Origin of the sequence: Methylocaldum sp. GT1BB, assembly GCF_051027545.1 — a bacterium.
Taxonomy (GTDB): domain Bacteria; phylum Pseudomonadota; class Gammaproteobacteria; order Methylococcales; family Methylococcaceae; genus Methylocaldum.
This window is the reverse complement of sequence record NZ_CP194902.1, coordinates 4,015,915-4,477,287: the sequence shown is the minus strand read 5'-3', so window position 1 is coordinate 4,477,287 and position 461,373 is coordinate 4,015,915. Positions and strand designations below refer to the sequence as shown.

398 protein-coding genes, 3 tRNA genes, 13 pseudogenes and 3 riboswitches (2 of these 417 cut by a window edge) are annotated in these 461,373 nt (G+C 59.0%); of the genes and pseudogenes, 225 read left to right on the top strand and 189 right to left on the bottom strand.

Annotation, left to right across the window (positions count from 1 at the left end):
* Positions 1-1,809: the 5' portion of a cytochrome c peroxidase gene (locus tag ACR2TX_RS21295; RefSeq protein ID WP_434130664.1), read on the bottom strand. 96 nt of this gene lie to the left of the window's left edge; the window shows 1,809 of its 1,905 coding nt (coding positions 1-1,809); it begins with the start codon at positions 1,807-1,809; its stop codon lies beyond the left edge, outside the window.
* A 184-nt stretch (positions 1,810-1,993) separates the two neighbouring features.
* Between ACR2TX_RS21295 and ACR2TX_RS21290 the strand changes: the two genes are divergently transcribed.
* Positions 1,994-4,459: a glycogen/starch/alpha-glucan phosphorylase gene (locus ACR2TX_RS21290; RefSeq protein ID WP_434130663.1), complete on the top strand. Its 2,466-nt coding sequence runs from the start codon at positions 1,994-1,996 to the stop codon at positions 4,457-4,459.
* An 81-nt stretch (positions 4,460-4,540) separates the two neighbouring features.
* On the opposite strand, the gene ACR2TX_RS21285 is transcribed toward ACR2TX_RS21290, so the two are convergent.
* From ACR2TX_RS21285 to ACR2TX_RS21270, 4 genes are all read right to left on the bottom strand, one after another.
* Entirely contained in the window at positions 4,541-5,011 is a 471-nt protein-coding gene (locus ACR2TX_RS21285) for a hypothetical protein (protein WP_077730423.1), read from the bottom strand.
* A 245-nt stretch (positions 5,012-5,256) separates the two neighbouring features.
* On the bottom strand, positions 5,257-6,129 hold the full coding sequence (locus tag ACR2TX_RS21280; protein WP_434130662.1) for a carbon-nitrogen hydrolase family protein: 873 nt from the start codon (positions 6,127-6,129) through the stop codon (positions 5,257-5,259).
* 246 nt (positions 6,130-6,375) lie between these two features.
* Positions 6,376-6,981, bottom strand: coding sequence for a GNAT family N-acetyltransferase (locus ACR2TX_RS21275; protein ID WP_077730425.1), 606 nt, complete (start codon positions 6,979-6,981; stop codon positions 6,376-6,378).
* A gap of 10 nt (positions 6,982-6,991) precedes the next feature.
* Positions 6,992-7,402 carry a ketosteroid isomerase-related protein gene (locus tag ACR2TX_RS21270; RefSeq protein WP_077730426.1) on the bottom strand — a complete coding sequence of 137 codons (411 nt, stop codon included), beginning with the start codon at positions 7,400-7,402 and terminating at the stop codon, positions 6,992-6,994.
* Between the two features lie 324 nt (positions 7,403-7,726).
* On the opposite strand from ACR2TX_RS21270, the gene ACR2TX_RS21265 reads away from it, so the two are divergent.
* Positions 7,727-8,503 carry an MBL fold metallo-hydrolase gene (locus ACR2TX_RS21265; RefSeq protein WP_077730427.1) on the top strand — a complete coding sequence of 259 codons (777 nt, stop codon included), beginning with the start codon at positions 7,727-7,729 and terminating at the stop codon, positions 8,501-8,503.
* The gene (locus tag ACR2TX_RS21260; protein ID WP_434130661.1) at positions 8,500-10,674 is read left to right on the top strand and encodes a putative bifunctional diguanylate cyclase/phosphodiesterase; all 2,175 of its coding nucleotides are present in this window, start codon (positions 8,500-8,502) and stop codon (positions 10,672-10,674) included. The genes ACR2TX_RS21265 and ACR2TX_RS21260 overlap by 4 nt, the downstream gene beginning before the upstream one ends.
* 33 nt (positions 10,675-10,707) lie before the next feature.
* Here ACR2TX_RS21260 and xseA read toward each other — a convergent pair whose 3' ends face one another.
* From xseA to ACR2TX_RS21245, 3 genes are read right to left on the bottom strand one after another with little or no spacing between them, the layout of a single operon-like run.
* A complete protein-coding gene (gene xseA / locus ACR2TX_RS21255; RefSeq protein ID WP_077730428.1) occupies positions 10,708-12,072 on the bottom strand; it encodes an exodeoxyribonuclease VII large subunit in 1,365 nt (454 codons plus the stop codon).
* A gap of 36 nt (positions 12,073-12,108) precedes the next feature.
* A complete protein-coding gene (locus ACR2TX_RS21250) occupies positions 12,109-12,483 on the bottom strand; it encodes an RNA-binding S4 domain-containing protein (RefSeq protein WP_240502519.1) in 375 nt (124 codons plus the stop codon).
* Between the two features lie 53 nt (positions 12,484-12,536).
* Positions 12,537-12,911, bottom strand: a complete 375-nt coding sequence (locus ACR2TX_RS21245) for a rhodanese-like domain-containing protein (protein ID WP_077730430.1) — start codon at positions 12,909-12,911, stop codon at positions 12,537-12,539.
* Between the two features lie 282 nt (positions 12,912-13,193).
* Between ACR2TX_RS21245 and rimP the strand changes: the two genes are divergently transcribed.
* From rimP to pnp, 7 genes are all read left to right on the top strand, one after another.
* A complete protein-coding gene (rimP, locus tag ACR2TX_RS21240; protein ID WP_077730431.1) occupies positions 13,194-13,646 on the top strand; it encodes a ribosome maturation factor RimP in 453 nt (150 codons plus the stop codon).
* 16 nt (positions 13,647-13,662) lie between these two features.
* Positions 13,663-15,168: a transcription termination factor NusA gene (gene nusA / locus ACR2TX_RS21235; protein ID WP_077730432.1), complete on the top strand. Its 1,506-nt coding sequence runs from the start codon at positions 13,663-13,665 to the stop codon at positions 15,166-15,168.
* Positions 15,169-15,197: 29 nt separating this feature from the next.
* The gene (gene infB / locus ACR2TX_RS21230) at positions 15,198-17,846 is read left to right on the top strand and encodes a translation initiation factor IF-2 (protein ID WP_086134393.1); all 2,649 of its coding nucleotides are present in this window, start codon (positions 15,198-15,200) and stop codon (positions 17,844-17,846) included.
* 31 nt (positions 17,847-17,877) lie between these two features.
* Entirely contained in the window at positions 17,878-18,243 is a 366-nt protein-coding gene (rbfA, locus tag ACR2TX_RS21225) for a 30S ribosome-binding factor RbfA (protein ID WP_086134392.1), read from the top strand.
* Between the two features lie 9 nt (positions 18,244-18,252).
* The gene (gene truB, locus ACR2TX_RS21220; protein WP_077730435.1) at positions 18,253-19,182 is read left to right on the top strand and encodes a tRNA pseudouridine(55) synthase TruB; all 930 of its coding nucleotides are present in this window, start codon (positions 18,253-18,255) and stop codon (positions 19,180-19,182) included.
* A gap of 121 nt (positions 19,183-19,303) precedes the next feature.
* Entirely contained in the window at positions 19,304-19,573 is a 270-nt protein-coding gene (rpsO, locus tag ACR2TX_RS21215; RefSeq protein ID WP_434130660.1) for a 30S ribosomal protein S15, read from the top strand.
* Between the two features lie 25 nt (positions 19,574-19,598).
* Positions 19,599-21,674: a polyribonucleotide nucleotidyltransferase gene (pnp, locus tag ACR2TX_RS21210; protein ID WP_077730437.1), complete on the top strand. Its 2,076-nt coding sequence runs from the start codon at positions 19,599-19,601 to the stop codon at positions 21,672-21,674.
* 67 nt (positions 21,675-21,741) lie between these two features.
* Here pnp and epmB read toward each other — a convergent pair whose 3' ends face one another.
* Entirely contained in the window at positions 21,742-22,821 is a 1,080-nt protein-coding gene (gene epmB, locus ACR2TX_RS21205) for an EF-P beta-lysylation protein EpmB (protein WP_240502520.1), read from the bottom strand.
* Here epmB and efp point away from each other — a divergent pair.
* Both efp and epmA read left to right on the top strand, forming a co-directional pair.
* Entirely contained in the window at positions 22,805-23,371 is a 567-nt protein-coding gene (gene efp, locus ACR2TX_RS21200) for an elongation factor P (protein ID WP_077730439.1), read from the top strand. The genes epmB and efp overlap by 17 nt on opposite strands.
* Before the next feature lie 74 nt (positions 23,372-23,445).
* Positions 23,446-24,429, top strand: a complete 984-nt coding sequence (epmA, locus tag ACR2TX_RS21195; RefSeq protein ID WP_077730440.1) for an EF-P lysine aminoacylase EpmA — start codon at positions 23,446-23,448, stop codon at positions 24,427-24,429.
* A gap of 26 nt (positions 24,430-24,455) precedes the next feature.
* Here epmA and ACR2TX_RS21190 read toward each other — a convergent pair whose 3' ends face one another.
* From ACR2TX_RS21190 to ACR2TX_RS21155, 8 genes are all read right to left on the bottom strand, one after another.
* Positions 24,456-24,854 (bottom strand): TraR/DksA family transcriptional regulator, encoded by a 399-nt coding sequence (locus ACR2TX_RS21190; RefSeq protein ID WP_077730441.1) that lies wholly within the window; start codon positions 24,852-24,854, stop codon positions 24,456-24,458.
* A gap of 46 nt (positions 24,855-24,900) precedes the next feature.
* Positions 24,901-25,146, bottom strand: coding sequence for a DUF1496 domain-containing protein (locus tag ACR2TX_RS21185; RefSeq protein WP_077730518.1), 246 nt, complete (start codon positions 25,144-25,146; stop codon positions 24,901-24,903).
* Positions 25,147-25,223: 77 nt separating this feature from the next.
* Positions 25,224-26,306, bottom strand: coding sequence for an alanine racemase (gene alr / locus ACR2TX_RS21180; protein ID WP_434130659.1), 1,083 nt, complete (start codon positions 26,304-26,306; stop codon positions 25,224-25,226).
* 2 nt (positions 26,307-26,308) lie between these two features.
* Positions 26,309-27,694, bottom strand: a complete 1,386-nt coding sequence (dnaB, locus tag ACR2TX_RS21175) for a replicative DNA helicase (protein WP_077730443.1) — start codon at positions 27,692-27,694, stop codon at positions 26,309-26,311.
* A gap of 2 nt (positions 27,695-27,696) precedes the next feature.
* Positions 27,697-29,118, bottom strand: coding sequence for a bifunctional D-glycero-beta-D-manno-heptose-7-phosphate kinase/D-glycero-beta-D-manno-heptose 1-phosphate adenylyltransferase HldE (hldE, locus tag ACR2TX_RS21170; protein ID WP_434130658.1), 1,422 nt, complete (start codon positions 29,116-29,118; stop codon positions 27,697-27,699).
* An 82-nt stretch (positions 29,119-29,200) separates the two neighbouring features.
* Positions 29,201-30,490 carry an amidase gene (locus tag ACR2TX_RS21165; protein ID WP_434130657.1) on the bottom strand — a complete coding sequence of 430 codons (1,290 nt, stop codon included), beginning with the start codon at positions 30,488-30,490 and terminating at the stop codon, positions 29,201-29,203.
* 12 nt (positions 30,491-30,502) lie between these two features.
* Positions 30,503-31,936: an Nramp family divalent metal transporter gene (locus ACR2TX_RS21160; RefSeq protein ID WP_434130656.1), complete on the bottom strand. Its 1,434-nt coding sequence runs from the start codon at positions 31,934-31,936 to the stop codon at positions 30,503-30,505.
* Positions 31,937-31,982: 46 nt separating this feature from the next.
* The gene (locus ACR2TX_RS21155) at positions 31,983-32,954 is read right to left on the bottom strand and encodes a DUF6635 family protein (protein WP_240502521.1); all 972 of its coding nucleotides are present in this window, start codon (positions 32,952-32,954) and stop codon (positions 31,983-31,985) included.
* Between the two features lie 179 nt (positions 32,955-33,133).
* Between ACR2TX_RS21155 and ACR2TX_RS21150 the strand changes: the two genes are divergently transcribed.
* Positions 33,134-33,544, top strand: a complete 411-nt coding sequence (locus ACR2TX_RS21150; protein ID WP_077730446.1) for a hypothetical protein — start codon at positions 33,134-33,136, stop codon at positions 33,542-33,544.
* 266 nt (positions 33,545-33,810) lie between these two features.
* Here the strand turns inward: ACR2TX_RS21150 and ACR2TX_RS21145 are convergent, their stop codons facing one another.
* Complete coding sequence (locus ACR2TX_RS21145) at positions 33,811-34,077, bottom strand: DUF2024 family protein (RefSeq protein WP_077730447.1); 267 nt, start codon at positions 34,075-34,077, stop codon at positions 33,811-33,813.
* Positions 34,078-34,526: 449 nt separating this feature from the next.
* Here ACR2TX_RS21145 and ACR2TX_RS21140 point away from each other — a divergent pair, with 449 nt between their 5' ends.
* Positions 34,527-35,102 carry a MarR family winged helix-turn-helix transcriptional regulator gene (locus ACR2TX_RS21140; protein WP_077730449.1) on the top strand — a complete coding sequence of 192 codons (576 nt, stop codon included), beginning with the start codon at positions 34,527-34,529 and terminating at the stop codon, positions 35,100-35,102.
* A 52-nt stretch (positions 35,103-35,154) separates the two neighbouring features.
* Here ACR2TX_RS21140 and glnK read toward each other — a convergent pair whose 3' ends face one another.
* From glnK to ACR2TX_RS21115, 5 genes are all read right to left on the bottom strand, one after another.
* Positions 35,155-35,493, bottom strand: a complete 339-nt coding sequence (gene glnK, locus ACR2TX_RS21135) for a P-II family nitrogen regulator (RefSeq protein ID WP_077730450.1) — start codon at positions 35,491-35,493, stop codon at positions 35,155-35,157.
* A 27-nt stretch (positions 35,494-35,520) separates the two neighbouring features.
* Positions 35,521-37,458, bottom strand: coding sequence for an acetate--CoA ligase (gene acs / locus ACR2TX_RS21130; protein ID WP_077730451.1), 1,938 nt, complete (start codon positions 37,456-37,458; stop codon positions 35,521-35,523).
* 549 nt (positions 37,459-38,007) lie between these two features.
* A complete protein-coding gene (gene rpoS / locus ACR2TX_RS21125) occupies positions 38,008-38,997 on the bottom strand; it encodes an RNA polymerase sigma factor RpoS (RefSeq protein WP_077730452.1) in 990 nt (329 codons plus the stop codon).
* A 969-nt stretch (positions 38,998-39,966) separates the two neighbouring features.
* Positions 39,967-40,716 carry a hypothetical protein gene (locus ACR2TX_RS21120; protein ID WP_086134386.1) on the bottom strand — a complete coding sequence of 250 codons (750 nt, stop codon included), beginning with the start codon at positions 40,714-40,716 and terminating at the stop codon, positions 39,967-39,969.
* Positions 40,713-41,423 carry a VWA domain-containing protein gene (locus ACR2TX_RS21115; protein WP_156880048.1) on the bottom strand — a complete coding sequence of 237 codons (711 nt, stop codon included), beginning with the start codon at positions 41,421-41,423 and terminating at the stop codon, positions 40,713-40,715. The genes ACR2TX_RS21120 and ACR2TX_RS21115 overlap by 4 nt, the downstream gene beginning before the upstream one ends.
* 335 nt (positions 41,424-41,758) lie before the next feature.
* Here ACR2TX_RS21115 and ACR2TX_RS21110 point away from each other — a divergent pair, with 335 nt between their 5' ends.
* The gene (locus ACR2TX_RS21110) at positions 41,759-42,178 is read left to right on the top strand and encodes a hypothetical protein (protein WP_077730455.1); all 420 of its coding nucleotides are present in this window, start codon (positions 41,759-41,761) and stop codon (positions 42,176-42,178) included.
* Positions 42,179-42,237: 59 nt separating this feature from the next.
* Here the strand turns inward: ACR2TX_RS21110 and ACR2TX_RS21105 are convergent, their stop codons facing one another.
* The 14 genes from ACR2TX_RS21105 to ACR2TX_RS21040 form a co-directional block, all read right to left on the bottom strand.
* On the bottom strand, positions 42,238-44,724 hold the full coding sequence (locus tag ACR2TX_RS21105; RefSeq protein ID WP_434130655.1) for an ABC transporter permease: 2,487 nt from the start codon (positions 44,722-44,724) through the stop codon (positions 42,238-42,240).
* Between the two features lie 127 nt (positions 44,725-44,851).
* Entirely contained in the window at positions 44,852-46,150 is a 1,299-nt protein-coding gene (gene flgL / locus ACR2TX_RS21100; protein ID WP_156880047.1) for a flagellar hook-associated protein FlgL, read from the bottom strand.
* Between the two features lie 2 nt (positions 46,151-46,152).
* Complete coding sequence (gene flgK / locus ACR2TX_RS21095) at positions 46,153-47,826, bottom strand: flagellar hook-associated protein FlgK (protein ID WP_434130654.1); 1,674 nt, start codon at positions 47,824-47,826, stop codon at positions 46,153-46,155.
* Positions 47,827-47,897: 71 nt separating this feature from the next.
* On the bottom strand, positions 47,898-48,872 hold the full coding sequence (gene flgJ / locus ACR2TX_RS21090; protein WP_434130653.1) for a flagellar assembly peptidoglycan hydrolase FlgJ: 975 nt from the start codon (positions 48,870-48,872) through the stop codon (positions 47,898-47,900).
* A gap of 10 nt (positions 48,873-48,882) precedes the next feature.
* Positions 48,883-49,992: a flagellar basal body P-ring protein FlgI gene (locus ACR2TX_RS21085; RefSeq protein WP_156880044.1), complete on the bottom strand. Its 1,110-nt coding sequence runs from the start codon at positions 49,990-49,992 to the stop codon at positions 48,883-48,885.
* Positions 49,993-50,009: 17 nt separating this feature from the next.
* The gene (gene flgH, locus ACR2TX_RS21080) at positions 50,010-50,687 is read right to left on the bottom strand and encodes a flagellar basal body L-ring protein FlgH (protein ID WP_077730460.1); all 678 of its coding nucleotides are present in this window, start codon (positions 50,685-50,687) and stop codon (positions 50,010-50,012) included.
* Between the two features lie 8 nt (positions 50,688-50,695).
* On the bottom strand, positions 50,696-51,484 hold the full coding sequence (gene flgG, locus ACR2TX_RS21075) for a flagellar basal-body rod protein FlgG (protein ID WP_156880043.1): 789 nt from the start codon (positions 51,482-51,484) through the stop codon (positions 50,696-50,698).
* Positions 51,485-51,509: 25 nt separating this feature from the next.
* Positions 51,510-52,250 carry a flagellar basal-body rod protein FlgF gene (gene flgF / locus ACR2TX_RS21070; RefSeq protein WP_347257872.1) on the bottom strand — a complete coding sequence of 247 codons (741 nt, stop codon included), beginning with the start codon at positions 52,248-52,250 and terminating at the stop codon, positions 51,510-51,512.
* Between the two features lie 25 nt (positions 52,251-52,275).
* Positions 52,276-53,541, bottom strand: a complete 1,266-nt coding sequence (gene flgE / locus ACR2TX_RS21065; protein WP_077730463.1) for a flagellar hook protein FlgE — start codon at positions 53,539-53,541, stop codon at positions 52,276-52,278.
* Positions 53,542-53,572: 31 nt separating this feature from the next.
* Positions 53,573-54,241 carry a flagellar hook assembly protein FlgD gene (locus ACR2TX_RS21060; protein WP_077730464.1) on the bottom strand — a complete coding sequence of 223 codons (669 nt, stop codon included), beginning with the start codon at positions 54,239-54,241 and terminating at the stop codon, positions 53,573-53,575.
* An 11-nt stretch (positions 54,242-54,252) separates the two neighbouring features.
* Positions 54,253-54,672 carry a flagellar basal body rod protein FlgC gene (gene flgC, locus ACR2TX_RS21055; protein WP_077730465.1) on the bottom strand — a complete coding sequence of 140 codons (420 nt, stop codon included), beginning with the start codon at positions 54,670-54,672 and terminating at the stop codon, positions 54,253-54,255.
* 2 nt (positions 54,673-54,674) lie between these two features.
* Positions 54,675-55,067, bottom strand: coding sequence for a flagellar basal body rod protein FlgB (gene flgB / locus ACR2TX_RS21050; protein WP_077730466.1), 393 nt, complete (start codon positions 55,065-55,067; stop codon positions 54,675-54,677).
* A gap of 155 nt (positions 55,068-55,222) precedes the next feature.
* Positions 55,223-56,065: a CheR family methyltransferase gene (locus ACR2TX_RS21045; protein WP_077730467.1), complete on the bottom strand. Its 843-nt coding sequence runs from the start codon at positions 56,063-56,065 to the stop codon at positions 55,223-55,225.
* A 58-nt stretch (positions 56,066-56,123) separates the two neighbouring features.
* Positions 56,124-57,077, bottom strand: coding sequence for a chemotaxis protein CheV (locus ACR2TX_RS21040; protein ID WP_077730468.1), 954 nt, complete (start codon positions 57,075-57,077; stop codon positions 56,124-56,126).
* A gap of 115 nt (positions 57,078-57,192) precedes the next feature.
* Between ACR2TX_RS21040 and flgA the strand changes: the two genes are divergently transcribed.
* From flgA to ACR2TX_RS21010, 6 genes are all read left to right on the top strand, one after another.
* Positions 57,193-57,891: a flagellar basal body P-ring formation chaperone FlgA gene (gene flgA, locus ACR2TX_RS21035; RefSeq protein ID WP_434130652.1), complete on the top strand. Its 699-nt coding sequence runs from the start codon at positions 57,193-57,195 to the stop codon at positions 57,889-57,891.
* An 84-nt stretch (positions 57,892-57,975) separates the two neighbouring features.
* Positions 57,976-58,278, top strand: coding sequence for a flagellar biosynthesis anti-sigma factor FlgM (gene flgM, locus ACR2TX_RS21030; protein ID WP_086134380.1), 303 nt, complete (start codon positions 57,976-57,978; stop codon positions 58,276-58,278).
* Positions 58,275-58,763 carry a flagella synthesis protein FlgN gene (locus ACR2TX_RS21025; protein ID WP_434130651.1) on the top strand — a complete coding sequence of 163 codons (489 nt, stop codon included), beginning with the start codon at positions 58,275-58,277 and terminating at the stop codon, positions 58,761-58,763. Before flgM ends, ACR2TX_RS21025 begins: the two co-directional genes overlap by 4 nt.
* 206 nt (positions 58,764-58,969) lie before the next feature.
* Positions 58,970-59,575 carry a TetR/AcrR family transcriptional regulator gene (locus ACR2TX_RS21020; protein ID WP_133716481.1) on the top strand — a complete coding sequence of 202 codons (606 nt, stop codon included), beginning with the start codon at positions 58,970-58,972 and terminating at the stop codon, positions 59,573-59,575.
* Between the two features lie 69 nt (positions 59,576-59,644).
* The gene (locus ACR2TX_RS21015; protein ID WP_168183834.1) at positions 59,645-60,991 is read left to right on the top strand and encodes a selenium-binding protein SBP56-related protein; all 1,347 of its coding nucleotides are present in this window, start codon (positions 59,645-59,647) and stop codon (positions 60,989-60,991) included.
* Positions 60,992-61,084: 93 nt separating this feature from the next.
* Positions 61,085-61,357, top strand: a complete 273-nt coding sequence (locus tag ACR2TX_RS21010) for a DUF4242 domain-containing protein (protein WP_077730474.1) — start codon at positions 61,085-61,087, stop codon at positions 61,355-61,357.
* Positions 61,358-61,402: 45 nt separating this feature from the next.
* On the opposite strand, the gene metG is transcribed toward ACR2TX_RS21010, so the two are convergent.
* Positions 61,403-63,484: a methionine--tRNA ligase gene (metG, locus tag ACR2TX_RS21005; RefSeq protein ID WP_434130650.1), complete on the bottom strand. Its 2,082-nt coding sequence runs from the start codon at positions 63,482-63,484 to the stop codon at positions 61,403-61,405.
* A 203-nt stretch (positions 63,485-63,687) separates the two neighbouring features.
* On the opposite strand from metG, the gene apbC reads away from it, so the two are divergent.
* From apbC to rmuC, 5 genes are all read left to right on the top strand, one after another.
* Positions 63,688-64,776, top strand: a complete 1,089-nt coding sequence (apbC, locus tag ACR2TX_RS21000; protein ID WP_086134377.1) for an iron-sulfur cluster carrier protein ApbC — start codon at positions 63,688-63,690, stop codon at positions 64,774-64,776.
* A 1-nt stretch (position 64,777) separates the two neighbouring features.
* Complete coding sequence (gene dcd, locus ACR2TX_RS20995; protein ID WP_077730477.1) at positions 64,778-65,344, top strand: dCTP deaminase; 567 nt, start codon at positions 64,778-64,780, stop codon at positions 65,342-65,344.
* A 66-nt stretch (positions 65,345-65,410) separates the two neighbouring features.
* Positions 65,411-66,691, top strand: coding sequence for a glutamate-1-semialdehyde 2,1-aminomutase (gene hemL / locus ACR2TX_RS20990; RefSeq protein ID WP_434130649.1), 1,281 nt, complete (start codon positions 65,411-65,413; stop codon positions 66,689-66,691).
* A gap of 190 nt (positions 66,692-66,881) precedes the next feature.
* Complete coding sequence (locus ACR2TX_RS20985) at positions 66,882-68,786, top strand: VTT domain-containing protein (RefSeq protein WP_434130647.1); 1,905 nt, start codon at positions 66,882-66,884, stop codon at positions 68,784-68,786.
* Between the two features lie 40 nt (positions 68,787-68,826).
* The gene (gene rmuC / locus ACR2TX_RS20980; RefSeq protein WP_434130646.1) at positions 68,827-70,320 is read left to right on the top strand and encodes a DNA recombination protein RmuC; all 1,494 of its coding nucleotides are present in this window, start codon (positions 68,827-68,829) and stop codon (positions 70,318-70,320) included.
* Between the two features lie 64 nt (positions 70,321-70,384).
* On the opposite strand, the gene rho is transcribed toward rmuC, so the two are convergent.
* The 3 genes from rho to yrfG all read right to left on the bottom strand — a co-directional run bounded on the left by rho (position 70,385) and on the right by yrfG (position 73,040).
* Entirely contained in the window at positions 70,385-71,641 is a 1,257-nt protein-coding gene (rho, locus tag ACR2TX_RS20975; protein WP_077730480.1) for a transcription termination factor Rho, read from the bottom strand.
* A gap of 176 nt (positions 71,642-71,817) precedes the next feature.
* Complete coding sequence (trxA, locus tag ACR2TX_RS20970) at positions 71,818-72,144, bottom strand: thioredoxin TrxA (protein ID WP_086134374.1); 327 nt, start codon at positions 72,142-72,144, stop codon at positions 71,818-71,820.
* 239 nt (positions 72,145-72,383) lie between these two features.
* A complete protein-coding gene (gene yrfG, locus ACR2TX_RS20965; RefSeq protein WP_077730482.1) occupies positions 72,384-73,040 on the bottom strand; it encodes a GMP/IMP nucleotidase in 657 nt (218 codons plus the stop codon).
* Positions 73,041-73,128: 88 nt separating this feature from the next.
* Between yrfG and cysQ the strand changes: the two genes are divergently transcribed.
* The 9 genes from cysQ (at position 73,129) to rimI (ending at position 81,964) form a co-directional block, all read left to right on the top strand.
* Positions 73,129-73,947: a 3'(2'),5'-bisphosphate nucleotidase CysQ gene (gene cysQ, locus ACR2TX_RS20960; RefSeq protein ID WP_434130645.1), complete on the top strand. Its 819-nt coding sequence runs from the start codon at positions 73,129-73,131 to the stop codon at positions 73,945-73,947.
* A gap of 75 nt (positions 73,948-74,022) precedes the next feature.
* Positions 74,023-74,178, top strand: coding sequence for a hypothetical protein (locus ACR2TX_RS20955; protein ID WP_434130644.1), 156 nt, complete (start codon positions 74,023-74,025; stop codon positions 74,176-74,178).
* 221 nt (positions 74,179-74,399) lie between these two features.
* Positions 74,400-76,130 (top strand): acetolactate synthase 3 large subunit, encoded by a 1,731-nt coding sequence (locus ACR2TX_RS20950; protein WP_086134372.1) that lies wholly within the window; start codon positions 74,400-74,402, stop codon positions 76,128-76,130.
* The gene (ilvN, locus tag ACR2TX_RS20945; RefSeq protein ID WP_077730485.1) at positions 76,130-76,621 is read left to right on the top strand and encodes an acetolactate synthase small subunit; all 492 of its coding nucleotides are present in this window, start codon (positions 76,130-76,132) and stop codon (positions 76,619-76,621) included. The genes ACR2TX_RS20950 and ilvN overlap by 1 nt, the downstream gene beginning before the upstream one ends.
* Positions 76,622-76,862: 241 nt before the next feature.
* Positions 76,863-77,879: a ketol-acid reductoisomerase gene (gene ilvC, locus ACR2TX_RS20940; protein ID WP_347257953.1), complete on the top strand. Its 1,017-nt coding sequence runs from the start codon at positions 76,863-76,865 to the stop codon at positions 77,877-77,879.
* 113 nt (positions 77,880-77,992) lie between these two features.
* Positions 77,993-78,736 (top strand): CDP-diacylglycerol--serine O-phosphatidyltransferase, encoded by a 744-nt coding sequence (gene pssA / locus ACR2TX_RS20935; protein ID WP_133716463.1) that lies wholly within the window; start codon positions 77,993-77,995, stop codon positions 78,734-78,736.
* 332 nt (positions 78,737-79,068) lie between these two features.
* On the top strand, positions 79,069-80,616 hold the full coding sequence (locus tag ACR2TX_RS20930; protein WP_133716462.1) for a 2-isopropylmalate synthase: 1,548 nt from the start codon (positions 79,069-79,071) through the stop codon (positions 80,614-80,616).
* A 47-nt stretch (positions 80,617-80,663) separates the two neighbouring features.
* A complete protein-coding gene (locus ACR2TX_RS20925) occupies positions 80,664-81,407 on the top strand; it encodes a uracil-DNA glycosylase (protein ID WP_077730489.1) in 744 nt (247 codons plus the stop codon).
* Between the two features lie 2 nt (positions 81,408-81,409).
* Positions 81,410-81,964, top strand: a complete 555-nt coding sequence (gene rimI, locus ACR2TX_RS20920) for a ribosomal protein S18-alanine N-acetyltransferase (protein ID WP_240502524.1) — start codon at positions 81,410-81,412, stop codon at positions 81,962-81,964.
* Between the two features lie 140 nt (positions 81,965-82,104).
* Here the strand turns inward: rimI and ACR2TX_RS20915 are convergent, their stop codons facing one another.
* Together ACR2TX_RS20915 and ACR2TX_RS20910 are read right to left on the bottom strand one after the other, a co-directional pair.
* Positions 82,105-85,215 carry an efflux RND transporter permease subunit gene (locus ACR2TX_RS20915; protein ID WP_086134369.1) on the bottom strand — a complete coding sequence of 1,037 codons (3,111 nt, stop codon included), beginning with the start codon at positions 85,213-85,215 and terminating at the stop codon, positions 82,105-82,107.
* Positions 85,215-86,264, bottom strand: coding sequence for an efflux RND transporter periplasmic adaptor subunit (locus ACR2TX_RS20910; RefSeq protein ID WP_434113177.1), 1,050 nt, complete (start codon positions 86,262-86,264; stop codon positions 85,215-85,217). The genes ACR2TX_RS20915 and ACR2TX_RS20910 overlap by 1 nt, the downstream gene beginning before the upstream one ends.
* Positions 86,265-86,560: 296 nt before the next feature.
* On the opposite strand from ACR2TX_RS20910, the gene ACR2TX_RS20905 reads away from it, so the two are divergent.
* Entirely contained in the window at positions 86,561-87,061 is a 501-nt protein-coding gene (locus ACR2TX_RS20905; protein WP_077730491.1) for a c-type heme family protein, read from the top strand.
* 149 nt (positions 87,062-87,210) lie between these two features.
* A complete protein-coding gene (locus ACR2TX_RS20900; protein WP_077730492.1) occupies positions 87,211-87,780 on the top strand; it encodes a hypothetical protein in 570 nt (189 codons plus the stop codon).
* Positions 87,781-87,818: 38 nt separating this feature from the next.
* Here the strand turns inward: ACR2TX_RS20900 and ACR2TX_RS20895 are convergent, their stop codons facing one another.
* The 5 genes from ACR2TX_RS20895 to ACR2TX_RS20875 form a co-directional block, all read right to left on the bottom strand.
* Entirely contained in the window at positions 87,819-88,847 is a 1,029-nt protein-coding gene (locus tag ACR2TX_RS20895) for a zinc-dependent alcohol dehydrogenase family protein (RefSeq protein ID WP_434113173.1), read from the bottom strand.
* Positions 88,848-88,879: 32 nt separating this feature from the next.
* A complete protein-coding gene (locus tag ACR2TX_RS20890; RefSeq protein WP_347257820.1) occupies positions 88,880-89,188 on the bottom strand; it encodes a hypothetical protein in 309 nt (102 codons plus the stop codon).
* A gap of 91 nt (positions 89,189-89,279) precedes the next feature.
* A complete protein-coding gene (locus tag ACR2TX_RS20885; RefSeq protein WP_434113171.1) occupies positions 89,280-89,849 on the bottom strand; it encodes a DUF99 family protein in 570 nt (189 codons plus the stop codon).
* Positions 89,850-89,967: 118 nt separating this feature from the next.
* Positions 89,968-90,921 carry a GGDEF domain-containing protein gene (locus ACR2TX_RS20880; RefSeq protein ID WP_133716455.1) on the bottom strand — a complete coding sequence of 318 codons (954 nt, stop codon included), beginning with the start codon at positions 90,919-90,921 and terminating at the stop codon, positions 89,968-89,970.
* Positions 90,922-91,048: 127 nt separating this feature from the next.
* Positions 91,049-92,380, bottom strand: coding sequence for a POT family MFS transporter (locus tag ACR2TX_RS20875; RefSeq protein WP_077730497.1), 1,332 nt, complete (start codon positions 92,378-92,380; stop codon positions 91,049-91,051).
* Positions 92,381-92,597: 217 nt separating this feature from the next.
* On the opposite strand from ACR2TX_RS20875, the gene ACR2TX_RS20870 reads away from it, so the two are divergent.
* The gene (locus ACR2TX_RS20870) at positions 92,598-92,753 is read left to right on the top strand and encodes a hypothetical protein (RefSeq protein ID WP_166642472.1); all 156 of its coding nucleotides are present in this window, start codon (positions 92,598-92,600) and stop codon (positions 92,751-92,753) included.
* A gap of 234 nt (positions 92,754-92,987) precedes the next feature.
* Here the strand turns inward: ACR2TX_RS20870 and pepN are convergent, their stop codons facing one another.
* Positions 92,988-95,642: an aminopeptidase N gene (gene pepN / locus ACR2TX_RS20865; RefSeq protein ID WP_077730498.1), complete on the bottom strand. Its 2,655-nt coding sequence runs from the start codon at positions 95,640-95,642 to the stop codon at positions 92,988-92,990.
* A 134-nt stretch (positions 95,643-95,776) separates the two neighbouring features.
* Between pepN and ACR2TX_RS20860 the strand changes: the two genes are divergently transcribed.
* The 4 genes from ACR2TX_RS20860 (at position 95,777) to ACR2TX_RS20845 (ending at position 100,694) form a co-directional block, all read left to right on the top strand.
* Complete coding sequence (locus tag ACR2TX_RS20860; protein WP_434130643.1) at positions 95,777-96,757, top strand: HlyD family secretion protein; 981 nt, start codon at positions 95,777-95,779, stop codon at positions 96,755-96,757.
* Complete coding sequence (locus ACR2TX_RS20855; protein ID WP_208110047.1) at positions 96,754-97,698, top strand: ABC transporter ATP-binding protein; 945 nt, start codon at positions 96,754-96,756, stop codon at positions 97,696-97,698. Before ACR2TX_RS20860 ends, ACR2TX_RS20855 begins: the two co-directional genes overlap by 4 nt.
* Entirely contained in the window at positions 97,695-98,795 is a 1,101-nt protein-coding gene (locus ACR2TX_RS20850) for an ABC transporter permease (RefSeq protein ID WP_434113166.1), read from the top strand. The genes ACR2TX_RS20855 and ACR2TX_RS20850 overlap by 4 nt, the downstream gene beginning before the upstream one ends.
* A gap of 345 nt (positions 98,796-99,140) precedes the next feature.
* Positions 99,141-100,694, top strand: coding sequence for a sensor histidine kinase (locus ACR2TX_RS20845; protein WP_086134530.1), 1,554 nt, complete (start codon positions 99,141-99,143; stop codon positions 100,692-100,694).
* Between the two features lie 312 nt (positions 100,695-101,006).
* Here ACR2TX_RS20845 and ACR2TX_RS20840 read toward each other — a convergent pair whose 3' ends face one another.
* The 8 genes from ACR2TX_RS20840 to hyfB all read right to left on the bottom strand — a co-directional run bounded on the left by ACR2TX_RS20840 (position 101,007) and on the right by hyfB (position 110,560).
* Positions 101,007-101,387 (bottom strand): YccF domain-containing protein, encoded by a 381-nt coding sequence (locus tag ACR2TX_RS20840; RefSeq protein ID WP_434113164.1) that lies wholly within the window; start codon positions 101,385-101,387, stop codon positions 101,007-101,009.
* Between the two features lie 41 nt (positions 101,388-101,428).
* Complete coding sequence (locus ACR2TX_RS20835; RefSeq protein WP_434113162.1) at positions 101,429-101,965, bottom strand: NADH-quinone oxidoreductase subunit B family protein; 537 nt, start codon at positions 101,963-101,965, stop codon at positions 101,429-101,431.
* A gap of 93 nt (positions 101,966-102,058) precedes the next feature.
* Positions 102,059-103,702 (bottom strand): NADH-quinone oxidoreductase subunit C, encoded by a 1,644-nt coding sequence (locus ACR2TX_RS20830; RefSeq protein ID WP_434113160.1) that lies wholly within the window; start codon positions 103,700-103,702, stop codon positions 102,059-102,061.
* Positions 103,689-105,329, bottom strand: a complete 1,641-nt coding sequence (locus tag ACR2TX_RS20825; protein WP_240507017.1) for a SulP family inorganic anion transporter — start codon at positions 105,327-105,329, stop codon at positions 103,689-103,691. The genes ACR2TX_RS20830 and ACR2TX_RS20825 overlap by 14 nt, the downstream gene beginning before the upstream one ends.
* A gap of 29 nt (positions 105,330-105,358) precedes the next feature.
* Positions 105,359-106,825, bottom strand: coding sequence for a hydrogenase 4 subunit F (locus tag ACR2TX_RS20820; RefSeq protein WP_077730503.1), 1,467 nt, complete (start codon positions 106,823-106,825; stop codon positions 105,359-105,361).
* The gene (locus ACR2TX_RS20815) at positions 106,822-107,502 is read right to left on the bottom strand and encodes a formate hydrogenlyase (RefSeq protein WP_347257738.1); all 681 of its coding nucleotides are present in this window, start codon (positions 107,500-107,502) and stop codon (positions 106,822-106,824) included. Before ACR2TX_RS20815 ends, ACR2TX_RS20820 begins: the two co-directional genes overlap by 4 nt.
* Positions 107,502-108,446 carry a respiratory chain complex I subunit 1 family protein gene (locus ACR2TX_RS20810; protein ID WP_077730505.1) on the bottom strand — a complete coding sequence of 315 codons (945 nt, stop codon included), beginning with the start codon at positions 108,444-108,446 and terminating at the stop codon, positions 107,502-107,504. Before ACR2TX_RS20810 ends, ACR2TX_RS20815 begins: the two co-directional genes overlap by 1 nt.
* Positions 108,446-110,560, bottom strand: coding sequence for a hydrogenase 4 subunit B (gene hyfB / locus ACR2TX_RS20805; RefSeq protein ID WP_347257739.1), 2,115 nt, complete (start codon positions 110,558-110,560; stop codon positions 108,446-108,448). Before hyfB ends, ACR2TX_RS20810 begins: the two co-directional genes overlap by 1 nt.
* A gap of 272 nt (positions 110,561-110,832) precedes the next feature.
* On the opposite strand from hyfB, the gene ACR2TX_RS20800 reads away from it, so the two are divergent.
* From ACR2TX_RS20800 to ACR2TX_RS20780, 5 genes are all read left to right on the top strand, one after another.
* On the top strand, positions 110,833-111,009 hold the full coding sequence (locus ACR2TX_RS20800; RefSeq protein WP_434101607.1) for a hypothetical protein: 177 nt from the start codon (positions 110,833-110,835) through the stop codon (positions 111,007-111,009).
* A gap of 560 nt (positions 111,010-111,569) precedes the next feature.
* A complete protein-coding gene (locus ACR2TX_RS20795; protein WP_240502527.1) occupies positions 111,570-112,016 on the top strand; it encodes a substrate-binding domain-containing protein in 447 nt (148 codons plus the stop codon).
* Positions 112,003-113,253 carry a porin gene (locus ACR2TX_RS20790; RefSeq protein ID WP_133716447.1) on the top strand — a complete coding sequence of 417 codons (1,251 nt, stop codon included), beginning with the start codon at positions 112,003-112,005 and terminating at the stop codon, positions 113,251-113,253. The genes ACR2TX_RS20795 and ACR2TX_RS20790 overlap by 14 nt, the downstream gene beginning before the upstream one ends.
* 21 nt (positions 113,254-113,274) lie before the next feature.
* Complete coding sequence (locus ACR2TX_RS20785; RefSeq protein WP_086134525.1) at positions 113,275-116,103, top strand: bifunctional diguanylate cyclase/phosphodiesterase; 2,829 nt, start codon at positions 113,275-113,277, stop codon at positions 116,101-116,103.
* Positions 116,104-116,139: 36 nt separating this feature from the next.
* Positions 116,140-117,105: a terpene synthase family protein gene (locus ACR2TX_RS20780; RefSeq protein WP_156880017.1), complete on the top strand. Its 966-nt coding sequence runs from the start codon at positions 116,140-116,142 to the stop codon at positions 117,103-117,105.
* A gap of 104 nt (positions 117,106-117,209) precedes the next feature.
* On the opposite strand, the gene ACR2TX_RS20775 is transcribed toward ACR2TX_RS20780, so the two are convergent.
* Positions 117,210-117,584 (bottom strand): hypothetical protein, encoded by a 375-nt coding sequence (locus tag ACR2TX_RS20775; RefSeq protein ID WP_086134524.1) that lies wholly within the window; start codon positions 117,582-117,584, stop codon positions 117,210-117,212.
* Between the two features lie 1,121 nt (positions 117,585-118,705).
* Between ACR2TX_RS20775 and ACR2TX_RS20770 the strand changes: the two genes are divergently transcribed.
* Complete coding sequence (locus ACR2TX_RS20770) at positions 118,706-119,077, top strand: hypothetical protein (RefSeq protein ID WP_240502528.1); 372 nt, start codon at positions 118,706-118,708, stop codon at positions 119,075-119,077.
* 523 nt (positions 119,078-119,600) lie between these two features.
* Here ACR2TX_RS20770 and ACR2TX_RS20765 read toward each other — a convergent pair.
* Positions 119,601-120,863 (bottom strand): SMP-30/gluconolactonase/LRE family protein, encoded by a 1,263-nt coding sequence (locus tag ACR2TX_RS20765; protein ID WP_434130642.1) that lies wholly within the window; start codon positions 120,861-120,863, stop codon positions 119,601-119,603.
* Between the two features lie 88 nt (positions 120,864-120,951).
* Positions 120,952-121,974 (bottom strand): DUF2235 domain-containing protein, encoded by a 1,023-nt coding sequence (locus ACR2TX_RS20760; protein ID WP_434130641.1) that lies wholly within the window; start codon positions 121,972-121,974, stop codon positions 120,952-120,954.
* 768 nt (positions 121,975-122,742) lie between these two features.
* On the opposite strand from ACR2TX_RS20760, the gene ACR2TX_RS20755 reads away from it, so the two are divergent.
* Positions 122,743-123,750: an NAD-dependent epimerase/dehydratase family protein gene (locus ACR2TX_RS20755; protein WP_156880013.1), complete on the top strand. Its 1,008-nt coding sequence runs from the start codon at positions 122,743-122,745 to the stop codon at positions 123,748-123,750.
* Between the two features lie 37 nt (positions 123,751-123,787).
* Positions 123,788-125,539: a patatin-like phospholipase family protein gene (locus tag ACR2TX_RS20750; protein WP_434130640.1), complete on the top strand. Its 1,752-nt coding sequence runs from the start codon at positions 123,788-123,790 to the stop codon at positions 125,537-125,539.
* 43 nt (positions 125,540-125,582) lie between these two features.
* Here the strand turns inward: ACR2TX_RS20750 and ACR2TX_RS20745 are convergent, their stop codons facing one another.
* The 4 genes from ACR2TX_RS20745 to ACR2TX_RS20730 all read right to left on the bottom strand — a co-directional run bounded on the left by ACR2TX_RS20745 (position 125,583) and on the right by ACR2TX_RS20730 (position 132,213).
* On the bottom strand, positions 125,583-127,454 hold the full coding sequence (locus ACR2TX_RS20745) for a cytochrome P450 (RefSeq protein ID WP_156880011.1): 1,872 nt from the start codon (positions 127,452-127,454) through the stop codon (positions 125,583-125,585).
* A 13-nt stretch (positions 127,455-127,467) separates the two neighbouring features.
* On the bottom strand, positions 127,468-129,417 hold the full coding sequence (locus ACR2TX_RS20740) for a hypothetical protein (protein WP_156880010.1): 1,950 nt from the start codon (positions 129,415-129,417) through the stop codon (positions 127,468-127,470).
* A 476-nt stretch (positions 129,418-129,893) separates the two neighbouring features.
* Positions 129,894-130,985 carry a carboxylate-amine ligase gene (locus tag ACR2TX_RS20735; protein WP_348529974.1) on the bottom strand — a complete coding sequence of 364 codons (1,092 nt, stop codon included), beginning with the start codon at positions 130,983-130,985 and terminating at the stop codon, positions 129,894-129,896.
* Positions 130,986-131,022: 37 nt separating this feature from the next.
* Positions 131,023-132,213, bottom strand: a complete 1,191-nt coding sequence (locus ACR2TX_RS20730; RefSeq protein WP_434113147.1) for a M20 metallopeptidase family protein — start codon at positions 132,211-132,213, stop codon at positions 131,023-131,025.
* Between the two features lie 375 nt (positions 132,214-132,588).
* Between ACR2TX_RS20730 and ACR2TX_RS20725 the strand changes: the two genes are divergently transcribed.
* On the top strand, positions 132,589-133,059 hold the full coding sequence (locus ACR2TX_RS20725; protein WP_434130639.1) for a hypothetical protein: 471 nt from the start codon (positions 132,589-132,591) through the stop codon (positions 133,057-133,059).
* Between the two features lie 208 nt (positions 133,060-133,267).
* Here ACR2TX_RS20725 and solA read toward each other — a convergent pair whose 3' ends face one another.
* The gene (solA, locus tag ACR2TX_RS20720; protein ID WP_434130638.1) at positions 133,268-134,395 is read right to left on the bottom strand and encodes an N-methyl-L-tryptophan oxidase; all 1,128 of its coding nucleotides are present in this window, start codon (positions 134,393-134,395) and stop codon (positions 133,268-133,270) included.
* Positions 134,396-134,498: 103 nt separating this feature from the next.
* Here solA and ACR2TX_RS20715 point away from each other — a divergent pair, with 103 nt between their 5' ends.
* Positions 134,499-134,708 (top strand): hypothetical protein, encoded by a 210-nt coding sequence (locus ACR2TX_RS20715; protein ID WP_077732779.1) that lies wholly within the window; start codon positions 134,499-134,501, stop codon positions 134,706-134,708.
* 114 nt (positions 134,709-134,822) lie between these two features.
* Here the strand turns inward: ACR2TX_RS20715 and ACR2TX_RS20710 are convergent, their stop codons facing one another.
* The 5 genes from ACR2TX_RS20710 to ACR2TX_RS20690 form a co-directional block, all read right to left on the bottom strand.
* Positions 134,823-134,954 (bottom strand): DUF3096 domain-containing protein, encoded by a 132-nt coding sequence (locus tag ACR2TX_RS20710; protein WP_156880007.1) that lies wholly within the window; start codon positions 134,952-134,954, stop codon positions 134,823-134,825.
* Between the two features lie 261 nt (positions 134,955-135,215).
* Positions 135,216-135,659, bottom strand: coding sequence for an AAA family ATPase (locus tag ACR2TX_RS20705; protein WP_434130637.1), 444 nt, complete (start codon positions 135,657-135,659; stop codon positions 135,216-135,218).
* A 160-nt stretch (positions 135,660-135,819) separates the two neighbouring features.
* Entirely contained in the window at positions 135,820-136,116 is a 297-nt protein-coding gene (locus ACR2TX_RS20700; RefSeq protein ID WP_077732776.1) for a hypothetical protein, read from the bottom strand.
* 186 nt (positions 136,117-136,302) lie between these two features.
* Positions 136,303-136,656 (bottom strand): high-potential iron-sulfur protein, encoded by a 354-nt coding sequence (locus ACR2TX_RS20695; RefSeq protein ID WP_086134513.1) that lies wholly within the window; start codon positions 136,654-136,656, stop codon positions 136,303-136,305.
* 919 nt (positions 136,657-137,575) lie between these two features.
* Positions 137,576-140,542, bottom strand: coding sequence for a cation-translocating P-type ATPase (locus ACR2TX_RS20690; protein WP_434130636.1), 2,967 nt, complete (start codon positions 140,540-140,542; stop codon positions 137,576-137,578).
* Positions 140,543-140,851: 309 nt separating this feature from the next.
* Here ACR2TX_RS20690 and ACR2TX_RS20685 point away from each other — a divergent pair, with 309 nt between their 5' ends.
* From ACR2TX_RS20685 to ACR2TX_RS20610, 16 genes are all read left to right on the top strand, one after another.
* Entirely contained in the window at positions 140,852-141,829 is a 978-nt protein-coding gene (locus ACR2TX_RS20685; RefSeq protein ID WP_434130635.1) for an SDR family oxidoreductase, read from the top strand.
* 43 nt (positions 141,830-141,872) lie between these two features.
* The gene (locus tag ACR2TX_RS20680; RefSeq protein ID WP_086134510.1) at positions 141,873-143,297 is read left to right on the top strand and encodes a hypothetical protein; all 1,425 of its coding nucleotides are present in this window, start codon (positions 141,873-141,875) and stop codon (positions 143,295-143,297) included.
* 465 nt (positions 143,298-143,762) lie between these two features.
* A complete protein-coding gene (locus tag ACR2TX_RS20675; RefSeq protein ID WP_434130634.1) occupies positions 143,763-144,182 on the top strand; it encodes a four-helix bundle copper-binding protein in 420 nt (139 codons plus the stop codon).
* 225 nt (positions 144,183-144,407) lie between these two features.
* On the top strand, positions 144,408-146,459 hold the full coding sequence (locus ACR2TX_RS20670) for a copper-translocating P-type ATPase (protein ID WP_434130633.1): 2,052 nt from the start codon (positions 144,408-144,410) through the stop codon (positions 146,457-146,459).
* A 445-nt stretch (positions 146,460-146,904) separates the two neighbouring features.
* Positions 146,905-147,348 carry a hypothetical protein gene (locus ACR2TX_RS20665; RefSeq protein WP_143735202.1) on the top strand — a complete coding sequence of 148 codons (444 nt, stop codon included), beginning with the start codon at positions 146,905-146,907 and terminating at the stop codon, positions 147,346-147,348.
* Positions 147,349-147,469: 121 nt separating this feature from the next.
* On the top strand, positions 147,470-148,780 hold the full coding sequence (locus ACR2TX_RS20660) for a TolC family protein (protein ID WP_434130632.1): 1,311 nt from the start codon (positions 147,470-147,472) through the stop codon (positions 148,778-148,780).
* Positions 148,777-150,216: an efflux RND transporter periplasmic adaptor subunit gene (locus tag ACR2TX_RS20655; protein ID WP_434130631.1), complete on the top strand. Its 1,440-nt coding sequence runs from the start codon at positions 148,777-148,779 to the stop codon at positions 150,214-150,216. Before ACR2TX_RS20660 ends, ACR2TX_RS20655 begins: the two co-directional genes overlap by 4 nt.
* Positions 150,216-153,362, top strand: a complete 3,147-nt coding sequence (locus ACR2TX_RS20650; RefSeq protein ID WP_434130630.1) for an efflux RND transporter permease subunit — start codon at positions 150,216-150,218, stop codon at positions 153,360-153,362. Before ACR2TX_RS20655 ends, ACR2TX_RS20650 begins: the two co-directional genes overlap by 1 nt.
* 63 nt (positions 153,363-153,425) lie before the next feature.
* Positions 153,426-153,785 carry a hypothetical protein gene (locus ACR2TX_RS20645; protein WP_077731122.1) on the top strand — a complete coding sequence of 120 codons (360 nt, stop codon included), beginning with the start codon at positions 153,426-153,428 and terminating at the stop codon, positions 153,783-153,785.
* Positions 153,786-153,911: 126 nt separating this feature from the next.
* Entirely contained in the window at positions 153,912-154,487 is a 576-nt protein-coding gene (locus tag ACR2TX_RS20640; RefSeq protein WP_156879998.1) for a carboxymuconolactone decarboxylase family protein, read from the top strand.
* Positions 154,488-154,566: 79 nt separating this feature from the next.
* Positions 154,567-155,805 (top strand): TolC family protein, encoded by a 1,239-nt coding sequence (locus ACR2TX_RS20635; RefSeq protein ID WP_156879997.1) that lies wholly within the window; start codon positions 154,567-154,569, stop codon positions 155,803-155,805.
* Between the two features lie 70 nt (positions 155,806-155,875).
* Positions 155,876-157,081, top strand: a complete 1,206-nt coding sequence (locus ACR2TX_RS20630) for an efflux RND transporter periplasmic adaptor subunit (RefSeq protein ID WP_434113126.1) — start codon at positions 155,876-155,878, stop codon at positions 157,079-157,081.
* A 33-nt stretch (positions 157,082-157,114) separates the two neighbouring features.
* Complete coding sequence (locus ACR2TX_RS20625; RefSeq protein ID WP_156879996.1) at positions 157,115-157,489, top strand: DUF559 domain-containing protein; 375 nt, start codon at positions 157,115-157,117, stop codon at positions 157,487-157,489.
* Positions 157,490-157,668: 179 nt separating this feature from the next.
* Positions 157,669-160,809, top strand: a complete 3,141-nt coding sequence (locus ACR2TX_RS20620) for an efflux RND transporter permease subunit (RefSeq protein WP_434130629.1) — start codon at positions 157,669-157,671, stop codon at positions 160,807-160,809.
* Between the two features lie 139 nt (positions 160,810-160,948).
* The gene (locus ACR2TX_RS20615; RefSeq protein WP_205780810.1) at positions 160,949-161,185 is read left to right on the top strand and encodes a cation transporter; all 237 of its coding nucleotides are present in this window, start codon (positions 160,949-160,951) and stop codon (positions 161,183-161,185) included.
* Positions 161,186-161,321: 136 nt separating this feature from the next.
* Positions 161,322-162,293 carry a beta-propeller fold lactonase family protein gene (locus tag ACR2TX_RS20610; protein ID WP_077731115.1) on the top strand — a complete coding sequence of 324 codons (972 nt, stop codon included), beginning with the start codon at positions 161,322-161,324 and terminating at the stop codon, positions 162,291-162,293.
* Between the two features lie 869 nt (positions 162,294-163,162).
* Here ACR2TX_RS20610 and ACR2TX_RS20605 read toward each other — a convergent pair.
* A complete protein-coding gene (locus tag ACR2TX_RS20605; protein ID WP_434130628.1) occupies positions 163,163-165,166 on the bottom strand; it encodes a hypothetical protein in 2,004 nt (667 codons plus the stop codon).
* A gap of 100 nt (positions 165,167-165,266) precedes the next feature.
* Positions 165,267-166,943: an autotransporter outer membrane beta-barrel domain-containing protein gene (locus tag ACR2TX_RS20600; protein WP_434130627.1), complete on the bottom strand. Its 1,677-nt coding sequence runs from the start codon at positions 166,941-166,943 to the stop codon at positions 165,267-165,269.
* A 242-nt stretch (positions 166,944-167,185) separates the two neighbouring features.
* Between ACR2TX_RS20600 and ACR2TX_RS20595 the strand changes: the two genes are divergently transcribed.
* Complete coding sequence (locus ACR2TX_RS20595) at positions 167,186-168,304, top strand: alpha/beta fold hydrolase (protein ID WP_434130626.1); 1,119 nt, start codon at positions 167,186-167,188, stop codon at positions 168,302-168,304.
* A gap of 435 nt (positions 168,305-168,739) precedes the next feature.
* Here the strand turns inward: ACR2TX_RS20595 and ACR2TX_RS20590 are convergent, their stop codons facing one another.
* On the bottom strand, positions 168,740-169,804 hold the full coding sequence (locus ACR2TX_RS20590; protein ID WP_156879990.1) for an aromatic ring-hydroxylating oxygenase subunit alpha: 1,065 nt from the start codon (positions 169,802-169,804) through the stop codon (positions 168,740-168,742).
* Between the two features lie 278 nt (positions 169,805-170,082).
* Here ACR2TX_RS20590 and ACR2TX_RS20585 point away from each other — a divergent pair, with 278 nt between their 5' ends.
* The 5 genes from ACR2TX_RS20585 (at position 170,083) to ACR2TX_RS20565 (ending at position 175,961) form a co-directional block, all read left to right on the top strand.
* Positions 170,083-172,779 (top strand): AMP-binding protein, encoded by a 2,697-nt coding sequence (locus ACR2TX_RS20585; protein ID WP_347257814.1) that lies wholly within the window; start codon positions 170,083-170,085, stop codon positions 172,777-172,779.
* Between the two features lie 242 nt (positions 172,780-173,021).
* Positions 173,022-173,351, top strand: coding sequence for a hypothetical protein (locus tag ACR2TX_RS20580; protein WP_205780809.1), 330 nt, complete (start codon positions 173,022-173,024; stop codon positions 173,349-173,351).
* A gap of 9 nt (positions 173,352-173,360) precedes the next feature.
* Entirely contained in the window at positions 173,361-174,746 is a 1,386-nt protein-coding gene (locus ACR2TX_RS20575; RefSeq protein WP_434130624.1) for an MBL fold metallo-hydrolase, read from the top strand.
* Between the two features lie 157 nt (positions 174,747-174,903).
* Positions 174,904-175,425 carry a helix-turn-helix domain-containing protein gene (locus ACR2TX_RS20570; protein ID WP_156882070.1) on the top strand — a complete coding sequence of 174 codons (522 nt, stop codon included), beginning with the start codon at positions 174,904-174,906 and terminating at the stop codon, positions 175,423-175,425.
* The gene (locus ACR2TX_RS20565; protein WP_434130369.1) at positions 175,422-175,961 is read left to right on the top strand and encodes an IS630 family transposase; all 540 of its coding nucleotides are present in this window, start codon (positions 175,422-175,424) and stop codon (positions 175,959-175,961) included. Before ACR2TX_RS20570 ends, ACR2TX_RS20565 begins: the two co-directional genes overlap by 4 nt.
* Before the next feature lie 459 nt (positions 175,962-176,420).
* Here ACR2TX_RS20565 and ACR2TX_RS20560 read toward each other — a convergent pair whose 3' ends face one another.
* The 5 genes from ACR2TX_RS20560 to ACR2TX_RS20540 all read right to left on the bottom strand — a co-directional run bounded on the left by ACR2TX_RS20560 (position 176,421) and on the right by ACR2TX_RS20540 (position 180,004).
* Positions 176,421-176,870 (bottom strand): CBS domain-containing protein, encoded by a 450-nt coding sequence (locus tag ACR2TX_RS20560; RefSeq protein WP_077731108.1) that lies wholly within the window; start codon positions 176,868-176,870, stop codon positions 176,421-176,423.
* Between the two features lie 132 nt (positions 176,871-177,002).
* Positions 177,003-177,329 carry a hypothetical protein gene (locus ACR2TX_RS20555; protein ID WP_077731107.1) on the bottom strand — a complete coding sequence of 109 codons (327 nt, stop codon included), beginning with the start codon at positions 177,327-177,329 and terminating at the stop codon, positions 177,003-177,005.
* Between the two features lie 739 nt (positions 177,330-178,068).
* Positions 178,069-178,380, bottom strand: a complete 312-nt coding sequence (locus ACR2TX_RS20550) for an RNA recognition motif domain-containing protein (RefSeq protein WP_077731106.1) — start codon at positions 178,378-178,380, stop codon at positions 178,069-178,071.
* A gap of 29 nt (positions 178,381-178,409) precedes the next feature.
* Positions 178,410-178,715, bottom strand: coding sequence for a hypothetical protein (locus ACR2TX_RS20545; protein WP_086133287.1), 306 nt, complete (start codon positions 178,713-178,715; stop codon positions 178,410-178,412).
* Positions 178,716-178,750: 35 nt separating this feature from the next.
* Positions 178,751-180,004 (bottom strand): DEAD/DEAH box helicase, encoded by a 1,254-nt coding sequence (locus tag ACR2TX_RS20540; protein ID WP_077731104.1) that lies wholly within the window; start codon positions 180,002-180,004, stop codon positions 178,751-178,753.
* A 739-nt stretch (positions 180,005-180,743) separates the two neighbouring features.
* On the opposite strand from ACR2TX_RS20540, the gene ACR2TX_RS20535 reads away from it, so the two are divergent.
* Positions 180,744-182,168 carry a UDP-N-acetylglucosamine-peptide N-acetylglucosaminyltransferase gene (locus ACR2TX_RS20535; protein ID WP_086133289.1) on the top strand — a complete coding sequence of 475 codons (1,425 nt, stop codon included), beginning with the start codon at positions 180,744-180,746 and terminating at the stop codon, positions 182,166-182,168.
* 958 nt (positions 182,169-183,126) lie between these two features.
* A complete protein-coding gene (locus ACR2TX_RS20530) occupies positions 183,127-186,204 on the top strand; it encodes a transglycosylase domain-containing protein (RefSeq protein WP_434130623.1) in 3,078 nt (1,025 codons plus the stop codon).
* 43 nt (positions 186,205-186,247) lie between these two features.
* Here the strand turns inward: ACR2TX_RS20530 and ACR2TX_RS20525 are convergent, their stop codons facing one another.
* The gene (locus tag ACR2TX_RS20525; RefSeq protein ID WP_168183733.1) at positions 186,248-187,873 is read right to left on the bottom strand and encodes a phospholipase D-like domain-containing protein; all 1,626 of its coding nucleotides are present in this window, start codon (positions 187,871-187,873) and stop codon (positions 186,248-186,250) included.
* Positions 187,874-188,153: 280 nt separating this feature from the next.
* On the opposite strand from ACR2TX_RS20525, the gene ACR2TX_RS20520 reads away from it, so the two are divergent.
* Positions 188,154-188,327, top strand: coding sequence for a hypothetical protein (locus tag ACR2TX_RS20520; protein ID WP_168183734.1), 174 nt, complete (start codon positions 188,154-188,156; stop codon positions 188,325-188,327).
* Between the two features lie 63 nt (positions 188,328-188,390).
* Here the strand turns inward: ACR2TX_RS20520 and ACR2TX_RS20515 are convergent, their stop codons facing one another.
* From ACR2TX_RS20515 to ACR2TX_RS20495, 5 genes and pseudogenes are all read right to left on the bottom strand, one after another.
* Positions 188,391-189,611, bottom strand: coding sequence for an endonuclease/exonuclease/phosphatase family protein (locus tag ACR2TX_RS20515; protein ID WP_156879985.1), 1,221 nt, complete (start codon positions 189,609-189,611; stop codon positions 188,391-188,393).
* Positions 189,612-189,758: 147 nt separating this feature from the next.
* Positions 189,759-190,580, bottom strand: coding sequence for a nucleotidyltransferase family protein (locus ACR2TX_RS20510; protein WP_077731099.1), 822 nt, complete (start codon positions 190,578-190,580; stop codon positions 189,759-189,761).
* Positions 190,581-190,588: 8 nt separating this feature from the next.
* Complete coding sequence (locus ACR2TX_RS20505; RefSeq protein WP_077731098.1) at positions 190,589-191,389, bottom strand: metallophosphoesterase family protein; 801 nt, start codon at positions 191,387-191,389, stop codon at positions 190,589-190,591.
* A 221-nt stretch (positions 191,390-191,610) separates the two neighbouring features.
* Positions 191,611-194,637, bottom strand: a complete 3,027-nt coding sequence (locus ACR2TX_RS20500; RefSeq protein WP_168183735.1) for an MASE1 domain-containing protein — start codon at positions 194,635-194,637, stop codon at positions 191,611-191,613.
* A 214-nt stretch (positions 194,638-194,851) separates the two neighbouring features.
* Positions 194,852-195,627 (bottom strand): annotated as a pseudogene (locus tag ACR2TX_RS20495) (IS5 family transposase).
* Positions 195,628-196,090: 463 nt separating this feature from the next.
* Between ACR2TX_RS20495 and ACR2TX_RS20490 the strand changes: the two are divergent.
* Positions 196,091-196,363, top strand: a complete 273-nt coding sequence (locus ACR2TX_RS20490) for a hypothetical protein (RefSeq protein ID WP_086133294.1) — start codon at positions 196,091-196,093, stop codon at positions 196,361-196,363.
* Between the two features lie 285 nt (positions 196,364-196,648).
* On the opposite strand, the gene eutC is transcribed toward ACR2TX_RS20490, so the two are convergent.
* The 6 genes from eutC to ACR2TX_RS20460 all read right to left on the bottom strand — a co-directional run bounded on the left by eutC (position 196,649) and on the right by ACR2TX_RS20460 (position 203,419).
* A complete protein-coding gene (gene eutC, locus ACR2TX_RS20485; RefSeq protein ID WP_210024190.1) occupies positions 196,649-197,419 on the bottom strand; it encodes an ethanolamine ammonia-lyase subunit EutC in 771 nt (256 codons plus the stop codon).
* Positions 197,416-198,813 carry an ethanolamine ammonia-lyase subunit EutB gene (locus ACR2TX_RS20480; RefSeq protein WP_156879981.1) on the bottom strand — a complete coding sequence of 466 codons (1,398 nt, stop codon included), beginning with the start codon at positions 198,811-198,813 and terminating at the stop codon, positions 197,416-197,418. The genes eutC and ACR2TX_RS20480 overlap by 4 nt, the downstream gene beginning before the upstream one ends.
* Before the next feature lie 363 nt (positions 198,814-199,176).
* Positions 199,177-200,655, bottom strand: coding sequence for an aldehyde dehydrogenase family protein (locus ACR2TX_RS20475; protein ID WP_434113093.1), 1,479 nt, complete (start codon positions 200,653-200,655; stop codon positions 199,177-199,179).
* Between the two features lie 501 nt (positions 200,656-201,156).
* Positions 201,157-201,585 (bottom strand): hypothetical protein, encoded by a 429-nt coding sequence (locus ACR2TX_RS20470; protein ID WP_434113091.1) that lies wholly within the window; start codon positions 201,583-201,585, stop codon positions 201,157-201,159.
* 126 nt (positions 201,586-201,711) lie between these two features.
* Positions 201,712-202,317: a hypothetical protein gene (locus ACR2TX_RS20465; RefSeq protein WP_434113089.1), complete on the bottom strand. Its 606-nt coding sequence runs from the start codon at positions 202,315-202,317 to the stop codon at positions 201,712-201,714.
* Between the two features lie 364 nt (positions 202,318-202,681).
* Entirely contained in the window at positions 202,682-203,419 is a 738-nt protein-coding gene (locus ACR2TX_RS20460) for a DUF2272 domain-containing protein (protein WP_434113088.1), read from the bottom strand.
* Between the two features lie 165 nt (positions 203,420-203,584).
* Here ACR2TX_RS20460 and ACR2TX_RS20455 point away from each other — a divergent pair, with 165 nt between their 5' ends.
* Both ACR2TX_RS20455 and ACR2TX_RS20450 read left to right on the top strand, forming a co-directional pair.
* On the top strand, positions 203,585-204,061 hold the full coding sequence (locus tag ACR2TX_RS20455; protein WP_077731089.1) for a hypothetical protein: 477 nt from the start codon (positions 203,585-203,587) through the stop codon (positions 204,059-204,061).
* A 26-nt stretch (positions 204,062-204,087) separates the two neighbouring features.
* Entirely contained in the window at positions 204,088-204,729 is a 642-nt protein-coding gene (locus ACR2TX_RS20450) for a DsbA family protein (protein WP_434113086.1), read from the top strand.
* A gap of 108 nt (positions 204,730-204,837) precedes the next feature.
* On the opposite strand, the gene ACR2TX_RS20445 is transcribed toward ACR2TX_RS20450, so the two are convergent.
* On the bottom strand, positions 204,838-205,077 hold the full coding sequence (locus ACR2TX_RS20445; RefSeq protein ID WP_210024197.1) for a hypothetical protein: 240 nt from the start codon (positions 205,075-205,077) through the stop codon (positions 204,838-204,840).
* 109 nt (positions 205,078-205,186) lie between these two features.
* Between ACR2TX_RS20445 and ACR2TX_RS20440 the strand changes: the two genes are divergently transcribed.
* The 3 genes from ACR2TX_RS20440 (at position 205,187) to ACR2TX_RS20430 (ending at position 208,776) form a co-directional block, all read left to right on the top strand.
* Entirely contained in the window at positions 205,187-206,152 is a 966-nt protein-coding gene (locus tag ACR2TX_RS20440; protein ID WP_434130622.1) for an NAD(P)-dependent alcohol dehydrogenase, read from the top strand.
* Positions 206,153-206,232: 80 nt separating this feature from the next.
* Complete coding sequence (locus ACR2TX_RS20435) at positions 206,233-206,448, top strand: hypothetical protein (RefSeq protein ID WP_077731086.1); 216 nt, start codon at positions 206,233-206,235, stop codon at positions 206,446-206,448.
* A gap of 57 nt (positions 206,449-206,505) precedes the next feature.
* Positions 206,506-208,776 carry an autotransporter domain-containing protein gene (locus tag ACR2TX_RS20430; RefSeq protein ID WP_434130621.1) on the top strand — a complete coding sequence of 757 codons (2,271 nt, stop codon included), beginning with the start codon at positions 206,506-206,508 and terminating at the stop codon, positions 208,774-208,776.
* A 341-nt stretch (positions 208,777-209,117) separates the two neighbouring features.
* Here the strand turns inward: ACR2TX_RS20430 and ACR2TX_RS20425 are convergent, their stop codons facing one another.
* The 3 genes from ACR2TX_RS20425 to ACR2TX_RS20415 all read right to left on the bottom strand — a co-directional run bounded on the left by ACR2TX_RS20425 (position 209,118) and on the right by ACR2TX_RS20415 (position 213,916).
* The gene (locus ACR2TX_RS20425; RefSeq protein ID WP_434130620.1) at positions 209,118-212,069 is read right to left on the bottom strand and encodes a transketolase; all 2,952 of its coding nucleotides are present in this window, start codon (positions 212,067-212,069) and stop codon (positions 209,118-209,120) included.
* Positions 212,070-212,232: 163 nt separating this feature from the next.
* On the bottom strand, positions 212,233-213,420 hold the full coding sequence (locus tag ACR2TX_RS20420) for an NAD(P)/FAD-dependent oxidoreductase (RefSeq protein ID WP_156879972.1): 1,188 nt from the start codon (positions 213,418-213,420) through the stop codon (positions 212,233-212,235).
* A 70-nt stretch (positions 213,421-213,490) separates the two neighbouring features.
* Positions 213,491-213,916, bottom strand: a complete 426-nt coding sequence (locus ACR2TX_RS20415) for an OsmC family protein (protein ID WP_077731082.1) — start codon at positions 213,914-213,916, stop codon at positions 213,491-213,493.
* A gap of 262 nt (positions 213,917-214,178) precedes the next feature.
* On the opposite strand from ACR2TX_RS20415, the gene ACR2TX_RS20410 reads away from it, so the two are divergent.
* From ACR2TX_RS20410 to ACR2TX_RS20345, 14 genes are all read left to right on the top strand, one after another.
* Entirely contained in the window at positions 214,179-215,717 is a 1,539-nt protein-coding gene (locus tag ACR2TX_RS20410; RefSeq protein WP_156879971.1) for a protein kinase domain-containing protein, read from the top strand.
* 378 nt (positions 215,718-216,095) lie between these two features.
* Positions 216,096-216,650 carry a c-type cytochrome gene (locus ACR2TX_RS20405; RefSeq protein ID WP_156879970.1) on the top strand — a complete coding sequence of 185 codons (555 nt, stop codon included), beginning with the start codon at positions 216,096-216,098 and terminating at the stop codon, positions 216,648-216,650.
* Positions 216,647-217,690, top strand: a complete 1,044-nt coding sequence (coxB, locus tag ACR2TX_RS20400; protein WP_434130619.1) for a cytochrome c oxidase subunit II — start codon at positions 216,647-216,649, stop codon at positions 217,688-217,690. Before ACR2TX_RS20405 ends, coxB begins: the two co-directional genes overlap by 4 nt.
* 430 nt (positions 217,691-218,120) lie before the next feature.
* Positions 218,121-220,067 carry a cytochrome c oxidase subunit I gene (gene ctaD / locus ACR2TX_RS20395; RefSeq protein ID WP_434132530.1) on the top strand — a complete coding sequence of 649 codons (1,947 nt, stop codon included), beginning with the start codon at positions 218,121-218,123 and terminating at the stop codon, positions 220,065-220,067.
* Positions 220,064-220,672, top strand: a complete 609-nt coding sequence (locus ACR2TX_RS20390; RefSeq protein WP_347258371.1) for a cytochrome c oxidase subunit 3 — start codon at positions 220,064-220,066, stop codon at positions 220,670-220,672. The genes ctaD and ACR2TX_RS20390 overlap by 4 nt, the downstream gene beginning before the upstream one ends.
* A gap of 10 nt (positions 220,673-220,682) precedes the next feature.
* Positions 220,683-221,054 carry a hypothetical protein gene (locus ACR2TX_RS20385; protein ID WP_210024205.1) on the top strand — a complete coding sequence of 124 codons (372 nt, stop codon included), beginning with the start codon at positions 220,683-220,685 and terminating at the stop codon, positions 221,052-221,054.
* Positions 221,055-221,062: 8 nt separating this feature from the next.
* Positions 221,063-222,019, top strand: a complete 957-nt coding sequence (locus ACR2TX_RS20380; protein ID WP_434130618.1) for a cytochrome c oxidase assembly protein — start codon at positions 221,063-221,065, stop codon at positions 222,017-222,019.
* Between the two features lie 289 nt (positions 222,020-222,308).
* Entirely contained in the window at positions 222,309-224,099 is a 1,791-nt protein-coding gene (locus ACR2TX_RS20375; RefSeq protein WP_156880059.1) for a methanol/ethanol family PQQ-dependent dehydrogenase, read from the top strand.
* The gene (locus tag ACR2TX_RS20370; protein ID WP_156879968.1) at positions 224,080-224,505 is read left to right on the top strand and encodes a c-type cytochrome; all 426 of its coding nucleotides are present in this window, start codon (positions 224,080-224,082) and stop codon (positions 224,503-224,505) included. The genes ACR2TX_RS20375 and ACR2TX_RS20370 overlap by 20 nt, the downstream gene beginning before the upstream one ends.
* Before the next feature lie 313 nt (positions 224,506-224,818).
* The gene (locus ACR2TX_RS20365; RefSeq protein WP_156879967.1) at positions 224,819-226,339 is read left to right on the top strand and encodes a hypothetical protein; all 1,521 of its coding nucleotides are present in this window, start codon (positions 224,819-224,821) and stop codon (positions 226,337-226,339) included.
* A gap of 123 nt (positions 226,340-226,462) precedes the next feature.
* Entirely contained in the window at positions 226,463-226,927 is a 465-nt protein-coding gene (locus ACR2TX_RS20360) for an MgtC/SapB family protein (protein WP_077731073.1), read from the top strand.
* A gap of 236 nt (positions 226,928-227,163) precedes the next feature.
* Entirely contained in the window at positions 227,164-227,784 is a 621-nt protein-coding gene (locus ACR2TX_RS20355) for a glycoside hydrolase family 19 protein (RefSeq protein WP_434130617.1), read from the top strand.
* 102 nt (positions 227,785-227,886) lie between these two features.
* A complete protein-coding gene (locus ACR2TX_RS20350; protein WP_434130616.1) occupies positions 227,887-228,477 on the top strand; it encodes a DUF1176 domain-containing protein in 591 nt (196 codons plus the stop codon).
* Between the two features lie 499 nt (positions 228,478-228,976).
* The gene (locus ACR2TX_RS20345) at positions 228,977-230,062 is read left to right on the top strand and encodes a hypothetical protein (RefSeq protein WP_434130615.1); all 1,086 of its coding nucleotides are present in this window, start codon (positions 228,977-228,979) and stop codon (positions 230,060-230,062) included.
* A 140-nt stretch (positions 230,063-230,202) separates the two neighbouring features.
* On the opposite strand, the gene ACR2TX_RS20340 is transcribed toward ACR2TX_RS20345, so the two are convergent.
* Positions 230,203-231,309 carry a hypothetical protein gene (locus ACR2TX_RS20340; RefSeq protein ID WP_434130614.1) on the bottom strand — a complete coding sequence of 369 codons (1,107 nt, stop codon included), beginning with the start codon at positions 231,307-231,309 and terminating at the stop codon, positions 230,203-230,205.
* A gap of 623 nt (positions 231,310-231,932) precedes the next feature.
* Between ACR2TX_RS20340 and ACR2TX_RS20335 the strand changes: the two genes are divergently transcribed.
* Positions 231,933-233,426: a hypothetical protein gene (locus ACR2TX_RS20335; RefSeq protein ID WP_434130613.1), complete on the top strand. Its 1,494-nt coding sequence runs from the start codon at positions 231,933-231,935 to the stop codon at positions 233,424-233,426.
* Positions 233,427-233,501: 75 nt separating this feature from the next.
* Here the strand turns inward: ACR2TX_RS20335 and ACR2TX_RS20330 are convergent, their stop codons facing one another.
* A complete protein-coding gene (locus ACR2TX_RS20330; protein WP_156881698.1) occupies positions 233,502-233,651 on the bottom strand; it encodes a hypothetical protein in 150 nt (49 codons plus the stop codon).
* Positions 233,652-233,662: 11 nt separating this feature from the next.
* On the opposite strand from ACR2TX_RS20330, the gene ACR2TX_RS20325 reads away from it, so the two are divergent.
* Entirely contained in the window at positions 233,663-233,977 is a 315-nt protein-coding gene (locus tag ACR2TX_RS20325) for an ATP-binding protein (protein ID WP_434132528.1), read from the top strand.
* Between the two features lie 1,000 nt (positions 233,978-234,977).
* Here ACR2TX_RS20325 and ACR2TX_RS20320 read toward each other — a convergent pair.
* Positions 234,978-236,045, bottom strand: coding sequence for an NAD(P)-dependent alcohol dehydrogenase (locus tag ACR2TX_RS20320; protein ID WP_434130612.1), 1,068 nt, complete (start codon positions 236,043-236,045; stop codon positions 234,978-234,980).
* A 394-nt stretch (positions 236,046-236,439) separates the two neighbouring features.
* Between ACR2TX_RS20320 and ACR2TX_RS20315 the strand changes: the two genes are divergently transcribed.
* The 6 genes from ACR2TX_RS20315 (at position 236,440) to ACR2TX_RS20290 (ending at position 241,923) form a co-directional block, all read left to right on the top strand.
* A complete protein-coding gene (locus tag ACR2TX_RS20315) occupies positions 236,440-236,829 on the top strand; it encodes a CopG family transcriptional regulator (RefSeq protein WP_077732190.1) in 390 nt (129 codons plus the stop codon).
* 102 nt (positions 236,830-236,931) lie between these two features.
* Positions 236,932-238,185, top strand: coding sequence for an extracellular catalytic domain type 1 short-chain-length polyhydroxyalkanoate depolymerase (locus tag ACR2TX_RS20310; RefSeq protein ID WP_434130611.1), 1,254 nt, complete (start codon positions 236,932-236,934; stop codon positions 238,183-238,185).
* A 175-nt stretch (positions 238,186-238,360) separates the two neighbouring features.
* A complete protein-coding gene (locus ACR2TX_RS20305) occupies positions 238,361-239,143 on the top strand; it encodes a 3-hydroxybutyrate dehydrogenase (protein WP_434130610.1) in 783 nt (260 codons plus the stop codon).
* 66 nt (positions 239,144-239,209) lie between these two features.
* Positions 239,210-240,031 carry an alpha/beta fold hydrolase gene (locus ACR2TX_RS20300; protein ID WP_434130609.1) on the top strand — a complete coding sequence of 274 codons (822 nt, stop codon included), beginning with the start codon at positions 239,210-239,212 and terminating at the stop codon, positions 240,029-240,031.
* A 378-nt stretch (positions 240,032-240,409) separates the two neighbouring features.
* Positions 240,410-241,621 (top strand): molybdopterin-dependent oxidoreductase, encoded by a 1,212-nt coding sequence (locus ACR2TX_RS20295; RefSeq protein ID WP_086133201.1) that lies wholly within the window; start codon positions 240,410-240,412, stop codon positions 241,619-241,621.
* On the top strand, positions 241,618-241,923 hold the full coding sequence (locus ACR2TX_RS20290) for a cytochrome c (RefSeq protein WP_240506782.1): 306 nt from the start codon (positions 241,618-241,620) through the stop codon (positions 241,921-241,923). Before ACR2TX_RS20295 ends, ACR2TX_RS20290 begins: the two co-directional genes overlap by 4 nt.
* Before the next feature lie 406 nt (positions 241,924-242,329).
* Here the strand turns inward: ACR2TX_RS20290 and ACR2TX_RS20285 are convergent, their stop codons facing one another.
* The 6 genes and pseudogenes from ACR2TX_RS20285 to ACR2TX_RS20260 all read right to left on the bottom strand — a co-directional run bounded on the left by ACR2TX_RS20285 (position 242,330) and on the right by ACR2TX_RS20260 (position 248,713).
* Positions 242,330-242,719 (bottom strand): hypothetical protein, encoded by a 390-nt coding sequence (locus ACR2TX_RS20285; protein WP_347259043.1) that lies wholly within the window; start codon positions 242,717-242,719, stop codon positions 242,330-242,332.
* Positions 242,720-242,804: 85 nt separating this feature from the next.
* Positions 242,805-243,838, bottom strand: a pseudogene (locus tag ACR2TX_RS20280) (IS630 family transposase).
* Between the two features lie 134 nt (positions 243,839-243,972).
* Positions 243,973-245,337, bottom strand: a complete 1,365-nt coding sequence (locus ACR2TX_RS20275) for a TldD/PmbA family protein (RefSeq protein ID WP_434130608.1) — start codon at positions 245,335-245,337, stop codon at positions 243,973-243,975.
* Entirely contained in the window at positions 245,334-246,806 is a 1,473-nt protein-coding gene (locus ACR2TX_RS20270; protein WP_434130607.1) for a TldD/PmbA family protein, read from the bottom strand. The genes ACR2TX_RS20275 and ACR2TX_RS20270 overlap by 4 nt, the downstream gene beginning before the upstream one ends.
* Before the next feature lie 510 nt (positions 246,807-247,316).
* A complete protein-coding gene (locus ACR2TX_RS20265; protein ID WP_434130606.1) occupies positions 247,317-248,219 on the bottom strand; it encodes a haloalkane dehalogenase in 903 nt (300 codons plus the stop codon).
* A gap of 38 nt (positions 248,220-248,257) precedes the next feature.
* Positions 248,258-248,713 (bottom strand): 2,4'-dihydroxyacetophenone dioxygenase family protein, encoded by a 456-nt coding sequence (locus tag ACR2TX_RS20260; RefSeq protein ID WP_143735278.1) that lies wholly within the window; start codon positions 248,711-248,713, stop codon positions 248,258-248,260.
* An 89-nt stretch (positions 248,714-248,802) separates the two neighbouring features.
* Here ACR2TX_RS20260 and ACR2TX_RS20255 point away from each other — a divergent pair, with 89 nt between their 5' ends.
* Positions 248,803-250,251 carry a PLP-dependent aminotransferase family protein gene (locus ACR2TX_RS20255; protein ID WP_434132526.1) on the top strand — a complete coding sequence of 483 codons (1,449 nt, stop codon included), beginning with the start codon at positions 248,803-248,805 and terminating at the stop codon, positions 250,249-250,251.
* Positions 250,252-250,381: 130 nt separating this feature from the next.
* Entirely contained in the window at positions 250,382-250,984 is a 603-nt protein-coding gene (locus ACR2TX_RS20250; RefSeq protein WP_434130605.1) for an alpha/beta fold hydrolase, read from the top strand.
* Between the two features lie 647 nt (positions 250,985-251,631).
* Here the strand turns inward: ACR2TX_RS20250 and ACR2TX_RS20245 are convergent.
* Complete coding sequence (locus ACR2TX_RS20245; RefSeq protein WP_434130604.1) at positions 251,632-252,102, bottom strand: hypothetical protein; 471 nt, start codon at positions 252,100-252,102, stop codon at positions 251,632-251,634.
* A 395-nt stretch (positions 252,103-252,497) separates the two neighbouring features.
* Between ACR2TX_RS20245 and ACR2TX_RS20240 the strand changes: the two genes are divergently transcribed.
* Entirely contained in the window at positions 252,498-253,346 is an 849-nt protein-coding gene (locus ACR2TX_RS20240; protein WP_077732180.1) for a class I SAM-dependent methyltransferase, read from the top strand.
* 193 nt (positions 253,347-253,539) lie between these two features.
* On the opposite strand, the pseudogene ACR2TX_RS20235 reads toward ACR2TX_RS20240, so the two are convergent.
* The 3 genes and pseudogenes from ACR2TX_RS20235 to ACR2TX_RS20225 all read right to left on the bottom strand — a co-directional run.
* Positions 253,540-254,151 (bottom strand): annotated as a pseudogene (locus ACR2TX_RS20235) (ParA family protein); the annotation flags it as partial.
* A gap of 86 nt (positions 254,152-254,237) precedes the next feature.
* Positions 254,238-254,311: transfer RNA gene (locus ACR2TX_RS20230), tRNA-Leu, on the bottom strand.
* A 55-nt stretch (positions 254,312-254,366) separates the two neighbouring features.
* Positions 254,367-255,293 carry a tyrosine-type recombinase/integrase gene (locus ACR2TX_RS20225; protein WP_434130603.1) on the bottom strand — a complete coding sequence of 309 codons (927 nt, stop codon included), beginning with the start codon at positions 255,291-255,293 and terminating at the stop codon, positions 254,367-254,369.
* Positions 255,294-255,570: 277 nt separating this feature from the next.
* Between ACR2TX_RS20225 and tnpA (ACR2TX_RS20220) the strand changes: the two genes are divergently transcribed.
* The 15 genes and pseudogenes from tnpA (ACR2TX_RS20220) to ACR2TX_RS20150 all read left to right on the top strand — a co-directional run bounded on the left by tnpA (ACR2TX_RS20220) (position 255,571) and on the right by ACR2TX_RS20150 (position 268,476).
* Positions 255,571-255,969 carry an IS66-like element accessory protein TnpA gene (tnpA, locus tag ACR2TX_RS20220; RefSeq protein ID WP_077732813.1) on the top strand — a complete coding sequence of 133 codons (399 nt, stop codon included), beginning with the start codon at positions 255,571-255,573 and terminating at the stop codon, positions 255,967-255,969.
* Positions 255,966-256,310: an IS66 family insertion sequence element accessory protein TnpB gene (gene tnpB / locus ACR2TX_RS20215; RefSeq protein ID WP_077732713.1), complete on the top strand. Its 345-nt coding sequence runs from the start codon at positions 255,966-255,968 to the stop codon at positions 256,308-256,310. Before tnpA (ACR2TX_RS20220) ends, tnpB (ACR2TX_RS20215) begins: the two co-directional genes overlap by 4 nt.
* 23 nt (positions 256,311-256,333) lie before the next feature.
* On the top strand, positions 256,334-257,851 hold the full coding sequence (gene tnpC / locus ACR2TX_RS20210; protein WP_434130602.1) for an IS66 family transposase: 1,518 nt from the start codon (positions 256,334-256,336) through the stop codon (positions 257,849-257,851).
* A 193-nt stretch (positions 257,852-258,044) separates the two neighbouring features.
* Positions 258,045-258,332: an RAQPRD family integrative conjugative element protein gene (locus tag ACR2TX_RS20205; protein ID WP_086132875.1), complete on the top strand. Its 288-nt coding sequence runs from the start codon at positions 258,045-258,047 to the stop codon at positions 258,330-258,332.
* 42 nt (positions 258,333-258,374) lie between these two features.
* Positions 258,375-258,740: a TIGR03745 family integrating conjugative element membrane protein gene (locus tag ACR2TX_RS20200; protein WP_347258670.1), complete on the top strand. Its 366-nt coding sequence runs from the start codon at positions 258,375-258,377 to the stop codon at positions 258,738-258,740.
* Positions 258,740-259,144 (top strand): TIGR03750 family conjugal transfer protein, encoded by a 405-nt coding sequence (locus ACR2TX_RS20195; RefSeq protein ID WP_077732175.1) that lies wholly within the window; start codon positions 258,740-258,742, stop codon positions 259,142-259,144. Before ACR2TX_RS20200 ends, ACR2TX_RS20195 begins: the two co-directional genes overlap by 1 nt.
* 7 nt (positions 259,145-259,151) lie before the next feature.
* Positions 259,152-259,820 carry a PFL_4703 family integrating conjugative element protein gene (locus ACR2TX_RS20190; protein WP_240502632.1) on the top strand — a complete coding sequence of 223 codons (669 nt, stop codon included), beginning with the start codon at positions 259,152-259,154 and terminating at the stop codon, positions 259,818-259,820.
* A pseudogene (locus tag ACR2TX_RS20185) lies at positions 259,817-260,630 on the top strand (DUF3438 family protein). The gene ACR2TX_RS20190 and the pseudogene ACR2TX_RS20185 overlap by 4 nt, the downstream one beginning before the upstream one ends.
* The gene (locus tag ACR2TX_RS20180) at positions 260,608-261,672 is read left to right on the top strand and encodes a TIGR03752 family integrating conjugative element protein (protein WP_434130601.1); all 1,065 of its coding nucleotides are present in this window, start codon (positions 260,608-260,610) and stop codon (positions 261,670-261,672) included. The pseudogene ACR2TX_RS20185 and the gene ACR2TX_RS20180 overlap by 23 nt, the downstream one beginning before the upstream one ends.
* Positions 261,673-261,683: 11 nt before the next feature.
* Positions 261,684-262,055 carry a hypothetical protein gene (locus tag ACR2TX_RS20175; protein WP_156881717.1) on the top strand — a complete coding sequence of 124 codons (372 nt, stop codon included), beginning with the start codon at positions 261,684-261,686 and terminating at the stop codon, positions 262,053-262,055.
* Complete coding sequence (locus ACR2TX_RS20170; RefSeq protein ID WP_210024171.1) at positions 262,003-262,413, top strand: TIGR03751 family conjugal transfer lipoprotein; 411 nt, start codon at positions 262,003-262,005, stop codon at positions 262,411-262,413. Before ACR2TX_RS20175 ends, ACR2TX_RS20170 begins: the two co-directional genes overlap by 53 nt.
* Entirely contained in the window at positions 262,410-265,202 is a 2,793-nt protein-coding gene (locus ACR2TX_RS20165; protein WP_434130600.1) for a conjugative transfer ATPase, read from the top strand. The genes ACR2TX_RS20170 and ACR2TX_RS20165 overlap by 4 nt, the downstream gene beginning before the upstream one ends.
* A gap of 3 nt (positions 265,203-265,205) precedes the next feature.
* Positions 265,206-265,649 (top strand): DUF1525 domain-containing protein, encoded by a 444-nt coding sequence (locus ACR2TX_RS20160; protein ID WP_434132524.1) that lies wholly within the window; start codon positions 265,206-265,208, stop codon positions 265,647-265,649.
* Complete coding sequence (locus ACR2TX_RS20155; RefSeq protein WP_434130598.1) at positions 265,646-266,962, top strand: TIGR03756 family integrating conjugative element protein; 1,317 nt, start codon at positions 265,646-265,648, stop codon at positions 266,960-266,962. Before ACR2TX_RS20160 ends, ACR2TX_RS20155 begins: the two co-directional genes overlap by 4 nt.
* Positions 266,845-268,476, top strand: coding sequence for an integrating conjugative element protein (locus tag ACR2TX_RS20150; protein WP_434132522.1), 1,632 nt, complete (start codon positions 266,845-266,847; stop codon positions 268,474-268,476). Before ACR2TX_RS20155 ends, ACR2TX_RS20150 begins: the two co-directional genes overlap by 118 nt.
* A gap of 213 nt (positions 268,477-268,689) precedes the next feature.
* Here the strand turns inward: ACR2TX_RS20150 and ACR2TX_RS20145 are convergent, their stop codons facing one another.
* From ACR2TX_RS20145 to ACR2TX_RS20135, 3 genes are all read right to left on the bottom strand, one after another.
* The gene (locus ACR2TX_RS20145) at positions 268,690-269,217 is read right to left on the bottom strand and encodes an RES family NAD+ phosphorylase (RefSeq protein WP_156881721.1); all 528 of its coding nucleotides are present in this window, start codon (positions 269,215-269,217) and stop codon (positions 268,690-268,692) included.
* Positions 269,218-269,225: 8 nt separating this feature from the next.
* Positions 269,226-269,570, bottom strand: a complete 345-nt coding sequence (locus ACR2TX_RS20140) for a helix-turn-helix domain-containing protein (RefSeq protein ID WP_086132883.1) — start codon at positions 269,568-269,570, stop codon at positions 269,226-269,228.
* A gap of 83 nt (positions 269,571-269,653) precedes the next feature.
* Positions 269,654-269,827, bottom strand: coding sequence for a hypothetical protein (locus tag ACR2TX_RS20135; RefSeq protein ID WP_168183689.1), 174 nt, complete (start codon positions 269,825-269,827; stop codon positions 269,654-269,656).
* Positions 269,828-270,090: 263 nt separating this feature from the next.
* Between ACR2TX_RS20135 and ACR2TX_RS20130 the strand changes: the two genes are divergently transcribed.
* The 4 genes from ACR2TX_RS20130 to ACR2TX_RS20115 are packed head-to-tail and all read left to right on the top strand — an operon-like array spanning position 270,091 to position 273,460.
* Positions 270,091-270,336 carry a hypothetical protein gene (locus ACR2TX_RS20130; protein ID WP_086132884.1) on the top strand — a complete coding sequence of 82 codons (246 nt, stop codon included), beginning with the start codon at positions 270,091-270,093 and terminating at the stop codon, positions 270,334-270,336.
* Positions 270,337-270,396: 60 nt separating this feature from the next.
* A complete protein-coding gene (locus ACR2TX_RS20125) occupies positions 270,397-270,996 on the top strand; it encodes an Ivy family c-type lysozyme inhibitor (RefSeq protein WP_210024176.1) in 600 nt (199 codons plus the stop codon).
* Complete coding sequence (locus ACR2TX_RS20120; RefSeq protein ID WP_434130597.1) at positions 270,993-271,895, top strand: DUF3262 family protein; 903 nt, start codon at positions 270,993-270,995, stop codon at positions 271,893-271,895. Before ACR2TX_RS20125 ends, ACR2TX_RS20120 begins: the two co-directional genes overlap by 4 nt.
* A gap of 11 nt (positions 271,896-271,906) precedes the next feature.
* Entirely contained in the window at positions 271,907-273,460 is a 1,554-nt protein-coding gene (locus tag ACR2TX_RS20115; RefSeq protein ID WP_434130596.1) for a conjugal transfer protein TraG N-terminal domain-containing protein, read from the top strand.
* A gap of 105 nt (positions 273,461-273,565) precedes the next feature.
* On the opposite strand, the gene ACR2TX_RS20110 is transcribed toward ACR2TX_RS20115, so the two are convergent.
* The 5 genes and pseudogenes from ACR2TX_RS20110 to ACR2TX_RS20090 form a co-directional block, all read right to left on the bottom strand.
* Positions 273,566-273,919, bottom strand: coding sequence for a hypothetical protein (locus ACR2TX_RS20110; protein ID WP_434130595.1), 354 nt, complete (start codon positions 273,917-273,919; stop codon positions 273,566-273,568).
* 131 nt (positions 273,920-274,050) lie between these two features.
* On the bottom strand, positions 274,051-274,254 hold the full coding sequence (locus ACR2TX_RS20105; protein ID WP_434130594.1) for a hypothetical protein: 204 nt from the start codon (positions 274,252-274,254) through the stop codon (positions 274,051-274,053).
* Between the two features lie 31 nt (positions 274,255-274,285).
* Positions 274,286-274,456, bottom strand: a pseudogene (locus tag ACR2TX_RS20100) (transposase); the annotation flags it as partial.
* A 33-nt stretch (positions 274,457-274,489) separates the two neighbouring features.
* A pseudogene (locus ACR2TX_RS20095) lies at positions 274,490-274,723 on the bottom strand (transposase); the annotation flags it as partial.
* Between the two features lie 536 nt (positions 274,724-275,259).
* Positions 275,260-277,176: a sigma 54-interacting transcriptional regulator gene (locus ACR2TX_RS20090; protein ID WP_434130593.1), complete on the bottom strand. Its 1,917-nt coding sequence runs from the start codon at positions 277,174-277,176 to the stop codon at positions 275,260-275,262.
* 417 nt (positions 277,177-277,593) lie between these two features.
* Between ACR2TX_RS20090 and ACR2TX_RS20085 the strand changes: the two genes are divergently transcribed.
* From ACR2TX_RS20085 to ACR2TX_RS20045, 9 genes and pseudogenes are all read left to right on the top strand, one after another.
* A complete protein-coding gene (locus ACR2TX_RS20085; RefSeq protein WP_434130592.1) occupies positions 277,594-278,793 on the top strand; it encodes a lactonase family protein in 1,200 nt (399 codons plus the stop codon).
* Positions 278,794-278,905: 112 nt separating this feature from the next.
* The gene (locus ACR2TX_RS20080) at positions 278,906-279,451 is read left to right on the top strand and encodes a cytochrome P460 family protein (RefSeq protein WP_077732158.1); all 546 of its coding nucleotides are present in this window, start codon (positions 278,906-278,908) and stop codon (positions 279,449-279,451) included.
* Positions 279,452-279,487: 36 nt separating this feature from the next.
* A pseudogene (locus tag ACR2TX_RS20075) lies at positions 279,488-279,654 on the top strand (protein-methionine-sulfoxide reductase catalytic subunit MsrP); the annotation flags it as partial.
* Positions 279,654-279,818, top strand: a complete 165-nt coding sequence (locus ACR2TX_RS20070) for a hypothetical protein (protein ID WP_205780863.1) — start codon at positions 279,654-279,656, stop codon at positions 279,816-279,818. The pseudogene ACR2TX_RS20075 and the gene ACR2TX_RS20070, both read left to right, overlap by 1 nt.
* Positions 279,815-279,979: pseudogene (locus ACR2TX_RS20065) on the top strand (sulfoxide reductase heme-binding subunit YedZ); the annotation flags it as partial. The gene ACR2TX_RS20070 and the pseudogene ACR2TX_RS20065, both read left to right, overlap by 4 nt.
* A 23-nt stretch (positions 279,980-280,002) precedes the next feature.
* Positions 280,003-280,185 carry a hypothetical protein gene (locus ACR2TX_RS20060; protein WP_240506747.1) on the top strand — a complete coding sequence of 61 codons (183 nt, stop codon included), beginning with the start codon at positions 280,003-280,005 and terminating at the stop codon, positions 280,183-280,185.
* A 574-nt stretch (positions 280,186-280,759) separates the two neighbouring features.
* Positions 280,760-281,527 (top strand): spondin domain-containing protein, encoded by a 768-nt coding sequence (locus tag ACR2TX_RS20055; protein WP_434130591.1) that lies wholly within the window; start codon positions 280,760-280,762, stop codon positions 281,525-281,527.
* 67 nt (positions 281,528-281,594) lie between these two features.
* Positions 281,595-283,235 carry a CRTAC1 family protein gene (locus ACR2TX_RS20050; RefSeq protein WP_434130590.1) on the top strand — a complete coding sequence of 547 codons (1,641 nt, stop codon included), beginning with the start codon at positions 281,595-281,597 and terminating at the stop codon, positions 283,233-283,235.
* A gap of 32 nt (positions 283,236-283,267) precedes the next feature.
* The gene (locus tag ACR2TX_RS20045; RefSeq protein WP_086132892.1) at positions 283,268-283,594 is read left to right on the top strand and encodes a hypothetical protein; all 327 of its coding nucleotides are present in this window, start codon (positions 283,268-283,270) and stop codon (positions 283,592-283,594) included.
* A gap of 35 nt (positions 283,595-283,629) precedes the next feature.
* Here the strand turns inward: ACR2TX_RS20045 and ACR2TX_RS20040 are convergent, their stop codons facing one another.
* The 10 genes from ACR2TX_RS20040 to ACR2TX_RS19995 all read right to left on the bottom strand — a co-directional run bounded on the left by ACR2TX_RS20040 (position 283,630) and on the right by ACR2TX_RS19995 (position 299,989).
* On the bottom strand, positions 283,630-284,367 hold the full coding sequence (locus ACR2TX_RS20040) for a transposase (protein ID WP_434130589.1): 738 nt from the start codon (positions 284,365-284,367) through the stop codon (positions 283,630-283,632).
* A 260-nt stretch (positions 284,368-284,627) separates the two neighbouring features.
* A complete protein-coding gene (locus ACR2TX_RS20035; protein ID WP_434132520.1) occupies positions 284,628-286,328 on the bottom strand; it encodes a c-type cytochrome in 1,701 nt (566 codons plus the stop codon).
* Entirely contained in the window at positions 286,328-286,939 is a 612-nt protein-coding gene (locus ACR2TX_RS20030) for an SCO family protein (RefSeq protein ID WP_077732152.1), read from the bottom strand. Before ACR2TX_RS20030 ends, ACR2TX_RS20035 begins: the two co-directional genes overlap by 1 nt.
* A gap of 13 nt (positions 286,940-286,952) precedes the next feature.
* Positions 286,953-289,184 carry an Ig-like domain-containing protein gene (locus tag ACR2TX_RS20025; protein WP_077732151.1) on the bottom strand — a complete coding sequence of 744 codons (2,232 nt, stop codon included), beginning with the start codon at positions 289,182-289,184 and terminating at the stop codon, positions 286,953-286,955.
* Positions 289,185-289,189: 5 nt separating this feature from the next.
* Positions 289,190-289,693 carry a hypothetical protein gene (locus tag ACR2TX_RS20020; protein WP_434130588.1) on the bottom strand — a complete coding sequence of 168 codons (504 nt, stop codon included), beginning with the start codon at positions 289,691-289,693 and terminating at the stop codon, positions 289,190-289,192.
* A 24-nt stretch (positions 289,694-289,717) separates the two neighbouring features.
* Positions 289,718-291,601 (bottom strand): Ig-like domain-containing protein, encoded by a 1,884-nt coding sequence (locus ACR2TX_RS20015; RefSeq protein ID WP_434130586.1) that lies wholly within the window; start codon positions 291,599-291,601, stop codon positions 289,718-289,720.
* A gap of 16 nt (positions 291,602-291,617) precedes the next feature.
* Positions 291,618-292,931, bottom strand: coding sequence for a multicopper oxidase domain-containing protein (locus ACR2TX_RS20010; RefSeq protein WP_086132898.1), 1,314 nt, complete (start codon positions 292,929-292,931; stop codon positions 291,618-291,620).
* A gap of 16 nt (positions 292,932-292,947) precedes the next feature.
* Positions 292,948-294,171, bottom strand: a complete 1,224-nt coding sequence (locus ACR2TX_RS20005) for a multicopper oxidase domain-containing protein (protein ID WP_168183691.1) — start codon at positions 294,169-294,171, stop codon at positions 292,948-292,950.
* A 66-nt stretch (positions 294,172-294,237) separates the two neighbouring features.
* Positions 294,238-299,235 (bottom strand): hypothetical protein, encoded by a 4,998-nt coding sequence (locus tag ACR2TX_RS20000; protein ID WP_434130585.1) that lies wholly within the window; start codon positions 299,233-299,235, stop codon positions 294,238-294,240.
* 367 nt (positions 299,236-299,602) lie between these two features.
* Entirely contained in the window at positions 299,603-299,989 is a 387-nt protein-coding gene (locus tag ACR2TX_RS19995; RefSeq protein WP_168175515.1) for a response regulator transcription factor, read from the bottom strand.
* A gap of 201 nt (positions 299,990-300,190) precedes the next feature.
* On the opposite strand from ACR2TX_RS19995, the gene ACR2TX_RS19990 reads away from it, so the two are divergent.
* The gene (locus ACR2TX_RS19990; protein ID WP_077732144.1) at positions 300,191-300,850 is read left to right on the top strand and encodes a response regulator; all 660 of its coding nucleotides are present in this window, start codon (positions 300,191-300,193) and stop codon (positions 300,848-300,850) included.
* A 67-nt stretch (positions 300,851-300,917) separates the two neighbouring features.
* On the opposite strand, the gene ACR2TX_RS19985 is transcribed toward ACR2TX_RS19990, so the two are convergent.
* The 4 genes and pseudogenes from ACR2TX_RS19985 to tnpA (ACR2TX_RS19970) form a co-directional block, all read right to left on the bottom strand.
* Positions 300,918-302,135 carry a PAS domain-containing sensor histidine kinase gene (locus tag ACR2TX_RS19985; protein ID WP_434112996.1) on the bottom strand — a complete coding sequence of 406 codons (1,218 nt, stop codon included), beginning with the start codon at positions 302,133-302,135 and terminating at the stop codon, positions 300,918-300,920.
* A gap of 315 nt (positions 302,136-302,450) precedes the next feature.
* A pseudogene (gene tnpC, locus ACR2TX_RS19980) lies at positions 302,451-303,665 on the bottom strand (IS66 family transposase); the annotation flags it as partial.
* Positions 303,666-303,688: 23 nt separating this feature from the next.
* Entirely contained in the window at positions 303,689-304,033 is a 345-nt protein-coding gene (gene tnpB, locus ACR2TX_RS19975; RefSeq protein ID WP_077732713.1) for an IS66 family insertion sequence element accessory protein TnpB, read from the bottom strand.
* The gene (gene tnpA / locus ACR2TX_RS19970; protein ID WP_077732813.1) at positions 304,030-304,428 is read right to left on the bottom strand and encodes an IS66-like element accessory protein TnpA; all 399 of its coding nucleotides are present in this window, start codon (positions 304,426-304,428) and stop codon (positions 304,030-304,032) included. The genes tnpB (ACR2TX_RS19975) and tnpA (ACR2TX_RS19970) overlap by 4 nt, the downstream gene beginning before the upstream one ends.
* A 196-nt stretch (positions 304,429-304,624) precedes the next feature.
* Here tnpA (ACR2TX_RS19970) and ACR2TX_RS19965 point away from each other — a divergent pair, with 196 nt between their 5' ends.
* Positions 304,625-305,473 (top strand): class I SAM-dependent methyltransferase, encoded by an 849-nt coding sequence (locus ACR2TX_RS19965; protein ID WP_077732180.1) that lies wholly within the window; start codon positions 304,625-304,627, stop codon positions 305,471-305,473.
* Between the two features lie 193 nt (positions 305,474-305,666).
* On the opposite strand, the pseudogene ACR2TX_RS19960 reads toward ACR2TX_RS19965, so the two are convergent.
* Positions 305,667-306,278 (bottom strand): annotated as a pseudogene (locus ACR2TX_RS19960) (ParA family protein); the annotation flags it as partial.
* A gap of 96 nt (positions 306,279-306,374) precedes the next feature.
* A tRNA-Thr gene (locus tag ACR2TX_RS19955) sits at positions 306,375-306,450 on the bottom strand.
* A gap of 283 nt (positions 306,451-306,733) precedes the next feature.
* Here ACR2TX_RS19955 and ACR2TX_RS19950 point away from each other — a divergent pair.
* Both ACR2TX_RS19950 and ACR2TX_RS19945 read left to right on the top strand, forming a co-directional pair.
* Positions 306,734-306,919, top strand: a complete 186-nt coding sequence (locus ACR2TX_RS19950) for a hypothetical protein (RefSeq protein ID WP_139840956.1) — start codon at positions 306,734-306,736, stop codon at positions 306,917-306,919.
* A gap of 134 nt (positions 306,920-307,053) precedes the next feature.
* The gene (locus tag ACR2TX_RS19945; RefSeq protein ID WP_347258760.1) at positions 307,054-308,232 is read left to right on the top strand and encodes a glycoside hydrolase family 57; all 1,179 of its coding nucleotides are present in this window, start codon (positions 307,054-307,056) and stop codon (positions 308,230-308,232) included.
* A 173-nt stretch (positions 308,233-308,405) separates the two neighbouring features.
* Here ACR2TX_RS19945 and ACR2TX_RS19940 read toward each other — a convergent pair whose 3' ends face one another.
* Genes ACR2TX_RS19940 through glyQ form a run of 4 tightly spaced genes read right to left on the bottom strand, consistent with a single transcriptional unit; the run spans position 308,406 to position 312,722 of the window.
* On the bottom strand, positions 308,406-309,158 hold the full coding sequence (locus ACR2TX_RS19940; RefSeq protein ID WP_434101677.1) for a lysophospholipid acyltransferase family protein: 753 nt from the start codon (positions 309,156-309,158) through the stop codon (positions 308,406-308,408).
* Positions 309,159-309,165: 7 nt separating this feature from the next.
* The gene (gmhB, locus tag ACR2TX_RS19935) at positions 309,166-309,708 is read right to left on the bottom strand and encodes a D-glycero-beta-D-manno-heptose 1,7-bisphosphate 7-phosphatase (protein WP_156881967.1); all 543 of its coding nucleotides are present in this window, start codon (positions 309,706-309,708) and stop codon (positions 309,166-309,168) included.
* Between the two features lie 13 nt (positions 309,709-309,721).
* The gene (gene glyS / locus ACR2TX_RS19930) at positions 309,722-311,797 is read right to left on the bottom strand and encodes a glycine--tRNA ligase subunit beta (protein WP_434112968.1); all 2,076 of its coding nucleotides are present in this window, start codon (positions 311,795-311,797) and stop codon (positions 309,722-309,724) included.
* Positions 311,790-312,722 carry a glycine--tRNA ligase subunit alpha gene (gene glyQ / locus ACR2TX_RS19925; protein WP_434112966.1) on the bottom strand — a complete coding sequence of 311 codons (933 nt, stop codon included), beginning with the start codon at positions 312,720-312,722 and terminating at the stop codon, positions 311,790-311,792. Before glyQ ends, glyS begins: the two co-directional genes overlap by 8 nt.
* Before the next feature lie 145 nt (positions 312,723-312,867).
* Here glyQ and ACR2TX_RS19920 point away from each other — a divergent pair, with 145 nt between their 5' ends.
* From ACR2TX_RS19920 to ACR2TX_RS19885, 8 genes are all read left to right on the top strand, one after another.
* Positions 312,868-313,242, top strand: a complete 375-nt coding sequence (locus ACR2TX_RS19920) for a VOC family protein (RefSeq protein WP_077732723.1) — start codon at positions 312,868-312,870, stop codon at positions 313,240-313,242.
* A gap of 278 nt (positions 313,243-313,520) precedes the next feature.
* Complete coding sequence (locus ACR2TX_RS19915) at positions 313,521-314,519, top strand: UbiA family prenyltransferase (RefSeq protein WP_434112964.1); 999 nt, start codon at positions 313,521-313,523, stop codon at positions 314,517-314,519.
* A gap of 12 nt (positions 314,520-314,531) precedes the next feature.
* Entirely contained in the window at positions 314,532-315,182 is a 651-nt protein-coding gene (locus ACR2TX_RS19910; protein ID WP_077732726.1) for a hypothetical protein, read from the top strand.
* Between the two features lie 465 nt (positions 315,183-315,647).
* Positions 315,648-318,410: an endonuclease/exonuclease/phosphatase family protein gene (locus ACR2TX_RS19905; RefSeq protein WP_434112962.1), complete on the top strand. Its 2,763-nt coding sequence runs from the start codon at positions 315,648-315,650 to the stop codon at positions 318,408-318,410.
* A gap of 230 nt (positions 318,411-318,640) precedes the next feature.
* Positions 318,641-319,204, top strand: a complete 564-nt coding sequence (locus ACR2TX_RS19900; RefSeq protein WP_210024166.1) for a DUF1566 domain-containing protein — start codon at positions 318,641-318,643, stop codon at positions 319,202-319,204.
* Positions 319,205-319,215: 11 nt separating this feature from the next.
* The gene (locus tag ACR2TX_RS19895; protein WP_434112960.1) at positions 319,216-320,007 is read left to right on the top strand and encodes a diguanylate cyclase domain-containing protein; all 792 of its coding nucleotides are present in this window, start codon (positions 319,216-319,218) and stop codon (positions 320,005-320,007) included.
* A gap of 347 nt (positions 320,008-320,354) precedes the next feature.
* Positions 320,355-320,858, top strand: coding sequence for a hypothetical protein (locus ACR2TX_RS19890; protein ID WP_077732730.1), 504 nt, complete (start codon positions 320,355-320,357; stop codon positions 320,856-320,858).
* 164 nt (positions 320,859-321,022) lie between these two features.
* Positions 321,023-321,817 carry a PEP-CTERM sorting domain-containing protein gene (locus ACR2TX_RS19885; protein WP_086132738.1) on the top strand — a complete coding sequence of 265 codons (795 nt, stop codon included), beginning with the start codon at positions 321,023-321,025 and terminating at the stop codon, positions 321,815-321,817.
* Between the two features lie 219 nt (positions 321,818-322,036).
* Here the strand turns inward: ACR2TX_RS19885 and ACR2TX_RS19880 are convergent, their stop codons facing one another.
* The 4 genes from ACR2TX_RS19880 to ACR2TX_RS19865 all read right to left on the bottom strand — a co-directional run bounded on the left by ACR2TX_RS19880 (position 322,037) and on the right by ACR2TX_RS19865 (position 327,973).
* Positions 322,037-322,954 carry a TorF family putative porin gene (locus ACR2TX_RS19880; RefSeq protein WP_347258692.1) on the bottom strand — a complete coding sequence of 306 codons (918 nt, stop codon included), beginning with the start codon at positions 322,952-322,954 and terminating at the stop codon, positions 322,037-322,039.
* A 118-nt stretch (positions 322,955-323,072) separates the two neighbouring features.
* Positions 323,073-325,898, bottom strand: a complete 2,826-nt coding sequence (locus ACR2TX_RS19875; protein WP_434130584.1) for an ATP-binding protein — start codon at positions 325,896-325,898, stop codon at positions 323,073-323,075.
* A gap of 54 nt (positions 325,899-325,952) precedes the next feature.
* Entirely contained in the window at positions 325,953-326,672 is a 720-nt protein-coding gene (locus tag ACR2TX_RS19870; RefSeq protein WP_347258694.1) for a response regulator, read from the bottom strand.
* 347 nt (positions 326,673-327,019) lie between these two features.
* Complete coding sequence (locus ACR2TX_RS19865; protein ID WP_434130583.1) at positions 327,020-327,973, bottom strand: DUF5765 domain-containing protein; 954 nt, start codon at positions 327,971-327,973, stop codon at positions 327,020-327,022.
* 755 nt (positions 327,974-328,728) lie between these two features.
* Between ACR2TX_RS19865 and ACR2TX_RS19860 the strand changes: the two genes are divergently transcribed.
* Positions 328,729-329,739 carry a zinc-dependent alcohol dehydrogenase family protein gene (locus ACR2TX_RS19860; RefSeq protein ID WP_434130582.1) on the top strand — a complete coding sequence of 337 codons (1,011 nt, stop codon included), beginning with the start codon at positions 328,729-328,731 and terminating at the stop codon, positions 329,737-329,739.
* Positions 329,740-329,753: 14 nt separating this feature from the next.
* Positions 329,754-330,446 (top strand): type 1 glutamine amidotransferase domain-containing protein, encoded by a 693-nt coding sequence (locus ACR2TX_RS19855; protein WP_156881929.1) that lies wholly within the window; start codon positions 329,754-329,756, stop codon positions 330,444-330,446.
* Between the two features lie 99 nt (positions 330,447-330,545).
* Here the strand turns inward: ACR2TX_RS19855 and ACR2TX_RS19850 are convergent, their stop codons facing one another.
* From ACR2TX_RS19850 to ACR2TX_RS19840, 3 genes are all read right to left on the bottom strand, one after another.
* Entirely contained in the window at positions 330,546-330,704 is a 159-nt protein-coding gene (locus ACR2TX_RS19850) for a hypothetical protein (RefSeq protein ID WP_168183682.1), read from the bottom strand.
* A 165-nt stretch (positions 330,705-330,869) separates the two neighbouring features.
* The gene (locus tag ACR2TX_RS19845) at positions 330,870-331,553 is read right to left on the bottom strand and encodes a protocatechuate 3,4-dioxygenase (RefSeq protein WP_086132744.1); all 684 of its coding nucleotides are present in this window, start codon (positions 331,551-331,553) and stop codon (positions 330,870-330,872) included.
* Positions 331,554-331,741: 188 nt separating this feature from the next.
* Positions 331,742-332,119: a DUF1326 domain-containing protein gene (locus ACR2TX_RS19840; protein WP_434130581.1), complete on the bottom strand. Its 378-nt coding sequence runs from the start codon at positions 332,117-332,119 to the stop codon at positions 331,742-331,744.
* 438 nt (positions 332,120-332,557) lie between these two features.
* Between ACR2TX_RS19840 and ACR2TX_RS19835 the strand changes: the two genes are divergently transcribed.
* The 4 genes from ACR2TX_RS19835 to ACR2TX_RS19820 all read left to right on the top strand — a co-directional run bounded on the left by ACR2TX_RS19835 (position 332,558) and on the right by ACR2TX_RS19820 (position 334,542).
* Positions 332,558-333,100, top strand: coding sequence for an HdeD family acid-resistance protein (locus tag ACR2TX_RS19835; RefSeq protein WP_434130580.1), 543 nt, complete (start codon positions 332,558-332,560; stop codon positions 333,098-333,100).
* A 44-nt stretch (positions 333,101-333,144) separates the two neighbouring features.
* On the top strand, positions 333,145-333,465 hold the full coding sequence (locus ACR2TX_RS19830; RefSeq protein ID WP_086132747.1) for a hypothetical protein: 321 nt from the start codon (positions 333,145-333,147) through the stop codon (positions 333,463-333,465).
* A 581-nt stretch (positions 333,466-334,046) separates the two neighbouring features.
* Positions 334,047-334,394 carry a hypothetical protein gene (locus tag ACR2TX_RS19825; protein WP_086132748.1) on the top strand — a complete coding sequence of 116 codons (348 nt, stop codon included), beginning with the start codon at positions 334,047-334,049 and terminating at the stop codon, positions 334,392-334,394.
* Positions 334,395-334,410: 16 nt separating this feature from the next.
* A complete protein-coding gene (locus tag ACR2TX_RS19820) occupies positions 334,411-334,542 on the top strand; it encodes a hypothetical protein (protein ID WP_276205407.1) in 132 nt (43 codons plus the stop codon).
* Here ACR2TX_RS19820 and ACR2TX_RS19815 read toward each other — a convergent pair.
* Positions 334,515-334,739 (bottom strand): hypothetical protein, encoded by a 225-nt coding sequence (locus ACR2TX_RS19815; protein ID WP_077731397.1) that lies wholly within the window; start codon positions 334,737-334,739, stop codon positions 334,515-334,517. The two genes, ACR2TX_RS19820 and ACR2TX_RS19815, sit on opposite strands and share 28 nt — an antisense overlap.
* A gap of 205 nt (positions 334,740-334,944) precedes the next feature.
* Between ACR2TX_RS19815 and ACR2TX_RS19810 the strand changes: the two genes are divergently transcribed.
* Entirely contained in the window at positions 334,945-335,364 is a 420-nt protein-coding gene (locus tag ACR2TX_RS19810; RefSeq protein WP_077731396.1) for a hypothetical protein, read from the top strand.
* 69 nt (positions 335,365-335,433) lie between these two features.
* On the opposite strand, the gene ACR2TX_RS19805 is transcribed toward ACR2TX_RS19810, so the two are convergent.
* Positions 335,434-335,568, bottom strand: coding sequence for a hypothetical protein (locus ACR2TX_RS19805; RefSeq protein WP_276205406.1), 135 nt, complete (start codon positions 335,566-335,568; stop codon positions 335,434-335,436).
* A 257-nt stretch (positions 335,569-335,825) separates the two neighbouring features.
* Between ACR2TX_RS19805 and ACR2TX_RS19800 the strand changes: the two genes are divergently transcribed.
* Both ACR2TX_RS19800 and ACR2TX_RS19795 read left to right on the top strand, forming a co-directional pair.
* Entirely contained in the window at positions 335,826-336,041 is a 216-nt protein-coding gene (locus ACR2TX_RS19800; protein ID WP_086132749.1) for a hypothetical protein, read from the top strand.
* Positions 336,042-336,052: 11 nt separating this feature from the next.
* Entirely contained in the window at positions 336,053-336,214 is a 162-nt protein-coding gene (locus ACR2TX_RS19795) for a hypothetical protein (protein WP_156881934.1), read from the top strand.
* Positions 336,215-336,665: 451 nt separating this feature from the next.
* Here ACR2TX_RS19795 and ACR2TX_RS19790 read toward each other — a convergent pair.
* Positions 336,666-336,740, bottom strand: a tRNA-Val gene (locus ACR2TX_RS19790).
* Positions 336,741-337,045: 305 nt separating this feature from the next.
* On the opposite strand from ACR2TX_RS19790, the gene ACR2TX_RS19785 reads away from it, so the two are divergent.
* The 20 genes and pseudogenes from ACR2TX_RS19785 (at position 337,046) to ACR2TX_RS19690 (ending at position 355,389) form a co-directional block, all read left to right on the top strand.
* A complete protein-coding gene (locus ACR2TX_RS19785; protein ID WP_434130579.1) occupies positions 337,046-337,840 on the top strand; it encodes a DNA/RNA non-specific endonuclease in 795 nt (264 codons plus the stop codon).
* Positions 337,841-338,106: 266 nt separating this feature from the next.
* Positions 338,107-338,331, top strand: a riboswitch (cobalamin riboswitch).
* Positions 338,332-338,578: 247 nt separating this feature from the next.
* On the top strand, positions 338,579-340,438 hold the full coding sequence (gene btuB, locus ACR2TX_RS19780; RefSeq protein ID WP_347259127.1) for a TonB-dependent vitamin B12 receptor: 1,860 nt from the start codon (positions 338,579-338,581) through the stop codon (positions 340,436-340,438).
* Positions 340,439-340,656: 218 nt separating this feature from the next.
* On the top strand, positions 340,657-341,244 hold the full coding sequence (locus tag ACR2TX_RS19775) for a hypothetical protein (protein ID WP_156881878.1): 588 nt from the start codon (positions 340,657-340,659) through the stop codon (positions 341,242-341,244).
* 12 nt (positions 341,245-341,256) lie between these two features.
* The gene (gene cobO, locus ACR2TX_RS19770; RefSeq protein WP_077731376.1) at positions 341,257-341,862 is read left to right on the top strand and encodes a cob(I)yrinic acid a,c-diamide adenosyltransferase; all 606 of its coding nucleotides are present in this window, start codon (positions 341,257-341,259) and stop codon (positions 341,860-341,862) included.
* A 13-nt stretch (positions 341,863-341,875) separates the two neighbouring features.
* Entirely contained in the window at positions 341,876-342,616 is a 741-nt protein-coding gene (gene bluB / locus ACR2TX_RS19765) for a 5,6-dimethylbenzimidazole synthase (RefSeq protein WP_156881880.1), read from the top strand.
* Between the two features lie 66 nt (positions 342,617-342,682).
* Entirely contained in the window at positions 342,683-343,969 is a 1,287-nt protein-coding gene (locus ACR2TX_RS19760) for a cobyrinate a,c-diamide synthase (RefSeq protein ID WP_434130578.1), read from the top strand.
* Entirely contained in the window at positions 343,966-344,772 is an 807-nt protein-coding gene (locus ACR2TX_RS19755; protein ID WP_434130577.1) for a cobalamin-binding protein, read from the top strand. The genes ACR2TX_RS19760 and ACR2TX_RS19755 overlap by 4 nt, the downstream gene beginning before the upstream one ends.
* Positions 344,769-345,686, top strand: coding sequence for an adenosylcobinamide-phosphate synthase CbiB (gene cbiB / locus ACR2TX_RS19750; protein WP_434130576.1), 918 nt, complete (start codon positions 344,769-344,771; stop codon positions 345,684-345,686). The genes ACR2TX_RS19755 and cbiB overlap by 4 nt, the downstream gene beginning before the upstream one ends.
* Positions 345,679-346,662: a threonine-phosphate decarboxylase CobD gene (gene cobD, locus ACR2TX_RS19745; protein WP_434130575.1), complete on the top strand. Its 984-nt coding sequence runs from the start codon at positions 345,679-345,681 to the stop codon at positions 346,660-346,662. Before cbiB ends, cobD begins: the two co-directional genes overlap by 8 nt.
* The gene (locus ACR2TX_RS19740) at positions 346,659-347,339 is read left to right on the top strand and encodes an adenosylcobinamide amidohydrolase (protein ID WP_434130574.1); all 681 of its coding nucleotides are present in this window, start codon (positions 346,659-346,661) and stop codon (positions 347,337-347,339) included. Before cobD ends, ACR2TX_RS19740 begins: the two co-directional genes overlap by 4 nt.
* Positions 347,336-348,811 carry a cobyric acid synthase gene (locus tag ACR2TX_RS19735; RefSeq protein WP_434130573.1) on the top strand — a complete coding sequence of 492 codons (1,476 nt, stop codon included), beginning with the start codon at positions 347,336-347,338 and terminating at the stop codon, positions 348,809-348,811. Before ACR2TX_RS19740 ends, ACR2TX_RS19735 begins: the two co-directional genes overlap by 4 nt.
* Positions 348,808-349,329, top strand: a complete 522-nt coding sequence (gene cobU, locus ACR2TX_RS19730) for a bifunctional adenosylcobinamide kinase/adenosylcobinamide-phosphate guanylyltransferase (RefSeq protein WP_434130572.1) — start codon at positions 348,808-348,810, stop codon at positions 349,327-349,329. Before ACR2TX_RS19735 ends, cobU begins: the two co-directional genes overlap by 4 nt.
* Positions 349,326-350,384, top strand: a complete 1,059-nt coding sequence (gene cobT / locus ACR2TX_RS19725) for a nicotinate-nucleotide--dimethylbenzimidazole phosphoribosyltransferase (RefSeq protein ID WP_434130571.1) — start codon at positions 349,326-349,328, stop codon at positions 350,382-350,384. Before cobU ends, cobT begins: the two co-directional genes overlap by 4 nt.
* Before the next feature lie 164 nt (positions 350,385-350,548).
* Positions 350,549-350,980: a GIY-YIG nuclease family protein gene (locus ACR2TX_RS19720; RefSeq protein ID WP_434132517.1), complete on the top strand. Its 432-nt coding sequence runs from the start codon at positions 350,549-350,551 to the stop codon at positions 350,978-350,980.
* Between the two features lie 82 nt (positions 350,981-351,062).
* A complete protein-coding gene (locus ACR2TX_RS19715; RefSeq protein WP_156881887.1) occupies positions 351,063-351,638 on the top strand; it encodes an alpha-ribazole phosphatase family protein in 576 nt (191 codons plus the stop codon).
* Positions 351,635-352,381: an adenosylcobinamide-GDP ribazoletransferase gene (locus ACR2TX_RS19710; RefSeq protein WP_434130570.1), complete on the top strand. Its 747-nt coding sequence runs from the start codon at positions 351,635-351,637 to the stop codon at positions 352,379-352,381. Before ACR2TX_RS19715 ends, ACR2TX_RS19710 begins: the two co-directional genes overlap by 4 nt.
* A 99-nt stretch (positions 352,382-352,480) precedes the next feature.
* Complete coding sequence (locus ACR2TX_RS19705; protein WP_434130569.1) at positions 352,481-353,710, top strand: PQQ-dependent sugar dehydrogenase; 1,230 nt, start codon at positions 352,481-352,483, stop codon at positions 353,708-353,710.
* 167 nt (positions 353,711-353,877) lie between these two features.
* Positions 353,878-354,248 (top strand): annotated as a pseudogene (locus ACR2TX_RS19700) (cupin domain-containing protein).
* A gap of 118 nt (positions 354,249-354,366) precedes the next feature.
* The gene (locus ACR2TX_RS19695; protein ID WP_086132992.1) at positions 354,367-354,567 is read left to right on the top strand and encodes a glycosyl hydrolase family 65 protein; all 201 of its coding nucleotides are present in this window, start codon (positions 354,367-354,369) and stop codon (positions 354,565-354,567) included.
* Between the two features lie 81 nt (positions 354,568-354,648).
* Positions 354,649-355,389 carry a hypothetical protein gene (locus ACR2TX_RS19690; RefSeq protein ID WP_156881889.1) on the top strand — a complete coding sequence of 247 codons (741 nt, stop codon included), beginning with the start codon at positions 354,649-354,651 and terminating at the stop codon, positions 355,387-355,389.
* A gap of 11 nt (positions 355,390-355,400) precedes the next feature.
* Here ACR2TX_RS19690 and ACR2TX_RS19685 read toward each other — a convergent pair whose 3' ends face one another.
* On the bottom strand, positions 355,401-356,423 hold the full coding sequence (locus ACR2TX_RS19685) for an HlyD family secretion protein (RefSeq protein WP_086132990.1): 1,023 nt from the start codon (positions 356,421-356,423) through the stop codon (positions 355,401-355,403).
* A gap of 80 nt (positions 356,424-356,503) precedes the next feature.
* Between ACR2TX_RS19685 and ACR2TX_RS19680 the strand changes: the two genes are divergently transcribed.
* Together ACR2TX_RS19680 and ACR2TX_RS19675 are read left to right on the top strand one after the other, a co-directional pair.
* Positions 356,504-357,112 (top strand): TetR/AcrR family transcriptional regulator, encoded by a 609-nt coding sequence (locus ACR2TX_RS19680; protein WP_077731361.1) that lies wholly within the window; start codon positions 356,504-356,506, stop codon positions 357,110-357,112.
* On the top strand, positions 357,102-358,535 hold the full coding sequence (locus ACR2TX_RS19675; protein WP_434130568.1) for an efflux transporter outer membrane subunit: 1,434 nt from the start codon (positions 357,102-357,104) through the stop codon (positions 358,533-358,535). Before ACR2TX_RS19680 ends, ACR2TX_RS19675 begins: the two co-directional genes overlap by 11 nt.
* Positions 358,536-359,086: 551 nt before the next feature.
* Here the strand turns inward: ACR2TX_RS19675 and ACR2TX_RS19670 are convergent.
* The 9 genes and pseudogenes from ACR2TX_RS19670 to ACR2TX_RS19630 all read right to left on the bottom strand — a co-directional run bounded on the left by ACR2TX_RS19670 (position 359,087) and on the right by ACR2TX_RS19630 (position 367,419).
* The gene (locus ACR2TX_RS19670; RefSeq protein WP_168183701.1) at positions 359,087-359,992 is read right to left on the bottom strand and encodes a SphA family protein; all 906 of its coding nucleotides are present in this window, start codon (positions 359,990-359,992) and stop codon (positions 359,087-359,089) included.
* Between the two features lie 252 nt (positions 359,993-360,244).
* Complete coding sequence (locus ACR2TX_RS19665) at positions 360,245-361,162, bottom strand: alpha/beta fold hydrolase (RefSeq protein ID WP_086132987.1); 918 nt, start codon at positions 361,160-361,162, stop codon at positions 360,245-360,247.
* Positions 361,163-361,302: 140 nt separating this feature from the next.
* Positions 361,303-362,078 (bottom strand): annotated as a pseudogene (locus ACR2TX_RS19660) (IS5 family transposase).
* A gap of 140 nt (positions 362,079-362,218) precedes the next feature.
* The gene (locus ACR2TX_RS19655) at positions 362,219-362,485 is read right to left on the bottom strand and encodes a hypothetical protein (protein ID WP_139840980.1); all 267 of its coding nucleotides are present in this window, start codon (positions 362,483-362,485) and stop codon (positions 362,219-362,221) included.
* A gap of 166 nt (positions 362,486-362,651) precedes the next feature.
* Positions 362,652-363,155, bottom strand: a complete 504-nt coding sequence (locus tag ACR2TX_RS19650) for a hypothetical protein (RefSeq protein ID WP_086132985.1) — start codon at positions 363,153-363,155, stop codon at positions 362,652-362,654.
* A 141-nt stretch (positions 363,156-363,296) separates the two neighbouring features.
* Positions 363,297-364,301 carry an Lnb N-terminal periplasmic domain-containing protein gene (locus tag ACR2TX_RS19645; protein WP_434130567.1) on the bottom strand — a complete coding sequence of 335 codons (1,005 nt, stop codon included), beginning with the start codon at positions 364,299-364,301 and terminating at the stop codon, positions 363,297-363,299.
* Positions 364,298-366,250, bottom strand: coding sequence for an esterase/lipase family protein (locus tag ACR2TX_RS19640; RefSeq protein ID WP_434130566.1), 1,953 nt, complete (start codon positions 366,248-366,250; stop codon positions 364,298-364,300). Before ACR2TX_RS19640 ends, ACR2TX_RS19645 begins: the two co-directional genes overlap by 4 nt.
* A 4-nt stretch (positions 366,251-366,254) precedes the next feature.
* Entirely contained in the window at positions 366,255-366,566 is a 312-nt protein-coding gene (locus tag ACR2TX_RS19635; protein WP_168183700.1) for a hypothetical protein, read from the bottom strand.
* Between the two features lie 4 nt (positions 366,567-366,570).
* The gene (locus tag ACR2TX_RS19630) at positions 366,571-367,419 is read right to left on the bottom strand and encodes a patatin-like phospholipase family protein (protein WP_434130565.1); all 849 of its coding nucleotides are present in this window, start codon (positions 367,417-367,419) and stop codon (positions 366,571-366,573) included.
* A gap of 950 nt (positions 367,420-368,369) precedes the next feature.
* Here ACR2TX_RS19630 and ACR2TX_RS19625 point away from each other — a divergent pair.
* Positions 368,370-368,723, top strand: coding sequence for a TRL domain-containing protein (locus tag ACR2TX_RS19625; protein ID WP_434130564.1), 354 nt, complete (start codon positions 368,370-368,372; stop codon positions 368,721-368,723).
* 69 nt (positions 368,724-368,792) lie between these two features.
* Here the strand turns inward: ACR2TX_RS19625 and ACR2TX_RS19620 are convergent, their stop codons facing one another.
* From ACR2TX_RS19620 to ACR2TX_RS19595, 6 genes are all read right to left on the bottom strand, one after another.
* On the bottom strand, positions 368,793-369,857 hold the full coding sequence (locus ACR2TX_RS19620) for a toll/interleukin-1 receptor domain-containing protein (RefSeq protein ID WP_133718975.1): 1,065 nt from the start codon (positions 369,855-369,857) through the stop codon (positions 368,793-368,795).
* Positions 369,858-370,011: 154 nt separating this feature from the next.
* The gene (locus ACR2TX_RS19615) at positions 370,012-370,371 is read right to left on the bottom strand and encodes a hypothetical protein (RefSeq protein ID WP_434130563.1); all 360 of its coding nucleotides are present in this window, start codon (positions 370,369-370,371) and stop codon (positions 370,012-370,014) included.
* Positions 370,372-370,689: 318 nt separating this feature from the next.
* Entirely contained in the window at positions 370,690-371,007 is a 318-nt protein-coding gene (locus ACR2TX_RS19610) for a hypothetical protein (protein ID WP_133718977.1), read from the bottom strand.
* A gap of 250 nt (positions 371,008-371,257) precedes the next feature.
* Positions 371,258-372,676: a PhoH family protein gene (locus ACR2TX_RS19605; protein ID WP_077731351.1), complete on the bottom strand. Its 1,419-nt coding sequence runs from the start codon at positions 372,674-372,676 to the stop codon at positions 371,258-371,260.
* A gap of 46 nt (positions 372,677-372,722) precedes the next feature.
* Positions 372,723-373,199, bottom strand: coding sequence for a peroxiredoxin (locus ACR2TX_RS19600; protein ID WP_347257945.1), 477 nt, complete (start codon positions 373,197-373,199; stop codon positions 372,723-372,725).
* 13 nt (positions 373,200-373,212) lie between these two features.
* Positions 373,213-373,761, bottom strand: coding sequence for a glycine cleavage system protein R (locus ACR2TX_RS19595; protein ID WP_240502577.1), 549 nt, complete (start codon positions 373,759-373,761; stop codon positions 373,213-373,215).
* A gap of 158 nt (positions 373,762-373,919) precedes the next feature.
* On the opposite strand from ACR2TX_RS19595, the gene dapA reads away from it, so the two are divergent.
* The 4 genes from dapA to ACR2TX_RS19575 all read left to right on the top strand — a co-directional run bounded on the left by dapA (position 373,920) and on the right by ACR2TX_RS19575 (position 379,941).
* Complete coding sequence (gene dapA / locus ACR2TX_RS19590) at positions 373,920-374,795, top strand: 4-hydroxy-tetrahydrodipicolinate synthase (protein ID WP_434130562.1); 876 nt, start codon at positions 373,920-373,922, stop codon at positions 374,793-374,795.
* Between the two features lie 13 nt (positions 374,796-374,808).
* Entirely contained in the window at positions 374,809-375,483 is a 675-nt protein-coding gene (bamC, locus tag ACR2TX_RS19585; protein WP_434130561.1) for an outer membrane protein assembly factor BamC, read from the top strand.
* A gap of 63 nt (positions 375,484-375,546) precedes the next feature.
* Positions 375,547-379,425 (top strand): phosphoribosylformylglycinamidine synthase, encoded by a 3,879-nt coding sequence (gene purL / locus ACR2TX_RS19580; RefSeq protein WP_434130560.1) that lies wholly within the window; start codon positions 375,547-375,549, stop codon positions 379,423-379,425.
* Between the two features lie 75 nt (positions 379,426-379,500).
* Positions 379,501-379,941 carry an Hsp20/alpha crystallin family protein gene (locus ACR2TX_RS19575; RefSeq protein WP_086134600.1) on the top strand — a complete coding sequence of 147 codons (441 nt, stop codon included), beginning with the start codon at positions 379,501-379,503 and terminating at the stop codon, positions 379,939-379,941.
* Between the two features lie 226 nt (positions 379,942-380,167).
* Here ACR2TX_RS19575 and ACR2TX_RS19570 read toward each other — a convergent pair whose 3' ends face one another.
* The 5 genes from ACR2TX_RS19570 to ACR2TX_RS19550 all read right to left on the bottom strand — a co-directional run bounded on the left by ACR2TX_RS19570 (position 380,168) and on the right by ACR2TX_RS19550 (position 383,079).
* Positions 380,168-380,593: a hypothetical protein gene (locus ACR2TX_RS19570; protein WP_077731345.1), complete on the bottom strand. Its 426-nt coding sequence runs from the start codon at positions 380,591-380,593 to the stop codon at positions 380,168-380,170.
* Positions 380,590-380,745, bottom strand: a complete 156-nt coding sequence (locus tag ACR2TX_RS19565) for a hypothetical protein (RefSeq protein ID WP_156881766.1) — start codon at positions 380,743-380,745, stop codon at positions 380,590-380,592. Before ACR2TX_RS19565 ends, ACR2TX_RS19570 begins: the two co-directional genes overlap by 4 nt.
* Before the next feature lie 83 nt (positions 380,746-380,828).
* Positions 380,829-381,080 carry a hypothetical protein gene (locus tag ACR2TX_RS19560; protein WP_077731344.1) on the bottom strand — a complete coding sequence of 84 codons (252 nt, stop codon included), beginning with the start codon at positions 381,078-381,080 and terminating at the stop codon, positions 380,829-380,831.
* A gap of 84 nt (positions 381,081-381,164) precedes the next feature.
* Positions 381,165-381,461 (bottom strand): hypothetical protein, encoded by a 297-nt coding sequence (locus ACR2TX_RS19555; protein ID WP_434130559.1) that lies wholly within the window; start codon positions 381,459-381,461, stop codon positions 381,165-381,167.
* Positions 381,462-381,729: 268 nt separating this feature from the next.
* Positions 381,730-383,079: a GH1 family beta-glucosidase gene (locus ACR2TX_RS19550; RefSeq protein ID WP_434130558.1), complete on the bottom strand. Its 1,350-nt coding sequence runs from the start codon at positions 383,077-383,079 to the stop codon at positions 381,730-381,732.
* 255 nt (positions 383,080-383,334) lie between these two features.
* On the opposite strand from ACR2TX_RS19550, the gene ACR2TX_RS19545 reads away from it, so the two are divergent.
* The 9 genes from ACR2TX_RS19545 (at position 383,335) to ACR2TX_RS19505 (ending at position 389,397) form a co-directional block, all read left to right on the top strand.
* The gene (locus ACR2TX_RS19545; RefSeq protein ID WP_077731342.1) at positions 383,335-383,733 is read left to right on the top strand and encodes a F0F1 ATP synthase subunit epsilon; all 399 of its coding nucleotides are present in this window, start codon (positions 383,335-383,337) and stop codon (positions 383,731-383,733) included.
* 1 nt (position 383,734) lies between these two features.
* Positions 383,735-384,007 carry an AtpZ/AtpI family protein gene (locus tag ACR2TX_RS19540; protein ID WP_077731341.1) on the top strand — a complete coding sequence of 91 codons (273 nt, stop codon included), beginning with the start codon at positions 383,735-383,737 and terminating at the stop codon, positions 384,005-384,007.
* Between the two features lie 2 nt (positions 384,008-384,009).
* The gene (locus ACR2TX_RS19535) at positions 384,010-384,690 is read left to right on the top strand and encodes a F0F1 ATP synthase subunit A (RefSeq protein ID WP_077731340.1); all 681 of its coding nucleotides are present in this window, start codon (positions 384,010-384,012) and stop codon (positions 384,688-384,690) included.
* A 3-nt stretch (positions 384,691-384,693) separates the two neighbouring features.
* Positions 384,694-384,960, top strand: coding sequence for a F0F1 ATP synthase subunit C (locus tag ACR2TX_RS19530; RefSeq protein ID WP_077731339.1), 267 nt, complete (start codon positions 384,694-384,696; stop codon positions 384,958-384,960).
* 9 nt (positions 384,961-384,969) lie between these two features.
* Entirely contained in the window at positions 384,970-385,716 is a 747-nt protein-coding gene (locus ACR2TX_RS19525) for a F0F1 ATP synthase subunit delta (RefSeq protein WP_086134603.1), read from the top strand.
* Positions 385,691-387,178 (top strand): F0F1 ATP synthase subunit alpha, encoded by a 1,488-nt coding sequence (locus ACR2TX_RS19520; protein WP_086134604.1) that lies wholly within the window; start codon positions 385,691-385,693, stop codon positions 387,176-387,178. Before ACR2TX_RS19525 ends, ACR2TX_RS19520 begins: the two co-directional genes overlap by 26 nt.
* A 4-nt stretch (positions 387,179-387,182) precedes the next feature.
* The gene (locus ACR2TX_RS19515; protein WP_086134605.1) at positions 387,183-388,022 is read left to right on the top strand and encodes a F0F1 ATP synthase subunit gamma; all 840 of its coding nucleotides are present in this window, start codon (positions 387,183-387,185) and stop codon (positions 388,020-388,022) included.
* A 36-nt stretch (positions 388,023-388,058) separates the two neighbouring features.
* Positions 388,059-388,892 carry an SDR family oxidoreductase gene (locus tag ACR2TX_RS19510; protein WP_077731335.1) on the top strand — a complete coding sequence of 278 codons (834 nt, stop codon included), beginning with the start codon at positions 388,059-388,061 and terminating at the stop codon, positions 388,890-388,892.
* 70 nt (positions 388,893-388,962) lie between these two features.
* A complete protein-coding gene (locus ACR2TX_RS19505; protein ID WP_434130556.1) occupies positions 388,963-389,397 on the top strand; it encodes a bis(5'-nucleosyl)-tetraphosphatase in 435 nt (144 codons plus the stop codon).
* An 18-nt stretch (positions 389,398-389,415) separates the two neighbouring features.
* On the opposite strand, the gene cysG is transcribed toward ACR2TX_RS19505, so the two are convergent.
* On the bottom strand, positions 389,416-390,810 hold the full coding sequence (gene cysG / locus ACR2TX_RS19500; protein WP_086134607.1) for a siroheme synthase CysG: 1,395 nt from the start codon (positions 390,808-390,810) through the stop codon (positions 389,416-389,418).
* A gap of 59 nt (positions 390,811-390,869) precedes the next feature.
* Here cysG and ACR2TX_RS19495 point away from each other — a divergent pair, with 59 nt between their 5' ends.
* Positions 390,870-391,100: a sulfurtransferase TusA family protein gene (locus ACR2TX_RS19495; protein ID WP_077731333.1), complete on the top strand. Its 231-nt coding sequence runs from the start codon at positions 390,870-390,872 to the stop codon at positions 391,098-391,100.
* Here the strand turns inward: ACR2TX_RS19495 and ACR2TX_RS19490 are convergent.
* Complete coding sequence (locus ACR2TX_RS19490) at positions 391,079-391,798, bottom strand: HAD family hydrolase (protein WP_077731332.1); 720 nt, start codon at positions 391,796-391,798, stop codon at positions 391,079-391,081. The two genes, ACR2TX_RS19495 and ACR2TX_RS19490, sit on opposite strands and share 22 nt — an antisense overlap.
* Before the next feature lie 172 nt (positions 391,799-391,970).
* Between ACR2TX_RS19490 and ACR2TX_RS19485 the strand changes: the two genes are divergently transcribed.
* Genes ACR2TX_RS19485 through ACR2TX_RS19475 form a run of 3 tightly spaced genes read left to right on the top strand, consistent with a single transcriptional unit; the run spans position 391,971 to position 394,167 of the window.
* A complete protein-coding gene (locus ACR2TX_RS19485) occupies positions 391,971-392,495 on the top strand; it encodes an RNA pyrophosphohydrolase (protein ID WP_156881761.1) in 525 nt (174 codons plus the stop codon).
* A 17-nt stretch (positions 392,496-392,512) separates the two neighbouring features.
* A complete protein-coding gene (locus tag ACR2TX_RS19480) occupies positions 392,513-392,977 on the top strand; it encodes a hypothetical protein (RefSeq protein WP_077731330.1) in 465 nt (154 codons plus the stop codon).
* Positions 392,974-394,167, top strand: coding sequence for a hypothetical protein (locus ACR2TX_RS19475; protein ID WP_205780818.1), 1,194 nt, complete (start codon positions 392,974-392,976; stop codon positions 394,165-394,167). The genes ACR2TX_RS19480 and ACR2TX_RS19475 overlap by 4 nt, the downstream gene beginning before the upstream one ends.
* A 26-nt stretch (positions 394,168-394,193) precedes the next feature.
* Here ACR2TX_RS19475 and cpdA read toward each other — a convergent pair whose 3' ends face one another.
* From cpdA to ACR2TX_RS19430, 9 genes are all read right to left on the bottom strand, one after another.
* A complete protein-coding gene (gene cpdA, locus ACR2TX_RS19470) occupies positions 394,194-395,036 on the bottom strand; it encodes a 3',5'-cyclic-AMP phosphodiesterase (protein WP_434130555.1) in 843 nt (280 codons plus the stop codon).
* Between the two features lie 144 nt (positions 395,037-395,180).
* Complete coding sequence (locus ACR2TX_RS19465; protein WP_077731328.1) at positions 395,181-395,696, bottom strand: adenine phosphoribosyltransferase; 516 nt, start codon at positions 395,694-395,696, stop codon at positions 395,181-395,183.
* A gap of 1 nt (position 395,697) precedes the next feature.
* Positions 395,698-397,617, bottom strand: coding sequence for a 1-deoxy-D-xylulose-5-phosphate synthase (gene dxs, locus ACR2TX_RS19460; RefSeq protein ID WP_434130554.1), 1,920 nt, complete (start codon positions 397,615-397,617; stop codon positions 395,698-395,700).
* A gap of 160 nt (positions 397,618-397,777) precedes the next feature.
* Complete coding sequence (ispA, locus tag ACR2TX_RS19455) at positions 397,778-398,680, bottom strand: (2E,6E)-farnesyl diphosphate synthase (RefSeq protein ID WP_347258423.1); 903 nt, start codon at positions 398,678-398,680, stop codon at positions 397,778-397,780.
* Positions 398,670-398,900, bottom strand: a complete 231-nt coding sequence (locus tag ACR2TX_RS19450) for an exodeoxyribonuclease VII small subunit (protein WP_077731325.1) — start codon at positions 398,898-398,900, stop codon at positions 398,670-398,672. The genes ispA and ACR2TX_RS19450 overlap by 11 nt, the downstream gene beginning before the upstream one ends.
* 181 nt (positions 398,901-399,081) lie before the next feature.
* Positions 399,082-399,936 carry a 3-mercaptopyruvate sulfurtransferase gene (gene sseA / locus ACR2TX_RS19445; protein WP_077731324.1) on the bottom strand — a complete coding sequence of 285 codons (855 nt, stop codon included), beginning with the start codon at positions 399,934-399,936 and terminating at the stop codon, positions 399,082-399,084.
* A gap of 17 nt (positions 399,937-399,953) precedes the next feature.
* Positions 399,954-401,084: a succinyl-diaminopimelate desuccinylase gene (gene dapE, locus ACR2TX_RS19440; RefSeq protein ID WP_434130553.1), complete on the bottom strand. Its 1,131-nt coding sequence runs from the start codon at positions 401,082-401,084 to the stop codon at positions 399,954-399,956.
* Positions 401,081-401,422, bottom strand: coding sequence for an ArsC family reductase (locus tag ACR2TX_RS19435; protein WP_077731322.1), 342 nt, complete (start codon positions 401,420-401,422; stop codon positions 401,081-401,083). Before ACR2TX_RS19435 ends, dapE begins: the two co-directional genes overlap by 4 nt.
* Positions 401,419-401,985 carry a DUF2726 domain-containing protein gene (locus ACR2TX_RS19430; RefSeq protein ID WP_434130552.1) on the bottom strand — a complete coding sequence of 189 codons (567 nt, stop codon included), beginning with the start codon at positions 401,983-401,985 and terminating at the stop codon, positions 401,419-401,421. Before ACR2TX_RS19430 ends, ACR2TX_RS19435 begins: the two co-directional genes overlap by 4 nt.
* A 637-nt stretch (positions 401,986-402,622) precedes the next feature.
* Here ACR2TX_RS19430 and ACR2TX_RS19425 point away from each other — a divergent pair.
* Positions 402,623-403,144, top strand: coding sequence for a hypothetical protein (locus ACR2TX_RS19425; RefSeq protein WP_434130551.1), 522 nt, complete (start codon positions 402,623-402,625; stop codon positions 403,142-403,144).
* 478 nt (positions 403,145-403,622) lie between these two features.
* On the opposite strand, the gene ACR2TX_RS19420 is transcribed toward ACR2TX_RS19425, so the two are convergent.
* The 4 genes from ACR2TX_RS19420 to ACR2TX_RS19405 all read right to left on the bottom strand — a co-directional run bounded on the left by ACR2TX_RS19420 (position 403,623) and on the right by ACR2TX_RS19405 (position 408,094).
* Positions 403,623-404,396 carry a CpsD/CapB family tyrosine-protein kinase gene (locus ACR2TX_RS19420; RefSeq protein WP_434130550.1) on the bottom strand — a complete coding sequence of 258 codons (774 nt, stop codon included), beginning with the start codon at positions 404,394-404,396 and terminating at the stop codon, positions 403,623-403,625.
* Between the two features lie 32 nt (positions 404,397-404,428).
* On the bottom strand, positions 404,429-406,180 hold the full coding sequence (locus ACR2TX_RS19415; protein WP_434130549.1) for a GumC family protein: 1,752 nt from the start codon (positions 406,178-406,180) through the stop codon (positions 404,429-404,431).
* 17 nt (positions 406,181-406,197) lie between these two features.
* A complete protein-coding gene (locus ACR2TX_RS19410; protein ID WP_086135646.1) occupies positions 406,198-407,457 on the bottom strand; it encodes a hypothetical protein in 1,260 nt (419 codons plus the stop codon).
* A gap of 61 nt (positions 407,458-407,518) precedes the next feature.
* On the bottom strand, positions 407,519-408,094 hold the full coding sequence (locus ACR2TX_RS19405; RefSeq protein ID WP_434130548.1) for a polysaccharide biosynthesis/export family protein: 576 nt from the start codon (positions 408,092-408,094) through the stop codon (positions 407,519-407,521).
* A gap of 114 nt (positions 408,095-408,208) precedes the next feature.
* On the opposite strand from ACR2TX_RS19405, the gene ACR2TX_RS19400 reads away from it, so the two are divergent.
* Positions 408,209-410,599: a tetratricopeptide repeat protein gene (locus ACR2TX_RS19400; RefSeq protein WP_434130547.1), complete on the top strand. Its 2,391-nt coding sequence runs from the start codon at positions 408,209-408,211 to the stop codon at positions 410,597-410,599.
* Positions 410,596-412,125, top strand: a complete 1,530-nt coding sequence (locus ACR2TX_RS19395; protein WP_434130546.1) for a tetratricopeptide repeat-containing sulfotransferase family protein — start codon at positions 410,596-410,598, stop codon at positions 412,123-412,125. The genes ACR2TX_RS19400 and ACR2TX_RS19395 overlap by 4 nt, the downstream gene beginning before the upstream one ends.
* 339 nt (positions 412,126-412,464) lie before the next feature.
* Here ACR2TX_RS19395 and ACR2TX_RS19390 read toward each other — a convergent pair whose 3' ends face one another.
* From ACR2TX_RS19390 to ACR2TX_RS19380, 3 genes are all read right to left on the bottom strand, one after another.
* On the bottom strand, positions 412,465-413,232 hold the full coding sequence (locus tag ACR2TX_RS19390; protein WP_210024186.1) for a VPLPA-CTERM sorting domain-containing protein: 768 nt from the start codon (positions 413,230-413,232) through the stop codon (positions 412,465-412,467).
* Between the two features lie 98 nt (positions 413,233-413,330).
* Positions 413,331-415,586, bottom strand: a complete 2,256-nt coding sequence (locus tag ACR2TX_RS19385; protein WP_434130545.1) for a cytochrome c peroxidase — start codon at positions 415,584-415,586, stop codon at positions 413,331-413,333.
* Positions 415,587-415,915: 329 nt separating this feature from the next.
* Positions 415,916-416,668, bottom strand: coding sequence for a VPLPA-CTERM sorting domain-containing protein (locus ACR2TX_RS19380; RefSeq protein WP_434130544.1), 753 nt, complete (start codon positions 416,666-416,668; stop codon positions 415,916-415,918).
* A 586-nt stretch (positions 416,669-417,254) separates the two neighbouring features.
* Here ACR2TX_RS19380 and ACR2TX_RS19375 point away from each other — a divergent pair.
* The 4 genes from ACR2TX_RS19375 (at position 417,255) to ACR2TX_RS19360 (ending at position 423,312) form a co-directional block, all read left to right on the top strand.
* The gene (locus ACR2TX_RS19375) at positions 417,255-417,746 is read left to right on the top strand and encodes a TlpA family protein disulfide reductase (RefSeq protein WP_077731887.1); all 492 of its coding nucleotides are present in this window, start codon (positions 417,255-417,257) and stop codon (positions 417,744-417,746) included.
* A gap of 1 nt (position 417,747) precedes the next feature.
* Complete coding sequence (locus ACR2TX_RS19370; RefSeq protein WP_077731886.1) at positions 417,748-417,987, top strand: DUF4266 domain-containing protein; 240 nt, start codon at positions 417,748-417,750, stop codon at positions 417,985-417,987.
* 502 nt (positions 417,988-418,489) lie between these two features.
* Positions 418,490-421,741, top strand: a complete 3,252-nt coding sequence (locus ACR2TX_RS19365; RefSeq protein WP_434130543.1) for a DUF3570 domain-containing protein — start codon at positions 418,490-418,492, stop codon at positions 421,739-421,741.
* A 428-nt stretch (positions 421,742-422,169) separates the two neighbouring features.
* Positions 422,170-423,312 carry a hypothetical protein gene (locus tag ACR2TX_RS19360; protein WP_143735248.1) on the top strand — a complete coding sequence of 381 codons (1,143 nt, stop codon included), beginning with the start codon at positions 422,170-422,172 and terminating at the stop codon, positions 423,310-423,312.
* 68 nt (positions 423,313-423,380) lie between these two features.
* On the opposite strand, the pseudogene ACR2TX_RS19355 reads toward ACR2TX_RS19360, so the two are convergent.
* Positions 423,381-423,708, bottom strand: a pseudogene (locus tag ACR2TX_RS19355) (transposase); the annotation flags it as partial.
* Positions 423,709-424,071: 363 nt separating this feature from the next.
* On the opposite strand from ACR2TX_RS19355, the gene ACR2TX_RS19350 reads away from it, so the two are divergent.
* The 20 genes from ACR2TX_RS19350 (at position 424,072) to ACR2TX_RS19255 (ending at position 450,734) form a co-directional block, all read left to right on the top strand.
* Positions 424,072-424,974 carry an FAD:protein FMN transferase gene (locus tag ACR2TX_RS19350; protein ID WP_077731894.1) on the top strand — a complete coding sequence of 301 codons (903 nt, stop codon included), beginning with the start codon at positions 424,072-424,074 and terminating at the stop codon, positions 424,972-424,974.
* A gap of 635 nt (positions 424,975-425,609) precedes the next feature.
* The gene (locus ACR2TX_RS19345; protein WP_143735246.1) at positions 425,610-426,470 is read left to right on the top strand and encodes a VPLPA-CTERM sorting domain-containing protein; all 861 of its coding nucleotides are present in this window, start codon (positions 425,610-425,612) and stop codon (positions 426,468-426,470) included.
* Positions 426,467-426,595, top strand: a complete 129-nt coding sequence (locus ACR2TX_RS19340; protein WP_276205413.1) for a hypothetical protein — start codon at positions 426,467-426,469, stop codon at positions 426,593-426,595. Before ACR2TX_RS19345 ends, ACR2TX_RS19340 begins: the two co-directional genes overlap by 4 nt.
* Positions 426,596-427,016: 421 nt before the next feature.
* Positions 427,017-427,102: riboswitch (cyclic di-GMP riboswitch) on the top strand.
* A gap of 112 nt (positions 427,103-427,214) precedes the next feature.
* Entirely contained in the window at positions 427,215-428,123 is a 909-nt protein-coding gene (locus ACR2TX_RS19335) for a VPLPA-CTERM sorting domain-containing protein (RefSeq protein WP_086133782.1), read from the top strand.
* 286 nt (positions 428,124-428,409) lie between these two features.
* Positions 428,410-428,498: riboswitch (cyclic di-GMP riboswitch) on the top strand.
* A 114-nt stretch (positions 428,499-428,612) separates the two neighbouring features.
* The gene (locus tag ACR2TX_RS19330) at positions 428,613-429,509 is read left to right on the top strand and encodes a hypothetical protein (protein WP_347257619.1); all 897 of its coding nucleotides are present in this window, start codon (positions 428,613-428,615) and stop codon (positions 429,507-429,509) included.
* A gap of 363 nt (positions 429,510-429,872) precedes the next feature.
* Positions 429,873-432,032 (top strand): hypothetical protein, encoded by a 2,160-nt coding sequence (locus ACR2TX_RS19325; RefSeq protein ID WP_434130542.1) that lies wholly within the window; start codon positions 429,873-429,875, stop codon positions 432,030-432,032.
* Between the two features lie 1,133 nt (positions 432,033-433,165).
* Positions 433,166-434,254: a GDP-mannose 4,6-dehydratase gene (gmd, locus tag ACR2TX_RS19320; protein ID WP_434130541.1), complete on the top strand. Its 1,089-nt coding sequence runs from the start codon at positions 433,166-433,168 to the stop codon at positions 434,252-434,254.
* Entirely contained in the window at positions 434,247-435,188 is a 942-nt protein-coding gene (gene fcl / locus ACR2TX_RS19315; protein WP_434130540.1) for a GDP-L-fucose synthase, read from the top strand. Before gmd ends, fcl begins: the two co-directional genes overlap by 8 nt.
* A 36-nt stretch (positions 435,189-435,224) precedes the next feature.
* Positions 435,225-437,120, top strand: a complete 1,896-nt coding sequence (locus ACR2TX_RS19310; protein WP_434130539.1) for a family 10 glycosylhydrolase — start codon at positions 435,225-435,227, stop codon at positions 437,118-437,120.
* A 35-nt stretch (positions 437,121-437,155) separates the two neighbouring features.
* Positions 437,156-438,517, top strand: coding sequence for a hypothetical protein (locus ACR2TX_RS19305; RefSeq protein WP_434130538.1), 1,362 nt, complete (start codon positions 437,156-437,158; stop codon positions 438,515-438,517).
* Positions 438,501-439,613, top strand: coding sequence for a glycosyltransferase family 4 protein (locus tag ACR2TX_RS19300; RefSeq protein WP_434130537.1), 1,113 nt, complete (start codon positions 438,501-438,503; stop codon positions 439,611-439,613). The genes ACR2TX_RS19305 and ACR2TX_RS19300 overlap by 17 nt, the downstream gene beginning before the upstream one ends.
* Before the next feature lies 1 nt (position 439,614).
* A complete protein-coding gene (locus ACR2TX_RS19295; protein WP_434130536.1) occupies positions 439,615-441,102 on the top strand; it encodes a hypothetical protein in 1,488 nt (495 codons plus the stop codon).
* Positions 441,103-441,561: 459 nt separating this feature from the next.
* Positions 441,562-442,263 carry a glycosyltransferase gene (locus ACR2TX_RS19290; RefSeq protein ID WP_434130535.1) on the top strand — a complete coding sequence of 234 codons (702 nt, stop codon included), beginning with the start codon at positions 441,562-441,564 and terminating at the stop codon, positions 442,261-442,263.
* A 122-nt stretch (positions 442,264-442,385) separates the two neighbouring features.
* Complete coding sequence (locus ACR2TX_RS19285) at positions 442,386-443,066, top strand: methyltransferase domain-containing protein (RefSeq protein ID WP_434130534.1); 681 nt, start codon at positions 442,386-442,388, stop codon at positions 443,064-443,066.
* 95 nt (positions 443,067-443,161) lie between these two features.
* Positions 443,162-444,337: a glycosyltransferase family 4 protein gene (locus ACR2TX_RS19280; RefSeq protein ID WP_434130533.1), complete on the top strand. Its 1,176-nt coding sequence runs from the start codon at positions 443,162-443,164 to the stop codon at positions 444,335-444,337.
* The gene (locus tag ACR2TX_RS19275; RefSeq protein WP_434130532.1) at positions 444,337-445,542 is read left to right on the top strand and encodes a glycosyltransferase family 4 protein; all 1,206 of its coding nucleotides are present in this window, start codon (positions 444,337-444,339) and stop codon (positions 445,540-445,542) included. The genes ACR2TX_RS19280 and ACR2TX_RS19275 overlap by 1 nt, the downstream gene beginning before the upstream one ends.
* 26 nt (positions 445,543-445,568) lie before the next feature.
* Positions 445,569-446,339 carry a WecB/TagA/CpsF family glycosyltransferase gene (locus tag ACR2TX_RS19270; RefSeq protein ID WP_434130531.1) on the top strand — a complete coding sequence of 257 codons (771 nt, stop codon included), beginning with the start codon at positions 445,569-445,571 and terminating at the stop codon, positions 446,337-446,339.
* Between the two features lie 189 nt (positions 446,340-446,528).
* Entirely contained in the window at positions 446,529-446,960 is a 432-nt protein-coding gene (gene tnpA / locus ACR2TX_RS19265; RefSeq protein ID WP_434130530.1) for an IS200/IS605 family transposase, read from the top strand.
* 367 nt (positions 446,961-447,327) lie between these two features.
* Positions 447,328-448,908, top strand: coding sequence for a VPLPA-CTERM-specific exosortase XrtD (gene xrtD / locus ACR2TX_RS19260; protein WP_434130529.1), 1,581 nt, complete (start codon positions 447,328-447,330; stop codon positions 448,906-448,908).
* Positions 448,909-449,111: 203 nt separating this feature from the next.
* Positions 449,112-450,734 (top strand): MraY family glycosyltransferase, encoded by a 1,623-nt coding sequence (locus ACR2TX_RS19255; RefSeq protein ID WP_434130528.1) that lies wholly within the window; start codon positions 449,112-449,114, stop codon positions 450,732-450,734.
* Between the two features lie 340 nt (positions 450,735-451,074).
* Here ACR2TX_RS19255 and ACR2TX_RS19250 read toward each other — a convergent pair whose 3' ends face one another.
* Positions 451,075-452,463 (bottom strand): class II fumarate hydratase, encoded by a 1,389-nt coding sequence (locus tag ACR2TX_RS19250; protein WP_347257242.1) that lies wholly within the window; start codon positions 452,461-452,463, stop codon positions 451,075-451,077.
* A gap of 63 nt (positions 452,464-452,526) precedes the next feature.
* Positions 452,527-452,778 carry a glutaredoxin family protein gene (locus ACR2TX_RS19245; RefSeq protein ID WP_077731863.1) on the bottom strand — a complete coding sequence of 84 codons (252 nt, stop codon included), beginning with the start codon at positions 452,776-452,778 and terminating at the stop codon, positions 452,527-452,529.
* Between the two features lie 848 nt (positions 452,779-453,626).
* Here ACR2TX_RS19245 and ACR2TX_RS19240 point away from each other — a divergent pair.
* On the top strand, positions 453,627-456,668 hold the full coding sequence (locus ACR2TX_RS19240) for an AAA family ATPase (protein WP_434130527.1): 3,042 nt from the start codon (positions 453,627-453,629) through the stop codon (positions 456,666-456,668).
* Positions 456,669-456,675: 7 nt separating this feature from the next.
* Here ACR2TX_RS19240 and ACR2TX_RS19235 read toward each other — a convergent pair whose 3' ends face one another.
* Both ACR2TX_RS19235 and metH read right to left on the bottom strand, forming a co-directional pair.
* Positions 456,676-458,499 (bottom strand): TonB-dependent receptor, encoded by a 1,824-nt coding sequence (locus tag ACR2TX_RS19235; RefSeq protein ID WP_168175485.1) that lies wholly within the window; start codon positions 458,497-458,499, stop codon positions 456,676-456,678.
* Positions 458,500-458,612: 113 nt separating this feature from the next.
* Positions 458,613-461,373, bottom strand: partial view of a methionine synthase gene (gene metH, locus ACR2TX_RS19230; protein ID WP_434130526.1) — the 3' portion only. The gene runs 941 nt beyond the window's last position; only the last 2,761 of its 3,702 coding nucleotides appear in the window; the start codon falls outside the window, past its right edge; the stop codon is at positions 458,613-458,615.

The following is a 461,373-nucleotide window of genomic DNA, read 5'->3' as shown; positions in this document are numbered from 1 at the left end:
AAATGCGACAAGAGCCTTGATTTCCGTCGGATCGAGGTTCAAGGGCTTAATCAGCGGATCGAGATTTTCGTTGGGAACGCCGCCTCGATTGTAGAACTCGAGAACTTCCTCTAGCGTGGAAAGAGAGCCGTCGTGCATGTACGGCGCGGTCAACGCGATGTTGCGTAAGGCAGGCGTTCGGTATTTCCAACGGTCTTTAGGGTCTTGGGTGATTTCGTAAAAGCCGAGATCGTTTGGTTTGGGCTCGCTGACGGCGGCGAGGATGTCGGCGTCGATTTCGAGGGTAACTCCCGGTGCCGCTTGGATTTTCTGCTTTGGCTTATCGTTGGCCATGGCGGCACGGAAGCCGATGCCGGTATTGTGCATCTGCTGATCGGCGAACAAGGCGTGATCCTTGGCGATCGTGTGGCACTGGGAGCAACCGGCCTTGCCGGTGAACAGTTCGAACCCGAGACGCGCTTCGGCAGGCAGCACGTCTTTTTTCTTTCCGAAATACCAGCGGTCGAAAGGCGAATCGGCCGAGTTCAAGGTTCTTTCATAGCTAGCTAAAGCCATGCCTATGGTTTCCATCGAAGGGCCGCGCTTGAAGGCTTTTTCGAAAAGGCCGGCGTAATCGGGGAGGCCCTGGATTTTATCGACCACGTAACCGACCGAAGGAGCCCCCATTTCGTTGTTGGCTAACAGAGGCCCCCAGACTTGCTGTTCCAAGCGGCTCTCGCGTCCGTCATGGAACAGACGTTTAAGATAAGCCACGTTATAAATCGTCGGCGAGTTGCGGCGTACCGTGCGCCCTTCGATGCCGACGGCAGTCGCCTGCTCGTTGCTGCTGAAGCCTTGCTCCGGAATGTGGCACATGGCGCACGAGAAGGTGTTGTTCAAGGATAGACGACGATCGAAGAACAGTTTTCGGCCCAGTTCGACTTTGGCCGGGGTCATCGGATTGTCCCTCGGCGTTGGAACCGGGGGCAGGCCCAGGGGAGGGCGCTTGGCGTATTCGACCAGGTTGGTTCGCTGGCCGGAGCGCTCCGCGAGAGCGATGGACCGGGTGGCGAAATCGGCTGCCTCGTAACCCGTCTTATTGTCGCCGCTGCCGAGAAAAGCGACACGGCCGGCGGGTGGTTGCTGCGTCGCGACCGTCGATTTTTCCGCCAGGAGTGTTTTTACATCGTTCACTAGCGTGTCGGGATGCAGAAAAGAGACTGTGTAGATATTGCGTATTTGCTTTTCCCGATCGATTAGGAAGACTCGGAGAACATGGGAGAATGTGCCGAGGAATTTTCCATCGGCGTCGAAATCTTTTTGGATGGATTGACCGTAGGCGGTCAGAATCGGCTGGATTTCCTGCTCCGATCGGGTTGTCAGAAAGCGCCAGTCCGCATCTTTGGCGAAAGCTTTTCCGTAGTGAGCCATGACGTCCGGGGTGTCATGCTGGGGGTTGAAACTCAAGGTGATCAGACGCAAGTGCTTGAAGATTTCCGGCTCTTGTTCGAGACGGCGCTGAATCTTGTGAAAGACGGCGGTCGCGAGAGGACAGCCGTTGACATCGCTACAAGTGGAATAGATGAAGCTTAGAAGGATCAGTTTGTCGCCGTACAAGCCATGCAAATCCAGCTCGTTCCCGGTACTGTCCAAGACCTGTCCATTGGACGCTTCACCCAGCGCGGGCAAGACATAGGTGCCGGGCGCGGGTAATTCGAAGGCCAGCGGCTTGTAGCCCGGTGCCAAGGGTTTTTCCGGCTGGGCGGCGTATGCCGGGCCGAGCGAAGTGAACAGGCAATAGATGATGGGCGCCACATAGCGGATATTCATGAGACGTAACCGGAGTGCTGAATGATCGTAAACTAAAGAGGGGCTAAACCGTTCTTATTTTATGTGGACGCACTTTGCGAGCACGTCTTAGACCGCTCGCGGTCAAAAAATTCGTCGGGCCGGTCGTGCACCGGTCCAAACCGATTGGATAGGATAACATTCGAGCTCAAGGAGCCTACGGGCGATGACGGTATCTCAAGATCTATACGAACTCTTAAATCCCAAAGACATTCCTTCGCTAAAGCGCGCTCTGGTCAACCGCCTGATTTACTCCATCGGCAAGGACCCGGTCGAGACCCAGGAGCGGGACTGGTTTTTCGCGTTAGCGTATGTCGTACGGGATCTTCTCACTCTGCGCTGGATGGAGTCCATGCGCCGGTACTATTTGCAGGATGCGAAGCGGGTTTATTACCTGTCGATGGAGTTTCTGATCGGCCGGGCCCTAGGGAACAGCTTGCTCAATATCGGATGTTATGACGAATTCAAGCAGGTCTTGGAAGATGTCGGGCTAAGCCTGGAGGAACTAGCCGAGACCGAGGAAGAAGCCGCCTTGGGCAACGGCGGATTGGGGCGTCTTGCGGCATGTTACCTCGATTCCCTCGCCACGCTCCAGCTTCCGGGATTCGGCTACGGGATACGTTACGACTACGGAATGTTTTCGCAGCGCATAGAAGACGGGTATCAAATCGAGCATCCGGAAAACTGGCTGCGTTATGGCAATCCCTGGGAGTTCCCCCGGCCCGACGTTCTTTACCGCGTACAGTTTCGCGGGCATGTCGTGGAATATCGGGATGTCGACGGGCTGGTGCGATATCGATGGACCGATACGGAAGACGTGATGGCCATGGCCTACGATATACCCGTTCCGGGCTATGGCGGCGAAACCGTCAATAACCTGCGCCTTTGGGCGGCGAAGGCTTCCCGTGACTTCGAGTTGAAATATTTCAACGAAGGCAATTACATCAAGGCGGTCGAAGAAAAAACCCAGTCTGAAAACCTGTCCAAGGTGCTGTATCCGGACGATACCACGCAAATGGGGCGGGAGCTGCGGCTCAAGCAGGAATATTTTTTCGTCAGCGCATCGCTGCAGGACATTCTGAAAAGCTTTTCAACCGATCACCGCGACTTTTCCGAATTGCCCCGGGAAGTGGCCATTCAACTCAACGACACCCACCCATCGGTCGCGATTCCCGAATTGATGCGTATCTTGGTGGATGAGCATCGCGTTCCCTGGGACGACGCTTGGGACATTACCGTTCGGACCTTTTCCTATACCAACCACACGCTGCTGCCCGAAGCCTTGGAAGTCTGGTCGGTGCGTTTGTTCGAGGAGCTGCTTCCGCGCCATCTGCAAATCATTTACGAGATCAATCATCGCTTTCTTAAGGAGGTCAGTGAGCGGTTTCCGGGCGATACCGGACTGCTCCGTCGGGTTTCGATCATAGATGAAGATCGGGGAAGACGGCTCCGGATGGCCCACCTTGCCATCATCGGCAGCCACAAAGTCAATGGCGTGGCCGCGTTGCACACCCAGTTGATGAAAACCACGATATTCCGGGATTTCGAGACAATTTTTCCTGACCGGTTCGTGAACATCACCAACGGTATCACGCCGCGGCGTTGGCTGAATCAGGCCAATCGAGGTCTCGCCGCGCTGATCACGGAATCCATCGGCCCCCACTGGGTGACCGATCTGGAGCGGCTACGAGAACTTGCGCCTTTGGCGGACGATGCCGAATTTCGCGCGCGGTTTCGAGCGGTCAAATCGGCCAATAAGGCGCATTTGGCGGCGCTCATCGATGAACGCCTGAATATTCGGATCGATCCGACAAGCCTGTTCGACGTACAAATCAAACGCATGCACGAATACAAGCGCCAACTGCTCAATGTTCTGCATGTCATCACTCGGTATAACCGATCGCGTTTCGGGTCCGCGGGCGACGCCGTGCCGCGCACGGTCATTTTCGGCGGCAAGGCTGCGCCGGGTTACCACGCGGCCAAGCTGGTCATAAAGTTGATCAACGATGTAGCGAAAGTGATCGCCCAGGACCCGGCGATGGATGGCCTTTTGAAAGTGGTTTTCGTCCCCGACTACAACGTGTCTCGCGCGATGGAAATCATGCCGGCGGTAGAGCTGTCCGAGCAGATTTCGACGGCCGGAATGGAAGCTTCGGGCACCGGCAATATGAAGATGGCGGTTAACGGCGCGATCACTATCGGCACTTTGGACGGAGCGAATATCGAGATTCGGGAGCGAGTGGGCGAGGACAATATTTTCATTTTCGGGCATACCGCCGAGCAGCTCGGCGAACTGCGCCGAAGCGGCTATAACCCTTGGAACTATTACCACGCCAACAAGGAGCTGAAGCTCGCGCTCGAGATGATTTCGACGGGGTATTTCTCGGCGGACGAGCCCGATCGGTTCAAACCCTTAGTCGACTCTTTGCTTCGAGAGGGAGATAGGTTCGCGTTGTTAGCGGACTATGAGTCGTATATCGCTTGCCAGGAGGAAGTCGATCGCTTGTATCGCGATCCCGAGATGTGGACGCGAAAAGCGATTTTGAACGTCGCTTTTTCCGGTTGGTTTTCGAGCGATCGCGCCATCGAGGAATATGCGGAGCGAATCTGGGACATACCCACCCGCCGGTAAGTCTAGAACAGCGAAGGTGCCCGCCGCCGGCAGATCGCCGTCGTCCATTCGGCGAACTGGCCGGTTCTAGGATAGGGGCGATCAGGCTGTAGTCAGACCTTCCTCGTCGGACGCTTCGGTGTGCGAAGCGTCGTGGACGCCTTCGTGCCGTCCTTCGAATGCCTTCCTGGCCGCTTCGGCGCCATCGCGTACGCCTTCTTCCATTGCACTGTGCGCGGGAAGCAGGTTGGCGACCATCAATGAGCCGAAAACCACGCCATAGCTCAAGTAATAGAAACCCGAATACACGCCTTTGTGAATCATGCCGCCGACCTCCGGAATGAGTTCGGCAAAAGCCGAACGTGCGTGTTCTGCGCCTTCCTTGATGGCTTCCCCGAAGCCTTCTCGGGCGCCTTCTGCCGGTTCGGTAACCTTTTCTGAAATATATTCCGGGCGCTCGCCCACGGAACCGGTAGTGGGCTCTGCAGCGGCTTTCTTAACGCTTTCGGAAGCCGGCTTTTTCTTGGTCTCCGCAGTATCCTCGGCGTGCTTTGAGGGTTGCTTCTTTGCCATAGTCGTTCTCCATCTCGAACGAAGAAGAAGGAATGTGAGAGATTCCGGTCGGAATGCCAGTGGGACGATTATATCGCCATAGCGCAGTTACCGGGATGTGTTCATCAAAGACCAGAATTCCGACGATTAGTTCGACCGGTTTGCCACAAGGGCGGGGGTGAGTCGGAAGTCTTGGGATTACGGAGACTCGCAAGACCTTTCGACGGAGCAAGCGCCGGATGAGCGGCGCTTGCTCCCGATCTTTATCAGACGTAGCGAAACTGGCCTGGCCAATCGCGGTAATTGAACACCTGTCCGGTTTGCCGGATGTGGGCTATCGAAGCGAGATCGATTTCGGCGTAAACCCACTGCGCTTGATTGAGCTCGCCGATGGCGAGTATTCCGTTGTCCGGATAGCCGTAATCCACCGGCGTGTAGACCGCGGCGGCGCCGATATTGACGTCCACCGCTTCCGACCACGGCGCCTGACCCACCGTGGGCGATTGCACGACATAGCATTGGTTCTCCAGAGCGCGTGCCTGGCAGCCGATGCGGACGCGGTGATAGCCCGCCAGTGTGTCGGTACAGCTCGGCACCAGAATCAAATCGGCACCGGCCTCAACCTGCTTGCGAGCGATCATCGGGAACTCGCTGTCGTAGCAAATATTGATGCCGATCCGTCCGAATTCGGTATCCAGCGTCTTGATTTCCTCGCCGCCGGTAATCAGCCAGTGTTCGTTTTCGAACCGGGTCATCTGAAGCTTGTCCTGATGATCGGTCGTTCCGTCCGGCCGGAACAGAAACGACCGATTCCGATAGCTGCCGTCCTCCATTCGGACGGGAAAGGAACCGGCCACGATATGGACGCCGTGTTGTTCCGCCATGTCGGAAAACAGCATCACGAAATCCGGCAGCAGAGTCTGCATTTCGCTCAGTTGTTTGGACAGCGATTTGTAAACTTCTTCCGGGAAAAGGGACGCGAGCTCCATGCTGAAGTACTCCGGGAACAGCAGCATCTTGGCGCCGTTATCCGCGGCGTCGGCGACCCAGCGGGCGATTTTGGCGGAATAATCGTCCCAGCTTTTGAGAAAGCCGATGTTGTATTGCGCGGCAGCTAAAAGGAATGCTTGAGATGGCATCAGGTGTTTTCCTTTAACCTAGAAACGGCGGTTGGACGTGCCCGAGTGTGCGGCGGGCGGGACGGATGGCAAGGCGCGGCGATGCGGCGGGGAGTCTCCCGCAAAGAGGAGCAACGCCGCCAGGTGGCCCGCCCGCCGTGCAGTCGGGTGCGTAGCGGCGTCACCCAAACGGTCAGGCAGAAAAAAGCTAGGACGATTAGAAGTCATCGGACTTTCCCGGTTCATCGAAGCGGTCAACTGCTGTTTCTAGGTTAATGGCTTGAGCCAGAAGACCATGGGTTTGGGCGATTCGATTTCCTCATCCAGGTCTTTCCACGTGTATGTGGTCGCCAATTCCGGATGCTTGGTATAGCCGAATTTGCTCCAGATCCGGTCGAGCGGGACGTAATCCGCGGGGCGACGCGGATGATTTTCGGGGCGCTGCACGCAGCAGAAGCAGCTCCAGTCGAATCGGCCAAGAGACCGGGCGTGGCCTTCCCGTTCCTCGAAGAACTTGGGATAAATGCCTTTACCGCGGTAGTCCTTCAGCAATACCGATTCCCCGCAATAAAAAATTTTCTTCGGGTCGTAACCGTGTTCCACGAAGGGCTTCTGAAACTCTTCGGTTTCATGTTCCATCGGAATTCCGGTCGTCGCGCCCACCACTTTATCGCCGTCCAGCACCAGCACGATCACACTTTCCGGCGACCGCGTATAGGTCTGGAGGTATTTCTCCTCGTACTCGTAGCTTCCGTCGTAGAGATATGGAAAATCCCGGAATACTTCGATTCGCAGTCGCGCCAGATCAGGCAAAAACGGCTGCAATTCCGGGTCTTGGCCGGTAAAGCGCTTGATGCTGATCGAGTCGGTCATAGCCTTAGCCTTAGCCCTTTTCGACTTGGGCGATCCAGTCCTGCAAGTTGTAGTAATTGGTGATGCGCGCCACCTTGCCGTCGCGGATGTCGAAGAACGCGCCGGCCGGAAGACGATATTTCTGGCCTTTGGCGGGCGGCAAGCCTTCGTCGGTCACCAGATATTCGCCGAGAACCACGAATTCCGCAGCGGCCCGTTTGCCGTCGTCGCTGGTCATGATGACCATGTCGACCAACTGTTCCTTGTAGTTCCGATTCATCCGGTTCATGAACTCGCGAAATGCTTCTTTGCCGATTTCCCGCTGTCCTTGGTTGATGTCATGGATAACATCATCGGTAAGCAGGCTTAGAAACGTATCCATGTCTCCGGCGTTGAAAGCAGTGTAGTACTTTTCGATCAGTGCTTGGCTCTCTTTGTTCATGGCAAATTCCGCTAAAGGTTGATGTCGTTCCGGATCGCATCCGGGATATATAGGAAAAAATGTAAACTCGCTAGTTTAATCGATCTTGACTGGAATATCGATGAGGCGAATCGATTGTTTGTAGTCGCTTATTGCGTTTGTAAGAAAAGGCTTACAGAAAAATTTTCATTTAAATGATACGGTTTTTCTGCCCTTCAGCCAGGTATCGTCGTGGATTAGCGTACGATTCGGAAATGTGCTCTAAAATAGTGCTCCAGGGAAGCGAGTCACGTGATACTAAACGGACATCCACAACGGAATAATAACAATAACAAGAGGTTAGCCGTGCGAAACGTTACGTTGTTCAAAACGCCGGAGCATCGGTTCATTTTGCTAAACGAGAGCGAACCGGGCGAAGAAGAAGGTATCCGTTCCAATCAGTATCTGGTTCTCCATGATGGATATGGAGTCTTGCTCGATCCAGGTGGTTTTGGGGTTATGCCTGGGGCGCTCACCGAATTGCTTCAATATCTTGAGCCTCGGGATTTACGCGCCATCATTTTGTCGCACCAGGATCCCGACATCGTGGGTGGACTTTCTACTTGGTTAGAGCTCACCGCGGCCCCGGTATATGCTCCTCGCATCTGGCTCCGCTTTCTTCCGCACTACGGCATCAGGGATTTGAGCCGCTTCGTTCCAGTACCGGATGAAGGTATGTCATGTGCTTTTTCGCCGGGCTTTGAGTTGAAATTATTGCCGGCACATTTCTTACATTCCGAAGGCCAGCTCAATGTTTATGATCCGATCGCCAAAATCCTATTCACCGGCGATATAGGAGCGGCGATGCTTCCAGAGCATTTGGCATACGAGTTCGTTGATGATTTCGCGAGTCATCTCCCTTATATCGAAGGATTTCACCGCCGCTACATGTGTTCGAACCGAGCTGCCAGGTGCTGGGTAGATACGATTTCAGGCCTGGAAATCGAAATGTTGGCTCCCCAGCATGGGCCGATTTACCGGGGCAACGCTGTAAGGGATTTTATCGGCTGGTTTTCGAATTTGCAGTGCGGGATCGATCTCATGGAAAAAGGAGGACGCTTTCCTAAGGACACGCAATTATGAATTTGATGGCCAAAACCATCCCCGATTCTCTCGACCCTCAGCGTGGAATGCCATCGCAGCTCAATAAGCTGCGCAAACAGGTGATGGAGCAGTTATCCTCGCTGCTCGAAAGTCAAACCCGGACGCAGATGTTCGGCGCCACGATTCGAGCCATGATAGAACGCGTCCACGCTAGCGTCATTGCCGATCTGGAAAGCCATACCCCGAGATCTAAAATCATATTGCAGCACTGCAGTAAATTGGATCGCAGCTTGAATCTGCTGGCGGACGAAAGACAGCGGCAATGGCATCGAAACGGAAAGTACATACAGGAAGTTTTGAGGGAGTTCAGTCAGACCATGGATCTTTTGGCTTCGACGCTGGTGGAGAAAGAATTGTTCGAGCGCCAGAGCCAAGTGTTGGAGCAAATCATTTTTTCCCATGAGCGTGTGACGCATTGGGATGAGTTCGTTCAGGAAATTCTTGTCGGTTTCCGCAATATCTTTCCTTTTGATTTCTTTTTCATCGCCTTTCTCGAAGATCACGGCTTATCGCTGTTTTTCTATTACTTCGGCTCGTATTCCGATCAAATCAAATGTTCGGTCAAGGAGCGACTAATCGGGGAAGCGATCGAAAAGCTCAAGCTGCCTCCGGATGCGGCGGTCGAGATCGAAGAATATCAGGTTGGCGGTGACGCAAATATCATTGATCTAGACGATATCAGAACCCTTGCCGTGATGATGCCTGAATATGCGCCTCAGCTCGCGGGATTGCTCGGGGTGGTTTACTCCTCAGCAACGCCGCCGGATGCGCAGGAACTCAGCATGATCCGTTCTTTGCTGTCGGTAATGGTTATGGTGGTTGGTTCAAGCAAGTCGCTGGGGCACACATTGGATGAGCTGGAATACTATTCCGAGCACGATCCGCTCACCGGACTTTGCAACCGGCGACGGTTTACCGAAATGTTGGATTACGAAATCGAGCGCTCTGCGCGGCACGGGCATGAGTTTTCGATCTTGTTGCTCGATCTGGATAATTTCAAGGACATTAATGATTCGTACGGCCATCCCGCTGGCGACAAAACGCTGGTTCAAATCGGTGAATGCCTGCACGGTTATTTACGCAAGGGCGACATTGCTTTCCGCATTGGCGGGGACGAGTTTGCTGTGATTCTGCCCGAGACGCCGCCATCGGGTGCGCTGAGTGTGGCCGAGTCGCTGCGGGAGCGGCTGCGCGGAATGCGACTCGAGGCACCGGACGGACGCCAGTTCTATATCACCACTTCGATTGGTCTGGTCAGTTATCCGAAGAACGGGAAGGATGCCGTCGACTTGATCGCTGGCGTGGACATGGCCCTCTATCACGCCAAGGGAATGGGCAAGGACGAAGTATCGACGCTTGAATCGGCGGACGAATCGGTAAAGCTGAGCCGTCACAGCCGGATCTATGCAGAAGAGCTTCGGCAAGCCCTGAGCGAACACCGCATCATTCCTTATTATCAACCGATCGTTGATTGCCGAAAGGGGACATTGTTCGCTTACGAAGCGGTTGCGCGCCTCATCAAACCCGGACGAGAAGTCGTGTCGGCCGGGGTATTTATAAAGACAGTTGAAAAATACGGATTGGCTCGGGAATTGGATAGGTCCATTCTGACGGATGCGTTTTCCGCCGCGAGCGCGTTAGTCGAAGCGGACGACCCCTTGCCTCGCTTGTTCATCAATTTATCGGCTCAAGAAATGCGAGAACGTGGAATTCTCGGGTTCGCGGAGGAGCTGTGCGATCGCCTCGGTTTTCCGCCGAGTCGTGTCGTCTTCGAAGTCATGGAGCGGGAAGCGATCGGCGACATGGCTCATATGCGTAAGTTTCTGGCCAAGTTGCGGCGTATCGGCTTTTCCTTCGCCCTGGATGATTTCGGGAGCGGTTACAACTCTTTCCATTACCTGCGGGAATTGCACTTCGAGTATGTCAAGATCGACGGCGAGTTCGTGCGCAACATCTTGAATTCCCGCATCGATCGGGCGTTGGTGGGCAATCTCAGTCGTCTTTGCCGCGATCTCGGCATTAAAACCATTGCAGAGTTTGTCGAATCCGAAAACACCTTGGCGGTTCTTCAAGACATGGGAATCGATTACGTCCAAGGCTTCCATATCGGAATGCCGCTGCCTGATTTTGTACCGAAGCCTGGCGTATAAAGGTGATAGCTTCCTCCTGATCGCCGCCATTTTTCAGGATTTTCGCGCCTCCTCGATTCGGCTGATCAGGATGCCGTCCGCAAGCCGGGTCTCCATGCTTTCACCCGGCTGGATATCGCGATAAGAGCGCAGAATTTCTCCCGTGTCCTGTTTGTAGGCGACAGCATAACCGCGTGTCAGCGTCGCCAAAGGGCTCACCGCGTGGAGGTGCTCCGCGAGGCCGGAGACATGCTGATCCTGCTTTTCGAGAGCCCGCTGAATCGCGAGACAAAGGCGTTGGTAAATCTGACATCGTCTTTCTTCGAGCATCTGTAGGCGCTGTTGGGGCCGGTGTCTGGACAAAGCAGCGAATTGTGTCCGCAGTCGCACGTCCAGATTGGACAGCGAATTTCTCGTTACTCGCTTGAGTTGGAGGTCCAAACGATCCAATCGCTGGCTTTGGGTTTGGAGGCGTTTGCTGGGATGTTCTTGCTGCAAGCGTTTGCCGAGAACGCGCAGTGTATTTCGATCGCGTTCGAGCACCGCTTTCATGCGGAGGCAAAGCTGCTGCTCGATCCGTTCGAATCGGGCCAGCAAGGCGGCGCAATCGGGCGTTACCGCCTCCGCGGCTGCCGACGGTGTCGGCGCGCGCAGATCCGCGACGAAATCGGCAATCGTGGTGTCTATCTCATGCCCGATCCCCGTAGCCACCGGCGTCTTGCATTCGAAAATCGCGCGGGCCACGATTTCTTCGTTGAACGCCCATAAGTCTTCCAGAGATCCGCCGCCGCGGGCCAATATCAGGACATCGCACATCTGTAGCCGATCCGCCGCGGCGAGGGCCTTCACGACTTCGAATTTAGCTTCGGCGCCCTGTACCTTAACCGGGAAAATGATTACGGGGACCGAGGGGTAGCGGCGCCGGAGCACGGTAAGAACATCATGGACGGCTGCCCCCGTCGGCGAAGTAATGACGCCTACGCATTGCGGCAGACTCGGGATCGGCTTTTTGTGCTGGGCATCAAATAGTCCTTCGGCCGCCAAACGCTGCTTTAAAGCCTCAAACGCGCGCAACAGTAGGCCGTCGCCGGTTTCTTCCATGTACTCGACGATCAGTTGGAAATCGCCGCGCGGTTCGTAGAGGCTGACTTGAGCCTTGATCAGCACGTGATCGCCGTTCTCCGGCTTGAAGTCGAGGGATCGGCTCTGTGCACGGAACATGGCGCAGCGAATCTGAGCCTCGGTATCTTTCAGACTGAAATAAATATGCCCGGAAGAGGGGGTCGAGAGATTGGAGATTTCACCCTCGATCCAGATGCTGCCGAAGCAGTCGTTGAGCAGAAAACGGGTTTCCCGGTTCAGTCGCGAGACGGTGTATACGACCTCCGGCCGAGGAGCGGGTTTAGACGACATGGTCATCGTGGTTGAAAGGCGATTCAGAAAATCTACGCGCCACTATTCCGGGCCGCGCTTGAATCGGTGGATCTGGCGCCGCTCCTTCTTGTTCGGCCTGGTTTCCGGTTGGAGGGAAAGCGACCGTTCATCGCGTCGCCTGTCGACTTCAGCCTGCCGGCGCGTGATGCTTTCCGGAGTCTCTTCGTAAAGCAGCACTGCTTCGGCGGCTGGACGACGCTGGGACGATAAAGCTTGAACCGTAATATCCCAAATGTATTGATCCTTGCTGATTCTAAGCTTTGCGCCGACGCCGATTTCCTTTCCGGGCTTCGCCCGTTGTCCGTTTAGATGCACTTTGCCCCCGTTGATGGCATCTATGGCCAGCTGGCGGGTTTTGAAAAACCGGGCTGCCCACAGCCACTTGTCGAGGCGCATTCGCCCTTCGGAAGCCGAGCGATCGTCTCCATTACGACTAGACGCCATAAGCTTCAAGAAGCGGGAGGCGTTTCCACCGCTTGGCCGGATTCCTGCCAAAGTTTAAAGCCGCCCGCGAGGCTGACGGCGTTTACGTAGCCCAGCTTTTTGAGTGCCTCGGTCGCCAGAGCCGAACGGCCGCCGGTCTGGCAGTAGACGAGGATGTCGGCGTCACGCCGATTTTGAAACGTCGGGTGGCTGTCGATCTTGAACTCCAGTACGCCGCGCGGAATGTTTACCGCGCCAGGCAAGGCGCCTAGCGTGAATTCCGCCGGTTCCCGGACATCCAGAACCAGTGCTTTGCCGATTAGGGCTTTAGCTTCTTCAGGATTGACTTCTCTAATGTGTCGCTTCGCTTCGGCGACCAAGTCCATCGGAGTTAAAGGCATCGGAATTCTCCTCTCTTTATCGTGTCTCTTTATGGTACGCCCGCGGTTATTAATTGGGTATAGGCAATCGGTGCCCGCGTATGATAACGGGAGTTCCACATTTAGTTGTTTGTGTGGTAACATGCGTCTATAAACAGCGGGTTACTTTAAGAGTGTGTGATTAGAGTCGCCCCGCTTTGATAAGGTATGCCCCATAGGGGCTTTTTTAGTTTTTAAAGGGAATAACAAAACAAGAATGGGCCATTGCGCCCATTTTTTGTGAGTGAAATTTACGAGGTCGCAATGAAGCCGCAGGAGCGTTTGGCGGGTTTGATTGAGCCGGTCGTTAGCGGCTTGGGATATGAACTGATAGACATAGAGTTCGACGCCCACCGGCGCGTGCTCCGAGTCTACATCGACAGCGAGTCTGGCATCACTCTCGACGATTGCACGAGGGTTAGCTATCAACTGAGTGGCGTACTCGATGTGGAGGACCCGATTCCCGGTCGTTATCAGCTTGAAATTTCGTCGCCAGGTCTTGACCGGCCGCTTTCCAAGTTGGAGCACTTCGTGCGCTTCAAGGGTAGTCTGGCCCGTTTGCAGCTCGCCCGGCCCATCGATGGGCGGCGCAAATTTAAGGCTTACCTGGCAGGCGTGGAAGGCGATTACGTTCTAATTCAAGAGGGTGGCGAAACTTTGCGAATTCCATTTGAATCAATTGAAAAGGCGCGCCTGGCGCCTGAGTTTGGTAGTTAAATCTAAGGACGACGCGATGGCGAATAAAGAAATCTTGTTGGTGGTGGATGTCGTATCCAATGAGAAAGACATCGATAAAGAGGTCATTTTCGGCGCCATAGAGGATGCGCTTCGCACCGCAACAATCAAGCGCCACGACAACAAAATCGACGTGCGCGTCGCGATTGACCGGAAAACCGGGGGCTATGAGACATTCCGTCGTTGGCTGGTCGTTGACTCCAATGCGGACTATGAGGCTGGCGTCGAAAACCCGGATATCGAGATTTCCTTGGACGAGGCACGAAAGATTCGGCCCAATATTCAGGTTGGCGACTATATCGAACAGCCCATCGAATCCATTGAATTCGGACGCATTGCGGCGCAGACCGCCAAGCAGGTTATTGTACAGAAGGTGCGGGATGCGGAACGCCGGAAAGTCGTCGATGCCTACAAGAACCGGGTCGGCGAGCTTGTGACCGGCGTCGTCAAGCGCGTCGAGCGGGGCAATGTCTACCTCGATCTGGGCGGTAACGTCGAAGCCTTTGTTCCCAGGGACGAGATGATACCCCGCGAGGCTGTGCGGTCCGGCGATCGTTTGCGGGGCTATTTGAAAGCTGTACGCCCGGAGTCTCGGGGGCCTCAGTTGTTCGTCAGTCGCACGGCACCCGAACTTTTGATTGCATTATTTAGGCTGGAGGTTCCGGAGGTCAGCGAAGGGGTCATTGAAATCAAGGGGGCTGCTCGAGATCCCGGGGTTCGTGCGAAAGTGGCCGTAAAGAGCAACGATCTACGGCTAGATCCGGTGGGCGCATGCGTGGGTATGCGCGGTTCCCGGGTCCAGGCGGTATCCAATGAGTTAGCCGGTGAGCGTATCGATATTATTTTATGGAACGAGAACGACGCTCAATTCGTGATTAACGCGATGTCGCCGGCTGAGATCGTCTCGATCGTGGTCGACGAGGACAAGCATTCGATGGATATTGCCGTGGCGGATGAAAACCTGTCTCAAGCCATTGGGCGCGGTGGACAAAACGTGCGACTTGCATCGGAGCTGACCGGATGGACGCTCAACGTAATGGGCGCTTCCCAGGCGGAAGCCAAGAATGAGCTGGAGACGGCCAAGCTCATGCAGTCGTTCATGGAACAGCTGGACGTGGACGAGAGCGTCGCCGAGATTCTGGTTAGAGAGGGATTTTCGACGGTTGAAGAGTTGGCTTACGTTCCAGCCAAGGAGCTATTGGAGATCGAGGAGTTCGACGAAGACATCGTCGAGGAGCTACGAAATCGAGCGCGCGACGCGTTGCTGATCAAGGCGATCGCCAACGAGGAAGAATTTGAATCTTCGGAGCCTTCCAAGGAGTTGCTGGAGATGGAGGGAATGGACCGTGAAACGGCCTTTCGTCTTGCTGCGCGAGGTGTGAGGACAATAGAGGACTTGGCCGAACAATCGGTCGACGAATTGCTGGAGGTTGAGGGTATGGACGAAGCTAGGGCTGCGCGTTTGATCATGACGGCCCGCTCACCGTGGTTTGCTGAAGGTTAAGAGGATTTGACAGGGCAGGGGCTGAAAGAATGAGCGATGTGACGGTACGGCAACTTGCCGATGTGGTCGGCATTCCGGTAGATCGACTGCTTACGCAGTTGGGCGATGCGGGTTTGGAAAAAAGCGACGCGGACGATGTTCTCAGTGATACTGAAAAGCTTCGATTTCTGAGTTATTTGCGGCAGAGCCACGGCAGAAGCGAGGGGGAAATGGCAGAGCCGAAGCGGGTAACGCTGCAGCGGCGCACCGTTAGCGAGCTTAAGCAAGGCAAGATTCCCGGCAAGGGCGTGAAGACCATCAGCGTAGAAGTCCGCAAGAAGCGGACCTATGTCAAGCGAAGCGAGCTTCCGGAGCTGAGCGAACGTCGCACTGAGGTGGAAAAGGCGCGGCAGGCACTCGAGGACCAGCAGAGAGAACTTGAAGCCCAGGAGGCTTTGCGCGCTCAGCAGGAAGAAGTCCGTCGTAAGGCTTTGGAAGAAGAAGAGAGAAGGAAGCGCGAAGAAGCGGAGAGAGCCGCCGAGCAACAGCGTTTGCTCGAAGAGGCTAGACGAGCGGAAGAAGAGAGGCAGCGGGAGGAGGCTCGACGTCTGGTCGAAGAGCAGCAGCGTACCGAAAAAGCAGTGAGTGTGGAAGAGCGTGAGCCGCCCGCACCCGCGGCAGAAATACCTGCGCCTAAAAAACCGGTCGTTCCGCCTGTGTCGGCCGAGCGGGAAGAGGTGGAGCTCCCACGTCATTTAGAGTCAGAAGCCAAACGTGCCAAAAAGAAGCCGGGCGTTGAACGTCCTAAAGGCCGAAGCGAAGGTGCTCGTGAGCCCTTTGGTCTCGATGACGCAAGAAAAGATAAAAAGAAAAAGCTTAAAGTCACCAAAGGCCCTGTTGCATTTCCGGAAGCCCGGCACGGATTTGAGAAGCCAACCGCCCCGGTGGTGCGTGAGGTCGCCATTCCCGCATCCATTACGGTATCGGATTTGGCCCAGCGGATGTCCATTAAGGCGACCGAAGTCATCAAAACGTTGATGGGAATGGGAGTGATGGCCACCATCAACCAAGTACTCGATCAAGATACCGCCACTTTGGTGGTCGAAGAGTTGGGCCATAAGGCCATACCGCAGGTCGAAAACGCTCTGGAGGCCGAGATTATGGCTACCATGTCGGTGGCTGAGGAGATTGAGCAGTTGCCGAGAGCTCCGGTGGTAACCATCATGGGACACGTCGACCACGGCAAGACTTCATTGCTCGACTATATTCGCAAGAGCCGCGTCGCGGCCAGCGAGGCGGGTGGCATTACCCAGCACATCGGCGCTTATCAGGTCAAGACGGATCACGGCGCGGTGACTTTCTTGGATACGCCTGGCCATGCCGCGTTTACGGCGATGCGTGCACGCGGTGCCAAGGTCACGGATATCGTGGTGCTGGTGGTCGCTGCCGACGACGGCGTGATGCCGCAAACTCGCGAAGCCGTGGAGCACTCCCGCGCCGCCAATGTTCCCCTGGTCGTGGCAGTCAACAAGATCGATAAACCGGAAGCCGATCCGGATCGAGTAAAACAAGAACTAACCGGGCTCAATGTGGTCCCGGAAGAATGGGGTGGGGACACCCAATTCGTGAGTGTTTCCGCCAAGACCGGTCAGGGTATCGACGCATTGCTCGACGCCATTCTCGTGCAGGCTGAGGTTCTTGAGCTCAGAACGCCTTTCGAGATACCCGCAAGCGGCGTGGTATTGGAATCGAAGCTCGAGAAAGGGCGAGGGCCAGTGGCAGACATTCTCGTGCAGCGTGGACAGTTGAAGAAGGGCGATTTTATCCTGTGCGGCATGGAATTCGGGCGTGTCAGGGCCATGTTCAACGAAAATGGCAAGCCAGTGAAAGAGGCCGGACCGTCGATGCCCGTCGAGGTGCTGGGGCTGTCGGGCGCGCCGAACGCCGGCGATGAATTCATCGTCGTTGCCGACGAGCGTAAGGCGCGTGAGATCGCCTTGCATCGTGAAGAAAAACTGCGTGTCAGTAAATTGGCGGCGCAGCAGGCGACCAAGCTCGAGGATGTCTTCTCGCGCATGGAAAGCGGCGAAAGCGTGGATCTGAACCTGATCATCAAGGCCGACGTGCAAGGCAGTCTTGAAGCGCTGAGAGCGTCGGTGACGGACCTTTCGACTGATAAGGTCAAAGTGAAAGTCATTGCCGGTGGTGTCGGCGGCATCAACGAATCCGACGCCAATCTTGCTTTGGCGTCCAACGCGATCATCATCGGATTCAACGTCCGTGCCGATGCGGGTGCGCGCAAGATCATTGAGGAGCGGGGCATCGATTTACACTATTACAGTGTGATTTACGATGTGATCGACGAAATCAAGAAGTCCATCAGCGGGATGCTGGAACCCGAGTTCAAGGAGCAGATCGTCGGCGTTGCCGAGGTTAGGGACGTGTTCCGTCATCCGAAATTCGGTGCTATCGCCGGCTGCATGGTGCTGGACGGCCACGTAAAACGGAATCTGCCGATCCGCGTGTTACGAGACAACGTGGTGGTCTTCGAAGGGCAGTTGGATTCTCTGCGCCGCTTCAAAGAGGACGTCGGCGAGGTCAAAGCGGGCATGGAGTGCGGTATGGGCATAAAGAACTACAACGACGTCAAGGTCGGCGACCAGATCGAAGTGTTCGAAAAAGTGCAAGTGCAACGCTAGACGATTCAGTATCGAGACGGTCTAAGTTCATATGCCGAGAGAGTTTAAACGGAGCGACCGGGTTGCCTCGCAGCTCCAAAGGGAATTGGCGGATCTTATTCGGACGCAGGTAAAAGAACCTCGCCTTGGAATGGTTACCGTGAGCGATGCCGTAGTAAGCCGTGATCTTGCTGTAGCCAAAGTTTTCGTGACTTTCTTGGGAGCCAAGGAGCCGGCCGAAAAATGTGTGGCGCTCTTATCGACGATGGTCCCGATGCTGCGTCGCGAACTGGGAAAGCGCCTTCGCATCCGTAATATGCCCGAGATCCATTTCGTCTACGACGATTCGATCGAGCGCGGCATGCATATGGATGCACTCCTGGATCGGCTGCATGAAGAGCCGAAAAGCGGCGAATAGGTGGTAGCGATGAGTCGCCGCAACGATTTGCGGTCCATTAACGGCATTGTGCTGTTGGACAAAGCTTCCGGTATGACGTCAAACGCGGCGCTGCAAAAGGTCAAGCGGATTTTGAAAGCGCAAAAGGCCGGTCATACCGGAAGCCTCGATCCGCTCGCCAGCGGTTTGCTCCCGATTTGTTTGGGCGAAGCGACGAAATTGTCGGGGTTTCTCCTGAATACGGACAAACGTTATCGGGTGAAGGTTCGCCTTGGGATAGCGACACTTACCGGAGATTCCGAGGGCGAGATTGTCGAGACGAAGGCCGTGAAGCCACTGAGCGAGGACGTGGTTGAGCAGGTTCTGGCTGGATTCCGCGGCGAGATCCTTCAGGTTCCGCCGATGTACTCTGCGCTCAAGCATCAAGGGCGACGCCTTTACGATTTGGCCCGCCAAGGCATCGAGGTGGAACGGGAACCCCGTCGAGTGGTCATTCATGAATTGAAGCTGCTGGGGTTCGATTCGTCGAGTCTGCAATTGGACGTCGCGTGTTCGAAAGGCACATATATCCGGACCCTTGCCGAGGACGTCGGCAAAGCGTTGGGTTGCGGCGGCCATGTCGAGATGTTGAGACGTACGGGGGTAGGAGACTTATCGATTGCCGACTCTCACACGCTGGAAAGTATGGAAACACTCGATGAAAGCGAATTGCTGGGACTGGTTCTCCCGATGGATCGCATCGTATCCGCCTTGCCGGCGGTTCAATTGAGTGACGAACTCGGTTTTTATGTGCGAAAGGGCCAAGCCGTTTTAGTTCCTAAAGCGCCGAAGCATGGATGGGTTAGATTGTATGCAAAACAATCTGTTTTCATGGGAGTGGGCGAGATTCTTGACGACGGACGGGTGACACCGCGGCGTTTGGTCAAGGCGGTTCAGAGCGATGTTCAGGAGCTATCTTAATAGGGTGGCTCTTAGATCGTAAATTACTCTGAGTTCGTTGGCGTTTCGATTGAAACGCATCTAGAGCTACAGTTACAATTGTGAGTTTATTAAGTTAAACAAGTTTGTTCAGGAGAAAAAAATGGCCTTTGAAACAGCAGACAAGAGCGCTGTGATGCAAGAATATCAGCGAGCGACGAACGACACCGGCTCGCCGGAAGTTCAGGTGGCCCTGCTTACCGCCCGGATTAACCACCTTACTCCGCATTTCGTTAAGAACAAGAAAGATCACCATTCGCGGCGCGGCTTGTTGCGCTTGGTCAATCGACGTCGCAAATTGTTGGATTACTTAAAGAGCAAGGACTCCGACCGTTATCGGACTTTGATTGAACGATTGGGTCTACGTAAATAGTTGTTCACCCGGTAAAGGTATTATTGTGAATCCGATTCGGAAACAGTTTAAGTACGGCGAATATCTCGTTACCTTCGAGACCGGCGAAATTGCGCGCCAGACGGATGCCGCCGTTATGGTGGATATGGCCGGAACCGTGGTTTTGGTCACTGCCGTTGGCGAGAAAGAGGCGTCGCCCGAGACCGATTTCTTCCCCCTGACCGTCAACTATCAGGAGAAAGCCTACGCGGCGGGTCGCATCCCCGGCGGCTTTTTCAAGCGCGAGGGACGGCCGAGCGAGAAAGAAACCCTCACCGCGCGCTTGATCGATCGGCCCATTCGCCCGCTTTTTCCGGAAGGATTCACCAACGAGGTTCAGGTCGTTGCCACGGTTCTCTCCCTGAATCCCGAAGTCGATCCGGATATTCCCTCGATGCTGGGGGCATCCGCGGCTCTGGTGCTTTCGGGCATGCCTTTCCAAGGACCGATCGGCGCAGCGCGTGTCGGCTATATCGATGGCCAATTCGTGCTCAATCCTTCCGGTTCGGTTCTTGAAGATTCAAAGCTGGACTTGGTCGTTGCCGGTACGGAAAAGGCGGTTCTGATGGTCGAGTCCGAAGCCGATATGCTTCCGGAAGAAGTCATGCTCGGAGCCGTGTTGTTCGGCCACGAGCATATGCAGACGGCTATCAAGGCGATCCATGAACTGGCCGAGACCGTGGGTGTCACGCCATGGAACTGGGAGCCACCCGCTGCCAACGCGGCCTTATACCAGGCCGTTAAGGATTTGTCGGCAGCGCAGATTGCCGAAGCTTATCAGACAGCTGATAAGCAGACTCGTCAGCAGAAACTCAGAGAAATTCGCAAAGCAACGATCGATGCTTTGACGGCGGACGGGAATTATGCCGAGAACGCCGTTCGAGGCATGCTGGAAAAATTGGAATCGGATGTGGTCCGGTGGCGGATTCTGAACGAATCCAAACGCATAGACGGACGGGATTTGAAGACCGTACGGCCGATTACGATACGTACAGGCGTACTGCCGCGTACTCACGGTTCCGCACTGTTCACCCGCGGCGAGACTCAGGCCCTGGTGGTTGCCACCTTGGGTACGGGACGCGATGCTCAATTGATCGATGCAATAGAAGGCGAATATAAAGAATCCTTCATGTTGCACTACAATTTCCCGCCTTTCTGCGTGGGAGAGATCGGCCCGATAGGCGCGCCGAAACGGCGTGAAATCGGACACGGCAGGCTGGCGAAGCGCGGCGTGCAGGCCATCATGCCCGCTCCGGAAAGCTTCCCCTACGTGATTCGAGTCGTTTCTGAAATTACCGAATCCAACGGCTCCAGTTCGATGGCGTCGGTGTGCGGAACCAGCTTGGCACTGATGGATGCCGGGGTTCCGACCAAGGCTCCCGTTGCCGGGATCGCCATGGGCTTGATCAAAGAAGGCGATCATTTTGCGGTGCTCTCGGACATCATGGGCGACGAGGATCACCTCGGCGATATGGATTTTAAGGTCGCCGGCTCCAGCGACGGCGTGACCGCATTGCAAATGGACATCAAGATCGACGGCATCACGCCGGAAATCATGCGGCAGGCGCTCGAGCAGGCCAAAGAAGGGCGTTTGCATATTTTGGCGAAAATGGCGGAGGCTTTGCCGGCTCCCCGGAAGGAGATGTCGGATTTTGCGCCGCGCATCATGAGCTTCACCATCGATCCGAGCAAGATTCGCGATGTCATCGGCAAAGGCGGCGCGACGATTCGTGCGATCACCGAAGAGACGGGAGCCAGCATCGATATTAGCGACGACGGTGTCGTTAAAGTGGCTTCGGTCGACAAGGAAGCCGGAATGGAGGCGCGTCGCCGTATCGAAGCGATCACGGCCGAAGTCGAGGTTGGGAAAGTTTACGAAGGCCGTGTCGCCCGGCTGATGGATTTCGGCGCATTCGTTACGATTCTCCCTGGTAAGGACGGGCTGGTCCATATTTCGCAGATTTCGGACGAACACGTGGAGAAAGTCAGCGATAAGCTGGCCGAGGGCGACATCGTCAAAGTTAAGGTTCTTGAGATCGACCGTCAGGGAAGGGTTCGTCTCAGCATGAAAGCCGTCGACTAAATAAGTCGATACTTCCGACGTGGCGGGGTTCCGGCTCCGCTGATGGCTTTTCCGGAGTTTTGAAATCTTATCCGACCGGCATCTTGTACGGTCGGCCCACCTCCTCCCGAACGAGTTTGGGAAGCAGATAACCAGGCAATGCTTCCCTCATGACTTGGTAAATCGCTAACGCATCTTCCGTCGACAGGTCGAAATGGCTGGTCCCTTGCGCCTTGTCCAGTACGTGCAGGTAATACGGCAGCACGCCGTTCTCGAAAAGTGTTTCACTCAGTCGAACAAGGGTTTCGGCATCGTCGTTCACGCCTTTTAACAATACGGTCTGGTTAAGGAGTGTAATTCCGGCCTTTTGGAGTGCGTTTAACGCATCGTTGACGTCGTGATCGAACTCGTTCGCGTGATTGGCGTGAATGACGACCACGCTTTTTAAACGAGCCTCCGTCAGCGCGGCGATAAGTTCGGTTGTGATGCGGTTCGGTAGAACTACCGGGAGGCGCGTGTGAATTCGAAGTCGCCTGATGTGCTGTATCTCCCCGATTTTTTGGATTAACTGGGCCAAGCGTTCGTCGCTCAGCACCAAAGGATCCCCGCCGCTGAGAATCACTTCGTTGATACTTAGGTCGCTCCGAATGGCGTCAACGGCATCCTGTTCCTGCCGTTTGCCGATCATGTTCGCGTCGTACGGAAAATTTCGCCTGAAGCAATAACGGCAGTGGATGGCGCACGCACCGGTGGTGATCAGCAACATTCGTCCATGGTATTTGTGCAGCACTCCCGGGGCGGTCACGGCTTTTAAGTCTCCCACCGGATCGTTTGCAAAGTTCGGATGGTCGATCAGTTCCTGCGCATCGGGCAACACTTGAAGCAAAAGCGGGTCGCGAGGATTGCGTTTGCTCATGCGCCGAGCGTAGCTTTGCGTAACGCGAAACGAAAAACGGTCCGTCGCCTCCAGGAATTCCGCTTGATGGATCTCATCCAACTCCAAGAAAGCGAAGAGGTCGGCGGGTTTGGTAAATGAGTCGGCCAGCTCGGCCTGCCAGGGCGTTTTCATAGAGACGTCGGGTTTCTTAGGACAAAGCCGTACATTATAATGCGCGGTATTTTTTGAGTTAACTGAAGCGAACGAGGAGAGAATGGCGACATTCAGCACCAATGAATTCAAGGGCGGTTTAAAAGTGATGCTCGACGGCGATCCGTGTTCGATCATCGAGAACGAATTCGTCAAGCCGGGTAAGGGGCAGGCATTTAACCGCGTAAAGCTCCGCAACCTCAAGACCGGCCGTGTCATCGAGCGCACGTTCAAATCCGGAGAAACATTGGAAGGTGCGGACGTCGTCGATACGGAAATGCAATATTTGTACAACGATGGCGAGCAGTGGCACTTCATGGTTCCGGAGAGTTTCGAACAGTATGCCGCTGACAGCGATGTGGTGGGCGATGCCAAGAAATGGCTCAAAGAGCAGGACGTATGCATCGTCACCCTGTACAACAATGCTCCCATTTCGGTCACGCCGCCCAACTTCGTGGAGCTGACGATTGTTGAAACCGATCCCGGCGTGCGTGGCGATACCTCCGGTGGCGGCGGCAAGCCGGCAACCCTGGACACCGGAGCGGTCGTCAGGGTCCCTCTGTTCGTGCAGACCGGCGAGGTGATCAAAGTCGATACCCGCACGGGCGAGTACGTATCTCGGGTCAAATAGCATCCCTTCATGCTCGACGGCGGACGCGGCATGTCCGCCGTATCCGCCGACCTCAAGCGACGTTTCTTCCGACGATGGCGGACTGGCGCCCCAGTTGTTCCCTGACTGCTCTTAAGAAGCGGGCAGCTTTGCTTGCGACAATTCGGCAGTTTTTTTCGGCTAGAAACGTCTTGGAAGTCGAGACGCCACTGCTGTGCCGCGCCGGCGTTACCGATCCGAATCTCAATCCTTTCACGACCGTTCTCCGTCAGCCCGGCAGTAGTGAGGGCGAACAACTTTATCTGCAAACCTCTCCGGAATTTGCAATGAAGCGCCTGCTGGCGGCGGGCAGCGGTTCGATCTACCAGATCTGCAAGGCCTTTCGGAACGAAGAGTCGGGGCGCCATCACAATCCCGAATTTACGCTTTTGGAATGGTACAGGGTGGGATTCGATTTAGCCGAATTGATCGACGAGATCGATGCGTTGCTGGCAGAAATCTGCCGTGATCACCTGATTTTGGCAGCGTCCGAGCGATTTAGTTATCGCGAACTTTTTCGTGAGCATGTAGGCGTCGATCCGTTATCGGCCTCGTTCGAGGAACTCTCCGAACGCTCAAGAGTTCGGGATCTTCCCGAGGCTGAGGCGCTTTGCGGCAGAGATCGCTCGCTTTGGCTCGATTTGCTCTTCAGTCATCTGGTCCAGCCCCATCTCGGGCGAGGGCGGATCACTTTCGTTTACGATTTCCCCGCTTTTCTTCCTTCCCTTGCGCGAAAAAAGCCGGACGACCCGCTTGTGGTCGAAAGGGTGGAGATATTTCTCGAAGGATTGGAGTTGGGCAACGGGTTTCACGAATTGGCCGATGCTGTCGAGCAGGAAGAGCGCTTTGATCGGGATCTCGTCATCCGAGAAGAAAACGGTTTGCCCTTGCCGGCTAAAGACGAGCGCTTGCTGGCGGCGCTGAGGAGCGGACTGCCGGATTGCTCGGGTATAGCTCTTGGATTGGATCGCCTGCTGATGATCAGGATGCGAGCGGAATCTATCGGGGATGTCTTGGCGTTTCCGACGGCGCAAGCTTAACCCGGAAAGGCGCCGAATGGCAGAATCTACAGAGACGGTGAATGCGTCAAGGCTTGTTCCTTCTCGTACGCGCTCTGGCAGGCAATACAGCGCTCGGTCGTAGGGTTCGCCTCCAGCCGCGCTAACGCGATCGGTTGCTCGCAATCGACGCAAATGCCGAATTCGCGGCTGCCGATACGGATGAGAGTGGATTCTATCTCGCGAATTTCCTGAATATGCCGATCTATCGTTTGCAGTTCCATATCGATGACCAGATTGGCGACCGAAGCTTCTTCCGAGTCGTGAACCTCGCCGGCGACATCGGTAAAGTGGTGACGACCCGACTGAATGACTTCTTCACGAACGCCTCGGGTCAGTTCTGCAAGACGCGTTTCGAGTCTATTGCGGAATGCTTCGAGCTGTTTATCGGTAAGGTGCTGCGGCATAACGTTATCCTCTCGTCAGTGGAACAAGGTGGCCGTTATAACGGAATTAAGGATTGTCCGGGTCGCAAGAGCCGGTTCTGATCCAAACTCCGTAATCGCAGCGCAGAAGCGTATCGCCGCTACAAACATACGTGCCGTGTGCATATCGTTTGTCGTTGAAGTGACAAACCGGTTCGCCGGGCACTTGCTGCTTTAATACCAGATAATCGTCATCGAATTCCTCCAGAATCGGCGACGTCCTCAGCTCCGGGTCGGGAGCGCCCACTTGGGGTTTGGCGATGCGTTCGGCCACAACGGCTCCTTTGTACAACGTCTTCGATTTGGACGACGAGTGATTATCGGCCGAAAGATCCGATCAAAAAATACGTGCTATTCCCACCGTTCGACCATCTTGACCCGCGGTGTGACGCCGCAGAGCAGGGCATAGGGAATAGTCGAGGCGTATTGAGCGATTTCCTCGACGGGCAGGCCTTTGCCCCATAGAGTGACTTCATCCCCAACCCGAGCGTCGGGGCAATCCGTGAGATCGAGGCTGATCATATCCATGGAAACGCGTCCGATCAGGCTTGCCCGCCGACCGCGAACCAGCACCGGCGTGCCTGACTGCGCGTGGCGAGGATAACCGTCGCCATAGCCGATCGAAACGATTCCGAGGCGAGTCGGGCGCGGGCAAATCCAATCACCGCCATAACCCACGGCATCGCCGGCTTTCAGATTCTTTATCGCGATGAGCCGGCTCCGGAAGGTCATCACCGGTCTGAGGCCTTCGTCCGGACCGGTACGACCAGGAAACGGCGACACACCGTAAAGCGCAATTCCGGGGCGGACCCATTCGACACGTGCGGTATCCCAGGCCAGAAGTCCTGCCGAATTGGCGATGCTGCATTCGGTTTGAACGTTATGGAGCGCGCTTTTGAAGCAATCCAGCTGTATTGCCGTAATCGTGTCCTGAAAAACGTCGGCATTGGCCAAGTGAGTCATCACGGGAATAGGTTGGCGCACAGCGGAACACCGTTGAAGCCTCGAATAACAGGATGAGAATTCGTCCGGCAGCAAGCCGAGCCGGTGCATTCCTGTATCCAGTTTCAACCAAACCGATACCGACTCCATCGAGGAAACTTGCTCCAGAAGTTCCACCTGAAACGGGGAATGGATGACGGGCTCCAATCCGTAGCGACTATGGAGCTCCAGTTCTTCGCTATCGACGAAGCCTTGAAGCACGGCGATACGCTGCCTTATGCCCGCGTCGCGAAGGGCGATGCCTTCGCCGAGGCGGGCTACGGCGAAGGCATCGGCATCGCTCAATACCTTGGCGATCCGAATCAGCCCGTGGCCGTAGGCGTTGGCCTTGATCACCGCCATGATTTTCGCTTTCGGCGCAAACGCTCGAATGCGCGTGAGATTATGCGTGACTGCCGTCAAATCGAGCTCGGCATAAGCAGACAGCATCATTCTTAAAAGTCCTCGCCCGCGTACGGATCCGAGATAAAGTTTTCGAAGCGCGTGTATTGGCCGAGGAAGGTAAGGCGCACGGTTCCGATCGGGCCGTTACGCTGTTTCGCGATGATGATTTCGGCGGTGCCCTTGTCGGAGGAATCGGGGTGATAGACCTCGTCGCGGTAGATGAACACGATCAGGTCCGCGTCCTGCTCGATCGAGCCCGATTCGCGCAGGTCGGATGGAACCGGCCGTTTATTGGGGCGCTGTTCGAGATTGCGGTTGAGCTGCGAAAGGGCGATCACCGGAACGTTCAGCTCCTTGGCCAATGCCTTGAGCGAGCGGGAAATTTCCGAGATCTCCGCCACACGGTTTTCGCCGCCGGAGCACTGCATGAGCTGAAGATAGTCGAGCACCACCAGTCCGAGTTGACCGTGCTCGCGTGCCAGGCGGCGGCAACGGGCGCGGACTTCGGTGGGTGTCAGGGCAGGGGTGTCGTCGATGAACAGCTTGGTTTCCGCCAGGATATTGATGGCGGAAGTCATGCGCGGCCATTCGTCGTCCTCCAGCTTTCCGGTGCGCACCCGGTGCTGGTCGATGCGGCCCAGAGACGACATCATGCGCATGGCCAGTTGTTCGCCCGGCATTTCCATGCTGAATACAGCCACCGGAACCTGCTCCTTGATGGCCACGTTTTCGGCAATGTTCATGGCGAAGGTTGTCTTTCCCATGGATGGGCGGCCGGCGATGATGATGAGATCGGAGGCTTGCATGCCAGAAGTCATTTCGTCGAAATCGGCGAAACCGGTGCTCGCGCCGGTGATGTGGCCTTCCTTGTGGAAGAGCATCTCGATTCGGTCTATGGCGGCCGATAAGAGCGACTTGATCGGCTTGAAGCCGACTCCGCCGCGCCGCCGCTGATCGGCGATCTGAAAAACCTTTTGCTCGGCTGTTTCGAGCAACAGGGCCAAATCGCGATTTTCCGGCTGGAAGGCTGAATCGGCGATTTCGGTACCTGCATGGATCAGCTGCCGCAATACCGACTTTTCACGCACGATATCGGCATAGGACGAGATATTGGCGGCGCTGGGCGTCTCCTTGGCCATCATCGCGAGATAGGCGAGTCCGCCCGCTTCTTCCAGCGAACCGGTTTTTTCCAGGACTTCCGACAGGGTGACGACGTCGAACGGCGTCTGTTTTTCCGCAAGCTGCTTGATCGCGCGGAATATCAGTTTGTGATCCTTGCGGTAGAAATCCTCTTCTCCCACCCGGTCGGCCACGACGTCCCAGGTTTGGTTGTCGAGCATGAGACCGCCGAGTACGGATTGCTCGGCGTGGATGGAATAAGGGGGAACGCGAAGCGCGTCCACCATTCTGTCCGTTAAACGGGCGTGATCAGACATGTTCAGGTATTGCGTATGGCTTGAATGATTCGGGTGGTCGAATAATCGCCTAGAAAATCCAGAATCCTGACTTCTCCTCCGTTGGCCAGAACATGATCGTGGCCGGCTATTTCGGTGATGTCTTTGTAGTCGCCGCCTTTTACGAGAATATCGGGCAGCAGGCGTCCGATGACGTCGCGCGGCGTATCTTCTTCGAACGGCACGACCCAGTCGACGCATTCGAGAGCCGCCAGCATGGTCATGCGATGTTCGAGCGGATTGACCGGGCGGCCGCTGCCCTTGAGGCGTCTTACCGAGGCGTCGCTGTTGACCAGCACGATAAGCCGGTCACCCAGAGCTCGGGCTTGCTGGAGGTATTGGATATGGCCGGGATGCAGGATGTCGAAGCATCCGTTGGTGACGACGATCTTCTCTCCTTTGCGTCGCGCCGTGCCGAGCAAAGGCAAAAGTTTGTCGAGCTCGATCGCGCCGCGATGATGGGCGCGCTGACCGTGCAGGGCGTCAACCAATTCTTCGAGAGTCACGCTTGCCGTCCCTAGCTTGCCCACGACGATTCCGGCGGCGAGATTTGCGAGACCCGTGGCATCCTCCAGCGATGCGCCCGCCGCCAGAGCTGCGGCGAGAGTCGAAATGACGGTATCGCCGGCTCCGGTTACATCGTAGACCTCTTTGGCGTGGGCTGGCAAATGCCGGGGGGACTCGCCGCGTCGCAGCAAAGTCATCCCGTGTTCGCCGCGTGTAATCAAGAGGGCCTTTAGCTCGAGCTTTTCCAGCAGGCCAAGGCCCTTCTCCGCCAGGTCATGATCATCCCGGCAAGGTCCGGCCACGGCCTCAAATTCACTGCGATTGGGAGTGATGAGGGTGGCGCCGCGGTATCGATCGAAATCGGTGCCCTTTGGGTCCACTAAAACCATCTTGCCCGCTTCTCCGGCGAGTTGAATCAGTTCCTGAACTGAATTGAGGGTTCCCTTGCCGTAGTCGGAGAGTACCACGACATCGGCCTCGTTCAACTTCCCGGCGAAATTCGCGAGGAGATGGGCCGACGGGACGTCATGAAAGCGGTCCTCGAAGTCCAGCCGGATGAGCTGTTGATGGCGGCTCAGCACTCTGAGCTTGGTGATGGTCGGCCGTCCCGGAATTTGCTCCACAACACAGTCGATACCGGCGGATTGCAGGAGAGCGATAAGATTCTGTCCGGCTTCGTCGCGCCCACAATAGCCGATGAGGCTGGTTTGCGCCCCAAATGTCGCAATATTGAGGGCGACGTTGCCCGCACCACCCAATCGTTCCTCGACGCCATTTACCAGTACGACCGGAACCGGAGCCTCCGGCGAAATGCGGGAAGTGCCGCCGTGCCAGTAGCGATCGAGCATTAAGTCGCCGACGACCAGGATGCGGGCCGAGTCGAAATTAGGAAGCTGCATGGATTCAAGGAAGCGAAAAACGGGGCGATAGGATACCACCACCGGGTAGCTTTGATCTTCGGAAAAGCGCGCCTTAGGACGATTATCTCGTTCGGCGGGAGGCGAATAGCGATTCGATGCCCTGCGCCCATCGGACTAGTGTTTCGTCGTTTCCCCACGATCCAGCGATTTGTATTCCGACCGGTAAACCGCGGATGACGCCGGTCGGAATACTGAGGAGAGGAACGCCTGCTTGAGTCCAGGGCAACTGCATCACCGAGTCGCCGGTGCTGTTCAGCCCATGAGGGGCCGGTCCGGTCGCGGAAGGGGAAATCCAAGCATCGATGCCATGTTGTTGCATCAGCGCTGCGAGGTGTGCTCCCTGACGTAGTCGGACCGCTCTGGCGATCTCAAGGTCCGATGCCGAAGCCTTGAGGCCGCGCTCGATGAGCTCTGCGGTTTCCGGACGGTAAAGCGGTTTGTACTTTCGGTACCAATTTTCGTGTACCTGCGCAGCTTCGGCAGCAACGAGCAGATGATGCGAACGATAGAGTTCCTCGAAATCGGGAAATGCCGATACTTCGATGAGAACATACCCGTTGGCTCTAAGCGTCTCGCAGGTCTCTTGAAAACCGAGTCTAGCGTCCGGCGTGACATGATCGAGGTAAGGGCCGTCCGGAATTCCAAACCTCGGACGACCATGGGTTAGGGATGATTTCCAGTCCGGAACCAGCGCCTGTGCAGCCAATTCGATTCCATCGACATCGGAAGCGAACCAGCCGACATGGTCCACGCTCGGCGCCAGGGGAATTACGCCGTCCACGGGAACTCTTCCGTAGCTGGGCTTGAATCCGCAGACGCCGCAGAAAGCGGCGGGCCGATTGATAGATCCGATGGTCTGCGTGCCTAGCGCCAATAGGCAGAGGCCGGCGGCTACGGCCGCCGCGGAGCCGCTGCTCGATCCACCCGGCGTGTGCTCCGGATTGCAGGGATTGCGTGTCGGACCGGGGGCGATATAGGCGAATTCAGCGGTGACGGTCTTTCCGATAATGAGCGCGCCGGCATCTTTCAGACGCGTCACGGTGCTGGCTTCCGCACCGCTAAGTTCTTCGGGCGGCAAGCGACTGCCTGCGCGCGTTTCAAATCCGTCGATGTGAAAGATATCCTTGATGCCTATCGGCGCGCCGAACAAAGGCGGCCGATTTTCGGGCTTCGGATAACGGCGCAGCAAATCGTCGGCCTCCCGATAGAGCCGTGTCCAGCGATGCTCCTCGGGCACGAAAGCCAGGACGTTCGGCTCGATTTCGGCGAAGCGGTTTTCGAGCTCATGGAGGTACGGCAGCAAAGGCCATTCACCGCTTCGAAGCCTGTTTGCAACCGTCGTCGATTTCATGGCGTTGTTGATTTAGTCGGCAAGCATGGAGCAGCCATAGGCCAGTGCGAGTCCGAGATAGATCACAAAGCTCAATCCCAGGAGCCAGCGTCCGGCATCCGGCGGTCTGGCCCATACCGGCAGCTGCGGCGCAAGGCGGCGAAAATTGAGCAGATACAAAGCCACGGGGAACATGACGGTTCCCGCAAAACCAATGACGGCGCTGGTCAGGATCAACGTGCCCGGCGTATCGAGCAGCATGGTCAACGACGTGATCAGCGTCAGTAGCGCCAGAAAGATGTAATACCAGGTGCGTAGAGCAATTCGCCGGCTTTTCGGAAAGAGTACATGGACGATGTCGGCCTGCATCCGGCTGACGGCATCCGCCGTCGCCAGCCAAGTATCGGTCAGAAAGGCTGCGGCTACCAAGAGGAACAATAGCCTCCCGATTTCGCCCCAGCCGACCTCGAAAAAGCGGCTTTGCACCACCGCAAGTTCATACTCCTGAGGCAACAGGCCTTTGGGAAACAGGAGCGCATACGCCAGAAGACAGGTCATGAGCGTCGTCAACAGATTGCCGACGATCCCGATCAGTACGTCGGCACGAAGGAACTGCTGCCATTTCCGCCAGCGATCCTCGTTTTCAGGCAACGCATCCGGGAGAAAACCGTCGCTGGTGATGACCTCGGGCTTGCCGGCGATGGGCCCCGTGATTTTGCCCATGTGCACCGCCATCCCGACGCCTTTGTCACGCAGCCAGTACGAATAGAACAAGATCCAAAAGCCGCCCAATCCGGCGAATGCGATGGCGGTGAGCAGCTTGGTGGCGTCCTGTGCTTCCCAAGGGCGGGGCAGCGGAGCCGTAGGGCCCAATAGACCCCGAAGGAAGTCCGGTACCGCCGCGATGACCTCGGTCTGGAGACAAGCCCAGAGCAGGCCGGCCACGGTGGTGACGGCGACCATTTTCATGAATCGCTCGACCAAGACGTATACGACTTTGCTGAACACGATGGCGGCCAAGAACACGCCGATCGAGCAATATCCCCAAAACAGCGATTGGCTACGGGCGTCCCAGCCTTCGGGGAGATGGGTCAAGGCCGCCAACGCCGTACCGCCCGCCGAAGCGAAGGCTCCGAACCAGAGGAACGAGACCGACATCAATATCCACAGAAGAATGCCGAAAACGCGGTTGAGCCGGATGAACCCGTGAAAAATGCTCTCGCCGGTCAATAGCGTGTAGCGGCCGATTTCGACGTTGATCGGGTACTGGAGCAAGCAGGCCGGAATCAAGAGGAATAGGAATGTCAAACCGTATTTCGCGATCAGATAGGGCCACCAGATCAGTTCGCCGCTGCCTTGTGCCAATGCCATCCATACGATTCCGGGGCCCAGCGTAGCCCACCAGCCGGGAAAGTCGGGTAAAGGTTTTCGGGCGAGATCGGGCAGAGCGGAGATCGGGCGATTCATAGTGTTATTGTTATCAGTAATCTGAATGGCGGGTTTGAAAAGCCGATTAGCTTAGCGTTTTAGCGGCTACCCGCAAAATATCGAGAAGATCGAAAACGCGGGCGACATAGTGATCCCGGACTCGATAATTCCGATGCTCTTTTCCGCGAAGTTCGTCGCCTATTGCGTCGATAAACTGATTGAGACGCCGTTCGTGTATGCCGGTCTTGGCCAGCAGGGGATCGACGACGACCCAGGATAACGCCGCAATCGCACTGACGGCGGCCATCGTCGTGCCAGTGGCGGCGATAATCAGTCCGGTCGACGCGGACGCAGGAAAGAGGCCGTAATACCAGGCTCCGATCGTGGGACCCAGCAAGAAATTGGCGATGGCCGTGTGCTGGGCGATGGCGGAGGCTGCGGCCATGCCGGTCGAGAACGCACCGGGTAGGGCTTTGTTAAAAGCGGCGTAGCTGGTGGCGAGCGAAACCAGGCTGCCGGCGAGTTCGGTGACGGCGATGCGGGTTTTGCCGTATTCAGCCAGATTGCTTTCCAGCTTCCGGCGAAATTCGGGGTGATCCGCCTTGCTTCGGATTTGTCCAAGAAATTGCTCGCACAGCTCGGAAATCTCGGGATTGCACAGAATGGTTTCCATAAGGGCATCCCGGCGGGATGTCCGTTTCCCCTGAACATACGGCAGTTCCAGCAGTTCGGTATAGATCAGCCACTGCAATTCCGCTTGTAAGGCGGTCGGTATGCCGGTCGGCATCTTGTCGAGAATCCGGCTTATCCTGTGACCCCCGGTTTTTCGAAACAGAGCCGCCGTGCCATGAATGATGAAGCTGGGCAAACCCCATAGCATGTTCAGCGGATGTTTGTAGAAGTCCTTGCCGAAGGTTTTTTTGTGGAGCGCCAAGGCGCCCGTGAAAGAGAAATATTGCTCGACGAATTCGGGAACTTTAGCTTTTCGTGCGACCAAATAGGTTTCAATCCCTTGTGTTACGGCGCGTTCGATGGTCCGAAGTGTGTCGGTTTCCATAGGCATCAGTCATCGTTGGGAATCGGTGCAACCTAGTGAACTCTGCCGCCGGAAGCCATGTGTACGTAGTGTCGGCAGTCGGGCTGAATCCTTAAATTGTCTGGCAACCGGCGCCGTTCGTGCTCATAATAAATGTCTTTTTTGCTTTGGTTAGAGACAACCATTCGTTAGGTTTGATTATGAAAAAATTGATGATTGCGTTTTTGGCCGTTTTTTTGCTGGCCGGTTGCACGAGCAAGGAGAAAACCACTCTAAAAGAGGCGCTCGTCGCTAAATTCAAAGACGATTCCGATTTGAAAGATTATAAGCTCGATCCCGAGACTATCGCGGATTGCGTAGTTGGGGAAATCAGTAACGGATTGCCGGGTTTCGCGGGTGATCCTCGTCGTGAACAATTTTTTCAAGCATATACGCATTTTGCGAATGCAAAATCACCGGCTGATGCGGAGAAAGCCGTTAAGGATTACGAGCAATTATTTGGTTCGGTTAAAGAAGCCCGGCATGCTGCGTTGAGCATTACCGACCATGTCATGACTTGTATGGGCAAGGCGGTGGCTGTAGCTGGAGGGGATCAGGACGAGGGCAATTAAGCGGCATCCTCCTGACTACACAGTTAAGACGGAACAATCTCGGGGATGGCACCATAGAGCACCTGACATCCGAAAAGATTGTTTCTTAGGGGAAATACCGCTGAAATCGAACTCCGCCCGCGCGTGAATGCACAAAGACTTACGTCATAAAGACCGCGATTCGGATTGTAAAAACAAGCGGCGCGCGGGCGGCTACCTTAAGGAACAGTCTACGTATCCGAGATACCGGTAAGGAACGAATTCAGCCACCCCATATCGGATGGTGGTTATCGGGGACAGCCTTCTAGTTTAAAAATTGCATAGCCTTGGGTTTCGATGTCTTTCTGCATTTCCGCCGGCGCATGCGGTTCGCTATGGCAATAGGCACAACTTTCGGAGTTCACGACGGCATCTTCCTCACCGACGGACCGTAGCCAGTCGCGGGCACATTGCAGGGCTTTTGTTGGATCGTTTTCCGGAAGTATCACATCGAAGTGCATGATTTTTCCGCTTGCGCTACGCGCGTAGGTATCAAAAACATGGATTTGGCTCATATCTTCTCTCGTCGATGTTGAGGATGGATAAAGGAGTCGTTTGCGCACGGGAGACTGTGGCGATAACGTGGTGCCGCGCGATATCCAACGAGGGAATGCGTGCGCTCGTCGATTTTGAGCTCGGCAATGGCTTTGTGAAGCCGGACATGTGCACGCTTAGGTTTTGGATCTTAAACCCCGGATGCGGCAGTACTTGCGAACAGTGCACCGAGGCGGGTGATTAAGCCGACAATCGTCGATGTTCATACAGAATTTCCATATCGACATGGACAAATCTTGAAAAAACGGAGTGCGCCTGCTATCAGAACAGTGAGACACGGAGGTTTCGCATTCCACGACCAAAGGAATTGTCGGTTCTACATGATGTCAATAGGTATTGTGTCGATACTAACTCTAGCGGAACTTTAAAGATTTTGTCAATATGATATTGATCCGATACTATTAGATGTATGAATACTGAATCGATTTACGATTACTTGGAACGTATCGCCAACCTCATTCGGACAGACGTCCGAAAGACGGGGGTTGCGAAAGGATTGCAACCGGTGCAGTTGGAAGCGCTCCATTATCTGAGCCGGTGCAACCGATACAGCAACACGCCAGTTGCGGTGGCCGATTACTTGGGCCTAACCAAGGGAACGGTATCGCAAACCTTGGGGGTCTTAGAATCTAGTGGCTTTATCGAAAAGCAGGCCGACCTCAATGATCGTCGTGTGGTTCATCTCAATCTGACTGTTGACGGCGCTCGCGTGGTTTCGGATGCAATTCCGCCTAATATCCTGAAATCCGCAGTGGATGGGCTGTCTGAGACCTCCCGGAATGAGATTACAGCAACTCTGAATCAGGTTTTGAGGGAGTTGCAAACGGCGAACAAGCTGAAAACGTTCGGCTCCTGCAAAACTTGCAGGTATCACTTGACCCAGGAAGACGGAAGGCGCCGGTGCGGACTGACCATGGAGTGGCTAACGGAGGCCGACGCGGAAAAAATATGCCGGGAGCATCAGCCAACAGCGGAAAGTGTCTAGATTTGCAAAGTGATTAATAGGACGGGCCGAGAGCCCGCCCCAAAGGACAGAATCAAATCGCTTGCTCGCCGGTTTCACCGGTCCGAATCCGGATAGCCTGCTCGAGGTTGGTTACAAATATTTTGCCGTCGCCAATTTTGCCCGTGTTGGCGGCTTTGATGATGGAATCGACAGCCTGATCGACCATGCTATCGGTTACCGCCACTTCGACTTTTACTTTGGGCAAGAAATCAACCACGTATTCGGCGCCGCGATAAAGTTCCGTGTGTCCTTTTTGACGCCCGAAACCTTTTACTTCCGTTACCGTAATCCCGCTGATTCCAATTTCGGACAATGCTTCCCGAACATCGTCCAATTTGAACGGTTTAATGATCGCGGTGATGAGTTTCATTATTGTCTCCGATGATGTGAAATGTTCTTAGCCTCGGTTGGCTCGATTTCGAATGATATCGTCGACCACGGTAGGATCTGCCAAGGTGGAGATATCGCCGAGATTGCGGATATCGTTGGCCGCGATTTTCCGAAGTATGCGGCGCATGATCTTGCCGGATCGCGTTTTCGGTAGTGTCGGAGCCCATTGAATGATATCGGGTGTGGCAATCGGACCGATTTCCTTGCGGACCAGCTGCACTAGCTCCTCTTCAAGCTCTGGGCTCGGCGAGACGCCGGCTACCAAAGTGACATAAGCGTAGATTCCCTGTCCTTTGATATCGTGCGGATAACCCACAACGGCGGCTTCCGCCACATGGTCATGCAGGACCAAAGCGCTCTCGATTTCTGCGGTGCCCATGCGATGGCCCGACACGTTCAGCACATCATCGACGCGCCCGGTGATCCAGTAATATCCATCGGCATCGCGTTTGGCACCGTCACCGGTAAAGTACTTGCCGGGATAAGTTGAAAAATAAGTATCAAAAAAGCGTTGGTGACTGCCGAATACCGAGCGAGCCTGGCCCGGCCAAGAGCGGGTAATCGTCAGTACCCCCTCGCACGCTCCTTCCAATACGCTACCCTGGCTGTCGACAATGGCCGGTACGATGCCGAAAAACGGACGCGTCGCGGAGCCCGGTTTGAGCGGCGTGGCGCCGATCAAGGGAGTAATGAGTATTCCACCGGTCTCCGTCTGCCACCACGTATCGACTATAGGGCAGCGGCCGCGGCCTACCTGGTGATAATACCATTCCCATGCCTCTGGATTGATGGGTTCGCCGACAGAGCCCAGAACGCGCAAGCTGTCCCGGCGGGTGCTATCAAGCCAATCTTCCCCCAGGGCCATCAAGGCGCGGATGGCGGTGGGAGCGGTATAAAAAATATTGACACGATGCTTTTCAACCACACGCCAGAAGCGGTCGGGAGCCGGGTAGGTCGGAACGCCTTCGAATATAAGCGTGGTTGCGCCGTTACACAGAGGGCCGTAAACGGTATACGAATGGCCGGTAATCCAACCGACATCCGCGGTGCACCAATAGATTTCGCCCGGACGGTAATCGAACACATATCGGTAAGTCATTGCCGCATAGACCAAATAACCTCCGGTCGTGTGAAGTACCCCCTTCGGTTTTCCGGTAGATCCGGAGGTGTAGAGAATAAACAACGGGTCTTCCGCATCCATGGATTCGGGCGGGCAATCGGGAGAAGCCTCCGACACCGCCTCGTGATACCACACATTATGACTGTCCCAATCGATACTCCCGCCGGTATTCCGAACGACAAAAACCGTTGTCACATTTGGACAAGCCCGCAGTGCGGTGTCCACATTGGCCTTCAGCGGTACTATTCGTCCACCCCGTCTTCCTTCATCCGCACAGATGACATACCGACAGTCGGCATCGAGAATGCGATCCCGTAATGCGTCGGCGGAGAAGCCTGCGAACACGATGGAGTGGACGGCCCCGATCCGAGTGCAGGCCAGCATTACCACTGCCGCTTCGGGGATCATTGGAAGATAGATGCAAACCCGGTCACCTTTTTGAACGCCATGCTTTTTCAGAACATTAGCAAACCGGCAGACTTGTTCGTGCAGCTCGCGGTAGGTGAGCTTCTTGTCGATATTCGAATTGTCTCCTTCCCAGATGATTGCGACTTCGTCACCCTTTTCGACTAAGTGGCGATCGAGGCAGTTATAGCTGACGTTCAGTTTGCCTCCTTCGAACCATCGAATACGGGCGGTACCGAAGTCGCAATCCTGAACCTTGTCCCACGGCTTGAACCAGTCGACAAAACGTTCCGCTTGTTCAGCCCAAAATTTGTCCGAATCCGTGATGGAGTGTTCATACATCTCCTGATAAAGCGCTTCGGTAATTTGCGCTTCGGCAGCTACTTCCGGCGGCACTTCGTAGACTTTTTCGAAGGACATTGGCTTTTCCGATGATCTTCAGAGTGGGATAGGGAGGCTCTGACAGGTGTTGATTTTACCGAATTTTCCGGCGAGTGACCCGCATCATCAAGTCTAACGAACATCGGCATCTTCGTTCTTAAGCCCGCCTCAGCCATAACGCTAGCTTGAGGGCAACCAACATGACCGGCTTTTTAGTACAACTTAGGCGTTCTTAACCAGAACGTTCCTGGCTTCGCGAAGTTCACGTCAAGGGTCCATGAAATGGGACGTTCCGGCTGAGCGATCGGTCAGCGAGCGACCACGAACGGAAGTTGCACGAATAAACTTAAAATTGGAGAGTGTATTGAGCAAAAGGTGCTCTTAGGGCGAGATACTCGCCACTTGAGAGCTTTTGATATCCGAAGTGCGGCGGCAGATCGTGAGTTGGCGGGCTATCGGCTATTCTCGATCCGGACGGATTTAGATCGTCCGTATCGAGAATATCGTTAATAGATATGCAGTGCCTTGGTTTCCCGACACTTCAAAGGACATCTCGATAGCCCACGGCGTCTTAAAGCTAAACTGACGTTAATGAAAGATTGTATCCGCGGTAAAGCCGTCGGTTTCCAATATGTCGCGAAGGCGATTTAGAGCTTCCATCTGAATTTGACGTACTCGTTCCCGGGTAACGCCCATCACGGTCGCGACTTCTTCGAGAGTGGAATGATCATAGCCGCGCAGACCGTATCGGCGGGAAATGACTTCCCGCTGCTTGTCCGTGAGTTGATCCAGCCATTCGGAAAGATTATTGGAAATTAGCTCGTTCTGAAGAGTTTCCGGAAGGGGAAGTTTATCCTCCTCGGAAATGCATTCCACCAAGGACTTTTCAGAATCTTTCTTAAAAGGAACATCGATCGATACAACGCGCTCGTTGAGTTTGAGCATTTTTTCGACCGTTTTTATCGGTTTGTTCAGATATTTTGCGACATCTTCGGCACTTGGATCATGATGCATTGTAATGGCCAAATGACGATACGCTTTTAGGTAGACATTCATTTCTTTTACGACGTGAATCGGTAGACGAATCGTGCGCGTCTGATTCATCAAGGCACGTTCAATCGTCTGCCGAATCCACCATGTGGCGTAAGTCGAAAACCGAAATCCGCGATCGGCCTCAAACTTCTCAACGGCTCTTATCAGTCCGAGATTTCCCTCTTCGATTAGATCCAGAAGTGGCAGTCCGCGATTCAAATAACGACGGGAAATTTTTACAACCAAGCGCAAATTGCTTTCTATCATTTTCTTGCGCGCCGCCTGGTCACCTTTTTGCGCTAAACGGCCGTAGTGCTTTTCTTCATCTGCGGTCAGCAGCTGAGAACTTCCCAATTCCTTTAGATATAGGCGGGTGGCGTCATATTGGTATTCCGAATCGACAGTACCCAGCTCTGCGTCGTTCCAGATCGGCGAATCTTCTTCAAGATCTTCGTTCGCTTCGAAATCTTCGACGAAGGTGGCCGCATCATCGTATAAGCCTGCCTCTCCAAAGGTTTTTAATTCTTCTACGATTTGTTCAGACATACCCATGCCCCCCACACAATTGATTTATTATCGATAGCCTATTTGATAAACCAGAACTTCCGTCATCAATACTTTGTTAATCGGAGCCAACAGCTCTGTGTCAAACCATTTATCGTGCCAATATGCTCTGCGAGCTCCGTACTGCTTTAAATCTGCGGATCATCCATTTTTTGCTTCGCATCGGGTCACTGGGCGCATCGGAAAAATGGCGTTTGGCGACCGAGCGGAGTTACCGTGCGACGGGTTTTTGACGGTTATCTTTCTTATCGGCTTATTATTTTTTTTCTTTAGCAGCTTTTTTGTGACTCAGATAGCAATTTTTAAATGGTGGGATTTTTTTATGATGCCGAATTCGCGCGACCACGCGGGCGCGCGCTCAAACGCACGCGCTTACAGACAGAAAAGGGGATCGAGAGGTTCGGGGATGATTTATAGAGACGAAAAATGCCGACATTCCCAGTTTTTGCTCGATGGCTTGCTAAGCCATTTCCGTGTCAAGCTAGAGCATTTTTCGCTTCCACATAGCGGATTTAGTGCGTGAAAATCCTACCAAGGTGCCGCTGAACGCGGTGCTTGTTTTAGGGCGGGGAGCCGCCCCGCACGCGGGTTCCTTTTGCAAAATCCTTGTGGGATGTTGCTTCCCGCTTTGCCCCCAAGTCCAGGGTGTCGCTCCCTGGATACCCGCTTGCCTTGGGAGCGCCAAGGCAAGCCCCTGGGTTTTATCCTGCGGACCCGCCTTCGGCGGTCCAAATTGACAAGGTCCTTTCCTGGACGCTGCCCTTCGGGCGAACGTCGTTCGTCCCATTCCGCTCCCGGCGAGCCCCCTGATCCTGCGCGTTTCGCACGACACCGGGGCGCTCGAACGGGACGAAGAAAACCGTGTAGCACCCGCTGCCGCGGGCGCTATACCGAATCAGAAAATACTCTAGCCACGGCCGTGCTCGGCGCACCCAGTACACTTCGACGATTTTACCGTCCCAGCAGAACGTCTTTGGCCTGATTGATTTTCGCCGCGAGATAGTCGGAGCCACCTCGGTCGGGATGAATCCTCTGCATCAGGCGACGATGAGCGTCGATAACAATTTCACGAGAAGATCCAGGCGGGATGCCCAGAACACGATAAGCTTCTTCCGCCGTCATTTTGCCGTGGTCCTGATCTGCGGTTCGGCTTTCGCGCTCTTGCCAGGATACGCCATGGACGCGCTCTATATATGCCTTCAGCAGCGATGCGGATTCGGGGTCCTCGCGGACATAGTCACCGTATAACTCGGTCAGTTGTTTCAGGGTCAGGTCGTGCAAGCTACGGCCGGCATGGAACCCTGTCAGTACTACGCCCACGATTTCGCCGGTTGTATGATCGAGTTGCATCCGTAAAAAACGCGACTCAACAAACGAACTGCTACGGCGACCGTCCGAAGCCGTCCGCTGGGATGCGGCTCGTTGTTGCCGCCAGCGTCGTATCAGCGGCGCATATTGAACCAGGAGTTGAACGAGAATTGGCGCAAGCCGGAGAACGGCGGCGATCAGTGCCCCGACCAGCGGGATCAACCAGCCCAGCCGTCCGGTCGCGGCAAGAAATAACAGGGCCAGAATTCCGGTCCAGATCAGCCCGCGTCGAAACTTGTTGGCCAGCGCTTCAGAAGGCGCGGAGTCGAGAAAACGGCGCACCGTGAGCACGGCAAGAACGACGAGAAAAAGAAGCAGAATGAGTTGAATCAAGATTTTTTCATTTCGTGGGCTAATTGCAGAGCGAGCCCGCCTCGGACACGACCGAAGTCTTCCAAAGCCTTCAATCCGCCAGCGGCATAGACCGCAACAGCATTGAGCAGTTCACGGAGTTGCCGTGCACTTCCGGCGTCGAGGCGGCAATGGGCGCCGTGAGTCAATTTGGCGATCTGTTTGAATGCGCGTTCGGCGGTCGGATCGAATCCTTCCTGAAACAGAAACGCTTTGACGCCCCGAAGGCCCAACTCTCCGGCTGTCTTGCAGAGATAGTCGACATTTTCTTCCATGCAGTCGCCAACGAACACCAAAGCGTCGACCTTACTTTTCCGTGTTTCCTGCAAAGTATGCTCCAGAACCTTGCCGATCTGGGTGTATCCCCCGACGCATTCCACGTCAGCCATGCGCCGCCGCAAGTCTTCGGCGTGAATCAACCACGGGAAAGCTTCGAAATCCGCTATTCCGCGGTAATAGCAGAGCTGGATCTCCAAGCCGCCTAGAGCCGCCGCCGCATCGAACATTTCCGCTTGGATGCGACACGCCTCTCGCCAGGTAGGTTCGCGGCTCGCCGTCGCGTCCAGGGCAAAGATCAGCCTTCCTTTGCGTCCAGCCGGTTTGGCGTTGGGCGTTTGCGCAAGTTTTTTCAAGAATGCTTGCACGTCGCTGTTGCTGGATTGTGGCGGAAACTTTTTCGAGTCATTCATTTTTGGGGTTCGATAGACACAACGCGAATTATTCTATCCGGCAGAAAATCGCGTAAGGAAAGTCATGACCGGACAGGTTTTCATTGCGAACGATTAGACCACCCGGAGGCAATTTTGGCTCCAATTAGACATGCGCGCATTTGTCGCTCCCCAAATCGCAAATATAACCATGGAGCGTGATAAAGTGCAGTGTTTCTAAATCGCTTCTACGATGCTGTGGAGCAAGCAAATTAACTGTTTGCATAATGTTGACAACATGGTAATTTGCGCCTGCTCCAGAGTGTTCGTTCATGAACCGGGAGGCGATAAGAACTTATAAGAGGAGGTATAGCGTAATGTCCGAAGAGAATAACCCGAGTAAGCCCGCGCAAGGCATTCTCGATACCTTGAAGAGCAACCCGAAAGCTCTCTACGCGGCGATCGGCGCAGTGTTGGTGATCGTTCTCGTTCTCGCGATGAGCGGCGGCGGTGAAGAAGTACAGATCAAGACGACCGTATCCGTAGGCCAGCAGGTGACTTTGGATAATCCGAATGGCGGCGGTTCGCATTTGACGACCATGCCTGGTTTAATTAGCACCTCGGAAGCGGAAGAGGACCAGGAGCAGAGCGTATGCGTCACCAAAGCAGGGACGAAGGCAACCGTTGAAGAAGAAATGGTAGTTGGTCAGTTGCCGTTCGTTAAAGTAAAAGTATTGGACGGAGACTGCCAAGGGAAGAGCGGCTGGACATCGAAAGTCAACGTCAAGGGTAGTTGATAGAAATGGCGATGAGCGCCAGATTATTCGCCCATCGCCATTTCTTGTTTTCTCGTACTCTAAAGTTCTCGCAGCACGCGCATTGGGCTGTTTTTTACGACCGACCGTGTATTCAGATAGCCTGCCAGCCCAACCACCAGCGCACCTAAAACAGGGGTGGCCAGCCAGGTTTCCCAATGGAAACGATATGCTAAGTCAAACACCCGGCTGAACAATGTCCACGCGATCACCTCGCTGATGGCCGATGCCAGGATGCCGGCCAAGAATCCCAACGCGGCGAATTCCACCCATTGGGCATTCCGCAACAAGCGCCGGCTGGCGCCCATGGTCCGAAGCAACACATCCTCGTAGATACGTTCATCCAGCGTCGCTCGGACCGCGGCGAACAGCACGGTAAATCCCGCCGCCAAAGCCAATAGCAAGACATATTCGATGGCGCTCGTCACTTGTCGCAAGATGGTCTGAAACTGTTTCAGCAGCGCGTCGACTTCCAGGATTGTCATGCTCGGGAACGATTTGGCCAACTGTCCCAGTACTGGCTTAAGCTCTGGTGGCACATAAAAGCTGGTGAGCCAAGTGTGCGGATACGTATCGAGGCTTCCCGGCGAAAAAATCATGAAAAAATTCGGGGTCATGGTATCCCAGCGGACGCTGCGGGTGCCGATGACGGTAGCGATAAGCTCCTGTCCCGCAATATTGAATGTGAGTTTGTCGCCTGGCTCGATATCTAGACTCTTGGCTAGCTCGGTTTCCACCGAAACGCTCAGGGGACCACTTCCGTCGACCCATTTTCCCCGAACTACACGGTTGTCGGGCGGCAGTTCCGACGCCCAGGTAAGGCTAAGTTCGCGATTAATCGATGCTTCAGCGCGCGAGTCTTTGTGGACGATTTCGAAGACGTCTTTACCGTTAACGGCAGTCAAACGGCCGCGCACGATCGGATAGTAAGCGCTGCTGGCGATACCCTCTTGGTTCAGCGTGTTGCGAAATCGCGCCAAATCGGTATCGAATAAATTCAGTGCGAAATGATTAGGGGTATCCTCGGGCAGTTGGCGCTTCCACTCCTGCAGCAGTTCGGTACGCACCAAAATACTGACCTGCATGGCCACCAGGGTTAGGGCGAAAGCGAGTATCTGGCTAACTCCCAGTCGCGGCTGACGGGTCAAGTGCTGGAGACCGAAGCGCCATGACAGCGAGACGTAAGGCAGGAGCAGACGGCCAAGCCCCAGCATCGATAAGCCGAGCAGGCTGAACAGCGCTATCGCAGCGCCAGCGATCGCCAATACGCTGACGGTCATCGTCCAATCGCGGGTATAGCGCCAAAGAAGCGCGCTCAGAGTAAGGGCGGCTAATCCGTATACCACCCAAGCGCTGGACGGCAGAGGTTCCAGATCGCGGCGCAGTACTCGCAGGGGAGCGAGTCGCTTGAGCCTGAGTATGGGAGGCAGGGCGAAGCCGAGCAGGATCAGGAGTCCCGTGGCCGCGCCGAAGATCACTGCGAGCCAACCGGGACCGGCTAAGGTATGGGGCAGCAAAGAGCGGAGCAACTGGATCACACCGTGCTGAGCCAGGTATCCCAAAGCGCAACCCAACGAGCTCGCGACGAGGCCGACGATCAAAAACTGGCTGGCGTAGATCCACAGGACGTCCCGCTCGCGAGCACCCAAGCACTTGAGCATCGCGGTCATGTCGTAGTGCCGTTCGGTGTAGCGGCGCGCAGTCATGGCGATGGCAACGCCCGAAATCAACACCACGGCAATGCTGGTCAGTCCCAGATAACGCTCTGCACGGTTCAGGGCATTGCCCAGTTCGGGCCGATCCTCGTGTACGTCGAGAATACGTTGCCCCGGATGCAGTTGGGGCTTGAGCCATTGCTTGAATGTGCGTAGCGCACGCTCGTCCCCGGCAAACAATTCGTAATAATGAACATGACTTCCGGGTTGAATGACCCGGGTCTCGGCGACATCGGCTCGATTCATCAGCACCCGGGGCGAGAGGCTGTAGAGATCGCCACGGCGGTCGGGTTCATGGGTGAGAATGCGAGTGATTCGCAGCGGTTTTTCACCCACTGTGATTTCGCCGCCCAAGCTCAAACCCAAGGTTGTGAGCACGCGCTGCTCCACCCAAGCCTCCCCGCTTTTCGGGATGTCGTGGGTTTCAACTGCGGCCGTGACATCGCCCAGAGTGGTGCGAAGCGAGCCGCGTAGCGGATAACCTTCCTCGACGGCTTTGACGCCCACCAGAAGCAGTTCGTCGTTTTCGATCAAAACGCTGGAAAATTCGGTGGTACCGGCGACTAGCAGCCCCTGTGCGGACGCCTGTTGCCGCCAAGCATCCGATGGCTCCTGATGGCCGCCGATAACGAGATCGGCTGCCAAGAACTCCGCCGCCTGGAGACTCATCGTACGGGTCAATCTGTCGCCCAACAGGCTGACCGCGGTGGAACTGGCCACTGCGATCAGGAGGGCCGCCATCAGGATGGTTAATTCGCCGCTACGCCAATCGCGTGCGATCAGCTTCAGGGCAAGCTTGAAGTTTCTAACCACAATGCCATTTTCACCGCAAAAGGGATGCCTGAATCAAAGACAAATCGGCCGAAAATAAATTCGAACGTGCGAATAACGCCCGGAAGGGCTCGCACCGGGAAGAGGCACGGAATGCCGCGTTTACCGCTTAAAGATAATTGAAAAGAGACAGTCCTTGTACTTTAACATAAGCTTGCTGCGCAGCCTGTAGCGCGACAAACTGGATGTTGTACCGACTGATTGCTTCTGCGTAGTCCAGATCCTCTATTTCGGAAAGATTCGCTTGGGTGTCGATGATGAATTTGTCGTGAACATCCTCTTGTTCGTCCAGCGCATTCAAGCGTGCGCCGACGCTGGCGCGGGTATCCAGGATGTTCTGGAGGGCGGCATCGATGCCCTTCAATGCGGCGCTGGCAGCGTCGTGGAAAGCAACGTCGGCTCCTGTGCCGGTCTGTGGGCCGGCGAAGCCGAAATCGGTCAGGACTCCATCGGTGTCGTCACTGATCTCCACGGATGAGGCAGTCCCGGTGGTTGTCGATACGAACTCGATAAAGCCTGATCGATGTTGGGCGACCACGGTTCCATTCAAAGCGGTGGCGTTGATGCCGGCGTTTATGGCGGCAACGAGATCATCCGCTGAAGCATAATTCGCCGCGGCAACGGAAACCGTGACCGGCGCACCGCCATCAACGGCCAGATCAAAATTCTTTGCCGGGCCGCCGCTGTAGTCAATGCCGGAGGACAGATCGTTCGTTCCCATAACGGCGCCGTGGGATGCGGTGAACTGTCCGCTCAAAGTCCGGGTGAGGGAGTACAAGGTATTGAGTATGTTCTGGGTACCGCCTGAGGCCGCGATCGCATTGGCACCCGAGCTCGAAGGAATATTCTCGAATATGGAAAATCCGGAATCGCCGTCGGCCAAATGTCGTTGCGGAGCGATTTGCAAGAGGCGCTGATTCTTGTCGCCTTGATAGACGTAGCTCGGCGGCGTCCGGCCGCCGTCAAATGCGAACGGGACGGTATCGGAACGGAAGCCGGCGAAAATATATTCGCCGTTGGCGTCGCGCGTATTCGCCAGTCCGAGCATTTCGTCCAACAGCTGCTGCATTTCCTGCCCGATCGCCTGCCGATCACTCGGGCTGAGCGTATCATTGAGGCTTCGGACAGCCAATTCACGTGCGCGCTGCAACACGTTGTCCGCTCCCGCCAAAGTGGATTCCTCAAATTCGAGTCTCGAGCGAACAGCCTGAATGTTGGACTGAAATTGCCGATTGTTTTCCAGCGACTCCTTCAAGTCCAGCGCACGTACCGCGGCGCTGGGATCATCCGAGGGCGTCAGAATGCGCTGGCCGGTGGAGAGCTGCAATTGGGTCTTGGAGAGCTTCGCCTGCTGCCTGAGGATGGCGTCGATGCCGAATTGTTCCATCAAGGGCGTCGAAATACGCATGCTTATCTCCTTACGGCTCCGATCAGTGCGTCGAACATACTGTTCAGCGCGGGAATCAACTGCGCGGCGGCTTGATAGGCTTGTTGATACCGAAGCAGGTTGGCGGCTTCCTCATCGAGATTCACCCCTGAAACCGAGTCTCGTGCCTGTCGAGCATGGTCGAGCAATTGTTTCTGAGCGGTGCTGTCGATGTCGGCGGCGTGGGTCAGCGTGCCCACATCGCCCACGATCTCGTTATAAGCGTCCTGGTAACTCGCTTTACCGCCCAAAAGCGAGGGCATTGTCTGTAGTTGAGCCAGGGCGCGAGCATTGGTGTTATCTCCCGGCCCTGCAAAAGGCGACCCGGCTGCAGCAATTTCTCGGGGGTCGGTCAGCGAAACGCTTAGATCGCCGGCTACCCGGCGGAACGGGCGAATGAGAAAGCTGTCGCCGGCTGCTACAGCACCGCCGCCAATGCCGATAGCCAAGCCATCTATGGCAAAGGCACCGGTCGCGTTGTTGAATTGCGTATTGTCGCTCAGGCGCGTGAGAGTGTAATTGGCGCCGTCATAATCCAGGCGATAGTCGCTTGCGGTTAGATCGGAGGAACCGTTTCCAGCGCTGTCGTCGAACGCAACGGATAATACGGCGTCGCCGCTATTCGTTTGCCTGCCGAACCAACTGTACTGGCCGATTGCGGCGTTTGTAACGTCGCTGAAGAAATCGGCCCCGGCGTTTCCGTTCAAGTCGGAGCCGAGCGAGTGCTGGACGTTGAATGTTGCGGCGAGCCCCGCAGCGATACGGCCCAGGGCGTTTTGGGCCGGGTCGAGTACCTCGCTGCCGAAGCGCAACAATCCCCCGATTTCTCCGCCGCTGATAGCGGTGGTCACGACAACAGCGACAGAACCGCCGGCGGTAATGGCAATGTCTTTCTGATTGGGATCATAGGCCGAGTTCTGCAAGCTGAGCTGGTTTGCCGTCGAGCCCATCACCAGCGCCTGTCCGCTGCCGATAAAGACGTTCAAAGAGCCGTCCTTTTGCTCGAACAAGCTGGTGCCTACTTTCTGCGCCAACTGTTCGGCCAACAGATCACGCTGATCGAGCAAATCATTGGGCGGTTTGCCTGCTTGGTTATAGGCAACAACAATGCGCTCGTTCAAAGAGGCGATACCTCTGGCCAAACCGTTGATCTCGTCGATATTGGTGCTCAGGCTCTGATTCACTTGGCTGCGCAGCTCGTCCATGCGGCCGTTCAGCGTGTTAAGACGCTGCACCAGCGTTTCGCCTTCGGTCAGCATGACGCGCCTCGCGGCGATGGATGTGGGGTCGTTGACTACGTCCTGCACCGAGTTAAAGAACGATTGGAGCGAGGGCGACAGACTGGCGTCCGGATCGGCGATGAAGTTGTCGACCTGTGAGGCCATGCCGTGATACGTCTCCAATTCCCCATGCGCGGAGAGACTGCTTCGGAGCTGAGCGTTAAGAAAACTGTCGTAGGAGCGGATAATGGACGCAACGTCGACGCCGTTGCCCACAAATCCCGCCCCGGTAAACGAAGGCAAGCGCTCGACTTGTTCCGTTCTTTGGCGGCTGTAGCCGTCGGTGTTGACGTTGGCGATATTGTGTCCGGTCGTCGTCAGTCCGCGCTGAGCCGCCATCAGCCCGGATGTCGCTATGCCAAGAAGTCCGCCAGCCATGATTCAACCACTCGAATGAATAATGTTCTTACGCCTGTTATCGGCACCGATCGTTCTAACTGAAGACCGGATCAGGCAACGGGCAACTTTTCAAGCGCACGATTTTCCTCGTATATGGAGAGGACCTTGCGTGCATAATCAGGATCCGTGGCGTAGCCGGCCTTTTGCAATGAAGCCATGAATTGCCGTGGATTATCGGCATGCTCCAAGGCCGTTGCGTAACGAGGGTTGGTCTTAAGGAACTGCACGTAATCGCGAAAACTCTCGGCGTAATCGTCGTAGGCGCGAAATGCTGCTCTATTACGCACGGCGATACCGTCGGCGTATTCCAGGGTGCGGGCGGTCATATGACGGCCGCTCCAGTGCCGGTCCGCCTTGATGCCGAACAGATTATGGCTGTGTCCGTCGTTTCCTCGTGCCGCCATGGATTTTCCCCAGCCCGTTTCCAAAGCCGCCTGCGCCAGCAGCAGCTTGGGGTCGACGCCAAGCTCGGCGGCCGCTTCCTGAGCGTGAGGCCAGAGCGCGTTTACGAATTCCTCGGGATTGGCGAACGCTCCGGTTCGGGAGTCACTCTGGGCGGACCGAGGTTGCACGCGAGCTTTATCGGACATCCGAGCTCCATTTCCATAATCCGATTTCGAATTTTCTGCCGTTGCATGCTCGGAAGATCCCTTATCGATCCTGAGTAACGCATTGCCGCGGTAATCGTCCAGACCCATGCCGGGTTTCGCCTCACCGGAGGACTTTTCGCCGCCCAGTTGCCGGACCAGCATATCGGAGAAGCCGAGACTGGATCGTTTGCCGAGTTCCACCGCCAATTGCTGATCGTACATGTCGCGGAACATCTGCGACTGCTTGCCGTCCGTGAGCCCGCCGTTCGGGACCGCCTCCCGCATGCTTTTCAAGGCCATCTGGATGAACAGAGACTCGAATTGCCGGGCGGTCTCGTTCAGCGCCGCTTTCGGATCATGCTTGGCCTGATTCCTGAGCCGGGCGGTGCCGTTGAAATCGGTATACACATCGGCCATGCCAGTCTGCTTTATCATGCCGGTTCTCCTATATCACGATCAGCTCGGCCCGCAACGCTCCGGCGCTTCGCAGGGCTTCCAGAATGGCGACGAGGTCGCTCGGTGCAGCGCCCACGCGATTGACCGCCTGCACGATTTCATCCAGCGATACGCCGGGATTGAAAACGAACATGCGATTCGCTTCCTCGTTCACGGTTACGTCCGAGCGGGGCACTATGGCGGTCGAACCTCCGGATAAGGCCGGAGGTTGGCTGACGATGGGCTTTTCGCTGATGGTCACCGAGAGGTTGCCGTGGGTCACCGCGGCGGGTTGAACCCGGACATGGCTGCTGATCACTACCGTCCCGGTACGCGAGTTGACGATGACCTTGGCAGGGGCTTCGCCCGGACTCACGTCCAGATTTTCGATCAGTGACGTGAACGAGACCCGCTGAGCCGGATCATGGGGTGCGCTGACCTGAACGGACGCCGCGTCCAAGGCGCGCGCCACGCTTCCGCCGTAAGTTCGATTGATGATGTCGGCCACTTGGTTGGCGGTGGTGAAATCGGGCGTATGCAAGTTGAGCATCAGATGGCTGCCTTGCGCGAATCCTGTCGGAACTTCGCGCTCGACCGTGGCTCCGTTCGGAATCCGGCCGGCGCTGGGCACGTTGACGGTAACCTTGGAGCCGTCTAGGCCTTGAGCGCTTAACCCGCCGACGACGAGATTGCCTTGGGCAACCGCGTAGATCTGGCCGTCGGCGCCCCTGAGGGGCGTCATCAAGAGGCTGCCGCCGCGGAGACTGGTGGCATCGCCCAAAGATGAAACGTTCACATCTATCGTTTGGCCGGGCTTTGCAAATGCCGGAAGGTCGGCTTGTACGGATACGGCGGCGATATTTTTGGATTTCAGGTCGATACCCGGCGGCACGGTGACGCCCAATTGGAGCAGCATGTTGCGCAGGGTTTGGCTGGTGAAGCGGTTCTTATCGCCAGTGCGGTTCAGACCGACGACCAGCCCGTACCCGATCAGCTGGTTGCTGCGGACCCCGGCGACCGAGGCGATATCCTTGACCCGTTCAGCCATCGCCGGGGATTGTGAGAACGCCAAGCCGAGAAGACCGATTTTTATGACTGAGTGCAGAGTGAACCTAGCCATGGTCTTACCTCAGTCGATCAGAACGGGAACAGTATGCTGGTGAAAAAACGTTGCAGCCAGCCCATGCGGTTGACGTCCGCCACTACGCCCTCTCCATTGTAAATGAAGGTCGCGTCGGCGACCTTGGTGGAATCCACGCTATTGGTGGTGTCGATATCGACCGGACGCACCAGCCCCGAGAGCTTGATGTATTCGTTGCCTTGGTTCAGGCCGACCCGTTTTTCGCCTCGTACCCGAAGATTGCCGTTGGGCAGGACTTCCACCACGGTCACGCTGATGTTTCCCGTCAAGAGATTGCTCTGATTACTTTCGCCTTTTCCTTCGAATTTGTGGGTCGATTCCAGACTGCTGGATACGTTGTAGCCGAGAATTTCAGCCGCTTCCTGCCCCATCAGCATGGGTGCCTTTACCTGGGTGGTTGCCGAACGGTCAGCCTTGGTGTCCGCGTCTTTCTGGGCATTCGTCCGTTCGACCAGCTTAATGGTAAGGGTGTCACCTACCCGGCGCGCTTTATGATCCTCGAATAACCGCATGTCGTAGCCGGACTGGAAAATTGCGCCGGGATTCTGCATGGGCGGCGTCATGTCCTCGGGACGGGCCGGCGCGTAGGCGGGATCCCGGCGCGGCGGCGGATTGAGGATGGCGGCACAGCCGTTCAAGGTCAGCAGGATGAGAATGAAAGCCGCGTATTTCATCGGATCAATCAGAGAGTATTGGTGGCGAACCCGAGCATCTCGTCCGTGGTTGCGATCGCTTTGGAGTTCATTTCGTAAGCGCGTTGGGTTTCGATCATATTGACCAGTTCTTCCACCACGTTCACGTTCGAGGTTTCCAAAGAGCCCTGGACGAGCTTTCCGATACCGTCTTCTCCCGGTACGCCGACGATCGGAGCACCGCTCGAAACCGACTCCCGGTACAGGTTTTCACCGATTGGTTCCAATCCCGTCGGGTTGATAAAGTCCGCCAGCTGGATTTCGCCGATGACGTTGGGGGTGGGGTTTCCCGGTTCGAGCACGGATACCGTACCGTCGTTGCCGATAGTGACGCTCAGGGCGCCCTGGGGCACGGTCATGGCCGGTTCCAAGGGGTTGCCGCCGTTGGTAACGATTTGTCCATTGGAGTCGAGCTTGAAGGACCCGTCCCGGGTGTAGGCGAGATCGCCGTTCGGCATCAGGATCTGGAGGAAGCCCCGGCCGTTGATGGCGATATCGAGGGAATTTCCAGTCTGTTGGATGTTGCCTTGAGTATGAATCTTTTCCGTGGCGACCGTCCTTACGCCGGTGCCCAATTGCAGGCCGGAAGGCAGAGTCGTGTTTTGCGTGGACTGAGCGCCTACCTGCCTGACGTTCTGGTACAGCAGGTCTTCGAACAAAGCTCGCTCTTTTTTGAAGCCGGTGGTGTTGACGTTGGCCAGGTTGTGCGAAATCACCGACATATGGGTTTGCTGCGCATCCAGGCCGGTCTTGGCGATCCAAAGGGAAGGGGTGGTCATGGTCGTGAACCTCTCGGAGTGTCTTTTAGCCGATCCGCATGAGCTCGGCGCTGGCATTGCCGTCGTCTTCGACGGTCTTCATCATCTTGATCTGGTATTCGAACTCACGCGCCAGTTCGATCATTTGCACCATTTCTTCCACGGTGCTGACGTTGCTGCCCTCCAGTGATCCGGTTACCAGTTGAACCTCGTTGGTGGCTTCTACGGGAGTACCGTCCTTGATTCGCATCAGGCCATCCTCGCCTTTTTCAAGCTGCGATTTTTCGGGTTTGACCAGTTTGATTCGGTCGAGAATCGCCAGGGCGGTGGCGTTGGCACCCTGCGGAATGATGCTGATGGTGCCGTCTGAGCCGATTTCGACCTTCTGTGCGGGCGGAATGGCGATGGGGCCCGCGTTGCCGAGCACCGGCAGACCGCTGCCGGTGACCAGCTGCCCTGCAGGCGTAATATGTAAGTCTCCGGCCCGGGTGTAAGCTTCGCTGCCGTCCTTGGCCTGCACGGCCAGCCAGCCATCTCCGTTGATCGCGACGTCGAGGTCGCGCCCGGTGGTTTGCAGGGAGCCCGTCGACAAATCGACGCCAGGGCGCTCGGTCATGGCGTAGACCCGACTCGGATAGCCGTTTCCGAATACCGGCATCGAGCGGATTTGCTCGAAATCCGCTCGAAACCCCGGCGTATTTGCATTTGCGAGATTATTGGCGTTGGATGCCTGCGCCAGCAGAATCTGCTTGGCACCGCTCATGGCGACATAAAGGCTGCGATCCATGGTCGGAGTTCCTGGCTATCGGGTGTTAACGAATGTTGAGCAGTGTCTGGGTGATCGTGTTTTCGGTGGAAATGGTCTGCGCGTTCGCCTGATACGCCTGTTGGGCGATAATCAGATTGACCAGCTGCTGGGCCAGGTCCACGTTGGCTCCTTCGAGGGCGCCAGCCTTGATGGAACCGAAACTGCTGGTGCCGGCTACGCCATTGATCGGCACCCCGGAGTTTGCGCTTTCTCCCCAGGTGGTATCGCCGAGCTTGGACAATCCTTGCGGGTTTTGGAATCGGACCATGGCCACCTGGCCCAGCGGTTTGGAGCCGCCGTTGCTGAAACGGGCAAAAACGACACCGGTGTCGTCGATGTCCACGCCGGTGAGCCGGCCGATGGTCAGACCGTCTTGGTTCAAGGTGTCGACGCTGAACGCGCTGCCCAGTTGTGTCGAACCGGCCAGATCGATGGTGAGCTGGATGGGTTGGGCGCTGGGGTTGATGGACACTAAGTCGGTCGTGAATTGGGTCGTTGCCGGGTTGCCGTCGACCGAGGCGAGCTTGCCGTCGTTGTCGAATGTCAGAGGAATCGAGTTGGGGGCCGCGTCGTCCAGCATGTCTACCCCGTCCACATAGACATATAGATCCCAGGCATTCAGCGCCGCACCTTTGACGTAGTAACTGGTCGCGATGTGGGTGTTGCCAAGCGAGTCGTATGTCGTGACCGATGTTGCATGGGTATAGCTGGTGGGGTCTGCCGGGTCGAAAGGCGATGTGGCGGGCGTGGTTTTGCGCGAATCCAGATTGACGCTCATGTCTATCGAGCTCGTGGCTTTCGGTAAGCCCTGCGTAGAATCGAGTTGCAGGGTCTGGAATACGCCGGTACTGAAGCCTTCCTCGACTGTTTCGCCGTTCGGCGCATAAACCAGCAGCGGCTGGCCGAGGTGATTGACCACATAGCCTTCCCGGTCCATGTGAAAAGAACCGGCGCGGGTGTAGACCCGTTCGTTGATGTTGTTGACGTTGTCCCCCATGACGAAAAAGCCTTCGCCACTGATCGCGAGATCGAGGTTGTTCTCGGTGAAATCCAGGTTGCCCTGGGTGAACTGTTGCGCCACATTGGTGACCCGGACACCGGCTCCTGGCGTGATGGACGAGACGCCTCCCAAGCTACTCGCATAGACATCGGCGAATTCGGAGCGCGATTTCTTGAATCCGGTCGTATTGGCGTTGGCAATGTTGTTGCCGGTCACCGAGAGCATATTGGATGCGGCATTCAGGCCGCTCAAGGCACTGTTAAAAGCCATGTCTTACCTCGCTAGATGACTATGATGTTCATTAAAGGACAGCCCGGATATCGCCCAGGGTGTAACGTCCGAGACCGCTGAGCTGGACTTCCATGCCTTTCGAGCCGCCCACGGTTACGCTTTCCACGGGCGCGGCGATTTGGGTTTCGAGCGCAGTCGTTTTGCCGGCGATAACGGCCTCGGCTTTGATCCTGTAAAGTCCGGGATCGGCAAAGTGCAATTCATCGTCCAGTTTTCCGTCCCACTCGAACGACAACGGCCCTTCGGTTTGAGGCCCGAGTTCCAATGTGCGGATCAAGTTGCCGTTCTTGTCCATGATCCGAATATTGACCTGCGAGGCCTCGTACGGCACGGCCAACTCGCCCTGGATCGTGCCGTTCGCGGCCAGAATCGCTTTATCGGACGCGATCAGCGCGGATCGTCCCACCAGGTTCGCGGCCATCAAGGCCTGTTCCTTGTTGGCGGACGCCGCAAAGTCGGCGAACGAGGATTGCAATTGCTGGATTCCCGTGACGGTGCTGAACTGCGCCAGCTGATTGACGAATTCGGCGCCGTCCTGAGGCTTTAAAGGATTCTGACTGGTCAACTGGGTAACCATCAGCTTGAAGAAATCTTCTTGCCCCAGTTCGTTGCGCTTCCGAGTCGGTGCCGCGGTTTCGGTCAGGCCAAGCGATTTGAGCGTGTTGATGTCTAGGCTCATGATCGGTCACCTCAGATCTGTCCGAGACGCAGGGTCTGAAGCATCAGTTGCTTGGCGGTATTCGCCACTTCGACGTTGTCCCGGTAGGAGCGGGACGCGGACATCATATTGGTCAGTTCTTCGATTGTGTTGACGTTCGGCTTGAAGATATAGCCTTCGTCGTTGGCCATCGGGTGGTCCGGCGCATATTCCATGCGCAAGGGCGCCTGACTCTCGACGACGCCGAGTACCTGCACGCCGACCGGCGTGTTTCGCTTGTCCACGGCCTCCTGAAGCTGTGCCGCAAATACGGGCTGTCGCGATCGATAAGTCTGTTCGACGCTGCTGCTGACGCTGTCCGCATTGGATAAGTTACTGGCTACCAGGTTGAGCCGCAGCGACTGCGCAGTCATGCCGGAGCCGGCGATATCGAAGATTTTGAACGACGACATGGTTATTCTCCTGTTAAGGCGGTTCGCAGAGAGGCGATCTTGCCACTCAAGAAGTTGAGCGTGGCCTGGTATTGCACCGCGTTTTCGGCGAAACGCATCTGTTCCTGCTCGGTTTCCACCGTATTGCCGTCGAGACTGGGTTGCGACGGTAGCCGATACAGGGCTTCTCCCCGCGATCCGGGCGCTGTCGCAGTCACATGCCCGGCTTGTGTAGCCGCGAGCTTGAGAGGGGACGTGTGGACGCTTTGCAGTACCGAACGGAAATCCAGATCGCGGGCCTTGTAATTCGGCGTGTCGGCGTTGGCCAGGTTGGAGGCCAACAACTCGGTACGGCGGTCGCGGAGTTTCAGTGCCAGGGGATGAATGCCGAGGGCATTGTCGAAGTTGATCGTCATAAACATATCCTCGTTGCCAGTTATGTGGCGTCAAGCACGAGGTATGCCACGTAAAAATCCTTTGTTTAAACAAAGGCTTGCAAATTAAGACGTGAGAGCGGAAAAAAACGGCGGCAATTTTTCGCCACTTGAGGCGGCAAATTTGCCGGGTGGCGTCAGAAGGCCGGCTTTAGACGGTAATAGCGACAAGAGGCCCCGCGAACGGTTTCATAAAGATCGAGTCCGGAGGGAAGGGATTCCGTGCTGCTTAGGAACAGATAGCCGCCTGGATTGAGCGCTTTGGCCATGCGCGTCAAAATATCGCGCTTCAATTCTTCGGAGAAGTAAATCAGTACGTTACGGCAAAAGACGATATCAAACCTGCCTAGCGCCGCGAAAGGCTTGAGCAGGTTGAATTGTTGGAATCGGACCCGATCAACGATCTCCGATTTAAGTTTCCACTTGTCCTGATAGCGATCGAAGTAGCGTGACCTCAGATTTTCATCCAGTCCGCGCGACAAGGCCATTTCGCTATAGACGGCCTGAGAAGCTTCGGCCAAAACCGATTCCGAAATATCGGTCCCGATGACCTGTACGTTTCTTTTGATGCCGGTCCAACCGTAACGAAAAAATTCCTCGACGCAGATGCCTATCGAATAAGGCTCCTGTCCCGAAGAGCAGGCTGCGGACCAAATTCTCAAGGTGCCGCCGGTTTTGTTGGCTGCCCAGGCAGGCAAGAGAACATTTCTAAGTTCCTCGAAATGGGTGTTGTCACGAAACCAAAAAGTCTCATTCGTGGTCATGGCATCGATAATACGGGTTCTGAGCTTAGCGGAGACAGCATCGCTTCGGAGCGCAGTTACCAACTGCGCTATGGATGAATAATCACTCTCTTTTAGCAGGCCGGTCAAACGATTCTTCACCAGGTATTGCTTGTTGTCGCTGAGCAATATCCCGCAGGCGTCCACGAGAAATTTCTGGAACACCGCGAACGCTTCGGGATTCAAGTCCGAATTCATGAATACTCCAATCGACACGCCGATGGACGGCGCTTGCGTTTTGCCCGATATAGCCAGTTCAGAAGTCCCTGCGCCCTGTTGTCGCTTGCGCGGCGATATGGTCTTTAAGGCGTTGCTGTACGACCCGAGCAAGATCGTCCGGATCGTATTTGGCGAGGAATTTGTTGGCGCCGACTTTTTCAACCATCGCCTGATTGAAAACTCCGCTCAGGGAGGTATGGAGCAATACGTATACTTCCTTCATAGCAGGGTCTTTGCGTACCTTGGTCGTGAGCGTATAGCCGTCCATTCGAGGCATCTCCACGTCGGAAATGATCATCGCCAAGTACTCGTTCAAATTCTTTCCTTCCGATATCCAATGTTCGAGGATTTCCAACGCCTCCTGACCATCTTTGGCAATTGTGCTCTCCACTTCGAGTTGGTTCAAAACACGCAGAATTTGATTGCGGGCCACAAATGAATCATCCACGACGAGTACATGCTGCTCAAGGTTCTTGGCGTCCTCCTCGATCACACCGTCCGAAACCTGGTCGCACTCGCCCATGACTTCCTTCATCACTTTTTCAACGTCGATAACTTCGATGAGTTCCTTCTCGTATTGCGTTACAGCGGTTAAATAGCTTTCTTTGCCTGCGCCTTTCGGCGGCGGCTGAATCTGCTCCCATCCCATATTGATGATGCGATCGACAGTGCTGACGAGGAATCCTTGGGTGGATCGATTGTACTCGGTAATGATGACATAGCCACTCCCGTCGCGTGGTTGCGGGCGCGCGCCAATTGCCATGGAGAGATCCATCATGGGTATGGTCTTGCCGCGCAAGTGAGCGACGCCACAAATCACCGGGTTCGATTTCGGCAGCTGAGTCAAGGGCGGGCACTGTATGACCTCCTGCACCTTGAACACGTTAATACCGAAGCGCTGGTTGCCGCCGAGTTTGAAGAGCAGCAGCTCGAGGCGGTTATGTCCCGCGAGCTTAGTTCTTTGATCTACGCCTTCGAGTATGCTTGCCATTGTGAATTTCCTGGGAAGATTGACGGTGACTAAAGTGTAGCGGCAGGCGTGCGATCCGCTTGAGTCCGGCGCGGCATATTAGATGCATGTCTTGGTCCATCATCGGAGGTTATCTATGCGTGCCAAACTCAAACTCCTGCTTCTGCTCGCGCTGGCGATTCCCGCGGCTTTCGCGGCAGACCGCCTGCAAACCAACGAATCGATAGCAGCTGCGATAATGGCCCTGATCGAGTCGGATTTCCGTCAGCGGAATCAGGAATTCCAGGCAGACCCGGTCAGGCTGGACGGTCGTCTGCAATTGCCGCTTTGCGATCGGCCGCTGAAGGCCTTCTTTCTTCCAGGGCGGCGCGAAAGCGGTTTTCTTTCCATCGGCGTGCGTTGCGAAGGAACGCATTCTTGGACCGTGTACAACAAGGTTCACGTGAAAGCGTATCGGGAAGTCGTCGTTCTGAAAAACGCCGTCCGGCAAGGCTCAGTTCTCACCGAGGCGGATCTCGGCTTCGAAAAACGAGACCTCGCGAACTTGCGCGGCAGTTATTTCACTTCTTTCGATCCGGTCGTCAATCGGCCCGTCAAACGCACCTTGGCGGCCGGCGCGGTACTGAGCCCCGAATGGTTATCTGTGCCGAAAATGATTCGGCGTGGACAGAAGGTCATTATTCAGGCGGAGAGCAGTCATTTTGCCGTCAAGATGTCGGGACAGGCTCTGAATGATGGGGAGGCGGGGCAGCGTATTCGCGTTCGCAACGACCAATCCGCGAGAATCGTGGAAGGTACGGTTGCAGGTCCTGGCCTCGTATTGATACGGCTTTGAACGCCGGACAGAAAAACGTGGTTTTGCGCTAAAGTTCACCGTCGGGAGGCCGATAAGAATTGAAATTCCCGAGAGGATACGGTCATGGAAATCAAACTTCAAAACAGCGTTAGCGGTCTTTCCGTCGGCGGACTACAAAAGAAATCGAGCACCGCGGCAGGTACAGGCGGCGGCAATGCCTCATCGACCTACAGTGTCAGCGTGTCGCCCGAAATGTCGCTTCGGCTCTCCGAGATCAAACAACGTCTGTTGAGCGAACCCTCGGTCGACGAAGCGAGAGTGACCCGCATTGCCAGCGCGGTTCAGTCGGGAAACTACGAGATCAACCCGCAGCGAGCGGCCGAAAAGCTGATCGCCATGGAACAAAAGCTTCCTGAATTTTCATGATCGCGCACGGCCAGGATCTTCACGACCTTTTCAGCCAAACGCTGGACGGACTCGGCGAAATGTCCAGGCTGCTTGAGGAGGAGGCGCGAAGTCTAGCGGCGCGCGACACGGAGGCGTTGGAACTGACCGCCTCGAAGAAACAGAAACTCGCATTCCTGCTCAACGATTTGGCCGCTCGGCAGAACCATCTCGTCCGCGCTTGCGGTTTTCAGGGCAACGAAGGCGGCGTTGCGGCCTTCCTTGATCGGCTCGATCCCGAGTCGCCGCAGACCAGAGCCCTCCTTGCCGAATGGCGGGAAATCGTGCGCCTCGGTTCGGCTTGCAGAAAGCAGAATGGGCTTAACGGCGCTTATATCGCGCTCTTGCAGCGTCATATCGATTCCAGTTTGAATTTTCTCTACGGCGCTTCGTCGGCGGATGCGACCTACGGGCCGGATGGGTCGACGCGCCGCGGAGAAACTTCACGCCAGTCATTCTCGGCCTGACCGCCGTGCCAGGCGGTTTCCGTCGCAGGTGCCAGTGAACAGGGCGCTAACCGGCCGCAGCATCACTATCCGGCTCGAATCCTTCAATTTCGGACAAATTGCCATGTGCCTCTGCTGCCTCCGATCGAGGCACCGGGCGCCTCCCGGATTTCTTCCTTGTAATAATTTTTATTGCATAAGTAGACGACCGGTCGTATAGTCGCCACATGGCTCGAATCGGCAACAAACAGATTACTCGCGAAAAGCTTTTGGACCAGGGTGTTGCCATGCTCATGGAGCATGGCTATCACGGCACCGGTCTACAGGACTTGCTGTCCAGCGTTCAGGTTCCGAAGGGATCGTTTTACAACTACTTCTCTAGCAAGGAGGAGTTCGGGGCGGAAGTGGTCCAGCACTACATAGAGCCATTCATTCGACAATTGGGCGATTACCTGAGTCGGCCGGAGTTGGATGCGCTGTCCGCGATGAAACGTTATTTCTGCGATTTGATCGCAGAATTGGAGCGGAGACAGTTCAAAGGAGGATGTTTACTGGGCAACCTGATCGGCGAGATAGGAGATACCAACGAGACCTGTATGGCCGCTCTCCGGGATGCCTTTCATCGTTACAGGGATAAGTACACGGAAGGTTTAGCTCGCGCCCAGGCGGAAGGAACGATACGCGCCGATCTGTCGGCCGAATCGATGGCGGACTTGCTTGCTGATGGCCTGCAAGGCGCTTTGCTGCGAATGAAAGTCGAGCAATCCGTACGTCCGTTGGAGGTCTGCTTGAGCCATTTGCTCGACGACTATTTCAAACCCAAGAGTGACTAAAAACCAAGAGGTTATGCGATGAAAAAGCAGCGGATAAGAGAAAAGAATCTGGTTCGGGCGGTTCGGGGCATGACGCTGGGATTGGCATCCGGACTGGTTTTGGCTGGAATCGGCATGTCCCCCGTCCAGGCGGATGAGACTTGTCTGTCGCCTTATATGGCGAAAATCACGGGGCAGGAAGATTACGTATACGTTTGGACCCTGGGTGCGACGGGTGTCGGCGACGAGCAGGACAAGCTGGTGACCGTGGACATCAATCCGAAGTCGCCCAAATACGGGAAGGTAGTGGACAGTCTCTCTGTTGGCGGACGTAACGAAGCGCACCATTCCGATTTTACCGACGACCGGAATTATCTCTGGGCTGGCGGGTTGGACACCAGCAAGATTTTCATCTTCGACGTCCATAGCGATCCAGCCAAGCCCAAGCTGCATAAAACGATTACCGATTTCGTCGCGAAAAGCGGCGGCGTGGTCGGGCCTCACTCGTTTTACGCTTTGCCGGGACGGATGCTGATCACGGGGCTCTCGAACAACAAGGATCACGGCGGACGGACGGCGATGGTGGAATACACCAACCAGGGCGATTACGTGGCGACTCACTGGGTGCCCACCGACAGCGATCTGCGTGGTGCCGTGAAGACGGGCAAGTATGCCGACGGCTACAACTACGACGTGCGTGCGCTGCCGAGGCGCAACGTGCTGGTTTCCTCGTCCTTCACCGGATGGAACAACTACATGATGGACTTCGGCAAGATGCTGTCCGACAAGGAGGCGATGAAGCATTTCGGCAATACGGTGGTCGTCTGGGATCTTCACAGCCGCAAGCCTAAGAAGGTGTTCGACGTACCGGGTTCGCCCCTGGAAGTGCGTTGCGCCTGGGAAGAAAACCACAACTACTGCTTCACCACGACGGCACTCACCTCCAAGATCTGGCTGATCTACGAAGATGACAAGGGCGAGTGGCAAGCCAAGGAAGTCGCGGATATCGGCGATCCCTCGAAGGTGCCGTTGCCCGTCGATATTTCGATCTCCAACGACGACAAGCGGCTTTGGGTGAATACCTTCATGGACGGCAACACCCGGGCATTCGATATCTCGAATCCGCACAAACCGGTGCAAATCTACGAGAAGCACATCGGCGCGCAAGTCAATATGGTGTCGTCGAGCTGGGACGGGAAACGGCTTTACTACACTTCGTCGCTGCTTGCCAACTGGGACAAGAAGGGCAAGGACAATGAGCAGTACCTGAAGCTCTATCACTGGGACGGCAAGGAGTTGAAAGAGCAGTTCGCTATCGACTTCTACAAGGAAAAGCTCGGACGCCCGCACCAGATGCGTTTTGGCGCTTACTCGCTGTATAAGAGCGTGGCCGAAGCAAAGCCGGCGGAGATTTTCGCGGAATTTCAGCGTCGCTGATGTGATGTACTTCGTAGCGGCCATCACGCGGCTCCGAAGTGCCGACGGTTTTTTGACGACTTTTGCTTACTTTCTCAATGAGAGGAGGCTGACATGCCCAAGTATCTAATCGAACGCGATATTCCTGGAGCGGGAAAACTGTCCGATCAGGATTTGCATGCCATTTCGCAGAAATCGTGCAGCGTGTTGAACCGCTTGGGGCCGCAAATCCAATGGCTGCAGAGCTATGTCACCGATGACAAGGTCTATTGCGTCTATATCGCGCCCAACGAGGAAATGATCCGGCAGCATGCCCAAGAGGGCGGCTTCCCGGCCAATCGGATTTCGGAAATCAAGACGGTAATCGATCCGACGACCGGCGAGTGATGAGGGGCGTGGGAACGGCTCCGACCGTTCCCACGCCTGCTTCGACTACTTGACCCGCATTCCCGGCTGCGCGCCTTCGTCCGGGATTAAAACGAACGGTCCTCCGCGTTCGTCGCTCGCGGCCAGCACCATGCCTTCCGACAGACCGAACTTCATCTTGCGCGGCGCGAGATTCGCGACCATCACGGTCAGTTTTCCTTCCAGTTTCGCCGGATCGTAGGCCGATTTGATGCCCGCAAACACCGTCCGGGTTTCGCTGCCGATATCCAGAGTCAGCTTCAACAGCTTGTCGGCGCCTTCCACGTGCTCCGCTTTGGCGATGCGGGCGATGCGCAGATCGATCTTGGCGAAGTCGTCGATCGATATGGTGTCGGCGATCGGTTGAATCGCGTGTTGCTGATGCTCGGCGTGACGCTGCTGGGAATGAGGTTCCGGCTGGACGGCGGCTTGCAGGTTCTGTTTGTTGGCTTCCACGAGTGACTCGATTTGTTTAGGGTCGATGCGGGTGAGGAGGTGCTGATAACTATTTATCTTGTGACTTAATAACTTCACTGAAGCATCAGTCCACACTAATGGAGAAAGATTAAAGAAGGTCTCTACATTTTTTGCCAAAGAAGGCAAAACGGGCTTGAGGTACAGAGTTAAGACTTTAAACGTATTTAAGCCTACCGTGCACACCTGTTGAAGGTAGTCCCTCTTTGAAGAATCCTTACTGAGTTCCCATGGCTTTTGAGCATCTATGTAGTGATTGCCGAGGTCTGCGAGAAGCATAATAAGACGAATTGCTTTTCCATAGTCGCGACTTTCATAGAGTGAGGCAATCTCATCCGCATATCCGACGAGTTCTTGTTCATACCAAGGATATTCATCTGGAAATCTATCAGCTAAATGCCCGTCAAACAGCTTAGTAATGAAGCCTGCTGTCCGGCTGGCAATATTGACGTATTTCCCCACCAAATCACTATTCACCCTCGCCACAAAGTCTTCCAAATTGAGATCGATGTCCTCCATCGTCCCATTCAGCTTGCAGGCGTAGTAATAGCGCAGCCATTCGGGGTTCAAACCCTGCTGGAGATAACTTTCCGCCGTGATGAAAGTGCCGCGGGATTTGGACATTTTCTCCCCGTTCACGGTCAAGAAGCCGTGGGCGAAGATCTTGGTGGGAGTGCGGAAATCCGAGTGTTCCAGCATCGCCGGCCAGAACAGCGCGTGGAAATAGAGAATGTCCTTGCCGATGAAGTGGTAGAGCTCGGTACTCGAATCCTTGTTCCAATATTGGTCGAAATCGAGATTCAGCCGCTCGCACAGGTTCTTGAAGCTGCCCATGTAGCCGATGGGAGCGTCCAGCCAGACATAGAAGAATTTGCCCGGCGCGTCGGGGATTTCGAATCCGAAATAGGGCGCGTCGCGGGAAATGTCCCAGTCGGAGAGCCCCGCCTCGAACCATTCCGCCATTTTGTTGGCGGCTTCGGTTTGAAGTGGGGGTTCGGGAGTGAGTTGCCCGGTTGTCCATTTGCTTAGGAAATCATGGCAACGCGAATCCGAAAGTTTAAAAAAGTAATGCACCGACTCCTTCCGCACCGGAGCCGCGCCGGAAACGGCGGAATAGGGGTTGATTAGGTCGGTCGGCGAATAGGTTGCACCGCAGGCTTCGCAGGAATCGCCGTACTGGTCCTTGGCATGGCACTTTGGGCACTCGCCCTTGATAAAGCGGTCCGGGAGAAACATTTCCTTGACCGGATCATAGTACTGCTCGATCGAGCGGTCCTCGATCAGCTTTCGTTCTTTCAGCCGACCGTAAATGGTTTCGGCTAACTGCCGGGTTTCCTCCGAATGGGTCGAGTAATAGTTGTCGAACTCGATGTGAAAACCGGTAAAGTCCCTAAGATGCTCGCCATGGACCCGTCGAATCAGTTCCTCCGGGGCGATGCCTTCCTTTTCGGCCCTGAGCATGATGGGCGTGCCGTGGGTGTCGTCGGCGCAGACATAATGGCAGGTGTTGCCGCGCATCTTCTGAAATCGCACCCAGATGTCGGTTTGTATGTACTCGACCAGATGGCCCAAGTGAATGGGGCCGTTGGCATAGGGTAGGGCGCTGGTGACGAGGATCGTTCGATGGGTGGTCATGTGGCGAAATTCAATGTTTTCTTGGGTCGCAAAATTATCCCACATTTCGGCCGAGCGTTCAGAGGCGCATAGCCAGGGCGGACGCCGTAGAGTGGGGCTCCGAACCTGGTGCGTCGCCAGTCGAAGAAGCCTTTGATCCGTTAAGCTTCGCGGCCAATTGTGTAGAATAACGCCTTATTTGGCCCGAGATGCCGGAGATTCGAATGCCGCTGACTCAATCCGATGTTGAGAATGCCCTTAAGACCTTGGTGGATCCCAATCTGGACCGGGATTTGGTATCGACCAAGTCGATCAAGAAAATCGAAATAGACGATTCCCGGATTCGGGTGAAAGTGGCTCTGGGTTACCCGGCGGCCAGTTTCCACGCCGAACTCAAGAGTCTGATCGAACAAAAGCTCCGTGCGGAAACCGGCGCGACTGAGGTGACGGTGGAAATCGTTACGGAGATCGTTTCCCACTCGGTCCAGAAGAATCTAAAGCCGATGCCCGGCGTCAAGAACATCATCGCGGTCGCTTCCGGCAAAGGCGGTGTCGGGAAATCGACGACCGCCGCGAATCTGGCGCTGGCATTAGCGGCGGAAGGTGCGCGAGTCGGTATTCTGGATGCCGACATTTACGGACCAAGCCAACCGCTCATGCTGGGGATTTCCGGGCGCCCGGATACCGAAGGCGGAAACCGGTTGATCCCGATGGTCGCCTACGGCGTTCAATCCATGTCCATCGGTTATCTGATCGAGGAGGACGCACCGATGATCTGGCGCGGCCCCATGGTGACCGGTGCCTTGCAACAATTGCTCAAGGACACCAAGTGGGACAACCTGGATTATCTGATCATCGACTTGCCGCCCGGTACCGGCGATATTCAATTGACGCTGGCGCAGCAGATTCCCGTGTCCGGCGCGATCATAGTCACCACGCCTCAGGACATTGCGTTATTGGATGCCCAGAGAGGCCTAAAGATGTTCGAAAAGGTGGGGGTGCCGGTCTTGGGGATCGTAGAAAACATGAGCATTCATATTTGTTCAAATTGCGGCCATGCCGAGCCGATCTTCGGCGAAGGCGGCGGTGACAAGATGGCCCAAAAATACGGCGTCGAGCTACTCGGTTCTCTGCCGCTCGACATCAGCATCCGGAAGAACGCGGACGGCGGCCATCCCACGGTCGTCGCCGAGCCGGACAGCAAGCCGGCGCAAATCTACAAGGACGTGGCCCGTAAGATGGCGGCCCGATTGGCTTTGAAGGCGAAGGATTACAGTGCGCGTTTCCCCACTATCACCATCGTCAACGACTAGCATGGGCATCAAATCAGACCGCTGGATCCGTCGCATGGCGGAAGAATATGGGATGATTGAGCCCTACGAGCCGCAGCAAGTAAGGGAGGTGCAGAATTCCCGCGTCATTTCCTACGGAACATCGAGTTACGGCTACGACATTCGCTGTTCGAGCGAATTCAAGATCTTCACCAACATCAACTCCGCGATAGTGGACCCGAAGAACTTCGACGAAAACAGCTTCGTCGACGTGAGCTCGGACGTGTGCATCATCCCGCCCAACTCCTTCGCCTTGGCGAGGACCGTCGAATATTTCCGCATTCCGCGCGACGTGCTGACCATATGTCTCGGCAAGTCCACCTATGCCCGCTGCGGAATCATCGTCAACGTGACGCCCTTGGAGCCGGAGTGGGAGGGACACGTGACCCTGGAGTTTTCCAATACCACGCCGTTGCCCGCCAAGATCTACGCCAATGAAGGGGTGGCCCAGGTGCTGTTTATCGGTGCGGACGAGATTTGCGAAGTTTCTTACAAGGATCGTGGCGGGAAGTATCAGGGACAGACCGGTGTGACCTTGCCCAAGACGTAATAATTCGAGCAGGTATCGGTAGCTGTTTTCGAGATAGAGATTTCCAGAATTTATTGAGAGAAGACTATGGCCGACGTGTCCGCATTGTTCGCGGAAGCTCAAACCTATATTCCCGGCGGCGTGAATTCGCCGGTACGTGCGTTTAAAGGGGTCGGCGGAACCCCCGTCTTCGTGGAACGTGCCGAAGGGCCTTTCCTGTTCGGTGCGGACGGACGCCGATATATCGACTACGTCGGTTCCTGGGGACCGATGGTTGTCGGGCATGCTCATCCTGAAGTCTTGAAGGCCGTGCACGATGCCGTGGACCGCGGGCTGAGCTATGGCGCTCCCACGCCTATCGAAACCACGATGGCGAAAAAGCTATGCGAGCTGGTGCCTTCGTTGGACATGGTGCGCATGGTGAATTCCGGCACCGAAGCGACCATGGGCGCCATCCGCTTGGCGCGCGGCTACACGGGTCGTGACAAGATCGTCAAGTTTGAAGGTTGCTATCACGGGCATTCGGATTCCCTTCTGGTCAAGGCGGGTTCCGGGGCGCTGACTCTGGGCGTGCCGAGTTCGCCCGGCGTTCCGGCCGGTTTGGCCGAACACACGCTGACTCTCCCGTTCAACGACGGCGACGCGGTGCGCGAGGTGTTTTCGCGTTTCGGCGGAGAGATCGCCTGCATCATCGTGGAACCGGTCGCCGGCAACATGAACTGCGTGCCGCCGAAATTGGGCTTCCTGGAAACCCTGCGGGAGGTCTGCGATGCCCACGGATCGGTACTGATCTTCGACGAAGTCATGACCGGATTCCGCGTGGCGATGGGCGGAGCGCAGGCGCATTACGGCATCTCGCCCGATATGACCACGCTCGGCAAAGTCATCGGCGGCGGCATGCCGGTCGGTGCCTTCGGCGGGCGGCGCGACATCATGGAAAAGCTCGCCCCGCTAGGTCCCATTTATCAGGCGGGTACCTTATCCGGCAATCCCGTGGCCATGGCGGCGGGATTGAAGACCTTGGAACTGATTTCCGCGCCGGGCTTTTTCGATCGCTTGAGCGAAAGAACCCGCTATCTGACCGAGGGCTTGCGGGAGCGGGCGTTAAAGGCCGGAATTCCATTTGCGGCGAGTTGGGTCGGCGGCATGTTCGGTCTCTTTTTCACCGAGGAGAAGGCCATCGACAGTTTCGAACAAGTCATGGGCTGCGATCAGGAGCGCTTCAAGCGCTTTTTCCACGCCATGCTGGACGAAGGCGTTTATCTCGCTCCGTCCGCGTTCGAGGCCGGCTTCGTCTCGGCGGCGCATGATTTCGAAACACTGGATCAAACCCTACAGGCGGCGGAGCGCGTCTTTACGCGTCTTTAACCAGAACGGCTTGCTACTCTGAAACTTCCTCTTTTATAGGGGGAATTGTTAAATCTGGACGACGATGCCCGGACATCGCTATCCTCTCGGTTATTTCCCGTTCATGGAATGAATAATCCGCCGGCCTCTATTCCCGGCGGGTTTCGTCCGGCGGATGAGGCCGGGCGCGGATTGAAACAAACAATCGACTTTGAGCTTTGAAACTATTTACGCATGGATCGCACTGCATCCACACCACGCCGGCCTAGCGGTCTTTTTGATTGCCATGGCCGAATCCTTGGCAGTGGTGGGGCTAGTGGTTCCCGGCGTCGCCATGATGTTCGCCGCCGGGGCGCTCGTAGGCGCCGGAGCTCTTTCCTTTGCTCCGACCTGCGCTTACGCGATAGCCGGAGCGGTAGTCGGCGACGGGATCAGCTTTTGGCTGGGATGGCGTTATCGCGATCGCTTGTCGTCTCTGTGGCCGTTTAAGCGCTATCCGGGAATGATCGACCGCGGCATCGATTATTTTCACCGCTACGGGGGACGGAGCGTGCTGTTCGGGCGTTTCGTCGGCCCGGTCCGTGCGGTGATCCCCTTGGTGGCGGGCATGCTGACGATGCCGGCGCGGCGGTTCGTTTATATCAATGTGTTGTCCGCCGTTCTCTGGGGTCCCGCATATTTGCTGCCGGGCATGGCCTTCGGCGCATCCCTCGATCTGGCGTCAAAGGTGACCGGACGCTTGGCCGCCCTATTGATTGCGTTGCTAGTGGTCCTATGGTTCGGGGCCTGGTTGAGCAAGCATCTTTATCTTTACTTCCAGCCCCGGGCGCACCAGCTCATTCTGGCGACGTTCGACCTTAGCCGAGAGCACCCCCTGCTGGGACGTCTCACCGCTCCCCTCATCGATCCTGAGCAACGCGATTACGCCGGCCTATCGGTGTGGGCGGCGATTTTGGGCCTGTCTGGTTTGCTGGCCTGCTTCTTGGTACCAGCCGATTCGGTGCCTGTGTCCTTGGAAGCCTGGCGAACTCCTTGGTCCGATTATGCCTTGATCGTGTTCGAGGAATTGGGCGAGACCTTGTCCGTGTCGGTTTTCTCGGCGGTCGTGCTCGGCTGGTTATTGATCCGGAAGCAAGCTGTCGCCGCGGCGCATTTCCTGGGAGCGCTGATTTTCGCGTTGGCGCTCGGAACGGTCTGCCGTTTCGTTGACGATAATCCGCTGATCGATAGTCATGTCCTGAACGGCGGCGCGGTGTACGGTTTTGCGGCAGTGTTGACCGCGGACAGCGCGACGCCGCGTTGGCGCTGGTTGATTTACTCCGGGGCGACCCTGCTGGTCACCGTTATCGCGTTCGCTCGCGTCTATGCCGATACGGGCGAGTTTCTCGCGGCTTGCTTTACTCTGTCGATGGTTCTGATCTGGCTGGTCCTGCTGGGGGTGGCCTATCGGCGCCATCGGCACGGCGATGTACCGATCAGAGGCTTGATCGGGATCGTGATGGTTTCCCTAGTGGGCATCGGGGCGGTTGTTTGGTATAGCCACTCGCTGGAAGAGTTTTACTATCGGCGACCGCTTCTAAGCGTAAGCGAGGAGCACTGGCTCGAACAGGGCTGGCGGTTTTTGCCGGCCTGCCGGGTGAAGACGATCGGCCGATCCGAGCAGGCGCTCAGTGTTCAATGGGCATCGTCGATCGATGCTATCCGTTCGGACTTGGCAAAGCTCGGCTGGCAAGAGCCGAAACCTTTGACACCGACCCAGGCGCTGCACTTTCTGAATCCTCAGACCGGAATGGCGGACTTGCCGGTTTTACCTCACTTCAACCAGATCGATGTGGATACTCTTCGTATGATCAAGGCGACTTCCGACGGGCGGTGGTTGATCGTCCGTTTCTGGCCGAGCGGACAACAGTTGCAGCCGGGAGCCATCCCAATCTGGCTGGGAAGTGTCGCCTTCTTGGAGGAGCGTAATGTCTTCGGTATCCTGAAGTTGTCCGAAGAGGCAGTCGACGGTACGGACGCACTCAACATCTTGACCGATGATCTCCTGTCGCTTCGTCCGTTCGTCCTGAGAACGAGCGAGAACGATCAGGTCGTCGTGTTGCTTCCCCCCCAGTAAATCTCGATGATCAGCTCTTTTTTCCGGGCAGCGTGGGCCGATGGATAATACACATTGGGTGGCGAATATCGATAAGCTGCCGCCTTCTCTGATTCTGGCTGTCGGCATGCTTTTGGGACTGTCCGTCGGATGGCTGATAGCGTCTTTGCGCCACAGAGGACATCATCCGGAATTGTGCCGGCGATTGACTGAGGAGCAGGCGGAGAAAATTGCTGAATTGTCGGAAGAGCTGGCTGATCGCCAAGATCGAGTCTATTCGTTGAGCACGGACTTGGCCGTCGCTGAAGAAAAAGCGGGACGCATCCCGCTACTGGAAAGCAGGCTGGCCGAAACAAGCCAGCAGCTTACGGCCGCGCGGACGGAATGCGCCGAACTCAGGACGCGCCTCGAGAACGAAGAGAAAAACACCGAAGGAAAGCTGGCGCTGCTTCGTAACGCGGAAGTTCAACTGTTCACCCAGTTCGAAAATCTGGCGCAGAAAATACTCGAGGAAAAGACGCAGAAATTCACCGAACAGAACAAGAGCCAACTCGACGGCGTTTTGACGCCGTTTCGCGAACAGCTCGGCGATTTCCGAAAGAAGGTGGACGAAATGCATCTCCACGACGCGAAGGACAGGGCATCCCTGCGCCAGGAGATCGAGAACCTTCGCTTGCAGACCCAGCGTATCAACCAGGAAGCGGTCAATCTGACTCGCGCGTTGAAAGGCGACAAAAAATTGCAAGGCGCCTGGGGGGAACTGATTCTGGAGCGGGTGTTGGAGCAGTCCGGCTTGCGCAAGGGCATCGAATACGAGACCCAAGGCGGTTATCGCGACGGCGAAAATCGCTTATTTCGACCCGATGTCATCGTGCACCTGCCGGAAGGCAAGGACATCATCATCGATTCCAAGGTCTCGCTGGTGGCTTACGACCGCTGCTGTTCCCTGGACGACGGACCGGAGCGGGAGTCGGCGGTGCGCGAGCATGTTCTGGCCGTGCGTAACCATATCAAAACCCTGGCGCAGAAAGATTATTCCGGCTTGAATGGGCTGCGCTCTCTGGATTTTATTCTGCTGTTCATGCCGATCGAGTCGGCTTTCATGCTGGCCTTCCAGCACGACGACAAGCTGTTCTCGGATGCGTTCTCCAGCAATATCGTAGTGGTGACCCCGACCACCTTGCTGGCTACTTTACGTACCATAGAAAACATTTGGCGCTACGAGCGGCGGAATGAAAATGCGAAGTTGATCGCGGACAAGGCGGGCTCGATTTACGACAAATTGCGCGGATTCGTGGAAGACTTGGAAAAATTGGGCGCCCAGCTCAGCAGCGTCCACAAGACTTATGACGACGCGATGAATAAACTTACCCGCGGGCGCGGCAATTTAATCCGGCAGGCGGAAAGTTTTGTGGAACTGGGCGCAAAAGTGAACAAACGGCTCCCAAAAAGTATTTTGGAGAAAGTCGATCTGGACGTCGAAGACGACATGTACGCCGCGCTAAAGCTGGAACTTCCGGCAATCGGGGAGACGAGCGAATCGTCCGAAGGATGATTATACGGCTTGTTTTGAGCTGAACGGCTTGGATCGGCTTGAAGGAGGGGCTTTTCTTGCTCCTTCAGCGCTTCATCATGTCGAAGAACTCGGCGTTAGTCTTGGTGTCCTTCAGTTTGCCCAGCAGGAATTCGCTGGCTGCCATTTCGTCCATCGGTTGCAGGATTTTGCGTAAAATCCAGCATTTTTGCAGTTCGTCCGCCGGAACGATGTATTCCTCGCGGCGGGTTCCGGATCGGTTGATATTGATGGCCGGATAAACGCGCTTCTCGGCGATTTTCCGCTCGAGGTGCAATTCCATATTGCCGGTGCCCTTGAATTCTTCGTAGATCACTTCGTCCATGCGCGACCCGGTATCGATCAGTGCGGTAGCGATGATCGTGAGGCTGCCGCCTTCCTCGATGTTACGAGCGGCACCGAAAAAGCGCTTGGGACGTTCCAGGGCGTTGGCGTCCACGCCGCCGGTCAACACTTTGCCCGAGGATGGGATCACTGTGTTGTAAGCTCGGGCGAGGCGGGTGATAGAGTCGAGGAGGATGACGACATCGCGCTTGTGCTCGACTAAGCGCTTAGCTTTTTCCAGGACCATCTCCGCCACTTGCACGTGACGCGCCGGCGGTTCGTCGAAGGTGCTGGATACGACTTCGCCCTTGACGCTGCGCTGCATCTCGGTGACTTCTTCCGGCCGTTCGTCGATCAGTAGGACGATCAGGTAACATTCAGGGTTCTTTTCGGCGACCGAATGGGCGATGTTCTGGAGGATCATGGTCTTGCCGGCTTTCGGCGGCGACACGATCAAGCCGCGCTGCCCTTTGCCGATCGGTGCGACCAGGTCGATCACCCGAGCGGTCAAATCCTCGGTGGTTCCGTTGCCGATCTCCAGTTGCAGGCGTTCGACAGGAAATAAGGGAGTTAGGTTAGAGAATAAGATCTTGTGCTTGGCGTTTTCCGGCGGCTCATAGTTGATTTGCTCGACCTTGAGCATTGCGAAGTAGCGCTCGTTGTCCTTGGGCGGACGAATCTTTCCGGAAATCGTGTCTCCGGTTCGTAAGCTAAATCTACGAATCTGACTGGGCGAGACGTAAATATCATCGGGTCCGGCCAAAAAGGAGCTGTCGGCGGACCTCAGAAAGCCGAATCCGTCGCTCAGGATTTCCAATACCCCGTCGCCGTAGATATCTTCCCCGCTTTTGGCCTGTTTTTTCAGGATCGAAAAGATCAAATCCTGTTTGCGCGTTCGAGCAACGCCTTCGATGTCGAGTGATTCAGCGATTTCGATGAGTTCGGAAACGGGTTTGCGTTTAAGATCGGTCAGATTCATAGACGTTAGTGAAGAGCAGATGTAAATGATCTAAGGAATTGCGCTCGTATGAGAGACGAGCTTGGAGAGAACGGCCGGAAGTGGCCCGGTTAAGAGGACGACGTTAAGAGTTACACCAAAGTTAGCACAGGCGTGCGAGGCCGTCTAGTCAGAACCGGCCCGCACATGCCGGATGCTCAAATATTGGCGTCAAGGAATGCAGCCAGTTGCGATTTGGCCAAGGCTCCCACCTTAGTGGCTTCCACTTCGCCGTTCTTAAACAAAATCAGCGTTGGAATTCCGCGTACGCCGTAGCGCTGGGGCGTTCCAGGATTGTCGTCGATATTGAGCTTGGCGATCGTCAGCTTACCTTCATAATCCCCAGCGACCTCCTCCAGAATAGGTGCAATCATCTTGCAGGGACCGCACCATTCGGCCCAGAAATCGACTAGTACAGGGCCGCTCGCTTTGAGGACCTTATCCTCGAATTCGGCATCGGTAACTTGAAGTATGCGTTCGCTCACAATGAACTCCTCACGGTCTCAACGGGGAAATTGGAAGGGACTGGGGCGCCAACGGCCAGTACGAATGGGAATGGTGCAGCTTTCCCTTGCGTACGTGCATTTCAGCTTAAACGAATGACAATTTCAAGCCCCATGGTTCCGTACGTAAATTGCCTTCGGTAAACACCGGAATCGGCTCGCGGACGGACGGGCAAATGGGGGCGACGGACTTGTTTCGGGGATTGGCGCCGCGGTCGATTTCAGCTTGGAGGCATTAGCTCGCGAAAGTCCTCAATGGCGTCGAATTCGACGATGTTTCTTGGAGGTTGCCGGCTATCGGGTTTCTTCACGGCAACTACGTGCCGGATGCCAAATTGGCGGGCGGCGTGTAATACGGTCACGCTGTCGTCGACCAGTAGCGTCTTATCCGCCGAAAAGGGTTCTATGGCGCTAAGGGCTTTCCAAAAGCCGGGATGCTCCTTCGGAAATCCGAATGCATGCGAAGAGAAGATTTCGTCAAAAAAACCATGGAGGCAGGTTCGCTCCAACTTCAAACCCAAGCTTTTCGGGTGTGCGTTGGTTACCAGCACCAAACGCTTTTCGGCTTTGCGTACGGCATCGAGGAAGTCGGTGACATGAGGTAGTATCGCTATCAGTCCCGCGATTTCGGCTTTTAAGCCTACGATGTCCAGGCACAAACGATCAGTCCAGTAATCCAGGCAGTACCATTCGAGTCGTCCCTCGGTTTCCTTGAACCGGGGTGTCAATTCGGCTTTGGCTTCCGCGACCGAAAGTCCGTGCCGTTCGGCGTAACGCAGCGGAACGAATTCGAGCCAAAAGTGGTTATCGAAATTCAGGTCCAACAGCGTGCCGTCCATATCGAGAAACACGCTGCTAATGTTTCGCCAATCGATCATGGTTTAATATTTTACTCGGTTGCTTTCAGTCATTATCTTCGATTCCCTCCATTCAGCGTATCCAGTGAGTAGCTGCGGATTTCAAGCCATGCCCCTCAGAAAAGAACCCTCCCGCTTTCTCGAGACCGTAGTCGCTCTCGCCAAGGAGTCCGGGCGTCGTATCCTCGAGATCTACGGATCGGATTTCCGCGTCGGCGTAAAAGAAGATAGTTCGCCGCTCACCGCGGCCGATCTCGCTTCCCATCACTGTCTGGTCGAAGGGCTCGCGGCGTTGCGTCCGGCCTATCCGATCATTTCGGAAGAATCCAAAAGTTTGCCGTTCGAGGAGCGAAGCGACTGGGAGACCTTTTGGCTGATCGATCCTCTGGATGGCACCAAGGAGTTTATCAAGCGAAACGGCGAGTTCACCGTTAACGTGGCCTTGATTCACCGTCACCAACCGGTGCTCGGCGTGGTGTATGCGCCGGCGAAAGATCTTTGCTACTTTGCGTCCGAGGGGTGCGGTGCGTACAGGCAGATCGACGATTCGCCCCCGCAAAACATCGAAGTGACGACGAGTGCCCATCATCCGCTGAGGGTGGTCGGCAGTCGCTCGCACCAGACCGAAGGGTTGGCAGTCTATCTGAACCGACTGGGCGAGCATCGACTCGTATCGATCGGCAGTTCGCTGAAACTCTGCTGGGTGGCGGAAGGCGCGGCGGATCTCTATCCCCGCATCGGTCTGACCTCGGAATGGGATACCGCGGCGGCGCATTGCATAGTGAAGGAAGCCGGTGGCGAGGTGACCGACTTGCGCGGTCAGCCACTGCTTTACAACACCAAGCCGTCGCTGCTCAATCCTTATTTTCTCGTGTTTGGTGACAAATCCAGGGATTGGTGCAGATACGCGGACGGCATAGAAGGCTGACGCGCACCCCGTTTGGTCGAATAAGGCTTTGGGCTGCTTTGATGAACACCGCCGGGGCGCCACTTCTGAACAATCATGTTCCGCAAGATCCGCGGATGGCGCGGCATACGGCAACTAGCGGTGCATACCGAGAGAGTTGTTACGCCGGCGCGGGTCATCATGCTCGGAGTCAATCCATTCGAAGTGGAAATGTATCCAGAACAAAAGTACCGGTTCGTCAACGCTGCGTAAGTGGCCGAAGTCACTGAGGTCACTATCGAGGCGTTTCCGCTGTCCAAGTACGGTACAATTCCGGGAAACGTCATGCGAGGATCGAACGAACGCCATCCGCGTGGCAGCGGCTTGACGGAGTATGCGAATCCGAGTACCGTTATCGGCTATTTTTATTTTGTTGTCTCGGCCGAAACGGGCGTTTTCGAAACGCCTGATTCTTTTTTAGGGGTGTTGAAACCGTGGAGCTCAGCGGCGCGGAAATCCTGGTCCAAAGTCTTAAGGACGAAGGGGTTGAATACATTTTCGGTTACCCCGGCGGGGCCGTATTGCATATCTACGATGCTCTGTTCAGACAGGACGACGTGAAGCACATCCTGGTGCGCCACGAACAGGGCGCGACCCATGCCGCGGATGGATACGCGCGCTCGACCGGCAAGCCCGGCGTGGTGCTGGTGACTTCCGGCCCCGGAGCCACCAATGCAGTCACCGGTATCGCGACGGCCTACATGGATTCGATTCCGATGGTAATCATCACCGGCCAAGTGCCCTTGCCGGTCATCGGCAGCGATGCCTTCCAGGAGTGCGACACTATCGGCATCACCCGGCCCTGTGTAAAGCACAACTTTCTGGTCAAGGACGTGCACAAGCTGGCGGAGACCATCAAGAAGGCGTTCTACATCGCCACCACCGGCCGACCCGGTCCCGTGGTGGTCGACGTTCCGAAGGACGTCACCGATCCCAATCTCAAGATTCCTTACGAGTACCCGCGCTCGGTTTCAATCCGCTCCTATAACCCGCAGGTCAAGGGGCATCGGTGGCAGATCAAGAAAGCGGTAGAGCTGTTGCTCTCCGCCAAGAGGCCGATGATCTATTCGGGAGGCGGCGTCATATTGGGCAATGCGTCCGAACAGTTGAAGGAAATCACCCGGATACTCGGATTTCCCATCACCAGTACCTTGATGGGATTGGGGGCCTATCCGGCCACCGATCGGCAGTTTCTGGGCATGCTGGGCATGCACGGAACCTACGAGGCGAATATGGCCATGCACGAATGCGATGTGCTGTTCGCCGTCGGTGCGCGGTTCGACGATCGGGTTACCGGCAAGCTCAGCCAGTTTTGCCCGCATGCGAAGATCATTCACATCGATATCGATCCTGCTTCTATCTCCAAGACGGTGCGTGTCGACGTTCCCATCGTCGGTGAAGTCGGCCCGGTCCTGGACGACATGATCGAGATACTGGGGAGCAGTGAGAAGCGGGCCGATGAAGATGCTCTTACCGCATGGTGGGATCAAATCGCGCGCTGGCAATCCTTGGACTGCTTGCGTTACGATCGGAATAGTCCGCTGATCAAGCCGCAGTACGTCATCGAGCAGTTGTACGAAGTCACCAATGGCGATGCATTCGTAACGTCCGATGTCGGGCAGCATCAAATGTGGACGGCTCAGTTCTACAAATTCGACAAGCCGCGCCGCTGGATCAACTCGGGCGGACTCGGCACCATGGGGTTCGGTTTGCCGGCGGCCATTGGCGCCAAGCTGGCTCACCCCGATGCGGACGTGGCCTGCGTGACCGGGGAGGCGAGCATTCAGATGTGCATCCAGGAGTTGGCTACGGCCCTGCAATACCGCACGCCTATCAAAATCGTTAATCTCAATAACGGTTACATGGGCATGGTCCGCCAGTGGCAGGAATTCACCTACGAAAGCCGCTACTCCCACTCCTACTTGGAGACCATTCCCGATTTCGTCAAGCTGGCCGAAGCTTACGGCCATATCGGCATGCACATCGAAAAGCCCGCCGACGTGCGCCCGGCACTGGAGGAGGCGTTCAAGCTGAAGGATCGTACTGTATTCATGAATTTCCTGACCGATCCGACCGAGAACGTATATCCGATGATCGAGGCCGGCAAGGCTCACCATGAGATGCGCCTCGCTCCCGGCGTCACCATCGAGAGGGAGCTTGCCTGATGCGCCACATCATTTCCATTTTGATGGAGAACGAATCGGGGGCGTTGTCGCGGGTGGCGGGACTTTTTTCCGCACGCGGATACAACATCGAGTCGTTGACCGTGGCGCCCACGGAGGATGCGTCCTTGTCGCGAATGACGCTGGTTACCACCGGCAGCGACGAGATCATCGAGCAGATTACCAAGCAGCTCAACAAGCTGATCGATGTGGTCAAACTCATCGATATTTCGGAATCTTCCCACATCGAACGTGAATTGATGATGGTGAAAGTGCGTGCCGTCGACAGGGCGCGGGAGGAAATCATTCGCCTGACCGATATCTTTCGCGGAAAAATCATCGATGTTACGCCGGTGAGCTACGTCATCGAGGTTACCGGCGAAAAGTCCAAGCTGGACGCGTTTCTCCAGACGCTCGATCAGGAGGCCATCATCGAGGTCGTGCGCTCCGGCACAACGGGCATTCTGCGCGGCGACCGCGGGCTTCACGCCTAACTAATGCCGATGACGACTGCAGCGTATAACAAATGCCAGTATTACCCGTCATTCCGGCAGGGCGTGCCGGAATCCAGAAGCCACGGAAGGTTTTAGCGTCTACGTCCCTGTAAACTGGACCCCGGCAGTCCCAATCGCAAACGGGCCTTTAGTCGGCCCCTTCCCTGCCGGGGTGACGATGTGGTTTTTAATTTCGTTACGAATAGTAATCAACCAAAACGATAAATCACGAGGACCATTCATGCAGGTTTATTACGACAAAGATGCCGATCTTTCGATTATTCGGAACAAGAAGGTCGCCATTATCGGCTACGGCTCGCAAGGCCACGCTCACGCCAACAACCTGAAAGATTCAGGCGTTTCGGTCATCGTCGCATTGCGTCCGGGTTCGGCCTCCGCAGTGAAGGCCGAGAACGCGGGGCTGACCGTCATGTCGGTGGAAGAGGCCGTGAAACTAGCCGACGTCATCATGGTACTGGCTCCGGACGAACACCAGGCGAAACTCTATTCCGAGCAGATCGAACCGAACATCAAGCAAGGTGCGGCGTTGGCGTTCGCCCACGGGTTCAATATCCATTTCGAACAGATCCAGCCGCGCGCCGATCTAGACGTGATCATGATCGCGCCGAAAGGCCCCGGCCACCTGGTGCGTTCGACATACACCCAGGGCGGCGGCGTACCCTCCCTGATCGCGGTTTATCAGAACGCTTCGGGACAGGCCAAGGAAATCGCCTTGTCCTATGCCTCTGCAAACGGCGGCGGACGCGCCGGCATCATCGAAACGACCTTCCGCGAAGAGACCGAAACCGACCTGTTCGGTGAACAGGCCGTATTGTGCGGCGGCGCGACGGCACTCGTGCAGGCCGGGTTCGAGACCTTGGTGGAAGCCGGCTACGCTCCCGAAATGGCATACTTCGAGTGCTTGCACGAACTGAAGCTGATCGTCGATTTGATGTATGAAGGCGGCATCGCCAACATGCGCTATTCCATTTCCAATACCGCCGAATACGGCGACCTGACCCGCGGGCCACGTGTCGTCACGGAGGAGACGAAAAAGGAGATGAAGAAGATTCTCGGCGAAATTCAGCGCGGCGAGTTTGCCCGCGAATTCATTCTGGAGAATCAGGCCGGTTGCGCCACGCTGAAGGCCAAGCGGCGTCTGGGTCGCGAGCACCAAATCGAACAGGTCGGTGCGAAGTTGCGCGACATGATGCCTTGGATCAAAGCCAACAAAATCGTCGATAAAAGCAAGAACTGATTCTTGCTTTCGGCCGGGCACGAGCCAATCGGTTCGTGCTCGACCCGCCGAACTGGCGGCGGGCTATGTTAAGCTAGCCCGCATTATCGGTTGATTCAACTTAAAGCGGGACTATGGAAGAACAAATTCCCCCTGCGAGGCGTCGGCGCGGCATCTATCTCTTGCCGAACTTGTTCACGACAGCAGCGCTTTTCGCCGGTTTCTACGCCATTACCGCCGCCTTTAACGGGCGCTTCGAAGTGGCTGCCGTGGCCATCTTCATTGCCATGATTCTGGACGGTCTCGACGGACGCGTGGCGCGCCTCACCAATACGCAGAGCGCTTTCGGGGCCGAATACGACAGCATGGCCGACATGATTTCGTTCGGTGCCGCTCCCGCCTTGGTCGCCTACATCTGGTCGCTGACGACGCTGGGCAAGATCGGATGGGTTGCCGCTTTCGTGCACGCCGCCGGTGCAGCGCTTCGCTTGGCCCGCTTCAATACCCAGATCGCAACCGCGGACAAACGGTATTTTCAAGGTTTGCCGAGTCCTTCCGCCGCCGCGATTTTGGCCGGGTTTATCTGGTTTAGCGAAACCTACGGTCTGACCGGCGAGTCCATGCGCTATGTCTCGCTCGGACTAGCCTTGATGACCGGGCTCCTGATGGTCAGCAACTTCCGTTACTACAGCTTCAAGGATGTGGATCTCCGCGGACGGGTGCCGTTCATGTGGGCTATCCTCGTGATGCTGGTATTCGCCTTCATTTTTACCAATCCGCCCCTGATGCTGTTTGTCATGTTTACGGCTTACGCTGTTTCGGGGCCGGTATTGACCTTACTCGGGCGACGTAAAATGCGGAGCGAGCGCCGAACCTGAGAAGGGACGGGGAATCTGCTGACATTAAAGTCCTTCGTCGTAAGGCGAAAGTATTCCTCGCTATGGCGCTTGTACGGTATTCGGATGAGTAATATAGTTGCTCGAAAGGCAGTCACAAATCCATGCATTCAATCGCCAACCTACAACGCTGGAAATCCGACCGACTCATCGGCCGGGTCGGCGCTGTCTGCCGCTCTGAATTCCTCGACCTTCTGCGTTTTCGTCTCCTGCCCTGAGGGGCAGTAGACTTGACGCATTCCAAAATCCTAAGCGCGAACATAAATGCAGGGGCCTCTTGAAGAGAGGCCGCGAGAGATAGACGAGGTTTTATCATGAGCGACAAACTCATCATTTTCGATACGACGCTGCGGGACGGCGAGCAAAGTCCCGGCGCTTCGATGACGCGGGACGAAAAGGTGCGCATCGCCAAGGCGCTCGAGCGTCTGCGGGTGGATGTGATCGAGGCCGGTTTTCCGGCGGCGAGTCCCGGCGATTTCGAATCGGTGCAAGCTGTGGCTCGGGCGGTCAAGGAAAGCACGGTATGCGGTTTGGCGCGGGCTTTGGATAGGGACATCGACCGTGCGGGCGAGGCGCTCAAGGAAGCCAATCGGGCGCGTATTCACACGTTTATCGCGACTTCGCCGATTCATATGCAAAGAAAGCTGCGCATGGAGCCCGATCAGGTGATCGAGTATGCCGTGAAGGCTGTAAAAAGGGCGAGGCAGTATACGGATGATGTCGAGTTTTCGCCGGAAGACGCCGGACGTTCGGAAGAAGATTTTCTGTGTCGAATACTCGAGGCGGTTATCGATGCGGGCGCGAAAACCTTGAATATCCCCGATACCGTCGGTTACAGCGTGCCGGAGCAATTCGGCGCCACCATCCGGCGTTTGAGAGAACGTATTCCCAACTCCGATAAAGCCATCTTTTCGGTGCATTGCCACAACGATCTGGGGTTGGCGGTTGCGAATTCATTATCCGCCGTCATGAACGGCGCGCGGCAGGTCGAATGTACGATCAACGGCTTGGGCGAACGGGCCGGCAATGCCGCGCTGGAGGAGATCGTCATGGCGGTCAAGACCCGTAAAGACGTGTTTCCCTGCCGAGTCGAGATCGACACCCGCGAAATCGTTGCGTGTTCCAAACTTGTCTCGAATATCACCGGTTTTCCGGTGCAGCCCAACAAAGCCATCGTTGGGGCCAATGCGTTTGCGCACGAGTCCGGCATTCATCAGGACGGGGTTTTGAAGAGCCGCGAGACCTACGAAATCATGAGCGCGGAGGAAGTCGGCTGGACTGCAAACCGGATGGTGCTGGGCAAGCATTCGGGCCGCAACGCTTTTCGGACGCGCATGCAGGAACTGGGAATAGAGTTCGGAACCGAGGCGGAATTGAATGACGCATTCCAGCGTTTCAAGGACTTGGCTGACAAAAAGCACGAAATCTTCGACGAAGACCTGCAGGCTTTGATCACAGAAGCGGGCGTCGAGGCGGAGGACGAGCGGGTTAAGCTTGTCGCGCTCAAGGTATGCTCCGAAACGGGCGAGGTTCCTTGCGCGCGAGTGTCGCTCAAGGTCGAAAACGAAGAAGTGAGCGGCACCGCCCAGGGCAGCGGCGCTGTCGACGCGAGCTTCAAGGCCATCGAATCCGTAGTCCATACCGATTCCACCTTGTTGCTGTATTCGGTCAATAACATCACCACCGGCACCGACGCTCAGGGCGAAGTGACGGTTCGCCTGGAAAAGGGCGGGCGGATCGTCAACGGCCAGGGCGCAGATACCGATATCGTGATCGCTTCGGCCAAGGCCTACATCAATGCGGTCAACAAACTCCTGGCGCCGCGGCAACGCATGCATCCTCAAGTGGCGGGAGACGTTTGATAATGCCCGAGTTTTGCGAAGAGGCGGTCTAAGAACGGTTCCGGCCTATGCCTCGCGATGAACGACGCCTGGATTATCTCCATTCGATGGGTATCCAAGTTTGGGTACCCCGGCGGCGTGCCGCGTTCGAGGCTGCCGAAAATCCGGACCTACCCCAGGCTACGCCGGATGGCTTGAGTGAGAGCCTAATAAGCGCGGTGAATTCGCCTCCGATCGATGCTGTGTCTTCGGGTTGTCTGCCGGATTGGGCGGATTTGGAGGCCCGCGTAGCGGGATGTACCGCCTGTCCGCTACACCAAGGCCGTACTCAGACTGTTTTCGGCGTCGGCAATCGCGAAGCCGAATGGATGGTGATTGGCGAAGCGCCTGGAGAACAGGAAGATCTGCAAGGCGAACCATTCGTGGGGCGGGCCGGGCAATTGCTCAACGAAATGATTCGGGCCGTCGGTCTCAAAAGGGAAGCCGTTTACATCGCTAACGTGATCAAATGCCGTCCGCCCAGGAATCGCGATCCGGCCCCGGAGGAAGCGGCGGCCTGCGAGGGATATTTGAAAGGGCAGGTCGCCTTGATCAAACCTAAGATTATTCTGGCCGTAGGCCGTATTGCCGCGCAAAACTTATTAAAAACCGCGACGCCCATCGGTAAACTACGCGGCCAGGTGCATTATTACGACCAGATTCCGCTGGTGGTGACTTACCATCCCGCTTACCTGCTGCGCTCGCAAACGGAAAAACGTAGGGCATGGGAGGATCTCAAACTAGCCATGCGGGCTTTTCGACAACAAGCATAATTATGTCCGCCATGTTCGATTTGTTCGGCTTGTTCGAGCGCATCAGGAAATTCATCAGTTATGATGCCGAAACCGAGTTTTATTACCGACACTTTCCCAGCCTCGTGAAGAGTGCCGAGTTGATCATTCGTCCGATGCGGCGGTCAGACCTTAAAGTGGTGGCCGCCATTGAGCAAAGTGCATACGAATTCCCTTGGGAGCCGACCACTTTCCGGGACTGCTACACCGTAGGATATTGTTGCTGGGTAGGCGAAAGGGCAGGCCAGGTTGTAAGTTACGGGATCGCGTCGGTGGGGGCGGGGGAGTCGCACGTACTCAATCTCTGTGTGTCGCCGCAAAATCAGGGACAGGGCTACGGGCGCTTGATGCTCGAGAAACTCATGGCGGTCGCCAAGGAGCACAAGGCCGAAACGATTTTTCTCGAAGTGCGTCCTTCCAACAAGCCCGCCATCAAACTTTATCACCAACTGGGGTTCAACGAGATCGGTACCCGCAAAGGCTATTATCCGGCCCGAAACGGCCGGGAAGATGCCCTGGTCATGGCTCGCATGCTGTAATCGCCGGATCGAAAGGCATCTCGTAGGTCGGCAATCCATTGCCGACAAGTTCCTCGCCGATCCAGCGTGTCGGCAACGGATTGCCGACCTACGATTTCACAATCCTCAACATTAATCCGCAGTAAAAATCGCTCTAGCGTCTACGACGGCTCAGAAAAACGTGGCGGCTCATCGAGGGTTTCGAACCGGCCGAATTTGAGCAATATCGTCGGCATAAGCAGCAGATTGAAAAGGGTGGACGATACCAAACCTCCGATAATGATCGCGGCCATGGGACCCATGATCTCGCGACCCGGATTGTCGCTGTCGACGGCGATGGGCAGCATCGCAAGCGCGGTGACTAGCGCCGTCATCAAGATCGAAGGGAGGCGTTCCTGTGCACCCTGAATCGCGGTTTCCAGATTCCACGACTTGTTTTCCCGTTCTACCAAATGCCGGTAATGGGAAATCAGCATAATCGCATTGCGTACCGTGATTCCGAACAAGGTGACGAACCCTACCATCGACCCGACCGAAAGCGTACTGCCCGTCAGGAATGCGGCAGCAACGCCTCCGGCCAGCGAAAAAGGCAGATTCACCAAGGTGAGGAGGGTATGGCGCACACTGTTGATGGCCAAAAAAATCAGCAACATAACGCCAACACCCGACAGCAGCGCATGGACCGTCAGTTCCCGGCGTGCTTTACCTTGCTCCACGGCGGCGCCGCTGAACTCGGGATAGACGTCCGGCGGAAAATCGATGGCGGTGAGCGTTCGCCGGCGAAGTTCTTCCATAAACGACGCCGTGTCCCGACCGGCCACGTTTGCCGTGACGGTCTGCACACGCTGGCCGCCCCGATGAAGTATGTTATACCGTCCGCCGACCTGCTGGATCTCCGCGATTTGGCTCAATTCCACGATAAGACCATCCGCGGTGCGCAGCGGTACGTGCGCTACCGTTTCCGGCCGGTGCCGCAATTCCGGCGGCAGAATCACCGCTACCTCGTAAGCGCGATTGTCCAAGTAATAGGCGCCCGCGATCCGTCCCTGCAAAGCCGTTTGCAGGACATCGGCCACTTCCATCGGACGCAAGCCATAAGCGGCCAAATCGTCGAGTTTCAGCCGGATTTGAAGCTGAGGCGTGCTCGGAGGCGATCGCAGTTGTACGTCGATGGCGCCGGGAATGGTTCGGACAAGATCGGCGATCTGGCGCGCTTTCTGATCGAGTTGATCGAGGTCGCTTCCGTAGAGATTGATCACGATCGGTGCCGTGTAACCGGAAATGGTTTCGTCGACCCGCTCGGTCAGAAAGGTGTTCGCTTCGAACAGGATTCCCGGAAAATCGTCCAAGATCTGTCTGAGCCGGTTCAGCACAGATTGTTGAGCTTCGCCTGAAAGCGGCTTCAGCCGAACTTCGTACTCGCTGTAGTGGCTGCCGTAAGTGTCGGCACCGCGCTCGGCTCGGCCGGCCCATTGCGAGACCGATTCGACTTCCGGGATCTCGAGAAATTGCCGGGTCAGCAGCCCGCCGATTCTGAGCGATTCCTTCAATGATGTGCCAGGAAGGCTGCTCGTGTGTACGATGTAATGGCCCTCTCGAAGTCGGGGCAGGAATTCTCCGCCGAGATCGGTCAACGCCAGAATCCCTAATCCGCAAATAACCGCGCTGATCGACAGCGTTGCTCTCGGCCGTTTTGCAACGGATCTCAGCAGGGAGGCGTATTTGGGCTGAAGCAGCCGAATCAGCGGCGGGATCTTGTCGGTCTTGCCGCTCTTCAAGAGCATGTAGCAAAGCGCGGGCGTTACCGTCAGCGCTACGAGCAGGGACATGAGAATCGCGAGGATATAGGCGTGACCGATCGGAGCGAACAAGCGTCCTGCAATTCCGCCGAGCGTCAGGAGCGGCACAAATACCAATGCGACGATGAAACTGGCGTACACCACGGAGCTGCGTACCTCCATGGAGGCATCGTAGACCACGCGGAAAGTCGGACGCGGATTCGGCCTTAGCCGGTTTTCCCGGAGGCGGCGGAAAATGTTTTCAGTGTCGATTATGGCGTCGTCAACCACCTCGCCCAAGGCGATCGCGAGTCCGCCCAAGATCATGATGTTGAGATTGACACCCAGGTTCAGCAAGGTCACCACGGCGGCGGCTAATGAAAGCGGAATGGCGACAGCGGAGATGAATGCGGTGCGGAAATCGAACAAAAATGCGTAAAGCACCGAGACCACCAGAAAGCCGCCCACCAGCAAATGCCCGGCGAGATTTTGCAAGGATCGCTCGATGTAATCCGCCGGCCGGAATAGCCGGGGGTGGAAATCGATAGCCCGTTTGGCGAAGAGCTGCTCGAACTCCTCGAGCACGCTTTCGACGTTTCGCGAGACGCTCAGCGTATTGGCGCCGTACTGACCGATCACCATCATGACGATGCCGGGCTTTCCGCCGACGGCTGCTGCGCCGATGGGCGGTCTAGGCGCCGTGGTTACGGTCGCGACATCCGCCAGCGTGATATTCGCGCCGTTCTGGCGCAACAGTACGACTTGCCTCAAGGTCTCCTCGGCCGCCGGAAGGCCGACGATGTTCAAACTGATCCGCTGGTTGTCGTTTTCCACGAACCCGGCCCCCGGCATGCCGGTCGCCTGGCGGGCTGCGAGCACGACATCCCCGGCAGCCAGGCCGTAGCGGCGCAGCCTGGCCGGATCGATTTGAATCTGCAATTGGCGGATTTCGCCGCCGAATACGTTCACATCCGCAACGCCCGGTACGGCCAGCAAACGCGGCACGATGGTCCAGTCCACCAGATCGCGAAGCTCCATGAGGCTGTGGGAAGGCGAGCTAAGTCCGATAGTGAGAACCGTCGCGGAGGCCGATGAAAGCGGTACCATCACCGGTGGACCGGCGCCTACGGGCAGTTTGCCGGCGAGCATGTTCAGGCGCTCGCCGACCAGCTGCCGGTTACGGTAAATGTCCGTGCCTTCCTCGAAGACGGCCGTCACCACCGAGAGGCCCTGGATGGATTCGGACCGGATGCTGTCCAGACCGACCAACCCCGCAAGATGCCTTTCGATGCGCGAGGTGACGAGAGTTTCCGTCTGTTCGGCCGTAAGACCCGGTGCTTCGGTCTGAATAACCACGCGGGGGGCGGAAAATTCGGGAAAGATGTCGAGGTTCGCCTGACCGAGACGGAGCGCGCCGTAAATCAGCAGCAGGAGAGAGAGTGCAACGACCACTCCGCGCCGGTGCACGGCGAAGCGAATGATGGCAGACAGCATCAGTCGTCGTCCTCGTCCGGAATATTTCCGCGGAACTCCTCCGAGAGCAATAACTGTCCGCCGGTTACGACGATCTTGTCGCCGGCGGCAAAGCCGTGGTCGACGAACCAGAAATCGGCGTGCTCGCGGTAGGCGGTGATTTCGGTGCGGATGAATGTGCGGTCGTCGGACTGGCGGTAGGCCCAGGGTTTTCCGGCATGCCAAACGATGGCCGACAGTGGCATGGCGATGCCGGTCAAGGGCTCACCGGAGGTCGGCAGCCAGGCATTGACTCTCATTCCGGCGCGCAGTCGGTCGCTTGGCGCATGAAAGAAAAAAGTTTCGCCCTGCACGAGATCGTCGGTTTTCGGGGCGGGAGAAATGAGTTCTGCCCGGTGTGCCGCGCTCCGGTCGTTTTCACGGGCGACGAACAGAGATCGCTTGTCGGGCGGCAAGGATTGGCCGCTCGGCAAGGCGATCAGAAGCAATACCCGGCTCCGGCTCAAGAAATCCTGAAACAGACGCGATTCGCCGTCGAAGGCGATGCGGGTTAGTTCGTCGCCCCAGGCCTGCCGGGCTTCGTGCCGAATCTCCCTCATCAGTCGGCGGGCGGCCTCGAGCTTGGCTCGATCGGCCTGATATTGCGCCTCGGCTTGCGCCAAATCGCGGCTGGCCACGATGTCCTCGCGGTGCAGGGTCGTCAGCCGGTTGCGGTTTTTTTGAGCCAACTCGACGGCGGCGTTTGCGATTTCGGCCTCGGTGCCCGCCGTTTGATAACGAACGTGCAAAGCCAATAAAGGCTGAATGTCGACTACTTTGCCGTAGGCCATTATCTCCGGGTGAAACGTCAATGCGTTCAAAACCTCGACGGTCAAGCCGCTAGCCTTTTGTTGCTCCGCTGTCATTCGGACCGCCGCGGCACTGCGGGACTCGGGTTCGCTTTTTTGAATCGACGCCGGCCGGTCGGAACGCGCTTTCGCGTCGGGGTCGTCATCATCGGAGAACGCCGGAAAGACAAGAGCAGCTGAAAGCAGAACCGCCATGACGGGCGGACATAAGGTCGGCTTCATTGAAAAAGTCGTAACTACGTGAGATTAAAGCGAAAAAAAGATAGTTTCAGAGCCGCGAGACTATAACCCGGCCGATTTGCGAAACACAAACTATCGGCCTGAAAACCCTGACGTGCGTCTCTAATCAGACATGATCTGTCAAAACGATTTGACACTGTATCGACCGAAAACCAAAATGAAAGGCGGATGCTTTCCCGTCATGGCCGGGAAGCTGTCCGACGGATGATGCGTGTAGCACGCATGTCCGGCGACTTAAATTCCACACATCCCATAGAAAGAAAAAGAGGAAAAACCAAATGAGACTCAAGTGTTCGCTCTCTGCTTTGCTATTGGCCGCTGTGGCGGGTACCGCGGGTGCCAACGAAGATCCGGCTGTCGCACGCACAATCGACCAGGTCAAAATGCTCGATGCGTTGTACAAGACCGCGGTCGTGCTGATTACCGAGCATTATGTGGAAAATCCGTCCTCCATTTCGGCAGCAACGGCGTCGAAGCTGTTGTTCGCGGAAATGAAGAAGAACGGGTTTCATGAGGCCCGCCTGATCGGATTGACGGATCAACTGACCAATCCCGAAGAAAACCGTCCGACGGGAAATTTCGAAGAGACGGCGAAGGAAAAGCTATTGTCCGGTGACGAATACTATACGCGGGTGATCAAGGAAGGCGACAAGCGCTATCTTTATATGGCCACAGGAGTCCCGGTCGTGATGGAAAAGTGTGTAATGTGCCACGCCAATTTCAAGGGTAAAACCGGTCCCATAGGCGCACTGGCCTATAAGGTTCCCGTCATCGAATAGCTTATCCAAAGCCGAGGAAGCACGGTCTTGGGCCGTGTTTCCCACCCGGCGCTTCTCCATTCCGTTCGTCTTAACCGGCAAGCTGACGAAACGTTGCGGTGCTTCTAACGGATCATTTATTCTGCAATGAACTGCCAAGGAGTCCGTCTATGTTCGATCCAGCGCAATACGGCCCGGTTTTTCAGCCCTTGTTAGACCAAGAGCGATTGAATTCGCTCGGTCCGGGTACGCCTAACGATAAGGCTTTTCCCTTGCTTCAGGCATTGTCGGTCGAGCAGGCATTTCTTCCTCGCCCGGTAAAAGATGTCGGCATGGCCAAATGCTGTCTCGCCGGCTTGTGGCTTTATCACGACTATCTCGAAGAGAGCCATCGCATCAGTCAATCCGTCTCTACCTCCACCGGCAGCTATTGGCACGGCATCATGCACCGCCGAGAGCCGGATAGCTGGAACAGCAAGTATTGGTTCGATCGGGTAGGACAACATCCGGTTTTTCCGGATTTATGCGAGGCTGCAAAAAATCTCGCGGAGCGAGATTCGCCCCTTCCCGAGACGCGATTCTTGCTCGAGCAGAAGCGCTGGGACCCGCATCGGTTCGTCGATCTTTGCGAGGCCAGCCGAACGGGAAAAAGCCGAGGCGAAAACCTGTGCCGAAAGATTCAACTGCGGGAATGGCAATTGCTGTTCGATTATTGCTACAGGCAGGCTGTCGGGATGTGATCGCCGCGGACTAGCGTGCGGACTGTCCATGGCGCTTTTCACGCCACCCGCAGCACTTTCGCTCCACGAATCCGGCGCATTTTGAGGTCGAGCAGCGCGCGATTGGCATCTTCCAGCGCGTATTCTTCGACTTCGGGGCGAATGGGAATCTCGGCGGCCAAGGCCAGAAAATCGCCGACGTCGCTTCGGGCGACGTTCGCCACGCTCTTGATTTCCTTTTCCATCCACAGATGGCTCGGATACTCCAGCCGTAGCAGAGAATCCTTATCGGCATCCTCCTTGCGGATCGCATTGATGACCAGCCTTCCGCCGGGGGCGAGATGCCTCAGGGATTCGACCACGGGCTTCCAAACCGGCGTGGTATCGATGATGGCGTCCAGTTTTGCCGGAGGCTCGTCGTCGGTGTCGCCGGCCCATGCCGCGCCCAACTCCAGGGCAAAGGCGCGTTCCTCCGGATTTCTGGCGAACACGAATACCTGCGTTCCCGGATAACGGTGGCGGACCATCATCAGGACCAGATGGGCCGACGCGCCGAATCCGGTAAGCCCCAGGATCTCGCCATCTTTGAGTTCCGTCAGTTTGAGCGAGCGATAGCCGATCGCGCCGGCACACAGCAAGGGCGCGGCCTCGACGTCGGAGAACGCGTCGGGAATGGCGAACACGAACTCTGCCTGTGCCGTCATGTATTCCGCGTAGCCGCCATGGGCGTCACGCCCGGTGGCTTCGAATTGCTCGCAAAGATTTTCGTTTCCTGCCCGGCAATAGGCGCAGATTCCGCAGGCCGAGTGAATCCAGGCGACGCCTACGCGATCGCCGACGGAAAAACCGGTGGCCGAAGACCCGAGTTCGTCCACTCGGCCTACGACCTGATGCCCTAGGATCACCGGTAGCCGGGGCGGGGGCGTGCGGCCTTCGATCTCGTCCAATTCGGTATGGCAGACGCCGCAGGCGGAGACTTTGATCAGCAACTCGTCGGAATGCGGAACCGGTTTTGGCCAATCCGCCAGGGCCAGCGGCGCCGGATTCTCGGCCAGCTTGGAAATTCGTTCGAGGACCATCGCTTTCATGACATCCCTCCTGTGGGAAAGTCCTGCCGGTGTCATCGGCGTGGATCGTACTCGTCGAGATAGGTTGTAATGCCGTAGGAAACCGGCCAGAACAGGGTCTCTATGGCGGCGCCGAAAGGCAGCACCAAGCCCGCCACCGCGCGCTCGGTGAAGGTCGGTTCGGTAAACATGTCGAAATCCCTTCTGAGCTTTTCCCGATCGTCCGTCAGAAGGGCATATTGCAGGCGGGTATCGTGAAACGCCATGGGCCGGTCGGTTCCGCCCAGGCTCAGCGAAGTACAACCGGTTAAGGCCGTCATTGCCATCGAAACTAGCAGCGCCCGAACAAAAAAGGTATTCATTTGGCCTCCGGTCCCCTGTTGAGATTCAGCATTCGGATAAATTCTCCGGGCAGATCAAGAAATAGTCACGAGGGCAGGGGGCCTCGGATGTTCAGGCGCGATGGGTACTCTCGCCCCGGGAGATGCCGCCGGCGATGATGTGAGCGGTGCGCAAAGGCTCCGGCAGCCGGCCATAAACCGCATGCAGCCGGATTAGAGCTTCGGTTTCCCTTACCGACAAGCTGGCACGCTGAACGTAAACTCCGGCGATGGGCTCCATCGGTCCGGCCCGTTCGATAAGCCGCCATTTTCGTTGTCCGCCCCGAACATGATCGAGCAAGGCATCGCGGATTTTATCGAGATTCGGGAGATGGCGGGCTACGACGAGCACCGGCCGTTCCAGTGTTTTCTGCAACCGGTGTATGTCGACGACATTGAATCCGGCGAAAGCGATTCCCTGAAGCAAAACGGCCTGAAGATGGGGATAAAAGCGAGAACCCGTAATCAGTTGAGCCAATATCCGAGTCGCGTTCGCACCGTCCCGGCGCACTTTTCCCGAGAGGACGCCGTCAAGACGAGAGCCCGCGTAGAAGGCGCCTACGATCATGACATCGCCCCGATGATGCCGGTCGAAAGGCGCATCATCGAACCCGATCGCATGAGAAAAACGAGGAGATGCCATTGAGTCTTGCAGTCCGGCGAAATAGCCTCGAAGCTCCAGAACGCGTTATCGTGCTCGACTGTACCGGTTGAGCCGGTGTTCCGACCGGGGCTCGCGGCGCCGTTTCCGGGTTCAAGTCTCAGCCTAAGTCGGTCTCGTTGATGACCAAATTGCGTCCGCTGTCTTTCGCTTTGAGGAGGCAGCGTTCGGCTCGTTGCATCAGATCGGATAGGGTGTCGCTGGGATGCATTTCTGCAACGCCTGCGCTGATTTTCACCGGGATGGCTTTGCCGTTGTATCGCAATGGAATCCGGTCCAGCAAGGTACGGAGACGGTCAAGAGCGAATGTGGCTCCCGAGGCGTTGCCGCCCGGGAAAACGGCGACGAATTCCTCATCGCCGAAGCGAGCGAAAATATCCTGCGTTCGCAACAGCCCGCGGGCTGCCGTGACCAAATGGGTCAGCGCCTGATCGCCGGCGTCACGACCATGGGCGTCATTGATCTGGCTGAGCCAGTCGATATCGATCAGGCCGATCGATATCTGATCTTTCTGACGCCGGCTTCGCGTGAATTCGCGAGTCAGGACGATGTCGAGACCGCGCCGGTTCAAAATGCCCGTCAGCGGATCGATTCGGCTCAAGCTTCGGCTTTCCTTTATTTCATCCTGGACGCGTTGGAGCAATTGCTGGGTTTCCCGTAACTCGGCCTGGGAGTCGGCGACTCTTTGCCTGAGCTGGGAGAGCGTCTTCATGATTTGGCTAAGCGCCTGCTCCACCGAAAAGTCTTGCGTATCGGCGCTCTTCTCGTTGAAAAGCTTCTGAAAGTGGCCATCGAACGTCCCCAACTCAGCGGCGAGACCGAATGTCGTGTCGGTAAGAATCTGCAAGATCGTGTCGACGGCGGCGGTTACTTCGGCCTCGGGTGTCGATTCACCCGGCGATGGCTCCGGCTTTTGTCCGCTCAATTCCCCGGCGATCAGATAATAATGCTCCGCATAATGATCCGGGGTAGGCGGCAAACCCGATTCCGTCAGGCGTCGTAATGCTTGTCGCGCTACCGCAACGGGTTGAGGAGAGATGGTCTCGGCTGTCATTTTGGGCACTTCATCCGTATGGGCGTGGGTTTATAGCGAAAAATAGACTAAATAGCTTGGTTAAGTAAGTTTTGAGCGACATGAACCTAGCGCAAAGCTTCTGGCCTCCGGCCGAAAATTCGGAACGTCAAACATCCGCCATTCTAGCTGCTTCGGGATAGTGGCGGCTCGCGGCGGCGAACATGATCGCAGTGGCGAGCATCAGCAGCGAAAAAAACCAGAAATAATCGGCTCCGGCCAGTTTCGAAGTACCATCGGGGTTCTGAATGAAAAAGTTGACTGCGCTGGTGAAAAGATTTCCGGCGGCGACGGAGACCATGAAAAAGGACATCACGAAGGATTTCATGGTTGGCGGAGCCTGAGTGTAGGAGAACTCCAGACAGGTGATCGACACCATGACTTCCGATGCGGTCAGAACGACATAATTGAGCAGCTGCCAACCGATGGACAGGGAAACGCCGGCATCCAACGCACGCTGAATCCAAGCCGCGAATGCGAATGAAAAAGCCGCCAGCAACATGCCCGCGCCGATTTTCCTCAGCGCCGTGACAGGCATGCGACGTTCCAGGCTCGGATAAATGCCGTAGTAGAAAAGCGGCGTCAGAATCATGATGAGCAACGGATTGGCTGCCTGGATCTGCGAGGGCAGAATCCGGTAGCCCAGAAATGTCTGATCCATCTTCTGGGCCTGTAGCACCCAAGACGAACCGGTCTGATCGAACAGTGCCCAAAACATCGCTACGAACGCATAGATGACGCCGAGCCGGGCAAGGATCCGCCAACTCTCATGACTCAATATTCCCTGCAAGAAAGCGACTCCGCCGGCAGGAATGTGGGCGAAGCGGTAACGGCCCGACCAAAAAATGACCGTAGCGATGAGCATCAGGACTCCCGGCAGCGCGAACGCTGTCGAGGCACCGTAGTGCTCCAGCAACCAAGGCGTCACCAGCATCGATGTGAATGCGCCGAAATTGAGGGCGAAATAAAACCAGCTATAAACCCGGCTGAGCAAATGCCGGTTGGTTTTCGCGAATTGATCGCCGACGTGGGCGGAAACGCAAGGCTTGATGCCGCCCGCGCCCAATGCGATCAAGCTTTGTCCGATCAGGAGCCCGGTGCGGGTGTCGTCCAGTGCGAGGGCCAAGTGCCCCAAGCAATAAACCAGCGACAGCACGATGATCGTGCGGTATTTTCCGAGCCACCCGTCGGCGAGCAGCGCCCCCAGGATCGGGGTGAAATAAGTGGCCGAGACGAATAAGTGAAAATAGCCCTTGGCTTCCTCTTCGCTCATAGGATCGGGATAACCCGCAGGGCTCATCAGGTATTGGCTCATGAACACCACCAGCACCGCACGCATGCCGTAATAACTGAATCGCTCCGCCGCCTCGTTGCCGATGATGTAAGGGATGCCGGGCGGTAGTCCTTCGATCGGAAGAGGCTTGGTGCGGTACGGCGTCATGGTTGCATCACGGTTTGCAGATCGCCTAGGAATGCCGGCGTACCGGAAAAAGCGACGCCGTGCGGACGTGTACTGTGACGGGCCTCCGCCAATCTCGGCCTTTTTTGATTTAAATCAAGAAACGCAGAATTTCCATTGGTTACTGTATACCCGCGCGCCAATTCCGGCGCAGTAATAAAAACAATCATTCGCAAAAAACTATTCTGAGGAAGCCGTAATGGAAAAAGAGAAAGACTACTTCTGGTTCTACATTGGCGGTGTCATCATTGCAGTCGCGATCACTTTGATGATGGTCAAAGGAAGCGAGCACGACAAATACGCCACGGCCGCCAAGGCCATAGCCGAGGATTCCACCAACTCCTCTTACCGATAAAGGCCGGCACGAGCTGCTTTACCGGTCCCGACCCTATCACCAAGCGTATTAGGCAGCCAAATGCAACGTAGGATGAGCGGTTAACCGTGCCCATTCTACGTTGCTAGTTTTTGAGCAGTCGAAAAACGAGCTGCAAGGGGCCTTGCAACCGCGACCGGTATACGAGACCTCGATGCTCATTTCAAGCGCAACGCTTTTTTAGTGCTTTTTCCTCCGGATTATCCGTCGGACTGCTCAGGACAGACTCTTCATCGCTACCTCGTAGACATCCTTCGAAACATTCTCGATTCCGGCGATCCGCTGAAGTTGCTGGCGCATCGATTGCTGCCGCTCCGTGTCGTAGCGCCGCCATGGCGTCAAGGCCGTCAGCATTCGGGCGGCCACTTGCGGATTCAAGGCATTCAAGGCGATGACATGGTCGGCGAGAAACGCGTAGCCCGCGCCGTCGCGGACGTGGAAATTGACCGGGTTGGCCTGGGAAAACGCGCCAATCAGCGAACGAACCCGGTTTGGGGTTTTCAAGTCGAAAGCGGGATGCGAAAGCAATTCTTTGACCCGATCCAATGTTCCGGGTAGACGGCAGGTGGCCTGCAGGGTAAACCACTTGTCGATCACCAGGTCTTCTTCCCGCCAATGCTCGTAGAACTCGGCCAGACAATCGGTTTTTTCCGGATTGCGGCTGTTCACGATCGTCGATAACGCCGAGATTTGATCGGTCATCGTGCGCGCATCGCGGAACTGCCGGACGCTGAGGCGATAAGCTTCTTCGGTCTCCAGCTCGCCGAGGTAAGCGAGACAGACGTTCTTCAGCCGGCGCCGGCCGACGGCCTCGGCGTCGAAGCGGCCGGCCTCGTCGAGATGATGTGTCTGATACAGGCGGCGGAATTCCTGTTCCAAGGTGCGAGCCAGCGCCCGTTTTACGGTTTGCCGGGCTTGGTGAACGGCATCGGGATCGATCACCTTCATCGATGCGCTGATGTATTCCTCGGACGGCAGGGTCAATAGCAACGCCAGATAGGACAAGTCGGGCCAGTGATCGGAAATCACCTGCCGATAGGCCTCGGTGAGATGGCTATCGACGGTTTCCGGCGTCTCTCCCTTGGAGAATTGGCCGACGAGATCGAGGATCACCTGGGTGGCCAACTGTTGTCCGGCGTCCCAGCGGTTGAAAGGATCGGGATCGCGGGAGAAAAGGAAAGCGAGTTCCTGGTAGCCGCGTTTCAGATGCAGCCGGACCGGTGCGGAAAATCCTCGCAGGGCGGAGACCACGGGTTTTTCCGGCAGACCGACGAAGCGGAAGCGCTGTTCGGATTCCTTTACGTCCAGCACCCGGGTTTTCTGCCGATGCGGCTCGGATTCGCCCTCGAGCTGCAAGGGCAGCTCCGTGCCGTCCGGCGCCAGCAGGCCTATTGCCAAAGGAATGTGGAACGGGGTCTTTACCGGTTGGCCCGGCGTGGGCGGGCAGCTTTGCCTCACGGTAAGATTGAGAGCTTGGGTTTCCGCATCGTAATCGGCGGCGATACGCACTTCGGGCGTTCCGGCCTGGCTGTACCAGCGGCGGAACTGCGTGAGATCGACGCCGTTGCCGTCCTCCATGCACCTGACGAAGTCGTCGCAGGTCACCGCTTGTCCGTCATGGCGCTGGAAATAGAGATCCGTGCCGTTGCGGAAGCCGTCCTTGCCGAGCAGCGTTTGGATCATGCGGACCACTTCGGCGCCTTTTTCGTAGACGGTCAAGGTATAGAAATTATTGATTTCGATATACGACTCGGGTCGCACGGGATGGGCGAGGGGGCCCGCGTCCTCCGCGAATTGCCGGGTGCGCAGCATGTTGACCTCGTCGATGCGTTTGACGGCTCGGGAAGTCCGGTCGGCGCTGAACTCCTGGTCGCGGAACACGGTCAAGCCTTCCTTGAGGCTGAGCTGGAACCAATCCCGGCAGGTGATGCGGTTGCCGGTCCAGTTATGGAAGTACTCATGGCCGATGACGCCCTCGATATGCTCGTAGTCGGCGTCCGTAGCGGTGTCCGGCCGGGCCAGAACGTACTTGGTGTTGAAGATGTTGAGCCCCTTGTTTTCCATGGCGCCCATGTTGAAATGACCTACCGCCACGATCATGTACAGGTCCAGGTCGTATTCCCGCCCGTAGTTCTCCTCGTCCCAGCGCATGGCGTTCTTGAGGGATTGCATGGCGTGATCGCATTTGTCGAGGTCGTGCTTTTCGACGAAGATCTGCAAGGTGACTTCCTTGCCGGAGCCCGTCACGTAACAGTCTTCGAGGCATTCCAGCCGTCCCGCGACCAGCGCGAACAGATAGGATGGTTTCTTGAAGGGGTCCTCCCATTTCACCCAATGGCGGCCGTTCTTCAGCTCGCCGGTCGCGATGCGGTTGCCGTTGGACAGCAGCACCGGATAACGCGATTTGTCCGCGACCAGGGTCGTCGTGTATTTGGCCATCACGTCCGGGCGGTCGGGGAAATACGTGATCTTCCTGAACCCTTGGGCTTCGCACTGAGTGCAGAGCATGTCCTTGGAGAGATAAAGCCCTTCCAAGGCGGTGTTCGCTTTGGGGTTGATGCGGGTGACGATTTCGAGATCGAACGGACGGTCCGGAACGCTGGGGAGAACCAGGGTCTCTTCGGTCAGACGATACTCGGGGGCGCTTAAATTGCGGCCGTTCAGCCGGATCGATTCGAGCAAGAGCTGTTCGCCGTTCAGTTCGAGTTCCCGGTGCTCGCGCGGCGATTCCGGATTCCGCCGCACCCGAAGCTTGGCGGTGACGCGAGTATTTTCCTCGTCCAATTCGAAAAAAAGATCGACGGTTTCGATGAGATAGTCCGGCGGCGTGTAGTCTTTGAGGTAGACGGTGTTTGGTGTGTGTTCGCGCATCGTGGTCGAGCCTTATGTCGATGATGGTGGAATGATACGGCTTAGACCGGGGAAACGGGAGAGCTGTCGGCTTCCGATTCGCTTTCGATCTTGCTCGATGGCTGAACATGGCCGAAAGCGGTTACCATGAGCGAATGATACGCCCAATTTACAATGCTTCAGTCCTTGCGGCGGCGCTGCTGCTTCTCGGTTGCGGACAGGACCAATCGAGCCGCCGCGTGGTCGGCATTCTGGAATGGGATCGAGTGGAGTTGATTGCCGAAGTATCGGAGCCTATCGTCGAAATTCCGGCCGAAGAAGGCGACTGGGTCGAATCGGGGCAAGTTCTGGTGCGCCTCGATCCGGCACGGCAACAGGCTCGGCTGAACGAGGCGGCGGCGGCGCGGGATCGGGCTGCCGCCCGGTTGCAGGAACTGGAAAGGGGACCCCGGATCGAGCGCATCCGGGAGGCGGAGGCGCGGTTCGAAGGCGCGCATCAGGTGTACGAAGTACGCCGTCGCGAATTCGAGCGGGTGAACGAGTTGCTGCCCCGTAAGCTCATCAGTCCGGACGAGGTGGACCGGGCAAGAAGAGAGTTTAAAGCCGCTCTTGCCGAGCGCGACTCGGCTTCGGCCGTACTCGAGGAGCTCAAAGCCGGCACCCGTGTGGAAGAAGTGGAGCAGGCGCGCCAGGCGCTGGCCTCCGCCGAGGCGGCCGTGCAAGTCGCCGAAACCAATCTGGAACGCCTGACCGTGCGGGCGCCTGTGGCGGGGCGTCTTGACAGCCTGCCGCTCAAGCTCGGAAATCAGCCGCAAATCGGCGCCGTGCTGGCCGTGCTGCTCTCCGGTGCTGCGCCCTATGCACGGGTCTACATTCCGGAACCGATCCGTGTATCCGTCATGCCCGGAGACGCCGCCCGGGTTTGGCTGGACGGTGTCGCCGAGCCGTTTCAAGGCACCGTTCGCATGGTGAGTTCGGATCCCGTCTTTACGCCCTTCTTCGCCCTGACCGAGCGCGACCGGCGGCGTCTAAGCTATGTCGCGAAAATCTATCTGAGCGAAACGGTCCGAAACGTGCCGGCCGGGCTTCCGGTCGAGGCTGAACTCTCGGCCGTTGGGCGGTCCGAGCGGCCATGAGCGGCGACTATGCGATCACGGCGCGCGGGCTGACGCGCCGTTTCGGTACCGTCATCGCCGTCGATCACGTCGATCTCGCCATTTCCCGCGCCACGATCTACGGATTTCTCGGACCGAACGGCTCCGGCAAATCGACCACGATCCGCATGCTGTGCGGTCTGCTGACGCCGTCGGAGGGTGAGGCCGAAGTCTTGGGGCACCGTATTCCCGGCGAAGCCGAAGCCATCAAGCGAAAAATCGGCTACATGACCCAGCGTTTTTCGCTTTACGAAGATCTCACGGTCCGGGAAAACCTGGAGTTCATGGCCGATGTCTACAGTCTGCCGCGTAGGTCCGCCCGGCAGCGCATCGGCCAATTGCTCGAGAAATACAATCTCGCGGACCGTGAGCGGCAGCGGGCCGGGACACTCAGCGGAGGCCAAAAGCAACGCCTCGCGCTAGCGGCGGTGACGGTGCACGAGCCGGAATTGCTGTTTTTGGACGAACCGACCAGCGCGGTCGATCCGCAGAGCCGGCGCGATTTCTGGGAAAGCCTGTTCGAGCTTTGCGACAAGGGGACGACGATTTTGGTGTCCACCCACTACATGGACGAAGCGGAGCGCTGCCATGGCCTCGCAATCCTGGACCGCGGCCGGGTGGTCGCGGATGGCGCGCCGCAGGAGTTGGAAAGGCGAATCGACGCCAGCGTCGTGGAAATGGAAACCGGCGATTCGAGGACCGTGCGGCGGCTGCTGACGGATTTGCCCGGCGTGCTCAGCGTGACCCAGCTCGGCATGCGCCTGCGGGTGCTGCTAGACCGATCCGTTGCCGATCCGCTGGCGCTAATCCGTACGGGTCTCATCGGGCAGCGGCTTCAATTCGATGCCCGGTTGACCCACCCGAACCTCGAAGACGTCTTCGTCGCCGCCACCCAGGGCCGCTATCTCAAAGCGCAAGCGTGAAAGGTCTGCTGCGACTTTTTGCCATCCTGCGGAAGGAGGTCCGCCAGCTCAGGCGCGACCGGCTGACGTTCGGCATGATCGTCGGCATTCCGCTGTTGCAGATCACGCTGTTCGGTTTCGCCATCAATACCGATGTGCGCCATTTGAGCGCCGGCGTGGCCGATCACGCCAACACGCAGTTTTCCCGCATTCTGGCCGCCGACGCGCAAGCATCTCAAGTCGTCGACATTACCCGGCGGGTAGAAACGCCGGAACAATTGGAAACCCTGCTTCGGCGAGGTGAAATCTCGGTCGGGATTTTCATTCCTTCGGATTTCGGGCAGCGTCTGGCAAGGCGTGACAGACCGGCCGCCCAGCTCATGATAGACGGGTCCGACCCTCTGATCCTGGCTGCCGCGCGTCAGCTTACCGGAATGAGCTTGCGCTACGATACGGCGCCCAGGCAGACCACTGAGGTGCCTTTGTTCGAGATCCGCAATTATTACAACCCGGAACGGCGCTCGGCCGTCAATATCGTGCCCGGCTTGATGGGAGTCATTCTGACGATGACCATGGTGCTGTTCACCGCGGTGGCCATCGTGCGGGAGCGTGAGCGCGGCAATCTCGAACTGCTCATCAATACGCCGGTAAGAAATCTGGAGCTCATGGTGGGGAAGATCATTCCCTACGTCATCATCGGATTGATCCAAGTGAGTCTGATACTTTTGCTCGGCGTTCTGCTGTTCCACGTGCCGATTCAAGGCCAGATGATCGATATTTATCTAGCCGCATTGGTGTTTATCGCGGCCAACTTAACGATGGGACTGGTGATTTCGACACTGGCCCGGACGCAGTTTCAGGCGATGCAGACCACTTTTTTCTTTTTCTTGCCCTCGATACTTATTTCGGGCTTCATGTTTCCCTTCGACGGCATGCCCAGGGCGGCACAATATATTGCCGAATTGCTTCCGCTGACCCATTTCGTCCGGCTGATCCGGGGTATCATGCTGCGCGGCGCGGAATTGTCGGAACTGCTGTCCGAAATGTGGGCTTTGATGGCGTTCATGCTCATCACCCTGGGCGTCGCCATGCTGCGATTCAAGAAGCGGCTGGATTGATCGCGCGAACGTCGCGAAGGTAGAGTATCCTCTCGGGATACGCCGTTGTGGTGCACTCTTTGCTGGATTTTTCGAGACCCCAAGGTGTCTTATTGGAATCCGTTCGAGAATTTCCACCGTCCGGGGTTGCCACCGATCGATGTTCGCTCTGCCCTCGCTCTTTCAGACCGGATTGCATTGACACAGTGCTGCGAGGGAGTCGCCATGCGGAAATCGTCGGCGAGCGGTAACACGTGTACCCCTCTGGCGAGGGCGGCTTCGAGAATGGTGGACCAGCTTTCTGTTCGCTCGAGATTTTGCGGTGACCGGTGCAGGCGTGCTTAAAGTCCAATTCGGATATCGGGTATGAGAATTCCTGATCGCTTCCGTCGCTCCCGTCTCGCTGGGAAGGAGAGAAATTCCATCCATGCGGATGAAATGCGAGCGTCGCAGATCAAGCTTCTGTATCAACAGCTTCCGTCGGCTTTGATCGCCACGGCGGCCAACGCCGCGATCCTGGTCCTCATTCTCTGGCGAGAGGTTTCCCGACCGTTGGCAATCGCTTGGCTATTGGCCGTCGGCGCTCTCGTGTTGGTTCGTTACGGCCTGCTCCGCGCCTATGCGCAAGCTAATCCGACGAGCACCGATGCACCTCGCTGGGCCCGATTTTTCTTGCTCGGCGTCGCCGCCAACGGGGCGCTGTGGGGCTTGGCAGGATTTTTCCTTTTCGTCGAGCACAGTTATGTGCACCAGATATTTCTCGGTTTCGTGCTCGGCGGAATGGTCGCGGGAGCGATGTCGACCTTATCTTCGTTCCGTCACGCTTTTCTGGTCTTTCTGCTGCCGGCACTGCTTCCGTATACGGCGCAGATACTACGCCACGGCGGAGATGTCCATATCGCGATGGGAGCGATGTTAGTGCTCTTCGTAGCCATGATGTGGATGATTTCCGAGCGCTTGTACGCGACCGTGGCGGAATCCTTGCGGCTTCGTTTCGATAATCTGGACCTTTTGAGCGATCTCACTTCGGCAAGGGATCGGCAAAAGGCGGTCAATCAGGAATTGTCCGGTCAGATCGCGGAAAGACGAAGGGTGCAGCGCGAGTTGCAGGAGTCTTGCGAAAAACTGGAACAGCGGGTGAGAGAGCGCACCGAAAAACTCGCCCGATCCGAAGAGGCGTTGCGTGACGCCAACCGCCGCAAAGACGAATTTCTCGCGATGCTGGGCCATGAACTCAGGAATCCGCTAGCACCCATCCGGAATGCCGTGCAGGTCATGCGAAAACTCGAGCCGGACGAGACGAGGCTTCGATGGGCGCGCGACATCATCGATCGCCAAGTCGATCATCTGGCTCGGCTGGTCGACGACTTGCTCGACGTGTCCCGCATCGTTCAGGGAAAGATCAGCCTGCACCCGACGACTCTGGATCTCGCGACGGTCATCGATCAAGCCGTCGAGGCCAGCCGGCCTCTGATCGAAGCGCGCGATCATGATCTCCTGGTGACGATGCCGGACCGTCATCTCCAGGTTAAAGGCGACCGGGTACGATTGGCGCAGGTCATTTCGAATCTGCTCAATAATGCCGCCAAATATACGGATGTAGGCGGAAAGATATGGCTGGCGGTCGAAGCGTCTGAGTCCCGCGTGAGCATCCGCGTCAGGGATAACGGCGTCGGCATACCGGAAGAGCTTCTGCCTCATGTCTTCGACCTTTTTAGCCAGGCCGATCAAAGTCTTGCGCACGCTCAAGGCGGCTTGGGCATTGGGCTCACTTTGGTCAAGCGATTGGTGGAGATGCATGGGGGAGAAGTCGAGGCCCATAGTGCCGGCCCCGGCCGGGGTTCGGAGTTTTCGATACACCTGCCGCGTTTTTTCGACGATGCCGACGAGGTCGATGCAGTCCGTTCGAATACGGCGTAACGCCCGCTCGGACTCGAGTCTGAGGGGCGCCAGATTCACGGCAGGCTAGAGCGTTTTTCATCTCGGTGTACGGCTTCGTGTCGGGTGGGAAGAACGTAGGTCGGCAATCCCTTGCCGACGTATCGGCTCGGCAAAGGATTTTGTTGGAAGGGGCGTCCTGGCGCTCCCAGGACGGCCGTTTTGCGATTGGAAGGGTCGCGACTAAAGCGACCGTTTGCGATTGGAAGGGTCGCGACTAAAGCGACCGTTTGCGATTGGGAAGGGATTGCCGACCTACATATCGGGCTCTCTGACACCGAATCGGAAAATGCTCTAGGACTGAATCGGCCGGAAGTCCCGCCCGAAGGGAAACAGCGATAACGGAATCAGCTTGATGTGCTGCAAGGCGAAAGGAATGCCGATGATGGTGACGGCCAGTACGGCTGCGCTGGCAAGGTGCGCGAGCGCGATTTCCCAGCCGAAAAGTAGCAGCCAGATCAGGTTGAAGATGATCCGCAAAGGGTTGTTCGCGCCGTCGAGTTCCACCACCTCTTTGCCGAACGGCGCGAATACGGCAAACCCGAGCTTGATCGACTGAACGCCGAAGGGTATGCCGATCAGGGTAAGGCAGAGGCCTATTCCCCCGATCACATATCCCAACCCGGTGATCAAACCACCGAAGATCAGCCAAATAATATTGCCCAGTAAGCTCATGACGACAGCGGCATGATTCGGAACCCTTCCTTTTCGAGTCGTTATCCGTGCGCTTGGTTCGTTACGGAATCCGATAATAAGGATAACAAACCGCGCAGCAAATCGATCGGGGTCGGCGGACACCCGGCAATGGCGAGATCCACCGGGATTACATTGGAAACCGCGCCGCAACTGGCATAGGACACGCCGAACTCGCCGCCGCAGACCCCGCAGTCGCCCACGGCGATCACCCATTTTGGATCGGCCGTCGCCTCGTAGGTTCGTTTCAAAGCGGCTTCCATATGGCGCGAGACCGGCCCCGTCACCATCAGGATATCGGCATGGCGCGGAGAAGCGACGAAATGCACGCCGAAACGCTCAACGTCGTAATAAACATTGCTGAGGGCGTGGATTTCCAATTCGCAGCCGTTACAGGAGCCGGCATCCACCTGGCGGATGGACAGGCTGCCCCGAAAACGTTTGTCGATCACTGCCTTGAGCCTGGCGCCCTCGCGTTCGACGGCCTCGTCTTTTGAGGCTGGCGGAATGCCCTCCGTTAGCACTCCGGTTCGAAAAATTTTGCCATACAGTCGTAACATCGAAACCTCCAGGAGAAAGCTGTCAGCCATCAGCCGTGGCCGTCAGCCATCAGCTGAAAACTGACTGCTGACGGCTCAAAGCTGATACCTATCTCAAAGATCATGACCGGAATAAGATCCGTTGACCGATTTATTGCAGACCGGAAAATCCGGCACGATGTTGCCGAGCACGAGTTTTTCCAGGGCCGGCCAATTGATGACGCTGGGATCGCGCGGGTAATAGCGGCTTATGCGGCCGCCCGCGCCGAAACGGACGTAGCAGAGAATTTCGCCTCGCCAGCCTTCCACGGCACCGAAGCCTTCGGCGCCTTCCTTCGGTGTTCGCCATTCCGAGACAAGGTCCCCGGAAGGGAGGCCGGCCAGCATTTGCTCGATCAAGCGCAGTGCGGCGCGCAGTTCCTTATAACGGACCCAGAATCTCGAGGCCACATCACCCTGGACTTCCACTGGCACACGTACCTTCAGACTTTCGTAAGGGGAGTAGGGGACATCGCGGCGCACGTCGAACCGCTGTCCGCTCGCCCGGCCCAGGTAGCCCAAAGCGCCAAGAGCAGAAGCCAGTTCGCCGGACAGCACGCCGGTGGTCAGGAACCGGTCTTCCAGCGACGAGTTGGCGTCGAGTATAGGCAGCAGTTCGTCCAGTTCCCGTCGCAGCGATGCAGTCGAATCCTGCATGCGACCAGCCGCATCCGGCGGGACATCCACGGATACGCCGCCCGGAACCAATGTATTCATCATCAAACGATGGCCGAACAGCGCCCGATTTTCCCTAAGCCATAGCTCGCGCAAACGGCCGAACTGATAGTAGCCCGCGGCGAATCCCACGTCGTTGCACAATGCAGCCAAGTCCCACAGATGATTGATCACCCGCTCGCGTTCCGCCAGGATGCCGCGGATATAAGCCGCGCGCAGGGGAATTTCGACCTTGGCCGCGCGCTCCATCGCCATGCAGGCGGTCCAGCTATGACCGACCGGCGTATCGCCCGATACTCGCCCGGCCAGCTTGACGAGTCCTGACGGATCACGTCCTTCGGCGATTTTCTCGATGCCCTTGTGTACATAACCGAGTCGTTCCTCCAGGTGCAGGATGGTTTCCCCCACCGCCTGGAAGCGGAAATGGCCGGGCTCGATGATTCCCGCATGGACCGGGCCGACCGGAATTTCGTAGACGCTCGCGCCATGGGCCTTGAGGAAAGGGTAGTTGCTGTCCGGTGGCGTCGAAGGCGGCGGTTGTCCGTCGGCCGGGAAGTTTTTCCGCAAGGGATAGGCGTTTTCGTCCCAGGCCTGATGGCGAATCCAGCGCTTGGGGTCCGGGTGGTCGATGAAACGGATGCCGAACAGATCCCGGATATGCCGCTCCGCCCGATCCGCCGCCCAGTAATATGGCGCATGCGAAGGCAGGCTGGGCTCGTCCGGCGGCAGATAGGTTCGGAGGATCAGATAGCGCCCTTCCTTCTCGAGGCAGGCATTCATTGCCAGGTCGGAGCCGCGGTCTTCCGCCCATGCCCCGGCCCAGCGCCAGTTCTGCGCGCTCGCTTGCTGCGCGGTTTTGCCCCAGTCTTCGCTTTCGATCTCGGTCAAGTCGGCCGGCAGCAACGGACTGGGCGTGATCGGCAGGATTTTCACGCCTTCCGAACGTAGGGCCGCATCGAGCATTGCACGCGCGTCGAGGTTTTCCGTAATGATCGACTCCTGCCGGCCGGAATTCTTCGAGACGAATTCCTTAGACTGATTCACCGCGGCCGGCTCTCCAGTTGAATAGCTTGCGGCGGCGCGCCGCCAGCGGATGATCCGAATAGGCGTCGTATCGCTCCAGGCCATGAACTTCGCACCGGCCGCCTGCCGCAATATAGTCGTGACGGAAGTGTTCGATGAACTCCATGACGGTATGGTCGACCAGGGATGCGTAGGTCAGATCGAAAACGATGGTTTCGCCGGCCGGCAGTTCGGCCAGCTCATCCTTCAGGGCCAGAAAATTGGAAAAGATGGCCGCACCGTTGAGCTTGATCCGGAAGCCGTTCGTGTCCCGCATGATCCGATAGGAGAGCTGGAACAGATTCCCGAGTTTCACGCCTTGCCAGCGGTGTATCAGCAACTTGGCCGCAATGCCGATGGCAACCCCGATCAGGAGGTCTGTAGTCAAAATGCCCACGATGGTAATGATGAACAACGCGAGCTGTTCGAAGCCGATATCGAGCGTCTTGGCGAACGCCTTGGGCGAAGCGAGTCGATACCCGGCGTAGACCAGCAAAGCCGCGAGCGATGCCAGCGGAATATCGCGGATGAGACGCGGGAACAAGGCCACGAACAACAGCAGAAAGAGGCCGTGGAAGAAATTCGACCAACTGCTGCGCGCGCCGTAACCGACGTTGGCGGAGCTGCGGACGATCTCGGCAATCATGGGCATGCCGCCGATCAATCCCGATAGCGTGTTGCCGACGCCGATGGCGGTAAGATCCCGATCGAGATCGGAGCGGCGGTGCTCCGGATCGAGACGATCCACCGCGGAGGCGACCAGCAAGGTTTCGAGACTGCCGATCAGCCAGAGACTCAAAACGGCATTCCAAAAGGCGAGCGTCCCGATTTTTGAAAAATCGGCGAAGACTAGGCTGTCCAAGAAGCTATCCGGAATATCGGCGAGAAATTGCGGAGTATTCACAAAGACATGCCGGTGCCAGGCTTCATTTTCGGGACCCTCGGAAAGGAGATAAAGCTCAGCCTGGTTCAAATCGAACGCCCGCCCCAGTATGAACCCGCTCAGAACGACCAGAATGGGCGCGGGAACCCTGCCGAAACCTTTGTTTCCCAGCAGCGGCCAGGCAAACATGATCAGAAGGCCGATGCCGCCGATCAGGAAGATTTCCGGATTGTAATGAAGAAGGCTTTGGGGAATATGCGCCAGACTCTGCACGGGCGTTTCGACGGCGGGTCCGGCGCCGACCAGGATATGGATTTGCCTCGCGATAATCATGATGCCGATGGCGGCCAGCGTACCGTGGGCAATGGCGGCCGGAAAGAAAGTCGCCAGCCGTCCCGCCCTGAAAATGCCCAGCAGGAATTGCAGAATGCCCGCCACGACGATCGCGGCCAGGGTGTAGCGGTAGCCGGCGAAGAGATCGCCTTCGCCCAGGGTATGAACCGCGGTGAACAAGACGGTGATCAGCCCGGCGGCAGGGCCCGTGATCGTCAGGCGGGCGCCGCCGATCCGGGAGACGACAAAGCCTCCGATAACGGCGCTGAGGATACCCGCCATCGGGGGAAATCCGGAAGCCATGGCGATGCCGAAGCACAAAGGCAGGGCGATTAGGAAGACCAGAAAGCCGGAGACCGCATCGGTGCGCCAGTTCTCGGCGAGATCGGTCACACTGCTTCGAATTGACTGAGGAATCCGTTTCAAAGGGGTGATGCTCCTGAAATGAGTTGAGTGGCCTGGCTGAACCAATCGCCCAAGAAGCCCGGAATGGATAGTCCGAGCCAGAGCACCAGAGCCAGGTGGATCATTACCGGCAACAAATTGGCCGGGATGGGCTTTTGGCCCTCCGGGACGTCCCCGTAGACCATGAGTTGCAAATGCCGGAACAGGCCGGCAAAGGCGACGCCGATGCCGATCAGAAGCAAAGGCGTCAGCCAGGGGTAATCGCGCATGGTGGCGATGAGCACCAGGAATTCGCTGGCGAACACGCCGAAGGGCGGAAACCCGGCGATGGCCACGGTGCCGATAAGAAGCCCCCAGCCGATGGCGGGCTGGGTCAGGATCAGGCCGCGAATCCGGTCCATGCGCTGGGTGCCGGCGAGCTGGGCGGCATGTCCCACGGTGACGAAGATCGCCGATTTGGTCAGCGAATGGGTGGTCATGTGGAACAGGGCGGCGAAGGTGGCCCAAGGGCTGCCGATGCCGAAGGCGAAGGTCATGAGTCCCATGTGCTCGATGGAGGAATAGCTGAACAGGCGCTTGATGTCGGTCTGCCGGTGCAGAAACAGGGCCGCCACCAGAAAGGACAGGAGGCCGAAGCCCATCATCAGATAACCGGCGACCTGGGTGCCGAGGGAGCCGTCCACCAGCATCTTGCAACGCACCACCGCGTACAAGGCGTCGTTGAGCAATAGCCCCGAGAGGATGGCCGACATCGGGGTCGGGCCTTCGGAATGGGCATCCGGCAGCCAGTTGTGCAGGGGCACGAGGCCGATTTTGGTGCCGTAACCCACCAGCAGGAACACGAAGGCCAGTCTCATGATATTGGGTTCGAGCGCGCCGGCGTTCACGTGCAGTACCGTCCATAGCAGCGCGTTGCCGCCTATGCCCAGTTTTTGTTCGGCGGCGAAATAAAGCAGCACCGTGCCGAACAGGGCGAGGGCAATCCCCACGCCGCACAGGATGAAATACTTCCAGGCCGCTTCCACCGACTCGGGCGTGCGGTACAGGCTGACCAGCAGCACCGTGGCCAGGGTCGCGCCTTCCATCGCCACCCAGAGGACGCCCATGTTGTTGGTCGTCAACACCAGGTACATGGCCAACATGAAGCCCTGATACATCGCATAGTACAGCCGCAGGCGCTTGACGTTGACGCGCCCGGTTTCCAGTTCGTGCGCCATGTAGGGGCCGGAGAAGATGGACGTGGTCAGCCCCACGAAAGCGGTAAGCACGATCAGATAGACGTTGAAGGAGTCGATGTAGAGAAGCTGACCCGAAGACAGTCGGGGGCCGTGAACCAGCACGTCGATGGCGAGCCAGATCGAAGCCGCCAAGGCCCAGGCGTTGCAGTGCACATTGATGCGTCCCGCCCGCCGGCTGTCTGCCAGAAGTCCGAGAATCGCCATGCCAGCCAGAGGAATCACCAGAACGAGATAGGCCGCGATCATGGCTTATCTACCTCGGTTAGCTTGCTGAGCCGGTCCACGTCGAGAGAGTCGATACTCTCGCGGATCTGGAAGAAGAACACGCCGAAAACGACCGCGGCGACCAGGACATCGGCCCCGACCCCCAATTCCACCACCATCGGCATGCCGTAGGTGGACACCACGGCCGCGAAGAACAATCCGTTCTCGATGGACATGAAGCCGACCACATGAGCCACCGCCTGCCGCCGGGTGATCATCAGCAGCATGCCCAGGAGGACGACGGCCAGGCTCACAGCAATGGCGTTGAGCGTCACCAGGGGCGAATGGGCGACGACGGGAAGACTCACGTAATAACTGAAGACCACCAGGAACGCCCCGCCCATCATTACCCTCGCCGGATGCTCGATCGTGTCGAGTTCACGGTGCAGTCCCAAGCGATAGATCATCCGGTGCAGCATGACAGGGATGAGTATGCCTTTGAGCAGAAAGCTCAAACCCGCCGAAATGTAAAGATGGGGAAAATCCAGGACGCCGGCGACCATGGCCGTGGTTGCCGCAAGCAGGATGCCCTGGATGGCGAATACCAGGACCAGTCTGACCAATCGGGACTGGCCGAGCATCAGGAACGAGGTCAGCGCGATGAGTCCCGCGAGCAGCAGGACTGCTTGGCTGTACAGGCTGAGTTCGGCGAAATCCATTAGCGAGCCGCCTCCAGAATGATGTGGCTGAGCATGCCGAGAACGCTGAGAAGGTAGGCGAAGCTCAAATACTCCTGCACCCGAAAAATACGCATCTTGGCGAACAGCACCTCGGAAACGGCCAGCATGACCGCCAGTACGGCGAGCTTTAGGGTAATTACTCCGAGACCTAATGCCAGCGCATTCACAGTGAAGGTTTGGGCGATCCCCCACGGAAAGAAGATGTTGGCGATGAGAACGCCATAGAGCATGAGTTTGATCTGGGATGCCCACTCGATCAGAGCTAGCCAGCGACCGCTGTATTCCAGGATCATGGCCTCGTGGATCATGGTCAGCTCCAGGTGGGTGGCAGGGTTGTCCACGGGAATGCGTCCCGTCTCGGCGATCGCCACCAGCATCAACCCCCCGAGGGCGAACACGAAGGACGGGCGCAGCACCAGTCCGGTGTCGAGCACGAAGTTCACGGCTTGGGACAGATTGGTGGTATGCGCGCTCATGGCCAGGGTGAACACCGCCATGAGCATGGCGGGCTCGGCCAGAGAGGAAATCGTCATCTCGCGCGACGAACCCATGCCGCCGAAGGCGGTGCCGACGTCCATGCCGGCCAGCACCAGGAACATCCGGCCGAGGGCGAAAAACCCCACCAACACGATGACATCGGCGATGCGCGCCGTGGGCAAATGAATCGCCGCCAGGGGGACAGTGGCCGCCGCCAGCACGGTGGATGCGAAGACGATGTAGGGGGCGGCACGGAAGATCCACGAGGCTGGATGCGGCACGATGGGCTGCTTCCGGTAGAGCTTCCGCAGATCCCGGTAAGGCTGGAACAGAGAAGGGGCCTTCCGGTTTTGCAGCCGGCACTTGACCCGCTTGATCCAGCCGGAAAGCAAGGGCGCCAAGGCGATGAAAAGCAGAGTCTGAAGTATTGCCATCAACCAGGCCATCAGCTCACCACCCACAGCAGAATGATCAGGGTAAAAAAAGCGTACCCGAGATAAGTGCGGATATTGCCGGTCTGCACGCGCCCGACCCAGCGGGCCAATCGGGTGACGGCCCGTCCCGACGGCTCGTACAGAACCGCCCAGGCGCGATCCAACACCTGGAATTGATATCGAAGCCCCGTCACGCGTGTGCCCGCAGGTCCTTCGGTTTGTTCTTCGACCGTCTCGCGGGTATCGAACACCGGCTCGAAAATGCGGCGTATCGGCATGCTGAATGAGCCTGAGGTGTACTGGGTACGAGGAGTCAATCCACCGAAACCGCAGTCCCAGGGTTCGGCCCGGCGCGGCTCAAGACCGGTGCGGCGGTAAAGGAGGTAATAGCATAGCCAGCCCACCGCCACGGTGCCCAGGAGGACTAGCGCCGGCGAATACGCCGCCACCTCCGGCGACACTGGCGTCAGCCATAGCCAGCCGAGAGCCGAGATGTTCGGCAGCACAAATCCGGTCAAGGATTGCGTCAAAGCGCCTAGCGCGTTGATGAGGGGCATCGGCAAAACGCCGAACAGCACACAGCAGGCGGCGAGTAAAGCCGGCCCCGCCAGCATGCCGGGGTGGCGGATCTCACGGGCGCGAGCGATGTGGCGGGAGCGGGGAAGCCCCAGGAAAGCCACGCCATACACCTTGACGAAACAAGTGGCCGCCAATGCGGAGGTCAGTGCCAACACCGCGCTGGCAGTCGGAATCAGGCTGCGGAGTATGCCGCTTTGGATGCTGCCGGCCTGCAAGGCCGTTTGGAATATCAGCCATTCGGAAACGAAGCCGTTGAAAGGCGGCAGGGCGGAGATGCTCAGCGTGCCGATCAAAAACAAGGCCGCCAGTTTCGGCATGCGGTGGATGAGACCGCCCATGTTCTCAAGGCTCTGTTCATGGGTTTGATGCAGGATGGCGCCTGCGCCGAGAAACAGAAGGCTCTTGAACAAGGCGTGGTTGAGCGAATGCAGTAACGCCGCCACCAGCCCCAGCGTTCCCAATAGGGATTGTCCGCTGCTTTGGAAAATCAGCGCAAGACCCAAAGCGGTGAAAATGATCCCGACGTTTTCCACCGACGAGTAGGCGAGAAGCCGCTTCAGGTTTTGCTGCTGCAACGCATAAAGAATCCCGAGCACGGCTGACGCCGATCCGATCAGGAGGACCAGCACGCCCCATTGCCACAAAAGAGACGGCAGTAAATCGAAGGTGAAGCGGATGAAGCCGTAGATCGCGATTTTCAGCATCACCCCGCTCATCAAAGCGGAAACGTGAGACGGCGCGGCCGGGTGGGCTTCCGGCAGCCACGTATGCAGGGGGACGAGCCCCGCCTTCATGCCGAAGCCTGCGAGCGCCAGTGCGAAGGCGATGCTCGCCCACAATGGGTTCAGCGCCGCACTGCGCAAAGCCTCGAACGTCAATCCACCGGAAAATCCCGCGAGGACGCCGAAAGCCAGAATGATCGCGATCGCCCCGATTTCCGCCATCAGCAAGTAGAGAAAGGCTGCGCGGCGATGGGCCGCGTGCTCGTGCTGGTAGGCGACCAGAAAATAACTAGCGACCGACATCAATTCCCAGGCAATCATGAATAGGAAGGCGTCGTTGGCGAGCAGTACCAGTTCCATGCCGGCAACGAACAGCCCGGTGAAAAAACCGAGGACCGAAAGCTTGTGTTTGCCGTGCTCGAATTCCCGAACGTAACCGGGACCGAACAAGCTGGCGGCGATCAGAGGAATGCCGAGCACGCAAAAGAAGAAACCGGCTAGCGGGTCCAGCGCCAAGTGCCAGTTCAGCCAGGGCAGACCGAAGGGCAGCGTCACGGTGCGGGTGGCGCCGCCGAGGAGCGCGATGAGGCCGGCTGTTACGGCGAACCCGCCCGATGCTCCCAACAGAACGAAGGGCATTGTCCGCGCCAGACGGGAAAAGCGACCCGGGGTAAGTCGTTCGTTAGTCCGCGCCGGACGGAAAGTCGCTTGCCCGACCCATCGCAGCATTCCGTGCCATAACAAGCCGTTCGGCCCCGAGACCAGTGCTGCAAGGGCGGACAGCAGCGCAGCCAGGACCGAAATGCCGGCTAAAAATAGGGACATCGGGGACGGGGATTTGTAAACCGCATGGGAAAAGCCGCATGCAATTCCGTTGCCAACAAAACGTCATCCATCATTTCAAGCACCTACACTTATCTCGCGGCCGCATTAGGTTGAAAACACCCGCTATAAGCGGTGATACATGTTCAATAGCACCATCGAAATGGCGCTCTACATTGCATGTTGCGACGATGTCGAGTCCCGTCCGAGTGGTAAATCTTAAAACAATTAACATCTTATGTGCATAAGAAGTTATCGGAACCCATATTGCGTGTTTGACACTGCTCATCTATCCCGATAAAAAAGCTACTTTCGAACGTTCGTGCGTGGACCGCGATGTTACTTGTTTGCAAATGGTGAGCAGGTTGATCCGGGAAGCTTATGGGGCCGGATTGGAAGGAACACGTATCCGAAGGTCGGCAGAGCGAATCGTAACGCCGCGCCTTCGATAAAGATCGAAAAGTTCGTAGTAGTCGCGGATCAAGTCGTCCGTTTGTTGTAAAAACGCTGTCTTTGGTCGTAGTATCGGCTTGGCGTGGGGGGATGTGGTGTCACTATTCGTTGACCGAATAACCGAGTTCGCCCGGAACCGCCGGAAAAAATGCGCGGGAGTTTCCTTAAGGAAGCTCTGATTAAGTCCTTCGACAGGCCTGTCCTGAGCCGAGTCGAAGGGCTCAGGACGAACGGTAAGGTATTGATTCCGTTCGTGGTGAGCTTGTCGAACGCTCTCCTGAGCCTGTCGAAGGGCATGAACGGAATCCACTTGTTCAGAGCTCCCTTAAAGCGAAACGGAAAGCCTAGCCCAGCTGACAGGGTTGGTTTTTTGCAGTATCGGCGTGTCTCGATTCCCATAGCGAAAAAATAAGCCGAAAAACCGCCGTTTTTCGGTTTATCGCATTTTCGGCAGGAGGATGTCGGAAAACCAGGATGACAGTCCTCTGCTAAAGTTAAGCCGACAATTCATTGTCGGTCCTCTCTTCAGAATAAGAACAAGAAAAGGTGTTGCTTGAGGATGATGTCTAAATCCACCGGAAATTTGCACCGACTGATCGGGTGCGGGTGGGTTAGCTTTCTCCTATCACTTGCACTTGCGGTAATCGTTGCCCTTGGCTGTGCCGGCAAGCCCGTCATGGCAGGCGAGCCCAGCCCCAAAATTTATGCAGCGGAAGGGCGAGCTGATTCACTCTCCGCTGACACCCTGCGCGAAATCTTCTTCATGCGATTGACGAGTTGGCCTGATGGCACGCCAATTCGTGTTTTCGTACTGCCGGATAAACATCCTCTGCATGTCCGTTTTTCCAAGGAAGTGTTGGGTGTCTATCCCTTCCAGCTACGCGCGGCATGGGACCGGCTGGTTTTTTCGGGGACAGGTTTAATCCCGCATATGGTCGAGACGGTCGGAGAAATGCGCGAGATGGTTCGGGCGACTCCTGGAGGTATTGGATATGTTGACAAATAGGGGTTTTCTAGGGAAGGCGCTGGCCATGCGGATCGTCGGTCCTCGAACGATCGCGCGTATGGCTGCAACGGTCGCCTGCTTTTTCGTATCCGGCGTGGCAGCGGCGCTGGATTTCAGCACTATTGACTGGCAGTTGCATGGTTTTGCGAGTCAAGGATTTACCTATACCACGAGCAATCAAGTGTTCGGCGCGAGCCGTGGCGGCAGTCTGGATTTCACCGAAATTGGCGTCAACGGATCCGTGCGATTGCTGCCAAACCTGTTGTTTTCCGCTCAAGGGCTCTATCGCAACGCCGGAGGTTCCGATCGGGAGGATTTTCGGCTCGATTTTGCCCAAGTGGATTACAACGGCACGTTTCTCGACTCGGCTTTAACGCTTGGCGTGCGGGCGGGGCGAGTCAAAATACCGTTCGGACTATACAACGACACTCGGGATGTGGTCTGGACCCGGCCTTCGGTGATTCTGCCCCAGTCGGTTTATTTCGACACGCTCGGGCTCAGGCAGGCGATGATCTCGGCCGACGGAGGACTGCTGTATAGCCGCTATAACTGGGGCGATCATCGCTTCAATTTGGAATTCATGGTCGCGGAACCGCAGGATGATACCGGCGATGCCACCGATTTCCTCACCGGCATGCTCAACTCGCCCGGTAGAATGGATGGGCGTCCCTTGTTTCTCGGGCGAGCCGTCTATGAGTGGATGGGCGGGCGGGCGCGTGCCATGTTCAGCGTGGTCGACCTGGACCGTGACTTCAGGTCGCGTGCAAGCGGAGTTCCATCCGGCAACATCCAGGCTTTATATCCTTTGTTCTCTCTGCAATATAATGCAGAGCGCTGGTCGTTGACTGCGGAATACGGTTGGGTCGATGCCCGTCGCAGTGGTTTTACACCGGTTCCCATAGAGAATACCTCGGAGGGGTTTTATGTACAGGGAGAGTACCGATTGAGCGATGACTGGTCGGCCGTACTTCGCTATGACGTTTTTCATGCGGACCGTGACGACCGAAGCGGTCGTTCCTTGGCCGAGCAAACCGGCCAAGCACGCCACCGCTTTTACGCTTATGATCTTGCCGTCGGTGTCCGCTGGGAATTTGTGCGGAATTGGCTGATTGCGGCGGAATACCACAACGTGGAAGGTACCGCCTGGCTCTCTCCTCACGACAATTCCGACTTGCTGAGAGGCGGGGGAGATCCTCACTGGGATCTCTTTTCTGTAATGGTATCGTTTCGTTTCTGAAGCCGTTGCTGGAAAGGATAAATGAGGAATGACACAAACCGTTTTTGGACATTGCGCCGAAAAGGGTTTGTACTGTTGAGTCTGCTCTTGTTGACGCTCGGTGTCGCTTTCGGCGCACTGAACCATTGGAATTTAAGGACTCAATTCAAAAACCAGCAAGCCGTTCGCAACGCGGCTCTTAGGACTGAATTCAAAGAGCTTATAGAGCGTTCGGCCGACCGCTTGCAACGCCTGGGCGTGGTGCTTGCTTCGCTCGGTAGGTTGGATCGGTTCATCACGGCGCCGCGCGAGAATCAAACCGCTGCCCGTTTGCAGGGATTTTTTTCCAGCGTACGGTACGAATTGGACGTCGAGCGGATCGAGCTGTTCGATGCGGCAGGTAATTCAGTTCTGAGCTGGTCTTCGTCAATGGCGAACGCGGTTCCACAAGACCGGTTACAGGACGTTTTGAGCCGAGTCCTCGAAACGGAGCAGCCGATGACAATCTTGACCTGTCAACCGGGTTGCAGCCTTCATGCTTTTGTTCCGTTGCTTTCTGCGGGACGAAATGTAGGCATCCTTTCTCTCAGCCAGATGATTACCGATCTGGTGCTGGACTTTTCGGCGGGTGCCGGAACGGCTGTCGCAATCCTCGTGGCCTCTCCGGGAACCGGCGAAAAGGTTCTGGAAGCCTGGGGCCTGCGTGTTGCTGCGTTGTCCAATCCGCAACAGCTGGAGCCTTTCTTGAGGAATCTCGCCGAGCACTATCCGGGGCCGGATATGCTCACAGCCGACCAATGGCTGGAATGGAAGAAGAAAAAATTCACGGTTTATGCTTCGCCGCTGAACGACATCCTGGCGGGTGGCGAGACCGGCCAACTTATGTTCATCGTGGATGCTAGCGCTTCGGCCGCGGCGCTCGACCAGGCCAATCGGGACGCCCTGGTTGTCGTCGGGATGTCTTTAGCCATAGCCGAAGTCCTGCTGTTGGTATTGCTGCATGCTCCGCTACGGCGCATTCAACATCTTGCATCGACATTGCCATTGCTGGCTCACGGCAACTATCACAAAGTCAACGAGCGGCTAAAGACGCTCAGCCGCCTGGTCGAATGGAAAGACGAAATCGACATCCTCTATGCCACGTCCATCCGTTTGGCTCATCAGATCGAAGAGCATCAAAACACCCTCGCGGCGGAGAGGGACTTTATTCAAGGGCTGCTGGACAACGCCCAGGTTTTGATTCTGACTCAAACTCGCGACGGCAGAATTCGTACGGTTAATGAATTGACGTCCCAGATCTTGGGACGTCCCGGCGAGACGCTCAAAAACGCCCGATTCGTCGAGCTGATCGAAATCGATAACGAAACCAGTGATATCGCCCGGAATCTCGAAAAGCTGTTCTCCAACCTGCTGCATCGTCTGGAACACGAGTCGGTCCTGACCTGCTGCGACGGCACCAAGCGGCATATCGTATGGGTGCATACGCGTTTGGGCTTGGAGCAGGAGAACGGCATTGCCGTGCTGTCCATCGGTTTGGACGCTACTGAAAGAGTACAGGCCGAATCCCGTATACGCTGGCTGGCGAACCACGATTCATTGACCGGGCTCCACAATCGGCTCTGGTTCAAGGACGAGCTGGAGCGGAGTTTTGCCGAGGCGGAGCGGAACGGTACCCCGGCGGCCCTGCTCTTGTTCGACCTGGACCATTTCAAGGACGTCAATGACAGCAGCGGACACGCTGCCGGCGATGCGCTGCTGTGCCTTTTGGCCAATGAGCTGCAGGCGCGGGCACGCAAGTCGGATGTTCTGGCTCGCTTGGGGGGCGATGAGTTCGCCGTTCTGATGACCGGTACTGACCGGTCGGGAGCAGAGTACTTTGCTCAGGATCTCAATCAGCGCTTGACCGAGAAGCCTTTCCGCTTCGGCGACCGAAGCTATCGCATTTCCGCGAGCATAGGTATCGCCCTGATTCCGGAACATGGCAAGGATGTGGAAGAGCTTATGGCGAACGCCGACGCGGCTATGTATCAGGCAAAAAAAGCAGGGCGAGGACGGTGGCATTTGTTCTCGCACTCGGGCGAAGAACGCGCTCAGATCAGTCACCGGGCGTATTGGCGCAACGTTATCGCCCAATCTTTGGATCAAAAGCGTCTATTTTTTCATTATCAGCCCGTAGTAGACGTGGCGACGGGGCTTGTCGCTTATCACGAGGCGCTGCTTCGCTTGAAGCTGGACGACGGACGCATCGTTCTTCCGGGTGAATATATGGACGTCATTTTGCGTTCGGACTTGATGAGCGCCATCGATTCATATGTCACTCGGGAGGCGATCGAAATCCTTGGCAAGGTTCGTTCGGCGCGCCTTTCGATTAATCTTTCCGCTGCCGCGCTGACCGATCCGGGATGGGCGGAGCCGCTCAAACAAGCGGCGCGCGACGGAGTCTTGGCTCCGGAACGTTTATTGCTCGAGATCACAGAGACTGCCGCGATCGCCGATTTAGAGGCGGCTCGGCGGATTATGGACGAATTAACCGATATTGGCTTCGGATTCGCGATGGACGATTTTGGGGCCGGGTTTGCGTCCTTTCATTACCTAAGACACTTGCCGATCAAGCATGTGAAGATTGATCGTTCGTTTATCAGCCGTCTAGCCAATGACGATGACGACAAAGTGTTTGTCAGCGCCCTGACCACGCTCGCTCATGGCTACAGGCAAAAAATCGTCGCCGAAGGAGTTGAAAATGCGCAGACACTAATTCGGCTTCGAGAATTAGGAGTCGATCTGGTACAGGGCTTTTTTATCGGACGTCCCGATCGACAGTTAAAGCCGGCAACAATGTCCGTGATCGATTTACCGTTGGTTGGATCGTAAGCGGCATCCGCATACTACTTTTATCAACTAATAATTATGAGCACGATCACGCTACCCGAATTTTACTGTCCGTTTCCCTCGCGCCTCAATTCTCATGCCGAAGCGGCTAATCGTCATACCCTGGCGTGGGTGAGGCGTTTCAATTTGGTTACCGACGATCGCGAATGGCAGCGGCTGGAAGCTTCCAAGTTCAGCTGGTTGGCAGCCCGCGCCTATCCCGATGCTCCTTACGAAGGACTTAATATCGTCTCGGATTGGAACACTTGGCTATTCATTCGCGACGATCAATGCGACGAGTCGGGTTTCGGGCGGAGTCCGGATAAACTTGCCCATTTTCATGAGCGGTTGACTGAAATTCTTACCGGTCGCGAGCCTAACGAAACGGATCTGCCGCTTGCTCGAGCACTGCACGACCTTTACCTTAGACTGCGGCAAATAGCAAACGACGACTGGATGTGCCGGTTTATACTCAGCGTCGTCGAATATTTCGAATCCTCGGTTTGGGAAGCTAAAAACCGTGCAAGCGGAATTACGCCGGACCCGCTAACGTATGTGACGATGCGCCCGTTTACCGGAGGACTTTATACCGATATCGAGCTCATAGACGTCGTGGAAGACATAAGTCTGCCGCTGCACGTGCGCAAACACGATACGCTGCAGAATCTGATCCGGATGGCGAACAATGTGGTTTGTTGGTCCAACGACATCATTTCTTTCGCCAAGGAAGTCCAGCACAATGATGTCCATAACCTGGTCGTGACGTTCCAGCACCATCGTCGGTTGTCTCTTCAGGATGCAATTCAGCAAGCGGCGGAGCTGACGAATAGAGAAGTCCGCAATTTCATCGCATTAAAAGAGCAATTGCCCACGTTCGGAGCTGCGATCGATAGCGACGTTCAGCGTTTTGTCTCGGTTCTGTGCTCGTGGATGCGCGGCAATCTCGATTGGTCCTACAGCTCGGGGAGATATGTAGTGTCGATCGTCGGCAATGGCCCGAAATGATGAATAGAAAAACAGATGCCCCATGCGGTGGGGCGGATTGATCTCTGAACCAATATGCTTTGGACGCTCCGGCCGGCGCATTCCGGTGCGTCCGACCGGCGTCTCTAGGATTGTCTGACCGCCGGCTTGCGTCGATTCGTTAGACGCCGCTGCGATTGGCAATCGGAAATTTCACGTTTCGTTTTTTCCCGTGCCTCCGCTTGTGTGGGGGTGTCAATGACCGTCGATATCCCGCGGCCAACCGGCGAAACCGGCGTGTCCGAGGCGGTTTGAGACCGCTCGACATCGGCTCCTGTAAGTGCCCGAAGCTGCGCCAGCTCTCTAGCTGTGGCATCGAGTTTCTCTCGGAGTTCGTGTATCAACTGATAGAGCTGTTCGAAATGAATCTGGAAGTACCGTGCCGACGGAAATGCTGGCGGGACCGGCGCGTCTGCTTGTATGGCTGGATCGCATTCCTGGCGCCTGAGTCTGGGTGTCATCTGTTTCTCCTCTCGATCGTGAAATCACCGCCTCATGGCTTGGAAATGAGGCGGTGCCCCCAGTCGGCTAAGCACTAATGTTTTGATAGAGCAGCAGTGCTGTTGGCGTTTGAAAAGAAGAACGACCAAGCAAAATTCGCCGCTTGAGCAACGGCTCCCTTAACCCATATCTAGGGGGCCGATACAGTAAAACTGTGGAAACACCGCGAGTCCGAAAGAACACTTTTCACGAATGGAGCGCGGCGATGCCGCCAAAGCCGGCAGAGCATGACGATTGAGCGATGTCATGACTCTTGAGCATGAATGTTTCCATAAAAGGCAATCGCCATGCCACCCTCCTCAAGTGCTTGATGGGACGGCATCCGCGTCGGCTGATCCATCGGTGCGATCAGTGATTGGTATGGCAAAACACACAATCGATGTGACTTTTGCCCCGCCCGGCGCATCGCAGTCTCGAATACAGCCATTTTCTGTGGGTTGAATAGTGTGACCGTCGGGGTTTCGGTTCGAGACGTACTAGCGTGCCGGAACTTAATCATTCCATCGAGAACGTTCCGGTCGTGTAAGTGCCGTTTCGATGTAACCCATTTCTCACCTCGGGGCGGATGTAAGCGAGAAGGTCCAGGCCGTTTTCACCGCTGCCAGGCGGCGACGAGTTTGAGGCAGGCGCGGCGCCATTCGCAGTCGGGAACGGTGCATTGGAACCGTTCCTCGGTGCGGTAACAGGGGGTGCGCTGCTGGGCGCGTTGGACAGCCCGGACCCAGGCGGCCGGGGGCGGCGCGTCAGGTTCATCGGGTGCGGGGCGGGCAATCCGAAGTGGTGGTGCGGCATCCATCGGGCGGTCCATCCATGCAAAAGAGAGCGCCGCTCGCAGGCGGCGCCGGCAACCCAGTGAGGCGAATAGCACAGGCGCGGGCGGACGGCGGGCGCGGAGGAAGAGGGGGCTCCGCGCCCAAGCGCCCGCCCGGCGCTACCAGAAGACAGTGCAAGACAGGTGCCAGCCGTCAGGCCCGAGAACGCGGGCGCTCGCGCCAACCGCCGGTCGGACGGTGCGGGAAACGGCTGAGTGCGGTTAGGCTTTTCACCCGGCGCCACGCTTCAGTCGGTGTAATCGGAGGGGATGATCGCCGCCACCTGGCGCGAGCGCGGGCCGAGCGTCACCGGCATCTGGCCGCTGACGAAGGTCGCGGTGGTCCGGATGATCACCGGCAATGCCGGTATCGCATCGACCAGGGGAATCACAGGGATCGGGTCGCGGTCACGATCGAGGCGCGCCGCTGTCCATCCTCATCGGGTGGAACGTGAGCATGATTCCCATGGCCGTGATCAGGACGCCGAGGTAGGGGATGTTGGCCGCGACTGTGCCGATCACCGTCAAATGGCGGGGCAGCTCGGTTTCGAGGAACTGGCTGGTGGCGTACTGGTCGAGCTCGACGCGGCGGTAGAAGAATCAGAGGTCAAATGCCATGGCGACCCCGCAGAGGCAGGCTAGAGCATTTTCCGATCCGGTATCAGGGAGCCCGATAGGTAGGTCGGCAATCCCTTCCCAATCGCAAACGGTCGCTTTAGTCGCGACCCTTCCAACAAAATCCTTTGCCGAGCCGATAAGTCGGCAAGGGATTGCCGACCTACGTTCTTCCCGCCCGAACACGAATCCGTACACCGGGATGAAAAACGCTCTAAGTACATTCAGGGAAGTCTTGCGGCATAGGCAACCTGCAGGACAACCCCGCCAATCAAGCCAATCTGTCGAGATTCCGCAAGTATTTGCGGAATGTACTTAGCAGCAATAGGCCGTGCGGCAAATCCCGCAGTACGTTGCGGGATGCCACCCATTTATTGTGAACGCCGGGCGGGGAAGTGGGCATGCAAAGCAGTTCTTTTCAAATCAAAACTGCTTTAACGGAACCGAGAATGCATGGCCCGCCGAGAGGAGGCTATGCCGAGCTAGAAAGCCTCCCAAGCTCGGGGCGGGCAATGCCAAAGTGCAGGAAAAAAAGTCGGGGCTGATGCGATCAGTGCAGTTGTTTCGGCCACTTCAGACGCACGATTCCGCTCTGCTCGCTATCGAGCTCGCCTAGAGACTCATTCGCCAAATAAATTCCGTTTTCCGCAGGTACGGCGGAAGCTATGGAGGCAAGCGGAAGGCCCTTATACATCGCCGCATAGAGAGGCTTGCTTCCATCAGGGCTCACGACGATCACACCCGTACGCTGCTGACGCAGCAGCAGTCGGGGCGGCAACCGCAAGAGCAGCGGTTTGACCCACGCGTTTTCGTGGGCCCAGGTCAGGATGGGGCTTCTCTCTGTGAACAGGGCAAGCCAGATACGCCCGGACGCATCGCGGTCCATCCCGTCGTCCATGCCCGTAAGCCCATCGAGCACCACCTCGTAGCTCCCCGCTTTCGGACCCCGAAGATAGAAACGCGCCAGACGGAAAAGAGAGGTCTGGGTGACCAAAACCGACTCCTCCCGCGGCTGGCCCGGATGCAGGTCGTATAGAACGCCGTTGATGAAGTGGAATCCCTCCGCGACAAGGCGGGTGGTTCCGGTATCCAGGTCGTGCCGCCACAGGCGCCCATTGGGAGGTAGGGCAATGGCTTCATCTACCGCGTCGTCTAGCGAAGCGTCTCTGTACGAGAACGGTTCGGAGAAATAGATGCGCCGGCCGTCCTCGGAGACTTCCAGGTTGTCGCAGACCACCAGCGGACGATGATCTCCGCCGCTGCCGTCGCGCCTCAATTCGGGCGCCTTGGGATCGTTGTCCGCATAGACGACCGGGTGATCGGGATCGATCAGCGTTGCCGGCACCTCGAGAACGATGGGCTCGATTTTCCGGGTGTCGAGCGCGAGACGGTAGAGTCCGACAGCCTCGCCCGGAAACGGCTCGCCATAGGCGTTGGAGGAGCAAAAATAAACATGGTTCGGGTCGCCGGGCGCTTCGTGTATGCCGAACGCCATCAGCGGCGCATCCACGAACGGCTCAACCGCGTGTGTGGCGAGGTCTACGCTCCAGATTTTTCCGTCCGTCGCTGTAACCAGGGCCCTGGTTCCGCCGGTGAGTAACACGACATCGTCGTAACCCGGTAGGTCGGACCGAAAATGCTCCAGACCGGCAGCGAAGTCGGCGGAATGCTCGACTGCGGCGATCGCCGCTGCCGTCTTTGGGTCGAAGGAAATCGACTCGGCGACGCAGCAGCGAATTTCCGGTCTGGGGGCTGCGGCGATCCACCAGATTACGATGAGTAACACAAGGCCTATACCGATCCATTTCTTCATGAGCCTGATCCTCAAGCATTATGAGACGTTATCTATCCAACCTTACCGGGTTATGGCGATAGCCCTTTATCGCCGGCTCAGCGGCGTTTCATCGCAGCGGCGGCAAACCGGCGTTCGGCGGCTTGTAATTGCGGTCTTTCTTGCGCCGTCTTTGTGCCGAGTCGTCGATCACCTCGTTGCCGAACCTGGCAGTACCTAAGGCGCGATAATGACGCTGTTGTGTGTGGGCATAAACCCCGTTGAGGAATTGTGCGTAGGAATCGGTAATCGCTCCGAGGTAATTATCGGCTCCCACGTCTATCGGAGTAACCCCGAGGCCCGCCGCCATGGCTTTATCTTGAATCCAACGCAACGTTAGGTCGGACAGGCGCCGATCCGGATATCCCCCGCCGACATCGCTGTGCGCACCGACAAACCAGCGCTGTTCCAGGTTTTGTTGGGGACTCGCATCGGGCGTCCATAAACAGATATCGTAATCCGTTCGATGTTCGTCGATCGCGATGGCTTGGTAACCGTTTTCGACGATATGGCTCAATCTCGTGTCGTGGAACTGGTAAAAATACATGTTCAGGCGCTTCAAGATATCCAGCGGAATACCCAGTGCGCCGACCGTATCCCACACGCCGAGAAACTTAATTTTGATTTCCCGAGAAAACCTTGCCCTAAAGTCCAGAGCGGTCGAAGAATCGGGACCGTCGTCTCTGGTACGGTAGATGCCATAGGCCATGGCCATACGCAGGGAAAGCTGCTTGTTTTTCACCAGACCGCAATTGCGAATGAGTCCGGCTAAACTCCTGGCGGTATAGGCGCCGCGGCTGAAGCCGAGAATATAAACCTCGTCGCTTTCCCGATATTCCTTGGCGAGAAACTTGTAACCGTCGAGGATATTTTTCTCCAGTCCCGCTCCCGTGGAGCCGCCAATAAAGCGGTCATACCATTTTGTGCCTATGCCTTCGTCATACCATTTAACTTGCCGGATACCATCTGCCGCAGTGTCCGTGACCGATTTATAAAACCGGCAAACATTGGTCTCGATCTGCCGGTCGGCGGGCAAGCGTTCGTCGGCGGGTTTGTTCCATGTGCCGTCGAAGCAAATGACGATCCGTTTCATATCAGCCCCCTCAATAAAACTCTTTATTGATTCGATTTTTCGCCGTAATTCCGCCGCGCGCTGGACGGTAGGGGTAAGTTTCGACCCCTTGCCTTACGTGGTCACATCGAAAAGGTATTCAAGGCTATTTTTGAGAAAACAATGCGCTTGCGCCGAGCCGTTGTCAATCGATTAAAGCGGGTGGAAATGCGGCCCCGCGTACGGCAAAACCCCGGTCGACGGAAGGGTTTTAGCCGGATATGGGCATGTGTGCTGCATAGGGGGCGTTTTGTACCTTTTCAGTGGTTATCCTTGAAATGTCTTGCTGTTACGGGATTGCGTGAAACATAATGCCGGCTGCGCCATGGAAAACCTGTGTAATTCCAAATCGCTTTCAATCAGGCATTCATTTTGTAGGATGGGTAGAGCGAAGCGAAACCCATCGATGGTGGGTTAGGCCGCGAGGCCGTAACCCGCCGAGCGACTCCCAATCGGCGGGTTACGTGGAGCCTGTCCTGAGCTCCGTCGAAGGGCGTGTCCCAAGCGGAGCCGAGGGGCTAACCCACCCTACGATGAGTGTTCACGCGAAAGCCGAATGGAATAAATCGGATAGAGCGAGGCGGAAACCATAAGAGATTCAGGATTGTGGGATTATCGAGATCTTACGGCTTTCCATATCCTGAATGTATTTCGAATAGATTCTGAATTTACGTCTTCCTCCAGCGGCGCAGCCTTTTCGATATACCCGCCCGTTCCCGTAATTCCAAGAATAAGGGGGTTGTGATCGCTATGAACGAGATACTGAATGCAAAGAGCAAGGTCCTCGTCACCGGACCGACCAGCTTTCTCGGTTACCATGTCACCAAGCGTCTGAATGAAAAGGGTATCCGGCCGCGTGCGCTGATCCCGCAAGACACCGATCCGTCCACCTTGCGGGATTTGGATGTGGACATCGTCCGAGGCTCGGTCGAGGATGCGATTTCCTTGCGTGCCGCCTGCGACGGGGTGGATACGATTTTTCATCTGGCTTTTCTGGTCAGCATCGGTGGAGGGCTAGAGGAGCGTATGCAGCAAGTGAACGTGGTCGGAACGCGCAATCTCCTGGATGTGTCCGCGGACTCGGGCGTTACGCGGGTCGTCGTGACCAGCAGCGCGCTCACCGTGGGCGTCAACCGGAAGCCGGAGCCGCTCGACGAGACCGCGGACGGCACCGTTCACCGCCTGGATCTCCCGTATGCGGCAAGCCGGCGACAGGCCGAAGAGGAGGCGCTCGGACGATCGAGCCCCAGTATGTCGGTAGTCGCGGTCAATCCTTCTTTTACCATGGGGCCCGAGGATTACGTCGGCGCGCCCGCCAATAAACTTCTCAAGGCGGTCAGCGCCGGCAAGCTTCCCTTCACCGTTCCGGTCGGTTTCGGCTGTCTGGACGTTCGCGATTTCGCGGACGGAATGCTGCTGGCTGCCGAACGCGGCCGCCCCGGCCAGCGCTATCTGCTCAACGGCCACAACGTGATGGTGGACGATCTTTTGGGACAAACCGCCGCTATCGCGGGCGTGCGGCCGCCCCGTTTGCGGCTGCCGGTCTGGGCGGCCTATGCCCTGGTTACGGTGATGCAGGCCGGTTACGCCCTGCTCCGAAAACCGTTCCCGGTTACCCGCAGCGTGCTCCAAATCCTGGGCCGCTACGCTTGGTACGACACCGCCCGTGCGCGCGAGGAACTCGGCTGGACGCCGCGTCCCTTGCAGCAGACGCTTGAAGATACCCTTCGTTGGCTACGCCAGAGCGAAGCCGGATAGGAGTCAAAGTCGGGAGTACTAGGATATGGAATCAAGCATGGCAGAAGCCGAGAGCGGCCTGTCGCCAACCACGTTCGAAATCGGGTTGGTCATGGCTGGCGCGGTGTCCGCCGGCGCATACACGGCCGGAGTCATCGATTTCCTGACCGAGGCGCTGGACTCTTGGTATCGGGCGAAGCAAAGAGGAGTACCCGATACGCCCCCGCACGACGTGAAGATCTCGGTGGTAACCGGCGCCTCGGCCGGAGGCGTTACGGCGGCCGTGCTGGCGTCGGAGCTGCGCGGCGGTCTGCTGCATATGAATTCGCAAACCGGCAGCGCGCGAAACAAGCTTTACGAGACCTGGGTCGAGCGGGTCGATATAGGCCCATTGCTCGACGCTCGCGATCTGGAGCGGCCGGGTGCCAAGGTGCCTTCGCTGCTGGATTCGACCGTACTCGACGATGCGGCTAGAAACGCCCTGGCCACCGCATGGTCCGGAGCCCCGTGGCCCGAGTACATGGCCGATCCACTGGATGTGATCCTGTGCGTCACGAATTTGAGAGGCGTGCCTTATTCCATTCGTTTCTCGGCCGAGCAGGACCGCGACTACGGCATGTCTCAGCACGCCGATTACATGCATTTTTCGCTCAGCCCGACCGACAAAGCGTCGAAGTGGAACGATTCCGTGCCGCTCGGGCGGGACGACCAGGAAGAGGGCAATTGGAGGCTCTTGAAAGAAGCCGCGCTGGCGAGCTCGGCGTTTCCCGCCGCTCTGGCGGCTCGCAGCCTGACGCGCTCGGCGGGCAACTACAACCGCCGCCGCTGGAGCATTCCCCAGGAGCCCAAGTGCGACCGGAGCCAGCGTTGCGTGTGCGAAGTCGAGAAGGAAATTCCGCCGATGTGGCCGGACGAGTTGAAGGAGACGGATATCGATCGCTGGGAGTATCGGTTCGCCAATATCGACGGAGGTCTCGCCAACAACGAACCCTTCGAGATCGCGCGCCGCTGCCTTGCCGGCTCGGCGAATCGCAGCCCGCGCGGGGCCGAGGATGCGAAGCGCGCGATTCTTATGATCGATCCGTTTCCGAACCAGTCGGTTTTGGATCTCCGCTACGACCCGGAGTCCAGTCTTCGCCTTCTCGGAACGCTGCCCGCATTGATTTCCGCAGTTTTGTCGGAGCTGCGATTCAAGAAAGACGAGTTGGAGCTGGCTCGGGACCCGAGCGTCTTCAGCCGTTTTCTCATCGCGCCTACGCGCACCGAAATCAGGGATGGCAAGGAGCAGCGCGCGCGTTATCCGCTCGCCACCGGCGGGCTGGGCGGATTCGCCGGATTTCTGAGCGAGGCGTACCGGCAGCACGATTATCGCCTCGGTCGCCGCAACTGCCAGCAATTCCTCCGGCGGACGTTCGGCCTGGCGTACGACAACCCGCTGTTTCGGGATTGGCCGCCGACGCTCAAAGAAAAACTCCGGTTCAAGAACGAAGCGGGTATGGACCTCCTGCCGATTATTCCATTGACCGATTCTCTCGGCGTCGAGGAACCTTTGCCGGAATGGCCGGTGAACCGACGTCCGGACATGAAAGTCCTGGAACGGCTGTTAAGACGCCGGACCGACGCGGTGGTGAAGCGGCTCATCGACACCGAGCTCGAGCGTCTCTCCATGAACTGGATCGTGAGCCGCGTCGGCTGGGAAGTAGTCAAGCTCAACGAACGCTTGTTGAACCTGATCCGAAGTCCGCACAAAGGACCCATCGGCGCCATGCTGAAGATCGTACGGGACGATTTGAGCGAACGCGGATTATGAGGTGCGGAAGGAGGCGGACGCAGCGCATCCGCCTTTGTGGCGTCTAGCGGAATCCGATCCGTAGACTCATCGCATACAAATTCTGCTCATCCATCTCGAGCGAGCCGCGGCGTTCCAGCGAGCCCAGACGCAGCATGGCGCGCAGCGATTCGCGCATGGTTATCTCCGAGGCATAGCGTCCGAGGCATTTATGCCGTCCGTAGCCGTGCTGCAGATAGATCTGACTTTGCGGCGCCTCATGGGCGCGTTCGCGATCGCCGAGGTAGGGGACCAGCCGTTCGTCGCGGGTAATGTCGAAGGCTGACGGGTTCGGCACCGTCTCGGGATCCCGCATTGCCGCGGCATAGGCCGCGAACACGAGGGTTCCGGCGCGAAGGGGAACGCCGCCGAGTTCGGTATTGTCCTTCACGCACAGCCGCAACAAGACTTCGCCCTGCGGCTGCAGGCGCAAGGCTTCCAGGGCGTATTTGCGCAGTCCCGCGAGGCTTTCGGCATAATCCGGGCTATCCGGCTCGATGTTCGCCAAACGTACGGCCTGTTCGTAGCTGGAACCGTTCAGCACCTCGTATTCGCCATTCTTCAGGCGGAGCATGGAGTCGAGAATCCGGGCTGTGGCTTCCTGGGGATTCACCACCGCGCCGACCGCCGTGCCGAACACGTTGGACCGGATCATCGAATCGGAAAGGCGTTTCGCCAGCTCGTCTTTCGTCAAGGGCGTGCCGAGGCGGGCTGCGAACTCGTCCGTCAATGTCTCGCCGTCCCGCTCGAGCTCGAGCTGCATTCGCAAGAGCCGCGTCAGCATGGTATCGGGGACTGTTTCGCCCTGCCGCAGCCGTTCCTTGTAGTGCTTGAGCAAGGCAAATACGTAGGCGCTCAGATACTCGGTCGCGATCACGCCGCGTTCGCGGAATTCGGCGAATAAGGGATGGGCCGGGCTGAAGTTGTTGAAGATGTTGCGGAATGCATCCTTGACCCAGATGAACAGGTCGTCCGCCGTGGGTACGATGCCTTCCGTAATCTTGCCGAACGAGAACACGGCTTGCAGGTCCGGGTCCAGCGGAAAGCGGTCGCCCCCGCGAAGGCCGGGCAGCACGGACGGCGTTCCGAAATCGTAATAGTGGACTCCCAGATAATCGCCGACGATCCGAAGCGGCACGAATTTCGCGAGCGTCGGTACCACGTCGATTTCGCCGATCCCCTCGGCTTGCGCCCGATGCGTCCAGCGTTCGGCCTCGTCGCGAGTCAGGCGCGAAAGCGTTTCCTCGTCGGAGCGCGACACGGCGCGGCGCAGGATCACGTCGTCCAGCCGGTAGAGATCGTCCCGGTCGGTGCCGAGCATGAAGTGGGAGTATGCTTCCGGGTGTTTGGTCTTGTCGTCCGTGGCGCGCGCCATCTCCGCCGCGTAAGGGTCCACGGTGAACAGGTCGGTACGCTCCAGGCAGCGGATGACTTCCGGATGCCGCATGACGATCACGGGACCGATGGCCGGCTTGAAGATCGGCATGGCGTCCCTAGGTTGCGCCAAGAGCTCCTGGAACATCGCATAAGGCGCGGTCACCAGCCATTTGGAGATCACCTGCGCCACGGCCCCGCCCCGTGCCTTCGCCGCCGTGGCGAAAGCCGCGGCGGCCGTCTCCGCCGCTTGCTTGTCCTTCTCGTAGGCGCCGGGATCGTCCGCGTATTTTGGATCATTCGGGTTCGGCATCGGCGGCGGCGGAGACGGCAGGGGAGTGCCTTCTTCGGCACCCGCCACTTCACGCAAAAAGCTAGTAGCCGGTGGCGGAGTCGGGGCCGGTGTCTTTCCCGGCCCGGAGTCACTCGGCGTGTTTCCCAACGCCGCCTTGATCAGTTTGATGAGCCTGCAGCCCTGTCCATAGAGCTGCTCCCGTATCGTCATCCAGTTCGATCCGGCCATGAGTCCTTCTTCCCTACAGCGTTTTCATGTACTCGATAACGGCGCGGACCTGGTCGTCCGACCATTCGCTACCGTAGGTATGGCCGGCATTCGAGTTGCCGCGGAGCGTCGTATCGTGCTCGGCGAAGTGCACCGTATCGCCGGCTCCGTATTCGTCGAGCTGCGGCGCTTTGTCCCAGACGAAGCCGACCTTGGTTTCGTCGTACTTGATGTTGCCGCGAATGAACTTCTCCGGCCGCTCGGCGGGGCGGAAAAGATGCCACAGGGTCGGTACCGAGCCGTTGTGAAAATAGGGTGCCTGGGCCCAAATGCCGTGGAGGACATCGGCCTTGTAGCCCGACTTGTCGCCGCGCGGCATGCCGAAATAGGCTTCGTCGTCGCCGGCGCGGCTGCCGCGTTTCGGCCGGCACCAGTCGCTGCCGCCATTTTCCACGTACAGCTCGCAGGCTTCACGGGTCAGTTCGAGCAGCCCGAGGCGCGCCGTCGGCGTGATCTGCGTCGCCCGATTCATGTCGCTGCCGACGTTGTAAACCTTCTCGTTGCGCGCATGGTGACAGGCCGACGCGCATTTTTCCTCGAACAGCGGCTTGCCTTTGGCCGCCAGGTCGAGATCGACCGCAAAGGGATAGGGCGTAGGCGGCAGATTGTCGATGAACGGATTCATGGGTTCATGGATGCGGACATCGACTTTGGACGGATCGCCTCCCGAGGAAACCCCCGAGGCGATTACCCGGGACTCGGCGGCCTGGTTGGCGTCCCAATTGGCGGCGGCATGGTCGCGAGAGAACCACAGGCTCTTGATGTCTGATGCGCCGGGATCGTGAGGCATCCACTCGGGCGCGGTCGCGAACAGCCGCTGACCGGCCTGCTTGAGGCGTTCCTCGCGGGGCAGATTTTCCAATCCCGCGAAGAACGGATGATCGTCGGGCAGGCGCGCAAAGAAACCTTCCCGCTTGGCATGCAGCGCGACCAATCCGGCGGCGATGCCGAAGGCATCCATGCGGCCGGGGCGCGGGCCGAACACCCCCGGCGCCTTTTGGCCATCCTTCTCGGTGTAGGAAAGCTTCGAGGTCAGCGCGTGATACATCAGTTCCGTTTTCTTGGCCGAAGCGATCAGTCCGGCCACGGCGCCCGGCAGATTGTCCAATACGCGCGCCACCTGTACCCTGGCGCGTTCGGCGCCGGCCGAGCGTTCCTCGGGCGTCCGTCCGCCATAGAACCAGGCGGGGTCCGTTTCGACCTTGGTCTTGAGGAAAGATGCGATCTTGGCGATCTGATCCGGATCGGCTTTTATCTGGCTCGGATCGGGGCTGTCGACCTTGATGAACATCTTGCCGCTTCGGTAGAGAAGCTGAGCGTAGGCTTGCGCGTCGATTTCGGTATTGGGAGCGCCGACGAGATACTGGACCCGGTCTTTGACGTACACGCGCCCCGTATGACAGGCCCCGCACGAAAAGAATACGTTGTCCGTACGCTTGTCCTCGGGAACGGCGGGGTCCTGGACGGTGAAAAGCCCGTAAGGCAGGGGATGGCGCTGTTCCGGAGGAAGCAGCTGGCCGGTTGCGGGATCGTAGTCGTCCGGATGGGGACCGAATCCCAGATTTCCCAGCGAGCCTTCCCCGTTCCAGATTTCCGGATAGGTTTCGATCAGGGCGCGCAGGAAGACATAAGGTATGCCGTTGACGCTGAGAGGGTAGGCCTTGAACCACTCGTATCCCAACCGGTTGCTGTACCAGGGCGTGCGAGCGGCGTCGTCGGTCGAGATTCGCTTGACGGTGGAATCGTTCAAATAGGCCGTCTGAAGCTTTTCCCGCTCCGAGCGTTCGTCCGCCCAGCTGCGTGTCTGCTTCTCGGGCGGTTTTCCGCCCTGTCCGGATTCCGTACAGGAAATCAGCGTGGTGAGGATGATTGCGGCCGTTCCGCAGCCAAGTACCGAGCGAAGGGATGAGGTCAGTGTCTTCATGATGTCCTCGCGAGCATTATTATTCTGGCGAATGTCCGTTCATAAGGTCCGGGAAGGCAGCCCCAAGTTGCGCATTTGCCGTCGCCGAGGAAGCGAAAGCGTGTAAACCTGACTTAAAGGACGGATCGTCGCCATCCAAGCCGTCGTAACTTATGGCGCTTTATTGTTCTTACCAGAAGCCGACGGTGCGCACATCGAGCCGTGCGCTCGATACATTTCTGATTTGTTCGAGACTGATGGGGGACTCACCGGATCCCGCGACAATAAAAGCCCTTTGCCGATTCATTGTCAAATTTGATTAACACCGCCGATTCGAGGCGGTCCGATGGGAACGGAAATTCGGGATAAGTCCGTTTAGGAAATCGACGCGAGGTCCGGTCGACAGGAATTCGGGGCGCAATCACCCAAAGCCGGATGAGTTGCCGGGAAACGCTTTAATGCCCGGCCTGACGCAAACCGGTCGACGGAAGCTCGCACTATGGCTCGATCAGTTCCGCTTCCAATTCTCCGACCAGGCTCGCTGCCACCTTTTGCAGGGATCGCGTTTCGGAAAAGACGGCTCGCTGACGGAGGTAGCTGTGCCCGGTGTCGAGTCGGGCTTCGAGTTGATCGAGCCAGTCTTTGGTCCTCAATTCTTCGGCCGTTTCCGCCAAGCTCGCCAGCAATTCGCGCGTAAACGCCTTGATGGGACGAACATGGCCCGTCTCGTCGACGATGATCTCAGCCTCCACCCCGCGATGAGAGGCTCGGAAACAGTTTTCCTTTTCCGCCCACCAGTGTTGCGGCATCGCGGGACGAACCGGCTTTTCCTGCTCCCAACACCGCAGCAGATAAACCTGCAGGGTCTGGACCAGGGCGGCCAGCATGAATGTTTCCCGCAGGGTCGGCTGAACATCCATCACGCGAACTTCCAGCGTGCCGTAATGGGGACTGGGCCGGATATCCCAGTGGACGTCCCTGACCACGTGGACGGCGCCCGCCGTTCGGAGGTTTTCGAAACACTGGGCGAACTGGCGCCAAGACGTGAAGCTCGGCGGCAGGCCGTAGTCGCGCATCGCCGCCAGGATGCGCTGCCGGAACGAGGCGAAACCGGTATCCTGGCCCTGCCAAAACGGGGAGCTGGCCGAGAGTGCCAGAAGAACGGGCAGATAGGGCTTGAGCTGGCTCATCACGACGACCGCGGCATCGCCCGACGGCATCCCGACATGGACGTGAAGCGCATAGGTTTTCAGCGTGTGCGCCAGGTAAACCATGCGCTGCTCCATCTCGACATAATGCGGCAGCGGCGTCACCGACGCCGGACGCAGCGAGAAGGGATGCGTGCCGGCGCCGCAAAGCGTGAAATGCAATCCTTCGCAGCGGCGCTTCAGTTCTTTGACCAGGCCGGTAACGTCCGACCGCAGTTCTTCGATATCGGCACATACGCAGGAATTGATTTCCACCGTGGACTGGGTGAATTCCGGCTTGATGCGGGGTTCCTCCGGGTGGTCCCGGAGCAGGGGAAGTATGCCGTCGACCAGATCGAGCGTGTCCGGATCGAGCAGCTGAAATTCGATTTCGATTCCCACGGTGGGAGATTTCGAACCGGAGAATTCTAGCTCGTCGTCATGCATACGCCTCGATGGCATCGCGTGCCACCCGGTCGAAGAATGCCGCCCCGATTTTCAGCACCTCTTCGTCGAAATCGAAGGCAGGGCTGTGCAAGGGAATGTGTTCCCATCCTTCCCGGCGTGCGCCTAGCCTTACGTAACAGCCGGGAATTTCCTGCAGATAGTAGGCGAAGTCTTCGGATCCCATGCTGGGATATTCCATGGACACGAGCCCCTTTTCGCCGACGATCTTCCCGGCTGCCCGGCGGGCGATTTCCGATTCGACGAGCGTATTCACCACCGGCGGATAGCCTTCGTTGACGATCACCTCGATCCTGGCATTGTGGAGATCCCCGATGCCCTTGGCCATGCGTTCCAGACCTTCGAGGAGATGTTTCCGCACCTCCGGCAGGGTGGTGCGTATCGAGCCCCGGAGCGTCGCCGTTTCGGCGATCACGTTGGGCGCGCTGCCGGCGCTCACCTGGCCGATGGTGATCACGGACGGATAGACCGGGTTTACCTCCCTGGATACCAGGGTTTGCATCGCCACGATCAGGAGCCCGGCGACCACCACCGCATCCACCGCTTCGTGCGGTCTCGCCCCATGTCCGCCGCGTCCCTGGATTCGTATGAGGAAACCGTCCGACTGGGCGGTGAGCACGCCGGGAGCGACCATGATCTCGCCGACTCGGTAATGCCCGGTCACATGTCCGCCGAAAATGGCTTTGACGCCCGAGAGGGCCCCTGAACGAAGAATGATGCGCGAGCCGCCGCCGCGTTCCTCCGCCGGCTGAAAAATCAGCAAAACGTTCCCCGGAGGCGGATCGTCCTTGAGCAAGGCCGCGGCCCCGAGCACCATCGCCATGTGTCCGTCATGGCCGCAGGCGTGCATTTTGCCCGGATTCAGGGACGCGAAAGGCAGGCCGGTGGTCTCTACCCCCGGCAGACCGTCCATCTCGGCCCGCAAAGCCACGGTTGCACCTTCGCTCTTTCCCGCGATCCGGGCGACGATACCGCCTCCGATGCCGCCGTATTCGTAGGGAATGCCGAGGCGATCGAGCTCCTCCATGATCATGCGAGCCGTCTGGGCTTCCTCGAAAGCGAGTTCGGGATAGCGGTGCAGCAATCGGCGCAACTCCACCATGCGGGGATAAATCCGCTCGACATCGGAGCGCCCGACCATGGGATTATCGTTCGTCAATCTCATCGATATCCGGAAGAGAAATTCGAATGGCCGATCGCCATCGGCCCGGGAGTGGAGATCGGCATTGGAAAAAGTACTTCCGTCGGAGGCGATGTTGCCTCGGCTGCAAGCCGCCGAACCACAGCTTCAAAACGACCCAAGCATAAGGTTCTTATTCGAGCGGGCATGTTCTTCAGCTTTCCATAAAGTACTAGATAGCCGCCGGGTGTGTTAGTTCCGATCGCGCGGCAATCTCGCAATCCCGTTGTCGAAACCCGGCCACCCATCCGTAGACCAATTCGCGGCCTGGCGGTTCTAAAAGTTGAAGGACCGGACGTAGAATCTCATGGTGAACGGATGTCTAAGAAGGATCGGAATCATTCCTCAGGATGAAATATCATGAACGGACAGTCATTCCTTGCCACGATACTCGGCGCGGCCATCATCAATCCCGCGCTCGTCGCGGCGCATGAACCGCTACTGAACAAGCAGGACGTTCCTCAGGCAGTCCTCGCGGCCTTTCAAAAAGATCATCCCGCTGCCAAAGGCGTGAAGTACGAGGAAGAAGTCCTCGATGGCAAGGAGGCTTATGAAATCGCCTATCGCGACGACAAGGGGCAGGAACGCTCCGAGGTCTATAGCGCGGACGGCACTCTGGTTGAAACCGAAAAGGTCATTAAACTCGATGAGCTGCCTGAATCCGTACTGCAGGCGGTAAAGAGCGCCCATCCGCGAGCCACGCTGCAGCGAGCCTTTCAGGTTTCCGATACCAGCGGCACCGTAAAGAGCTATGAGGTCGAAATCAGGGAGGGCAAAAAAGAGCGCGAGGTCGAATTCGATACCGATGGAAGGATTTTATCGCGCTGCTAGTCCTTGAGGCCGAAGCAGGCAATCCGGGTTCGGTCGAGCGTTTTTCATCCACGGCTCGATTGCGAGCAGCATTTCGGCTGGCGCAAGCGATGGCCGGTCTCGCCCACAGGTTCATCGCGGATCGAATGTCCAAGCTAATCGGAGATGTGTCCATGCCGTTCGAATCTCGGGAGAGCGGGCTCATTTTCTCCTTGCGTCTTCCGGCTCGTCATTCCAGGAAACGCCGCACCGTAAATCGTTCCTGCGTCGGCGCCCGCCCTTGGGCCAGATCCGCCAACAAGAATCCGGTCAGGATGGCGAACTTGAATCCATGTCCAGAGCACGGCGAGCCGATGACCACGTTGGAATAGCCCGGATGCGTATCGATGATGAAATGTTCGTCGGGTGTCATCGTGTACAGGCATTCTCGCTTCTCGCGAATCGGGCCGTCGCCCCAGGGTAGGAAGCGCTTGACCCATGCCCGCACGGTGTCGACGGACGTGTCGTCCTGCGCGGGGCGAACGTCGTCGGGGTCGATCGCATGGCTCAGGTTGTGGACGGCGATCTTGAGTCCGGTGCCCGTATCCGGCAGTCCGTAAATCCAAGGTTCCCGATGATGGATAAACACCGGGAATGTCCCCGGCAAGAACGCGGTGCGCCGGGCAGGCTCGAAAAATACCTGCTCTTGCCGGGTCACCGTCAGCGGCAAATTCAAATCCAGCGTCTGCAGCAGCTTTCCCGCCCAGGGGCCCGCGCTGACGACCACCTTCCCCGCGGTGAATCCGCCCTCGGGCGTTTCCACGTAAACCGAGTCGCTCGACGGTTCGATCTTTATCGCCGGACATTTCGTCTTCAGCATGGCGCCGGAGATCTCCGCCATTTCCGCCAGAGTCCGCACGCAGATCGAGGCATTCAAAATTGCCGCGTCCGGCTGATGAATGGCCGCCATGTCCGGGGCGAGCCGGAATTGCGGAAAACGCCGGGCGCTCTCGCTCGCAGACAGCCATTCGTAGGCGATTCCCGCGGCATCGAGGCAATCGCGCGTGGCCAGCAGCGAGGGGGAATCCGCCGGACCGAAGTCGAGTCCGCCGGAGGGCGTCAGCAGGCGCTTGCCGCTGCGCTGCTCCAGATCGCGCCACATCGGGAATGCCTGTTTCGCCATGTCCACGTAGATGGAGTCCTTATAGGCGTAGCGGATGATGCGCGACTCGCCGTGAGAGCTTCCCATCGAATGATCGAGGTCGAACTGTTCCAATGCCAGGACACGCTGTCCGCGCCGGGCCAGGTGATAGGCGGCCGCCGCACCGACCACGCCGATGCCGATCACGATCGTGTCATAGGGTTTACCGGATTTCATGGCCATTCGCTTCGCGAACCTTCGACGGTCGTCCGTGCCCGGCGAAACGCGCCGGTCGCGTCGGGCGCCGCTTAGGCAGGGCACAATTCACTAGGAAGCGATTATGTTTCACCCATTGTTCAGCAAGAAACAAGTTTATTTGCTGGTCCTGGTCTTCATTTTCGCCACTGCATTCGTCGGCGGCTTCGAGATGCTCGGAACCGTACCGGATTGTTTCAGTATTTACACCTGGGGCGACTTTGCAGGCGAAATAGGACTTTTGGCGCTGATTGGATACCTGGCTTATTGCGTAGGCAGGGAAAGCCGGGATTGATGCCTAATCCCGACCGGGCGATCGACTCGCCGCCGTTAAATCTTTGCAAACTTGGAATAAACGGGGTGCTTGGTCGCCATTAAAAATAATATCGTCGCCGCCGATTCCGATCGATTATCGGTGCATCAATCCCAAAACGCCGACGACGATCAAATAAATCGCCACGAGATAATTCAATAACCTAGGCACGAGCAAGATCAATATTCCGGTCACCAGCGCTAGAACCGGCTGCAAAGGCACGTACATGAGAATTCTCCTGTCTTGAATTTACGGGAATGAGTGTAGCTCGTCTTAATTCCAAATCGCTTTCAATCAGGCATTCATTTTGTAGGATGGGTAGAGCGAAGCGAAACCCATCGATGGTGGGTTAGGTGGCGAGGCCGTAACCCACCGAACGACTTCGGACCGGTGGGTTACGCTTCGCTAACCCACCCTACGATGAGTGTTCACTCGAATGCCGAATGGAATAAGTCAGGCAACGCCGGACAGGGGCCGTCCGCTCGCCTTTCACGATCGCTCGGCTTCACGCGGGATCGCCTGCACCTGAAACTCGCCGCCGCTGCTCCACACATTGAACAGCGCATCGAATCCTTCCTCCCAGGAGGGCGGCTGCCAGCGCCGAAATGCCGCGCGGACGGCTTTTTCCGGAACCCTGCGACGAGTATTGCGCAAAGCATTTCGGACCAAGGCTTCATCGAGTTCGACCCGGAAGGCATAGCCGATCACGCGAAACCCGGCCCGCTTGGCGGATGGGATGTAACGCGCGCGCTCTTCTCGAGTCAGATTGGTATTTTCCACCACATAAGGCTGCCTCGCTTGAAGACAGGCGTCGATCAGCAGCTTTTCCCGGTGTCGGGTACGCAGCATGTCGAGGTTGATCCGTATGTGAGTATCGACGAAGCATGCCTTGAAAAAGGTCGACTTCCCGGCTGCCTGAATTCCTGTGAACACTATGGTTTCCATAAAACGCCAGACTGACTCTCGGCATGAATGTCAGAGTGCTGCGGTCAAGCAACGGCGTTCATCGAAACCCATACACGTCGGAAACGGCGCGCTCGAAAGCCGAGTCGACAGCCTTACTGTATTCGACATTTGAGCTTCCGCATGCTGTCTACGGCAGCGGTCCAGATGACGGCAGAGTGATCGGACCGACCTCGTCGGGCGCCAGGATTTTCAAGCCCTCGTATTCCTCGGGGCTGAGCTTGCCATCGCTGTTCTGGTCCAAGGTCGTCAGATATACCGGTAAACCGGGCACAGCCTTGGATTCATCGGCGGAAATGTATCCGTCCCTGTTTTTATCGATCTCGGAGAAGGCGGGAGGCGATGTCGATTCTGCCGCTTGCACCAAGGCACTCGAGCCGATCGTCATCACCAGCACCCGGAAAATCGGGATCGGTTTAGTTTTCATTGGGCCTCCTTACCCTATCCAGACAGGATAAATCACCGAATCCAAGCCCATATGTGTTCAGAGTTGGCGCACGAACCGGAACAGGGTGACTTTTATCGATGTTATGCATGCGCAGCTGGCGACACATCTTCGAATCCGGTAACACCGAAACGCGCCGAGCGCGGCGGTGTTACCGTTCGGAGCCGGCTAACCCGCCTTCAGCCAGGAGCTGCACCAGCCGTTAATGTTCACGAGTTTGCCGCCGAAGATGCTGCAAGGGCGCCATTCCCCTTCGCCGGCCTGGAGAAACTTGCAGTTGTGGCAGAATTGCTGCTCGCCGGGTACGCCTTCTCTCGGGGGACGGGTAGCCTTGGTTGCATCCTCCACATAACGGAGCGATTTGGCCATCGGATCGTCCGGCGACAGCTTGGGGGCGCCCGCAGGAGACGGCTCCTGCGCTTGTCCCCGCCGTAGAAATCCGCTCAGCGAAACAGTCATCACCGTAGCGACCACTGTCTTGAGGGCTTGACGTCGGCCTGGATGAAACCTTGAATCTGACATGGCACTCTCCTTGAACCAGGTTGTACGGATGCTTATCGAAACTCGCCCTAGCGAGTTATTAACCCGGCCTATAAATATAGGCCGGGTTAATCCGGGGCAGGGATGCCCCGGCGCGGCGACAAGCCGCGTGAGCCCCGGCCGGGCGTGTACCGGCCTGGGCGGCGGCCCGAAATACCAGGAGGGAATTTACGGGCCTGATTAATAATGGAGGATCGAACTTCAAGTCAACTTCCGGGTGAACAATGCCCTTGCGGAAAGTCGCCGTCAAGCGATAGAGCGAACGGCAATAAACAATTAGACGGTCTCGGCATTTCGTAGTTTGGTGCGGCGGGCTATCCGCTTCGCAACCGGCGCAATACGCTTTAAGCCAAATGGAGAGACATTTGGTCTAGAGCGTTTTCCGAGTCGGTAAGGGATTCGGATATGTAGGTCGGCAATCCCTTGCCAATCGCAAACGGCATCTCTGGGAGCGCCAGAGCTGCCCTTCCAATCGCAAACGGTCGCTTTAGTCGCGACCCTTCCAATCGCAAACGGCCGTCCTGGGAGCGCCAGGACGCCCCTTCCGACAAAGCCCTTCGCCGAGCCGATACGTCGGCAAAGGATTGCCGACCTACGAATGCTTGAATCCATTCACCCGAGCCGAAGGCGCCAACGACTTCCGCCAAGCCTGTTTTGCCGTACGAGCGAGATGAAAACGCTCTAAGTACATTCCGCAAATATTTGCGGAATCTCGACAGATTGGCGGGGTTGTCCTGCAGGTTGCCTATGCCGCAAGACTTCCCTGAATGTACTTAGAGATGGCGTTCGCAACGTAGCCCGCGTGCGGGGCGGCTCCCCGCTCTAAAACAAGCACCGTGCTCAGCGGCTCATTGGTTGAGTTTTGGGACAAACAACCCGCTAAACGGAAATGAAAAATGCACTACTCGGTCTTCGAGGGCTTTCGAGCGTTTTGAGGCTCCGTGCCCTCTCTGTGGTCGAAGGTCCGCGCATAGGCTTTCAGCATCGCTTCGCTGAATAGACGGAAAGCCTCCACTTTGTCGCTCGTTTTGTTTTCGCCCCAGGGTTTTTCCTCCGCCTCTTTGCCGAAACTGGCGGTATAGGCGTCCAGCAACGCCTTGCTCAGGATGTAAAACGCCATCAATCTTTCTTCCCGTTCTGGCGGAGAGATTTTCTTTTCGGCGGCTGCTTTCTTAAGCGCTCTCTCGACTCTCCTGCCGAAAATCCGGTCAAGACTTTTTTCCGCCGTCACGCTCAGCAGGAGAAAGGCCGCAAAAGCGATGCCGATCCACTGCCAGTCACCCGGCGCAAGCGTTGCCACCTCGAAGAGCTCGTTCGCGGGCGTATAAAGGACTATCGCCTGCAGGGCCAGGCTCGATGCCACGGCGGCGACCAGCCACCGGTTCGAGAGTATCGGCAGGGCGTAACGCGCCCGGATGACCTGGATTCGGACCATCTCGGCCACGACGATGAAAGTGAAGAGTTGAGTCTGCGCCCGTGCCAGGTCGCCGGTGTTCCAAAGGCCGTGGAAAAACAAAGGCAATCCGGTGGCGGCCATGATCAGCCCGATGCCGAGAATCGAGGCGACGATGCGCCGATCGAGCACCGGTTCGCCGGAACCGCGCGGCGGCTGCTTCATGATGCCTTCCGTCTTGGGATCGGTACTCAAGGCCAGCGCAGGAAGCCCGTCGGTGATCAAATTGATCCACAGGAGCATCACCGGCGTGAGGATCAAGGCTTCGCTCTGGCCTTCGAAAAGGCGGGGAAACAGCGCGGCGCCCGCCAATACGCCGAGGAACACGATCAGGATCTCGCCGGCGTTCGCCGACAGCAGAAAATTGACGAACTTGCGGATGTTGTCGAAGATGCCCCGGCCTTCGGCGATGGCATTGCGCAAGGTTACGAAATTGTCGTCCTGCAGCACCATGTCCGAAGCTTCCTTGGCCACGTCGGTTCCGCGCCGGCCCATGGCCACGCCCACGTGAGCATTGCGCAGGGCCGGGGCGTCGTTCACCCCGTCGCCGGTCATGGCCACCCGATGACCGCTCTCCTGGAGCGCCTTCAAGAGCACCACCTTGTGGTGAGGCGAAACGCGGGCGAAGACTTCGGCTCTCTCCGCCACTCGCGCCAGATCTTGCTCGGAGAGGCGATCGAGCTCCGTTCCGGTCATGGCCCCTTCCGGGCTGAAACCGATCTGCGCTCCGATGGCCTTGGCTGTCGCCAGGTTGTCGCCGGTGACCATGATGACCCGGACACCCGCCTTCCGGCAGTCCTGAACGGCCTCCTTCACCTCGGCGCGGGGCGGATCGATCATGGCCTGCAATCCAAGAAACACCATTCCGCTTTCGATCTCGTCCTCGTTTCCCTCCGTATCGCGCACTTCCTTCTGGGCGAAGGCCAAAACGCGGAAGGCGCTGCCGGCGAACTCTTTGTTTTTATCGACGATGGCGTGTCGCGCCGCCTCGTCGAGGGGTTTGGCTTCCCCGTCCGTCCATAGCGAGCTGCACCGATCCAGCACCACCTCGGGAGCGCCCTTCATGTACGCGATCGGCGGTTCTTCCTTGGCGATCACCGTCATCCGCTTGCGCTCGGACGAGAATGGAATTTCGCGGAGGCGTTCCGCCTTGGCTTCGATCCCCGCCTTGGCGGCCGAGACGAGGAGGGCGACTTCCGTGGGATCGCCGGAATAATCCGCGGCGTCCCCCGTCTTTTCCGCATCGTTGACGACGGCCCCGCATTTGAGGAGCGGCTCCAGCGTCTCGGCGGGCACGGATTCGCCGTTCCGACGGAACTCGCCGTCCGGCTTGGTGCCTTCGCCCGTGACCTCGTAGGTTCGGCCGGCGAAATATAGCCTTTTGACCGTCATCTGATTTTCGGTCAGCGTTCCCGTTTTGTCGGTCACGATCACGTCCACGGAGCCGAGGCTTTCCACGACCGACAGCCGACGGACCAGCGCGTTCTGCTTGATCAGCCTCTGGGAGCCAAGCGCCAGGGCGAGGGTCACCACGGCCGGCAGGCCCTCCGGCACGGCGGCCACGGCCAGGGTAACGGCCACCAGGATGATGGTGACGATGCCGGTTTCGGTAGCAAAGTACTGGATCACGGCAACCACCAGAATCAACCCGAGAATGCCGTAGCCGATTTGCTTGCCCAGGCGGTCGACCTCTTCCTGGAACGGCGTTTTGTGCTGCTCGGCGCTCTCGATCTCCGAGGCGATGGCGCCCACTTCCGTGTTCATGCCCGTGGCCACCACCACCGCCTTGCCCCGTCCTCTCACCGCATCGGTGTTCATGAACAGCATGTTGCTGCGTTGGGCCAAAGGCGTGTCTTCATCCACGGGTTCCGCCTCTTTGGGGACCGTCGCGCTCTCCCCGGTCAGCGAAGCTTCCATCGTCTCCAGACTGTGGGATTCGAGCATACGGGCATCCGCCGGAATCCGGTTCCCTTGGTCGATCACGATCACATCGCCCGGCACCAGCTCGGTAGCCGGCACCGTGATCTTTGTTCCGTCCCTGAACACCCGCGCCTGCGGCGTGGAAAGCTCCCGGAGCGATTGCATCGCCTTTTCGGCCCGATAGTCCTGAATGAAACCGAACAGCCCGTTGGCCAGCACGATGACCAGAATGAGAATGGCCTCGGTGTATTCCGGTTCCGCTCCCGGCAAGAAGCCCACGCCGACCGAGAGGATCGCCGCCGCGAGCAGAAGGTAGATGAGAAAATCGTTGAACTGGGCCAGCAAGATCCTGAGCGGAGAGATTTCCCGTCCTTTCCGGATCTCGTTGGGGCCGTGTTCCTCGATGCGCCGCCTCGCCTCGTCGGCGGAAAGGCCTTCGGCCTTGGTCTTCAGTTTTTGAAGAATCCGGTCTGCGGGTTGACTGTGCCAGCTCATGTTTGAGGTCCTTCTCCCATCTTCGACCGCCGAAAAAGCGCCGGGTGCGTAACGATCTGAACGGATCTATCCGGGTATGGACCAAGAGCCTTACCAGAATCGTAGGGTGGGTTAGCGCAGCGTAACCCACCGATCCGAGGCCGCTCGGCGGGTTACGGCCTCGCGGCCTAACCCGCCCTACAAACTGTCGAAGGGCCTACTGGGATAAGCATCCAAGGGATGCCCGTTCGATTGCACCCCTCGCCAGCTGAGAACTTACGCTATACCGCCGGGTCTCCTTTAGTAAGCTTATCGCGGAAAGGAATCGCCATGCGGCTCGGGATCGAGAACACCGTTACCGTGATTACCGGAGCATCGAGCGGCATCGGTCGGGCCACGGCTTTGGCGTTCGCAGCGGCGGGAGGAACCGTGGTGGTGGCCGCCCGCCGTGGAGCGGCCCTCGATGAACTGGCGCAGGAGTGCGAAACCTCCGGCGGAAAGGCTTTGGCCGTGCCGGTCGATGTGACCGACGGACCAGCGGTCGAAGCGCTGGCGCGCCGAACCATCGAAACCTTCGGGCGGTTGGATACCTGGATCAACAACGCGGCGGTGACTCTGTTCGGCCGGTTCGAGGAAACCCCGATTGCGGATTTCCGCCGGGTAATCGACACCAATCTATTGGGCTACGTTCACGGTGCTCGGGCCATCCTGCCGTGGTTCCGGGAGCAGGGGAGGGGCGTTCTCATCAATGTCTCCTCGGGGGTCGGAAAAATCCCCCAGCCTTTCGCCAGCGCTTATGTCATCAGCAAATACGGCATCGTCGCGCTATCCGATTGCCTGCGGCAGGAGCTTTGGGATGTGCCGGGCATTCATGTGGTCACGGTGCTTCCGCCGGCGACCGATACGCCCTTGTTTCAGCAAGGGGGCAATTACATGGGACGCGCGGCCAAGCCCATGTGGCCGATCTATGATCCGGAAAAAGTCGCCCGAGCTATCGTATCCGCCGCGCTCACACCGCGCCGCGAGGTGATCGTGGGCGCCAACATCCGGGCGGCGATCGTCGCCCAGCGCATCGTGCCGGGGCTGTTCGACCGATGGGCGGCTCGGGTGGTCGAAGCGAAGCACTTTCAAGAGCGCGCCATACCGCCGACTTCGGGCAATCTGTTCCAACCCATGCCCGAATACGCCAGGGTGCGCGGCGGCTGGAAAAGACCCCGGCAAAGGCTGCCCGTTTCCTGGATGGCGCTGGCCGGGGTACTGGGCATCGGCATGGGGTTCGGGTTCGCCGGACTCGGAAGAAGATCGTGAGTCCGCCCTGATCCTCGTCATTTGTCTCGCAAGGAGTAAGCCTATGCTGTTTCGAACGGCTATCGATATCGAGAGCACCCTCAGGGGAGTAGTGGAAATCAAGGGCAACGAAGTCGAAGTCGTCGATGCCGACAGGCTCCGGGAAGCGTGCATCGACCGGCTGGTCTACAACGCCATCTTCCATGAATCGGAAGAATTCAGATATTTCCTGCAATGGTTGATTCGGGAAGTAGCCGCCAAGCTGGTGGTTTATCCGACCTCCATCCAGGGGCTGCATGAAGCGGCAGTCCTGGGCGTGGCTCCGGTTTTCACGGCTCCGGTGCTGAGTCTGCATGCGCTGAGCTACGATGTGGCGAGGGCCTGTTTTCGCGCGGCTGGGGAGACCGGCGCAGGCGCTTTCAGTTTCGGCTACACCGATGAAGTCTCCGGTTACGGGTTCCAGTCGCCGGCCGAGTATGCCACCTGCATTCTGGCGGCGGCGATTCGCGAGGGATATCAGCGAGCCGTCTTCCTCCAAAGCGATCATATTCGCATAGGACGCGCCAGTTATCAGGTCAGCCGGGACGATGAGATCGACAGGCTGAAAGAACGGATCGAAGAGGCGATTACGGCCGGATTCTTCAATATCGATCTCGATACCTCGAGCCTGGCGGATTTCTCCCGCCCGAGCTTTCCGGAACAGCATCAGCAAAGCGGCCGGGAATGCGCCGAACTGGTCGCGTTCATCCGCGAGATCGAGCCGGAGGAGCTGTCCGTCGACATCGGTGCCGAAATCAAGGCGATGGGCGATGGAAACCTGACCGCGGATCAGTTTCGCGCCTTCATGGAGAGCTTTTACGTCCAGCTCAATCTTCCGGGCGGTAAGAAGGACCTTTCCAAGGTTGTCGTCCTGGTGGGCGAGGCGGACGTCGATCTCAATTTGGTCCGGGATCTCGGCGAGATCGCTCGCCGGGAGTATGGCCTCAGCCTGGCGGTGCGCAGCGGGATAACGCCCATTCCGGAAACGCTGTTCCCGCAGTTTCCGGGGAATAACGTCAGCGAACTGCATCTCGTCGCGCCGTTCGAGGACCTGATCTTCGACCACGAGGCGTTTCCCGTGGAGTTGAAAAAGGACATCTACCGCTGGATCGATAGCGAATGGCCCGGAGAGCGGCAGCCCGGCATGAGCGACGAAGCGTTTTACCGCGCCACCCGCAAGCGGGCGCTGCTGCCTTTCAAGCAAGCCCTATGGGACTTGCCGCCGGCGCAGCGCGACCGAATCACGGCCGATGTGCAGGGCAAGGCGGTCTCTTATTTCGACACTCTGAAGGCGAGCAATACCACAGGACTCGTCCGCGACACCGTCGATATCGAAAGAGTGGGATTGCCGGCACCGGTTTCCGGGTATAGCCATACGGCGGAGATCACGTTCAAGACCCTGCTGGACCGAATGGGCGGTACCCGGCCGGTCACTGTAGGACCTCGTTAGCGCGGGAGCGGGTTGGCAGAGGGGCATGGACACTGCCGTGTTCTGTCGAGTGATGTATTCGAATCGGCCGCCGATAACATCCGGTCGTATCTCAAAACGATCGTAGGGTGGGTTAGGCGCGCACTGTCACGAACCATGCTGCGACCGCAGGACTTTCCGCGCGCCGTAACCCACCGGTTCCCGCGGCCTTGCCTGGTGGGTTACGGCGCGCGGAAACACCAAAGGAACTTTGCAGGTTCCGTTGATGCGCGCCTAACCCACCCTACGAAAGATGTGCCGCATGAAAACCCGAGCGATCCCGCCGGAACCGAGCCAGTTAAACCCCGGTCCTACTTTTTTTGCGGACTGGTTTTATCGCCATTCGGTCCGACAAAAAACCGGTCTCAAACCGGAGAGAAGCCTTCCAGTAAATGGAACAGGCGGAGACGAACGAAATATACATGGCAAGAATACAGGAGGCACATCATGAACGCGATTCAGGAAATGCTCAAAGCGCATCCGCACCCGGCCGTAATGGGACGTGGAGTGGACATGGGATTATTGTCTCAAACGGCAAGCGAACTGTTCGATTGCGCGCAAGCGTGTACCGCATGCGCTGACGCCTGCGTCGGCGAGGACCAGGTGCAGATTCTCAAGCGATGTATTCGGATGTGCATGGATTGCGCGGACATCTGCGAGGCGACGGGCCGGCTGGTTTCGCGCGAGACCGAATCGGACATGAGGATGATGCGCAGCCAGTTGCAGGCCTGCGCGACGGCCTGCGGAATCTGCGCCGAGGAGTGCGAGCGGCATGCCTCTCGTCACGAACACTGCCGCATTTGCGGTGAGTCGTGTCGCCGTTGCGAGCAAGCCTGCAACAAGCTGGCGGGTGCGATCACGATGTAACCGGCATGGGTTCCGTTAAGAAACGAGCGGTTCGGCGCCGGAAATAGGCCGGACCGTTCGTGAGAAATCTGTGTAGCGGTGCGCTCCGCTCTTGGGAGGCCGGAGCGCACTTCCCATCGAGCTCTTCCGGTATGAAAATGAACACGCATAGCCCAGAACCGGAATCCGCTACCGACTAACCCCGCCCACCGCTTGGCGGCTGGAACGATCCCACGGAGCGCCGCCATGACACACCATACCCATTCCGAGCCGCAAGCCGCTCCCGCTCGCCACGTTCCGGCCGATCGCCGCGAAGGCCATCATGCGGAACATCACGATCATACGGCGATGGTCGAGGACTTCCGCCGCCGCTTTTGGTTTTCGCTGGTTCTGACCGGCCCCATCCTGGCGCTTTCGCCCATGATTCAGGAGTGGCTGGGGCTCGAGGAACGCCTCGCCTTTCCGGGGGACACCTACGTCCTTTTCGGTTTCTCGACGGCCGTCTATCTCTATGGCGGCTGGCCGTTCATCCGCGGATTGTTCGACGAGCTCCGGCAGCTTCAGCCGGGCATGATGACGCTCATCTCGCTGGCCATCAGCGTGGCTTATTTCTATTCGAGCGCCGTGGTGTTCGGCCTCTCGGGCCAGGTGTTCTTCTGGGAGCTGGCGACCCTGATCGACGTCATGCTGCTCGGCCACTGGATCGAGATGAAGTCCGTGATGGGCGCCTCGGGCGCTTTGGATGCCCTGGTGCGGCTGATGCCCACCGAAGCGCATAGGCTGCGGGAAAACGGCGAAGTCGAGGAAGTCCCGGTCACCGAACTTCACCCCGGCGACCGGGTGCTGGTCAAGCCGGGCGAAAAAATCCCGACCGACGGCCTCATCGTCGAAGGCCGCTCGAGCTTGAACGAGTCCATGCTGACCGGCGAATCCAAGCCCGTCACCCGCCGCGAAGGGGACGAGGCCATCGGCGGGGCGGTCAACGGCGAAGGGGCGCTGGTGCTGGAAATCCGGAAGACCGGCGCGGAAACCTATCTGGCGCAGGTCGTCGAAATGGTGCGGCAGGCGCAAGCTTCCCGTTCGCGGGCGCAGGATTTGGCGAACCGCGCGGCCCAATGGCTGACCTATATCGCCCTCTCGGTCGGAACTCTGACCCTGGTCGTCTGGCTTTTGCTGGGCGAACCCTTCGAATTCGCGCTGGAGCGCACTGTCACCGTGATGGTCATTACCTGTCCGCACGCCCTGGGGCTCGCCGTGCCGCTGGTGGTGGCGGTGAGCACGTCGCTGGCCGCCCTGAGCGGTCTTCTCATCCGCAATCGGGCCGCTTTCGAGCGCGCCCGGAACCTGCAGGCCGTCGTGTTCGACAAGACCGGCACCCTCACCGAGGGCCGGTTCGGCGTGTCCGACGCGGTGCCGCTGGCGGATATCGACGAGGCGGAGCTGCTGCGGCTGGCTGCCTCCCTGGAGCAGTCGTCCGAACATCCGATCGCCCTGGGCATCGTCCGGGCGGCCGAGGAGCGCGGCATCCGCCTGGCCAAGGCGGAGGAATTCCGGAACCTGACCGGCCGCGGCGCCGAGGCCCGGATCGAAGGACGGCTGATTAGGGTCGTAAGTCCGGGGTTTGTCGAGGAGCAGGGATTCGGCGTTCGCGACGAGCGATTGAGCGAACTGGCGGGGCAGGGCAAGACGGTGGTCTACGTGACGGACGGCGACCGGGTTCTCGGGGCCATCGCGCTGGCCGACGTGGTCCGTCCGGAATCCTTCGAAGCGATCGCACGGCTCAAGGCCATGAACATCCGCTGCCTCATGCTCACCGGAGACAGCCGGGCGGTTGCGGCGCACGTGGCCGGGCAGCTCGGGCTCGACGACTACTTCGCCGAAGTCCTGCCCCACGAGAAGGCGGCGAAGATCCGCGAGGTAAAGTCGGAGGGCGTGACCGTCGCCATGGTGGGCGACGGGGTCAACGACGCGCCGGCTCTGGTCGAGGCCGATCTCGGCATCGCCATCGGCGCTGGCACCGACGTGGCTATCGAATCGGCCGACATCGTTCTGGTGCACAGCAATCCGCTCGACGTGGCCGCGACGCTCGGCCTGTCCCGCGCCACCTACGGCAAGATGGTCCAGAATCTTTTGTGGGCCACCGGCTACAACGCCGTGGCCATTCCCCTCGCGGCCGGCGTCGCCGCGCCGTTCGGCTGGGTGCTGTCGCCGGCAGTGGGGGCGGCGCTCATGTCCCTCAGCACCGTGATCGTCGCGATCAACGCGAAGCTCTTGGAGCGTTATCGCAGCCGGCTGTAAGCTGTGTCCAGCTTCGAAGAATCGCCAGGACGCCGAGGGTGTTGTCTTTCCGCTTTTCCTGATGAAAGGATTCCGCTGCGTCTTTCGGGAACACCGGGCTGAACGTGTCGCCCGATGCCTCGTACCCGGCATCTGAACCAAAGCTTCGACCCGTGCCGAAAGCGGAAAATGAGGCGGGAGACAAACGCACCCTTATTGCGGCGACAATGGCCAAAACAACAGTCAATCGAGAGAATGCCTCGCCGACTCCCGAGCACGCCTGAGCTTAATCAATTCTATACCGCTCGCCCTTATTTCTTTTTTAACCACCTAAATCCGGAGTCCGGTGTCGTAATTGGAGCGGTGGCTGGTCGCATTATCGGTAAAAGACCGTATTGAACATCTCTCCCGGCGATCTAGTCTTGTGGTATCTTTCCCTGGCTTTTCTTGCTTTCGGCCTGATGTAGTGTTCGGCAAGACTCCCAATGTGGACGGCAACGTATTGACGTATCTTCGTAAACACTCCGCTCCAACCCGCGCTCTGATTCCGTTCTTTCTGATCGCGTGGCTGGCGTTGCCGGCGGCTATTGTCTGCGAGACGGTTTTCAAGCAGTTGCACGACGCTTTCCTGTCAGAGTGCGAGCAGGGGAACTCCAGTCACCCGTCCCATCATGAGCCATCTCTTCCCGACGACTGCAACCTAGGGTTGTGTCTCGACGCCAAGACTTTTGAACACAGCAACCACGGCCTCTTCGATCAGAAGCTGGAGATTTTCTTCGCCTGGGTGGTCTGTTGGCTGGTCCTGCTGATCCCGCCTAGAGAGACCGCTCGTCCGATCTCACCCCCGCCGCGTCTTCAACGAAGGCGGCGCGTCCCTCTCATCTATCAATTCTGCACGCTACTGAATTAGCGGACTTTCCTAGCGACGCTGTGGAAAACTCCGGAGCCGTGACATCGCACGGGGCCGGGGTTTTCGGTATGGCCTGAATCTTGGGATTCAGGGACCTGAACTTCGTCAAGGGAGAACTACTGTGCTCCGCTTACGCAAAATGCATCGGCTGCATCGCCGGCCTTTTGCCTTCATTCTGATACTGATTGGCCTAGGTTATTTTTCATCGTCCCCTGGGGGGCAGGAAAAAACGGCCTCGCTAAGCCTCGATGCGGCTATTTCTCAGGCGCTCGCCAATAATCCGAGCCTCGCCGAAATCAACGCCCGCGCCGAAGCGATGGCGACGGTTCCGTCGCAGGCCGGCAGTCTGCCGGACCCCACCTTGAGCGTCGAAATGCTGAACCTTCCCGCCGACAGCTTCGATGTCCGGGAGGACTTCATGACCATGGTGGATGTGGGCCTCAGCCAGACCGTTCCGTTTCCGGGCAAGCTGGCGCTCAAGGAACAGGCGGCCGGATTCGAGGCAGAGGCTGCCACGCAAACGGTCGAAGAAGCCCGTCTGCGATTGGTGCGGGACGTGAAACTCCGCTGGTGGCAACTGTTTTACCTGGAGCGGACGCTGCAAATTCTCACCGAAACCGAAACCACTCTGCGTGACGTGATCCGAGCCGTTCAGGCGCGTTACCGGGTCGGCGAAGCCCTCCAACAGGATGTGCTCCAGGCGCAACTGGAACTGTCCAAATTGGGCGAGGAGCGGCTGATTCACACCGCCATGCACCACCGCGAAGTGGCCCGCCTCAATGCCTTGCTCGACCGCCCGCCGACGACCTTCTTCGGTTTGGCCTACGACCAGCCTGACGAGCTTCCGGAGATGCTCGCCGAGGAGCAGCTGGACGAAGCCGCGGAACAGGGGCGGCCGCTGCTGAATCAAAAACGGCGCAACGTCGACGCCGCTCAAAGCCGAGTGGAGCTGGCGAAGAAAGACTATTATCCAGACCTCACCTTCAGCGCCGGCTATGCTTTTCGCGATCGCGCCCCCAACGGCGAGAACCGCAGCGATTTCGTTCGCTTCGGAGTCAGCCTCAATCTTCCCGTCTATGCCGGACGTAAGCAGGCGAAGGCGGTGGATCAGCAGCAAAGCGAATGGCTGCGCGAAAAATATGCGCTGCAGGACGCATTCAGAAAGGTTCAGGCGGACATCGCTGCGACGCTGTCCGATTACCGGCGCGCCAAGGACCACCACGCCTTGCTGCGCCACGAAATCGTCCCCTTGGCCGAGCAGACCGTCGCATCCTTGAGAGCGAACTTCGAGGTCGGCAAGGCCGCCATGGCCGATCTGCTCCGCGCCACGGCCAATCTCCGCAACGCCGAAATCCAGGCCTGGCAAGCTTACGCCCAGGCGCAGCAGGCTTTGGCCAGGCTTTCCGCCGCGGCCGGCAAGGAGGCCTTATGAACCGATCGGCCGTGTTTTTGATATTGGCGGCGCTGATCGTCGGCCTGGCTTCGGGCTATTGGCTGGCCGGGTTCCGCGAGGGCTCGGAGCCGTCGACTCCCGCCGAGAAAAAAGTCCTGTATTACCGCCACCCCATGAATCCCTCGGTTACCTCGCCGGTCCCGGCGAAGGACGAAATGGGTATGGATTACGTTCCGGTCTACGAGGATCAGGCACCGGAAACCGGGCAAGCGGAACCGCATCCGAGCGCCGAAACGCCCAAGAAACGCAGAATCCTTCATTACCGGAACCCGATGGGACTTCCCGATACTTCGCCCGTGCCGAAAAAAGATTCCATGGGGATGGATTACATTCCCGTCTACGCCGACGAAGAAACACCCGGCGAAGCCAATATCGTCAAAATCAGTCCCGACAAGGTCCAGAAGCTCGGCGTCCGGACGGCAGCGGTGGAGCAGCGGGATCTGGTCCGCACCGTCCGCGCGGTCGGTCTCATCGAGGCGGACGAACGGCGGCTCCACACGATGGCGCTCAAGTTCGACGCTTACATCGAAAAGCTCCACGTCAACGCCACCGGCCAATCGGTTAAGAAAGGGCAGCCGCTGTTCGAACTGTACAGCCCCGATCTGGTATCCGCGCAGAACGACTACCTGATCGCCAAAAACAGCCGATCCGCGCTGAAAAACGCCGCGCCGCACACTCAAGCCGAGATGGAAAGTCTGGTGCAAAGCAGCCTGGAGCGGCTGCGTTACTGGGGCGTCTCGGAGGCCGAAATCCGGCAGTTGGAACGAGAGGAGATCGTCCGGCGCAATCTGGTCATCCGCTCGCCGGTATCCGGCGTTGTCATGGAAAAAATGGCCATTGCCGGCATGCGAGCGATGGCAGGCGACACCTTGTTCAAAATCGCCGATTTGTCCTCGGTCTGGATCATCGCCGAGGTCTTCGAGCAGGAGCTCGGTCTGATATCGAGCGGGCAGGCCGTCCGGGTCGGACTCGACGCCTATCCGGGCCGAACCTTCGACGGCAAGGTGACTTTCGTCTATCCGACCCTGAATTCCGAAACCCGGACGGCCCGTGTTCGGATCGAGCTGCCCAATCCTAAAGGGCTCCTGAAGCCCATGATGTACGCCCATGTCGAGTTGGCCGGCACCGTCCGGCCAGCCTTGGCCATTCCAGAGTCCTCGGTGCTGGAAGGGGGCAGGCGCCCTCGGGTTCTGGTGGATCGCGGCGAGGGCCGTTTCGAGCCTCGCCTGGTCCGGCTGGGTACGCGAGGCGATGAGTGGGTGGAAGTCTTGGAAGGCCTGAAGGCCGGCGAAAACGTGGTGATCAGCGCCAATTTCCTGATCGACGCCGAAAGTAACCTGAAATCGGCCTTGGACAGCTTCGGCGCTCCGGAGCCGCCGGCGCCGGGTAATCACGCCGATCATGGGGGAATGTGATGCTGGCACGAATCATCGAATGGTCGGCGCGCAACGTCTTTCTGGTGCTGCTGGCGACGGTGTTCGCCGTCTTCGCCGGCATTTATTCCGTGGTGAAGACCCCGCTCGACGCGCTGCCCGATCTCTCCGACGCACAAGTCATCGTTTACACCGAATATCCCGGCCAGGCCCCGCAAGTGGTGGAGGATCAGGTCACTTATCCCTTGACCACCGCCATGCTGAGCGTGCCCCGCTCCAAGGTCGTGCGCGGTTTCTCGTTCTTCGGCGCATCGTTCGTCTACATCATTTTCGAAGACGGTACCGACATTTATTGGGCGCGCTCGCGGGTTCTGGAATATCTGAACTTTGCCGCCAAGCGGCTGCCGATGGGCCTGACGCCCACACTGGGACCCGACGCCACCGGCGTCGGCTGGGTTTACCAATATGTCGTGCAAGGCGCCCGGCACACTTTGGCGGAACTCCGCAGTCTCCAGGACTGGTTCATCCGCTATCAGCTCGCCAAGGCGCACGGCGTGGCGGAAGTCGCCAGCGTCGGCGGCTTCGTCCGGCAGTACCAGGTCGTCGTCGATCCGCGCCGGCTCCAGGCTTACGGAATTCCATTGAGCACGGTCAGCGAGACGATCCGGGCGAGCAACCGTGATGTCGGCGGGCGGGTCGTCGAAATGAGCGAAACCGAATACATGGTACGCGGCAAAGGGTATCTACGAGGCATCGGCGATCTGGAGAAACTGGTGCTCAAGGCCGAAAACGGTACGCCGGTGCTGCTCAGGGACGTGGCTCGGGTGGAACTGGGGCCGGACGAGCGGCGCGGGCTCACCGAACTGAACGGCGAAGGCGAGGCGGTTTCCGGCATCGCCATGGCCCGCTACGGCCAGAATGCGCTGGACGTGATCCGGAATGTCAAGGAGAAACTGGCCGAAATCAGCAGCGGCCTGCCCGAGGGCGTCTCGGTCGAAGCGGTTTACGACCGCTCGGGTTTGATTTTGAGGGCCATAGCCAATCTGCGCGAAAAGCTCGTCGAAGAAACCCTCGTCGTGGCCGCAGTCTGCATCGTCTTCCTGCTCCATATTCGAAGCGCCCTGGTGGCCATCATCATGCTGCCGATCGGGGTGCTGATCGCCTTCATCGTCATGCATCTTCTAGGCATCAACTCCAATATCATGAGCCTCGGCGGCATCGCCATCGCCATCGGCGCCATGGTGGACGCCGCCATCGTGATGATCGAAAACGCCCACAAGCATCTGGAACGGGCGGAGCCTCATGAAAACCGGCTCGCCATCATGACCAGGGCGGCCCGTGAGGTCGGCCCCGCCCTGTTCTTCAGCCTCTTGATCATCACCGTCTCCTTCCTGCCGGTGTTCGCGCTGGAAGACCAGGAGGGCCGCTTGTTCAAGCCGCTGGCCTACACCAAGACCTTCGCCATGGCGGGGTCGGCGCTGTTGTCGGTGACTATGGTGCCGGTGCTGATGCTCCTGTTCATCCGGGGGCGGATCGTGCCGGAGCACAAGAACCCCGTCAGCCGGGCGCTGATCTGGCTGTACCGCCCCGTCATCGCCTTCGTGCTGCGCGGGAAGAAGTTGACCATCGCTTTTGCCCTGCTGGTTCTAGCGGTGACGGCTTACCCGCTGTCCAAGCTCGGCAGCGAATTCATGCCCACCTTGAACGAAGGCACGCTGCTGTTCATGCCCATGAGTCTTCCGGGGCTTTCGGTGACGAAGGCGGCGGAGATCATGCAGATTCACAACCGTATCCTCAAGACCTTTCCCGAAGTCGAGTCGGTGTTCGGGAAGGCCGGCCGCGCCGCCACCGCCACCGACCCGGCTCCGCTCGAGATGTTCGAAACCGTCGTCAATCTCAAGCCGGAGGACCGGTGGCGGCCGGGCATGACCACCGAAAAGCTGATCGCCGAAATGGACCATGCCACCCAGATGCCCGGCGTCACCATCGCCTGGACCATGCCCATCAAGAACCGCATCGACATGCTGTCCACCGGCATCCGAACGCCCATCGGCATCAAAGTGTTCGGTAATGATCTGACAGAAATCGAACGGCTCGCGACCGAAATCGAATCGGTCGTCAGAACCGTCCCCGGCACGACCAGCGCCTATGCGGAACGGATCACCGGCGGCTATTACCTGATCATCGAGCCGAATCGCCTGGCTCTGCCGCGCTACGGATTGAGCATCGGCGCCTTACAGGACGTGGTCGCGTCCGCGCTGGGGGGCGAGACGGTCACGACCACGGTGGAAGGACGGGAGCGCTACGGCGTGGTCGTGCGTTATCCCAGGGAATTCCGCGACTCGCCCGAGGCCATCTCCACCCAGGTGCTGGTCCCGACGCCGTCCGGCGCCATGATTCCCTTGGGGCAAGTGGCGCGCATCGGCTTGACCAAAGGGCCCGCGTCCATCCGTACCGAAAACGCCTTGCTGTCCGCCTACGTCTACGTGGATCTCCGTGGACGCGATATCGGCGGTTATGTGGACGCCGCCCGACGGGCCGTGCGCGAGCGGGTGAAATTCCCGCCCGGCTATTACCTCACCTGGAGCGGCCAGTTCGAGTACATGGAACGGGCCAAGGCCAAGCTCCGCATCGTGGTGCCGATGACGCTTTTGATCATCGTGGTGCTGCTGTATCTCAACTTCAAGCGCGTAACGGAGACGGTCATCGTCCTCCTGTCGCTGCCGTTTTCGCTGGTGGGCGGCATCTGGCTGATGCACTGGTTGGGCTATAACCTCAGCGTGGCGGTCGCGATCGGCTTCATCGCCTTGGCCGGCGTCGCGGCGGAAACCGGGGTGGTCATGCTGATTTATCTGGATCAGGCGCTGAACAAGCTGAAGGAACGACGAGCGGCGGCCGGCGAACGATTCAGTTCCTCCGACCTTCACGCCGCGATCATGGAAGGGGCGGTAGAACGGGTCAGGCCGAAGGTGATGACGGTCGTCGCCATCATGGGGGGACTCTTACCCATCATGTGGGGCTCGGGCACGGGCTCCGAAATCATGCGCCGCATCGCCGCGCCCATGGTGGGCGGAATGGTGTCGTCCACTTTATTGACCCTGATCGTGATTCCGGCGATTTACGCGCAAGTCAAAGGTTTATCCGTCGAAAAAACACCCGTTGAGGCAAGGAGGTGCGGCCGGAAATAGCGCCAATTTTGTTCGAAATACTTCGCAGTTTGGTAATCGAAAACCTTTGAAAGGAAAAAAACCATGAGAACCAAAATCGTAATTGCTGTTTTAGCCTTGTTCGGACTATTGGTTTCCTGCGCCGAAAGGAGCCCTCACCCGATGGACATGTCCGTGGCGCTTCAAAGCGCCAAGACTTCCGCCGATCATCAAGCCTTGGCCGATCATTACGAGGCGGTCGCCAGGGAGATGGAACAGAAGGCCGAGGAGCATAGGCAAATCCTCGCGCAGTTCCTGAAAGATCCTCATGACTACCCTCGGGAGTATAAAGGAGGCAGTTTCGAAGCTCATTGCAAGCGGCTGATTGATATTTACGAGCGAGCTGCCGAGGCCAATCGAGACATGGCGGAAGACCATCGACGGATGGCGGGCGGAGCCAGGTAACGCCCATCGGTTCGGGGACATGGAAGTCTCTACCCATGTCCCTTAACCTGATCGAGGTTAACCGTTCACATCCAGCCCCCGGATGGGAATAATCATCCCGCCCCGGTGATTTAATGGGAAAACATCATGCCGATCATCGCCACTCCATCTGATTATCGGTTTCCATGGTATGTGCGGCTTTTCTTTTGGAACCAGAAGCGCCGCTATGGCGGCGTGCTCGAATCCGCGCGCCTGTGGGCACGAATGCCCAAAGTCTTTGCCGCCCTGGCGCTGCTCTATGGTGCGCTCGACCGCCGCACCTCGTCGATCGAATCGACACTACGCTCGCTCATCACGGTCCGTGTCTCCCTGATCAACGGCTGTCATTTTTGCGTCGATCTCAACTTTTTTCTCGTCCTCCGGCGTGGACTCGATCCGGAAAAGCTGGCGCCGATTGCCGATTTCGACACGAGTCCTTTGTTCAGCGAGCGGGAAAAGGCCGCGCTGGCTTACGCGGAGGCCGTGACCGACTCGGGCCGCCACCCCGCGTCGAAGCACTTCGAGCAACTGCGCCGCCATTTCGATGACGATGCGATCGTCGAATTGACTGCTCTGATCGCCTTTCAAAACTTGTCGAGCAAGTTCAATGCGGCCTTAGGTGTAGAACCGCAGGGATTCTGCCCCGTGATTCCGAAACCGAAGGCCGAAGAGGACACGCCATGAGTTCAGTCCGTTTGAGCGTTTCTTCAAAATCCGGTGTCACGGCTCTGACGATCATTCAATCGCATCCCAGGAGAGGTTCATGCTGAAACCCAATAGAAGCCGATGCCGTTTTGGCATCCTCTTGGCGGTCGCACTTTGGAGCCTAGCGGCCGCCGGAGAACAGGCAGAACCTCGCCTGGACTTGGAACGCCTCGTTCAAGAAACCCTGGAGAACAATCCGGACATCCAGTCCGCGCGGCAGCGTTTCGAGGCCGCCCGAGCGGTGATCCCGCAAGTCCGGACCTTGCCCGACCCCAAGATCAATCTGGGCTATCGGGAGGTCGTCGAGCGGGAAGCGATGTACGGGGTCAGCCAGGAAATTCCCTTTCCGGGCAAGCTCGGCCTCAGGGGCGAGGTGGCCGCGAGCGAAGCCGATCGGATCGAACAGGAATACCTGGCGGTGCAACTGAATGTGGTGGCGCAACTCAAGGAAGCCTTCTACAACCTGCATCTGGTGCACAAATCCCTCGAAGTCGTGCGGAAGAACCTCGGTTTGCTGCAAAACTTCGAGAAAACCGCGAAAGCCCGCTACATGGTGGGACAAGGGACGCAGCAGGACGTGTTCCGCGCCCAGACCGAAATCTCGCGGGTGCTGCAGCGTCTGGCTATTCTGGAACAGCAGGGCATATCACTACGGGCAGAGATCAATCAAATTCTCCGGTATCCGCCCACCCGCCCTTTGGGCGTGCCTCAGGAGATCCGGGTCACGCCCCTTGAACACAACCCGGTAGAAATCCAGGCTCTGATCGAGCAGGCGGCACCGCTGCTGCGGGCGCAAATGAAAGACATCGAACGGAGCGAAAATGCCATCGCTTTGGCGAAACGCGAGTATTTCCCCGATTTCGAGCTGAGCGCGCTGGGTCTTCGCAACGAAACGATGCGGCGAGACGGCTATCAAGTGATGCTGGGTGTCCGGGTACCGCTGTATTACGCCACCAAACAACGTTACGGCGTGAAGGAGGCGGTGGCGAGACGGGAGGCCGCCCTGCAGGACTGGTGGGCGGTAAAACAAGCGCTTTCGGCCCGGGTGCAGGACAACCTCGCTCGCGCACAGAGGGCGGAAGAATTGGTCAAACTGCTGGCGGAGGTCCTCATTCCGCAAGCTCGCCTGACCCTGGCCTCGGCTCAGGCGAGCTATGCCGTCGGCAAGGTGGATTTTTTGACCCTGCTAAACAGCCTCTTGACCTTGCAGGAAAACGAGATCGAACTGCACGGCGAGATGACCGAACACGAAAAAGCGCTGGCCCGGCTCGAGGAGATTATCGGAGAAAGACCATGACAAAACGACAGGATTGGCGTTTTGCACGCACGGCAGTGCGCCCGGAGGGTGGAGCACAAGGATGTGCGCCATGATAAACGGATGGCACCCGCCGCGATCTAGAACGCTGTGGGCGGTAGGACTGATTACTTCATTGCTGCTTGTGGGGTGCGGAAACGAGGGGCCCGCACCCGCTACCCCGCCGCCAGCGGCCCACGCCGGCCACGGGGCGGCTCCGGGCGGAGAAGAAGCTGCACCGCCCGTCGCGGTCCCGGGTGGCACCAACACCATGACCATCAGCCCGGAACGGCTACAGGAGATCGGAGTCCGGTTCGAGATTGCGGAACAGCGGCCCCTGACCCGGACGATCCGGACCGTGGGCCGGGTCGAGATCGACGAGCGCAAGCTCGCCAACGTCAACATCAAGATCGAAGGCTGGATCGACCGGCTGTACGTGAGCGCCACCGGGGATCGCGTCAAGCAGGGCCAAATATTGTTCACTTTGTACAGCCCTGATCTGGTCGCCACCCAGCAGGAATACCTGCTCGCTCTGCAAAGCGTCCGAGACCTCGGAACGAGCGAATTCCCGGAAGTGGCGCAGGGCGCCCGGTCCTTGCTGGAGGTGACGCGCCGGCGCTTGGCTCTGTGGGACATCACCGAAGACCACATCGAGGATCTCGAGCGCACCGGCGCAGTGCTCAAGACCCTGCCCATCCACGCGCCGATTTCGGGCACCGTCATCGAGCGCAAGGCCGTGGCCGGGATGTACGTCAAACCGGGCGAGCCTCTGTATACCATCGCCGACCTGACCTCGATCTGGATTCTGGGCGACATTTACGAATACGAACTGCCTTTGATCAAGGTCGGGCAGACTGCCGATGTGACGCTCTCGTACGATCCCAAAACCCATTTCGAAGCGCGCGTCGACTTCATCTATCCCACCCTTGATCCGCAGACGCGCACCGCCAAAGTCCGCTTCACGCTGGCTAATCCCGAGGAACGGCTCAAGCCGGACATGTACGCCAACGTCGAGCTGAACGTCCCGCTGGGGCTGCGGCTCGCGGTGCCGAAAGATGCGGTGCTCGAAACCGGGGAGCGGAAAATCATCTTCATCCACCATGGCGGCGGCAAGCTCGAATGGCGCAACGTGACAACGGGGGTGCGAGGCGCGGAATGGGTCGAGATCACCGAAGGCATCGAGCCGGGCGACCACGTCGTTACCTCGGCGAACTTTCTGATCGATTCGGAAAGCCAGCTGAAGGCCGCCGTAGGCGGCATGGCCGGCATGAAACATTGAGGCACATACCATAAGTCCAAGGGAAATCGAAATATGCTCACATACAACTCCGGGCTGAAACAGTACTCTCGCCGCTTGCGTAAGGGCATGACCGATGCCGAGCAAAAACTGTGGAGACATCTGCGCGGAAAGCAGATTGGGAATGCGCAGTTCTACCGGCAAAAACCCATTGGAAACTTCATCGTCGACTTTTACTCGTCCAAAGCCGGGTTGGTCATCGAAGTGGATGGTGCCCAGCATCTGGGCGTTGACTATCGAAACAAGGATGCGCACCGAGATGCCTATCTCAACGGACTCGGACTCAAGGTGTTGCGCTTTAACGATCTTCAGGTATTGCTGGAATTGGATGCCGTGCTGGAGGCGATCCATCGGGAAGTTATGGAGCGGATTCGTGGAAATCCCCCCTAGCCCCCCTTTTTCAAAGGGGGGAACAAAAGTTCGCCCCTATTGATCGAGGGGGGAAAAGCAACTCGCCCCGGTTGACCCATCAGGGAACAAAAGCTTATCTCCTGTTGATCGCGGGATGATTGTTGGTAAAGAGAACCGAACTCACCCCCCTTTGAAAAAGGGGGCTAGGGGGGATTTCCATGGTCGAAAACATCATCGAGTTCTGCGCCAAAAACCGCTTCATCGTGTTCCTGCTGGTGTTCGGCCTGGCCTCGGCGGGTTTTTGGAGTTTAAAGAACACCCCGATCGATGCCCTGCCGGACCTGTCCGATACCCAAGTCATCGTCTATGCCAAATGGCCGGGACGTTCGCCGGACCTGGTGGAAGACCAGATTACCTATCCCATCGTAACCGCCTTGATCTCGGCGCCCAATGTCACCGTAGTGCGCGGCTTTTCGGACTTCGGCTATTCCTACGTTTACGTGCTGTTCAAGGACGGCACCGACATTTATTGGGCCCGTTCGCGCGTCCTGGAATACATGAGCCAGTTGGCCGGACGGTTGCCCGAGGGCGTGACGCCCCAGCTTGGGCCGGACGCCACGGCGGTGGGCTGGGTATTTCAGTACGCCCTCGTCGACGAGACCGGACAGCAAGACCTCGCCTCGCTACGTTCCTTTCAGGATTGGTACCTGCGGTATTGGCTGGCCAGCGTGGACGGGGTGGCGGAGGTGGCGAGCGTGGGCGGATTCGTGCGCCAATACCAGATCAACCTGGATCCGACCAAACTGCTGGGTTACCGGCTATCGGTATCGGACATTGTGGACAAGGTGCGGATGAGCAATTTGGACGTGGGCGGTCGGGTGGTGGAACTTTCCGGCGCCGAATACATGGTGCGCGGCCGCGGCTATATTAAATCCGTTGCGGATATCGAGAGTATCGCGGTGGGGGTGAATCCCGGCGGAACACCGATCTTGCTGCGGGATGTCGCGACGGTGACGCTCGGGCCGGACATGCGGCGGGGTCTGGTGGAACTCGACGGTCGGGGCGAAGTGGTGGGCGGCGTCGTGATCATGCGCTACGGCGAAGACGCCCCCAAGGTCATCGACCGCATCAAGGCGAAACTCAAACAAATCGAGCCTTCGCTGCCCCCGGGCGTCAAGATCGTGACGGTTTACGACCGCAGCGACCTGATCCGGCAGTCCATCGCCACGGCCACCGAGAATCTGATCGAGGAACTGATCGTCGTCAGCGTCCTGATCGCAGGCTTCCTGCTGCACTTCCGCTCGGCCCTGATCCCCATCATCACCCTGCCGCTCGCTGTGCTTATCGCCTTCATCCCCATTTATTTCATGGGGCTCGGCCTGAACATCATGTCCATCGGCGGCATCATCGTCGCCATCGGCGATATGGTGGACGCCGCCATCGTGATGGTCGACAACGCCCATAAGCGCCTGGAGGAATGGGACCGGGGCGGTCGACGGGGCAGCCGCGAGCGGGTGCTCATCGATTCCGCCAAGGAAGTGGGTCCCGCGATTTTCGCATCGCTCCTGGTCATTGCCGTGGCGTTCATGCCGGTGTTCACCCTGGAGGCCCAGGAAGGCCGGCTGTTCAAACCATTGGCCTGGACCAAGAACCTGTCCATCGCCATGAGCGCGGTGCTGGCGGTGACCTTGATTCCGGCCCTGCTGTCGCTCCTGATCCGGGGGCGCATCCGGCCCGAGGCGCGCCATCCGGTGAGCCGTCTTTTGCAGCGAGCCTATGCGCCGCTGCTCAGGCTCGCGCTGCGCTACCGCGTGTCCCTCATGGTCTTGTCCGTTTTGCTCGTCGTCAGCATCATTCCGGTCTATCAGCGGATGGGCTCGGAGTTCATGCCCCCCCTCTACGAGGGCACCATCCTGTACATGCCCACCACCTTGCCCGGCATTTCGGTGACCGAGGCGGGCAAGCTCCTGCAGCAAATGGACCGGAAGCTCATGGCCGTCCCCGAGGTGGCGCACGTGTTCGGCAAGGCCGGGCGCGCCGAAACCTCCACCGATCCGGCGCCATTTTCCATGATGGAAGTGATCGTCGAACTCAAGCCCAAAGAAGAGTGGCGACCGGGCGTCACCTATGACAGTCTGGTCGATGAGATGGATCGGACCCTGCAGTTTCCGGGCGTCACCAATGCCTGGACCATGCCGATCAAGGCGCGCGTCGACATGCTGACCACCGGCGTGCGCACGCCGGTGGGGATCAAGATCTTCGGCCCCGACCTGAACCGAATCGAGGCGATCGGCAAATCGATCGAAATGATCGCGAAAGAGGTGCCGGGTACCCGAAGCGTCTATGCCGAACGGGTTTCCGGCGGTTATTTCCTGGATTTCGCCATCAATCGCGAGGAGATCGCCCGCTACGGTCTTTCCGTGATGGACGTGAACCGATACATCGAATCGGCCATCGGCGGGGAGAACATCGACATCACCATCGAAGGCCGGGAGCGCTATCCCATTAACGTACGTTATCTCCGGGAGCTTCGGGACGACCCGGACAAGCTGAGGCGGGTGCTGGTCGATACGCCCAGCGGCGCCCAAGTGCCGCTGGCGCAGCTGGCCTCCCTGCGCATGGTCAGCGGTCCGGCCATGATCCGGGACGAGGACGGCATGCTGTCGGGCTACGTCTACGTGGATATGGCCGAACGGGACGTGGGCGGTTATGTTGAGGAGCTCAAACGGCGCGTGGCGGAGAACATCGAGCTGCCGCCCGGCTATACCCTCACCTGGTCGGGGCAGTACGAATTCATGGCGCGCGTCAAGGAACGGCTCAAGCTTTTCATTCCCTTGACTATCGCCATCATCTTCGTGCTGTATTACTTCACCTTCCGCTCCGTCACAAAGACCCTCATGGTCATGCTGGGCGTCCCTTTGTCCTTGGTTGGCGGAATCTGGTACCTGGCCTTGCTCGGCTACAACATGAGCATCGCGGTCTGGGTGGGGCTGATCGCCCTGGCGGGCGTTGCCGCCGAGACCAGCGCGGTGATGCTGGCTTATCTCGACGAGGCGGTCAAACGGCGCCAGGCAGCGGGTCGACTGAAGTCCCTCGAGGATCTCACGGAGACGGTATTTTCCGGGGCGGTGGAACGCATCCGCCCCATGGCCATGGCCGGGGGCGCCAACATCATAGGGCTCATTCCCGTCATGCTGGCCAGCGGTACCGGTGCGGATGTGATGAAGCGTCTGGCAGCCCCCATGATCGGCGGCGTCGGTTCCGCCATGCTGCTCACACTGTTCGTCATCCCGGCCGTTTACTTGATTTGGCGCTGGCACAAGGATGTCAAATACCAAGTGCCGGACCAAGGGCCATGAAGCTTTCCGGCCCGGTAAGCCGTCGAAGTCTCCTAGGTTAGGATTAGGCATCGCTTAAACGATGGACGCATGCTGCACTGAAAAAGCCGGTGCGCTTGAGCTACTCCGCGGGCGCCAAGCCAAGACCCTCCGGATCGTCTTGGCTCTGAACGCGATGATGTTCATCGTCGAACTTGTTTCCGGCCTGATCGCCGGCTCGGTCGCTCTCCTCGCCGACGCCCTCGATATGCTGGGCGATGCGTTGGTCTATGGCTTCAGTCTCTACGACGGCATTGTGAAGTATTACGAATCGACGCTTTTATCTTCCGCCGTTTCCTCTCTTCCTCCGATTGAGAAACAACGGATAAAAATTCCGGCTTGGCGGATCAGATCATGAAACCTAGCCCCTAAGAATGAATATCTCCCGTTTCATTATCTTTTGAGTGAGCTGCGGTCAAACCCCGCATGAAGGCATGAGCGGCCCGAAATGACGGCTGCCGATTCCCACATATGAACTAGGAGAGGAGATCGATATGAAGCATTCCCAAGTTCTCGGCATCGTGCTGTGCTATGTCCTAGGCGTCGTTAACGTGTTGAGCGCGGCCGAATCCAAGGCGGCCGGCGGCAAAGTTTACGCTACCGCCTGGTTCGGGGGTGAAGTTGGGGTCGTTGATTTGAACACCGGCAAAACGATTCGGACGGTCAAGGTCGGTGTCCATGACCACAATGTTTTTTTGAGCCCGGATCAAAAAACGGCCTGGGTTACCAATAATAACGACGGTACGGTTTCCATCATCGACACGGCTACGGATCAAGTGAGCCGGACATTCCGGGTCGGTAACGGCCCTCGCCACACCTTCATCAGTTCCGACGGCAAGGAAGCTTACGTCACCACCGAGTTCGATGACGCCGTCGCGGTGATCGATCCCGGAACCTATGCTCCGCTGGCCACCATCAAGGTCGGCCGCATGCCGCACTTCGCGCTCATAGCGGGCGACCGGGTGTTTGTCAGCAATTTCGGCAGCGGCGACGTGTCGGTTATCGACAGGACCAACCGGAACGTAATGGGCACCATACCGGTCGGGCTCGGTCCTTTGGGGGCCGGTTTCGCCAAGGACACTCAGCGCGTTTATATCGCCTGTCATGCCGCCAACCATGTTGCCGTTATCGACGGCAACAGTCTCCAGGTCATTACCCGTATCCCCACGGATGCGGGGCCGGTGCAGGTGACGGTAACGCCCGATCAGAAACATGCTTACGTGGCCAACGACGGCGCCGGCACCGTGCAGAAGATCGACCTGGCCAACAATGCGATCGTCAAGACCGTCGCGATTGCGCCGAATGCCGGCACCCATGGCATCGGCTTTGCGGCCGATGGAAAACTGCTGCTCTTGACCAATACGGGAAATAACACGATCTCCGTGATCGACGCCACGAAGGATCGTATCACCAAGACCATCAAAGTCGGCACGGCACCGGAAGGCATCGCTTTCAAGCGCCCTTGAGCAGGAGCTGAAAGAGTTCCGATAGCTGGTTCGGGCTAGTAGGCCATTGCCGAATTCGGGATTGGTGGCCTCGATCCGCCGGGTTCAGCCATGTTTCATCCGGGCTGCTTGCCCATCGTGGCGCAAGTACGTTCGGGTAGACCACTCGATGCGGCTTCCGGACCGCTTTGGGTTTAGAGCAGTTTCCATTCGTATGTAGGGATTGATTGCAAATGGCCTTAGAGCGTTTTCATCGCGCTCGTACGGCAAAACCAGCTTGGCGGACGTCGTTGGCGCCTTCGGCTCGGGTGAATGGATTCAAGCATTCGTAGGTCGGCAATCCTTTCCCAATCGCAAACGGTCGCTTTAGTCGCGACCCTTCCGACGAAGACGCTCGGCCGGGACGTGGCGTCGGGAAAGGATTCCCGACCTACGGGGGGATGCACGGTCGTAGGTCGGCAATCCCTTGCCGACGAAGACGCTCGGCCGGAGCATGGCGTCGGGAAAGGATTCCCGACCTACGCGCGAGTGCCCGTACAGTAGATATGAAAATGCTCTAAGTACATTCCGCAAATATTTGCGGAATCTCGACAGATTGGCTAGATTGGCATGGTTGTCGTGCAGGTTGCCTATGCCGCAAGACTTCCCTGAATGTACTTAGTGTGGGAGCGGGCTTTAGCCCGCGATAATCGCTCGATCGCGGGCTAAAGCCCGCTCCCACAAGCCGTAAACCAATCCGACAGCCGCTCTAAGTGTAAGAAATTGGACGCGAGGCCAAATAGAACCGGGATAATGTGCCGGACCAATCGGCCTGGAGCCGATTTGCACGCGAAGCGCGGCCTACAAAAAGCGTGGTGTGCTACGGCGGTGAAAAAGCGCTCCAACGCGCGTCAGGGCAGCACGATCGGCTCGTCGTCCAGCGAGAGCAGAAACGCCATCAGGTCGTCCTGGTCTCGCAGGGTATAGCCGCCTTCTTTATCCACCCAAACCTCATGGCCGCTGCCGTCCACATTGGCTTTTTGGAGGCGCGGATCGGCTCGGTTGGCCGCGACGACAGAGGCGCGCAAATCCCGGTCGAGCAACGCCCGCAAACTATTGCGAGGGTCTGGGGCCATACCGCGAAAGAGAAAGCTCATGCCGAGTTGGTCGGTCTTGGCGACGACCATGCGGTCGCCCTCGCGGCGAAATGCCTCGGGTCCCGCGGCGACGCCGCCGTCGTGCAGATAAGGCGCGCTGACCCGAATGCCGACGAGCTTGGGCACTTTATAACCGCCGGCGGGATTGCCCTGGGCATAGGCCAATCGCTGATCTTCCTCCGGAGTGATATCGGTCGGCACGGGCAGCATCTCGGGATTCGCCGGCAGGGGCACCGGCACGTCGGCGGGATAGGTCTTTGGCGGTACGAAGCTCCACCAGAATGCGGCCAGCGCCTTGGCGCGCGACGGGTGCGTGCCGAGGGTCGGCTGAGGAAGGACGCGATTGTTGGTGAAGTTTGGAGCGCTATGGCAGTTGATACAGCCAGCCTTCGAAAATAGTCGTGCGCCGCGCCGTATCGCCTCCTTATCGTCGGATGGACTGGGCGGCGGCGACAAGGTGTTCTGCCAGGCCGACATGCCGTTGAGTTGCGCCGCAACGGGCATTCCCGGCGTGTTGGGCATCAGCCCATCCAAAATGAAAATCGAGCCTTTCGGATAGCCCGGCATGGTAACGGCCTGATTCATTCCGGGCGTTCCGGGCGTCGGATCGATGCGCTTGAAGAACAGCGAGGGCTGTTCGCCTTCGGACAGCCGGAAGCCCTCGTTCGCGGAGCGCTGCAGGATGACGCCCAGATAGGTTTCCTTGTCGATGCCCAGCAAGGACTCGCTAGAATCCGCGCCGGTGGTCATGTCCGAATTGGTGCCGTGGACATTGGCGTTCAGCGTGGTCAGCCCATGGAACCAGCCGGTCGAGGCGAAACCGCTCCAACCGTAGGGCCAGGCGCCGAAGGTGTAGGATGTCGGAATCTGAGTCGGATTGTTTTGAAGATCGCCGGTGGAATCGAAGTTGCCGGGCGGCCATGCCAGCAGGGCAGCGTCCACGGCGTCCTCGACCGCCCGCGGGTCGGGCAGACGGGCGTTTCGGTCGTCGGTCTTGAGATAAATATGATCGCCGGGGGGCAGGCGCATCGGGTTGACGTCGGTCTGGCGAAAGAAGGCGGCCGAATTGGTGGCGAAAGCCAGTAACAAGCCGGGATTCACATCCGCATTCGGCGCGCCTTCGATGATGGCGCCGGTGGATGGATCGACCGTCGCGTGACACGCGGCGCAGGTCATGCCGACCCGGATCTGTCCCTGCTGCAGAAAAACCCGCATGCCGAGCGGAATGAGTCCGCCCGCCGGCACATCCAGGCCGGTATTGACCCACGTGCCCCGCCTGAAGGTCCGCCCTCCGATCGTTACGTCGCGGTCCAGCTGAACCTGGAGGTTGGTGGTCGGCTCTCCGCCCAGCGCCATCGTGGCTTTCGCCAGTTTCCATAGGTCAATGGGCCCGTCGATGACGCCGACGACATCCGTCAAGAAGACTTCGTTGCCGTAAGTCTCCTCGTAGAATGCCCGACGCCCGAGCTCCAACAACTCACGGGTGATCTCCACGGCTCCATTCGCCGGCGCGAGGTTGCGTTTTCCGTCGGCCGTCTGCAGGAGTCTGGCCGCCTCGGCTTTGCCGACGGTTCGGCCCAATACGTCGTAGGAGCCGATTTCCTGCGGAGTCCCCCTGGCTTTCGGGGTTAGCGTTTGGCTCGTCTCCGGTGTACCGGGAATGGCCAGATCCGCGAAAAAGAAGACATAGACCAAGCCATCGCTGATGAAGAGCACCGAAAGCAGCATAACGAGCCAAACTTCTGGTCGTAATCGCATAGAAACCATCCTTGGCTGGGTCTGCCTGATTTAGATTTTAGATTCGAGGCCGCAGCATCTACTCCGTATCGCGGAGAACGCCGTGAATTTACTTATACCATCAAAAGTCCCATCTTACGCCGCCTTCCAGGGTATGGTTGGTGGCGCCGCTGATGATCAGGCTGGTGTAGTTCACGAATGCCGAAACCGAGTTGGGCATCACAAACTGTGCGCCAAAGCCCACGTTGGCCCAATTGCGTATGGGATCGGGCGTCACGAATGACGTCGCGAACCCGCCGAGCCCGAGGGTGTTCGTGATAGCCTGGCTGCTGTTGCGGTATTCGTGGACCCACTCTCCGAAAACGCGGGGCAGAACCACGCCATACGGGGTGCTCCAGACGTAGTTGAGCTCGGTTCCCACGGTGGTGGTTACCGAATCCCGATATTGCTTCCCCATGGTGATTCCGACGCCGCTGTCGCTTCGTTCGCGGAACCGGTTGATTTCGGTCGAAATCCCCGCCGCCTGGACGTACGGGATGACGTTCAAGCCGCCCCAATTGAAGTTATATCCCGCCCCCAATGCGGCGCTGTACTCGTCGCCGGTGTAGTTGGCCTCGTAGTTCACGCCGAACGACCGGCGTTCCGACCGGTTGTCGTGAAGGGCATAGCCGATGGTCAAGTCGACATAGGCGTTCTCGAAGGGGACGAAGGTCAGGAATGGCGTAAACCGGAAGCTATCGGCCCTAAAAGTGCCTAGCCCCTGAACCAAGTCCGAACTGGTGCTGACATAGTTGAACAGCAGGCCCGTCCGTAGCCAATCGGTCACCTGGTAATCGGGACCGACGGTTACCGTGCGTCGATTGATGGCATAGCCGGGCAAGGATTGGCGCGTGTTGACGTCGCCGAAGCTTCCGCCGGCGGAAAAGAACAGTCCGAGGTTGCCCAGCATCAGATACTGGTCGCCGCTCGCCCCGCCGTTCGTGCCCTGAATCTCTTCATCGGCTTTTTGTTGCGCCATGCGCATTCCGCGCATCAGGTTGAGGCTGCGGGCCATTTCGGACGTCGGACGGTTGAACTGAAAATCCACGAAATTCAGCTGATTGATCTGCTGCGCGGCGGGCAGGGCGCCTTGCGCCGCGCCGAACAGACAGTGATAAATCGCCAGGGCCGAATCGTAGCTGCCGCCCAGTCCGGTGCTGCCGCAGAACAGCGAATCCACCGCGCCGTTGTAGCTCACGCTGTTCCCGGTGATCTGCGAGCGTATGGCATCAAACGAGGAAAACCGGTACAGCGCGCCATTGCTCGGGACGTTTCCCGAATTCGCTGCGAGGGCATCGTAGGTGTTGATGTAGTCGCTCATCGATTGAGCGCTCTCGAAGGAAACGATGGAGCCATCCGGACGGATGAACTGCATGGGCGACAGGCCCACTTCCGGGGCGATTCCCGCGCTCTCGGCGAACGACTGGAACGCCTCGACGTCTACCGACCACATGTGCAACTGGTTCAGGCCGGCGGGAGAGAAGACGTCCGCCGTGCCTTCCACCGGCCGCATAACGGGCACATAGCTGGCGAAATCGTAACCGAACTGTTCCTCGGGCGTTGCCGGCACGAACGAAGTCGTCTCTAAGGTCTCCGCTTGCGAGACATTGCCGGCGACCAAGGTGAGCGCGGAGCACATCAGCGCGATCCGGCCGCCGGGAAATCTCGATATGGACAGAATCCGGCCGCTATAGCCGGGGCGGCAAAAGTCATTAAGAACCCGTAACGGCGGACGGATTGGGACGTTGGCAATGCTCACGAGCTTGTGCTCCTCTTATTGGTTTAATTGTTCGATAAGCCCTCCATGAACGGATGAGATTCCTATGCGCCCGTGGCCGGTGTTGAGCGAACCATGAGCCCCCCATTTGGATCTTGAGTCAGCCGCAAATTTAAGCACAAAACTTCGTTTCGGGTCTGCCGACGATTTCGGCCGATCTCGGGGAGTTTTCGTGAAGTGTCCGGGTCGATATCGGGAAGGGGCGATTCTTTAGGTTGTTGTCCATGGACGATGATGTGACGGATGATTTTGCGACCCGTCAGGGGTTCTATCCGAATCTGGACACGTGGTTATTCGAACCGATCGATCGGTTCCGCCGCGATCTCGGCCTGTGGTTCGATCTGACCGGCTTCGGGCGGGAGGAGACGCCGTTCCGGACAGTGATGTCCGCGCCCGGTCTCACGCTCAGACGCTATGGTCCCGAACCCGAGCCCGAGCCCGAGGCCGGGCCGGTCCTGCTGATCGTTCCGGCACCGATCAAGCGCGCCTACATTTGGGACCTGGTGCCCTGGGCCAGCGTGGTCCGGCGCGGACTGGAGAGCGGCCTGTCGGTTTATCTGGTGTGCTGGGAACGTCCCGGCCGTATCGGCCAATCCTTCGGTCTGGCCGACTATGCCGACCGTCTGATTCTCGACAGTGTCAGGGCCATCGGAAAAGAACGAGGAAACGGGCCGGTTTTCCTGGCCGGGCATTCGTTGGGGGGAACCTTGGCCACTTTTTTTGCGGCCTTGCATCCGGAGTGCGTCAAAGGATTGATTCTTTTGGGCGCTCCGCTGCATTTCGGGCGGGATGTGGGACTGATCGACCGCTGGATCGCCACGGCTCCGCCGGCGCAATACTTGACCGCGGTCGTAGCCCCTGTGGCCGGTTCGCTGCTTAGCGGGTGCTCGTTCCTCGCGGATCCTTTGACCTTCGGTTGGCGCCGCTTATTGAACGGGTTTCGAAGCCTCGGCGACCCGCAGGCTCAGCGAACCTATCTGGCCGTGGAGCGTTGGGCATGCGACGAAATGTCCATGGCGCCGGCGCTATTCGAGGAAATCGTCGAGTGGCTGTATCGCGAGGACCGTTTCATGCGGGGGAATCTTTCGATCAACGGCCATAAAGTAGCCCCGCGGCTCGTCGAGGCTCCGGTTCTCAGCGCCGTGGACCCGAACTGCCGTATCGTCCCGCCTCAAGCGGTGTTGCCTTTCCATCGCGCGGTGCGGAGCCGGGATACCACGGTGCTCTGGTATGGCGGGGATGTCGGCGTTTCGCTCCAGCACGTCGGCATGCTGGTAGGGCAGGAGGCCCACCGCAGCCTGTGGCCGGAAATCATGCGTTGGGTTCATGCCCGCGCGCGCTGATCCCGTTCGGAAGCGAACCGAATGTTGCTGCCTGGTTATCCCTTTACGAACAATTACCTACGGAGTCGGGCGTATATCGGAAAGCGTCAGAGTCGGGTTTAATAAACTTCACTTCCATGCAGACGGTGCATGTGAGCCCGAAACAAGAAGGTTTCGGTTGGGACTGTGGGATGCTGCGAAGGGACAGCGGAACTCGCCGGGAAAAGCATCCCAATAGTCGACGGACAAGGCTATAACTGGATCGCCAAGGCACGGCTTCTGCGTTCACGGGACGGTGATCGCAACGGACAAGGATGTCCGGATCCAGTTTCCTCTTCTCATGTCGGTTTCCGCCAAGACCGCGGATTGCAGGAATCAGGGCGAAAATCCGGGGAACACCCTACCGCGAGCCTTTGCCCGAGCTTTGATTCGATACTGCGCCGATGGTTCAGCCTCTCAACCGCATTCATCCGGTTTCGGGGCGATTCCCCTGGATATCAGCAACTCCCGAACGGCGAGCGTGACGGGATAGACTTCCTGGTTTCGATCTCTCCCCAGTTCGTCATAAGCCCGCTGTTCCGCTTCCACCGCCATGCGGTCCTCGGCGAACACCGCTTCCGCAAAATGGCGGAGGAGCGGCCATAGCACATGAATCAAGCCGGGAATCCGGGGTTTCCGGATCATCAGAATGCCGAAGCTTTGATTGGTTTTTTGGTCCGGGTCTTTCGGCACGTAGACGCACCACAAACCGACGCTCGGAAATTCGGAGTCGCGCCCCGCGATCGTTAGGGTTTGGTAGGGATACTCGGTCCGGATGGTCATGACGTCGTATTCCTTTTCCGCGTGGTCGCCGCCGAACGAGAGAAGATCGGACCCTGAATGCCGGCGCCCGCCCAGATGATGGAAGTGATACCTCGCTTCGACCCATCCGTCGCCCCTGGCTGTGCCGAGCAGCTCCGGTCTGATCTTGCCCATCAACCGCCGATGCAGGAATTGATGATTCATATCCATCAGGTTCTCGTGCATGAACGAATAATGACAATCGACCTGCCGGGAAAAGCACATGGGCTTGTAATCGGGGGAATCGCGAAGCGCAATCTCGGGCAGCGGAACCTGGTCCGCCAAATCCGGATGGCCCGGAAACACGAAGATCGCTCCATAGGCCTCTCGGCAGGGATAGGAGCGAACGCCGGGCGGCGGTACGGTATCGGGTCCGGCGTAAGGAATCGCCGAGATCCGCCCGTGTTGGTCATATCGCCAGGCGTGGTATCCGCATTGAAGATGGTCGCCGCAGACAACCCCCAGGCTAAGCGGAAACTGGCGATGGGCGCAGCGGTCTTCCAAGGCGAATATCTTGCCCGATTGGGTCCGGGCGATGGCGATAGGCCGGCCGGCGAATACGGCTCCGAGAACCTTGGCTTTTCCGACTTGATGCGCCCAGGCGAGCGGATACCAATAGTCGGGATTGATTCTCATCTTGCGCAGATCCGGTATGGTTTGGGAATTTCTGAGCTGGCTCATCGTGCACCGTGATTCCTTTCAGGATGAACTGGAGCGATCGCTGGCTGTAAAAAGCCCCAACTTTAGGACTGTTTTACGGCCGCTTCGTTCGGGCATTCGGCGGGGCCACTTTCCATGACGGCACGAAACGTTCGAGACGAGCGTAACAGAGTCGGGACATGCCGGCGCCGAGATGTCGACGGTCGCTACCGGCACGATTTTCCGAGGTTTCTCGAATCACGGCAACGGGAACGTACCCGCGGCCTGGTTTTTCTAAGGATTACCGGGCAGTTTGCCCGATGAGGGACGGAGCCGTGGCGATAGACACCTTGCAGCAATTGATCCGGGCGCTCGAAGGGCAGGGCGGCAAGCCGGCGATTGTGGCGTTTCTGAAAAAGCGCACCGAAACCTGGTCTTACGGGAAGCTCGCCCGCTCCGTGCAGCGCTTGGGGGCCGGGCTAGTCGAATCGGGATTGCGGCCGGGCGATGCCGTGGGCCTTTTTGCGCCCAATAGTCCGGAATGGGTGGTGGCCTGTCTCGGCTCGATCGCGGCGGGGATCGTGCCGGTTCTGATCGATGCCCAGATGGGCGACGAGGACCTCCGGCACGTGCTGGCCGACAGCGGGGTCGGCTGGTTGTTCACCACGCGCCGTCAGCTCCAGCGCCTCGATCGCTTAGGTCTCAAACGCGATCTCCGTCCGATCCTGCTGGATGCGGAACGGGGTGACGAGTTCGATTGGCGGCGCCATTGCTCCGATGCGGAAAAGCCGGGTACTCCGGCCGCACCGGAGGACATCGCCGTGCTTTTCTACACCTCCGGGACGACCGGTCCACCGAAAGGGGTGCCGCTCAGCCATCGGAACCTCGCAAGCAATCTCCAGGCCATACTCGATCTTCACGTGGTCGGAGAACAGGAACGCTTTCTGCTGCCGCTGCCTCTGCATCACGTCTATCCCTTCACCATAGGCTTGCTGACGCCGCTTGCCGCAGGAGTTCCCTTCATCTTTCCGCTGTCGCTGACCGGGCCCGAACTGTTGCGGGCGCTCAGGGAAGGGAAGGCCACATTCCTGGTCGGGGTTCCGCGCATGTACGAGGCGCTGTTCGGAGCGATCGAAACCCAAGTCCGGCAGCACGGAATTTTGGCGGACAAGCTGTTTCATCTCGGCCTGGATCTCGCGAGCGCGCTGCGCCGGCATTCGGACCTTACCATCGGCCGCGGGTTATTCCTTTCGCTGCACCGTCAGTTCGCCCCGGATCTGCGCATGATGCTGTGCGGCGGCGCGATGCTCGCGCCGGACCTGGCGTTCAAGCTGGTCGGCCTGGGTTTTGACATGGCAACGGGTTACGGCCTGACCGAAACCTCGCCGGTGCTGACGTTCAACGTGCCCGGCCGGAGCCGTCTCGATACCGCCGGGACGCCGCTGCCCGGCGTCGAAATCCGCATCGCGGAACCCGAGCCTCCGGCCGAACACGGCGAGGTGCTGGCCAGAGGCACCAACGTCTTCTCGGGCTACCGAAATCTGCCCGACAAGACACGGGAGGCGTTCACCCCCGACGGTTTTTTCCGTACCGGCGATCTCGGCTATTTGGACGGCGGATACCTGCGCCTCGTCGGGCGGGCTTCGGAAATGATCGTGCTGCCCGGCGGCGAAAACATCCGTCCCGAGTACGTCGAGGAGATTCTGGGCCAGGGCCCGCACATCAAGGAAGTCGCCGTGCTGGAGAAAAAGGGCCGGCTGGTGGCCCTGATCGTGCCGGCACCGGCCGCGACCCGCGAGGGCGGGGACCTCGAAGCGCTGATCCGCAAGGACGTCGAGGCGCAGTCCGGTCGATTGCCCTCGCACAATCGAATCGGCGATTACGTCATCACGCCGGACCCGCTGCCCCGGACGCACCTCGGCAAGCTTAGGCGGCATGAGCTCGACGAAATTTACGAGAAGGCCAAACAGAAGGGAAAGGCGGCGGCCGGGGAAACGGGTCCCTTGCCCTTCGAACGGATGGCGCCCGAAGACCAGCAATTGCTGGAGGCACCGAACGCCCGCCAAATCTGGCAATGGCTGGCCGAGCGCTTTCCCGACGTGCGGCTGATGCCGGATACGAATCTCCAGCTCGATCTGGGCGTGGATTCGCTCGAATGGCTGACGCTGACCCTCGAAATGGGCGCGGCCACCGGGGTCGATCTCGACGAGGAAACCATCAGCCGCGTGCAAACCGTCCGCGATCTGTTGCGGGAAGGCGCCGAAGCGGGCGGCGGCCTGGCGGGCGAAGTCAAGGACCCGTTGGCCCGGCTGTCTCAGCCGGAAGCCTTGGTGGGCGCGGACCAACGCGCCTGGGTCGAGCCGCCGGGAACCTGGTCGAGCGCTCTGGGCGTTCTTTTGTTCGGCTTCGACCGCTGGCTGATGGAACGGGCGTTCGACGTCAAGGCCGAAGGACAGGAGCACCTGCCGAAGAATGGGCCGTTCATTCTGGCGCCGAACCATGTCAGCTATCTCGACCCCATGGCCATTGCCGCGGTCCTGCCCCGTGAACAACTCCCGAGAACCTGTTGGGCGGGTTATACCGGGGTCATGTTTCGGAACGCGTTGATGCGGCAGGCCAGCCGTTCGACCGGCACGCTGCCTGTCGATCCCCGGCGGGGTCCTTTAGCCAGTCTCGCCCTGGCCGTATTGGCGCTCAAGCGGGGCAACAATCTGGTGTGGTTCGCCGAGAGCGGCCGTTCCGAAAGCGGAAAGCTCCGGCCGTTCGAGACCGGGATCGGTCTGCTGCTCCGGGCGGCGCGCGTGCCGGCCGTCCCGGTCTGGATCGGCGGAAGTTACATGGCGCTGCCGGTGGGGAGCTGGGTGCCACGTTTCCGGCCGATCGAGGTGCGCTTCGGTCCGCCGGCGACGGCGGACGAACTGGAGCGGGAGGGCCGGGGCGAGCGTCCGGAGCAGCGCATCGCCGCAGCGCTGCATGACCGCGTCGCGCGGCTGGATTCGGACGCAAGCGCCGGTTGAACGGGACGATGTGTCGTGGCTCGGGATAGGGGAGTCGCGAATGATGCGCTTCACTTCGTTCAGCACATCCTATGAGCTAGGCACTGATGGAAGCGCCGGTTGAATGGGCCGGGATGTTGCGGCTCGGGATAGGAGATCGTAGTTCGGCAATCCCTTGCCGACGAAGCCGATTATCCACCGGCTGACGTCGACAAAGGATTCCCGACCTACTCGGCTCGGCATAGGGCAGTGGAGAAAGGCTTATGGCCAAGGTCATGAACGTGGAGAAGCAGATCTGGGATGTCGAGGGATTCGCGGTGCGTATTCTCCACCTGGACGGGCGGGACGTGCGCGGCGACCGCATGGGCCTGCCGCCGTATCCCTTCGAATCGCCGGCGAAGAACGACCTGAGCGTGGAGAAATGGAAGGCGACGCGTTTCCGCCAGACCTATCCGGGCTTTCAGGTGGAAGTTGTCGATTCGGACGGCGCGGCGGTACACGGCAATACCCGGCTCGGAACCGTCCGCGATACGTATTTGGACGAGGAATGGCCGGCCGTCTCGCCATCGGAAGAACAGGCTCACGCCGATTAGGAGGCAATCATGTTTCTGGAAACGATCAAGTCGGAAGGGCTTTCCCATTTGTCCTATATGCTGGGCGACGAGAGCGCCGGCGTTTGCGCCGTCGTCGACCCGCGTCGGGACATTCAAATCTATTTGGAAATCGCCAAGGACCGCGACGTTCGTATCAGCCATATCCTGGAAACCCATGTCCACGAAGATTTCGTATCGGGCAGCCGGGAGCTCGCGGCGCAGACCGGCGCGACGATTTACGCAGGCGAATCGAACGAACGCACCTTTGACCACGAAGCCGTCAAGGACGGCGACACGATACGGATAGGAAATCTCTCATTGCAGGCGCTTCACACGCCGGGGTATACGCCCGAACATGTGTGTTACCGAGTAAGCGGCGGCAAGGGCGCCGAGGCGCCCTGGGGAGTCTTTACCGGCGATACGCTGTTCTGCGGGGATATCGGCCGTACCGATCTGCTCGGGAAGGAAGAGGCCGACGGAATGACCCGCCGACTCTATCACTCGCTCTTCGATAAGCTCCTCCCGCTGGGCGACGAGTTGACGATCTACCCGGCACACGGCAAAGGATCGCCGTGCGGCGGCAATATCGGCGACCGGCTGATCAGCACGCTGGGTTACGAGCGGCGGCATAATCCCAAGCTTCTAGCCGATAACGAGGACGAGTTCGTGAAGAACCAGCTCGGCTCGCTGCAACCTGCGCCGTTCTATTACGCTCATCTCAAGGACGTGAATACCCACGGGCCTCGGGTGCTGGCCTGCGTGCCGCCGATTCCGATGCTCGAGCCGCACGTGTTCCAAATCGAGATGGGCAAGCCCGACACGGTGGTCCTCGATACCCGCGAAATCGAAGCCTTCGGCGGGGGGCATATCCAGGGTGCATTGAACATCGCCTTGCGCGAGGAGTTTCCGACGTGGGCCGGCTGGACGCTTAGGCCTAACCAGCGGATTTTGTTGGTTCTGGCGGAAGAGGACGATCTCGAAACGGTTCAGCGTCACCTGCTGCGCATCGGATTCGAGAAAATCGATGGCTATCTGGGCAAAGGCATGCGCGGCTGGTTCGAAGCGGGCTTGCCTTTCGATCGTATGCCGGAAATGAGCGTACACCAGTTGAAAGGACGGATAGACAGCGGCAGGAGCGATCTCCAGGTCCTGGATGTGCGAAGCCCTGCCGAGTGGAACCAGGGCCGTATTCCGGGCGCTCTGCATCTCTATGCGCCTTTTTTGCCGGACCATCTCCACTCCTTCGATCGCACCAAACCGATCGTCACTTATTGCGGGAGCGGTTATCGGTCGAGCATCGCGGCGAGTCTGCTGAAACGCGGCGGATTCAAGGAGGTATACAACATTCCGGGAAGCATGAAGGCGTGGAAGGCGGCGGGTTATCGGCTGGAATGAGTATTCTTTTCGGAAACCGGCTAGGCGGCAACAGTTCCGGCGATAACCCGCGGCGGCAAAGGTCGTTGCATTGCTTATCTTTAGGACAGGAACAAATCCGTTATCTCGAGCTAAGTACATCCCATAAAGTTCTGCGGAAAGGGCGTACACTGGAGGCATGAAAGCCATCCTGATCCCCCCGTTGGGCAAAGCGCAACAGAGTGAGTTAGACACCCTGTATCGAAAGACCAAGGACCCACGACTCCGAACTCGTGCCCAGATGGTCTTGCTCTCGGCCGAGCGGGGTCTCAAAGCGCTGGAGATCGCGGGGATCGTGCGGGAGAGCGAGGACACCGTGGTGCGGTGGCTGAAACGGTATCAGAGCGAAGGCGTGGACGGGCTGAAAGATGCGCCGCGAGCGGGACGGCAAGCCAAAGTGACGGCGGCGTATCGGGCCGCCCTGGTGGCGGCGGTACGGCGCCGTCCGCGCAGTTTGGACCTGCCGTTTTCCATATGGACCCTGCAACGGCTGGTGGATTACCTGGCCGAGCAAACCGGGATTCGCATCGCTCTGGAAACCCTGCGCCAAACCTTGAAGCGCGAAGGGATTGTGCTCAGTCGTCCGCAGCATAAGATCAGCAGCCCTGATCCAGACTATGCGGTGAAAAAAAAGCGGTCGAAGACACCCGTGATCACTTGAAACCGGGCGATGTGTTTTACTACGCCGACGAGTTTAACCTCAGTTGGCTGCCTACCTTGACGGCGTTGTGGAGCCCGGTAGGCCAGCAAATTATGATTCCGACCCCAGGTCAGCCTAAGAAGCGCTATGGGTTGGGAGCGGTGAATTACCATACCGGTGAAACCGTGGTCTTATTCAAACGACACAAGCGCCGTCGGGAGGTGGCCGAACTGCTGCAAGCCATAGTGGACCAGCATCCCACGGGGACGATTTACGTCGCGTGGGACAATGCCGACACGCATCAAGACGACGAGATCGAAGCGGTCGTGCGCGGAGCCGCCGGGCGACTGGTCCTGCTGTACTTGCCGACCTATAGCCCTTGGCTCAACCCGATCGAGATGCTGTGGCGCCATTTCCGCCGCGAAGTGACCCATTGCGAACTCTTCGAGACGGTAGCCGCCTTGCTCCAAGCCGCCCGCGAGTTCTTCGACCGTCACAACCGCTCTCCACAGCAGGTGCTCTCGATTATCGGTTCCTATGCCGCAAAAGTTTCATGAATGTACTTAGAGCGTTTTTCACCGCGGTTTAGGGGTGACGATTGAGAAAATTCGTAGGTCGGCAATCCTTTGCCGACACACGGGATCGGTGAGGGGCGTTCTCGGAAGGGTCGCGACAAAAAGCGACCGTTTGCGATTGGGAAAGGATTGCCGACCTACTGCACCTTGAAGGTTCTAATTCAAACCGCCATGCGATTCGATAACATCCGATTCTTGCGCTATGGATTTCCACATACTCACTCGTCGGGACGGGATAATCATCCCGTCCGCAACGTTTGTGAAGGTATATACCCGTATGCGTCAACGCCAATCGAATGGTGCTGGAGCAGTTTGGTTTTCACTTCGCCATAAGCCGAAAAGCGAACGGCGGAGATGATGCCGTCCCATTTAACGCTTCCGGGGTATGCTGGAGAATGAATTGATCCATTGCCATCAGGGCTTGCTGCCTGGCGGCAAGCCCTAAGCCATGGCAGGTTCCGCGGTAGATTTTGGCTGAGAGACTTCCTTGAGCACTTCCGCCGTCTGCTGGGTCGGGGCACGCCGGGCGATATCCGCCTGGGAAACCATTCCGCAGCAGCGCCCGCTTCGATCGGCTACCGGCACACGCCGGATTCGATGTTCTTCCATCACCTTGCAGCAGTCTTCCAGCGAAGTTTCGGGTGTAACCGTGACGCACGGGGTGGACATGCATTCCCGTGCGGTCATGTCCATTGGATTCTTGCCCTGAGCCAAGCTGCGGCAGACGATATCGCGATCGGTGACGACGCCGACCAGCCGCATCGATTCCTCGTTCTCGACGACCGGTATCTCGCCGCAGTCGTGCCGTACCATCAGTCGTGCGATAGCTTCCAAATGGGTGTCCGGGGTACAGCAGACCGGGTTGGGGGTCATGATTTCTCTTACTTCCATGGGGTTTCCCTCCGTTCTCGGATTTTCATCATGCTGACGATCAAGAACCGCCTGCTTGCGGTCCGTAACAGTGGGACAGGGCGAGCCGACGAAGGTTCGGCGCGCGTCGGCAGTTTGGGAACGATCGGCCCCTCACGAGTGAAAGGGTTTTGAGGCGCGTCTCCGGCGCCCGACGGCCTCTTCCAATTGCTCGGGCGAGGACGGTTCGGCGCCGTTCGAGCATTCGGCATTCATCGGTGGGTTGAACGGAGCAGACCTGGAACGGGAAGCGGAGCCGAAATGATAATGACGAGGGGGCGTGATCAGCGGATTTCTACCCTGCAATCTTTCGACGAGACCTAGGAGACGGTTAAGTCTGGCGCGGTTTCCCTGGGGATCGAGATAGATCATGTCGGCTGCATCCAATAAGCGTTGAATCAATTCCGGATGGTGGCACAGGCGATATTTTCTAGTCGCCATCGTTTCCCTCTGATTTCAAGATCTCATGTAAAAAACTGGCACCTAGTCTCTAGGTGCCGTCGATATTCGGAATTTCGGCTAGAAGGAGACCCACTCTGGTCGGAGGGGCTAGGAAAAGTTAAGGAAGCTCTGAACAAGTGGATTCCGTTCATGCCCTTCGACTTGGCTCAGGACAGGCCTGTCGAAGGACTTAATCAGAGCTTCCTTAACCTCTGCGGGGCTCCGACTTTCCGCCGAAGAACACTTGTGTGAGGAAGGTTTCCACGCCGGCATATTCGGGATAGCGACCGCGCCATGGGGGCTGCACCGGATGGTCAACCGTCACTGTCGATCTAGGCGTGAACCAACAGTAACACTTTCAATTTGAAATGAATTTGACATCAGTCACGAAATCTCCGTTTGACCGCCGCCATTAGAGGAGATCTACGTAAGAGCTCGCACGTATTTTTTTCGGCCGAAGCTCGGCGCTTAAATAAATCGCACTCGAAAGGGCGGTAGGGAAGCGGCATTCGAGCACAGAAATAGGGATGTCGCGTCGCCCCCCAGGAAGGGATAGGCCGACATCCCGCTAATTCATGTTACCACTGGCAACTGACCCGGCTAGCGGAAAAGCGAAGGGTTAAGGTTTTTATATTTCGATGGCAAAAAAGGCCGGCGGCGCGATGGCGCAGATCGGCCTTTTTTATGCGTTGATCTTTGTCGGCCGGGATAACGGCCGGCTTCCAGGCCGAAGCGGTTTTTAGTACCGGCGTCCACCCCCGAAACCACCGCGACCACCGCCAAAGCCGCCGCCGGATCTTTCCTCTCGCGGACGCGCTTCGTTGACGGTCAGACTGCGCCCGTCGACATCTTTGCCGTTCAGGGCGGAAATGGCGGCCTGAGCCTCTTGGTCGTTGCTCATTTCAACGAATCCGAAGCCTTTGGAGCGGCCGGTGTCGCGGTCCATGATGACATTCGCGGAGTCCACCGCGCCGTGCGTGGCGAACATCTCTTCGAGATCGCGGCTGCTCACGGTGTAGCTCAGATTGCCGACGTACAATTTCTTGCTCATAAAAAACTCCTAAAAGGAAAAATAAAAAATCAAAAGGATGGCTGCCGATACGGTCGATCAGCCGTTAAACGACGCCTTTTGCCGCCGCTTCGCCCACGGGGACGCTCTTCGCTGATACGAAGACAGTTGCCGCGCTGGGCGTACCTTTTCAGGACACTGATCGCGGCGCGGGCCTCGCGGCCCTTGATTTCAACGAGGCCGAAACCGGGGCAGCGGCCGCCGGAAGTGAGCCTTGCCAGTTCCATAGCCCGCACTCGGCGGTGCTGGCCGAACAAACCGGTGAATTCGTTTTCGGTGAAGTCGGACGGCGAATCGCCGGCATAGATTCCCTGCATTAATCGGTCTCCTCTCGGTAGCGCTCAGCGAGGTATCAAAGTGCGCGGCGAGGCGGGTTTGCAGTGCGATGGCGCGTATTCGCGCGGGCATTTGGACGCGGCATGGGCTTCGGCGGCGTGCGCGGAACCGCCGGCTCTGTCGTCATGGTCGACAGGATTTCTTCCGGCACCGGGTGGGCGGGCAATCGCCGACCGAGCAGGCGCTCGATGTCCCGCAACTGCGGAGCCTCATCCCTGCATACGAGCGAAACCGCGGCGCCGTCCGCGCCCGCACGGCCGGTGCGGCCAATGCGGTGCACGTAATCCTCGGGAACGTGCGGGAGTTCGTAGTTGACCACATGGGGAAGCTGCTGAATGTCCAGGCCGCGGGCGGCGATGTCGGTGGCCACCAGAATCTGCACGCGGTCCGCCTTGAAATCGGCCAGAGCCTGGGTCCTCGCGGACTGGCTCTTGTTGCCGTGAATCACCGCGACGCGAAAGCCATCCCGGTCGAGCTGCTCCGCCAACTTGTTGGCGCCGTGCTTGGTTCGAGTGAAGACCAGGGTCTGACCCCAGCGCCCGCTGGTGAGAAGATGAGCGAGCAATACCTGCTTTCCCGTCTTCGGCACGTGATAGATCGACTGACTGACCATCTCGGCCGGCGCATTGCGCGGTGCCACCTCGATGCTCAGAGGCTGATGCAGGAGCCTCGCCGCAAGCGTGCGGATGTCATCGGAGAAAGTTGCGGAAAACAAGAGGTTCTGGCGGACTTTCGGCAGTAATCCCAGGATACGCCTGATGTCATGGATGAACCCCATGTCGAGCATGCGGTCGGCCTCGTCCAGCACGAGATACTCGATTCCGGCGAGGTTTGCGTGTTGCTGAGCTATGAGGTCCAGCAGACGTCCGGGGGTAGCGATCAGAAGATCGGCGCCCCGGCGCAGAGCGGCCACCTGCGGCTGAAACCCTACGCCGCCGAAAATTACCGCCGTCCGGATCCCGGTGTATCGGCCATAGATGCGCACGCTTTCGCTGACCTGCGCGGCCAATTCGCGGGTAGGCACCAGAACCAGCGCTCTAGGGGAGCGGTCCGGTCGATGATGGGTTCCGCTGCTTTCCGTCAAACGCTGCAGCAAAGGCAGGGTGAAGGCGGCAGTCTTGCCGGTTCCGGTTTGGGCCGCGGCGAGCAAGTCCCGGCCGTCGAGTACGGCGGGAATCGCCTGGGCTTGAATAGGCGTGGGGGCCGCATAGCCTTGTTCGGCCACGGCGCGCAAAAGGGCCTTGGAAAGCCCCAGAGAAGTAAAAGCCATTATCTTTTTTTCCTGGCTCTGGCCTGCCGCGTGAAACGCACGGCACCGGTTGAGCGTGAGCGATTGGGTTGAGGTGACCACAGGGTCGTCCGAAACGGACGCACCGCGTGCGGTTTGCAGGAGGAGGCGGGATTAACAGGTGCCTCGCGGCATGGACTGAGTGGGAAATTCCGTATCCTCGTGGCGAAGACCGGTCTTCAGCCGCGACAAACTAGCGTCAGGATACGCGCATTCTTCGGAATAACCTAATTAAATTTATTTCGCCCGTCTTCTGGACATTTCTCCGCCGAAAGCGCACTGTTCCAAGACCAAGGACAATTCGTACAGGAATGCTAGGGATCATTCGGAATGCCTTGGGCAAGCCTCCTCGGGCAGGCTGATGGCGAACCAAACTTCAGAGGTCGAGATGCTATCCACGAGTTCAACACCCTGCGATTCTTCTCTCACGGCCAGCAACTTCCAACAAACCTGCGGGTTTTGCGGCTGCGTGTTCCGTGTGGAAATCACGTGGCGAATATCCTATTCATATTCCTCCAAGGCCCTTCAGGACACACAAACTTATTCCTGCCCGGAGTGCCGGAGGGATTCCCAAATCAAAACGTCTACGGAGCCGCGTGTGAGCTTGATTTCAAGACGCACCGATGGCCGCAAGGGTCCCTGTCCGCTTAAATAAGGAGCTCAGCGCAAGACCGATGTATCTTTCGGCGGGTATCGGCGCCGGTTCCAGAGTGAAAACCCCATGAAGTTCTACGACTTGAGCCGACGCATGTGCGAGTGGGAGCGTCTCGACGAATGGCGCGGAAAGATACGAGCCATCCTCGCGAAAAGCGAGACAGGGATGATTTCGCCGTTTCACTTGCTGTCCCTGCCCGGCATGAGCGCGGGCGAGCAGCGCGCGTGTGCCGATCTCTGGATGAAGACGCGCATCGAGGCGTCCGCTGCGGAGCGGGCCGATCTGGCGTTTACGTTCCGCTCGGCGGCGAGGCCGAAAATACGTTTGGGGTACCTGTCCTGCGATTTTCACGAGCATGCCACGTCGCTGCTGCTGGTGGAGTTGCTCGAATCCCACGACCGGGAGCGCTTCGAGGTATTCGCCTATTCATACGGCCCGGACGACGGCAAGGGCATGCGGGAGCGCCTCAAGAAAAGCTTCGACCGATTCGTCGACATCCAGACTTTGTCCACGTCCGAGGCCGCCCAGGCGATTCATCAGGACGAAGTGGACATTCTCATCGATCTCAAGGGCTATACCCAGGCTACCCGCACCGCCATTCTTACCTTCCGCCCGGCGCCCATCCAGGTGAATTACCTGGGGTATCCCGGAACCTTGGGCGGCGAATTCTGCGACTACATCATCACCGATCCGTTTCTGACGCCGCCCGGCAGCGCGGACGACTACAGCGAAGCCTTCGCGTACCTGCCCAACACCTATCAGCCTCACGGCCGCCAAAGCCCGATAGGGGTTCGGCCCACGCGCGCCGAGGCCGGATTGGCAGAACAGGGATTCGTGTTTTGCTGTTTCAACCAGGCTTACAAAATAACGCCGGACGTTTTCGACATCTGGTGCAGGCTGCTTGCCGACGTGCCCGGAAGCGTGCTCTGGCTGCTTAAGAGCACACTGGCGGAAGGCAATCTCAGAAATGAAGCCTATCAACGCGGGATCTCGCCGGATAGGCTCGTTTTTGCGGATGACAAGCCGCAGGTCGAACACCTGGGCCGCCTGGGGCTCGCTGACCTGGTGCTGGACACGCTGCCCTACAATGCGCACACGACGGCCAGCGACGCACTGTGGGCCGGCGTACCCCTGGTGACCTGCGCGGGCGAAACCTTTCCTTCGCGGGTGGCGGGGAGTCTCTTGCACGCGATCGGTTTGCCCGAGCTGATCGCCGACGATCTCGAAAGTTACTACGACCTGGCGTTCGATCTGGCTACCCGCCCGGAGCATCTATCCCGAATCAAACACAAACTTGCCGCGAATCGGCTTAGCGCGCCGCTGTTCGATATCCGGGCTTATACGGGCCATCTGGAAGGCTTGTTCGAAGCGATGTGGCAGCGGTATCGCGATGGCGAGACGCCGGCGCTCATAGGGGAGACAACCGATTGGCATGGCTGGTCATTCCGGCCTCACGGAGAGACGACGCCGTCGGAATGCGAAAGGGCGTGAAGCTCACGCAATATTCCACTTAAATTTCTCAAGAAGTATGTTCATGAAAAAGCAAGAGAAAACCTATCTTCAGTCTTCCAAGTACCGATGTCCTTTGTGCAAGCAAATGGTTTTGTCATCCGACTACCTATTTTTGCGTCGGCGGTCCGCAAGCGGTGTCTGGACCATCGTCGAGTGTTGCCGGAAGTGCAAGGATTCCGGGTGTTAGGAGGTTTCGGCATCTGAAACGGGGCGGCGTGAAACGGATCAGGCTTTTATCGTTTGCCTTACGGTTCTTTTGTGTCGGTGGGCGTCGGTCTTTCGCTTAAGGAAAACTAAAGCAAATGACCAAGGCCCGATGCCTCCGCTGTCCCTCTTCAATGCTTTTCGCCGGGTACGCGATAACGTCGATTTTCCGGCTTTCGGATTTTTTTCTGAAGCGACAAAATAAGCTCGGAGACAATCGCAGACTTTGCGAGGGGCTGATTCACGAGGCTTTCCGATTTTCGCTTCAAGCGGCGGTACATAGGCCACGTCGATTCGACACCCTTTTAGGATATCCCGTTCGATGTCCTGCGTGGATCGGCAATGATGCGCAAACACTCAATTGTCGAAAGGGCAGCTTTCTCGCGCCCGTATCCCGCGTAGCAGAACCGGCGGTTTATCGAGACGGAGGCGAACGGTCGGCTGAATCGGCAGATTGCCCGTATCCGGTGGGTTGCAGACTGGCTGGAGTCGGCCAACCTGAGCCCAGGACGTGAAAGGCCGCACTCCCGTAGAATCTACCGCGGACCCCATTGGCATCGAATGGAAACTTGTCTTGCAATCGCGGCGCATGTCCGATATTCGCGGCGCCTTGTTTGGGTCTATTATTTTGGTTAATCCGGGGCAGGGTTTCCTTAGCGCGGCGACTAGCCGCATGAGTCAAAGTCGGGCCTGATTAATACATTCTTGGCGGGCGGGAGGACCTTTAGCTTATATGAGCCAACGCAGCGGCGCACTGTTCAGGATCACCGTTTGGAGCACGGCCGGGGCATTGCTGGCGCTCACTGCCATTTACATCTTCCAGGAAATCAAGACATCGGATTTCCAATCACGCTATCTCTCTTCGATCGACGAGCATCTGCGCTTCCAGGTGGAGCCGGGAGGTAGTGCCGCCATCCGCTATCCGAGCGCCGGGCCCTACGATGAACGGCTCGGGTACACGGCCCTTCCGAGCTTTCAGCAGCTTCTCCGGAACCTCGGCTTCTCCATAACCGCGCAGGCACGGTTTTCGCCGGAGTTGCTGCGTGTGGTGGACAAGGGCTTTTATGCCACCTATTTCGAGAAGATCCAGGCCGGTCTCGCGATCTTCGATCGCGATAGCGAAGTCCTGTTCAGTAAAACCTACCCCACCCGAATTTATCCCGATTTCGACGCCATACCGCCATTGGTGATCAAGACCTTACTCTTCATCGAGAACCGGGAATTGCTCGATGACCGTTATCCGCACCTCAATCCTGCGATCGAGTGGGACCGCTTCGCGCGGGCGACCATGGAGCTGATCGCACGCAAGCTCGGAGCCGACATCAACGTGGCCGGCGGCAGCACACTCGCCACGCAGATGGAGAAATACCGTCATTCCCCCGGCGGCCGCACGGACAACCCCATGGAAAAGCTGCGGCAGATGAGCAGCGCCTCGCTGCGCGCTTACCTCCTAGGCCCCGACACCCGGAAGGCACGGCGCGGCATCGTTCAGGCCTACCTGAATTCCATGCCGCTCGCCGCCGTACCGGATTCCGGCGAAGTGCACGGACTCGGCGATGGTTTGCAGGCCTGGTTCGGATCGGATTTTGCTGCGGTGAACCAGTTACTCAGCGCCGCGAATCTGTCCACCGGCGAGGGGATCACCGCGGAACAGGCGCTGGCCTATCGCCAGGTGTTGTGCCTCCTGCTGGCGCAACGTCGCCCCGCGTATTATCTCCTGGCAGGGCGTGCCGACCTGGAGAGCCTGGCCGACAGCCATCTGCGCGTGCTGGCCGCGCAGGGGGTCATCCCGGCGGCGCTGCGCGATGCCGCGCTGAGTGTGTCAGGCGCTACGAGCGTCCAGGCCAATCTGACACCCGCGGCACCCCTCATCGATCGGAAGACCGAAAGCGTATTGCGCGCCCGGCTTGCCACCGCGTTGGGCGTGAGCCGGATTTACGACCTTGACCGGCTCGATCTGACCGCCCGCTCGACCATCGATTACGACATTCAGCAGGCGGTAGCCCAGGCTTTGCGCAAACTGCGCGAGCCCGAGCAGGCGCGTGCCGCAGGGGTTTTGGGTTTTCGGCTCCTCAGCACCGACAGTGATTTTGGCGAGATCGTTTACAGCTTCGTTCTGTACGAGCGCAGCAGCCAAGGAAACCTGTTGCGGGTGCAGGCCGACAACAACGAGCAGCCGCTCGATGTGAACGAGGGCATCCGGCTGGACCTCGGTTCGACCGCCAAGCTGCGGACCCTGGTGCATTACCTGGAAATCATCGCAGAACTTTATGACCAGTATGCCGGCCAGCCGAGCGAGACCCTGCGCCGGGCCGAGATTCACCCGCGCGATCACCTGTCGCGGTGGGTTGTCGATCAGCTCCTTGCAAACCGCAAGATCGGGCTATCAGCCATGCTCGAGGCGGCGTTGGAGCGCCGCTACTCGGCCAGCCCGGGAGAGGCTTTTTTTACCGGCGGCGGGCTACACACTTTCGCCAATTTCAATAAGGACGATAATTCCAAGATTATGTCCCTGCGCGTGGCACTGCAGGAATCGGTGAACTTGGTCTTCATCCGGCTCATGCGCGACGTGGTCTACTACCACCTGTATAAGCCCGATGGCGTGGCACACTGGATGGACGCGGAGGACAGCGAAAAGCGGCGGCAGTATCTGGAGCGCTTCGCGGACCAGGAAGGGAAAGCGTATCTGCGCCGCTTTTATGCCAAGTACCGGAATAAAACCCCTCCGGAAGCCCTGAATATCCTAACCGGAAGTGTGCACCCCGTTCCCAAACGCCTGGCCACCGTATATCGCTCGGTCTATCCGCATCGCGATGTTGCCGCTTTTCGCGATTATTTGCAGGCGCACCATGTGGGCCAAGGCCTGTCCGCCGAAGACATCACGGACCTTTACGAAAAATACTCCACGGAGCGCTTCGACCTCCAGGATCGCGGGTATATCGCGCGTATCCATCCCCTTGAGCTTTGGTTGGTGAGCTATCTGGTCGAGCATCCGAACGCCACCCTTGGCGAGGTCGTCGGCGCCAGCGCACAGGAGCGTCAACAGGTGTATCGCTGGCTATTCAAGACCAGCCGCCGTTACGCGCAAGACAAGCGCATTCGCACCTTGCTGGAGAACGAGGCTTTTGCCCAAATCCACCGGGCGTGGAAACGGCTCGGTTACCCGTTCGGGGCTCTGACGCCTTCCTATGCCAGCTCCATTGGCGCCTCGGGAGACCGTCCGGCCGCACTCGCCGAATTGATGGGCATCCTGTTGAACGATGGCGTGCGCCTCCCGATGGTACGCTTCGACGCCTTCCACTTCGCAGCGGATACGCCTTACGAGACACTCATGCAGCTGACGCAGGCACAAGGCCGACGGGTGTTGTCGCCGGAGGTGGCGGCGGCTGCGCGCAGCGCCCTGATCGATGTCGTCGAGCGCGGCACTGCGATACGGGTCAAAGGCGTGTACAAGGGCCCCACGGGTACGCCCCTCGTCATGGCCGGCAAAACCGGGACGGGGGATCATCAACGCGAGATTTTCGGACCCGGCGGACGGCTGATCGCAACACAGGTCATCAGTCGTACGGCGACATTTGCCTTCATGCTGGGTGATCGCCACTTCGGAACAGTGACTGCGTACGTGACCGGACCCGCCGCCGCGCGTTATCGCTTCACGAGCGCCTTGCCGGTGCAAGTGCTCAAATCCCTCGAGCCAACGCTGACGCCGCTGATCGCGCGTGCCTATTCCGAGCCGCCGGAGTCTCGTCCTCACACTGTCACTGCCGCCACCGCCAAAGGCTTCGAGCCGGCGCCGATGACACAGCGATAGACCGTTTCCCCGAGGCTTTGGCTATACGGTTCCGAGCAGCACTTTAGAAGAACGAGCGTCCGCTCACGGCCGCCAGTCCGCGAACCAGCCACCGGTAGCGCCGGACGGCTGTCCAGTCGTCCCGCTCAAGGTGATCGTTCGGTCCGAAAGCGACGATTATCCGTCCTTCTTCGTCGCGGCTAGGGCGGCCCTCATCGTCGCGCGCGATGCGGTATTCGTAGGCGGTCGGCGGGCCCGCGGCGATAAGTTGTCGTCCCGTTTCCAGCAGTTTTTCGGCGAACCGGGCAGACCATACGGCGGCAACCAGTTCGCTGTTGAGGGCCATGCTGAGGGGGTCGAGGTTGTAAGTCCCCAACAGGCCGAGCTGATCGTCGATCACGGCGAACTTGCCGTGCAGATTATGGCGGTCCCCGGCGACGAACAGCCGCAGCGTCGGAACCCGCGCCAGGAGTTTCGGCCATTGCTCGAGGAAAAAAGCCTGGCTGAGGGGATTATCGCTGGACACGGGGCTGTTGGTGAGTACCGTGATTTCTACGCCGCGCCGAGCCGCATCTTCCAATACACTTACGGCTTGCTCCGAAAGCACCAAATACGGGTTGGCGACGAAAATCGATTTCTTGGCGCCGCGCACCAGCCGGCCAAGGCTGACTGTAATGGGATCGTCGGTTCTGATCAGGCGAGTGCGGCTGTCGAGAAAACGAACGGGCGCCTGCACCGATTCAGGGGCCGGTCTGGCCAGAGCGCCGTGGAGCATGGGACGAGCCTGAAGCTCGTCGATCCAGGGCAACCGGCGATCGCGAATCCGGGCTGACACGGCTTCGGGTATGGGTTCGCCCCGCAGCCAGTAATCCATAGCCTGGTAGGCGAGCAGCAAGTCACTGGTCGAATCGAGCAAGTCCACTGTTTCGCGGGTGACAGCATGAGCCTCTCCACCGTCGTATTGCGATTCGAACACGGCTTCGAGCACGGCTCCGGCCTCTCGTCCGGTCAATACCGCGTCCGCATCGCGAAACGCCTTGGGATCGAAGTTCAGGTCGGCAAAATACTCGGTCGCGATGTTCCGTCCTCCGATCAGGCCGTGAACGCCGTCCGCCAGGAGAATCTTGTCGTGGTCGCTGGCAACGATTGCCGCGGGATTCAGGGTGAGAAAGGCATCCTGGAAGCGATAGCGCAGCGGGCGGTACAGCTTTACGGTGACATTGGCCGTCTGTACCACTGTATCGAGGTAATCGTTCCCCTGGACGTCGCGCGACATCGTGGTGCCTATGGCGTCGAGCAGCACCCGGACCGTAAGGCCTTGACCGGCCTTGTGGACGAGATGGCCGAGAAAAGCGATGCCGAAGACATCCTGTTCCAGAATGAAATAGCTGATGTCGAGACGCTTTCGAGCGTTAGCCAACAGGCGCCAGCGTTCGACCCAGGCCATCACGTTATCGTCCAACAGGGTCACCTGGGACACGGTGGCGCCCTCGGCGGGCAAGGATTCGAAGATTTCGCGCATTGATCGATCCTCATCGTCGGGTCGCCCGGCATCCGTCGATGTAACGAGCGGATCGGGGAACTGGACGTCGAGCAGCAGATGACCGACCAGCCAGATCGCTATCACGCCGGCCAGAACAATTAAAACGATGCGGCCGAATCGATGGGTTCGGCGTCCATATCGATTCATGGTCATCCTTGCATTTTGCAGCGTATACCTCGTTGTTCCAATGAAACGGCGAAAAGGCGGGTTACGCGGGTATGCTAACCCGCCCTACCATCGTACTTCGAATGGCAAACGGGCGTTTTGCATATTATTAACCCGGCCTATAAATATAGGCCGGGTTAATCCGGGGCAGGGATGCCCCGGCGCGGCGACAAGCCGCGTGAGCCCAGGCCGGGCGTGTACCGGCCTGGGCGGCGGCCCGAAATACCAGGAGGGTATTTACGGGCCTGATTAATAGGATGCGATGCACGAAGGGACAAATCGGCAGGGCAAGACGCAACGCGACGAGGCCGATTTACTCGTCTCATCCATGAGACTCGCCCTTCGGGCCGTGCTTCCCACGTTCCAGTTCGCTCCCGGCGAACTGGTGCACGGTAAGTCCGCCCGTAGGGTGCCGGACCGGGATTGTCCGGCATGAGCCGCATCGATCGCGAACTTTTCGACATCCTCAAACCGGGGAGAAGGCAGACGATGCAACAACTTAGCCCCCGTCCTGAGGAGTATCCTTTGATCCTCCGCCGATGCCCGAGAGGATACTCACGAACCCGGTGTTCGTTTTCAGCCATTCGAGAACGCGGTGCTTGTCCGGAATGCGCTTCGGGACGTCGCAGTCGACGAGACGTGCCAGTTGGTGCTGACGCACGGCATCGTGCCAGCGGATGAAGGCGGACTTCGCTTCGGGCGTCAGCCAGCCGTAGGTGACCGACAGTCCGCGGTGATCGGATTCGTCGGCGCCGATCACCTGAACGGCTTGAGGTATCAGATCGGGTGTGGCGAACGATCCGTCCAGAGGCCATACCGGTGCAAGGGCCGGGAAGGTTGCCCAACCCGAAAAATCGTTGACGCCCTCGCGCGCTGCGACGACAACCCGCGCATCCGCGAGGTCGCCGCTGGTCAACACGTCGTGAGTGCGGTCGGCGGCGAAGTGAGGACGTTGGTATGTCAGGGCGGTCGGAACCGTGTTCATGTCGCCGAGGAGAATCGAAGTCCGGCCGGACTCGACGAACCGCTGCAGGAGATCGGCCGCCTGCGCTTCCCGGCGCGCGGGGTTGAAGGCCTCGAGGTGGGTAACCAGGAAGTCCACCGGCTGGCCGAAGAACCGAATGCGTAGGTGAAGCGCTCCGCGCGGCTCGTTCAAGATCCGGTCCAGAGCGCTCACCGGGAAAGCCGAGGCATAACTCGTCTTTTGCGTCTTTTCCAGAATCCGGGCATCCACGGCAAGCGCCGAGTGCCGGAACAGTACGGCGTTGCCGAAGCGGACCTCCAGGCCGGGTGTATCCCGGCGCCAGGTTTCGCCGCGTGCCACCGCGTAGGCATGGCCGGTGCGACGCTCGAGTTCGTCCGCCAGAAATGCGGCTTGATCGATCCAGCCGCTACGGCGCGAGCCGAAGTCCACTTCGTTAAGCGCGACGACGTCTATGGGCATTTCCGGTGATGCTCCCGCGATCCGGTCGGCAATGCCGGTGAGATTGCGTTCGACCTCCCGGCGGTCGGCAAAAACGCGCCAGCGAGGCCCGAGTCCGGAATGGAGGTTATACGTGACGACCCGGAGTTCAGGGAGGTCGCTACGGGTTTCCAGTTGCGGAAACGGGGCGGCATGCTCCCAGTCGGTCGACGGGACCGTGCAGGAAGACGGTGCGTCCGGACGCCCGAGTGTGCTGGCCAACTGATAGCCGTCCCAGAAATCGGTCAAGGTCGTCATGGTCAAAGCGCCGGACACGGCGGTCAATAGAGCGATTCGAAGAAGTCGGAACACGTATGGTTAGATAGCAAGAATGGACTGATTGCGCTGCCAGATCGCAGCATTCGACATCCGCGATGAACCGGGTATTCGGTCGATCATGCGGATTTATTCTTTGACATCGATGGCGGCCGTCCAGTGGGCAATGTTTTCGTGGGTCATTCGCCCCTTGGGTTGCAGGCGGGCGTCCTGGTAACCCCAGCGCATGATGTCGGTCAGATATTGTTCCCGTGAGAGCAGCGTACCCTGGCAGAGGCGCTCGGAAGGCGGTGCGCTGCGAAGCTCGTCGGCCAAAAGGGCCAGCAGCCGCTGCATCACCCAATCGGGAATGCGGCTTCTTTCGGCCGGGTAGATGAAGCCGAAAAGAACGAGATGGCTGAGCAGTACCCGCCAGTGGGCGCCGAAGCGGTCCATCAGCCTAGTCCAATTCAATCGGTCGGAACAGACACGGAGGATATGGGCGATGTCTGCGCCGTCGTAACGCTCCCGCTCCAGTACGAAGGATTTCGACCAGATGATTTCCTCTATCGGGCAAAGCAATACCGGCACGCCCAGTATGTCCCGTCGGGGGGCGTGCTCGAACCACGCTTCGTCGACGGCGCAAATGCCGTTTCCGGAACTGAAGATGATATCGATGAAGTATTCCCCGTAGTACGCCTTGGCGAGCCAGTGAGGATACGTGACGTCGGCTTGATAGCCCGCGCTTGCAAGAATTTCGATGATGCGATCCCGATCGTCGGGCCGCACGAAGATATCCAGATCCTTGGTGTGGCGCGAGATTCCGGTGTAGCACTCCAGTGCGTAGGCTCCTCCGACGAGAAACGGAACCCGGGCGTCGATTAAAAGCGTCAGCCCATGACAATAGAATGACCGCCCGGTCGGGTCGATCGGCGGTGGGCTGGTATCGGGCGCGGAAAACGGTGTGTCCATAAATATTGCTAGCCCTGTACGGGGTATGGTTTCTGGTTGAACGAGTGATGTTCCGTCTCGGCAGATGCTTCGACCGGAAGCTCGATCAGCCGGACCGGAGGTCGATCCGGAAAGGCGCGCCGCAGAAGCGGCAGGGCGACGTTGTAAACCGGAATATTGCCGCCGGTTTTTCCCGTGGGGTGTCCGCGATGGGCGTGCCCGTGAAACACCGCGGTTACCGAGTAACGATTCAAAGGTTCCTCGAGTCGGCTGGACCCCAGAAACGGATAGATTTCGACGGGTTCGCCCACAACCGTGGCTTTGACCGGAGCATAGTGAAGCAGGGCGATCCGATGCGGCATGCGCAATTTGGCGAGCGCCGACTCCAGCTTCAGTGATTCCTCCACGGTCTCGTGCACGAATCGCTTCAGCGTGCTTTCGCCCCATGGTTGCAGGGCATGCTCGCCGAAACCGCCGGCGAAGCCTTTGACACCGGCGAAGCCGATGCCATGCACTTCATGAGCGTCGCCATCGAGCAGGACGATTCCGGCATCGGAGAAAATATGCTGCACCTCGTGCACTTGGCCTGCTTCGTACTCGTGATTGCCGAGCACGCCGAGGATGGGAATCTTTACGCCGGCGGTCAGCTCCTTGACGAACAGCCGAGCCTCTTCCGCCCGTCCGTAGTCCACGATATCGCCGCAGAGCAACAAAATATCGGCGTTCTCGGAAACATAAGCACAAATGGTTTGAAGTATTCCCTGCGAGGACAGGGTGTAGTGAATATCGCCGACGGCCGCAATGCGGACCGTTTGTCTGTTCGAGGGCATGGCTGCTTATAGGTCTTGATTGCCGGAAGCCGGTGTCAATAAACCAAAGACAGCGATGCAGGGCAAAAGTGCCCACGCGAAGCAGGTTTGGCCCGCCTGATTTGGGAGGGGATTTCCGAGCTACTCGCCGACGCAGGTCGGTAGGTCGGCAATCCTTTGCCGACGGATCTGCACGCCAACTCGTTTGTCGGGAAGGGATTCCCGACCTACTTGGCTAAGTCCTACTGCCGCGACGAATCGGCCGCGGCTGCGGCTTGTTCCGACGCAGGCGCTAAAGCGAGCGGTAGCTCGACGACGAACTCGCTGCCCTTGCCTGGACCGGCACTGAAAGCCTCTATGCGCCCGCCATGCAGTTCGACCAGGCGCCGAACCAAAGTGAGCCCGATGCCGAGGCCCCCTTGACTCCGGTCGAGAGAGCGCTCGCCCTGGATGAAGAGCTCGAAGACATGGGGCAATAGCTCGGGAGCGATGCCAAGGCCGGTGTCCCTGATACGGATGAGTGCCCGCTCTCCCTTGGCCTCGGTGCGGACCGAAATCGAGCCGCCTTCTTCGGTGTATTTCGCGGCGTTGTTCAAGAGATTGGCCACGACCTGGATCAGGCGGGTCGCATCCCCGACGATCAAGAGGGGTGCTGGTGCGACATCGACCGTTAGCCGGTGGCGCCGGGATTCGATCAAGGGCCGCGTCGCCTCGATCGCTCGCTCGACGACGGTATTGAGAGGTATGGGTTCCTTTCTCAGCGTCACCTTGCCCTGGGTGATGCGGGAAACGTCCAGCAAGTCGTCGACCAGGCGCGAGAGGTGAATGACCTGGCGGTCTATGATCTCCCTCGCACCCTGAAGCCTAGGCTCGTCGGCAGCGAGTTTTCGAATCAGCTGAGCGGCGTTGCGTATCGGTGCCAGAGGATTGCGGAGCTCGTGGGCCAGCATGGCGAGAAACTCGTTTTTCCGTCGATCGGCATCGCGTAGCGCAGCCATGGCGCGGGCGCGCTCCCAAGCCATGGCGGTAAATAGGCAAAGCGTCCGCAGGAATTCGATTTCCTCCGGATCGAAATGCTCGCGCCGCGTACTCGCGAAGGAAAGCGTCCCGAGCGTACGGCCATCGCCCGCCATGAGCGGGTGGCAGGCATAGGCGCGCAAGCCCATGTTGCGAAGAAGGATGCTCTTGGGGTCGTTTTCGATGCGAGCGGTATCGGCGATCAGGGGAGTGCCCGTAGCGGCGACCGTGCCGCACATGGTGTCGCCGAGATCTAGCCTCTCCATGGCGGGAAGCAGCGCCTCGGAAATACCGTACGCAGCGATCAGGCGAAGGCTTCGGCCGTTCTCGTCAACCCGGTAGTTGAAACCTACGTCGGCATCGAGCAGGGCGTGTACTTTCTCGAAGACCATCCGGCTTAGTTCGACGTCGGTGGTTTGGCTGTCCAGCGCCGCACGGCTGATGGCCAGCAGCTCCGCCTGCCGTTCGTTATGGCGGCGCAAAGCCAATTCGGCCCTTTTGAGCTCGGTGATGTCTTGAGTGGTTCCGAATGCGCTCAGCACCTCACCCCGGTGGAATTCCAGCTCGGCTTTTTCGTGGACCCAGCGGATGTCCTTGCCGACCACGATGCGGTGTTCGATGTCGTAAGGCGTGCCACGGAGTGCCGCCTTCCATTGCCGGTCGACATATTTCCGATCGTCCGGATGGACGCAGCGGAGGAACGTCTGATAAGTCAGTGGCGTACCCTCGGGTATGCCGAAAATCCGATGGTTTTCGGCCGACCAGAGCAATTCGTTGCGCTGAACATTGAGCCGCCAGCTCCCGATCTTGCCGACCGCCTGGGCGCGGTTCAAATCGTGTTGGCTCCGCTGCAGCGCCTTTTCAGCCTCCTTGCGCACCGTGATGTCGTTGGCGATGCCGAGATAGCCGGTGATCGCTCCCTTTTCGTCGCGCATGACCGAGATCGAGACTTGGGCCGGAAACCGGCTGCCGTCCTTGCGGATCAGACTCCACTCCGTTTCGGTCGATCCGCAGGCTTCGATCAGCGTCGGCAAGAATTTGATGGACGATGTAGCGGGACGGCCTAGCGTATCGGCGAGCGCTTTCGCATGGGCCTCGAGCTCGGCGGGGTCATGAAAGATCGCCGGCGTCTCCTTGCCGACGAGTTCTTCGGCGGAATAGCCGAGCGCTTTCGCCGCGGCTTTGTTGATGGTCTGGATGATGCCTTGCCTATTGACCGAGACGATGCAGTAATTGGCCCCGTCCAGAATCGCCTGCTGCAATCGGAGCGTGTCGCGCAAGGTTGCCGTGCGTTCGTCGACTTCCTTCTCGAGATGATTGCGGGCCTCTTGCAACGCCGCCAGCGCTTGCCGCCACTGGTTCGCCAGGGCACCCAGTACAAGTACCGATATCGAGAACAGCACGACCAGAGACTGTACCAGGAGGGCCTGGACGGAAATCTCGAACTGCGCTCCCGCGAAAGCGCCTTGCCCCAGTGCCGTGTATCGCGCGGCGATGATTCCCAGGACGAGAATCGCGAACGAAACGCCGGGGATGCCGAAACGCACGCCTATCCAAAGCAGGGGTGGCATGATGACGTAGGTGAACGGAATGCGGTCGGTGAAAACAGCGAAGGTCAGTCCCGCGACCGACGTCAGGGCGGCTAGCGCTTCGATCCGCCTAGCGGGCGGCAGCTTGCGCCAATACGAGCGGGTAGCCGGCAGTGCGAGGCAAAGAGGAGCCGTCACCATGATCCCGGCGATGTCGCCGGTCCACCATGTGAGCCAGGCCGCAGCGAACGGTTCGCGGTCGACCAAAGCGATCGGCGCAGTCCCCGCCGTGGCGGCTATGGTCGCACTCAGCAAGGCTCCCAGTATGGTCAGCGCCACCACATCCTGTACCGTTTCCAGGCGTAATGGCATGCCGACCGTGCGTCCCAATAGCCATGCGCCCGTCAACGCTTCCATGGTGTTGCCGAGAGAAAAAGCGGCGGCAATTGCATAAGGCTGGTCGAATACCCATAGATTGACGCCGAAATTGACTGCGAGCGCCGTCATAACGAACGCCGGCCAAAGGGTCCGAGGACGGGTAGCGAGCGTAGATAGGTAAAACCCGCTAGGCAGCCAAAACGCGACAAAGTGGTAAGGCTTCGGGGAGATCCAGTGGCTGAGCAGAGCCAGACCGAAAAAGCAGACCGCAAACCCGAGCAGCGATCGGAACGACGGCCACCGCAGGGATGTTTCACAGCCTGATGAAAACCTTTCGCTTTGCATACTTACAGTAGTGTCCATACAATTCGACCAGTTCCATGGCGGTTTCTCTCAGGTCTCGATCGTTTTGGCGCGTCCCTTTCATCCTACGGATACCTTACGGCTTGCGCAATCCGCTGCTTGCCGGAATCCGGCTAGAGCATTTTCCGATTCGGTGTCAGAGGGCCCGATAGTAGGTCGGCAATCCCTTCCCAATCGCAAACGGTCGCTTTAGAGCCTATCCCAGTAGACCCGTTGCCCGCCAAGTAATGATGCCGCAGGCCAAGTGCAGCATGGCAAGATAGGTGTCGGTTCGTTTTTCCCAGCGGATCAAAATCCGGCGGAATCGGTTGAGCCAGCTGTGGGTCCGTTCGACCACCCAGCGCCGCGCCTTGAAACCGGCTTCCTTCTTGATCGCTTCGGCCTCCTCACCGCGCGCTCGAATGTGAGCGGTAAACTGAAAGGCCTTGGCCAAGTCCCTCACCTCGTCATAGTCATAGCCTTTGTCCAGGCACAAGCCTTGCGGCTGCTCCGGCGTGGGTACAGGGCGCGGGACGCCGATGGCCGCCAAGGTGGACCGCGCCAGCTTCAGGTCGTGCCGATTGGCGCCGGCAATCACCACACTCAGCGGCAGGCCCGCGCCATCGGTTAACAGGCTTCGCTTCGCACCTTGTTTGCCCCGGTCGGTCGGATTCGGTCCCGTTTTTTTGAACCCGCCAACGGCGCTTTCGTCATGGCCCCATCCATGGCCAACCACGACCAGTCCAAGCCCTTCAACGCATCATAAGTCAGCAGTCCTTCGCGCCAGAACGCCTGGAACACCCCGGCTTCGGTCCACTCGACAAAGCGGCGATGGGCCGAACTGCTGGAGCAAATCCCGGTGGCGTTCAGCGCATTCCACTGACACCCGGTCCGGAGCACAAACAAGATCGCATTCATCGCCTGTCGGTCCGGCACCCGCGGGTTATGGCACCCGAGCGGATGCGGTTTACGCGGCGGCAAGAGCGGTTCCATCCGTTCCCACAGCTCATCCGGAATGCGCCAGCCATCATCTTTCGTCACCAGTCCCATAAGAGCCCCTCTTGACTCGAAATTTCGGCATTAGAGGTCGCTCATCACGCTTTTGTTCCTACTGGGATAGGCTCTTAGTCGCGACCCTTCCAATCGCAAACGGTCGCTTTAGTCGCGACCCTTCCAATCGCAAACGGTCATCCGGGGAGCGCCCGAATGACCCTTCCAATCGCAAACGGCCGTCCTGGGAGCGCCAGGACGCCCCTTCCGGCAAGATCCTTTGCCGAGCCGATAAGACGGCAAGGGATTGCCGACCTACGTTCTTCCTGCCCGACACGAAGCCGTACACCGGGATGAAAAACGCTCTAGCCTTTCGGTCGACATCGCCGGTACATTGCCGGTAGCATGGTTTCGGTCGAATTTCCGGAAACATAGACAACTATCGAGACTCGGACAGGAGGGTCATATGGCGAAGATTACGGTAAAGAAGCTTACCGAATCCACTTTCGAGGTGACAGTGGAGGCGCAGGCCACGACGACGCACACGGTTACCGTGGATCCGGGATATGCCGCCAGGTTGACGGACGGAAGAGCGCCGGTCGAGCGACTGGTAAGCCGCTCGTTCGATTTCTTGCTGGAGCGGGAGCCCAATACCAGCATCCTGCGTCGCTTCGACCTGCCGGTGATCGGCCATTATTTCCCGGAATACGAGCGGACGATCAAGAACATGCTGGCCTGATCCGATTTACTCCAAATCGCTTTCAATCAGGCATTCATTTTGTAGATGGGTAGAGCGAAGCGAAACCCATCGATGGCGGGTTAGGCCGCGCGGCCGTAACCCACCGAGCGGCCTCGGACCTGTCCTGAGCCCAGTCGAAGGGTCGGTGGGTTATGCGGAGCCTGTCCTGAGCCCTTCGACGATGCTCAGGACAGGCTTGTCGAAGGGCCTGCCCCGAGCGGAGCCGAGGGGCTAACCCACCCATTAATGCTCACTCGAATGCCGAATGGAATTAGGCTGTCGCCGTCATTTTTTTAGGCCCAGCGGCTCGGGAGACGGCGGTAAAACCGTATCCAGCTCGTCCTTGAGCGCGACCCCGGAAATCCGGCGGCGCATGGCTTCCTCGGTCAGGTAGAGCAGTTTCGCGGCGGCGGCTTCGTAGCTCAATCCCTCCGGCGGACGGATATTGGAGATGCAGTTGCGCTGGGCGTCGGTACTGCCCGGCCGTGGCGCGTAGGTGAGATAGATGCCGAGGCTGTCGGCGGCGCTGAGCCCCGGTCGTTCGCCGACGACGATGACGGCCGCACGCGCGCCGAGGGTAAAACCGATTTCGTCCGACAGGGCCACCCGGCCGTTCTCGACCAGACTGATAGGCCCGACCCGGATGCGCCGTGACCGATATCGACCGATCACCGCCTCCAGCAGGGGCAGACCGTGCCGTTCGACGGCGGTGGATGACAGCCCGTTGGTGACGATCAATGCCACATCCATACCGCCGCCGTCCATGTCATCCAGCCGCGTGCGGGAACCGGAATCGAGAACGCGACCCCGATCGGGGCGACGGAGGTATTCGGCGCGACTTCGGATCGGCGTTCGCAAAATCAGACAATCTTCGCCCATTTCGCGCAAGCTTTCGGCGAACCCCTCGATGTCCCAAGGGAAGTGCACGGCATCCCGTGCTTGAGCGTGGGCGAGCTGAAAGTCGAGCAGGGCTTCGGTCGGAACGGCATGGCCCGCGCGTCCCAAGCCTATGCGGGCCTGGGTGAAACGCTTGAGGGCGAACCAGGGATCGGTCATGGGCTGTCCTCCGTCAGTGCGTCCATCGCATTGAGCAGGCGAGGGGGCATGGGACCGAGGCTCAGCGCATTGCGGCCGTCGAAAATGCCCATGCGGTCGAGCCATTCCTCGAATTCCGGGGCGGGCCGGAGCCCCAAAACCTTGCGAAGGTAAAGGGCGTCGTGAAACGAGGTGCTCTGATAGGCCAGCATGACGTCGTCGGCGCCGGGCACGCCCATGATATAGGTACAGCCGGCCACCGCCAGCAGCGTGATCAGATTGTCCATGTCGTTCTGGTCGGCTTCGGCGTGATTGGTGTAACACACGTCGCAGCCCATGGGCAGGCCCAGCAGTTTTCCGCAGAAATGATCCTCGAGCCCCGCGCGGATGATCTGTTTTCCGTCGTACAGATATTCCGGCCCGATGAAGCCCACCACGGTGTTTATCAACAGCGGCGAAAACGCGCGGGCGACGGCGTAGGCCCGCGCCTCGCAGGTCTGCGCATCGATGCCGTGGTGAGCGTCCGCAGACAGGGCGCTGCCTTGGCCCGTCTCGAAATACATCAGATTGTCGCCCAGCGTGCCGCGTTTCAGCGACAGCGCCATTTCGCGCGCCTCGCGCAGGAGGGAAAGATCGATGCCGAAGCTCCGGTTCGCGGCTTCGGTCCCGGCGATGGACTGGAACACCAGGTCCACCGGCGAACCGCGCCGCATCAAGTCCATGGTCGTCGTGACATGGGCGAGCACGCAGGACTGGGTGGGGATGTCGTGCTCGACGATGATCTCGTCCAGCAGGCGGAGCAGGGTGTCGACGTTCTTCGGACTATCTGTCGCGGGATTGATGCCGATAACGGCATCTCCGTTGCCGTAGAGCAGCCCATCCAAAATGCTGGCTGCGATGCCGCGCGGGTCGTCGGTCGGATGGTTCGGCTGCAATCGCGTGGAAAGCCGTCCCGAGAGGCCGATGGTGTTCCGGAACCGCGTGGTGACCGTGCAGCGCTTGGCGACGGCGATCAAATCCTGGTTGCGCATGATCTTAGATACCGCGGCGGCCATTTCCGGCATCAGGCCCGTGCGAATCCTCGCGATGGCTTCGTCGGCGGTGGTGTCGGAAAGAAGCCATTCTCGAAACTCGCCGACCGTCAGCGCCGAGATGGGCGCGAACGCGGCATTATCGTGCGTCTCGAAGATCAACCGGCTGACCTCGTCCTCTTCAGGCGGAATCAGCGGTTCTTCGAGGAAGCGGCACATGGGAACCTCGGCCAATACCCGTTGCGCGACGGCACGCTCCTCCTCCGACTCGGCCGCAATTCCGGCCAGTTCGTCCGCTGAGCGTAGGGGCGACGCCTTCGCCAGCAAAGTCTTCAGATCGGCGAAGGCATAGCCGCGTCCTTGGATGCTTGCGGTGTATTTCATGGTGGTTCCAATTTCCTTCTCGTTTCCATCCTAATCCTTAATGCTGTTAAGACACCTTTGTCGGCAAGGGATTGCCGACCTGCCAAGCTTGCACACACCACGCCGGAGTAGGTCGGGAATCCCTTCCCGACGCCTTCTGCCGCCTCACGTGGCAGACGATTTCGTCGGCACAGGATTGCCGACCTTCAACTGGCTTTCGATAGTTCCGCTGCCTTGCCTGGTGGGTTACGGCGCGCGGAAACACCATGGGAACTTTCCAGACTCGGTGCGATGCGCGCCTAACCCACCCTACAGCCGCGATAATGTCGTAGGGTGGGCAAAGGCCGATAGGCCGTGCCCACCGGAATTTGCTGGGCGTTGCCTCTACAGCGCCACGGTAACGGTCTTGACCTCGGTATAGTTCTCCAGGGCATAGCTGCCGAGTTCGCGCCCGATGCCGGACATCTTGAACCCGCCGAAAGGAGCGGCCGTGTCGAAGATATCGTAGCAATTGATCCATACCGTTCCCGCCTTCAGTTCGGCCGCCAGGCGATGCGCCTTGCTGATGTCCTTGGTCCACACCGCCGCCGCCAGTCCATACATGGTGCGGTTGCCGTGTCCGATGACCTCGTCCACGTCCTTGAACGGAATCATCGACAGCACCGGCCCGAAGATTTCCTCGCGCGCGATTTTCATGTCCTCGCCGACATCGGCGAAAATCGTGGGCTCTATGAAAAAGCCCCGGCTGCCGACGCGATTGCCGCCGGTCAGAAGCTTGGCGCCTTGCTCCTTGCCGGAGCGGATATAGCCCATGACCTGATCGAACTGATCCTGGCTGACCTGCGGTCCCTGGGTAGTTTTCGGATCGAACGGGTCGCCCACGACCTGCCTGCGGGTCCGTTCGACCAGCTTTTGGGCGAAATCGTCGTAAATGTTCTTTTCCACGAAAAGGCGAGAGCCGGCGCAGCAGCACTGGCCCTGATTGAAGAAGAGTCCCTGGAATGTGCCTTCGAGCGCCGCATCCAGATCGGAATCGGCGAAGACGATGTTCGGGCTTTTCCCGCCGAGTTCCAGCGTGACGCGCTTCAGATTGGAACGGCCGGCGGCCTGCATGATGAGCTTGCCCACTTCGGTCGAGCCGGTGAAAGCCACCTTGTCGATGTCCATGTGCTCGGCGACCGCGGCTCCGGCGGTTTCGCCGAATCCGGGCACGATATTGATGACGCCTTCCGGAATGCCGGCTTCGAGAGCCAGTTCGCCCACCCTAAGCGCGGTCAGCGGCGTCTGCTCGGCGGGTTTGAGCACGATGGTGCAGCCGGCCGCGAGAGCCGGGCCCCACTTCCAGGCCTGCATCAGCAGCGGAAAATTCCACGGAATGATTTGCCCCACCACGCCGACCGGTTCGTGACGGGTGTAGGTGAAGAACGGGCCGTTGATCGGAATGGTTTTGCCCTCGATCTTGTCCGCCCAGCCCGCGTAGTAGCGGTAACATTCGATGGTCAGCGGCAGGTCGGCCGATTTGCTTTCGGTGATCGGTTTGCCGTTGTTGAGCGTTTCCAACGCCGCCAGTTCGTCGAAGTGCTTCTCGATCAGGTCCGCCAGGCGGTACAGGCAACGTCCCCGTTCGCGCGCGTTCATCTTCCGCCAGGGGCCTTCCTCGAACGCCTTGCGGGCGGCGCGAACGGCCTTGTCCACGTCCTCGCGGTCGCCTTCCGCGACGCGGGCTATGACCTCGCCGGTCGCGGGGTTGAGCGTTTCGAAGGTCTTGCCGCTGGCCGAATCGACCCACTTGCCGGCGATCAGCATTTTCGTTTGAGAGATCTTGATCTGGGACGGGTTGATCTGTTTTGGTTCCGCACTCATCTGCATTCCCTCGTCGGTTGAATTGAAACGGGTCCCGGTTCGACCCTGATTCTGACTACAGGTGTGCCGCCGCCTGCACCCATGGCTTTGACAGACGGCGCCGCTCCAAAAATCCGCGTTATCCGATTCCGGATGGCGCCCGCTTAGATTACACCCCTGGTCGAAAAAATCCTGCATCCGGTCTTTACGACCGGTTTTCGACGACCGACAACGAGGGGCACCGTTGATTTGTTGTAGAACCGTAGGATGCGGTGAGGAACGAACCGCCCTTCGACTAGGCTCAGGACAGGCATCGTTCGCGATTGGTGCGGTTCCTGTCGTCACCGCACCCTATGGGCTGGCATCTGTCGCGGCCGCTGGCGACCCAAACCGGGATGACCAATCAATGGCTGAAGGGCAGTAGGGCGCAATAGCGTACCCGCGTATTGCGCCGCGTGGTAGCCAAATCCATCCGGCGGAATACGGGAGTACCCTATTCCGCCCTACGCGAGCTGTGACATTTTACGGCATCGGCTTGAGCGGCTTGTTGGGCGGATTCTGAGTTACGGACTTTGATTTTTCTAATTCCAAAAACTGCCGTTGTATTTCATTTGCTTCTCTCATCGCAGCTACGGATTGCCAGGTAATCACGGTGTACACGGCAGTAGATACGGCTACGACGATCGAGAGAGCGATTAGGATTTTTTGCTGTCGACTTTGAGCATTAGATATTTTTTCGTACAGCGAGATTAGGTCGGTAGTCTTTTCTTGAAGCCCTTGACTCGCCCTATATATAGTTCCCATCAGGCCAGTCACCTTGTCGCGCAATCCTATTGCGGCCTGAATGGATTTTTGCTGCATGATGCGCTCGTAACGAGCCATTTTCCCAGTGTGCGCGTCCTCGAAGTTCAGAATCTCGTCGTCCGATATTTCGTTCCAATTCTTTGGCATTTACGTCTCCTTGCGACGCACCCAACGACAAAGCTCAGCCGACGCTTGGAGCGTAGCAGAAAGCGGTCGCCTGGAGCAGAATGTTAGGTCGAGATTCCAACCTAGAACCACCATACGGTTTAACTCCTACTTTATGCATTCCGCCTGCATACCTTTTCGTCGAATTGCACTAGCGTATGTTGTACATATCGCCTCCGCCTGTTCACGAGATACGCCCGAGTAAATCATTCTAAATGTTCCACTTGTTGTATACGGTGCAACGAAGCTCTGATTGTGCCAAACAGCTTCATATGCTGATGGAATGCTTTGTGAACATCCACCGTACTCCTTCTTGCATTCAGGGCAATCCAGCTTCAACCCAGCAAAATAATTTTCAATTAGTATTTCACATTTAGCAGACTTGAATGATTGAATGACAACCATTTTTAGGCCAACACCGTTGTCATATTGACTAATCGCGTACTGCTGATCTGCCTGAGATGGCACACAACCAAAGGCAGATAATAGGAACAATATCGTGAGGTATTTTTTGAATATCTGCACGAATTTTGCCTTCGTATATTGAAATTTCACTTGCCGCCTAAAGCGCGGTAGGGCGCAATAGCCCGAGTAGGGCAGAATCGGGTGCCTCACTATTCCGCCGTATGAAAACGATCCATTCGGCATGCCGCGCAAAGTTGAGCGGGACGTAAAACGAGCGCGTTTTTCGACCTGAGAGGCGTCTTGACTCATGAGGCGGAGATACTTGAACGATAAGGCAGGAGTGTTGACCGAGTTACGGATAAATAAACCTAGCACAACCCACTGTTTTTGCCTTTCTTATTGTTCCGGCAGTTTAGTGGAATCAAGGCTTGTGCGGCCTTCTGATTTTCCAACGGCAGCCTTTGTAGCCGTCATAGGATGGGCTGAGCGAAGTGACAAATCGGCAGGATAGCCGATTTGCACGGTAGTCCGCCCGAAGGGTGCCGGACAGGGATTGTCCGGCATGAACCCCATCGATCGCGAACGATGCCTGTCCTGAGCGTAGTCGAAGGGCGCTTCCCGATGGTCAGCACATCCTATGGACTGCAAAAGAAACATCTGCGTTATCCGTCATTTACAAGCGGTTTTCGATGATCAAGAACCAGGGGCGGCGAGGTATCGGCCGAAGATGCCCATTCTTGTCGAGTTTCAAAATGTTCTTGGAAACGGAGTTTCTGACGTTTCCGCCGATGGCTTCCAGGGTCCGACCGTGTTTTTCGACGACGATGTCGCAGTGGAGTTTGGTGTGCTCGATGGTTTCGAGGAAAGGGGATTGTACGAACGGAGGAGTGATCGAGGACCCGCGGCTTGCGCAGATCAGATCGCCGGGACGCGGCGCGTAGTCGTGTATGCGTCTGGGCACGAAAACGGCGTTCGGCGACTCGGCGTTGCGAATAATCCGTGAAAGGTACATCCAGTGGGCTTCCGAAGGCGGAAACCGCTCTTTCGGAACGCCCGCAGTGGCCATGACCCAGCTGACGAAAGCCGCCGACCACGGTTGTTCGCAATTTCGGCCGGTACGTTCCGGCATGCCGACCGCTCGCCAATACTGGTTGATTCGTTGAGCGTAGGGGGATTCGTCCTCCCAGAACCCGACCAGCGGGATGCTTTCCTTGTCGCCGTCGTAAATGACCGATTGCCGACCGAAGTAGAACCATTCGCTGATGGCTAGCGCGAGAATTCGGTCTTTTGTGGGCGGAAGTTCGATGCCGGTGCTTAAGCGAGGGCTGATTTCAGCGTCGTGCGCCTGCTTTTTGGGCAGCCATCCGCAGGCCGATAAAGCGAGAAAAATAAGAACCAGTACGATTTTCATGGTTGCCGATCTTGGGCGATTTTCGGTAGGCTGGCGTACCGGGAACACGCTGCTCGTTTCGGGTTACGCCGACGATTTCACGGCAGGCCGTTATGAGTCCGTGTGGGCAGCTACGGGGCGGCAGCCGTTCCCGGCAAAGACTCTCATTCTCACGGATACGTACCAATGATTCACCATATTTCTATCGCCGCCAGGCACCCCGAGCACGCAGCGGCGGTTCTTGCGGAGTTGCTGGGGGGACGGTCATTTCCATTTCCCGTATTCTCCGGCAGCTACATTGCACTGACCGATGATCCGCACCGTACGGCGATCGAGGTTTATCCGCTCGGCACGGAGCTCAAGCCCGGCCTGGAGCACGAAGAGGTAAGCTCAATGAATAACGAGGCATCCTCGCCGTTCACCGCCACCCACGCCGCCGTCTCGGTCGATCTCACCGAACAACAGATCAAGAGCATCGCCGCCCGCGAGAGCTGGCGCGCCGTGACGTGCAACAGAGGGGGGCTTTTCGATGTCGTCGAATTGTGGGTGGAGAACCGCGTTCTGATCGAATTGCTCACTCCGGAAATGGCAAAAGCTTATCTGAATTCGATGTCTTCAAGACAATGGGCGGACTTTTTGAAGCAGAATGCGGGCACGGATTAGCCGGTGAGTTCATCCGGTGAAAGGCAGTGTTACACAATCGACCTAAAGCCGCCGGTCCGGCGCTGCTCTATTTTCACGATCCCATGTGCAGCTGGTGCTGGGCGTTTCGACCTGTATGGCAGAGTGTACGGACCCGGTTGCCGGATGCCGTGGAGATCGAACAGTTTCTGGGCGGTCTGGCGCCGGACAGCGCGGTGCCCATGCCGGCCGAGATGCGCGAAAACATTCAGGACATTTGGCGAACGATAGAACGTTCGGTGCCGGGCACCCGGTTCAATTTCGATTTCTGGACGAAATGCGTTCCAAGGCGTTCCACCTACCCGGCCTGCCGCGCCGTGATCGCCGCGCGCCGGCAGGGCGCCGGCTTCGAGGACGCCATGATCTTCGCGATTCAACAGGCCTATTACCTGCAAGCGCGAAATCCGTCGAACGACTCGACTTTGATCGAGCTGGCGGAAGAGATCGGTTTGGACAGAGGCCGCTTCGCGGCGGATCTCCGGCATCCCGATACTCACGTGGAATTGCTCGAAGAAATCCGCTGGGCGCGAGAGCTCGGGGTCCGCAGTTTTCCGACCTTGCTCCTGTCTCATGACGAAGGATACTCGGAAATGCCCGTGGATTACGGCGACGCAAATCGGATTTTGTCGGCTATCGCCGCGCGTTTATAGTGTCGCCACGCTCAAGTAGCGCGAGAAATGGTAGGTCGGCAATCCCTTGCCGACAAACCCGCTTAGCAAGTTGTTAACGTCGGGAAGGGATTCCCGACCTACAACACTCTAACCGCGCCGAAGCCGTTGTCGCACATCGTTTTCCAAGTGCCGCCATTGCCCGCCGTTCAGCCATTTCTCGCACCAGTACGCCAATTGCGCCGGGTTGGAGCTCATGATCTTGTACTCCTGTTTGGCCTGATCCGGTCCTTCCGTCGGCCACCACGAAAGCGTGTCGAATTGCTGCTGAATATGGGCCTTGGCCGCTTCGAACGTGTCCGCATCGATTTGCAGGTGTCGTGTCGTCACAATGGATCTCCCGTAAAGTCAGTCATGAAATCGCGGTTTCAACCATTTTGACGCTCCATCTTGAATAAAATCGTTTTTCGCATTCACTCATCGAACAAAGGAGATGTCCATGAAAGCCATGCAATACACGGGCTACGGCGATCCGTCGAAAATTCATCCGGCCGAAGTGCCCGCGCCGAAACCGTCGTCCGACCAACTGCTCGTCAAAGTGGCCGCGAGTTCCGTCAATCCGATCGACTGGAAGCTGCATAACGGCAGTTTACGCTTTATCGTTCCGGTCCGGTTTCCGTCCATACCCGGCATGGACCTCGCCGGCGAAGTCGTGGAGATCGGCGCGAAGGTCACGCGTTTTCGGCCCGGCGACCGGGTGATGGCGTGTTTGCGCTCACGGGGTTTCGGAACGGCAGCCGAGTTCGCCGCGGTGGATGAACGCTTGGCAGCCTTGGCGCCGAAGACGATGAACGACCATGAAGCCGCGGCCTTGCCCTTGGCCGGACTGACCGCTCTCCAGGCTCTGCGCGATCTCGGCCGCCTGAAGGAGGGCGGCAGGGTGTTGATCGTTGGCGCTTCCGGCGGTGTCGGGCATTACGCCGTACAGATCGCCAAGGCGCTCGGAGCGGATGTTTCCGCGGTATGCAGCGGCGCCAACGCGCCCTGGGTACGTGAGTTCGGGGCGGACGAGATCATCGACTATACTCAGACGACCGAGTTCGGTCCCTTGGCCTCTTTCGATCTGATTTTCGATACCGTGGTTTCGGAGCCTTTCGGGCGTTATCAGGGTTTACTGAAACCGGACGGCATCTATGTATCCACTCTGCCCGCGATCGGTCTGATGGTTCGCTCAGTGTTGTTCCGGCTTTTTTCGAAGAAGAGGATCAAGACCGTCATGCTCAAGTCTAACGGGGAAGATTTGGCGTTCTTGAGCACACTGGCGGAACAGGGGCGGTTGCGTTCCGTCATCGACAGTGTGTTCCCGCTGTCCCAGTTGGATCTTGCGCATCGTCGGAGCCAATCGGGACATACACGGGGCAAGATCGTCATCGACATACTCGGCGCATCCGCGGGATCGACCTGACACCTTCAACATCCGGGGATCGGTCCGCCGGGAATTATCGGAAAGACCCTATTCACTTCAATCGTTTTGGCTACAGATCTATGCGCATCGATTCATACGGCAACATGGAATTAACGGCGGAAGAAAACCAAGACCTCATGGATCGGCTGGACATACCCGAGAGCGATTACGACGATCCGCCCGTCGAAATCGAGTGTGTCGGAATAGAGAACGAGGTCGCCACGTTCAAGGCCACGAACACGAAAACGGGAAAGTCGGTTCAGATGGTATTCGACTTGATGGACGAGGAAGATTAGGTTTTTCGTCGCGTATAAGTCGGCCGAAACCGATATGAATCTGTAGCCGCCGGGCTGATGTCGAACTTCCTTCGCGGAACGCCCGGCGTTTGCCGCTTTTGCGGTATCGCAGCCGCGCTATGGCTTGCGTTGGGCCAAACGGCGGCTTATGCCGACTTCGTTCCTTTCGCCGATCAGATCGCGACTAACTTCTATTCCCTGCAATTGCGGGGCATTTCTTTCGAATCGGAAGGACAGCTTGCCGAGGTTTACGTGGCCGAGGGGACCATGGATCCCGCCTCTTTCGGTCACATCCGGATCACCGATTTAAGCGCCAACTCGATTCTTTTCGAGCAAACCTACGGAGATCTGGGGGGCATTTGCTGCAGTCCGCAGATCCGGGGCAGCTTTGCTCAGCAGCTCGTATTGCCCTATGCCACACCGCTCCAGATCGACATGAACGGCCAGGAGTTCAGCGGGATGTCGGTCCTCTACGGCAATACGGTGGTTGCATCGGGAAGAACATTTGACAATCAGTTCCCTTCCTTTTCGACAAGCTTGACGATTAATACCAACGTGCCGCCGACGGCAACCGACGATAGCGTCGCCATCCCGCGCGACCAGGCGACGGCGATCGGGGTGCTGAACAACGACGGCGGAGCACAGCTCCAGCTCGCCGGCGTTTCGGCGCCGGCCCACGGCACCGCTGTTCCGAGTGGCTCGTCGGTGATCTATACCCCCGACGCGGGATACGTGGGTATGGATTCGTTCGTCTATACCGTCACCAACCCGGCCGGAAGCGCCAATGCAACCGTGAGCATCACGGTCAATCCACGCCTGCCGACCGCCGCCAGTCACAAAACCAGCACCACGACCGGGCAGCCGGTAACCGTCACGGTAGTGGACAGCAATCCCGATCAGATCGTCGTGACCTCGGTGTCCCAGCCGGCCAACGGCACCGCGACGGTGAGCGGAACCACCCAGGTCGTATATACGCCGAGAGCGGATTTCGTGGGGGAGGACCGCTTCACTTACACCGTCGCCAACTCGATCGGCGAGAGTACCGGCACGGTGACCGTGGTGGTCGGGGCCACTCTGAACACGGCCGGGGACCTGGTGCAGCAGGAATCCTTGGCCGGTACGCTTCAGACCATCGTCAGCACCAACAGCGCCTCCGAAGCCTTGCAGGAGCGCATTCGAGGGCTCACCGAATTGCTGAATCGACCCGGCGGGCTGGAACGGGTGGCGGAAGCCCTCAGCAGCATCAGTCCGGAAGAAACCGCCGCGCAGGCCCTCGGCGGCGGGCGGATCTCGCAGATTCAGGTCGGCAACGTCAACCAGCGGCTGGTGGAACTGAGAGCCGGAAGTTCGGGTTTCAGCGTGAACGGATTGACCCTGAATCTCGACGGGCAGACGCTGCCGGGCAACCTGCTGGCAGCTATGCTTCCGTTCGGCAGCTCCGGCGGAGCCAGCGGAGACGAGGACAGCGGATTCAGCAGGCTGGGCGTCTTCGTGAACGGCCAGTTCGAGTCGGGGGACCGAAACACCACGCGCTTGCAGCGGGGATTCAATTCCAAGGTTTACGGCTTCACGGCGGGCGTCGATTATTGGTTCACCCGGCAGTTCCTGATGGGCGTGTCCGCGGGTTACGGCTATACCGAATCGAATACCGTCCGAAACGGAGGCGATCTCGAAATCGACGGTACGACGTTTTCCCTGTTCGGCAGCTATCAGCTCACCGACCGCTGGTATCTGGACCTGGTGGCCAACGGTACCTACAACCAGTACAGTTCGACCCGGAACATCGCCTATATCGACGCGTTCGGGCCGGTGCGAATGACCGCCAAGAGCGACACGGAAGGCTGGCAGCAGCGCTACAGCGTCAACAGCGGCTACGATTTTCCTCTTGGCGCGTGGACACTGGGTTTGCGCGGGCGCACGGAATACGGACGGACCACCATCGACGGCTATACGGAGCGGGGCGCGGACCCGCTCAATCTGGCGATCGACGCGCAGACGGTGGATTCGGTAACCACGGCCTTGGGCGGAATCGTGTCTTATACCGCCGGCACGGCCGTCGGTGTGTTCGTATCGCAGCTCGGTGTGGAATGGGAGCACGAATTCGAGAAAGACAGCCGTCTGATCGGCGCCCGTTTCGCCGACGACGCCGGCGGGCATCGATTCACCGTGAGCACCGACAGTCCGGACCGGGACTATGTCAATCTCAGAACCTCCGTTTCGGCGGTGCTCCCCCACGGCGGATCGGCATTCGTCCAGTACGAGACCCTGGTCGACAACCGCTTCGAAACACGCCATTCCGTCAATGCCGGCGTGCGGTTGGAGTTTTAGAGCATTTTCCGGTTGGGTGCGGAGGATGCGTCGGCAAGGGATTGCCGACCTACGCATCGGTGCCGCCAAGTAGGTCGGGAATCCTTTCCCGACACAGCCCATGGTAGGGCGGGTTAGGTGCGCACCATGCCTTCCGCGCGTAACCACACGAGTCATGCGCGCACCGTAACCCGCCAAAGGACGGCGTGGCGGGTAACGGCGCACGCAAAGCGTGGTGATCGATAGCTAGCTTGTGTTGGAGTGCGCCTAACCCGCCATTGATGGGTTTCGCTTCGCTCTACCCATCCTACGAAATTCCGGTTTCGGTAATCTGTTAACAGGACAGGGTACGCATTGCGTCACTATTCAAACTCCAAAATCTTTTCTTCGATCGCTCGCCGGGAGATGCCGTGCCGATCCAGCAGTTCTTCCATCGTTCCCGATCGGGGCTCTTTGCTTACGGCGAGACGATGTACGGGTACCGTGGAATTCAAGGCCGCCGCGACCGCATCGCCGAGTCCCCCGTCGCGCCAGTGGTCCTCGACCACCACGACGCCTTGTGTTTCCCGCGCCGCCTGCTCCAGGGTCGCCACGTCCAGCGGCTTGACCGAATAGGCATCGATGACGCGCACCGATATTCCTCGCTGCTTCAGGCTGTCATGGGCTGCGAGCGCCTCGTGCACGGTGATGCCGGCGGCGACGACCGTGAATCGGTCGTCCCCGCCGGAGCGCAGGGCCTTGCTGCCGCCGATCGGAAAATCTTCATCTTCGGAATAGATGACCGGGGTTGAAGGGCGCGTGGTGCGGAGATAGACGATGCCCGGCGTCTTCACCGCCAGTTCGGTCAGGCGTTCGGCGCTGACGGCGTCGCACGGGTACAGCACGGTGCTGCCGGCCAGGGCGCGGAACATGGCCAGATCCTCAAGGCCCATCTGCGAAGGGCCGTCCTCGCCTATGGACACGCCGGCATGGCTGCCGCAGAACACGAGATGCGGCGGACGGCTGTGGCCCGCCATGCGGATGAAGTCGTAAGCACGCGAGAGAAAACAGGCGAAGCTGGCGGCGACCGGAATCTTGCCGGAAACGGCCAGGCCGAGCGCGGTTCCGACCAGGTTCTGCTCGGCGATATAGCTTTGGAAGAAGCGTTTCGGATAGCTTCGGGCGAAAAATTCGGTATACGTCGAGTTGCTCACGTCGCCGTCGAGCACCACGATTTCCGGCATGAGTCCCCCGAGCTTCTTGAGCGCATTCCCGAATCCCTTGCGCGTGGCGACCTTTTCGCCCGGCTGGTAGCCGAGTTCGAGGCGCGGCGCCGGTTCGGATTCGGAGTGGCGAATCGCGCTGATCCGGCGAGGTTCGATCGTCATGTGCACGCCCGTATCGCCCAGTTCCTTGAGCGCCCTGTCCATCTCCTCCCGGCTCAGGGCCTTGCCGTGCCAGCCGTGAGCGCCTTCCAGAAAGGGAACGCCGTGGCCTTTTTCAGTTCGGGCGATGATCGCCGTCGGGCCGCCTTTTCGGGCCCGATACAAGGCGTCGAGTATGGCTTCCATGTCATGCCCGTCGATTTCGATGGTCGACCATCCGAAGGACTGAAAGCGGCGTGCGAATACCTCGGTGCGGTGCCCATAAGGCGTGGGTCCGGTCTGGCCCAGGCCGTTGACGTCGACGATCGCGACCAGCCCCGACAGCTTGTTGAGAGACGCGAACTGCGCCGCTTCCCACACCGAGCCCTCGGAGCACTCGCCGTCCCCCACGACGCAGAAGACCCGGCTGGCGATGCCGTCCAGGCGGTTGGCCAGCGCGATCCCGTTGGCGGCGGCCAGCCCCTGACCCAGCGAGCCGGTCGCCACTTTGACCCAGGGATTGGTCGGCGTCGGATGGCCCTCGAAGGTGCTGTCGATTTTGCGCAGCGAACCCAAGTCCTCGTGACTCGCGCCGGACTCGTGGAGCGCGGCCCATAAGATCGGGGCCGCATGGCCCTTGGATAAGATGAAGGAGTCCACGTTGCGGGCGCTCGGGTCGCTCGGGTCCCAGCGCATTTCGTGAAAGAAGAGGGCGGCGACGATATCGGCGCAGGACAGGCTCGAGGTCGGATGGCCCGATCCCGCTTCGGTCGTCATCATGACGACGTCGCGGCGGAGTTGGCGCGCCATTTTCTGCAGGAGGGCGATGCCGCGGCGATTCGAGTATTTCTGGCACTTGTCCGCCAGGCTGTTCATCAGGGCGTCGTACGGTTCGATGAATTTCTGTACGCCCTCGTTTTCGAGCTGGGCGGTAACCAGGCCGAAATCGATTCCGAGCTTCGAAAGCCCCTCCATCACCCCTCGCGCCTCGTCCGAGCCTTCCTCGATCGTGTCGCGCACCGCGCCGTGATCGGCGAAGGCGTCGATGGTCGTTTCCGGCATGGTGTTGACCGTGTGGGGCCCGATCAGCGGTTCCACGTACATGACATCCGGGTAGTCCGGATTTTTCGTGCTGGTGCTGGCCCATAGCATGCGCTGCATACGCGCGCCCTTGTTTTCCAGAGCTTTCCATCGATCGCTCGCGATGATCCGTTTGAAGCTACGGTAAGCCAGCTTGGCGTTGGCGATCGCCGTCTTTCCCAGCAGCGTTTTCGGGTCCGGCTCGAGGTCACGGGCAATCTCCGGGGAGATTCGCTGACTCAGGAGCTGATCCGCCAATACATCGATCCGGCTCAGAAAAAAGCTGGCCACGGAGGCGATGTTTTCCAGCGGGAGACCGGCCTCGGTCCTCCGTTCGAGCGCTCGGAGATAGGCCTCGGCGACGGCTTGGTAGCGCTCGACGGAAAAGAGGAGGGTGATGTTGACGTTGATGCCCTCGAACAGAAGCTGCTCGATTGCGGGCAGGCCGGCGAGGGTGCCCGGAATCTTGATGAACAGATTGGGCCGATCGACGATGCGGGACAAATGCCGTGCCTGTTCGATCGAGGCCTCGGGGTAATGCGCGATGTGCGGAGACACTTCGAGACTGACGTAGCCGTCCAGTCCGGAGGTTTCGTCGTAAACGGGACGCAGGATGTCGCAGGCGTCTCGAATGTCGGTGGTCACCAGCGCTTCGTAGATCTCGCGCACGTCGGGGCATGGACGGCCGCCGCAGGTGAGGCTTTCGATTTGCTCATCGTAATCCTTGGTTCCGGCGATGGCTTTCTGGAAGGTCTGCGGATTGGAAGTCACCCCGCGCAGGCCTTCGCGGCGGACGCGGCATTCGAGTTCGCCGCTGGTGATCATGCGCCGCGTGAGATTGTCGATCCAATAGCTTTGGCCGTGCTCGATGAGTTTTAGTAGAGCGTTCATTATGTCTTCCGTCCTATAAGGATAACGGCGCCGGATACTGCCGAAACGTTCTGGGGCGTGAGGCTGAAACAAGCTGTGGTCGGTCGGCAAATCCCTTGCCGACAAAGAGGCGGTGCGTCGGGCAGTTGTAGGTCGGCAATCCCTTGCCGACGAAGGCGTCTCATCAAAGCCTTCCCTTCAGGCTGCGAGGGTCGATCGGGCCGGGTTCGGCAATCAGCTCGCGGGCTAAGTCGACGCGTTCCCAGACGTTCCATAACAGCACGCCTCTGACCCGACCGTCCCGCAGGTAATAGACGACGCCTTTTCGGTTCGGCTCCGACCAATCGGCGACTGTTTCGAGGCGGGAGTCGGTTTCTCCGACGGCTTCGTATCCCAGTTCGAACAGATCCGAATAGAAAAACGGAAGATGGTGATACGGAACGGTTTCCCCGGCCATGTTTCGACCGGCGTGCTTGCCCATGGTATTGGCATTGTCTTCATGTTCGACCCGCAAGCGTGTGTCCAGGGCCGGATTGTAGAAATTGGCGACGTCTCCGCTGGCATACACGTCCGGAGTACCGGCTTGCAGGAGGCCGTTCACCACGATGCCGTTTTCCACTAGAAGGCCCGCGCCTTTCGCGAGCTCGATGTTGGGTACGATACCGATGCCGGCCACCGCGGCATCCACGGAAATCGCCCGTTCGTTGGTGGTCTTCCCGTCGCATAAGGTCAAGACGAGCTGGTTGTCCGACTTTTGAAGATCGGTGACCTGCTGTCCGGGCAGCACCTCGACGCCCTGCTGTCGATAGTAGTCGTTCAGGAACAGGCTGAGGTCGGGCGGGAACAGTCGCGCCCCTATCCCTTCTTCGGGAAAGGCCATGACCACTTCCTTGCCGTTCATCGCCAGAGCAGCCGCGATCTCGGAACCTATGAATCCGCCGCCGATGACGGCAAAGCGCTGTTTTTCCTCGCTCAGCGCGCGAAGACGCTGATAGTCGTCGAGGGTTCGAAAATAAATGATGTCGTCGCCGCCGAAGGGGAGTCGCCGTGGGGTTCCGCCCGTCGCCAGCAGCAATTTATCGAAGGTGTAGGCGGTCCCTTGATCGTCGTCGATGCGCTTGGCCGCGAGATCCAGCGTGCTGGCGATCCGGCCGAGATGCAGAGCGACATTCCGTTCGACGTTCTTCCGCCAGATGCGCTCGAACGGTTTTCCTTTCCAGAGTCCTTTGGAGAGGGGCGGGCGGTTGTAGGGAGGGTGCGCCTCCGCGCCGATCAGTCCGATCGTTCCCCCGGTATCGATCTCGCGTATGCCCCGAATCGCGGCGTCCGCCGTCATTCCGCCGCCGATGATGAGATAGTTGTAGTGCGGCATATCATTCGCCTCCGTCGGCGCCCTCATCCGTCAAAGGTTTCGGCCGCGAGCGCCTTGAACTGTTTGGGCGCTAAACGAGCTTCGCCCTGAGCTTGATTTCGGCGCCGGTGAGAAGCCGGGAGACCGGGCAATTCCGTTTCGCGTCGTCGGCGAACGTCTGGAATGTCGCTGCGTCGATTCCGGGTACGTCGCCCTCGGTATCCAACTCGATCGCGGTGATCTTGAACCCTTCGCCCACCTTTTCGAGGTGGACTTTCGCCGTCGTCGCAATGCGCTTGGGCGTGTGCCCGGACTGCGCCAAGCCGTGTGCCAGCGCCATGGAAAAGCAACCCGCATGCGCCGCGCCGATGAGCTCTTCGGGATTGGTGCCTTGTCCCTCTTGAAAACGGGACGAAAACGAGTAGCTCCCGGTGAAGGCGCCGCTGCCCAATCGCATGCTTCCTTTTCCCTGAGCGAGATTGCCTTCCCACTCGGCCGATGCGCTTCGTACCGCCATGTTCCCTCCTTTAAGATCTCTAGGTCTAAGACGGTGGGTGGGAAGCTACTGCGCGTCCCGATGGCGGCCCTTCGACTAAGCTCGGGATGAACTTATCCTCGGACCACTCGTGACGTTCCCCGCGCACCGTTTAAGGTATGAGACTTTTCTCCGAAAAGAGAGTTGCACGTTTGTTTTTCCGCATCCTTCCGGGGAGGGGCTATCATAAAGAACGCCACCGAGCCGCGATGTGTTTGCAAAACAATCTTCCCTGATAAGAAAAATGACAGATATTCAGCAAACGTCTGGTGATGATGCACTCGACAAAACCAGGATCTTGCCCTCGTCCGCCGGCAATCGTCCGGGTCCGGCCGCGGTTGCCGCAGACGATGATGCGGAAAAGACGCGGCTGGCGACCCTCGCCCCTAGGGTGCCGGAGGCGCCGCGTCCCGTCGCGGCGCCCGCGCCGAGCGATGATGGCGATTCGACTCGGCTGAGTACCCGGACCGGCCACAGTGTCCCGCTGCCGGTCGAATCCGCGTTAACGGTAAGGCCTTTGCAAATCGGCGACGTCCTCAAGGACCGGTTCGTGCTGGAGCAGGTGCTGGGCGAGGGCGGAATGGGCGTAGTGTTCAAGGCACTGGACCTGCGCAAGAAAGAGGCCAACGACAAAGAGCCCTATGTTGCTTTGAAGGTCCTCAACGAGGATTTTCAGCAAAATCCCGTTTCCCTGATCGCGCTCCAGAGGGAGACCAAACGGGCTCAGACGCTTTCCCATCCGAACATCATCAATGTGTACGACTTCGACAGGGACGACCGGCACGTCTTCATGTCGATGGAATACCTCGAAGGCCAGCCCCTCAACCGATTGATCCGAGAGCTTCCCGAGGGGGGCATGCCGTTCAAGAAGGCCTGGCCGATCATCCAGGGCATGGCGGAAGCGCTGGCCCACGCCCACAAGAAGAACATCGTCCATTCGGATTTCAAGCCGGGCAACGTCTTCATCGACGAGAACGGCGAAGTCAAGGTGCTCGACTTCGGCATCGCCTGCGCCGCGGGCCGAACGGACAAGAAGGGCGGCGACGCGACCGTATTCAATGCCCGCGATCTGGGGGCGCTGACGCCGGCTTATGCGAGTTACGAGATGCTCAAGGACGAGGAGCCGGACCCGCGCGACGATATTTACGCCCTGGCCTGCGTGACTTACGAACTTTTGGCGGGGAAACATCCGTACGCAAAAATTTCGGCGGACGTCGCGGTCGAACTGAAATTGCAGCCCAAGCCCATCTCCGGCTTGAACGGCAGGCAATGGAGAGGTCTCAAGAGAGCCCTCGCCCTCAAGCGCGAGGACCGTACCCCGACGGCCGAGGATTTCATCGGCGATCTGCAGAAGCGGTCGCCGGTGTTCTACGGAAGCTGGGCCGCCGCCACGGTTGTCGTCCTGGCCATCGGCAGCAATGTTTACATGGGCCTGCATAAAGCCAAGGAGCCGCCCAAGATCGCGACCACGCTCACCGCCGAGCAGCACGCGAAAGTCGCGGATCTGCTGGAACTGGCGGACATTCACTTCGAGGTCGGCTATTTGACCGCCCCGACCGGCGCCAATGCTTTGTGGGCCTACCGCGAGGCGCTCAAGATCGATCCCTACAACGAAAAGGCGGCCAGCGGCATACAAAAGATCGCGAACGCCCTGGAGCTGGAGGCATGGAAAGCGTTCGAGCAAGGCAACCGCGTCGATAGCCTGAAGAAAGTATTGGAGGGGCTGGAAGCCGTCCCGAATCACGACGGTCTGCTCAAACTCAAGGGCAAGCTTGAACGTTGACAATGGAGCGTCCCGCGTTTCCGCTCCGTTTCCGGATACGCGGTTCGGGCTCGCACGCTGAGCGCCGGTCCCGAGGGACGGCAAGTCTAGGCACTTGTCATCCCGTCTTTCCGCCATCTCCCGCTATTCCTTGACAGCATTTCAGAAAAATCCGGTCTGTGCGCGGAAATGCCGGAGCTCTGTACGAACTATTGCGTATTTTTGGATAGAACGAAGGGCGGCCTGATCGAAATTATTGGATACGGAGACGTAAGTCCTCGTGTAGCGTCCTGGCAGCTTATCGGATTGGAGTGCCGTAACAAGAGCGGTCCGAGATAGGCGCGCAACTCCGAAAGTACGGAGTACCCTGAATCGAAGGAACGCAGAGGGTCGTCCCGCATGAATGACCGATATCTTCGCCGAAAATTGCCGCTGGGGGCGCTGGCTCTGTTGGGAGTTTTCGGTTTGGGTCTTGTTGCCGGCTGCCGGGAAGAACGGGGCATAGGCGAGTTCAGGCGGGCGCCGCCGGCAGGGGGAACGCCCACCGGCGCGCCCATGGTTGATTTGCGCCCCGGCCCCGAGATGCCGGAGCTGCCGCGATTCCGAAATCCTTTCGCGGGAGACCGGCAGGCCATCGCCGAAGGCAAGGAGCTCTGGGACTGGTTTAACTGCTCCGGCTGTCATGCAAGCGGCGGCGGGGCAATCGGTCCGCCGTTGATGGACGACGAGTGGATCTACGGTCCTCACGACGACAACCTGTTCGCCAGCATTGTCGAGGGCCGGCCCAAGGGTATGCCTGCCTACGGCGGGCGGATTACCGATGTACAGGTCTGGCAGATCATCGCTTACATCCGCACGCTGCAACCCGAGTACGCGGCGACCGGCGCGCCTGAACCCAGGCGCCGGGAATCGGCGGATGAAAGCGGGAAATCGCCCGGCGAGCCGAAACGATGAACCAAGGCGCATGGAATCCGGGCCCGAGCGGGGGAGCGCGATGCCGGGTGAAGCGGGTCGTCCTTCCGATTTTCGTCTTGCTGTTCGGCGGCTGTTCCGGGGTTCAGGACGCCACCAATCCGATGAGTCCGCAGGCACAGATGCTGGCCAACCTATGGTGGGCCATGTGCATCGTGGCCACGCTGATTCTGCTGGCGGTCATGGTTGCGCTTCTGACCGGCGTGTGGCGCTCGCTGGGCCGGCGCGGGGAAGCGCCTCTGAATCGGCGCCAGAGCCGCAATCTGGTGCTCGCCGGCGGCGTGATACTGCCGGCTATCGTACTCCCGATCGTTTTGATTTCCAGCGTGTCGATTCACCGAGAACTTTCGGCGGAGCCGCCGGAAAATGCGCTGACCGTGGAGGTGATCGGACGCCGCTGGTGGTGGGAGATCCGTTACCTCGACGAACAGGATAGGGCGGTCGCGGTTACCGCCAACGAAATCCACATCCCGGTCGGCCGGCCGGTGAAATTCCTGCTCAAATCCAGAGACGTCATCCACAGCTTTTGGGTGCCCAATCTGAGCGGCAAGATGGATCTGATTCCAGGTCAGAGCAACGTCGCTTGGGTCACCGCCGACCGGGCCGGGGAATTTCGCGGCCAGTGCGCCGAGTTCTGCGGCATACAGCATGCGAACATGGCTTTTTGGGTGGTTGCGGAGCCGTCCGAAGTCTTTTCGAACTGGCTGGCTCGGGAGCGCGCTCCGGCGGTCGAGCCCGCCGATCCGGTTCTCGCCAGGGGACAGCAGGTCTTTCTTTCATCGCCGTGCGTACTCTGTCACTCGATCCGCGGGACCGCCGCGCTCGGACGGGTCGCGCCCGATTTGACCCACCTGGCCAGCCGGCGGACTCTCGCGGCCGGAACCCTGCCCAATAATCGCGGCAACCTCGCGGGCTGGATTCTCGATCCTCAGCACGTCAAACCGGGCAACAAGATGCCTCCCGTCAATTATGACGCCGAGAGCCTGCATCCCTTGCTGAGTTATCTGGAGAGCCTGAAATGAAGGAGAAATTTTACACGCAGTCGTCGGCAAGGGATTGCCGGCCTACGAAGGCTGGCGCTTGTTTCGGCCTACATGCTTGCGCCCGAGGTAGGTCGGGAATCCTTTCCCGACAGCTTCGTCGGCAATGGATTGCCGACCTACGATCTTCCCGACTGCCTCAGGACAGGCTCCGTGTTCCCGGCACGGTGGCCTTTCCACCGTTGATTGCCGGAAACGCTGACGCTTATTCCGGCCTACCCGCTTGCGCCCCAAGTAGGTCGGGAATCCTTTCCCGACGCCACGTCCTGGCCGCGCGTGTTCGTCGGCAATGGATTGCCGACCTACGATCGAGAAGTGTACGGACGGGGGCATCCTACATAGGCCGAGATAAGCCCCTCGGCTTCGGTCGGGACAGGCTTCGCGTTCGCGACAAAACGAAAAGGGCATGCCCATGACCGCGAGCACCGAAACGGACCGGCCGGGAGTCACGGATCAGGCGTCGGAGCGCCCGGCGATGTCTCGCAAGGCGGAGGAACTCGACCGGACCTGGTATTCCGCGTCAGGCTTCGTCGGCTGGTTCACCCAAGTGAACCACCGCATGATCGGCAAGCGCTTCATCATTACTTCCTTCATCTTCTTCCTGATGGCAGGAATCGAATCGCTGCTTCTGAGAACCCAGCTCGCGGTGCCGGAAAATTCGTTCCTTACGCCGGATCACTTCAACCAGCTTTTCACCATGCACGGCTCGACCATGATGTTTTTCTTCGCCGTGCCCATGATGGAAGGGCTGGGCATCTATGTCGTGCCGCTCATGATCGGGACCCGCGACATGGCTTTTCCCCGCCTGAACGCTTTCGGCTATTACGTATACCTGATCGCCGGCGTGACGCTTTACGCCGCGGGCTTTCTGGGCCATGCGCCGGACGGGGGCTGGTTCGCCTACGTGCCGCTGACTTTGACCCAATATTCGCCCGGACTCGGTCTGGACTTCTGGGCGACGATGATCACGTTCATCGAAATCTCCGCGCTGGTGGCGGCGGTGGAACTGATCGTGACCATATTCAAGCAGCGCGCGCCCGGCATGTCGCTCAACCGGATGCCACTGTTCGTGTGGGCCATGCTGGTGACCATGTTCATGATCGTGTTCGCGATGCCGCCCCTGATGGTGGGCAGCGTCATGCTGGCCTTGGACCGCACGGTGAGCACCCATTTTTTCATGACCTCGGGAGGCGGCGAGCCGCTGCTCTGGCAGCATCTCTTCTGGTTCTTCGGCCATCCGGAGGTCTACATCATCCTGGTGCCGGCGCTCGGCGTCATCTCGTCAATCGTCGTGACCTTCGCGCGGCGGCCTATCTTCGGCTACACCGCCATGGTGCTCTCGGTGGTGGCCATCGGCTTCGTCGCTTTCGGGCTGTGGGTTCACCACATGTTCACGACCGGCCTTCCGGCGCTGGGCGTGAGCTTTTTCACGGCCGCGAGCGTGATGATCGCCGTGCCGAGCGGCGTGCAGGTATTCTGCTGGATCACGACGCTATGGGGAGCGAGGCTGCGGTTCGCGACGCCGCTTCTGTTCGTGCTGGGGTTTTTCTTCATCTTCGTGCTCGGCGGGCTGACCGGCGTGATGGTGGCCTCGGTGCCGTTCGATACGCAGGTTCACGACACTTACTTTTTGGTCGCGCACTTCCACTACGTGCTGATCGGCGGGGCGGTGTTCCCGGTGTTCGGCGCGATCTACTACTGGTTCCCCAAAGTCTTCGGGCGCATGCTGAACGAGACCGCCGGCAAGTGGAGCTTCGTCCTGATGTTCGTCGGTTTCAACATGAGCTTTTTCCCGATGCACCAGCTCGGCTTGCAGGGCATGCCGCGCCGGGTCTACACCTATCTGTCCGAATCGGGGTGGTTCGAATTGAGCCTGCTGGCGACCATAGGCGCGTACGTCTTCGCCCTCGGCGTGCTCGTCACCGCGGTCGACGCCCTGCTGAGTTTCCTGCGAAAACCCGACGCACCGGACAACCCCTGGGGCGGGGATACTCTGGAATGGGCGACAAGTTCGCCGCCGCCCAATTACAACTTCGAGGATATCCCTGTGGTGCGCGGCCGTTGGGCGCTGTGGGAGCGCGGCGAGGAGCCGGCGGGAACGGTGGTGGGACTCCGCTCCGGGCGGCGCGAAGTGCTGGTTACGACGCTGCTCGATGCCGAGCCGCACGCCGTGGCGATTCTGCCGGGACCTACGATCTGGCCTTTTCTTTCCGCCGTCGCGGTGGCGGCGGGTTTTCTCGGCTTCATCCGTCATCCGATCTGGTTCCCGATCGGCTTGCTGCTGACCTTTGTCGGATTCGTCGGATGGCTCTGGCCGCGCGCGGTCGGAGGTCACGCCGAGGAGGAGCAAGCCCGATGAACGCCGAAACCCGCTTCGATGCCGGCGAGCTTCCACGATTGCCCGCCGACTACAGAGCCCCCTTGTGGTGGGGCATCGTCGGTCTCATCCTGGTCGAATCGGTGGTGTTCGCCACCCTCATCACCAGCTATTTCTATCTCGGCATCGATCAGCCGGAATGGCCGCCGGCGGGCACCAAGACGCCCGATCTGGTCAAGCCGACCCTGGGCACGCTGGTGCTGATGGCCAGCAGCCTGCCGATGCACTGGGCCGACCGCGGCATCACCCGAGGCAACCAAACGGCCCTGCGCTGGGGGCTGCTGCTGAGTATCGCGCTGGCGGTGACGTTCTTGGTGCTGAAATACATCGAGTACAGCGAAATGGGGTACCGATGGTATACCCATTCCTACGGCTCCATTTCCTGGACCATCATCGGCTTTCACAGCACCCATGTGGTTGCGCTGATCCTGAAGACGGTCGTGGTCAGCGCTCTCGCATGGATAGGCTACTTCAGCGAGCGGCGCAGTCTGGCGGTGAAGGTCAACGGGATTTACTGGCACTTCGTGGTGGCGGTCTGGATACCGCTGTACGCCACGCTGTACTGGATGCCGCGCGTTTTAAAGTGAGGGAAGAAAGGTGTTGCAGGCCGATGCGGAACGGTATTTCTCGGAGCGTAGCGGTATCGCCGCGCTATGGGCCGGTTTGCTGGCGGGTCCCGTCGCCTGGGCCTTGCACCTTCAAACCAGTTACAGCATCACGCCGTTCTTTCACGGCACCGGGTCGACTCTCGCCCTGTATCTGGTGACTTTGGCGGCCCTGGTGATCGCCGCGGCCGGCGGGTTGATCTCCTGGCGGAATTGGCAAAGGGCAGGGGCGGCGTGGCCGAGCGGAGAAGGCGGGGTGATCGCGCGGAGCCGCTTCATGGCGGTTTCCGGGATGATTGTCAGCGCCTACTTCTTCGTGACCATCCTGGCGCAGGCGGTTCCGATCATGATGCTGCGCTCGTGAGGCCTGCCATGGCACGAAACCGTATTGCGCGCCGAACCGTCTTTCCCTGCTTGTCCGCTGCGTTCGGTGTTCCCGCATGCGGACATGCTCACGAAGGGAGTTCGGCGATTTCCGGCTTTCAGTGGACCGCCTGGAATTTCGAGCCCTGGGTCCTGTTTTGTCTTGCGCTGCCGGCCGGACTGTTCATGGCCGGATTGCGGCGGCTGTGGCCGAAAGTCGGCGCGGGCCGTCGGGTGCTCATCCAAAAGGCGCTGGCTTATGCCGGGGGATGGCTGCTCATCGCTCTGGCCCTGATTTCGCCCCTGGATCGGCTTTCGAACGAGCTTTTTTCGGCACACATGGTCCAGCACGAGATCCTGATACTGCTCGCCGCGCCGCTGCTGGTCTTGAGCCGTCCGATCGCCTTTGCCCTGTGGGCGTTTCCGCGCGGGTGGCGGAAGTCTCTGACAGGCTATTGCAAAACCGGCTGGGTCGGGCGTTTCTGGCGCAGAATGACCGTGCCCTTGGCGGCCTGGACGATACACGGGGCCGTCATATGGATCTGGCATGCGCCGGTCTTTTTTCAGGCGGCGCTGAGACATGAGGACGTGCACACGCTGCAGCATCTGAGCTTTTTCGTTTCGGCACTGGTGTTCTGGTGGGCGATCATCCGCGGCGGCGAAGGGGCGAGAGGGTACGGGGCCGGGGTGCTATACGTGTTCTCCACGACGGTGCATACCAGCCTGCTAGGAGCGTTGCTGACCTTCAGCAGCCAGCCCTGGTATCCGACCTACGGCGGCTCGGCGGCGGCCGGACTGAGCGCGCTCGAGGATCAGCAGCTCGCGGGGCTCATCATGTGGGTCCCCGCCGGCGCGATCTATCTGGTCATCGCCCTCGGGATGTTCGCCGCCTGGCTGGAGGCGATCGGAAAAAACGCGGGCGGCGCGGCGGGGCACAGCGGGAGCCCGCTCCCGAGGGGACCATGATGTTGAGGGAGTTTTGAAAAAGTTATTTCCCTTTGGAGGGTGTCACAAAAATAGGATGTGCTGAACGCAGTGAAGCGCGGCAATCGCGAACTCTGTAGCTCTGTAGGATGGGTAGAGCGAAGCGAAACCCATCGATAGTGGGTTGGCGAAGCGTAACCCACCCTACGCGGAGTGTGTCCGAGCGGAACGGGGCGTTATACAAGGAGGATTCGACATGGAGCAGCCAAAAACCGGTCAGAGTCCTGTGGCCTATGCTTTGCCCGGCAAGATCGGAACGCGTCTCGGTGTGATGCTCGTCGCGCTCGGCGGTCTGGCCGGGTGGCCGGGAGTCGTGTCGAGTCAAGTTCCCGAATCCCGGGTCCAGGCACAAGCCGTTCCGCCTGCCGAGGCGGAGGACGGCCAATGGACCATGCCGGCCAAGAACTATGCGAGCACCCGCTATAGCGGACTCGACCAGATTACGCCCGAGAACGTCGGGAATCTCAAGCTCGCCTGGTCCTTCTCGACCGGCCTGAATAAGGGGCACGAGGCGGCGCCGCTGGTGATAGGCGATACGATGTACGTCGTCACGCCTTATCCCAATGTTCTCTACGCGTTGGACCTCAAGGAAAAACCGGGCGCGATGAAATGGAAATTCGAGCCGAAACCGGCTGCCGCCGCGCAAGGGGTCGCTTGCTGCGACGTGGTCAATCGTGGGGCGGCCTACGCCGACGGCAAGATTTTCTTCAACACCCTCGACAACCATACTTTCGCGGTGGATGCGAAGACCGGAAAACAGGTCTGGAAGACCAAGCTCGGCGACATCAATCGGGGCGAATCCATGACCATGGCGCCCCTGGTGGTGAAGGGCAAGGTGCTGGTGGGCAACAGCGGCGGCGAGTTCGGCGTGCGCGGCTGGCTCACGGCGCTGGACGCCAATACGGGAAAAATCGCCTGGCGGGCCTATACCACGGGTCCCGACAAGGACGTGCTGATCGGTCCCGAATTCAAGGCTTTTTATCCGGAGGACAATGGCAAGGATCTCGGCGTCACGACCTGGCCGCCCGATCAGTGGAAGATCGGCGGCGGCGCCGTGTGGGGCTGGATTTCCTATGACCCGGAGCTGGATCTGATCTATTACGGCACCAGCAATCCCAGCCCGTGGAACCCGGAAATGCGGCCCGGCGACAACAAATGGACCTGCGGCATCTTCGCTCGCCGCCCCGCGACAGGCGCGGCGGTATGGGCCTACCAGTGGAGCCCTCACGATCTCTACGACTACGACGGCGTCAACGAGAATATCCTGGTGGATCTGCCGGTTAATGACCGGATTCGGAAACTCCTTCTGCGCGCGGAGCGCAACGGGTACGTCTACGTCATGGACCGGACGACCGGGGAAATCCTGTCGGCCGACCCGTTCGTGCCGACCAATGTCACCCGCGGCATCGATCTCGAGACCGGACGGCCCATTCACGTCGAGGAAAAGAAGCCGCAGACGGGAAAAACCGTCACCGACATCTGCCCGGCACCGCCCGGCGCCAAGGACTGGCAGCCCGCGGCCTGGTCGCCGCGGACCGGTCTGCTTTACCTTCCGCACAATAACCTCTGCATGGACATCGAGGGATTGGAGGCCAATTATCTCGCCGGCACTCCCTACGTGGGGGCACGGGTGCACATGCACGCGGGACCCGGCGGGCATCGCGGCGAGTTCACCGCCTGGGACCCCCTGAAACGGCAGGCCGTGTGGAAGATCAAGGAGCGCTTCCCGGTGTGGAGCGGCACGGTGGCGACCGCCGGGGACGTGGTGTTTTACGGCACCATGGACCGCTGGTTCAAAGCTGTGCACGCCCGTACCGGAGACGTTCTGTGGCAGTTTCAGGTCGGTTCCGGAATCATCGGCCAGCCGGTGACTTATCGGGGACCCGACGGCAAGCAATATGTCGCGGTGCTTGCCGGAGTCGGCGGCTGGTCGGGCGCCATCGTGTCGGGCGGGCTGGACCCGCGCGACGGCACCGGCGCGCTCGGCTTCGTCAACGCCATGAAGGACTTGCCCGAACACACCAACCCCGGAGGGACGCTGTATGTATTCGCCCTCCCGTAATGCCGGACGGGCGCTACCGGGAGAGGGGACGTGTCCGGGAAGCGGGATCGCCATGGTTTTCGTGTTGTGCCTGCTCGGAGCTTGCGGGGGCGGGAAAGAGTCCGACGCCATCGCCCTGACCGGCGGCAATCCGGAGCGGGGTAAGGACGCCATCCGCGCCTACGGCTGCCCGTCCTGCCACACTATCCCCGGCGTGTTCGGCGCGGATGGCCTGGTGGGGCCTCCTCTCGGCGGAATCGCCAAGCGGGTCGCCATCGCGGGCGTTCTACCGAACACCCCGGAAAATATGATCCGGTGGCTGCAAAATCCTCCGGCCGTCAATCCGCAGACCCTGATGCCGAACATGAATGTTCCGGAATCCGACGCGCGTGACATCGCGAGCTATCTTTACACGCTGCTCGATTGAAACGCTTGCGTGGCGGTGTCGCCGGCTGTGGATCGCTCTTCTTTTGTGCGGATGCGCGGCCGAGTCCCGGTTAGCGGATGAATCCGGGGGAAGCGGCGTCCGTCCGGCGGCATCTTTTGGTCTGCAATTAGAGAATTTTCCGATTCGGTGTCAGAGCGCCCGACAGGTAGGTCGGCAATCCCTTGCCGACTTATCGGCTCGGCAAAGGACTTTGTCGGAAGGGCAGCTCTGGCGCTCCCAGAGATGCCGTTTGCGATTGGGAAGGGATTGCCGACCTACGTGCTTCCCGCCCGACACGAAGCCGTGCACCGGGATGAAAAACGCTCCAGGCGAGGCCGGCCCGCTGCGGACGGCGGAAGGCTTGCGCTGGAGCGAGGTGCCGGACAAGTTATATGCCGGTCCTTTTTCGAAAGGCGCCCTGACCGGAGAGCGCTTCGGGCTGTTGCCGAGTTCCTCCTTTCGGCTCGCCACCGGGCGGTGCACGGATTGTCCGGTGCCCGAGGCGGCGCTCTGGTATTTTCGCGACGAACTCATCGCCGTTCCTGATGGACTTCGGCCGATCACCGGCACGGCGCTTTTCGAGCCGGAGCGGAGCGAAACGCCCCATCCGCCGCTGGTCTGGATCGGCGCTCCCGAGATCGTCGAACACGCGACCTTGTCCGAAGACGGACAGTTTCTCCGCGCACCGGCGGGTGAGATCGCGTTTGCGGTCACCCCGGCGATTCCCACCAATCGGGCCTATCTCGATCGTTCCACCGTGGCTTTTCTTTCGAAACGGCCGCTGCGCATGCGTGGCGTCACACTGAGCGATCGGGGGACTCCGGTTTTCGTCGCCCGGACGATCTGGCCGGAAGATACCCGTATCGACATCGATGGAGCCCGATTTGAGCCGTTGAAAGAGCGGGAAACCTTGACGACCTTGATCCGGGCACAGACCGGCGGCGTGACGGGCATCTACGCCGCGCGGGTGTTATGGGAGCGTCATCCGGGACAGCCCCGCCGCTGGGCGAGCCGCCCGGTGCTCGCCTTCGTGCTCGACGGCGCCCAGGGCGACGATGACGGCGCGCACGGCGGCCATCTCGCGCCCGCCGCCGGGATATTGGGCCCGCAAGGCGAATGGAGCGATTGGCTGGCCGCCAACTTCTATCCCATAGACGACAAGAACGCAAAAGGCATTCTCTCGGCCATGGTGCCCATGGACAATTACCTCGCGGATCTCAACAGCGGACAGGCCTGGTACCGTCCGAACTACATGCTCGTCGCGGTCATGCGCGATTCCCGAATTCCGCGCCGGGTGCAAGCCACCTTGCAACAGGTGCTACACGGCTATTACTGCCATGTCATCGGTTACGACCGGGCCGCCAACAACAGCACCGCGCTGGTCATCGATCCCTTGCGCTGGCTGGGCTGGAACATTCCGGAGACCGGTCCGACCAGCTATCTCGCCGCCGTGGCCGCTTTCCCGGTGGCGGCCCTGGTTCAGATGAGCCTCGCCGGCGGCAGGGATGTGTTTCGCACGCTCGCTGCGGAGAAGACCCGGCTCGTGCCCAGAGAGGCCTTCGAGACGATAGGCCGAGACCTTCTCGATCTCGTCGAGGGGAGCGCTCCGACGCGAGAGCTGACCCCTTTCGAGCAGATGCTCGCGGCCGATACCGAGGCTGTACTTTTCGTCCGGATACCGCAGATTCCGTCCAGCCGCCGCTTCGGAACCTATCCGGCGGGTTCCCTGACCGAACTCGCCGGCCGGGTGCCGTGGAGCCGGAATGAATGGGAAACCGCCCCGGACCCCGGCGAACAGCCTTTTCCGGAACGGCTGGTAGGCTCGTGCAGATGAGCAGCGACCGATTTGCCGGCGCGCATCCAGGCACGGCGCCCGGGGGGGCTATGGTCTCCCCGGGCAGTGGAAAAGACGGAAATCGGTCGGACCGAGAACGCTGTAGCACAGCAGGACAATCAGATGGATCTACTGAACTGGAACTGGAGCGAATTTCTGTCTCACGTGCTCAAGCTTGCAGGAGCGTTCGTACTCGCTCTGCCGATCGCCCTGGAGCGCGAAAGAACGACCCGCACCTTGGGATTGCGGACTTTCCCTCTGGTTGCGCTAGCAAGTTGCGGTTATATCCTGGTCGGGGAGTCGGTCGTCGGTACCGCTCAGGATGCGCAGGCGCGCATCATCTCCGGATTGATGACGGGTATCGGCTTTATCGGCGGCGGAGCGATTTTGAAGACGTCGACAGGTGTCCGGGGAACGGCCACGGCGGCTAGCCTATGGTCGACCGGCGCAATCGGCGCTTCGGTCGCCCACGGCTTGTATGAGATCGCCGTGCTGATCAGTACGATCAATTTTCTGACTTTGCAGTTTCTGACGCCGATCGAGCGTCGAATGGGCAAAAAGGATCGGCCGGATTTGGAGGACTCTTGATGCGCAGATCGACGTTTTCGGTCAGCCGCCGCACATTCTGACGTTGCAGAGACCGCTGGTTTGTGAGGGGCGGCTGGTGCGGAAGCGCTCCCGACGGGAATCGAGCGAGTCGATGTTTCCGGACAGATCGGATTCGTGATGGAATAAGCTCACCGCTTGATCGCTCGCTGCCGCGGGTGAGGTTTCGCGGCGGCGATCACGAATTTTCAAAAAAGAAGAAAGTGGGGGGGCAAGTTATGTTCGTGTTCGACAGGAATGAGTTTTTCGAGGACTATCGTTCCGCGTTCGGACCCATGACGCAATACCGGGTCGACGCGCTGGAGTCTCTGCTTGGCGAAATCGAACAGGATATCCGTTTCGACGGGACGGACACGGACCGGCAACAGTTGGCCTACTGCCTGGCGACATTCAAATGGGAAACGGCAAACACGATGAGGCCGATCGACGAGCACGGCTCGGCGGCCTACTTTGAATCCCGCTATGGATCGCATACCTCGGTAGGCCGGCGGCTGGGCAATCTTTACCCGGGCGATGGCAATCTTTTTCACGGGCGCGGTTTTGTACAGCTGACAGGCCGAAACAACTACGAGAGAGCGGGAAGATTTCTGAACGTGGATCTGATCTCGAACCCCGATAAAGCAAAGGAGCCCAAGCTGGCTTATCAAATTGCCGTCCAGGGAATGAAGGAAGGATGGTTCACGGGCAAAAAGCTCGGACATTTCATAAAAGACGGAGTATCGCCCGATTATGAGAATGCTCGAACCATCATCAATGGCCACGACAAGGCTACAACGATCGCCGACATCGCACGCCGATTCGACGGTCTCTTGCGGGCGTCCGCCCTTCAGCGATCATAGCGAAGATGGCATCGGTCGATTTGGGATTCCGTCGGATCGACGGCGCTGCCGTATGAGTCCATTTCGGGAATGTCATGGAGCGCACAGGGAGTTGGGATTGCTATGAAATTGTCCGAGTTCGGCATCACCGCCGCTTTTGTAGGTCTGTTTCTGGTTGCTTCGGGAGTAAAGGCCGGAGGCGATCAAGACAAGTCCGATTTGACTCGAGAGGAGCGAAGCGCCTGGTATCAGAGACTGAAATGGCCCGCTGACTGCGAGGAGAGCTTCCAAAGCCGAGCCGAGGATATTCCCGATGCCGGCCTTACCTTTCATCGCCTGAAGGACAAGCAGTATCTCGTGGAGATACAGTGCTACCTGGGCGCTTATCAACCCGGTTTTGTTTTCATGTTTTATGACGAAGCCCGGACGAAAACGGTATTGTTGAAATTCAAGCGTTATGAGCGCGAGACGGATGGCCGCGTCTCCCGCTATCTTGAAACGGAGCTGAGCGGATTTCCCGAATTCGATGACAAAACGAAGGAGCTGAAAGTCTGGTCGAAATCCCGCGGCATCGGAGACTGCGGCTCGATCGTCGTTTACACTTTTCGGAACGGCCAGCCGGTCGTCAAGGAAGCTCGGGCTCAAGCCTGTCAGGACGACCCCGACGCTCCATTTGCGGAGCCGGAAGCCTGGCCGAGAGTCAGAAATCCTTAAAGCCTTCGGGCAGGAGACTTGCGAAGAAGGTTGAAGCCGAACGCCGGTGTCGGTGAGACGATCGCCATGGTCGTTGACGCTAAGTACATTCCGCAAATATTTGCGGAATCTCGACAGATTGGCTTGATTGGCGGGGTTGTTCTGCAGGTTGCCTATGCCGCAAGACTTCCCTGAATGTACTTAGAGCATTTTCATGCCTACTGTACGGGCATTCGCGCGTAGGTCGGGAATCCTTTCCCGACACCACGTCCCGGCCGAGCGTCTTCGTCGGCAAAGGATTGCCGACCTACGAAAGCTTGAGTCGATCTACCCTGGCCGAAGGCGCCAACGACTCCTGCCAGGCCTGTTTTGCCGTACGAGCGAGATGAAAAAGCTCTAGCCGGCCTGGACAAAATAACAACAACCGGACTTACGCATTTTGCCCTTTTTCCTTCGAGAGACGGAAGAAGAGTCCATTTTCGTAAGTCCTGAACAACGTCGAGACTGGAGGGGTGCCATCATGCTGAAATCGATCGATATCCTAATCGGGCTTTCTGTCGTCATGCTGATCGTCAGCATGGCGGTGACTCTGATGACTCAGGCCATGCTGGCTCTGCGTCAAAGTCGCGGAAAGCACTTGCTGGCCGGACTCGTGGACCTGCTCGAGCAGCTCGATCCCGGCGTGGAGCGGCGCTGCGCCGAGGAGATAGCGAAGATGATTCTACGCAGTCCAATCCTCAACGGCGGCAAAATATTCGGTTTGATCCGGTATGGCGAGGTGATTCACCGCGAGGAGCTCACCAAGATGCTGCTCGACCTGGCATCGCGAGACCCGAAGGACGTGACGATAACCGAGCTGCAACAGACAGCGCTCAAGGGATTGAAGAAAGTGATGGCGGAAAACGGTATCTCCGACCCCGACCAAACGCTGAAGAATATCCATATGGCGGCCCTCCAACTGGAGAAATCCAACCCCGAACTCGCCCACGACGTCCGCCAGAATATTGCCCTGTTACAGGAAGCCGCCAGCCAATTCTTGGCGAAAATCAACTTGCGGTTTGATTCGGTCATCGATCGCGTCAGCGAACGCTTCACCTTCGGTGCCCGCGTTTGGACTTTCGTCAGCGCTACGGTGGTAGCCGTCGTGCTGCAACTGGACACGGTGACGCTGGTGAACCGATTTGCCATGGACGACGCCATGCGAACCGCTTTTGTCGAGGAGGCGATGAAGATCGATCAGGCACAGTATGTCGTAGCCAGCTTGGAGGCTCAATCCGCCACGCCGTTGCCCGTGTCGGACAAAATCGAGAGGCAGTATTTCACGTTCCTGGCCAAGCAGGGCGTGATATTGCCGCCTACCTCTCTCGAGCTATGGTTTGACAACTGGAAAAATGTGAACCTTCCGGGGCTGATGATCTCCATCCTGCTGCTCAGCCTCGGCGCGCCTTTCTGGTACAGCGTACTGAACAGGTCATTGCAATTGCGATCGGTCCTTGCGCGAAAAGACGATATACAGCGCGTCATTCGGCACACCACTCAGCCTGCGGGAGAGGTCTCCGACGGCGGTGTCGGCACAAGCGGCGGCAGCCGTTCGAGCGGTCTGTAAAGGCGACGATGTTATCCGGTGCCGGAACCGGCCCGTCGCTTTGAATAGTCGGGTACATCCCTTTGGGAACACGGTGTCGTGACACGTGATCAGCCGATCACGCTTTGCTCCCCGAGACCGTGTTCCGAGCCGCGTCACGTTTACTTTGCGATGGTGATGCTCGGAACGCCCGGTTTCGGAAGTTCGGTCACCGTCATCTGAAAAATCTGCGAGAGCACCCGAAAGGCCGTTTGGTTCCACGATGAATCACGGCTTGGACGCACGGCGAAGTATCTCCCCCGATAATTCACCACAACGTCCGCATCTGCGGGCGGCCTGCTGGATTCGGAAATCTCGATGACCGAGACCGGATTTTCGCCGACCGGCGGTGTTCGCGGATCCTTGGGAACGTCCCTTTCGGGTTCTGCGGCGAGGGTTCGGCCAATGAAATACATGATGTTGCTAAAGCTTCGCAGCCTGAAGTTGCCGTGCAGCGGAGATTCGCCCCCCGGATAGCCGGGACGAACATCGACCAGGAGATCGTTGGGTGCATTTTTTTCGGCCTCGTCATTCAGCCGTATTCGCTCCTCATTGCTCAAAAGGAGGGGATCGTAGTTCGTCAGAACCGTTCGACCGACGACTTGCTTGGTCAGATGATAAATCGGCCTCGTTGAATCCGGCGCAATGGAATACTCCTGCTCCAATGCCTGAAATTCCTTTCCGTTAATCGACTCGAAAGGCAGCGTCCAGTGACGCTCGAAGATCAGGGGCTCCGCGTACAACTGGTCACGATCCTGAATCGATGACAGGTGCAGCACGATGCGCCGAAAAGCGGCGTAATCGCGCCGGTTTCGAGGCCGATTGTGAAATACCGCTTCTTCGCCTTGAGTGCGAAATTCCAGCGTCACCAAACGCAGCAGCAGATCGACATCGATATTCTGACGCAGCAGCAAGGTCAGCTTGTCTTCGGATAATGGCGTCAGCAATCGCTGCGTAAATTGTTCGCCTTCCATGGGAACGATACTGATGGTCGGATTTTCCGACGCCGAGCCGCCGAAAATGGGCATCAGCGTGGTGCCGCTATTCCCCGTAAACGGCGGGGTGGCCCCCGCATTGACCTGGAAATTCAGCGTCGCGGCAATATTCGAAATCCCGGAAAAATATATTGGCTGATTGAAGCGGGCACGCGCGATATTGAGCAGGAGTTGCCTCGACATCACGTCCGCACTGGATTCGTTATAGGCGATCGCCAGATGATCAAGCGCCATGGGTGACAGACAGCTCGAAAGTCCGGCCGCGAAAAAGGCTAAAGCGAGCAGGCGAAATAGCGGTGCGGCGCTTCGCAGGCCGCGAGCGGCTGAACAGTCTCGCAGCATGATGACCGGCACAGGCTATGGATTCGGGAATTCATCAAGCCAGGATACTGTACGGATACTCTGAATCGAGGCCATTGATATTCGTCAGGTTCCGGCCGGGAGTGACTTGGTTCCCAGTTTACTGAAGCGTATCCGCTCTGGCGCATAACCCGATCCTCCACGAACATATGCCGATCGGCAGGAGTCGGCCAACCACTGCCCCGTAGCTGACGTTCGGCTCGAGATCGTTTTTCGGGTGGGACAACCGGCACTTCCGTGCCGAATGTGGCGGCGGACTGTCCTGAACGGATAGTTAGGGCCACCGAAGTGAACTTCTGCTGTTCGGCCATTTCTGCCGTTCGCATTTAGTTTTCAGCCGGCTTCGAATGTCGGCTTTATGGAACCATGAGCGAATTGGTACTTTCCGCTAGTGCAGGCCGCTCGCGGCAAATATTCCGGGAGGCTACGAGAGAAATCTCCGAGTGTCCCGGTCTAATTTAGCCAATCTCTCTATTTTGCTGCGGGAAGAAAACGTCATGAAAGGAAAGAAGCCCATGGGGCTGCCCGGCTTGCTGGTCGGTTTGACTGCGGTGTTTGGCACAGTTACAACAAGTATATCTCATGCGCAAAGCGGCACCCCGGATCCCACCTTTGGTGTCATCGGACGGGTGCTCACGACCTTCGAGACCGCTACTGATCAGGCGTTTGCTGTGGCCATCCAGCCCGACGGCAAGATCGTGGCGGCCGGATTCACTACTTCCCCCATTGCCAATGGCGACAACAACTTCGCCGTAGTCCGCTATAACCCCGATGGCACCATGGATCCGACCTTCGGCACGGGCGGCGGAGTCATCACGAATTTCCGGACTGACGTACCCACGGGTGACCCCGATAGCCCCAGCAGGAACAGCTCGGATACGGCGCGCGCCATCCTGATTCAACCCGACGGCAAGATCGTGGTTGGAGGGTTTTCCGACGCGCCCAATGGCGACAACAACTTCGCCTTGGTTCGCTATAACCCCGACGGCAGCGTGGATCCGGCCTTTGGGGATAATGCCATCTTCCCAGGCACGACACTCACAGATTTTCGTCAATTACCCGATGGGACTCGTTCGCTTGACCAACTCAGAGCCCTCGCCCTCCAGCCCGACGGCAAGATTGTGGCGGTAGGTTTTTCGAATGCGCCTAACGGCGAGGGTAATTTTGCCTTGGTCCGGTACAATCCCGATGGCATCATCGATCCGACCTTCGGCGATAATGCCATCTTCCCAGGCACCGTGCTCACCGATTTTGGCAATCGTAGCGTGGATGACGCCTTTGCTGTGGCCATGCAGTCCGACGGTCAGCTCGTGGTGGCAGGCAGCACGTCTCCCGCCCCCGATTGTCCGGCGGCCTTCGGCCTCGTTCGATACAACAATGGCGTTCCGAATACCAATTTCGGGCCCAATAACCGGGTAGCGACCTGTCTTCGTGGCACAAGCGCCCAGGCCAGCGCGCTCGTCGTCCAGCCCGATGGCCGGATCGTGGCGGTCGGAACGACCAACGGTCCCAACGGGGATCTTAACTTCGGTTTGGCGCGGTACAATCTGGATGGCACCCTCGATCCGACCTTTAACGCCGACTCGATCAACCCTGGGCTCTCGATCACGGACTTTGATAACCGTGCGCTTGACGCTGGGACCGTCGAGCGCAGCGCTGACTTTGCGACTGCGGCCGCGATGCAGGCAGACGGCCGGATCGTGGTGGCAGGAACGTCCAACGCCCCCCTTGGCGTGGGCAATACCAACTTCGCCCTGGTCCGCTACGATCTGAATGGTGTCGCGATAACCGACTTCGGATCCAACAACCGGGTGCTGACCGATTTGGCCAACACGACCGGCGACCACGTCTTGAATAGCAGCACGGACCAGGTCCAGGCCATCGCCATTCAGCCCGATGGCCTGATCGTGGTGGCAGGCGGTTCTGACGCGCCTATCGCCGCTGTCGGCGGTCCCAGCTTCAACTTCGCCCTGGTGCGGTATCTCCCATAAGGGGCGTACGCTTGCGAGACAGCAACCGAGTGGCTGCCTATTGAGTAGTGTCCCGGAAGCCTAAGCTTTATCAGCTTACAGAAAGCGTCTATCGACCTTGCCGCAGTGCTGCAGCAGGCGATTGAAACCTGCCAGCCGCTCATTCAAGCCCGCCGTCACAAGCTGATCGCCTCGCTGCCCGATCAGCCGCTCGGGCCGGACGGGGATAGCCTGCGCTTGGCCCAAGTGGTGTCGATCTGCTCAACAATGCCGCCAAATATACGCCCGAAGGCGGCACAATTTGGCTGGAGGCGGCGTGTGAGCAGGATGACGCCGTCATTTGGAGCCGGGATACCGGCGAAGTCATTCCGAAGGCGTTGCTGCCCTACCTGTTTGATGTCTTCACCCAAGCCGAGCGCACCCTGGACCGGTTCCAAGGCAGGTTGGGGCTCGGCCTGACTATCGTCCAGCGCTGTGGCGCTGCACGGAGGCCCGGTGGAGGCCAAGAGCGCAGGCCCCGATCAGGGAGTGAATTCATCGTGCGGCTGCCCCTGAGCGAAGGGCAGGCTTGACGGGCGCTGGCCTTGCGCGACTCCAGGCGCAACGCGGTTGACGATGATCTGGCCACATATTCGGCGCTCGAGCCAACGTTGGAAGTGCACAGCCCGCACGTTGTAGTTCCAGCGCCGCGTCGTGGCTGGCCCCGGTCCGCTGTGGTTATTGAATCGAATGACCGCTGCGGGCACGAACCACTTATAGGAGGCAACCGCACGGAATGTCGGAAGTCGACCGCGTTAGCGAGGATGCTTTCGCCGCTAGAATGTAGGAATGAGATCGAAAGCCAGCTTTAGAGCGTTTTCCGAATCGGTGTAAGGGATTCGGATATGTAGGTCGGCAATCCCTTGCCGACGTATCGGCTCGGCGAAGGGCTTTGTCGGAAGGGGCGCGACTAAAGCGACCGTTTGCGATTGGGAAGGGATTGCCGACCTACGTTCTCCCCTCCTGGCACGAATCCGTACACCGGGATGGAAAACGCTCTAAGTACATTCCGCAAATACTTGCGGAATCTCGACTGATTGGCTTGATTGGCGGGGTTGTCCTGCAGGTTGCCTATGCCGCAAGACTTCCCTGAATGTACTTAGAACTGGCATCGTTTGGAAGACCCGCTTTACACGTCAGGAGTACGCCCCCTGTCCATTTGTGCGCAATGGCCCATGCCAAAGTCGAACCGCGACGCATCGGACTGCGAACGCGTGAGCAGCATAGAGCGCGTGCCAGCATCGAGAGTATCCATGCACAAGCCATCTACCGTGGTGGGTTACGGCATTCACGCTATATCGGCCTGCCCAAGACTCAGTGCAGCCCATCATCACGTCCGTGGCGGTGAACCCGGTTGGGCTCGGTTTCGGGTGAAACGGTAACCCGTAACATCCCTTGCAGATCGCGGTTTGCAGCCCTCACACGGTCTGTTTTGACCGCGCGAAAGAGCTTATGAATAAGCCAATCGCATGAACAGATGGACTCATCCTGATCGTCCACGCTTCTGTTTTGCCGGCATGATCATTTTCCTGATCAAGCCGTGGCGGTTTCCTGCTTCAACGACGCCAGATCGATAACGAAGCGGTACTTCACGTCGCTCTTGAGCATGCGGTCGTATGCGTCATTGATCTCTTGGATAGGAATGAGTTCGATGTCCGAGACGATGCCGTGATCGGCACAGAAGTCGAGCATTTCCTGCGTCTCCTTGATCCCGCCGATAAGCGAGCCCACCATTCGTCGGCGTCTGAAGATCAGGTTGGCGACGCCGGGTGACGGATGCGGCGTATCCGGAACCCCGATCAAGCACAGCGTGCCGTCACGTTTGAGCAGCTCGATATAGGCGTCCAGGTTATGCGATGCGGCCACGGTATCGAGGATGAAGTCGAAGCTGTTGACGTGCTTCTTCATCTCATCGGGATTCTTTGAAATCACCACTTCGTCGGCGCCCAGCCGCTTGGCGTCCTCGGTCTTGTCCGGAGAAGTCGTGAACAGCACCACATGCGATCCAAAAGCATGGGCGAACTTCACCCCCATGTGGCCCAAGCCTCCGAGTCCGACGATTCCGACCTTCTGGCCTTGGCCCACCTGCCAATGACGCAGCGGCGAATAGGTGGTGATGCCCGCGCACAAGAGCGGCGCGGCGGCGGCGAGATCGAGCTTTTCGGGCAGGCGCAGTACGAAATGCTCATCGACCACGATCACATTGGAGTACCCGCCGTAAGTCATCTTTCCCGTGTGCTTGTCGGGACTGTTATAAGTCAACGTGAGTTCGTTCTGACAATACTGCTCCAGATTCTCGCGACAATCGGGACAGGTGCGGCAGGAATCGACCATGCACCCCACGGCGGCCAAGTCGCCGGCCTTGAAGGTTTGCACCTCGTCGCCGACCGCCGTCACCCGCCCGACAATCTCGTGCCCGGGCACCACCGGGTAGACGGTGTTCTGCCATTCGCTGCGGACCGTATGGAGATCCGAATGACAGACCCCGCAGTAGAGGATTTCAATCTGCACGTCGTGTGGACCCGGTTCGCGCCGCTCGAAGCGGAACGGACCCAGCGGCGCACTCATGCTGTGGGCAGCATATCCGATGGTTTTGATCATGGAGAGCTCCTTATTCCGTTTCTTAAACGGACCGTGTTTCGGACGGTTTGTTCGATTTACTGTGGGTAAAGAAAGTAAAGCCCTATTCGAATCGCCCTCACCCCAACCCTCTCCCAGAGGGAGAGGGGGCTTTTGTGGCTTTACTTTCTTGACCATTAGTACTTCCGGGCTCCCAATATAAAAAGCGATATGTGCAATAGGCAGACATCAATGGCCCCATTCTGGTAAACGGTATTCTAAAGCGATTGGGTAGATCCGAATCCGCCACGCTGAGTGATGTTCGTAGGGGACTGTCAGCCATGAAACCGTTCGGCCGCGGGCACCCCTTGACAGTCCCCCGTTTCGGAGTAGTCTACCATCCCATTGGATGGCTATGAGATGGTAAGCAGAAGGTATGGCAGGGGAAACCGAGAAAATTACGATCAACTTGGGGTTCGTGGACCTCGGGCAGATCGATTTGCTGGTGCAGGAAGGCTTCTATTCCAACCGCACCGACTTCATTCGTACCGCGATACGCAACCAACTTGCCGCCCACGCGGAGGTGGTGAAACAAACCGTGGCCCGCAAGACCCTGGTGCTCGGCCTGCAGGAGTACACCCGCCGCGATCTGGAAGCGGTACGGACGGCCGGACAGAGGCTGCAAATTCAGGTGCTGGGCCTGGTCATCATCGGCGATGATGTCTCGCCCGAACTGGCACGGGACACCATCGAGTCCATCACGGTACTAGGGGCCTTGCGGGCCAGTGCGGACGTCAAATCGGCCTTGGCCGGCCGCATCCGCTAGACCTTGTTTTCCCGCCTCGCCGGTGGAGATCCACTTACAGCTCACATGTCTCCACCCACCGAACCATGGCCGCTGTTACAATCGCCAAAGGAGACCTGGATTATGACCGACGCACTGCACGCCGTAATGGCGGAAGCCACCCGGCTCACCCGCTCGGGCCGGCTCGATGAAGCCGCCGCCCTCATCCGGCGCACGCTCCGGGGCGGTTTCGCACCCGACACGTCCTCGAAGACCTCCGACTCTTCCGGTCACGAACCTATTGACAGCACGTGCCGCGTCATCGACGACATTTCCCAACTCACGCCGCCACCGGACAGCGGGGCATCGGCGCATGGGAGCCCGCACGACGCGAGCCCATCCTCCGCGCCGTCGTCCGCCTTCGAGGCTACGTTTCGTTCGCTTCGAACCGGACTCGAATCCATAATAACCAAACCGAGCCAGTCAAACCCGGACATTCAGGCAGGAGGGCAGTTCATGACAGGTTCCTTCACCAACCCGGCCGGAACCCGCGCCTATAAGCTCTATATTCCCAGCGGCTACCACGGACAAGCCCTGCCGCTGATCGTCATGCTCCATGGCTGCGCCCAGGACCCGGACGACTTCGCCGCGGGCACCCGCATGAATGTCCTGGCGGAACGGGAGGGATTTTTCGTCCTGTACCCCGAGCAAGCGCCCCAAGCCAATCCGTCCCGATGCTGGAACTGGTTCAAGGCGAGCGACCAGCACCGGGATCATGGCGAACCGTCCATCCTTGCCGACATGACCCGGCACATCGTGAGCACCCATGGCCTTGACGCCGGGCGGATCTACGTGGCGGGACACTCGGCCGGCGGGGCGATGGCCATGGTCATGGGAGTGAACTACCCTGAGCTCTACGCCGCCATCGGCGTCCATTCCGGACTCCCTTACGGTGTCGCCCATGACATCCCCTCCGCCTTCGCGGCCATGCAGCAGGGGGAAACAGCTGCGCTGCTGCAGCGGGAAAGCAGTTTCCCGGCAGCGCTGAAAGCACTCCGGATCGTCCCCACCATCGTCTTTCATGGAGACCGGGACACCACGGTTCACCCCGGCAATGGCGATCGGGTTTTGGCGCAGTGGGCAACCGTACACTCAGGCGCGGGAAGAAAATTGCGGGTCACGGCAAACCGGAGTCAGGTGCCTCACGGGCATTCCTATACCCACTCCATCTATCACGACGCGAGCGGCCAGGTCGTCATGGAGCAGTGGCTAGTTCATGGGGCGGGCCACGGCTGGTCGGGCGGAAGTCCTGATGTCTCGTATACCGACCCCAAGGGACCCAGCGCCTCGGAGGAGATGGTCCGGTTTTTCCGGAAGCACTCGCAGGGCAAACCGTAAGAACTCGGCGAGCCGGTGAGAAGCCTCTTGCGTTCCTGTCTAACCGGGAAGTTTTTGGGTTGCGAGCGCATCACTATCAGGAGATCGTCCAGTAAGCGGAAGGTCTCCCGGAACCTAAACGAAGACCATGAGGTCCATGGATGAGGCGTCCACAAGGAACGGCGGAGAATAAATCATGCTCCATGGGAAGATAGCCCTGGTCACCGGTTCCACCCGCGGCATCGGTCTCGGCATCGCCACCGAACTCGCCCGGCAGGGCTGCCATATCGGTTTGAATGGCTTCGGGGAGATCGCGGAGATCGAGAGATTGGCGCAGGACTTGAGCCGCGCTCAGGGTGTGAAAACCGCTTATTATCCCGCAGACCTCTCACAACCGGCTGCCATCGGCGGCATGATCCAATCGATGGAGGCGGATTTCGGTGCCATTGACATTTTGGTCAACAACGCCGGTATTCAGTATGTGGCACCGCTGGAGGAATTTCCGGATGCGCAGTGGGAGACCGTGCTCGCCGTCAATCTTTCAGCCGCTTTCCATACCATCAAAGCCGCGCTGCCGGGCATGAAGCGGCGCGGTTGGGGACGGATCATCAACATTGCCTCAACCCACGGCCTGGTAGGCAGCGAGGGCAAGGCCGCTTATGTGGCGGCGAAGCATGGCCTCCTGGGCCTGACCAAGGTCGTGGCCCTGGAGACGGCTAACGCCGGCATCACCTGCAACGCGATTTGCCCAGGTTGGGTGCTGACCCCGCTGGTCGAAAAACAGATTGAGGACTTGGCCCGACAGCAGGGGATTTCGCCGGAAGAGGCCAAACTGGCGCTCCTGCGCGAAAAGCAGCCTATGCTCCAATTTTCGACCCCGGAGGACATTGGCGCCTGGACCGCTGTCCTGTGCAGCGAGGCGGCCAAGACGACCACGGGGGCGGCCTTTCCGGTCGATGGGGGCTGGATCGCCCGCTGACCGGCTCAGGACGGAGCCGCTCAAGGCCAAGCTCGGCAACGGAAACCCGCCGCTTAAGGAATGAGCATGCCCAGACTTCAAATACGAGGTGCAGAACTCCATTATGAAAGCCTGGGGCACGGCCCGTCCCTGCTTTTCATCCACGGCCTAGGCTCCAGCACACGGGATTGGGAAGCTCAGCTCGCTTACTTTTCTCCACGTTTTCACGTGGTCACGTTCGACCTCCGCGGCCATGGCCGATCGGACAAGCCGCCCGGCCCCTACAGTATTCTTGGGTTTGCGGCGGACACGGCGGAACTGATCCGCTTGCTCTCCCTGGGTCCGACTCACGTTGTCGGCCTCTCGATGGGAGGCATGATCGCTTTTCAGCTCGCCATCAGCGCCCCGGAACTCGTGCAGAGCCTGGTGATTGTCAACAGCGGCCCGGAATTCATCCTCCGTACGCTCAGAGCACGACTGCAGATCGTCCAACGGAAACTTATCGTCCGGTTGCTGGGGATGCGCCAAATGGGAAAGGTTCTGGGCAAGCGTCTCTTCCCCGAGCCGGAACAGGCAGAACTCCGACAGCTATTCATCGATCGGTGGGCCGAGAATGATCCGCGGGCTTACCTTGACGCATTGCGGGCTTTGATCGGATGGACCGTGGCGGATCATCTCGACGCCATTCACTGCCCGACCCTCGTGATCACTTCGGATCGGGATTACACGCCGATAGCAGTCAAGGAAACCTATGTGGCCAGAATGCCGCAGGCGGAACTTTCGATCATCCGCGACGCACGGCACATGCTGCCTCTGGAGCGTCCGGACGCGTTCAATCAGGTACTGATGGAGTTCCTATTAAAGCATCGGCCCCTTCTCCGAAACCTTCCCGAGTCTTGCGAAGGATAGCTATGCCGGGAAGCAAATCGGGACGGTATACGTTTCCGGGTGATTTCGTTCCTGCTGCTCCGGACCGAGGGCATACCTTGAAAGCTTTGGGCTTCCGTCACTCGGTCCTTAAGGAAGCTCTGAACAAGTGGATTCCGTTCGTGGCGAGCTTGTCGAACCACGAACGGAATCCATACGTTACCGTTCGTCCTGAGCTTGTCGAAGGACTTATTCAGAGCTTCCTTAACAGCTTTGGCTGGACCCGTATCAGCGTTTCGGTTAAGTCATCTCGGCTCATGATCTGATCGACTCGTCCGAAGCTGCAACGTTCGATCGGTCAGGGAGGTCTTAGTTGAAACCGGGAAATAAAGTATGCCCTAAGAATTGGAGAACGAGACCTTGGATAGGCGGACTTTTCTCAAGGGTTTGGTTGGCGGGGTCGTTGTGACCTGGCCGGGCTTGTTGGTGCCGCGATCATTGCGGGCCGGCGAGCTGCCGATCGGTGCGGTGGAAAGCGCCGTGCGGGCGGCATTGTCCGGCAAGAAGCCCCTCATCAAGCGCACCTACCGGCCACCGAACTTCGAGACGCCGGTCAGGGCTTTCAGCGGCGTCATCACGCCGAACGACCAGTTCTTCGTGCGCTGGCACCTTGCCCATATTCCGCAAGTGGCCGCCGAAACCTGGCGGCTCGAGGTAGGGGGCGACTCGGTGGAGCATCCCTTCGAGTTGACGCTGGACCAGCTCAAGCGGGATTTCGAGCCCGTCGAACTGTTTGCCGTGTGCCAATGTGCCGGGAATCGCCGCGGCTTTTCCGAGCCGCATGTGCCCGGCGTCCAATGGGGAGCGGGCGCCATGGGCAATGCGCGATGGAAGGGCGCTCGCCTCAAGGACGTGCTGGCGAGAGCAGGACTCAAGTCGGATGCGCTGGAAATCGTCTTCGACGGCGCCGATTACGGAGCTATCGACGAGACCCCCGATTTCGTCAAGAGTCTTCCGCTATGGAAAGCCCTCGACGAGAACACCCTGGTCGCCTACGAGATGAATGGCGAGGCCCTGCCTCATTGGAACGGCTTTCCGGTACGCCTGGTGGTGCCCGGTTGGTCGGGGACCTACTGGGTGAAACAGCTGACGTCCATCAGCGCGATGCCGAAACCGGAAACGGGATTCTGGATGAGCAGGGCTTACCGGATACCGAAAGACAAATTCCCGCACATCGAGCGATTTCTTTCGCAAGAAGGGGAGGACAATACGCCGATTACCGATATGGTGGTCAATTCTCTCATGACCAACATCGAGGAAGGGCAGCGCTTGCATGCGGGCAAACCGGTGACGGTCAAAGGGCTTGCGTGGGACGGGGGGCATGGAATCCGAACGGTCGAAGTTTCGGTGAACGGCGGCAGGACGTGGCGGGACGCGCAGCTCGAACAGGACTACGGTCGTTTCTCGTTCCGCGCCTGGCACCACACCTTCACGCCACGCCGGGGCGGCAAACATGTGCTCATGGCGAGGGCGACGAGCCGGCAGGGAAGCACCCAGGTTTACGAACTCATCTTCAATCCAGCGGGTTACCACAACAACGTGGTGCAACGGATCAATGTGGTGGTCGCATGAGTGCCCATGTCATGAAGATGCTCAACACGCTGCTGCTAGCGCTAGTCGCGGTTTTTTCCACTAGCGCCTTTGCGGGAGAGGCGCAGATAGAGCTCAAGGAAGGGGCGGGACGCGATACCGTGATGGCCAATTGCGTCATGTGCCACAGTATCGACTATATCCAGATGAACTCCCTTTTCATGAAACGAACCGACTGGCAAGCGACCGTCGACAAAATGGTGAATGTCATGGGAGCGCCGATCAGCCAGGACGACATGTCGGTGATTCTGGATTATCTGACGACGTATTACGGCGTCGAATAACGGCGTTAGAGCGTTTTGATCTCGCTCGTACGGCAAAACAGGCTTGGCCGGAGTCGTTGGCGCCTTCGGCCAGGGTAGATCGACTCAAGCATTCGTAGGTCGGCAATCCCTTGCCGACGAACCCGTTGGCCCAACTGCACCGTCGGAAAAGGATTTCCGACCTACGCGCAAGTACCCGTACAGTCGGTATGAAAATGCTCTAAGTACATTCCGCAAATATTTGCCGAATCTCGACAGATTGGCTTGATTGGCGGGGTTGTCCTGCAGGTTGCCTATGCCGCAAGACTTCCCTGAATGTACTTAGAACGCCGCGTTCAGATCGGCAATCCAACCCGGCGGAATGATCTTATCGTGGAAGCGATCCGCACCGACGGCGCAGGTATAGGCCGTGCGGAAGGGTGTAATCTCAATCGATTTTTCCCAGTGCCGGAGATTTGGCTTTGAACAACTCGGCTGCAAGCTCGAGTTGAGCCGTCAATGGCGGTATAGCAGGAATTTCCCAGGCTTTTCCTGCGATACGGGACAATAAGTTATTCAGCCAAAGGCGGTCCGATTTTGCCTGGTGGATAATGAATCTGTAGGAATCACCGTCCTTAAAAACAGCAAAATCTTCCAGATAAACTTCAATTGCTTCCTGTTCACCGTAGAGCCTTGTTTGAACGTAGATTGTTCGCGCGTCGAGGTCAAAACGAAATTTCTTTAATTCTGCAATACCCTTAAGGATTATATTCGCCACCCAAATAATCAATCTATTGGGTGTCAATTTTATTGCCATTTTTATTAAGCTGGATTTCATACTCATTTCTTTCACCTGGGTTCGCTAACATAATAAGTTTTATAGTATATTGCTCCGGCAGTTACTAAGCGTAAAGAAAGTATTGTCATGTTATGGCGTATCGGCATTCAGGGTGCCGGAAGAATGCGACCACGATCTGCGGTAGTTTCTGAAGTCGCCGCGAGGCCCCGATCAGGCATCGTTTCAAATCGGCTTTATTCTCGGGTAAGTGTTTGGCCACCCTGGATTCACAGACCCCGAGACCTGCTCATCCGGGTTCAGTTGCGGGGAATAAGGGGGCAGGTACACCAGTTTCAGCCGTCCCTGCTGCTGTTCCACGTAGTCTTTGACCAACTTGGCCTTATGAATCGGGTGCCCGTCCACCACCAGAAAGATCGGTTGCTTGGCCCCGACCATCAGGCGTTTGAGAAACTCCCGAAAGACCACCGTCGTGACCGTTCCCTCCTGGACCATGAAACGGAAATCGCCACGAGCGCTGACCGCGGAAATGACATTCAGGCCAAAGCGCCGGCCGGTCGCCTTGACCACCGGGGTTCGGCCGCACGGCGCCCACGTCGTGCCCGCATGGTAATCGGAACGAAGGCCCGCTTCATCGGCAAAATAGATCACCGCACCGGCCCGTTTCGCCTCGGCTTGCAGGCGCGGAAACGCTTCCGCCTGCCACCTTTCGACCAGCACCGGGTCTTGTTGCCAGGCTCGATACAATGGCCGTTGTGGGGTAAACCCCAGCATCCGCATGATCCGCCCCACACTGGGCTTGGTCAGCCGCTTGCCGAACTGCCGGTAGATCACTTCGCCGATCAGCAACAAGGTCCACAGACCAAATTCAAACTTCATTTGCAGGGGCGTCTGATCACGCACGGTCTCGGCAAGCCAGCGCATTTCGTCCGGGGTCACCTTCGGGGGTCGACCGGGAATCGATTTGGCCAGCAAGGCATTTTGTCCACCGCTGGCAAAGTCCGACAGCCAGCGAAATACCGTTCGGATATTGACGCCAAAGGCGGCGGCAACACTGGCCACGGTCTCGCCTTTGCCGACTGCTTTAACCGCCTGCTGGCGCATGACTTGGAGCGAGAGATTGTCGATCGATCGCCCGTCAGAGTCTCTTTTGCATCTCATGGCCGTAGCCTAACACGAATATGGCATTCTTTATTTTACGGTTAGTATAAGCCGTACATGGCCGTCCCCTTTAGCCGAAAACCAATCGCCGGGGGCTCCCTGAGAATGCCTGGAACGGGCCCTGTGCCGATTATTTAAAGCGTGAAGCGAAAGGTGCCGACGAGCGCGCCGGGTATCTTGCTGCCGCCGAGTGCACGACAGTGATAGGTATCGATGGCGGGATGGATCGGGCTTTCCCGGGTCAGCGCCTCGAGCGCCGAGCCAAACAATCGATACAAACTGTCGTCAAACCGCAGATCATTGATGGGTGCCGCGATTTCGCCGTTCTCGACCCAGAAACAGGCGTAGCGGGTCATGCCGGTCACCCGGGCGGCCTGGACATCGCTCCAGTTGAGGTAATGCAGATTGCCCACGTAAAGACCGGTACCCAGGCAGTTCAGGACCTCGGTCTCAGGCAGGTTGCCGGCCATCAGTTCCGGCGCGCGCAAATGCTCTCCGAACCAGCCGCTCGGATCGGCCGCATTGGACGGCACGCCATATTGTTTTGCGGAACGGGAACTCACCAGCAGGTTTTTCAACTGCCCCTTCTCGATGAGCATCAACTCCACCGGCGGAAGCTCGCCCAGGCTGTTGAAGCGCGGCGTGAGCGCCAAGCAGAAGTTTTCTTTCAAGGTGAACTGTTCGGACAGACCGACCTCACCCTGGATCAGTCGCTTGAGAGGACAGTTACCATCCCGGTACGCCCGGTAACTGAGCGCGCCCCATGAGAACATGGCGATCAGTTCGGCGACGGCGGCCGGCGCGAAGTACACCCGATACTCGCCAGGCGCAATCGGGCGGGCAGGGCGTTTCAAGAAGGCAAGCCGGGCCTTGTCGGCAGCCAGGACGGCCTGGAACCGGTCCTCATCCCATGCCGGCCCCCAGAAACGACCTTTGACGGCCTTGTTATCTCCGGACGCGTTGGTCGTGAACAGGGAATAATCCACCCATAGGGATGCGGTCGAAAACCAGTGGTTCAACCCCGCCGAATTGCGGACCGCGCGGACCTGCGGGCCCGCGGCCAAGAGTCCGGTAAAGTCCGTCCCTTGGGTGACGCGGGCGATGGCCTTGACCGCAGCGGCGGCGTCCGGCTCTGTCCCGGAATGTTCGTGTTCGCTGGTTCCATGGTCTTGCAGGGGCACCGCGAAAGGGTCTTCCGGGAGTGTTCGAGCTTCCCGCCGTGCCCGCTCCAACCAGGAACGCAGGAGCGCCCGATCGTGATCGAGGTGGCCGCTGAGGTCAAACATGAAAGTCACCTGACGGCCAGCCCACTGAAAGGTGAGTGCCAGGTTTCTCTGCAAGACGGCCGTGGCTTGCCGCACTTTGGAATCGTTGAACCGCACATAGGTTTGATCTTCGGCGCTGAGTTGGAGGCTGAGCGCTTCTCCGGCCTTCAAGTCGGCGAAGGCCGTATCCGCGAGATCGTCGAACAGCCGCCGGGTTTCCGGAACAAAGCTCACGCGCCACCTCCGAACACGTCGATGCCCGCAAACAGACAGGGCGGGGCGGCATGGCCGACACGGATGAGCTGATTGGGTTCGCCTTTCCCGCAATACGGCGTTCCGAAGAGCTCCCGCTCGTCGCGGCAACCGACCTGCTTCAGTGCATTCCAAAAAGGCACCGTCACCCCCCGGTAATTGGGATTTTTGAGGACGTCGGTCAACCGGCCTTGTTCGATCCTGCGTGCATATTCGCAGCCAAACTGGAATTTGTTGCGGTAGTCGTCGATGGACCAGGATCGATTGGATTGCATGTAAACGCCTCGCTCCACGGAAGCGATCATTTCGGCCAGGGAACTGGTGCCCGGTTCCAGGTTGATGTTCGCCATGCGGTCGATCGGCGCCCGATTCCAGCCGGCCGAACGGAAATTGGCGACGCCGGGAATGCCGAGTCGAGACTGACTTTCCAAACTGCCGAGCCCCCGCAGCAACACGCCGTCCCGGATCAGATATTCCCGTGTCGCGGGGTTGCCGCAGTCATCGAAGGCGTAAGAGGCAAACTCACCCGCGACGGTGGGGTCGAAGGTGACGTTCAGCAGGGGCGAGCCATAGCGCAGCCGGCCGAAATCGTCCGGCTTCACGAAGCTCCAGCCGGCATAGTTGCGCTCGTCGCCGAGGATGCGGTCGAGTTCCAGCGGATGGCCGATCGATTCGTGGATCTGCAGCAGCATCTGGTCCGGCGCCAGGATCAGGTCCAGGGTCTCATCGGGACAATTTTCGGCGTCCAGCAATTCGAGCGCCTCGCGGCCCACCCGCTCGCACTCGGCGTGGAGGGCCGAAAAATCGAAGAATTCCAACCCCGCCTGACGGCAGCGGGCGGCCGGGCCGTTCAATGAACGCTGCTGGGTCTCGGTACCGTCCTGAGCGGTGGCCGCGCAATGACTGGAAACCAGCCACCACTGCTGTTCGATATCCGCGCCGCTGGATGAGACGTAGTGCACCGTGCTTTCCACCAAGGTGGCTTCGGCGGCCGTGCTGACGATCTTGTCGGAGACTTTGAGAGACCGGCTGGCGCGGATCAGTTGATCGGTCAATTCGGCGAGCGTCAGACGGTCAAAACCCAGTCGCCGGGTGCTGACAAAGCGTCCGTGAGCCGGAGGCCGGTGCCCTTCGGTGAATGGGAACAAGGCATGGGGCGCGCAGATCCGGGCCAGATACGCGGCCCGCCGGGCGGCCTGGACCAAGCCCTGTTGCGAGAGATCGCTGGTGCCGGCATAGGCGATATGGCCGTCCACCCGTGCTTCCGCCATGACGCCCCGCTCCAGGGTGATGGCGTTGTCTTCCGGGAGGTGGTTGCGGACGGTACGCCGATAGGTCTGCTCCTGGACGAAACGCAGGCCAATCCAATCAGCCTCGGCCTGGACCCAGGCGAGTGCCCGGTGAATATCGAACGCGGGGAGTTCGGGATAAAAGTTGACCGGGAGGCTCATGCTTCGCTGATCGAGTAGACAATATCAAGGGTATCGTGGGACCGGGAGGTCAATGGCCGCCCGGCGGCAGCAGGAGGCCCCAGCCGGTTCCTGTGGATCCCGGCAGCCCCAGTCCTGCACATCGACGGGTTCCTTGCGGTATGGCTGAACGCATACTCCTGACTCTGTTCTGCCCGCCCTGCTCAACGGGAGCCGGACGCGCTGAAAGCCCAATGAGCATAAGCTCGGGAGGCCGTTGATGCGGCATCTTATCATGACCGGTCAAGCCGAACGAATGCCTCGGCACATCCCGGCGGAGCAAGCGACGCCTCCAGCGAGATTTAACGGGGCACAAGCAATCGATCATGCAGTCAAATCAACGGCGCCATATTTCGGGCCCCATCCTCTGCGTTCTGGCCGATTACCAGGTCCGCCGCTGGGATGCCTATCACATAGCCTTGGTCATGCTGGGCACCTTGTTCCTGGTGGAGCAGAAGATGGAAGGCCGCCCACACTGGCCGATGCTCTCCGTCATACGCGCGGGGCCGGCAAAGCGCGGAGCCGTGCGACGAACCGCGCCAGCGCCGCGCCGATTTCGTGGGGCGAATCTTCCTGCAGGTAATGGATGCCCGGCACGGTGATTTCGGTCTGGTTCGGCCACTGCCGGCAGAATCGGCGTGCGCGCGCTCCCAGCAATGCGCCCGGTTCCGCGTTGATGAACAGCTTGGGAATATCGCTGGCCGCGAGCCAGGCCCCGTAGGTTTCGACCACTTCGGCGACATCCCGCGGCTCGCCATCGATAGGCAACTCGCGGGCCCAGGCCAGCGTCGGCGGCCGGGATTCCGGCGTGTGGAAAGGGGCACGGTAGGCCTCCATTTCTTCCTTGGTCAAACTCCGCAGGACGCTTTTCGGCAACACGGTCTCGACGAAGAAGTTTTCCTCCGCGATCATCCTGATGCCCTCGTCCGAGCGGAGCGCGCGGAAGATCCGCTCCCGCGGCGGAGGGAAATCGGCCCACAGCCTCGGTTGCACGAGGGCTTCCATGTAGGCGATCCCCTGCACGCGGTCCGGGTGGCGGCGGGCCCAATGGAAGCCCAGGGCTGAGCCCCAGTCGTGGACCACCAGCATCACCCGAGCACCGATGCCCACCGCCTCGAACCAGGCATCCAGATAGTTGGCGTGATCGAAGAACCGATAGCTCGACGCAGCCGAACGGCCCGACTGGCCCATGCCCACCAGATCCGGAGCGAGGCAGCGGCCGAGGTTCTGGACGTGAGGGATGATGTTGCGCCAGAGGTAGGACCAGGTCGGGTTGCCATGCAGGAAGACGATGGGGTCGCCTTTGCCGACATCGACGTAGCTCATCTCGGTATCCAGGACCGATACGCGCTTCCGGGGATGATGATCGACCGCGGAAATCTCGGATGGGAACATGATCGGCACTCCTGTTCTCGAGAACGTTACCCCCGCGATCAACGACATAGATCGAGCGGGACGAAGCCCTGCTCGGAGCAGGCGCGGTGGTATTCCTCGGCATTGGTGGCGGCCGTTTCCCGGCGCAGGACGGAGCCGTCCAAGTCGAGGTACTCGACCGCGCCGCGCACGAAAAACAGACTCACGAAGGGGGCATCGCCCTCGGCAGTCCAGGTGTCGACATGACCGGCCGGCTCGTACTCGTAATCGCCGGGACCCAGCAGTCGTCCCTCCGGATCGAGGCGCCGGCATCCGCTGAGGAGGTAGCCGTGAACCTCGCCCTGATGCCGATGCAGGGGGATGCGTGCTCCCGGCTCCAGGCGCAGCAGCGTGACCCATTCGCCGCGCTCGGGAAACAGGGCCAGCAGCTTCTTGGAAATACCGTGGCCCACTGAAATCCACGGCAGCTGATGGTTGCCCGCGGCTGCCGGGATGAACGGTTCGGTTGCTAACATAAGATGCTCCTTTGCCAAATAGTGACTGACGGTACGGACACAATAAGGCGGCGAGTAATAGCGGAAAAGGACCACAAATGACAAAAATCATGGAGCCACTTTTCGAATTACCCATCACCCTGCCGCGCAAGGGTTCCCGAGAACTGCTGCGCTCCGTGTATTGCCAGCTGCGGGAGGCGATCCTCGACGGACGGCTCCAGTCCGGTACGCGACTGCCTTCGACCCGGGCATTTGCCGCAGCGATCGGTGTGTCGCGCAATACCGCGGTAGCGGCGTACGAGCTATTGTTGAGCGAGGGCTATCTGACCGTTCGGTCGGGTTCCGGTACCTATGTGGCCGACATCTCGCCGCGCCCGGCTCATCATCTGTCCAGCGAACCCGGGGCGGACGGCCGTTTGAACGAAGCCTGGCACCGGGCTCAGCCGGTGCTGCCTGCGGGCGTCGAATCCTGCCATTTCGACTTCAGGCTCGGGCTGCCCGACAAATCGGCGTTTTCCTTTCCGGTCTGGCGGCGCCTGTCCGCCAGGGCACTGAGAGCCTGGTCGAAGACGCCGGCAGTCTACGACCACCCGCAGGGCTGGCCGGCGCTGCGCGCGGCGATCGCCAAACACGTCTCCTTCGCCCGGGCGGTTTCCTGTTCGCCGGAACAAATCGTGGTCACGGCGGGCGCCCAGCAGGCATTTGACCTGCTGGCCCGCATCCTGGTCACGCCGGGCCGAACCGTGGTCGCGGTCGAAGAACCGGGCTATCCGCCGCTGCGGGATGCCTTTACCGCCGCTGGTGCCAGAATCGCCGCCATCCCGGTTGATGAGGAAGGGCTGAGGATCGATTGCCTGCCGGCCGATGCCGGGGTGATCTGCGTCACACCCTCCCACCAGTTTCCCCTGGGCATCACCTTGTCCGCGAAGCGCCGAGTTGCCCTGCTCGAATTCGCGCAGGAAAGGGGCGCCGTAGTGGTGGAAGACGATTACGACGGCGAGTTTCGCCTGGGTGGCCGGCCATTGGATGCATTGCAGACGCTCGACCGAAGCGGCTCGGTTTGCTATGTCGGGACCTTCTCCAAGAGCCTGTTCCCGGAGCTGCGCCTCGGGTTCGTGGTGGCTCCGCCCTGGGCGCGGGATGTACTCGTCGCTGCCAAGGCTCGTGCCGACTGGCATTGTCCGACGCCGTCTCAGGACACCCTGGCGGCCTTCATCGACGAGGGCCATCTGGCTCGCCATGTGCGCAAGATGGGCAAGATCTACGCAGAGCGGCGCGCGGTGCTGCTTCATGCCTTGTCGCAGCACGGCGGCGATCGGTTGCAGCCAATAGGGGATGCGGTGGGCCTGCACCTGGCGGTGAAGCTGAGCCGGGAGATTCCGGCCACCGAATTGGTCAGGGAAGCGGCGGCGGATGGCATCCGCCTTTATGCCCTCGAGCGATACTCGGTCGAAAAGCCGGCACCTAACGGCGTGGTTTTAGGCTACGGAATGATCCGGTCGGACCGGATCGGTGCCGCAATTGAGCGACTGGCGCGGATCATGAGCCGCTTCGAATGACTGCTTTTGGCCATCTCGTTTTCGAAGCGGGGAAACCACCGACCGAAATGGTCTTGCTAGGTCCCGCCAGCCGCTCGTCACAAGTTTTCGCATATAGGCACTCGACGCCATCCATGACGAGGGCCGTAGTGTGCCAACGCGCCCGGTGCGCGGCGTCGACGATCTTCGGCTGTGGCTTGATGCCGTACTCGACGGGCTAGGCTTGACCAATGGCATCCCAATGGCGGGGCAATCGTACGGCTGCTACGCTTCAGCCGAGTACGCACTGCATGCACCTCAACGGGTGAGTAAGCTCGTTTGGATCGCACCCGTCATGATTGGCGCGCCCATCCCGCAGGAGTTCGTTGCACGCCTGATGTCCGTTGCAGATGGGCGGCGGGAGTCGCTTGAGGAGTATTGTCGCTGGATCATGCCAAGCATCGCGGTCAAGTATCCCGAGGAGTTTGATCGGAGAATTGACGAAATACTACTCGTGCGGGAGAGCTACGGCACGATGTTCCCTCCAGTGCGGGCGGCAGTGATGTCCGACGAGGATTTACAGCGAATTGAGGTACCGACGCTCGATATCCTTGGCGAGTGCGACGGAGCAACGGCCGACCCTCACGAAGCAATCGAGCGCGTCGAGTCGCTCATGCCGCATGTCGAGACGATACTCGTTCCCAGAGCGGGGCATGACATCGTGGCTGCGGAGACCGAACTCGTGACTCAGCGGCTGCTCAAGTTCCTCCAGTAGCAGTTGGCTAATCTCCAGCGGACAGAGGTGAGTTCGGATGGTACCTAACTATTCATTCATGCCGACGCCGCTTCGCGGGGCGGCTTAATTCAGGACGGTTATGCCGTAAGACGACCTCGTGCTAAGCGATCGGGCGAATAGCGGCTCCTAATCCTGTATGCTTTTCGATTCTGAACAAAGCCGCCATTGGCGAAAGGCCGGTATTGGTCAGCGTGAATGGCCGATTAGACCGAAAACCACCCACTCGAAAACAAACTTCCGGAGCTCGTTCTTGGCCGTCATTCAACATTGAAACAGCAAAGCGTCGAGGTAAAGGATCGGAAAAACACCGGCGAGTCCAAGACGGACCAGGCTGCCGCCGAACGTTCGGGTTCCGGACGGACTTCGGTGCTCGCGGATTCACGGGCAGCCCCAAACGAGGCGCTGCCCGTGACGTTTTTGCCGAATGGCGGCGAGGCGTCATCCGGTTTATCCAGTCGGATCATCGACCGGTGCCGCCACTTTACAGCGCGCGATTTCGGGCCTGAATCTCGATTGTCTCGCCGAACCGCGGATGGCCTCGGGTCGAGACTCAGCGGCTCGAACGCGGCCTCCGACAACAACCGCTCGATGCCGGAACGCCTATCGCCGCTCGGACGCAAGCCAGCCTAAAAATAAACCATCGAAGCCGTGCAGGCGAGATCGATGTATTTGGAAGGATTGACCACCCCCTCAAAGGGCGTGGGGATGAACGGCGTGTTCACCGTGGTCAGGACAAGCTGGCTCTTGAAGGTGACCGGCGACTCTCCCAACGAGACGGATGGAATCACCACGGACGCATGTTTAATGTGGAGGTCCGGTATGTGTTCCAACACCACCTCCCAAAGATCGCCAATCAGGGTTGACTCGGTGACGATGTCCGATTCCTGAAAGCGATAGCTTTTTTCGCCCAATTGCAGATTGAGGGTCGTTTGCGGTGGGAGAATGCCAACTTCCGCCTGGCTGCCCACCACCAGGGTAAGGCTGACGTGCCGGCCGGTGCACTCGTAGAAGTTGGGCGTTTGCGCGGCGTCTGCGACGGTCTGCAGCCCCAGTCCGAGCCCAATGGCTCCCAATAGGGACTTGTTCAGGTGCTTCATGCGAATATCCTCCTAAGTTGATGAGAGAGGGCGGTTTGAGCCGCCGACCGTAAATGTCACCGGCCAAACCGTAAGATCTGCCTCAAATCGAGGCGGTTGCTATGATGAGGCGATAAGTCCATTCAGGCTGTTAATTAATTCACACGCTGGACACGGCCAGCGCTCTTCAAGATTTCGGTCCGTCGACGGTTCACGGCGATGACCGCCAATTGTCGGCCTCAGCAGTCATTCAGTCTGAAAAATACCAGCCCCCACGAACGACTGCTTTAGGCCGTCTGTGTCCAGAAAACCACCCTGTCGTAGGACATGTAGTACTATCAGTATTCGCTTATCTACTGAGATGGGCGATTGAACTCGCTTTTTGTCCTTTCGTTGTATTTTCTAGAGAGTGATCTATGGCAGGTTATGAAGGTGATGTCGTCACCCCTTACGATCAGGATCTCGGACCCGTGCTTTTCGAGCACTATGGAGCCGACACCGCACGACGCGTAGCGGAAAGATCAGTCCGTGACGTGCTCGAAATCGCCGCGGGCACGGGAATCGTGACCCGGCACTTGTGTAATGAGCTTGCCAAGGACGTGCGATTGACCGCGATCGATATCAGCGATTCCATGATGGAGGCCGCCCGCAAAAAGTTTCTCCCTCACGAGCAGGTCGCGTTCCAAGTCGCGGATGCCACGGCGCTGCCGTTCGACGATGAGGCGTTCGATGCGGTGGTCTGCCAGTTTGGGGTCATGTTCTTCGATAAAGAGGCGGGGTTTCGCGAGGCATACCGGACATTGAGGCGCGGAGGGCGGTACTTGCTCCGCGTCTGGGACTCGGAGCATTACAATCCATTCGCCAGCTTGAGCTTTGAGGTGCTGAAACAATTCTTTCCGTCGGATACACCTCGTTTCCTCTTCGATCCCGTTGCCTGCCATCAAATCGATCCGATCAAAGAAAAGCTGATTCGCGCCGGCTTTGATCGAATCGTCATCTCGGTCGAGCGAAAGGAACACGATATTCTGGACGTGGCGGCGTTCGCGCGGGCACTTGTGTTCACTCCGGTTATCACAGAAATACGAGATCGCGGCGGTGTCGATCCCGAGGAGATCTCCGAGGCGTTGACGGAGGCGCTGATAAAAGAATATGGCTCAAATCCCACGCGCTATCCGATGCAAGCCATACTGTTCGAAGCGGAAAAGCCGATTGCGTCGCCATTTTTGCGAAACCTTTTGGGACATCCAAGTCACCAAAAGGAGTAAAAAAATTGGCGACGAGTATTGCCTTCGGCGGCCCGCGTTCGACCGGTCCCGACCCAATAGTGGGATCGGGACCTGGATCCACAATGACTTGACACGGTGTCGGTTGCCTTATGTTTGATCTCCACCTGCGCTAGCCGCGCAGACTCCGATCAAACATCCGACCCTACGGCTACGCGGAGGCAGGGATCAGCGGTTCGAGCCCGAGGGCGGCGGCGAAACGCCGGGCATCGCGCGAGCGGTCCAGGCGGTAAAGGACACCGCGCAAGGGACCGATGGGGGCGCCGAGGAACGCCATGGGCCGTAGCCGTTCCAGCATGGTGACGGTGCCGCGGACGAACTCGCGGGCCGAGAGGATTTCCGGCGGGATGGGGGAGAGGAGGATATCGGCGGCGGCGACCGCGGCGTCCTGGAGAGGACCGACCGCGCCCTGGGTGTCGATCAGGATGATATCGTACTGGGCAAACGGCGGACGGCCGAGGAGGTGCTTGAGACGCACCCGCCCGTCGACGGCGTCGCGGATCCAGTCGCGGAGCTTGCCGTCCGGATCGTCGGAATAGACGAGATCGAGGCGGTCGAGGGTGGTCTGGCTGACCACGTCCTCGCAGGCCGCCTCGACCATCAGCCGGGTGAGACCGCCCGAAGCGCGGTATCGGAGCGGAAAAAAGCTGGAGAGGGTCGGTTGGGGATCGGCGTCGACGAGGAGGGCGGTCTGGCCGAGATCGGCGAGATAGGCGCCGAGATTGGCGGTCAGCGTGGTCTTGCCGACGCCGCCCTTGGTGCTGGTGATGGTGATACAGATGGCCATGGCGCCCTCTCCGGCATGTTACCCGGGGATGGAGTCCCGGGGACGATGATGAACCGAAGAAACAGAGCGCTCGCGCCTGTAAGGCGTGGAGCCGGTGATAGGATTTGAACCTACGACCCGCACATTACGAATGTGTCAATGGTCCCTTTTGACTTCCGGCTAGTATCAAAACCTTTACCAGATCTGTTTAGGACTTGCAAGATGTGGCAAATCCCCTAATCCAGGCGGAGCCTGGACAGCACGGATCGCAGCTGCCCCATTTCCGGCTCGACATACTCCAAGGTCGTTCGCAGACAGGTATGACCCAGGAGAAATTGAAGTGACTTAAGGTACGGTTGCTGACCTTGAGCGAGTTTCGTCGCCATCGTATGGCGCAGACGTCGCGATGTAATGCGTGCGCCCAAGGTCTCGGATAGGTGCCTAAAAAAACCGCTTACCTGGTCTGTTGTTAATTCCTGGCCCTTGTCGTCCCGGTTAAAAAGTTGAATTCGAAACACCTGGTGACGGAGCGTTACTGCGCTTGGATTGACTCTGAGCGTTCGGTTGCGAAGATACAGTAAATCGTCCACACAGTCTGGCGGGATCGGGATGATCCACTCGCGTTTCGTCTTGCTGCCTTCGACTGCCAACAGCATGGTCTTGTGTGTGAAGTCGATGTGGTTCCAACGTAGGGCAGTCAATTGCCGGGCACGCATGCCGGTAAAGAAAAGAAGGCGAACAACGATAACCCAAAACCAGCCCGGTTTGATCGGCTCGTCGGGTTCTTGCAGCAAACGGATGGCTCGGCGCGTTACCTCATCGGGCACTGTCTTTTTGCGCTTCTTCCAGGCTCCAAGCTGTTTGACGTATTGAAACGGGTTATGCTCGATCCATCCCGAGCGAACCGCAAAGGAGAATGCGATTCTGAGGTATGTAAGATAACTGTTCCACGTCACCACAGTGACCCGCTGAAGGACAGTGTCCCGCCACGCGATGACGAGATTCTTGTCAATCTTGCTTAATTCATCGACGCCTGTATCCCGCTTGAATACGCGGGCGGTGATGCGGTAGTTGCGGATCGATCCCGGGCTCAAGACGACTTCCCGGCAATAGGCTTCCACCAAAGCGGACAATGTAGTAGGCGCTTCAGTCTCCTCGCGCATGGAGTTCCTCCCATTTACGGCAATTCGCTAGCCTTGGTGCGGCATTTGCCCAATGGCTGCGTACATTTAGGTTGAGTAGATGGTCGCGGACCCGTTGGCGCCGTGGACGCAGTCTGGGTCGGACGGACGGCTTTGCAGCCCAAGTCTTCGATGTTGCGGGAATGAGGTTAATCCGTAAGCGTCCGCCGAGCACCGTCTCGACGGGTTGAGAGACTCAGGCGACACTGGTGCGAGCGGACGCATGGGGTGTCCGCGCACTCTTGAGGTGGACGCACTGATGACTCACGATGCTGACTTCACAACGGGCGTGGTGGCGATGGATACCTTGGGCCGGCGGCGGTTTGCGCCTGAGTTCAAGCGCGAACTGGTGGAGCGGACCCTACAGCCGGGCGCCTCGGTCGCGGGGATTGCGCTGGCGCATCGGATCAACGCCAATCAACTGTTCAAATGGCGCCGACACTACCTTAAGGACCGGAACGCCCCGGCCGGTCCGCCGGGGCCGACCTTATTACCGGTGGCGATGACGCCCGCATTGGCCGCGCCAGCGCGTGAAGCCACGGTATCCGCTCCACCGGGCACCATCACCATCGAACTCGGGGGTACGCGGGTTCAGGTGAAAGGTTCCGTCGATGCGGCGACCTTGCGCACCGTCCTCGCGAGTCTCAAGGGCCCATGATCGCGCCTCCGTCCGGCACCCGCATCTGGATCGCTGCCGGGGTGACCGATCTGCGCCGCGGCTTCGATGGCTTGGCCGCCCTGGTCCAGACCCAGCTCCAAGCCGAGCCCTTCTCCGGACACATTTTTGCCTTTCGCGGGCGACGCGGCGACCGGATCAAACTACTCTGGTGGGACGGCGATGGGCTCTGCCTGTTCGCCAAGCGGCTGGAGCGGGGCCGCTTCGTCTGGCCGCAGGCGACGGGCGGCACGGTATCCCTCACCCCCGCCCAGTTGTCGATGCTGCTGGAAGGCATCGACTGGCGCCGCCCGATCCGCACCGCGCCTTCTCACGCCGCCTGACGGAGGGCGGGTATAATCGGGGCATGACCAACCCCGACGTGCTTCCCGATGAGATTCCCGCCCTCAAGACGCTGATTGAAGCCCAGCGCGTCGAAATCGCCCACCTGAAACTCCTCGTCGCCAAGCTCCGCCGCCAACAGTTCGGGCGCCGCTCCGAAAAAATGGCCGGGCTCCTCGATCAATTGGAACTTCAGCTGGAGGAACTCGAAACGGGCGATGCGGAACTCGCGGCGATCGTCGAACCGCGCGCAGCCGAGCGCCGGGTAAGAACGCCCCGGTCACTGCCCGATCATCTGCCCCGCGAAACTCAGGTCCATGCCCCCGGCTTGGCCGAGTGCCCCGACTGTGGCGGTCCCTTGAAGCCCTTGGGCGAGGAGGTCGCCGAAATCCTGGAGTACGTCCCGGCCCGCTTCCGGGTGATCCGCCACGTCCGCCCCAAGTGTGCCTGCGCCCGCTGCGACCGCATCGTCCAGGCGTCGGCGCCGAGCCGGCCCATCGCCCAAGGCTTGGCGGGTCCTGGGCTCCTGGCCCATGTACTCGTCTCGAAATACGGCGATCATCTGCCGCTGTACCGCCAGTCGGCCATCTACGCCCGCGAAGGCGTGGACCTGTCCCGGTCCACCTTGACCGATTGGGTCGGGGAAGCCGCGGGCCTCCTCCGGCCGTTGGTCGCGGCAATCCGCCGGCATGTGCTCGCCGGCGACAAACTCCATGCCGACGATACCCCGGTCCCGGTGCTCGCGCCCGGTCAGGGGCGCACGAAGACCGGTCGGCTGTGGACCTATGTCCGGGACGACCGCCCGGCCGGTGATCTCACGCCGCCCGCGGTGTGGTTCGCCTACGCGCCGGACCGCCAAGGCCAGCATCCCAGGACGCATCTCAAGGACTTCGAAGGCGCCCTGCAGGCGGATGGCTATGCGGGATTCAACGGGCTGTACGACACCGGTCGCGTGCAGGAAGTGGCCTGTTGGGCGCACGTCCGGCGCAAGTTCTACGAGCTCCACAAGGCCCACAGGAGTCCCTTGGCGGCCGAGGTGCTCCAGCGTATCGGCGCGCTCTATACGATCGAAGCCGAGATCCGGGGCCAGCCGCCGGAGGCCCGTGCCGCAGCGCGGCAAGCCCGCGCGGGTCCGCTCCTCGCGGCGCTTCAGACCTGGCTGCACACCACGCTGACACAGGTCTCGAAAAAGTCGGCGCTAGCCGAGGCGATCCGCTATGCCCTGACCCGCTGGCCGGCGCTGACCCGCTATCGCGATGACGGTCGTCTGGAGATCGACAACAATGCCGCGGAACGCGCGTTGCGGGTGGTGGCGCTCGGCCGGAAGAACTATCTATTCGCCGGCTCCGACGCCGGCGGCCAGCGAGCGGCGGCGATCTACACCCTGATTGGCACGGCCAAGCTCAACGGCCTCGATCCGGAGGCGTACCTCCGGACCGTGCTGGCCCGCATCGCCGAGCATCCCGTCAATCGAATCGACGAGTTCCTACCCTGGAACCTGGCCGATCAGGTGACGGAACTGACCCAGCCCATCGCGGCTTGACGCCGTCAACACGGTAAGGCTCGGACGCTTACGTTAATCCCGCCAATTCATTTCATTTTAATCGGGTTCGACGGGAGGTTCGACTGATGGTCAAGCCATCCGTAAAACCCTTTTTAGAGCATACAAGGGCTTTTGTTCGCACTTTGCGTGCCGCCTTGGGCACACTCGCCGCCGAGCAACTCGGAGACCCTCTATGCGTAATGCGCTGCTGGCGCTTTTCTGTTGTTTCACGACTGCCGCCCGTGCCGATGACGACGGCGAGCGGGCCGCGCTCGCCCGCCTGATCCATGAGTTGGACGCCCTGGCGCCCCTGATCGCCGAAGCCGAAACCCAAGCCAATCCGGAGTCGCGGGTCAGATTCCATTATGGCTGGCTTCGCCAGGACATCGAGCACGTCAAACTCGGCATCCGTGAACACATCGAAGCACCACGCACGACGCCGAGAGAGTTTCCACCGCTCAAGGGCGATTACCGGCGCTGAGCCGGTGAATCATGTCACTGTGATCGCTATCGGAAAAAGCTCATGACGCATGTGAAACGCACCCTCAAACACACCGTTCGGCGAGCACGATCGGTCATGCTTGCCTCCTTGATCCTGGCGGACACCGCCTTCGCCGCGCTGCCGACGCCCGTGCCGCCGACGACTTCACCGGCCGCGGGCGACTGGCTCAATCTCATCAAGGGCTACATCAAGGATGGCGGGATCGTCATCGGATTGTTCCTGGCGGTGGCCGGCTTTCTCTGGCTCTCCTGGCATGTTCTCGCCGATCTCAATCAGGTTCGGCAGGGCCGAAAAGAGTGGGGCGAACTGGGCCTCGGAGCGGTGGCCGGCGCCGCCATTTTCCTGTTCGTGTCCTATCTGCCGGGCGAAGCCGCGGGTGTCATCTGATGGCCGGCTCATCCGAGACACCCGATATTCTCGGGGATCGGCTCAACGAGGAGCCGGTCATCTTCCGGGGGTATGCCGATTCGGAGTTGGGTACGGCCATCAAGCTGGCGGCGGCCTTGCTGTTTCCGCCGAGCGTGGTCATCGGCCTGATCCTGGGGCGTCTCGCGATGGCCCTCGGGGTCGCCATGATCGGCGCGATCGCCTTCGTCTATTTCGGGGCGGGGCTCTATCAGCGGCTGAAACGTGGCCGCCCGCACTTCTATCTTCAACAGCGGGTGCATCTTTTCCTGGCGGACCTCGGTTTCGTCCGCTGTCAGTTCAATTTCCGGGGAGAGTCCGCCCGGTTTCGGTTTCCGGACGGCTCGTACCAAATGAGTCTTGGCCGCGACGCCCTCCGCGATTGAAACGGACATGGGACTGCGTTACCGCGCCGAAAACGAGAACCTTAGGTCCCATATCAACACGCTGCGCGCAGTGATCGCAGGGCTGTTCGTCGTCATCCTTGTCCTTTGGCACGGCTGGGAGGACGCGAAGAAGGACGCGCGCCTCTTCCTTCCGCCGGACCTCCGATCGGGTGGCATGATCCATCGGGACGATCCGAGGCCGGAGCATATCTACGGCTTCGCCCGATACATCTTTCAGCTGCTCAATTACTGGCCGCGAAACGGCGAGGAGGACTATGGCCTCGTGCTCTTCAAAGCTCAGAACTATCTGACACCCGCCTGCCAGGACGAACTGAGGAGCGATCTCGAGGCCCGCGCCAAACGTGGCGAACTGACGGACCGAAAACGCGCCATCCACGACGTGCCGGGCCATACTTACGAGGAATCCAGCGTCGAGGTCAAGGGGAATGGCGTCTGGATCGCGCGGATCGACTTCCGGATCGAGGAGCATGTTCGTGGGATGCCGGTGAAGACGGTCGACATCCGCTACCCCATCCGGGTGGTGGCATACGACGTCAGCCCCGAGGTCAACCCGTTTGGCCTGGCCCTTGATTGTTTCGCGAGTCCGCCCGAACGAATCGAGGGCAGCGAGACGTCACGGCCGGCCTTACCCCCGATATTCAAACTCGGCTCATGAATCCGCATCTCGTCGTTCTGTCCACCCTTCTGCTGTTGACCGTCGCGACCCGTGCGGAGGAGCCGGTCGGCGCGTCTGCCGACACGGAGGGGGAGAGCGGTGTCCACGCGCTCTCCGCATCGGCTTCGGTGCCGGAAACCGCGTTCACCAACCCGGGTTCCGACATCCCGCCGGGCCTCGGGCTCGACGTCGAGCCCGAGGCAGCACCCGGCGCGCTTCCGATCGAGCGGCTGACCTGGCACAAACTGCCGCTCCAGATCACCCTCCCGGTCGGGCAGGAGCGCCTGGTGTCGTTTCCGGTCGCGGTGCGGGCGGGGCTGCCGCCGACACCGACCCCCGATGTCCTCAGGACCCAGATCCTCAATGACGGGACCATCTATTGGACGGCGCTCAAGCCGTTCGGACCGCAACGAGTGCGGATCGAGGCCTTGGGCACGGGCAACACCTACCTCCTGGATCTCTCGGCCTCGGAACAGATAGCCGATACCAGCCCCATCGAAGTGTCGATTCCGGAAGGGAAGCCCTCCGCCGCGCCGGTGGATGCGGCAGCGACGGACGTTGCCGAAAACCGGTCCGCCGGGACGGACTACGTCACCCTGACCCGGATGGCGGCGCAGCATCTCTACGCCCCAGAGCGCCTGCTGAACGTTCGAGGACGTGATTCTCGATCCCCGAACGCTCCGGGGCGCCTGGCTCGCCTGCACCTTCCAACACGCGAGGCTCTACCCCAAAGGCGACGAACGGGACGTGACGGCCGCCTATCTCGTGTCCAGCCGGCCGTTCGAGGATGCGCTCGATGGGCGGCAATAAGCTCCTGCCGATTCTCGGCACGTTCGCGCTGGCGCTTGCGCTCTTCGCGGGACTCCGCTCGTGCGGCAAAAAGGCGGCGACAGCCGAGTCCGAGCTTCCGGTCGCCGAGGTGCCGAAGGCACCCGCGCCGGATGCCGATTCTCCGGCGGATACCATCCGCGCGCTGACCGCCCAGGTCGCCTCGGCCAAGTCGGAGATGGCGCAGCTTCGGCGCGAGAACGCGGAACTCCTGAAGCAGTGCAACGACATCGCGACCCAAGTCACGAACGAGGTCACGGCGGCGGTTCGCCGGGACCAGGCCGCACAGCGCAACGATGAATACACCCGCCTGTCATCCCGCCTCGACGATCTCTCCAACCGCCTGGGACTGGTCGCGCCGCCGGGCTCGTCCGACCCGTCGGACGGTGCGGCGGTCGACCTCGATCCGGCCGCCCTGAACGCCGCGGTGGTGTGGGTCGATCCGCTCGGGTCCAGCCTGGTCAAACGCGCCGGCGACGCCGTGTCCCGGACCGCCACCGCGACCGCCGAGGCGGCCCGTTCGGGTGGAAGCCTGCTGCACGGCGTCGGCGAAAACCCCCTCCTGGACCATGCCGGGCCCGGCGGGGGTGCCGCCCATCCCGCCGCTGCGCCGGAACCGGCCTACACGGTGCCGCGGAACGCCACCCTGATCGGCTCCACCGGCATGACCGCGCTGATCGGGCGGATTCCGATCAAAGGCCAGGTGGAGGACCCGTATCCCTTCAAGGTGATCGTGGGCTCCGACAACCTCGCCGCCAACGGGCTCGAGATTCCGGGCGTCGACGGCATGATCTTTTCCGGGACCGCGATCGGCGACTGGGCGCTCTCGTGTGTCCGGGGCACCGTGCATTCGATCACGTTCGTGTTCGACGACGGCACGATCCGCACCCTGAGTTCCGATGATCAGAGTCTGCAGCGGAAAGAGCAGCAGAGCGCCCAGGCCCAGGGCGCGCCGCCCCCGCCACCGGCAGCGCCACCAAGCCTCTCGGCTGGATCTCGGACCGGCGCGGCATCCCCTGCGTAACCGGGGCGCGCGTGACCAACGCCGCGCAATATCTGGGCGGGCGCATTCTGGCGAAGGGCGTCGAGGCGGCGGGTCGGGCCTACGCCCGCTCCCAGACCACAATCGGGGTAACGCCGCTCGGCGGCTACACCAGCACGGTCACGGGCAGCCCGGAGCAGTACGCCGCCGGTGAGGTAGTCTCGGAAGGCGCCAACGAGGTGGCCCGCTGGATCGACGAGCGGCAGAGCCAATCCTTCGATGCCGTGTTCGTCGACACCGGCGTCGAACTCGCGGTCCACGTGGACCGGGAGCTCCCCATCGATTACGAACCCAAGGGCAGGAAACTCGACTATGCGCACGCTACCCCAGCCGTTCACGCGGGCCGTGACCATGATCTCGATTAGCCTCCTGGTCGGCTGCGCCACCGGCAGCAAGGACACCCTTCTGCCGCAGGGGGGACCCACCATGCGGGAGGTTTACGATGCCCATTTCGAAAAAACCCGGCAGCGCCGAACGGAAGGCGCCCGACGGGAGCGGGGTGCGCGCGGCCCAGGCGATGCCGCCCTGAACCTGGACGGCTGGACCCGCGAGGCCCACACCGAGATCCAGCACCTGTTCCCGCGCCTGCCGAATCCGGACCTCGTCCTGTACGTTTTCCCGCACATCTCGCCCCAGGGCCATCCGGTGCCGGGCTATGCCACCAGTTTTCCGATGTATGAGACGGTGGAATACGCCCTGCCGGGCGAAGCGGAGGGGTGGTGATACCGCAGTTTTCGTTTTTATCCAAACCCCGAGCCATCGAACCCGCGCCACGCGGGCCGTTCGACCGAACCACGCCGCCCACCGAGGCGGACGTCAGGCGGCGCTACGAGCGGCCGAGCAGTTTCACCAACCATCTGCCCTGGCTCGACTACGATCCCGAACACCAGGTCTTTCTGCTCGACGACGGGCGCAACGTCGGCGCCTTGTTCGAGATCCGGCCCGCCGGCGTCGAGGCGCGCCCGGAGGAGTGGCTGGCCGAGTTCCGCGACAAGATCCAGCAGGTGCTCACGGGCTCGGTCGCGGAGCAACAAGACCCTTGGGTCTTCCAGCTCTTCGTCCATGACGAGTACCGGCTCGATGGCCTGGCCGACCAGGTGGAGGCCTACGCGCGGATCGAAATTCGCGACTTGGCCTATACCCGCCACTGGCTGGCCGTGCTGCGCGACCACTGCGCCAACATCGCACGGCCCGGCGGACTATTCCATGACGATCAGGTCACGGGTGGGCCGTGGCAAGGGAATCGACGGAAGGTCCACGCGTGCTTGTTCAGGCGGCGCAGCGCCACCCAATCTCTCAAGGGACCGGATGATCTCGGTCCGATCCGGGAGCTGAACGAGGCCGCGGCCCGGCTCACCGCCGGACTTGAATCGACGGGGGTGGGCGTCCGCCGGCTCGGCGGGCGGGACCTTTACGAGTGGATGCTGCGCTGGTTCAATCCGCGCCCGGCGGTAACGGCGGGCGACGTGGAGGCCTTGCTCGCGCTTGCGCCCTATCCCGGCGACGATCACGAGGACCGGCCCTACGGCTACGATTTCGGCGAAGCCTTGGTTCTGGGACTTCCGCGTTATCATCCCGAGAAAGGCCTCTGGTGGTTCGACGGCCTGCCGCACCGCGCCATCACCATTCAACAGCTGACCGATCCGCCGACGATCGGTCAGTTCTTCGCGGAACGGCGCATCGGTCGGCATCTGTACGCGGTGTTTGACCGGCTGCCGCCAGGCGTTGTGATGGCGATCACGGTCGAGTTCCAGCCTCAGGACGATGTCCGCGAACGCCTGGTTCGGGTGGAACGCGCCGCGATCGGCGACTACGCCGAGGCCCAGCTCGCCGGCGAGGACGCCAAGGCCGCGCAATTCCAGATCGCGCAGGGGAACAAGCTGTTCCCGACCCAGATCACGTTTTACCTTCGCGGCGAAGACGAGGAGGATCTCCGCCGAAAGCAGAACCAGCTGCATTCCCTGCTCCTCACCAATCATCTCCGGCCCATCGACGAGCGCCAGGACCTCTGCGCCCTGGACACGTACCTCCGGTGCCTCCCCATGGGCTACGACCACCGCTTCGACCGGAAACGCGCTCGCCGATCGCGCTTCATGTTCGCGCGCCATCTGTCGAACCTGGTGCCGCTCTACGGCCGCTCGACCGGTACCGGCCACCCCGGCATTCTGGTCTACAACCGGGGCGGCGAGCCCCTGACGTTCGACCCCATCGTCGACCGGAAATCGAACGCCCACGCCCTGATCCTGGGGCCGACCGGCGCCGGCAAGTCCTCGCTCCTGGTGTATCTCCTGCTGCACATCATGGCGGTGCACCGGCCGAGACTGTTCATCATCGACGGGGCGAGTTCGTTCCGGCTGTTCGGGCAGTATCTCGAAGCTCAGGGGCTATCGGTGAACTACGTCCGGGTACGGCCGAAAAGCGACGTGAGCCTGCCGCCCTTCGCCGAGATCGGAAAGCTGCTCGATCCCAAGCACCGGCGACGCCTAGACCTGGATTTGGCCGGCCCCGAAGACCTGGACGACGCCGACGACACGGCGAGCGAGGATCGCGACTTTCTGGGCGAGGCCGAAATCGCGGCGCGCCTCATGATTACCGGCGGCGACGCCAAGGAAGAAGCGCGCCTGACGCGCGCCGACCGGCTCCTGATCCGTGAGGCCATCGTCGAGGCAGCGCGGCAAGCGGTCGCCGCGAAACGCCAGCCGCTCACCGAGGACGTCGCGCACGGTCTCCGCCATCTGCCGGGCCTTGCCGAACTTGATCCGCCGCGGCGTGCCCGGGTACTCGAAATGGCCGATGCCTTGAGCCTCTTCTGTACCGAGGGAAGCCTCAAAGCCAAGCTGTTCAATCGGCCGGGGCAGCTCTGGCCGGAAGCCGACGTCACCGTGTTCGAGATGGGCGTCCTCGCGCAGGAAGGCTACGAGGATAAGCTGACGGTTGCCTACATCTCGCTGATGAATCACATCCACGCTCTGGTCGAGCAGCATCAGTACGAGGGCCGGCCGACGCTGGTGCTCACCGACGAGGCGCACATCGTCACCACCAATCCGCTGTTGGCGCCTTACGTGGTCAAGATCTCGAAGATGTGGCGGCGCTATGGCGCCTGGCTGTGGCTCGCCACCCAAAACCTCCAGGACTTTCCCGATGCGGCCCGGCGGATGCTCAACATGATGGAATGGTGGCTGTGCCTCTCCATGCCGCCCGAGGAGGCCGAGCAGATCGCGAGGTTCCGGGAGCTCAGCGCCGAGGAACGGGCGCTGCTGCTCGCCGCGACCAAGGAGCCCGGCAAGTACACCGAGGGCGTAGTTCTGAGCCGGGCGCTGAAGGCCTTGTTCCGGAACGTTCCGCCGCCCATCGCGCTGGCCCTCGCCATGACCGAGAAGGACGAGAAGGCCGAACGGGCGGCGCTCATGACACAACAGGGCTGCACCGAGCCGGAAGCGGCGCTGAAGGTCGCCGAACGCATCGCTCGGAAGCGCAGTAGCGTATTCACGAAGGAGGCCTCGCCATCATGACGCATCGCCAATCCCTGTGGGCCTCGATGGTCGTGCTGTGCCTCTCCGCACCCCCGGTTCCGGCCGATATCGGGCCGGCCGCCGTGGAAATTTTCACCGATCCGGCGTTTCCAGCCTCCGGCGCTCACGCGCTTCGGCCCCAAGGGGTTCCCATCGACATCTTCGATCTTTCCGCCCCACGCCGGATCGAGGCGGTCCTCTCGGCAGGACTCCCCGCGAACGAGGCGGCGGCCTTGGCGGATCGCCCGGCAGCGGCTCGAAGGGCAGGGCAGTGGGCTTGCGGCGCCGTTGCAGGCGGCCTACGAAGGCCATGCCCGAGCACTGAGCTACGGCCTCACGCGTTATCCCGCGATCGTGTTCGACCGGGGTAGGGCGGTCGTCTATGGCACCGCCGATCTCGGCGAGGCGCTGCGGTACTACCGGACCTGGAAGGAAGGTACGCCATGATCAAGCGTTTGACGCTGAGCTTTCTCGTTCTGGCGCTGACGGCTGACCTTCGGGCCGAACCCATCAACACCGGCACGATTCTATCCAGCGCCTTGAACTTTTCCTGCATCAAGTTCCAGGTGATCGGGGTATGCCTCTGGCTGGTGTGCACGCCCTTCGGCTGCGAGATCGAAACCTCGGCCAAGTACGGCCACTACAATCCCGATCTGGTGGTCAGCGCCCACAACGGTATCGCCAACAATCCCTGGACCGAGATGAAGGCCCTTCTGGCTGGGATTCAAACCACCGGCGCGGGCGCGGTGCTTTCGGCCATGGGCGGCCAATTGCCGAACCTTCTGGGCGGCGGCACGACGACCGAATGCGGCATCGCCGGCCGGCCGGCTCGCGAGCACCCGGCGCACAAGAACCTGATCTTCAAGGACTCCGACGCCATCGGCCATCCGGCCGCGGGCTTTTTCCTGTGCCCCTCGGCGTCGACGCCGTTTCAGCCCTATCTCGTCTCGGCCCTGGATGCCTTGGCCTGGCGTTGGGCGATTCCCGAATTCATTTATCCCCAGTCGCTCATTCCCGGGCTGCGGGAGATCGGCGACTGGCCCTTGAATACCTGGGGTGCGGTTTATCCCAGAGGCGGCTTCGTGACCCAGGCCGAAGACCCCAAGGCGGCCGCGGTCGTGGCGCAGCGCGCCGGAGACGTGGTGACGCGGACGGGTCAGCCGCATGTCTACATCGCGCTCGAGAGCGACAAGCGGAAAGAAAAGAAAAAGTACATGGTGTGGTATCCGCCGTCCCTGAAAGAGGGAGACGCCAAGACCGGCACCTGGCAGATGCTGACGCCCAAACGCGCCGGAAGCTGCGAAGTGTTCGGCAGCCAACGACCTCATGAGTTTTTCGGGCTGGGCGGGCAGCAAGGTCGCAGCCGATGGAAATTATGCCTTCACGCTGTGGCGTCCCTACAAGTGCTGCAAGGTGAAAGGCAGCTTCATCGGCAGCATCGACATTATGTCCTATCCGTCCGACAGCTCGACCACGCCAACGCCGACCCGAACCCAGTAGGAGACGACTGTCCATGGTCCGCGCACTCCGCCGTCCTCTCATTCTGTTCGTCGCCCTGTCACTCACCGCGCAATCATCCGCCGTGCCGGTGTCACCCGCCCGATCGAGCCGCTGGTACTACGAGATCGGCGGGGCCGAGGCGATCACTGTCGCGGCGAACCCCTACGCCCACTCGATTACCCTCGGCGGTTCGCTCGATCTTCGACGGGCGTTTTCGTGCGGAAACTTCGATCCGGTGCTCGGTGTCTCCAACATCCTGAACAATGTCAGCCAAGGAATCGAGAACATGATCGGCTCCATGGTCAACGCCGCGACCAACGCGATCGCTTCCTTGCCCGCCCTGATCCTGCAACGGGCGAACCCTGGGCTCTACGACCTGTTCCAGAACGCTCTGCTCCAGGCCGAGGCGACGATCTCCCTCGCCACCAAGAGCTGCGAGCAAATGGAGTCGGAGATCGCCCGCGGCCAGAATCCCTTCGAGGATTGGATCACTCTGGTCAAGGGCTACGACTGGAAAATGCAAATGGGGACCGGCGGTCTGAATTCGTCCTCGGTGGACGTAAAAACCGCGAAGGATACGGTGGAGACGAATGCCGGTAAAAACGGCGTTCCCTGGATCGGCGGCCAGCGCGCGGGCGGGGCGGGGCAGGCACCGATCCGGGTCACCGCCGACACCGTGCGGGCCGGCTACAACATCGAGCTGGGCCGCCCGGTGACCGACACCGGCGCGGTGGTGAGTCCCTCGCCGCCACCTCTCGCCAAGGTCTGGCCGAGTCCGGACGAGGCGGTCGCCTACGCCCAGTATGTCCTCGGCGACGTGGCCGTCCGGACCGACAGGGACACGGCCCGAACCGCGACCCCCGGCCACGGCCTTGCCCCCAAGATCGAGCAGGAGACCCGGGAACTTCTCGGAGACTTGATGAAGATCGTCACCGGCACGACGGCGCCGGAGGCGGACACGCTGGCCAGGCTCTCGCCGCCAGGAACGCTGCTGACGCGCGAGGTCATCGACGGCATACGCCGTCTATCGACGCCTCAGGAACAGGGGATGGCGGTTCACAAACTGGCGAACGAAGCCGCCGTCGCCCGAAATCTCGAAAAGGCGCTTCTCTTGCGGCGCCTGATTCTGTCCGGGCGGATGGAGCCGAACATTTACGCCTCCCCGGCGCATGCCGATATTGAACGCATGCTCGCGGCCCTGGATAAGGACATCGACGCCATGTTGTTCGAGACGCGGATCCGCCGGGAGCTGTTCGCACAGACTTCCGCGACCTTGATCGAGCTTCGCGAAGGGCGGGGCGAATCGGGTGCGATACGCAGGCGCCCGCCGCCCATGACCGGAAGCCGATCGAGCCGGGCGGCGCGGTACGCAAATGAGTGCGCGGCGCTTACTGCCCACGCTCGGGCTGGGTCTCGCGCTGCTGGCCGCCCTGATGATGCTGGTCGGCCTGGTCCTGGGGCTTTGGGCGTATCAAGCGGGCCTGCCGGCGGTCGAGCGCGCGCTCGATGCGGCGAAGCCGTATCTCGCCGCTTGGCGATTGCTGGTGTTTCTGATCCTGATCGGCGGGTGGCCGCGGTGGATGGATGGCGCGGCGCGGCGGTGGCGCTGGCCGGAAGCGAAACGGCGGGCGGTATTGGCGCTCCGCTGGCGAGCCGTAGCCTGGCTCCTCGTCATCGAGGCGCTATTTGTTCAGAACGTCGGCGGGGAGTTTGCCCGGAACTGGCTCTTGCCGGCAGAGGAGGGGCCTTGAGGGATGGTGCCAGGCGCCGCTGACCAGTGTCGTATTCCAGGTCCAGCACATAGGTCGAGCGGGCATTGGCATCGGCCTTGAAGATCGGCGCGAACCGCAGTCCGCGCCATTGCTGCACGTTGTCGTGCTCGTGCCCACCCAGGACCAGATCGATTTCAATCGACAATAAAACCGGGCGCCTGCTCTTCAACGGAAGTCTGGTTTTGTCTGTTGTGCGTCCAGGCAGCAGGCCGACATTACTCGATCGAAAAAGAACCATCCGGCGTCACGGACGAAATGAAGCCCGGATTTGCGGAAAGTTTTTCCAGGAAGACCACCAGTACCCAGTTTTCCGGGCGATCGAGAAAGGCCAGTGAAGGAACGAAAATGGCTTCGGCCGGCGTGAGTTTTCTGACAAACTCAGCCGTGGCCCGAGCTACGGACTTGTCGATAAAACACTGTGGGGCGTCGGTGATCGATAAGACGGCGAGCACTTCGGGATGGGTCAGATCCAACGTCGCGTGGAAGGCGAGATCGAAGCGGTAAACCTGGCGGCGCTTGACCTGCTGCGCTAACACAGGCGAACGGTCTTCGGTGATATGGCGGGCCATCTCCGCTAGTGCCACATGTTTATGGCGAGCCAAATATAGCGTCGGCTCCCCTTGGATATTCCAGCGATTATCGCGAGCGAGTCCCGCTCGGCTGAAGTCCAGCGGATCCAGCGGTCCTTGCGGCAGGTGGCGATAGGCGGTGCCTTGCCAGGCTTTGAGATGCGATTGGATCAAGGGGCGGGTTAATAGCCGAGTCCTTCGACGTCTGCGGCGAGTGCCGCGATGACGGTGTCGTATTCCCGCAAGCTCATCAGGTCAAGGGCGGTTCGCCCTTGGAATTCCGGCAGCGGGGTCGCGAGGAAGGTCTCGACGCCTTCAGGCGTGTAAACCAGGCTGGCGAGTTCGCTGATCTCCCGGATCTTGGCGAGATCCTTGATCGCGTCCGGGTTCCGCACGCCATCCTGCTTTTCCCAGCGCTCCAAGGTCTTGGCGCTCACCCGCAATATCCGGCCCATCGCCTCACGGGAGAGATGCAGGGACTGGCGGATCTTTTGCGGATTGATCTTGATGTCTCGTACGGCGTTCATCAGCGTCGCGATAGGGGGTAGTAGGATGAGTAGCCACTACTCTAGGCAATGTCTAGACATTTGTCCAGATAAAAAATTAGACCTCATGCAACCGGCATTTCGCCTGACAGGACGGAAAACAGCCCAAGGCACTGCCAGGCGATCATGCTGTCTTGGTGGATCTTGGCGAGGTTGCACGTCGATTCCGGGACACCCGCCAGCCCCTCGGGACAGTAGCTCGCCGGCGACTGCGAGAAGCTGCGGGGTTTTAAGCCCATGTCGAGCTACTGCGATGCTCGGGGAGCCTCTCTGCGCTCTATACCATGTCGCCCTGGAAGTATTGCCAACTTACGGGGGAGCTTCAAGTCCGAGATCACGCGTCTCCAAGCTAAAGCCATCAAAAAACCCTTTCAAAACCAAACAAGGGTTTTCGTTTGATTTCCGTCTATTGGCTTGGGCAGACTCGCCGCCAGGCGCGTTGACTTCTAGCTGATTCGTAACGTCCTCCGCGCGCTTTCTGTTCTTTTTGTGAGGAGCGACCGTGGCTTTACTGTTTGCGCTCTTATTCATCTTTGCCCTGAGCCAATTGGGCAGCATCTCCCGACGCAGCAAGCGTCTGCTCGAACTGTGCGAGAACCTCAGGCGTTCGAACGAAGAGCTCTGCCGGCAACTCCAGACCTTAGGCGATCGCGTGGCGAGGATCGAAGGCGCGATGGGCCTCGGGCACACTGCTTCCTTAACCGTGGACGAATCGGACGTCGCGCCGGACGTTCAGTCAGATGTGTGAGTGGTCTCACTGCCTCGACGTTCGATTCCGATAGCCGACTCAATTTCAAGGAGAAGCACTATGGTTTGCCCCAAATGCGGCGCATCGAATCCGAACACGGAACGCTACTGCGAACAATGCGGGAATCCGCTGATCGAGGCCATGGCGAGTGCGGGCCGGCGACGGCCGCTGGCGATTTTGGCGGTGCTGGGGCTGCTGACGGCTGGAGGGGTTTATGCGGACGAGCGGGTTAACCTTCAACCGAGCGATCGAGAGTTGGAACGCGTGGAATCCTGCTCCGATGGCGGAACCCTTCGGATCGCGGGCGATCCGGCTTACAGCGGCCATCCGTGGCATCTGGTCGCGACCGTTCCGGAAATCCGCGAGCGGCACTTCGCCGTGACCCGCGCCGAAGAAAAGTGGGTTCAGGACATGAGTGGTCCGGCTTACTACGTCCGCCGATATGAGCGAAATGGACAGCGCGTACTCGTATGGGACCTTTGTAAGTCCCACGAGTGCAACGAATACGCGTTGTACGCGGCCTTCGATCTTGGTTCGAAGACGTATGTCATTGAACTCAACGAGAAGGGAAGAGGCCGTCGACTCGGGACATCCATTTCGGTTGCCGAGGCGGCCATCACCTGCGCCAAGGCAGAGGATGCCAAAAGGAAATCGCAATGAATGCGCGGGCATGGCTATTCGTCGTGCTAGCCGCGGTGTCAGCGTGGGCGATCGCCGATATGTATCAAGCTTTCCTCGCGTCCCTCGCGCAACGCGAATCGAGTGGAGATCCGACGAAAACAAATGAATCGGGGCACCTCGGCCTGTATCAGATGAGCGAAGCCGCTCTCATCGAAGCCGGCTATTACCGGCCCGACGGCACCACCACAAACGACTGGAGCGGCCAATGGACGGGCAAGGACGGTATCTACAGCAAAAACGACTACCTGAACGGTTCCACGGCGCAGAACAACGCGGTCCAGGCTTATCATCACAAGCTTTGGAGCTATATCGAGGCTGAAGGCCTCGACCAGATGATCTCCCAGACGGCGAACGGTGCCCCGGTAACTCCTTCGGGTCTTCTCGTCGGCGCCCATCTCATCGGCGCCCATGGCCTTGCGAAGTGCCTCTCGTCCGGAACGGGCTGCGCCGACGGCAATGGGACCAAGGCGATGAGCTACATGACGATGCTCGGCGGCTATGACGTAGCCTCGATCACCGGCATCGTGGGGACCGGGTCCGGCGGTTCAGTCGGCTCTGGCAACGGCGGTGCCGGCGGGGGAGGCGGGGGAGGCGGGGTTGGTTCAGGAAGCGGACATGCCGGTAATCCGCTCGCGGGTTACACGCCGCCGTCGAGCAACGAAGCCTTCTACCGCGGCGCCGGGATTGCGATGTCACAAATGCGACAGGTAATCCTCGAAACGCTATCCGTCATCTTGCTGCTCTGGCTCGCCTGGATCGCGCTTGCCCAATACTCGAACTGGCGGAACGGCGTCATCACCGTCATGCAGATGCAAAACAGCATCGTCCGCGCGGCGGCATTGGTATCCCTGATGCTGGTTGTCTTCCTTGCAGTATAGGAGGAGGGCTTATGAGCGTTGGGTCGTATCTTGAATTGTATCTCGCTGCACTTGGCTGGCATTTCTACGAGACGCTTTGGAGTTCGCTGCTCAATATCGGGCTGCTTTATATCCCTTTCATTGCAATGGCGGTCAGGGCTTGGATCGAAAGCTACGAAGCCGCCGGGGCCGAGGGCGCGGAACGGAACATCCGTGCCGCCGAAGTCTCGATCGCGACGATGTTCACGGTGGTCATGCTCGCGGGTTCGCCCTTCATTCCGCTTCAACCCTCGGGGCTCGTTTATACTCGGCCGTGCTCAAACGATGCGGCCAAGGGCGGCGCCTCCAACACGACCTACGACAGCGTGTTCACCGCTCTTGGCATCTCCGAAATTACCGGTCACGTGCCGGTGTGGTGGTATGGCGTCATGGCGGCCGCGGGCGGAGTGGTCAACGCCGCGGTCGCCGCGATTCCCTGCCAGAACGACTTCCGGCTGTACCAATACAAGCTTGAAAACAGCCGGATCAAAGACCCGCAACTTCGGCGGGAGCTTCAACTTTTCACGCACGATTGCTGGTATCCCGCCCGGATGAGGCTCTTCGATAGCAAGCAGCAGCTGCCGAGCGGGTACGACCCGTCGGACATCGACTGGCCGGGTTCGCAATTCTTCTTGGACACAAGTAGCTACTACGGAGTGAACAACATTAACCTTGCGACAAGGGCGAGCGAGGAAATACCGGGCTTTCCCTTCGATCCGCAACGGGATACGGAGTACGACACCGAGCATTATCCGGCGCCGCAGTGGGGCCGGCCCGAGTGCAAGGACTGGTGGGAGGCACAGACTTACGGGATCAGAGACCGGTTGATCCAAGAGATCGAAGTGGAGGCGTGGGCGCAAACCCAGGGGTGGGTGATCCAACTCATGAATGCGTTCGGCTGGGACGCCAGAAAGACCGAAGACGCTGCCCTTCGGTCAATGTGGACCATCGAGGACGGCAGGTTGAGCATGCCGGTGACAGCGGGTCTTGGGGATGCCGCCGGCGGACGATTGGCTAGAGCAGGCGCGACCGTTGGAGGGTGGTGGGAATCGGTCTTCTTTCAGTCGAAGATGTACGCCATTCGCGAAGCGGCGCCTGTCGGCCAGGCGGTTCTTCTGATGCTGATCTTTGCGCTGATGCCGTTCGTCCTGTTATTCGGCGAGTTTTCCGTCGGCACGCTCCTGACTTTGACGATTACTCTCTTTGCCGTGCGGTTCCTGACATTCCTGTGGGCGGCGGCCGTCTGGCTCGATAATACGCTCCAACAAGCACTCAACCCCACCGGCTGGTTCGACTTTGCTGCCGATAAGATGGACTACACCGTGAGCGAAGTGGTGATCGATCTCGTTACCGGCACGATGTTCACGATCGTGCCGGTCTTATGGGTAGGCATGTTGGGTTGGGCTGGATATCACGCGGGCGTTGGACTCAATTCCTTCCTAGAGGGAACAAACTCTAGTGCGGCCGCCACCGGCAGCGGCTTTGGAAACGCGCTCAGCCTTGTGAAGAACCGGTTTCGCGAGCTAAAACCCCCTAACAAGAAGTGATCGTTCACCCCAAGTACTTCTAAGTTCAAAGTAAACCGGGACTGGAATCAGCGTGATTTCAGGCCCATTTTTTGGCAGAAATTCGGCCAGCCACGACCGAGTTATTCAACTTTTTCCTTGCCGCAGGTCCCAATCGTAAATACCACCAGGTTGGCAGCCGTTGTCGCACTTGCCTGTAGCGTAGTTATAAATCCCGCCCATGCTATATTCAGACTCATCCCGTTTGTCAAAAGAAACATCTTCTTCAGCATCGTCCAGTGAGCCAAAAACCAGTTGCAGCAGCATCCAGCCACACGCGACGGCCACCGCGCAGACAAACACCGTTGGAGCAAACGTGAGGCGCATTGCCCGAACGGGAATGGTCCAGCGGCCCCACAGCTCTCGCGTGATGACCACATCGGTCGTTACCGTCCGCCAGAATTCGGCCGGACGCTGCCGCGTCAGGCCGTAGGCAGCCACAGTGATCCAAAAAAGCCAATGGTGAGTAGGATGGTGTTCATCGGCATTCCTCCATGCCGGGGATCAGCGGACGTATAGACATAAAAATCGCACGGCAGTGCCGATGGCGCAAGTTCCAGCGTGAGAGACACCTACAAGCCGTCGATCTCGCTCAATTCATCAAGATGTTGGCCGATAATCGGCCGGCCAATCAGATCAATGGCGTGCTTGGAATTTCGTCCGCCGCATTCAAGCGCGGGCTCCGTGTCATCTGTGAGGTTGGCTGCTGCCGGATCGATTGCTCTCTCGGGCGGAATCATTACCGGGTAATGGATTGGGGTATCTTCAACGGTCATCGGCGTAGATCTCCTTCAGGCAGGCATTCTAGGCTTCCAATTCCTCCATCCGAGTTATCAAGGATGTGTCCATATCTCCATATTTCGCGCGCCACTTGTAGAACGTCGCCGAACTGACCCCCAACTCCCGGCACAACTCCGGCACCGCTAGCCGGCCTTCTACACGCTTCAACGCTTTCGATCCGGCCTGGGCCTGGCGCAGAAGTTCTCGGAGATCGTGGACGACCGCTTCGAAACAGCCCGCCGCAAGCCAACGCTGGGTCTGCTGATAGACGGCTTCCCAGGGCGGCAGGTCATGCGGTAACAGCCGCCAGGGCGCACCGGCCCGCACCAACCAGCGCAGACCATTGAAGATCTCACGCAGATCGTGCTGGCGTTGGGGCGCGTCCGCCTTCATCAAGATTAAATAAGGCACGACGAACATCCATTCGTCGTCCGACACATCGCTAGGATAAGGTTTACGAGTCATCATGCTCGTAATAACCACTTCTCCAGCAAAAAGTTCATAACACGCTCTAACCCTAAGCCACCGGCTTTCAGCCGGTGATTATTCGAGGCGAGTGGTCAGGAGCTCCTGGATGAAAGGGGATACTCGTTCCAACACCACATTTTCGCTAACGAATCTGCGAAGCAGGCTAAGTCCTTGCTCATCGGCGAACTGGAGTCCGGAAAGGTCAAGGTGCACATGCTCATATGCCGCGCGAGATTCACTCACCGCTGCTTCCAGCGCTGGGTTCCACGGCCCGATTAGCCTACCTTCCACGATCAGGCGAACACGGGTCCTGGAGTCTGCTTGGGCGGTGATTCGAAGCATGAACGCTGCATTTTGTGAGTGATCACGAGGAGAATAGCGAATGTCGTGCCATTTCTTCGCCAAGACGCCGTCCGGCTAGGAACACTTTGGTTAGATGGCCGTGGCACCGGCGATGCAACCGCAAAGCCGCGATTCGTGCAGCGCAATGGGCTTGGTAAATCGTCCTCAACTATTCGAGGAGCCCGCGATAGTTAACGGCGCTCCTGGGTCAAACCGAGCTTTTTCATGCGGTACCGAAGGGTGCTGGGATGTAGGTCAAGAATGTGGGCGGCGCCATTGGGGCCCTCGATTACCCACCCAACCTTTTCAAGCACTGCCAGAATATGTTGCCGTTCGACCGCTTCCAGAGTGGCGCCGCTGGTCACGGCAAACCCTGCGTCAGGGGCAGGGTCGGTAGATCCCGGCAGCATTTCCGCGTCGACTTCTAGGAGTGGCCCATCCGCCAGAATAATGGCGCGCTCGATCACATTCTCCAGTTCGCGAATATTGCCCGGCCAGCGATAAGACTGCAGTCTTTGCAGGGATTTGCTACTGATACCCTCGATTTTCTTACCTATCCGGGGTGCAAACTTCTCGATCAAGAAACGCAGCAGCAGTGGAATGTCCTCTGTTCGCTCTCGAAGGGGCGGCGTGAATACGGGAAACACATTCAGTCGATAATACAGATCGTCGCGGAATGTCTTGTCGGCGACCGCCTTCAGCAGATCGCGGTTGGTTGCGGCGATCACCCTGACATCGACCTTGATCGGCGCTTTCCCGCCTACCCGGTCGAACTCCTGCTCCTGAAGGACTCGCAGCAATTTGACCTGGACTTCCAGCGGGATTTCGCCGATTTCATCCAGAAAAATGGTGCCGCCGTCGGCGAGTTCGAATCGCCCGATGCGCCTGGCGATGGCGCCGGTGAAGGCGCCCTTTTCGTGGCCGAACAACTCGCTCTCCACGAGGCCCGTCGGCAAGGCCGCGCAATTGACTTTGACTAAGGGCTTGTCGCGCCGATGGCTGGCGGAATGAATCGCGCGGGCGATCAGTTCCTTCCCCGTACCCGATTCGCCCTGGATCAGCACCGACGCGTCCGTAGGCGCCACGCGGCGGACGTTGGACAACACCGACTGAATCGCCGCGCTTCTCCCGACGATCTCCTCGAAGTTGTGGTCCGATTTGATTTCCTCCTGCAGATACAGGTTCTGCGCCTTCAGCTGGGCCTGTTCCCGCTCCATCAATACGCGATCGGTGATGTCCAGGAACATGGTACGGGTAAACTGTCCACTGGGGTCCGGCCGCGACCACCACTGAATCCAGATTGGCTGATTGTTGTCCCGACGGCGGAGTTCGAGCACCACGCCGCTGGTATCCGTTCCCCGGCCGATCGACGCGAAGGCCTCTTTCACCCGGCGCTGGGCTTCCGGGGTATTAGGCACGAACGACATACCCAGGGTGCCGGGTACTTGCTCGGGCGTGATGCCGAGTATGCGCATGGCGGTTCGGTTCGCCCGGATGAATCTGGACTGCAAATCTTCGTGGACATAGGCGATCGGCGCTTCATCGAACAGATCGCGGAAACGTTCCTCGCTCTGGCGAAGCTGCTTCAGCAGCCTTATGCGGTCCAGCTCCGCCGCGGCTCTGGCCGCGAAGATCTGGAACGTGAATAACAGCCGTGGTTCCGGCAGCATGGGCCGGTGATCGAAGATCGCCAGATGGCCAAGAATGCCGCCGTCAGCGTCCCGGAGCGGCACACCGAGGTAGCTCTCGACTCCCTCCTCCTTCGGAAACCGTTGCGAGACCCCTGCGGGGTAATGGCATAGCCCACCGCGAAGCACGTCCTCGCAAGGCGTGCCTGCCAGCTCCCATTCTTGGGTTTCGATCCATCGGCCGTTCTTCCAGAATGCCAACGAGCGGACCCGAGTCTCGGAATCGGCGAATTCCGCGACGAAGGCATTGGTGACTCCGGTGGCGAGGCAGAGGTTCCGCACCAGCGCGCGGAAGAACGCCTCCCCCGTGGCATGAGCGGTCCCTTCCACGATGGCGCGCAACGCCGCCAGTTCCAACGCATCGGTCGGTCCTGGCGGTTCTGAGGGGGAGAGTGTCGTAGGCGTGGAATTCTTCGGCATCCGGAAGTAAGGCCCCTGTCATTTCCCAAGGGAGGTACGACCCCAGCTCGATGCGCAGCACCTAAGCCGAGCGACCCAATCTACCTCGCGTAGTACCCGGCTTCAAGGGCCAGTCGATGCCGAAGGCCCAATCATCGCCCGACGGCATCCGGAGCATGCGGATCGCATGTCGATTGGCGAATGAAGACCGCGGTAGCCACCATATCTTGCGACCCCCACCAGATGTTGCGGCTTTCTCTGGAGATCTGCGGCGGTCCTGACCGGTAGCCCTTCTTATCCAGAGCTTTGATTTCTGCGGCTTACACGGGTTAACAGAGGTCGGCACGATTCTTGTGAAGGAAAAAGGGCGATATCCGTTCATCATCCCGATGACGGGAAAGCGCTCGATTCAACCCATTGCAAGAGGAGGGTAGCGACATGTCATTCACAAGATCTATTCGGGCCTGTGGGCTGGGGAGGGCGGTGAAACCCTTCTTATCATCCGACCTGGCCACTGCGTTATTGATGCCACAGCTTACGCTCATCATGCTCTGTTTCACATCGTTCATCCCGGCCATCGGCTTGGCCGATTCGGACGAGCGCCCCGACCATGAACGGAACGATGCCCAGGAAACAGTGTATACCCTGTCTAACGACGCTATCCAGAATGAAGTGCTCGCCTTTCGGCGCTACGGCAACGGCCACATGGAACCGGCGGGTCGTTTTACCACGGGCGGAACGGGAACCGGTTCCGGCCTGGGCAATCAGGGTGCGCTCGCACTGAGTCACAACGAGCACTATTTGTTTGCTGTAAACGCGGGCAGCAACGACGTTTCGGTGTTCCGGGTGAAACGCGACGGTCTAGTGCTCGTCGACCGCGTTGCCGAGGAAGGATCGACCCCAATCAGCATAACCGTTAACCGCAATCGGGTATATGTGGTCAACGCCGGGGACGATTCCATCTACGGTTTCCGGTTCGATCCCCGCGCCGGGAAGCTGCATCCCTTGCCCGGGTCCCATTGGAATCTCAGCGGGGAGGGCACAGCGCCGGCTCAAATCAGTTTCGGCCAGGAGGGCGACGCCTTGGTTGTCACGGAAAAAGTGACCAACAAAATCACCACATTCTCCCTGAGCGAAGACGGCACACCGGCGAACCGCCATGTTATCGATTCAGCCGGAACCACGCCGTTCGGTTTCGCCTTCGGCAAGCGCGAGCAATTCTTTGTCTCCGAGGCCCAGGGTGGTGCTGTCGGCGGGGCAACGGCCTCCTCTTATCAATTGCTGGAGGATGGAAGGGTGCAAGTGATCGATGGAGAAGTTGCGGTCGGTCAAACCGCCGCTTGCTGGCTGGCCATTACACCCAATGGGCGTGTCGCATTCACTGCGGACACGCCTGCCAATGCCATTTCCGCGTTCGCCTTCGACTCTGCGGGGCGCTTGTCGCTGCTGCAAACGAGAGCGGCCGAAGAAAACCGGCCGACCGACCTCGCTGTTTCTACGGATGGCACGGTGTTGTACACCCTCAGCGGCGGCGATCACAGCATTGGCATTTACCGCATCCGCAGGGGCGGTGCGCTCGAGAAACTGGAAAGCCTCGACTCCCTGCCCGCCGGCGTCACCGGACTAGTCGTTCGCTGAAGTGGTTGCTTTTGGTCAGCAAGCAAGCGCTGGGGCTTTCAACCCAGTGCTTGCCGACAGTTGATGACAACAGATTCGAACGAATGCAAGCCGCTCACTAGAGAGTCACGCCATGAAACACCTGTTTACGATCCCGCTTGCCCTGATGGTCGCCGTTCCGGCAATGGCAGACATGTCCGGAGAGACTTACAGTCGCTGGGTCGACGACAAAGGCGAAACCCGTCTGCCGGAAAATTACCGCACGACCTGGACCCACCTTGGATCCTGGGTGGTCGCCGACGAGAAGGCGCCAGGCAAGGGTTTTCATGATGTCTACACGCAACCAGAAGCCGCCGCCTACTATCGCCAGCACGGTCGCTTCCCGGATGGAGCCGTGTTGGTCAAGGAAATCCGCACACTGCAAACCGGGTTCAAGACCACCGGTCCGGCGCAATGGGCCGGGGAAAACGCAGTCTGGTTTGTCATGATCAAGGACGACAAGCGTCGTTTTAAGAACCACCCGCATTGGGCAGAGGGCTGGGGCTGGGCGATGTACGAAGCGAGCAACCCGGCGCTAAATACGTCAAAGAGCTTCACCGAGACCTGTCAGAGCTGTCATATTCCTGCCAGGGCGACGGACTGGGTGTTCGTCGAAGGTTATCCCACCCTGAAGCCTTGAGCTGATTCGTGGAAATCGGGTCATACACACTGCCGGAAGTACGGCTTCTATGCCAACGTGAATCCCGGAGTGGATCATCCGCGCTGGAGCCGGAGGCGCGAGTGGCGCCTCTTCGAGCTCTTCAAGCGCGAGACGCTGATGTTCAACGCTTGCTCTGAAGTGGCGTCCCTTACACCGGCATGGACCTCGGGATCGACTTCTGATGTCTGCGACGTTCAAGCTCTGGCTTTGGCGGCTCGCCGCATGGACGCTCGCATTCGCCATCCAGTGGACGATCGCCAGTAGGCGCGGGCCCATTTCCGCCGAATTCCTCGAGCACTACACGGGCGACTGGACCCTGCGGCTGCTGCTCGTGACGCTGGGATGACGCCGCTGCGCAGGCTCACGGGGTTGACCGAGCCGATTCGCGTACACCGCGCGCTGGGCCTGTGGGCGTACGCCTACCTGTGCCTGGATTTTCCCATCTACCTCGTCTTCGATCTTGAGTTCTCGCTTCGGCAACTCGGAGATGACTTGATCAAGCGTGCCCCCATCACGCTCGGCTTCGCCGCGTGGCTGATGCTGCTGCCGCTCGCGATCACCTCGATAATGGCTGGCAACGCCGCCTCAAGCACGATTGGAAGCCCTTGCACAAGCCGATCTATCCCGCGGCGCTTCTGGACGCGATCCACTATTTGTGGCTGGTCGAGGCCGATACGCAAACACCGGTGATCTATTTTTTTGGATTCCGCTGATTTTGCCGGCGGTCCGTCTGCCAAAGGCCAGTGTCTTGCGGGCTGCTGATCCAAAGGCGCGTCCGCATGATGGCCGGACAAGGGATGGGTAGAAGCTGCCGGCGGGATAATTGCCTACCCACAGCGTCCTTGGATACCACACGAGTGGTGAAATCTCATGCCTGGATTGCACGCGACTTTCGTCTTTTTCACCTCCGCGAACATCACGTTCTCCTTAACCCTTGGATCTCAGTCCTGGAGGCGTGTCTGCACAAAAGACCACAGGGTTGTAGCCGTGAAGTGGACGACCAGAGTGGCCAATCACGCGGGTTGGTACCCATCACCAAGGCTACGCTGGATATGCCCGATCAGGCCCACGAATAGTTGAGGTTTCCCTGCAAATGGCAGTGGGGACGATGGCCGAGAATTATGGCCGTATCTCCGTGTAGTGCATATGTCATGGATTTTATTGGTTGTTTTTACCCTTATCCAATACTGGCACGTTGATTGTTTTAACAGTTTCACGATCCGCCGGAGTTTGGTTCCGGAAGCGATCGCAGCAACCACAACACATCACTGCACTAGGAGACACACCATGAGATCGACCATGCGCTTCCCTAATTCAGTTCCGGCCCAATCCCGTCATCTGGCCCCCCGCCAGCACATCGGAACCCCTGTGTCCTCGCGGATTTCCGCCATTCGCGGCCAGCGCTGGATCAGCGGCACGGCCCTCGCGGCGGCAGTTCTATCCTGTAGCGCTGCCCATGCGGAACCCGCGCCCGCGCGCTACCAGGTCTCTTTCGAGCGGACTTGGAGTTCCAAGACGCATCCAAAGGATTTCCCGTTGCTCGCGCACTTTTCTCCGGTCATCGGCGTAACTCACAACGCCGATTACTCGCCGTTCAAGGCCGGCGGCACAGCATCGCCGGGCGTTGAGCATCTGTGTGAGGAAGGAAAGCACCAGCCGCTTGATGACGAAATCCGCTCGGCCATTGCGGCCGGTGCCGCCGGGGTATTGATCGAAACGCCGGATCCGATACGGGACGTCCCGGGCAAGGCCGTTGCGAATTTTGAGATCAACCCAAGTCATCCAATGGTGTCGATCGGCGCGATGATCGCGCCCAGCCCGGACTGGTGCGGCTTTGCCGCCGACGTCATGCTGATGGAGAACGGCCAATGGGTCGGCAAAAAGTCCGTCACGCTTTACGCCTGGGACACGGGCACGGACTCGGGCACCAGCTATCGGGCTTTCGATAGCGACGCCGAGCCACGCGGAACTGTCCAGCCGAGCGACGCAGCGTATTTCTTGAAAAAGGACGGCAAGCGTAATCCGGTCGGCCAGGTCACCTTTGTCCGTCAGTAGTGCGGTTAACAATTTTCCACACCTGCCCGCCACGTTCACTGCGGCGGGCTACCTGGAGGATACTACCGTGAAAAATTCACTCAGAATCGCGGCCTGTGTGCTTGCCGGCCTGGCCTTTCCGGGCTGCGTGTGGATCTACCCCAGCGAACCGCTGCGCGCCCTGCCCAAGGGCGTGGCGCTGCCTCGCTACGAGGAGATCGCTGTCGACTTCTCGCATCGCTGGAACCGCGAGACATCCCACCACCTCACGGGAGCCGCCGTGCTGGATTTGGACGGCGACGGCCGCGAGGAGATTTTCGTGGGCGGCGGCGCCGGCCAACCGGACGCGCTGCTTGCGCTGCAAGATGGGCGGCTGGTGGACCGCATCGCCGGCACGGGAATTTCGTCTCCGGACCCGAAACCTGCGACCTACGGGTCCTGCGCAATTGATCTCGACGGCGATGGAGACGTGGACTTGATCGTGGCACGCGATGATGGTGTCACACTCTATATAAACCAGAACCAAAAATTCCAGCCGCAACCCCTGCCGGTCGCATTACCCGTCAATTCAGTCCCGCTGGCGATCGCCGTGTCCGATATCGATCATGACGGTGACGGTGACCTCTACATCAGTGATTTCGTCGACCGCCCTCACTTCGTCTCGGCCACATTCAACGTGCCCGAGCACGCCAAGACGAACCGCCTGCTGCGCAACGACGGCAATCTCCGATTCACGGACATCACGACACCAGTCACCGCCTCGAAGCAGAACACCTTCACCTCGATTTTCGTCGATCTGGATGGCGACGGTTATCAAGACTTGGTCCTCGCGCAAAACACCGGCCAGGTCGAAATCCTGCGCAACCTCCGCGATGGCCGCTTCGAGGCCGTGCCGCTCGCGTCGGGTTATGGCTTCTGGATGGGCGTCGCGGCGGGCGACATGGACGGCGACGGCGACCAGGATCTCGTGTTCTCCAACGTCGGCGATTCGTTCCCTGCTTTTGCTGCCAAAGGCGACCGCCATGATGACCAGCCTTACGCTGGCGGCTGGTTGTTGCTGCGCAACGAGGGCGGGTTCCGCTTCAGCAATGTCACGAAGGCGGCGGGACTCGGAGGACTTGGTTTTGCCTGGGGACCGGTATTCGAGGACGTCAATTTCGACGGGACGCTGGACCTCCTCGTATCCCAAAACTACGTCAAGTGGCCAGTCCACCACCTGTTCAAGTTTCCCGGGAAAGTGCTCCTCGGTGTCGGCACGACGCCGGATTTCTACCCTGCGCCGGTAGCCGAGAACCCCGCGTTCAGCAACTCGCCCGTCATCGCCGATTTCGACGGTGATGGCCGTCCGGACCTGTTCTGGCTCAACAATGACAGCCCGAGCCGGGCCTACTTGAACCGCAGCGACGACAACCGGGTCACGGTGATCCTGCCGGATACCGTTCGTTCGCTTGGCGCCCGCGCGTCGTTGGAAGGCTCGGGGGCCAAATACACCCGCGAGGTCGCTTCTGCTTCGGGGCTGGGCACCGATCAGACCTCAGCTCTTGTTTTTGGCCTGGGTCGAGGCACGCATGCCGAGCGGCTTGTGATCGCATGGGCAGACGGGAGCCAGACGGTCTTCGATCATCCGCCCGTGAACCGGCCGTTCCGGATTGACGGTCCCGTCACAGGCGCTACCGTGGACTCCGAAACCCACTCCGCTGCCAAATCGGCCAAGGGGCATCCGCACTGAAACGAAATCGACTCTCGATCGGTAGCCTGACGTTGCTGCTGTTCCTGCTGGATCGGCGTTTTCGCATTCTGTACCCTGAAGTCAATCTGGTGCGCGCCAGCTTGGTCGGCCTGACTGGATTTGCGTTTCTCGCTCCGCTCTGGCTGCTGCGCCGCCGCCCGTTCGATCCCTTGACCGGCGCATTATCGATTTTTGCATCGGCCTTCCTGAGCGTGCTGCTTATCCAATCCGGGCTCCTCGTTTCAAGGTCCAATATCTCCGGATTCATCCATGTCTTGATCCTCGCGGGGGCTTTTCTGATTTTGGACCGGATCAGCCGACGATTGCGGATTATCCATCGCAGTGACGGGGTCACGTGAGAAAGGTCGGACAATGACACTCGCTTAAATGCGAATTAAGGGCTGTCCGGCCACTGGTTCAACAGGAACATGGCAGCCGCGAGGCGGCCGAAGACGTGAACGAGGAGTCCCCGCGAGGAACGGACTTTGCTGGCCGCCTCGATACCGGTTTTCGCCTGAATCCAGTTAAACAGCGCTTCAATGGGTTGGCGAACCCGCGACACGGCCGTGGAATACAACCGGTCGGCGGCATCGAGATGCGCCTGTCCCGGCGTCTTTCGCACCGGCGTGAAGACCGTGAACGGGAGCGAGGTCTGGCGCGACAGGTATTCGTAAGCCTTATCGGCAAACAGATTTCGATAGCCCAGGCTCGGGGCAATCTGTTCGAGCACCGGGCCGTCGTTCAGGTTCGCCGCCGTCAGAGCGATATAGCGGGGCCGGGGTAAGGTGCCCGGCCGCTCATCGCCGATCACGTGGCTTTTCACCCCGTGGTAGTAGAGCTTCTTGGTCGGACAATAGCCACTCGCCGCCAGGTCCTTGGCAACCTTGGCGGTATACCGCCGGGCCTGCTGGGCCAGCACCACCTTGAAGGAATCGGCGACCCCGATCGGGGTGGCGGGCGCGCCAGCTGGACTCCAGCGTTCCAACAGCGCGGGAAACACGTCGGCGAGCCGATTCAGGCGCTGGACGAAGCCGCCGTAGCTGGGCAGATGCGGAAACCAGTCACGCCAATAGCGCCGGGCATGCTCGTAGAGCGTTTTGATCTGGCACTTTCCATCGAGAATGCCACACAAATAAAGGGTGATGGCCTCTTCATCCGTAAAGCGCAGATCGGCCTAGGGCGCGAATCGCTGTCCATGGACCCAGAGGCCCCTGCGGTAGAGATCACACACCGTCAGATACACCGTAATGAGTTGAGTTTGCCAGTCCATGGTCGTCTCTCCGAGGGGTGTTGCAGAACCCTCCTCAAGAGACACCAATGGGCTGGCATCTTCTCTCCGTTAGCTCTTAATTCGCGTTTAAGTGAGCCTGCGTTCGACTACAGAACCTCGGATCAAGGAACGATCCAGCGGCTGACGGGTACCAGTGTCTCGTTCCTTTCCACATCAGGCTCGACCAGATAAGCGCCGTTCGATGCGAAGCGCCGGCCGGTGCCGAGGCTCAAATGCGGGTAAACCGACGTGGCTATGGTCGTATCCACTTCATGTTCGATCTTTTCCACGAAATAGTCACGTGAAAAATGATCGACCATATGCATCAACGCGGCTCCCGCCTTGGTCACGGCAAAATAAGTGTTCGCCTGAACGCGTTCGTCGATGAGCTCGAGCTTCCTACGCTTCAGCCACGCCTTGAGTCGCAACAACCGCCGATCAAGCGCCTCCGGTAATTCGAACGGATAAACGAAGCGAATTTTGGTTCTCGAATCGGCCGCAAGGAAGGAGGACGCTTTGTTCGACAGGGTTGAAGAAAGATAGATCCGCTCGGGGGCCAGTACAGACGCGGCCAGGCTCTCCAGGCCGCTCAAATCCGAATCTCGGAGCCAGAGGACGAGCAGAGCAGGCTGCTCGCGTTTCAGAAAAGTGCGCCAAAAATCCGCGGTCGGTTTGGCGGCTGGGTCGAGACCGACATCCCGGACCCTAGCGTTTCCGTTAGCTTTCATCGCCCTCCGAAAGGCGTCGGCGGGGATTCTGCCGGTTTTGTCGTTGCGGAAAATCTGGACGATAGGACCGGGCAGGGATCTCTCGGATGCTTCGCTGAGATGCCTGGCCAGTACGTCCGCCTCGAGGGTCACGCCGCGAGAAAAGTAGAAAGCGTAATAGCCGTTTTCGGAGAAGACGGGAAAGTCCACGTTCGGGAACAGGCAGGGAACTTCGTGCCGCTCGCAAAAATCATGGACCGGCTGCCAAGCCCCCGCCCCGATCCCGCTGAGCAGCGCAAAGACCGGCTGTGTGCGGTAATAGGCCACGAGTTGAGCGCGCCAGGTTTCCGGACGCCCCGTCAACGTCCACAGGTGTAGCCGCCACTTTCGGTAGGCCTTGTATTCACGCTCCATATCCCATGGGGCACGCTCGGCCCGCAGGGTCTCGCGTCGTGTTTCGGCATTCTTGTTCCGAAAGAAAGCCTCCAAGACATCTAGCATTGCCTTTTGTTTCGCCGGCTCCGCATCCTCGGTCGCTACCGTCGCAAAATGAATCGTTTGATCGTTGACTCCGGGAGATGGGGCCATCGACAGCGTTTTCAAATAAGCGATCAGAGCGTCGGACTCGGTCCGGGTCAACGTATAACGCGGCATGGGCGGGTTGAGTCGGCGTCCCGTCATGTCGATGCCGGTTCGGAGGGCTGTGGCGAGCGTTTCGTCCGTGTACGCGGGGCGGCTCAGTGCGCTTTGAGACCCGGAGCCATGCATCTTCGGGTGAGGGGGGGACGCAGGGTTATAAAGCGAAGGTCCGGTGATCGGCCGCGCGACGGCTTGTCCCTCGCCGGAGCCGAACCCGCTGCGTCCATGGCAATTGACGCACGCGGCGCGGCTCCCCGTCAGCGTCACATCGTCCTGAACCAAGGCATGCAGGGGACGCCCGGAAGGAAGAACTCCTTCGCGATAGATTCGCTTGCCCCATTCGACCATCCCCAAGTTTATCCCAATGGTCTGCGTTGGTGTGGCAGCCGCAGATGCGACACATGAATGGACCGCAAGAAGCGTCAGCAAGCTTCCTTTCATGGCGTCGATCAGGCGGCGTTGCCGTAGCGTGAACATCACTTGGCCGCGACGTTGTCCGGAGCGAGGGTCAAGAAGTGATGGAGCAGGGTGTCGGCGCTCACCAACCCTTCGAAACGGAGCCATCGCGGGTCGTGGGGAAAACGCATGAACGTCAACGCAGGGTGATAGGTTTTGCCGCCCCGGTAGGCGTCGAAAGCCTTCTGAACGGCGAGAACGCTGGCCGCATCGCCGGTAAGAAAACGCCAATCCGGACCCGCGCCAAACTCTTGGGCATACTGCCTAAGCGCTTCCAGCGTATCGTGCTCCGGATCGATGGAGATCGAAATCAGGCGGAATTTTGCTCGCTGGCGGGTCAGCTGCGCCTGAAGCTTGGACAGGCGCGCCGTGGATATCGGGCAGACCGTCGTGCAGGTGGTGAAGACGAAATCGAGGACGACCGGCCTATCGATATCGAGCTGGGAAGATAAGGAAACGCGCCGGCCGCCCTGATCGACCAGCGTGATTTCCGGAATCACGTACGATAAGCCGGTCTGAAAGGAAATGGAAGCAGCCCTATCGTAAGAGCCCGCATCGCAGGGAGCAAACGCCGTCCCCGCCGTGAGAAGGAGGCAAACCGAAACGAGGCGGCGACAATCTGTTCCGTTCATGTCCTTTGCCTCCTCACCGGGTGACGTTCACCGTAACGGTAGCCGCATTGGATTCGGCGCCCCGGTTGTCGTTGACCGTGTACCTGAAAACCTCCGTGCCCGTGAAGCGCAGCCTCGGCCTGTAGGTGATCGTGCCATCGCCATTGGCGACGGCAGATCCGCCCTTATCGGGTTTCGCGGAGATCGTTACCGTCGCGGGATCGAGGCTGCCGTCCGGATCGGAATCGTTGGCCAGTACGGCAATGAGCTTGCCGGTGTTTCTGCGCGTGGTTGCCGAGTCGTTCGCCGCCACCGGGGGTTTATTGGCGGCCACGGTGATGGATACCGTCGCCGGCGTGCTCGACGATGTGCCGTCATTGGCTCGATAGGTAAAGCCGTCGGTGCCGGTGAAGCCGACGGCCGGCGTATAACTGAAGCTGCCATTGGCATTCAGGTTCAGGCTTCCATGGGCAACGCCGCCGGCCAGAACAGCGTTGAGCGAGTCGCCGTCGGGGTCGCTATCGTTGCCGAGCACGCCGGGCGCGGCGATCGAGAGGGTCCCGCCCTCGACCGTGCTGTAGGCATCGTTTGACGCGACGGGCGGATCATTAACGTCGGCCACGTTGATCGTAAAGGTCTGAGTCGTGGATAGCCCGCCGAAATCGGCGACCTTCACGGTCACGTTGTTGGCGCCCACTTGATCGGCGTTCGGAATCCAGGAGATAAGCCCCGTCCCGCCATCGATGCTCATGCCCGTCGGCGCGCTGTCGAGCGAAAAAATCAACGTGTCGCCATCGGGGTCGCTGGCCGTTACGGTATAGGTGTATCGTTGCCCTTGGGTGGCCGTCGTCACCGGGGTCGAGGTAATTGCAGGCGCGTGGCCGCCGCCGGGCGGATGATCGAGCAGGTAATCATGCGCGGCCTTGGCATCAATCAGCCCGTAGCCGTAGCTGTTGTCGGCGCCGGACTCGCCCAGGTCTTGGGCGGATTGCCGCAGGGTCGATTCCAGGACCGCTATGCCCGTATTCGGAAACGCTTCGAGCAGCAAGGCCATCGTGCCCGCGGCATGAGCAGCGGCGTAGGACGTGCCGGAGACGGTGGCGTAAATAGGCAGCCCGCCGAACGACAAATCGCTGGTGTTGACGTCGACACCGGGAGCGCTCAATTGAGGATAGATGCCGCCATCGCAGGCCGAAGCCCCACGGCTGCTGAAATTCGCCACGACCGATGTGTCGTCCACCGCACCGCTCGAAAAGGCTTCGGGATTATTGGCCGGACTCACGCTGCTCGAAGAGATCGGACCTTCGTTCCCGGCCGAGAACACGAGGCCGATACCCGCCTCCCTGAAGACCTGGATGTCGTTCGCGAATTCGAGGACACACCGGTCCGTGGTGCCTTGCAAGCCCCACGAGGCAGCGACGACGTCGGGCGCGTCGGACGTATCCGGGTTGCCGTCCGGATCGAGCAGCCACTGAAAGCTCAGGTGGATATCGCTGAATTGCGCCTGTCCGGCATCGTCGAACAGTTTGGCCGCGATCCATTCGGCCCCTGGAGCGACGCCTATGGCCGTGCCGCCGGCGCTCCCTCCGACCATGATGCCCATGGTCTGGGTGCCGTGTCCGTGGCCATCGTAGGGGGTGGCGTGCTCGCCGTGCGGGTCGTACCAACTGTTCGCGCCGCCCCGCCAGCGACTGCCGAGGTCTGGGTGATTCGCATCCACTCCGGTATCCATGTTGGCGACCACGATCCCACGTCCGGTGTGCTGCATCGCCCATAGTTCCGGAACATGGATGACGTTTAGGTTCCATTCGGGAGCGGCCTGAGTGCCGGCGCTTGCCGTCGGCGCTTCCAGCGTCTGGTCGAGACTCATGCGCTCGACCTCCGGCCGCCTGGCCACTTCTAGAACCGCTCTTCCTTTGGCGGCAAACGACATCCCGTTGATCAACCAAAGCTGCCGGACGCGCTGAGCCCCCTGGCTTTGCAAAAAGGCTTTCAGCGATTTCTGGCTTTGATTCGCCTTGGCCTTGAGCGCTTTGGTGATTTTACTTCTGCGGAGCCGTTTGTCCTTGTCCTTGAAGTCGCCTAACTCGACTCGGTCGGACAGTGTAACGATCACGGCGATGGACTCATTCGGCTTTGCCGTTCGCAAGACCGCATCGAGCCGGGGATCGATGGCGCCGGCGTGCGTGACCGGGCCGGCAAAGGTCGCGAGCAGTAGAATCGAGACGGTGCGATTGACTGGTCTGCGGAGATTTGAAACACGCATCGCGATCACTCCACGACCAGATTTTCTGCTCTGAAGTCACCAATCACCACCGTGACTTTATCGCCGGCTTCGATTTGTCTGCCGGGATTCGCGAACAAGGCGAAGTAGGTTCGGTTCTCCAGGGGAGCCGCGCTGGTCTGGCGTAGAAAGCCGACGGTCGGCGCGGTGGGCACCAAAAGCCGGCTGCCGGTCTTCTGATCCACCACGTAGGGGTTAAGCGTCCGGTCAGCCATCGGAGCGGCCTTTCCGGCATCGATGATACGGTAGCGGAAATCGAGCATATTGCCCGCCGCCGAAAGTCTGATGCCCAAGAGCCGGATGCCCCACCGTTTCTCCAGCTCAGTCGGAATCTCTGCAACCGGTTTGAGCCCCCGACCGGCGACCTCCGGCGCGGAATCGCCCGGCCATCGGGCAGCGATGACGGCGGCACAACTCATGACGATCAGCATTCCCGAAGCGAGATAGCCGATCCGATAGCGACGCACAGAAACACGCCCCTGTGTTTTCATGACACTCCTCCCATGAATCATTTCCTACCGCGTGACATTCACCCGAACCGTCGCGACGTTGGACGTTGTGTCCAGGTTGTCCCTGACCGTGTAGGTAAACGCGTCGGTACCCCTGAAATTGAGTCTCGGCGTGTAGGTCACCGTGCCATTGGCGTTGGGTGTTGCCGTGCCGCGCCGGTTGGGCTGGGTCACGATGGTGACCGTGCTCGGGTTGATACTGCCGTCCGGGTCGGTATCGTTGGCGATGACATTGATAAGCACCGTCGTATTCGTTCTGGTGGTCGCCGTATCGTCGCGCGCCAACGGCGCCTGATTGGGATTGACCGTGATCGAGACGGTCGCCGGGGCGCTCGTGCTGTTGGCGGCCCCGCTGCTGTCCCGCGCCTGATAAGCGAACGTCGCCGTACCCGTGAAAGCGGCGGTCGGGGTGTAGGTAAAACCGCCGTTCGTGTTGCCGGTGACCGTGCCGTTCGACGCGGTGCCGAAATTCACCGCCGTGAGCGTATCGCCCGCATCCGGATCGCTGTCGTTAGCCAGCACCCCGGGGGCCGCGATATTCAGCGTTCCACCCTGAATCATGCTGTACGCGTCGTTCCGCGCCAGCGGCGGATCGTTCACGGGGGTCACGCTGATGCTCACCATCGCTACATTGCTGCTTATGCTCCCGCTGATGGCTTTATAGCTGAAGCTGTCGATGCCCGAGGTATCGGCGGTCGGCGTATAGGTGAACGAGCCGTCGGCCGAGAGGCTCAAAGTGCCCTTGCTGGTGGTGCTCACCAGCGCGGCGGCGAGCGGCGATGGCCCGGTATCGTTGCCCAGTACGCCCGGGGCGGCGATCGAAAGATGCGTATCCTCATTCGTCGTATAGGGGCCGTCGTTAGCGGCAACCGGCGCGCCCGGCGCAGCCGCGCCCACCGTCAGGTAAGCCAGCATGCCGCCGCCGGGCTGCATGCCGTTGGTCAGATTCAGCCTGCGGTCGTAGATCGCATATTGGCCGTCCTGGCCCGGGGTCGGAGTAAGCATGGCGTCCAGCGTCTTGGCGGCGGGCAGCATCGCCGAGTACTGAGTCTTGACATAAGGGTAAGGATGGCCGTCCTCGGCCACCAGTTGCATGTCGAGTCCCTGGAGTACGGGAACATGCGTCTGCAAGCCGGCGTTCAGGAATCGGATCAGAGTCCTTTCTCCCGCTGCCCCGGCTGAAAACGGCGGCGGGCTGTTCGCGTCGTACGGCTCGCCATTGATCAGGAAGTATTTTGGTTTGTAATCGATCGTGCTGGGATAGGCGGGACCGCCATAGGTGCCGCCGGCAACGGCGGCATGCAGCGCCGGGTCGATTTCGCTGTAGAGCAGCATGATTTCGTTGTCGTAGTCGACGTTGGGATAAGCCCGTCCGCCCGCATCGTCTTTTTTCAGCCCCCCGTACAGCCCCATCTGCACCTGCACCTGTGGGTGGGTGCCGCTGTGATAGAGATAAGTCCCCGGCCTGAGATTGGTCCAGCGATAGGTCTTGGTTTCGCCGGCCGAAGTCTGGTCCGTGAACGAACGGACGCGCGGCCTGCCGTTGGCGTCGTTGACCTTGACCGGCGTCATGCTCGCGATTTGCCCCGGTATGACGATCGAGACCGGCTCGGGCAATCCATCGTTCTTTAAGTGAACGGTGAGGGTGCCATCGCCCGGCGGGACCGTCAGCGTCGGTCCCGGCACGGTCGCGGGGTTGCCCGAATCGAATGTTTCGTTGTCGAGCGCGAATCCCCACATGGGTATCGTCGCACCATCCGGCATCATCACGTCGACCGTGTCCGCTCGCAGCCAGTATTCCGCGCCGAACGCCGAACTCCAGGCGATCGCCAGCACCGATAACGGCGGGAGACGCATACCGGATACCAGTTTCCATTTTTTGCTGCTCATGATTTCGTTCCCTCGATCAAGGAATCGGCACGCCGGGTGGCTCGATGATCACCATGGTCATCATCCCCCCCGGGAATATGTCGTCATTGGTAAGCTCCCGCTCGGTATGGGAGTGCCACATGTGGAAATAGCCGGCATTGAGGTTCTTGCCGCCCGCACCGGGAGGCAATATTCCGAACTGTCCCAGATATGGGCTGCCGCTCCAGAATTCGCCAATCGTCACGGCGAGTTGGGGATCCGGCAACGCGACCGGAAGCGGCTTGCCGTGGTCGGGCGCGTATTCGTTCGGCTGCAGGGGATCGCCCGGCTGGTGCCCGTAAATGTCCCAGCCGAGCCCTTTTCCGGTCCATTCGAAGATCGCGTCGTAGGTTTCCCCGGGCGCCGTCGTAATGGTGTAGTCCGAAACCGCGAGATCGGGCCCCGTCCCGGACGCGCTTTCCAGCAGCCTGCCGTCGCGGGCGATCAACCATGAGTTGTTGCCGTGATGATGGAACGGATGGAGGTCGCGGCCGCCATTGATGATGCGAAGCAAGAGTTTTTCGCCGGGATGCATCCTGGGCAAGCAGTTATAAGGCTGCGTCGGTAGCCAGGGCGTTTCGTTGCCCGCTTTCAGCATCGTGTCGGGATTATTGCGTCCGTTAATGAACCAATGCACCGGGTGGTAAGCCGCGGTGTCGATCTCGGACCGACGGCCGGCCTCGACCAGCCTGTGAATGGTCGGATCCATCTCGCTCAGCAGGAACAGGTATTCCTGATCGAAAGCGCTGTCCGGGTGTCCGTAGGCCTGGTTGTTCGAATTGGGCCGAACGATGAGCGCGCCCATCAGCCCCATCTCGACCTCCAGGTCCATCCTGGTGCCGGCGTGATAGAGATAGGTTCCGGGGCGGGATGCGGTGAAGGTGTAGGTCACGACCGCTTCGTTTTCCGGTGTGGCCGGGTTGTCCGCGATATCGGCCTCACGGGTCAACAATCCCTCCTTTCCGCCGCCGGCCGTGACGCCCTCCTGTCCCGGAAACACGATGGACACCGGCAGGGGCGCGTCGGCGCCATGCGGCGGCAGCGCGTTGTGCAGCGTCACGGTGACGACGTCGCCCTGGTTAACGATCAGAGTCGGTCCCGGATATTGCATGGTCCCGTTCCCGTTGGCGTAGCCCCAGGCGAGGATGGTATTGCCGTCGGCGGTGCTGATGTAGTCTTCCTTGGCGGTGAGGTCGAAGGTCGGCCCGGTAATGCCGTCGATCTGGGCGATCGCCGGATGCCCGAAGATGCCGAGCAATAGCGCCACGGAGGCCACGGAGAGTCGTTCGAGTATGCAAGCTGACTGGTTCATGGTCCTGCTCCTGCTCCTAATTGATCACGATCTCGGTCATCATCCCGCCGTAATCCTCGGTGTTGTTGCTCAAATAATTGAGATTGGTGGTGTAGAGGAAGTAGGTTCCGGGTGCGATTCCGCGAGTATCGATCAGAACGTCAACGGCCTCGCCCCCGCCCAAGGTGATGGAGCTGGTATCGTAGTAGAGCGTCTTGCCGGTCGGACCGCGCAGGATGTGGGCGCCGGTTCCCACCACGGTCATCGGGAGCCCCAGCGCCGCCACGGTGTAGAAATTGGTGACATTGAGATTGGAGATGCGCAGCAGGATGCGTTGTCCGGCGCTCGCCGTGACCAGCGAGGAAACCTTCTGCGACTGATTCCCGTTGTTGGCGCTTTCCCCGGTTTCCGGATCGATGGGCGTCGGCAACTGGGCAGGGTTGACGGTGTCCGGATAGCCGCGCCCGTTGATCATGGGATAGGTGTCCTTCATGTTTGCGAAAGGCAGCGGCTGTATTTTCAGGTGGAGATCGTGGAAGACGGGGTCGAATGAACCGAGTTGCAGCGGAAATTCCACGTCGTACCCGGTCGAGCCGTCGCCGTCGTTGTAGACGAATTTGGTGTAAGTCTTTCCGTCGTAGGTCTTGGAAGTGCCGTCCTGGCTCGGGTGCACGTATAGATTGCCGAGCATCCCCATCTGCATGTGTTCCGCCGCCTCGACGTGACAGTGATAGATGAAGGTGCCGGGTTCCACGATGTTGTAGTAGTAGGTGAGCGATTCGCCCTGGTTGACGGCGATCGAGCCTTCGGGAACGCCGTCGAACACGGACGCGGCATTGGGAAACCCGTGGAAATGGACGGAATGGGGATCGAACAGGTCGGGGCGTATCGCCAGGGCAACGTTGGTGAGCGTGAGGTAAAACTCGTCGCCTTCCCTTAGCGAGATGGTCGGTGCCGGAAAATTTGCCGCCAGCAGCCCGGTATCGATCACTTGGTCGGACGGGACGCCGGTCACGTCGCTGAAGCCGAAAATGTATTGCAGTTTCTCGATGTCGTCGCCCATCCGGATGAAGCCGTCACCGGCCGCGAGATGTTTGCATACGGCGCGAGGATGATTGGGATCGGGATTGTCTATGACCGCGTCGCCGTTGATGTCGCCCGGACACTGGACGTACACGCCCGCGTGGGATGTATGCGTTAGGGCACAGGCGATCGAGGCTGCCAGCAGCCTCACGGGCATGCGAAGATCGGACGTATCCATGATTGCCTCCTCCATGGGGTCTGGGTGTGCCGCCGGGCGTCCGCCCGGCGGGATTGGCGAGCTGAATCAGGGCAGGTGATAGTCCCCGAAGGGTTCGCCCGTGGCTGGATTGAACAGGGTCAGCGGACCGAAGTGCACGTCGATGAAGTTACCGCCTTCGTCGAAGGCCGGTGCCGTGGCCAAGGCCGTCGTGACTTCCGGTTGCTGGATCGTCTGTCCGGGCGAACTGTTGAAGTACGAGGCCAGGAAGCCCGGATTGTTGGTGTTATTGGGAGTGAGGAGACCTCCGGGATAGCTGCATCCCTCCGGCCCGCTGAGCGAGGTCAGCGTGCTGGACCGCGGATTCAGACAGGCCGTGCTGGCCGTTCCGAGGACCGCCAGATCGTGGAATACCGCCCCGGTGACGCCATCCGCCTCCACCGCCGGTCTCAGGCCGAAGCTGGCCGGGTCGGTGCTATTGTCGATCTCCCAGAAGAACGATCGGTTCCGCCACACGATATTGTTCAGGAGATCCGGATTGGAGAAGACACCGTACTGGTTCCTGGTCAGAGCACCGAACGCGGCCGCTAGCGCAGTGCTGTGGGCACGCGAGACGATTCCGGCCGGTTGCGCGTTGGACCGGTTCGGACTGCCCGGACTGAAGGCCTCGCCGGCCGTCGCGGTGCTGTCGTTGTGGGCGATCGTGTTGTGGAAAATTTCGATCCGGGCAGTATCCTGCATCGAAATTCCGCCGCCCGCCAGTCCGGCGATGTTGTCCACGATCCGATTATTTCGGATTTGTATTTGGTACCATCTGCCGGCGTTATTTCTTGCCGCCAGAACATCCGCGCCATTGACGAAAAGGGTCCGGATGCCGCCGCCGTCGCCCGCGCCGGCCATATTGCCCTGGATCAGGTTTTCGTCCACGGTCACGTTACCCGCGCCGGCGCTCAGTTCGCCCGCGGCCAGGGCGGGCAGCCCGCCGATGAAGATGCCGCCGCCGGAAGCGTTCTGTCCCTGATTGAAGGTTTGGTTGAAAACGATGGTGTTCCGGGCGATCAACCCATTATCCACCAGCCTCGAACTGCTGAGTCCCAAATGCGCGATGCCGCCGCCGTCTCCGGTGGAAAAGTTGCCGCACACGAAGTTGTCGGTCACCTCATAGTTTCGCGATCCCGTGGCGACGGTGATTCCACCCGCGCCAAGACCGCCGCTGGCGCCGTTTTCGACCACCTGGTTGTGGTGGATGCGGACGTCATAGTTCTCGTTGTCGGTATAGGTGGTGCCGTTGATTAATTGCGGGTTCCCGATGCGGATTCCGCCGCCGTAGATGCCGTTATTGCCGATGATGCGGTTGTTGCTGATCTCCAGATAGCGGGCATAGCCGTTGACGAATATTCCGCCGCTGTGGTCCGCACCGGTGATGGTGAAGCCGTCGATGCGCGCCCTTTGAGCCGCGGGGCCCGAGGCAAATTCGCCGACGTTGGCCACCACGGTAATGCCCGCGCCTTCCTCGGTGTTGAACAGTATCGGCTCGTTGTCCTGGGGATCCGGCGGACCGGCTTCCTGTCCCGGCAGCAGACTGAACTGGTTCGTGTCGAGAAGCTCGGCGAGCTTGTTTCTCCAGTTTTGCAATTTCTCGGACGGGAACTTGGCCGCGTTGATAATGGTTGACCCGGCTCCCCAGCCCTGGAGGCGAACCTTCTTGTGCATGATCGGCAGTTCGTCGTATTCGCCGGGAGCGACCGTGATCAGCGCGCCGTTCGGGGCCGTGTCGATCGCCGCCTGGATGGACTGTCCGGCGTTCACGACGATCGGGGCCGCCCCGCCGACGGTGACGGTGACGCCGGTCACGGAGAATGCGCCGCCGTTGGCGCGGGTAACGACCAATTCCCCGGTTGTCGTACCTTGCGGGACCCGTACGACGATCTGATCGTCGGTCCAACTGCAAGCCGGCGTACAGTTCGTGAAGGACAGGATCGTGTTGCCGATCCGTACGGAGCCCTGTGCATCGCCGAAACCGTGGTCGCGCACGATGGTTTTCGCGTTGGTGCCGTCATAGGCCGGATTCGGCACTTCGACCAAGCCCATCGAGCGGATGATCAGATACCGTCGGTTATTCCCCGTGTTGCTGATTGGCGTGGGTACGTAAGGGCCGACGTTGGCGGTGCCGGTCACCGAATAGATCATGGGCGTGCGAATGGGCTGCTCGCAATCGAGCGGAAACTTGTCCTGCGAAGCGAACGCGGCGATGGGTAGCACCGGGGTATCCAGATAAGTGGTCTTGCCCGGCATGTACTGGAAGGTGTAGCAGAACTGGCTGTACCTCGGGTTGTAGTAGGGGTCCAATGTGTGTCCGCCGGGATTGTTCGGATCCGGCATGGTTGGCGAGTTCATGCACGCCGTCAGCATGTTCGGCGCCACCCCCGAGGGTATGGGCGGATTGATGGTGAACGTGGAGGGCACCAGGGCGTTGAACCGGCCCCACTGGTCCGCGTGCACGCGGTTGATCTCGCGGCCGGTCCAGTCGCGAATCGAGACCGGAAGGTAGGGTGGGGCATATTTCTCGCCGAACGTTGGCGCGTTCGGGTCGAACTCGTTCGACAGATCATCCAGTATCATGCCGACCATATGCCCCGCAATCGGTACTTCGGTGAACATGAAAAAATCCGCCGCCGCATTCTGGCCCTGAGCGACGCGAACCTGCTTGCGATCACATAGAGGCCGTGTCTGCCCGGCGTAGGCTCCGGGCACGCCCGGAAACAGACTCAGCTCGGCCGGTACCAGGTGCGGGTCGCCGACGCACACCGGCGGCAGAAGCAAGGGGCTGGGCGTGTATTCGTCGCCGAAGTCGACGTTCTTGTCCTCTTCCTTCTGATGCTCGTAGCCGGGCGGAGTGACCGCCTCGATGATATAGGTGCCGGCCGCCAGCTCGGGTTTTCCGGCAGGGCCGCCGAAGGCATAGCCGCCATCGAACAGGGCGGGCCGCACCTGGTTGAAGTTGCGGAGACCGTCGTAGCAGTCGGTCGGCTGGCCTGTGGACGAGAGGAAAATATCGCCCTGGCAGCCGGCAGGCAGGTTGTCGTCCCAGCTGTCGGTGGTGGTGAAATCGACCGCGTCGCCCAAATCGAAAGTCCCGTTGGAATTACGGTCGATGTCTTCAGGCCCTTTGGCCGCGTTGCCTTCACTCCAGCCGAACGGATAGTTGTCTACGTCGGCCAGCACGAAGGTTCCGGGCGCGCCGAGGGCGGAACAGTCGGGCTTATCGATGACGCCGTCGTCGTTGCAGTCCCGGTAGAGATTGACCTGCACCCTCGGAATGCCCGGCTCCCAGTTCTCGGCCGCGGCATAACGCGGATCATCCTCGGCACGAGTGGTCGGATAATGGACAATGCCGCTCACGCCGCCGTTTTCTCCGATCGGATAGACTTGTTTGCCCCAGTCGATCACGCTGGTCTGGCCGAGAAAGCCTTGTATGCCTTCCAGCAGCACCGGTCCGGCTTCCGTGCGCGAGAGATTGTGGCCGGTGTTCGGATTCACGAGTTCGTTGCCTACTGTGCACCCGGTTTCAAAGGCGTCGGCGGCGGTGCAGAACTGCGGTTGAGGATTGAGCTTGCCCCGCGCTTCGGTACTGGCCGGTATCGCTCCTCCGGCGTCGACCGTGACGGTGGCGCCGGTCGCCTTGAAGCGGGCGAAATCCACTTCCGCGACTAGCCAGTTGAAGAAGGGAAAGATTTCCTCGAAGCCGTACGAACCGTCCGCTTTTGTGGGGAAGGACTGGTAAATGCTGCCGTCGCGGAAGCGGAGGTTAACGGCCTGGTCCGGCATGCCGACTTCGCCGTCGTCGCGATAACCGTTGCCGTTGGCGTCGTAGAACACACTGCCTTCCAGTCGGGAAAACCAGTCGAACACCGGCACTTCCACGAGGTCGCAGCTTCCGTCCGGGGTATTGCAGCTACCGTCGCCGTTCACCGTGACGCCGTGCGAAGCGAAGATGATATCCAGAGCCTCGTCCCAGACCACCAACTGATAATTGCCGGGCGGGACATTGGGAATGGAGAAGCTGCTGTCGGCATTGCAGGGTTGAGCGAAGATGGCTTGGCCTTCGCCGACGGCGAGGTCGTTCAGGCCCACCCAGCAGTTGGGAAAGGGGTGTCCGTTGTAGAACGGGAATTCCGGCGGACGCGAGGTGTGCAGATTGACCACCCGACCGCTAATGGTGCTGCCGCCGGTGAGCACCGTCGTATCGTTGATCTTGTTGACGAAGCCGATGAAGACATGGTGCCCCGGCGGCCCGAATTCAGTGAAGAAGGGCGGTTCATTCGCCTTGACCCAGGCATCGATCCCTTTTGTGCCCTCGATCGTGCTTGTCTGGTGCCAGTCGGAACCGGTCGGCGGTATGGCAAAGAGGGTGTACTTGGCGGGCACCAGATTCTTGATGAGGGCCACACCGTTGGCATCGGTCTGGATGACGCCGAGCGGGTTTCCGAACGCATCCTGGGTGACCTCGCCTCCGGACTGGCCATAGGTTCCGCCTGCTTCGTAGACCTTGATCGTGAAGCCGGCCAGTCCCTGTTCTTCGGGCAGGTCGGGGGCGTTGTTGATGGGGCGGTTATCGTTGAAGACGAACACCGAAATCTGCGCGGTGGGTATCGGCGACCGATTGACGTAAACGGTTACCGCGGACTGGCCCGGCGCTATCGGAGCGCCCCCTATGGTGTAACCGGGATTGGTGGCAGCGGAATCCGGGAGTACGGAAACGAAGTAGCGCTTGCTAGGGTTCAGAGGAATGTTCGACGCATTGTCCTGGTTGCCTTTGGCCACCAGCGGCATATAACTGGTATGGAAGCCGAGCGCGAGGCTCGTTCCCGGCTCGGCGGGCACGCCCGGTTGAGAAACCTTGGTGGCGTCCTCCTCGATCAGCCAGCGGAAACTGCCTACCGGACTTCCATCGGAACCGACCACGGTGATGTCGACCGCCTGGACATCGAGATGAACGGAAAGCCCGAGCACCAAAGCAAGAAAAAGCACACAGCGCTTTGCGCTTTTGATCGACGCGTCACGACACGAAACTCGAGCGTTCATAATCCTCCTCCTTGTGAGCGCGATGTCTTTTTTTTTGGGCGAGCGCCAGCGCGACGACCCTTCGCTCGGCGTCCTTACCTGGCGTTGGAACTAGCGTACTGAAAGGAGGATGAGTAAGAACTACAGCGGATACTGTATTCGGTAGCTCGTCGATACTGTAGTCTGAATGAGCAGATAGGGTAGAGGCCGGTGCGGGAGATGCGCCAAGAGCCGAATGACAGGCGACTGCGAGGGCTAGGAACCCGAGATTCTCGTGATCCGGAAGTCAGCGGCCGGTCGTACCGGTTCGCAACGCTGAATCGTTCGATGGGGCGAGTCGCAAATCGTTCTTTGTTTGACCGGACTCGGGGCAGCTACGAGTCAGGGACTAGATCGGCGGCGAAGAACTCGAGCCCGGAAGATAAGACTCGACCAGCCTTGAAACCTCCGCGGCGCTTGCCGCATCCTTGGCCAGGAAATAATCCGCGCCGCACGCCGAGGCGGCTTCACGATACTCGACCGCGTCGTAGCTGGTCAGAATGACGATGGCGGGAGAATAAATTGTCTTTATCTTGCGGGTCAGTACGAGACCGTTTTCGCCGGGCAGCTTGAGATCCATGAAAATAAGATCGGGCCGCGCGAGATCGATCGTTCTCATCGCCGATGCGCCATTTTCGGCTTCCGCGATAGCGAAGTGCGCGAACTGGTCGCACAAGAAGGCTTTAAGAGAGCGCCGAAAAGAGGCGTTGTCATCGACAATCAATATTTTGCGCACGGTCGCTGGGTTCCTTGATAAAAGCGGAAAGCATTCATTCCCTTGCGTGACGAAGAGGCATCCGGCCGAATCATCGAACACGCCGCTTACCCGGTTATTTGACCGTACACGCTCGTATTGTTTCAGGCACTAAGGATTTTTGCTTATTTGGTTCGCGCGCCCAGCCGTAGAAGATCAGCAAAAACAAAGTAGCATCGCGCCATGGAAGAAAAAAAACGAATCTGTATCGCCGAGGACCACACGATTTTGCGGGAAGGTTTACGGGTACTGTTGTCGCAAGATCCGGAGTTCGAAGTCGTCTGCGAGGTCCATGATGGCCTGGAACTCATTCGCCGCTGCCGCGACGGCATAGCGGATCTAATCTTGCTCGATCTTTCCATGCCCAGGCTGGGCGGCTTGGAAGCGATCCTGGAAATCAAGAAACGTGTATCGCAGCAGCTGAAAATCCTGGTACTCACTGTGCACGACGTCGAAGAATACATCCTCGCAGCCCTGAGATCCGGGGCAGACGGCTATGTTTTGAAGGATGCCACCCATGCGGAATTACGTATCGCGATTCGCAGCGTGTTAATGGGGAAAATTTATTTAAGTCCGAGTATTTCCGGAAAAATCATAAAAGCCTATCTGCAAATCAAAAGTACGGAAGAACCTCGGTCAACCTGGGGCAGCCTGACCCATCGGGAGCGAGAGCTCCTGAAATTGATCGGTGAAGGCCACAAGAACAAAGAAATCGCGCAATATCTGCATCTCAGCGTGAAAACCGTGGAAACCCACCGCGCGAACTTGATGAAGAAGCTGGATCTCCACAGTGCTGCGGCGCTGACCTCCTATGCGATAGAGAAAGGGCTGGTTCTGCGATAGACAACGACACGCGGGTTGCGCGGGGCGGCTTTCCAATCTGCGCCGCCATGCGGCGGTCACGAGTCTTCTACTCGGCCCAGACCGCGCGAACGATCGTGCCGATGCCGGGCGCGGAATCGATGTAGAAGGCCCCCCCGGAACCCTCGCACCGTTGGCGCATGCTAGCGAGGCCCAGGCCGCGTTGCCGTAATTCTCGTTCCACGGTCTCGCTGACGTCGAATCCCCAGCCGTCGTCGGTGACGATCAACTCGACTGCGGTGTCGATTTTTCTCAGGCGAAGGACGATCCGATCGGCTTTGGCGTGTTTCGCAACGTTGTTCAGTGCTTCCTGAATGATCCGATAGATCGCGGTTTTTAATCCGCCGGGCACATCGCTTTCCTGCAGTTCTATTTGTTTTTCGACCGTGATGCAGGCATAGATGTTCTGAAAAGTGCGGCAGTGCCAGCTCAAGGTCGCAAGAAGCCCCAGATCGTCCAGAATCGCCGGCCTCAAGTCCATCGAGATGCGCCTCACCTCGGAAATGGCCTCCTGGATGACAGGGATAACGGCTCGCAGGGACCTCTGGCCGGATGCGATCTGATTGTCTTCGAGCAGCGCGTTGACGTTGTCCAAACTGAACTTGATGGCGCTGAGGTACTGTCCCACGGTGTCGTGAAGCTCCGAGGCGATCCGCTTGCGCTCTTGCTCCTGAGCGCCGAGAAGCTTTGCGGACAAGAGTCTAAGCTCATGTTTCGACTGCCAAACGACGTCTTTCAGCCGTTTTTTCGGGGTAAGGTCGATGACGTTCCCCAGGATGGCGGGAGATCCGCGATGTGCGATCAAGATCTCGCTCCGTCTGATCCAGATCACCTTGCCATTTTTCCTGATGCCTCTCGCCTCATGCACCGGTGGTATGGCGGCCGGTTTCTGCTGGTACACAACGGCCGCTTTCTGCGAACGCCGATGATCTAACTGAAAAAGTTTCCCGGGTGACATACCGATCAGTTGATCTTTCGGATAGCCGAGGATTTTGGCCAACTTTTCGTTCGCATAGACGACTTCTCCATCCTGAACGATGTAGATGCCGACGAGCAAACAATCGTCGAAGGCATGCTTAACCGCCGCATGCGGCGACGTTTCCGTCGTCTTGCGGGTGTTGGTTATATTCCGTGGATAGTCTTTGGCGCCGAAAATTTGCCGATAGGGGTAGGGGAGGGAGCCGCCAGCGTGCTGAACCAAAAGCCCTTGATGCACGGTCTCGACCATTCGGCGAAACCATTCGACGGCCTTTTTCCTTTCGATCATCCCTGCTCTCCGCTCGAATTCATAAGATATTCTGACAATCAGCGGATTCGGCATTCCGCCAATAGCGCAGTTCCATTAACTCCGGACGACATCCTCTCCGGATCGTTCCAACTGGTGCTCTAGGCGGAATATAAACGAAACTTGGACAATCCGGGTACTCGCATCGGCCGGTCCGATGCCGTTTCCGCCGCGCCCTCCATAGTACCCTTTGCTGTTCCTTATGCTAGAACGCCTCTTCCCATGGCTTGGATAGGACCATGGCCGAATGAATGATCCCGACCATCGAATAGGTTTGCGGGAAATTGCCCCACATTTCGCCGGCCAGCGGGTCAGGGCATAGCGGATCGCCTCGGCTAGCGCCGACTTTTTCGAGACCTGTGTCAGCGTGGTGTGCAGCCAGGTCTGAAGCGCCGCGAGGAGCGGACCCGCGCGGGCTTGCCGCGCTGCGGCACGGGCCTCCGGCGGCTGGCCCCGGATCTCGGCTTCGATCGTATAGAGCGCGCCGATACGCTGGAGCACCTCGGCCGCCAAGGGACTCCTGTGGGCCTTGTGGAGCTCGTAGAACTTGCGCCGGACGTGCGCCCAACAGGCCACTTCCTGCACGCGACCGGTGTCGTACAGCCCGTTGAATCCCGCATAGCCATCCGCCTGCAGGGCGCCTTCGAAGTCCTTGAGATGCGTCCTGGGATGCTGGCCTTGGCGGTCCGGCGCGTAGGCGAACCACACCGCGGGCGGCGTGAGATCACCGGCCGGGCGGTCGTCCCGGACATAGGTCCACAGCCGACCGGTCTTCGTGCGCCCCTGACCGGGCGCGAGCACCGGGACCGGGGTATCGTCGGCATGGAGTTTGTCGCCGGCGAGCACATGCCGGCGGATTGCCGCGACCAAAGGCCGGAGGAGGCCCGCGGCTTCCCCGACCCAATCGGTCAAGGTGGAGCGGGACAGAGCCACGCCTTCGCGGGCGTAAATGACCGACTGGCGGTACAGCGGCAGATGATCGCCGTATTTCGAGACGAGCACATGGGCCAGCAGTCCCGGACCCGCGAGCCCCTGGGCGATGGGCCGGCTCGGCGCCGACGCCTGGACGATGCGGTCGCAGCGGGCGCAGGCACACTTGGGGCGGACGTGGCGGATCACCCGGAAGCGGGCCGGGACGTACTCCAGGATTTCGGCGACCTCCTCGCCCAAGGGCTTCAAGGGACCGCCACAGTCGGGGCACTCGGCCAAGCCGGGGGCATGGACCTGAGTTTCGCGGGGCAGATGATCGGGCAGTGACCGGGGCGTTCTTACCCGGCGCTCGGCTGCGCGCGGTTCGACGATCGCCGCGAGTTCCGCATCGCCCGTTTCGAGTTCCTCCAGCTGAAGTTCCAATTGATCGAGGAGCCCGGCCATTTTTTCGGAGCGGCGCCCGAACTGTTGGCGGCGGAGCTTGGCGACGAGGAGTTTCAGGTGGGCGATTTCGACGCGCTGGGCTTCAATCAGCGTCTTGAGGGCGGGAATCTCATCGGGAAGCACGTCGGGGTTGGTCATGCCCCGATTATACCCGCCCTCCGTCAGGCGGCGTGAGAAGGCGCGGTGCGGATCGGGCGGCGCCAGTCGATGCCTTCCAGCAGCATCGACAACTGGGCGGGGGTGAGGGATACCGTGCCGCCCGTCGCCTGCGGCCAGACGAAGCGGCCCCGCTCCAGCCGCTTGGCGAACAGGCAGAGCCCATCGCCGTCCCACCAGAGTAGTTTGATCCGGTCGCCGCGTCGCCCGCGAAAGGCAAAAATGTGTCCGGAGAAGGGCTCGGCTTGGAGCTGGGTCTGGACCAGGGCGGCCAAGCCATCGAAGCCGCGGCGCAGATCGGTCACCCCGGCAGCGATCCAGATGCGGGTGCCGGACGGAGGCGCGATCATGGGCCCTTGAGACTCGCGAGGACGGTGCGCAAGGTCGCCGCATCGACGGAACCTTTCACCTGAACCCGCGTACCCCCGAGTTCGATGGTGATGGTGCCCGGCGGAGCGGATACCGTGGCTTCACGCGCTGGCGCGGCCAATGCGGGCGTCATCGCCACCGGTAATAAGGTCGGCCCCGGCGGACCGGCCGGGGCGTTCCGGTCCTTAAGGTAGTGTCGGCGCCATTTGAACAGTTGATTGGCGTTGATCCGATGCGCCAGCGCAATCCCCGCGACCGAGGCGCCCGGCTGTAGGGTCCGCTCCACCAGTTCGCGCTTGAACTCAGGCGCAAACCGCCGCCGGCCCAAGGTATCCATCGCCACCACGCCCGTTGTGAAGTCAGCATCGTGAGTCATCAGTGCGTCCACCTCAAGAGTGCGCGGACACCCCATGCGTCCGCTCGCACCAGTGTCGCCTGAGTCTCTCAACCCGTCGAGACGGTGCTCGGCGGACGCTTACGGACATGTAGTACTATCAGTATTCGCTTATCTACTGAGATGGGCGATTGAACTCGCTTTTTGTCCTTTCGTTGTATTTTCTAGAGAGTGATCTATGGCAGGTTATGAAGGTGATGTCGTCACCCCTTACGATCAGGATCTCGGACCCGTGCTTTTCGAGCACTATGGAGCCGACACCGCACGACGCGTAGCGGAAAGATCAGTCCGTGACGTGCTCGAAATCGCCGCGGGCACGGGAATCGTGACCCGGCACTTGTGTAATGAGCTTGCCAAGGACGTGCGATTGACCGCGATCGATATCAGCGATTCCATGATGGAGGCCGCCCGCAAAAAGTTTCTCCCTCACGAGCAGGTCGCGTTCCAAGTCGCGGATGCCACGGCGCTGCCGTTCGACGATGAGGCGTTCGATGCGGTGGTCTGCCAGTTTGGGGTCATGTTCTTCGATAAAGAGGCGGGGTTTCGCGAGGCATACCGGACATTGAGGCGCGGAGGGCGGTACTTGCTCCGCGTCTGGGACTCGGAGCATTACAATCCATTCGCCAGCTTGAGCTTTGAGGTGCTGAAACAATTCTTTCCGTCGGATACACCTCGTTTCCTCTTCGATCCCGTTGCCTGCCATCAAATCGATCCGATCAAAGAAAAGCTGATTCGCGCCGGCTTTGATCGAATCGTCATCTCGGTCGAGCGAAAGGAACACGATATTCTGGACGTGGCGGCGTTCGCGCGGGCACTTGTGTTCACTCCGGTTATCACAGAAATACGAGATCGCGGCGGTGTCGATCCCGAGGAGATCTCCGAGGCGTTGACGGAGGCGCTGATAAAAGAATATGGCTCAAATCCCACGCGCTATCCGATGCAAGCCATACTGTTCGAAGCGGAAAAGCCGATTGCATCGCCATTTTTGCGAAACCTTTTGGGACATCCAAGTCACCAAAAGGAGTAAAAAAATTGGCGACGAGTATTGCCTTCGGCGGCCCGCGTTCGACCGGTCCCGACCCAATAGTGGGATCGGGACCTGGATCCACAATGACTTGACACGGTGTCGGTTGCCTTATGTTTGATCTCCACCTGCGCTAGCCGCGCAGACTCCGATCAAACATCCGACCCTACGGCTACGCGGAGGCAGGGATCAGCGGTTCGAGCCCGAGGGCGGCGGCGAAACGCCGGGCATCGCGCGAGCGGTCCAGGCGGTAGATGATGCCGCGCAAGGGACCGATGGGGGCGCCGAGAAACGCCATGGGCCGTAGCCGTTCCAGCATGGTGACGGTGCCGCGGACGAACTCGCGGGCCGAGAGGATTTCCGGCGGAATGGGGGAGAGGAGGATATCGGCGGCGGCGACCGCGGCGTCCTGGAGAGGACCGACCGCGCCCTGGGTGTCGATCAGGATGATATCGTACTGGGCAAAGGGGGGACGGCCGAGGAGGTGCTTGAGACGCACCCGCCCGTCGACGGCGTCGCGGATCCAGTCGCGGAGCTTGCCGTCCGGATCGTCGGAATAGACGAGATCGAGCCGCTCGAGGGTGGTCTGGCTGATCACGTCCGCGGTGGCCGCCTCGACCATCAGCCGGGTGAGACCGCCCGGGGCGCGGTGTCGGAGCGGAAAAAAGCTGGAGAGGGTGGGTTGGGGATCGGCGTCGACGAGGAGGGCGGTCTGGCCGAGATCGGCGAGATAGGCGCCGAGATTGGCGGTCAGCGTGGTCTTGTCGACGCCGCCCTTGGTGCTGGTGATGGTGATACAGATGGCCATGGCGCCCTTCTCCGGCATGTTACCCGGGGATGGAGTCCCGGGGGACGATGATGAACCGAAGGAAGTGAAAACAGAGCGCCAGCGCCTAAAAGGCGTTGGAGCCGGTGATAGGATTTGAACCTACGACCCGCACATTACGAATGTGCTGCTCTACCGACTGAGCTACACCGGCGATGAGAGCTGCCCATTATAAGAAAATTTGATGCGCTTACACAAGGCATCGAAGTAACCATGTGCGCATTGGCGCCTCGTGAGCGACGGCGTTAGGATATGAGGAACCTTTTATTTGATCGGGAGGAATTATGAACAAGGAACAGTTCTTGACATTCGCTTCATCGCTCCTACTTATGTGTTCGACGGGACAGGGCACCGCGGCTTACGCGGCCAACGTTTCAAGTTCAACCGTGTCCAGTTCGGTCTCCTCCGTTTCGCTCGGAGGCTCCCACGCGCAGGCCGTGATTAGCGGTCAACAGGGGATCATCTCGATTAACGGCGATCGCGTGGAGGTCAAGGACGGCAGACTGACGTGGAACGGCGTGTCCTACGGCACCGTAGGGAAGAATTCGGTCGTGAAATACATCGCCAACGGCTCCGTCAAGAAGCTGTTCGTCGATGGAGTGGAAAGATCGGCCGATCCTTGAACGCAGCGCTTTAATCCCACTTCGCCCGCCATTCTGAAGCGAAACTCGCCCACGCCCGCGTGTCCCAAACGGACTCGCCAGAAGGCATAATAAGCCTCACGAGTTCGTGATCGAGTTGAACACATCGAGGGATTATGTCTGCCATTCATCACGCCCTGGTATTGAACCTGCATCAGCCGCCCGGCAATCTGGACCATCTCCTTTCCGAACAGCCCTGGGAGGCTCGGGAAATTCTTTATGCCTACGATCGGATTCCGAGATTCCTATGGGATTACGACGACATCGCGCGGGTCCATCTGTCGCTTTCCGGGACGCTCCTCGAAACCTTGTCGAATCCGGAATTCCAGAGCCGCGTTTACGGCATCGTCGATTGCGGGTCGCTGATTTGGCACCTCCAGAACGAGCGGATCATCGACATCCTCGGTACGGGCTATTACCACCCGGTGTTGCCGCTCATCCCCGAGGCGGATCGCGACGAACATCTGGCACGCTGGCAGGCCATTGCCGGCCATCTGTTTTGGCGGAATTCGTTCCAAGGGTTTTGGCCTCCCGAGATGGGATTTTCCATGGAGCTGATTCCGCTGCTCAAGAAATTTGGCTATCGCTATGTAATCGTCGACAGCGAGCACGTGGAGCCGGTGACGCCCATGCAATGGCACGAACTCCGGTATCGGCCCCATATTGCTCGCCATAACGGGTCGGAAATCATCGTCATCGTACGCGACCGGGAGCTTTCGGACGCTCAGGAATCGGGCATGGACTACGTTTGGTTCGCGAAAGAACTGGCTCAGCGAACGCAATGCTGCGATTTCGAACCGCTGGTCACGACCTGCACGGACGGCGAGAACGGGGGTTGGTTCCGGAACACGACCAACGAGGTGAATTTTTGGGGTGCGTTTTACCGGGAATTGTTGGATGAAGCCCGCAAGAAAAGTTTAATTCAACCGGCTTTTATCAAGGATTATTTGGACCGATTCGGCGCGTACGGTGAAGTTACGGTAAGAACCGGAGCCTGGAATACCGGTTGGCATCACGGACGGGATTTTCTGCAATGGACCGGTTCGCAAACGCAAAAAGATTCTCTGGCGCGATTGCAGGCCGTAAGCATGGCGGTACACCAAGCCCGAAATGCCGCTGTAGCCAAGGATTTGACAGAAGAGGAGCAGGGTGAACTGAACGAAGCCTTCTGGCGGCTATTGCGTGCCGAAACGAGCTGCAACTTCTATTGGGGCGAAGACTGGGTGCACCGCTGTCATAACGACCTGGATGAAGCCGAGGCTTGTTTGCAGCGCTACAGAGCACGCGGTTCCTAGCACGCGAGAACCCGGAACGGCTGCCTTCCCTTTGTCCAAGCCCAGTTGTAGGTCGGCAATCCTTTGCCGACAAAGCCCTAACGCGACCGTTTGCCATCGGAGAGACTGGACAGACCGCATTCGTCGGCAAGGGATTTCCGACCTATCAATTCAGCCCGGAAGCCGAAACGGGACTACTGCGATACCGTCGGCGCGCCGCTCGGTGGAAACGTCCCCGCGTACGGGCCGAAGCCGCTGATTTCGGCCATTCGGCTTTCGATCCACTGTTCCGCTTGATGATTGATTTCGCTGGAGCTCAGCGTGGTCGCATCGATCGGCGGTCCGATGCGCACCTGGATAACACCGGGAAATTTGAGAAAAGCCCGCCGTGTCCAGTATTCGCCGGCATTGTGGGCGACGGGGACTACCGGACAGCCGACGCGATGAGCGAGTATTCCGCCGCTAGTCCCGTAGCGTCCTTTCTGTCCGGGCGCGACCCTAGTTCCCTCGGGGAAAATGACGACCCAGCGCCCGTCTTTCAGTCGTTTTTCGCCGTCCCTCAGGATCTGCTTCATGGCGGCGGATTTCGCCTGCCGGTTGATGGCGATCGGTTCCAAGGTAGCCATGGCCCAACCCCATACCGGGATGCGCAGCAATTCGCGCTTCAGAATGAACACCAGGGGCGGGAATATGGCTTGCAAAGCCAGAGTTTCCCAGGCGGATTGATGTTTGCAGAGTATGATGCCGCTTCGCTCCGGGATGTTCTCGAGCCCGCGCACCTCATACTTCAAGCCGCAAACGGTTTCCAACATCCATAAGTTGAACCGTACCCATAGGCCGGCGATGGCATAGCGGGTTTCGAACCGGAGCGGATAGGCCGTCAGCAGCACCGGCCCCAGCAGGAGGGTAGACAAGACCTGGCCGATGAAATAGAGAGTCGAACGCAAACAAACGCTAATCAGCGTTAAAAAGGATATATTGGGCCGCTGCATAGAGATTTGGAAAAATAGGAAGGTCGAGATCCGGATGGCGGGCCAAAGTCCGCATGCCTTTGCCCGTTTCAACCAGGATGGGTTGCGCCCCGGCCGCCTGTGCGGCCTGAACGTCCCGGAAGGAATCGCCCACCGCGGGTACGGACCTCAGATCGACCTGATATTTTTCGGCAAAGGCGCGGAACAAGCCCGGCTCGGGCTTCCGGCAGCCGCAGCCGTCTTCCGGGCCGTGCGGGCAGAAGAAAATCTCCTCGATCCGTCCTCCGGCAGACTCGACGGCATCGCGCATCTTTTGATGGATACCTTCCAGCGTAGCCAGATTGAACAATCCGCGGGCGATGCCGGATTGATTCGTCAGGATGACGACGCGAAAGCCGCCGCGGGTCAGAAGCGAGATCGCTTCGAGGCTGCCGGGAATGGGCACCCATTCGTCGGGCGACTTGATATAGGCGTAGGAGTCCTCGTTGACGACGCCGTCGCGGTCCAGAATGACGAATTTCGACATGCCGCGGGACCGCTTATCCCTGAAGCTTCGAGATGTCGGCGATGTTGAGGAACAGTCCTTCGACGATCGCCAAGAGGCCCAGCCGGTTGCGGCGAAGCTCGGCATCCTCGGTCATCACCATGACGCTGTCGAAGAAGGCGTCCACCGTTTCCCGGAGCTGCGCCAGACGGCACAAGGCCGCCGTATAGTCCCGTTCGTGCAGCAGCGGAAGAATGTCTTCCTTGGCTTGCCGCGCGGCCTCCAACAGATGTTTCTCTTCCGTTTCCGTCAGCACGTGATCGTCGACATTGGCGACGACTTCCTCTTCCGCCTTGCGCAGGATATTGCGTATCCGCTTGTTGGCCGCGGAAAGGCTCTCGGCCTCGGCCAGGCGGCGGAATTCGCGAACGGCTTTCAGGCGCCGGTCAAAGTCCGGCAGGCGGCCGGGCCTGACCGCCAGAACGGCCTCGAACTCGTCGTGGCGGACGCCGCGCTCCAGGCAGTAACCGCGGAGCCGTTCGAGGATGAAGTCGTAAACGTTCGCATGTACCGTTTCGGCGTCGAACGGATGGGGGAACTGCGCCAGGGCTGAATCCAGGAGCTCCGGAAGATCCAGATCCAATTCCCCCTCGAGCAGGATGCGGATGGCGCCCAAGGCGGCGCGGCGCAAAGCGTAGGGGTCTTTGTCGCCGGTCGGTATCAGGCCGGCGCTGAAGATGCCGGTCAAGGTGTCGATCTTTTCGGCCAGAGCCAGCATCAGGCCGGTGCCCGTTCGCGGCACGGGACCGCCCGACACCTTCGGCAGATATTGTTCCTCGATGGCGGCGGCGATCTCCTCCGGCTCACCCTCCGCCAGGGCATAGTAGCGGCCCATGGTGCCCTGCAGCTCGGGAAACTCGCCGACCATCAGGCTCAGCAGATCGGCTTTGGCGAGAAGAGACGCGCGTTCGACCCAGGCGCTTTCCGTGTTCAGACGCTCGGCGATGATCACGGCCAGGCGCTTGACCCGCTCGGTCTTGTCGAGCAGCGACCCCAGGGTCTTTTGGAAGGTGATCTGCGCCAGGTCGGGCACCCGGCTTTCGAGGGTTTGCTTGCGATCCTGGTTCCAGAAGAATTCGGCGTCCGATAGGCGAGGGCGCACGACTCTTTCGTTTCCGGCGCGTACGGTGTCCGGGGAGCGGCTGTCCAGATTGCTGAAGGTGATGAAGTAGGGCAGCAGACCGCCTTCTTTATCCTTCACCGGAAAATACTTCTGATTCGCCTGCATGGTGGTGATCAGCACTTCCGGTGGAAGGGACAGGTAGCGGGCATCGAACCCGCCCAGAATTGGTACCGGCCATTCGACCAGGGATGCGACTTCGTCCAGCAGATCGGCCTCGATGTGCGCGCAACCGTTGACCGTGACCGCGGTGGTTTTGGCCGACTCGCGGATCTTGGCCTTGCGGGTCTCGAAGTCGGCGATGACGAAGCCTTCTTCGAGCAGCTTTTCGGCGTATTCGCCGGGCTCGTTCAGAACCAGGCCGTCGGGATGGTGGAAGCGGTGGCCGTAAGTCACGCGGCCCGCGGGTACGCTCAGGATTTCGGCCTCGATCACTTCGCTGCCGAACAGCAGCACGATCCAATGTACCGGGCGCACGAATTCGGCGGTTCCGGCCCCCCAGCGCATGCGTTTCGCGATGGGCAAGGCGGCCAGCGACTGGCGCAGAATATCAGGGATCAAATCCTCGGTTCGGCCGCCCTTTACCTCCTGGCGGAACCCGATCCACGCGCCCTTATCGGTTTCGATGGTGGTGAGCTGTTCGAGCGTGGCGCCGCAGCTCTTCATGAAGCCTTCCAGAGCCTTGGAGGGCGAACCGTCCGGCTGATAGGCGGCATTGAGCGCAGGGCCCCGCCTTTCGACGGTCTGGTCGGGTTGGGCGGTCGCCAAGCCTTTCACCCGTACCGCAAGCCGCCGCGGCCCCGCATAGGGTACGACGTCATCGAAGTTCAGCGCGGCTCTGGCGAGACCGCTCTCGACGTTGCCTTTCAGTGCCAGGCTTAGCGTAAGCAGGGACTTGGGCGGCAATTCCTCGGTGCCCAGTTCGAACAGAAGATCGCGGGTTTCACTCATCGCCGGCACTCCTCGGGGTCAGCAGCGGAAAACCGAGCTTTTCGCGGCGCTGGTAGTAGGCTTCCGCGACGGATTTGGCCAAGTCGCGGACACGGAGGATATAGCGCTGGCGCTCGGTGACCGATATGGCTCGGCGCGCGTCCAGCAAATTGAAGGAGTGCGAAGCTTTCAACACCATTTCGTAGGCGGGTAAGGGTAAATCCTGCGCGATCAGTTTCTGGCACTCGCGCTCGTAAGTATCGAAGCAGCCGAACAGGAACTCGGTGTCGGCGTGCTCGAAATTGAAAGACGACATTTCCACCTCGTTCTGGTGGTAGACGTCGCCGTAGGTAACCGGCCCATTCGGTCCGCGCGTCCAGACCAGATCGAACACGCTTTCGACCCCTTGCAGGTACATGGCGATGCGTTCCAATCCGTAGGTGATTTCGCCGCTGACCGGGCGGCAGTCCAGCCCCCCCACTTGCTGGAAATACGTGAACTGCGTGACCTCCATGCCGTTCAGCCAGACCTCCCAACCCAGGCCCCAGGCGCCCAGGGTCGGCGATTCCCAATTGTCCTCGACGAAGCGGACGTCGTGCTCTAGCAGATCGAAGCCGAGAAAGCGGAGGGACCCCAGATACAGCTCCTGGATATCGGGCGGATTCGGTTTGAGAATGACCTGAAACTGGTAATAATGCTGGAGCCGGTTGGGGTTCTCGCCGTAGCGGCCGTCGGTGGGCCGGCGGGAGGGTTGCACGTAGGCGGTGTTCCAGGGCTCCGGGCCTATGGCCCGAAGGAATGTCGCGGGGTGGAAAGTGCCTGCCCCTACCTCCATGTCCAGAGGCTGCATGATGACGCAGCCCTGTGCCGCCCAGTACTCCTGCAGCGCCAGAATCAGTCCCTGAAAAGTGGAAACGTCGCGTTTAGCTATGGTTTGACTGGCCACAACGGTTTCGGATGGTTGATCAAAGTCGTCGATTATATCCCGAAATGACGATAGCACCGATCATTGCGGTAACGGATTGTGCGGCCGGGATGTCGGCGACAAAATACCCCGTCTTGAGAATTCGCGAACTTAGTTTAGAGGGCCTATGAAAGTCATCGGTTTTAATCACGCCTCATTGATTGTCAGCGATTTGGATGCCTCGCGGCGGTTCTACGAGGGCGTTCTCGGATTGACGCCCAGCGACAAGCGTCCGCGTATGCCCTTCGACGGGGTTTGGTACGAGATCGGCGCGCAGCAGATCCATTTGCTTCAGGTACCGAATCCCGATGCAGCGGCAGAGCGTCCGGAACACGGCGGACTCGACCGCCACGTGGCTTTGAACGTCGCGGACCTGGCGGCGATCAAACGCGACCTCGAACAAGCAGGGGTGAGCTATAGCGTGAGTAAATCCGGCCGCCCGGCGCTGTTTTGCCGGGATCCGGACAACAATACCTTCGAGCTCATCGAACTACCGGTCTAGATTTCTTATCCCGAGCCGCCAAGAAGGGAGATCGATCTCTTCGGGCGGCTGTCGTTGTCGGGCGCAAGGGTTTGCGCCCAGCGCCCTCCGCCCGAAATAAGTCCGAAACGATCGAGTTACGAACGAAACAAATCTCCCATTTCGGGAAATCCTTCAGAAACGTTCCTCCCCTGAAATAGCGTCGCGTTGCGGGACGCGAGAGCCACCGATCAGCCCGCGACGAACTGACCATCAACCGGGCCGTGCCGAAACGCCGGCTCAAACCGAGGAGGAATTCCATGAACAAGCTCGTCCCGATTTTCGATCTCAGCAGCGTATTTTCGGTACCCGGCCGGGTGTCCGGGGAATATTGGCTGCGTTCAAACATGGCCCGCCTGAGCCGGCTCATGTCTTACGGAGTCGAATGCATGGCGCGTTTGGGACTGGTATTGCCCGCCGGTGCCGCCAGCGCGGTTTCGGTGGTTGCGCTGGCCGGGACCGGGCGGATTTCGACTGCGTTGGCCGCAGCCGTATTTCTGCTGGTCTACGCCAGCTATCTGATCGACCATCTGGCGGATGTCGACCGTTTCGATGATGAACAAGCTTCGAAACGCAGTCTGGCCTTGGGGCGTCGGAAACGATTCTTTTCAGTGCTCGGTGCCGCCGCGCTCGCGGCGGCCGTGACGATTACCGGAATAGCGAGCAGTCCGGCTGCGATGCTGTTGCTCGTCTCGTTCCCTATCGCGGTGATTCTTTACGGAACGCCATGGTTCGGCAGTCTCACCCGCGGACTCTTCCGCTATCGGCGGCTCAAGGACATTCCGGGGTTCAAGGCGTTTTACACGGCCTTTTTCTGGGGCTTGCTAATGGTCTACGCGGACCGTTTCGTCGGCGGAAATCAGCCGTCCCTGGTCCCGTTCTTTTTCGGTTACACGTTTTTGTCGTTCTTGTTGAATACCGTCTATTGCGATTTCAAGGATCTGGAGCGCGACCGCTTCGATGGCGTGGTCACGCTGCCGCTGATGCTCGGCATTCCGAATACCTTGCGGCTGCTCCACATCGTGAATGCCGCGGCTCTCGCTTGGCTGATCGCTTTCGTGGCCGCCGGTTGGATTCCGGTGTGGACGACCGGGTTGGCGCTGGTGCACGGATACGTATCGGCCATTCTTCGCCACGGTGCGAGGGTGATGGCGAGGGGCGGTCTCCCCGGCGATGCCGCCATCGATGCCGAATTCGCGCTATGGCTGCCCTGCGCCTTGCTCGGGTCCTGGATGACGGCGTTCCTCGGCTTGGCTTAAAGGAGGAAAATCATGAGTCCGACGGAACAGCTCGTCTACAACGTTTCCTCGATCGCCTGTCTGGGTTTGTGGGGCGTCGCTTATCTGCTCATCATCCGCCGCGCGTTCAAGGACCGCGCCTACGGCATGCCGTTGCTGCCGCTTTGCACCAATCTCTCCTACGAATTCATCTTCGCCTTTCTTCTGCCCGATGATCCGCCGCTGAACTACGCCAACGGCATCTGGTTTCTAATCGATCTGGTGATTGCTTACCAGTACTTGCGATTCGGCCGAAAGGAGTTTCCGTCCGCGTTGCCGCAACGTTGGTTCCTGCCGGCGTTCGGTCTGGCGCTGGTCACCGCATTCGCGGGCATCCTGGCCATCACTTTCGAATTTCAGGATTGGCACGGCAATTACACCGGATGGGGGGATCAGCTGCTGATCTCGGTTTCTTTTCCGTACCTGCTGGTGCGCAGGCAAAGCGTCAAAGGGCAGTCGGTCTATATCGCGTTGTCGCGAATGATCGGCAGCATCGCGCTGATTCCGGCCCAGTACGTACTGACGCCCGACTCCCTGTTCCTGGCCTACGTCTACATCGCCTTCATTGTTTTCGATCTCCTCTACATCGCCCTTTATCTGCGCCGGTGCCGTTCGGACGGAATCAATCCGTGGCGGCGTCTTTGAGCATAGAAGCGCGAGCAGAGCCGTGGAGTCCAGGGCGATTCTCGGATTGATTCGCGGAATGCGGGAGCGGGTTTTAGAGCACTTTCCGGTTTGGCGCAGAAGTAGGTCGGCGGGGGCATTGTCGGCAAAGGATTGCCGACCTACGAATTTCCCGATTCTCACCGCAAAACCGCGGTAAAAAACGTTCTAGCCCGTACCTAATACTGAGGCCGTTTGCAATCAATCCTTGCGTGCGAATGGAAACGCTTTAGTCTCGCGACGGGCGTCCTTGAGTACGTTGACTGAGCCTGTGGGAAATCGCCGATTTCCAATTCGCCGGGGCTTCGGCGGTTACCCTGACGGGCGAAACAATTGAAACAAATCTCCGCTCCGCCGGAAATATTCGAGATACACGGCCCATTGAAACTGGTTCCCGACCTCGGCGCCTTCGCCGGGGAATTCGACAATCGAAGAGGAGAACCAACCATGAAACCAATCAAATCGCCCTTGCGAGCTATCTGGCGGGCGCTGGTCGCCGCAGTGCTCTGCTCGGGGCAAGCTGTGCTTGCCGACAGTCCCAATAAGCCGAGCCCGGTGGACCAACCGCCGGCCATCAAACTACCGGCGGTCGCGGACCATCCCGAAGTGATCCGGGCCTTGCACTGGAACGTCTGGATGTACCCCGACATCGTCCATCCCGACGCGGCAGGTCTGGACAACGACCACCGGGTACCCCACATCGTCGGGCGCCTGAACAAGCAGAAATACGACATCGTATCGATCAACGAGCTGTTTTCCGGATCGCCGGACCAGAAAGGCCAGTACGACGAGTTCATTTACCTCATGACCGGTATCGATACGGGGGTCTCGGACATAGGCAACACCAATATTTCCTATTCCTACCTGCCCCATGGAGCGCCGCCGGCCCAGTATCCTTACTACGTCTGGTCGCCCGGCTTCCATATGACCACCGTCGGCGACGCCGGCCTGGGCCTGTTCACCCAGTTCCCGCCAGCGCCCCGCAATGATCTCGAGCCCGCCTTCATGGCGCTGCCCGGACAACCCTACCCTCAAGGGATCAGTGTGGACTATTACTGCCTGAATTCGGAGGGCGCGGAAAAACTTGCAAGCTTTCAATTCCTTGCGGGCGGGCCGGCGAGCCCCTTTCCGTGGGTGAAAAGCAAACCTTGGTACAAAACCAATATGAACCAGGCTCCCGGCTGCGCGGCGGCCTATACCTGGTACACGGAAGCGGAGGGAGCGGACGCGGGTGCGGTCAAGGGCATTCTCTGGACTCGAGTGGAGAACACCAAGACCGGCCGTCCCTTGAACATTTTCGTGACCCATACCCAGGCCGATTATCCGGAGGCCAATCCGCCGGAGGAGTATTCCGCGGTCCGCGCCACCCAGTTGCAGCATCTGCGCAGCTTCATCAACTCCATGGCTTCCGCGGACGAGGACGTCATGGTGATGGGCGATCTCAACGTTCTGGGCGACGGCAAGAAGTTCATCGGCGTCAACCCGTCGCAGAACCAGTACGAGTACAAGGATTGGATCACCGACATCTTCGTGGCCCAGGACGGGTTCGAGGACGTCTATCGCGGCCAGATGAAAACCACAGACAACGACGGCGGATTCACCCGGCACCCCATCTGGAACAGCCACGACGCGGCGGACCCGTATCCCCAGCGGCTGGATTACATTCTGTCCCGCTGGAAAAGCGACTGGAACCGGAACGGCTACTGCATGCAGCATGCCCGCGCGCGCCGCGATTTCAACCTCTATTTGGGAGGACCCAATCCGGCCACCGATGCTTCGGACCACTTCCCGGTGGAAATGGCGGTCAGCTTCGACTCCGGCTATTGCGCCCCGCGCAAGGCGCTGGATGCGGGGAACTCGGCCAATCTCAACACCACCAGAGTGCTGACCTTCGACAATCCGGGCGCGGTGCAATGGATACGCGTGCCGGCGGACACCGATCTGGCCATCACCGCCGAAAAACTGACCCATGTGGACGGCAGCAAGTATGAGCTGGATGTCACGGCCTTCCTGTCCACCGATCTGTCGATGCCGGTGGAAACCTTCAACAAGCGGTACCGGCTGGGCTTCGGCAAGCGCGATTTGAAAAAGTCCGTCAAGGTCTCGTTCCCGGTTCCGGCCTATTTGCGGATCACGCCGGCGAGTTACGGCGCCATCGGCACGGCCGAAATCATGATCACCAGGATGGACGGCCTCACGCCGGACACGGCGCTCCTGATCGGCGCGGGCGGCTTCCTGGACGTGGACAAATCCCATGCGCGCTATGGCGAGAACTGGTCCAAGTCCTGGTCCGAACCGACCGACATGCCCGGCACCAGCCTGAACGGGACCCCCGGCCAGAAGGTCAAGTGGTTCGAGTTCAACAATCAGCCCGGCGAGGACGGCAAGGGCAGTTGCTTTGCCTTGCGCATCCTCCAGGGCGGGATTCAGCCGCCGGCGGCATCCGGCAACAGTTCGTTCCGTATCCGCGTGCAGCAGGGCGATGCGGTTTACCAGAACTGGGGAAACTATGTACCGACCAATGCCGGCAGCAGCGCCAAACCCTTCCAGGCGGTGTTCGATTGCGGCGCAAATCCCGGCTTGGCCGTGCCCACCGGAGCGGAAATCAAGCTCGGAATCGAACGCTCGGACAATGCCAACACCGAAACCCTCCGCCTGGCCCTGACCCCGGACGTCCGCTCCTACCGCTTCATCAAGGTGGGGATCGCCCAGCAGGGCGACTGGGGCGCCACCTCGGGCGGCGATGAAGTCGTCGGCGGGTTCGGCCTGGACGACATCGTCGGCTGGTACGTCAAGACCATCGACCGCCACACCGATGTTTCCGGCTGGCATTACCATTTCCCGGTCTGGGGCCAGGGTTCCGCCGGCCTGGTCGACAAGGCGTATTTCCGCACGCACATCGGCTGGGAACTGGGCGAGGAGTCCTGCGATTGCGACGCCGATACCTGGAACCCGAACGAAATCGAATGGTTCAGGGTTTACCAGAACGGCAATCACTTCGGCCGTTCACTGGACTTCCACTCGGTACCCTGGGGCGTCCAGGTGAAATCCGGCAATACCAAGGTGGAAACCCTGGAGTTCAAGCGTCTCTCGGCGTCCAAGGCCTATCGGACCGGATTCTGGGATCCGGACGGCCCGGATGAAGGCGAATACTATCTCAACGTGGAGCTGGGCATGCCGAACGGCTTGCCGGCGGTACCGAACGAGTAATCCATCCCTCACAACCCCATAGAGGGCGGCCGACGGCCGCCCTCTGTTTTGAGCGAGCCTCCGATTTGCGTGATTTGCTGGTTCTCGGCGGTGTTCCCGGCCGAAACAATTGAAATAATTCTCCCGGCTTCCGGAAATCCTTCAGAAACAAACCCGCCTCATAGTGTTTCCCGAGCCCCCGGCATGGGGGCAAGTCATACACGTTATCAACCAACACGGGAGGCAGAACCATGAACAAAAGAACCTTCATCGTCGCCGCACTAGCCGCGGCCGTTTCCGGACAGGCGCAGGCGCTCGATCTGCGCGACTGGGGCAAGAAATACAACTCCGCATCCCAGCGCTTCGTGGTGCTGTCCGAGTTCAGCAATGCGGCGGTGCTGGACAAGGAGACTCAACTGGTCTGGTTCAGGACCTGGCCGAACGCCACGACCGAATGGAACTCCGCCCGCGACTCCTGCGCCAACAGCAGCGTCGGGGGACGCAAGGGCTGGCGGCTGCCTTATCTGCACGAACTGATGAGCCTGATCGATCCCAACGTCGTTCCGGCGGCGAACGGCGACACCAAGCTGCCGCAGGGACATCCCTTCGCGAATTCGGCGCCGCAAAACGGACTGGGCTATGTGCCCTACTGGACCGCCACCTGGGACAAGATTTCCGTGCTCAATGCCACCGGCGCGACGTACGCCCAAGTCTGGCGGGTCGATCTGGAAACCGGCAACACGAGCAAAGGCTCGCCGTATTCCGACTACCGCTTCGTTTGCGTGCGCAGCGGCGCGCCCCTGGCGGAATACTGAGCGGTCGGCGCGTGGGGAGTTCGAGCCTGTGCTCACTCGCGGGCCAGCCCTTCGGCATCCGCCCCGTGCGGGAAGTACTGGCCCGATTATCACAGATCGTGCCACTGCGGGTGGAACTGCCCGTCGAATGTTCTGCCAGCCTTGTCTCGTTGAAATTCTGCGGACTTCCGCTGGCGGAATTCATCGCCCGGCTGCTGGAGGACCGGCCCTATGCCTGGATCGTCGATCCCGAAGGCGGGCATTGCCTCATTCTCCCCGCACCCGCCGCAACCATGGCCCAATGGAGAAAGCTCCCCGTCACCCGCAAACCGCAATCTCGAGTCACCCATGAAACATCGGGCAAAAGTATTCTCGTCTCACGTCGACAAGCGGCCGGAGACCCTCTTCTCTGCCGAGATGTCCCGAGTCTTTCTCCGCGCCAGCGTCGCCTATTCGTCGGCTCAGGCACGGGGAGGGAACGGCTCCGTCCTTCCCTTTTCGATATGGGTGAAAAGGCTGGAAGGACGGTGATGCGCCGAAAGGCCTATAAGCATCACTACGGCCACGCCGGGGGCGACCGCCGCTTGCAGGAGATTGCCCCCGGCCAAGTCCCGGCGCGCCGGGGCGGCGAGGAATTCGCTGTTCCATTGCCGGAAACCGACCCCCAAGGGGCTCCGGAAGTCGCCGAGCAGTCGCGCAACCGGGTTGCTGGCTCGACCTTGCCCCATGCGGCCTTCCGAACCGCACCCATCGCCGCTGTCAGCTCCGCTCCGTATCGTTTGTCCGGAACGGCGCGGAACCTTCCGGAACTCGCCAGTCGCTAGAGCGTTTTCATCGCGCTCGTACGGCAAAACCAGCTTGGCGGACGTCGTTGGCGCCTTCGGCTCGGGTGAATGGATTCAAGCATTCGTAGGTCGGCAATCCTTTGCCGACGAAGCCGCTCGGCCGGGACGTGGCGTCGGGAAAGGATTCCCGACCTACTCGCGAGTGCCTGTACAGTAGATATGAAAATGCTCTAGCTACAACCCAGCCCGTCCGTTACAAATGAAACAAAAAAGACAGATTCGGAAATCAGTCAGAAACACTCTTCCTTCGTAATAAGCACCCATCCGCCGATGCAGAGGCGGATGGACATTCAAGCGTTAAACAAACTTTTGCGGAGGAGACATCCATGAAACTCACATTCAAGACCCTCGTTATGGCTTCCGCCCTGGCGGTCAACCTCGCGGCTTCGGGCAGCACGTACGCTTTCAGCCCGTCCGAGCTGGGAGACCGGCCCTGGGAACTCAATTTCGCCGTGGTCGACGTGCTCGCCGGAGCGCAGTCGGCGCGCTTGAACCTGGTGAACGTCACGGACAGGCCGGTTCAGTACCATGTCGTCGCCGTTTTACAAGATCCCGAAACCGGCCTCCCGCGTCGCCTCTTCGAAACCGACGGAACCGGCTTCCTGGAACCGGGCCAGAGCAAAAAGCAGGACTTCCACTTCCGACCCGGCATGACGCTGGACCGGCGCCAGGTGCGGATCGTGGTTTACACCGGCAATCCGGATGTGGCGAATGAAATAGGCGGGGCAAGCCCGGCGATAGCCGCCTCGATGACCCTGATCGACAGCTCGACCGGCAAGACGAGCGGCGTCTTCCTTCCCGCGGTCCAGCGCACACTGGTCGCTCCCTGAGGAACAAACCGGCATGGACGGCATCGGCTTCGTCGGCAAGGGATTGCCGACCTACTACCTATCCGATCCGCACCGCTAAAACCGCGGTTAAAAATACTTTAACGAGACGCGGATCCCGGTATTCGTCGCATCCACGGCAAAAGATTTCCATTGGAGCTCGTATCATGAACTACGGCAAATGTACCGAATCAGTCAGCTTATTCATCCGCCGGTTATCAGCCCCGGCTCTTCTAAGCGGCGCGATGCTGATTCCAGCGCCGGCGCAGGCTTTGATCATCGACAACTTCGAGCAGGGCGGCTTCAATCTCGTCGCCGACCAAAACAATAATCCCATCAGCATCGAAACTGGTTTGCCCACGTCCGATGTGCTCGGCGGCGTGCGCTGGGCCCAGGTGGTGCAGAACGGCGGGATCGGTACGGTCGGCATTACCCTCGATACCGGCAGTCCCGGCGATGACGGCGTGTATATCGACACGGTGGCGACACCCGACGCCAATCCCGGCGTGAGCGGCTATCTGCAGTTGACCTATGGCGGCGGGGTGGCCCTGCATGAGGACCTTACTGCCGACGGCGGAAGCTCGTTCCTGGTCACCGTGGGTGCCGTGACTCAATCCACAAACCTGGGCATCGCCTTGTATTCGCAGATCGGCTCGTCGATATTCGCCCAGTTCCTCAATCGAACGATAGCGGCCGCCGGCACGTACGATTTCGCCTTTTCCGATTTCAGCGCCGTTCCGGATGCCTTCAAGGACGTCGTGCGCCTGGATTTGTTCATCGGCAATTCGCTCGTGACGGACAAGGCCTTATATTCTCTCCTCGACTTCAGAACCAATGGCGGAGCCATCGAGACGACGGTTCCCGAGCCCGGCGTTCTGCCGCTTGTCGCGCTCGGCGCCGTGGGGATGGTGCTGAACCGGCGTCGCCGAGCCGCGGCTAGTGCATTTTCCGATTCAGTGTAGCGGAGCCAAGGCGTAGGTCGGCAATCCTTTGCCGACACACGACATCGGCAAGGGGCTTCGTCGGAAGGGTCGCGACTAAAGCGACCGTTTGCGATTGGGAAGGGATTGCCGACCTACGTTCTTCCCGCCCGACACGAAGCCGTACGCCGGGATGAAAAACGCTCTAAACAGACGGCGGCTTCGATAGGCCAGCGGAAATCGAAACCGCCTCGGATTGATTCATTCGTAGTACAGACTGATCGACCCGATGATTTCGTTCTCCTGCGCAACGCCGAAGCGGTTGTATCCGCCCAAGATGCCCGTCACGCCCAGGGACACCGGCAGATTGGGAACCAGGTAACTCAATTGCAGAATCACGTGGCCGAAGGTATTGCTGACGGGCAATTTGCCCGGATAGCAGCCGGTCACGTTCATGGCGCTGTCCGGAGGGCAATCGGTCTTCAAATAGGTGTCCCGCGTCCCGTAAAACTTCCCTTCGCGGCGGAAGCTGAACCAGCCGAGGGTGGCGTTGAAGTTCAGATTCCAGGGCAGAACCCGGCGATAGTTGAGAGTCCAGTAGGTGTCGCCCGCGTTGCCCAGAAGGGAATCGTTCATCAGGGTTTGCGAAAACAGGCTGAAGTCGCCGTACCCGATGCCGACCCTGCTTTCCAGGGTCTCGGCGTGGCGGCTGTTGGTGTAAAGATACCCGGTCAATCCCGCTGTGATCGTGAAATCGCCCAGCGGCAGTTGATAGCCGCCGTAAATATCGTGCTCTATCGATTTCTTGTCGTCGAATACGCTGATGCTCCGGTTCGAGTAGGCCTGACCCAGGCGCAGATAGGAATAGTTGATCATGGAGCCGAAGTAGCCCAGATACCATCCGGAAGCGAATTTCAAATCGGCGCCCCATTGCAAGACCGGATCTTCGGATTCCGGCGCATCGGCGGACGCGTTGCCCAAAGGCTCTCCGTTGAAGTAAGTCGTGGTGATGCCGCGAACGACGTAACTCGACACCAGATCGACATGGGCACTCAGGTTGTAGAGCGGGGGCGTGCCGGAGGGAAGATCGCCTGCGACCGCCGACAGCGCCGGCAGCAGTCCGAGAACAGCAAGACACGCCAGGCGCATTTCCGGATAGGGGGAAATCGAATGAAGCATCGGATGTCTTCTTGTTTTTTTGGATCGAGCGGGTCGAGCCGGTCGTCGGTTGCCCGAGATCGCAGGCCGCTCGCCCGGGGCTCACCGAAGGGTTTCGAGAGCCTATCAGGATCGGTTCTTATCGGATCGTGCCTCCGCCGTTCTCCACCTGCGCGACCTTCTGACGCACGTCCTTCGGCACGAAGGGTTTTTCGATGACCGGACAGCGGGCGGCGTCCAGGAATACCTGCACGTTAGGGCTCAAGCTGTCGCCGGTGACGAAAATGACCTTCCGCGCCAGTTCCGGCCAGCGCCGCTCGATCTCCCGGTACAGCGCCGGGCCGTCCATCTCCGGCATCCGGAGATCGCTCAGAATCGCCGCATACCCGCCGTTATTGCCCAGCAGGCGCAAGGCCTCCCGACCGCTCGCCGCGACGTCGATGCCGTGCCGGTCGCTCGCCAGGATGTCCGCCAGCAAAGCGCTCACCTCCGGTTCGTCGTCGACGATCAGGATGCGTCCGCGTCCGCTCTCCGGCGGCTCCGGCGCCGCCGTGTCGGCTTCGACCGTATCCGCCGCCTGCACCGGCAGCCGCACGGTGAACACCGCCCCGCCCGCGGGCGGACAGGTGGCGCTCAGGCTCCCGCCATGGGCTTCGACGATGCCGAGACTGACCGCCAAGCCCACCCCGGTACCGCTGCCGACCGGCTTGGTGGTGAAGTAGGGATCGAAGATCCGCGAGCGAATGGCTTCCGGGATGCCGGGACCGTTGTCAGCCACCTCCACCCAAAGGGCGTTCGCCGCCGGGTCGTGGCCCGAGCGGATCCACAGGCGGCGGGGCTCGGGCTGGTCGGCCAGGGCCTGCTGCGCGTTGATGAGGAGGTTGATGAACACCTGGTGCAGCTGGTCGGCATCGGCGGCGATCTCCGGCAGGTCCTTCGCCAGGTCGGTGACGACCTCGACGCCGCCTGTGCGCAGGCTATAGCTCAGGATTTCCAGGGAATCCTCGATAACCCGGTTGAGCCGAACCGCCGTGTGCTGCGGCGTGTGCTGGCGGGCCATCGCGAGAAACGTCTTGACGATGCGGGCGCAGCGCTCGGCGGCGGCGCGGATTTTCCCGGCGGCCGCCACCGTGGTTTCGTTTCCTGCCTCTTCCTCCAGCATGATGGCCCGCCCCACCACGATGGAGAGGGGATTGTTGAGTTCATGCGCCACCCCGGCCAGGAGCGAACCCATCGCCGCGAGCTTTTCCCGCTGATAGAGCGTGTCGCGCTGACGGGCGATCTCGGCTTCCGCCTTGACGGCCTCGGTGATGTCGCGGGCATTGACGACTATTCCTTCCACCGAGGGATTGTCGAGCTGATTGGTGCCCGTGGCTTCGAACACCCGCCACTCGCCGTTGGCATGCCGGACCCGGTATTCGAGGCGCTCGATGGGGGCGCCGGGGTTCTCGATCGCGGCCCGATACGCGTGTTCCACTCCCGCGGCGTCCTCCGGGTGCACGATCTCGAAGATGCTCCTGCCGACGTAATGCGCCGGGGGAAGATTCAACACCGCGGCGACCGAGGGGCTCACGTAACGGATGATGCCCTCGGCATCGACCACGCTGATGATGTCGGCGGCATGCTCGATCAGGGCGCGAAAGCGCTCCTTTTCCCGGCGCACCGCGATGTCCCGCTCCGAGACCTTAGCCACCATGTGATTGAACGCATTGGCCAGTTGACCAATTTCGTTGCGCGGATTTTCCCGCCCGCCCAGGTTCGCGACGGGCGCCTGCCCGGAAGCCACGCTGCGGGTGGCAGCGAGCAGCCGGTTCAGGGGCTGGGCGATTTGGCGGCGCAAAATCGCGGTCAAAATCAGGAGCAGAAACGCGAGTGACGAGATGCCGCTCCAGAACACCCATTGCGCCGAGCGAAACGCCTGGGCGCGGACCAAGGCGCCCGGCAGGGTCGAGGCGAAATACCAGCCGGTGCTGGGCAATCGGCTGATCGCGTAGTATTCGTCGATTTCAGGGGCCAAGCCGGAACGCGGCAGCTCCGCGCTCTCCGTCGCCAAGCGCAAGAGCGCGTTCAGCCGCGGGTCCTGGGCGTCGCGAATGTTGAATCCTTCGAAGCTTTCCGAGATCTGGACCATGTATGACGGATCGATGATCAGCCGTCCGTCGCCGCGGAACACGGTATGGGTGGCGCCGGCAATGTCCGACTGGCGAATGCTGGCCTCCAGTTCGTCGAGAATCTCATCGGTGCCGATGTTGGCGATATGCTCGTCGCCCACGTACACGGGGGTTACCCCCGGCACCAGAATCTTCTTATAGGCCGGCTCATAGTAGGTGCCTCCCCAAACCGTTTTGCGCTCGGGATTGTGCGCCGCATCGGCCAGATAAAAATACTCGCGTTGATCCAGCGCATAGTCCGCCGGCGTGTCGTAGGCCCAGCGCACGTGTCCTGAGCGTTCGGGATCGTCGTAGCCCATGTCGGAGGGTTGGCTGGGATGCATGAAGTAGAAGTTGGCGAATTGACTGGTGAAGGTTCCCTTATATTTTTCGGACAGATCGAAAAACAGCATCCAGCGTCGCTTGAACTCCGTATCGGGCTGCACCCGGCGATGGATCCAGCCGGTGGAATAACGTTCCACGTCGGAGAACTTCTCGCTGTTGCGCATCGCGCCGTCCGGATACCGGCTCATCAGCTCATCGAACCGATGTTCGAAATCGGGGGAGGGCGGTGCGGAATAGCGTTCCACGAAATCCCGGCGCACGACCTCGTGCAATCCCTTGAGAAACGCGAAATGGGATTCGTGATAGCGCGCCCGCTGGACGCCGTAGTCGGTCAGCCGCGCCAGAGCGCTCTGCTCGATTTCCCGGTACAGCAAGTGGTATGTGACCGCCGTGGACAGGGCGATGATGGCTGTCACCCCGGCGGCGATCCGGTACAGCGTAGCCCGAGTAAGCGATGTGGAGATGCCCATGATGTCGATTGATGTCGCTGGAGTGCCGGAGTTGAACGGGAATGGCCGGTCGAATCATTCGCCGTCGGGAACGAAACGGTAACCCACGCCTCGAACCGTTTTGATGAAGCGCGGATGCTCCGGATTCGGTTCTATCTTCTTGCGCACCCGCGTCACGCAAATGTCGACGCTGCGGTCGAACGGGTCCCACGACCGCCGCTGGGTCAGATCGAGGATCTGGTCGCGCGACAGCACTCTATTGGGATGGGTTGCGAACACCTTCAACAGGTCGAACTCCCCGTTGGTGATCGGCAGTTCCCGGCCGCTCTCGTTCAGCAGGCGATGGCTTTCCAGGTCGAGTTGGCAGCAGCCGAACCGCAAGAGTTGCGCCGGTCTTGCTGCTATGGCCTGATCCGGTTCCGCCGCCGAAGTTATGGTGCGTCGGAGGACGCTTTTGATCCGTGCCAAGAGCTCGCGGGGATCGCACGGTTTGGCGAGGTAGTCGTCGGCCCCGATTTCAAGGCCGACGACTCGATCCGTTACCGAATCGGCAGCAGTGAGCATGATCACCGCCGTCGTCCGGTTTTCCCGAATATGGCGGGCAAGGCTGAGCCCGTCTTCGCCCGGCATCGTGATGTCCAATACCGCGAGATCGATGGCTTCCCTTCGGAGAACTTCGCGCGCCTTCAGGGCCGACTCGGCCTGCCAAACCCGAAACCCGTGCTTGCCGAGATACTCGGCAAGCATCTCGCGAATGCATGGCTCATCGTCCACGACCAAAATATTGGCATTCATATTTTCAACTCCGCTTACCCCCCAGATTCGACGGAGATCGACCATCGGCTGAACTGTCCCGGCGCCGAGAGTTCGTAATAATTATATTAATCAGGTCCGTAAATACGCTCCCGGTATTTACGGGCCGACGCCAAGGCCGGTCGCTTAGGCGTGGCTCGCGCGGCTTGTGGCCGCGCCTGGGCATCCCTGCCCCGGATTAGCCCGGCCTGATTTAGAGGCCGGGTTAATAAAGAGCGTGTCGCATCAAATCCGCTCATGTTAGCGCATAAGCCGACAAGCGATATCAACGATCGATTGGAAAGATACGGCGCTCACTGAATTTGGTCGGCTAGTGTCAATGCCGGAGGTTAAGCTACCCGTTGGTTCCGGTCAGTCATTTTTTGCTTGCGTAGAATTAGCGGCCCGGCCTTTTCATTGTTCGAGGCCGAAGCCGGGATGAGGGTGTCGCGGTTTTCAGCAGAGGGCTTTTCCATACACAGCCGGTATCCGGGCCATCGCTCCACGCGCAGCAGGCGGCGCAGCGGCGTCTTGATCACGGAGACGCACAAGGCGATGGACAGCAGACACCACACGGCGGCATGTTCGTTGGGATGGCGCGTCAGAATGTCGGCCAGCAAAGGACCCACGACGAGATGAAGAGCGACGAGTCGCCATGATCCGTAAAGGAAAGGCAGAAAAAAACTCACTGCGAAATAGGAAAAACCGTGCAGGCCGAACTGAAACGGGATGAGGTTATCGGGATAAATCGACATCAGGCCGTTAAGAGGAAGCTGCCAGGCTATGTGCCAGTCGCCGGACAGGGAACACACCTCGGGCCCGCAAAATCCCTCGTATCCTCGGATGCAGGTTCTCGCCCAGGAAAAGGGATACATCTTGAGCAGCATCGCCGCGCTGGCGAGTCCGCACAACGAATAGACCATCCCGCCGATTCGCCGCTTCACCGGGGCAGGAATGAAGTACAGCGCGACCATGTTGACGAAGAAGGGTTGAAACGTGATGTGCAGATAACCCAGCCAGGTCAGCAGCTGGTTCTGCGGGGTATCGCACTGATCGATGTAGACGTAGGTCGCGGCCTGCAACAATTCCATGCAGGCAAAATAAGTCAGGGGCAACCACAGTTCCCGTGTTTCCCCTTTGTAGGCCAAGTAGCTTGCCGTCGCAAAACCGCCTGTCGCTAACATGGCCGAAGCTTCGCCGCTCCAACACATGAGGAGATCCCCCCAAACTTGATTCAAAAGCTTGAAAGTGAACACCAAAACGATACGCCAACAGGATTTCGCGCATTCTGTCGACTGGATCATCTATGTTGACGCCGCGGAAAGCGAATGTACGGTTCTTCCCGTTGATGTCAATAGTTTGTGATATTGCGGCGCAGCGCGTCCGTTGATCGGGGGGGGGGGGGGGCCGAATGAGTCGACGGGAAGGCCCGACTCTCTGATTGTCGCCAGTGTTGCTGACACTCGGCCAAAACCGTGGTCAGACCATTAAGAGATGTGCTCGCGCGAACCGGATAAGATCGGATTCGGCCGGGGCGGGGACACCGACCCTAGATCCTAATTCCGTTCGGCATTCGAGTGAACATTCATCGTAGGATGGGTAGAGCGAAGCGAAACCCATCGATGGCGGGTTAGCCCCTAGAGCGTTTTCATCGCGCTCGTACGGCAAAACCAGTTTGGCGGACGTCGTTGGCGCCTTCGGCTCGGGTGAATGGATTCAAGCATTCGTAGGTCGGCAATCCTTTCCCAATCGCAAACGGTCGCTTTAGTCGCGACCCTTCCGACGAAGACGCTCGGCCGGGACGTGGCGTCGGGAAGGATTCCCGACCTACTCGCGAGTGCCCGTACAGTAGATATGAAAATGCTTTAGTCTCCGCTCGGGACAGGCTCCGCCTAACCCACCGATGGAAGGCCGCTCGGCGGGTTACGGCGCAAGCGAAGGGCAGTGATCGGCGGTCGGTCAGTGCTGATGTGCGCCTAACCCACCCTACGACAATGAATTCCGGATTGAAGGCGATTTGGAATAACACCAGGGTATAGTTTGAATCAGGAGACGACTCATGAAGGTCTACGAACTGCAAGGCGGCTTCGGCATCGATTCATTGGCTCTTGTCGAGCGGCCGATGCCTCGGCCCGCCGCGGGGCAGGTGCTTCTGAAAATGAGGGCGTGGTCGCTCAACTACCGCGACCTGATGCTGGTCAACGGAAGCTATAACCCGAATCTCCGTTTGCCGATGACGCCGCTCTCGGACGGCGTCGGCGAGGTGGTCGACGTCGGCCCGGGCGTATCGCGCCTAAAGCCGGGGGAGCGGGTCGCGGGCATCTTCATGCCCAAGTGGCTGGACGGCGAATTGACCGAAGAGAAAACCAAGAGCGCGCTGGGCGGCGGTGATACCGGCATGGCGGCGGAGTACGTCGTGCTCGACGCGGAAGGCGTCGTTCCGGTTCCGGACCATCTCACGGACGAAGAGGCCGCAACCTTGCCTTGTGCCGCAGTGACCGCCTGGCATGCGCTGGTCGCCTCGGGCCGGGTCAAGGCGGGGGATACGGTGCTGACGTTGGGCACCGGCGGCGTCTCATTATTCGCGTTGCAGTTCGCGAAGCTGTCCGGAGCGCGAGTGATCGCCACGTCCAGCAGTGACGAAAAACTTGCGCGAGCGCTCGATCTCGGCGCTTTGGAAGGCATCAACTACAAGAACACGCCCGAATGGGGCCGATTCGTGCGCGAACTCACCGACGGCGTTGGCGTCGATCATGTCGTCGAGGTCGGCGGCGCCGGCACCCTCGGCCAATCGCTCCGAGCCGTGCGCATGGGCGGGCGTATCAGCCTGATCGGCGTTCTGTCCGGCGGCGGCCAGGTCGATCCCACGCCCATTCTGATGAAGAACATGTGCGTGCAAGGCATCTTCGTCGGCAGTCGAGCGATGTTCGAGGCCATGAACGAGGCCATCGCGCAGCACCGGATGCGGCCCGTGGTGGACCGCGTGTTTCGGTTCGGCGAGTTGCCCGATGCCCTTCGCCACATGGAGCGGGGCGCCCACTTCGGCAAGATCGCCTTGGCCGTAAGCTGAATGGAGAAACGACGATGAACATCCTGATGGTATTGACCTCACACGATAGGCTCGGCACGACGGGCGAGAGAACCGGATTCTGGCTGGAAGAATTCGCCGCGCCGTACTACGTCTTCAGCGATGCCGGCGTAGACATTGTTCTGGCTTCGCCCGAGGGCGGGCAGCCGCCGGTGGACCCCAAAAGCTTTCATCCGGATGCGCAAACCGAGTCGATCATGCGCTTCAACCAGGACCCGGCCGCGAAAGTCGCGCTAGCCCACACCGTCAAGCTGTCGCTAGTCTCGGATGCCGATTACGATGCCGTGTTCTATCCCGGCGGCCACGGCCCCATGTGGGATCTCGCCGAAGATCCGGATTCCATCGCATTGATCGAAGCCGTGTACGCGGCCGGCAAGCCCGTGGCCGCGGTGTGCCACGGACCGGGCGCGTTCCGCCATGCAAAGACCGCGGACGGTTCTCCCCTGGTGAGAGGAAAGTCGGTCACCGGCTTCGCCAACACCGAGGAGGAAGAAATCGGGCTTACCGAGGTGGTTCCGTTCCTGGTGGAAGACATGTTGCGCGAAAATGGCGGCAACTATTCGAAAGCCGAGAACTGGAAACCACATGTGGTGACCGACGGCCATTTGATTACCGGGCAGAACCCGGCCTCATCGGAAGGTGCCGCGCGAGCGCTGTTGAGGCAATTCAAAGCGACGACGCATGGCTGAGCGCCGGAGGCGTGATTCGCCCAAGAAAAAGCCCGGAATCGGTTCCGGGCTTTTATATTCCGCCTTTTCGGCTTCAGGGTTTTCTCTCAAAAAAGCGGCTCAATGTCTCTTCTCGGCGGCGTCGTTCTCGTGTTCAGCCTTCTCTTCCTCGATCTTCTTCAAAATCTCCCGTATCTCTTCGTCGTCGAGTCCGCTCAGTCCCGCGAGTTCGTTCAGCAGAAAGTCTTCGTAACTATTGGTTGGGTTATCCTTAGGCATAAAAAGTCTCCGAAAGGGTTAGCCCTTCCCCTTTGACTTGCGCCAATTCGAAAAGAGCCCGATCCGGCACTCTTTTTTTGACATTTGTTTTGGCCGAGCGGCATACGGCCAAAAGAAGAGGAGAAAGAAGCCGGAGTAGGTCGGCAATTCTTTGCCGACGCCCTGCTAGTCTTCCAAGGGGGCTTCCGGAGTTTTCCCGATCACGATGTCAAAACGTGCTGTCAGTCCCCCGATCCGCGAATCGGCGGCCGGCGTGAAATCGACCAGGACCGATTCGCGAGCCGCCTTGTCCCGGATGCCTTTGAGAACGAAGTCCTGTTCATTCAACGGATGGCCCTTGACGTACAGCTGCGTGGTCAGCATCCGCTGCCCGCCTTTGTTGACGATGACGTGAATGTGCGGCGTGCGCTGGACGCCGGCGGCATAAGGCACGGGTTTGATGGTGCGGAAGTAGTACTCGCCGCCTGGACCGGTCAGGCATCGCCCGAAGCCCTGGAAATTCTCGTCGCGCCGTTCACGATTGGGACTCGCGGTGTGCAAGTAAATGCCCTGATGATCCACCTGCCAGATTTCGACGATGGCATTGGGAACGGGCTCTCCGGCCGGGCCGAGAATCCGTCCCGTGAGATGCGTCACGTCCCCGGCTGCCGGCGTGACGGAGTCGTTCACGATCAGAAGGTCGTTGTCGGTGTCCGGCGGGAGCCGGTTCGGATAAAAAGGACCCTGGGTTTGCCGCGGCGTTCGAGTCGGTTCCGCGGCAAACGCGCCGCCTACGGTAAACATTCCGGCAGTCAAGGCAAGGCATTGCAGCAACAGCCGGCGGGCTAGGCTTGGATGTTCGGCTCTCATGAATCGCCGCCTTAGGAAAGATCGATTGCTTAGGTTTTGGACCGGGTCATCACCCGCGGCGTTCACCGGAAGACTCCGAGTTCAGCGAGATGGGGAAGAGAAACGGATTGCGACGTCTCGTCCTCTCGTTCCCACGCTGCGCCGGCTGGCTGGGGTCCGGCGGAGTCCGAGGGGACCGGAAGAGGGAGCTAGACAGGACCGGTCCAGTTCCACCTAAAGCCGAAGGCGTCCACTTCGTTATCCGAGGCCCGCGCCCAGGTGGCGATCTGGCCGGGGCCCACCTCCGACCCGGGCGCATTGTGGAGCTGCACCCTAGCGCCAGCGGGCGTGGTCGGACCCGAGAGCGCCTCGGCAAATGCCTTCGCCCGCCCGGGAATCTCGGCCCGCCAGTAAGCGAGGTCGTCGAGCCGGACGCTTCCGAAGGCACCTTCACGGATGTGGTAAGCCATGATGCCTTCGCAGTGGTTACCCGTCGGCGCCTGGGCGAAGGTACAAGGACAGGGAACGTTGCAGCTACAGGCGTCGAACCAATCACCCTTCATCCACCAGTTTGGAATCTCCGTCATTTCGATACGCCTCCTTTGATCTCGTAGATAGCCCGTCTGCCGGACCGCCCGGCGTTGAGCCACTGCCCGCCGGAGCCTTCGATATGCGTTTGGACTCTATCCTCTGCGGGCTTGTTCTCTTTCTTCTCAGTGCCGTGATTTCAAGCCTAGTCGGATAGTCAACTTGGCGCTCATAACACCAAAATGCCGCTGGGCTTCCCAAGCCGCCTGTCCTTTCGTCCCCACCGCTGCATGTGGACGCCGGTGAGGCGAGCCAGCCAGCTCCACGGAGCTCGTAGCAACCGGGAATAGACACAATTTGAACAAAAACGATTCCAGATCGTCATTGTCCATAAATGGGCTTCGATATTTCGATATAAGGACATATCTTATGCGCCTCTCATCCTTACGGTCCTCTTCGACTGCTTCGCGCGCGGGAATGGATGGTGTGCGGGAACATTGGAAGGGGGGGCTCGTACTTGGCATCGGTTGATCCTTCTAGGCGTGGCTGCGATCTTCTTTCCGTTCGTCGCCACTCTGGCGACGGAACTGACGATCGCCTGGATTCTGGTCTTCTCCGGCATCGCGCAGGGCCTCCATGCCTTTCGCCTGCGACACCGGGTCGGCTTTTGGCCGTCACTCTTAAGTGGTCTGCTCACCCTTGCGGTCGGCCAGTTACTGATCTTGTTCCCCATGAGCGGCATCCCGTCGATCACATTCCTGATCGCGATACTCTTTCTGGCCAACGGCGCTTTTCGTATCGCCCAAGCGCTCCGGCTGCGCCCCTTGGAACATTGGGGTTTGCCGCTCGCCGGAGGAGTCCTCTCGATGCTGCTCGGGCTCCTGGTCATTGCCCAATGGCCGGCCGCTGCCATTTGGTTATTGGGCCTTTTAGTGGGCATCGACCTGATGTTTTCCGGCTGGATGTTGCTTTGGCTGTCGCTGACCGATGGCTTACCGCATCGGCTCTGGCCGATGCGGTGCACGGAGCGCCTAGCCTGAACCACCTGATGACAGAGAAACCCCCTTCCTGATAGAGGCCACAAATGACTTTTGATGAGGACACCATTCAAACCATCTGGGAGAAAGGTCGCGTCATGCAGGATCACGACGCCACCCAATGGCGCAAGGACGAATGCGGTGCCTGGATATACCGAGAGCATTACGGCGTCACGGATACCGAATTCGGCTGGAAAATCGAGAAAGTCATGCCCGATGTGTCGGAGCGCGCAGACAGCTTTCGCCCCTTCCATCACCGCAACAGTTACAACATTGCCAATGGCGCGCCGCATTGCCACGTCACTGCCGATCGAATTGAATTGGCACCGATGGAACATATCGATAGGCCGCGCAATAGGGAGCTTTAGATCCGAGGCGCGGGCAGCGCCTGCCTGAGGCGGGGGGCGCCCGAAGTCTGCCCAGAAGCGGACGAAGGGGGCGGAAAAGCCCTGGCTCGGGGGCAGAAAGGCCGGACAGACCGGCGGAAAACCCGATTTCCCGCCCAAAAAAAGCCTTCCGGGGAGGGGTAAGGGGAAAGATCGGGGAGTTTTTCACCATCCTGTTAGGTGCTATCGGTGTTTACAAGCCGCTCACCAAGCGGCATGAGCTGGCCAATGTCTGGTCTCCAAAAGTCAGCGCAGTGGCCGGCATGTACCGGCCATCAGTTATCCACGGCATAACCACTCGCAACCTTCCACCGCCCGTCGTCATGCGTGTCATGGTTAAGCCAATACGATCAATCCAAATCCCGATTCATCACTTAGGTATCTGACTCGGGCCCTTGAGATTCTCAAGCGCCTGTACAGAGGCTTATGACCAAAACGAGGTTTAAAAATCACCGACCACAAATTTGATGAGCGTATCGCCGAAGCCGAAGCCAGGCACGAAGAAGCAATGAAGGCGCGTCAGGAACACGACGCCATTCTCAAACGAGCGGTTTCGTTCCTCGATGCGTGCCAAGCCGACCTTGACGCAAGTTGAAGGCGCCGTCTATGCGGCGATCAAGGCCGGTGACGAAATCGACCTGCAAAGCCTTGTCGTGCGCCGGCTTGAACTGGCGGCGATCATAGATGCCATGCCTCGGGTGCTGAAGCAGTTGACCGACGAACTGACCCCGCTTGCTCAGGCCGTGGGGTTTGCTGCAAATCGTGTGATCGATCTTCCGGAAGAGAAAGCGCATTGCGAACTCGTTGAAAAAGTGACTGCCCTGAGTGCAGCCGGCGACAGCGATAAGACAATGCGCGAAAAGCTCAATCTCTCGCCGCCCGAATTGGACCTGGCGTTGGGGCGGGCATGACGGGAGGAATTCATCGATGAACCTAAGACAGCGCTTGGCGCGCCTGGAGGCCGCGCGGTCGTTGCAAAACGTCGAGCCGCCGCCCACCGATTGGGATGCGCTGTTCGAGAAATTCATTCGTCATCTGCCGCCGGACGTGGCCGCCTGACATCGTTTATCGCCCTGCCACAGTTCCAGCGGTTCGGGTGCGGGCGGGTTGTCGGGCCCCTTGTGAGCTTCACCCATGCGCTGCTCGATGAATGCCTGAATCTCGCCGACCAAATGCGCCGGCACCCGCATGGTGACCGTCTCGCAGTTCCATTTCCGTTTCCGGCCGGCGCCGGACCGCTTCCCTCCGCGTGTCATGTTCGTACCTTGTGATTTCGTGACGGAATCAGTCTATCCCGACCATTTGATTCTGTCACGGAATCATTCAACCGTGCCGAACCTTGCATTCCACCGATTCTGGCCTAGGCTGAAAGGACCGCTCCCTCCGTTGGGTGATAAATTGCAAGCGGTAGCCCGGCTAAGGTGACGGGCGGGATCTATGAAAAAGAAAAGGAGAATGACCATGAGCAGCAACACCAATCCGACAGGATGTGGTTCCATCAACACGCAGGTGTACGAGTTCACCACAAGTGACGCGGGGAAAACGTCGGGCACGGCCTACGGCAATCTGCCGTTGGGCGACCCCAACGGCTCACAGGTGTCGATCAACGGCACCACCGACCTGTCCCAGATCATCGTTGGCAACAACGGGGCGTGTGTCATGTCGATCGTTTACCAGTACTTCGACGGGATCGCCCGCAAGTCGGCCATTTATGTCTTCGGCCAGGGGCCAAAGGGAATGGGGTCAGGGAGTCTCCACATGAGCTTCGTCACGTCGCAGGACACGCACACGTTGTCGCTGACGAGTTCGACCCCGTCGTGCCACGACGACAAATTCGAGGACATGAACGCCATCACGCAGATCACCTGGAAGTCGGATTAACCAGCGGTCCGAGCTGACCATCAACTTCTTGACGGAACAGTGAACTAGGACCTATACGTCGTATAGGTCCTACATGTCCTGAGTCATCATCGCCCGCGCATGTTCGTAGGAGTGGACCGCAAAGCGTGGCGCGCGCTTTTCGCGGCGCAGCTCGGGTGGATGCTCGATGCGACCGCCGATCTTACCGACGTTTGTTGATTTCAAAGGTCTTTTCAGCGGACCTTGACTCCCCCGACCCGCCCGGCGTCTGCTGGACGCACTACTAAACAGAAAGCGGACCCCGAACCCGTAAGCCTTGCGGTTTTTTTGCGCCTTGCGAAAGGCGAGCACCGATTTATGGTGCGGTCGATACGGTGAGATAAGCCGGGAAACCGGACGAATAAGCCGAGCAGTCTGTGTGCTGTAGTTGAGGCCGTGCCACCCTCATTCTGGTGGCGCTCGTTCAACTGGAGCAATTCACCATGTCAAACGAATCCCACACCACCCACGACCCCGCAAGCACGGCTGATGCGCTGGAAGAGGCGCGGGCCATGCTCGATTTGTTGCGATCGGCAGTTGCAGCGTCCGACGGCTGGACGCAGACAACGGTTTTCGGAGCAAACAAGCTGCTCGATGAAGTCGATTCCCGGATCGAGCGGGCCGAAAAGCTGATATTCGAACCGGTGGGATCAGATTGAAGGGGGAACTCATGAAAGCATCGCTCAAATCCGAATGCCAAGCCGTGGCGCACACGCTGGTCATGACAAGTACCATGCTGGCCGTTGTCGGTGCTGCAATAGACGATTATGTTGCACACGCTGAGGCTGAGCGAACCATGGATTTGCCAGACGTTGAAAGGGGCACGGGCTAGCGGAAATCGTTGGAGTGGCGCGAAACAGGTTGTTGGAATCCGCTGATTTCCTGGAGAGCATAAAAGAGCTTTTGCGTGATACGCCAAAACCCGCCGACGATTGATCGAATCATCGGCGCCTGGGGTAACCCCGCTTTAATCGAGTACGCGCCAGCGATTAGCGGACTTTATTACGTAATCCGCGACATCGCGCAGCGAGTCCAAAAGGCCGGCGAACTGATTAAGGAACTCCGGGATTCTGAGCGGGAGCTTGCCGCTTGCCGATCCTGAACGGGAAACCTTCGAGCGACAACCCGGTTCGCGAAAGCGGCCGGGTTTTTTGTTGCCGTGGCGAAATCAAATGGTCGTCACCGTGGCATTTTTGGAGCCTGGGAAGCAGGGGTCTTTAGAAGTGGATTTGAGTGCTCACCCCTGCCGAGTACCGGGAATCTGATCTAAGTTATTGAATCTATGGTGGGCGGTGCAGGGTTCGAACCTGCGACCCCTGCCGTGTGAAGGCAGTGCTCTCCCGCTGAGCTAACCGCCCGCCGGTCGATCGGTTCCTTGAAAAGATCACAATTTTCGCCGCGGCTGTCAATGCCCGGTAGGGCGTGTCTAAGCCGTTAAAGAAGCTCTGATTAAGTCCTTCGACAGGCCTGTCCTGAGTGAAGTCGAAGGGCTCAGGACAGGCCCTTCGGCAGGCTCAGGATAGGCTTGTCGAAGGCTCTCCTGAGCCTGTCGAAGGGGTATGAACGGAATCCGCTTGTTCGGAGCTTCCTTAACGGCCCTTTCCAAGAAGGTTCGATCGTTCCACGCGGTTTTGATAGACTCCGCGCTTTTTTGTTCCGAGCCATGAGACGTCTTGCTTTACTGCCCCTGATCTTCTCCGCGGTGCTTGCCGCTTGTACCGGTGTTCCCCGTGGCGGCGTCCCTGCGTACCCGGCGTTGCGCGCCGATAAGACGGCCGTCCCGCCGACCGAGATTCACCGCGAAGGAAACCTGCTCCGCCTCGACTACGAAGGCTTCACGGTATGGATCGACTGCGAGAAGCGCGGCGCGGTGAAATTCCGCTACAACGCCCAGCGCGACGACGGCAGCGAGCCTCGCGCCGACCACTTCAAGATTGATCCCTACGTGCCGAAGGAATGCCAGCAAACCAGCGCGAAGGGTTACGGCCACGGCTACGACCGCGGGCACCAGGTTCCGGCCAACCATCTCGATGCTTCGGCGGTGGCGATCCGGCAGAGCAACTTCATGACCAATATCCTGCCGCAGACTTCCCAGATGAATCGCGGTGCATGGAAGCTCACCGAGGAAATCGTCGAGTGCTATCGGGATATCGACGAGCTATTGGTGATCGGCGGGGTGATCTGGGGACACAATCCCGCCGACGACTATTTCGTGAAATCTCACGGCGTGAAAACGCCGGACGCTTTTTGGAAGGTGATCGTGCGCGGGGACGGCCGGGCTATCGCGTGGATCGTGCCGAACACGAAGGATGCGGTCGAAAAGGAACTCGACCGCTATCTCGTGACCGTTGCCGATGTCGAACGCCTGACCCGAGAGAAATTGCCGGTTGCCGGCGACGCACGGACCACGAAGCCGAAAGGGTCATGGGTAGTACCGATCGGGTGCGACAAGGGGTAGGGCGTCCACGGTGCGGCTCATTATATTTCGTCAGCTCCCATGCTCCCGCTTGGGAGCTATATCGGGAAGCTCTGGCTTCCCGAAACCGGACGCGCGCTGAGAAGCAGGAGCTTCTCAAGACGGGTTCCCAAACGGGAGTTCGGGAACCAGCACACCAGATGGATTTCTGGGATTCCTTCGTTGTCCCGGCTTACTTTTGCGACACCCTGCCGTGTGCCGATTGTTATGCCATTCACTTTTTATTGACGCCTTCCCGTCCATCGATTAACCTGCCGACCGCTTCAGGTGTCCCGGCGAGCTCTACGGCCGGGATTAAACGGGAAGCCGGTGCGTTCCTGACTCATGAGGAACAAGGCCGGCGCTGCCCCCGCAACGGTAAGCGAGTTGAGGAACAGCACAATGCCACTGCGCTTTTAGAGCGCGGGAAGGCGCTGTTCCGGGGAGGACCCCCGCTCGCGAGCCCGGAGACCGGCCTGAAGCCAGGTCGGCATCGCGGAGGGCGACGCCTGGATGGCCTTTACCTAGGACAGGACTTATGCATTCAGCTCCTTCTCCAGACGGGAGGGGGAACTCTAAGCGCTTCCGGTAAATCCTGTAGAAATACATCCTTGTATTTCACCCCGCAGGGCAAGCCTCCGGTCGTTCGATCGGCCTCCCGGACTAATGCGTCCGCGGCTTCCTCCGTGTGCTTTGCGCAATCCTATCCCGCGCGGGTGTGCTCGGGGGAAGTCATCGAACATGAAAATCGAAAACCGCTGCCTAGAGGCGGCATTGCTGTTTTTTTGTCTGCCGTCGGTCCGTGCCGACGATGCCTATCTTTCCCGGCTCGAAACCGTTACCGTTACCGCCACTCGAACGGAGCGGAGCGTCGAGGAATCGCTGGCCTCGGTCACCGTCATCGACCGCGACGAAATCGAGCGCCGGCAGGCGCAGTCCGTGCAGGAGGTCCTGCGTGGCGTGCCCGGCCTGTCGATCGCCAACAACGGCGGTCTGGGAAAGTCCACTTCGGTGTTCCTGCGCGGAACCGAATCCGGTCATGTGCTGGTACTGATAGACGGCGTCCGCGCCGGATCGGCCACTACCGGAATCACGGCCTTCCAGGACATCCCCATCGACCAGATCGAACGCATCGAGATCGTCCGTGGGCCGCGCTCCAGCCTGTACGGTTCGGAGGCGATCGGCGGGGTGATCCAGATCTTCACCCGCAAGGGCGGCGAGGGTTTCAAGCCTTACCTGAGTTTCGGCGCGGGCAGCCATTCGATGTACAAGGCTACCGGCGGCGTATCCGGGGGCAACGACCGGGCGTGGTACAGCCTGAACGGTTCGCGTTTGGAAACGCGCGGCTTCAACGCATGCGCCGGGCGGCCTTTCAGCTTGGGCGGCGGGGGCTGCTTCACCCGTCAGCCCGACGACGACGGCTATCGCAACACTTCGGGCAGCGCTCGCGCCGGCTACCGCTTCGACAACGGCCTGGAAATCGAGGGCAATCTGTTGCACGCGGAAGGCGAGAACGAGTTCGACGGCAATTTGCAGAACCGCTCGACCTTCGTGCAGCAAATGGTGGGCGGCCGCCTGAAATATTCGCCGTTCGAATTCTGGACCACGAGCCTCAGGGCAGGCCGCACCCTGGACGAGTCGGACAACTTCAGGGATCGGCGGTTCAGCAGCACTTTCGACACTCAGCGGGTCAACGTCACCTGGCAGAACGATTTCGCGTTGGCCGAGGGGCACCTTTTGACTCTGGGGCTGGACTACTACAACGATCAGGTCGACAGCACGACCGACTATGCCGTGGATTCGCGCGACGACAAGGCCGGTTTCGCCCAGTACCAGCTGACCCTGGGCGGATTCGACGCGGTATTGGGTACGCGCGTCGACGATAACGAACAGTTCGGCGTCTATCCCACCGGCAATGTGGCCTTGGGCTATGGCTTCGACAACGGCATTCGCCTGAGCGCGTCCTGGGGCAAGGCCTTCAAGGCGCCCACCTTCAACGAACTTTATTTCCCCGGTTTCGGCAATCCGATGCTTGAGCCGGAAACCTCGGAGAGCTGGGAAGTCGGAATCAGCGGACAGCACTGGGACGTGGCCTGGGCGCTCAACGGCTATCACACGGAGATCGACGACATGATCGCCACCGTGTGCGGCCAGGTGAGCTGCTTCGCCGAAAACCTGGACCGGGCGCGCATACTCGGCCTCGAAGCCCAGGCCTCGACTCGGCTGTGGGGCTTCGACATCGCGGCCAATTTGAGCCTGATCGATCCCGAAAATCTGTCCGAAGGAGCCAATAATGGCAATCGGCTGCCGCGCCGCGCGCAGACCATGTTCCGGTTCGACGTGGACCGCTCGGTCGGTCCGGTTCGGGTCGGAACGACCGTTTACGGCGAGGGCCGCCGTTTCGACGATGTGGCCAACACCCAGCGGCTGGCGGGTTACGTGACGGTCGATCTGCGCGCCAGCGTGGATCTGTATCGGGGCTTGTCTCTGGAGGGGCGGGTGGCTAATCTGTTGAACAAGCAGTATCAGACTGCCCGTTTTTTCTATCAGGACGACTTGAATTTCTTCCTGACCGTGCGCTACGCGCCGGATGCCTTGTAATTTCAGCTTTGTAGGGCGGATCAGGCGGTACCCTGCCTTAATCCGCTATTTTCCGGGATCGGCGGGTTACGCGAGGGAGCCTGTCCTGAGCTAAGTCGAAGGGCCTGTCCTGAGCCTGTCGAAGGGCTAACCCGCCCTACATTCCGGGAGCGACTTTTACGACATCCTCGTCGGGGATGAGCGCCCGGCACAACTAACTACAACCATGGAGATCCGACATGCATGACACGACATCGAAGAACGTTTGGTCTATCGCCCTGGGGCTGGCCGTACTCATGGCCGCTACCCGCAGCCACCATTTCGCGAGCATCACTCATTTGCCCGACGCGTCGTGGGCGGTCTTCTTCCTCGCCGGTTTCTATCTGCGCTCGGTCTGGGCTTTCCCGGCCTTGCTCGGGCTGGCTGTGGTCAGCGATTACGTGGCCATTACTTGGTTGGGCGTCAGCGATTTCTGCGTCAGCCCGGCCTACGGATTCCTTTTGCCGGCCTACGCCGCATTGTGGCTGGCGGGCCGCTGGTACGCGCGCCGTTACCATTTCCGGTTCTCCACCCTGCCGTTGCTGGCCTTGGCTCTGGTGACCGGTGCCGCAATCTGCGAACTCCTGACCAGCGGCGGTTTTTACTTCTTCTCCGGGCGTTTTGAGGAAACCAGCTTCGCCGAATTCGGCGCACGGCTGGCCCGATACTTCCCGCATGCGCTGGAAGGCATTGCGCTGTACATCACGGCGGCAATCCTGGTTCATCTGGCCTTCGGCTTGGCCAGACCTGGGCGGTCCGCTGAAGACGACGGACGTCAGGCGCACTGACGCAGGTCCCCCATGTCGGATTCGTCGCGAGAGGAACGCCACCGCCGGCGGATGGCGCGCAAGAAGGCGGTCGTCGACAGCGCCATCGCACTAGCCACGCTGGACAAGGGCCTGCTGTTGGTCCTCACCGGCAACGGCAAGGGCAAGTCCTCTTCCGCGTTCGGCATGGTCGCCCGCGCTCTGGGGCACGGCATGAAGGTGGGCGTGTGCCAGTTCATCAAGGGCCGTTCGGATACCGGGGAAGAGGCCTTCTTCCGGCGGCAACCGGACGTGGAATGGCGGGTGCTGGGCGAGGGTTTTACCTGGGAGACGCAGGACCTCGAACGGGATACCGCCGTCGCCCGCGAAGGCTGGGAAACAGCCCGCGCCATGCTCACCGATCCGGGTTATGGACTCGTGGTTCTGGATGAACTCACCTATCCCCTGAAATACGGTTATCTGGACATCGAGAGGGTGCTGATGGATCTTGCTGCGCGCCCGCCCATGCAGCACGTGGTGGTTACCGGGCGCGGCGCGCCGCAAGGGCTGATCGACGCCGCGGACACCGTGACCGAGATGCGCGATGTCAAGCATGCCTATGGGGCCGGCGTGCGGGCGCAAGCCGGCATCGATCTCTAATGACGGAATACCAATGACGGAACATCGCTACCCGGACGACGACCGTGTCGCGATTTACCGGGTCATCCGGGAACGGCGCGACACCCGCCATTTCCGCCCCGGCGCGATCGATCCGGCGGTATTGCAGCGGCTGCTCGAAGCCGCTCGCTTCGCTCCCTCCGTGGGTTACATGCAGCCCTGGCGATTCATACGCATCACCGATCCGTCGCTTCGCCGCGCCATCCATGCTTTGGTAAGGGCGGAATGCGAAGAGACCGCCGCGGCCTGCGGCGAGCGGGCGGAAGAGGTGCGGCGCCTGAAGCTCGAAGGCATCCTGGAGTGCGGCGAACTGCTGGTCGCAGCGCTGACCGAGGGACGCGAACGTTATATTCTGGGCCGGCGCACGCTGCCGGAGATGGATTTGTGTTCGGTCGCCTGCGCCATTCAGAACCTGTGGCTCGCCGCTCGCGCGGAAGGGCTGGGGATGGGCTGGGTCTCGCTGTTCGAACCGGACGAATTGGCCCAATTGCTGAATCTGCCGGAGGGCGCCCGGCCGGTGGCGGTGCTCTGCCTGGGGCATGTGGACGCCTTCTATCCGGAACCCTTGCTGGAAACGGTAGGCTGGGACACGCGCCGCCCGGCGGAAGAGACCGTTTTCGAGAACGGCTGGGGCCGACCCGCGAAGCTGCCTAAGAGGGTGTGTGAGAAGCGTAGCGAGCGGCCCGAGGGCAAGGAGCCCGGAGCGCAGAAACCGGAGTGTACGAGTGGTACATGAGGACTTCGAGCACCGCGCGACGCCGCCATCGGGTCGCGCAGTAGCTTCTCACACACCCTCTAAGCCATGAGCCGCTGTCCCGCTCTCTTGATCTCCGCGCCCGCCTCGGGCCAGGGCAAGACCACCGTCACGGCGGGTCTCGCCCGGCTGTACGCCCGCCAGGGCCGAAGGGTACGGGTGTTCAAGACCGGGCCCGACTTCCTCGACCCGATGGTGTTGGAGAAGGCAAGCGGCGCGCCGGTTTATAACCTCGACCTATGGATGTGCGGCGAATCTCATTGCCGCCGCCTATTGCACGAAGCGGCCGGCGATGCCGATCTGATCCTGGTCGAAGGCGTGATGGGGCTTTACGACGGCACGCCCTCCAGCGCCGATCTCGCGGTTTTGTTCGGCATTCCCGTCCTGGCGGTGATCGATGCTTCCGCGATGGCCCAAACCTTCGCGGCTGTCGCCCACGGTCTTTCCACGTTTAACAAGGATCTGCCGTTTACCGGAGTTTTGGCCAACCGGGTCGGCAGCGCGGGACATGCGGAATTGCTCCGCGCCGGCTTGCCCGATCCTGCCGTCTGGCGCGGGGCCTTGCCGCGCGAGGCGGATTTCGCGTTGCCGGAGCGCCATCTGGGCCTCCACCCTGCGGAAGAAATCGCCGACCTCGAAGCCCGTATCGACGCCGTGGCCGATGCGCTGGAAGGTACGCCGCTGGCCGAATTGCCGCCGCCGGTGGAGTTCTTGTCGATCGAATCCGAAGTTCCGATCGGCCCGCTGGCAGGCGTGACGATCGCGGTGGCGCGCGATGCCGCCTTCTGCTTTCTCTATCCGGCCAATCTCGATACCTTGCGCGCCCTGGGCGCGAACCTGGCGTTCTTTTCGCCGCTGGCGGATAGCGCTTTGCCCGAAGCCGATGCCGTCTGGCTGCCGGGCGGCTACCCGGAACTGCACCTCGACCGGCTGGCCGCCAACCGGGCCATGAAGGAAGCGCTGCGCAGCCACCATTCGGCGGGCAAGCCCATCCTCGCCGAATGCGGGGGCCTTTTGTATCTCCTGGAAACGCTTGCCGATTCCCAAGGGCATCAGGCCGAGATGGCAGGGCTGCTGCCCGGCCGCTCCGTCATGCAGACGCGGCTGGCCAATCTGGGGCTGCACGGGCTGGAGCTGCCTGAAGGTAGCCTGCGCGGTCATACCTTTCATCATGCCCGGGCGGAGGTGGATCTCGCGCCCTTCGCCAACACCTTTGCCGCGAAGGGCCACGGCCAGCCCGAAGCCGTTTACCTGGACAGGCGCTTGATGGCTTCCTTTTTGCATCTTTACTTTCCATCGAATCCCGCCGCCGTGGCGGCTCTTTTTGCGTCATGAATCCGAAACTGCTGCCGGAACGCATCGTCTGCCTGACCGAGGAAACCACGGAGACGCTCTATTTATTGGGCGAGGAACACCGCATCGTCGGCATTTCCGGATTTACCGTGCGGCCGCCGCGAGCGCGCAAGGAAAAGCTCAAGGTCTCCGCCTTCACCAGCGCCAAAATCGACAAGATCTTGGATTTGCAACCCGATTTGGTGCTGGGTTTTTCCAATCTGCAGGCGGATATCGCCCGCGACCTGATCAAGGCGGGCGTAACGGTGCACGTGTTCAACCACCGTTCGGTGGACGGGATTCTCGCCATGATCCGCACGCTGGGCGCACTGGTGGGGGGTGAGGACAAGGCGCGGGCCTTGATCGATAGCCTTAGCGCGCATATGGAAACCGTACGCCGTGGCGCCGAGTCGCTGCCGGTCCGCCCCAGAGTCTATTTCGAGGAATGGGACCAGCCTCTGATCTCCGGCATTCTTTGGGTGTCCGAACTCATCGCGCTGGCCGGCGGAGAGAACGTCTTCGCCGAATTCGCCGCCCAGCCTCTCGCCGGCAGCCGCATCATCCAAGACCCGCACGAGGTGGTCCGGCGCGCGCCGGACATCATCGTCGGCTCCTGGTGCGGGAAGAAGTTCCGGCCGGAGCAAGTCGCTGCACGCGCCGGCTGGGAGACAATTCCCGCAATGCGCGACGGGGAACTCCACGAAATCAAATCCAGCGATATCCTTCAGCCCGGTCCCGCGGCATTGACCGACGGGCTGGACCAACTGGCCGGCATCGTCCGGCGCTGGGCGGAGAATCGGGCATGACCGCGATCCTGGCCGTGGCCGCCGTGCTGCTGGATGGGCTCTTGGGCGAACCCCGCCGTTTTCACCCCCTGGTGGGTTTCGGGCGGTTGGCGGAAGCGCTGGAAGCCCGGTGGAATTCCTCGCTCGGACGGCAGGGAATCCGTGCACGATTTTTGGGCGTTATTGCGGTTTTGCTGCTGACGGCTCCGTTCACAGTGTTTGCAGCCTGGCTGGAATCCATTCCCATATTCGGCGCCGCGTTCGGCGTTTTGGCGCTGTACGCGGCATTGGGCCTCAGGAGTCTCGGCGAACACGCGGGGGCTGTGCAGGATGCGCTCGCGGCCGGCGATTTGGCCGAGGCGCGGCGTAGGGTGGGGTATATGGTGAGCCGCGACACCGGCGACATGAAATCCGGCGATGTCGCGCGGGCCGCCGTCGAATCTGTGCTGGAGAATGGCAACGACGCGGTGTTCGGCGCGCTGTTCTGGTTCGCTCTGGCCGGCGCGCCCGGCGCGGTGCTGTACCGGCTGGCGAATACCCTGGATGCCATGTGGGGCTACAAGAGCGAACGCTTTTTTTACTTCGGCTGGGCGGCGGCGCGGCTGGACGATGCGCTGAATTATGTTCCGGCGAGGCTGGCGGCGCTGACCTATGCACTCTTGGGCGATGCTCGGCAGGCTTTGTATTGCTGGCGCACGCAGGCCGGTGGATGGGACAGCCCCAACGCCGGGCCGGTGATGGCGTCGGGCGCGGGGGCTTTGCGGCTCGCGCTCGGCGGGCCTGCCCGTTATCGTGGCGAGTGGCATGCACGGCCAGCCTTGGGATACGGATATCCGCCCGGCGCGGCGGACATTCCCCATGCCGTGGCCCTGGTCCGGCGCGGAGCACGGCTGTGGCTGGCCTTGTTTTTTACGGGAGGATTGTTCGGTGCTTGAACACGGCGGTCGTTTGCGTGCCGCGGCTAGGCGGTATGGTATTCCCTTGTCCGACTGGTTGGACCTATCCACCGGCGTCAATCCCGCCGGGTGGCCCGTGCCCGCGGTTCCGGCCGAGGTTTGGGTGCGCCTTCCGGAAGACGATGACGGACTGGAGAGGGCCGCTTCGGCCTATTATGGCTGCGACAGCATTTTTCCCGTGGCGGGCTCCCAGGCGGCGATTCAGGCGCTGCCGGCGCTGCTCCATGCTAAGCGGGTGGGCGTCATCCACCCCGGTTATGCCGAACACGCCCATGCCTGGCGCCGCGCCGGCCACAAGGTGGTCGGGGTTGCGCCGGAAACCATCGCCCGCGGTCCCGGTTCCACGCCCTGGGACGTGCTGGTGGCGATCAATCCCAATAATCCGACCGGCCATCGTTTCGCGCCGGAAATACTTCTGGCCTGGCAGGAGAGGCTTGCAGCGCGCGGCGGCTGGCTGGTGGTGGACGAAGCCTACATGGACCCTACGCCCGAATTCAGTCTCGCCGCCTACTGTCCGCGCCCGGGGCTCATCGTGCTGCGTTCCCTGGGCAAATTCTTCGGACTGGCCGGCATCCGGGTGGGCTTCGTGCTGGCGGAACCGGAGCTGCTCGAACGCTTGGCGGCTCTGCTCGGTCCGTGGGCGGTGGCCGGACCCTCGCGCTGGGTGGCTCGGGAGGCGTTGGCGGATAGCCGCTGGCAGGAAGCCGCCCGGCAACGGTTGCCCGAAAACGCCCGCCAGCTGGCGGATCTGTTGGCCGCCGGCGGCCTCAAGTCCGCCGGCGGCTGCGCCTTGTTTCAATGGTGTCCCGGTGTCAAAGCGGCTCGACGTCAGGAGGCGTTGGCCCGGCAAGGCATTCTGACCCGGCGGTTCGCCAATCCTCCGGGCTTGCGTTTGGGGCTGCCGGGGAGCGCCTCGGCCTCGGAGCGCCTGGCGATGGCCTTGCTCGCGAGATGAATCGAATGAGCGAGGAAACACGCCGCCAGGCGTGTCCTGCTTGCCTGGCCGTGCACCCGACGCTGGGGCAACACCGTTACGGCGGCCGACCGCTGCCCTGCCTGATTTGGCGCTTCGGCTCGCACCGACAGGCGATTTCCTCGGCGGTGTCCGGCGGCGGCTTATCGGTTGTGGGGTGGATACTGAACGCGCAAGTGCCATCCGATTACCGCCGGACCGATCCCGCCGCCCACGTGGCCGAGATCGCCGCCGCCTGCGGCCTTGCCGGCTCCGGTGCCGGATTGCTCACCGCCTGCGATGTGCGCGGCTATCGGCGAGCGAGCGATGGCGAGGTCGCCGCCGACACCACCGTGGGCATCGCTCAGCCGATATGGGCGGCGGCCGATACGCCGTCGGGCGATTACCGGCCGGGTACCATCAACCTGGTTGTGCAATTGCCGGTTCGCTTGAGCGAGGCCGCCCTGGTCAATGCCGTCGCCACGGCGGCCGAAGCCAAGGCGCAGGCGCTGTGGCAGGCGCGCGTGCCGGGGACCGGCACGGCCACCGACGCGGTGTGCGTGCTCTGTCGGTCGGACGGCCCGGCGGAATCCTTCGCCGGACCGCGTTCGGTGTGGGGCGGCAGGCTGGCGCGGGCAGTGTACGCGGCGGTGCTGGCCGGCCTGGAGGTGGATCTATGACGGCCCGAACGCTGATGGTTCAGGGCACCACGTCCGACGCCGGCAAGAGCACGCTGGTCGCCGCCCTGTGCCGCTTGTTGGCCAGGCGCGGCGTGAGAGTCGCGCCGTTCAAGCCGCAGAATATGGCGCTGAACAGCGCCGTCACCGAGGACGGAGGCGAGATAGGCCGCGCCCAGGCGGTACAGGCTCGGGCGGCTGGATTGGAACCTCACACCGACATGAACCCGGTGCTCCTGAAACCCAATACCGACACGGGCGCTCAGGTCATCGTCCAGGGCAGGGCCATCGGCAATCTGGACGCTCAGGACTACCACGCCTACAAGCGCATCGCCCGCCGCGCGGTGATGGAGTCCCACGGAAGGCTCGCGGCCCGGTTCGATGCCATCGTCGCGGAAGGCGCGGGCTCGCCGGCGGAAATCAATCTGCGGGAAGGCGACATCGCGAACATGGGTTTCGCGGAAGCCGTGGACTGCCCGGTGATTCTGATCGCCGACATCGACCGGGGTGGCGTGTTCGCCCATCTGGTCGGCACTCTTGCGCTCTTGTCGGAAAGCGAACGGGCACGGGTGGCCGGCTTCGTCATCAACCGCTTCCGCGGCGACATCGCTCTGCTGCAACCGGGGCTGGACTGGCTGGAGCGGGAGACCGGCAAGCCGGTTTTGGGCGTACTGCCTTATCTCCACGGTCTGCATCTGGAGGCGGAAGATGCGATCGAATCCGGACAGAGAGGCGCGAGCGCCGGGGCTCTGCGGGTGGTCGTTCCGGTCACGCCGCGGATCAGCAACCACACCGATTTCGATCCGCTGCGCCTGCATATGCAGGTCGACCTTCGCTTCGTATATCCGAGCGAGGCGCCGCCTCCCGCGGACCTCGTGATCCTGCCCGGCTCCAAGAGCGTGCGCGCCGACCTATCGTTCCTGCGTACAACCGGCTGGGAGGCTTATCTTCGGCGCCATCTGCGCTATGGCGGTAAACTGCTCGGCATTTGCGGCGGTTTTCAAATGCTCGGACAAGAGATTCACGATCCTTTGGGCCTGGAAGGCGAGGCAGGTTCCCGTGCCGGGTTCGGCTGGCTGGACCTGAGCACGGTGCTGGAGCCGGAAAAGCAGCTCCGCAACGTACGAGGCGAATTGACGCTGGAGAACGCGCCGGTGACGGGTTACGAAATTCATGCCGGCGTGACGAAAGGACCGGCGCTGGAACGCCCTTTCGCCCGGCTGACGGACAGAAACGACGGCGCGTGCTCGGAGGACGGGCAGATCATGGGGACCTATCTGCATGGATTGTTCGAGTCGAACGCCGCGACCGATGCCATTCTCCGCTGGGCCGGGCTGGCCGAGCCGGAAACCCCGGATTACGCCGCTATTCGGGAAGCGGAAATCGACCGTCTGGCGGATGCCGTAGGCGCCCACCTGGACATGAATGCGATCGATCGGATGTTGGACCTGAACCGGCAGGGAGTATACGCGTGAAGGAATTGATTCTGGGCGGGGTTCGCTCCGGGAAAAGCCGATTGGCGGAAAAGCGGGCGGTGGACAGCGGCCTGGCCGTGACCTATATCGCTACGGCACGAGTCGGCGACGAGGGCATGCGGCAACGGGTGGAAGACCATCGGCGGCGGCGCCCGCCCGATTGGGACCTGGTCGAAGAGCCGCTGGAATTGGCCGTAGCCTTGCGCGCCCGCGCGGCGGAAGGGCGCTGCCTGATCGTCGATTGTCTCACCCTATGGCTGACCCAGCTCTTGTGCGAGACCGAGGCGGCGAGGCTTGCACGCGAGCGGGACGCTTTGATCGAAGTGCTGCCCGGTCTTCCGGGACACATCATTCTGATCGGCAACGAAACCAATATGGGCGTGCTGCCGCCGGGGGAACTGAGCCGCCGCTATTGCGACGAGGCCGGCCTGTTGCATCAGGCATTGGCGGGTGTCTGCGACCGGGTGATTCTGACCGTGGCGGGTCTTCCATGGGTGTTGAAGGGGGAAAAACTGTGACCGGGGACATTGCATGGCTGAAAGGACCGGTGGCTCAACCCGACGAGGAAGCCGCGCGCATGGCCGCGGAACGTCAGTCGATGCTCATCAAGCCGCCGGGCGCGCTGGGACGGCTAGAAGCGCTGGCGATCCGGCTCGCCGCCTGGCAGAGAACGTCCAAGCCTTCCGCCGACCGGGTGCGCATCGTCCTGTTCGCCGGGGATCACGGCGTGGCGGAGGAGGGCATATCGGCCTTTCCCCAGTCGGTCACGGCGGCCATGGTGCGCCAGTTCGCACAGGGCGGCGCGGCGGTGAGCGTGCTCGCCCGCACGCTCGGCGCGGATCTGGAGTTGATCGACATGGGCACGGTCGAGAATGCGGGTCCCGTAACCGGCGTGCTGGACCTCCGTCTCGGGCCGGGCACCGCGAATTTCGTGCGCGGACCGGCCATGACCGAACGCCAGTTGGCACAGGCTCTCCGTACGGGCCGTGATGCCGCCGAGCGCGCCCGCTCGGCCGGAGCCCAAATCTTCATCGGCGGCGAGATGGGCATAGGCAACACCACCGCCGCCGCCGCACTGGCCTCGGCCTTGCTCGGCGAGACGGCCGAATCGCTGGCTGGTCCCGGTGCGGGTCTGGGCACGGAAGGCGTGCGGCACAAAGCCGAGGTGATTCGCCGGGCGCTCGCTCTGCATGGTCCGTATCTGGGCAATCCGCTGGAGGCCTTGCGCCGGCTCGGCGGTTTCGAAATCGCCGCCCTCGCCGGGGCCTTCGTCGCCTGCGCGCAGCAAGGTCTGCCGGTGCTGGTGGACGGATTCATCTGCACTGCGGCGGCTTTGACGGCGGAACGGCTGTGTCCGGGAGCCGCCGGCTGGTTTCTCTACGCCCACACTTCGGCGGAACCGGGGCATAAACGGATTCTGACGGCCCTGGACGGGAAGCCCTTGCTTGATTTGGGAATGCGCCTCGGCGAAGGCAGCGGAGCCGCCGCAGCGCTGCCCTTGCTGCGGCTGGCCTGCGCCCTGCACTCGGGTATGGTGACTTTCGAAGAGGCGGGGATTGCGGGAAAGGTATGACAATAAATACAGAGATTGACGGAATCACGCTAACCGCAGCGTCTGAGCCGGCACGGCTTGGCACATATGCGAGTCCTAACGCCGTCATTCCGGCAGGGATTGCCGGAATCTAGGTCACAAGGATGTGTTAGGTTGAGCATATGGAGAAACTTCCTTGTGTGTATATGCTTGCTAGCGGTCTTAACGGCACGCTTTATATCGGTGTCACCTCCAATCTGATCAAGTGCGTTTTCGAACATCGTCAGGAAACAATGGGTGGATTCACCAAACGTTACGGTATTCATGACCTGGTTTGGTACGAAGTCCACGAGACGACGGAAACGGCCTTTTTGCGGGAAAAGCAGCTCAAGAAATGGGATCGGCGCACAAAGCTGCGGCTCATAGAGCAGCAAAATCCGGAATGGCGAGATCTGGCGTTTGATTTGGTCAGTCCCTCCAATCGCAAAACGGTGTCTCCGGGAGCGCCGGAGCCACCCTTCCATGTACACTGGACCCCGGCAGTCCAATCGCAAACGGTGTCTTCGGGAAGGGCGTGGCCGGCGCTCCCGGCCAGGCCGTTTGCGATTGGAAGGGTCATCCCAGCGCTCCTGGGATGACCGTTTGCGATTGGAGCACCGAAGCCACCCTTCCCTGCCGGGGTGACGGCTGTTGTAGATGTCAATGTCCAAAGAGAGACGAATGGTCCACATCGACCTTCTGCGCCACGGCGAAACCGTGGGGGGCACGCGGTTTCGCGGCAGCCTGGACGATCCGCTCACCGACGAGGGTATCCGGCAGATGGAATGCGCCGTGGCAAACGCGGGACCCTGGGATGAGATCGTCACGTCGCCCTTGTCGCGCTGCGCCGCGTTTGCGGAAAGCTTGGCTTTAAAACTGAGGGTTCCCCTGGCAATCGACGAACGGCTCAGGGAGATCCATTTCGGCGACTGGGAGGGGCGCAGCTATGCCGAGCTGATGGCCACGGCACCGCTTGCGCTGACCCGTTTTCTCGGCGATCCCCTCCGGCACCCGCCGCCCGGTGCGGAGTCGGTGGAGGCATTCCGGGAGCGGACGCTCGATGCGCTTCGGGACCGGCTGACGCCGCACAACCTGGGTCGCCGTCTGCTGCTCGTCACCCATGGCGGCGTGATCCGCGTGATGCTCTGTCATGCGCGGCAATGGCCGCTCGCCCGTTTGCTCGAAATCGACGTGCCGCACGCCTCGCTGCATAGCCTCTGCGGGAGCGGGCAGCGTTGCGAGGAGGTGCGTCCATGAGCGAGCTCAGACCCCTTTTGATCGCTCTTCAGTTCCTGACCCGGCTGCCGGTGCGTCTGGATGCGCCGCCGGATGGCGCGGCGCTGGGCCGTTCGCTGCTGTTTTATCCCTTGGTCGGCTTGGGTCTGGGGCTGACGCTCGCGGTATTGGCCCAGTTCTTGACCGGGGTCGGCGGTTGGTTGCCTGCGGCGATCGTGCTGACGGTGTGGGTGGCCTTGACCGGAGCCCTGCATCTGGATGGACTCGCGGATAGCGCCGACGCCTGGGCTGGGGGCTTCGGCGACCGGGAGCGCACCCTCGCGATCATGAAGGACCCGCGCAGCGGCCCGGTCGCCGTGGTCGTGGTGGTGCTGGTTCTTCTCCTCAAGGCTGCCGCGCTGGAACCCGTCATGGCCCGGCACGACTGGACAGCCCTCGCGCTGGCGCCGGTGCTGGGTCGCGCCGCGCCGCTGCTGCTGTTTCTCAGCACGCCCTATGTGCGCCCCGGCGGTCTCGGTTCCGAGCTGGCGCGGCATCTGCCGCGCCGGGGCGGCACACTGGTGTTGTCCGCGACCCTCGCCGGCATCCTGCTGGCTGTCGGCGTACGCGGTACCTGGCCTTTGCTTGCAACCGGCGCCTTGTTTTGCTGGCTGCGGCTGTCGATGATCCGGCGCGTCGGCGGAACTACCGGGGACACCGCCGGAGCGACGATAGAACTCACCGAATGCGCGGTTCTGGTCGGTCTGGCTCTGGCCGGTGGTTAGGGGCGCATAGCGACCGGCGAACGCACCGGTGGAACGGCGCACTTCTTATTGTCTCGCCGGTCTCAAGAATGAAATCATCCGGCAAAGGAGGGCCGATCCATGCAGACTTTCCGCACCGCATTCATCTCGATGATCGCTTTGGCTGCCGCGGCGGGCAGCGGCGGGGCGCAGACGTCCGGCGGGGCGGGCGCCTGTCCGCCGATCGAGACACGCCCGCCCAACGTGCCGGACCAGCGCCCGGCGTTTCCCGGCCAGACCCGAGCTTGCGCGATCGAATCGAATGTCGCTTTCGACGTCGTCGTGCTCATGAAAGGACTGGAGAAACCGTGGGCCGTGGAACCGCTTCCCGGCGGCGACTTGCTGGTCACGGAAAAGCCCGGCCGCATGCGGATCGTCTCGGCCAAGGGCGAACTGGGGCAGCCGATCGCCGGCGTGCCGGCGGTCGACGCGCGCGGCCAGGGGGGATTGCTCGACGTCGCGCTGAGCCCGAACTTCGCGGCCGACCGGACGATCTACTGGAGTTACTCCGAACCGCGGCGCGGCGGCAACGGCACCACCGTTGCCCGCGGCGTGCTGTCCCCCGACCGGCGGAGCCTGGACCAGGTTCGGGTGATCTTTCGGGCGCTGCCGACCTACGACGGCGACAAGCACTACGGTTCGCGGCTCGCCTTCGGTCCGGACGGCATGCTGTACGTGACGACCGGCGAACGCTGGGATGCGGAGACGCGCAAGTACGCGCAGCAGCTCGACAGCCATCTGGGCAAGGTCCTACGGATCAACCCGGACGGCTCGGCGCCGAAGGACAATCCCTTCGTCGGCCAGCCCAACGCGCTGCCCGAGATCTGGACGCTAGGCCATCGCAACATCCAGGCCACGGCCTTCGATCCGGAAGGACGGTTCTGGGTGGTCGAGCACGGCGCTAAGGGCGGCGACGAGCTGAACCTGATCGTCAAGGGCAAGAACTACGGCTGGCCGCTGGTAGCCTACGGCGAGGAATACTCGGGCGAGCCGATCCCCGGCGCGGTGACGGCCCGTCCCGGTTTCGAGCAACCCGTCTATTACTGGGACCCGGTGATCGCGCCGTCCGGCGCGCAGTTCTACACGGGCGATGCCTTTCCGGCGTGGCGCGGCAGTCTTTTTACCGGCAACCTCAAGGACGAGCGGCTGGTGCGCGTCGTCCTCGTGAACGACCGGGTGAAAGGCGAAGAGCATCTCCTGGCCGACCGGCGCCAGCGCGTGCGCGACGTACGGCAGGGTCCGGCCGGGGAATTGTATGTCGTCACCGACGAGAGCAACGGCGAACTGTGGAAGATCGTGCCGAAGCGATAAGGTCGCAGCGAACCACGCAAATCGGCAGACCGCCGCAAAAGGGTACGCTTCGCTGACCCGATCGGCCCAGCGCCAATTCGGACCGCGCCGCTCAATCATTCGGCCGCGGTGTGGCCTGACCTCTCATTGAAGCGTCGTCTCGTTGCAAACATTCGTGGAGGAATCTGATGATCGGATACGTAACCAATATCGAGCAGGATACGCTCGCAAACCAGGGCTACCGGCGCGTGCTCTACACCGGTCGAATACGCAACTGGTGCTGATGACGCTCCAGCCGGGCGAGGAAATCGGGCTCGAGACGCACGCGGGGCACGACCAGTTCATGCGCATCGAATCGGGACCCGGCGTGGCCGTGCTAAACGGCGAGGAGCACCCGTTGAGCGATGGCGTGGCGGTGGTGATTCCGGCGGGCGTCGAACAGAACGTGATCAATACCTCATCCGACCAGCCGCTCGGGCTGTACACGCGCTACAGCCCGCCCGAGCATCCCGACGGCACCGTGCACCGAACGAAGGCCGACGAGTCCGCAGAACACTGAGATCGGCATTCGAGTGCCGAGATGAGCACTGCCGGCCCCATCATCACCCTTTTGCCGGTTATAACCGGCTGCGGACCGATATCGCCGGCCGCGTGTTCGGGGGCGATGTCCTCAGCAATTGCCCGACCAATTGGCGCGCCTCGACCTGCGCATCCGCTATCGAGGCCACACGCTCGATTTGCATCTGACCCGCGACGCTCTAACCGTGCACGGACGCGAGCCCGGTATCGCGCCGATCCGCCTGGCATTCAAGGATGAAGTACACGACTTCCCCGGCGGCAGCACGCACGTTTTCAGGCTCGGCGGCGCGGGACAGTGACGGATAGGCACGCCGTCCGCACTCCGCGGGTAGGAGCGCTTTCAAAGCACAACATGAAGTCCGTGTCACACCGAGCAGTCCATGTTTCGATCAGTTTTCCTACTTTTTGCCGTTGCAATTTTGGCATTTTCGAGCGCCGCTCCTTCTGCGGAGGAGATGCGCGCCGATCCGGATAACTATAAGCGGCAGATTTCCCGCCTAAAACCCGGAGATATTTTGCTTTTCAGCCCGGGCGTTTATCGGCAGGGAATTTTCATCGATGGGCGCAACGGGAGACCCGGAAAGCCGATCACGTTGGCAGGGATCGGAGGGCGCCCGATATTTCTGGCGAGGCCCGGCCAAGACACCGTCGTGCTACACGACTCCAGCTATATCACGCTTCGCAATCTGGAAATCGACGGAAGGGGAGTGATGGTCAACGGCGTTCAGGCTTCGGGAAATTTCGCCCATCACATCGTCCTGGAAGATTTGCTCATCCACAATCTCGGGCGACATCAGCAGTTGGTCGCGATCTCATCGAAATGCCAGGCTTGGGACTGGCAGGTTCGCCGCAATATCGTGATCGGTGCCGGGACCGGCATGTACTTCGGAAATTCGGATGGGAATCATCCTTTTTGGGGCGGCCTGATCGAAAACAATCTCATCATGAACACGATCGGCTACAACCTGCAGATCAAGCATCAGAACCCGAGGCCCAGGCTTCCCGGAATGCCGCTGGAATGGCCGGTTCCGCGGCGCATACTCGGCCGCGGGACGCAATCCGCGCTGGAGCCCTGCGCTCGAACTCAGGACGCCGGTGCGGTAAATTCCGGCCGTGCCTGACGGGGCAAGCGCTAGCGCACTTTGACCTTGACCACGGTGGAAAGGCCCGGCCTCAGCCGGCTCAGGTCGGTGCCGGGCCGGAACAGAATTTTTACCGGTATGCGCCTAACGATCTTGGTGAAGTTGCCGGTGGCGTTTTCCGACGGCAGCAGGCTGAATTCCGACCCGGAAGCCGGCGCGAAACTATCCACCGTCCCTTCGAACCGAATGTCGGGGTAGGCATCGACTTGGATGTCCACCGGTTGCCCCGGTTGCATGTGTCCGATTTGGGTTTCCTTGAAGTTGGCTTCCACGAAGAGCCCGTCGACCGGAACCAGATAGCCGAGTACGGTGCCGGGCTTCACGAGCTGGCCGACCTGCACGCTGCGATTGCCGATGATTCCGGCGAAAGGCGCCGTAATATGGGTGTTGGCAAGATCGATACGGGCCAGGTCCAGCGCGGCTTGAGCCGCCTGCAATCTGGCCCGGGTTTCGCCGATCTGGGCGTCCAGGGAGGCCAACTGGCTTTCCGCTTCCAGCCGTGACGAACGGTATTTCTCCCGTTGCGCGGCGGCCTGCTTATAGGCGGCTTCGGCAACATCGCGGGTTTGGGCCGACACCGCGCCGTCCGCCGCCAAATGGCCGAATCGCTTCAAGTCCTTTCCGGTCCGTTCCAGGTCGGCTTCAGCGGCGGCGATGTTGGCTTCTTCCTGACGGATCTTGGCGCTCTGTGCGCGCATGTCGGTTTCCAGGGTCTGGATGCGAGCCGTTTCCACCATGACTTGGGCTTCCGCCTGGGCAACCCTGGCGCGGAAGTCGTGGTCGTCGATCACGACGAGAAGATCGCCCGGCATCACCTTCTGGTTGTCCTGGAACAAGACTTCCTTGACGTAGCCCGTCTCTTTGGGACTGATCAGGCTGATGTGCGCCTTGAGATAGGTGTTGTCGGTAGTCTCGAACGGATGGATCGCCTCGAGCCAATACACGATGCCGGCCGCAGTCGAAACGATGAGTGTCAGGAGGACGAGGATGGTTTTTGACGAGGGGAGGCGCATGGGCTTCGATTGCTGTACTACACGGTGTAGTTTAGTCTAGTCGCCGGTTCCACTTCAAAGCAATTCGTCCGAGCAGGATCATGACTACAATCCCCAATCCAAAACGACAGGCCATACTAGATGCGGCCAAGCGCACGTTTCTCGCAAGCGGTTACAGCGGAGCCAGCATGGAAGCCATCGCCGAGGCCGCGCCGGTATCGAAGCCGACGCTCTACAGTCATTTTCACAGCAAACAGGAACTGTTCGCCGCCGTGATCGGCGAACAATGCGAAGCCTTGCTGAGCACCCTTTCCCGTGCTCAGACCGAGTCGCTCGGTCCGGCAGCCGGCCTGAAAGCCATCGCCGGCGCTTTCGTCGATCTCATCTATTCCAACGAGGCCTTAAATCTCTATCGCCTGATCATCGCCGAGCAGCAGCATTTTCCGGAACTGGGCGAGCTGGTATACCGCTCCGGCCCGGAGCCGATATTGCAACGGCTCTCGGTTTATCTCGGCGAACTGCGCGGGCGCGCCGCTTTGCAAATCCTCGATGTGAACAGATCGAGCCGATCGCTATTAGGAATGCTGCAAGGCGATGAACATTTACGCTGCCTTTTGGGTTTGCAGCCGGGCTTGAGCGAGGCCGAAAAGGAACACCTTATCGAGGCCGCCGTTTCGCTGTTCCTCAAGGGACATGGTTATGACGCCTAAGCTGGGCTGGCTATGCGTGCTGATCGGCTTGGCCGGATGTACCGTCGGACCCGATTACCGGAAACCCGTGCCGGCCGTCCCGGATCGCTGGCAGGCCGGAAAGGAGGCGACCGCCGATCTGAAGCTGATCGACCCGGAGACTTTGAAAACCTGGTGGAAGAGCTTCGACGATGCGCGGCTGAGCCGTTTGATGGAACAGGCCTTGGGGGGCAACCTGGACCTCAAGATGGCGCTGGCCCGCATCGGCCAGGCCAGGGCCGAACGACGCGGCACCCGCGCGGAATTGTTCCCGACCGTCGATGCCGCGGCGGGCGCCCAGCGCGCCGACAATCCCTTCCCCGGCCTTGCGCCCGGTATCCGTTACAACTTATTCGAGCTGGGGTTCGACGCTCTGTGGGAAATCGATCTATTCGGCCGTCAGCGGCGGCGGCTGGAAGCGGCATCCGCCGACCTGGAGGCGGCGCAGGAGCAACACGCCCAAGCTCTGGTGACGCTGACGGCCGACCTGGCGCGCAGCTATATCGAATACCGCAGCCTGCAAAACCAGCTCGGCATCACCCGCGCCAATCTCGATGCGCAGCGCCATACGCTGAAGCTGACGAAGCGGCTGTTCGACGAAGGCGTGGGGACACGGCATGACGTGGTGCGGGCACGGGCTCAGACCGAGACCACCGAGGCGCAGATTCCCGCCCTGGAGGGAGAGTTGACTGCCGTTCTTCGGCAACTGGAACTGCTGGTGGGGCAGCAGCCTGGTTCCCTGGCGGCCGAGTTGAACGAGGGTGGGGCCGTCCCCGTGGCACCGGGGCGGGCGATCCTGGCTTCCCCTGCGGAGACGATCCGCCATCGCCCCGATCTCCGCATCGCCGAACGCCAACTGGCCTCCGCCACTGCCATGCAAGGCGCCGCGATCGCGGAGCTGTTTCCGAAAATCTCGCTATCGGCTTTTTTAGGGCTGCGTAATACCGACATCGAAAACCTGTTTAAATCGGCGGCTTTCTCCTACAGTACAGGCGCCAATCTTTTGCAGCCGCTGCTCAACTTCGGACGCATCCGTGCCGGTATCGATTTGGCCGAAGCGCAGCAACAAGAAGCCTATTTCGCCTTTGAAAAGGCGGTGCTCGAAGCGCTTCGGGAAACGGAAACCGCGCTGACCCGGTACCTCAAGGAGGAGGCGCGGCGGCAGACCTTGGCACGTTCGGTGGCGGACCTGCGCGAATCGGTTCGGTTGTCCCAGTTACGCTATAACGTCGGCGTCATCTCGTTTTTGGACGTCCTGGATGCTCAGCGCGCTCTTTATGTCGCCGAAATCGAGCTGGCCCGGTCCGAAGCGGGGGCTTCCACGAATCTGATCGCGGTGTACAAAGCCTTGGGCGGCGGCGCAAACTCGCGGCCGCCACAGCCGGAAACCATTCAGGGGAAATGATGAATTGGAGCGTTTTCGGAAATGGCGGACAGTCGTGGGAGCGGGCTTTAGCCCGCGATCGAGCGCCGGAGTCGCGGGTTAGACCATTTCATACCTGCTGTACGGGCACTCGCGAGTAGGTCGGGAATCCCTTCCCAATCGCAAACGGGCCTTTAATCGGCCCCTTCCAATCGCAAACGGACCTTTAGTCGGTCCCTTCCAATCGCAAACGTCGCTTTAGTCGCGACCTTCCAATCGCAAACGGTCATCCGGGGAAGGGCCTGGCCGGGAGCGCCGAAGCCGCCCTTCCCGACGGTGCAGTTGGGCCAATGGGTTCGTCGGCAAAGGATTGCCGACCTACAAATGCTTGAATCAATGCACCCGAGCCTAAGGCGGCAACGACTTCCGCCAAGCCCGTTTTGCGGTACGAGCGAGATGAAAACGCTCTAATGCCCACTCGCACATCCATCGTTTGAAGCTGGTCCTTACATCCGAATCGAAATCGCTCTTGGCATCCAACGTGCCGGTCCGGATCGGTTTCGGGTACTTGTTCCCATGCTGCGCTGATCGTGTCACGGCGGACGCCAGGCGAGGAACGATAGACCCACCACCAGAACCTGTCCCTCGGGTCGCGACTTGGCACCGAAATCCCATTCATACCGTGCTGTAAGCCGCGCCCGAAGCGCCGGTATCGTGATACCGATTTCGGGGCCGAGGCCAAAAACGCGCTCGCGTGCACCGCGGAGTGCCAGCGGAAGATCAGACCCGCGATCATCGGCGACCTGCCAGAGACCATAGCCCACGATGCCGGCATCCAAAACTTGAAACCATCTCCCTCCAAGTCCCCCCTGTATTTGCACGGTATCGCCTCGGGTGACGTCGATTCCGATCTTCTGGTGATAGAGGTTGTAACTCGCGAGGACGGACAGTCTAAAAGCTCGCTCGTCATCGAAAAAAAGCGTTCCGCCCAACGAGAATTGCTGTGACCATTGTGACCGTCCGAGCCCTTTGCGGTCGGCCTGACCGGTTGGCGCATAGAAACTGTAGGACGCCACGGTGTCCAGGTGTGGCAGACGCCATCCGAGCTTCAGCGGCTCGACGAAAATGTCCCCGAGACCAAACCGATCAATGTCGGCGGATGGTACATCGGCTTTCGTCGATACCCATGCGACCGGAACCGCGAGCGCTGCGCTCAGGTATGGTGCTCCTTCGGGCTTGAGTGTCGCGGAGACGCCCAACACATTCGCGTGAGCATCTATATCGAGGCCTTTCACCGGAACCAGACCACCTCGTCGATTTCTCAGCTGATCGGCGGAGAAATAAATGAACCGGTCCCCCACGTACACGCCTTCATCGGGCTGAGTACCGGCGTCAAGCCCCACTGCCCCGAGGATCTTATGGCCTAGGTCCCCGTCGGCCATGGCGGTGGCCGAACGCAGGAGCAGGGCTGCCGTCATCCAACACAGGATAATTCTCATGCCGCATCCACTTATGGGAGCCGCAAACAATGTATTTTCCGACAACGCCATGCCAATCAAATAGCCTTCCGCATCACGCCTGGCTACGACTTAAGGAATCTCTGAATAAGTCCTTCGACAGGCTCAGGACGAACGGTAACGTATTGATTCCGTTCGTGGTGAGCCCTTCGGCTCGGCTCAGGACCGGCTTGTCGAACGCTCTCCTGAGCCTGTCGAAGGGGCATGAACGGAGTCCGCTTGTTCAGAACTTCCTTAAGGCGAATTGAATTCCGAGTTCGCCAAAATTCGATTGAGCAGTTTCGATGTTCGGGGGCTTTTGAGGATGTTCACATGTGATTCCGAAACTCCGTAGCAATGCACTGCTTCCTCTTGAGCTTCCCAGCGCAACTGGCTGCTCAGGCTGATCGCACCATCGTCGGATTCCGTAGGCAGAAATCCGAAAATAAGGTGGTAAGCCGAGTCGACGGGAAGCATACGGCGTTCGGATTTCTCATTCACGTTCCGATAGAAAAGCCGGGTCAAGAATTCACTCCCCGGTGCCATGTCGTACCAAACACTAATGGGCCTAGGTGCATAATCCACTCCCCACCAGGCGGCAGGGTGGCCGTCCCACGGGGAAGCGATGGAAACAAATACCGAAACGAGATGATCCCATCGGGTCTCGGCATGCTGCAGGATGAAACTCCTTGCCACCAGTCCTCCCATGCTGTGTGCCACGACGAACAGCTTGCGAACGGGATGGCGGGCCTTCAGCCGTCGCACCATCTGGTCGAGATAGAAGCCGACTGTGTCGAGGCGGGCGCCGGACGGGTAGTAAAAAACCCAGGGTTGGTACCGATTGTGATCCATGTGCTCGATCAGATAAGCAAAGTCCACGGGCGTGCCGTTGATGCCGTGCACGAACAGAACCGGTGTCTTTTCGGGGCGGTAGGCTCCCAGAAAATAGAGACCCGGTTTCGCTTCCCACAGGAAATCGAGCGGGTGCCACAGGCCTTTTTTGGCGTTCCCCCGTGAGAATCTGGGGTCACCGAGGCTGGTTACCTGCCCAAACGTAATGGCGCGGCCCAACTCCGCGTTCAGCCGGTCGCCAGCACAGCCTGCCAGCGCGACCGTAACTACAACAAACAGGGCGCACCTGGCCCCATGCCAAGACGAAACTCGGTCCATCATCGCTCCTCCCTGCGATCTTCTCGTCCTTGAGATCCTTCACCTGCTGGTTGAACACCTACACCGCCTCCTGCGGCAGCCCTTCACACCCTCCCACCTCCGGAGCTCGAGGTAGCCGCGTTCCCATTACGGCTTCTAAGAGCCTATCCCAGTAGACCCGTTGCCCGCCAAGTAATGATGCCGCAGGCCAAGTGCAGCATGGCAAGATAGGTGTCGGTTCGTTTTTCCCAGCGGATCAAAATCCGGCGGAATCGGTTGAGCCAGCTGTGGGTCCGTTCGACCACCCAGCGCCGCGCCTTGAAACCGGCTTCCTTCTTGATCGCTTCGGCCTCCTCACCGCGCGCTCGAATGTGAGCGGTAAACTGAAAGGCCTTGGCCAAGTCCCTCACCTCGTCATAGTCATAGCCTTTGTCCAGGCACAAGCCTTGCGGCTGCTCCGGCGTGGGTACAGGGCGCGGGACGCCGATGGCCGCCAAGGTGGACCGCGCCAGCTTCAGGTCGTGCCGATTGGCGCCGGCAATCACCACACTCAGCGGCAGGCCCGCGCCATCGGTTAACAGGCTTCGCTTCGCACCTTGTTTGCCCCGGTCGGTCGGATTCGGTCCCGTTTTTTTGAACCCGCCAACGGCGCTTTCGTCATGGCCCCATCCATGGCCAACCACGACCAGTCCAAGCCCTTCAACGCATCATAAGTCAGCAGTCCTTCGCGCCAGAACGCCTGGAACACCCCGGCTTCGGTCCACTCGACAAAGCGGCGATGGGCCGAACTGCTGGAGCAAATCCCGGTGGCGTTCAGCGCATTCCACTGACACCCGGTCCGGAGCACAAACAAGATCGCATTCATCGCCTGTCGGTCCGGCACCCGCGGGTTATGGCACCCGAGCGGATGCGGTTTACGCGGCGGCAAGAGCGGTTCCATCCGTTCCCACAGCTCATCCGGAATGCGCCAGCCATCATCTTTCGTCACCAGTCCCATAAGAGCCCCTCTTGACTCGAAATTTCGGCATTAGAGGTCGCTCATCACGCTTTTGTTCCTACTGGGATAGGCTCTAAGTACATTCAGGGAAGTCTTGCGGCATAGGCAACCTGCAGGACAACCCCGCCAATCAAGCCAATCTGTCGAGATTCCGCAAATATTTGCGGAATGTACTTAGACGGAGAGGCCGGCTCCTTCTGAACTGCTTTTGACGCCGAACCGTGCGTCGAATCACTGATCGAGCGTAGCAGATCGCAATCGAAACCGGTCAAGCCGATGCCGAACGCCTCGGAAAACGGCTGGGCGGCAGTGTAGTCCATACGAAATTCGTCTTCGCTCATACCTTTCATGGAGCGCATCCAACCTGTCCTAAGCCTCTTGAGCATTTTCCGGTTCGGCGTGGCGCTTCCAAGGGTTGTAGTGCGGCAAACCTTTGCCGACCAAGCCCCTCGTAGACCCGGTAGGTCGGCAAAGGATTGCCGATCTACCGGGCGCTACGCCGCGGCGGAAAATGCGCTAGCGCTCTTTCGGCATCAAGGGGATTGAGGAACCGACAACCACGTCCCCGGCTCCCTGCAAGACGCTTTCCACTTGTAGAAACCGTGCTCCGACAGCCTTCGATGTCGCTTTTGCGATTTTGCCGTAGTACTTATCGAGCAGCGCAATCCGCGCTTTGCGAAAATCGAGGGAACGCTTGACGAGTTCGTCGGCCTTTGACTCGCTCATGTTTTCAAAGGTATCCGCATAATCCTTGATCACGGCTAAGCGTTTGTCGTTCAGCTTCATCAAGTCGGCTTCGTATTGGTGGTACAGGCTCCAAAACTTCTTGCCTTGTTCTTCGCTCAGATTCATCGACTGCTTGACGAAATCCCGCCTGTCTATGCGGGTACTGGCGCGAAACAGGGCGAGTGCGTCTTGCCCGGTAGCTTCGGCGGGGGCTGTTTCGGCTTGTGCCCCGTGACTGATCAGCAAGCTGACCGCTGCGACCGCGAATGCGAGGGACAACAGTTTGGTTTTCATGCGTTACTCCTATCCTTGGGTGGTTGTGAAATTTTCATTGCATAGAGAAGCGGAAGCGTATCGGTTCATCGCGACGATAGATCCCGGCGCCTTCGCCGCTGCGTTCATCCTCACTCCCGCATTCTGAAGCAAGTTTCCTTGTTACGGAAAGCCCGCCCTGATCCGCCGGGAAAAGTCCGGCGCCTGGTCCGCCGCCCGCGCCGCTGCATTGATATGCGAGCGCCGCTTGAGTTCCTCGAAGGGCAGGCTCCGGTCGAGGCGTCCCCTCTCGTAGGCGTACTCCGGGGCATACCCGCTCAGCAGCACCTTCCATGAATACGGGAGGTGGCCGGGATTCACGGCCGCATGGGTGAGAATCAGGGTGGTGCAGTTGGTCGTGAGCGTGTTGTAGAAGCGGGGATGTTCACGCAGTTCGTTGATGTCGCGCATATAGTCGAGGAAGACGCGGCGGCCGTTCTCGATCGGCGCGATCACCCGGAACAGATAAACGTCTTCCGGCGGATCCTTCCGGTAGTTCGTCCGCACCCGGATGGCGTCGCGCTCGTCGGCGACGACGTACACCAGTTCGTACTGCCGGAAGAGGCCGGGGAGCGTCGCATAGGGCCTGGTGCGATCCTTCCGTACCTCGATGGAGATGGCCAGGTGATCGTCCCCGAAGCCGAAGGTGACGAACAAATGGGCGATGGCCGGCCCCATCCAGTAGGAGGCGACGAGATCGACCCGGTCCAGGCGCCGAAGGTCGAAGCTGCGGTCGTAGTAGGCGGGCGTGAAATCGGTCTCCGTGCGGTAGTCGAAATTGCGGATGTTATGGACGGTCACACGGTCGCCGTCGAGGGTGGCATAGGGAAGCACGGCCACCTCCGGCTGCCAGTCGCGGTCGTTGGAGGGCGTCGCGCCGCCCCAGACGACCAGGACCGGCACGAGGGCCATGGCGAAACCTACTCCCGCGAGCCGGCGAGTCCGCCGGACGAACAGGGCGATCAAGGCCGCCAGCCCGACGGCGGCAAAGCTCCAGGCTGCCGCCGTGCGGACCCCGGCCGATCCCGCCCCCAGGTAATAAAGGACCAGCGCTCCCCAGGCGGTAGCGCCGGCCATCACGAGGCCGGCCAGGACCAGGCCAACGATCGCGCCGATCAGGCGCCTCATGGGCGGCGCCCCTCGAATGCCGCCGCGTGCTCGAGCAGGATGCGCCGGATGTCCTCGATGACCTCGGGCTTTCCCTGGCAGGAGTGGTCCGATCGGACCACCTTTTCCGTAACCGCCTCGTCGATGTGGGCGCTCCGGTAGGCCACCACGCCATCGTCTCCCGCCTCCTTGGGGCCGTCGCCCTTGACGCAGATGATGGAATGGGCGGGAATCCGGGGGTCGACCCGGATGGTTTGCAGGACTTGGAGGCCGGGGTTCTCCGGATTCATGTTGTCGACGGCCGTCGGGGGCCGGCGAAGCAGCGCGATCAGCTTTTCATCCCCGGTCAAAGTGGCGGCTTGCGCGACCTGGCTGAATACGCCCACCGGCAAGGTCACGAGCCAGGCCGCGATGGCGCCGATCCGGCCGGAGGCCAGCAGCGCGCCGTGGTGGGGGGTCGCTACGAATACCACCCGCCCGACGAAGGGCAGGGGCGTGTAGAACGCCGTCTGCCGGAGGAGTTCGCGGGTCTTGGGGTCGACCTGGATGGAATCGAAAGGCTTGCTGCTGACGCGATCCCAGAATCGGCTGCCGCTGTCGATCGCGGCGAGCTTGGTCAGAAGCCCCCCCTGGCTGTGCCCGATCACCACCATGTCGCGCAGGGCCGGGTCCTTGCCCTCGGGATCGAATTCCTTCACCGCGGCCGTCAGTGCCGCCCGCAGTTGACCCGCCGAGTAGGCGATGGGGTTGCCGGTATCGTAGAGAAACAGCCAGATATGGAACCGCTCACGGATGCGCGGATCGCCCTGGAGTTCGTTGAACAGTTCGGCCCAGCGCGCGGGGCTGGAGGCCGTCCCGTGCACTAGCACCACCGGAATCTTCCCGGACCGGTAAGGTTGCATCATGGCCAGGCCATCCTGGGCGCGGTCGCGCGGCATCAGGCCCCGGAAGGCACCGCCCCGGAGAAATCCCTGGATCTCCGCGGCGTAGATCGGGCTGCCTTCGAGCTGGTAGGCAAGTGCCGCCGTCGGGTCGGATTCGAGGGGCTGGTCCCGCCCGTTCACCTGCACCGTCGAAGTCTGATCGGCGGCGTACACCTCGATCCGCCCCCGGATCCGCCCCTCGCCCAGGCTGGCACGGGCATGCTCGAAACGCAGCAGCGCGGTGACCGGGACCTTGGTACGGGGGCCAAGGCGTTCCGAGCCGACCACCTTCGCCGATGCCTGTCTCTCCGCAAGGCTCGCCGCCAGGGGCGCGCCGAGGCCGGGGGTGCGGTAGCGGTTCCGGAGGCCCCGAACTTCCAGGGTGGTCGTCGGGATGAATCGGTCAAGCCGGTAGCCTCCCCACGTCAGCCCGGTTTCGTCCAGGCTTACCGCCAAGGTTCCGAAGGGAAGCTTGTACACACCGGGCGTCAGCCGCACCTCGTTCTTGTCCACGCCCTTGCCGTGGGCGGCCAAGCCTTTGGCGACCGCCTGGTTATACAGATCGTACGCCAGCCGGAAGCGGGGGTCCCACGGCTGGAGAGGCGTGCCGGCGGCGTCGTCCGGGAACAGCAGCGCCCAGGCGTACACGGCCGAAGCCAGGAAGTAGGCGCGGTCGTTCGTGCGGTCGGCATGGAGAAAGGACAGCTCCGCCAGCGCGAACAGGCGGTCGTCGTCCCCCGACGGGTTTAGCCCGCGATGGAGTTCGGCGAGCACCGCCGCCGGTTCCGCGCCGAACCGATCCAGGAGCCCTAAGCGCCTGAGCACCATTTTCGAGGGCTCCGACGGCTGCTCCGCCGAGAGCGCGCTCTCGGTATGAATGCGATAGGCGGTCTGGATGTCCACGTGCCTCACGCCGACCGGCGTCGCGCATCCGGAAAGGACCAATGCGAGGCCGGCGAGCCTCAAAATCCATGGCACGGTCGGTACGAGCCATCGCTGCTTTGCTGAATGCTTCGAAGCCTTCATACGACCCCCTTGTCGTTTCACCCGATCAGATCCAGCCCTGTTCCTGGAATTTCACCCGCAGTTTCTCGGCGATTTCCTGGGCAGTCCGCTGGGCGGCGCCTTCGATCGTCTCCAAGCCTTTCTCCTCTCCCCTGAGTTTCGACGCGCCGCCGACGATAAGGCTGATGGGGTTTCCGGTCGCGGCGAGGGTTGCGACGCCCACCAGCATGCCTGGCGTTTTGCTACCCCCGGATTCGAGTTGGCCCGATCCAAGTCGGCGCAGACCCTGCCTGGTCATCAGATAGCCTTCTACCACCGTCCTCAGCTCGGCGGCCCCGGAGCCGAAACCGACCAGCACACGCTCACCGGCGCTGCCCGGGTCGATGGAGACGGAATAGGCCCTGATTACCAGGTCGCCGACCCGCGGCCCGCACTGCCGGAAGCCCCATGTCCCGGATCTCCGCGACCAACTCCTTCGCGACATGAGCACCCAGCTGGCGACCGGTCTCGATCTGCTCCGCCGTTTGCGGCGTCGGGTGTTCGGCAGATCGGCCCGCGAGAGCGGACCCGGCCGGAACATCGGCGGAGGTCGCGGCAAAGTCATGGACGATGATGCGGTCGGGGCGGGCGACCCTTTCGCCCGTGTACGGCTGGCGCGTGGTGACGTCGCTGGACGCGCATCCGGACAAAATGGCCAGGGCATCTTCGAAGATCGCCGCCAGAAAATAGCGTGCCTCCAGAATACCCTTGGGCGCGGACTGGGCGTAGACCTCCCTTAGGGCCGAATCGTACTTCGGTCCCAGAAATGCGAACGGCGCGATCAAGGCGCCGGTGCTGATGCCGGTGACGCCTTTGAATACGGGTCGGGTCCCCCCCGCGGTCCAGCCGCACAAGAGCCCGGCGCCGAAGGCCCCATTATCGCCCCCTCCCGAAAGGGCCAGGAAGTTGGCCGGGGGAAGCGTGTCCGCCTGGTTCTGTCGGGTAAGGTAGGCGCGCTCCCGGTAGAAGGTTTCCATCGCATCTTGGGCAAATTCCGGCATCTCGGTGCGAACCACGTAACGGATTCCGGGCAAACCGACGACTTGGGCTTTTTCTGACCAGGCTTGCGGGGCTGCGGGTCGCCGCGTGGGCAGCGAACAGGCGGAAAGGCAGACAATGGCGGCGAGCAGGAGCAAGCCGAACGAGTGGTCGTGCGAAATTATTCCATTCATGGGCCCACTCCGGGAGAGCAGCGATGACCAGCCGCATCGTTATTTATCACGGGAAAACCCCCGGCTCTGCCGCAATGCCATTAAGTTAAGCCGTCATTCCGGCAGGGATTGCTCACCCCATCCCTGGGGTTCGTCCTTCGGACCGTGCTGCGCACGTCCAAATTTGCTCCGGGCAAATTTGTGCCGGACAAACCGGCAGGGCGAGGCGCAATGCGGCGAGCGGGCAGGCCAGGGAAGGACTGCCCAGGACTCGCGAGCGAAGCGGGACGGCGTAGCGTGGCGAGGCCGATTTGCACGCGAAGCGCCCGTAGGGTGCCGCACAGGGAGTGTGCGGCATGAATCCAGTTCACAGGGATTGTGAACGGTCGAAACCATCCGTGGTCACTGGACCCCGGCACTCCAATCGCAAACGGGCCTTTAGTCGGCCCCTTCCCTGTCGGGGTGACGACATGGCTTTTGCCCGATGGCGGTCAGGCCCCTTTGAGGGGCCAGCCGTCGAAAGCCACCGGCTTTGCCGGTGGATCGTTTCTTAAACATCTGAAAACGTCCGACCATGGAGTTCTGCCGCGGAAACCGCGGATTGTCTCGATCTCGCGGATCCGCGACGGAGCCGGAGAGCGTCGGGTCGTGCCGCAAAGTGGGTCATTCAACGCAACGCCGAATCGACCGGAAATTGGTAAATCTACGTATGCCGCAGGGCGGGAGCATGGGCTCGAAGGCACCGGTTTCCCATGAACCAAGCCTAAGCGCGGAACATTCTCCCTTGCGCAAGATCGAAAATTGCATTGAGACCTCAATCCGATCACTCCGGTGCGCAGGCCCTGTTGTAATCGACGTCGAAGCTGCCAAGGCTTCGGCAGTGATTGAGGCCTCACGGCATTGGGAGTTGTTGCCTCGATTGATAAGGTAAGCTTCCTGGGACGCCTCAAACTCTAATGACGGAGGGAATTATGAAGTCAACACGGAATGTTGTAGGAATCGGGTTCTCGTCTATCGCCATGCTTTTTTTGGCCGGATGCGTATCCGGCCCCAACATGACCTGGTTGCCGGCAGGCGCCATCTCCACCGATATGATTCTCCCCGTTCAAGTCGCCGCCGGCTCGGAAGGCGCTAGGGGACCGGGTCTGAAGCAGGGCACGGCGAGCTGTAAGGCGGTGCTGTTCATCGCGGGTTGGGGGGATTGCAGTGTTCAAGCGGCGGCGGCCGCTGGCGGCATAACCAATATCAGGACTGTCGACTGGCGGTACGAGAGCTATGTCGCGCCTATTTTTTATCGATACACGCTGATCGTGTCCGGAGACTGACCGATTTCGCGACGGGCGGATCGGGTTATGGGAAGACCGTGCGAGGTTCGTGCGCGTAAGGTGGTCATCTCAGGCGAAAAACTGGCGGATCATGTCGCGAATGCGCTGTTGTTCCGGAGATAGCAGTTCCGGGGCGCTATCCTGGAGCCAGCTCAAATATTGTTGAATGACATGTCCGGCTGCCGCGTGATCGGAACTCTGGGTCAAGGTCAGAAAGAGATTCCAGGCCGCGGCCGTCGTGTCGGGGTGCCGATCGCCCAATACGTACCGGCGGACGTCCAATACCTGCTGATGCAGCACTTTCGCCTCGTCGAGATTGCCTAGCGCCCAGAACATCTCCGCCAGGTTGCACAGGGCGGTTAAGGTGTCCGGATGTTCTTTTCCTAGCGTCCGGCAGCATGCGTCGAGCGCCATTTCCTGCAATATTCGAGCTTTGATAAAGTCGCCTGCGAGCCAGAGCGATTCGGCCTCTCGCTGTAGTGTCATTACGTTCTTGAGATCGTCGGACTTCGGAGCCCTGTTTAGGAACGTTTGTACACTGGGTTCGCCGATACGGTTTCCCTGGAATGTACCGAATAAGAGTGGCGGGATGCTGGCACGGACGGCCTTCGCGATCGGCTCGGTTGCGCGCGCAGCCGAATCGTGTTCACCCGGGGAAGGTGGGGGCGAAGCATCGCTATTCTGTTGCGATGCCGCTATTCCCGTCGCCGTGGTGATCAGGCGTGCCAGCTCGATGAGCTGCGATTCGTTTTCCGTTCCCGTCCAATGGAACGGATTATATATGGCGAATTCACGTGATGTAGGTGTGCCGCCATACAGGATGGGAATAAGCGTTTTGCCGCTGTTCAGCGATAGCTCGTGCAGAAGGAGGTCGGAATAGGGAATGTCGGTGTCTGAGGAAGAGGCGGCTTTGGCTTTGTTGCTCCCGTCACCAGTGATCAAGAACAGAATCACCCGGGATTGACGGATATAATCCTTTAGCTGCTCGATACGAGAGCTTTCCGGGCGAGCGTCCCAGTGTTCGACGACGATTCGTTCCGGATGAAAATAGCGGCGCAGGTACCGATAAAGGGCCAATGCCGGAGTGGCTGCGGAGACGTGGTCGTAGCAGATAAAGATATCGCAATGAGGCACAGCCTACTCCGCCTGATTAGTGGATCGGCCTATGCTTACGGTGCTTTCCTCGCAGAAGCTTCCCGGTGCCGATGCTCGCATCCGTGGGCCATCCCTGACCCTCGATATCCTAGTGAGATTAGAGGCGCAAACAACTCGCGCGTCTGTGAAATATTCACATTCCGGAGCTGGCGTCTTTTGACAAACGGCCTACGGCCGTTTGCGCTTCGGTTTTTGCTTGCAGTACCGCATTTTCGATCAGCAGTCGGGCAGTCGCCGCGCTCAAACCATTTCGAGTTCCGGCGGTTTCAAGCCCCGATTCATGCCAGGCCATTTCTTCGACCGCCAGTTGTCGTGCCCCGCTCCAAGCCGCATGCGCCATGAGCGGAGACAGCCTGCCGTCCGGATCGAACCGCTTTATCACATAGTCTGCGATTGAATCCGGGGTGGCCGTGTCCCCGAATGAACAAATCCCATCCCAAATCAGAGCTCGCACGACGGAGCTCATCTCTTTTTCGTCATATTGTGTCGTCATTCTCGTTATCTCAGATGTCAACGCTGCCCGCCCTGCAGCCGAGGCAGAAACGCATTCATGTTTCGCTTCGAGTCGATGAGCGTGATGCTTCGCTCGGACGGCTCCGCTAAATGCCAAGAAGTCCGGGCGAGCCTTCAAGCAGAAGGCGGTTTGATGGATTTAGCCTGGGAAATAGACCGCATTCGAGGGCTGACCGTCAAGTCGAGTCAGCGGTGTTTGAGCAGTGTCTGAAGCGCCGGTGCTCAAACCGGCCCCATCGCGGGTCGGCGATTCCAACACTAAAACATAGACTTATCGGCAACAACGCGCATCGGCGCGTCAGGTTCGATTCGGTTCTTCGCCAAAGATCAGGGAAAGTCGGCGGAGGGGCGGCGGTGCGTGGGGTTCCGCAGAATAGGCTTTTATCAAGACGCGAACATGGGGCAGAGACTCGGGCGTGAAATAGACGAAGTAAGCCGTTTCATCATCGGACTCGGTTCCATACATGGCCATTCCCTTTGGCCCGTTCCGGGCAATGTAGATGCGCCGGAACGTGCCCCGGATGACGGCTACTTCTCCGCCTTCGTATTCGTCGCGTGTCAGCCGGATGCGATACCAGGTTTCAGATTCCCGCCCGGCTGGGGTTTTTTCGTCCAAGGATCTTTACTCTATCCGTAATGTCCTTTTATTAGACCTTGCCTGGTCCGCCGGATTCTCATGCGTCGTAGCGAGTTGTCGCCGGCCCTATCTATCTCTTATAGGACTTACGCAAAACGGCTTTTGGTACCCTCTCCCTCAGGGAGAGGGTTAGGGTGAGGGGATTAAAAAATAAGGAATTCTCTCTTCTAGATCCCCTCATCCCAACCTTCTCCCGGAGGGAGAAGGGGCAAAATGCGTAAGTCCTGTCTTATAGAGTATCCGCGGCAAAATCCGCCAGGCGGGAGCGCTCGCCCCGCTTCAAGGTGATGTGGGCCGCATGGGGCCAGTCCTTGAACCGATCGACCACGTAGGTAAGCCCCGACGTCGTGCCGGTCAGGTAAGGGGTATCGATCTGGGCGATGTTGCCGAGACAGACGATCTTGCTGCCGGGACCGGCCCGGGTAATCAGCGTCTTCATCTGCTTCGACGTCAGGTTTTGCGCCTCGTCGAGAATGATGAAGCGATTCAGGAAAGTGCGTCCGCGCATGAAGTTGAGAGAACGCATCTTGACGCGGTTCAACAGCAAGGTGTTGGTGGCCTGCCGCTCCCAAGTGGAGCCGTTTTCATGGCTGCTCAACAACTCCAGATTATCGAGCAGCGCACCCATCCAGGGCGTCATCTTTTCCTCCTCGGTGCCGGGCAGAAATCCGATGTCTTCGCCCAAAGGGATCGTTTCCCGTGTCATCACGATTTCTCGGTAGATTTTCTGCTCGAGCGTCATGGCAAGACCAGCCGCCAGAGTCAGCAATGTCTTGCCGGTTCCGGCGGTGCCCAGCAGGGTGACGAAGTCGATCTCCGGATCAAGCAGCACATTGAAGGCAAAATTCTGCTCCCGGTTGCGCGCCTGAATGCCCCACACCGCGTGCTGCGGGGTTCGGTAGTCGCGGGCCAGTTCGATGATGGCACTGCCGCTCTCCTTGCTGCGGACGATGGCTTCGAAATTCGATTCGTCGGGAAGGTAAAGAAACTGATTGGGATACCAGTCTTTCAACGATGGACCGGAGACGCGGTAAAAGGTACGGCCCTGTTGGTCCTGCCAGGAGTCCATCTTGCTGCCGTGGGTTTCCCAGAAATCGAGCGGGAGCTCGAACGCTCCGCTGTATAGCAGATTGATGTCGTCCAGTACCTGATCGCTGTGGTAGTCCTCGGCCCGTATTCCGAGCACCGAGGCCTTGATCCGCATATTGATGTCTTTCGACACCAGCACCACCTGGGTTTCCGGTTGTTCTTCCGACAAGGCCAGCATGGTGGCGAGTATGGAATTGTCCGGCAAATCGCCGGGCAGGCTTTCCGGAAGCACCGAGTCCATGCGCCGAACCTGAAAAAACAAGCGTCCGCTGCATTTTTCGTCGATTCGGGACGCGTATTGCAGTTGATTTAGAGGAATACCGTTGCTGATCGCATGGATATCGGCGTGTTGGATCAATTCGTCCAGAAAGCGGCTGGCCTGACGGGCATTGCGGGCGACGTCCGACAGGCCCTTTTTCGAATGGTCCAATTCTTCCAGCACGATCATGGGGATGTATATGTCGTGCTCCTGAAAGCGGAACAGCGAGGCCGGATCGTGCATCAGCACGTTGGTATCGAGTATGAAAAGCTTGCGCTCTGGGGTTTGATCTTGGGTCATATTGTATTGCGGTTGGAATACGGGGATCGCGGACTGAAAGGGCGCGTTAGCGGCCGATCAATTCCCGGATTTTTCCCAGAACCTCTGTTGCATGGCCTTTGACGCTGACTTTCCGCCATTCGGCGGCAATCGCGCCGGCCGGGTCGACGAGAAAGGTGCTGCGCTCGATGCCTCGGACCTGCTTGCCGTACATGTTTTTCATCTTGATGACGTCATACAGCTTACAGATCGTTTCGTCCTGGTCGGAAATCAGTTCGAACGGAAATTCGAACTTGCATTTGAAGTTTTCGTGGGACTTTACTGTGTCGCGCGAGATGCCCAGAATCTCGGCGTTCAAATCCTGAAATTCGGCGTACAGATCGCGAAAATCTTGTCCTTCCTGCGTACAGCCGGGCGTGTTGTCTTTGGGATAGAAGTAAAGGACGACGTACTTATCTCGATAATCCTGAAGCGTGATGGTCTTGCCCGAAGTGCCCGGAGCCGAAAAATTCGGCGCGGCATGGCCCGGAGAGGTTGTGGTCATGATGATTCCGATTTTAGCGTTTTACGGGTTCGAGTATGGCATCCAGGTTCTGCTGATCGCAGAAGTCCAGGAATTCGTCGCGCAGCGAGACGATGCGCATTCCGGTCGGGATTTTGACGACCATATGCGCGAGAAACAATGGGGTACCGCTGAAGGGAGCCGGATAGCGGCTGGTGCTGAGATCCAGAATTTTGATGTTGCGGCTGGCAAGAAACACGCTGAGCTCGTGAATGCTGTTGATTTGATCGGTGGCGAAGATGTCGATCGCATAGGGCAGGGTATTGTCTTCTCTATCTTCCGGCTCACGTCCGCGCAGCGTGTTGATCTTCATCGCAAAGCGGTTGGCCAGATTTTCGAATGCGCTTTCCAGCCGCACGATATGATTCCAATTGCCTTCGACCAATAAATGGCCGGCGAATTCATGCCCCAGCTCGGTCATGCGGCTTTCGAGAATCGTGCATTTGCAGTCCTTGATGGCGCGGGTGATTTCCACGATCAGATCCGGGCGATCTTCGCCAAGGACGGTGATGACGAGCTGCATAGACGTGTTGTTTCTCTTCATGAAAAAATGCGAAAAGTGTATCACTTTCATCCAGTTGGTGCCGCAGCCGGCGGAGCTTCGATTCCCGCCGGGTTTCCCGCGGTTACACGGCTTACGCGGTTGTCAGATGCCGGCGGCGCACGGTAACATGTTCTTTTTATTGAACCGAGTTAAGTTGCATGATTCAAGGTAGCATCGTCGCGTTGGTGACCCCGATGAAACGGGACGGCACACTGGACGACGAAAGTTTGGGCCGTTTGATCGAATTTCATATCGAACAGGGAACCGATGCCATCGTTGCCGTGGGAACCACCGGAGAATCGGCGACTCTCGATGAGGCGGAGCACTGCCGCGTTATTCAATTTGTAGTGGACCGGGTCGGCGGCAGGATTCCCGTAATTGCCGGCACCGGCGCCAATTCCACCACCGAAGCGATCAACCTGACGGCGCGAGCCAAGGACGCGGGGGCGGATGCCTGTCTGTTGGTGACGCCTTATTACAATAAGCCCACGCAGGAAGGACTTTATCTTCACTATAAAGCCGTTGCCGAGGCGGTGGACATCCCTCAGATTCTTTATAACGTTCCCGGCCGAACCGCGTGCGACATGCTGCCTGCAACGGTCGCGCGTCTTGCCCAAATTCCCAATATTGTCGGCATCAAAGAGGCCACTGGCAATTTGGATCGGGAGAGAGAGATTATGCGCTTGTGCGGTCCGGATTTCCTCCTTTATTCGGGCGATGATGCAACCGCGTGCGAGTTCTGTCTCCTCGGAGGAAAAGGGGTGATTTCGGTAACGGCCAACGTGGCGCCCAAGCTGATGCACGAGATGTGCGCCGCGGCGATCGCCGGCGATGCGGAGACCGCCCGCGCCATCGATGCCAAGCTGGCCGCTCTCCATCGCGATTTGTTCATCGAATCGAATCCCATCCCGGCCAAATGGGCGGTGCACGAACTGGGACTTATCGACGCAGGCATTCGCCTGCCGCTGACTTGGCTGTCGGAAAGCTGCCGTGAGCCGGTGCGCAGCGCGATGCGCCAAGCCGGTGTGATCTAACGTTTAATGCAACATGAATCGATTCGTTCCCAGAGCGGTTATTTTGGCCTCAAGCGTTTTCGTCTTGAGCGGTTGCAGTTTCGTTGCCGGGCTGTTTCCCGATAAGCAGAAACAATATAAGTACAGCTCAGAGATTCCCGCCTTGGAAATCCCGCCGGATTTGCAGGCATCGACCATCGAAGGGGGCGACGAGCGACCCGCGACGGGTGAAAACAGGGATCGCTCGGATCGGTACAGTCCGGCCGCGGAGACACAAACCAAGGCCGACGATCAGCCGAGTGGATCACAGGCCACGTTAGCGCAAAATTCCGAAGACATTCCGCTGATCGAGCTCGAAGCGCCCTATGCCGAGGCCTGGAACGATGTGGGCAAGGCGCTTGGCCGGCTCAGGCTGGAAGTCAGCGATCAAAACCGGTCGGACGGAATCTATTATGTCTATTTCAGCGGTGACGATAAGCCTTACGAAGACCGCGGGTTCCTGGGCGACATCGGTTCCTTCTTCACGGGTTCCGAAACGCCCGCGAAGGAATATCGCATCAAGTTGGAGGATAGGCGGGACGTAGTCGTGATCTATGTTCTCGACCAAGAAGGCAAGCCTCAGAGCGAAGGGCCGGGATTCGAGCTGCTCAAGCGGTTGCACCAAACCCTGCAGTCGCTCGGAGAACCCCAGGAACCGGAAAAGGAATAACTTTTCCGCGTTGTTTCCAACAAGCGATAGGTGTTATCGCTGACCATAGTTAAAAGTCAGACCATGTTTGCCAAGTTTCCCGGCCCTCCCGCCCTCTCAGCATTTCGCTTGCAAAAGCTGTTGACCGATCTTCAGAGCGTCGAGCCGTCCATTATCGAAGTCTCGGCCGCTTACGTGCATTTTGCCGAGATCAAGCGCGCGTTGAATGGGTTGGAGAAACGTACCCTGGAAAGCGTATTGGCTTACGGGCCGGCGCACGATTCACGCAGCGCCGCGGGCGACTATTTTTTGGTGGTGCCGCGACTCGGCACGATCTCCCCTTGGTCCAGCAAGGCGACCGATATCGTGCGGCGTAGCAATCTGGCCGCCGTTCTGCGTGTGGAAAGGGGAATCGAATACCGCATCCGCAGCGCCAACGAAATTAAGCTCTCCAATCGAGATGCCATAAAGGCTTTGATCCATGACCGGATGACCCAAACGGTGCTCACGCGGGGACAGGAGGAACTGCTGTTCCAACACCATGCTCCGGCGCCGATGGAATATATTCCTTTGCTCGAAGAGGGGAAATGGGCGCTGATCAAGGCAAACCGCAGGCTTGGGTTGGCTTTGTCCGAGGATGAATTGGATTATTTGGTCGAAAGCTTCACGGCGCTTCGACGGAATCCGTCCGACGTCGAACTGATGATGTTTGCCCAGGCCAACTCCGAACATTGCCGGCACAAAATTTTCAACGCCAACTGGCGCATCGACGGCGAGACTCGAAGCGAAACCCTGTTCGGCATGATCAGAAACACGACCGAGCAGTCTCCGGAAGGAGTTCTATCCGCATACCGGGATAATGCCGCCGTCGTTCGGGGCAGCACCGCGAACGTGTTTCTGCGCGACACGGAAACGCTGGAATACAGTTATCGAGAGGAACCGGTACATATTCTGATGAAGGTGGAGACCCATAATCATCCGACCGCCGTTTCTCCTCATCCCGGTGCCGCGACCGGTTCCGGAGGTGAAATTCGCGATGAGGCGGCTACCGGACGGGGGTCGCAAACCAAAGCCGGACTCACCGGCTTTTCCGTATCCCACCTTCGCATCCCGGGATTCGAGCAGCCGTGGGAACGGGATCACGGCAAGCCGGACCGGATCGCCTCCGCCCTCGAAATCATGCTGCAAGGACCGATCGGCGGGGCGGCGTTCAACAATGAATTCGGCCGCCCTAACTTGTGCGGCTATTTCCGCACATTCGAACAGCCGGCTCCGGACGGTTCAGGGCTGCATGGCTATCACAAGCCGATCATGATCGCCGGCGGAATGGGAAATATCCGGCCGCAGCATCTCGCCAAGGAAACGATCCCGCCCGGCGCGCCCATCGTGGTACTCGGCGGCCCCGCCATGCTCATCGGTCTTGGCGGTGGAGCCGCATCTTCCGTGGCATCGGGGGAGAGCGCCGAGGATTTGGACTTCGCGTCCGTCCAGCGGGAAAACCCCGAGATGCAGCGGCGCTGCCAGGAAGTGATCAACCGCTGCACCGCGTTGGGCGAGGACAACCCAATCTTGTCCATCCACGATGTCGGCGCCGGCGGGTTGTCGAATGCAGTGCCCGAGATCATTCACGACTCGGGTCGGGGCGGGCGTTTCGAACTGCGGAACATACTCATCGACGAGCCGGGCATGTCACCGATGCAGATTTGGTGCAACGAATCGCAGGAACGATACGTGCTCGCGCTCAAACCGGAGGCAGTGGACCGATTTCGGGCCTTCTGCGAGCGCGAGCGCTGTCCCTATGCCGTGATCGGCTACGCGACGGAAGAAGAGCGCCTGGTCCTCAGCGACAGTCAATTCGGTACCCACCCGATCGATATTCCCATGGCGCTGCTATTCGGCAAGCCGCCGAAGATGCGGCGCGATGTCACGAGAAATCGTGGCGCGCAATCTCCCATTTGCCGTGATGGCATAGCAATCCGCGAGGCGGCTCGGCGAGTATTGAATTTTCCTGCCGTAGCGGATAAGCGTTTTTTGATCACGATCGGGGATCGTTCGGTCGGTGGTTTGGTGGCGCGCGATCAAATGGTCGGACCATGGCAGGTACCGGTCGCGGACGTAGCGGTGACGGTCTCGGGTTTTCGGGCGTATACCGGCGAAGCGATGGCCATGGGGGAGCGTACGCCCTTGGCGGTCATCGATGCCCCGGCATCCGGCCGCATGGCTGTCGGAGAGGCTTTGACCAATATCGCAGCCGCCAGTATCGGCTCCTTAAGCCAGGTGAAGCTTTCCGCCAACTGGATGGCGGCAGCCGGCGCGTCCGGTGAAGACGCCAAGCTGTTCGATACGGTAAAAGCTGTTGGTCTGGACCTGTGTCCCGCCCTGGGCATCGCCATTCCGGTTGGGAAAGATTCGCTGTCCATGAAAACGGTATGGCGGCAGAACGAACGCGATGTCGTCATGACGTCGCCGCTGTCGCTGATCATTTCAGCATTCGCGCCGGTCATTGACGTTCGCCGCACCTTGACGCCGGAGCTACGGCTCGACTGCGGTCCGACGCGCCTGATTCTGATCGATCTCGGCCAGGGCAGGAATCGATTGGGCGGTTCTGCCCTGGCTCAAGTCTACGGACAAATGGGGGGCGAATCCCCGGATCTCGACGATCCGGCGTTGTTCAAATCCTTTTTCGCCGCAATCCAATCCTTGAACGAGGACGGCCGGTTGCTGGCTTATCATGACCGGTCCGACGGCGGGTTGTTCGCGACGCTCTCCGAAATGGCTTTCGCGGCACGTTGCGGCCTCGAAATCGACATTTCCGCTCTTGGCGAAGACGCGGTTGCTGCGCTGTTTTGCGAAGAATTGGGGGCCGTGGTGCAGGTTCGCGAGACAGACTTGAGCGCGGTCACGGAGCTGCTCGATCGGTCGGGGCTCCACGGGATCAGCCATGTTATCGGCATGCCCAATACCGACAAGCAAATCGCGTTCTGGCGGGGCGATGAGATCTTGCTGTCGCAGTCCCGCGCCGAACTGCAGCGGACTTGGGCGGAAACCAGCTATCGCATGCAGGCCTTGCGCGATAATCCGGACTGCGCACGGCAGGAATTCGAAGCCATCGTGGACGAGAACGACCCCGGCCTTAGCGCCGAGCTGAGCTTCGATCCCGACGGCGATGTCGCTGCGCCTTTTATTGCTAAAGGTCGTCCGCGCGTGGCGATACTCCGGGAACAGGGCGTGAATGGCCATGTGGAGATGGCGGCGGCGTTCGACCGCGCCGGCTTCACGGCGGTAGATGTGCATATGAGCGATATCCTGTCGGGACACGCGAGCCTTCGCGATTTCGTCGGTTTGGCCGCTTGCGGTGGATTTTCTTATGGCGACGTCTTGGGCGCCGGGGGCGGTTGGGCGAAATCGATATTGCTCAATAGCCGTGGCCGCGACGAATTCCAGGCGTTCTTCGAACGGCAGGATACATTCGGTCTGGGCGTTTGCAACGGCTGCCAGATGATGTCACATCTCGCTGGGTTGATTCGCGGCGCCGTGCACTGGCCACGCTTCGTCCGCAACGAGTCGGAGCAATTCGAAGCGCGCGTCGCATTGGTGGAAGTCCAGCGGTCGCCGTCCATCTTGTTTGCCGGCATGGAAGGATCGCGCATCCCGGTTGTCGTCTCGCACGGCGAAGGGCGGGCCGAATTTCACGACGATACGCGCAAGGCGCTCAGCCTCGGCGTAGTCTCGCTCTGTTACACGGATACTTACGGAAAAATTACCGAGGCATTTCCACATAATCCGAACGGCTCGCCGCTGGGGATTACCGGTTTGACTACCCTTGACGGTCGCTTCACCATCATGATGCCGCATCCGGAACGGTGCTTCCGTACCGTGCAGAATTCCTGGCATCCGAGGACATGGGGCGAGTACGGTCCGTGGATGCGTCTGTTTCGAAATGCAAGGGTCTGGGTCGGCTGATTCGCGAGTACTTGAAAAACCAGGTCTCACCTCCATATTGGGTTTAGAGCAGAAACTCTTCCAACAAAGGAGATCATCACGATGACTCGATATGAGCCCTGGAGTCTTTTGAATCAGCTCCAAAGAGAGTTGGAGCGTTCATTCGAAGGCGCCCGCCCCGGTACCGACACCGCGGCCACCGCGGAATGGACTCCCGCCGTGGACATCAAAGAGGAGCCGGACCGCTATATCCTCTGGGCCGATCTTCCCGGCGTAAGCTCGGACAGCATCGATATCATGATGGAGAACGGCATACTGACGCTGAAAGGCGAGCGGCAAACCGAGGCTACAGTCCGCCGCGAAGGGCTGAAACGCGTCGAGCGGGTTTATGGGTCTTTTCATCGCCGCTTCTCGCTGCCGGATACGGCCGATGCAGAAGGCATCACGGCGCGCTGCAAAAACGGTGTACTGGAAATTTCCATACCGAAGAAAGCCGCCATACAGCCGAAGAAGATCAACGTGGTCGGCGAGAGTTAAAGAGTTAAGAAGAGGAGGGCAGCGCGGTTTCCGTTTTAGAGAAAAATCGTCGCCAAGCCATCCTCGCTTTCCGCAATTCGCGCTGGAGATGAGAGCCGAGCCTCACCGTATCCGTTCGGTTCTCGAAATGATGAACCTGACGGGGACGAGTTCCCGTCAGGTGTTCCCGAGTCCTTCGTCGAGCGTCACGCAGCCTGTGTCGCTAATCATCAAATGACTCCCGATCCTATTGGGGATTTTTCGAGGCTCTTTGCCGGCTCCTCTGCGGTTTCGCTTGTGCCTTCTGCGAATCGCTCCCTCTTTGTGTAGTCCGTCTTGCCGGACTTCTCGGTTTTTCTTTTGTGGTTGCCGATGCTGCTGCAATGTTTTCGGCAACGGCCGCTCCGGTAGTTGGGACGTGCTTTTCGGTTAAATCCAAACTGCTCTCAGGCCGATCCGCGACGCGAGACAAGCGTTCGCCAAGTGCAAAAATAAAATAAACCAGTATCGAGAGTAGCAAGAGCGACAGCAGAACGGGAGGCTCGACTAGGAGAAGAAAGGCAAACGTAACGATAAAGAGACTGGTTTGGATAGGATGATCCAATATGATGGCGAGCGATTTCTGCCAGTCAATGATGCGGGTTCCAGACTCAGGTTCCTTTACGGTATTCATGTCCGCACTCCGTTGACTGAGTTAGCGGCACTGGCACCAGCGAACATGATTTCGGCGTAGCGGTGGTACGGCTCCATCATCGAGCCGTTACAAGCGGTCTTGTTGTCGCCGCACGATAGTGCGACGACCAAGCAATCGGTGATTTTTCCCATCGTCTTCTCCTCTTCAGTGAAAGAAGAACTTATTGAAGTAAGGTTAGGGTTGTTGCTCTAACTGGTGGAGCCCCAACTTTCGGTCAAGGCTGTTTTTCAGCGCTGGAGCCGGATACGAACGATTTTGCGCTGAAGAACATTGCCAGATAAACCAAGCCTGCGAGCAGCAAGAATCGGAGCAGCAGGGGCTCTCGTCCGAAGCTCAACAAAGCAAAATCCGTCACGAACAGGCTGGTCAGCAGCGGATAATTCAAAAAAACCTCTCCGTTCAGACGCTCGAAAATCGTCTTCAGGCTGACGCCTGACTTCGACCTAGGGGACGACAAATCGGACATATGTTTCTCCCGAAAATTAGCGATCCAAATACGGTTTGCATCGGGACCAACGGTGCATTCCAAAGTACTCGAATGTTATCGAGCCTACTTCTTGACGAATTCAGGGTTCTGATAAATGACCGTTGGAGTGAAGCTGGAACCCGGATACTTGGGATCTGCGTGGGTATCGGAGTGGCTATCGGCGGAAGAGTGTGAGTCTGTTTGGGCGATCAATTGGTGATCCTGATAAATCACCGAGGGTTTGAAGTGGTGCGCAGGATAACGAGAGTCCTCGTCGGAGAGGGCGCAGGGCGCCACGGTTATGAGTAGACTCGTACTCAAAACTAAGGTGCTGATTTTTCGCATGTGCAGTTCCTCCTCGAAATTTTTCTTATGTGTCAAAACTGAATGTTACCCTCAGCCGAGGGTAGTACTTCGGTTTTTGCATGGCCGCGCATTATAGCAACCAGGTGAATAGTGTGTTGCGCGCAATTGAAGATTATCTTGTAAGCACCGAATGATAACAACGTTGTTTTTAGATCGAATTACGATGCGAAAGTGTTGGTGAGCCGTTTCGATGCCTATTCGCGTCGTAGAGCGCGTTCAACCTTCGCGTCGGCGGCCACGACTGAACCGGACTCATGGTGGACATGTCTTCAAGCGGTCGCGCTCAATCCCAGATCGCTGCCCCGTTGCTCTCTATAACCTGCCGGAAAAACGATGCGCTGGCTTTGGGAGTCCTCTTCTGAGTGCGGTAATCGACATGTACTAAGCCGAACCGCTTGGAAAAACCGCAGGCCCATTCGAAATTGTCGAGCAGAGACCAGGCGAAATAGCCTTTCAAATTAGCGCCCTCCCGAATGGCTTCATGCGCCGCGCGGAGATGGGTCCGAAAATAGTCGATTCGGCGCAGGTCTTCTAGATATCCTTTCGCCGGTGCCGGATCGGCAAAAGCGGCCCCGTTTTCGGTGATATACAGCGGGATATCGCCGTAGCGCCTTGTTACCCAGAGCAGGCAGGATTTCAACCCGGCCGGAAATACCTCCCAATTCATTTCCGTATGTTCGGCGTTCGTTTGCGGTACTGGCGCGGCATAGAAAGGCGGCGAGGACGGGTCGCTGCGGACTACCGACCGGGTGTAGTAATTGATGCCGAGAAAATCGATGGGTTCCCGTATCAGCTTTAGATCGCTTTCAGGAAAACGGGGCCAATCGCGTCCGAATATATCGGAAAGTTCGTCGGGATACGCGCCGAGGAAAACGGGGTCGAGAAATTGCCGGTTCATATAGGCATGGGTTCTCGCCATGGCGGCCGCATCCTCGGGATCGTTCGAGGCGGCATACTTGGGCTCAAGGTTTACCACCAAACCGATTTGGCCTTTGCCGTCTGCGCGAAAGGCTTGTACCGCTTGAGCATGACCGCGCAGCAGATTGTGAGCCGCCAGCGGCGTTTTTTCGAGCGACTTGAGACCCGGCGGATGGACGCCGTGCATGTAACCGGCATCTACGATCACCCAGGGTTCGTTGAGCGTGGTCCAATGCCGAACCCTGTCTTCCAAGGCTTGGAACATCAGATGAGCGTAGTCGGCGAACCAATGAGCCGCGTCCCGGTTGGCCCATCCGCCGAGATCATCCAGCGCCGTCGGGAGGTCCCAGTGATGCAGCGTCACGAACGGCTCGATGCCGTTTGCGATCAGCGCGTCCGCGAGATTACGGTAGAAGTCCAAACCTTTCTCATTCGGTTTTCCGCGTCCGTTCGGCAGTACGCGGCTCCAGGCGATACTGAAGCGGTAAGCCTTGAGGCCCAGTTCCTTCATGAGCTTCACGTCGTCCGCCCAGCGCCGATAGTGGTCGCAAGCGAGGTCGCCGGTGTCCCCGTTGAGAATTGCCCCCGGTACACAGCAAAAACGATGCCAGTTGCTGGGGCCTGCGCCGTCAGCCAAAGGCGAGCCTTCGATCTGATAGGCGGAGGTGGCTGCACCCCAGATAAAATCGGCGGGAAACTGAAGGTTATCCATCATGTCTTCTCAATGAATTAGCGTTTCGGCGGCGGCTTTCTCGTTTTGGTTGCGCTCCATCCTTGAAAATAGCTGTTATTTCCACCCGATTCGCTGCTAGGCCGCCTTATCAAAGGGTCATAGTCTAAGGATTTTACAGAAGATGAGCTTTAAGAAAGCTATGAAACAATCGCGCTCCGCGCTTTTCGCATATTTCGACCATTGTTCAGGAGCGCGTGTTTACAAAGTTTTCGGGAATATCGAAGATACCCCGGTAACATGAGCACCTTTATTCTGAACTTACAGAGTTCCGATCAGTTCGAGCGTATCGAAGACGTGGAAAGCTTCGTCGCAGAGGACGCTACCGGCAGCTTCGGGTTGCGTGCCCATCACGAGCGCTTCATGACCGCCCTTGTGTTCGGTCTCGCCCGCTACCGGTGCGAGGGCGGGCCCTGGCAGTATTTGGCGCTGCCGGGCGCCTTGGCCTACTTCGTCGATAATCAGCTTTTCATCAATACCAGGCGCTACATCCGCGATTCCGATTACAATCGCATCACCGAAGCGCTAACGGAACAACTGTTGAAAGAAGAAGAAACACTTGCGGGCCTTAAACAAAGCCTGCGCCGGTTGGAAGAGGAAATGCTGAAGCGTTTGCTGGAAATCGAGCGGGGGCGATGATATGGATGAGCAGGAAAAATTGCGCCGTTCGATCGAACGGCAGGCGAAGCGTATGGAGCAGGCCGAGCGGGACCGTTCGACGCTATTATCCCAGACGGCCTTTCTCGGCGTGTTGGCACTGCTGCTGGTCATACCCGTAATTTTGGGCGCTTATCTGGGGCGGTGGCTGGATAGCCTATCCAAGGGTTATTCCATTCATTGGACGGTCAGTCTCATCATTATCGGGGTGATTGTCGGCATTTTTAACGTGTATCTGTTCGTACGCGAGCATTGACTGTGGAGCAAGCTGAGCTCATTGCCTTATTGTCGTTCGATGTCGGTCCAGTCCATATCGGGCCGACTGTAATCACCACATGGTTGTTGATGCTTTTTTTGGGCGTTTTTTCCTGGCTTGCCACCCGCAGACTGAGCGTCGATAAGCCGTCCGGGCTGCAAGCGATGCTGGAAGGCGTGATCGGCTTGATGGAGCAGGCTATTCAGGCGGTGACGCCCGCCCACGGAGTGGAACTGCTGCCGTTCATCGGCACGCTCTGGATCTATCTTGTAGTAGCCAACCTTGCCGGTTTAATTCCGGGGCTCGGTTCTCCCACGGCCAACTTGTCCCAGACGGCAGCTCTGGCGTTTTTGGTGTTTTTTTCCGTGCATTGGTACGGGGTGAAAACCAGCGGCTGGAGATATTTGCGTCATTATCTCGCGCCCACGCCGCTAATGTTGCCGTTTCACCTTTTGAGCGAGATTTCCCGAACAATCGCGCTGGCCGTGCGTTTATTCGGCAATATCATGAGTATTGAACTTGCGGTGCTTTTGGTACTGTTGGTGGCCGGTTTCTTGGCGCCCGTACCCTTGCTCTTGTTGCACATCGTGGAAGCACTCGTGCAGGCGTATATTTTCGGAATGCTGGCACTGATTTACATTGCCGGCGCGCTTCAAACACAGCAGCTACAAGAGAAGGAGTAATGCATGAGCGATATGACTTGGTTTGTCGTCTTGTCCACAGTCGGCGCGGCGCTGGCCATTGGTTTGGGCGTAGTGGCTCCGGGTATCGCAATGGGCAAGGCGATTTCCCAAGCGCTCGAGGCACTGGCACGACAGCCGGAGGCGGAGAAAGCGATTACCCGCACGCTATTTATCGGGCTTGCCATGATCGAATCTTTGGCTATCTACGTGCTGGTCGTGGTATTGATCATTTTGTTCCGCAACCCGCTGCTGGAATATTTACTGAGATAAGGCCGTCTAATGAGCTTCGATTGGACGACCTTCGTACTGGAATTCGTCAATTTCATCGTTCTGGTATGGATACTTCGACGTTTTCTCTATCGCCCCGTCAGAGATGTCATCCAAGCCCGTCAACGGAAGATAGAGGAGCAGCTGAGGCTTGCGGATCAGGCGCGTCTGGAGGCGCTGGCGGCCAAGGAGGCCTGCGAACGCAACATCGCGAATTGGGAAAAGGAAAAGGACTTGGCGAGAAGCGAATTGGAGAAAGAGATCGCTGCGGAACGCCAGCGTCTTTTAGAGAAGCTCGCAGAGGAGCAATCGGATCGGCGCGCGAAGGAGCGAGCTCAAGAAGAACGGGAACGACAAGAGTGGATGCGGACGACGGAGCAGCAGGCGGTCGAGTTGGGTAGTCGATTTGCAGTGAAGCTTCTGGAGCGCTTGGCTTCGGCGGAATTGGAAGCAAGGCTCATATCCATGGCCTTGAGCGATCTTAGGAAACTGCCGAAAGCAGAGCTCGAAAAATTAAGGGCGGCGATGGCGGACGATGCTCTCGAGGTATCGAGCGCATATCCGCTGGACCCGGATCGACAAATGGCTTTAGCGGAAGCGATCGGACAAACCGCCGGAACCGGGGTCAAACCGATCTTCAAAGAGGATCCCTCATTGTTGGCGGGGGTTCGTATACATGCCGGTTCCTGGATCTTATCCGCCAATCTCCGTGACGAGCTGAAATTCTTCCAAGATGTCTCTACCCGCCACGCTGCGTAACGGCTTGTTACTCGCACGTTTGACCGAGGAAGTCGACCGCTACCGATTCGGTCTGCGCCTCGAAGAATACGGGCGGGTGCTCTCGGTCGGCGACGGCATCGCCTGGATCAGCGGTTTGCCGTCCGCTGCGATGGATGAGCTTTTGTTGTTCGAGGACGGCAGCCGCGGTTTGGTTTTTCATCTCGGCAATCAGCGGCTGGGCGCGATTCTGCTGGAACAAACGGTCCGCCTGGCCTCAGGGTCGCCGGTTTATCTCACGGGTCAGCGCCTATCTCTGAGAGTCGGCGACGGCCTGGTCGGCAGGGTAATCGATCCTTTGGGCAAACCTCTGGATGGTCAGCCGGCCCCGGAGCTTAATCTATGCCGGGAGCTCGATGTCTCTTCTCCGCCGATCATCGCGAGAGATTTCGTCGATCGGCCGCTTTATACCGGCACCAAGATTATCGATGCCATGATTCCCCTGGGACGCGGACAGCGGCAGTTGATCATCGGCGATAACGGAGTCGGAAAAACGTCACTCGCGCTGGACGTCGTGCTCAATCAGCGCGATCAGGACGTATTGTGCGTTTACGTGCTTATTGGCCAGAAGCGGTCCGATACGATCAGCGCCATCGATTTGTTGCGGCGCTACGGTGCGCTGGCCTACACCACAGTGGTTGTGGCGGAGGCCAGCGATTCCCCGGGGTTGAAATACCTGGCACCGTTTGCCGGCTGCGCCGTGGCCGAGCATTGGATGTGGCACGGCAGGGACACCTTGGTTGTTTATGACGATCTTTCCACCCATGCGCGTGCCTACCGCGAGCTGTCCTTGCTGCTGCGCCGACCGCCCGGCCGGGAAGCGTATCCGGGCGATATTTTCTTTCTGCACTCGCGCCTGTTGGAGCGCTCGACCTGTCTTGCACCGGCCCATGGCGGGGGCAGCATGACCGCCTTGCCTATCGTCGAAACCGAGCAGGGGGAAATTGCCGCTTACATCCCGACTAATCTGATCTCGATCACGGATGGCCAGATTTATCTGGATCGTCGCTTATTCGGCAGCGGATTTCTTCCGGCCATCGATATCACCCGGTCGGTTTCCCGCATCGGAGGACGTGCGCAGCATCCGCGCATCAAGGAAGAGGCTGCGCGCATGAAACTCGACTATCTACAGTTTCTGGAACTCGAGACGTTCACGCGGTTCGGGTCCAAGCTCGAGGCATCCATGGAAGAGAAAATTCGGCGCGGGCAGGTGCTGCGCGAGGTTTTGAAGCAAGAGCGGTTGGTACCGTTATCGCCGGAGTTCCAGCTGGCTTGGATGATGGCGTATAACACGGGGCGACTCGACAATCCGGATTCAGTTTCGGTTCGACAAAAACTGGAGGACTTGGCAAATGGGTTGCAGCGCTTTCCCATCGATTTGTCGGCCAGCCGGGAAGAGTGGCATCAATGGCTGGATCGTCGCCTGAGCGGATCGGGTAATTGAACGGATGAGTCGGCGAGCGGAAATCGAACACCGTTTACGGCGGCTGGACGAGATCTCGGACATTATGACCGCCATGAAAACGCTGGCGTTGATCGAGACTCGCAAGTTCAACCGGTTCATGGGGCATCAGCGGCGTTTGATCCAGAGTATCGAGGCCGCTACCTCGGATTTCCTGGCTTTTCACCCGGCCTTTCGGAGCGGCGTCAGGCAAAGGGAAGCTGAGTCGCATGTGCTTATTCTGATCGGATCGGAACGCGGGTTTTGTGGCGATTTCAATGAGGCGATTATGGCTGCCTTGGCCGCATTGCCGCCGATTCGGCCGAGGTTGGTGGTGGTTGGGCGGCGGCTTGCGAGCAAGCTGCAAGCTCGCCGCGACCTTGAAGCGTGGCTGGATGGACCCAATGTTGCCGAGGAAGTGCGCGCGGTCCTGAACGAGTTGATGACGACGTTACATCGGCTGTGGGCGGAGTCGGCGCAGTGGAAGCGATTGAGCGTTCTTTCCCACGACTCCGAAGGCGGCGTCGCTTCCCATGTTCTTTTGCCGATAATGCCGGCCGAAGAACCGGTATTCGCTTATCCGCCACGGCTAAATCTCGATCCGGCCCTGTTTTTTGCCGAATTGACCGAGCATTACCTGTTCGCCAAGCTCCCGGGCTTGTTCTACGCCTCGCTGATGGCGGAGAACCGTCAGCGCTTGGAGCATATGGAAAACGCCTTGCGCCGGATGGACACCAAAATCCAGGATCTTCGCCGCAAGAGCAACGCGCTGCGCCAGGAAGAGATCGTCGAGGAAATCGAAATTATTTTACTGAGCGCCGAATCGCTGCTAAGCAATCAGATCTGAAAAAAGCTTCGGTTTTCCATAACCGTTTTTGTCACGATGCACAATAACAAGACGATTTTGATTACTGGCTGTTCCTCCGGTATTGGGCTGTGCGCCGCCCGAGGACTGCGGCAACGCGGTTATCGAGTATTTGCCACCGCCCGGAAGGAAAGCGACGTGAAACAATTGTGCGCCGAGGGCTTCGAAGCGTTCCGGCTCGATCTTGCGGATTCCCGTTCCATCGGGTTAGCCTTGGAGCAGGTGCTACGGAGTACGGGCGGCTATCTGTATGCGGTGTTCAACAACGGCGCCTACGGCCAGCCGGGGGCGGTGGAGGACTTGAGCCGCGAGGCGCTGCGAGAGCAATTCGAAACCAATCTGTTCGGGACGCACGAACTGACCGCGCTGGTGTTGCCGGTGATGCGGAAGCAGGGATATGGGCGCATCATCCAGAACAGCTCCGTGCTCGGGTTCGCCGCCATGGCGTACCGGGGCGCCTACAACTCGAGCAAGTATGCTTTGGAGGGACTATCGGATACGCTGCGCTTGGAGCTGGCGGGTACCGGGATTTTCGTTTCCCTGGTCGAACCCGGACCGATTGTGAGCCGATTTCGGGACAACGCTCTGGCCATGTACAAGAAAAACATCGACAGCGCGCGGAGCGTTCATCGTGAGAAATACTTGGCCATGGAGTCGCGGTTGGCCAAGGAAGGGCCTGCCGTGCCGTTTACCCTCGGACCGGAAGCCGTACTCAAAGCCGTCATCCACGCGCTTGAAGCAAAAAGACCGAAAGCCCGTTATTACGTCACGTTTCCCACTTATTTGTTCGGATTTCTGAAAAGAATTTTGCCGGATCGATCGCTCGACTGGGTGTTGCGGCGAGCAGGTTGAATCCGCCGTCGGCGCATGCCGGGCGTGAGTCCAACTACCGTTTTCGTTTCCTTGCCGGAGTAGCTTGCTCATGATGAAAACCTATATTTTGTCGGCGGGTGTCGTAATCGTGCGCATCTATCCCGCAGAGCCGCGTTATCTGTTGCTCCGCACGTTCCAATATTGGGATTTCCCGAAAGGCGTGGTGGAAGAGGGCGAAGACCCTTTGGCCGCGGCGCAGCGCGAAGTATTCGAGGAAACGGCCTTGACAGAACTGAACTTCCGCTGGGGCAAGGGTTATCTGGAAACACCGCCTTACGGTGCCGGCAAGATCGCTCGATACTATCTGGCCGAATCTCCCGGCGGAGAGGTGCATTTACCCGTCAATCCGCTACTGGGCAAACCGGAGCATGACGAGTTTCGATGGGTGACATTCGAAGAAGCGGATAAGCTGCTCGGACCTCGTCTCAGGCCGATTTTGAACTGGGCCGATTGGCTCGTCACGCGCGAAAGGCAGGACGGCTAATCATTTTTGGGCTAAACATTACGGTCGGAACCAGGCGAGTTTCTCCCGTAACCTGACGACGCTTCCGATGATGAGCAGCGTCGGGGCCTTGACGCCGGAGCGACTCACGATTTCCGGCAAGGTTTTCAAGGTTCCGGTAAAAACCGACTGATGCTGAGTGGTCCCTTGTTGGATGAGAGCGGCAGGAAGGTCGGCCGGACACCCATGTTGAATCAAACGCGAGCAAATCTCCGGCAATCCTTGAAGACCCATGTAAAAGACCAGCGTCTGTCCTGGTCGGGACAACTGGTTCCACTCGATGTCGATGAGTCGGCCGTCTTTCATATGGCCGGTCAGGAAAGTACAGGATTGGGCGTGATCGCGATGGGTCAGCGGTATACCCGCATAGGCGGCGCAGCCGGAAGCGGCCGTAATTCCCGGGGTTACTTGGAATGGTACCCCTTCGTTCATCAGGGTTTCGATTTCCTCTCCACCGCGTCCGAAAATGAACGGATCTCCGCCTTTGAGACGGACGACCCGTTTGCCCGCTTTTGCGAGATCGGTTAGAAGCCTATTGATTTCGGCCTGAGGGAGCGTGTGCCGGTTGCGCTGTTTGCCCGCGTAAATCTTTTCGGCGTCGCGCCGGACAAGCTGAAGAATTTCGGGGGAAACGAGGCGATCGTAAACCACTACGTCGGCTTCCTGCATCAGGCGCAGCGCCCGGATGGTTAATAAATCCGGGTCGCCCGGTCCGGCACCGACCAAGTAGACCATACCGGAATGCGCGCTTTCGTTGCCTGAAGTCTCGGCTGTAATGGCTTGTTCCAGGTGTTCGGTCGCTTGTTCGTCCCTTCCGGCGAAAACCAGTTCGGCGATCGGGCCGGAGAGAACGTTCTCCCAAAACCTGCGGCGTATTTGCGGATCCTTGATCGCTTGCTTGACACGGGTCCGGAAATCAGCTGCGATCCTGGCCAAGCGGCCGTAGGCCGGCGGTATCAGCGATTCGATTCGCATTCGGAGAATCCGAGCCAGGACGGGCGAGGTGCCACCCGAGGACACCGCGGCAATGATCGGGGAGCGGTCGATAATAGCCGGGAAGATAAACGTGCAGAGAGAAGGTTGGTCGACGACGTTTACGAGAATGTTGTGTGTCCTTGCCGCCTCGGCGACCTGTGCGTTAAGGATGGCATCGTCGGTCGCCGCCACGATTAGCCTAAAGCCGCGTACGTCCTGAGGTTGGAATACCTTGGGAATTAGAGTTACGCATCCGGAGTCCCGCAGTTTTAGCACCAAATCGTGAAATGTTGGAGCCAACACGCTGACTTGCCCGCCGGCTTGAAACAGAGTTTCGGCCTTGCGGGCGGCGACCGGCCCGCCTCCCACAATCAGACAAGGTTCATTCTTAAGATTGAGAAATATGGGCAAATAATCCATGTCGTGTGGTTTTGCTAAAATGGCCCGGTTCTCACGGGCTTTCGAACGGGTATCGGTGAATGGTGCAAGTCGATTTTGAAATAGACACCTCAGGATTGATGTGTCCTCTGCCGCTCTTACGATTAAAAAAAGCTTTGCAGTCGATGGAAACCGGTCAGGTAATCCGAGTCCTGGCCACCGATCCGGCCTCTGTTCTGGACTTTGGAGTTTTTCTGGAGCAGGCTGGACATCAAATGTTGGACCAGAGGGAGGAAACCGGCGTTTTCTTTTACTTGATCCGCAAGGCTTGATGCGTTCTTTTCAGTCGCCTGGCATGGTCTTCCGGACAGGAACCGTTGCGGAGACTTATAACCGGCCAGCTGTTCCGGGCGGCAAATGTCTCAAGCTTCTCATCAGGATCCACGGCAACGGGGAAGCCTACGAGCGAAAGCAGCGGCAGATCGTTGTGTGAGTCGCTGTAAAACCAGCTATTCGCCAGGTCGTGATCGTTCTCCCCTAACCATTCTTTCAAACGTTGCACCTTGCCTTCACGAAAACACGGAGTGCCCACGAATCGGCCGGTGTAATGGCCGTTCTCGAGTTCCGGTGTCGTAGCGATGAGATGTTCGACGCCGTAAAGCCGGGCGATCGGCTCGGTCACGAAGCGATTGGTAGCGGTGATAATGATCGGGACATCGCCCGCGCGGCGGTGTTTTTCAATGAGTGCCGTGGCAGCCGGCAATAATATCGGTCTGATTTTCTCTTCAATAAAGGCGGCACGCCATCCGTGCAGAGCATCAAGCTGATTGTCGGCCAAAGGGCTTAAGGCGAACTCCAGAAACTCGACGATATCGAGCGTACCGTTCTTGTAATCCTCGTAAAACCGGGCATTGGCCTCTTCGTAATGCTTTCGGTCCACGATTCCCTTCTCGACCAGAAATTGCCCCCACAGATAGTCGCTATCGCCACCTAAAAGGGTGTTATCAAGGTCAAATATTGCCAGACTCACGCGTTTCCTTTAAATTCGATTCGAATGCTTGCGCAGAAAGTAAAAAGCTAAAAAGGATCAACTGAGTGCTGCAAAGCCGTAAGCAAGTCTCAACGGCGACGCTCGGATATCGGTCAGATCCAGCAGGCTGGGATTATATCACCGAGGACAGTAGTAGGATTTAACTCTAACCATGATCGACGCGGATGGTTATCGCCTAAACGTGGGTATCGTTTTGTGTAATAACGATGGCCGTGTGTTCTGGGCAAGGCGGGTCGGCATGCGTTCCTGGCAGTTTCCCCAAGGCGGTATAAAATTAAATGAAGCGCCGGAAGCTGCAATGTACAGAGAATTGTATGAGGAAGTCGGGCTGAAGAAGCACGATGTGCAACTCATCGGACGAACCGGAGATTGGTTGCGTTACGATCTTCCTGAACGTTATATCCGAAAACATTCATTTCCGCTTTGCATAGGGCAGAAGCAGCTCTGGTATATCCTGCGGTTGTCCAGCGAGGAGTCCAAGATTCGCTTGGATTGTAGCGAAAGACCGGAATTTGACGCGTGGTGTTGGGTTGATTATTGGTACCCGGTGAGTGATGTAGTGTATTTCAAACGACAAGTCTATCGTCAAGCATTAACGGAACTGGGAAATTATCTGACGCCTGGAACAGTTTCAACCAGTCCTGCTGATTCGTTGGCCGCTGGCCGAAAAACCTAGCGCCGCGAAAACCGATTTTGAACTTCCCGCTTTTGGAGTCTACGCGCTATTTTCCGTTTGTCGCGCGTTTCATTACGCTAGCCATTTTTCTATTCACTTCCAAAACGGCGGCTTCACAAGCCGTAGTTGTACACCCGAATGCTCCCGTTTCCGAAATCAGCCAACAGGAGGCTAGGGCATTATTCACAATGTCACAGCGTTCATGGCGGGACGGAACTCCTGTAGTCGTGTTCGTACTGCCGGACAGCAGCCCAATCCACAAAGAGTTTTGCAAGAAACATCTAGGAATGTTTGCACACCAGCTCAGACAAACCTGGGATCGCAAAGTGTTTTCCGGTACCGGACAAGCCCCCGAAACTGTATCAACTGTCGAGGAAATGCGCACGTTGATTTCGAAGACACCCGGAGCAATTGGCTACCTACCCGATGCGGAAATCGACCGCAGTGTACGCTCGATTACCATTCGTGAAGTCACCCAATGACAAGTTTATTCCGTCCCAAGAAGGTCCGGTTTACGGTCGTTTCGCTAATTTTTTGTAGCTGCCATAACGCGTTTGCCGATTGGAAAGATACTTTCCAATACCACGGCTTTATTAGCCAAAACTTTGTTTTGACCTCCGAAAATAATTTTTACGGAGACAGTAAAGACGGAAGTTTGGACTTTACCGAGGCTGGGTTTAACGTCTCATTGCGTCCATTGAGCCGCTTGGGTTTGGCGGCCCAAGTGTTATACCGCCGCGCCGGAGAGTTGGAAGATGAAGAGGTGCGGTTGGATTACGGCGTACTTGATTTTACGGCTTTCGAAACTGCAGAGATCCGCGCTGGACTGCGTTTGGGGCGGGTAAAAAACCCGCTTGGATTATATAACGAGACTCGTGACGTAGCTTTTACTCGTCCTTCCATCTTTTTGCCGCAGAGTATTTATTTCGACCGTACTCGCAACTTTGCACTTTCGTCGGACGGAGGCCAAGCATACGGTGAGTATGAAAGTCCTATCGGCGCATTTTCATTACGGATGAATGTCGGAGTGCCGACGGTCGACAAGTCTCTGGAGGCATCGATGCTTGGCAGGAATAGGCCAGGTGAATTCAACGGAAATCTATCTTATCTCGGTCAGCTTCTCTACGAATACCAGAGCGGTCTCATTCGTCTCGCATTTACCGCTGCCTCGGCACGTGCGGGCTACGACTCGGGCCAAAACGATTTTTTTTCCAATGGGGATGTTCGGTTTCAGCCGTATGTCTTTTCGGCACAGTACAATGGCGAGCGTCTATCGTTAACTGGTGAATATGCATTACGCAATACCCGCCTGAAACATTTTGGCCCATTGCTTCCGAACACGGCTGCGACGGGAGAAAGTTACTATGTTCAAGGCACATATCGCCTCACCGACGAAATCGAGATGATGGTTCGTTATGATGTACTTTATCAAGATATCAACGATCGTTACGGCGAAAAGTACGAACAGCGAACCGGTAGGCCAGGCTCCAGTCGCTTCGCTAAGGATTGGACGGTCGGTCTGCGTTGGGACATTACCCCAAACTGGATGGCGCGGGCGGAGTATCATCGTGTACACGGCACCGGCTGGCTTGCGGACACGGAGAATCCGGATCCACAAAAACTCGACCCGGACTGGGATTTATTCGCGCTGGAACTTTCCTTTCGCTTTTAGCAGTTCAATGCAAACCAGTAATGCCGTCAATATCCTTTTGACGTGAACTCCAGACCTGCCGGCATCTCAGCGAGCCGCTCCACGCCGGTATCTATCGTTCCGTCGGCGTAAAGCTCAATCCATCGGTAGCCTTGAGGAGCCCGGTCGACGGCAAAATCCGGACTTAGGGGTTTGAACTGAAAGCACGTTGAAGGGGAGGCGAGTAGACGCAGCCGTCCGTATACCTCGTCCATCGCTTGATGTACGTGGCCGAATACGACGACTCGAGCGTGAGGGTATTTCTGAGTTATCGTCAAAAACTCGTCCGCATTTTCCAGCACCATGGTATCCATCCACAGGCTGCCGCTGGGGATAGGGTGATGGTGAAGCGCGATAAGGGCATAACGGTCGGAGTGTTCGGTCAGCGAAATTTCGAGTAAGCGAAGCTGTTCATCTGACAAGCGCCCGTTAGGCTTGCCGCTGATGGTGCTGTCCAGACAAATGATCTGCCATTTGTCCAGGAGTATCTGCGGGCTGACATGAACATTCTCGGACGGCAAAAGTTCTGACATGAGCCGAGGATCGTCATGATTACCCGGAAGGCAATAGCAGTGAACATTCAAGGCGGTAAGCCGTTGTTTAAGCCGTTGATAACTTGAAACACACGGGTCCTGAACCAGGTCGCCCGTCAGGAGAGCCAGGTCCGGCCGCCAAGGGGTCTGGTTGGCGCGTTCCACAACAGCCGCAAAACTCAGCTCGGTTTCCACCCCAAGCAATGTTTGGCCTTGTTCGGCAAGAAAGTGAAAGTCGGTGATGTGGAGGATGCGGGCGACCGCCGTTTTTCGGCTTGACAGCGCATCCGTGCTCCCGATATGCCCGGCGCTGCTCATCTGAATCTCGGCCGCTCGGGCACGCCGTTGGGTACGGACGCAAGCACTATTTTCACTGATACGAATGAAGCCACGGCTTTGTCGGACAGAAGAAATGCGCCGTATGAAGTATGCTCACCGGTTAATGACAGCGTTGTTGCGCAATTAATAGTGTAAGAGTGAATGGACGGAGTATCGTTCCAATTTATCCCGTCCTTTCAGCTCATCGAGCTCCACGACAAACGCGCAACCGACGATTTCCGCGCCCAAAGACTCGACCAGCTCGCAGCTGGCTTTAGCCGTGCCACCGGTAGCCAACAGATCGTCTACCAAGAGAACCTTGTCTTCGGGACCCAACGCATCGATATGCACCTCGAGCGCAGCGGATCCATATTCGAGGTCGTAACTAATGGTTTGCACGTCATAAGGGAGTTTTCCGGGTTTTCGAAGAGGGATGAACCCTACGCCCAACTCCCAGGCGACCAACGAGCCAAAAATAAAGCCGCGCGCTTCCATGCCGGCGACCGCAGTGATTTCCCGGCCGAGGTATGGGTGCAACAAATGGTGCACCGCCAACCTCAATGTGACCGGATCCTTGACTAGAGGCGTGATGTCCTTGAAGAGAATGCCCGGCTTTGGAAAATCCGGAATATCCCGGATGGCCGCTTTGAGCTTTTCCATATCATAGGCCTCGCGTGGCCACCGTAACACGGGGCGAAGCCGGCTTCAGGGCATCGAGGTTTCCCACGTACTGCTCGATGGTTTCCGTGATGCCATCGGAATCCAGGCCGCAAAGCGTCAGTAATTCTTCGCGACTGCCCTGATCGAGAAATTGGTCCGGCAGACCGAGATTGAGTACGGGAACGTAACATTGGCGAGATTGCAGTAGTTCATTGACGCCGCTGCCGGCCCCTCCGGCGATGGCATTGTCTTCGACCGTCACGAATATTTCATGAGTCTTCGCCAATTCCAGAATCAGCGTTTCGTCCAGCGGTTTCATGAAACGCATGTTAACCACGGTAGCGTCAATTCTTTCTCCGGCTTCGATCGAGGGGGCGAGCAAAGTCCCGAAAGCGAGTATCGCGATCCTTTTGCCGCGACGCCGGATTTCACCTTTACCTATCGGGAGAGCGGTCATCTCAGCGACAACCGAAACGCCGGGACCTTTGCCTCGGGGATAACGGACAGCAGCGGGACCATTATGCTGGAATCCGGTGAAAAGCATCTGCCGGCACTCGTTTTCGTCGGCCGGCGCCATGATCACCATATTCGGAATGCAGCGCATGAAGCTTATGTCGAAACTTCCGGCGTGAGTCGGTCCATCGGGGCCAACCAGCCCGGCGCGATCGATGGCGAACAGGACGGGCAAATTCTGAAGCGCCACGTCGTGTATGAGTTGATCATAGGCACGCTGCAAGAAGGTCGAATAAATCGCAACTACCGGCTTGTAACCTTCGCAGGCCTGGCCGGCTGCCAAGGTTACTGCGTGTTGCTCGGCGATTCCAACATCGAAATAACGGTCCGGAAACCGAGTCGAGAATTCCACGAGCCCGGAGCCCTCCCGCATGGCAGGCGTGATACCGAGCAGGCGATTATCCCTTGCCGCCATGTCGCACAGCCATTGTCCGAATACTTCGGTGAAGCTCGGGCTTCCCGGTTTGGACTTCGGCAGATGATCTTTGCTGAGATCGAAGGAGGAAACGCCGTGGTAAGCGACCGGGTCTTTCTCGGCCGGTAAATACCCTTTGCCCTTCTTGGTGACGACGTGTAAAAACCGGGGACCGGGCAAATCCCGCAAATTACGCAAGGTCGGAATCAACGTATCGAGATTATGGCCATCGACCGGCCCGATATAGTTGAAACCCAATTCTTCGAACAAGGTCCCAGGGGCGACCATGCCTTTGACGTGCTCTTCGGCGCGGCGCGCGAGCTCCCATACGCTGGGCATGCTTCGCATCAGAATCTGCTTGCTGCCCTGCCGCACCGTCGAATAGAACTTGCTGGAGAGAAGTCTTGCCAGATAATTATTGAGCGCTCCAACATTGGGCGATATGGACATCTCGTTGTCGTTGAGGACGACGAGTAGATTGGCGTCTAGCACGCCGGCATGGTTAAGCGCTTCGAACGCCATTCCGCCCGTCAAGCCGCCATCGCCGATGATAGCAACGGCATGGGTGTCGCGCTTACGAAGCGACGCGGCAATCGCCATTCCGAGCGCCGCGCTGATCGATGTGCTCGAGTGACCGACGCCGAAACAGTCGTAAGGGCTTTCATCCCGATTCGGAAATGCGGAGAGTCCGTTCTTCTTGCGAATGGAAAGCAACCTTTCGCGGCGGCCGGTCAAGATCTTGTGGGGATAAGCCTGGTGGCCCACATCCCAAACCAGCTTGTCTTCAGGCGTGTCGAAGACATAGTGCAACGCGATGGTGAGTTCGACCGCACCCAATCCGGCTGCCAAATGACCGCCCGACTGACTTACGCTATCCAGCAAAAAAGCGCGCAGTTCCTCAGCGAGTTGAGGTAATTGATCTTCGGGTAGGGCGCGTAAGTCCGCGGGACTGCCGACGGTTTGTAGGAGAGGGTATTCGTTCGCTTTATTCATTGATGTTGTGAGGCTTCAAACCAGGCTTATTCGCGGGTAAAAGATGATCCTGAATCAGGCATGAGCCGACCAATTATGAAACTCGAAGTTTTAGCTTTCAAGAATAGTTTGTTCTGCGGATGCCGTTTCAAGGAAGCGATATAGCTTTCGCCGTAAGGGCTTAGGCGCGCCGTTCGATAATGAAAAGCGACAGCGCACGCAGGATTTCGCCCTCGGCACCAAGACCGGATAACGTGTCCAAAGCCTCTTCATGCAGCTCGCGCGCCTTTTGCTTCGCGCCCGCCAATCCCAAAAGTGCGGGGTAATTGGGCTTGTTATTGTCCCGGTCTTTGCCTTGGGTCTTGCCCAAAGTCTGGGTATCGCTTTCTTCATCCAAGACGTCGTCCTGAATTTGGAATGCCAGGCCGATGCACTTGGCGTAATGGTCCAGTTTTTCGGCGATGTCACCATCGAGCGACGGATTCGCCAGAGTCGCCAGTTTGACGCTGGCGCGAATCAGGGCTCCCGTCTTTCGAATGTGCATATTCTCCAAGCTTGGCAGATCCAGAGTTTTTCCAACCGAATCGAGGTCTATGGCTTGACCGCCGACCATGCCGAACGATCCGCTCGCCGTTGCTAAGGTCTCGATCATCGCAAGCCGGCTACCGGCAGGCACCGCAATGGACGGATCGTGGGACAGAACGTGAAAAGCCAGCGCTTGCAGGGCATCTCCTGCCAGGATCGCCGTTGCTTCATCGAATGCGATGTGGCAGGTCGGTTTGCCGCGCCTCAGATCGTCATCGTCCATGGCGGGTAAATCGTCGTGGATCAGCGAATAGACGTGGATGAATTCCACGGCGCAGGCGGGGCCATCGAGGCATTCCCAGGGAACCCCGACGGTTTGCCCGGTCGCATACGTCAACAAAGGACGCAGTCTTTTTCCGCCTCCCAAGACGGAATAGCGCATCGCTTGATGCAAACGCTCGGGCATTCGGCTTGCCGCCGGCAGCCTGAGATCCAAGGCCGATTCTGCCCGTGCCTGGCAGATCTGCATGAAGTGATTCAAATCGGTTTCAAGATTCATCGGCAAAGGGCTTTAAGGTAGGTTCTCCGTTTTCTTCCAGCAAAATCTGGACCTTTTGTTCAGCTTCTTTCAAAGCTTTTTGGCAGAAACGGGTCAATTGAACCCCGCGCTCGAACAGCTTTAGCGATTCCTCCAAGGGAAGGCTGCCTTGTTCCATACGCTCGATCAATTGCTCCAGTTCGGCCAGGGCCTCTTCGAAATTCAGGTTCTTTTTGGCCATATCGGCGTATCCGACGGACGATTCCAACGCTTCGATTGAGAGCGAACGGCCATTATCTCAGATGTTGGAACTTGATAAAAATAGTCGGATTTTCGTTCTATCGCTCGACTGATTCGCATAGAGTGACGAAAGGGAGGTCAAAAAACGTCCTATCGATCCGAATTGGCCGCTTTCGAGACTACTAGCCGACGCTTACAGGGGTGTCGCTTAGACCGCCCCATTCGGTCCATGAACCATCGTAGACGGCGACGGATTCACGACCGAGACAATACAAGCCGAGAGCGAGTACCGATGCGGTTACGCCTGTTCCGCATGTGGTGACGATCGGCTTCTCGAAATCGGTGCCGGCATCCTCGAACTCTTTTCGGATTTCGGCAGCGGGCTTCAAACACTGCGTCGACTCGTCGACCAGCCTCTTGAAGAAAAGGTTCTTGCTTCCGGGAATATGGCCCGACCGAATGCCGGGACGAGGTTCGGGTTCCCTACCGGCGAATCGCCCAGGCGAGCGGGCATCGATTATTTGCGTCGCGGTGCTGCCGATCAGTGCTTTCATTTCGTCGAGATTCCGGACCAAGCTAGGGTCGAACGTGGTCTTGAACGGTCGGGTTTCGGCGGTGACGCGGCTTGTATCGACGGGGAATCCCTTCGCTTTCCAGTTTTCCAGTCCGCCATCCAGAACCGACACTCGATCATGGCCGAACACGCGGAAGGTCCACCAGACTCGGGCCGAAGCCATGAAGCTGTTGTTGTCGTAAACGACGACATGGGTCTGATTAGCGATGCCCAGTTGACCGACCGATGCGGCAAAGAACTCGGGGGAGGGCAGCATGTGCGGCAGCGAATTGCCTTGGTCGGCAACGGCGTCGATATCGAAGAATCGGGCTCCCGGAATATGCGCAGCGAAATATTCCTGCTCTGCATCGCGCCCTTGGTTGGGAAGGAAAAATGTGGCATCGAGTATGACGATGTCGGAGGTATGAAGGTGCTTAGCGAGCCATTCCGCACTGACCAGGGGAGATTGCAGGTCTTTTTCCATGATTGGGTCTCTATCCTCTAAGAAGCAAGCAGGTTAACGAGCACCTGCTCGTAAACCTTTGAAAGCTTGTCGATATCCTCGATACGTACGTGTTCGTTGACTTTGTGAATGCTGCCGTTGATCGGTCCCAGTTCGACGACCTGTGCTCCCGTCGGCGCGACGAAACGCCCGTCGGAGGTGCCGCCGCCGGTGTCCGGACTTGCGCGTCGCATAAGAACTGTTTCAAGCGCCTTTTGCGTGGCCTCGATCAGTTCCGGTTGGGTCGTCAGGAAGGGCGCGCCGGATAGCCGCCAGTTCAGCTCGTACCGCAAACCGTGTTTGTCCAAGATGGCGTGAACGCGCTGTTTTATCTGATCCTCCGTCAATGCCGTCGAAAAACGGAAGTTGAACAGGACCTCGAGCCGTCCCGGAATCACGTTTTCGGCGCCGGTTCCGGCCTGAATATTAGATATCTGGAAACTGGTGGGCGGAAAATACTCGTTGCCTTGGTCCCAGACCTCGCTGGTCAACTCCGACAAGGCGGGCGCGAATCGATGAATCGGATTTTCCGCTTTGTCCGGGTAAGCCACGTGGCCTTGCACGCCGAATATGCGCAGGACGCCGCATAGCGATCCGCGGCGACCGATACGGATCACGTCCCCTAGCGAAACGAAACTGGAGGGCTCGCCGATGAGACACCAGTCGATTTTTTCATCCCGATTCTTCAACGTTTCGATGACTTTGACCACACCGTTCGTCGCCGCGCCTTCCTCGTCACTGGTGAGAAGCAGGGCAATCGAGCCTTTATGATTGGGGTACCTGCTGACGAATCGCGTCAGCGCCGTGGTCATGGCGGCGATGCCGCTTTTCATATCCGCCGCGCCTCTTCCGTAGAGCTGACCGTCGCGAATAGTGGGTTCGAAGGGCGGCGAGTTCCAGTCCTCCGAAGGACCCGCGGGCACTACATCGGTATGGCCCAGAAAACAGAGCAAGGGTTCCGATTCGCCTCGCCTCAGCCAGATGTTTCTTGTATCGGCGAAATTGAGCCACTCGGTTTTGAAACCATAGGGTTCCAGCTTGGCAGCGATCAAATCCATGCAGCCTGCATCGTCGGGCGTAACCGAAGGGCGCCGAATCAGCTCGACGGTCAAATCCAAGGTATCGCTCATAGTGTCTTTTCGTACTGCTCCGGCGAAAATCCGCTCAAAATTTTATTGTTTGCTTTCAATACCGGCCGCTTGATCAGTGTCGGGAGCCGAACCATCAATTGCAGCGCTTTTTCGCGGTTTAGATCCAGCCGGTCGGCATCGGAGAGTTGGCGCCAAGTTGTGCTCCGTCGGTTAAGGAGCAATTCCCACCCGAGAGCGCGTTCGATGTCTTCGAGGACGGATAACTCCAATCCGTCCTCCCGGAAATCGTGGAAACGGTAGATTAGGCCGCGCGCATCTAGCCAGGCGCGCGCCTTCTTGCATGTATCGCAGTTTCGAATGCCGTAGAGAACAATCATGGGTCGAACTCGATATCTTCGATACTGGAAATTCGAGGCTCCTTACGGCCGTCCGATTCGACCAGATACAAGGGCTCCTTGCGGACAGCCGAAGCAATGCTTTGTTTGATTTCCATTGCGTCGTAAAACGGTCCGGCTTCGATTCGCACCAAAGGCAGACCAGCGGCGTCGCAGACCGCTCTTAAGGGATCAGCCGGTGTTGCGGCGGTTCGCTTTCCGGATACGGAATGTTCGTAAAGTTCCAAAGCGCAAGCGACGGATAGATCGGTTTTACCGCACAGGACAAAATCGAAACATCGGTCGCCAACTTGCTCGAAGGCTTTTCTTGCGCCTTCGTCGCGTTGGGAAATGAGCTCGATTACGGGAATTTTGCCAAAAATTTCATAGTCGTCGCCGATGGCCTGTTTTAGGGCGAAAAAGAAAACCCGTTCTTCGGACGAAAACAGAAAATCCTCTCTGCGATATGCGGATTTTCGTGCCTTTTCGGACGATCTCGACGAGCTTCGGACGAACAGCAGCAAGGCAGCAAGAGCGGCGATCCCGACAAGAATCAACCAATTCATTCATTTTCTCCAAAACGCCGTGTTCCCCAAGAGCGGATCTCGTCGGAAAAGCGCCGGGCACCCATCCATCGAAAAGAGCAGCAAATGCTGGAAAGGACAACTCGGCTCGAATATTTACCAGGGAGCTGGTAGACGATGATTGTTTAGTTTGCCGCGCATTATACCGAAAGCGGTTACCTCGTGTGACAGGTCGAAACAGGCAGCGATCCAGCTTGTCCAAGCAGAAGATCTCGATGCGGTGGAAAGAGCTGCAGTCGACCCGTCCGTATCCTTTGCGACTCGCACGAGCTACCGGCCGGGGTGCAAAAAAAGTAAGTTTCAAAGGATTTTTGCGAAACTTGACGGAATCGAGGCGGGAATTCTGTCTATATAGGCAAGAGAGACTTTCTACGTGAAGCCGCGCGGGTTTTATGGAACTGTTCCGGCAAAAAGAGACCCGACATTTCTGCCGGGTCTCTTGCCGCATGCACTGATGTTGGAGGCACAGTTAGAGCGGCAATAGCAGGGTAGCGCATAAGAGGAATTTTACGCAAGCCGTGCAAATACCCTGAAAGTCGAAAGTCTCTCATGCCTATTGGAACTCGGTTTGAGCGGCGTCGTTTTTTGTGCTCTGTAAGCCGGGTCACGAGGCCGAAGATTGAGCTTATTGGCTTTTTTCGATCCGCGCATTCTGCTCATAAAAGAGGATGGATGCTCTCAGTTCAAAATCAAAGAGCGATTGTCTAGTCGAGACACATCGTTTGCGCTCGGTGCCGCCGGGATATTTCCTACGCCCGACGGACGTCTCTCTCAATCCAAGCGAAAGGAGGCAATAATGGCGTATCGAACACTGGTAGTTCTCGCGAGTGTTGTAACGCTTTCCGCGAGCGTTGCAGTCACGGAGGCTCAGGAGCGGAGCCAGCAACGTTCGCAAACACAGGAACAAATCTATGGCAAGCAATTGATGACAGAGCAAGAGCGTGCCGAATATCGCGATAGAATGCGCGGCGCTAAGACGGCTGAAGAGCGCGAGCAAATTCGCAAGGAGCACCATGAGCGTATGAAGGAGCGCGCCAAGGAGCGCGGAGTGACCATTCCCGACGAGCCTCCGACCGGAAGAGGTGGCGGTATGGGGCCGGGCGGAGGAGGAATGGGCCCCGGGGGTGGCCGTAACCGCTAGCGATAGTTCGCGTAGAAATTATCCTGCACCGGCCCCGCTCAAGGGGCCGGGGGATTGCGACAATCTCTTGAAGACGCAGGAGGCGACGATCGAGGGCTGTTCCGCGCGAATAGGGCATTAGCGGAGGGCGCGCGGCGCTACTGCGATCCTTCAAATCGGAAACCGTGTCTCGGAGAGCGCCGGCGCCGCTCTTTCAATCGCAAACGAGCCTTTCTGCTGGCGCCCAAGCTCCTGCTTGGTGCCTTATCGCCTTATCCGAGAAGCTCTAGCTTTTTCCCGTAGCCGCTGCTAATCGAGACGCACGGGCTTGTCAACATGGGTTCTCCAACGGTCGTTTAGGAACCAGCGCACAGCACTTGAATCGTGTCTCTTCTCGACGCCTGGAATATGGCGTGGCCACCTTTTTCCTCGCGGTGGAAACCCGGCCGGATGACCGGACATCGCTGAGGCCGGGCATCCTTTCCCGCCGGTGGGGCCGTCAGCTGCCCGGTCCGGGTTCGGCCTTGTTGAGGAGGGTGCCGAGGAGGGGGGTGGTGTTGAGGTGGGCGAGGGCCTCTTCGAGTTCGGCGTGGGTGGTGCGGCCGGCCTCGAGCACCAGCAGGGCGGCGTCGACATGGGGGGCGAAGGCGAGGGCGTCGGCGGTGGTCAAGTGGGGCAGGTCGAACACCACGATGCGGCTCGGATAGCGGTGCTTCAATTCGTCCACCAGGCGCGCCATCTTCGGCGAGGCGAGGAGTTCCGAGGCATCGGGCAAGGGCCGGTGGCCCGGCAGGACGACGAAGCGGCCGATGCCCTTGGGGTTGATCAGCAGGCGCTCGATCGGCACATCGTCGAGGAGATAATCGCTGAGCCCGTACTGGGGGGTGAAGCCGAACGCGGTGTGGACGCTCGGATGGCGGAGATTGGCATCGACCAGGAGGACGGTCTGGCTGACGTCGAGGGCGAGGCTCAGGGCCAGGTTGATCGCGGCGACGGTCTTGCCCGCCTGGGGGTTGGGGCTGGTGACGGCGAGCGCGTTCCAGCCGCGCTCGCGGAGGATCTGCAAGACCTTGGTGCGGAGCACCTTATAGGCGTCCACATAGGGGCCGGGCGGGTAGCCGGCGATGAGCCGCTGGCGGCGCAGCACCTCGCGGCGGACCTCGATCGAGCGGGTGGTCGTGTACTCGATCCGCTCGGCGGGCGCCGGGGCCGCGGGCGATCCGCCGCGCGGACCGGGGGTGGGGGTTGCGAACGAAGGGGCAATCGATTCCATCACGGGCACTCCGGGTAAAAAGAGAGACAGGGTTAGCCGAGGGCGGTGTCGAGCTTCCGAAGACCCCGGAACCAGAGCACATCCAGCGGGGTCCAGAACCAATGGATCAGGCACACGGTCAGGAGCAGGGCGCCGAACCCGAGGCCGGCCAGGATCAGGCGCTGGCGGCTCTGATCGATCGCGAGCTCATCGGTCGTGAGATACGGGACCACCGCGAGCGGGGCGGTGCCGACCAGGGCGGCGACGGCCCGGGCGGTGCGGACGGTCTGATCGAAGGTGGTGCGCAGCGCGATCGTGCCGACCGCGGCGGCGAGGCCCAACAGCAGACCGAGGATGACGATCGCCGGGCGGTTCGGCTTGATCGGCTTTTCCGGCAACAAAGGCGGCTCGATGATGGAAAAGCGCTCGCCCTTGCTTTTGCGCTCCAGCTGCTCCCCGATCTGGGCCTCCATCTGCTTCGCCCTCAATTCCCGATAGCGGTTGGCGGCGTTCTCGTAATCCCGCATCAGGGCCAGATACTGGCGCTCGGTGTCCGGCGTGCGCTGCAGCCGGTCCTGGTAATCGGCCAGCTTCGCCTCGAGCTCGAGCCGGCGCTGTTTGAGCGCCTCGATCTCCTGGCGGGTGCTGGCTTTCTGGGCGGACAGATTCACATAGGCCGGATTGTCCGGCTGGCGGGCGGCGATCGCCCGCGCCGTCGTCTCGGCCGAAGGCTCGGCCAGGGCCTTTTCGTAGGCGGCGATCTTGGCCGTGACGGCGACGACATCGGGGTGATCGGGCGCATGGGTGTCCTCGAGCACCGCCAACTCCCCCTTCAGATGCGCGAGCGTCTTGACCGTGTCGAGCGCGTGATCGACCGGCCCGAGTTCGCGCTCCAAGGCCTCGATCTCGCGCCGCGCCTTCACGACATCCGGATGCTTATCGGCATACCGGCTGGTCAGGGCGACCAGCTCGGTCTGAAGGTGCTTCAACCGGTCCTGCTTGCTCAGAATGCGCTCCCCGGTGCCCGATACGATCGGCGTCTCCGGGGCGATTTGCGAGAGCTCCGCGTCCAGATAGAGGGCGCGCTCCTGGAGCGTCCTAAGCTGCAGATCGAGCGACTGAAGCTCCTGCTCGGTCTGCTGCAGGAACTGCAAATTCAGCGCCTTCTGCTCCGGCAGGGCGTACAGATGGGCTTCCTTGAACTGCGCCAGCGTCTGTTCCAGCTCGGTGACGTAGGCCCCGATCTGCTCGACCTCCTCGGTGAGGAAATCGGAGGCTTCCTGGGTCTTCTGAGTGCGCGTCTTCAGATTCTCCTCGAGATAGAGCGACGTGATCTCGTTGGCCACCCGCTGCACGGTATCGGGATGGCGGCCGTCGTAGGACAGGCTGAAAGCGATCGTCGCCTTGGTCGGATGGCCGGATTTGGGATCGATGACCTCCGCGCTGATCGGCTGGAAGGCGATATCCTCGCGCATCATCTCGACGATCTCGTCGGTGGTCTTCTTCTGGCGCTCTTTCGCATAGAGATCGAACTTCTCGACGATCGTCAGGAGATGCGCGCGGGTCATCACCCGCTGGCTGATCATCTGCAGCCGCTCGGCGGCATAACTCGTGATGGTGGAGCGGACCAGGTCGGACGGGATCTCCTGCTCCTCGATCAGAATCGTCGCGGTCGAGCGGTAGGTCGGCGGCAACAGCAGCGCGGTCAGGACGCCGAGCGTGAACAGTCCGCCCAGAATCGCGCCGAAGGCGGCGCGATGGCGGCGAAAGGTGGCGAGATAATCGCTGAGTGCTTTTTCTTCCATTGATCGGTCTCTCAAACTCAAAACTGGAATGGGTCGAAGTCGTACTTGAGCGTCACAAAGACGGCATGGGCCTCCTGACGGCCGGAAAACAAACCGCCGCGCTCCCCGAGATCGCGGAGGGTGTACTGATACGACGCGCCGAGGCGCCAGCGCTCGGTCACGGCATAAGACAGATCGCCGCCGATCCGGTAATACGCCTGGGTCAGGCGATCGCCGTTCGCATCGGGCAGCGACTGATCGGTGTAGGACAGATTCAGGGCGGCGTTCAGGCGCTCCGACACCTGCCGGCGGGCCGTGACCGTCACCCGATCCGACTCGAACAGGGTGCCGTTGATCGAAGGGCTGATCTGATGGGCGTAATTCAGCTCGACGTCCCCGGTGTCGAAGCGCTGCCGCGCGCTCGCGGTGACCAAGGGGCCGAACTGGCGGTCCTTGAGCGTGACCGTCTCCCGGACCGTGACCGGCACCAGCAGCAGCGGGTCCAGGCTGACGATCTGAAAACCGTCGAGGCGCAAGGTTTCCAATTGAGTCTCCGAATCGCTGAACTGACCGCCGCCGGAGACGCCGACCTCGAGCGTCTCGGTCAGGGCGTACTGAAAGCCCGCCAGGGCGTTGAGATAATCGATCGCGCGCCGGTCGGCGCGATAGGCGGTATAAGCCAGCGTCCCCGAGAGCAACAAGCGTTCGGTCAGCTGATGCTCGAGTCCGGACGACGCCGTATGCGCGGTCGAACTGACAAAGGCGAACCCAGCCCGGGCCTCGTAATCCGAGGCCTGATACGCATAGCCCAGGGTCAGCCGGGTGCGCTCGTCCAGCGCATAGGTCCAGGACGGGGCGACGGTGGTTTCAGCCCGCTGCACGCGGGTCAACACGATTCCGACCAGGACATCGGACTGCGACGACAGCAGGGCGTCATCGGTATGGTTCACCGTGAGCGCCCAGCGCGACCGCTCGGTCGCATAATGGGCATCGAGGTCCAGATACTGATTCTGGGTGTCGATGGCGTCGATCGGCGTATAAAAAAGATTTTGCAGGCGCGCCCGGCTCTTCACCTGCCAGTGAGGTTCCGCCGCGACGAGCTGGGTGGTGAAGCCGAGATCGGTGCCGAAGACCGCCTGAGGATCGAGCCGGTCCGGCAACAGCTGGATATTGGAATGATACTGCTGGCTCACGCTGGCCGCCGCCTCGAGGTGCCAGTCCACGCCGAAGCTCGGGCGGGCGACGGCCATACCGAGCCCCACGCCGGCCCAGGCCAGCCGCTGAATCGTCCCCCGCATGCTCAGCCGCCTCGCGCGCGCCTGGGGCCGGCCGGATCGCGCCTCACGCGGGCCCGGCGCCTCAACGGACAACCACGACGTCGCCGTTCATCAGCAGAATGTTCTGCTCCAGGTCCTCGCCGGCGGCCACGGCGTCGTAATCGAACGGCAGGGGCGTGGTCTGATCGCCCCGTTGGCGGAGGATGGTGATGTCGTCGCGGTCGGCGAAAGGGGTGAGCCCGCCGGCGAGCGCCAGGGCGTGCATCACGGTGACCCGGCCGGGGGTGACGAACTCGCCGGGTTTATTGACCTTGCCGACCACATAAATCTTCTGGCTGGTGGTGATCACCGACACCGAGACGACCGGGTCGGCGAGGTACTCGCTCAAGCGTTCGGTGACGGTGGCGCGGACGTCCTCGACGGTGAGGCCGCCGGCCGCGAGGTCGCCGACCAGGGGGAAGGAGAGGCCGCCGTCGGCGCGGACCAGGACCTGTTTGGTAAGGCCCTCCTCGCGCCACACCGAAATCTCCAGCACGTCTCCGGGGACAATGCGGTAGTCCTGTGGCATTTGCAGCAGTGGTGTGGGATTTGCCGCATCCGCCGAGACGCTGCCGGCGGCGATGAACAGTACGATGAGCGTGAATAGTTGTCGATACATGCTTGTTTTACTGGCATAGAGAACGCAACTTACGTGCAAATTAGGGGCCAAGATGGATCGGCATCAAATTTGTAAGCTGGCTCACTCTCACTGTTGTATTCCACGGAGTTTGTTATGAAGTTCAGATTGACTCGGCCCGTTCCGGCCTGGGTGGTGGTGGCCTGGGTGTTGACCGCGTGCGGCGGGGCGGAGGAGCGCAAGGCCGCGCACCTGGCGCGCGGCCTCCAGTATGTCGAGGCGCAGAATCTGGACAAGGCCAAGGTCGAGTTCAAGAACGTCCTGCAGATCGACCCCAAGGCCGCGAGCCCCTATTTCTACCTGGGCCGGATCGAAGAAGACCAGAAGCACTGGCGCGAGGCGTTCGCCCTCTATCAAAAGGCGGTCGAACTCGACCCGACCCACCGCGACGCCCAGCTCAAACTGGCGAAGTTCTACCTGCTGGCGAAGGACGCCGCGAAAGCCCAGGAACTCCTGGGGCCGGTGGCCGAGGAACGGCCCTCGGACCTCGAAGTGCGGATGCTGAAGGCGGCGATCGCGAACCTCCAGGGGGACAGCGCGTCGATGCGGGCGCAACTGGAGGCGATCGTGGCGGAGCAGCCGGCCCGGCCCGACCCCTATCTGGTGCTGGCCCTCCATTGGGCCCAGCAAGGACAGCCGGCCGAAGCGATCGGGGTGCTCGAAACCGGGCTCAAGATCCAGCCGAACCAGCCGGCGCTGCTGATGGCGCTGGCGAGGCTGCACCAGCAACAGGGCCAGGCGGAGGCGGCGGAAGAGACCCTCAAGGCCCTGATCGCGGCCCAACCCGACCGCCTCGAACACCGGGGGCTGCTGACCGAACTTTACCTCAAGCAGCGTCGCTTCGACGCCGCGGAAGCAACGCTCCGCACCGCCCAGAAGGACTTCCCCGAGGACCCGAGAGCACCGCTGTGGCTCGCCGAGTTTTTCGTGAAGCGCGGCGACGGGGCGCGGGCGGTCAGCGAACTGACCGCGGTCATCGCGGCCCGCCCGACGCTCACCGCCCTGCGCTTCGGGCTCGCCCAGGTGCACCAACAGCTCGGCGAGGCCGATCAGGCGGAAAGCGTCTACCGCGCCCTGATCGCCGACCACGAAAACCAGCCGGACGGCTTCAAGGCCATGACGCAGCTGGCGGAGCTTTTGGCGAAGCGCGGGCGGAGCGACGAGGCGCGGGACCTGGTGAAACAGGTGCTGGCGGAAAACCCCAAAGACCATCCGGCGCTATCGCTTGAAGGCCGGCTGGCGCTGGCGCGGCGGGAAGCCCAGGACGCCATCGCCGCGTTCCGGGCCTTGTTGAAAGATCAGCCGGAGTCGACCGAGGTGCTGACCCGGCTGGCCCAGGCCTATCTCCTGGACGGCAAGCCCGCCCTGGCCCAGGAACAACTGGACAAGGCGGTGGCCGTGAACCCTGCGGACTACCGGCTGAGGAAACTGCTGGTCGAATTCCTGGTCGGGCAGAAAAACCCCAGCCTGGCCCTCGACAAGCTCAACGAATTCCTCAAGCAACAGCCGAAGCACCTCGACGGGCTCAACCTCAAGGCGGACCTGCTGGTGGCGAGCCAGCAGACGGACGCCCTGGAGCCGCTCCTCAAGGAGATCAAGGACCGCTTCCCCGATAAAGCCGTCGGGCCGTTCCGCCTGGGCCAACTCTACCAAAGCCGGAAACAGCCCGAGGCGGCGCTGGCGGAATACGAAACGGCGCTTTCCCGCGCCCAAAACGACTACGAGCCCTTGAAGGCCATCGTCGGGCTCCACCTCGCCGCGCAGCAGCCGGAGAAGGCGCTGGCGCGGATCCGGAAAGCCCTGAAGGACGATCCGAAGCACCCGACCGCCCACCAATTACTGGGGCTCTACCATCTGGCGCGGAACCAGGAGACGGAGGCCATCCAAGCCTTTGAGCGGGCGATCGAGATCCATCCCCAATGGCGGCTGCCGTACCACAACCTTGCCGCGGTCCATGAGCAGAAAAAGGACCTGAAGGGCGCGGCGGCGGCCTACCGGCGGGCGCTGGCGGCGGCGCCCGAGGACCGCGCGGCGCGGATGGGACTGGCCAGGGTCCTGGAGCGCAGCAAGGACTGGGCGGGGGCCATGGCGGAATATGAGGCGGTCCTGGCCCGCAACCCGAATGACGCGCTGGCGCGCAACAACCTGGCCGCCCTGCTCAGCCTGGATGCGGCCGACCGGGACAAACTCCAGCGGGCGCTGGCGTTGGCCCAGCGGTTCGAGACGGCGACCGAGCCTGCGTTTCTTGACACGCTCGGTTGGATTTACCGGCAGTTGGGCGAGTTGACGACGGCGCGGGGGCTGTTGGAAAAGGCCGTGGCGCAGGCGCCCGAGGTGCCCATTTTCCAGTATCACCTCGGCATGGTGTACCTCCAGGCGGGTGATAAGGCCCTGGCCAAGGAGCGCCTGGAAAAGGCCGTGGTCAAGGACAGCGATTACCTGGGCCTCGAGGAAGCGAAACAGGCCCTTGCCGGCGTTTCCGAATGACAAGCTTCATGCAGCGCGGTTATGCCGCCATCCAATCCCGAAACACGGCAGAAGCCGCCGCGTGGTTCGAAAAGGCGGTGGCGGAAAATCCGAAAGACGCGCAGGCCAAGGCTTGCTTGGGACAAGCCTTATGCTGGCTGGGCAGACGCGATCAAGGCATCGTCCATTTGCGCCAGTCCGGTCAGTTATTGCTGAAAAAAGCGCGCAAGAGCCGGGATATCGGTTTGCTGCTCGGGCTTACCGAGCAGCTGCAATTCTGGAACGATTATCGGGGATCGCTGGAATTGGCGAAACAGGCGGTGCAGATCGATAGTTCGCAGGTTCGCGGTTTTCAACTGCTGACGCTTGCCCACTCGAGGTTGAATCAGAACAAATCGGCATTGGCGGCTTGCCGGCAGGCGGTCAAACGGGCGCCGCATAGCGCTATGCTGCAAATTTTATTGGCGAGCCTGGAAACGGCCGACGGGAGTTGCGACGAAGCAAAACAAAGGCTCGAAAACGTTTTGAAAGGTTTTCCGACGCCTGAAGAAAGATTCCGGGCGCATAAGGAATTGGCGCGGATACACGACAAGCTCAAGGCATACGACCAGGTGTTCGGCCATTTGCACGCTGCCGCGGATGCGTCCGCCTTGCTGCCGGAAGTCAGAAAGCAGGATGTCACTCTAGTTCCGAATTTGATCAGAACCAACACCGCCGGTTTTACTCGGGAACTGCTGGCTCGCTGGTCGGAAACCGCGCTTCCGCAGGATCATCGAGCGCCCCCGGTGTTCCTCGTGGGGTTCATGCGCTCGGGGACTACGCTCACTCAGGAAGTTCTGGATGCCCACCCGGATGTTTTCGTTGCCGACGAAGCGGACTTGATTTTCGCCTTGGGAAAGGAACTGGACCGCATGTCCGGGTCGACCGGGACGACGCCCGAACAGCTTGGGAAGCTCGATCTGGCCGGCGTGACGCATTTGCGCCGGTTCTACTGGAACCGGGCGCGGGAACGGTTCGGAGACAAGATCGACACACGGATTTTCGTGGACAAGACTACGATGAATACCATCGATTTGGGACTCATCAATTGCATTTTTCCGGAGGCCAAGCTTGTTTTCGTCATGCGCGATCCGCGCGATGTGTGCTTGAGCTGTTTCATGCAGACCATGATTCCGAACCCCTCTACCGTCCAACTGCTGAGCTGGAAGGGAACGGCGGCCTTTTACGCGCAGGTCATGGAGTGGTGGATGTGCATGAAAACGCGGATGACGCTGGATTTCGTCGAATTCCGTTACGAGGATGCCGTATCCGGATTCGAGACGACCTTCCGCGAAGTGTTCGCCTTTCTCGGGCTTTCCTGGGATCCGGCGGTTGCCGATTTTCACAAGCGGGCGGCGGGAAAATACATCAATAGCCCCAGTTTCAACCAGGTGGCGCAGCCGCTTTACGCCTCGTCGGTCGGGCGCTGGCGATATTACGAACCGGAGTTTGCGCAGGTGTCCGAGATCCTCATGCCGTTCGTCGCCGGCTTTGGATACGATCCCTGAGGATTTGAGACATATTCGTTTAGAGCATTTTCCGGCTAGGCTAGCGCCCCCAAGGCGCAGTAGGTCGGCAATCCTTTGCCGACACGACGAGACATCTTTGTCGGCAAAGGGTTGCCGACCCACGATTATAGTGTTGGCGTGGAAGCTGGCTTCAGCCGACGATAACTCCAAATCGCTTTCAATCCGGTATTCATTTTTGCCGGGCGGGTGAGGCCGCGAGACCGTAACCCACCGAGCGGCCTTGAATCGGTGGGTTACGCTCCGCTAACCCACCCTACGATTCATGTTCACTCGAATGTCGAATGGAATAAGTAGGTCGGAAATCCGTTTCCGACGGAATCAGGCCATCGCTTTCCGTTTTCTCATGCTCGAAAACGTCAAAAGGCCCGTGATAAAGAACCAAACGGCCGCAGGAAGGGGAACCGGCGAAGCCTGCAGATTGCCGTTGATCCACACGTCGGCGTGAAGACCTTCCGAGGCATTCGGGCCTAGGCTGAAAAGCAACGGCCCCGATGAGCCTGACGTTGCCGCATTATCCAGACCGTATACCGAGGCATTCACGAAACCAAAGCCCAGACTGGGAGAAACATTGGTGAAGCCCGGAAGGAAACTGTCGGAACTGCTGGTCCTGAAGTAGTCGAGAAATATATCGGTGTCCGCAGACTGCCCGCTGGCGGTAGCAGTCAATTCGAAATCCAGAGCAAGTTCGATGGCATAGCTGTCGCTGCCGAGGTTGTTGAAATCCAGGCGGAACCACCCCAGGTGGGAAGAGGCTACCGTACCATCGGTTACATTGCCGCCTACTGCGAATGTCCGACTGAAACTGGTTTCGACGCTAACCGGGCCCACGGTTGGATTGTCGGCTGCGATTGCGCCGTCACCGGTGGTCGCCACATAGGAATCGGGAGCGCCCGCCTGCTCGAAATAACCGAGAATTTGGAGTCCCGACAAGTCACCCGGATTGTTGAGGTTGGTGATGTTAGTGATGGTATAGGTCAGTGTCGCGTCGCTGCTGAACGCACTGGCCGCCAGTGTCGTTTGGGCGCTCGACAAACCCATTACCACCAAGGTGGCTAGTACTTTGTAGTTTTTAGTAAGCGGTTTCATGCATATCTCCTAAAAATAGAGGCCGGTGCGAATGAAAGCCGGGCACTCATTGATTGCCCGGCTTTCGATCCGCGGCAGCCGGATCCATTTCGGCCTGACTACGGTTCCAAATAATTTTCGAACGGCAGAATCGGATCGGTCGCGCCGTTCGCCCCAACCGCCGGAATCGTCAAGGTGTCCTCTGTAGCCAAATTTGGATCCAGCGGATTGCCCGCAGTCACGGATTGGCTATCTCCGCTGTGCCCATGGGGTACGACGATCTCCGGATGATCGAACGGCGCCTTTTCGTAACGTACCCGGTCGTCGGTGAAGGTTTTCAAGAAGGCGAGCAGATGCGTGCGTTTAATGGGATTCTCGGCCAACGTGACACTGTCCATTAACGAATGCTTATCGGGATTGTTGACATTGCCGAACCGGGAGTAGAACTCGAGGACTTCTTCCAGGGTGGCCATGCTGCCGTTATGCATGTAGGGCCCCGTCAGTTCGATATTCCTTAGCCCTGGTATTTTGAAAACCGCTTTCTTGGCCACGGCCAACTTGCCCGGTGCCGAAACGAGAGCGGCATTTGCGGCCGCAATGGTGGGACTGTATTTGCGTAGGGAATTCAGGCAGTTTTGATCGCGCAGCACACCCTCACGGCTGCCGTCGATTTCTATGCCGTCGGGTATGGTGAATACTGTGGAAATCACGCTATTGGTGTTTAACGCAAGAGGCGTCAGAAAATCGCAACTGCGGACGTTGTCGACGCCCGGATCGACTATCCCTGAATCATTGCCGAGCAAATATTGAACGTACTGATCGGAGAACGACAAGGGATTACCGAAATCGTCGACGCCTCCTACCCCCGGATCGGCATCCGGATCGCCGACGCCGGTATTTGCGAAACCCATATCCATCAACCGCTGGCCGCCTGAAGCGACATCTCGGATAACGACATTAACATCGCGGTTGATGCCGGCAGCCGCGGCTCCGTTCGAGGGGCCAAGAGCATTGGGACCGTACTCGATCAAGCTATGATCCGGACCGAAATACATACCCGGCGTGGGCGTCACCAAAGTGCTGTTCGTGACCATGGCGGCGGTGGTCATGGTCGGGCCGGCATGACACAGGTTGCAGTGATTGTCCACGAAGGTCTGGAATCCATCCGTCAACACGTCGATTTCTTCCTGAGTCTTGCCCATGCCCTGCCAGGTTGGCCTGTGCGTCTGCGGATCGCGAGGCGACAAGTCGATGGGGGCTTGATCGGATACCAGCGTGGACTGATAAAGCTGAAGCGCTATGCCGAAAAACATGGAAAAGTTGGCTTCCATCTGGTTGTAAGGCGTTTGCCCGGAAGGCGCGCCGAACGGACCAAGGCCGCCGTAAGACCAGTACTTCGGATTGAATGCCTGAGTGATCATGTTCTTGTAGGTCGTGCTCAGTCCGGGTTTCAGAGTCCCCGGCGAACTCAGGCTGAATGGTCCCAGTACACTGTCTTCATGATGGACCTTCTGATACTGCAAGGGCTGGCGCAGCAGCAGCTTTCTGCCAATGGCCGGCCACGTGCGCTGCCTGCAACTCATTTCCGAATCGCTCAACGGAGGCCCCATGGCCTGAGAGGCGAGCGAAGAGTTTTCCAGATGCAAGCGCTGCTTGACCACGCTTCGGGCGTTGATTTTTACCCAGACCCCGGCATCGGGATCGCGGTCGCCCCAGGGACTGCTGCCGTTGAAGATGTTGTTGGCTCGGCCGTCCCAGAAATTGCGGTGGTTGAACACGGCGTTGATGACGGTGGGCGTGTTCCTGGGCTCGACCCGTCTCGTGCCGACATGATTGACGTGAAACACGGGATCGGCGCTGCGGGCACATTGATCGCTCGTGCCGGTGAATTTCGAAGCGCCGATAAAGTCACCGCTGAACGTGCCGGCTGAAGAAACGACGTCGTCGGTCGCGAAAGCGACTCCGCTTTCTTGATGCAAGGGATCGTTGAACCGGAAAGTCGGAAAGTCGTTGCGGGTCAATGTGTGGTTGGCGCCCCCGGAGCCCGACGGCAGTGCCTCGAAAGTTTGGCCGGTCGGACTGCTGCTCTTTTCCCCCGGATTCAGCTGATTCTTGACGCGCCGATCCGCCCCGGCATGGTAATGGCAGGAGGCACAGGCCATGCCGTCGCTGCCGACGTTCATGTCCCAAAACAGAGCCTTGCCCAGGGCGATGGCCATGTTCTTGTTGACGACGATGGGATCGGAGCCGTCCAAGAGACCCGGAACCGGCGGAATGGGCACCTTTTGCAAGGGCATGGGCTCTGGGCCGTGGGCGAACGCCGACTGCGCGATCAGCAGGCAAACCCCCAAAAGGACGTAGTTGATAGACCGCATGTTTTTACCTCGAAGTTGGCGGCCTTAGAACCTCTCCCCCGAGGTTCCGCCGCGGGAAACGCTTATCCATGTTCGTAAAAAGCGGGGCAGGGACCAATGTCCTTACCCCAATACCGTTTGTCTAAGATTTTTCCGTTCGGGTTGAGCGCAGCCCTTTGGAGCGTAGCGGAGAAGGGCGAAGTCGAAGCTCCGGAGAGGCCGTTCATCCTTCGACTTCGTCCCGCGCACCATATAAGCGATGGCGCGGAACTACGCTCAGGGTGAACGGTGTCTTCTGTCTGAACGAACGGCATTGCCTCTGCCCCGCTCGAACACCATTACCGGCAAAATCAAGCGACCGCCAGGCCCGCTTTCCGTCTGCCGAGCGACACCAAACCCATCAAACCGGTGCCGAAAAGCCAGACCGCGGCGGGAATGGGGACGGCACTGACAGGAGCGCTCAGCGTAATGTTGTCGATTCTTAAATCAAACCTTTTGCCGTCCTCCGGCACAATCGGGTAGCCCTTATAGTGGATCCAGAAGGCATCGATGTTTTCGAACGCCTCATCGAGGGTCAGTGTGCCGTTGAAGCCGTTGGCCACCGTCTGATAAGCGACCACGGTTGGGTAGTTGGTGCCGTCGCCAGCGGCGAGGTCCGGGTTCAGGGCCGTATTGAACCCCAGGATTTCCCAGACATCGTTGGGGCCGGTCCCCGGATTGGCGTTCTTGATCGGCGCCTGAAACTCCATGGACGTGAGGCTGAACGCGGAGCTGTCCTGGGCTCGTACGTAGATGCCGGGGGAGTCGGGATGGTACTGGAGCAAGGTGCTGAAGTCCCCATCATACCGGTGCAGGTGGGCGTTCGGGTCGGGGTTGCTAACAGTGCCGATCGCAAACCCATCCTCGAAATAACACCCGGCCGAACCGGCGCCGGCACAAGTGCCGCCCGGCTCAGGCGCCAGATTAGCTTTGCCGTAGTAGGCCGCGAACGTCATGGCTTCGAAATCGATCGTGACGGGGTCTACGATGGCGGCCCCAGCGGTGCCGGTGGTTAAGGTCAGCGCGGAAAATATCATTCCGGCGATTGTCTTCGATTTGTTCATCTAAAAATCTCCATAGCGTATGAATCCGGTATCCCCATTCGTCCAGGACAGATATGGCCCGGCGAAATAAAGAATTCCGCGACAAAGGACCGGGCGTGCGATGCCGACGACCGGCCGGTGAAACGCTGACCCAGCCGGTTCCCGGCTAAATCAGGAGGGTGCGGCCGCTGCGTTACTATCCTGCGACAAGGACCATTCCCCCGCGGCAGTAACGAGCAAAATACATACCACGCCCAATTCGTCTGAAGGCCGTTACTGCCGTTCCGGGCAAAACCCGCTCACCCGCTTTAAACCACACCTGCGCGATGGATATTCCATAAGATCGGACTTGGGGGAAGCGTTCGAGTCGAGTGTGGGATTTGAAGCCTCTATCTGGGTCATATGCCTCATGGCCGAGGAGCGGCGGTCCGCTTCCGGGGCGGGCCGAGGACGAGCCCTGAGGTCGCGATGCAGGCTCTAGCGTACGTCCGGCGGCGGAGGCAAGTACGTGGCGCTGTCGGCGCCGCGATCTCGTAACCGATGGCACAGCCTGTGCTACCTAGGGCGGTGGTTAACAGCCTGTCACCTCGGATTTACATGCAGAACAATGAAAACATTTCTTCTATCGGCTCTTCTGCTGCTCGGCTGCAGCGCTTCGGTTTATGCCGTTCAAGAGGGATCGTCGGTACCCGGGTGCCCCGCGGCATTACCCGGCAATAACGAAAAACTGGACTTCGGGGCTTATAAAGGCAAAGTCGTGCTTGTCGACTTTTGGGCCACTTGGTGCCCGCCGTGCAAGAAATCCATGCCTTTTATTAACGGATTGCGCAACGAACGTCTGAAGGACGGATTCGAAGTCGTTGCCATCAACGTGGACGAAAACACCGAGGACGCTCTGCGATACCTCGAAGCCCACCCGGTGGATTACGTCACGGCGTTCGATGCCTCGGGCGAGTGTCCGCGCGTTTTCGAGGTGAAGGCCATGCCGTCGTCTTATCTTGTCGACAAACAGGGCAAGGTGCGCGCGATTCATCTCGGCTACCGCGACGAGGATCAGGACGCTATCCGCAAACAAGTAGACGCGCTCTTGGGGGAATGAGATGACATTCTTCCGAAAGCTTCGACTGGCGCGTTTGCGGCAGCCGATTCTGCTCTGCGCCCTCGTGATTTGCCAGGGCTGCACCAGCGTCGCGCCGTGGGAAAGGGGCACTCTGGCCAAGCCGGAGATGTCCATTACGCCCGATCCCAGCCTGACCGGCTTGCGCGACCACATTTTCTCCAGCAAGGAAGGCTCGCAAGGTGGACATGGCGGCACCGGGGGCGGCTGTGGCTGCAACTGATCCGCATTCATCGCCTCTCTGCCGATTTGCTCGCCGCGCCGCGTCGGCGGGTCAATGCTTCAGCGGAGAATGGGCTTTTCCACTCCGCCTTTCGCGTCGGCTTGGTTCAGGCGGCGTCCGGAAGGGATTCCCGACCTACTCACAGTACGTCCGCTGGCGACTCGATGTAGGTCGGCAATCCTTTGCCGACTTCTCGGCATGGGTTCCCAAACAGGAGTTTGGGAACCAGCGTAAGGGATTCCCGGCCTACGGCCCGGCGGCTCGACATAGTTCGGCAATCCCTTGCCGACGGCTCGCTTGGCGCGGTCGGTGTCGGGAAGGGATTCCCGACCTACGGCCCGGCGGCTCGACATGGTTCGGCAATCCCTTGCCGACGGCTCGCTTGGCGCGGTCGGCGTCGGGAAGGGGTTCCCGACCTACGGCCCGGCGGCTCGACGTAGGTCGGCAATCCCTTACCGACGACGATGTTAGCGCCGTCCTCGCGAAGAAGGGGGCGTGAGAAATGCCGGTCAAATCGGAAAAGCCCAAGGCGCTTCTCGCCTTGACGACCGCCGCCCTCGCCCTGCCGGGCATGGATGTCTCGGCCGCGGTTCCGGTCGCGCAAGCGCAAGGTAATGTCCACTTCGGTTATTACGAGGAAAGCGATGACCGAATGCAGGTCGAGGTTTCCCACGGCGATTTCATGGTTCCGGTTTCCGACCGGCTCGAATTCACCTTCAGCATCGACCGCGATACCTACAGCGGCGCCACGCCGGCGTTCAGCATCCCGGCGACCATGGCGGATCAGCCCAAGTACAAGCAAAACACTGACGGAACGCCGGCCAGCGATCCGACACCGGCCGATGTCGTTTCGGCGGCTTCCGGGGGCGTCACTGCCGGTGGGTTGACTGTTCTCGGCGGGCTCAATGCGTACAAAGCATTCTGGGACAGCAAGGATGCGTCTGAGGCGGACGCCAGCGCGGCGTTAGCACAGTGGAAAGCCGCCAATCCCGAACCTCCGTCTCCGCCGTCAACGCCGACGATCGACAATGTGACGATCGATTTCGAGAACATGACATTCGCGGCCTACTACGGCAAAGCCAACGCAGCGCCTGAGCCGGGCGGCAGCTGCGCCGGCATCGGTTCGGACGGCTGTTATTTCGAGGATGGGTTTGCGATCGGCACCGTGAACGACCCCACAGCCCCGAACGCCCACCTGCATCGGCTGGACGGAGACTTCAGCACCTTGCTCCAGTACCATCCCGATTCCGCCGGCATCTACGTGCGCGCCTTGGACGGTTCGGCCTTCAGCCTCGACTCTATGGAGTTTTACGCGCGGATCAAGTCAGGGAATCCGGGGACCGGCCCCAACGATGTCTGGGAAATCCTGGGGTTCAATACGGCCCTGAACCCGGACCTCGCCGCCGGCGACGGCACTAACTACGACGCGACCCGAGTGGCTTATCAGATCGTGGCCAACGGCTTCCAGGGCGCATTGACCCTGAACGAGGCGTTCGAAAACATCAACGCGTTCTGGATCCATTACAAGGGCTATCCGCAGACTCCCACGGACGGCAAGCGGTTCGATGTGCAACTCGATAACATCAATCTCTCTGGCGTTACCCTACCTAGCGAAAGAACCGAGGAACAGAAAGCATGGGACCAGAAGCTCGCAGCGGAGATCCAGAGACTCACCAAACTTGCCGTTATCTCACGATATCGCGCGGTTCTCGACAGCCTAGTGCCCAAAGGCACGAAACCGGTCCAGCGGTTCCAGACGCAACCGCGCGAAACGCGCACCATGCCGGTATTCGGCGCCAAATACTATTTCGACGAGGCCACGCTTGCCCTCTCCGGCGGCTATTCTCTCGAGCCGGATTTCAAATCGAGTTTCGGCTCGATCAATCTGAGCCACGAATTCAACCAGAAACATACTACGGTATCGGCGGGATACAGTCTGACCAGCAATGACATCAGCCGAGGCACCGTCCACTCAACTGACAGCGAACACTCGCATGACAACGATGATTCGCCCAATTACCCGGAGCTGCGCGAAGAGAGCGTTTTCCACGGCTTCAGTACCAGCATCGCGCAGGTGTTGGGCAAGAACACATTGTTTCAGGGCACGGCCAGCTACACCAACCAGAGCGGTTATCTCACCAACCCATATAAGTACGTTTACGTGCGCGGGGAAATTACGCCCGAGGAGTACTATGAGATTTCGCAGGCGAAAGCGGGCACAATCGACTGGAAATCCGTGACCAATCTCGAAGTCGTGGGGATCGAGCTGTTTCGGGAAAGACGGCCCGACGAGCGCAACCAGTGGGCCTTCTCCGGTCGATTGAACCGGCATATACCGGCGCTGGATGCGTCCCTGCATTTCGATTACCGGTACTACTTCGACGATTGGGGCATCGATTCTCACACCTTCGAGCTGAAGTGGTATCAGCCACTGCCCTTCGGCATCATGGCTGCGCCGAGCATCCGCTATTATTCGCAGTCGCAAGCCGACTTCTTCGCTCCATATTTCCTTGCGCCCAGAGCCGACGGCTATTATTCGAGCGATTTTCGCCTGTCCGGCTTCGGCGCCCTGAGCGGCGGCATCACGTTCAGCAAGCAGTTCACCAAGGGCATTCGGCTGGAAGCGGGCTTCGAATATTACAGCCATGCCGGCGATCTGAAGCTGGGCGGGGGCGGCGCGGGCGATTATGCCGATTTCAACTATTTCCTGGCTCACGCCGGGCTTAACGTCAATCTGTCGGCGCCCGGCTCATTCTCGGGCGGCCACCACGAACACGGCTCGCACCATTACGGGCATAACATGCCCGCCGGCATTATGTTCGGCCATATGATGGACCAGGCCGACAGCTTGATGGCGGGGTATCGCTACATGTACAGCAATCAGGCGGGGGATATGCTGCACGGTACCAACAGGGTCGGCAGTCAAACGCTGATCGGCAGCGCCTGCGGCAACTCGGGATGTCTCTCCCGGCCGAAAGACATGACCATGCACATGCACATGCTGGACATCATGTATGCGCCGACCGACTGGCTGAACCTGATGCTGATGCCCCAGCTCGTCGACATGGAGATGGAGTCGAAGCCGTTGCCGGGGGCTCCGGAAGACGACGAGCACGGCGGCGGGCACAGCAGCGACGGATTCGGCGATACCTTGATGGTGGCATTGATCAAGCTGTTCGACGTGTCCGGGCACCGCCTCAATCTGGGACTGGGGGTCAGCGCGCCCACGGGCGATGTCGACATGACCGTGGATGGCGGGGCTACGGAGGACGGTGAATTACAGGATTACAGTATGCAACTCGGCAGCGGCACCTGGGATTTCAAACCCAGCCTGACCTATACCGGACAGGCGGACAAGTGGTTCTGGGGCGCGCAGGTGAGCGGCACCAAGCGGCTCGAAGGCAGAAACAAGTCGGGTTATGCCCTGGGCGACGTGTTTCAGACCACCGCCTGGGGCGGCTACAGCCTGACGAACTGGCTGTCGGCTTCGGTGCGCGGCGTTTACACCGTTCAAGGTTCTATCCGTGGCGAATTCAACCGCGAGCATTCGACCACCGCGCCGGTGGACTTCCCGTCCAACTACGGCGGACGCTATTGGGATGTGGGGCTGGGTCTCAATCTTTCAGTACCCAGCGGCGATTTCGCCGGCCACAATCTCAGCGTCGAGTGGTTGCAACCGGTGTCGGACGATGTCAACGGTTATCAGCTGGCGCGCACCGGGACCTTGGCCGTTACTTGGAATTATGCGTTTTGATGGGCCGGGTTGGTTTCGGGATTGAATGGTGTGTATGGAAAGTTGTCGGCAAGGACTGGCCGATAGCTCGAGCGTTTTACTAGCCGGATTCCTGATGTCATTTGACAGTAGAGTTTCAAAGAGATTTTTGGCCTATCGCATAGCGCTGAAAATGGATGCCTCCCCTTTGTATCCTTAGGGCAAATGCCCCAGTTCCTACGGCCTTTGCCTTAACTCCAGACTTGCGGCTATTGCAGAAATCCTCTCCATACGAGGCAAATAACCGCTACCACTGGAATAGTGCGCCGGCGACGAAATCTGGCGCAAACGTTGCTCAATACGCAACGCCATTACAAGGTCTATCAATGGTTATGAGTTAAGGCAAGAATATCGACCCCTTGCCTATCATGTGGCGATTTTGTTAACCAAATACACTAGGAACCCGAACAGTGCACATACTTCGAACACAACTGTTGCCATTTTCATTTATTACGTTGATCAGCCTGTGCGTGACGGCTACCGCCGACCTGATTGAAAACCCTGAGTCCATACCTGTCGGCCAATCACTTACTGTGAATCCACAGGATACCTTATCTATTGGCCCCACTAGCATACATCCAGCCGGCGCGAGTATTTCAATTCGCGGCACCTTGATCAATCAAGGCCAAGTTAACGCACTGAAAAACGGCAGTTCCGGCGGCAATATTTATGTGCAAGGAATTCTTAGTAACTCAGGAAACATCTTCGCCGATGGTGCCCTTTCTATCACCGGTGACAAAATCATTAACCAGGCGGGCGGGAACATCATCCTTAGCGGTTATATGGATATGTATAACAACAACGCGTACTTTGAAAATGCCGGCCGCATGAGCGTAATCGGAGCGTTAGGTCATAGAGTTTACCCTGGAGGCTTTACCGCCGGTGTTCTCAGAGGAACCATCAAAAATACCGGCACATTCATCCTGGATAGGGATAACGTTTCCAATATTTGTTTGAATTATGAGAGAGCAGTTCTCATCAATGAAGGGGTATTTGAGGTCAAAAAAGGCTCAACCTGTGATTTTGGGGCTGCTCAAGCAGGAGGTGATACGTGGACCGAATACCGCCAAACCAAGGGCGAGACGATCGTCGACGGCATCTTCGGGGCGCATAAAATCACTCTGCAGGGCGGAACGCTAAGCGGAACCGGGACGATCTTGAACATGCCCAGTATTAACTCCTCGGCACGATTAAACGTCTCTCCCGGTACGACCGGGTCGCCTTTCGGGACATTGACGCTGATACCTGAGTCCCACAATGGGTACGTTGATTTCTCACGGGGCACAATCACGATCGAACTCGGCGGTCTTTATCCAGCCCACGATCAACTTCATGTTGAGGGCGAATTCATATTAGGCAATGTTAAGATCAATGTCAGTCTGCGGGATGGATTCGTCCCGAAAGCCGGAGACAGTTTCACTCTCCTCAGCGCGAACTCAGTAACCGATTTTGGCGTCCCTATCGAAAGCCGGCTCGATTTGCCGGCACTGCCTTCCGGTTTGAGCTGGCAAGCCGTGAATGACGGAATAACCGTCAAACTCAATGTCCAATAGCCGTTCGGTTCGGTCATTCGACGTGCTGCCGGCATCCCGCCGGCAGCAGCGTATTGAAACCGCAACGAGTGTCCTATCCGATTAGTTTGCCGGCATAGTCGTTGAAGTTTTTGCCAGGCTGGAATCCGCCGGGGCGGTCCATGCGAACAGGCGGGACGATTGGTTTTAATGGGAGATGAAGTGGTCGATCTTGCTCACCAGCGTCTTTGACTCTGGTGAAGGAGCGGCGAGGGAAGGCCTTCTCGGTGGGGTGGGCGAAGAAGCGCTCGACTGGGTTGAGCCAACTGGCGTCGTTGGGATGAAATGCATCTTCCATCGTGGGTGCGCGGCAACCCACGCCTTGATCTTCGCGTGCTTCTGAGTGGCGTACCTGTCGCGGATCGGATGAATGTCCAGGCGATTGCATCGCAATTTTTTGGCAAAACCGTTTGGGGCATCCAAGTCATCAAGAAGAGTCCAAAAGTCGGTGACGAGTATCCCCAGGCGCGTTTAGTTCCCGGCCTATACGTTTTGACGGGCCGGGGTGGTTTCCGGCCGGTGGGAGCGGGCCATAGCTAATTGTAGGATGGGCAACGGCCGATAGGCCGTGCCCATCGTTCCCGACCGAGATGGGCCCGCTTCGCTTGGCCCATCCTATATTGTGCCGGGCAGGCCGGGATAAGGCGCCCGCCGTTCCCGGCGCTCGACGGACGACGAATTACCTTTAGAACAGTCTTGAATTCTTACGGTCTCGAGTATTTCCGTTTCGCCTTCAAGGCAATGGGTACGCCATGCGAAATCCAGCTTTTTGCCGAGACTCGTGCAGAGGCAAGACGGATTTCGGAGCTGGCCATTGCCGATGTGCGCCGCCTGGAGGCGCGCTATTCGCGCTATCGCAACGACAGCCTGCTGTCCGCCATCAACAGGGTCGCCGCCGAGGGTGGCCAGGTTGCGGTGGATGACGAAACGGCGGGTTTGCTGAATTATGCGGCGACCTGTTACGAACAGAGCGACGGGCTTTTCGACATCACCTCCGGCATTTTGCGGCGTGCCTGGCGCTTCGAACAAGGCAAACTGCCGGACGACGCGCAAGTGCGCGGTCTGCTCGAGCAGGTCGGCTGGCACAAGCTGAGGTGGGAACCGCCGGTGCTCGAATTTCCGGTAGCCGGCATGGAGCTCGATTTCGGTGGCATCGTCAAGGAGTATGCCGTCGACAGGGCCGCGGCGCTGTGCCGGGACGCGGGCGTTCGACACGGCGTGATCAATCTGGGCGGCGACATCAAGTTGATCGGCTCGCGGGCGGATGGTAGTCCGTGGCGAGTCGGAATTTCTCACCCGCGCCAAAAAGGCTCGATGATCAAGACCCTGGCGTTGCGCGAAGGCGCGGTCGCGAGCAGCGGGGACTACGAACGCTGCATCGTCGTGGACGGTATCCGATACGGTCATGTGCTGAATCCCAAAAGCGGCTGGCCGGTACGCCATCTCGCCGCCGTCAGCGTGGTGGGGGACTTCTGCGTGGTCGCCGGCAGCGCTTCGACCATCGCCATGCTCAAGGAGGAAAACGGTCCGGCCTGGCTGGACGCCATGGGCTTGCCGCATCTCTGGATCGACGTCGAGGGCAACGTGGGCGGCTCTCTGGCGGAATCGGCAGCTTATTCCAAATCGCGTTCAATCCGGAATTGATTTTCGTAGGGTGGGTGAGGCCGCAAGGCCGTAACCCACCGAGCGGCCTCGGACCTGTCCTGAGCCAAGTCGAAGGGTCGGTGGGTTACGCTGAGCCGAGGGGCTATCCCACCATCGATGGGTTTCGCTTCGCTCTACCCATCCTACGATGAATGTTCATTCGCATGCCGAATGGAATTATTCGTGGGTCGGCAATCCTTTGCCGACTTCGCTTGGCTGTCAACCCGTTACGTCGGGAAAGGATTCCCGACGTAACGAGGCCGCATCATTGCAATCGGCTCCCCCCTCGCCCGACTTCCTCCTCATGCGCGATATGCCGCTGAATGCTGGGGCATATACCTCATTTCCCGGATTCCGGCCTATTTGTAAAGCCTTGGAAGCACCGTAGTGCCTCGATTTGGACACTGGCACGACACTTGTTAAGTATCGGTTGCGCTTAGCTTGCACTTCTTACTCCATTCGGCATGCGAATGAACGTTGCGTAGGGTAGGTTACGGCCACCCTTCGAAAATCAATTCCGGATTGGAAGGGATTTGGAATTACACCGTTTTGCGGCGCGAACGGCTGAAGCGAAGGGGTATGAGCAATGCGGGTTAACGGCGTGGTATCTCAACTTCCAACTTGCAGGGATTCATATGAAACAAACCAGATTGGCCAGGGCGATCGCAATGGCGGTTGCCGGCTCGGCCCTTTCTTTAGGGGTTGTTGCCGAGGCATCGGCACACACGATGTACAACACCTACAACGCCGGAACGCCCGCTACCGATGGGGGAACCGACGGCTGGGTCTATGGCGGTATAAACAATCCGACCTATCCGACGGTATCGCCGGGTTGGGTCGGAACCGCTAGCCCGACGACGCTGCCGTTCGGTTACACCGGTTCTTCGGCGTTGAACTGGGCGGCCGAACTCCATAACGCGGGTGATTCGCTGGAAATTTCCAGGGCAGATGCGCAAGCGAGATATGGCGTTGCAGCGGATATCGATACAGCTAGAGGCGCCTGGCTCGACGCGGGAGCAACCCCTCAGGGCTGGTCGCACACCACCGATATCGGGTTGTTGATGTCGCACAGCGATGCTTATGTCACGCTGAATCTCTCCGCCGTCAATTCGGAAATTGCCAACTTCGGGATTACGGTATTTACCGGTATGGACACCGGTACCGGCTATGAGAACCATCAGGCATGGAATAGCCCGATTCAAGGCTTAGATTTCACCGCGAGCGATCCGTTCGGCACCACCGGCGTAACTTATTTGACCCACGATTCAACCGTCGACGGGGTCAACGGTCTGACCTTCCTGGCGGAGGCCGGTCAGATTTATTCCATTTATCTGGGCGGTAGCGGCGGAGCCAATTGGAATCAAAACAAGGATCTTTACGTCTTGAACATCACGTCTTCTCCGGTTCCGATACCGGCCGCCATTTGGCTGTTCGGCAGTGCTTTGGCCGGGATGGGATTCGTCGGGCGGCACAGACACAAGGCCGTCGCCGCATGATGCGGGACAAGGCGGTCGAGCTTGCCTTCGAGGCTGGGCGCACCATGTGGCATGCGCCGGTGTCGGCGATATCCGGCCGTTTCATCGCCTCGGCCTCAGCCGATCGCCGCTTTGAAACGGTGTAGTGAAAGAGCTGGCTGACTGACCCTCCGGATGATTTGGGTCGCCACATGCTGGAATACCCGTAATAAAAATGCGGGATATCCAGCAGCTTCCGTCGTTTCCGTCATGGAAATAGCGTTATAGAGCGTTTTCCATCCCGGTGTACGGATTCGTTCCAGGAGGGAAGAACGTAGGTCGGCAATCCCTTGCCGACAAAGCCCTTCGCCGAGCCGATACGTCGGCAAGGGATTGCCGACCTACATATCCGAATCCCTTACACCGATTCGGAAAATGCTATATCAACGGTTTACCTCAGGCGCGCTTATTGCTCTTGGGGTATCGGCCGGTTCGACCGAATTCCGGTTCGAACGCGCTTTGTGCTACGGAAAACCCGAAAACCATTGCCGGGGAAGGGGAGCGTAGACCGTAGCAGGGCGGAGTCCCTTTTGCACCTGCCACTCCCGCCGCGAGGCGGGTTCGGAAAGCCACGGGTCTTGTGAATTTGATCCCAAGACGGCCGGGCCGCCTCCCTCGGTGATGGGGAGATCGGAGCGCCTTCCGCTTTTGACGGGAGCGCTGCGGACATCGCTGCCTATGTGAAAACAAAGACCAACTCCATAGAACAGCACGAGGTAATTTCCTATGTCCAAAAACAAAAACAAACTGACCAAAGCGGTGGCCATGGCCCTCACCGGTACCGTCTTGTCCGTAGGCGCCGTTTCCGGCGCCCAGGCGCATACGATGTACAACACCTTCACCACCACTGAGCTGTCCGCCACCGACGGCTGGAACTATGGGGGTATAGGCAATCCGACCTATCCGACGGTATCGCCGGGTTGGGTCGGAACCGCCAGTGCCACCACGCTGCCTTTCGGCTATGCCGGTACGTCTCATCTGAACTGGGCGGCCGAGCTTCACTCGGCGGGCAACACGCTCGAAATCTCGAAAGCAGATGCGGTAACGCGTTACGGCTTCGCCGCGGAAATCGATACCGGCGCCGGGGCCTGGCAGGACGCAGGCGTCAATGGCAGCGGAGTTCCGACAGCCAACGGGCCGACCGGCTGGAGACATCAGACCGATATTGGCTTGATCAAGGCCGAAGAAACTATGTGGGTAACACTGAATCCCGTGGTGGTTACGGGAACCGGCTACGACATTCAGAACTTTGGCATCACCGTCTTCACCGGCATGGACTCCGGTACTGGCAGTTACTCTCATCACGGCTCCTGGAACTGCCCCGGATGCACACCCGCGAAACCTTACGAAGCCGATAACCCGTTCGGCACCGTAGGACTGAGCTACTTGACTCACGATGGCACCGTCGACGGTGTAGACGGTTTGACCTTTCTGGCCCTGGCCGGTCAGGTTTATTCCATCTACCTGGGCGGCGCCGGCGTGGGGAACTGGAGTCAGAACATCGCGGAGTACAGCTTGAATATCAGCACCGCACCGGTTCCGGTCCCCGCGGCGGTTTGGCTGTTCGGCAGCGCCCTCGCGAGTTTGGTCACGCTGGGACAGCGCCGCAAGAACGTCATGGCCGTTCCCGCCTGAAACAAGACCTCGACGTATGTACACGCCTTCCTTTCCGCGCTCTAAGCGGGGAACTTTTGTGTGGAATCACCCATGAGACTGCGTGATTTGCCACGTCGGTGGCGTTTGCATGCGATTTATCTGTTTGATTAGCAATGATTATTTAGTGGCATATTTATTGTTTCAGCAAAGGCCGGGTCCGCCGCTTAGGGGGCTCATAAAAAGACGCGATACACACGGATTCGCAAGGAATCGGCTGGCAGGGATCGCCCGAGGGATCTTTGTCGGGATGGACCGCCGTTAGGTCTGTCCGAATCGCCACACCCGCCGCGAGGCGGGGCCGGAAAGCTTCGGGTCTCGATGCTATGGAGTATTCGAGACGGCCGAGCCGCCTCCTAGTGTGATGGGGAGGACCGCGGCGCAGCTCCATTGGGTACGGTGAAGCGCCGCGGACATCACTGTTAACGAGCTTTTGGACGACCACTAACAGTGACGAGGACGAATCATAGTATGAAAACCACGGCAACAATACTGGCCCTCGCGGGAATGCTCGGGGGAACATTGGTCGCTGCGCCCGAGGCTCACGCGCACGCCACGTTCAACATCGCCGGTTACGGCGACGGCACCGGCGGCAGCATCAACGGCGCCGACGGAATGCCGGGCACCGACGCGAGCGGCGTTTGGACCAACGGCGGTGTCGGCTATACCGGGAGTTTGCCCGTCATGTGGTATGCGGGCATGCACAGCGCGGCGGCGGCCGGCCGCACCATCGAGACCGGCACGCCCACATCCACCAACGGCAGCAGCCTGCAGCGGCAGATTGCCAACTATAACAACAATAACGATCCCGACCTTCCCACGGATCGAATGCTGCGGGTCGGCGGCCTTTCCTGGTCCGATCCCGACAACGGCGGACAGGGTTGGGGCCATGGAGCGGACTTCGGCCTGATCCATTGGTCCTGCGGCGGCAGCGCCCAGGGCTGCGTGGATGCCGGAGTATCGCAATTCAAAATCACTCTGGCGGACGACCTTGCCGACGGCGGCGCCAACCTCAAACTCGGCTACGCGCTTTATGGCGGCTGGGATACCGGTGCCGGCGCTTCTAGGCACGATACCTTCTTTACCGATCCGACCCCGGTAAACAATCCGCTGGGCTCCGACGATCTCACCCTGCTCGGTTGGGGCGTGGCATCCTCGGTCGGCGAGACCTTGTCGCAGGTATTCGACCTCGACACCACTTATGGGGGCGAATACACGATCATCATAGGTGCCTTGGGCGGCGTAGCCGGCAATTATCAATTGACAGTCCAGCCGGTTCCGATTCCCGCTGCCGTATGGCTGTTCGGCAGTGCCTTGGTTGGCGTATTTACCATCGGCCGCCGGACTTCGAAACCGACTCCGGCATAACTTGGCAACCAGAGAGGCAAGAGTGCCCGGGTGGAACGATCTCCCGGGCTCATCCGATCGATCTGGCCATAGAGCATTGATATGTCCCGGCTCATCCGAACACGGCAGACGCGTGCTCAAAGCGATGCCGGAGGCCTTGGGGTTGATGACCGGTTTCGGCGGGTGCCGTAACCATTCGTTTAACAATAATTTCAACGTAGTGACAGGGCCGTCCAATGCGGGCGGTGTCCGACACCTCCTCGCGACCAAGGTTTCGCAACGGCCGAGCAAGGCTCAGCGGTTCGCGCGTTGGTCGTCCATAGGAGTGGGATCGCCGTCTGTATAGCTACGTTCTTCCAATAAATCCGATCCTGGTACGAGTCCGTGAATAAAAATACGTTTCCACTTTTGGCGGCGCTGGCGCTCATGCTTGGGGGTACGGTCGCCTACCTGCTGCTTACCGATACCGAAGTTTCCAAGTCGGAGCTGGTCACAGGCCACGGCGATGTCGAAACCCTGAAGAACGCGTACAGCCGCTGGAAAACCGCTTATGAAGCTGACGGCGGCGATCGTTTTCTGACCATCCCGCTCGGTTATTCGAAAGCCTTATCCGGAGAATTCAGCCGGGCGCAGGGACGCATGCGGCTCGACCTGCTGGAGGGATGGGTGACGGTCGAAGTCAGCGGACTCGATGCGGGAGGCTACGAGGTTTGGCTGGTCGATAATAAAACCGGCTGGCACAAGGCGGGCGGACAGGAGAAGGCCAACGCCATGCAGAGGCTCGGCCGTCTCGAACCGAACAGTGAAGGGAAACGGATCTTGAAGACCCATCTCGACGGCTTGGCCATGAGCGGATTTACCCTGGATCTGGTTGCCATTACCCGAGAGGAAGGGAATCCTGAAGAGGGGGGCATACTGTTCGGTACGCCGGGCTTCATGCAGAGACTTTATTACGGCGACAAGCCCTGGACCGTGACCCGTGTGGGCAACTTGCCGAGCACTCCCCAGCAGCATAGCGGTGGCGCGGCGAAGCCGTTCGACTTCATGCTGCCCAAGCTCGCTCACGCCGATGCCAGAGAGCGGAACGATCTCGATGCGGTTCTCGGCGCGGAGATTGCCCGAGGGCGGGAGATTTTTCTGAACGAAACCTTCGGCGGCAACGGACGCACCTGCGCCACCTGCCATCGGCCGGACAACAATCACACCATCGACCCGAAATACATCGTCAAGCTTCCGAAGGACGATCCCCTGTTCGTGGCCGAATACGACCCTGCGCTCAAGGACTTGGAAAAGCCGCAATTGCTGCGTCAACTCGGCCTGGTCCTTGCCAATGTGGACGGCTTCGACCGGCCCGGCGTCATGCGCAGCGTGCCTCATACCTTGGCCCTGGCGGCGTCGATCGGCACGGAAACTCTGGCGGACGGCGGCGAGTTCGAGGAAGACGCGAAATTTGCCAACGCCATTGGCTGGTCGGGGGACGGCGCGCCGGGAGACGGCTCTCTGCGGCTGTTCGCGCAAGGCGCCATCGCCCAGCATATGACCCGAACGCTCAATCGGGTTCCGGGTGTCGATTTTCGTCTGGCCACCGACGAGGAATTGGACGCCCTGGTCGCCTATATGCTGTCCCTGGGGCGCAGCGAGGACATCGTGCTGGCTGACCTGACGTTCACCTCTCCGTTGGTGGAGCGCGGCAAGCAGCTGTTCGACACCAAGGAAAATCCCGTCGACGGCAGCGGCAATCCGATCTTCGGTCAGACGGCCAATTGCAATGGCTGCCACCAAAATGCCGGTGCCAACAGTTCGACCACCAAGAAGAATCCGACGCGTGACAGCGGCGTGGAAAACATGCGGGATCAACCGGCGCGCCTGGTCGATGCCAGCATTCCTTATGATGGGGGATTCGGCAAAGAGGAGCACCACGCAAGAATCGACTGCGGTCCCGACTACGACCAGCCCTGCTACGGAGACGGGCGGTTCAACACCCCGTCATTGGTCGAAGCTGCGGATACGGCGCCTTTCTTCCACAACAATAGCGTCAGCACGATCGAGGAAGCGGTGGCCTATTACAACACCGATGCGTTCAATAATTCGCCCGGCTCATTGACGTCGTCCGGCAAGAACCGGCACGTCAAGCTCGACTCGTCCCAGGTCGTCGCCGTCGCGATGTTCCTGCGAACCATCAACGCGCTCGAAAACATACGGAGTTCCAATCGGATGGATCTGCAAGCGCAGAGCCTGAGCGACCGGAGCGCGACAGACATCATCCGATTGGCGGCGGCCGACACGAAGGATGCCATCGAGGTTCTGACGGAGGGTACTTTGATCGTATATCCTGAGGCCCTGACGCATCTCCGTCAGGCGCTGAAGCTTGAGAGGAACGCCGCTTCCGGCCGCGCCAAGGGCCAACGCAATGAGCTGCTGGCTAGAGCCGTCCAGCTCAAGGAAAAAGCGCGCGACTCGATGGTAGCCGGACCGCAAGAAGCTTTTCCGGTTCCGGAGACGGATCGTGGTCCCTCCAGGGGGAAGGGGTCGAGAAAGAAGTAGACGAGAGGATGCCGAAGGACGATCCGTCGAGGTTGCCGGGCGACCGGGCTAACCCTGGGGACTCGTCCTTTCGGGCGTAGGTTGCTTATCCCTAAGTACATTCCGCAAATATTTGCGGAATCTCGACAGATTGGCTTGATTGGCGGGGTTGTCCTGCAGGTTGCCTATGCCGCAAGACTTCCCTGAATGTACTTAGAGCGTTTTCCATCCCGGTGTACGGATTCGTTCCAGGAGGGGAGAGCGTAGGTCGGCAATCCCTTCCCAATCGCAAACGGCATCTCTGGGAGCGCCAGAGCTGCCCTTCCGACAAAGCCCTTCGCCGAGCCGATACGTCGGCAAAGGATTGCCGACCTACAGGGTGCTACAGTCGTAGGTCGGTAACCCTTTGTCGACGGGCTTTGTGTCGGAAATCGTCGCCTTGGTGTTCCCGGAGACGCCGTTTGCGATTGGGAGGGTCATTCGGGCGCTCCCCGGATGACCGTTTGCGATTGGAAGGGGCCGATTAAAGGCCCGTTTGCGATTGGAAGGGTCGCGACTAAAGCGACCGTTTGCGATTGGAAAGGATTCCCGACCTACGGGGGCACGGTCGTAGGTCGGCAATCCCTTGCCGACGAAGACGCCGTTTGCGATTGGAAAGGATTCCCGACCTACTCGCGAGTGCCCGTACAGTCGGTATGAAAATGCCCTAGGTAAATCCATAAGCCGATGAGCCAACGTATGCAGATCCTTTGCTTTCGAGTTATTCGGCCCCGAATCACGAGGACACGCTTCGCAGAACTAAGTTTCTCCCGAGCTATTTATCCGACGGCAGCTAAGACATGGTCAGGAAGTGCCGTATCTCGGACCCTAGGTTCCGGGAATAGGAATGTAACAAAAATGTTCGATTTGATGTGTTACAAGGCTTATCGCTTAGCAGAAGTTTTTATCGCGGACATTCAAGCGTCGAAGGAAAAGAACATTAATCGCAGAGTGGGTTAATGCCTCGCAGCCTAACCGACCTGACAAAAATCGAAACCGTATTGAAGGCCATTTGGAAATAGGAGCCTATCCCAGTAGGCTCAAGTACCCCTTCGACAAGCTCAGGGCGAACGGCCTGCTGGGATAGGCTCTAAGAACCTAAAGAAGAGTTCACAGTGAAAAAAGTAGCGCTGATCACCGGGACGACGGGGCAGGACGGGGCCTATCTGGCGGAATTTCTGCTGGAGAAAGGCTACGAGGTGCACGGGCTCAAACGCCGGGCGTCCCTCTTCAACACCGACCGGGTCGATCATTTGTACCAGGACCCGCACGTCGAGGACCGCCGTTTCATCCTCCACTACGGCGATCTGACCGATGCGACCAATCTGATCCGCGTCGTGCAACAGGTCCAGCCCGACGAGATCTATAACCTCGGCGCGCAAAGCCATGTCCAGGTATCGTTCGAAACTCCGGCCTACACCGCCGACACCGACGCTCTCGGATCGCTGAGGCTATTGGAGGCGATTCGCATTCTGGGGCTGGAGAAGAAGACGAGGTTCTACCAGGCTTCAACGTCCGAACTCTACGGCAAGGTTCAAGAGATCCCCCAGACCGAAACCACACCGTTTTATCCGCGCTCGCCCTACGCCGTGGCCAAGCTCTACGCCTACTGGATCACGGTGAACTACCGCGAGGCGTATGGGCTTTACGCCTGCAACGGCATCCTCTTCAACCACGAGTCGCCGTTGCGGGGCGAAACCTTCGTCAGCCGCAAGATCACCCGTGGTCTGTGCCGGATCAAGCTGGGCCTCCAGGACTGCCTTTACCTCGGCAACCTGGATGCGAAGCGCGACTGGGGGCACGCCAGGGACTACGTCGAAATGCAGTGGCTGATGCTGCAACAGGACGTACCCGACGACTACGTCATCGCGACCGGCGTCCAGTACAGCGTGCGCGAGTTCGTGACCCTTGCCGCTGGGGAACTTGGGATCGAGCTCCACTGGGAAGGGACGGGCCTTGCCGAGCGGGGATACGATGCCGCTACCCGCCGATGCATCGTCGCGGTGGACCCCCGCTATTTCCGTCCGACCGAAGTCGACACCCTGCTGGGCGACCCTAGCAAGGCGCGGGCAAAGCTCGGCTGGGCCCCACGCATCAGTTTTCAGAGCCTGGTCAAGGAAATGGTCGAAGAGGATCTGAAAGCGGCGGAGCGCGACGCCCTGTGCCATCAAGCCGGCTACCGGGTGTTCGACTACCATGAATAAAGACGCCAAGATCTACGTCGCCGGCCATCGCGGTCTGGTCGGCTCGGCCCTGGTCCGTAGTCTCGAACGGCAGGGATATACCCATATCCTGACGCGGACCCGAGAAGCGCTCGATCTCACCGATCATGCGGAGGTGAAGCGCTTTTTCGAAACGGAGCGGCCCGAAATCGTCCTCGATGCGGCCGCCAAAGTCGGCGGCATCCGGGCCAACGACACCTACCCGGCGGACTTTATCCGCGACAACCTGTTGATCCAAACCCATTTGATCGACTGCGCCTATCGGAGCGGTGCGAAAAAGTTCGTCTTTCTCGGCTCCTCCTGCATTTACCCCAAACACGCGCCGCAGCCTTTGAAGGAAGACTATCTGCTGACGGGTCCCTTGGAGCCGACCAACGAATGGTACGCGGTGGCCAAGATCGCCGGCATCAAACTGTGCCAGGCGTACCGGCGCCAATACGGCTTCGACGCCATTGCCCTGATGCCGACCAATCTCTACGGACCGGGCGACAATTTCAGCCTGGAAAACTCGCATGTGTTGCCGGCCCTCATCCGCAAGTTCCACGACGCCAAGGTGGCGTGGGCGAAATCGGTGACCGTCTGGGGCACGGGCACGCCGCGGCGGGAATTCCTGCACGTGGATGACCTGGCCGATGCCGCGGTGTTTCTGATGGAGACTTACTCGGACGAAGCCATCATCAATATCGGTGTGGGCGAAGACCTCAGCATTCGCGAGTTGGCCGAGATGATCCGGAAAGTCGTAGGTTTCGAGGGCGACTTGGTGTTCGATCCGGAAAAACCGGACGGCACGCCGCGAAAGTTGCTGGACGTGTCGAGGCTCCACGCCCTCGGGTGGCGGGAGCGGATACCGTTGAGGCAAGGGATCGAAGAAACCTATCGCTGGTTCCTGGCTCATCCGGGCAGCTATCGAGCGTAATCACATTGGCGCGAACCGATTCGGAGTGGTTTAGGCATGTCTTCAATTAGCCATCGTGCGCTGTCATTAATTCCCTTGTGGCTGGCTTCTGCCGCGTTTCTCCTCGTTTTCGGAATTCTGCTTTTGCCACAAGTGGCTGAGGCCCTTTTTCTGGATGAGGCGGATCATTCCCGCGCCCGTAAGGGGTTTCAAAGTTTCAAGTTTGAGGGCTCGAACGACGACCTTCAATCTGAAGGAGTTGCGCTATCAGGGGATAGATTTTCAAAGGACGGGAAAGTTGGAAATGCACTGCGTCTTGAAGGGAAAGCCAGCGCTAGCGCGCTACCTCCGCAATTCACGACGGCAGCGAGAGGTACCCTCTCATTTTGGGTCAAGCCGCTTTGGGGCGCTGCAAGCCGCGATTCTCACACGTTTGTCAGTTTGCGCTGGAATCATCCCCGGCAAAGTTATCTTGCAATATCGCAGGGGTGGTGGGAGCCGCTGGGTAAAGACAGGCTTTATTTCATTCTGAGCAATCAGGAGTTCATGCACTGCTCGGTTCCGTTCGAACTCAAGCCGGGCGTGTGGAGCCTGGTCACCGCGACCTGGCAGAACGGTTCACCGGGGTACTGCAGGTTGTTCATCGATGGTAAAAAGATCGCCGAGCACCAGGCTACGTTCGATGGGCGCTACAAACCGCAAGGGCCGCTGGTTCTAGGCGGGGATTCGGCTGCGACCGATAAACGGGGACGTCACGCCAACGCTTTGATCGACGAGATGGAGTTTTATGATCGTCCCTTATCCGAGCCGGAGGTACGCAAACGCTACCAATCGTTTCCAGCAGACCCCACCGAGGAATACCAAAAGAGATTCGGATGGCTTGAAGAGGGACTCAAGCTTCCTCCGCATGAACGGCGGGATGCCAATGGCAATCTCCTCGAGAGTCGGGTCATCTTCGACGAAGACATCAAGTGGGCCACGTCACAAGCGGAGACGGACAAGATACTGAGCCGCATTAAGAAAGCCGGCTTTAACGTGTATGTTCCCTGCGTGTGGCACGGCCGCGGCGCCCATTTTCCGACCACGTTGGCCAAAGCCGACAGTCGGTTGGTAAGCCTGTTCGAGAAGGGCTACGATCCGCTCTCCTATTTGATTCAGCGAGCGCACGAGTTGGGCATAGAAGTGCATCCCTGGTTCACTGTAGCCAAGCGTGAAACGGATGATTACCCAGAATTTTTCGCGCCGGGCACACCCGAGGAGTCGTACGACTTTCACGATCCCGCTTTCCGGGATTTCATGCTGAAAGTGATGCTCGACGTGATCGAGCGGTACGACGTCGATGGAATCAATCTCGATTACATTCGTACCGGGGGAATTTGCACCTCCGGACGTTGCGCCGATTCCTACCGACAACATAGCGGCAACAACCTTTACGCGGATGTGCTAGCCCGATATATATCCAAAGACGCTTACCGAAGAATACAGAAATGGCAAGACGAAGCGGTTGCCGATCTGGTTTCCCGATTGTCCGTGCAGGCCCGAACACTGAAGCGTGATTTGATCGTCAGCGTCGATGGGCATCCAGTGCCATCGACAGGTTCACGTTCCCTGCAAGGAAGAAATGAAATTGATTGGGTTAACAAAGGCTGGGTAGACGTGATTTTCAATATGGATTATCAGGAAATGGTAGATTTTAAGAATATGGAAAAAGTACGAACTGAACTAAACGTCAAAGAAAAGGTGGCATTACTCTTTGGAAATTACGACAGGATCGATAATCGCGCCCATCCAAGATCAGGGTGGGTTATTGCACGTTACCTGGAATATGCCCGGAGACGATGGCCTTCTTCGGCGCTCGCGGTTTACTTATACGGGCAGCTTACACAGGATCAGATCGATTCGCTGAAATCTGGGCCATTTAAGGAGCCGGCGACATCATCTTGGGCGCGTTAGTCCAAAAGAGTAGAGTATCTATTTGTTGATGCGCCATGAACCTTGAATTTGTTGTCGCTCTCGTGACGCTTCTGCTCATTGGCGCGGCCATGATCTTTTTATCACGCGCCAATCTATTGCTTTTTCTGCTCCTGCCAGCATCACAAATGCTGGGGTTTGTTGATCCGATGACTTTTGCAATTAAAGGCCTATTTGATATCCATGCATTGTTTATCTTGCTTAATCTTGGAGCTTTGATCCTATCGGTTGATCGGATCAACGATTTACGGAGTGCATTGTTCTTGCGGCCGATGATTATATTGGGAATATTGTGGCTGTATGGTGTTGTTTATCCGGTAATGGCTGATAAATCATCACTATTTTATTCCATAAAAGCGTCCAAAGAATTTATGACACTTTTTAGTTACTTCTCAGTTTACGTGTTTCTGAGAAAGGCAAAGGACGTTAATCGTTGCTGGAAGTATATAACATGGTTGGGATTGTATTACTCGGTCTTCGAAATTACTGCCCAAGTGCTTGGAGATTCATTTTTGCAAAAGAGTGTATATGACATCCGAAAAGAGGTTTTTGTATTCTGGAAGGTTTATATTCCATTCTGGCCCGTTATTGTTATTTCTTTTTTTAACACATTCTTCTTGTTTCTTCTGGCCGCACCGGGACAGATTATTAGGGCGTTTGTTTTGGGGATTGGCATTTTGTTGACATTTTATCGGTCTTATCTGATGGCAACGCTGGCGACAATCCCTGCGATTATGCTGTTTGCGAAACAATCTATGCGGAGAGTTGCAGCGCAAGGTGTTGCAATCGCGGGAATATTTGCGACCGTTTTTGTTGCGATCGGACTTATGGCAGGGTCGGATGCGGTTGGTTTTGAGAAAATATCAGAGGCTTTTCTATTTTCAGGTGTCCGTGAGTTTACAACGCAATCGGGCGGAGCTTTGGCTGGAAGGGAGGTGTTCGCGAAGGAGCGGCGCGACATTCTGCAACAAAGTCCGTATCTCGGATTTGGATTTATCGATAAGGATTCGAAATTTGGCTTGGAATCAAGAACATATATTAAAGGAGATTTGTTAGGCTTTATCGACAAAGGTGATCTGGATGTTGCGTTAAAGTTTGGCTATATCGGTGGCTTTGTGCTGTATGCAAATTTCTTATACATAGCTTTCCTATGTATTCGATTGGCGAGGCAGAAAATCGACAAGTTGCTTACAGTGCATGCCATGGCTGTAGCGGCCACGATCATCGTATTTCTTTGCGTTCAGCCAGTACATGCGACTTTTACGAACAGCTTTGCCCTTTTTCCGCTTGCATTGGCGCTGGGTTTGCTAGAGCGTGAACGGGCAAATGTGGTAGCTTCAAAAGGAGACATCGATATTGCGCATGTTGCACATAATTGAGTGCCTTACCAATTTCGGAGGAACGGCCCGAAAATTGCTGTATCTGGCGCGCCATTTTCCGAACAACAATCATCGTCTCGTCTTTCTTACGTATCAGCCATCTGTTATTCATGATCGTTTCGAGAAGGAGGGTGCTAAGGTCATCAATGCAAATACGCTTTCCCCATGGCGTATTTGCCGAGAAATCGTTCGGGTAGCCGGCGATACGGAAGCGGATGTGCTTTGTACCCATTTCACTCGGCCGCTGGTAACGGGAGTAATTGCCGGACGTTGGCTTGGACTTCCGGTAATCCACAACGAACATTCGCCTTGCGACTTGCGCGGCAGACTCGGTGGACTACTCGCTCGGGCGGTCTATCCGTTCGTCGACGCAGTAATCTGCAACTCACAATACACCGCGGATAGCGTTCTCCGGACCTATAACATCTCTGCCGCGAAGCTTCACGTGGTACATAACCCGATCGAGGCTCGTAGGCCGATTGGCGATCGGCAGGCCGTTAGGGCGGAGTTGGGCCTCTCGGAACGCGACTGCCTGATCGGGCATACGGGGGGAATGACCTCCTGGCGCGATCAGCAAACGCTAATTCGAGCTTTCGGCGAGATTTATGAGACGAATCGGCGGTTGCGACTTCTATTGATCGGGGACGGTCCACTGCGTCCTGCTTTGGAAAATCTGGCGGCCGATTCAGGTTTGGCGGATGCAGTGCATTTCATCGGTTATTCGGACCGGATCGGCGATTATCTGTCGGCAATGGACATCTATGTGAATCCTGCCGTCGCCGAAGGTTTCGGCATCGCCGTCGTAGAGGCCATGTTAGCCGGTTTGCCCGTAGTGCTGGCCGATGCCGGAGCGCATCCGGAGCTTGTCCAGCGGGACGTGGATGGAGTTCTTTACGCGCCAAGGAATAGCATGGATTTGGGGGAACTACTCCGGGGTTTGATTGACGATCGGCAGCGGCGTGTATCGCTGGGAGCGAATGCGCAGACAGCGGCGCGCGCCCGTTTCGCGCCGGAGCGATATGCAGCGCAATATTGCCGGATCGTGCAAGACACGTTGGCCGCCCGAACTTGTGCGTATATCAAACCCGAGGTCTAGAGTGGACGTACAGACCGTAAAGAGAAGCTTTCTATCCGGTTCGCTGGTGGGGTTGGCCCGCGTCGGGCTTGCGGTTCCGCTCTACCTGGTGCTGACGCCCTTCGTGCTGGACAAGCTGGGCAGCGAGATGTTCGGGATTTGGTCATTCAGCACGCTGGTGGTGAGTCTGATCACGCTAACCGATTTCGGCTTCAAGAACTCGCTCATTTATCACGTAGCGGGCCATATCAAGCGGCCAGAGGAAGTCAACCGATTTTTCAATGTGGCGTTCTTCTTTTATTTGATAGCGGTTTTGTCCGCTATGGTGGCGATAGTGGCACTGGATTCTCTTTGGGTGGCCAGGCTATTAAATGTGCCTATTTCATTGCAGCGGGAGGCGCATTTTGTACTAGTGATAACGGCAATCGGATTCGGCCTTCGGTTCCTCGCCATTCCTTGGCAGGCTCTAGTCGAGGCGCACCAGGAGCATTTTTTTTCTCAGATCGTCATGCTCGTTTGGTTGGCCGTTAACTTCGTGTCCACCTTGGTGGCGCTCGAAATCCGTCCGGACATCTATTCATTGGGTGTCGCCGGTATCGTCCCGAATCTGCTGGTATTCCTCATGTATGTTTGGCGTACGAAGCAGCAGTTTCCTCACATTCGCATTAGTCCTTTTCTGGTGGATCGTTCCCGTTGTCGCACGATGTTCAACTACGGCGTGGGAATACAAGTCGCGACCCTTGCCATCGCTTGCAGAGAGCCGGTCTTCAAGATACTGGTCGCCCACGCCTTCGATCTGGCTACGGTGGCCTCATTCGAAATTGCGTTCAAGCTTTGCACCCAATTGGTGTCGCTCGTGATGGCACCGCTATCCGGTACGTTTGCGGCCTCGGCTCTATTCGCGAAGAAGGAAAAAGACCTCGAACAGTTCATTCGGCCTCTATTCGGCTACGCTTTTTCTCTGCTTGTCCCCCTTGCGTTATTGATCGTGTCGTTCGGTCCATTTTTTGCCCAATTCTGGCTGGGAAGCGAATCGGGACTGGTAGGCGAGTTGTTGCCGCCGATGTTTCTCGCATTTGCAATCTATTACCTGACCGAGGTGCTTTATAAAAGTTTGGAAGCCTCGGGCTTGTCTCTGTACAGCGCAATCATCCAAGTGGCTGTCGTGTCGGTCAGCGTCGTGAATTTCCTTCTAAGTTCTGATGCCGGATCGAGTTCAATCGGTCTCGGATTGTTGGCGGGATTCTGCGTTTTCTCCTTTGCGAATTCCGTCATTTTCCGTTGGCGTTTCAGAACGGTGACACTCATTTCGCGCAGAGCATTCCTGGGGATCGTTTTGACGGCAGCTTGCTTTCTTTCAAGTCTTGAATACTGGAGCGGCGAAATGCTGATCCCGCTCTTCGCTTTTTACGCATTGCTCCACGTTTGGTGGGTGCACAAATGCCAAGTGGTCAATTTGCCGGGTTTGGCCTGGCAAGTTGCCGGGCTCATCAGAAACAGGGGCCGCTGAGCTATGGACCGCAAGATTCGTGTGGCGGTTCTGACCAACATCGTACCGGGGTACCGTCGGCCGATATTTGAACGGCTTGCGGCGTTAGACTCGTGGCAATTGAAGATATTTCTATCGCTTCCGCTGGACCGGTCGGACAAACTGGCGCGAGAGCGTCTGCCTCTTCACTACTCTCGGACGTTAAATGTACAGCGTCGGACGCGACACGGCGCGTATGGCGTACAGCAAGTAGAACCGCTTCCGTTTCCAATCGCATTGCCTGGCGATTTGATGTTTTTTCGCCCGGACATCGTCATATCGGCGGAGTTCGGCTTGCGATCTCTGTTCGCCTATTGGACCGCGAAGTGGTTGCGCGTCCCATTTGTCCTTTGGTCCGAGGAAACATCGGAATGCGCCGCCGGTACGTCTTCGATTCAGAAACGCCTGCGAAGCTATCTGATTCCCAGGGCTGCGGCTTATATGGCATGGGGACGGCCCGCCGCGAACTACCTCGGGAGCTGGGGTATTAAAGAAGAACAAATCTACTACTGCGCTCAAGCGGTGGATAACGCATTCTGGGTCGAAGAGACAAAAAAATACGAGAAGTCCGAATTACGCCGGGAATTCGGTATTCAGGGGCGGGCGTTTCTAGCAGTCGGCCGGCTACTTCCGAGGAAGGGATTCGATTTGCTTCTGCGGGCTTGGGCCGCGTTACCGGAGCCGATTCAACGTTCGAACACGCTTGTGATCGTCGGGGCTGGGCCGGAAGATGCCTCCCTGAGGGCGCTGTCACGGAGTTTGAACATTCGCAACATACATTTTGTCGGCGCCTGCCATAGCTTGGAACTCGCCAAGTATTACGCTGCTGCCGACGTCTTTGTTTTTCCCTCTCTAGTGGACGTGTGGGGCTTAGTTGTCAATGAATCGCTCGCGTCGGGAGTACCAGTGTTGGCGAGTCGTCATGCGGGCGCCAGCCAAGAGCTGATTTCATCCTCCGGGGCAGGCGAGGTGTTCGATCCGCTAAATTTGGAGGAGTTCAGCCATTTGTTGCTCAGGTGGTGTACGAATGCGCCCGAGATCTCGCGACGGCGGCTGCAGGACTATATCAGCGGTTTTGATTTCCGGGTGGCGGTAGATTCGTTTCAGCGCCTGGTTTCAAATTTTGTCAGGCGCGCCAGATAGTTGCGGAGCGCATTCAATCTAAGATTGACGAGAAATAATCAAAGACAAAGAGAAACAATCCCATGCATAGCGCGTAAGTGCGTTTGGATTATTGTTTAACATTCCGATAATTCAGTAACTATATGGATACTTATAGTGAAACTCTGATTCAGGAAACTGTCGAACTTGCGAGACAATTACGCCATGAGCATCAATGGAAAAACTTGTTTTCCAAATACTATTGGGGATTTTGTTTCCGAGCAACTAAGTTCATAGAAGGTTTGTTTCGTCAAGCTGTTTCTTTCGATAAACGGATACTGAATGTCGGTTGTGGCGTTCGGTTCCTGGATGATGCAGTGAATTCCGATTTGTGGGCTCCGCATCGATATTTAAAGCATCGTCGACGCCCTGATCTTTACTGGAGCGGGACGACTCCATTGACGAATTTGGAAGGGCAGTTTGAGCTGGTCGTGTGTGAGCACGTCATCGAACATTTGCTGCCGGATGAAGTATTTGGGTTTTTCACGAATATTTTCGCTTTTCTCGCGCGGGGTGGCGTCCTCATCGTTTCTTTCCCGGATCTCGGCAGAGTCCTTGGAGGTGGATTATGTCAAGGTTATCAATCTCCGATTGTATCGGTTAATTCTCTGATCTACAGACACGGTCATTGCTTTATGTATGATACCCAACTTGTCGCCGAACTACTTCGGCAGGTTGGTTTTGACAGCGTTGCCTCCAAATCAAGAGGAGAGCTGGATGCTAAGGAATTTCTGAGCGCCGGCCGTGAACCCGAAACATCCTACGTTATTGCCCACCGGCCGTAAGATAAGAAATTACATAATGGAGAGATGCTGGGTTTTATTATGTAGATGTGGCTTGGACAACTCAGCCATGCAATCGACGAATAAAAAATTGTACGATGAATTTTCCTGAAATTGTAATCGCAACCCTCCTGCACCCAGTTGGGGAAACTGGTGTGCAAACACACTTTAATAATTTCCGTTCATATTTGAACCAGCAGGGTGTTTTGGTAAATACTATTACGCCATTTTCTTATGCAAAGACCTTTGTTTATCCTGTCTTTTCGATACGCCGATTCATTGATCCATTTTATGGGCCATTAAGTGTCTGGTGGTATAGATATTGGCATTACTTTTTTCTGAGATTGGCGCTTCGTTCATTTCTTGCCAGCCGAAAAGACACAGTTATTTATGCCCAATGTCCATTATCGGCGAAAGCGGCTTTGGAGGCGAGGCTCGATTCCTCGCAAAAGGTTGTTATGATCGTACACTTCAATGTCTCACAGGCGGAGGAGTGGAGATCAAAAGGCAAGATAAAGGCCGGTGATTGGATATATAAGGATATTTATAACATTGAGAGGCAAATCCTACCGAAAGTGGATGGTCTGGTTTATATCTCCCAGTGGATGAAATCGGTTTTGGAGCGGGATATTCCGGATTTGCAAAAGGTCGCGTCATTGTTGAGTCCAAATTTTTGCGAGCGACGCATGTCGTCTTCGGCACAGTTGGCAATTTACGATTTGATAAATATTGGTACTTTGGAGCCACGAAAAAACCAAGCTTTCCTGCTAGAAGTCCTAGCGGAGGCAAAAAGGTTAGGCAGAGAATTTTCACTGACGCTTATTGGGGACGGACCGGATCGCGGGAAGCTCCAGCAACTTGCCGTAACTCTGGACATCGTCCCGCAAGTCAGGTTTTTGGGATACCGTAAAGATGCGGCAGACCTGCTGCCTCAACATCGGTGCTATGTCCACAGTGCCTTGGTGGAAAGTTTCGGAATCGTGCTAATCGAGGCCATGGCGTGTGGCTTACCGGTAGTCGCTGGTGCTGTGGGCGGTATACCGGAACTCTATACTGATGGCGTGGAGGGTTTCTTTTGGGCGTTGGACGACTCAAAAGCCGCAGCCGTCCGATTGATTCAGCTTTTGGATGATAGAGATCGCTGTGCTGATATGGGGGCCGCTGCGATCCGGAGATACCTACACTCCTACACGACAGAGGCAGTAGCGGCAGGTTTACTGAATTTTTTAAGCACAGTTTCGACCGATCAATCTTCGCGTATCTTGGATAACTGATGCGCGTTTTGCTCGCCCATAACTTCTATCGTTCTAGCGCGCCTAGCGGCGAGGACAGCGTATATACGAATGAGCGTGCTCTTCTTGAACGTGAGCATGAAGTTATCGCTTTTGAGCGATTTAATGATGACATAGACGAATCTTCGCTAGCCAAGAAGGTACGGCTTGCAGTCGACGGTGCGTGGTCGGAAAAGATTTACCGGGAAATCATTGCTTTAATTCAAAAAACCAAGCCCGAAATCGCTCATTTTCACAATACGTTCCCGCTGATTTCACCCAGCGCCTATGCTGCATGCCGGGATCAAGGCGTGCCTGTGGTGCAGACTTTGCACAATTACCGTTTCATTTGTCCGAATGCGCTTCTTATGAGGAATCATCAGCCTTGTGAGGATTGCTTGGGAAGTCGTTTGCTGCTTCCGGCGCTAAGGCACCGTTGTTATCGCGGTTCGCTTCTTGCGACCGGCGCGCAGGTTTGGACCGTTGTGTCCAACCGTTGGCGGGGCACTTACGCCAAGTTGGTCAACCGGTATGTTGCATTGACTCGCTTTGCAGTGCCGCGACTGATTGCAGGGGGATTACCGGAGAATCGGATCGAGGTAAAGCCGAACTTTTTACCTGACCCACCTGTCTGCGGCCGCGGCGATGGCGGTTACGCCCTGTATGTTGGCCGGCTGAGCGAGGAGAAGGGAGTTCAGACTCTGTTGGATGCTTGGCGGAGCATTCCGGAGCTGCCGCTCAAAATCGTCGGAGAGGGCTCTCTGCGGTCTAGGCTCGAAAATCAAGTAAGGCAAGACGGCTCCAATGTCGAATTCCTCGGGTTTCAGGGGCGGAGCACAGTAATCGATTTAGTTTGCCGTGCAGCGCTGCAAGTCATTCCTTCGGAATGTTATGAAGGCTTTCCGCTGACACTGCTGGAAGCCTATTCGTGTGGGACGCCGGTTTTGGTTTCCAGAATCGGAAGCCTCGACGAACTCGTGAAAGAAGGGGAAACAGGGTTTAAGTTTCAGCCGGGAAGTTCCGAGGATATGGTGTTTCAGATTAAGCAGCTGCTTAAAAACCCGAGGCTCCTAATCTTTATGCGGGAGCGATGTCGGGCAATTTTTGAAGCAAAGTACACAGCTGAAATCAATATCGCCGAAATAAATAAGATTTACCAACACGCAATTGAAGACGCGCATCTTGGTAAAGATCAGGTAGATAGATAAACACTAAACAGCATTAAGAGGGGGCCATGAAACAGCGCAATGCGGTCACTATATTAGGGGTTTCTATCGATCTTGATACGTTGAATTCACTCGGACCAGCGATATGGGCAGCAATTGAGCGGTGTCGGGAACCCATCGTGTTTGCGTGTGCAAATCCGCATTCTTTGGTAGTAGCCCAATCCGATCCAGAATTTCTGAACGCCTTGAATCGGGCATGGCCAGTAGTTGCCGATGGTGTCGGTTTAACACTGATGGCGAAATTTATCGGAATCAAATTAGGGCCTCGAATAACGGGGACCGACTTTTTTTTCACTGTGTTGCGGAGTTTGAATCGACGTGGACGAGGACGGGTTTTTTTCTTTGGATCTACGCCAGAGGTCTTGGCGCTAATTTCGGAAAGATTTAAACGTGAGTTTCCATCTCTAACGCTCTGCGGCTGTTTGTCGCCGCCGATTTATCCATGGCCTGACGAAGTCAACGATCAGTTGATCTGGCAGATTAACGAGACAAAGCCAGATGTGGTTTGGGTTGGCATGACGGCGCCAAAGCAGGAAAAGTGGGTGGAAGCCAATCGGCACAGGCTTTCGGCGCAGATTATTGGATCAATCGGTGCGGTGTTCAATTTTTTCGCTGGCACACATCCACGAGCCCCCGTTTGGATTAGGGCTTGCGGTTTAGAGTGGTTGTATCGGTTCGCATTGGAGCCTAGGCGAATGTGGCGACGCAACGTCATTTCGACGCCAAGGTTCGTTGCCATGATTTTAGGGCGGCATTTTGCTAGGCCAATTGATGGATAAGTCCACGTGAGCGCATGCACAGCGGTTATGGGCAGGGGCGCCTCTGTTTTTCGCTCACCGGATTTTCAGTTGATACGGTTGGGAACTCATTTTGACTTTCTATGCATAAGGTTTAAGCCCCCGCCTTTCAGGCGGGCAGATTTCATCTCGATGCTGGGATAGACTGCCCAGAGATGCAAGGGGGCGGTTATGGAGTATCGATACGGAAGCCATACGGTGTTTACCATCGAGTACCCCTTTGTGTGGGTGACGAAGTACCGTTACAAGGTGTTGGTTGGAGGGGTCGCTGAGCGGGTCCGTGATTTGGTGAGACAAACCTGCGAAGCATTCGAGATCAGAATTTTGAAAGGGGTGGTCAGCAAGGACCAGGTGCATATTCTGGTGAGCGCGCCGCCGGAGTTGGCGCCGAGCGAGATCAGGAGGCGGATCAAGGGGCGAACGTCGAGCAAGCTGTTTGAAGAGTTTTCGCATCTCAAGAAGCGTTATTGGGGGAGGCACTTTTGGGCACGAGGCTACTTCTGTGCGACGGTAGGTCAAATGACCGAAGAGATGATCAAGCAGTACCGGGAGCATCATTTTGAGCCGAATCCCAATGACAATTTTCGGATGGAGCCGGACTAAACGCGTCGTTCAGCCGACGCGTATCCGGACTTTCAGTCCTTAACCCTAACCCACCGGCTTTCAGCCGGTGGTTGTTGAGTCTCCCGCTTCTCGATTCGCGTGCGGTTTCTGGAAGCTAGAGCTTCTCGGGTAGGGCGCCCAAACGGGAGCTTGGGCGCCAGCGGAATGGGCTGTTTGCGATTGGAATGACGGGGTAGGACTTATTCCAAATTGCTTTCAGTCAGGAATTCATTTTGTAGGATGGGTTTCGCTTCGCTCTACCCATCCTACGATGAATGTTCGCTCGAATGCCGAATGGAGTTAAGCGGATGATATCGCCTTATTTGGGGCAGGCACTAAGAATAGAAATAGAGAAAGGCCGGACATAATGGTTGCAACAGATTCGAAAACTGAATTGTGGGATATCGGGCTTAAGTTTTGGGGGTGGTTCAGCCTTTTGATAGGGATATCGGTATTTACATTTTTTGACGGCCTCAAATTCGTCTTCGGATACTGGACGACAAGCGAGGAATACAGCCACGGTCTTCTGATTCCGTTCATCACCGCTTTCCTGATCTGGCAGAAAAAAAACGAACTGGCCCGGTTGCCGTTCGAAGGCTCCTGGGCCGGCGTCGGCATCGTCGCCTTGGGGTTGGGGCTTTATTTTCTGGGCGAATTGGCGACGCTCTACATCATCGTCCAGTATGCCTTCCTGGTCGTCGTGTTCGGCCTGGTTCTCGCGGTGACCGGGTTCAAGATATTCAAGCAGATTTGGATACCGCTGTTCTTTTTGTTTTTTGCAATTCCTTTGCCCAATTTTCTTTATCAGGGCCTGTCGGGCAAGCTCCAGCTCCTTTCCTCGGCACTCGGCGTCTCTTTCATTCGGGCCTGCGATATCAGCGTTTATCTCGAAGGCAATGTCATCGACCTCGGCTCGTACAAGCTTCAGGTGGTGGAAGCCTGCAACGGGCTGCGTTATCTCTTTCCCCTGATGAGCCTCTCGTTCATGTGCGCCTATTTCTTCAAGGTGGCATTGTGGAAACGGGCCGTAATTTTTCTCTCCAGCATTCCGATCACGATTCTGATGAACAGCTTTCGCATCGGCATCATCGGGGTAATGGTCGAGTACTGGGGAAAATCGATGGCGGAAGGATTCCTGCACGATTTCGAGGGCTGGGCAATCTTCATGGCCTGCACCGGCCTACTGGTGGGGGAAATGTGGCTGCTGGCCAGGATCGGGCGGGAGCCGCGGCCGTTGCTGGAAGTGTTTGGTTTGGCGTTTCCGGAACCGTCGCCGAAGGATGCGTTGTTTCGGGAGCGCACCTTGCCGCGCCAATACTGGCCGGTGCTGGGGCTTTCGGTCGTGGCATTGGGGGGTGCTCAACTCCTGCAGCATCGGGAAGAATTCGTTCCTCCTCGTGCCGAGTTCGTCGATTTCCCCATGCAACTGGCCGATTGGACGGGGCGGCGCGAGACGATGGAGCAGCAATACATCGATGCGCTCAAATTCGATGACTACATTCTGGCTAACTATGTCCGCGACGGGGTCATGCCGGTCAATTTTTATTCCGCCTATTACGCCTCCCAGCGCAAGGGCGAGTCGATACATTCGCCCCGCTCCTGCATTCCGGGCGGCGGTTGGGAAATCAAATCGCTGGAAACCGTGAATGCCGATCTTCCCGACGAGGAAGGCGATCCGCTTAGGATCAACCGCCTGGTCATTCAGAAAGGCGAGGATCGCCAGCTCGTTTACTACTGGTTTCAGCAGCGCGGGCGCAATCTGACCAACGAATATGCCGTGAAGTGGTATCTGTTCTGGGATGCGCTGACGCTTAATCGTACCGACGGCGCCCTGGTGCGGCTCACGACCTATCTTCCCCGCGGAGAGGAGCTCGCGACGGGCGAGGCGCGGCTCAACGAGTTCCTGCGTGTCTTGAAGCCGCAATTGAATCGTTATATCGCGGATTAGACGCATGCGCTTAATTTTGCCGAAGTTGTACGCCAAAGCCGTTAAGTCAAGCTGTCATACCGGCAGGGAGTGCCGGTATCCAGAGCACGGGGATGTGATCCAGGCTGATGCTATCCCTGGCTTCTGGGTTCCGGCATTCCCTGCCGGAACGACGGTATGGAGCTTAATTTAGCGGTATTGGCAGGTACGGATAAGGATTTTCTATGCAGCTTTTTGTGCTGTTCTTGACCACCCTGTTTCTAGCCATGGTGCTGGTGGCCGCACTGATCCGATTTTCTGCGCCGCTCGGCCTGGTGGATGTTCCCGATGCGCGGAAGGTCCATGTTTCGGCGATTCCACGGGTGGGCGGGATCGGCATGGTCATTGCGACCATCGTGGCGCTGCTCCTGGAGTTCGATCTCGATTCCGGATTCCGGATCTGCCTGCTCGGCGTCGGCATTCTAAGCGTGTTCGGCTTACTGGACGATCGCTACGACCTGAACTACAAGATCAAGTTTTTCGGTCAGTTCGTGGCGGTGCTGGTGGTGGTCGTTTTCGGCGACATCGTTATCCGCCGCTTGTGTTTTTGGGACTGCGGACCGCTGCCCGATGCCGTCGCTTACCCGCTGACGGTATTCTTTTTGCTCGGCGTGACGAATGCGATGAATCTGGCCGACGGTTTGGACGGACTGGCGGCGGGACTCAGCATTCTGAGTCTGGCTTGCATTGCGTTTCTAGCCGATTTGGCCGACGGCTATCAAACAATAGCGACTGCCGTTGCCATCCTGGGCGCCATCTTGGGATTTCTGCGCTACAACACTCACCCGGCCATCGTGTTCATGGGGGATACGGGCAGTCAGTTTCTGGGCTTCTCGGCGGGCGTTCTTGCCGTGTTGCTTACGCAAAAGGTCAATACGGCGCTGAGCGGTTCTTTGCCGCTGCTGATCTTGGGATTGCCGATCATCGACACTTTGCTGGTCATGGGGCATCGGATACTTCGCGGCGTGTCGCCGTTCAAGCCGGACCGGAACCATTTTCACCATAAGCTCCTGTCTCTGGGTTTCGACCATTATGAGGCAGTGCTGACGACGTACGTGGTCCAGGCGTCCTGCATTCTTCTCGCGTATTTTCTCCGTTACGAGTCCGACCTATTGGTTCTGGCGATCTATCTGGCCCTGTTCGCCGTGGTCGGAGCATTCTTCCCGCTCGCACAGGCGTTCCGTTGGCGCCTACACGGAGTCGACCGTGGCCAGGCGTCGTTTCTCACCCGAAAATTGAATTTGATTCTGGAGAAAGCCTGGCTGGACAAAACGGCTTTTCAATCCGTCCGTCTCGCCGTGCCGTTGTTCCTGGTTGCAACCGCTCTTGCGACGAAGAAGGAAGAACTGGACGACATCGCGGTGTTTGCCGCGGGAATTCTGGTGACCTGGCTGGCTTGGGTAGGGGCTCGTCTTCCCGGGGCGGGCTTCATCGAGCGCGTGGCCGTTTATTCGAGCGTGATCTTGGTGGTCTATCTCGCCCAGACCGCCGGTTTCGAGCATGCGGAGGCGGAGCGCTGGTTCAATTACGCTATCGCCTTGCTGGCCGTCATCGTGGGCGTGGGCGTGCGGTTTTCGGGCCGCTACTTCACCCTGACGCCGTCGGACTTCCTGGTGATGTTCGTGCTGTTGGTCGCGGCGAACTTACCGGTTTTTAGTCAAGTCAACTACGCCAAGATCGCCGTCCAATCGGCGATCCTGTTGTACGGCGTCGAATACGTCCTGCGCCGCGGGAGCGGAACCGTCTGGGCGGTGCGGAGCGGTGGGATGCTGGCTCTGATCGCGCTGGCTCGCTGGATGGTTCTTTGAGCCGGGTTCTCCGTACACTCGAACGCGGCCCGAGATCAGCGGAGCGTTTCATCCCAAAAACGGGGGGGGGCGCCGTGGTAGGTGCGAATTTATTCGCACAGTCAACGGCTTATTCCGTTCGGCATTCGAATGGACATTCATCGTAGGATGGGTAGAGCGAAGCGAAACCCATCGATGGTGGGTTAGCGCAGCGTAACCCACCGATTCGCGGTCGCTCGGTGGGTTACGGCCTCGCGGCCTAACCCACCCTACAAAAAATTGATTCCTTGTCGGGAATGGATTCCCGACCTACGACCCGGCGGTTCGACGTAGGTCGGCAATCCCTTGCCGACGAATCCCTTCAGCCCTGAATGCCTCCTTCCGTCAGCTTCGCGGGATCCAGAAGCTCGGACAATTCCTCGCGCGGAATCCCGGTCATTTCGGCGGCCACGTCGATGATCGGCCGTTGCTGCTTGTAGGCCGCTTTGGCGATTTCCGCCGCTTTGAGATAGCCGATGACGGGATTCAGCGCGGTAACCAGAATGGGATTGAGTGCCAACGCTTTCTTTAAATTGTCTTCACGAACGACGAAATCGGCGATGGCCTTATCCGCCAATTGACGCGAGACGTTCGCCAGCAGGTCGATGCTTTGCAGCAGATTGTATGCGACGACCGGCAGCATGACGTTGAGCTGGAACGATCCGGACTGGCCGGCGACAGTAATCGTGGCATCGTTGCCGATGACTTGTGCGGCGACCATGCAAACAGCCTCCGGAATCACCGGATTGACTTTGCCCGGCATGATGGAACTGCCGGGCTGTAGCGCCGGCAGTTCGATTTCACCTAGACCCGCCAGGGGGCCGGAATTCATCCAGCGGAGATCATTGGCGATTTTCATGAGGCTGACCGCCACGGTCTTCAGTTGGCCCGACAATTCCACGGCCGCGTCCTGGCAACTCAGGCTTTCGAAAAACGAGGCATTGGGCGCGAACGGCAGGCCCGTGGCGTCGGAAAGCGCCTCCGCCATTTTCGCCGCGAACTCCGGATGGGCGTTGATGCCCGTACCTACGGCCGTGCCGCCCTGGGCGAGTTTGTAGATACGCGGTAATGAGGCGCGCAGACGCTCAACGCCGTTTTGGATTTGCAACGCCCAGCCGGAGAGTTCCTGGCTCAGGGTGACGGGCATGGCGTCCATGAGATGGGTGCGTCCGGTCTTGACCACGTGCTCGATCGATTGCGCCTTGTAGACGATCGTGGTCTGCAAATGCTCCAGTGCGGGGATGAGCTGTGCGTTGACGGCGAGCGCGGCGCTGACGTGGATCGCCGTCGGAATGACGTCATTGCTGCTTTGCCCCATGTTGACGTGGTCGTTGGCGCTCACGCTTTGTCCGCAGGCACGGGAGGCAAGCGTGGCGATGACTTCGTTGACGTTCATGTTGGTGCTGGTGCCGGAACCGGTTTGGAATACGTCGACCGGAAACTGGTTGCCGTAACGTCCGTCGATTATGTCCTGCGTTGCCCGCTCGATGGCCTCGGCAAAGCCGCAGTCCAAAACGCCCAAGTCTCTATTTACGCGGGCGGCGCACTGCTTGATCAAGGCTACGGCCGCGATAAAGGCCGGCGGCATCCTGAGTCCGCTGATCGGGAAATTTTCCACCGCGCGCTGAGTTTGGGCGGCATAAAGGGCATCGGCCGGCACCTGCAATTGGCCCATGCTGTCTTTTTCGATGCGGAAAGCGTTTTGGTTCATGACATTGAAAATCGGTTAAGTGTTAACGGATTAGTTAGGCCGCATGATGTTTGATAAGCCGGACTAGGACAGGCTATGGAGAAACTCGCCTAACCGTTCTTCGTCGAAGGGCCAGCCGAGTTCGGCACCCGATGCGGAATCGCGCACGACCGGAATCCGAACGCCATAGCGGTGTTCCAACTCGAGTTTCTCGGCGATATCTACTATCTCGACGGGAATCTCGGCGCCTTTCGCTTGAATCGCTTTAGACAGCAGAAATTCCGCGTCTTCGCACAAATGACAACCGTGTGTGCCGTAAAGTATTAGTCGAATCAATCTTGCTCGTCCTCGCTGGATACGACCGGAAGTTTGCGCATCGTCGTCCGGTTCCGGAGCGCGGCAATCTGGCCTCGGTGATAGGGGCAGTGACGGATGTCACGGGGACATCGCTCGCGAGCGGCTAAGCTTATCAGATTAGAGGGGAAACATGCCGAACGAAGATTGTTCGACCGCTCCACAAGTGGGGGGCCTTACGGATAGAGGTACTCAAGCAGCGGCGATGTCGTTTTTCTGGCGAGGACAAAAGAGAAAACGCCCGTTTCATGTCGCATCGGATAATGTCGGGCGTGGTTTCATCACGACGTCCGAAGTGTGGGCGTTTATGGCAGGTATTCGTCGACAGCGCGCCTGTCCCATCGTTTCCAGCTTGGAAACGATGCGGGGTAATCGATCCCGGTCGCCAAACGGTCGCCGGAACCGCTATGCTTAGCCCTCCGTTTAGCGAGCAGCGGGCGCGTGCCGCGCGCGTTGTTCGCACGGAAAATCGCCAGACGGTTGGGCATTCTCCGCGTTCTGAATTACCGAAATGACCGCCGGCCGAATCTGTTGATTGTCAACGAGGTAATTTGTCACAGACGGCGAAATGAATTTACTTGCAGACTGGCAATTCGCCCGGTTTGCCTTATCGAGGAAGCGCTCTGCGCGGCAAGCTCCATCGAAATCCTGAAGGGCGAGACGCTACGATGATAACGTCTTTGATCCGCACCACCCGGCGTGCGAATTTGCTGAGGGTTGGATTTTGATTTGTAAAGGTTCGAAAGTCGTCAGAAAACGGTCAGTTTTTGGTCAAATATGGTTTGTTCCGCCAACTGCAATGCTAACCACGAATGCCGGAGCCTGTAGGTATGGAGATCGGTAAGAGTTTGCTATTCGGCCCTTTTCGGCTAGACGCCGGAAACGCCGTCTTGTGGCGAGGGTCGGAGGTGGTGGGCTTGCCGCCGAAAGCCTTTGCGCTTTTGCACTACTTGCTTATGAATCCCGGCCGGCTGTTAACCAAGGACGCTTTGCTCGATGCGGTCTGGCATCGCCGCTATGTCAGCGAGTCGGTTCTTAAAGGATGCGTCAACGAATTGCGCAAAGCTCTGGCGGATGATCCGAAGTCACCCACTTACATCGAAACGGTGGCGAAACACGGCTATCGCTTCATTGCCGAGGTAATGCAGGCAGACAGCCGGGAAGTTCGTGCGCCGGCACTGTCGCCAATTGCAGCCAATCGCGCCGCCCATGATGTGAATTCGATGTATTGGGTAGGGCGGCGGAGCGAGTTGGAATGGCTGGAAGCACGCTTCGAACGGGTAAGGCATGGTGAGCGTCAGATAGTCTTCTTCACCGGCGAGGCCGGGATAGGCAAGACCACCCTAATCGATATGTTTCTGGCTCGCGCCAACGGCACGAATCTGGGGCTGCTACGCGCCCGATGCGTCGAACAGTGCGGTGCGGGAGAGGCGTTTATGCCTTTGATCGAGGCTTTGGAGAACGAATGCCGCGGAGCTGGCGCGCAGCAATTGGTCGACCGGCTGCACCGACATGCACCGACCTGGCTGATGCAAATGAACTCGGTCTTGACGCCCGCGGATAAGGACAAGCTCAGCCAGCAGGTCCTGGGCGCAACGAATGCCCGAATGCTCAGAGAGGCGGCGGAGTTTTTCGAGAGCATCAGCTCCGAATTTCCCTTGGTCCTGGTGATCGACGATTTGCATTGGGGCGATTATGCGACGGTCGATCTTATCTCTCTATTAGGGCGTCGAAGTTCACCGGCTCAGTTATTCGTCATCGCGACATACCGACCGGTCGACGTAAGTTTGACGCAACACCCGATCAAGCGGATCAGGCACGAATTGCAGGCGCGCGGTTTATGCGCCGAGCTGGCCTTGTGCGGTCTGGGCGAGGACGAAATCAAGGAATATTTGGTATCGCGCTATCCCGAAGAGGGGGGGCATGAGACTTTATCGTCGTCCATTTACCGATGGACCGAGGGCCATCCCTTTTTCATGGTAAATCTGGTCGAACATCTGGTCGATTTGGGGCGCCTTACATCGAGTTCCTACGATACGGGCTCGAAGCTGGCGATACCCGATAATCTCTTGGAAATGATAGACGCGCAAATCGATCGCCTGAGCGCTTCCGAGCGGCGCTTGCTCGAAATGGCGAGCGTATTCGGCGTCGAATGGTCTGCGGCACTGCTGGCAGCCGTATCCGGCGAAGATTTGGCGACGATCGAACTGTGTTGCGATGAACTCAGCCGGCGCGGCCAGATGTTGAAGTCATGCGGTGCCGACGAGTGGGCGGACGGGATAATGGCCGGACGCTATGGTTTTCGGCATTCCCTCTATCGCGAAATCCTTTATCGCCGCCTTGCGCCCGGGCGCCGGATGCAGTTGCACCGGTCCACCGGAGAATGCTTGGAAAATGGATACGGCGAGAAATCCAAAACGATCGCGGCGGAATTGGCCAATCATTTCGAGCAAGGCAAACAGCTGTCTAAGGCAATCATGTATCTGCGTCTGGCGTCGGAGAACGCCGTGAGCCGCTATGCCAACCGAGAAGCGATAGACTACATCAGCCACGCGCTACGCCTGTCCGAGTCGCTTCCGGAGGCGGAACGCGAGGCCTTAATCATGGAATTGCTGTTCAGACGCGGTGTCGTAAAGCGTTCTATGGACGACACCGATGGCGCCATGGAAGACTTTTCGGCTATTCGCAAGCTTGCGGTCAGCGCGGGTCTTCCGCTTTGGGAGCTCAAAGCCTTGATTGAACAAGGCAGGGTTTGTTATTGGATGGATCGGCCCCGCTGCCTCGCGTTAGTGACCGAGGCGGTAGAACGCGCTCTGGATTTAAAGGACGAGATGATCGAAATCCTGGTTCGAGGCTCCTGGGCTGGATGGCATAACACTTTGCAGGGATGGAGCGAGCACTACATCCGGGATTGTCGAAAGGCCATGGATATGGCCCGCGCAACGCGGAATCGCGAATTGCTTAACGCCAGCCTCACCTTGCATTCCAGTTTCGAATACGCCAGGGCCGACTATCGGTCGGCGATCGCTCTCGCACGCGAGGCAATGGAGATCGCTCAGAACCGGGGCGACGCATTGCAATACATGGTTTGCGAGGCCCTTTGCATAAGGTCGATGCTGCACATCGGAGAGTGGGGGGAAGCCCGGCGCCATATCGCCAAAGCATTAGAGATGGCCGAAAGGAACGGCAATGTCTTTGCAATCATCCATTTCACTCTGCTCATGAGCTGGTTACACGAGCAGGCCTTGGATTACGAAGGTGCACGGAGTCTGTGCCAGGCCGCGATGGAAAAAATGCACGACCAGCGGGATTCCTCGAATGCCTTTTTCGGACTGATCCGGTCGGGCGCGGCCCATTTGGGTTTGAGGCAACACGCCGAAGCCTTCGAGAGTTTCGCCAAAGCCGATCAGCTGCTGGATGCGTGTCAGGGACTGATGGATTGGTACCTGCGGCCGCTCTTTCATTTGGGCCTGGGTGAATACTGGCTGACGCAAGGCCAGTGGGAAAAAGCCGAAGAGCAGGCCAACAAGGTTTGCGAGCTCTCGGCCTTGCCTCCCGATCCGGCTTATCTGGCGCTGGGACATCGGCTGTTGGCCGAAGTGGCCATGGGCCGAAAGGCATTGGATACGGCAGGCGCGGAAGTCGAACAGGCGTTGTCCCATCTCGGTACGATCGAGGCCGCACTCGCGGCATGGCGGGTGTACGCAACCGCTGCGGAGCTGGATAGCCGAAGGGGACGCCTCCCTGAAGCGGAAACCTACCGCCATCGCAGCGCAGCGATACTTCGAGGCTTGGCCGAATCCATGGACGAGGCGGATTGCCTGCGTCAGTCGCTGCTGCGACATCCGCTGTTAACCGGCATTTGCGAGTAATTCCAAATCAAAACTTCGCGTGAATTCCGCCGAATACCGTGGTTCCGGGAGTGTAGCGGGCGTAGATGCCGCCGGTTCGGTTGTTGGTAATATTGTCACCGCGCACATAAAGATCGAGTTGCGGCAACACGCGATAGGTGGCTATGAGATCGACACGGACGGTGTCGTCCGTGGCCAAAGTCGCCGCGCTATCGTTCCATTGCGAGCCTTGGTATGTTGCATTCGCGCGGAGGCTCAGCGGCAAGGCATCCAGGTTCCACTGCGTCCAGATGCGGCCGGATTTTTCCGGATGCACCGGCAAAGGCCGGTCGTTGTCCAGATTGCGGCTGTACTGATAAGTGAAGTCCAGACCGCTGCGGAGCTGTTCGGACCAGAGAACTTCCAACGAAGCCTCTGCTCCGGCGATGCGGGCCCGCGGCGTGTTGCCGAGGCGAACAAAGCGTCCCAAGCTGATTTCTGAAGTGATCAGGTCGTTATAGCGACCGTAGTAGCCGGTTACGGAGATGTATAGATTGCGGATCGGCACCCAATCGAATCCGGCATCTGCCGTCAAGCCTTTCTCCGGTTTGAGAATGGGACTGCCCAAGAGCGGCATATACAGTTCGCCGTAGCTGGGGGCGCGGAATGCGGTGCCCGCGTTGGCCCGGAGGCTCAAGGATGACGAAACGTCCCAGCGAGACCCGAAATGCAGTAGCGTGTGTTTGCCGTAGTCGTCGTGGCTTTCCACCCGGACGCCCGCTTCTTGGTACCATTTCCCCAAATCGGCCTGCAGCTCGGCAAATCCGATCACGGTCTTTCGCTCGTCGTGGAATTGCGACGATTGCAAGGGATGTTCACTTTCCCCATGCTCGTGACGCACCTGCCCACCCCACACCAGTCGCCAGGATCGCTGGCGCGTCTGATCGTTTAAAAGTGCGTGACTGTTGCGCCAATCGGCGAACATCAAATGGCTGCTGAAACTGAACGGTAGACGCCCGGCTCGAGCGGCGACGTCGTTCTCGGTGTAGGCCAGCTGCAACCGACTGGTCCAGTCATCGGTCAGATGCGCTGAGGCGGTATTTTGGGTCAGCCACAGTTTTTCGTGAAAATCCGTGGTCGCACTGTCGACGAAGGTGGGAAGACCGGCCGGAGTCACCCCCGGTAGATCGGCGTCCTGCCATGAGTCTTTGTAGAGGACGCTGCCGTCCACGGCCAAATCCGGCGTGAACCGCGCGCCGTATCGCGCTATCCCTAAGGTGCTGCCGAAGCGGTCCCGCTCCGGATTGCCCCGGTCGGGTATGGCGTCGTACGCACCGTCGAATTGGTTCACCCGACTTCCGGTGACGGAAATGTCGGCATGCTCGGCCAGCAAGCCGCCGCTCAGTGTCGTGCGGAAGGTTCCGAAGCTTCCCCCTTCCGCGTGAACCAAACCATAATCTTCCGTGGTCCGTTTGGAACTCAACTGAATGCTGCCGCCCAAAGCTTGGCTGGTGTAGTAGGCATGGTTGGAACCGAGAACCACGGTGGCTCCGCCCAAGGCTTCGGCGGGAATGGTATCGAGCCAGCTCAGTGCCGGCAGTGCCGTCAGTAACGGTACGCCATCGAATGTCACCATGCCTTGGGTGTAAGTCACGCCGCGTACCCTCAGTCCCACGGCGCGGCCCTCGCTGCCCCGGAGCACGAAAACGCCCGGCGTTCCGCGCAGGAAATCGTTGATATTGCTGTACTGCGAACTTTCGACGTCATTCCGTGACCGAAAAGTGGCATTGTTCGTAAGCGCTCGTGAGAGATTGTCGGCGGTTTGGGGCAGACCGTCCGTGGGAATCACGGTCACCGGAGGCAGTTCCGTCATATCCGCTCGCAATGAAGCCGGTGCACACTGCGCAATCAGTAAGACCGCGGCCGGACCGGCCAGACCCCGTTTGCCCACCTTGACCATGAATCGTGTTTAGCGATTATCGAAGGCTAATCCGGTTCGTAAGCCAGGATCGGCGCCAGCCACCGTTCGGCTTCCCTAAGCGTCACGCCTTTCCGTTTCGCGTAATCCTCGACCTGGTCGCGGCCGATCTTGCCGACGTTGAAATATTTCGCCGCCGGATGTGCCAGATACCATCCGCTGACGGAGGAAGCGGGGTACATCGCGAAAGACTCCGTCAAGCGGATGCCGCTGTTCTGTTCGGCTGCCAGCAGTTCGAACAGCGCGGCCTTTTCGGTGTGGTCCGGACAGGCGGGATAGCCGGGGGCAGGGCGGATGCCCCGATACGCCTCGGCGATCAGTTGCTGGTTGCTGAGCTGCTCGTCCGGCGCGTAGCCCCAGAACTCGCGGCGAACCCGCCGGTGCATCAGTTCGGCGAGGGCTTCCGCCAGACGATCGGCCAGGGCCTTGAGCATGATGCTGCTGTAGTCGTCGTGGTTGGCGGCGAAGCGGTCGAGATGTTTTTCGATGCCGTGGCCGGCGGTAACGGCGAAGCCCCCGATATAGTCGGGCACGCCGCTCTCTTTCGGCGCCACGAAATCGGACAGGCAGTAATTGGGCTGGCCGGGCGGTTTCACCGCCTGCTGGCGCAGATGGCGAAGGACGGTCAGCGTTTCCTTCCGGGTATCGTCGGCATACAGCAGGATATCGTCGGCAGATGCGTTAGCCGGGAAGAATCCGACCACCGCGCGGGCGGTCAGCCACTCTTCCGCGACCAAGGTTTCGAGCATGGCCTTAGCGTCCTTGAACAAGGTGCGCGCATGCTCTCCGACCACTTCGTCGTCGAGAATTTTCGGGTAGCTGCCCGCCAGCTCCCAGGTATGGAAAAAAGGCGACCAGTCGATGTAATCGACAATTTCCCGCAACGGGTAATGGTCGAATACCCGTAGACCCAAGAAAGTCGGATGCGGCGGCACGTAATGCTGCCAATCGCCATGGAAGGCGTTGGCGCGCGCCGCGGCGATCTCGTGCAGCGGGTTTTGTGCCTTGCGTCCCGCGTGGCGTTGGCGCACCTCTTCGTATTCGCGCCGCGTTTGCGAGATGAAATCGTCCCGCAAATCTTCGCTTAAAAGACTCCCGGCGATTCCGACACTTCGCGAGGCATCGGTCACGTAAACCGCCGGGCCGCTGTAGTTCGGCTCGATCTTGACGGCGGTATGGGCGCGCGAGGTGGTTGCGCCTCCGATCAGGAGCGGCAGAGTGAAGCTCAGTCTTTCCATTTCCTTGGCGACATGGACCATTTCGTCCAGGGAAGGCGTGATCAGACCGGAGAGTCCGATGATATGGACGTCGTGCTCGCGCGCCGCTTCGAGGATCTTCTCGCAGGGCACCATGACGCCCAGATCGATCACTTCGAAGCCGTTGCATTGCAGCACGACGCCGACGATGTTCTTGCCGATGTCGTGCACGTCGCCTTTGACCGTGGCCAGCAGGATTCTGCCGTTCGATTGAATCGTACCGCCGGCTTTTTCCACTTCCATGAAGGGCATCAGATAGGCCACCGATTTCTTCATGACCCGGGCGGATTTGACCACCTGCGGCAGGAACATCTTGCCGGCGCCGAACAGGTCGCCGACCACGTTCATGCCCTGCATGAGCGGGCCTTCGATGACGTGCAAGGGGCGCGCATATTGCTGGCGGGCCTCCTCGGTGTCTTGCTCGATGAATTCGTCGATACCCTTGACCAGCGCGTGCTCCAGGCGCTTCTCGACCGGCCAGTGGCGCCACGCGAGGTCTTCCTTCTTTTCGACGGTTCCGCCTTCGTCCCGGTATTTCTCGGCGATGGACAGAAGCTGTTCGGTGGCGTCCGGATGGCGCGCGAGGATCACATCCTCGATGGCATCCCGAAGTTCCGCCGGAATGTCTTCGTAAATCGCGAGCTGTCCGGCGTTGACGATACCCATGTCCATGCCGGCACGGATCGCATGGTAAAGAAAGACGGCGTGGATGGCTTCGCGCACCGGATTGTTGCCGCGAAAAGAGAAAGACACGTTGGAAACGCCGCCCGAGACCAGGGCATGGGGCAGGGTTTCCTTGATCTGGTGCACGGCTTCGATGTAATCGAAGCCGTAGCGGTTGTGCTCCTCGATGCCGGTGGCGACGGCAAAGATATTCGGGTCGAAGATGATGTCTTCGGCCGGGAGTCCGACCCGTTCGGTGAGAATCTTGTAAGCGCGGGCGCAGATTTCCACCTTGCGCTCGCGGGTGTCCGCCTGGCCCTGCTCGTCGAAGGCCATGACGATGACCGCGGCGCCGTAGCGGCGGACCAGCTTGGCGTGGCGGATGAACGCGTCTTCGCCTTCCTTGAGCGAAATCGAGTTGACGATGCCCTTGCCCTGAAGACATTTCAGTCCCGCTTCCAGGATGTCCCATTTGGACGAGTCCAGCATCACCGGCACGCGGGCGATGTCCGGTTCAGAGGCGATCAGGTTCAGGAAACGGACCATGGCGGCTTGGGAATCGAGCATGCCTTCGTCCATGTTGACGTCGATGATCTGCGCGCCGTTCTCTACCTGATGGCGGGCGACGTCGATGGCCTGTTCGTATTTCTCCTCGCGGATCAGGCGGCGAAAGACCGCCGAGCCGGTGACATTGGTACGCTCGCCGACATTGACGAACAAGGATTCGGGGCCGATGTTCAGGGGTTCGAGCCCGGACAGGCGGCACTTGGGCTCGATGGCCGGAACGCGCCTGGGCGGAAAATGCTCCACGGCGTCACGAATGGCCTTGATATGAGGCGGCCGGGTGCCG

Coding starts and splice junctions, on each gene's coding strand:
- yrfG (WP_077730482.1), bottom strand. CDS start 73,040: ATGATCGATTGGCGAAACATTAGCAGCGTGTTTCTCGATATGGACGGC.
- ACR2TX_RS19570 (WP_077731345.1), bottom strand. CDS start 380,593: ATGAATACCGTAAAGGAACCTGAGTCTGGAACCCGCATCATTGACTGG.
- ACR2TX_RS20415 (WP_077731082.1), bottom strand. CDS start 213,916: ATGGCGGTACGAAGCGCATCGGCCGAGTGGGAAGGCAATCTCGCTCAG.
- glyS (WP_434112968.1), bottom strand. CDS start 311,797: ATGAGTGAAACCCGCGATCTTCTGTTCGAACTGGGCACCGAGGAATTG.
- ACR2TX_RS19235 (WP_168175485.1), bottom strand. CDS start 458,499: ATGACGGAACTGCCTCCGGTGACCGTGATTCCCACGGACGGTCTGCCC.
- ACR2TX_RS20035 (WP_434132520.1), bottom strand. CDS start 286,328: ATGTTCACGCTACGGCAACGCCGCCTGATCGACGCCATGAAAGGAAGC.
- sseA (WP_077731324.1), bottom strand. CDS start 399,936: ATGGAAAAAGACCTGCAATCTCCCCTGGTCAGTGCGGAATGGCTCGCT.
- truB (WP_077730435.1), top strand. CDS start 18,253: ATGAGTCGCCGCAACGATTTGCGGTCCATTAACGGCATTGTGCTGTTG.
- ACR2TX_RS20455 (WP_077731089.1), top strand. CDS start 203,585: ATGATTCACCATATTTCTATCGCCGCCAGGCACCCCGAGCACGCAGCG.
- ACR2TX_RS20770 (WP_240502528.1), top strand. CDS start 118,706: ATGATCGCCGCCACCTGGCGCGAGCGCGGGCCGAGCGTCACCGGCATC.
- ACR2TX_RS20430 (WP_434130621.1), top strand. CDS start 206,506: ATGTCGAACTTCCTTCGCGGAACGCCCGGCGTTTGCCGCTTTTGCGGT.
- ACR2TX_RS19350 (WP_077731894.1), top strand. CDS start 424,072: ATGGGTACGCCATGCGAAATCCAGCTTTTTGCCGAGACTCGTGCAGAG.
- ACR2TX_RS20440 (WP_434130622.1), top strand. CDS start 205,187: ATGAAAGCCATGCAATACACGGGCTACGGCGATCCGTCGAAAATTCAT.
- ACR2TX_RS20595 (WP_434130626.1), top strand. CDS start 167,186: ATGGACGATGATGTGACGGATGATTTTGCGACCCGTCAGGGGTTCTAT.
- rpsO (WP_434130660.1), top strand. CDS start 19,304: ATGGCCTTTGAAACAGCAGACAAGAGCGCTGTGATGCAAGAATATCAG.
- ACR2TX_RS21275 (WP_077730425.1), bottom strand. CDS start 6,981: ATGACCGACTCGATCAGCATCAAGCGCTTTACCGGCCAAGACCCGGAA.
- ilvN (WP_077730485.1), top strand. CDS start 76,130: ATGCGCCACATCATTTCCATTTTGATGGAGAACGAATCGGGGGCGTTG.
- bamC (WP_434130561.1), top strand. CDS start 374,809: ATGAATCGATTCGTTCCCAGAGCGGTTATTTTGGCCTCAAGCGTTTTC.
- nusA (WP_077730432.1), top strand. CDS start 13,663: ATGGCGAATAAAGAAATCTTGTTGGTGGTGGATGTCGTATCCAATGAG.
- eutC (WP_210024190.1), bottom strand. CDS start 197,419: ATGACCGATCCCTGGTTCGCCCTCAAGCGTTTCACCCAGGCCCGCATA.
- gmhB (WP_156881967.1), bottom strand. CDS start 309,708: ATGTCGAAATTCGTCATTCTGGACCGCGACGGCGTCGTCAACGAGGAC.
- ACR2TX_RS20225 (WP_434130603.1), bottom strand. CDS start 255,293: ATGCGCGAGGAGACTGAAGCGCCTACTACATTGTCCGCTTTGGTGGAA.
- ACR2TX_RS20435 (WP_077731086.1), top strand. CDS start 206,233: ATGCGCATCGATTCATACGGCAACATGGAATTAACGGCGGAAGAAAAC.
- ACR2TX_RS19280 (WP_434130533.1), top strand. CDS start 443,162: ATGAATTTTCCTGAAATTGTAATCGCAACCCTCCTGCACCCAGTTGGG.
- ACR2TX_RS19910 (WP_077732726.1), top strand. CDS start 314,532: ATGAGTCCGACGGAACAGCTCGTCTACAACGTTTCCTCGATCGCCTGT.
- ACR2TX_RS20315 (WP_077732190.1), top strand. CDS start 236,440: ATGGCAGGGGAAACCGAGAAAATTACGATCAACTTGGGGTTCGTGGAC.
- ACR2TX_RS20605 (WP_434130628.1), bottom strand. CDS start 165,166: ATGCGATTACGACCAGAAGTTTGGCTCGTTATGCTGCTTTCGGTGCTC.
- ACR2TX_RS20835 (WP_434113162.1), bottom strand. CDS start 101,965: ATGTTACGACTGTATGGCAAAATTTTTCGAACCGGAGTGCTAACGGAG.
- ACR2TX_RS21165 (WP_434130657.1), bottom strand. CDS start 30,490: ATGAAATCGACGACGGTTGCAAACAGGCTTCGAAGCGGTGAATGGCCT.
- ACR2TX_RS19560 (WP_077731344.1), bottom strand. CDS start 381,080: ATGTCCGATTTGTCGTCCCCTAGGTCGAAGTCAGGCGTCAGCCTGAAG.
- flgC (WP_077730465.1), bottom strand. CDS start 54,672: ATGTCGTCGTTCAAAATCTTCGATATCGCCGGCTCCGGCATGACTGCG.
- ACR2TX_RS20730 (WP_434113147.1), bottom strand. CDS start 132,213: ATGAGATTGACGAACGATAATCCCATGGTCGGGCGCTCCGATGTCGAG.
- ACR2TX_RS19370 (WP_077731886.1), top strand. CDS start 417,748: ATGACATTCTTCCGAAAGCTTCGACTGGCGCGTTTGCGGCAGCCGATT.
- ACR2TX_RS20115 (WP_434130596.1), top strand. CDS start 271,907: ATGAGCGTTGGGTCGTATCTTGAATTGTATCTCGCTGCACTTGGCTGG.
- ACR2TX_RS20575 (WP_434130624.1), top strand. CDS start 173,361: ATGTTTCTGGAAACGATCAAGTCGGAAGGGCTTTCCCATTTGTCCTAT.
- ACR2TX_RS20655 (WP_434130631.1), top strand. CDS start 148,777: ATGAACCGATCGGCCGTGTTTTTGATATTGGCGGCGCTGATCGTCGGC.
- coxB (WP_434130619.1), top strand. CDS start 216,647: ATGAACCAAGGCGCATGGAATCCGGGCCCGAGCGGGGGAGCGCGATGC.
- dapE (WP_434130553.1), bottom strand. CDS start 401,084: ATGAGCGATACCTTGGATTTGACCGTCGAGCTGATTCGGCGCCCTTCG.
- ACR2TX_RS20785 (WP_086134525.1), top strand. CDS start 113,275: ATGAGGAATGACACAAACCGTTTTTGGACATTGCGCCGAAAAGGGTTT.
- ACR2TX_RS19330 (WP_347257619.1), top strand. CDS start 428,613: ATGAAAACCACGGCAACAATACTGGCCCTCGCGGGAATGCTCGGGGGA.
- ACR2TX_RS20070 (WP_205780863.1), top strand. CDS start 279,654: ATGTCTGCGACGTTCAAGCTCTGGCTTTGGCGGCTCGCCGCATGGACG.
- ACR2TX_RS19870 (WP_347258694.1), bottom strand. CDS start 326,672: ATGAATGCCAATATTTTGGTCGTGGACGATGAGCCATGCATTCGCGAG.
- ACR2TX_RS20380 (WP_434130618.1), top strand. CDS start 221,063: ATGGCACGAAACCGTATTGCGCGCCGAACCGTCTTTCCCTGCTTGTCC.
- ACR2TX_RS19275 (WP_434130532.1), top strand. CDS start 444,337: ATGCGCGTTTTGCTCGCCCATAACTTCTATCGTTCTAGCGCGCCTAGC.
- ACR2TX_RS19345 (WP_143735246.1), top strand. CDS start 425,610: ATGAAACAAACCAGATTGGCCAGGGCGATCGCAATGGCGGTTGCCGGC.
- ACR2TX_RS19615 (WP_434130563.1), bottom strand. CDS start 370,371: ATGACGACACAATATGACGAAAAAGAGATGAGCTCCGTCGTGCGAGCT.
- ACR2TX_RS20265 (WP_434130606.1), bottom strand. CDS start 248,219: ATGTTCCCATCCGAGATTTCCGCGGTCGATCATCATCCCCGGAAGCGC.
- ACR2TX_RS20740 (WP_156880010.1), bottom strand. CDS start 129,417: ATGAAGACACTGACCTCATCCCTTCGCTCGGTACTTGGCTGCGGAACG.
- flgM (WP_086134380.1), top strand. CDS start 57,976: ATGGAAATCAAACTTCAAAACAGCGTTAGCGGTCTTTCCGTCGGCGGA.
- ACR2TX_RS20750 (WP_434130640.1), top strand. CDS start 123,788: ATGGCAGAAGCCGAGAGCGGCCTGTCGCCAACCACGTTCGAAATCGGG.
- ACR2TX_RS20580 (WP_205780809.1), top strand. CDS start 173,022: ATGGCCAAGGTCATGAACGTGGAGAAGCAGATCTGGGATGTCGAGGGA.
- ACR2TX_RS20535 (WP_086133289.1), top strand. CDS start 180,744: ATGAAGTTCTACGACTTGAGCCGACGCATGTGCGAGTGGGAGCGTCTC.
- ACR2TX_RS20120 (WP_434130597.1), top strand. CDS start 270,993: ATGAATGCGCGGGCATGGCTATTCGTCGTGCTAGCCGCGGTGTCAGCG.
- epmA (WP_077730440.1), top strand. CDS start 23,446: ATGGCGGACTGGCGCCCCAGTTGTTCCCTGACTGCTCTTAAGAAGCGG.
- ACR2TX_RS19300 (WP_434130537.1), top strand. CDS start 438,501: ATGTTGCACATAATTGAGTGCCTTACCAATTTCGGAGGAACGGCCCGA.
- ACR2TX_RS20000 (WP_434130585.1), bottom strand. CDS start 299,235: ATGAACGCTCGAGTTTCGTGTCGTGACGCGTCGATCAAAAGCGCAAAG.
- ACR2TX_RS20620 (WP_434130629.1), top strand. CDS start 157,669: ATGGTCGAAAACATCATCGAGTTCTGCGCCAAAAACCGCTTCATCGTG.
- ACR2TX_RS20135 (WP_168183689.1), bottom strand. CDS start 269,827: ATGGGCTTAAAACCCCGCAGCTTCTCGCAGTCGCCGGCGAGCTACTGT.
- ACR2TX_RS19385 (WP_434130545.1), bottom strand. CDS start 415,586: ATGCGGTCTATCAACTACGTCCTTTTGGGGGTTTGCCTGCTGATCGCG.
- flgA (WP_434130652.1), top strand. CDS start 57,193: ATGCGTGCCAAACTCAAACTCCTGCTTCTGCTCGCGCTGGCGATTCCC.
- ACR2TX_RS20480 (WP_156879981.1), bottom strand. CDS start 198,813: ATGAAATACACCGCAAGCATCCAAGGACGCGGCTATGCCTTCGCCGAT.
- ACR2TX_RS20355 (WP_434130617.1), top strand. CDS start 227,164: ATGTTCGTGTTCGACAGGAATGAGTTTTTCGAGGACTATCGTTCCGCG.
- ACR2TX_RS19605 (WP_077731351.1), bottom strand. CDS start 372,676: ATGACCCAAGATCAAACCCCAGAGCGCAAGCTTTTCATACTCGATACC.
- cysQ (WP_434130645.1), top strand. CDS start 73,129: ATGCCCCTCAGAAAAGAACCCTCCCGCTTTCTCGAGACCGTAGTCGCT.
- ispA (WP_347258423.1), bottom strand. CDS start 398,680: ATGAATCTTGAAACCGATTTGAATCACTTCATGCAGATCTGCCAGGCA.
- ACR2TX_RS19740 (WP_434130574.1), top strand. CDS start 346,659: ATGAATCGAATGAGCGAGGAAACACGCCGCCAGGCGTGTCCTGCTTGC.
- ACR2TX_RS19565 (WP_156881766.1), bottom strand. CDS start 380,745: ATGGGAAAAATCACCGATTGCTTGGTCGTCGCACTATCGTGCGGCGAC.
- ACR2TX_RS20490 (WP_086133294.1), top strand. CDS start 196,091: ATGGCGAAGATTACGGTAAAGAAGCTTACCGAATCCACTTTCGAGGTG.
- ACR2TX_RS20020 (WP_434130588.1), bottom strand. CDS start 289,693: ATGAAAACACAGGGGCGTGTTTCTGTGCGTCGCTATCGGATCGGCTAT.
- ACR2TX_RS20585 (WP_347257814.1), top strand. CDS start 170,083: ATGAGGGACGGAGCCGTGGCGATAGACACCTTGCAGCAATTGATCCGG.
- ACR2TX_RS20725 (WP_434130639.1), top strand. CDS start 132,589: ATGAACGGACAGTCATTCCTTGCCACGATACTCGGCGCGGCCATCATC.
- ACR2TX_RS20925 (WP_077730489.1), top strand. CDS start 80,664: ATGCCTCGCGATGAACGACGCCTGGATTATCTCCATTCGATGGGTATC.
- ACR2TX_RS19675 (WP_434130568.1), top strand. CDS start 357,102: ATGACGCCTAAGCTGGGCTGGCTATGCGTGCTGATCGGCTTGGCCGGA.
- ACR2TX_RS21115 (WP_156880048.1), bottom strand. CDS start 41,423: ATGAATGACTCGAAAAAGTTTCCGCCACAATCCAGCAACAGCGACGTG.
- ACR2TX_RS19795 (WP_156881934.1), top strand. CDS start 336,053: ATGAAAGCATCGCTCAAATCCGAATGCCAAGCCGTGGCGCACACGCTG.
- ACR2TX_RS19650 (WP_086132985.1), bottom strand. CDS start 363,155: ATGAAAACCAAACTGTTGTCCCTCGCATTCGCGGTCGCAGCGGTCAGC.
- ACR2TX_RS19985 (WP_434112996.1), bottom strand. CDS start 302,135: ATGATCGAAAGGAAAAAGGCCGTCGAATGGTTTCGCCGAATGGTCGAG.
- dapA (WP_434130562.1), top strand. CDS start 373,920: ATGATTCAAGGTAGCATCGTCGCGTTGGTGACCCCGATGAAACGGGAC.
- pssA (WP_133716463.1), top strand. CDS start 77,993: ATGGAAGAACAAATTCCCCCTGCGAGGCGTCGGCGCGGCATCTATCTC.
- ACR2TX_RS19545 (WP_077731342.1), top strand. CDS start 383,335: ATGAGCACCTTTATTCTGAACTTACAGAGTTCCGATCAGTTCGAGCGT.
- ACR2TX_RS19305 (WP_434130538.1), top strand. CDS start 437,156: ATGAACCTTGAATTTGTTGTCGCTCTCGTGACGCTTCTGCTCATTGGC.
- ACR2TX_RS19710 (WP_434130570.1), top strand. CDS start 351,635: ATGAGCGAGCTCAGACCCCTTTTGATCGCTCTTCAGTTCCTGACCCGG.
- ACR2TX_RS19255 (WP_434130528.1), top strand. CDS start 449,112: ATGCAGCTTTTTGTGCTGTTCTTGACCACCCTGTTTCTAGCCATGGTG.
- ACR2TX_RS20780 (WP_156880017.1), top strand. CDS start 116,140: ATGAGCACGATCACGCTACCCGAATTTTACTGTCCGTTTCCCTCGCGC.
- ACR2TX_RS19250 (WP_347257242.1), bottom strand. CDS start 452,463: ATGAACCAAAACGCTTTCCGCATCGAAAAAGACAGCATGGGCCAATTG.
- ACR2TX_RS20855 (WP_208110047.1), top strand. CDS start 96,754: ATGAGCGGCGACTATGCGATCACGGCGCGCGGGCTGACGCGCCGTTTC.
- ACR2TX_RS20240 (WP_077732180.1), top strand. CDS start 252,498: ATGGCAGGTTATGAAGGTGATGTCGTCACCCCTTACGATCAGGATCTC.
- ACR2TX_RS19755 (WP_434130577.1), top strand. CDS start 343,966: ATGAATCCGAAACTGCTGCCGGAACGCATCGTCTGCCTGACCGAGGAA.
- dcd (WP_077730477.1), top strand. CDS start 64,778: ATGGGCATCAAATCAGACCGCTGGATCCGTCGCATGGCGGAAGAATAT.
- ACR2TX_RS20205 (WP_086132875.1), top strand. CDS start 258,045: ATGCGTAATGCGCTGCTGGCGCTTTTCTGTTGTTTCACGACTGCCGCC.
- ACR2TX_RS20285 (WP_347259043.1), bottom strand. CDS start 242,719: ATGAAATCCAGCTTAATAAAAATGGCAATAAAATTGACACCCAATAGA.
- ACR2TX_RS19965 (WP_077732180.1), top strand. CDS start 304,625: ATGGCAGGTTATGAAGGTGATGTCGTCACCCCTTACGATCAGGATCTC.
- ACR2TX_RS20500 (WP_168183735.1), bottom strand. CDS start 194,637: ATGCAAAGCGAAAGGTTTTCATCAGGCTGTGAAACATCCCTGCGGTGG.
- rimI (WP_240502524.1), top strand. CDS start 81,410: ATGTCCGCCATGTTCGATTTGTTCGGCTTGTTCGAGCGCATCAGGAAA.
- ACR2TX_RS20125 (WP_210024176.1), top strand. CDS start 270,397: ATGGTTTGCCCCAAATGCGGCGCATCGAATCCGAACACGGAACGCTAC.
- ACR2TX_RS19430 (WP_434130552.1), bottom strand. CDS start 401,985: ATGAATTGGTTGATTCTTGTCGGGATCGCCGCTCTTGCTGCCTTGCTG.
- ACR2TX_RS19825 (WP_086132748.1), top strand. CDS start 334,047: ATGCGTGCCAAGCCGACCTTGACGCAAGTTGAAGGCGCCGTCTATGCG.
- ACR2TX_RS19990 (WP_077732144.1), top strand. CDS start 300,191: ATGGAAGAAAAAAAACGAATCTGTATCGCCGAGGACCACACGATTTTG.
- ACR2TX_RS20475 (WP_434113093.1), bottom strand. CDS start 200,655: ATGAGTGCGGAACCAAAACAGATCAACCCGTCCCAGATCAAGATCTCT.
- ACR2TX_RS20030 (WP_077732152.1), bottom strand. CDS start 286,939: ATGAACGGAACAGATTGTCGCCGCCTCGTTTCGGTTTGCCTCCTTCTC.
- ACR2TX_RS19415 (WP_434130549.1), bottom strand. CDS start 406,180: ATGGAAGAAAAAGCACTCAGCGATTATCTCGCCACCTTTCGCCGCCAT.
- ACR2TX_RS20955 (WP_434130644.1), top strand. CDS start 74,023: ATGTTCCGCAAGATCCGCGGATGGCGCGGCATACGGCAACTAGCGGTG.
- ACR2TX_RS20755 (WP_156880013.1), top strand. CDS start 122,743: ATGAACGAGATACTGAATGCAAAGAGCAAGGTCCTCGTCACCGGACCG.
- ACR2TX_RS19310 (WP_434130539.1), top strand. CDS start 435,225: ATGTCTTCAATTAGCCATCGTGCGCTGTCATTAATTCCCTTGTGGCTG.
- ACR2TX_RS20540 (WP_077731104.1), bottom strand. CDS start 180,004: ATGGCTTTTACTTCTCTGGGGCTTTCCAAGGCCCTTTTGCGCGCCGTG.
- rmuC (WP_434130646.1), top strand. CDS start 68,827: ATGGATAATACACATTGGGTGGCGAATATCGATAAGCTGCCGCCTTCT.
- ACR2TX_RS20255 (WP_434132526.1), top strand. CDS start 248,803: ATGGAGCCACTTTTCGAATTACCCATCACCCTGCCGCGCAAGGGTTCC.
- ACR2TX_RS21260 (WP_434130661.1), top strand. CDS start 8,500: ATGAATTTGATGGCCAAAACCATCCCCGATTCTCTCGACCCTCAGCGT.
- ACR2TX_RS20610 (WP_077731115.1), top strand. CDS start 161,322: ATGAAGCATTCCCAAGTTCTCGGCATCGTGCTGTGCTATGTCCTAGGC.
- infB (WP_086134393.1), top strand. CDS start 15,198: ATGAGCGATGTGACGGTACGGCAACTTGCCGATGTGGTCGGCATTCCG.
- ACR2TX_RS20815 (WP_347257738.1), bottom strand. CDS start 107,502: ATGGATTTCGCCGAACTCAGCCTGTACAGCCAAGCAGTCCTGCTGCTC.
- ACR2TX_RS19820 (WP_276205407.1), top strand. CDS start 334,411: ATGAACCTAAGACAGCGCTTGGCGCGCCTGGAGGCCGCGCGGTCGTTG.
- ACR2TX_RS20640 (WP_156879998.1), top strand. CDS start 153,912: ATGCCGATCATCGCCACTCCATCTGATTATCGGTTTCCATGGTATGTG.
- ACR2TX_RS20090 (WP_434130593.1), bottom strand. CDS start 277,176: ATGCCGAAGAATTCCACGCCTACGACACTCTCCCCCTCAGAACCGCCA.
- ACR2TX_RS20895 (WP_434113173.1), bottom strand. CDS start 88,847: ATGAAAGCGATGGTCCTCGAACGAATTTCCAAGCTGGCCGAGAATCCG.
- ACR2TX_RS20710 (WP_156880007.1), bottom strand. CDS start 134,954: ATGTACGTGCCTTTGCAGCCGGTTCTAGCGCTGGTGACCGGAATATTG.
- ACR2TX_RS20105 (WP_434130594.1), bottom strand. CDS start 274,254: ATGACCGTTGAAGATACCCCAATCCATTACCCGGTAATGATTCCGCCC.
- ACR2TX_RS20790 (WP_133716447.1), top strand. CDS start 112,003: ATGTTGACAAATAGGGGTTTTCTAGGGAAGGCGCTGGCCATGCGGATC.
- ACR2TX_RS20525 (WP_168183733.1), bottom strand. CDS start 187,873: ATGAATCGATATGGACGCCGAACCCATCGATTCGGCCGCATCGTTTTA.
- ACR2TX_RS20680 (WP_086134510.1), top strand. CDS start 141,873: ATGCTGTTTCGAACGGCTATCGATATCGAGAGCACCCTCAGGGGAGTA.
- ACR2TX_RS19760 (WP_434130578.1), top strand. CDS start 342,683: ATGAGCCGCTGTCCCGCTCTCTTGATCTCCGCGCCCGCCTCGGGCCAG.
- xrtD (WP_434130529.1), top strand. CDS start 447,328: ATGGTTGCAACAGATTCGAAAACTGAATTGTGGGATATCGGGCTTAAG.
- ACR2TX_RS19850 (WP_168183682.1), bottom strand. CDS start 330,704: ATGCCTAAGGATAACCCAACCAATAGTTACGAAGACTTTCTGCTGAAC.
- ACR2TX_RS19285 (WP_434130534.1), top strand. CDS start 442,386: ATGGATACTTATAGTGAAACTCTGATTCAGGAAACTGTCGAACTTGCG.
- ACR2TX_RS20765 (WP_434130642.1), bottom strand. CDS start 120,863: ATGAAGAAATGGATCGGTATAGGCCTTGTGTTACTCATCGTAATCTGG.
- ACR2TX_RS20260 (WP_143735278.1), bottom strand. CDS start 248,713: ATGTTAGCAACCGAACCGTTCATCCCGGCAGCCGCGGGCAACCATCAG.
- ACR2TX_RS21155 (WP_240502521.1), bottom strand. CDS start 32,954: ATGGAAACCGACACACTTCGGACCATCGAACGCGCCGTAACACAAGGG.
- ACR2TX_RS19340 (WP_276205413.1), top strand. CDS start 426,467: ATGATGCGGGACAAGGCGGTCGAGCTTGCCTTCGAGGCTGGGCGCACC.
- ACR2TX_RS19485 (WP_156881761.1), top strand. CDS start 391,971: ATGATCGACGCGGATGGTTATCGCCTAAACGTGGGTATCGTTTTGTGT.
- ACR2TX_RS20520 (WP_168183734.1), top strand. CDS start 188,154: ATGCACGAAGGGACAAATCGGCAGGGCAAGACGCAACGCGACGAGGCC.
- ACR2TX_RS20810 (WP_077730505.1), bottom strand. CDS start 108,446: ATGGCCTGGTTGATGGCAATACTTCAGACTCTGCTTTTCATCGCCTTG.
- flgB (WP_077730466.1), bottom strand. CDS start 55,067: ATGACGATCAACTTCGACAATGCCCTCGGCATTCATCCCCTGGCACTG.
- apbC (WP_086134377.1), top strand. CDS start 63,688: ATGCCGCTGACTCAATCCGATGTTGAGAATGCCCTTAAGACCTTGGTG.
- ACR2TX_RS20055 (WP_434130591.1), top strand. CDS start 280,760: ATGAGATCGACCATGCGCTTCCCTAATTCAGTTCCGGCCCAATCCCGT.
- tnpB (WP_077732713.1), bottom strand. CDS start 304,033: ATGATCGCGCCTCCGTCCGGCACCCGCATCTGGATCGCTGCCGGGGTG.
- rimP (WP_077730431.1), top strand. CDS start 13,194: ATGAAGCCGCAGGAGCGTTTGGCGGGTTTGATTGAGCCGGTCGTTAGC.
- ACR2TX_RS20340 (WP_434130614.1), bottom strand. CDS start 231,309: ATGGCGCTTGATCATCTGGCGATCGCCTATAACGAATCCAGTGCGGAC.
- ACR2TX_RS20080 (WP_077732158.1), top strand. CDS start 278,906: ATGAAACACCTGTTTACGATCCCGCTTGCCCTGATGGTCGCCGTTCCG.
- ACR2TX_RS20870 (WP_166642472.1), top strand. CDS start 92,598: ATGGAAAAAGAGAAAGACTACTTCTGGTTCTACATTGGCGGTGTCATC.
- ACR2TX_RS19915 (WP_434112964.1), top strand. CDS start 313,521: ATGAACAAGCTCGTCCCGATTTTCGATCTCAGCAGCGTATTTTCGGTA.
- ACR2TX_RS19380 (WP_434130544.1), bottom strand. CDS start 416,668: ATGAACAAATCGAAGACAATCGCCGGAATGATATTTTCCGCGCTGACC.
- ACR2TX_RS21190 (WP_077730441.1), bottom strand. CDS start 24,854: ATGCCGCAGCACCTTACCGATAAACAGCTCGAAGCATTCCGCAATAGA.
- flgL (WP_156880047.1), bottom strand. CDS start 46,150: ATGCGTATTTCGACGCCCTTGATGGAACAATTCGGCATCGACGCCATC.
- ACR2TX_RS20010 (WP_086132898.1), bottom strand. CDS start 292,931: ATGAACCAGTCAGCTTGCATACTCGAACGACTCTCCGTGGCCTCCGTG.
- ACR2TX_RS19855 (WP_156881929.1), top strand. CDS start 329,754: ATGAACATCCTGATGGTATTGACCTCACACGATAGGCTCGGCACGACG.
- flgK (WP_434130654.1), bottom strand. CDS start 47,826: ATGGCTGGCGGACTTCTTGGCATAGCGACATCCGGGCTGATGGCGGCT.
- ACR2TX_RS20820 (WP_077730503.1), bottom strand. CDS start 106,825: ATGATCGCGGCCTATCTCGTTCTGGTGATTCCTCTGGCTGGCATGGCG.
- hyfB (WP_347257739.1), bottom strand. CDS start 110,560: ATGTCCCTATTTTTAGCCGGCATTTCGGTCCTGGCTGCGCTGCTGTCC.
- ACR2TX_RS19540 (WP_077731341.1), top strand. CDS start 383,735: ATGGATGAGCAGGAAAAATTGCGCCGTTCGATCGAACGGCAGGCGAAG.
- ACR2TX_RS19815 (WP_077731397.1), bottom strand. CDS start 334,739: ATGACACGCGGAGGGAAGCGGTCCGGCGCCGGCCGGAAACGGAAATGG.
- ACR2TX_RS20180 (WP_434130601.1), top strand. CDS start 260,608: ATGCGCTCGATGGGCGGCAATAAGCTCCTGCCGATTCTCGGCACGTTC.
- ACR2TX_RS20270 (WP_434130607.1), bottom strand. CDS start 246,806: ATGAGCCTCCCGGTCAACTTTTATCCCGAACTCCCCGCGTTCGATATT.
- ACR2TX_RS20195 (WP_077732175.1), top strand. CDS start 258,740: ATGGCCGGCTCATCCGAGACACCCGATATTCTCGGGGATCGGCTCAAC.
- rho (WP_077730480.1), bottom strand. CDS start 71,641: ATGAATCTGACCGATCTTAAACGCAAACCCGTTTCCGAACTCATCGAA.
- tnpC (WP_434130602.1), top strand. CDS start 256,334: ATGACCAACCCCGACGTGCTTCCCGATGAGATTCCCGCCCTCAAGACG.
- ACR2TX_RS20845 (WP_086134530.1), top strand. CDS start 99,141: ATGAGAATTCCTGATCGCTTCCGTCGCTCCCGTCTCGCTGGGAAGGAG.
- ACR2TX_RS19270 (WP_434130531.1), top strand. CDS start 445,569: ATGAAACAGCGCAATGCGGTCACTATATTAGGGGTTTCTATCGATCTT.
- ACR2TX_RS19375 (WP_077731887.1), top strand. CDS start 417,255: ATGAAAACATTTCTTCTATCGGCTCTTCTGCTGCTCGGCTGCAGCGCT.
- ACR2TX_RS20015 (WP_434130586.1), bottom strand. CDS start 291,601: ATGAGCAGCAAAAAATGGAAACTGGTATCCGGTATGCGTCTCCCGCCG.
- ACR2TX_RS20365 (WP_156879967.1), top strand. CDS start 224,819: ATGAAAAACGCTCCAGGCGAGGCCGGCCCGCTGCGGACGGCGGAAGGC.
- ACR2TX_RS19875 (WP_434130584.1), bottom strand. CDS start 325,898: ATGGGCATCTCCACATCGCTTACTCGGGCTACGCTGTACCGGATCGCC.
- metG (WP_434130650.1), bottom strand. CDS start 63,484: ATGACCACCCATCGAACGATCCTCGTCACCAGCGCCCTACCCTATGCC.
- flgG (WP_156880043.1), bottom strand. CDS start 51,484: ATGACCACCCCTTCCCTTTGGATCGCCAAGACCGGCCTGGATGCGCAG.
- ACR2TX_RS20930 (WP_133716462.1), top strand. CDS start 79,069: ATGAGCGACAAACTCATCATTTTCGATACGACGCTGCGGGACGGCGAG.
- ACR2TX_RS20140 (WP_086132883.1), bottom strand. CDS start 269,570: ATGAACGCCGTACGAGACATCAAGATCAATCCGCAAAAGATCCGCCAG.
- ACR2TX_RS20405 (WP_156879970.1), top strand. CDS start 216,096: ATGAATGACCGATATCTTCGCCGAAAATTGCCGCTGGGGGCGCTGGCT.
- ACR2TX_RS19595 (WP_240502577.1), bottom strand. CDS start 373,761: ATGAAGAGAAACAACACGTCTATGCAGCTCGTCATCACCGTCCTTGGC.
- ACR2TX_RS20510 (WP_077731099.1), bottom strand. CDS start 190,580: ATGGACACACCGTTTTCCGCGCCCGATACCAGCCCACCGCCGATCGAC.
- ACR2TX_RS19420 (WP_434130550.1), bottom strand. CDS start 404,396: ATGGAATCGATTGCCCCTTCGTTCGCAACCCCCACCCCCGGTCCGCGC.
- ACR2TX_RS20420 (WP_156879972.1), bottom strand. CDS start 213,420: ATGCCGCACTACAACTATCTCATCATCGGCGGCGGAATGACGGCGGAC.
- ACR2TX_RS19860 (WP_434130582.1), top strand. CDS start 328,729: ATGAAGGTCTACGAACTGCAAGGCGGCTTCGGCATCGATTCATTGGCT.
- ACR2TX_RS20715 (WP_077732779.1), top strand. CDS start 134,499: ATGTTTCACCCATTGTTCAGCAAGAAACAAGTTTATTTGCTGGTCCTG.
- ilvC (WP_347257953.1), top strand. CDS start 76,863: ATGCAGGTTTATTACGACAAAGATGCCGATCTTTCGATTATTCGGAAC.
- ACR2TX_RS20335 (WP_434130613.1), top strand. CDS start 231,933: ATGAAAGGAAAGAAGCCCATGGGGCTGCCCGGCTTGCTGGTCGGTTTG.
- ACR2TX_RS20630 (WP_434113126.1), top strand. CDS start 155,876: ATGATAAACGGATGGCACCCGCCGCGATCTAGAACGCTGTGGGCGGTA.
- hldE (WP_434130658.1), bottom strand. CDS start 29,118: ATGCAGCTTCCTAATTTCGACTCGGCCCGCATCCTGGTCGTCGGCGAC.
- ACR2TX_RS19810 (WP_077731396.1), top strand. CDS start 334,945: ATGAGCAGCAACACCAATCCGACAGGATGTGGTTCCATCAACACGCAG.
- ACR2TX_RS19840 (WP_434130581.1), bottom strand. CDS start 332,119: ATGACGGAGATTCCAAACTGGTGGATGAAGGGTGATTGGTTCGACGCC.
- ACR2TX_RS20555 (WP_077731107.1), bottom strand. CDS start 177,329: ATGGCGACTAGAAAATATCGCCTGTGCCACCATCCGGAATTGATTCAA.
- ACR2TX_RS19905 (WP_434112962.1), top strand. CDS start 315,648: ATGAAACCAATCAAATCGCCCTTGCGAGCTATCTGGCGGGCGCTGGTC.
- efp (WP_077730439.1), top strand. CDS start 22,805: ATGGCGACATTCAGCACCAATGAATTCAAGGGCGGTTTAAAAGTGATG.
- ACR2TX_RS19645 (WP_434130567.1), bottom strand. CDS start 364,301: ATGAGGCGCCTGATCGGCGCGATCGTTGGCCTGGTCCTGGCCGGCCTC.
- fcl (WP_434130540.1), top strand. CDS start 434,247: ATGAATAAAGACGCCAAGATCTACGTCGCCGGCCATCGCGGTCTGGTC.
- ACR2TX_RS19920 (WP_077732723.1), top strand. CDS start 312,868: ATGAAAGTCATCGGTTTTAATCACGCCTCATTGATTGTCAGCGATTTG.
- ACR2TX_RS19845 (WP_086132744.1), bottom strand. CDS start 331,553: ATGAGAGCCGAACATCCAAGCCTAGCCCGCCGGCTGTTGCTGCAATGC.
- ACR2TX_RS20005 (WP_168183691.1), bottom strand. CDS start 294,171: ATGGATACGTCCGATCTTCGCATGCCCGTGAGGCTGCTGGCAGCCTCG.
- ACR2TX_RS21015 (WP_168183834.1), top strand. CDS start 59,645: ATGACGCTGGGATTGGCATCCGGACTGGTTTTGGCTGGAATCGGCATG.
- ACR2TX_RS21040 (WP_077730468.1), bottom strand. CDS start 57,077: ATGGCAAGCATACTCGAAGGCGTAGATCAAAGAACTAAGCTCGCGGGA.
- ACR2TX_RS20745 (WP_156880011.1), bottom strand. CDS start 127,454: ATGGCCGGATCGAACTGGATGACGATACGGGAGCAGCTCTATGGACAG.
- ACR2TX_RS20200 (WP_347258670.1), top strand. CDS start 258,375: ATGACGCATGTGAAACGCACCCTCAAACACACCGTTCGGCGAGCACGA.
- ACR2TX_RS19435 (WP_077731322.1), bottom strand. CDS start 401,422: ATGATTGTTCTCTACGGCATTCGAAACTGCGATACATGCAAGAAGGCG.
- cobO (WP_077731376.1), top strand. CDS start 341,257: ATGTCGGATTCGTCGCGAGAGGAACGCCACCGCCGGCGGATGGCGCGC.
- ACR2TX_RS20890 (WP_347257820.1), bottom strand. CDS start 89,188: ATGAATACCTTTTTTGTTCGGGCGCTGCTAGTTTCGATGGCAATGACG.
- rbfA (WP_086134392.1), top strand. CDS start 17,878: ATGCCGAGAGAGTTTAAACGGAGCGACCGGGTTGCCTCGCAGCTCCAA.
- ACR2TX_RS19405 (WP_434130548.1), bottom strand. CDS start 408,094: ATGTATCGACAACTATTCACGCTCATCGTACTGTTCATCGCCGCCGGC.
- pepN (WP_077730498.1), bottom strand. CDS start 95,642: ATGCGCGAACACACACCAAACACCGTCTACCTCAAAGACTACACGCCG.
- ACR2TX_RS20360 (WP_077731073.1), top strand. CDS start 226,463: ATGGATCTACTGAACTGGAACTGGAGCGAATTTCTGTCTCACGTGCTC.
- ACR2TX_RS20550 (WP_077731106.1), bottom strand. CDS start 178,380: ATGAGCAAGAAATTGTACGTCGGCAATCTGAGCTACACCGTGAGCAGC.
- ACR2TX_RS19830 (WP_086132747.1), top strand. CDS start 333,145: ATGACTTTTGATGAGGACACCATTCAAACCATCTGGGAGAAAGGTCGC.
- ACR2TX_RS20875 (WP_077730497.1), bottom strand. CDS start 92,380: ATGACGCCGTACCGCACCAAGCCTCTTCCGATCGAAGGACTACCGCCC.
- ACR2TX_RS19800 (WP_086132749.1), top strand. CDS start 335,826: ATGTCAAACGAATCCCACACCACCCACGACCCCGCAAGCACGGCTGAT.
- ACR2TX_RS21045 (WP_077730467.1), bottom strand. CDS start 56,065: ATGAATTCGGACTTGAATCCCGAAGCGTTCGCGGTGTTCCAGAAATTT.
- flgJ (WP_434130653.1), bottom strand. CDS start 48,872: ATGATAAAGCAGACTGGCATGGCCGATGTGTATACCGATTTCAACGGC.
- ACR2TX_RS19525 (WP_086134603.1), top strand. CDS start 384,970: ATGAGCTTCGATTGGACGACCTTCGTACTGGAATTCGTCAATTTCATC.
- solA (WP_434130638.1), bottom strand. CDS start 134,395: ATGAAATCCGGTAAACCCTATGACACGATCGTGATCGGCATCGGCGTG.
- acs (WP_077730451.1), bottom strand. CDS start 37,458: ATGTCCTTCGAAAAAGTCTACGAAGTGCCGCCGGAAGTAGCTGCCGAA.
- ACR2TX_RS19530 (WP_077731339.1), top strand. CDS start 384,694: ATGAGCGATATGACTTGGTTTGTCGTCTTGTCCACAGTCGGCGCGGCG.
- ACR2TX_RS20345 (WP_434130615.1), top strand. CDS start 228,977: ATGCTGAAATCGATCGATATCCTAATCGGGCTTTCTGTCGTCATGCTG.
- ACR2TX_RS19880 (WP_347258692.1), bottom strand. CDS start 322,954: ATGCTTCATTCGATTTCCCCCTATCCGGAAATGCGCCTGGCGTGTCTT.
- flgE (WP_077730463.1), bottom strand. CDS start 53,541: ATGGCTTTTAACAGTGCCTTGAGCGGCCTGAATGCCGCATCCAATATG.
- ACR2TX_RS21285 (WP_077730423.1), bottom strand. CDS start 5,011: ATGGCAAAGAAGCAACCCTCAAAGCACGCCGAGGATACTGCGGAGACC.
- ACR2TX_RS20170 (WP_210024171.1), top strand. CDS start 262,003: ATGCGCACGCTACCCCAGCCGTTCACGCGGGCCGTGACCATGATCTCG.
- ACR2TX_RS19705 (WP_434130569.1), top strand. CDS start 352,481: ATGCAGACTTTCCGCACCGCATTCATCTCGATGATCGCTTTGGCTGCC.
- ACR2TX_RS20375 (WP_156880059.1), top strand. CDS start 222,309: ATGCTCGTCGCGCTCGGCGGTCTGGCCGGGTGGCCGGGAGTCGTGTCG.
- ACR2TX_RS19670 (WP_168183701.1), bottom strand. CDS start 359,992: ATGAGAATTATCCTGTGTTGGATGACGGCAGCCCTGCTCCTGCGTTCG.
- ACR2TX_RS20690 (WP_434130636.1), bottom strand. CDS start 140,542: ATGAGCTGGCACAGTCAACCCGCAGACCGGATTCTTCAAAAACTGAAG.
- btuB (WP_347259127.1), top strand. CDS start 338,579: ATGAAAATCGAAAACCGCTGCCTAGAGGCGGCATTGCTGTTTTTTTGT.
- dnaB (WP_077730443.1), bottom strand. CDS start 27,694: ATGTCTGATCACGCCCGTTTAACGGACAGAATGGTGGACGCGCTTCGC.
- ACR2TX_RS20675 (WP_434130634.1), top strand. CDS start 143,763: ATGAACGCGATTCAGGAAATGCTCAAAGCGCATCCGCACCCGGCCGTA.
- ACR2TX_RS21010 (WP_077730474.1), top strand. CDS start 61,085: ATGCCCAAGTATCTAATCGAACGCGATATTCCTGGAGCGGGAAAACTG.
- ACR2TX_RS20460 (WP_434113088.1), bottom strand. CDS start 203,419: ATGAAAATCGTACTGGTTCTTATTTTTCTCGCTTTATCGGCCTGCGGA.
- ACR2TX_RS19465 (WP_077731328.1), bottom strand. CDS start 395,696: ATGGAAAAGCTCAAAGCGGCCATCCGGGATATTCCGGATTTTCCAAAG.
- ACR2TX_RS19510 (WP_077731335.1), top strand. CDS start 388,059: ATGCACAATAACAAGACGATTTTGATTACTGGCTGTTCCTCCGGTATT.
- dxs (WP_434130554.1), bottom strand. CDS start 397,617: ATGAATAAAGCGAACGAATACCCTCTCCTACAAACCGTCGGCAGTCCC.
- ACR2TX_RS20350 (WP_434130616.1), top strand. CDS start 227,887: ATGAAATTGTCCGAGTTCGGCATCACCGCCGCTTTTGTAGGTCTGTTT.
- ACR2TX_RS20905 (WP_077730491.1), top strand. CDS start 86,561: ATGAGACTCAAGTGTTCGCTCTCTGCTTTGCTATTGGCCGCTGTGGCG.
- ACR2TX_RS19410 (WP_086135646.1), bottom strand. CDS start 407,457: ATGCGGGGGACGATTCAGCGGCTGGCCTGGGCCGGCGTGGGGCTCGGT.
- ACR2TX_RS20775 (WP_086134524.1), bottom strand. CDS start 117,584: ATGACACCCAGACTCAGGCGCCAGGAATGCGATCCAGCCATACAAGCA.
- ACR2TX_RS21160 (WP_434130656.1), bottom strand. CDS start 31,936: ATGAATCGCCCGATCTCCGCTCTGCCCGATCTCGCCCGAAAACCTTTA.
- tnpA (WP_077732813.1), bottom strand. CDS start 304,428: ATGACTCACGATGCTGACTTCACAACGGGCGTGGTGGCGATGGATACC.
- ACR2TX_RS20290 (WP_240506782.1), top strand. CDS start 241,618: ATGAGTGCCCATGTCATGAAGATGCTCAACACGCTGCTGCTAGCGCTA.
- bluB (WP_156881880.1), top strand. CDS start 341,876: ATGACGGAACATCGCTACCCGGACGACGACCGTGTCGCGATTTACCGG.
- xseA (WP_077730428.1), bottom strand. CDS start 12,072: ATGACCATGTCGTCTAAACCCGCTCCTCGGCCGGAGGTCGTATACACC.
- ACR2TX_RS19625 (WP_434130564.1), top strand. CDS start 368,370: ATGAAGTCAACACGGAATGTTGTAGGAATCGGGTTCTCGTCTATCGCC.
- ACR2TX_RS21020 (WP_133716481.1), top strand. CDS start 58,970: ATGGCTCGAATCGGCAACAAACAGATTACTCGCGAAAAGCTTTTGGAC.
- cpdA (WP_434130555.1), bottom strand. CDS start 395,036: ATGAGCAGCGCCGGGCATATCGGGAGCACGGATGCGCTGTCAAGCCGA.
- ACR2TX_RS19365 (WP_434130543.1), top strand. CDS start 418,490: ATGCCGGTCAAATCGGAAAAGCCCAAGGCGCTTCTCGCCTTGACGACC.
- ACR2TX_RS21110 (WP_077730455.1), top strand. CDS start 41,759: ATGTCCGAAGAGAATAACCCGAGTAAGCCCGCGCAAGGCATTCTCGAT.
- ACR2TX_RS19505 (WP_434130556.1), top strand. CDS start 388,963: ATGATGAAAACCTATATTTTGTCGGCGGGTGTCGTAATCGTGCGCATC.
- ACR2TX_RS20155 (WP_434130598.1), top strand. CDS start 265,646: ATGATCAAGCGTTTGACGCTGAGCTTTCTCGTTCTGGCGCTGACGGCT.
- ACR2TX_RS20425 (WP_434130620.1), bottom strand. CDS start 212,069: ATGAACGCTCTACTAAAACTCATCGAGCACGGCCAAAGCTATTGGATC.
- cbiB (WP_434130576.1), top strand. CDS start 344,769: ATGACCGCGATCCTGGCCGTGGCCGCCGTGCTGCTGGATGGGCTCTTG.
- cysG (WP_086134607.1), bottom strand. CDS start 390,810: ATGGATTATTTGCCCATATTTCTCAATCTTAAGAATGAACCTTGTCTG.
- tnpA (WP_434130530.1), top strand. CDS start 446,529: ATGGAGTATCGATACGGAAGCCATACGGTGTTTACCATCGAGTACCCC.
- ACR2TX_RS20840 (WP_434113164.1), bottom strand. CDS start 101,387: ATGAGCTTACTGGGCAATATTATTTGGCTGATCTTCGGTGGTTTGATC.
- ACR2TX_RS20670 (WP_434130633.1), top strand. CDS start 144,408: ATGACACACCATACCCATTCCGAGCCGCAAGCCGCTCCCGCTCGCCAC.
- ACR2TX_RS20390 (WP_347258371.1), top strand. CDS start 220,064: ATGAACGCCGAAACCCGCTTCGATGCCGGCGAGCTTCCACGATTGCCC.
- ACR2TX_RS21290 (WP_434130663.1), top strand. CDS start 1,994: ATGACGGTATCTCAAGATCTATACGAACTCTTAAATCCCAAAGACATT.
- ACR2TX_RS20085 (WP_434130592.1), top strand. CDS start 277,594: ATGTCATTCACAAGATCTATTCGGGCCTGTGGGCTGGGGAGGGCGGTG.
- ACR2TX_RS20470 (WP_434113091.1), bottom strand. CDS start 201,585: ATGCCAAAGAATTGGAACGAAATATCGGACGACGAGATTCTGAACTTC.
- ACR2TX_RS20515 (WP_156879985.1), bottom strand. CDS start 189,611: ATGACGACCTTGACCGATTTCTGGGACGGCTATCAGTTGGCCAGCACA.
- ACR2TX_RS19475 (WP_205780818.1), top strand. CDS start 392,974: ATGACAAGTTTATTCCGTCCCAAGAAGGTCCGGTTTACGGTCGTTTCG.
- ACR2TX_RS19290 (WP_434130535.1), top strand. CDS start 441,562: ATGGCATGGGGACGGCCCGCCGCGAACTACCTCGGGAGCTGGGGTATT.
- ctaD (WP_434132530.1), top strand. CDS start 218,121: ATGACCGCGAGCACCGAAACGGACCGGCCGGGAGTCACGGATCAGGCG.
- ACR2TX_RS20910 (WP_434113177.1), bottom strand. CDS start 86,264: ATGAAGCCGACCTTATGTCCGCCCGTCATGGCGGTTCTGCTTTCAGCT.
- ACR2TX_RS20320 (WP_434130612.1), bottom strand. CDS start 236,045: ATGATCAAAACCATCGGATATGCTGCCCACAGCATGAGTGCGCCGCTG.
- ACR2TX_RS20880 (WP_133716455.1), bottom strand. CDS start 90,921: ATGACAGCCGAGACCATCTCTCCTCAACCCGTTGCGGTAGCGCGACAA.
- ACR2TX_RS19495 (WP_077731333.1), top strand. CDS start 390,870: ATGGTGCAAGTCGATTTTGAAATAGACACCTCAGGATTGATGTGTCCT.
- ACR2TX_RS21145 (WP_077730447.1), bottom strand. CDS start 34,077: ATGAGCCAAATCCATGTTTTTGATACCTACGCGCGTAGCGCAAGCGGA.
- ACR2TX_RS19890 (WP_077732730.1), top strand. CDS start 320,355: ATGAAACTCACATTCAAGACCCTCGTTATGGCTTCCGCCCTGGCGGTC.
- ACR2TX_RS20915 (WP_086134369.1), bottom strand. CDS start 85,215: ATGCTGTCTGCCATCATTCGCTTCGCCGTGCACCGGCGCGGAGTGGTC.
- ACR2TX_RS21280 (WP_434130662.1), bottom strand. CDS start 6,129: ATGCCATCTCAAGCATTCCTTTTAGCTGCCGCGCAATACAACATCGGC.
- ACR2TX_RS19390 (WP_210024186.1), bottom strand. CDS start 413,232: ATGAAACCGCTTACTAAAAACTACAAAGTACTAGCCACCTTGGTGGTA.
- ACR2TX_RS21150 (WP_077730446.1), top strand. CDS start 33,134: ATGAAAAAATTGATGATTGCGTTTTTGGCCGTTTTTTTGCTGGCCGGT.
- ACR2TX_RS19655 (WP_139840980.1), bottom strand. CDS start 362,485: ATGAAAGGTATGAGCGAAGACGAATTTCGTATGGACTACACTGCCGCC.
- ACR2TX_RS19690 (WP_156881889.1), top strand. CDS start 354,649: ATGTTTCGATCAGTTTTCCTACTTTTTGCCGTTGCAATTTTGGCATTT.
- ACR2TX_RS20310 (WP_434130611.1), top strand. CDS start 236,932: ATGACCGACGCACTGCACGCCGTAATGGCGGAAGCCACCCGGCTCACC.
- ACR2TX_RS19715 (WP_156881887.1), top strand. CDS start 351,063: ATGGTCCACATCGACCTTCTGCGCCACGGCGAAACCGTGGGGGGCACG.
- ACR2TX_RS19900 (WP_210024166.1), top strand. CDS start 318,641: ATGAACAAAAGAACCTTCATCGTCGCCGCACTAGCCGCGGCCGTTTCC.
- ACR2TX_RS19665 (WP_086132987.1), bottom strand. CDS start 361,162: ATGATGGACCGAGTTTCGTCTTGGCATGGGGCCAGGTGCGCCCTGTTT.
- hemL (WP_434130649.1), top strand. CDS start 65,411: ATGGCCGACGTGTCCGCATTGTTCGCGGAAGCTCAAACCTATATTCCC.
- ACR2TX_RS20900 (WP_077730492.1), top strand. CDS start 87,211: ATGTTCGATCCAGCGCAATACGGCCCGGTTTTTCAGCCCTTGTTAGAC.
- purL (WP_434130560.1), top strand. CDS start 375,547: ATGTTTGCCAAGTTTCCCGGCCCTCCCGCCCTCTCAGCATTTCGCTTG.
- ACR2TX_RS19400 (WP_434130547.1), top strand. CDS start 408,209: ATGAAGTTCAGATTGACTCGGCCCGTTCCGGCCTGGGTGGTGGTGGCC.
- ACR2TX_RS19520 (WP_086134604.1), top strand. CDS start 385,691: ATGTCTCTACCCGCCACGCTGCGTAACGGCTTGTTACTCGCACGTTTG.
- ACR2TX_RS20245 (WP_434130604.1), bottom strand. CDS start 252,102: ATGAAGCACCTGAACAAGTCCCTATTGGGAGCCATTGGGCTCGGACTG.
- ACR2TX_RS19450 (WP_077731325.1), bottom strand. CDS start 398,900: ATGGCCAAAAAGAACCTGAATTTCGAAGAGGCCCTGGCCGAACTGGAG.
- ACR2TX_RS20300 (WP_434130609.1), top strand. CDS start 239,210: ATGCCCAGACTTCAAATACGAGGTGCAGAACTCCATTATGAAAGCCTG.
- flgH (WP_077730460.1), bottom strand. CDS start 50,687: ATGAAATACGCGGCTTTCATTCTCATCCTGCTGACCTTGAACGGCTGT.
- ACR2TX_RS20885 (WP_434113171.1), bottom strand. CDS start 89,849: ATGGCATCTCCTCGTTTTTCTCATGCGATCGGGTTCGATGATGCGCCT.
- ACR2TX_RS20570 (WP_156882070.1), top strand. CDS start 174,904: ATGAAAGCCATCCTGATCCCCCCGTTGGGCAAAGCGCAACAGAGTGAG.
- ACR2TX_RS20795 (WP_240502527.1), top strand. CDS start 111,570: ATGATGTCTAAATCCACCGGAAATTTGCACCGACTGATCGGGTGCGGG.
- ACR2TX_RS19395 (WP_434130546.1), top strand. CDS start 410,596: ATGACAAGCTTCATGCAGCGCGGTTATGCCGCCATCCAATCCCGAAAC.
- ACR2TX_RS21270 (WP_077730426.1), bottom strand. CDS start 7,402: ATGAACAAAGAGAGCCAAGCACTGATCGAAAAGTACTACACTGCTTTC.
- ACR2TX_RS19945 (WP_347258760.1), top strand. CDS start 307,054: ATGTCTGCCATTCATCACGCCCTGGTATTGAACCTGCATCAGCCGCCC.
- ACR2TX_RS19865 (WP_434130583.1), bottom strand. CDS start 327,973: ATGATCCAGTCGACAGAATGCGCGAAATCCTGTTGGCGTATCGTTTTG.
- ACR2TX_RS21060 (WP_077730464.1), bottom strand. CDS start 54,241: ATGAGCCTAGACATCAACACGCTCAAATCGCTTGGCCTGACCGAAACC.
- tnpA (WP_077732813.1), top strand. CDS start 255,571: ATGACTCACGATGCTGACTTCACAACGGGCGTGGTGGCGATGGATACC.
- tnpB (WP_077732713.1), top strand. CDS start 255,966: ATGATCGCGCCTCCGTCCGGCACCCGCATCTGGATCGCTGCCGGGGTG.
- ACR2TX_RS19685 (WP_086132990.1), bottom strand. CDS start 356,423: ATGCGCCTCCCCTCGTCAAAAACCATCCTCGTCCTCCTGACACTCATC.
- ACR2TX_RS20530 (WP_434130623.1), top strand. CDS start 183,127: ATGAGCCAACGCAGCGGCGCACTGTTCAGGATCACCGTTTGGAGCACG.
- ACR2TX_RS21250 (WP_240502519.1), bottom strand. CDS start 12,483: ATGCGCCTCGACAAGTGGCTGTGGGCAGCCCGGTTTTTCAAAACCCGC.
- ACR2TX_RS21025 (WP_434130651.1), top strand. CDS start 58,275: ATGATCGCGCACGGCCAGGATCTTCACGACCTTTTCAGCCAAACGCTG.
- ACR2TX_RS19630 (WP_434130565.1), bottom strand. CDS start 367,419: ATGAATGGAATAATTTCGCACGACCACTCGTTCGGCTTGCTCCTGCTC.
- ACR2TX_RS20695 (WP_086134513.1), bottom strand. CDS start 136,656: ATGTCAGATTCAAGGTTTCATCCAGGCCGACGTCAAGCCCTCAAGACA.
- glnK (WP_077730450.1), bottom strand. CDS start 35,493: ATGAAACTCATCACCGCGATCATTAAACCGTTCAAATTGGACGATGTT.
- ACR2TX_RS21140 (WP_077730449.1), top strand. CDS start 34,527: ATGAATACTGAATCGATTTACGATTACTTGGAACGTATCGCCAACCTC.
- ACR2TX_RS20465 (WP_434113089.1), bottom strand. CDS start 202,317: ATGAGTCAAGACGCCTCTCAGGTCGAAAAACGCGCTCGTTTTACGTCC.
- ACR2TX_RS20410 (WP_156879971.1), top strand. CDS start 214,179: ATGACAGATATTCAGCAAACGTCTGGTGATGATGCACTCGACAAAACC.
- ACR2TX_RS20560 (WP_077731108.1), bottom strand. CDS start 176,870: ATGGAAGTAAGAGAAATCATGACCCCCAACCCGGTCTGCTGTACCCCG.
- ACR2TX_RS20625 (WP_156879996.1), top strand. CDS start 157,115: ATGCTCACATACAACTCCGGGCTGAAACAGTACTCTCGCCGCTTGCGT.
- ACR2TX_RS20505 (WP_077731098.1), bottom strand. CDS start 191,389: ATGCCCTCGAACAGACAAACGGTCCGCATTGCGGCCGTCGGCGATATT.
- ACR2TX_RS19885 (WP_086132738.1), top strand. CDS start 321,023: ATGAACTACGGCAAATGTACCGAATCAGTCAGCTTATTCATCCGCCGG.
- ACR2TX_RS19515 (WP_086134605.1), top strand. CDS start 387,183: ATGAGTCGGCGAGCGGAAATCGAACACCGTTTACGGCGGCTGGACGAG.
- ACR2TX_RS19720 (WP_434132517.1), top strand. CDS start 350,549: ATGCTTGCTAGCGGTCTTAACGGCACGCTTTATATCGGTGTCACCTCC.
- ACR2TX_RS19335 (WP_086133782.1), top strand. CDS start 427,215: ATGTCCAAAAACAAAAACAAACTGACCAAAGCGGTGGCCATGGCCCTC.
- ACR2TX_RS20545 (WP_086133287.1), bottom strand. CDS start 178,715: ATGCAGGGAATCTATGCCGGCGATTCGCCGTCCGACTTCACCGAAAAC.
- ACR2TX_RS20305 (WP_434130610.1), top strand. CDS start 238,361: ATGCTCCATGGGAAGATAGCCCTGGTCACCGGTTCCACCCGCGGCATC.
- ACR2TX_RS21245 (WP_077730430.1), bottom strand. CDS start 12,911: ATGCCTTTAACTCCGATGGACTTGGTCGCCGAAGCGAAGCGACACATT.
- ACR2TX_RS20650 (WP_434130630.1), top strand. CDS start 150,216: ATGCTGGCACGAATCATCGAATGGTCGGCGCGCAACGTCTTTCTGGTG.
- ACR2TX_RS20590 (WP_156879990.1), bottom strand. CDS start 169,804: ATGAGCCAGCTCAGAAATTCCCAAACCATACCGGATCTGCGCAAGATG.
- ACR2TX_RS20645 (WP_077731122.1), top strand. CDS start 153,426: ATGAGAACCAAAATCGTAATTGCTGTTTTAGCCTTGTTCGGACTATTG.
- ACR2TX_RS19735 (WP_434130573.1), top strand. CDS start 347,336: ATGACGGCCCGAACGCTGATGGTTCAGGGCACCACGTCCGACGCCGGC.
- ACR2TX_RS19240 (WP_434130527.1), top strand. CDS start 453,627: ATGGAGATCGGTAAGAGTTTGCTATTCGGCCCTTTTCGGCTAGACGCC.
- ACR2TX_RS20635 (WP_156879997.1), top strand. CDS start 154,567: ATGCTGAAACCCAATAGAAGCCGATGCCGTTTTGGCATCCTCTTGGCG.
- ACR2TX_RS19680 (WP_077731361.1), top strand. CDS start 356,504: ATGACTACAATCCCCAATCCAAAACGACAGGCCATACTAGATGCGGCC.
- ACR2TX_RS19550 (WP_434130558.1), bottom strand. CDS start 383,079: ATGATGGATAACCTTCAGTTTCCCGCCGATTTTATCTGGGGTGCAGCC.
- ACR2TX_RS21085 (WP_156880044.1), bottom strand. CDS start 49,992: ATGGCTAGGTTCACTCTGCACTCAGTCATAAAAATCGGTCTTCTCGGC.
- ACR2TX_RS19600 (WP_347257945.1), bottom strand. CDS start 373,199: ATGACCACAACCTCTCCGGGCCATGCCGCGCCGAATTTTTCGGCTCCG.
- ACR2TX_RS19785 (WP_434130579.1), top strand. CDS start 337,046: ATGAGACGTCTTGCTTTACTGCCCCTGATCTTCTCCGCGGTGCTTGCC.
- flgF (WP_347257872.1), bottom strand. CDS start 52,250: ATGGATCGCAGCCTTTATGTCGCCATGAGCGGTGCCAAGCAGATTCTG.
- ACR2TX_RS20760 (WP_434130641.1), bottom strand. CDS start 121,974: ATGAAACGGATCGTCATTTGCTTCGACGGCACATGGAACAAACCCGCC.
- ACR2TX_RS20190 (WP_240502632.1), top strand. CDS start 259,152: ATGGGACTGCGTTACCGCGCCGAAAACGAGAACCTTAGGTCCCATATC.
- rpoS (WP_077730452.1), bottom strand. CDS start 38,997: ATGTCTGAACAAATCGTAGAAGAATTAAAAACCTTTGGAGAGGCAGGC.
- ACR2TX_RS19775 (WP_156881878.1), top strand. CDS start 340,657: ATGCATGACACGACATCGAAGAACGTTTGGTCTATCGCCCTGGGGCTG.
- ACR2TX_RS20685 (WP_434130635.1), top strand. CDS start 140,852: ATGCGGCTCGGGATCGAGAACACCGTTACCGTGATTACCGGAGCATCG.
- ACR2TX_RS20860 (WP_434130643.1), top strand. CDS start 95,777: ATGATACGCCCAATTTACAATGCTTCAGTCCTTGCGGCGGCGCTGCTG.
- ACR2TX_RS20025 (WP_077732151.1), bottom strand. CDS start 289,184: ATGCGTGTTTCAAATCTCCGCAGACCAGTCAATCGCACCGTCTCGATT.
- ACR2TX_RS20370 (WP_156879968.1), top strand. CDS start 224,080: ATGTATTCGCCCTCCCGTAATGCCGGACGGGCGCTACCGGGAGAGGGG.
- alr (WP_434130659.1), bottom strand. CDS start 26,306: ATGATGCTGTCTGCTTATGCCGAGCTCGATTTGACGGCAGTCACGCAT.
- ACR2TX_RS20700 (WP_077732776.1), bottom strand. CDS start 136,116: ATGAAAACTAAACCGATCCCGATTTTCCGGGTGCTGGTGATGACGATC.